The following is a 461,373-nucleotide window of genomic DNA, read 5'->3' on the forward strand; positions in this document are numbered from 1 at the left end:
ACCGTGATGGTCATCGTCGTAAGCGTCGCGCTGGTACATTGTCCGGCCGTTGGCGTAAACGTATATTGAGTCGTAGTGGCATTGTTCAATGCTGGCGACCAGGTTCCTGTTACACCATTTGTTGATGTTGTTGGCAAAGCCGATAAGGCAGCCCCTGAACAAATTGGTGGTACTTGGGCAAATGCCGGTGTTATGATTGTCAAACCAGTTCCCGTAAGTAAACTTGTTACCGGCGTATTGCTGCCGGAAGTTGAAGTCGAAATTGTAATGGTTGCATTTTTGCTTCCTGAAGCAGTTGGCGTAAAAGTCACTTGGTAAGTTGCTGTTCCGCCTGCGCTGATTGCTGTTGGTGCATTGCTCACCACAAATTCTGAATTATCAGAAAGTACGGTTACACCTGCTGCAGCTGCACCAGTGTTTGAAATGGTATAAGTGATTGTTGCTGCTGCTGTATTGATGCATGTAGAACCATGGCTTAATGACCCCGCAGTAACCGCAAAAGTTGGACCCGCAGGAACCAATTCGCCAGAAGGCAAAATCACTGGAGTTCCTGAATAACCTGAAAATGCAATCGCTGCCAGTTGCGCCGTACTCAAGCCACCTGTGCCAACAAAAATCCTTCCTCCAGTCGTGTTTGATAAACCAGCTGTTCCAGCCCAACCTGTGATTGTGAGTGTTGCGCCCGCGCCCCATGATAATGCACTGCTATTGGCAAAAGTCAATGCATGGCTGCCTGTACCCAGTGCAATAGTTGAAGCTGTTGAAGCTGTCAGATTTAAGGTTCCAAGGGTATCTGTAAAACCTATTGAGGCGCCAGAACTGAACGTTCCGCCAGCCAAAACTATCGGAGAAGCGCCATCAATCCTGTTTGCAGCACCCAAACGTAAAGTTCCAGACGTTACAGTTGTTGCTCCTGTGTAGGTATTATCGCCTGATAAAACCACAGTACCGCCATTTACATTGATACCGCCAGTGTTTTCCAAAACACCACTTATTGTCAGCGTACCGCTACCGCCGTTAAGCGAAACGGTACCATCCATATAGATGAAGTTGTTAAATGTTGCTGCACCCGACCCATTCAAACCAATTGTTCTGGTGGCGCTGCTGGTATTTGCAGAGACGTAAACTGATTGGCCCACAGTAACACCGTTATTCGCCAAAAGGGAAACGTTGTTGGCCTGAGATACATCACCTACATTCAATCCAAGATCGATGCCTCTATTAGAGGTAGAAGTATTGGATCCAAGAGCCGCGTTGCTATTTGCGATTACGCTGCCATTTCCAATTTGAATTTGCCCTGCGTAAGTATTGTTTCCACTCAAAGTCAAAACTCCTGCTCCTGCTTTTCCAATCTTAGTAGCCTGATTTGTTCCTGTTTGCTGCAACAAGCCCGACAATGTAAAGGTATTTCCAGTCGCTACGTTAACCACACCTGCAGTTGAACCGTCGCTTACGGTAAGATTTTGAGTTCTTGCAGTTGTACCTGTAATCGCAAGGGTGTTTGTAACTGTTCCGTTTCCGATTGTTAATGATCCCGTTCCTAAAGCATTGTTTGAAGACACAGAAAGTGTTCCTGCATATAATGTTGTCGGCCCGGTAAAAGTGCTGCTGTTATCGGCATTTAGAAAGACACGCGTATTCGTTTGATTCGCATTTGTATTGTCTTTTCCGATATCTAACGGACGCGAACTCGTAAAAGCTCCGTTTATGTTAATCGCACCGTTTGTGTTAGTTCCGGCAATTTTTAGAGCTGTAATGCTACTTCCGGTAACGGCAACAGCACTTCCGAATGATAATGAACCTGCACCACGTGTCGTAATCCAGGCAGGACGTGCTCCTGAATCGGCGAAATTGACAGGAAAATTAAGGTCTTGATTTGCTGTCGCATCAGAAAGCAGCCAACTTGATTGCCCACTAAAATCAAATAGACTCAGCGCTCCCGAACCGCTGATGTTGTACGACACGCCATTGTTAAAATAGAGTCGCCATTGGCTCAAGCCGATGTTGGCAGTAACAGAAGTACTTCCGTTGCCTGTAAATTGCAATTGGCCGTAGTCGAGTGCTCCTGACCAATTCGACGCTGTACCCCAGTTACCGCTGCCCGTCCAGCTTGTGAAATTCTGAGAGATCGCAAACATTGGCATCAATAAAAGAAAGCAAATGATTAGTAAATGTTTTTTCATGTAATCTGTTTTAGAAATTAAATTTATGAATTGCCGACTAAAGTAAGTGTTTTATACACAAACCGTTCATCACTATTTTTAAGAAACCTTACTATAACGTTTTCGTGTTAATAAATTCCAAAAAAATCGTTAATATAATTCCTTAATTGCTATTTATCAGGCATTAAATTATGAGATTCAGAATAGCACAATTCTCATTTTGCGATTATAAGGCATAAAAAAACCTCCTGATCGCTCAGGAGGTTTTTTGTTTTAGGCTTGTCCCGCAGGACCGAAGTTCAGCGGTATGGGAGGTTGCTCGGTGTCTTTAATTTCGCCGTGGGCAATTTCGAAACGGTGAACATTCTCTGCCAATGCTTTTACCAGCCTTTTGGCATGCTGCGGCGTCAGTACGATCCTTGATTTTACTTTCGCTTTTGGCGTACCAGGCATGATGCATACAAAATCCAATACAAATTCTGAAGCGGAATGGTTGATAATTGCGAGGTTGGAATAAATTCCTTCTGCAATCGCCTCATCCAGTTCAATATTGATCTGTCCCGGTTGTTGTTTTTGATCGCTCATCTTAGTAAATATATTCTTCTTTATTCGCCATCATTTCATTGTAATCCTCTTTAGAACCTACAATCGTGTTGTCGTATTCTCTCATACCGGTTCCGGCTGGGATTCTGTGACCAACGATTACATTTTCTTTCAGGCCTTCCAAATGATCTACTTTACCAGCCACAGCTGCTTCGTTCAGTACTTTTGTAGTTTCCTGGAACGATGCCGCAGAGATAAATGATTTCGTTTGAAGCGATGCTCTTGTAATTCCCTGCAATACCGGGGTTGCTGTTGCTGTAATCACGTCGCGGGCAACCACTAAGTTTTTATCAGTACGTTTCAACAAAGAGTTTTCATCACGCAATTCACGTGGAGAAATGATCTGCCCAGGTTTGATGTTTTCAGAATCACCTGCGTCTTCAACCACTTTCATTCCGTACAATTTATCATTTTCAACGATAAAGTCTTTAGTGTGGATCAGTTGCTCTTCAAGGAATAAAGTATCTCCCGGATCTTCAACGCGCACTTTACGCATCATCTGACGGATCACTACCTCGAAGTGTTTGTCATTAATTTTTACACCCTGCAAACGGTATACTTCCTGAATTTCATTTACCAAGTACTGTTGAACAGCAGCCGGCCCTTGAATTCTCAAAATGTCATCCGGAGTGATTGCACCATCAGACAACGGCACACCAGCTCTTACGAAGTCATTTTCCTGAACCAGGATCTGGCTTGACAATTTCACCAAATATTTCTTGATTTCACCAAATTTAGATTCGATGATGATCTCACGGTTCCCACGTTTGATTTTTCCAAAAGTAACGACTCCGTCGATTTCAGAAACAACCGCCGGGTTCGAAGGATTACGAGCTTCTAACAACTCGGTAATTCTTGGAAGACCTCCGGTGATATCGCCTGCTTTAGAAGAACGCCTTGGGATCTTAACCAGTACTTTACCAGCTTTAATCTTCTCACCGTTTTCTACCATAAGGTGGGCACCAACCGGTAAGTTATAAGAACGGATTAATTCGCCGTCTTTACCGTAAACCAATAAGGTTGGGATCAGTTTTTTGTTTCTTGCCTCAGAGATTACTTTTTCCTGGAATCCGGTTTGCTCATCGATTTCAACCTGGAACGATTGTCCTTGCTCCAAATCTTCGTATTCGATCTTTCCGGTAAATTCAGAAACAATTACTCCATTATATGGATCCCATTTACAGATTGTAGTCCCTTTTTCTACGACGTCACCGTCTTTTACAAAGATGCTTGATCCGTAAGGAATATTGTGTGTATTTAATACGATTCCGGTTTTTACATCAACCAATTTCAGTTCTGTTGAACGTGAAACAACAATATCAGTATTATTTCCTTCAAGGTCTTCGCCTTTAACAGTTTTCAGATCTTCAATTTCCAAACGTCCGCTGAATCTTGTTACGATACTTGATTCTTCAGATAAACCTCCTGCAACCCCACCAACGTGGAAGGTACGCAATGTCAACTGTGTACCAGGCTCACCGATCGACTGTGCAGCAATTACACCGACAGCTTCTCCTCTTTGCGTCATTTTCCCGGTAGCTAAGTTTCTACCGTAACATTTCGCACAGATTCCTTTTAAAGCCTCACAAGTCAATGGCGAACGCACTTCTACTTTTTCAAGTGGAGATGCTTCGATATTTCTCATGATCGCTTCCGTGATCTGCTGTCCTGACTGGATCAACACTTCGTTTGTCAATGGATTGATGACATCCTGCAACGCAACACGCCCCAAGATTCTTTCACCCAAAGTTTCCACGATTTCCTCGTTTTTCTTCAATGCAGATACTTCGATTCCTCTTAGCGTACCACAATCTTCAATGTTTACGATCACGTCCTGAGAAACGTCATGCAGCCTTCTTGTTAAGTAACCCGCATCGGCTGTTTTCAAAGCCGTATCCGCAAGTCCTTTACGCGCACCGTGAGTAGAAATGAAATATTCTAAGATCGACAATCCTTCCTTAAAGTTGGAAAGAATCGGGTTTTCAATAATTTCACCACCACCAGCGGTAGATTTTTTAGGTTTCGCCATCAATCCACGCATCCCAGTTAACTGACGGATTTGCTCTTTCGATCCACGCGCTCCGGAATCAAGCATCATATACACCGAGTTGAAACCTTGCTGGTCTTCTCTAATGTTTTTCATTGCCAATTCGGTAAGCTGTGCATTCGCAGAAGTCCAAATGTCAATCACCTGGTTGTAACGTTCGTTGTTGGTGATCAGACCCATATTGTAGTTCGCAGAAATGCCTTCAACCTGTTCTCTGGCGTCTGCGATCAATTGTCCTTTTTGCTCCGGAATACGGATATCACCTAAAGAGAAAGACAAACCTCCTCTAAATGCAAATTTGTATCCCATGTCTTTCATATTGTCCAAGAAAGCTGCCGTCGTAGGTACATTGGTTACACTTAAAATGTGACCGATAATATCCCTAAGGTTTTTCTTCGTCAATACGTCATTGATATATCCTGCTGCTTCCGGTACTACTTCGTTAAACAATACACGGCCTGCGGTTGTCTGGATGATTTTGAATACCAATTCCCCGTCTTCGTTGAAATCTCTTGCACGGATTTTCACACGCGCATTCAATTCCACTCTTCCTTCATTTAGAGCGATGTTACACTCTTCAGCAGAATAGAAAGTCAGGCCTTCACCAAGAATTTTATGTTCCGGAGTGGACAAACGTTCTTTGGTCATGTAATACAGACCCAAGACCATATCCTGTGATGGAACCGTAATTGGCGCACCATTCGCAGGGTTTAAAATATTGTGAGAAGCCAACATTAACAATTGTGCTTCAAGGATTGCTTCTGGGCCTAATGGCAAGTGAACTGCCATTTGATCCCCATCAAAATCCGCGTTGAAAGCCGTACAAACCAATGGGTGCAATTGAATCGCTTTTCCTTCGATCAGTTTTGGCTGGAACGCCTGGATTCCAAGTCTGTGCAACGTAGGCGCACGGTTCAGCAATACCGGGTGTCCTTTGATCACGTTTTCAAGAATGTCCCAAACTACAGGTTCTTTCTTGTCGATGATCTTTTTGGCAGATTTTACTGTTTTTACAATGCCGCGTTCAATCAGTTTACGGATCACAAACGGTTTGTAAAGCTCAGCAGCCATATCTTTTGGCAATCCGCATTCGAACAGTTTCAATTCAGGCCCAACGACAATTACCGAACGCGCGGAATAATCGACACGTTTTCCAAGTAAGTTTTGACGGAAACGACCTTGTTTACCTTTCAATGAATCAGAAAGTGATTTCAATGGACGGTTTGATTCTGTTTTAACAGCAGATGCTTTTCTCGTATTATCGAACAATGAATCTACCGATTCCTGCAACATCCGTTTTTCGTTTCTCAAGATCACTTCCGGAGCTTTGATCTCCATCAATCTTTTGAGACGGTTGTTGCGGATGATGACACGACGGTACAAATCATTCAAATCCGAAGTCGCGAAACGACCTCCATCAAGCGGCACGAGCGGACGCAATTCTGGTGGGATTACAGGAACCACTTTCATGATCATCCATTCCGGACGGTTCTCGCGGTTTTTGTTTGAATCACGGAATGATTCTACAACCTGCAGTCTTTTTAATGCTTCGGTCTTTCTTTGTTTAGATGTTTCGTTATTTGCCGAGTGACGCAACTGATAAGACAATTCGTTTAAGTCGATGCGCGCCAGCAAATCCATGATACATTCAGCTCCCATTTTGGCAACGAATTTATTCGGATCGAAATCATCAAGATACTGGTTGTCTTGCGGCAAGGTATCTAGGATATTTAAGTATTCTTCTTCCGTTAGGAAATCAAGTCTTTGAACTGATTCTCCTTCTGCATTTTTAGCAATACCGGCCTGGATCACTACGTATCTTTCGTAGTAAATGATCATGTCTAATTTTTTAGACGGAAGCCCCAGGATGTATCCGATTTTGTTTGGAAGCGAACGGAAATACCAGATGTGTGCGATTGGCACCACCAAATTGATGTGACCCACACGGTCGCGACGTACTTTTTTCTCAGTTACTTCTACACCACAACGATCACAAATGATCCCTTTGTAGCGAATTCTTTTATATTTCCCACAAGCACATTCGAAATCCTTTACAGGTCCGAAGATGCGCTCACAAAACAATCCGTCGCGCTCTGGTTTGTGGGTTCTGTAATTGATGGTTTCCGGTTTTAAAACCTCACCTCTTGACTCCGCCAAAATCGATTCTGGTGAAGCCAGGCCGATAGAGATTTTGTCAAATCTTTTTACAGGATTTTTGTCCTTATTATTATTGTTATTATTTCTATTATTCATCATAGTCATACAACTTATTTTTTGATAATTGAAAACTGTTTTCGTTTACTCAGCTGCCCTAGCCCCGATAGTAGCGTAAATCCTTTTCTGAATTATCCCGTAGCGTTAGCGGAGGGAAATTTATAAAAGATTGCAGCGGATAGCGGGAATAGCTCCTGAAAAAACTTTTAAAACCGGGAAAACCGAAACCTTCCCGGATATTTATTACTCCTCTAAACGAATGTCGAGTCCGAGACCTTTCAATTCATGCATCAATACGTTGAAAGATTCCGGCAAACCTGGTTCAGGCATGCTTTCTCCTTTTACGATCGCTTCATAAGTTTTGGCTCTTCCAATGACGTCATCCGATTTTACAGTCAGGATCTCACGAAGTGTGCTTGATGCACCGTAAGCTTCAAGTGCCCAAACCTCCATTTCACCGAAACGCTGTCCACCGAATTGCGCTTTACCACCAAGTGGTTGCTGCGTAATGAGTGAGTACGGTCCGATAGAACGGGCGTGCATCTTGTCGTCAACCATGTGTCCAAGTTTCAACATGTAGATTACTCCAACTGTTGCTGCCTGGTGGAAACGCTCTCCTGTACCACCATCATAAAGGTGTGTATGTCCGAAACGCGGTACTCCGGCTTCGTCGGTCAGTTCGTTGATCTGGTCTAATGTTGCGCCGTCGAAAATAGGGGTCGCGAATTTGCGTCCTAAATTCTGTCCGGCCCAGCCCAAAACGGTTTCATAGATTTGCCCGATGTTCATACGTGAAGGTACACCCAGTGGGTTTAACACGATATCAACCGGTGTTCCATCTTCAAGGAAAGGCATGTCTTCATGACGAACGATTCTGGCAACAATACCTTTGTTACCGTGGCGTCCTGCCATTTTATCCCCAACTTTCAGTTTACGTTTTTTCGCGATGTATACTTTGGCAAGTTTTAAGATTCCGGCTGGCAATTCGTCACCAACGGTAATCGTAAATTTCTCACGGCGTAACGCACCTTGTAAATCGTTCAGCTTGATTTTGTAGTTGTGGATCAGATCGTTTACCATTTTATTGGTAGCGTCGTCTGCAACCCATTGTCCTTTGCTTAAATGCGCGAAATCTTCGACCGCGTAAAGCATTTTCTGCGTGTATTTCTTGCCTTTTGGCAAAACTTCCTCGCCCAGATCGTTCATCACACCCTGAGATGTTTTTCCGTTTACGATCAGGAACAATTTCTCTACTAATTTATCTTTCAGTTCGATAAATTTCGTTTCGAATTCCATTTCAAGCGCACCCAAATCATCTTTGTCTTTGGTACGTTTACGCTTATCTTTTACTGCTCTCGCAAATAATTTTTTATCTAAAACCACACCGTGTAAAGAGGGTGATGCTTTTAACGAAGCATCTTTTACATCACCAGCTTTATCCCCGAAGATTGCGCGAAGCAATTTCTCTTCCGGAGTCGGATCTGATTCTCCTTTTGGTGTAATTTTTCCGATCAGGATGTCGCCAGGTTTTACTTCGGCTCCAATTCTGATCATCCCATTTTCGTCAAGGTCTTTGGTCGCTTCTTCAGAAACGTTCGGGATGTCATTGGTCAACTCTTCGTTACCCAATTTCGTATCACGCACTTCCAATGAATAATCATCCACGTGGATAGACGTAAAGATATCATCACGCACTACTTTTTCAGAGATTACGATCGCATCCTCGAAGTTGTATCCTTTCCATGGCATAAATGCTACTTTAAGGTTTCTTCCAAGTGCCAACTCTCCGTTTTGGGTAGCATATCCTTCTGAAAGGACTTGTCCAGGAATCACCCTGTCGCCTCTTCTTACGATCGGTTTCAGGTTGATTGACGTACTCTGGTTGGTTTTTCTGAATTTAATCAGGTTGTATGTTTTCTCATCCGATTCAAATGAAACCATTCTTTCTTCTTCAGAACGGTCGTATTTGATGGTAATGATGTTTGCATCAACATATTCCACCGTTCCGTAGCCTTCTGCATTGATCAAAACACGCGAATCAGAAGCAACCTGTCTTTCAAGACCAGTTCCTACGATCGGCGCTTCAGGACGCAATAACGGTACGGCCTGACGCATCATGTTTGATCCCATCAATGCCCTGTTCGCATCATCATGTTCCAAAAACGGAATCAACGATGCAGAAATAGAAGCGATCTGGTTTGGCGCAACGTCGGTGTAGTGGATTTCTGTTGGTTTCACAACCGGGAAATCGCCTTCTTCACGGGCAATTACCGTATCGGCAAGGATTTGTCCGTCAGCATCCATTTCAATGTTTGCCTGAGCGATCATTTTACCTTCTTCTTCCTCTGCAGATAAATAAACTGCGGTAGAAACCAAATCGACTTTACCGTTGGTAACTTTGCGGTAAGGCGTTTCGATGAATCCCATTCCGTTTACTTTAGCGTAAACACCAAGCGAAGAAATCAAACCAATGTTTGGTCCTTCAGGCGTTTCAATCGGACACAAACGTCCGTAGTGCGTATAGTGAACGTCACGTACCTCAAATCCGGCTCTCTCTCTCGAAAGTCCACCAGGTCCAAGGGCAGAAAGTCTTCTTTTGTGTGTAATCTCGGCTAGTGGATTCGTTTGATCCATAAACTGAGACAACTGGTTCGTTCCGAAGAAAGAGTTGATCACCGATGACAATGTTTTGGCATTGATCAAATCGATTGGTGTAAACACCTCGTTATCCCTAACGTTCATTCTCTCGCGGATCGTTCTGGCCATACGGGCAAGACCTACACCGAATTGTTGTGACAATTGCTCGCCCACGGTTCTTACACGACGGTTTGACAAGTGATCGATATCATCAATCTCTGCTTTAGAGTTGATCAATTCGATTAAGTATTTCACGATCGTGATGATATCTTCTTTGGTCAAGACTTGCTTTTCCATTGGGATATCGAGACCCAATTTTTTGTTCATTCTGTAACGGCCTACTTCACCTAAGTTGTAACGTTGGTCAGAGAAGAACAATTTATCGATAATGCCACGCGCCGTTTCTTCATCAGGCGGTTCAGCATTTCTTAGCTGTCTGTAAATGTGCTCCACCGCTTCTTTTTCAGAGTTGGTTGGATCTTTTTGAAGCGTATTGTGGATGATCGAATAATCGGCCTGGTTGCTACTTTCTTTGTGCAACAGGATTGATTTTACGTTAGAATCGATGATCTCTTCTACGTTGTCTTTGTCGATAATCGTATCACGGTCGAGGATGATCTCGTTACGCTCGATAGAAACTACCTCGCCAGTATCTTCATCCACGAAATCCTCGTGCCAGGTGTTCAAAACACGCGCAGCAAGTTTGCGTCCGATGTATTTTTTAAGTCCGGTTTTAGACACTTTGATTTCCTCAGCAAGGTCGAAGATCTCAAGGATATCCTTGTCTCTTTCGAATCCGATGGCTCGGAATAAAGTGGTAACCGGTAATTTTTTCTTACGATCAATGTAAGCGTACATTACGCTGTTGATATCGGTCGCAAATTCGATCCATGATCCTTTGAACGGGATGACACGGGCAGAATATAATTTAGTTCCATTCGCATGGAATGATTGTCCGAAGAAAACACCCGGCGATCTGTGCAATTGAGACACAACCACACGTTCCGCACCGTTGATTACAAAGGTACCGCTTGGCGTCATATATGGAATTGTTCCAAGATATACATCCTGTACAATCGTTTCAAAATCCTCATGCTCCGGATCTGTACAATACAGTTTTAGTCGCGCTTTTAACGGCACACTGTAAGTCAGTCCTCTCTCTATACATTCTTGAATGGTATAACGTGGCGGATCTACAAAGTAATCCAGGAATTCCAATACAAAGTTATTTCTTGTATCTGTGATTGGAAAATTTTCCATGAAGGTATTGTATAAACCTTCGTTGCCTCTTTCGTCAGATTTGGTTTCCAGTTGGAAAAAATCCTTAAATGATTTAACCTGAACGTCCAGAAAATCCGGATAGTCAGGAATATTTTTCGTAGAGGCAAAATTCAATCTTTCGGTCTGATTTGTAATCATCAATGGACAAAATTTTGATTAAAAAAAAAGTAGTTTTTGTGTAAAACACAGCTTTTCTTTTTTTGATCAACACCTCTTAAAAACGAACCAAGCTCGCCCGTTTTCTTCTTCGTATTGATTAAAAACTATTTGGTTTGCGAAGCGTATTGTGATAAAATTTAGAATAAAATTTTATTATACGAAAAATGGTTTAGGTCTTTGGATGTGCATCCAAGACCTAAACCTAGTCTTCAAAACCGAGTTGGATTATTTAACTTCAACCACAGCTCCAGCTTCTTCTAAAGCTTTTTTCAAGCCTTCAGCTTCATCTTTAGAGATGCCTTCTTTAACGTTTGCAGGAGCACCGTCAACTAAATCTTTAGCTTCTTTAAGACCTAAACCTGTAAGTTCTTTTACAGCTTTAACTACCGCTAATTTAGAAGCACCAGCTTCTTTAAGTACAACTGTGAATTCAGTTTGAGCTTCTTCAGCAGCAGCTTCGCCACCACCACCAGAAACTACAACTGCCGCAGCAGCTGGTTCGATACCGTACTCATCTTTCAATATTGTTGCTAAATCATTAACCTCTTTTACAGTAAGGTTAACCAATTGTTCTGCGAATTGTTTCAAATCTGCCATTTTTTCTATCGTTTTAAAATGATTTGTAAAAAATATAATTTATTTATTGTGCGCGTTTTTCAAAAACTCAATCCGTAAGGATTAAGCCACCTCTTCGTCTTTGAATTGGTTTAAAAGAGCTGAAACAACTCTTTGAGCTGGTGATTGAAGCAATCCGATGATTTCTCCGATAACCTCTTCTTTAGATTTAAGCGATGCCAATGAATCTAATAAGTTGTCTCCGATGTAGATTTCAGAATTGATAAAAGCACCTTTCAAAAGTGGTTTATCCGATTTTTTTCTGAATTCTTTGATAATCTTCGCAGGCGCGTTTGCCGTGTCTGAAAGAAGGATCGAAGAGTTTCCTTTTAAGATTGTAGCCAAATCACCGTAATCAGCAGGAGCAGCTTCCATTGCTTTTGAAAGCATGGTATTTTTAACCACTTCCAATTTGATCCCGGCTTTAAAGCAAGCCCTTCTTAAGTTTGAAGTTGTTTCTGCGTTCAATCCCGAAATATCAGCTACATAAACGATGTTGCTTCCGGCCAACTGTGCAGTTAAATCTTCAATTGCGATTGATTTTTCTTCTCTAGTCATACTATAAAGTTTTTACTGCCAATTATACTCCTTTAGGATCAAGTGCAATCGCAGGACTCATTGTGCTAGACAAGTGAATGCTTTTGATGTACTGGCCTTTAGCAGCAGTTGGTTTCATTTTGATTAATGTTTGAATAATTTCGTGTGCGTTGTCAACGATTTGATCCGCTCCGAAAGAAACCCTTCCGATACCTGCGTGAACAATTCCTGTTTTGTCAACTTTGAAATCAATTTTACCTGCTTTTACTTCGGTTACAGCTTTCGCTACATCCATAGTAACAGTACCGGTTTTAGGGTTAGGCATTAAACCTCTTGGTCCAAGGATACGTCCTAGTGGTCCCAATTTACCCATTACAGCTGGCATCGTGATGATCACATCAACATCTGTCCAACCGTCTTTGATCTTTTGAAGATAGTCGTCTAAACCTACGTAGTCTGCACCAGCAGCTTTAGCTTCCGCTTCTTTATCCGGAGTTACAAGAGCAAGAACGCGAACGTCTTTCCCTGTTCCGTGCGGTAAAGTTACTACACCACGTACCATTTGATTCGCTTTTCTTGGATCTACACCCAATTTTACAGCGATATCTACAGACTCATCAAATTTTGCAGAAGCAATAACTTTAAGCAATGCAGAAGCATCTTTTAAGTTATAAAATTTGTTCTTTTCAATTTTTGAAGCAGCCTCTTTTTGCTTTTTTGTCAATTTTGCCATGTCTTAAGCTTTTTTTAGAGGAGATTCTCCCGATACAGTTATACCCATAGATCTTGCTGTACCAGCGATCATACTCATTGCAGACTCTTGCGTGAATGCATTTAAATCAGCCATCTTGTCTTCTGCGATCGCTTTGATTTGTTCCCAGGTTACGCTGGCAACTTTTTTACGGTTTGGTTCCCCAGAACCGCCTTTTAGCTTTGCAGCTTCCATCAACTGGACTGCAGCAGGTGGTGTTTTTACGACAAAATCAAAAGATTTGTCTTTGTACACCGTAATCTGCACTGGACATACTTTGCCGGCTTTATCTTGGGTTCTGGCGTTAAATTGCTTACAGAATTCCATGATGTTTACACCAGCAGCTCCAAGAGCAGGTCCTACCGGTGGCGATGGATTCGCGGCACCTCCCTTAACTTGTAGTTTTACTACTTTACTAATCTCTTTAGCCATTGTGTTTTAAAATGTGCAATTGTCTGTGGAAGCAGACGCTTGCGGTTATATATAATAGTGTAACAAATTATACTTTTTCAACTTGCATAAAGCTCAGTTCCAAAGGTGTTTTTCTTCCGAAAATTTTCACCATGACTTCGAGTTTACGCTTTTCATCATTTATTTTCTCAACTGTTCCGTTGAACCCGTTGAAAGGACCATCAATAACCTTAATGGTTTCTCCGATGTTGAATGGAATAGCATGTGTATCGGTTTTTACAGCCAACTCATCTACTTTTCCTAACATGCGGTTTACTTCAGACATTCTCAAAGGCACCGGATCTCCGTTTTTCACTTCACCCAAAAACCCGATCACACCTGTAATCGATTTGATAATATGTGGAATTTCTCCGACAAGGGTCGCTTCGATCATGACATAACCAGGAAAATAGACTTTGTCTTTGGTGATCTTTTTTCCTTCACGAACCGATACCACTTTTTCTGTGGGTACCAAAACCTGAGAAATATAATCTGCCATTCCCAATCTGTTGATCTCAGTTTCGATGTAAGCTTTGACTTTATTTTCCTGTCCGCTTACTGCCCTGACAACATACCATTTTTTCACATTATTATCTGCCATGATCATTATACTGTTTTAATCCAGTTAAAAAATCCAGCTAGTGTTTTCGCACAAAGTTCGTCTACTCCCCAAGTTGCCAAGGCGAATAAAACAGAAAAAACAGCAACTACAATTGTAAGACGTTGCACCTCTGCCCATTCTGGCCAGGTTGTGTTTGACCTTAATTCCTCAAACGCTTCCGATATATAATTTACAACTTTCATTATAATTTGTTTTTTTATTGCACGGGCGGAGGGATTCGAACCCCCATCAACGGTTTTGGAGACCGCTATTCTACCCTTGAACTACGCCCGTTTATTAAAAACCAGCAACACATTAAAGTGCTGCTGGTTTTATAAATATCTGAATAATAATTATTCTACGATTTCAGTTACCTGTCCAGCACCTACTGTTCTACCACCTTCACGGATAGCGAAACGCAAACCTACTGTCATTGCGATTGGGCTTAACAAAGAAACATTGATTGTTAAGTTATCTCCAGGCATTACCATCTCTACACCTTCTGGTAAAGTAATAACTCCTGTTACGTCAGTTGTACGAACGTAAAACTGTGGACGGTAGTTATTGTGGAATGGTGTGTGACGGCCACCTTCTTCTTTTTTCAATACGTAAACTTCCGCTTTGAAATTAGCGTGTGGTTTCACAGATCCTGGCTTGATGATAACCATACCACGTTTGATATCAGCTTTATCAATACCTCTCAACAACAAACCTACGTTATCTCCAGCTTCTCCTCTGTCAAGGATTTTACGGAACATCTCAACTCCTGTAATAGTAGAAGTCAATTTTTCAGCACCCATACCGATGATTTCAACTGCATCTCCAGTGTTTGCAATACCCGTTTCGATACGACCTGTAGCAACAGTTCCACGACCAGTAATTGTAAATACGTCTTCAACAGGCATCAGGAATGGTTTTGCTGTATCACGGACTGGCTCTTCGATCCAAGAATCAACAGCTTCCATCAATTCAAGAATTTTAGGAACCCATGTTGGATCAGCGTTCAATCCACCCAAAGCAGAACCTTGGATAACCGGACCGTTATCTCCATCATATTCGTAGAAAGACAATAAGTCTCTGATTTCCATTTCAACCAGCTCTAAAAGCTCAGCATCATCAACCATATCCACTTTGTTCATAAAAACAACCATTCTAGGGATACCAACCTGGCGACCTAAAAGGATGTGCTCACGTGTTTGTGGCATTGGTCCGTCTGTAGCAGCTACTACCAAGATAGCACCGTCCATTTGAGCAGCACCCGTAACCATGTTTTTTACGTAATCCGCGTGACCTGGACAGTCAACGTGTGCGTAGTGACGGTTAGCAGTTTCATATTCAACGTGTGATGTATTAATGGTAATACCTCTTTCTTTTTCTTCAGGTGCATTATCGATCTGGTCGAAAGATTTAGCAGCAGTTTTAGAGAAACCAGCTTCAGCCATTACTTTAGTAATAGCAGCAGTCAAAGTAGTTTTTCCGTGATCCACGTGTCCAATTGTACCGATGTTTAAGTGCGGTTTGGAACGATTAAAATTCTCTTTTGCCATTTTACTTAATTTTTAATCTTAGTTATATATTAGTGTTCAAAATTCTAATTTATTGAGCCAACGACGGGAATTGAACCCGTGACCTCTTCCTTACCAAGGAAGCACTCTACCCCTGAGCTACGCCGGCCTTTTAATTAATAATTGATATTAACCCTCGAGGCTAAGAGCCGAACTGAGCGTAAAATAATTAATAATTACTTCTAGTCGTTAAGGATAGAACCTTACTCAATTTTGATTTCGCAGAAAACATCGATTTGATTAAGCTCCCACAGGATTACCTCGCTATCGCTCGGTGATCCGTGAAGGTGAACCTTCACCAAATTTTTGCTTTCATCAGCTTACGAAAGAAAAGCTTTCGACGCTGTCTCAATCAAAAATTTCGTGGGGAGAGCAGGATTCGAACCTGCGAAGTTCACACAGCAGATTTACAGTCTGCCCTCGTTGGCCGCTTGAGTATCTCCCCGACTTTTTTATTTGTACCAAATGCCTTTTAGAGCCGGCGGAGGGACTCGAACCCACGACCTGCTGATTACAAATCAGCTGCTCTAGCCAACTGAGCTACGCTGGCATTGACAATAAAAAAAGCCCGCTATTTCTAACGGACTGCAAATGTATATCTTTTTGTTACTTAATCCAAAACATTTTTAAAAAAAATTGTGATTAAATATGGGTGCGTATTTTTTCTTTCCTTTTTACCAGCAATCTTTCGGCAGATTCTGCGCATGACTCTATGGCTTCTTCAAAACTTTTACATTGTTTCTTGACTAAAAAATCATCTCCGGGAACATGAATTTTAATCTCTGCAATCTTATTTTCCTTCTCGCTGATATTCTCAACTTTCAAAAAAACGTCAGCCGAAACAATTTTATCGTAATATTTCTCCAATTTATCCATTCTTTGCTGGATGAAATCGACCAGTTTTCCGTCAACATTAAAGTTAACCGCATGAACTTCTACCTTCATAATCTATTATTTTATGGTTATACATTTAAAAGAACTACTCACGGTTTCTCGGATGCGCATTCCCATATACTTTTTTGAGTTCAGATAAACTGCTGTGCGTATAAATCTGGGTAGATGCCAAACTCGAATGCCCCAATAATTCCTTTACTGAATTGATATCCGCCCCGTTGTTTAAAAGATGCGTCGCAAACGTATGTCTCAATATGTGCGGACTCTTTTTTACCTTTTCGGAGACATTACTAAAGTAGTTATTTATTAATCGATACACAAACGAATCGTTCAATTTAACGCCTTTTAAGGTTAGCAGTAAAAACGCCGGATCCTTAATTTGTTGCAAACGAGCGCGTTCCTGCAAATACAAATCGAGTTGTTGGGAAACAATTGGCAAAACCGGCAAAATCCGCTCTTTATTGCGCTTGCCAAGTACTTTCAAAGTATGATTCGAATAATTGATGTTGGCCATTTGCAGATGAATCAGTTCGGTACGCCGGATGCCTGTTGTATAAAACAAATCAATAATCAGTTTGTCGCGAATGCCTTCAAAACCTTCGGGATATTGAATATAATTCAACACATTGTCAACTTCCTTTTCCGAAAACGGGATCTGTATCTTCTTCGGTGTCTTTAAAGATTTGTGTTTTAATAGCGGACTCGCAGCGATCTGCTTCGTTTTCAATAAGAACTTGTAAAACGATTTTAGCGACGACATTTTCCGGTTGATCGAATTGTTCGACACATCAGCATCAGCCAAATAAACGATCCAATTCCGAATCTGGCTGTAATTGACGTCAAACAAACTTTCCTGATCAAATTCCGCTTTCAGGAAATCCTCAAAAAAACCAATGTCTTTTAAATAAGCCAAAACCGTATGCGGAGAATATTTTTTCTCGAGCTCTAAATAGTCGCGATATGCCTTTTTGCTATTATCCATAAAAAAAAACCGTCAGCATCAAAGGTATTAAACTTTGACCGCTAACGGTTTTATAATAACTAGAAAATTAAGTATTAATTCTCTAAATTGTCTCTCATGTTCTGGATGTAAGCCGCTTTCTGGATTTTCATCCTGTTTGTAACAGAAGGTTTAATGAACGCCTGACGTGCACGCAACTGACGAACAGTTCCGGTTTTATCAAACTTTCTTTTATAGCGCTTTAATGCTCTATCGATATTTTCTCCGTCTTTAATTGGTATAATTAACATAATATAGACACCTCCTCTCGTTAAGGCTGCAAATGTAATACATTAATTGACAATTGACAATGGATAATGGATAATTATTTTTTGGGCGTGCAGGCGGCGGAAAATTTTTCAAATCACAAACAATTCAGTGCCGCCGTCAGGCTGTACGCTGCAATCTTTTGCTCCGTAAACTCCGCAAAAGGATTTCCACTGCCATCCTTCACGCAATTCAGAGGCATTATTTAAAAAAGAACTCAGTAGTCACAATCCATTGTTGTGCAGCATCACGTACATGGGTTTTCTTTTTATAGAAACCACCAGGCAGCACTTCATAAGAATCTTTGGTTAAATCATAAGCGAAAAGGTTGGGGCAGTTGGAAAACAAACCGCCTGCAAAATTAAAGGCATCCTTAAGCCTCCAACCCCTTTTACCATAAGTGTTCGCATTTAAAATATTGACATTATTCCAAACATCTGAATATTCATACGGCATCGTTTCGCCATTGTTAAACTGAACCGACACCACATTCCCCCGATTGTCATACGAATAATAGGCCGGGTAATCCATCTGGCCATCCAGATCATTGTCGAACCCGGCCTTGGAAACGTTGTCATCAGCATCAAATTCTAAAATGGCACGGTTGTAAATATGTACATCGGCATCACTGTAAGGCCCATCCAAAATCTCAGCAAAAACCAGGCGGTCCGAAACATGAACGAATCTGTAATAATCATTTTCTCCATAATTGTTTATAGACGAAATGCCTATGAGCCTGCCTGCTGAATCGTAATAAAAATTCTCGTCTGAAATATATGTCGTCTTAACCAATGAAAGTTTGCCACCATTGTAAATGTATTGAACCGTTATGCTTTCCTCGCCATTATTGTTTGTCATGGTTTGCAAAACAAGCTTGTTGTCTTTGACAGTATTTTTAACAATGTCGATATATCCGGGTATCGTTCCAATCGTGTTTGTTACGGTGTAGTAATCCATCTCTGATTTTTGGCTTGACGCATCGTCGTCTTTTGAACAACCGGCAAGACAAACAACAATCAGGACCATTTTAAACAACTCTTTAATCTTCATAAAACCTCATTTGTACGTAAAAATAGTATTTTAAAACCGAAATACTCAAAAACAAGAAATAACAAAAAAAGCCCCAAAATAGGAGCTTTCAAATAACAATGAAATCATGGTATGTTTGAAGCAGAATTCCCGAACGCCCAATTCTTAATTTCGACGTTCACTGATCCACAAATTCAGCTTCGGAAATTTTATTATTTTACTGCCGGTTGGTAATTTTGCTTATCGATGATCATTTTCGACAGGATCTCTTTCATGATTTCAGAAGTTCCGCCGCCAATTGGCCCCAAACGACTGTCTCTTGACAACCGCGCCAAAGGATATTCTTCCATATAGCCATAACCGCCTAACATTTGCAAGCAACTGTAAATCGTATCATCGGCAACTTTGGTTGATTTCAATTTTGCCATCGTAGCTTCTTTAACCACATATTCTTTTTGGTTCAACCTTGCTATAGCGGCATAATTAAAAACCTTGCAATGCTCCACTTCTGTTGCATGTTCAACAATTGTATGTCGCAAAGCCTGGAACTTATCAATTTTTTTACCAAACGCCTCACGCTCTGACATATAACCGATCGTATATTCTATTGCATATTCGCCCCTGGCGTGTGCGTTGATTGCCATAATGAGTCGTTCCAAAGCAAAATGCTGCATAATATATGGAAAACCTTTTCCTTCTTCTCCCATTAAATTTTCTGCGGGAATTTCGACATTGTCAAATGCAATTTCAGCAGTATCTGAAGCCCGCCATCCTAATTTATCTAATTTGGTAGCTGAAATTCCTTTTAAATCTGCATCAACTAAAAAAATACTGATCCCTTTATTGCCGGACTCCGTGTTTGTCTTGGCTGCAATTACATAATAATCGGCATAAACACCATTTGTAATAAATGTTTTTGAGCCATTAATGATATACGTATCACCTTGTTTTATCGCCGTTGTGCGCATCCCTGCAACATCACTTCCACCAAATGGTTCTGTAATACACAGGGCGCCGATTTTATCTCCTGCAATACTTGGCGCCAGATAATCCTGTTTGATTCTTTCGTCGCCCTCGGCATTCAAATGGGTCATTGCCAGATAAGCATGGGCCCACATCGCCGCCGCAAAACCAGAAGACTTAATTTTCTGGAGCTCTTCTAAAAAAATTACGGTATAAAATAAATCCAGGTTCATGCCGCCGTAAGCTTCGGGATAATTCAATCCAAAAAAACCCATATCGCCAAATTTTTTCCATATAAAGCGGTCGATTGTACCCGTTTTTTCCCATTTCTCAATGTGCGGCACCACTTCCTTTTGCAAAAAATCTTTAAAACTACTTCTGAAGGAATTATGCTCTTCCGTAAAATGTATTGAACTCATATATGTTGGTAATTTTGACCCGTATTTTTTTAGAATTCCAAATATAAGGCAATTATTTTTACCTTATCAACAGGAAAGCCGGAAATTTTTGTTAAATCCTCAACATTCAAGATTTTACCGTTCATACTTCTATAGGTAACTATAGCCTTCGCTACTGAGTACCTGAAGTATGGAAATTGCATCAATTCCTTTAATGGCGCATCATTGATGTGGATTTTTTTGACATCCGGGACAGATTTTACCGAAAACGATGTAGTTAATTTTTCGATTACTTCAGGCGACAATCCCCAGATATCATTCATCTGTTCCATGCTTACAAAGCCGCCAAACTTGTCTTTTTCTTTTAAAATCCGTTCCGATAAACCATCGCCAATTCCGTAAATTCGCTTCAAATCTTCTGGAGTGGCGAGATTGATGTCGATTACCTGCAATTTTTCCTTTTTGAAATCGCTTCGAAACTTGTTATTTTCATGACCGGATTTTTTATTTTTTACCCAATCCGGAAATTTAAAATAAGGTGCCATTTCAGCAAGCAACGAATCTGAAACTTTGGTGACATCCTGGAATTCTTTGGTCGAATTGACAAACCGGTTGCTTTTCCTGAATTGCAACAAACGGTCAATTTCATCTACAGACATTCCAAGCTTGTAGCCTTTAAAATCGGTAATGAAATTTGGATTGAAAGGATAAATTTTCGGAACGAATCCCGTCTTGTGATGATTTAGGGAATCGACTTTCGATTGAAGTGAAATCCATTGTTTTTCATCAGTTTCTATTTTTTCCGGCTGATTGGCATTCATCAAAAAATAAATGGCCTCTAGGACGATAAACAATGTAAACAATATAAGCAGTCCGATGCGCTGCGTTTTCGAAAATGAAAAGTACGGTTTTAAGGATGAGAATTTCATGATTTTTGGCGTGTAAATATTAAAATGACGTGTATAAAAATGGTAGCTTTTAAAGATCGAAAACCGAACTTCGCTTGGCACGGATCAGATCCTTGAGCTTGATCCAGAAAGCCAGCGTCAGGTAAACGCCAAACCAAAGCCCGGCGGTGACAAATGAAATGTAGATAAAAAACAAGCGCACATTATTTGCCCGCATGCCAAGTTTGTCTGCAAGCCGCGACGAAACGTGGAATCCGTATTTTTCAAAGAAATATTTTAGCCGGATGACAAATGACATATTGTTGTTTTTAGTGGCAAATTTAAGCAATTAACTTTTCAAAAGCAGGTTTCCGATCGCACAATCGAGGCATTTGCCATGGTTGCAATAAGCTGATTTAAGTTGCAGCAATGCCTGAGATTCAAAAGCATTGTTAGCTTTGATCCCGAACTTGCTGAATTTCTCAATGACTGCATTTTTCTCGGCAGGAATTTGTTTGAGCAAATCCATGCTGTCTTCAGAAATTTCTTTGCCGAGTGATTTTGCAAAAGCAAACCGGATGGGAAGAATCGTATTGATAATGATCAAATCGGCGAAAGCCACAGAAACCGATTTTGCTTTTTTAGGGCTTTCACGGTCAAACTGGTAATGCGTTTGCCAATAAGATGAAGCAGGAACTTTCAGGATTTCATACAACTTGCCTGCTGCATCGCCATTGATTATCTCTGAGAAAAGATTTTGCTTTCCGGAATACAAGCTGGCGAGTTGCGACAATCTGATCGTTGGGAAATTATCTGGTCGGTGTTTAAAAAACTGCAACGGTTCAACAGCAGCTTTCTCAAGTTGGTATTTATACGATAAATAATCAAATTGCTTTCGTAGCTGCTTAAAATACTGGTCTTCTTTCTCAACGTCCAGCAATCCGGATTGCCCGAAAAGAAGCGCTTCCATGTTTAGCGATTCAAAATTTTCCTTTCGGATAATCGAAAACGGAATTCTGAGTGCTATTTTCAGGAATGCTTCTCCATTGGTATTCAATCCGAAATTCTTTGCCATCAGGCAAAACAACACCGCTTCCCAATCATTTTCTTTTTGCTGAAGCAGCGAAATAATGGTATGCGACTTGTTCTCGAGCCTTTCAAAAAACAAACGTTCCAGCCAGTTCCCCAAAGTAAAAAAATCAATGGATGTTAGTTGCCTTTCACAGTAAATCCAGGATTTTGGAGACATCAGGGATTTATAATTTGACAGCGTTTCTTTACTGATGTATCTTTTGATTTCCAGAACCGGAATAGTAGTATTGTCACTTCTGAAAATTTCAGCATCATGCTCCCAAACGACATGCAGGATGACGTTTTCATACGCAGGATCTTTTTCATGCTGGTGCAAATACCAATCTGAAGACTTGATGTGGATTTCGATGTTGCCTGCCCATTTTTGTGTACCAATGACAAGTTGGGCATTAAAGAAATCCGGGCCGGCGAGCTGAAGGTATTCTCCGGGATGAATCACCGAAACCGATTCGTTGCTGGAAGTCTGCAAATCTAAATGGTCAAACTTGCGGAATCTCCACACATAATGCAGGAAATCTTCTTTCATGATATTGATTTTGAATGGCGTATAATTGGAATACTAAAATAGGAAAATTTTCAGTACTTCACTCAAAATCAACAAATAAATTAAATGCGAAGGAAAGTTTCCAGCAGGAAAGTTTGAATTACATCACGATCAATATATTTTAATTTAAATGCTGTTGCAAAGGGTCAGGTTTGAAATTTTTGATAAAAGTGTAGCATTTTTTTCATTTTAAAATTTTCGCTACACTTTTTTTAGCAAAAATTATTTTTTAAAATTTTTGCTACAACATGACGCTATGATTTTGACAAACTTCCCGGCAAGCGATTAAATTATTGCAACAGATAAAGCTTGGCGCAGGCGCGCGCATCAGACAGCGCTTCGTGATGGTTGAGCTGGATGTTGTTGCGGTCGCTGCAATATTTAAGGTTTGCAGGCTTATATCCTTTGGCGCGGTAAATCCGGCAGGTGCATTCCCAGCGGTCGGCGATTTCGAGTTCGTCATAGTACAAACCGTAGTATTTCATCGTCTTCATGAGCACATTGCGGTCGAACGATTCGTTGTGTGCGACGATTTTCCGTCCAAATAAACGCTTCTGGATCTCCGGGAAATGGCTGTCAAATGTCTTTTCTCCTAAGGTTTCAATTGGCTTGATGCCGTGGCACATGACATTTCGGTACCAATATTCATTATTTGGCGGCTGGATTAAGGTGTAATATTCTTCTGTGATAATTCCGTTTTCAACAGTAACGATTCCCACTGCACAAGCACTTTCCGGATGTCCGGTTGCGGTTTCGAAATCTATGGCGGTGAAGGTCATTTTTTAATGGATAATTGACAATGGATAATTACTTTATCGATCCGATGATGTCGTATTTCGTAATGATATGGTGTTTTCCATTTCCTAAATCGATCAAAACAGCCTGGTTGTCCTTAGTGAAGAGCTTAGAAACCTCTTCGATCTTGGTGCCGTATTTTACGATTGGATAAGGTTTGCCCATGACTTCCCTGATGGGTTTATCGGCAACGTCTTTATCGTTGACGTAGCTTTGGAACAAATCGGATTCGTCTACCGAACCTACGAAACCTGTGATGTCGATCACCGGGATTTGCGAGATTTTGTATTTGCGCATTCTTTCGATGGCGTGGGAAACGAGTTCTTCAGTCCTTACAATGACCAACGGCTTGTCGATATGGTCTTTGATCACGTCTTCGGCTTTGGTGATTTCTTCGTCGAGGAAACCGCGTTCGCGCATCCAGTCGTCGTTGAACATTTTACCAACGTAACGGCTTCCCGAATCGTGGAATAAAACAACCACCACATCTTCGGGCTTGAAATGCTCTTTGAGTTGCAGCAAACCTTTGATTGCAGAACCTGCAGAGTTGCCGACGAAAATCCCTTCTTCGAGTGCGATCTTGCGTGTATAAACAGCAGCATCTTTATCGGTTACTTTTGTAAAACCGTCAATAAGCGAAAAATCGACATTTTTTGGAAGAATGTCTTCGCCGATTCCTTCAGTGATGTAAGAATAAATTTCGTTTTCGTCAAATATCCCGGTTTCATGGTATTTTTTGAACACCGATCCGTAGGTATCGATACCCCAGATCTTGATGTTTGGATTTTTTTCTTTCAGGTATTTTGCAACACCGGAAATCGTTCCGCCTGTTCCAACACCAGCAACGAAATGCGTAATTTTTCCTTCGGTTTGCTCCCAGATTTCCGGTCCGGTTTGTTCGTAGTGCGCGATGGCATTTGACGGATTGTCGTATTGGTTTACATACCAGGAATTTGGCGTGTCTTCGCCTAGCCTTTTGGAAACAGAATAATACGATCTAGGATCGGTTGGTTCTACATCGGTTGGGCAAACGACTACTTTTGCGCCAACGGCACGAAGGATATCCATTTTTTCCTTTGATTGCTTGTCGGTGATCACGCAGATGAGCTTGTAGCCTTTTACGATGGCTGCGAGTGCCAATCCCATTCCGGTATTTCCCGAAGTGCCTTCGATGATCGTTCCGCCTGGTTTGAGACGGCCATCGGCTTCGGCATCTTCGACCATTTTTACAGCCATACGGTCTTTGACCGAATTTCCGGGATTGAAGGTTTCGACTTTTGCCAGTACGAGCGCATCGACTTCGGCGGTGACTTTATTGAGGCGGACAAGTGGCGTGTTGCCGATTGTTCCTAAGATATTTTCTGAATATTTCATGAGGAGTGAATTATAACTTTTGGATTGCTGAATTTCAGCCTGCAAATATAAGAATTTGTTATGAATGAGAATGTTGATATTTTGAACAGATTGCGGGCGTGATGGCAGCGGCATCCTTTTTTGAGGCACGAAAAAAAGATACAGCGGACAGCGCGGATTTCCCGCCCAAAAAAACTACTGGAAGAAATTCCACACCAGGCCGAAACGAATTAAGAAATCGCGGTATGGATAGTTTGGCGCGGAGTAGAAATTGTTTGTTGGCGCCCAGGCTGCGTTGAAATGTTCGGCTTTTACAAAAATGCGCGTTTGGCGGATCCGTGCATTGACGAAGAAATCGAAGTTGGCAAAATCGCCGATTTGTTTCTTTTGCTGTATAAAAAACTCGGCCGTTACCGGATTGTAATCGTTCGCATAATACTTTGTAAAGTAATTGAATGTGACGCCGGTTTGCAGGTAAAGCGCTTTTTTGAAAAAGTAATCTGAAAAATACAGCGTGTTTCGTGTTACAAAATCCGGGACATTGAGGATATTTTCGCTTTGATCGGTTTTTTGATATAAGAGCGTATTGTCGAGTCCGAGTTTCCAGAATTTGATTTCCTTATTGACTTTTAGCGACAGGTATTTTATGGATTTTCCGTATTGTTTTGGGGAAACGAGCTGGATGGAATCGTTGGTGCTGTCGTCGCTGAAATACAAAAAGTCGTTGTAGGACGAAACCTGTAATTCGGCATTTGCCCATTGGGTTTCGGCATTTACAGTAATGTTGTTGATCTTTTCGTTCTTGAAATTGTTGGCCCAGACATAATTGATGTAGCTGCTTTGGTGCAGGTTGTAGATCTGGTTTGGCAGCTTGTTCATTTTCTGGTAGCCAAAAGTGATCTTGTTTTTATCGTTGTAATTGTAAGTTACTTTCCCATCGATATTGGTTAAATCCTGATCTGTGATGGAATTGCTGTAGAGCAGTTTGGCTTTCCAGTTGTTTTTCTGGTATTCGTATTGTCCGCCAACGGTATGGATGACATCGTTTAGCTGGCTTGGAATGATGCGGTCTGCGTAAATGTATACTTTGTTGTAGTAATAATTGTACCTGAAGTCTTCGGTGAAAAACTGGAATTTACCGAGTGTTGTATTCTCATAGATGGCTCCGATCTTGTTGTACATGCGGTTGTATTTCACCTGGTCGTTGATCAGGCTGGATACGTAAGACGGCCCAAAACGGTTGAACTGTTTTGTCCCAACGGTTGAAAGTACTGTTGGCTGATAGTATTCGAAATATTTGTTTTCGTAAGTAAACTGGTGCGCGATGTAAAGATTGTTTTCTTTTTTATCGGGATTGACCCTGAATTGGTGGTCGATAAAGTATCGGTTCCCTTTGAGAAAGGTTTCGGCATCTTTGAGATAAATTTCGAGGCGTTGCCTTTCTGTGAAATTTTCATCTTTGCTTTCGAAATCGGCAATTGTGGTGATTCCGCCATTTTCTCCGTTAAGGATATCCTGGCCGGCAAAATGGGCATTGGCAATATACCTTTGTGTTTTGGAATTGTAGCTGGCGGTGAACCTGAAATTACCGGAACTTGAAAGCTGGTTGATGTATTTTCCAAGTGACCTAAGCCCTTTGTAAGCGATTGAAAAATTGAATCTTTCAGAGGTATTCATCGTGATGAAAGCATCGAGGCTTTGGCCTTGCTGCATGACGGTTTTAAAATACAGCTCGGTGAGCGGCGTGGCGGCCGAGTAATATTTGATTTCGTTGGCTTCGAGATAATCGAAATGTTTGGCTTTGTATCCGAATTCCGGGAATGGGGAAAACTGGTTCAGGGAATATTGAAGTGTATTGTAGGTTTGGCCTTCGTTAAAAAAAGGCAGCAATCCAAAATTATCTTTCCTGAGGTAGTTGTAATCGTATTCTTTTTTGATGGTCAGTGAAGTATCAACGAAGGTGGTATCGCGTTCAAGCGTATATATTTTGTACGATGTTATCGGAGCTTTCTGCGCTTTTTCTTTTGCTTTTTGCTCTGCAGATTTGATCAGGCTTTTTCTTTCTTTAGGCTTTTCGGCGACAGGTTTTTGGGCAAATGTCAGAAAAGTGAATACTAAAAATACCGCTGAAAATACAATTCTCATATATACGTTGTAAAGCGCAAAAATAGCCAATTGTTTGCAAAATAGCATTCAATCGGGCTAAAAGTTATGATATATTAAATGCCGTAAAATAAAAAAAGCCATCCGTTGCCGGATGGCTTTGATATGAACAGTATATCGAAATTATTTTTTTACAATTTTTAAAGTCGATACAGCTCCAGCCGTATTTGTTACTTTAACCATGTAGATTCCGCTGTTGAAACCAGTAAGGTTCAAAGAAACTTTACTCAATGAAGTATAGTTTGAATTCATAACTTGTTTTCCTAATACATCAAAAACAACAACATTGCTGATGTTTTTTCCTGTAAGGTCTAAGTTTCCAGTTGTAGGGTTTGGAGAAGCAACGATTGTTTTGTCACCAGAAAAAGTCTTAGCAGACAACAATTCAACACCATTCCATTTGTAAATACCTCCAACAGCAGCAGAAGTACTAAAACCACCTGCAAAACCAACAGTTGAACTTAGGAATTTGATCTTAGACCCTTGTACATAATTTTCATCCGGATTATCGTTGATGTCTACCCAAGTTTGTCCTCCGTCAGTAGAATAAGAACTTCCTCTTGTAACACCAGAATCAAGATCCTGACCAGTCGCAACATATGTATTAGGCACACCTGGAATTGCAGCAACGTCAAAGTTTCTTAATTGCCCTGTCCATACAAGTGAAGGACCCCAAGTCGCCCCACCATCTGTAGTTTGAAACACTTGCCAATCGCTCGTAGTCAAAATTCCATTATTTTGATCTGTGTAAGCCATACATCCAGACTCAGAACCAGCCAAACCTCCACCAAAATCAGGGATAGGCGCTTGTGAAACCGACCAAGTAACCCCTTTGTTTGTAGATTTTAAAACACGACCCGCAGTTGTTCCTGCCCAGATTGTATTACCTGTTACAGTAAATTGATCTGTAAGTCCATAATCCAAATCACTTACCGGTACAAGTGAAGCAGAAGAAGGAACGCGTGTCCAGTTTGTACCTCCGTTTGTAGTAGTGTATATTTCAAAATAGCCACCAACTGGGTCACCCATTGCTACACCTTCATTTTCATTCCAGAAGTATACAACGTTTGCAAATGAAGCTCCATCATTGAAGCTTGCAGTTGCTTGTCTTTCCCATGTAGAACCTCCGTTAATAGTTTTCCAAACACCACCAATAGCTGATTCTCCAGCTCTAGGAGAGGCAGATATATAAGCAACATCAGCAGAAACACCATGAATATTAGAAACCTGAAGGCTTGTAGAAGATGCTCCAAGATCAATAACTCCGGTTGACCATGTAAGACCTCCGTTAGAAGTTTTCGAGTAACGTCTGATCGTTGTACAACCTGTTGTACCACAAGCCATACTCAACCATGTGACATTGGCATCAACTATAGACATACTATTGATACCTGTACTGGCAGCAGACTGCCCTGTTGGATACTCTGTCCATTTGTTGTCTTGAGCTTGCACGACAAGAGCAAAGAACATACAAGAAAAAAGTAAAATTTTTTTCATAACTTAAAAGTTTAATTAATTATATATAAAAACAAATATAAAAAAATTAATCAGATTAAAAATATAAATATTTTAATCTGATTAATTTTAACTATAGAGAAGCAAATTGATACGTCGAAGCAGTTGATCCTGCAGGTGTAGATTTAGTAATCTGCAATAACGGAAATGCTGTAGCGACAGTACCAAGCGATAAATTCGGAATAACTCCTGATATCACTTTAGAGGTTTGATCAGGAAAACGAATGGCAAACCTGTATGGCAAATTGACTGGATCCGAAATCAGACGCGCAGCCCAAACTTCAACGATATAAACACCATCTTCAGCTCCATTTAAAAAATTAAGTGTTTCGTATCTTGCTGTCTGCGTAGTTGTACCATATATAAAATTAGCAGCATTTGAATTGGCAGACACAGTGACAACAGTTCCATCCGCACGCTTTAAGCGTATATTCAAATTATTGTAAGATGAGCTACCAACATTTGGATTCTCCCAATCAAAGCGTATTACAGATCTGATTGGATTAATTCCCCCCAACGGCGTTTCACCAAAATCAAGATTCAAAACATTAGAAGTCAATGCATATTGTTTTCCGGCAAAACCAGGAATTTCAGCATCTCCAGACGATGTAATTGCCGACAAATAAACCTGAATATTTGAATTGAAAGGTAAAAATGTCTGAGCGCCTTCAGCACCCGGAGTGACCATAAAATCATTTAAAACGGTTTGACCTGCCTTAATCAAGAAAGTCTTTCTTGCTCTTCTGTTGATATTTGGAAGAAAGGATGTGGCTTCTACGCTTACATCTACAGGAAATGATTGCGGGATCGTAATTGTTACAGGAAATCTTTGGGACGCAACGACAGCTGTTTCAGTAGTTGCAATCTGACCTTGAAGTGTTACAAACTCTACCTTTGATGCATCTGGCTCACCAGTAAAAACTTCTCCTTCCTCACAAGAAATGAAGCTAGCCCAAACGGCGATAAATAGTATGGATTTAAAAAGTGTTTTCATAAATGTATTTTTTATTGCGCAGTATAGTTGTCATACTCTATTAGGTCTAACGGCCTCATGCCATCGTTATTTGTTAAATCTGTCACGAACCGGTAAGCTTGTCTTAGATAGATCGCTGTTTGAACGGTAGGTGATAATGAATAATAATCAACCCTAACGTTGTTGGCATCGAAAGTTTCTCCATAAAATCTAAATTTATCCCCGAATACCAATGATGTCAATGGCACATCTAATGCAGTTGCAAGCCCAGCCGGGGTTACTTTCAAGTCTGCAGGAAACGAGGTAAATGTTTTAAACAAAACAAATTCCCCTGCCTGCCCATAGATGTTTGTTTTTCTGACGTATAAATTGTATTTGGCGACATTACCAGAAGGATCACTTAATACCCCCTCGAAAGAAGTATTGTTTATATCGTCAAAATTCATTCTTTTTTTAGTTATATCCAGTCGTAAGAACTGTCCAGCGACAACAACCGGCCTTGGATCTAGGCTTTCATCCTGATCGCACGATGAAAAAGCTACGAAAAGAATTATTAGCGGTAATAGAAATATTTTTTTCATAAATTATATTTTAAAATTAGTGTAGTGTAATTCCTGATACATCCCAAAAAACCTTCTTAGTCCTAATATTCGAAGGAGCATTTGGGTTATTATTCACACTCACATACGGATAGAGTGCAGTACTAAAGAATGGCCCAGGGTTCTCTTCAAGCGTTGGCTGCAAATTGCTAGGATATCCGGTTCTTCTGTAATTATTATACGGTTCAATACCATTACCCCAAGTCGCAATATAATATTCCTTTATAATAAGTTCCAATTTTTTCGCAGCCGAAGCCAATGGATCATTGTAAACACTAAGAACAAAAGCTACATAAGCAGTTGTTTTAGCCGTTGTAACAGCTTGCGACGGAGCACCTGCCTGAGCTGGCAAAAATGTCGTTGTTTTAGAAATAGACTTTCTAATACCGTCTTCTAGTAAAGCCGCAGGATCACCACCAAGACCTAAAGTCAATGCAAGCTCTGCTTTCATAAAACTGACATAAGAAGAAAGCACCATTGGCATAATTCCTTGACCTAAAGCTCCTTTAAGTCCTGCATTTGCCAAATTACTCACTACTGCTTCGGGGCCGATTGCTCCACCTGCAGGATAAACACCAACCAATGATCTAATTTCATCATCTTGAGGCAATCCTGATCGGTCACCATGGTCGCGTCCCAAGTAAGAAGCATCTCCAGTAGCTCCGTCGGACGTACAATATGCTGGCGGTATAAGAGTATTATAAAATGACGCATAAGCAGGATCACTATAATGTGCCGGTCTAGCAATCGTTTTACAAGGCAAACTTTGAGAAGTTGTATTTCCAGCGTTAAGTCTCGCCTGTTTAAAGAAATAAAATTCCTCTCTAGGATCATATTCAGGACCTTTATTTTTCTCTACCGAAACGGCCCAAAAGAAATAATTTGCAATGTAAGCACCAGTACCAAATTCATATTGGTCATTATACAATGGGTGTCTTGAGTTTGGAGCGTCTCTTTCTGTACCGTACTTGAAAGCAAAATCCTGCTCAGCCGTTTTAATAAGATCATCTTCCTGTAACAAAAGAGTCAATTGAGAATTTACGTCAACTCCGCCAAAATGCCCAATTTTACTAGCATTGTAAAGCATCTTAAATTTCAAAGTTTTAGCAAGTGTAATCCATTTTGATTTATCCCCTTTGCCTTCACTATTACCATAATACAAATCTCTAGGCTGTAAGTTCAATGCCTCGTCGGAAGCTGTCAGATATTCGATCGCTTGATTGAGTTCGTCATAAATCCCGGCATAAACAGCCTCACTATTGTCATATCTTGGACGCAGGTTTGCATTTCCCTGCAATGCCTCTGAATAAGGAATATCGCCATAGGTATCTACCATGGTCATCAAAATATAGCTACGAATAATTTTAGAGGCACCGAGAATAAATTTCTGGTCATTTTCGATCGCTTTCGGCTCCATCGACTTGATAGTATTCAGGATCAGGTAAGCTGTAGTCCAGTTGTTATCGAAATCAATAGGTGTAAAAGCATTTTCGTAAGTATTTCCACCAGTCATTGCCATTTGTCTGATCGCACGCTGTGTAAATCCATTATTTGAATCCACAAAATCAGGCAAAGTCAACTGAACATAGTTAAAAGCACTGACGGGTTCTAATTGCTCTTTAGGCAATTTACTTGGATTGTCTAACTGATCCAAGTCAAAAGTTTCGCATCCGCCTATGGTAAAGACCAAGGCCAGAAGAAACAAGCTGAATATTTTATTTTTCATTTTTAATTAGAAAGTTAAATTAATATTGAATCCGTAACGTTTTGCTGATGGTCCGGTTAAGTAATCAAATCCTTGTCCGTTACCCACACCTAAGCTCATGACTTCAGGATCAAAATTCAAGTGCTTAGGGAAATTGAACGCTTTGTACCACATATTTTGTCCGGTTACCGCAATAGATATTTTTCCAAATGGTGTTTTTTCAAGCATTCTTTTTGGAAGCGAATAGGATAATGATATTTCTCTCAGTCTTAAATTCGTAGCATCGTAAACAGACTGCTCGTCAATGAAGAAGCCTGAGTTGTTAAAACCATACTGTGTTGAACTGATCTGAACTGTATTGACGTTTCCGTTAGCACTTACACCAGGTAAAACAAAAGTCGCATTTCTGTCGAAATTAGTATCTTCAGTTACTCCTCTTGACAATAATGCATTTGCAGTGTTTGAGTAAATATCACCTCCTTTTTGGTATTCAAACTGGAAACCAAAAGTAATGTTCTTATATGAAATCTCATTGATGACCGTACTCTTCCAATCGGCATTTGGATCACCAATTTCTGTAAGCTCACTATTCACTACATAATTTCCGTCAGATCCAACGATGAAATTCCCGTTCGCATCACGAAGGATAGAACTCCCCATGATCACGCCATAAGGCCTGCCAGGAATTGCAAAGTTGCCTCTGTTGGTAAAGCCTGCTATCGCAATTTTATCTACACCCAAACCTAACGTTCCAACAATGTTTTTGTTTTTAGTGAAAGTTCCGGAAAGATTCCATCCAAAACCATCTTCTTTAGGAACGATGATTCCTAGGCTTACCCCTAACTCAATCCCTTTATTGCTGATTTCAGAAACATTCTGTGCCTGAACGACATATCCATTTTCAGGAGCCAGATCTGCATCAATGATAAGGTCTTTGGATTTTTTGTTGTATGCAGAGAAATCAATACCCAAGCGGTTATCAAAAAACTTCGCTTCTAAACCGAATTCAATCTCTTTATAAAGTTCAGGCTTCAAATTTGGATTACCCAATTGACTGTCTGGTCTTAATACATTTACAGTTCCTCCAACTGTTGGCGTAAATGCACTTGTTTGCTCATACAATCCAATGTTTGTTTGATAAGGTGAAGGAAATCCTGCCGAAGAACCATAACCAATTCTTAATTTTGCATAATTCACGTACTTGTTATTCTTAAGAATAGTAAAAGCATCGGTAGGAATAAACGAAACCGATGCAGAAGGATAAAACAAAGAACGGTTTTCTTTAAGTAAGGAAGAGAAATAATCTTTTCTTGCCTGTAAGTTTAAATAAACGTATTTTTTATATCCTAAAGTGGCACTACCATAAACACCAACTTTGTTAAAACTCTGTTTTTCCGAATAGCCTAAATGGTTTTGGAAATTCTGGTGCTCCTGGAAACCATATACAAATTGGTTGAAACTTTCCAAAGCCGTATAATCATATGCCTCGAGACGCGAATTGACTCCGATTGTTCCATCTAAATTCCATGAAGCCGCTTTATCCAATTCCTTGTTAAAGTTATAACTGAACGTGTGGTCAAATACTGTATTCTCATTATTAGTCGTACGCATATAACCACGTGGTGTTTGATAACCACCTTTGTTGATATAATACCTCTTAGCCTGGGTATAATTGTCCATTGCCAATCTGTAAGATACATTAGACCATGAATTGACATCATAAAGCGCTGAAAAGTTACCGAAGAAGCGTCTTACATGCTCATCATCACTTGCATTTTTCAACAACCATCTTGGATTGGTAATGTCCGGCCTGTAATTAACCGACTCATGTGTTTTTGGATTTTCGTATGGCAAACCAAACAAGTCAAAACTTCTTGGCGTGTATAAAATTGTAGCAAAAATGGATGGCGTGATTGCACCTGAACCATATCCATAGCCTGTTGGCGGTGCTGTTTTGTCTGTCTTAATATAGTTTAAAGAGGTGCTAAGTGTAATCCCGTTACCCAATTTAGTAGATCCACCACTACTTAAGTTCAATCTTTTATAGTTGTTGTTTTCAATAAATCCGGAATCAGAAGTATTACCAACATTCACATTATAACTCGTACTTTCACCTCTACCACTTAATGAAACAGAAGTAGTATTTACATAACCTGTTCTAAAGAATGGCTTCACGTTATTCTGAGGTTTCCATTCGACACGTTGACCAACATATTCTGGAAAAACTGAATTTCCTAAATAAGAGTAAGGGTGAATCACGGTACCATCCATTCCAATCCCGCCTTCTCCTCTGGTATTGAAACTTGGCCCCCAGTTTCCGAATGTCGTTCTGTATTCCAATTCATTACCTATACCGTAACTATTTTGATAATCAGGCAATCCAGAAATTTCTGTCATATATAACGACTGTGAAACAGAAACCTCCATTTTCTTGTTCACATCTTTTGTGTTTCCAGATTTTGTAGTTACCAATACAACCCCTTTACTACCGGCAGAACCGTATAGAGTTGTAGCACTCAATCCTTTTAGGATACTGATCGATTCGATGTTATTCGGATCAAGGTCAAGAAAACGGCTTGATGCGTTTGTAGCACCTTCCACAAAGTTTCCGTCGCTATTGGTATCCGAATTAAACGGAACACCATCGACAACAAACAATGGCTGGTTGCTTCCTGTAATAGAAGAATATCCACGGATAATAATATTGGTACCAGATCCAGACAAACCACTCGTTTGCTGAATGTTAACACCTGGCGCTTTACCGGTTAATGCTCTTACAACATCTGTAGAAGGTTTTGAAGCAAATTCTTCGGCCTTAATTGTTGTTACCGCATATCCCAATGCTTTCTTTTCTTTTTTGATACCCTGGCTGGTTACTACAACCTCGCCCAATTGCTGCGCATCTGTTTTTAACACTGGGTTAACAACATTTGACGCACCAACGGTTACATTGGTATCTGTGTAACCCACAAAAGAGAACACCAATACGTCACCAGCTTTTGCTTTGATCGAATATTTTCCATCAAAATCTGTTTGCGTGCTTGCTTTTGTGCTTTTGTTAATTACGTTTACAGTAGGCATTGGCAAGCCATCCTCTGTAACCGTACCTGTAACAGTTTTCTCCTGTGCAAAAGAAACCTGCATTGAGAACGCCAATAATAGCGTTAAAATCCACTTGAACTTAGATCTCATATTAAATTTATTTGAGTTAGTTATTTCGCAAACTTCTTAATTATTTCTTAAATAAACAAATATAACTTCTTAATATAATTTTTTAGGGCTGTTAAAATATTTTACAATACGTTGCAGTTAGTTTAACAATCAATACAAATGATAAAATAAAATTCAAAATGACGCGTTGAATTCCATACTTTTGCGAAAATAATCCAATGTTAAGCCTACGATTTTCAGAACACGCTTTCGAAGCGGGAACAGATGAAGCCGGGCGCGGTTGCCTCGCCGGCCCGGTCACTGCTGCGGCTGTGATTCTTCCCGATGGTTTTGAAAATGAATTGCTGAACGACTCTAAAATCCTTTCTGAGAAAAGCCGCGATTTCCTTAGGCCGCTAATCGAACAATCGGCATTGTGTTACTCGGTTACGCATCTTGACCCTTTGGTCATTGACGAAATCAACATCCTGAATGCTTCTATAAAAGCCATGCAGCAATGCATTCACAAACTTTCGCCTACACCTTTATATATTATAGTAGACGGAAACCGTTTTAAACCAATAGAAAACATTCCTCATTCGTGCATCATTAAAGGCGACAGCAAATACATGAGCATCGCAGCGGCATCGGTTTTGGCAAAAACATACCGGGATGAATACATGAACCGCATTCATGAAGAATTTCCGATGTACAACTGGAAACAAAACAAAGGCTATCCAACAAAAGAACACCGCGACGCAATCAGAAAATTTGGCACGACAAAATACCACCGGATGACTTTCAGGCTGTTGCCTGAAGAACAACTGGAGCTCGATCTCGAACCGGAAATTTTTTAGATAAACTCCGCCTCAAACAATTGCAGGAAGTGCTTTTGGATTTTTTGCTTCACTTCATCCGCATCAACCGTTTCCACGCCAAGTTCCACATTTAAAGAAGTAACGGCTTTGCCGCGAATCCCACACGGAATAATGTTGTCAAAATAACCCAAATCTACATTTACGTTCAATGCAAATCCGTGCATCGTTACCCAACGCGAAGCGCGAACGCCCATCGCACAGATTTTTCTTGCGAATGGTGTACCAACATCCAGCCAAACACCAGTTTCTCCGGAACTGCGAGAGGTCTGCAATCCATATTCGGCTAAAGTTAAAATGATCGCTTCTTCCAGAAAACGCAAATATTTATGAATGTCTGTAAAGAAATTTTCAAGATCCAATATCGGATAACCAACGATTTGTCCCGGACCATGATACGTAATATCGCCGCCGCGGTTGATTTTATAAAAGGTTGCGCCTTTCGCCTCGAGCTGTTTTTCACTTAAAAGCAAATTGCTTAAATCGCCGCTTTTTCCTAAAGTATAAACGTGCGGATGCTCAACAAAAAGCAGGTAATTGGGCGTTTCATGATCGACTTCTTCCCTTCTGTTGCGGATTTTTAAATCGACAACATCTTTGAATAAGGTTTCCTGATAATCCCAAGTTTCCTGATAGCCTTTCGACCCCAAATCCTGAAGTGTGATTTTTTTGTTCATTTTGTGCAACGCAAACTTAAATCAGATACGAATTATCTTTTTGGATTGTTCAGGATAATCAATGCTGCAATTACACCTGGAACCCAGCCCAGCAGCGTCAATATTGAAACGATGATTATCGATCCGCAGCCTTTATCAATCACGGCGAGCGGCGGAAACAAAACCGATAAAACAACCCTCCAGATGCTCATATTCTTTTTTTGCCCTGCAAAGATACGAATGTTTATTTCCGTAAAATCTTAATTATTTCTTATCTAAAACGACTTCCAAACTCATTTTCTCAGGTTGTTCGAGATAATCGATCAGGGAATACGGGACAGTCACCGTTTTGCGGTCGTCGCTAAACAACGCATTCGGGTTGGATACCGATTTGACTTTTCTCGGAAAATGATATTTCATCGTATAATGTGACGACCCAAACATCATCTTCATCATTCCGGTCGTATCTTTCGTTTGTTCAAACAACTGCCTGTCTTTGATTTTAATTGTGCGTTTAAAAGTCGTTCCGTCGAATGAATATTTCAATTCGGTATTGTCTGCGCCTTTCATCATACCGCCAAACGGATTTGAAGCGTCCTGAGCCGGCGATTTTTCCAGATCTTTTACCGATTTCATGGCCTGCATCATGTCCTGTAGCTCGCTGGCTTTCTTAAAATCAGTAAAAACCGACATTTTAAATTCCTTGTTTTTCGCGCTCATTTTCATATTGACCGACATGTTTTCCATTTTCTTCAAGCGTTCCTGTTCCGCAACCGGCAATTTTGCAATGCTGTCTTTTTTCTCAGCTAACAATTGCTTGAATGTAAAGGTCGAATCGATCTCTTTTGCTTTTCCGCCTTCCATCATTTTATCTCCGGCCATCGCCATAAGTTCCGAAGCGTTCACGTCGAACGAGATTTTCCCGCTCCCGTCTTCTTTCACATCAATATTTTCGGTCATCTGGCAGCTTGCCATAAATAAGGAAATCAGTACGGCGACAACATATGATCTTGCTTTCATTTTAGGTAATTTGATTATTTTTCCCAAATATAATGATTAAACGATAATTTTCCCCTCAAACGATTTTTAATACATTATATATGGATTCACAAAACAGAATCAAAATTTAGAATCGTTCTAACTACTTTTTTGGCAATTTACTCGTTTATAAATGTAATTTTATTTAAAAATGCTGCTACTGTTTATGAATGCCATTGCCAATGAAAATGCCCTGAACACGCAACTCGAAACGATCAATTTAAAGATCGGCGAACTCAATGACCAGAAGATCCTATTGCTTTTGCAGGCAATCGGATTTGATTTGGATAAACTTCCGAAAGATTTACTTCAATGGAAAACAATTTTAATCGTCGTTCCAAACCGAAAAACCTCACACGAACTCAAGCCTTACCGCTATTCGATCGACAGGATCGCGCTTGCCACAAATGTCAACGCCAAAGAAATCAACATTTACGATCTTGACCAGTGGAAAGCCGCTTTTAAAAACAAAACGCAGCTGCAAATCCGGAATTTACTCAAAACGACTTTCGGCGGCAGCAAAAAACTCCCAGAAGATTACCAGAAGCAACAATCAACATAACTTTTTATTGGCATTTCAGCTAAACTGTTTTTCATACTTTTGCAACTTGCTTAAATGGTATGACAAAAATCCTGTTGCTCGAAGACGATCCGGTCCTTTCCAAAGAAGTCAGCGAATTCCTGAAATCGCAGGGTTTCGACTGCAATTGTGTTTTTGACGGCGAAATATTTTTCCGGCAATTGAAAAACAATTCCTATCAGATTTTTCTGCTCGACATCAATGTTCCGAAATTAAATGGCCTCGATGTGTGCAAAAAAATCCGCGAAGACGATAAAACCACGCCCATTTTAATGCTTACCGCTTATGGCGACCTGACCGACAAAATGGACGCTTTTAAGCTTGGCGCCGATGATTATCTCGTGAAGCCGTTTCACCTTGAAGAATTGCACATCCGGATTTTATCGCTGTTGCGGAGAAGTTCCGTTCCGCAAAATTCCGATGAAATCATCACCATCGATGACCTTGAGATCAACACGTCTGCGCTTTCGGTAAAACGTAGCGAAACTGCCATCGAACTGACCCAGAAAGAATACCAACTCTTGTTGTTATTGGCGAAAGCCAAAGGCCGCGTGCTTTCCAAACAGTCCATTTCTGAACAGCTTTGGGACGTGCATTTCGACACCAACCTAAATACGATCGAAGTCTACATCAATTTCCTGCGCAAGAAAATCGACCGCAATTTTGAGCATAAACTCATTCGCACACGCCCTGGATTCGGCTATTATTTAAAATCAGAATGACTTTAAAAAGAAAAATAGCGATCAACATTAGCATTGCATTTTCGTTGCTTTACGGTATTTCGGCTTTGCTGATTTACATTTCATTTTCGACGTTCCGAAAGGAAGAATTTCAACACAGGCTTGAAGAAAAAGCGCGAACGACAACCAAATTGCTGTTCGAAGTCAAGGAAATCGACCGAAACATTTTAAAACTTATCGATCAGAATACGATCAACAAATTGTACAACGAAAAAACATTGGTTTTCGACCACAATTACAAACTCATTTACAGCAGCATCGACGACGCTTCGATCAAGTGGAATTTATCCGATCTCAAAAAATTAAAATCTGAAAAAACAATTTTCCGTACCGATAAAGAAAAAGACGTTTTCGGGATTTTCTATGATTTTGAAGGCACAGCCGATTATTACGTTTTGATCGCCGCCGAAGATAAATACGGAAAAACACAATTGCATTTTTTATTGGAAATCCTGATTATCAGCTTTTTTTTAGGAACGGCGCTGGTTTGGTTTTCGACCTATTTTTTTATCCGAAAACAGTTGGAACCGCTCGATGATTTTGAAAAACGGATCACCAAAATCTCGGCAAACCGTCTCAATACACAACTTTCCGAAACTGCAAAAGACGACGAGATTAATCTATTGACCAAAGCGTTCAACCAAATGCTGATCCGGATCGAAAATTCGTTTAACGCGCAAAAGGAATTTACGTCAAATGCCTCGCACGAACTGCGAACGCCCATCACGCGCCTGACGTTGCAACTCGACAACCTGATCAAACAGGAAAACCACGCACCATCGACCATTGCTTATTTAAAAAGTATGGAAAACGACCTAAATCAAGTCACCGATTTGATCAATTCGTTGTTGTTACTCGCCAAAATAAATAGGTCTGAGGCCGAAAGTCAACTCAAAAAAGAGCGCATCGACGAAATTGTTTTTGAGGCTTTTGACAAAGTAAAAATGACACAGCCCGATTTTCAGATGAATTTCGAAATCCTTGGAAATCCCGATTCTGACCTTGAAATCAACGGCATCAAATCATTGCTCGAAATCGTGTTTGCCAACCTTTTCCGCAATGCTTATCTGTATTCTGACAACAAAAAAGCCAACGTCACCATTGAAGAAAATGAAAACCGTCAAATGGTTGTTACGATCACAAACGACGGTGAAAAAATTATCAAAGACGAACAAAGCAAACTCTTCCAGCCTTTTGTTCGCGGCACAAATGCAACGCAAATTCACGGTTCCGGGCTTGGTTTGCGAATCGCGAAACGAATCCTCGATTACCATCAGGCCAAAATCGATTATTCAGATGCAAACGGACTTCATCAATTCTGCATCACATTTTCCATTTAACGAATTAAGTTTTTTTTAAGGTCGGCTTAAAGCCAAATTTAAGTTGGCCGCCCGAATCTTTGCAGACTAAAAAGTCCAAAGATGAAAATCAAATGTCTAATCGTTGCGTTCTTCTGTTTCGGAATTGCCGTCGCACAGCAAAACTTCACACTCAAAGACTGCGACGACGCACTGCAGAAAAACAACTTGCAACTGCTTGCCCAACAATACAATATTTCTGCCGCGCAAGCCGGAATTATCCAGGCAAAAATCTGGGAACAACCTGTCGTTACTGCTGACGTCAATGCTTATAATCCTGAAGCCCGTCGCTATTTTGACATTGGCACGAATGGCCAAAAATTCTTTGCAGTTGAACAGCTGATTTACCTTGGCGGAAAGAAGAAAAACGAGATCCGGTTTGCAAAAACCAATGCCGAAATCGCCGGATTGCAGTTTGAGGAATTGCTTTTCAACCTGAAAGGCCAACTGCACCGAAGTTTTTATTCCGTTTACTTCGATAACAAGAAAATCGCCGCAATCGAATTGCAGATCAGCCAGATTGAAGCACTTTTAAAATCTTATGAAGTCCAGGCCGATAAAGGAAATATTCCGTTGGGCGACGTGGTACGGCTGCAATCTTTGGTGCTGAACCTCAAAAACGACCGCATTGAGATCATCCGGAACAACACTTCGGAAAGGCAAAACCTGAATTTCCTTACCGGAATCGACGGCATCATTACGCCATCAATCAACGAAAAAGAAATCGTTCAAAACTTCAAAACCGAAAAGTTTAAAAAGGACGAATTATTGGCTTTGGCCAAAGAAAAAAACCCCGAATTCCTGATTGCCCAGAAAAATATCGAAGCGCAGCAAATTGCCGTAAAATGGCAGAAAGCGCTGTCGGTTCCAGACATTACCGCGGGAATGGCTTACGATCAAAACAGCGGTGCTTTTCACGATCAGGTCAATGTTACACTCGGAATTCCGCTGCCGTTATGGAATAAAAACAAAGGGAACATCAAAATCGCCGAAGCGCAATTGGGCGAAACCAAAGCCAAAGCCGAATTTCAATCCAACTTGCTGAAAAGCAATATCGAAAGCGCTTACAACATTTGGAAAATCCAGCAGTCGGAATCTGAAAACCTCAAAGAATCAGCCTGCCAGAATCTCGAAACGGTTTACAAAGGCGTGTTGTTCAACTTCCAGAAACGCAACATTTCACTATTCGAATTTACCGATTTTATGGAAAGCTATAATCAAAGCAACCTCCAGATCAATGAAATCTACAAGCAGTTGATTTTGTCCGGAGAAACTTTAAACCACATTACAAACACCAATCTTTTCTAAGATGAAATACATCGCAATCCTTGCCACAACCGCGCTTTTATGCTCGTGCAAACCCGACATTAAACCTGAAATCAAGGCAACTTTCGTACTGAGCGACAAAATGCTTGAAACGACAAAAACCGAAACCGCAACATTCCAGCCGCTCAAAACCGAAGACACTTTCTACGGAAAAATTACAGCCGACAACAATAAAACGATCGAAGTCTATCCGGTTGTTGGCGGAAACGTTTCAAAGGTTTTTGTCGAACTCGGCGATTACGTCAAAAAAGGGCAATTGCTCGCAACGATCAGAAGCACTGAAGTAGCCGATTTCGAAAAACAGCTTGAAGACGCGCAAAACGACGCCATCGTTTCGAAGAACAACCTGAAAGTTGCACAGGAATTGTTTGAAGGCAAATTGAATTCTGAGCGCGACGTACTCGAAGCGAAAAGCCAATGCGACAAAGCCAAATCGCAATTGCAGCGCATTCAGGAAACATACAAAATTTACAACATCAAAACCGGTGCGATTTACGAAGTGCGTTCGCCCCTAAACGGTTTTATTGTCGAAAAAAAGATCAACCAGGACATGCTTTTGCGAAACGACCGCAGCGATAATATTTTTGACATCGCCGAAATCGATGAAGTTACAGTAGTCGCAAACGTCAATGAAAGCGACATCAACCGTGTAAAGCAAGGCGAAAGCGCATCGGTGACCACATTGAGTTATCCTGACAAAGTTTTTAATGGAAAAGTCGATAAGATCTTCAACATTATCGATCCTGAAACTAAGGCGATGAAAGTGCTGATCAAGCTCGGCAATCCGGGATTTATCCTCAAACCTGAAATGCGCGCGAACATCAGATTGTCTTATACTGAAAATGATAAAAAGATGCTGGCAATCCCGGCATCGGCGATCATTTTCGACAAATCAAAAAATTATGTCATGATCTACAAAGACCGAAACAACATTGAAACGCGGCAGGTTGAAGTGTTCCGCCAGGTTGGAAATATGGCCTACATTTCGTTCGGCCTGACCGAAAATGAAAAAGTAATGACACAAAACCAGTTGTTGGTTTATGATGCGCTAAACGATTAAATTATGAACAAGTTTATTAGGAATATTATTTCTTTTTCGCTGAAAAACAAAGCATTCACCTTTTTTTGGGTGTTTGTCATTGCGGTTTGCGGATTCATTTCGTTTAAAAATATGCCGATTGAAGCGTTTCCCGATGTGACCAACACGCAAATCGTGATCGTCACGCAATGGAACGGCCGAAGTGCCGAAGAAATCGAGCGTTTTGTAACGACGCCAATTGAGGTTGCGATGAATTCGGTACAGAAAAAAACGAGCGTGCGCAGCGTAACGATGTTTGGATTGTCGGTCATCAAGATTATTTTCGATGACGATGTTGATGATTTTTTCGCGCGCCAGCAAGTCAACAACCAACTCCAAACGGTTTCGCTTCCCGACGATATCGACCCTGAAGTGCAGCCGCCTTACGGCCCGACAGGGGAAATTTTCCGGTATACGCTGCAAAGCAAAGACCGCGACACCCGGGATTTATTGACACTTCAAAACTGGGTCATCGACCGGCAATTGCGTGCCGTTCCCGGAGTTGCAGATATTGCTGCGTTTGGCGGACAGGAAAAAACATATGAGATCAGCGCCGATCCAAACCGGCTCTCCAAATATGACATCACGCCGCTCGAAGTTTTCGATGCGGTGAATAAAAGCAACCTGAATGTTGGCGGCGACGTCATCGAAAAAAACGGCCAGGCTTATGTCGTTCGCGGTGTCGGATTGCTCGGATCGCAGCAGGATATTGAAAATATTATCGTTAAAGATGCAGGCGGAAATCCGGTTTTGGTCAAAAATCTCGCCGATGTTTCAGAAAGTGCTTATCCGCGTGTCGGTCAAACCGGACTCAACAATAACGACGATGTAGTCGAAGGCATTGTCATCATGCGAAAAGGCGAAAATCCGCAGGAAGTGTTGGCAAAAGTCAAAGAAAAAATCAAAGAACTCAACAGTACGGTTTTGCCTTCGGATGTCAAAATGGTGACTTTTTACGATCGTGACAACCTGATGAATTTTACGACCGAAACCGTCATGCACAACCTGCTCGAAGGAATTATTCTGGTAACCGTGATCGTATTTTTATTCATGGCCGATTGGCGTACGACTTTGACCGTTGCGATCATCATTCCGCTGTCGTTGCTATTTGCTTTTTTCTGTCTGAAAATGAAAGGCATGACTGCCAATTTATTGTCGCTTGGCGCAGTAGATTTCGGAATTATCATTGACGGTGCGGTTGTTATGGTCGAAGGGATTTTCGTAACATTAGACCATCTGGCGAAGAAAAAAGGCATGGAAGCCTACAACAAACTCGCCATTGGAAGCGTCATTAAAAAAACCGGTGCCGAAATGGGAAAAGCGATATTTTTTTCCAAATTAATTATCATTACCGCTTTACTACCGATTTTTGCGTTCCAGAAAGTCGAAGGCAAAATGTTCTCGCCACTCGCCTACACACTTGGCTTTGCGCTGCTTGGCGCATTGATTTTCACGCTGACCCTTGTTCCCGTTATGGCGCATTTGCTGCTGAATAAAAACGTCCGCGAAAAGCACAATCCGTTTGTGAATTTCTGGGATAAGACCGTTGAAAAAGGATTTGCTTTCACGTTTAGGAACAAGCAAAAAACGCTGATCATCTCAATGGTTTTTGTCGTATTGACTTTTGCTTCAGGGAAATTTCTCGGAACCGAATTCCTGCCACAGCTCAATGAAGGCGCGCTCTGGATCACAGCCGAATTGCCGATGAGTTATTCCCAGCCCGAAAGTGTCACCGTGGCGAACAAACTGCGCAAAGACCTGATGACTTTCCCCGAAGTCGTCAAAGTCTTGTCGCAGGAAGGACGGTCAAATGACGGAACTGATCCTAACGGATTCAATTTCGTACAGTTTCAGGTCGATTTGAAACCGCAAAGTGAATTGCATGGAAAAACCGTCGATGCCATCATTGCTGAAATGGATGCAAAACTCAAAAACTACCAGGGCATTACCTACAATTATTCACAACCGATTATTGATAATGTTGCCGAAGCTACCGCCGGAATCAAAGCAGCGAATGCGGTAAAAATTTATGGGGACGATTTGGGCAAACTCGACGAACTCGCCTCAAAAATGATCGCCCAAATTAAAGACATTAAAGGAATGGAAGATGTTGGCATCATCCGGAATATCGGCCAGCCGGAAGTCAGTGTGATTTTAGGCCGCGAAAAAATGGCTGCTTATGGCGTTACTTTAGCCGACGCTCAAGCCGTACTCGAAATGGCTTTCGGAGGAAAAACAGCCACACAAAAATACGAAGGCGAGAAAAAATTCGATGTCCGTGTGCGTTATGCTAAAGATTACCGGAAAGATGAAAACGACATGTCGAACCTTAAAGTGCCCACGCTTTCTGGAACAAAAATCCCGATTAAAGAAATTGCCGCAATCAAGAAAATTACCGGCCCGGCATTTATTTATCGTGACGATACGAAGCGATTTATTGGCGTAAAATTCTCGGTGCGCGGACGCGATTTGGGGAGTACGATTGACGAAGCACAGCAAAAAGTCACTAAAAACATGCAATTGCCAAACGGTTACAAAGTGGGCTGGACAGGCGAATTTGAAAATCAGGTTCGGGCAACAGGAAGGCTCGGGCAAGTTGTTCCAATTAGTTTAATTGGGATATTTGTGCTGCTTTTTGTGTTGTTTGGAAACATCAAAGATTCGTTGCTGGTGTTGGCGAATGTTCCGTTTGCCATCATCGGCGGCATCATAGCGCTGCATATAACCGGAATGAACTTCGGGATTTCTGCCGGTGTCGGATTCATTGCCTTGCTCGGAATCTGCATCCAGAACGGCGTGATCTTGATTACCGAATTCCATAAAAACCTAAAAGAAAAATTGTCGCTGAACGAGTCGATTACCGAAGCTGTAAAAATCAGGACGCGGCCGGTTGTCATGACGGCACTAATGGCATCGATCGGATTGTTGCCTGCCGCGCTTTCAAACGGTATCGGATCGGAATCCCAAAAACCGCTTGCCATTGTCATTATCGGCGGACTGATTACGGCAACCGTTTTGACCCTGCTCGTATTCCCGATTATTTTCTGGGTTTTCAATCGCAAAAAAAACCAGGATCTCAAATAAAAATTTTTCATTGATTGTTGCGTTTGGAAAGGCTCCGTATGAAAATGCGGGGCTTTTTTGCGTATTGCCGCCGCCTTGCACTTTCAAACATAAATACTATCTTTGCGCTCTTAAAATCATACATTACAATGGCATTATCAGAACAGGAAATCCTCCGCAGGGAAGCGCTCACCAAATTGCGCGACCTTGGCATCGAACCTTATCCGGCGAACGAATTTGTGACTACGGCGCATTCAAAAGACATTTTGGAAAATTTCGAGAAGTTTGACGGTAAGGAAGTGGTTCTGGCCGGAAGAATGATGTCGAACCGCGACATGGGAAATGCGTCTTTTGCCGAACTGAAAGATTCGGAAGGCCGCATCCAGCTTTACATCACGCGCGATGATATTTCTACGGATGAAGCCAAAACGATGTATAAAGTGGTATTCAAAAAACTGCTTGACATTGGCGATTTTATCGGAATCCGAGGCAAAGTTTTCAAAACAAAAGTAGGTGAAATTTCGATTCACGTCTATGAATTGAATGTATTGGCGAAAGCTTTAAAGCCACTTCCTGTTGTAAAAACAGATGCTGACGGAAAGATTCATGATGCGTTTTCAGATCCTGAGCAAAGATACCGCAGGCGTTATGTCGACCTCACGGTAAACGACCACGTAAAAGAAACGTTTATTAAAAGGACGAAACTGTTCAATGCGATGCGCGGATTTTTCAACGACAAAGGTTATCTTGAAGTCGAAACTCCGGTTTTACAGCCAATTCCCGGCGGAGCGGCAGCGCGTCCGTTTGTGACGCACCACAATTCGCTTGACATTCCGCTATACATGAGAATTGCAAATGAATTGTATTTGAAAAGACTGATTGTTGGTGGTTTTGACGGTGTGTATGAGTTTTCCAAAAACTTCAGAAACGAAGGAATGGATCGCACGCACAACCCAGAATTTACCGCGATGGAAATATATGTAGCCTACAAAGACTACAACTGGATGATGAAATTCACCGAAAACCTGCTCGAACATTGCGCGCTTGCAGTAAACGGTACGACCGAAGTGACTTTTGGCGAACACCACGTCGATTTTAAAGCGCCGTATGCACGCGTGACGATGACCGATGCAATCAAACAATACACGGGTTTTGACATTTCAGGGAAAACTGAAGAAGAATTGTTTGAAGCCGCACGCGGAATGGGTATCGATGTAAACGGAACGATGGGGAAAGGAAAACTGATCGATGAAATTTTCGGGGCGAAATGCGAAGGGAATTTTATCCAGCCGACTTTCATTACGGATTATCCGAAAGAAATGAGTCCGCTTTGCAAACAACACCGCAACAATCCCGAACTGACAGAACGTTTTGAATTAATGATCTGCGGAAAAGAAGTCGCCAATGCATATTCAGAATTGAACGACCCGATTGACCAGCGGGAACGTTTCGAACACCAACTGACCTTATCTGAAAAAGGCGATGACGAAGCGACGCAATTTATAGACGAAGATTTCCTTCGTTCACTAGAATACGGAATGCCACCTACATCAGGGCTTGGCATCGGAATGGATCGTTTGATCATGTTTTTAACGAACAATGCATCGATTCAGGAAGTGTTGTTTTTCCCGCAAATGCGCCCCGAGAAAAAACAAACGGCAATCGAACTGACCGAAGATGAAAAATTGATCGTGGCCTTATTGCAATCTGACAATAACAATGCTATGGATCTGGGCATGCTCAAAGTCTCATCTGCTTTAAGCGGAAAAAAATGGGACGCTGCGATGAAAGGCCTTTCGAAACACGGACTTGTAAAAGTAACGGTTGACGGTGACAGGAAAACTGTTGAATATGCCGGATAAAATTTGCTGTACTTAAAAAAATGAAGGTTGTCTGAAAAAGGCAGCCTTTTTTATTATACGGATCTGAATTAAAACACAAAAAAATTATTCCTGATGTTAATTTGAACACAAAATTTGCTTAGCTTTAAACTTTTTAAAATTTATCTTGTCTTAACGGCATTAACTTAAAAATAGAAGTATGAAAAATTTATTTATGGCTGCATTACTGATGGTTGGAATGGCCTCTTTTGCGCAGGAAAAAACAGCTCCTTTACAAAAGCGCGAGCAAACAGAAAAAATGACACCAGAGCAGCGCAATGAGCTAAAACTTAAAAGAATGACCGTTGAGTTGGGCTTGAATGAAAAACAACAAAAAGAAATGTCTGTTTTGATTTCTGAGCAGACTGAGAAAAGGGATGCCACACATAAAGAGCGTGTTGCAAATAAAGTAAATGGTGTAAAACCAACCGCTGATGAGCAGTTTAAAAAAGAAAGCCAAATGCTTGACGAGAAAAAGGACATGCTCGACAAAATGAAAAAAATCCTGACTCCTGAACAATATGCCAAATGGGATAAAATGAATTCAGAGCGAAAAGGCAAAATGAAAAATGCAATGGAAAAAAGCGAAAAATAAATCGCTGATTTGTTAAAATAAAAAATGCTTACCACAATGGTAAGCATTTTTTTTATAATATTTTTGCTACTTCATCGATAGCGCGAATTGTAAAATCAAGATCTTCATAGGTCAGCGCATCGGTGATAAACCAGGTTTCATAAGCAGATGGCGCAATGTAAACGCCTTGCTGCAACAAACCGTGAAAGAATTTCTTAAAACTTTCATTGTCTCCGTTAGCTGCTGTTTTCAGATCGGTTACGGGATTTTTATCGAAATGCACCGATATCATCGAGCCTACCCTGTTGACCGTAAAACCGACTTGATTTTTTGACAATGCTTCACGGATGCCTTTTTCCAGATAAGCTGTTTTCTGATCCAGTCTTTCAAAAATTGCAGCATCAGCATCAAGTGCCTGCAGCATTGCTAAGCCTGCGGCCATCGCCAAAGGATTTCCAGACAATGTCCCAGCCTGGTACACCGGCCCGATCGGAGCCAGATAATCCATGATTTCAGCGCGTGCGGCGAAAGCGCCGACAGGCAATCCGCCACCGATTACTTTTCCGAAAGTCACAATATCGGCTTTAATGTTGTACAATTCCTGCGCACCGCCTTTTGCAAGACGAAAACCGGTCATGACTTCATCAAAGATTAATAGAATTCCGTTCTTGGTACACAATTGGCGCAAGCCTTGTAAAAAACCTGCTGCGGGCGGAATGCAGCCCATATTTCCTGCGACAGGCTCAATGATGATCGCAGCAATTGTTTCTTTATTGAAATGCACGATATCCGCTACATTTTGAAGGTCGTTGAATGTTGCGAGCAAAGTGTCTTTTGCAGTACCTTCAGTAACGCCGGGACTGTTTGGCGTTCCAAATGTAAGTGCGCCGCTTCCGGCCTGGATCAAAAACGAATCCGAATGGCCGTGGTAACAACCTGCAAATTTGATGATTTTGTCCCTTTTTGTATATCCGCGCGCGAGACGAACCGCGCTCATACAAGCTTCTGTACCTGAATTTACAAACCTGATTTTATCGATATTCGGAACCATCGAAACCGCTAGTTCTGCGATTTGTGTTTCGAGCTGCGTTGGCATTCCGAAAGAAGTTCCCAACTTCGCTTTTTCAGTAATTGCGTTAACGACCGGCTCATAAGCATGTCCTAAAATCATTGGCCCCCAGGAATTTATGTAATCGATCAATCGGTTTCCATCTTCATCGATCAGGTAGGCACCTTTGGCACTTTTTACAAAAATGGGTGTTCCACCCACACCTTTAAAAGCCCGTACGGGTGAATTGACGCCGCCGGGAATGACTTTTTCAGCATCAGCAAAAAGCTGGCTGCTTCTTTGGTATAGCATAAGATTATTTTACTTTTAGATTTTGTCCGATTGAAATCGCGTTGTCCTGAATGTTGTTTTTGCTGCGAAGGTCATCAACCGAAATGTTGAATTTTTTAGAGATTGAATACAAGGTATCGCCTTTAATAACCTGATAATCATCGGAGCTGTAACTTGTAGTAGATGCCGTGTAAACCGGATCCTGTTTTTTTGGAGTCAGCGCCCTTTCAATTCCGAGCATCTGGTCGTCGTATTGGTACAATTGATAACGATCAATAATCCCGATGAGTTTTTCCGGATATTTTGGATCAGTCGCGTAACCCGCTGCTTTGAGTCCTTTTGCCCATGCTTTGTAATCGCCACCATCGAGATCAAACAAAGAAGCATAACGCGATCTCGACGTTAAAAATAACGCATGGTCTTTATAAGATTCGCTTGGCTGATCGTATTGCCTGAAACATTCCTGCGCTTCATCATCATCGTATCTGACACTTGGCCCTGTCCATTCTTTATGGCATTTGATCCCGAAATGATTGTTTGCCAAAATGCTCAACGGTCCCGTTCCTGCACCCGATTCTAAAATTCCCTGCCCGATAATGATGCTCGCCGGAATTTTATACTGCGCCATATTGCTCTGTGCGATTCCTTTGTAAAGGTCGATGTAATCCAAAACCATTGCAGTCGTTACTTTTACACGTGTGGTTGCTTCTAGGATTTCTTCTTTAGAATATACCGTTTCTTTGCCGTTGGATTTCCCTGATTCTTTTGCGGCTTCGTAGTTTTTTTCAATCGTTTTAATATCGGTGCTGCCCTGGCCTGACGGTTTTCGGGTGACAACCTGTCTCGACGGTTGTTTTCGTTGATTGCTGGCAGTAGACGTATTTTTCTTATAGGGCTTTGAAGTTCTCGCAACCGGTTTTGAGGAGCTGCAGCCAATCATTACAATTGTGAATACGAAAAGCAAGAGTTTCTTAATCATAAATGTCAATTAATGGTAAGTTTTTATTTTTTAAAACGCTGTTCATTCCAGGAATTCCCTGAAGTCCGCCCGTATGGATCATCAAAATCTGCGAACCTTTGGAAAAATAGCCTTTTTGAATCAGGTCTATAACGCCAAAAGCCATCTTTCCAGTATAAACCGGGTCAAGCGGAACATTTGTCCGGGCTTTAAAATCGTTGATAAAAAGAATTAATTCTTCGGATATTTTTCCATAACCTCCAAATTCATAGCCTTTTACGAGTTCCCAGTTTCCGTCCGGGGCAAATTTACAAATTTCTTCTTGTAAAAAGTCGGCTTTTAAGGCTGGAAATCCTAAAACTTTCTGATGGGGTTTGGCGCTGCTTATCAATCCGGAAATTGTTCCTCCGGTTCCAACGGCGCAGCAAATGAAATCAAATTCGGCATCTTTTTGAGTCAGGATTTCTTCGCAGCCGCGGATGGCAAAAGCATTGGTGCCGCCTTCGGGAATCAGGTAAAAATCGCCGAACTGGGCGCTGAGTTTATCTAAAAAACCGGTTTCGCTTTTAAGCCTGTAGTCGGCACGAGAAACAAATTCGAGCTGCATACCGCAATCTTTTGCAAATTGCAAAGTCGGGTTTTGAGATGCTTTTTCAGCAAGTTCTTCCCCACGGATGATGCCAATGGTTTCAAGACCTTGTTCTTTTCCGGCGAAAGCAACCGCAGCAATATGATTTGAAAACGCACCGCCAAAAGTCAGCAGTTTTTTCTTTTTTTCAGATTTTGCCCGGAGCAGGTTGTATTTGAGTTTTCGGTATTTATTTCCGGAAATGAACGGATGGATCAGGTCTTCGCGTTTGATAAACAAAGCTACATCCTGAAATCCGTAAGAAATAATTTGATTGGCCGTTTCCACCGATATTTTTCTTGCAAACTTAAATCAATTTGCCGAAAATGCGTGAATTTTAATACGTAAACCTATTTACTCTGGGCAACGGTCACTTTCTTACTGAATACCGAATTGTCTGAAGCGGTAATTTTTGCAATGTAAATGCCTTCAGCAATTTCCGAAGTAGAAAACTGAAGCTTTTTCTGGGTCGCAGGATTCATTTTAGCAAAAATCAATTTTCCGGAAATATCATAAAACCGGACAGACTCTATGGTTTTTTCATTAGGATTTAAAACCAAAAGCTGTTGGTTCACATGATCTGCCACAGCATCAAAACCAAAAATATTTTCATTTTTAATGCCTAATACATTTTCATTTTTAAAAGTGATTTCAAAACGCTCCGTATTTTTTCCGGCGGGCAAATTAAATTCGTAAGGCACGTTTTTGATGTCGTGATAAGAATTGTCATTTTTGTCATGCAGATAAACAGGCAGTTCCGGATCCAGATTCACCACTTCAGAAGCAATTACCTGAAAAACCGCTTGATACGCATTGTTGAATCCCAAAGAAATCTTCTTATTGATGTCAAACTGAACTGCTTCAATCATATAATCCTTGTCGCCAATTGGGAACAACATATCGATCGGGCTCGCATCTGTTGAAGCATCCATCCCGTGGTCTATGCCATCCGTTGCATCAGGATGAAAAGCAAGGGCAATTTGCCGCACGCCTTCGCCGTTGAGTTTTGCATTGAGCCTGATGTAAGGCAGCGCACTTCCAGCCGACGGATTGCTTTCAACCGTATTTTTTTCAAAATGTGATGTTGCGCCTTCTTTCTGAAATACCCTGAAATTGTTTTGCATGACCACGGCTGTTCCGCTAGACGTGCCTTCGATCATGAATCCCTGTCCTATCGGAGCATATTTCCTCGGGTAATCGTTTCCGTTTCCGTAACTTCCGACGATGGGGTTTCCAAGCGCATCAGAAGCAAAAAATGCCGGTTTCTGGTAAAAATCCAATGCTGCAGAATAGGCACCATAACCGCCGCGATACGCGAGTAAATTGTGTGAATTGACAGTTTTGTCCTGCTCCCAGAAATATGCGATTCCGGTGCAATTTGCCGCCGAAGGATTTTGTGCTACTGTCAGGAAATTTTGCAAATTAATCGCCGAAGGATACGGATTTCCGGTCAGCGTCAACTTTCCATTGGCGACAGCGATCGAAATATCGCCATCATTCGGCTTTCCACGAAAATCATAACGCTGTCCGCTTCCGGGATTGTTTGCCGCCGAATTGTCATAAAAAGATGTATCTGTCCCGCCTGTGCCTTTCATCGTAAAACCTTCACCCGCCTTTATGGTAGATGCATTTCCGGTGTATAGCCATTGGGAATAATTGGTAGAAGAAATAAATTTATAAATCCACGTTGAAGAAATCGTCAATGGGGATGCGATGCCGTCATCTGTGTTCACATTCAGCGCCGGAGTCGTCGCTGTAATCGAAGTTGGGCGTCCAAGCAGCGTAATGCCAAAATCCTCGTTTCCGGTGACTGCAGCTGTCGCCTTTCCAACCGGTGAACACCAGTAATTGTAAGCGTAATTATTCACCGTTCCTTCCTGAAAAACAGATAAATTTCCGGTTCCGGTATTTAAAGAGCTTCCGGTTGAACCTTGCAAAAACTGCCCGCCGTTTCGAAGGTAAATATTTGCATTGCTGGCTATGTTGACGGCTTTTGTCACAAACATATATCTGTCATTCACGCAAACGTAGCTGTTCGGGCTCACATACAACTGCGCAAACCCTTTTGTCGCCAGCAAAAAGAAAAACAAACAGTATATTTTAGATGAAACAGGCATTACTAACAAATTTAGCTGCTAAAACTAAAAAAAATTAGCACAGCAACTGCATAAATGCCACACAAGTTATTAAAAAGTCATACAAATTTTAAAAAAGCAAAGGTTTTCCGATGTTTAAAATATTCAAAATCGCTTTCATTCGCATAAGCCTCCCGCTCAAAGCAAATATTCCGGTAGGCTAAAAACCGGTCTTTATATTGTACCAGCCGGACCAGGTATTCTAAAAAATACCAGATAAAAAACGGCACTATCAAAAGTTCCAGCTGCTGCCTGATGTGGATTCGCTCATGGTTCATCAATGTTGGCAAACCCGCATCTTTGCGTTCGCGCAAAATCACAAACGGAAAAACGGTCATGCCGCGGTAACCTTTCGGAATCAAATATTTGGAAACAATCAGGAACATTCGCGCTAAAGTTTATATTTTTGTAGCTTATGAACGAGCAAAATAACGAAAATAAACCCATTGAAGGCGAAGATTTTTATTATACGCCCGAAGGCTACAAATGCTTCACCGAAAAATTCCACCTCAAACGCGGCTATTGCTGTAAAAGTGGTTGCAGGCATTGCCCTTACGGCTTCGATAAAAAAACCGGAACAATCAAAAATGAATGATTTGGGCGTTCCGCGAAAAGCGGCCGCGCTCTCGCACTCGCTTTTTTTGCTCCGCTGCGCTGCTCAAAAAAGAGCTCAAACAATTGCTCGATCACTAACGCAAACAAACCGTATCATACTATCAAAATATGACATTTAAAGAACAAATCCAGCAAGGAATTCCGGAAATTTTACCGCAACCGAAACCTTACGAAATTGAAATCAACCATGCACCAAAGCGCAAAGAAATCCTTTCGCCCGACGAGAAAAAATTAGCGCTTCGCAATGCGCTTCGGTATTTCGACCCAAAAGACCATGTCGAACTCGCAAAAGAATTCTATGCCGAATTAAACACTTACGGCCGCATTTACATGTATCGGCTTCGCCCCGAATATGAAATGAAAGCCCGCCCGATTTCTGAATATCCAGGAAAATCAGAACAGGCAAAAGCGATCATGCTGATGATCCAAAACAACCTCGATTATGCCGTTGCGCAACATCCGCACGAACTGATTACTTATGGCGGCAACGGCGCCGTGTTCCAAAACTGGGCACAATATTTACTGACGATGAAATATCTGTCAGAAATGACCGAAGAGCAAACTTTAACCATTTATTCCGGCCATCCAATGGGTTTGTATCCATCGCATAAAGATGCGCCGCGTGTTGTCGTGACAAACGGCATGATGATTCCAAACTATTCCAAAACAGACGATTGGGAAAAATTTAATGCACTGGGCGTCACCCAGTACGGCCAAATGACCGCCGGAAGTTACATGTATATCGGGCCGCAAGGCATCGTACACGGCACTACGATTACGGTTTTAAACGCCGGACGAAAAATCGCAAAAAACAAAGAAAACCTCAACGGCAAATTATTCGTAACTTCAGGACTCGGCGGCATGAGCGGCGCACAACCCAAAGCCGGAAACATTGCAGGCTGCATTACCGTTTGCGCCGAAGTGAATCCGAAAGCTGTGCAAACGCGCCATTCGCAGGGCTGGGTTGACGAAGTCGTCACCGATCTGAATGTATTGGTCAAAAGAGTGACATTGGCAAAAGCCAACAAAGAAACGGTATCCATCGCTTACCAGGGAAATATCGTTGACGTTTGGGAAAAATTCGACGCCCAAAATATTTATGTCGACTTGGGTTCCGACCAGACTTCATTGCACAATCCTTGGGCTGGCGGTTATTATCCGGCTGACGTTGACTTTGAAGAAGCGAAAAATATGATGGCTGAAAACCCGGAATTATTTAAAGAAAAAGTGCAGGAAACCTTGAGAAAACATGCAGCAGCAGTCAACAAACATACGGCAAAAGGAACGTATTTCTTTGATTATGGAAATGCCTTTTTATTGGAAGCTTCGCGTGCCGGCGCAGATGTATTCGCGCCAAACGGCATCGATTTTAAATATCCGAGTTATGTTCAGGACATTTTAGGGCCGATGTGTTTTGATTATGGATTTGGGCCTTTCCGATGGGTTTGTACTTCGGGAAAACCTGAAGATCTGGCTAAAACCGATGCGATCGCCTGCGAAGTTTTGGAAGAAATGGCAAAATCGGCTCCGGCAGAAATCCAGCAGCAAATGCAGGACAACATTCAATGGATCAAAGGCGCGCAGCAAAACAAATTAGTAGTTGGCTCGCAAGCCAGGATTTTATATGCCGATGCCGAAGGAAGAATCAAAATCGCAGAAGCATTCAACCAGGCGATTGCAAAAAACGACATCGGATTTGTGGTTTTAGGCCGCGACCACCACGACGTTTCCGGAACCGATTCACCGTACCGCGAAACCTCAAATATCTATGACGGCTCGCGTTTTACTGCCGATATGGCGATCCAAAATGTCATTGGCGACAGCTTTCGCGGAGCAACCTGGGTCAGCATTCACAACGGCGGCGGCGTGGGTTGGGGCGAGGTCATAAACGGCGGATTTGGTATGGTTCTTGATGGCTCTGCCGACGCTTCAAGACGCCTGCAATCGATGCTTTTCTGGGATGTGAACAACGGAATTTCGAGGAGAAGTTGGGCCAGGAACGATGAAGCGATTTTCGCCATCAAACGCGCTATGGAAACACAGCCATTATTGAAAGTGACCATCCCAAATTTAGTCGACGACACCATTTTAGACAATCTGTAAAATGAAAAAAGCAAACAGCATCACTTTAATGATCATGGGCACCGGATTAATTCCTGTTGCCCTGTTCCTTGATAATGTGCTGTTGAAATCCATTCTTTTAGGTGCTTCCATTGTTTTGAATGTTATCGCAGTTGTCAAAAATTTCAAAGAGAAAAAGAATAACGAATTATAATGTTCAAATTAAATTAGCTATGAAAACCATCAGAATTTTACCTGTATTGCTGCTCTTCGTACTCGGCGCGTGTTCGTCGGTCAGGGTGGCTTCCGATTTCGATAAAAATGTCGATTTCACTCCGTTCAAAACGTATGCTTTTTACAAAAACGGCATAGACAAAGTCGAAATCTCCGACTTAGACAAAAAGAGAATCTTGCGTTCGATCGACGAAGCCATGACTGCAAAAGGATTTACAAAAAGCGAAACGCCGGATTTACTCATTAACATTTTCACTAAAGCACGTGAACAAGTCAATGTAAACCAGTTCAATGCCGGTTGGGGTTATGGCTGGGGTTACGGCTGGAATCCGTACATCTGGGGTGGAAATACAAACGTTTATACCACAACTGAAGGCACTTTGTACATCGATCTGATCGATGCCAAGAAAAAGGAAATGATCTGGCAAGGTGAAGGCCAGGGCGTATTGACCCAGAATTCAGGTGATAAAGATGCCAGAATTAAGGAATTTGTCACCAAGATTTTAGAACAGTATCCGCCACAAAAGAAATAATTATTGAAAAAGCCGCAACCCATTTGCGGCTTTTTTTGTATTTAAACGTTTTTATAAAACAGTATACAGACAAAAAGTACCTACAAACAGCAGGCTCAATATCTTTGTCATAAGTTTAAATCCTACTGAGCTTATGAAAAATCTATACTTATTTATTGCCGCAACGAATCTCTTCTTCCTAAATGCTTTTGCCCAGAAAGAATACCAGGGAATTGCTGTGAATGAAACTGTAAATGCCAATCGATCTGATGTTGCTTACTATTATGTTGAAGAGCGGATCAATATGTCATTCGGTGCACAAGTCACGACGTATACCGTTTCAGATTTGAGCCTGATAAGCACTATTGACTTAGGCCCGAACAACAGCAGGATTATCACCCCGAAATACGCAAAACAAAAATCCAGCCGAACAAGCGCTAAAGTGGCCATTGCAAGCCCTGCAGCTATTGATGAAATTGTTGAGAAAAGGCCAACATCTGTAAATATCGACCTGATCGCTACTTATGAAAGGGTTTTAGAAAAAGGATACAAATCTGAAAAGTTGCTCAAAAGCGTGGCAAACGAATATTTTTTTAACGGAAACCTGGCCGCAGCTGCCAAATGGTATAATGAATTGTTTGCAATGAATACCGATCTGGAAGCGATGTATTATTTTCGATATGCAAAGTCATTGGCATCAGTCAACCAACTCGAAAAATCAGCTGAGATGATGAAGCTATTTGAAAAGAAAAATTTGTAGTCAACAATTCCTCTTTTTTAGTTCTTTATGCATCTTATAGACGCTCCGGTTGTTTTCCCAAGTACAACATTTCCCAAACCATCCGAAAAACTTGTAAGAACAAATGCTTCATCATTTACATGGTTTTTCCACCAGCCACCTTCGGTTCCAAAATAAAAAAGAAGGTTACTAGATCCCCTGAAACCTCCCGGAAGTCCAGTAAATCCGGTTTCATTGGTAGCGCCAGTATTCGGACCGTTCCATCCGGTTACGCTTTTAAGCTTGCCGCCATTATATCCAACATGATTTATCAATGCCAGCCATTCTTCCCTGGTAGGCAAATGCCAGTCGCACGGACATACATTTCGGGCATCGGTTGCTGCATACCAATTGTATAATTTTCCGTAAACTGCATTGTTTTCAGACCGGTTGTCATAATATCTCCATGCGCCGCTTGTCAATGAAAACCAATTATTTCCGGTAACATTCGGAATTTCATCTCCATTACAATATCGAGTTGTTTTCAAATTTTCCTTCATCCAAAGTTGAGAACCGATCTGAATGGTTTCATACACGTTCCCATCAATGTCAGTAACTGGCGGTGTCACCAAATGGGTTTTGAATGCAATCTGATTTCCATAACTGACCCCTGCTTTATTTTCTGCGAATGCCCGAACATAATAATTCGTGTTTGGAACCAACCCGGTGATGGTCTCAGAAAAACTGCCGCCACCATTTTCGCCGTCTGATTTTGCATTTGATCCAACCGTCGGTTCTGTTGCTGTACTCCAGCAAACGCCACGATTTGTAACAGGAGCAGTGCTTTCTTCAGAAACATTTGCATTTACTACAGCGCCGTCACTTTTAACATCAAACACATTAGACGTAACCACCACAGCAAGTTTAACCGTTGCCGTTGGCAGGTTTTCTTCGGAAGCGCAACTTACCATCAACATAAAACTCAACAACAAATATATTTTTTTCAAAATCGAAATTTAATAATTCAACAATTCTTCCATTTTCATTTTTACTTTTCCCATCGACGGAATCATCGTTTGTTCCAGTGTCGCATTCAACGGAATCGCCGGCATATTTTCAGATCCGATGACCATCACCGGCGCATCAAGATATTTAAAGCATTTTTCCTGGATCATTCCTGCTAAACTTCTTGCGAAAGAATTGTTCGTTGGCTCTTCGGTCACGACCAGGCATTTTTTATTTTTTCTTACCGATCTTAAAATCGTTTCTTCATCCAATGGAAATAAAGTCCTTAAATCAATGATCTCAACTTTTGATTGCATATCTGCCGACGCATTCAAAGCCCAGTGCACACCCATTCCGTAAGTAATCACCGAAATGGTTTCTTCATTTTCCTGTTCCCAGATTTCCTGCACCACATTGGCTTTGCCAAACGGCAACACATAATCTTCACTAGGTTCATTCACTCTTGCAGCTTCTGTTCCTTTGACTTTCGACCAATACAAACCTTTATGTTCTAAAAATACCACTGGATTCGGATCGTAATAAGCCGCTTTCAACAAACCTTTTAAATCGGCGCCATTGCTTGGATATGCAATTTTGATCCCGCGAATGTTCGTCAGTATACTTTCCACAGACGAAGAATGATACGGCCCGCCGCTGCCATAAGCGCCAATCGGAACGCGCAAAATCATGCTCACCGGCCATTTTCCATTCGACAAATAACACGAACGGCTCACTTCTGTAAACAGCTGGTTCAGGCCCGGCCAAATGTAATCGGCAAACTGCACCTCAACAATCGGCTTTAAGCCAACAGCCGACATGCCAACTGTCGATCCTACGATAAATGCTTCCTGAATGGGCGTATTAAAAACACGGTCGTCGCCGAATTTCTGTGCCAATGTTGCTGCTTCACGAAATACACCTCCCAAACGTCCGCCAACATCTTGTCCGTATAACAATGCTTCCGGATGTTTTTTCATCAGTTCTTCAACGGCAAACAACGCGCAATCTACCATCACAACTTTATCTTCGCGCTCAGGATTTCGTTCGCCTTTTTCTTCCGTAATCGGCGTTGGAGCAAAATCATGCGTAAATAAATCTTCGGGCTTTGGATCTTCCGCCTGAATCGCTTTATCATAATCTTCCTGCACTTTCGAAACCGCAGCACCATTTATTTTTTCTATTTCAGCAGATGTAAATCCGGCATCTAAAAGCTGTTGTTTCAAAACCGGATACGGGTCACGCGAACGTGCTTCATCCAAGTCATCGCGGTACCATTCCATTCGAACTCCTGAAGTATGATGGTTCAGCAACGGCACTTTCGCATGCACTAAAAACGGCCGTCTTTCAGTCCGGATTGTTTTTAAAACTTTTTGGATCGTCAAATAACTTTCCGTAAAATCAGCACCATCAATCGAAATCGCTTCAATGCCGTGAAAACCTTTGGCATACTCAAACGCATTTTGCGCGCGCGTTTCTTTGGCATTCGCCGAAATATCCCAGCCATTGTCCTGAACCAAATACAAGATCGGCAATTGCTTTAAAGCCGCCATCTGAAAAGCTTCAGCTACTTCGCCTTCAGTTACCGATGCGTCGCCAAGCGAACAAACCACAACCGGCAAATCGCTCAAATCATCCTGGATCCCAACATTTTCCTTATACCAAAATCCCATCGCCGCGCCCGTTGCCGGAATCGCCTGCATGCCAGTCGCTGAACTTTGATGCGGAATTTTAGGCTTATCCGCATCGCGCAAACTCGGATGGCAATAATACGTTCGTCCGCCAGAAAACGGATCGTCTTTTTTCGCCATCAATTGCAGCATCAAATCATACGGCTGCATCCCAATTCCCAGCAGCATCGCATCGTCACGATAATACGGAAATGCATAATCCTGCGGCAACAACTGCATCGCCACGGCAATTTGTATCGCTTCATGCCCGCGTGAAGTCGCATGCACATATTTCGACACAACTTTAAAGTTTTCCTCATACAATTCGGCCATCGCTTTTGCGGTCGCCATCGTTGAGAATGCTTTTTCTAAAATGATTTTACTCAATGTGTTTTGTAACAATTCCATGTTTTGTTTTTTGAACCATTAAGGAATTAAGAAAAATTAAGTTTAGCTTCATGTAACTTAATGTCTTAATGGTTTATTTTTTTGGCAGACATTTCCGGCTTTCGCCTTTATCTTTGCTCATACTTCGCAAAGGATACCGGCTCAATCCGGGCTGCGGCTTACTCTAATAATTAGCATTTCAGCTAAAACAGCTGAATTAAGCTTCTACGTCTGAATTCAATTCTACCGGAACGATCCAGCTAAATTTATCTTCGAGTTGCTGTGTTTTGATCTTATTCAAAGTGTCCTGAACATCTTTCGAAACCGGATTTTCCTTTGGCAATTTAATTGTAAAATCCATATTCCCGATTTCTTCGACCATCGCAATTCCGACCGCAGTTCCCACGCCAAAAGATTCTTCAAGCATTCCATTCGTAGAAGCTTCTTTGACTTCGGTAATCGTAATCGGACGTTCTTCGACTTCAAAACCTTTATCGCGCAACAAATCGATTACGCTCATTCTTGTAATTCCGGCTAAAACCGATCCGTTCAGGTTTGGCGTCACAAACTTTCCTGCGATCTTAAAAAAAATATTCATCGTGCCCACTTCCTGAATGTATTCAAAATTCTGCGCGTCTAACCACAGCACCTGATCGTAGCCTTTTGCTTTTGCAAATTCCGTCGGGCGGATCGCAGCCGCATAATTTCCGGCAGCTTTCGCTTCTCCTGTTCCGCCATTTACAGCACGAACATATTTGGTTTCTGCATACAATTTAATCGGACGGCTAAAAAACGGGCCGGCCGGCGATGCCATAATAATAAACTTGTATTTTGTTGCGGCACGCATTCCGATAAACGCTTCATCGGCATACATAAACGGACGCAAATACAACGCGCTGCCTTCGTTTTTCGGAATCCAGTTGTGCTCGATTGCAACGAGTTTTTTCAAACCTTCCACAAACAAATCTTCAGGAAATTCAGGCATTCCCATTCGATCTGCGCTAAAATTCAGGCGTTTGGCATTTTCTTCGGGACGGAACAACAACGGCGTATCGTCTTTCCCTAAAGTCGCTTTCAGGCCTTCAAAAATCGCCTGTCCATAATGCAACGCCATCGCTGCCGGATGCGTCGGTATCAAACCCATTGGTTCAATTCTCGGATTGTTCCATTGGCCGTTATCGTAATCGCAAATGAACATGTGATCGGTAAATGCAATGCCCATAGGGATCGAATTGATATCGTATTCCCTTGCTCTTGAAGTCGCTGCTTTGGTTTCTTTAATGGTGTAAGACATAACTTTTATATTTGGTGCAATTAAATTGCGGTATTAATATCAAATTGTTCTAAATAATCGCCCACTTTTCGAAGGAACGATCCGCCGAGAAAGCCGTCAACAACGCGATGGTCAAATGACAATGACAAATACATCATGCTGCGAATCGCGATTTCGTCACCTGTTGAAGTGGTGATGACTTCAGCGCGTTTTTTAATGATCCCGAGTGCTAAAATCGCTACTTCAGGCTGGTTGATAATTGGCGTTCCCATTAAACTTCCAAACGTCCCGACATTTGAAATCGTAAACGTACTGCCCTGGACTTCGTCTGGTTTTAATTTGTTATTGCGTGAACTTTCTGCCAGATGGTTTACGGCTGCGGCCAATTCGACCAAACTTTTTTGATCGGCATTTTTCACGACAGGAACGATTAAATTCCCGCTTGGAAGCGCCGTCGCCATTCCGATATTGATGTCCTTGTGAACGATGATGTTTTTTTCATCCACAGACACATTGATCATCGGAAAATCGACAATTGCCTTTGCAACGGCATCGACGAAAATCGGGGTGAATGTGAGTTTTTCATTGTGCTTTTCGGCAAAAGCGTCTTTATTTTTATTCCGCCAATCGACCAGATTCGTTACATCGACTTCAATAAACGAAGTCACGTGCGGCGAAGTCTGTTTCGAATACACCATATGATCGGCGATCATTTTGCGCATGCGGTCCATTTCAACGATGCGGTCTTTGCCTTCGGAAAATTGAATTACCGGCTTTGGATAAGTCGATTTTGGCAGTTCCGGATTGTTTTGGGAAACACTTTTGATTGGATATTTTCGATTTTTTAAATAATCAAAAACATCGCTTTTCTGGATTCGGCCTTCAGCGCCTGAACCGGGAATGGATTGCACTTCTTCGAGTGATAAATTTTCCTTTTGTGCAATGCTAATGATTAGCGGAGAAAGGAATGCATCGGGATTTGATTTTAATTGTTGTTTGTTTTCAGGTTGATGCGACTTTACTTCAACATTCAAAATCAGATCGTTATTCAGACTTTCCCCTTTTTGAGTCTTCTGATTTACATGTTGCGTTTTCCCGATTGTGATTTTCTTTCCGGATGAACTCTCATCAGTTTCAATCATCGCCAGAACTTCGCCAACTTTCACCACATCATTTTTTCCAAAACGAATTTCAGTAATGACGCCAGAAACCGGTGATGGCACTTCACTATCAACTTTATCGGTCGCCACTTCTAAAATCGTTTCTTCGGCATCGACCACATCACCGACATTTTTAAGCCAGTTGATGATCGTTGCTTCGGAAATGCTTTCGCCCATTTTGGGCATTTTAAATTCTACTTTCATGTCGAATGTCGAACGTCTAATGTCAAACGATTTATCGTTAGTTAAGACTTTTGTTGTATTAATATTTTATTGGTTGAAGTCAGTTTGTCGGCATCGTCATTCGACGTTCGACGTTTGATATTCGACCTATTTTTTCCTAAATTCCTCCAATGTTTTATAAAACGCTTCCTGCGTAGGCCGGTTTTCCGGGATTTCACGCAATGGTTCGACTGCTTTTAAAGTTTCATACAATTCTCTTGGCAGTTTTTGATACAATGCGGTTCCTTTGGTTTTCCATTCGATCATGTCATCGCTAATGTCTTTGATGACTACGGCTGGATTTCCAACGACCATTTTGCGGTTTGGGATTTGCATTCCTGCTTTAACGAAAGACAAAGCGCCCACGATACATTCGTCGCCAACCACAGCGTCGTCCATAATCACGGCATTCATCCCGATTAAAGAATTTGCACCGATGTTTGCGCCGTGGATAATCGCTCCGTGACCGATGTGCGCTCCGGCTTTCAACGTAATGTCTTTGCCGGGAAACATATGGATCGTACAATTTTCCTGAACGTTACAACCGTCTTCTATTACAATGCCACCCCAATCGCCCCGAATTGCTGCGCCTGGGCCAACATAAACATCCTTTCCGATGATCACATTTCCGGTCACGGCAGCCTGCGGATGAATGAAGCTGCTTTCGTGAATGACTGGAATAAATCCTTTGAATTCGTATACCATAATTGTTGAATGTCAAATGTCAAACGATTTTGCCGAATCCGAACATTACCTATGGGTTTTCGTTCGTAATTCGTCGTTGATCATTCGTCATTTTATTTAAATTTCTCTAACGTCTTTTTCGTAAAATCCGATAATACCAAACGGCCGCTGATGGCTGCGCGTTCGGCTAATAAACTGTCCCAGTCGTTTGTGCCTTTCCAGAAAATTTTTTTCATTTCGAGCATGGCTTCCGGATTATAAGTACACAAATGCAAAGCAAATGCTTCGACAGCAGCATCCATTTCTTCAATGCTTTCATAGACATTGGCAAACAAGCCTTTGCTTCTCGCCCATTCCGCGTCATAGAAATTATTGGCATCGATCGCGATTTGCGACATGGCTGAAACGCCGATTTTTCTTTCGATTGCCGGTGAAACTACGAATGGTCCGATACCAACATTCAGTTCGCTTAATTTGATTGCTGCAAATTTTGTTGCCATGCAATAATCGGTGGCTGCTGCAATCCCAACGCCGCCGCCAACTGTTTTTCCCTGGATTCTTCCGATGATGAATTTTGGGCATTTTCGCATCGCGTTGATCACATTGGCAAAGCCTGAGAAAAATACCTTTCCGGTTTCTGCATCGTTGATGTTGATGAGTTCCTTGAAACTGGCGCCTGCGCAGAATGTTCGGTCGCAACCACTTTTTAGTATGATGACTTTGACTTCCGGCGAATTTCCGGCTTCGGTGATCGTTTGTGCCAATAATGAGAGAATATTTCCGGGCAGAGAATTTTGCTCTGGGTGAAAAAACTCGATTGTGGCGATGTTGTTTTGTGTATTCTGTTTTACGTATGCGTCGTTCATATCTTTAATTTTATTTTAAAAAGCACCTGACAGCCATTGGAAAAAACCAAAAGTCTGCCAAACTTTCTCCTCTTAATATCAAATTCGTTCAAATGTATGCGTCTGTAACCATTTTTATATTTTTTTTACCATTAAGAAATGAAGGTTCATTAAGGCATCATTGATTCTTTCCTATTGATTCTATCGCCTAGCCCTGATTGCGGCGGTATCCTCGTAGCGCAGCGGAGAGATAAAGCCAAAAGCAGGAAAAAGCTCCTGAAAATCGTTATTTATAAAATTCCAAACTGGTTGAAATGATGATTTAAATGTTTCGTATGCAGCAAATCCCATTCGAATTTGTCCATCATGCCGAAAACGACATTTTTAGTACGCACTTCTGGATTTTCCTTAAAAAATTGCTCGTATTGATGGAATGCTTCTTTTAATTTTTGCTTCGCAGATTCCAAATCCGGATGAGCCAAATCTTCCAGTCCGTCTTGTTTCATCAGCGGATGTTTGTGATTGATTGGCATCGCGCGGTGGTTGAAAATCGTTTCGCGCCATTTTTCGAAGTTTTCTTCGGGCGTGGCAATTTCAAAATCCTGGAATTCTCCTGAAGAATAACGCAATGTTTTTTCGAAGTGCTCAAGCATGTGCTGCGGCGTCATGGTTCCCCAATTGGCTTTGTGATTAACTGTTAATTTTGTCAGATAATCATCAATATTGCTGTTGCTGATTTGGACAAATGGTGATTTTTTCTGAACCATCGTTAAAATTGTGGCAACGGCTGCAAGTTCGTCATTGTTGTCAAAAACCTCAACAAACCATTTTACGATTCCACTTGGCAATTCTTCACCCCGACTGTCGCGTTCTACTTTTTGTTTGCAGGTCAAACGCACATAGATCGTATCGTTGTGGTAAATCGGCTTTAAAAAACGGCATTCTTCGAGTCCGTAATTTGCGGCAACCGGGCCTTTATTCGGATACACGAACAATCCCGCGGCAGCGGCTAAGATGAAATAACCGTGTGCCGTTCTTTTTTCGAAAATGCTGCCTTTAAGCGATGTAATATCCGTATGCGCGTAAAAATGATCCCACGTTAAATTCGCAAAATTGATGATATCAGTATCGGTAACGGTGCGTTTGTGCGTTTTTAATGACATGCCCGGTTCGATATCGCCCCAATGGTATTTAAACGGATGTTCAGGCGCTTCTTTGTATTTTGAATTGGCTTGGTAAATTCCGGTGATTTCAGTCAAAGTTGTTGGCGAACCCTGGATCGCGCAACGCTGCATGTAATGACGAATGCCGCGGATGCCGCCCATTTCCTCTCCACCGCCTGCTCTACCTGGGCCGCCGTGAACGAGTTGTGGCAATGGCGAGCCGTGGCCGGTGCTTTGTTTGGCATTTTCACGGTTTAAAACCAATATTCTGCCGTGGTGCGAGGCTGCGTTTACAACATAATCTTTGGCGATTTTATCAGAATTTGTCACGATGGAAGAAACGAGTGAGCCTTTTCCCAATTTGGCCAATTCAACTGCTTCATCTAAATTTTTATAAGGCATAATCGTAGCAACCGGCCCGAAAGCTTCGGTTTCGTGGACAATCGTATTTTTGAATGGCTGGTCTTCGCGCAGCAACATCGGGCTTATGAAAGCGCCTTTAGTGGCATCGGCACCGACCGTTGTAATTTTATCGTAATCGCCGTAAACGATGGCTGCGGTTTTTGCGATTTCGCGCGTGCGCATTTTGACTTCTTCGACTTGATCACTCGAAACAAGCGAACCCATACGCACTTCTTTTAATCTCGGATCGCCTATCGTGACTTTGCCTAAGGCTTTTCCGAGTGCGATTTGAACATCTTCAATTAAATTTTCGGGAACGATGATGCGGCGGATCGCGGTACATTTTTGTCCACATTTCACGGTCATTTCAGAACGTACGGCATTGACGAATAAATCAAATTCGGGTGTTCCGGGAACGGCGTCTTCGCCCAGAACAGAACAATTTAAAGAATCGGCTTCCATATTGAACGGTACCGACTCAGAGATGATTCTCGAATGTGATTTGAGCATTCTTCCTGTTGATGCCGAACCTGTAAAAGTCACAACATCCTGGGATTCTACAAAATCCAGAATTTTATTGGCAGAACCACAAATCAATTGCAGTGCGCCTTCGGGCAAAATTCCGGAAGTAATAATTTCCTTTACAACAGCTTCAGTTAAGTACGAAGTTGATGTTGCTGGTTTAACGATTGCGGGCATTCCGGCCATCCAGTTGACTGCACATTTTTCAAGCATTCCCCAAATCGGGAAATTAAACGCGTTGATATGAACGGCAACTCCGGGTTTTGGAACTAAAATATGGTGCGCCATAAATCGGCCGCCGCGTGACAAATCGATCGGATCGCCTTCGACGTCGTAAGGTTGGTTTGGAAACAATTTCCGCAGCGATGCATTGGCAAACAAATTCCCGAATCCGCCTTCGATATCGATCCATGAATCGACTCTTGTCGCGCCACTTCTGTAACTTAGTTCGTAAAACTGTTCTTTGCGTTTTGTTAAATACAAAGCCAGTTTTTTGATCATATTGCCACGTTCCTGAAAGGTCATTTTGCGAAGTTTTTCGCCGCCTTTGGTTCTTCCGTAATGCAGGATTTCTTCGAAGTTTAAGCCTTCGGTAGAAACATTTGCAATGATGTCGCCGGTGACAGAATCGAATAAGGGCGTGCCTTCTCCGGTTCCTTCTGTCCAGTGTCCGTTGATGTAATTTCCTAGTTTGCTCATAATTTGAACATTTATATTTTTGTTTAAACCATTGAGAACATTAAGTTCATTAAGCCTTATTGGTTATCATTCTGTTTTTGCTTTATGCACGTTCAATAATCATCGCGTAGCCTTGACCGACACCGATACACATTGTTACTAATGCATAGCGTTTTCCTGTCAGTTGCAATTCCAATGCTGCGGAATAGGCGATTCTTGCTCCGGTTACGCCAAGCGGATGTCCTATGGCAATCGCGCCGCCATTCGGATTGATTCGCGGATCGTCGTCTTTTAAACCGAGTGTACGAATCACTGCAATGCTTTGTGCGGCAAACGCTTCGTTGAGTTCGATGATGTCGATTTGGTCTAATGTCAATCCGGCTTTCGCCAATGCTTTTCTGGTCGCTTCAACCGGGCCAATTCCCATGACTCGAGGCTCGACGCCAACCACTGCCGAACTTACGATTCTTGCCAGCGGTTTTAAATTGTATTTTTTGATTGCTATTTCCGATGCGATAATGGTTGCAGCTGCGCCATCATTCAATCCCGAAGAATTTCCTGCAGTTACGCTTCCGCCGTTTTTAAAAGCGCCTCGCAATTTGCTCAAACCTTCCATTGACGTATTTGGTTTTACGAATTCGTCTTTTGAAAAAACGATCGGATCGCCTTTTCTTTGTGGAATTTCAACTGCAACAATTTCCTTTTCCAGACGCCCGGATTGTTGTGCTTTTGCAGCTTTCAACTGGCTGTTCATTGCAAACTGATCTTGATCTTCGCGGGAAATATCATATTGTTCAACCAGGTTTTCTGCGGTTTCGCCCATCGCATCCACACCGTACATTTCCTTCATTTTCGGATTAACAAAACGCCATCCGAAACTTGAATCATACATTTTAGAATCGGTTCCGTAAGCAGCAGAAGGTTTTGAAACGACTAATGGCCCGCGTGTCATATTTTCAATTCCGCCTGCGATAAACACATCGCCATCACCGGCTTTGATCGCTCTGTTGGCATGAATAATTGCCGACAATCCCGAGCTGCACAAACGATTGACTGTTTCTCCTGGCACCGTTTGTGGCAAACCTGCCAATAACAGCGACATTCTCGCCACATTGCGGTTGTCTTCCCCAGCCTGATTCGCGCAGCCCATAATGACATCGTCATAAGCGTCGGCTGGAATTTCAGGATGTTTATCCGAGATGGTTTTAATGACCAATGCACCCAGATCGTCCGGACGAACACTTGCCAAACTTCCCTGGTAATTTCCTATTGGCGTTCGAACGCCATCTATAATGTATGCTTCCATCTTTTTTGTTAATGGATAATGGACAATTGATAATGGACAATGCTGCCCTCATTATCAATTGTCAATTATCAATTGTTAATTGTCTTCCCATTCTTTACCTGTTCGATAAGCAACACCCTTAAATAAAGCAACGAGGGTATTTTCTTTTTTGATTTCGACTATGTAAAATCCGATTTTGTTTTTGAGGCTTTCCAATGTGGCTTCGGCGGTAATGTAATCTCCTGCTTCCAAAGCTTCAATATGGTTGATCGAGGTTTCGATTGAAACTGCAAATCTTCCGTTGGTATTCACCGCAAATCCAAATGCGGTATCGGCTAATGAATACGTAATGCCACCATGCGCTTTTTGCATGCTGTTTAACATTTCCGGGCGAACGGTCATTCCGAGTTTGCATTTACCGATTTCGCATTCCAGGATTTCGATACCGAGCCATTGGCTAAACGGATCAAGCGACAACATTTTATATGGGATTGCTGTGCCTTCCATTAGAAAAAAGTTTTGTTTTCGGCGTTTATTTTTCTAAGTAGCGGACTGCATCTGTATCGGTCTTCATGGTATTCGTTGTACAAGCCATCGAGTACCGAAACACACCAATCAATTCCAATTTCGTCTGCCCACGCCAGCAATCCTTTTGGGTAATTAACGCCTTTGGTCATCGCGTTGTCTATGTCTTTTGCCGAAGCGATATTTAAAAACAAAGCATCGGCGGCTTCGTTGATCAGCATGACTAAAATGCGTCCGGAAATGTATTTACCCAAATTGTCGTTCTCAGTCGGCAAGGGCATTGCTTCCGAATAATTGTAAAATCCGCGACCCGATTTTTTGCCTAAAAAGCCTGCTTCTAGCAAACGTTTCTGAGTGAAAGACGGTTTGTATCTGGGATCGAAATAGAAGGCGGTGAATACGGTTTCCGTTACGATATAATTGACGTCATGTCCGATAAAATCCATCAGTTCAAATGGTCCCATCCGAAATCCACCAAAAGTTTTCATTGCCCAATCGATCGTTGCAAAATCGGCTTTTCCTTCTTCATACAAACGGAGTGCTTCGCCATAAAACGGACGTGCGAGACGATTGACGATAAATCCCGGCGTGTCTTTGGCTACAGCCACGACTTTCTTCCAATCGGAAATGATCTGGATGGTTTTATTTAAAACTTCCTCACTCGTTTGGATCGCCGGAATGACTTCGACCAATTGCATCAACGGTGCAGGATTGAAAAAATGGATCCCGATAACGCGGTCTGATTTTTCGCATGAGGCGGCAATTGACGCGATGGATAATGAGGAAGTATTTGACGCTAAAATCGTATGTTCTGAAACGATATTTTCGAGCTCTGAGAATAATTTGCGTTTGATTTCGAGGTTTTCTACGATCGCTTCAATAACCAGATCAGCATCGGATAACTCATTTAAGTCATTAACATAAGCAATTGAATTTGACATTCTGTTTTTTTCCGAATCATCGATTTTGCCTCTTTCAAGCAACATTGCGAGCGTCTTTTCCAATGCCGATTTACTTTTAGATAACGCTTCCGAACTTGTGTCGTAAATTTTCACATAACAACCCGCAGTCGCCGTCACTTGTGCAATGCCACTTCCCATTGTTCCTGATCCGATTACTGCTACTTTCATATTTCTTATTTGAACACGGATTCACACGAATAAACGCAGATTCACGCGGATTTTTCTGTTTGCTTCTACTAATTAATTCCCTTTAAATTCCGGCATTCTTTTTTCCATAAATGCATTTACGCCTTCTTGGTAATCGTTTGACGAACTCGCTTCAATTTGCAAATCAGATTCTAAAGCGAGTTGCTGTTGCAGATTATTTGACAGCGATTCATTGAGTAATTTTTTGGTTAATCCAATGGCTTTTGTTGGCATGTTTGCTAATGTCGCAGCGATTTTCTGGATTTCTTCTTCGAAAATTGCAATCGGATAAAATTTATAAATCATTCCGAGGTTTAATGCTTCAGTTGCTGAAACTTTATCGCCGAGCATCATCAACGCCGATGCTTTTTGGAAACCGATCAATCGTGGCAAAAAGAAAGTTCCGGCACTGTCGGGCACCAATCCTATTTTGCTGAATGCCTGAATAAACGCAGCATTTTCGGCAGCGATAACAATATCACAAGCGAGTGCGATATTAGCTCCGGCTCCTGCAGCAACGCCATTTACGGCAGCTAAAATCGGTTTTTCAATGGTTCGGATTCTGGAAATGATCGGATTGTAATGTTCTTCTAATATTTTCCTGAAACCCGGATTTAATTCCGGTGTCGTGACTTCTTTTAAATCCTGTCCGGCGCAAAATGCTTTTCCGGCTCCTGTGATGACAATCGCGCGAACGTTTGTATCGTTTGCACAATCGTCTAAAGTTTGCTGCATTAAAAGCGCCATTTCACGGTTAAAACTGTTGAATACTTCCGGGCGGTTCAGCGTGATATAGGCAATGTTATTTTCTGTTTTTAAGACAATGGAACTCATTATTAATTATTAACTGTTAATTATTAATTACTTAAGGCATTTGAAATAATCAAAAGGTTCCTGGCAATCCTGGCATTGAAAAAATGCTTTACAGGCTGTTGATCCGAACTGGCTGATCATTTTGGTATTTTGTGAGCCGCATTGCGGGCATTTTACTAATTTTTTATTTCCGAGTAAAGCCTCAATATCAGCTTCGGGCTCTAATGGCGCGGCGATTCCGTAATCTTCGAGTGCTTTGCGGCCTTTGGGTGTGATCCAATCTGTGGTCCAGGCTGGCGCTAAAACGAGGTCAATTTTGGCTTCGATACCTTTTGCTGCGAACGCTTTTTTGATGTCGTCACCGATAACGTCCATTGCGGGACAGCCGCTGTACGTGGGCGTAATTGTGATTTCAGCGATGTTGTTTTTGATTTCGGCTGTGCGCACGACACCCATTTCCATGATCGACAGCACCGGAATTTCGGGATCGGAGACCGATTCGAGGATCGCGGCGAGTTTTGGGTCAATATGTATTTGTTGTACTGTCATTTTTTGGATGCCGATTTGCGCGGATCTACGCAGATTCATTATTATTTATTCCTGGCACTAGCCCCGATTGAAGCAGGTATCCTTTTATGCAATGGAATGGAATAAAAGATACTGTGAAAAGCGGGAAATAGCTCCTAATGCTACCAGTTCATATTTGGAAACGTACGTTGCATATACTGCAAATCGGCTAATATATAACCCATGTGCTCGCTGTGAATGCCTTGTTTTCCTCCTTTTTGAAAATATTTGAGATCCGGAACTTGCAATGTTGATTCGGTTAAAATATCTGAAATTATTGAATAGTATGTGTCTTTTAATTGGGTGACATCGACACCGATTTGTTCTGAAACCATCGCTTTATCGGCATCGGTTTGGTAGAACAATTCGTCGGTAAACGTCCATAGATCGTTAATCGCGTTTTGCATTTTTGTGTGGCTTTCTTCGGTTCCGTCGCCGAGACGTTTGATCCAATCTAATGAAAAACGCTTGTGGTATGACACTTCCTTGATGCTTTTTTTTGCAATTGCCTGAAGCGTTTCGTCGCTGCTGTTTTGCAATTGCTCGAGCATCAATAAATGATAGACATCGAATAAAAATTGGCGTCCGATGGAATACGCAAAATCGGTATTCGGTTGTTCGACGATCAACACATTTTTGTATTCGCGTTCGCTTCGCAGAAATGCAATTGTGTCTTCGGTCGCTTCATTTCCTGTAAGTTTTGCGGCATATTGGTAATAACTGCGCGTTTGCCCGAGCAAATCCAAAGCGATATTTGTCATCGCGATATCGGTTTCGAGATTTGGGCCGTGGCCGCACAATTCGCCGAGGCGCTGTCCTAAAATCAGGGCGTTGTCGGCAATTCCGTAAATATATTGAACTAAATTATTTTGCATTTGAATATTTTTGAACCATTAAGACATTAAGAAAATTAAGTTTTGGTTGCACTTAATGCCACTTCATTTCTTGATGGTAAAATTTAAATTACATGTGTTTTAATTCTTCCGGCAATTCGTAAAAAGTCGGATGGCGGTAGGCTTTGTCTTTTGCGGGATCGAATAATTCGGCGCTGTCATCAGGATTTGAAGCTGTGATTTCCTTTGACGGAACGACCCAAATGCTGACGCCTTCCATTCTTCTGGTGTAAACATCGCGGGCATTTTCGAGCGCCATTGTTGCATCGCTGGCGTGCAAACTTCCGCAATGGCGGTGTTCGAGTCCGTTTTTACTTCTTACAAATACTTCCCAAAGTGGCCAATTCTTCATAGTCTTAAAGTTGGAGAGTCTAAAGTCTAAAGTCCGCAAATCTTTCGCCTTTGGACTTTCTGACTTTCGACTGTTATGCTGTTTCTAATTTTAATTCTTGTTTTTCTGCGTAGGCCATTGCGGCATCTCGAACCCATTCGCCTTTGCTCCAGGCATTTTTTCGCGCATCCATTCGGGCTTTGTTACATGGGCCGTGGCCTTTTACGACTTGCCAGAATTCGTCCCAATCTAATGCGCCGAAATCGTAGCGTTTGGTTTCTTCGTTCCATTTTAAATTCGGATCAGGAATGGTCAAGCCGATTAATTCTGCTTGCGGAACCGTTTGGTCGATAAACTGCTGGCGCAATTCGTCATTAGTTTTGCGTTTGAGTTTCCATTTCATCGATTGTTCGGTGTGCACCGATTCGGCGTCTGTTGGCCCAAGCATCATTAAAGATGGCCACCACCAGCGGTTTAAGGCATCCTGGGCCATGTCTTTTTGTTCTTGTGTTCCGCTTGCCAATGTCATCATGATTTCAAACCCTTGTCTTTGGTGGAAACTTTCTTCTTTGCACACGCGCACCATCGCACGCGCATACGGACCGAACGAAGTCGCCGTGAGCGGAACCTGATTAATTATCGCTGCTCCGTCAACAAGCCAGCCAATCGCGCCCATATCGGCCCAGGTTACGGTTGGATAATTGAAAATGCTCGAGTATTTGGCTTCGCCCGAATGCAGTTGTTCGTATAATTCTTCGCGGGTTACGCCCAAAGTTTCGCAGGCGCTGTATAAATACAAACCATGTCCGGCTTCGTCCTGGACTTTTGCCAGAAGCGCCACTTTTCTTCTGAGTGAAGGTGCGCGCGTGATCCAGTTTCCTTCTGGCAGCATGCCGACAATTTCAGAATGTGCGTGTTGGGAAATCTGGCGGATGTGCGTTTTGCGGTATTTCTCCGGCATCCAGTCTTTGGGTTCGATCTTTTCGTCATTGGCGATCTTTTGGTCGAAAATCGCTTCCAGTTCTTTCATTTCGATTTCACTCATAACTTTAAAATTTAGTTATTGTTTTTTGAACCATCAAGGAATTAAGAAAAATTAAGTTGCGTTACGCTTAATGAAACTTAATTTCTTAATGGTTTATTTTTTGACACCAATTTTTCGCAAACAGCGATATTATTAATCGTTAATTATCAATTAAAATTTACGCTCCAAAATCGACCACCACTTTTTCAGAAGTCGGTACTGCCTGACAGCTTAATATGTAATTTTTCGCCACTTCGTTTTCGTCGAGCGCATAATTGACTTTCATTTCGACTGTTCCTTCGATGACTTTGCAACGGCATGTGCTGCAAACGCCGCCTTTGCAGGCAAACGGCAAATCGGCTCCGGCTGCAAGTGCGCCATCGAGAATGTTGTCGTAATCGTCGTCCATGATGAAATGAAATTCTTTTCCGCCATCGATAATCGTGACATCGGTGCCTTCAACTTTCTTTTCGAGGATTTTACTGACGCGCTGTTTGTCGGCTTCAGAATTTCCGGTGTTGAACAATTCAAAATGGATCTTGTCTTTTGACAATCCGGCTGCGGCCAATTCGTCGCGGATCAGGAAAATCATTTCCTCCGGCCCGCAAATGAAACAGTCGTCAACCGACGGAATGTCTATGATTTTTTCGGTTAAAACCTGTAATTTTTCTTTCGTAAAACGGCCGTTCAGCAGTTCAATGTTGCGGTGCTCTTTCGTCAGGAAATGAAAAATCTCGAGACGACCGAAATATTTATTTTTGAGCTGTTCGATTTCTTCTTTAAAGATAATTGATTTGACGCTGCGGTTCAGGTAAAAAAGCTGGAATTTGCTTTTTGGCTCGAGTGCCAGATGTGTTTTGATGATCGATAAAATTGGCGTAATGCCGCTTCCGGCTGCAAAAACAATATAATTTTTAGCATTTTCGGGTTCGATTTTAGAAGTAAAAACTCCAATTGGCGGCATCAGTTCAACCACATCCCCTTTTTTCAGCGTTTCATTGGCAAAAGCCGAATATTGCCCGCCATTAATTTTTTTAATTGCCACCTGCCATTTGTCTTCAACCGGACTTGAGCATAAGGAATAAGAACGGCGCACTTCTTTTCCGTCAATTAACGCGCGCAACGTAAGGTGCTGGCCGTGCAAATATTTGAATTCGGCTTTCATTGCTGCCGGAATATCAAACGAAACCACCGAACAGTCTTTGGTTTCTTTGTACACGTCAAGCACTTTTATGGGATGAAATTTTGCCATTTCTAATTTTGAAATCGATTAAAAATTCAACTAACAATCGTTAGTTTACTATGCAAATTTAAGTAATATTTCTTTACGCTTTACGATAACGTTTGAAAAGTTACAATCAGCCTGTAAATTAACCGATTGCATCAAAATTTCACAAGACAATTCGGATTAAAAACTAGACAATTCCTTCGAGTAAAACCTTACTGAGATTTGATTTTAAGGTAGCGGCAGAAAATTCTTTCTTTTTTCCGTACCATAAATATAAGGTTCGGATTGTCGAAAGAATTGAAAAAATAATGACTTCCGAATTTAAGTTTTTGATTTCACCATCGACAATTCCTTTTTTAACGATACGCCGGAAAATGTCTTCATATTCTTCACGCATCTGTAAAAAATAAGATAATTCTGCTTTCGGCAAATGCATCCAGTCGTTGTTCAGCGAAGCCAAAGCATCGGGATTTTTAACCGTAATATCGATGTGCAACTGAATGACATTTTCAATTTTTTGAATCGAAGTTGCTTCTGAAATTTCGATCGTACGAATCGTAAAAGTATATTCTTCAGCGATTCCGACCACGATCAAACCCAAAATTTCCTGTTTCGATTTGATGTGATTATACAAACTCGCCGCTTTGATTTCAAGTGCCTGCGCAATGTCGCGCATCGTTACGGCGCTGTAGCCTTTTTCCTTGAAAAGCTTGGCTGAAATGGATACAATATCGGTTTTCCTGTCAGTAATCTTCATGCTCAAATATAGGCATATTATTTTTCGGAAATAAAAAAACCGCCCGAAGGCGGTTAAAAAAACTACTAAAAACAATCAAATTATTTTTTGATGACTTTGTATGTTTTTATGGCATTGTCAATTGAAATCCTGACCAGATATGTTCCAGCGGAATAACGCGACATATCAATCTTAGAATCTGTGGCATGCACTGTTTTTGAATACACCATTTGCCCAAGCATATTCACAACCTCAATATTTTCAATCGGCTGTGTATAAGAAATATTCAGGATGTCGCTTACCGGATTCGGATAGACTTTCAATGCGTCTTTATCAAATCCTTTTACATCAAGACAATTTCCTGAAGTCATGGTGACAGCGAGTCGTGACTGGCTCTCACAATCAACAGTCTGCGAAGCGTAATAAGTTGTTCCGCTAACAATTGGCGTATTATTTGGCACCACATTTCCGTTTACCGGCGCATCATACCAAACGACATTTTCGCCATTTACAACAATCAACCCAACCGTTTCCTGGCCGCAGAAAGTCTGGTTTTGTGTTCCCGTTGGCGCAGCAACTGCATTGATAGTGGCTGCTACTGCAATTCTTGGCGAAACACAGCTTCCGTTTGCCGCTTCTACATAATAAATGGTAGTTGCCGTTATGTTTGGAGAAAACGAATTTCCGGTGGCCAATGCCGTTCCTCCTGTAGCCGAATTGTACCAGCTGATGGTTCCCGAATTTGACGAAGCGCTCAGGTTAATCGCGCCCGGATTGCATCGTGCTCCCGCTGTTGTCGCAACAATTATCGGAGAAACATTTACTGTTGCCAAAACTGCAATCCTTCCGGATGAACAGCTTGCATTTACCGCTTCCACATAAAATATAGTTGTTGCCGTAATGCTTGGCGCGAATGAACTTCCGGTGGTCAGAATTGCGCCTCCAGTTGCCACATTATACCAATTTACCGTTCCGGAACTCGCGACTGCAGAAAGGTTTACAATTCCCGAATCGCATCTCGAGCCTGGCGTTGTCGCCGTGATTTCCGGTTGTGCATTTACCGTTGCAATGACTGCCGTTCTTGCTGAATTGCAGCTTGCATTTGAAGCTCCTACATAATACGTTGTCGTTGCAGAAACATTTGGCGAAAAGCTGGTTCCGGTTGCCAATAAAGTGCCGCCGGTTGCAGATGAATACCAGTTTAAAGTTCCGGCGCTTGCTGTTGCCTGTAAGGTCACGATTCCATTTCCGCAGCGGTTGCCCGGCATCGTTGATGTGACTGTTGGCGTGGCATTTACGGTCGCAATGACTGCTGTCCTTGCAGATAGACAGCTTCCGTTCACTGCCTCAACATAGTAAGTCGTAGTTGCTGAAACCGATGGCGTCGCAAAACTGTTTCCGCTGGCTAAAACCAATCCGCCAGATGCCACATTATACCATCTTAAAGTTCCTGCTGTTGCGGTCGCGGCCAATGTGACGCTGCCCGAATCGCATCGTGCTGCCGGAGTCGTCGAATTGACTGCCGGAGTCACATTTGCCGTAGCGATCACAGCCGTTCTTGCCGATGCACAACTTCCAGTCGTTGCTTCCACATAATAAGTAGTCGTTGCTGAAATTGACGGTGTTGTAAATGAATTTCCGGTTGCTAAAACCGATCCGCCTGCGGGCACATTGTACCAATTTAGCGTTCCTGTGTTTGCCGTTGCTGAGAGCACAACTGTTCCCGAATCACATCTTGATCCTGGCGTTGTTGCGGTTACTGTTGGCGTTGCATTTACTGTTGCAATGACTGCCGTTCTTGGAGAAATACACGTTCCGTTTGCCGCTTGGACATAGAATGTTGTCGTGGCATTGATTATCGGTGTTGCGAATGTCGTTCCGGTTCCCAAAGCCGTTCCTCCTGTTGATGCTGCAAACCAGCTCAATGTTCCGGCGCTGGCAGTTGCTGAAAGATTGACCGATCCCGAATCACAACGTGAATTTGGCGTTGTCGCCGCAACCGATGGCGTGGCATTTACAGTTGCAATGACTGCAGTTCTCACCGATGCACACGTTCCAACCGCTGCTTCTACATAATAAGTTGTCGTTGCTGCAATTGATGGTGTATTGAAATTAACGCCTGTTCCCAAAGCGCTTCCGCCTGTTGCAACGTTGTACCATTTTAAAGTTCCGGCGCTGGCTGTCGCCGATAACGCTACGATTCCGGTATCGCATCTGCTGCCCGGCGTCGTGGTTAAAACGGTCGGAACTGCGGTGACGGCGATAAGATCGCTGATTGTTTTGGTATTGCTTCCGTTGAAATTGGTTGCAACCAACGTGACGCTGTACACTCCGGCGGAATTGTATTGTACCGTTGGATTTTGCTCCGTTGATGTTGCCGGTGTTCCACCTGGGAAACTCCAGTTCCATACTGATGGCGCACTAGCCGAAGTATCTGTAAAAGTTACGGTATTTCCAACGCAGATTGTTGTTGTCGAAGCCGTAAAATTCGCAACAGGTGGCGTAATCGGGCAACTCGCAATGACATCCATTGCTGCTCCGCTTCCGGCGCCTCCGAAATAGGCTATAAATGATGGCGGAAATCCGCAGATTGACGGAATCAGATCTGAAACTGCCGCACCATCCGATTCACCGCCCATATAAGCGAAAAATGATGGCGGAATGCCACAAACCGTACTGCCGAGTTCTGCTACTGCCGCGCCATCGGCCTGACCGCCCATGTAAGCGATTTGTGAAGGCGGCGTGCTGCAGCTCGTGCTGATCAATTCAGCTACAGTGGCCGTATCGCCTTCGCCGCCAAAATAGGCAAAAAAGGATGGCGGCTGCTGGCTGCAGGTTGCATTGGAAATCGTACTGAGCGCTGCACCGTCAGACAATCCGCCGTGGTATTGGGCGAAAGCCGACAGTTGTGCGAATAGCAAAACCATCCATACAACCGTATATTTTTTAGTTGTTTTCATCTCATTTGATTTTAAATTATTTATGATTTTCATGACAAAACTTCTTGTCACAACCCATGAATCAAATGATTATCTCACACCACGTCCGCCATAAGCAGGATATCTGTCGGCATCTACCGCTGTGTTTCTGTGTGAAGTACGTACCGTTGTTGCGCCTTCAATGTAATTTCCACCTCTGAAAGCGACTCCAATTGCCGTTGTTGGCGAAGGCCAGGTTGCCTGATTTGCCAATCCGACAGGAGAAATCGTTCCATCTCCTAAAGTTCCGTTGAATCCTGTCCCGATGTTGTTTGAAGTCGTAATGACACGTTCGTTAAGATTTCCGCCCATTTCCATGGCACCGTAATATGATGCACCTGCCGATGCGCGCCCTGAAGTTCCTGATGCGAAAACGCCCACTTTTAACGGGCCGTAAATTCCGCTTAAGCTTCCTACGCCTGTCGCACAAGCACCGTTTGCCGCCGGGCTGAAATTTTCATTTGGCTCGTAATCGTTAAGGATTTGCGGCAGCGTATTGTAAACAACAGTAATATCGGTTGTTCCCCAAGGATATTCCCCGGCAACGCGCGGTAAAGTCCCACGGCACACTTTTTCAAATTCGAGTTCGGTCATCGGACGCAACGCAGCCCAATCCAAGTATGCCGATAAATCATTCCAGCTCAAGCCTGAACAGGCCACGCTTTGTCCGTCATCGCTGTTGTTTTCTACTCCCGGAGTGGCATCGCAAACGTAGATTGCAGGAATGGCTCCGTTGTTTCCCGGTGTTCCGATGCGGATTCCGTTCCTGTAATTAAATCCCGTAAACATCGCATAAGTTCCAACTGCACCAATTGGATCGTTTGCCGTGTGCGCCCTTTGCTGGTCATACGTTAAGCTGTTCAAAAACTCTACGTACTGCAATTGGGAAATCTCATATTTCATCGCATAAAAAGAGTTGTAGCCCATTGGAAAAGTCGAAGGAACCGCTGCCGATCCGCCGCCGATTGCCGCAGAAGTCAGTCCGCCGGATTGTGAAGATGCATTGATTGAAATGCTGTTGAACGTGTTTCCGCTGGCGCCGTCACCAATGTCAAATGTGGCTTGCGGTACGTTTACCATTTCAATCCCGAAGACTTTATAATTGTAGCTTCCGGCAGGGATCGTCATTTTTAAAGTGATGGTAGCGTTTGTGATCGATCCGCCGCCGATGCTGCTTCTGCGTACGAAAACGCCTCTTCCGTCAGAAACCGGATCGGCCTGCAATGGCGAAACTGCCGAATGGTCTGCCGCTAAAGTGCTGAGTCCGGCGTGAGCCCACAAACGCGTGTTGCAATCCTGGTATTTGATGAAAATCCAGACCGCATCCCAATTGGCCGGAGCCACATTTGCGTTCCAGCTGTTGTCCCAGCTGATCTTAAAGGTGATGTTTGATCCCGAAACCGAAGTATCGGTGATCTGAACGTTGTTTGCATTCATATTCGCCACAGCGGCAAACACAAACAAAACACATAATTTGAAGGTTGAAAATAGTTTTTTAGCTTCCATCTTAAAAAGTTTTTAAAGTTATAAGGCAAAGCTATCGGAGTGGAAGTCATAAAAAAATACGACTAATGTCGTATTTTGATGGGATGAAAATCCAGAATTAAATCATTGAAAATAAATATTTTACAAAGCCAGATTCGTTTTTAGGTCATTTTCACGCTCAATGGTTTTTCCGTTGTATTGCAATTTCCATCCCATCGTATTGGTAAGGATCAGGATTTTTGACAATTCGCTGATCAGGCGGTTTTGCGCATTGGCTTTAAGCGCCGATTTCTCCATTTTCTTTGCCAGATTGGCGCGAACCGATTTGTTGATCTTGTTGTAATCGTCGCCTGTAAACGGATTGAGTTTGCTTTGCGTGACATCGTAAAACTGAATGTCCGGACTAATATTAATCTCTTCTTTCGGGATGTTTAAAATCGTGATTGTTTTGTTTTTTTCGTCGATATCGTATTTAACCTGGCGCAAATCATACGCAACAGTAACATTGGCATTGACGACGATCAGCGCTTTTTTGTCGAACGAGATCATGTTCATCAGGTATTTATCCTGGTCTTTGTAGGTCAATACCTGAGAAAAATGGCCTTCGGTAACGACCAATTTCGCAACGTTTACGATTTGCTGCTGAATTAAATTGGTATTGTAATCGATCGATGAAGCATCTTCTTTTTTGAATTCGCAATAGCGAAATAAAAGCACCGCGACCAGAACCGCCGCGACCAGATATATGATTTTCCTGAGCATTTCTTTTTTTTATAAAGTTAGGAAAAAGAAATTCGCTTTGAAAGCCGAAAGGTCAAATAAGGTTGTTATTTCTGGCTTTTTCGATCGCTTCGAGCTTGTTGTGCACCTGGAGTTTTGCGTAAATATTCTCGATGTGTTTGCGAACAGTTCCAACTGAAAGGAACAAATTATCTGCAATGAAATTGTATTTCAGGCCTTTGCTTAGCTGTTCCAAAACTTCGATTTCTCGTGTGGTCAATTTAATATCATCGTTTTTCACCGAGTCAAATTCGACCGGATTCCTGAATAATTTCAATGTTTTTAACGCAATTGAGGGCGTCATGGTTGCGCCGCCGTTTAAAGTATCGAGTATGCCTTGCTGCAGATCTTTCGGGTTGACTTCCTTTAACAGATAACCATCTGCGCCAGCTTTGATCGATTTGAAGATGTTTTCGTCATTATCGAAAACCGTCAGCATGATGATCTTGATCTGCGGATATTTTTGCTTGACGATCGCCGTGGCTTCGATACCGTTCATTTTCGGCATTTCGATATCCATTAAAATCAGGTCGACATTGTGGTTGATTTCCAATTTTTCAATTAGTTCTAATCCGTGAATCGCGGTAAATTTTATCGTAAAATCATCAAAAAAGGACAGCTTTTCCTGAGCAGATTTGATCAGGAATGAATTGTCGTCGACTATGGCGAGCTTTATCATTGGATTGTATTTTCATTGATTTTTAATAAGGCCGTAATGGTTGTGCCTTTTGTACTTTCGGAAGCAATATTGAAAATCCCTCCAATGTCTTCGATGCGCTTTTCCATATTTAAAAGACCGTTTCCTTTTTCGATAGTTGATTTATCAAAGCCGATTCCGTTATCGTGAATCGTGATTTTGATCTCGTCATCAATGAGTTTTCCATCTATTGCAACTTCGGAAGCTTCGGAATATTTGATCGCATTGTTCACGGCTTCCTGAATCGTACGGTAAATGTTCATTCCGGCGATCGACGACAATTTTACCGCATCCAAACGGACATCAATTGTAAAATGAAATGCGACATTTTCCTTGGCTTCTTTCGCTTTTTCGATGAAATTTAAAATCCGGGCACGCAAATCGTCAAACGAGATTTCGTTGTTGTTCATCGCCCAGATCGTATCGCGCAGTTCGAGAATTGTCGATTTCGTAAAATTGCTGATGCTTTGAAGTTTGTTGTCAAGCTTTGAATTCTGAAAGTCAAACGCATATTTGATGTTGTCTACGGATGAAATAATAAAAGTCAGCTGCGCGCCAATGTTGTCATGCAAATCACGTGAAATGCTAAGCCGCTGTTCCTGCAATTTATTCTGCGTTTCGATTTGTGCAATCGCCGTTTTAAGTTCGTGTTCCTGCGCCTGCTGCTTGTTTTTTAGTTTTTGCTGGCGGAAAATCAGGAATGCGATGATGATGATGAAAGCCGTCAGGATTGAAACCGTCAGCAGTAAAATATTTTTCTGCCTGGCTTCGGCTTCTTTTTGAAGCAGTAATTTTTCTTTTTTTTCGGTTTCGTATTTGGTTTCCATTTCGAAGACCGCTTTCGTTTTTTCATTGATGAAAATGCTGTCTTTTCCGGCACTGTATAAATTCGAATACCGATAAGCTTCGCTAAAATTCCCGAGATTTCCATTGGCTTTAGCCAGATTTTTATATGCCTGGACGATCAGCAAATGTGCATCAGATTTTTTGGCAAATGCAATCGCCTTTTCAGAAAATAAAATACTTTCGGCAAACTTTTTTTGCTTGATTAATGACGCTGCAAAGGCATTTGAAGTTTCTGCGACTTCGAAGCCGTTTTCGTAAAATTCGTGTAAACGAATCGCTTCGGTGTAGTTTTTATTCGCCAGGTCAAATTGGTGCAAACTGTCATACACCGATGCAATCGTTGAAACCGGATAACCAACATATCTGTCGAAATGGTTATTTTTATAACCGGCTTTTGCGATTTCTGAATATTTGATCGCTTCGTCATATTTTCCAAAATTCAGAAAGATCGAACCCAAATTTCCAGCTGAAACAGTTTTACCAAATTCATCGGTCGTCTTAAGGTAATTCTCATACGCTTTGCGGTAATATTTCAGCGCTTTCCCATATTCTTTCTGGGCTTTGTATACGATTCCGATGTTTGTATACGTCATTGCCTGTCGGTCTGGGGCAGATTTTTTATCGTAAAATGCCAGCGCTTTGAAGTAATTGCTAAGCGCTTCGGGGAATTGCGCTTTCTGGTCGTATGTGATGCCGATGTTGTTGTAACTGTCGGCGATGTGGGCAGAATCTTTAATTTTCTGGTTCGCAGCCAACGCTTTTCTGTAATAAAACAACGACGAATCGAGTTCGCTTTTGTACTGATGCACATTCGCGATCGAGTTGTAAGCCAAGCCTGCGAAAGTGTCGTTTTTTACTTTTTTAGCAAATGACAGTGCCTGCTTTGAATAGCGCATCGATTCGTTCAGGTTGTTGTCGCTATAGAGATCCGACAGGAAAATCAGTGCCTTAAACCGCTCGCGCTGCTTTCCGTTTTTCGCAACAGTTTTAAGGCTATCGGTATGTTTTTGATCCTGAGCCGATATAACAATCGGAACCATCAGTAATAAAAAGAAAAGTAATTTTTTTTTCATAAAATGAAAGGCATCAGAAATAATATGGCGTAATTTCAGATAAATGTAATAAATTTTAACAAAGTCTATTTTTTACGGCGGTTATTTTTTGATAGGATTTCGAACAATTCATAGTTTAGTCCGAAAATATCATCGCTTAATGTGGCTTTCGCCGATTTGAGCTTGTGGTCGATCTCGTCTGACAGTCTGAGTTGTATGCGTTGCCCGTTTTGCTTTTCCGAAATCTCGAAAATGATCTGCTGCAACACTTCAATCCGCGTTTTAAAAACCTTTTTCTCCCTATAAAACCTGACGTTCAAAAATACGATCACGCTCACAAGCGACACTATCATTGCGATAAGCAGTACAATCATAACTGTTGATGTTAGAAATCCCATGTTGCAAATTTGATGGTTTTACAAACAAAAAAAAATACGGCAAATGCCGTATTTTCCTCAAAAAGTGATCTGTTACCGCACTTCGATATCGGTAAAAGTCGCATCAAAACTTGTAACTCCACTACCACTACCCGTAGATGTTACTGTTCCCGACATTTTACCCGAAGCATTCGATGAGACCACCACACTGCCGGCGCTGGCTACATATCCCGCTAAAGTGCTCACCGCATTGCCTGAGCCGACAGTATAAGTTGCAGGAGCAGTTCCTGAAAGGTTGATTTCAACAAATTGATAACCTGTTGTTCCGGGCGTTCCTTTTGATGCTTTGATCGTTTTGTAAGCCGTTTCGAAATAGGCTTCATCGGCTGTGATCTCTGCACCGCCGTTTTCTTTCCATTTGAACCCTGCGGCTGCTATTGGCGTAACTTGTTCAACCGTTTGGCTATCATCATCGCTGCTGCAGGAAACAAATCCGAGCGCCATCATTAAAATAGCGAGTGAAAATATTTTTGATTTCATCTTGTTTAAAATTTTGGGTGATACAAATTAATTACTGCATGAAAACACCTCTGAACGAACCTTCAGTAACGGTTTTCATCGCACTGGTTTCGCAGGTATTCGTATCTTTCCCTTTGAATGAAAATGTGCCTTCAACCTTGGTGTTGTCAATATAAGTAATGGTCACGCTTCCGACGGTTCCTGCACATTCGCCGGTGCTGTAAGAAAGTCCGCCGCTTACTGGCGTGAAGGCCATTACCGATTCGGTGTTCGGGCTGATTTCATAGGTTCCCGCTGCTGTGATTCCGAGCAAGCTGATCGTGACAGAATCGGCACTTTGATTCGCGCCTAAAACGGTAATTAAAGTTCCAACGCCGGTTCCGATTCTTGAAGCGGTTGCCGATGTGACGCCGAAAATAATCGAACTGAAGCTGTTGCCGTCGACTTTAGCCGTAATGTAAGAGCCTGTTGCCGGTACGTTTGAAGTTTCTGCCACAGGAGTAGAATCGTCATTGCCGCTGCATGAGGCCAGAAAAAGCGCGATTGATAAAATCCCGAATTTTGCAAAGTTTGTAATTGTTTTCATGATTTGATTGTTTTAATTATTACAATGCAAATCTGCGGCAATTGGCAAACGGTTACAATACGATGAATTACGTATTTTTTAAAATCGGATGTGTGGGAATTGGGCTTGAAGTTCGGAAATCTGCTGGTTTAATTTGGATAAAAATGACTGATGGCTTTCAGAATTTGGGTTGAATGGCCTATGTTGTAGGGATTTCTGGATGCTATCGATCTGGATCATCATCGAAGTAGAGGCTTCAGAAATCCAGGTTTCAGAAAAACGCTTCCAGATGTAACCGATCGCCGTTTGGTTTGGATGGATCATGTCTTCGGCATAAAAACGATAATCGCGAAGCTCATCCATCATGATTTCATACGACGGAAAATAATGTAGGTTTTTTGTCCCGAAGCTTTGGGATTGATGTGCAATTTCCTGTAAAGCCGAAATCAAATTCGACTTGCTCCATTGATTTTCAATAAAACCATCCTTGATGTGGCGAACGGGCGAAATGGTGAAAATAATTTGAAGTGCCGGATTCATTTGTTTTAAAAATGCAACTGTATTCTGAATGCTTTTTTGAATCGCTTGAACCGAAAGCAATTCCTTTTTAAATTGTCTTTGCGGGATTTTATGGCAATTCGCAACGATTGCATCAGAATCGATATTGCGGTAAACCCATGCTGTTCCTAAAGTAATGATTGCGTGTGAAGCACTTGAAAGCTGTTGATGCGTTTCAGAAACTTTATTATTAAGATTTTGCAGCAATAGATTCGGATCAGGATCGCTCAAATCGGAATGTGCCTCAAAGCAATGCCAGCGTTCGTTGTGAAAGAAAATATCGCTTGCTATAAACTTTTTCCCATTGGCTACAAAGCCTATGACTTTTTCGATGGCCATCGGATGAAATAAAATCCCAAACGGATTGACGGCATTCTGAAACTTAAAATAATCGAATTTTTCAGCCATGTTGACTGCAAAGCAAGAACCCAGCGACACGGTTTTTGAGTTGTAATTTATTGAAAAATCACTTTTAAAAATGGGTATCTGGGTTCTAAACTGCATCGGTAAGTTGTTTTCACAAACTTACACTTTATTCGTCAAATTTATTAGCGCTTATTCTTAGAAATACTGGTATTTGGTGGCGGCGCCATTATCATTTTTTCCGTTGCTTTGTTGGGCAATTCAATGCATTGCATTCGAAAGAAACTACAAATAGGGTTCCTAGTTTTGGTCTTTCACAATGAAATACGGCTTTAATTTATTTATTTATAAAACCTGCTGCAGCTTCCAGTGCTTGCGGAATTCCCAAAATATCTTTTCCTCCGGCAGTTGCAAAAAACGGTTGCCCGCCGCCGCCGCCCTGGATGTGCTTTCCGAGCTCGCGAACGATTTGGCTGGCATTGAGGTTTTTGGCTGCAGCCAGTTCTTTTGAAATGTATACCGTGAGCATCGGCTTATCATTTTCGGCTGTAGCCAATACCAAAAACAGGTTTTTACCCAAGTTTCCAAGTTCGTAAGCCAGGTCTTTTGCACCTTCCGCATTCAAGTCGACTTGCGTTGCCAAAAATTGCACGCCGTTGATTTCTTCGAGCTGTGAAGCGAGTTCGCCTTTTAAATTCCTTGCTTTGTCTTTCAGTAAAACCTCAAGCTGTTTTTTGAGTTTCGCATTTTCATCCTGCAACGAAACCACGGCTTTGATCGAATCCTGCGGGTTTTTCAACACCAATTTAATTTCGGCCAACGCTTTTTCCTGGTTGTTGTAATATTGTTTGACCGCATCCGATGTGATGGCTTCGATCCTTCTGATTCCTGCGGCAACCGCACCTTCGCTGATGATCTTGAAATGCCAGATGTCCGCTGTGTTCTTCACATGAATTCCGCCACAAAGTTCTACACTGTTTCCAAATTTAATTGCCCTGACTGAATCGCCGTATTTTTCGCCAAACAATGCCATCGCACCTTCATCAACAGCTTGCTGAAACGGAATATTTCTGCGTTCTTCTAATGGCAATTGCTCCTGGATTCTGGCGTTTACGAAATCTTCCACCTGCTTCAATTGCTCGTCAGTCACTTTTGCAAAATGCGAAAAGTCAAAACGCAAATAATTCGGATTTACGAGCGATCCTTTTTGTTCGACATGTGTTCCCAGAATGCTTCGCAAAGCCAAATGCATCAAGTGCGTCGCCGAGTGGTTGCTCGCCGAATCTTGTCTTAATCTTTTATCAACCTTAGCGATAAATGCAGCGTTTACAACTGTAGGAAGCTGTTTTGTCAAATGCATAATCAGGTTGTTTTCTTTTTTCGTATCGATGATTTCGATCGTTTCATTTTCGTTTAATAGCGTTCCTTTATCGCCCACTTGCCCACCACCTTCCGGATAAAATGGCGTATGATCGAATACGATTTGATACAATCTTCCGTCTTTTTTCGAATCGATGCTTCTGTAACGTGTGATTTTGACTTCGTTGACCAACAAATCGTAGCCGACAAATGTCTCAGTATTTCCCGGAACCAGGATCGTCCAGTCATCAGTAGAAACTTCTGATGCGGCACGTGAACGTGTTTTTTGTTCGAACATCGCTTTGTCAAAACCGTCTTCATCAAGTTCGTAGTTTCTTTCGCGTAAAATCAAAGCCGTCAAGTCGATTGGAAACCCGAAAGTATCATACAATTCGAATGCTTTTTGACCTGAAACGGTTTTTTCTTTCGTATCGGAAATCACATTTTCAAGCAATTGCAAACCTTGATCTAAAGTGCGTAAAAATGAAGCTTCTTCTTCACGGATTACGTTTTGCACCAAATGTTGCTGCAAACGGATTTCCGGAAATGAGCCGCCCATTTGATCGGCCAACACTTCGGCCAATTGGTAAATAAAGGGTTCTTTTGTATTCAAAAACGTGAATCCGTAACGGATCGCGCGGCGTAAAATCCTACGAATCACATAACCCGCGCCGGTATTTGATGGCAATTGTCCGTCGGCGATTGCAAATGCAACGGCACGAACGTGATCGGCAATCACGCGGATTGCGATGTTTATTTTTTCTTCTTCGTCGTCTTTTGCTTTGATCGTATATTTAGCTCTAGTGATCTTTTCTATTTTTTCGATCAGCGGAGAGAAAACGTCTGTATCGTAATTGGATTGAACGCCTTGCAGAACCATGCATAAACGCTCAAAGCCCATTCCGGTATCGACGTGACGCGCAGGCAATTTTTCGAGTGAACCGTCGGCTTTGCGGTTGAATTCCATGAAGACATTGTTCCAGATTTCAACCACATGCGGATGGTCGTTATTCACCAAATCGCGCCCTGAAACTTTTGCTTTTTCTTCACCCGAACGAATGTCAACGTGGATTTCCGAACACGGACCACACGGACCCTGATCTCCCATTTCCCAAAAGTTGTCTTTTTTATTTCCGAGCAAAATGCGGTCTTCGGAGATTAAAGTTTTCCAAATATCGAATGCTTCCTGATCAAAAGGCACGTTTTCTTCTTCGCTGCCTTCGAAAACGGTCACATATAAAATGTCTTTATCAATTTTGTAGACTTCGGTCAATAATTCCCATGCCCAGTGAATTGCTTCTTTTTTGAAGTAATCGCCAAAACTCCAGTTTCCGAGCATTTCGAACATCGTGTGATGATAGGTATCGATTCCAACTTCTTCAAGATCGTTGTGTTTTCCTGAAACGCGCAGGCATTTTTGGGTATCGGCGATGCGTTTGCTTTTTGGCGTGCCGTTGCCTAGAAAATATTCTTTGAATTGCGCCATTCCGGAGTTGTTGAACATCAGCGTGGGATCATCTTTTAAAACGATGGGCGCTGATGGCACGATTAAATGGCCTTTGCTTTGGAAAAATTCGAGAAACTGCTTGCGGATTTCCTGTGATTTCATGGTTTTCTTGGATGTTTGACGATTTGAAAATCGTAAATCTTATACTGTGTAGGTTTGGCCGCGGATAGCAGTGGAAAGCTTCGAAGCTTGAAAAGCTGTTTTTTGCTGCGCTGGCAGAGCGACCAACGGAAGCTCCTGGCGGCGGATGTAAAAAAAGCTTTTCAGGCTAGAACTTGCAACGGATAGCCGGCAACTGGCCCCAAATTATTTTAATGGGTTTATTCTGAAAAATCGGGTAAACAAGTGAAACTATTTAGTAAATTTGTTCGACTAACGTTTTAAATGCCCAAAAACCTGTTTTTTCACGTGCAAAAATAGGATTTTTTAAAATATGAAGAAGGTAAAATATTACTACGATGCCGAAAATCTGGCGTATCGTAAAATCAAAACGAAGAAAGCGACCAAATTTGGCTATGCTGCGCTGTTTTTACTGGCGGCGGCGCTTTTTGGCGTACTGAGTTTTGTGGTCTTGCTGAACACACCTTTTTTTGAAACGCCGAAAGACCGTTTGCAGGCGCGTGAGATTGAGAATTTTAAGATCCGGTATGCGATCCTGAATAAGAAAATGGACCAGATTGACGAAGTTTTGGAAAATGTGGAAGACCGGGACAACAATTTGTACCGCGTGTATTTTAATACGTCTGCGATTCCCGACGAACAAAGAAAAGCCGGATTTGGCGGGGTAAACCGGTATAAAGAGCTTGAAGGTTTTGACAATTCGGAACTTGTGATCAATACTTCAAAGCGCGTGGACATCATTTCAAAAGAATTGGTGATTCAGAGCAAATCTCTCGATGAAATCCTTAAATTAGCCAAAGAGAAAAATAATTTGCTGGCGGCAATTCCGGCCATTCAGCCGGTGCGGAATGAAAATCTGAAAGCAATGGCTTCGGGTTTTGGATACCGAACTGATCCGTTTACGAAAGTGCGGAAGTTTCATGCCGGAATGGATTTTTCGGCCAAATCGGGAACACCGATTTACGCTACAGGCGACGGCGTTGTAGATCGCGCCGACAATACGGCTTCGGGTTATGGAAACCATATTGTCATTCGCCACGGCTTTGGATATGAAACGCTTTACGGGCATTTGAGCAAATACAATGTGCGCGCCGGGCAACGGGTAAAACGCGGCGATGTCATTGGATATGTAGGCAGCACCGGACGTTCGGAAGCGCCGCACTGCCATTATGAAGTACACAAAAACGGCGAGGTCGTAAACCCGCTAAATTTTTATTACGGCAATATTTCGGCTGCAGAATATGTAGCGATTGCCAGATTAGCCAACCAGGAAAACCAATCACTTGACTGATGCATATAGAATTATCACCTGACAAAAGATATTACAGCATTGGCGAAGTAGCCAAAGCTTTTGACGTAAATGCTTCGCTGATCCGTTTTTGGGACAAGGAATTTGACATTTTAAAACCTAAGAAAAATGCGAAAGGCAACCGGATGTTTACGCCCGAAGATGTCAAAAACCTCAAACTGATCTACCATCTGGTCAAAGAGCGCGGCTTTACACTCGAAGGTGCGAAAACACATCTGAAAGAAGGTCAGAAAAAAACACTCGATAAATTTGAAATTATCAGCAAACTCGAAACCATTAAAGCGCAGTTGATGAGCATCAAAAACGAATTGTAAAATTTGGCAGGATTTGTGCTACAAGCGCGCCGTTAAAAATAAATCTAACAAATCAATTAAAACTAAACATCATGAGAAAATTTTTGCCTTGGATTATTATTGGAGCTATCGTCGTAATCGTTATTTTTTGGGCGATGGGCATCCAGAACAAAGCTTTGGGTTTCAGCCAGGCAGTAGGAAAAGAATGGGGAAATGTTGATGCTTCTTACCAAAGAAGAAATGACCTGATCGGAAATTTGGTCAACACCGTAAAAGGTGCAGCCGATTTCGAAAAATCAACTTTAACTGCTGTGATCGAAGCGCGTGCAAAAGCGACTTCTGTAACGGTTGATCCATCAAACATCACTCCGGAACAACTCGCTCAATTCCAACAAGCACAATCTGGAGTTTCTTCCAGCTTATCAAGATTATTGGTTTCCGTGGAAAGATATCCTGAACTGAAAGCAAACCAGAATTTCCTGAAATTGCAGGATGAATTGGCAAGCACCGAAAACCAGATTTTAACAGCAAGAACGAGATTCAACGAATCGGTTCAGGCTTACAACGGTTATGTTTTGGCGGTTCCGCAAAAATGGTTCTTAGGCAGCTATCCTGAAAAACCATTCTTCAAATCGGTTGAAGGTGCTGACAAACCTGTAGAAGTAAAATTCTAAATATGTCTCAAGTCGAAGATTTCTTAACGACTGCCGAAGAGCAGGAAATCGTGGAAGCGATCCGCGTAGCTGAAATGGAAACTTCAGGCGAAATCCGTGTACACATTGAAAAAACAACTTCCGGCGATGCGTTTGACCGCGCGCTGGAAGTTTTTCATTTGCTCAAAATGGACAATACCAAATTGCAGAACGGCGTATTGATTTACCTTGCTGTGAAAGACAAAAATTTTGTCATTTGTGGCGACAAAGGCATCAACGATGTCGTTTCTGATGATTTTTGGAATTGTACCAAAGAAGCGATGGCAGCACAATTCAAACAGGGGAATTTCAAGCAGGGTTTAATTGACGGAATCAAAAGTGCCGGCGACCAATTGCAGAAATATTTCCCTTGGGAGGAAGGCGATTCAGACGAATTATCTAATGAAATATCACGAAGCTGATGCTTTTACAAACCAATAAATTATTTTTCGCAAAGCTAATCTTGCTGTTATTCATAACACAAATAAGCTTTGCACAATTTACGATCCCGAAAAAACCGGATTTCCAGACGAGCGTTTACGATTATGCAAACATGCTTTCGGCATCTGAAAAATCGGCGCTGGAGGAAAAACTGATCCGTTATTCCGATTCGACCTCAACCCAAATTGTCGTTGTTACGATTGAATCGCTGAAAGGCGAAGACATCGGACTTTTAACACCAAAATGGGGACAAGAATGGGGCGTTGGCGGAAGCGCACAAAATGACAATGGCGTGTTTATCGTATTGGCTAAAGCCGAAAGAAAAATCTGGATTTCCCCTGGTTATGGTGTCGAGGACCGAATGACCGCTGGAATTACTGGCGAACTCACACGAAACATCATCATTCCCGAATTCAAGGCCGGAAGTTATTACAACGGGCTTGACAAAGGTGCCGATGCGATTTTCGACGTCCTCAAAGGCAAATACAAAGGCGAACGCAAGAAAGAAAAAAGCGGCAGCCCGATCCCATTTTTCATCATTATTTTCATCATCATCCTGATCATCATTTCCAAACGTAGAGGCGGCGGAAACTCCGGCAATAATGGCGGTGGAGGAATCGGGCTTGGCGAAATGATTATCCTGAGCAGTTTAGGACGCGGCGGATTTGGCGGCGGAGGAAGTTCCGGTGGTGGAGGTTTCGGCGGCGGCGGCGGATTCGGCGGTGGTTTTGGTGGCGGCGGATTTAGCGGCGGCGGGGCTGGCGGAAGCTGGTAAGATCAATTAATTTTTATACCCGAGGCTGCAAGCCAAACGGAGCGTAGCTAATTAATAATTAGAAGCCTGCTTGATTGCGGGCTTTCTTCATAAATACAGCTTATGAAACAATATATTGTGGGTTTGATTTTATTATTTTCTTTGGTTTCTATCGCACAATCAAAACCTGAGGACATTGCTGAAACTAAAGAGAAAATCAAGGAAATGACAGTTATAATTGCGGGAGAACCTACTGCAGAAAATTATTATTCGCGTGGGTTCATGTCTTACAACGTCGGGGATTATAAAAATGCACTTGTAGATTATGACCTGGCCATTAAAATACAGCCCGAAGAATTTGATTATTATTACAGTCGTGGCATGCTTAAGGACAAAATCAATGATTTTAAAGGTGCTGCGGATGATTATACGGTTTGCATTATGCTAAACGCCCATTCGGCAAAAGCCTATTTTAACCGCGCTTTCATGAAATCAAAACTTGATGATTTTATTGGCGCTATTGCAGATTATTCGGAATGTATCAAAATCAATCCGAAACATTTTAATGCTTATGAAAACCGGGGAATTGCAAGGCAAAGACAACGTTTGCATGAAGAAGCAATCTCTGATTTTAGTGGAGCGCTCAACATCAATCCTGAATTTTATGAAGCCGCTTTGAACCGCGCATTGTCAAAAGCCGTCCTGGGCAAAAAAGATGCCCTGGACGACTTTAATCTTGCCATTTCTATTGCACCCGGCGATCCGGAGTTGTATTACAACAGGGCGATTTATTTCATCAATTACAAAATCAAAGGCGACTTTTGCGCCGATCTTAAAAAGTCCTTGCAAATGGGCCTAAATCCTTCGCAGGAACTGATCCGGAAATATTGTAAGTAATCAAATTAGGTTAATAAACCAAAGTTTGCATCGCGTGAGCAGGAATCGTAAGAACCGTTTCAGCATCATCAACGATCAGATTGTATTTGAGTTCGCCGTCGCTTTGGTTCATCACAACCGTAACCATTTTCCCGTCTTTATTTAAAAAAGAAGTGCTTTGCAACTGGCTTCTGCTGGCAGATGTTGCGATTCTTTTTGCTTCCGGGCGGATGTATTTTGAAAAGTGTCCGATGTAATAATACGAAGGCGTAAAAATCAGTTTTCCGGTGGTTAAATCGCCGTGGATCGGAGCAAAACAAAAATTCTTGACATGGTTTGGGCCGCCTTTTTCATCGAGAAGGATATTCCAGTCGGTCCAGGCAACGGTGCCGTTATTGAAATCATTGATCATGTTGTTTCCGTAACGCTCGGCATTGGCCCACAGCTGATATTTTGCCGCATCAAACGCTTCAATACAACCTTCGGTAAACATTAATTTTTTATCGGGAAAAGATTCGTTTACCAATTTTACGTTGTCAAACATCGGCTTTCCGCCATTCCACGTTTCATACCAGTGAAAACCCATTCCCCAGGCATATTTTGAAGCTTCGGGATCGGCATAGATCACGTTTGCGCGATACACCATCAAATCGCGGTTGTGGTCCCAGATGACGATTTTTTTTGCTCCGAGTCCGTTTTTTTCTAAAGTTGGCCCCAGATATTTCTTCAGAAAATCCCTTTCTTCTTCAGCAGTAAAAATACAGGATTCCCAGGATTGTGTTGCCATTGGCTCGTTCTGAACCGTAACGCCCCAAATTGGAAGACCTTCTTTTTCATACGCCTGAATAAATTTCACATAATAATTGGCCCAGCTCTGGTAAGAATCTGGGGCAAGTTTTCCGCCTTTAAGCATGCTTTTGGAATCTTTCATAAAAGCCGGCGGGCTCCACGGACTTGCATACAATTGCGTTTGCTTGTCGGCCGTTTTTAAGGCTTCTTTGATCAGTGGAATGCGGAATTTCCGGTCGTGGTCGATATTGAAAGTCTTCAGTTCTTTGTCGTTTTCAGCCACGTAAGTGTAACTCGAACTGCTGAAATCGGAGCTGTGGATGGTTGTGCGGATCAATGAATAACCAATTCCTTTTTGCTGGCTGTAATAGGCATCTATCAATTCTTTCTGCTGGTCTTTCGGAAGTTTCGCATAGACCTCGGCACTCGCATCGGTAATCGCGCCGCCAATTCCCATAAATGTCTGGAATTGCTTTTTCGGATTTACAAAAATCGAAGGTTCTGTTTCCAGTGGTTGCTTGGAAGCCGTGAAAACTGCAGTCCCGGTTTCAGACAACCTGAGTTTTGTATTTTCGGCAGTCGTATAGATCTTTACTTCTTTGCCTTTTGCAGAAAATGCTTTGGAACTTTGCTGAGAAAATCCAGCGATTGAAAATGTGAGCAAAATGGCGCTTAAAAGTTGCTTATTCATTCTTGTGAATTTGAAATTGGTTTGCTAAGATAAGCCTTTGAAACGGTTTTGGATAACAAGAATTATGGTTTAACATTCAGACGTTGCTGATTTTTCAAAAGCCTGAAAATTACCTGACTTTGCTTTTCAATACAAACCGATGCAAAAACTTTGGAAAAAAACGCTTCAGGTAAACGCCCAAAATTTCCTTTCCACCGATGTAAGCTTCGAACTTTTCGGTTTCAACTGCTCTGATAAATTTTTGTGCAAAAATAGAAACCGCCATGCCGTTTTTGGTCGCTTCATCATCGGATAATTGCTTTAAACCCGTTGCAGTCAGGGCATTTTTCGCAATATTTGTCTGGATAAATCCCGGACAGATTAAAGTGACTTTGATATGGTCTTTTTCGTGTTCCATCCGAAGCACATCGAAAAATCCGTGCAGCGCATGTTTGGCACCGCAATAACCCGAACGATACGGCGAACCGAATTTTCCCATTAAACTCGTGATCGTTACAAACTGCCCGTTTTGGTTTTTGATGAAATGCGGAAGCAATGCTTTTGTGAGCGCGACTGTTCCCAGATAATCGACTTCCATCAGCTTTTTGTCAACCTCAAAACTGGTTTCCGCGAGCAAAGATCTTTGGCTGATACCGCCGTTATTGACTAAAATATCAACCCTTCCAAAAAAAGAGATCGCTTTTTGAACATTTGCATGCGCTTCATAAAAATCGGACAAATCAAATGGCAATATAAAAACGTCTGAAGTTTTACAATTTGCTTTCACGTGTTCGAGAGCCGCAACATTTCGCCCAGACAAAATCAGTTTGCAGTTTTTCGCCGCCAGTGCATAAGCAAGCCCTTCGCCTATTCCGCTTGAAGCGCCGGTAATCCAGGCTACTTTTTTATTTATTGACGGCATTTTATTTGGATTTAAGTTAATTCATCCACCAGAAATTGCTTTCACCTTTCTTTTTTCCGGCAAATTTTTCGAGCTTGTAAGTTAGTGAAAACATCACATATCTTTGCAAAACGTCATTTTGCTCGTCGCGGATTGAAGTAGCCGAAATCGTTCTAATTGCACTTTGATTCTGGTTCAGCACATCATACACTTTAACTTTTGCGAGCAATTTATCTCCGAAAAAATTATAACCGAGGCTTGAATTCCACAGGTAAAAATCTTTTTTGAATCCGTCAGCGATATTGGAATTGTACGTATATCCGAAATCATTTCCAAACACGACATGCTTCGGCCAGTAACTTGTTAACTGCAGGTTCAGTTTATGCAGGACATTTGTCGCGCCACTGATCGTGTAATTTGAATATTTCGTATCGGTATAAGCAAAATTATACGTCGGGTTTACAGTCAGCAATTCGCCATATTCATAGGTGAAATTTGCCCTTGGCGAAACCCGGAGTGTTTTTGCATCATACAATTGGCCATCGGTAAAACCTTTAGAGCGGTTGTAATTGCCATTTATTCCAAATCCGAACCTGAAAGTATGCGCTTCTTTTTTGATGCTTTTGCTCCAGTTTCCTCCAAACCAACTGTAATATGTTCCAGAGACATTTGCGTAGGTTGTGTTTCCTTTGCGGCTTGCGTCATAAACGGTTGATTCAACTACCTGGTTTGCGTACAAATTCCCACCTGCCCAAAAATTATAACCCGATTTGGTCGCATAGTCATAATTGTTGAAATTCACGTTCATGCCGTGTGTCGTATTCAGGTCGATATCGGGATTTCCGGTAATTGTATTTAGCGGATTCGAATAATCGACTACAGGCAAATTTTGCTGTGCTGTCGGAAAACCAATCTCATACCAATAGCCCACCCAAATATTCTGGGTTTTGGAAAATCTGTAATTGAAATTCGCATTCGCAAATGGCAGCAGGTAATGCTTTTTCTGGCTTACGGTTTGGCCGAGATACAACGATTCATTCTCAAAACTAATGACCGATGTTCCCAAATCGACATACAGGTTGAACTTGCTTTTTTCAAGATTAAATCCTGCTTTTGGGTTCATCCTTTTGACATGCGATGTCAGGTAATTGGTAAGCGAATCATTCACAACCGAATAATTCTCTGTTCCCGAAACCGCATCGAATGTTCGTTTGTCGTTCGACGTTTTATCGTTGATGTATTCGGCGCCAATGTGAAAATTCAGCGAATCCATGATTGGTTCCTGGTATTCGACACTCAGGAAATATCGGTCGTTCAGGTTGCGCTCAAGCCTTTTCTGGTTTCTGTTGTCTTCTTTTATCGAATCGGGAAAGCCGTCTTCATCGGTATCATTGTAAAAAACAGTATTCGATTTATTGGTATTGTTTACCTCGCTCCTGCTGTTGGAATTGTCAAAATCTGCTGCGATGCGGCGGCCTTTCTTCTTCAGGTTTTTATTGAAATAAACCGAATTCGAAAACGTATTGGTGTCTTGTTCGTTAAATGTATTTGACGTGCTTTCGTTGAGTTTCTGATTGTTGGCATCATACGAAAACTGGCTTTGGTTATTTGCAAACTTCGAATTGGCTTTAACCATTTTCGGAGAAAAATAAAGTGTTGCTGTCGAATCGATTTTGTATTCGATATTGCTGTTGAAATTGTGTGCGAAGTTATCTTCTTTAGTTCGTGCAAACGATTCTGTAGTGAAATTTCCGTCGGGAAGCAAATTCACTTCTTTCGTGCGGTTGTTGTTTTTGCTGTCGGCGCCGGTGTAAAAATAACTTCCGCTGAAGTCAAAACCTTTGAAGAATTCGTCAGAGTAATTCAGTCCGAGTAAATTGGAATGCGTAATGCCTTTTCCGCCACCAAAGCGCATGCCGTTGATCCCGAAACTGCCGTCATCTGACGTATAGATATTTGAATTTCGACCACCGCCCATGCTGTCAAAAATCTCATTCATCGAAAAGCCGACCGCATTGATATTGTTCGACGATCCAAGAATGCTGATTTTTCGTTTGTCTTTAAAATAATTGAACATCAGGTTGCTTTCGTAGCGTTTGTCCGAGCCGATCCCGCCTGTAAATTTCCCAAAAACGCCTTTATTCTTATCGTCGTCTATTGTTAAGTTAATGCTTGCATCGTTTGAAGCTGCTTTCTTTCCGGCAATTTCCTCCTGTTTCGTTTTTAAATCGGTGATCTGGACTTTGTTGATAATGTCTGAAGGCAGGTTTTGCAGCGCAATTTTACCGTCAGCATCAAAAAAGGGTTTTCCGTTGACGAGCACTTGCTTGACTTCTTTTCCGTTAACGGTGATTTTCCCGTCCGGATCGATGTCGACACCTGGAAGTTGTTTCAGTAACGTTTCTACATTCGAATCGGGGCGCACTTTAAACGACGACGCATTAAATTCTAAAGTGTCATTTTTAATCCGGATGGGCGGCGCTTCGCTTTTTACAACCACTTCATGGAGCGTATTTCCGTTTTCAGCCATGCGCAAAATCCCAAAATCCTTGTCTTCAGTGATGTTTTTTTGCTCTTCGATAAAATTTTTGTATCCGATGTAGGAGATCTTGAGGAAAACGGGTCTGACTATTTTTTTGGTGTTGATCAGAAAACCGCCGTTTTTATCGGTGATCGTATAGTCGATAACCGTTGAATCGATGACAGACGACAAATATACCGTTGCCGATTCGAGCGGAAGCTGCGTCGTTTTATCGAGTACTTTTCCTTTGATTTTCACGGTGTTCTGTGCATTGGCACCAAAACATACACACAACAAAATGAGCAACTGATAAAATTTAGGCATAAAAAATCGCTGTTATATTGGATTAGAATAATAACAGCGAATTAACTGATTTCGCGTTAAAACAAAAAGTTTTCTTACATTTTTTTTAACAAACCGAAGTGCTTTTTATTTTTTGAAGATTTTTATGGGCTTCACCGAATTTTCAGTTTGCTTTAAAACATACATTCCGGCAGCTAATTTTCCGTCAAGCTGAAAAGCGCCATTGGATAAAATCAGCCGATCTACTTTGGCCCCAGCCATATTGAACAATTCGAATGTCATTGGATTTTGCAAACCTTCGACTACAATTTTTCCAGAAATGGTTTGAAATATTTTTAGGTTTGCAACTGAATTTTGATCAACAGAAAGCGCTTCATTGGCAAAAAGCCATTGATATAAAGCACCGAACTGCGTTTTCCACGAACTTTCACTGTGTGTCCCAACAGGATCAATTCTCGTAAGAATATTTAACGCTGACAAGCCTTTCGCCTGAAGATTATTTCTGACGGTATTCAAATCTGGAACCATATCTGAAGATTCATTTTGCCCGGCGATGAAATACATGCGGTGGTTTTGCAAACCAGAAACTTCGGTATTTATGTAATTGTTTAAATCGGATAATGAAAACCAGTACGCCGGGCTCATCGAACCCGCTTTATTGAACGATTCGGGGTATTCGCAAACACCATAAGTCGAAATCAGCGCGCCCATTGAACTCCCGATCAGCGCATTCATATTGGCTTCAGGCCTTGTCCTGTAATTTACGTCGATGTACGGTTTTAAAGTTTCGGCCATGAAAGTCATGTATTCGTCTCCTTGTCCGCCGCCATATTGCGGATCGTTCCAGGGCGAATATTCGTTGAGCCTTTCTCCGCCACCGTTGTCAATTCCGACGACGATCGCACCATAATCGCCGTCTGCAAAAAGCGTGTTTAATGTTTCATCAACCTGCCATTCCCCTGAAAATGAAGTTGCAGCATCGAATAAATTCTGGCCGTCCTGCATGTACAGCACCGGATAACGTTTCTGCGAAGTGGCATAATCTGGCGGCAAATACAGCCAAACCCTGCGGTTTCTGTTTAATTGCGGAATGAAAAAAGAGCCGTTCATGATCTGGACATTGGCTGCAGCCGTGCTGGTTGTTCCGCCGGTATCTTCCCAGGATTGGATCGTTAAGTTGATCGTTTGGGGAACGCCTGTAAAGGTAAAACTCCTGTCGGGCAGAAAACCGCCGTTGGCATTGCCTTCGACTGTGGCCCAGCTTCCGCGGGTGAATTTGTAGTTGACCGTTCCGGTTCCTTCGGGAATGACGATCGTTCGGTTTCCGAAACCATCGGGCTGTAAAATATAATTGGCATCGGCAGGATTCCAGGTATTGATAGATCCGGCAAGAAAAATTGTTGGATTGTCTGGCGTATTAGATGGAATTGAAGTGACTTTAATCGTGATCTGCGCGAAAGCAAACATCGGAAACAGTAAAATAAAGTATAATTTCTTCATGGCATTTTTATTTAATCAACGTCGCAAACATAAGTAAAAAAGCAATATATCGATTTCGTAAAATAGAAATAAAATAGCGCATTTATTTATTGTAACATTTATTTGAACCATGACAATTGAGTTCATTAAGCTAAATGTTCTTAATGACTTAATGGTTAACATTTTTCAACTAAATTGTATAATAAAAAACCCGGAACGTTAATTCCGGGTTTAAAATTATTTTACTTCGCTTTGCTCCGTACCGTTCGCCTTGCAGCCTCGGTCTCTCAGTATTTTTAATTATTTTTCACGGATGTAAATATCAATCGGAACGCCCGAAAAATCCCAGTTTTCACGGATCTTATTCTCAAGGAAACGCTTGTAAGGCTCTTTTACATATTGCGGCAGATTTGCAAAAAACACGAACTGCGGCGTTAATGTAGGCAACTGCATGCAATATTTGATCTTTACATATTTTCCTTTTAACGCTGGCGGCGGATAACCCTCAATCACTTTCAACATATAATCATTGAATTTTGACGTCGGGATGCGTTGCTTGCGGCTTTCAAAAACCTGAACGGTCGCTTCCAAAGCTTTCAGCAAACGCTGTTTTGTCAATGCCGATACGAATAAAATCGGCACATCGGTAAACGGCATTAATTCTTCACGGATTTTTGCTTCATAATCGCGGGTCGACATCGTATCTTTTTCAACCAAATCCCATTTGTTGACCAAAATCACAACCCCTTTTCTATTTTTCTCAGCCAGCCAAAAAATACTTTGGTCCTGTCCTTCAAATCCGCGGGTCGCGTCGATGATCAATATACAAACATCGGCATGTTCGATCGCTCTTACAGAACGCATCACCGAATAAAATTCCAGGTCTTCTTTTACTTTAGCCTTGCGTCGGATTCCGGCTGTATCCACCAAATTGAATTCGAACCCGAAACGGTCAAATTTCGTATCGATCGCATCACGTGTCGTTCCCGCAATATCGGTCACAATATACCGGTCTTTACCAATCAAAGCATTGATAAAGCTTGATTTTCCAGCATTCGGGCGACCGACAACTGCAAAACGCGGCAACTCAATTTCTTCCTGTGTCGGTTCTGGCTTTACCGGAAAGGCATCAATCAGCGCATCGAGTAAATCCCCGGTTCCGCTTCCTGAAATGCTCGCGAACGTATAATATTCGCCCAAGCCTAAATTATAAAATTCAACCGCGTCTTTCTCGCGCATCGCATTGTCTACTTTATTGACTGCCAAAAGCACGGGTTTGGTCACTTTTCTAAGCAGTTTTGCCACCGCGTCGTCCATCGGCGTAATGCCTTCTTCCACGTCAACGACAAAAATAATCACATCGGCTTCATCGATTGCCAATTCGACCTGTTTGCGGATTTCGCCTTCAAAAACGTCGTCGCTTCCGCGCACATAACCGCCGGTATCAATCACAGAAAACTCTTTTCCGTTCCATTCGCTTTTGCCGTAATTCCGGTCGCGGGTTACCCCAGAAACCGAATCCACAATCGCTTCTCTTCTTTGTATCAGCCTGTTAAATAGGGTTGATTTCCCTACATTCGGTCTTCCTACTATCGCAACAATGTTATTCATAATGCTTTTTAAATAAGCGGCAAAGGTAGTTTAAAGTTAAAGAGAAACAAAGGAACTGAGTACAAAGTCGCTGAGTACCTGAGTTTATTGGTTGGTTAGAATTTTAGAAGCATTTTCCTGCTGTACGCTGCAATCTTTTTTCCGCTGCGCTACAAAAAGGATTTCCTCTGCCATCAGGGCTAAGCAGCAATCTCAACCCGAAGATTGTCATCCATAAAAATAAAAAAACCGGACATCACATCCGGCTTTCTTCTTCAAACTCTAAACTAAATTACAACCCAATAGTTCTTAACTTTTGACGCGCCTTTTCTAAATATGTTACAATCAGCAAACAACAATTGGCATTTCGTTAAAATTAGTTTAACCTTTTTTAAGAAATATAAAAACAGCGATGCGCGTTCAATAAGAAATACCAACGCTAAAAAATCAGTCCATGGAAACCCGCAAAAAATTCGAATCGCGCTTTGAAAAAGCTTCCCCAAAATCATCCGAAGAAATCAAAGCGGCCTGCGAGCGCATCATGTCCTACGACCAGCAGGATTACGACATCCGCAGCAATGGAAACCATATTTGGGTGGAAGTTGGCGAAAACAAACAGCAATACTGGTCGCCGGTCTTGCACTTAAAAATCGAAAAATCTGAAGCAGAAAATCATACTTTCATCAAAGGACAATTTGCAGAAAGCCCGGTTTTGTGGCTCGTTTTCCTCGCTGCAAAATTTATCAGTGTTGGGATTTTCATCGTTTCTTTGGTGATTGCTTATTACAAATATGCATCAGGATGGAATTTCAACACCGAATTGTTCCTAATGTTCGGAATGGTTTCCGTTTGGTTTGCCCTGTTCCTGATCTCAGAAAACTACAAAAGAAAAGGCGCCGGGCAAATCAAAAAATTGTATGATTTTGTCGACGCGATTGCCGCTTAAAAAATTTATGTCAGCCTTAAAACAAAAAACCATCAGATTTCGCTGATGGTTTTTTTATTAATTGTTGTAACCAAAACGGCGCAACTGATTCGCATTGCTTCGCCAGTTCTTATTGACTTTTACATACGTTTCCAAGTGAATTTGCTTTCCGAAGAATTTCTCGAGATCGGCTCTTGACTCTACACCTACTCTTTTCAGCGCTTCGCCTTTGTGGCCGATGATAATTCCTTTTTGCGTGTCGCGCTCCACCATAATCAATGCGCGAATTCTTATGATATTCTCGTCTTCGAAAAACTCTTCCGTTTCGATTTCTACCGCATACGGAATTTCTTTGCTGTAATGCAATAAGATTTTCTCGCGGATGGTTTCATTTACAAAGAATCTTTCGGGTTTATCGGTTAATTGGTCTTTCGGATAAAAAGCTGGCGAAACAGGAAGCAATGTCAAAATCCGCGCAAAAACTTCGGGAACATTGAAATTCTTCAAAGCAGAAATCGGGAAAATCTCAGCATTCGGGACTTTCTCCGTCCAAAATGCCACTTGTTCTTCCAATTGCTCCTGATTCGAGTTGTCAATCTTATTCAGCAACAGCAAAACCGGGATTTTAGCATGGATGATCTTATTGAAAAACGCTTCGTCCTTTAAAGCCTGCTCGCCAATTTCAACCATATAAATCAGGATATCGGCATCTTCAAATGCCGATTTCACAAAGTTCATCATCGATTCCTGCATTTCATAAGCGGGTTTGATAATTCCCGGCGTGTCTGATAAAATCAACTGAAAATCATCGCCGTTTACAATCCCAAGAATCCTGTGGCGCGTGGTTTGTGCTTTAGAAGTAATGATCGACAAGCGTTCGCCAACGAAAGCATTCATTAAAGTGGATTTTCCTACGTTTGGGTTTCCGATGATGTTTACAAATCCTGCTTTGTGTTCCATAATAATCAATTTTGTATATAACAAAAAAGCCACTCATCTCTGAATGGCTTTCAACTTAGTAGCGGGAACAGGACTCGAACCTGTGACCTTCGGGTTATGAGCCCGACGAGCTGCCTACTGCTCTATCCCGCGCTGTTCGGGTGCAAATATACGACAGATTTCTGCAAATGCAAGTGTTTTTTAGAAAAAAATTTAATTATTCGTTATTGGGCTGACTGTTCAGGGATTGTAAATGCATTATTCCCATTTCAATCTGTCAATTGTATATCGGATTTTGCAAATTGGATAAATCTTCATCCGAAACAATCACTATTTTTATCGTTGACTATAACTGAAGCAATGGATTCTATTACAATTATTGGACTGGGAGCAGCGTTGATGACAACAATTTCCAACATTCCGCAAGCTTATAAAATCATTAAAACGAAAGAAACAAACGCCGTTTCTGCATGGAGCAATATTGTGCTGTTTATTGGGCTGGTGGTTTGGGTAGTTTATGGATTCCTGCGTAACGACTGGCCAATCATCATTTCAAATTTAATTTCCGCAATTATTACTGCTATTGTAATCTTTTTGAAACTGACTTCTAAAAAAGTGATTGAAGACATTCATGACAAAGTAAATTAACTTTTAGAAGCAGATTTAAATGGAGCTTTTCTTCCAAATTATATTGGTCAACTCAGGAAATTTCGGTGTGCATTGCGATATTCCGATGCGCTTTTTCCGGTAAATTCCTTAAATGATTTATTAAAATGACTGAAGTTATTGAAACCGCTTTCATAACAAATATCGGTAATGCTCATAGGTTTTTCAGCCAGTAATTTTGATGCGTGCACCAATCTGTATTCATTGACGAATTTCGTAAAGGTTTTATTCGTGATCTTTTTGAAATATCTGCAAAACGACGGAACGGTCATACTCACAAGATTTGCAGCGGTTTCAAGCGCAATCGGTTCCTGAAAATGGTCTTTCACAAAATTAAAAACGCCATTGATGCGGCTGTTGTCTTCGACACGCGTTTCCATTGAAAAACCTCCGGCATTTAAAACCGAGAATTCTTCGGATTGTTCGAGTTCATTTAAAATTTCAAGCATTTTCAGCAAACGTTCGAACTTGGGAAGGCTTTCCATCAGTTGAATTTTGTCGCCGACCTCCTTTTTTGTCCTTCCGGAAAATGCAATTCCGCCCTGAGCGCGCTCAAAAAGATTCCGGATGTTCTTCGTTTCGGGCATCTGAAAAAAAGTCTCGCCCAAGAAATCAGCTTTCATCTGGATCACAGTCTCATTCGTGTTTCCGGTGTATTCATTTGTAAACCCGCAATGAGGCAAATCGCTACCTATTAATATAAGGTCGCCGTCGGTATAATAAGAAATGTGGCTTCCAATTTGTCGCTTGCCCGAACCTCCGTTCACATACACCAATTCGATTTCTGGATGGTAATGCCAAAGGTGCGCTTTGTTGTTCGTATTTTCCTCATATCGGGAAAAGTAAAACGAACTCCCAAAAGAAGGCGCGATCATTTCAAGCGAAGGCGTGGCAGTTTTCATGATTTCTACGGTTTTCCGAGGTTAAAATTACCACTTCGGATTTGAAAACAGCGTTATTTTAACCTACAGCGTTTTCGGATGTTAAAATAGCATACATATCGGAAAACCCCAGCGTAATACGATCGATACGAGTGGCTTAATTTAGCAGTATTAAATTATTCATCTTTAAAAACTACAATTATGAAAAAGCTTGTAAAAAAATTCAGTTTGGTGTTGGCGGTAGTTTTGACTACTGCAGGAATGTATGCAAATACAGCAGATTTTTCGCTTATGGTGAAAAAAGAAACAGGTAAAACCGTGCGATTCGCCCTAAATACGACAGAAAAAACCGATCTATTCATTTATGATTCGGAGCATGCTGTGGTGTATTCAGAAAAAATCGAAGGGAAAAGCAACAGCGATAAAATGTACAATCTAGACGCTTTGCCAAACGGAACGTATTTCCTTGAGGCCGATTCTGCGGTGAGAACCGTGCGTTACGAAATTACAATTGACAAAAGCAACGCGGTGGTTTCTGAAAAACCGGTTGTTGAAGTGTATAAACCCACATTGGTACACCAAAACGGAATGGTGACTTTGAGCATTTTAAATTTTGCTGAAACTCCGGTTCATGTAACAATTTATGATGCAAATGGAACAGAATGGTACGAAGGCACATTTGAAGGAAAAGTAAATTTCTTCAAAAAATTTGACTTAAGCCAAATCCCATCAGACAATTACACGTTTGACATTACCTACAACGGCCGCAACTTTGCCAACACGGTTGTTGTAAAATAAATTAAGTTAGTTTTATTGATTGCCAGAAACAGCTTCATTTGAGGCTGTTTTTTTATGGAAAGAATTCTGGCTTCAACTACCTATTTTCATATCTTTAGTCAGAAAAAATTATGGAAAAGCAAAATTATAACAATTATATCCGGTTTTACACACCGCACCATTTCGTGTTTTATCCTGTTGCGGCTTTGCTTTTAGGAGCAAGTATTTACTTCAGTTTTACACAAGCCGAAACATTGATCTGGATTTTCATCAGCATCATTTTTATTTTCTTCATAGCGCTTTCGCTGATGTTGCGCCAGCATTACGCATTAACCTTGCAGGACAGGATTGTGAGGCTTGAGGTGCACTACCGCTTTTTTACCCTGACCGGAAAACGCCTGGAAGAAACCTATCCGGCCTTTCGCGACAGCCAGATCTTTGCCTTGCGTTTCGCACCCGATGAAGAATTTGTTGCTTTAGCGGAACGCGTTTTTACCGAAAATCTCTCAGGAGAAAAAACAAAAAAAGCCATTGTGAACTGGAAAGGCGATTATGAGCGCGTTTAAGCAATAAAAATCTACATTTGTAAAGGACCTGACCTCATTATTATGCATAGCTTTCGTTTCATACTGTTTTTTCTTTGCATCGGTATTTTTGCCCATGCACAGCAAAACGCGGAAACCGTTGGGCTTTTGCAGAAAGCGGGCGAACTTGCCTCAAACAATCCGCAGCAGGCAATAAAAATTGGGGAACATTTGCTGATTAATGCCCAGAAAAGCAATGAAAAAGCGGCTGCCAATTTCCTGATCGCCGAAAGTTACTTGTCGATGGGAAATTACAAAGACGCACTGTCATTTGGCTTTCAGGCAAAATCTTCAGGCAACAGTGAACTTCAGCTAAAATCGGATCTTTTGATTTCGGGAATTTTGCGACAATTGAAACTTGGCCGTCAGGCTGATATCTATCTGGCTGAAGCCGAAGAACTGGCATCAAAAACTTCGGGTGATTTGCAGCATTTCGCAAATGGAAAGATCTTTTACGAGAAAGCGCTTGCGCAGATTGCCGCACAAAATCCGAAGCAAGCATTGGAAATATTCCAAAAATCCCAATCGGAATTTAACCAGATTAAAAATACTGACGGAAAATCATTCGGATACAAAGCCATTGCAGGAATCGGAAAAGCATATTCGGCTATGGCGAATTATCCGAAAGCAGCTGAATATTTAAATCATGCGCTTGGCTTTTCAAGAAAAAACCCGAAAAATCTCATTCTGGAAACCCAGGTTTTGTGTGAAATTTCAAAAATGGATTTTCAGCAAAAACAGCATCATAAAGCAATCGATTGTCTTTTTACTGCGCTAAAGCCTGCAGAAAATTTACAGCATACATTTTTTCTGATGGAAATAAACAAACAACTGGCCCTGAATTATCTGGCCCTGAACGACCGACAGAATTACAGCCTTTACAACCAGAAATTCATTGACTTTAGCGATACCGGGGAAATGCTTGAAAATGAAGCCACAAACACCGCTTTCAATTTAATTTCTAAAGAGCAGGAAAATAATACAGTTGCAGAAGAGCAAAAATACGTACAGTTTTTATACGTTGCGGCCGGGATTTTCCTGGCGATTCTGACTATCGGAACTTTATTATTCTTTAAAAACAAATCTAAGAAAACACGTTATGAAGAAATTGCTGCCTATCTAGAAAACAGCAAAAAAGTGGAAGAACCTGTAAAAATCACAACTCCAAAAAACCTTATCATTCCTGTCGAAACCGAACAGCAATTGCTTTTAAAGCTTAAAAAATTCGAAGCTTCCACAAAATTCACCAATAAGGAAATGTCGCTGGCGATGCTTTCGGCACAAATGGATACGAATACAAAATACCTGTCGGAAATCATCAACCGGCACAGAAATGACAATTTCAACACCTATATCAATAAGCTGCGGATTGCTTATATCATCGACAAAATGAAATCGGATGCGGCTTATCTGAATTATAAAATCAGTTACCTCGCGACGGAAAGCGGATTTTCGTCGCACAGCAGTTTTGCGACTATTTTCAAATCGATCACCGGAATCGCGCCAACGACTTTCATCGACTTCCTGAAAGAAGAATCCAAATCTAAAAAAGACATGCAAAATGCGGGTTAGATTTTTCCATATTATTGTTTTATGGATCGTTGCATTTTGCAGCTGTAGTTCAATTGCACAGCATCAGTCGTTTGACAGCATTTTAAAAAACGGTACGCTTCAAATTTATGAGCATCCGGACGAAGCGATAAAAACCGGTCAGTCTGTAGCCCGATCTGCTCCGGATCTTCGCACAAAAATCAACGGATTGATGTTGGTTACCGATGCTTATTCGTCGAAGCGCGATTATCAAAAATCATTAGAATATGTTATCAAAGCGAAAAACCTTGCAGCAAAAAGCGACAATGCCATCATCCAGATCAAAATCCTGACAAAAATCGGTATTTTATACCAGCAGCTTAAAATTTACGATAAAGCGATTCAATATTTGGATGAATCGAATGCTGTAGCGCAATCGTATCCTGACAAAGATTCCATTCGCACTTTACTGGGCAACAACTACATTATCCGTGGATTTGTTTACAAAGAACAGCTCAATTGCGACATTGCGATTGGTTATTTCAAGCAGGGAATTGCAGAATACCGCGAATCAAAATCGCCAATGGTGAATGCCAATTTGAGTATTGTATCATACAATTTGGGCAACTGCTACATACGGCTTCATGACAACGAAGCAGCTAAAAAAAGCTTTGCAGAATCGATTGTATACGCGAAAAAAGTGAATGCCAATAGCTTGCTTGCGTTTGCGCAAAAAGGCCTTGCGGAAGTATATACGCTTGAAGGCCGATACAGCGATGCGATCGAGGTGCTTTCAAAAGCGGCCGAGACCTCGAAAAATGTAGGCGATCTGGTTTTAAACCGTGGGATTTTCAAGGGGCTTTCAGAGAATTATCTTGCGGTAAACGAATGGGGAAAATACCGGGAATTTCAACAGAAACATCTCGAAACAATTTTAAAGATTAATGAATCGGAACGGAAATCGGTCAGTGATTCTCTGAATGAATCGGCACAAAACCAATATTTGAAACTCAAAAGTGCAAAAGAAAAATATATTTCAGGGATAGTTTTATTAGCTGTGCTTTCAATTATTTTGCTGATCGCAATCTTTTTGATGCAGAAAAAAGCGGCTAAAAAACTGTTTTTAGCACAACAAAAAGTGCAAAAATTACAACATATAGGCCTTTAAGAATTATTTTCAATAAAAATCTCAACTAACTGTATTCAAGACGTTTGGAGCCTTCATAAGCTTTCGAAATTCACGAAATAGCAAAGGCAAATCCTTTTATTATCGTTAACTTACAGTTACATTGCATCAGATTAATTAAACAACAACACATTATGAAAAAAAATTATTTTAAATGGTTGCCTCAGGGAATATTTGCTGTAGCATTTTTGTGTTTCAATATTTCGAATGCCCAGGTCCAATTTCGTTTGCTCGACGGCTTTGGAAAAGCAGTACTCGATATCAATGATTCGGGAAAAGCGGCACAATCCGGAGGCATCTACGATTTTACAACCGATACGACTGAACCGATCGAAGAAGGTGTTTCGGGAATTTCAGGAATCAACAATGCCGGGGATTTGATTGGCACCATTCCGTTAGATCGTGATGGTGAAATGTACTCACAGCCAGCCTATCGAAAAGGCGGAATCTGGACTCCAATAGGTTTTCCGGAAGGATCAACCGTTGATGCGGGATTTTCATTGGGACAGATTTCTGAAAACAGCAATTATGTCACCGGACAGATTTCAGCGGATTGTTGTGATTTCCAGGCGTTTCTATTCAACATTTCGACAGGAAATCTTGAAGTGCTTCGGGCGCCAAACAGTGAATATGGCGCAGGATATACGGTAAATAACAATGGTGTTGCCGGTGGTTGGTATGATCCGTTGCCTGAAGGCACAATCAGAGTAGCGTCATTGATAACCACCGGTTCAGTATTTACGAACATTCCTTCTGGTTTGCCGGGTGATAACGATTTTAACCAGGTGAGTTCGGTTAATAATGCAGGACTGGCAGTTGGCGACCGTAACAACAAACCTTTTATTTATGACAGCACCACCGGAACTTTTACCGAATTTGAAATTCCTGCCGGCTATGAAAATGCTACTTTTACAAGCGTTTCTGACAACGGAATTGCAGTAGGTTATGCACAAAGCTGGGCGACCGGAAGTCCGGTGCGCGAAGGAATTATTTACAATCCTTCATTAGGGTCGCAGCCGATTTTCATCAGTACAATTTTAGCGGCACATGGTGTTGAAGTCACTACTTACGATGGAATGCTGGGAACGCCAATCGCGATTTCTCCTGATGGAAATTTCATCGGTGGCTGGGAAAACGGTTTTTTCTTTTTTGCCTCCGGCTGGATTATCAATCTTGATGATTTGCTGTTCAGCAGTTGCTTTATCCAATGCCCTTCTGACATTACCACTGTAAGCTTAAACGGACCAAAAGTTGTAAATTATACAATGAATGTGATTTGTAGCTCAAATCCATCTACCAGTCTTGTATTGGTTTCAGGCCCGGAATCCGGATCAGCATTCCCGGTTGGAACCACAGAAGTTGTGCATAATCTTGTAGATGAAAACAATGTTGTCGTAAGCACTTGTACATTTAACGTTATTGTAAGTGACCAATATTGTACGCCTGAGGAAATGAATGTGGAAGCCATTACTTTGGTCAAAATTGCCGACCTCAACAATGTAACAGCTGTAGAATCGACGGATACTTATGAGAATTTCACAGCGATGACAGCAAATGTTACTGCCGGACAAACGTATGACATCACTTGCGAAGGGTTTACCGGAGGCGAATATACCGACGTTTTTACCGCTTACGCAGATTGGAACCACGATGGCGAATTCAGCAATTTAGAGGCTACTGAAATCGGAACGATCACTTTTTCTGACGGCGTTGACGGGCAACAGGCGACTTCAACGATTTCGGTTCCAACTGATGCTTATATCGGGACAACGGCCTTGCGGGTTGTAAAAACATATGGCGATCCTTCAATTTCGGCTTGTGCACCAGGTTCAGGCTTTGGGCAGGTGGAAGATTATACGCTGAATATCAGCCCGGCATTGGCTACACAAAATTTTAGCCGTAGTGCTTTGAAATTGTTTCCGAATCCTGTGAAAGACATTTTGAATGTTTCGAATACTGAAGCCATCGAAAGCATCACGGTTTTCAACATCCTCGGACAGGAAGTTTTGTCTAAAACGGTTAAAAATACTTCAGGGCAACTCAATGTCTCGATGCTTCCGGCAGGAAATTATCTCGCAAAAGTAACCACTACAAGTGCGGTACAAACAATTAAAATCGTTAAACAATAAGATTCAACAAAAGACTAATTCAAAAAAAAAACCGCCAGTTATTGCTGGCGGTTTTTTTTTGTAAAACACTCATACTATGGGAATAATGCAATCATTTTTAAATATCCTGTAAAATGAAATTCATTTGAAAATGCAAAATTTGTAACATTCCAAACACACATGCAATGAAAAAACCTGAAACTTCCGTAGTTGTAAAAAAGGCAAAACCAGTAAAGCAAAAAGTGCAGGTTTCGCGCGAAACGTTTGAAGAAAACCTGCATGAATTGTATTGGTGCGAAAAACAACTGGCCGGATTGCTTCCGGATTTTTCCAAGCGCGCCACTTCTTACGAATTGACAAGCGCAATCGAGGCGCATCTGGCCGTGACCGAAAACCAGATCGTCCGGTTGATACATGTATTTGATGCGATTGGTGAAAGGGCCGTTGGAAAAAACTGCCAGGACATTACTGATATCATCGAGCAATTTCCGGTTGCTGCAACAGAACCTGGTTATGAACGAGATACGGCGATCATCAACTGCTGTCAGAAAATCATGGAATATGAAATTAAAACCTATACGATGCTTCAAATTGCAGCACAAAAACTGAAAGAAGAACTTGCTTCAGAATTTTTGGCGACTGCCGTAAAAGAAGAAAAAAACACATACAGCCGACTGACTGAGATCAGCCTTTCCTCCATTTATTTTGATGCTGCGAGCTAACAGAAACAACACCTCTCTATATGAAAAAGCCGTAACCTTTTAAAGATTACGGCTTTCCCTTTTGCATCTGGATTATTGGCAAAAAAATTAAAAAAGTAGTAAGTTGTTCACGTTGTTGCTGTTTAATAATCTTTGGTTTGTCGCCAGAAGATTGGTTAAATACGGGTTTGGTTTCAGCTTCATTTCATTGATGGAAGCCATCGTTTGTGCAAAAGTTTCAAGGCTGCGCTTTTGCTGGCGGAGCGATTTTCTTAATATTCTTTTCATAGCATTTGGTATTAATAATTCTGGTTCTTTAAATTTACCACAATTAATTAGGAATTACAAGCTTTGAAGCGGAATTTAAATCATAAAATTTCGGTATAAAAAAAGCCCCGGAAACCCGAAGCTTTTCTATTCGTATGAAAATCAATTACACGTTAATATTACCCTGAACGCCGCCATCACCTTTGCTTCCTGTAAGAGCTGCAGCAGCAATTTTAAGCAACGTAATGATTTTCCCGTCTTTGGTATCCCAATAATAAACATCTGAAGGCACGACTTTGATCACACTTACATCCGGATCGTCTTTTCCTTCTTCAAACCACGCTTTGGCAATGGGCGTCCAAAGGGCATCAATTTTAGACTGGTCGGTATAAATCGTCGCGTTTCCATAAACCGATAAATATTCGGCTGAGGAGATTTTAGAAAAAATCAGCTGCACACGATCGTCTTCTTTGATCTCAAAATTTTTGTTGCTGTTTTTAGAGCTGATGAACCAAATGTTTCCTTTATCGTCTACTTCCTGGACGCCCATTGGCCGCGTTGCGATTGGGAGTTCTGTCAGTTCGGTGCAAAACATGCAAATTTTAATGTCTTCGGCAAGTGTCTTTAATTTTTCAATTGCTTTTTCGTCGGTAAGGTTTTTATAATCTCCCATGATTGTGTTTTTTAAGTTCTTAAATTGTTTTTTCAGAAACCCAGTCTACTGCCTGCTGGTATTCATCTTTGTGAAATCCGCGGAATTCCCCGGGAATGATTTTACTGAACGCATTTGTGAATGTGATGACCGTTTCAGAATCGGAAATTATTCCAGCCCTGTTCCATTCAGTTATATTTTTGATTCCTAGAAGTGCGTCCTGAAGCCACGCACCGGCTGTAAAATCCGCCGGGGAATTGTCCAGGAATAACAAATAATTCAGTTTTCCTGTTTCATCAACGAGTTTTTCTACTTCTGTGTGAACAATGTCAAAATCGTCTTTCGTTACTTCGCCCGACGATCGGAAACCGACCATATTTGAAGGTAAGTTGCTAATTTGATGCATCATAATTTTAGATTTTTAAGTTGTGTTTACTCAAATTTACCTTTTAAAAATCCGACGATATGTTAGTAAACTGCCAATAGTTTGTGAAAATTCCACAGGCTGTTTTAAGACTTGTTGAATGTTGCTTATATTTATATCTGATTCAAAAATTGCATCTTATGATCCGGATTTCCCATTTGCCGTTTGGCTTGCTCATCTTAGCTTTGGCCTGCGCCAATAAATCTCAGGTAATTGAAGAAGTATTTAAGTTGCCAAAACACCTCGACGAATCTTCAGCGGTAGAAGTGACATCCAAATCAGATTGGATCTGGACGCTTGAAGACAGCGGAAATGTTCCCGAATTATACGCACTCGATAAAACCGGCGCTGTAAAAAATACGCTGTCAATTACGAATGCAAAAAATAACGATTGGGAAGACCTAACTTCAGATGACGAAGGAAATCTGTACATTGGCGATTTTGGAAACAACGACAACGACCGCCAGGATTTAGCGATTTATAAAGTCGATGCATTGGATTTAAAGAACAAAACCGCAGCCGTTTCCAAAAAAATCACTTTTTATTATCCGGAACAAACCGAATTTCCTCCCAAAAAATCGAAGCATATTTTTGATGCCGAATCCTTCTTTTATTACCAAAACAATTTTTACATCTTTACCAAAAACCGAAGCTCAAAATTCAACGGAAGAACCACACTCTACCAGGTTCCCAATCAGGAAGGAAACCATGCTGCAAAGCTAATTTCGACTTTCGACACCTGTGACACATTCAGCCATTGTGCAGTAACCAGTGCCGACATCAGCCCTGATGGAAAAAAAGTAGTAATCCAGACTTCGACTTACGTCTGGATTTTCACCGATTTTACCGGAAACGATTTCTTCAGTGGAAAATCACAGCAAATCGACCTTGAAAGCTTTACCCAAAAAGAAGGCATTTGCTTCATCGGAAACAATAAATTGTACATTACCGACGAGCGCAAAAAGAAAACCGGCGGCTATTTATACCAATTGGATTTAACCAAATTAAAAGGCAAATCCTAAACCGGCAGTAATTCTTCCGCCATCGGTGGAATAGAAATACGACGCCTGCGCAGTTAATAAATTCACGCCGTTGATCCAGAAACCGCCGCCAACAGACTGGTGCCATTTGTTTGAAGTGTCGTTTTGAAGCCACACACGCCCGTAATCAAATCCGCCGAAAACCCCGTAGCTCAAAGGCGCAAATCCGTTTTGTAGTTTTCCGAGATTCAATCGAAGATCTGAACTTTGATAAAACGATTGCTTGCCCAAAAACCTCTGGTTCCTGAAACCGCGCAGATCCAGATCACCGCCCAAAGTCGCTGCCTGGTAAAATTCGTATTCATCATCAAAAAGCATTTTCCCTTTTAGTAACGTGGCGAAAACGACATTTCCGTTAGGCGATAATTTGTAATTGAACCCAAGCGAACTTTCGGCATACGGAAACCTTCTTTTCGTATCGTCGATATTCACTTTGTAGCCACCCAAAAGCGTAAAACTCAAGCCAAGCGTGGGATTTGAAACATTATCGTAATTCTCAAAACTGTAACCAGCATTCAGATCTGCAAAATTCTTGTAGTCAAAAACATCTGGATTGATGTTTCCGGGCAATGCCAGGAATCGGTTTGGCGTTTTATCAACCATAATTCTTTCGAACGACGGTTTTACAGTGAACGATCCGCCTTGTTCGCCAATCCATTGCAGCGCTGGCGTCACGCGGATGGTACGCATTTTTACGCGGTTGTAATCGCGGCCTAAATCTTTCTGGTTGTTCTCGGTTTCATTTCCATATCCGAAATAATTGATGCTGAAATTCGGACTCGTATAAAGTGCGTCCAACACCAGATTCCACTTTCCTAAAACGTGCGGAAAAATCCCTTTGTAAGACAATTCAAATCCGTTCGTTGCAAAATAATACATGCCTTTGATGCTGTGGCGTTGCGAATACGGAAAACGGTTGAAGCCATTGACAGTGTAATTCACGACGGCGCCCATTTTCACTCCGTCATCGGGATTGTAACCAATCAGTGGATAACCGGCAAACACATTGTATTTCGGTTTTTCATAATCATAAGTGTTGATTTCATAAATATCGGACAGCCTTTTGCGGGCGAGCCAACTGGTATCGAAAATATTTTCTTTGGATTTGAAATCGTAAATTTTAACTTTTCCACCATTTGCAACCTGATACGTATCTTTGTCCTGACCACCAAGGAGCCGCACCTTTATCTTGCGCGTTCCTTTGCCAGAAACTTCAAAAGTATCTTCGCCGCCAAGTCCGTAAATCCACAATTCTGTAGTTTCAGGGCATTCGTAATCGTGTTCGCTAATTTTTTCGGCGCCTTCTTTTTTGACACGAAAGACTTCTACTTTGGTATTTCTACCAGATCTTGTGATGATGAAACGGTCGTTTTTTTCGGTTCCGACGACAAGCACGGTTTTTTGCAGCACTTTGTAATATTGATGCGCATATTTTTCAAGATGTGTTTTCCTGATTTTGAGTTGCGCTTTGATCTTATCAATTGTGCCGTCTTTAACTTCTTTCGGAAGGTTTTCAAATGCTTTGTCGATTTCAGCATCCGACAAGTTTTTCATGATAAAATCGGCCTGGTCAATCCAGTCTTTTTCATTGGCACGCGTCACGAAAGCCAGATCCAAATTGTAGGCTTCGCGGTTGAACCATTTGACGTTTTTTAGATCTTCGTTAAATTTTCGCATGTGGCGAAGTGCCGGAATGTTCATTAAAATGGATAACAGTTTCCCGTCGTATTTTGTAAAAGCCTGGTCGCGGTCGCGCGGAATTGGTCGGTATATCACCTTGCCATTTTCTTTGTATTCGCCCCAGCGCCATTGGTCGTCGTGCCTGTCCCAATCGCCAATCAATACATCAAACATTCTCGCGCGGATGTATGATTTTTCATCTATCTGGTATTTTTCATCGGCGTTGATATTTTTAAGGACATCATCGGTACCAACGATTTTCGGAGCGTTACCAAAACTAGGATAATCCTTAAACGCATCGGTCGGACGTTCTTCAACCATGTACAATTCGTTGCCATATTCTTCGTTAAACAATCCGAGCGTTTTTTGTTTCGGAATGTAAAACAACACCGGATTCGTATGGCTGATGCCGAGATTATCAGCCAATCGGCCTACAACAAACGGCGTGTAGGGATGCGAGGTCGTGTAAAAATCGAGGATGAAACTTTCAGTATATGTATCACGGAAATCTTTTTCAACCGACTGATTTTTAAAAGCCACCGACTGTAAAAATCTTGTTGCGCTTTTGTGCAAAGAACGCATCACAAACTCACGTCCGTTTTTATCTTCAAGGCGCAAAGATCTGGATTGATGTCCGCCGCCCGAAATGGTTGGCTTCAAGCCGCCATAGAGCGTATCGAGGCTTACAGCTTTGGCTTTAATTGGCATGCTGTAATATTTCCTGAAATGATTTCCCCAGAGAAAACGGTATGCACCGCCTTTGGTTGTCATTTTTGTTGTGTAAATAGACGTGTCTTTTGTCGCTGCAAAATTGCCCGGAAATTCCCGCGGGTTCGGTTTTGGGCGTGCGTTTAAAGGCTGTGCTTTGAATAATAATTTTTCTTTTCCGTCTTCGCCTAGTCCAAAAAAGGAAACTTTGGATGCACCGCTTTTTAAAACATCAAGCACCACGTAACCATTTTTTCCAGCCGAGAAATCATTGTCGTGAATGGCTCTAGCAGCTTCGGTTTTAGAACCTGATCCGCTTATGATTTGTTTGACATCTTCATGATCGATGTATTGCAAATTGTGGTCGTGGCCAGAAACGACGACTACATTATTTTTGTCCTGGATCAATGTTTTGACGCGTTTCAAAAAAGCATTGTATTTTTTATTCTGCAAATCCTGCGGACTGATCCCAGACGTTTTTCGAAGTACGTTGATCAGCGTTCCGATGACAGGAAGCGGAATTTTCGATTCTAACGGAAACAATTGCTTTTCCCAAGAAAATTGCCCGCCATGCGTGCCGTTTGACATCAGTGGATGGTGCATCGCAATGATAGTGGTTTTCTTTTGGTTTTTGTTAATTTCGGATTCGAGTTCGTCAAAAAACTGCTCGCGGGTTTTGATGTCGCAATCTTCATTAATTTTAGGATGGTTGTCCCAACGCTCGAGATACCATTCGCTATCGATGATAATTAGCGCTACATCTTTATTAATGTCAATATGATCGATGCCACAGCCTTTTTTCGGAAGGAAAGATTTCTTTTTTCCAAGGTAATCGTTGACAAATTTTTCCTGTTCCCTTAAACCTTCAACACCGCTATACCAATCGTGGTTTCCGGGAATGAAAAGTGTTTTTCCTTTGAAATTTTTGGCTAATTTGAGTTGGTTGGTTAATTTTTCCTCAGCCAATTTTCTTTCCGGACCGTCTTTTTTTGGAAGTCCGTGCGGATAAATGTTGTCTCCGAGAAAAATCAGCGTGCTGGCAGAATCTGCTTTTTCCAAACGGTCTTCAAACACGTTTAAAAGCTTTTGCGAAGGTTCTTTATCAGAGTTTCCGGCATCGCCAATCAGGAAAAATGAATGTGACATTTTGTCGCGATCGTAAAAGTTGTCTTTGATCACCTGAGGCTTTTTATTGCCAAACTGCGCATGCTTGGTTGCACACGAATAAAATATAAAAATGAGGAAAAGAAATTTTACAGGAGTAATGTTTCTTTTGGAAGTCATATCAGAAAATAAATTCATAAATTGCCTATGTAATATAAATTCGACCATGAATATCATTCAAAAAGCCGAGGATTTCGTTTTTGCTCTATTCAAAGATAGACTTTCTCCTTCATATACTTATCATAATTTCAACCATACTTCACGTGTGGTTAATGCAACCGAAAAGCTCATCGAATCCGAAAAACTGACCAAAACTGAAGAAACTGCGCTGCTTCTTGCCGCCTGGTTTCATGACACGGGTTATGTGGATGGCGCGCAAAGGCATGAAGTAAAAAGCATCGTTTACCTGAACGAATTCCTGAAAGATAGCGATGTTGATCCGGCGATTTTGCCATTGGCAGAAAACCTGATCAGGGCAACCGAATTTAACCGCGAACCGCAAAATGTCCTCGAGTCGATCATTCGTGATGCCGATTGCAGCCATTTTTCGGATAAAAATTACATGGCGATCAGCGAATTGCTGCGCGATGAATGGGAAGTGACACTAAACCGCAAACTCACCGACCTTGAATGGAACATTGAAAACCGCGACATGCTCACGCGCTGCCACCGGTATTTCACCGATCACGCAAAGAAAAAATGGCAAAAGCAAAAAGATGTAAATATCGCTTTAGTACAGGAACAGATTCATTTTTTTACTGCGGCTGAAGAAAAAGCGGCATCCAAAAAGAAAAAAAACGACAAGTCCGAAAAAGATGAAAAACCCGAACGCGGCATTGAAACCATGTTTCGCGTGACGCTGAACAACCACACCAAATTAAGCCAGATCGCCGACAGTAAAGCGAATATTTTACTTTCGGTGAATGCAATCATCATTTCGATTTCATTGTCCACTTTAATCCCGAAACTCGACAGTCCGCGGAATGCGCATCTGATCATTCCAACATTTATCCTGATCTTATTCAGTGTGGTTTCGATCATTTTTGCGATCCTTTCGACCAAGCCAAAAGTAACCGGAGGTTCATTTACCAGAAAACAAATTGTCGACCAGAAAGTTAACTTATTATTTTTCGGAAATTTCTATAAAATGCCCGTCGAAGAATACCAGTGGGCGATGAATGAAATGATGAAAGACAAAGACTATCTGTACGGTTCGATGGTGAAGGATCTGTATTATCTCGGATTGGTTTTGCACCGGAAATACACGCTGCTGCGCATTACATACAACATTTTCATGTGTGAAATCATTATTTCGGTTGGCGCTTTTGCGTATGCTTTTTACTCGATCAGGGCTTAATTCCTGATTTCGTCCAGCAATTCCTGATACGTGTAGACTTTTGCATCTTCGGGTTTACTGAAAAGCACCGAAACACGCAATCCTTTTAAGCCCGAAACACCTTGCAGGTCTTCGATCTCAAAACTTTCAATGTTTGGACCAAGCAAACCTTTGTGCTGCAAAAACCTGATGTAACGGCGGTATTCGAGTTCTTCCGCATGTTGCGAATACACAATTGTGATGGTGTCTTTTTGCGTAATTCTTTCGTCTGTGCCTTTGATGTGTGCTTTGTCGATCCGCTTTTTGACAACTTCATATCTGGCATTGTACGAACCATCCACGTCGAAACGTTTTTCATCCATACGGAAACGGATCGTGATTGGGTTGTTGAATACCAAAAGCAACGAAGTGACTTCCATTTGGTAAGGCAAGGTATCTTTAAGCGCATGGTATTGGTTTTCCATGTCGCACATCACCTGAAGCTGCCACAATCTTAAATTGAACAAATACAGTTTGTCGAATTCCGGTTGGTTTGTGATCGAATTACCGATGTATAAATTGTGTTCGACACCATCGGTTTTAAAACGCTCATAATAATGCGGATAAAACGACTGTGCTTCTGCCTGTTTTTTATCAAGGATCGCGGCCATTTTTTTATTGATGATCGAAAGCGTCGTATCAAATCTTCTTCGCGAATCGTAAATCATGCCCGAAGTAGGATCGAGTTTAGAAAAATATGAAGCTATCAATTCATTAGTCTTTTCATTTTCAGATTTGTACTGTTTGAGTATCGGATTGACCTCGGCTTTAATATAATCCAAAACCAATTGTTCCGTATCGGCATTGAGTTGTGTATCAATATTGGCAGCAAAATCGTTCAACTCGAAAACCTTCTGTTCAAATAATGGTAATTTTTTTTCATTCAGAATCGCCTCGAAAATGGCTGAAAGCAAATTCACCTGAATGATGATGTCTTGTTTTGTCGTCGTATTTCGCATATCAGACGAACCTTTAATATCGATTTGACCGTACAACGGAAACACTTCAGAAAATACAATTTCATGCAGCACCGTATCTTTTGTGTCGCCAATGTGCGCCAACGCTTCTTCGCGGAATTTCCAGTATACACTTGAATGGATTGTCGTGTATTCATTCTGGATCAAAGCGTCGACTTTGTTTTGCACTTCCGAATAATAACGGTCGATCGTATCGGTTAAATAGGGCATCACAATGTCCATTTTATTGGCATTGATGCTGTTTAATTCTTTATTCCTGGACGAAACCACTTCTACGATTCCGAGTAGTTTTTCGTTTTTGATGACCGGTGCAAAAATGGCGCTTCGGATGTTTTGTTCGAGCAAATGTGCTGCAAACTCCGCTTCGCCGCTTTCCAATGCGAATTTTTTTACATCGGAAACCGTGAAATATTTTTTCTGATCAATTAGTTCCTTAAAATATTCATTGCACGTCAAATCCGAGCAATCGCATTCGGATGCATTTCCTAGAATAAAACTGTGTATTTTTTTATCGAATGACGAAATGACAAATTTATTTTCGGTCATATTGAGTGCCGTAAATCCTATCCTCAAATCGGAAATATGAAAAATCGACCTGAAAATGCTTTCAAAACTTTCGATCATCGAAAAATCCCCGTCGGGTTTGGTCAGCAATTTGGTTTTGAGGTTTGACACCGCGCTTTCGGTCGTTGCGTCATACAAAGTCATGATCCCGAAACCGCGCATGATCCAGCTGTGTTCGGGAAATTTGGATTTCCAGAGAGCCACATCGTGGAAATTATCGATCAATAATTCGACATCTTCAGAAGTCAATTGCAATGATTTTTCGGTTGGGAAAATTTCAATAAAATCGGCGTTGTATAAAATCCGGTAATACCGCATAACGTGAGCTTCATCGGGAATATCGTAGAAAAACGGTTTGCTGAAATCGAGTTTGTATCCATAATATCCATTTAAGATCATACAGCAACTCATGATGTAGAATTGATCGTGGTCAAAATCGCGGATCGTCATGTCGAACTTCGTTCCGGCATTGTCTAAAATGTGCTGCAAACGCTCGGAATAATTGAACGTAATGTTGTGAAACGGAATCGTAACGGCTTTGATTTCATTCTTCGTTAAAGCGGTCGGAAACAAATCGGACATCAGGTAACGGATGAGTTCTTTATGGGTTTCGATCATCGTCAGATCGGTAATTCCGGTTCTGAATTCAGGAACGGCTTCAACTTCTTTGAGCAGCGCTTTCGCGTAATTTGCCCTGTAATCTACATTTGAAAGTGCGATTTCTTCCAGATTTTCTATCAGTTTGTGAAAAGAAATCTGAACCTGGAACGGATTATCTGGATATTTTTCGAACAACATGGTGGAGTAATTTATGTCATTGCAAAGATACGCATTAGTTCGCATCCGATTTATTAACCTGGATTAAGATTTTTCTATACCTTTATTCAATAAAATTTTCATTTTGTACGAACAGATCAACTCCGGCATTTCGCGCTATGTTACTTTTACCGACGAAGAATTCGAGATCTTTGATTCTTTGCTTGAATTCAAAAGCGTTCCAAAAAAAACAATCCTGCTGCACGAAGGCGAAATGTGCAATTTTGAAGCTTTTGTCATTAAAGGCTGTTTGCGAAAATATTATATTGATGCGAATGGTTTTGAAGTCATTCTGCAATTTGCGATTGAAAACGCATGGATCAGCGACATCTCGTTCAGCATTTATGAAGACAAACCGAGCCAGGTTTTTATCGAAACGCTCGAAGAATGTGAATTGCTGATTTTTTCTCCCGAAACCAAAGAAACTTTATTTTTAAAAGCACCGCGATTTGAACGCGCCTTCCGGATTTTGATGCAGCGCAATTTATCGGTCACACAAAACCGGCTTTTTAATACCATTGCAAAAACCGCAACCGAAAAATACCAGGAATTTTTAGAGCATTATCCAACGATTCCGCAACGCGTCGCACAGCATTACATTGCTTCTTACCTCGGAATTTCTGCTGAGTTCTTATCCAAAATCCGAAAAAAACTGGCGCATCAATAGTTTCTTGATTTTATCTTACGCTTAAATTTTCTTGTTCCAGTTCAATGCCCAACGGTTTTTTCTGCCGCAATTTTGCATGGTAAATAATTGCTGCGCTCACCATTGAAGATTTAATTTTCTTGTTCCAGTTCAATGCACGGCGATTTTATACTACCGAAATTTGCACTATCAATTTACAACACAAGAAAACCATGGACAGAAAAGAATTTATAAAAAAAGGACTAATGGGAACCGGAATGTTTGTCACTTCTGCCGCTTTAGGCGATGTGATGAAAAATGACATTGATGAAATTGTCGCTCCTGAAGCAATTGGCTACAATCACTTACCGAATTTAGATTCCAAAATCATGGAAAATACGGTTTTACACAAATCAAATACCCGCGGCCATGCCAATCACGGATGGCTCGATTCGCATCATACTTTCAGCTTTGCGAATTACCACAATCCTGACAGAATGCATTTTGGCGTGTTGCGTGTTTTAAATGACGACCGTGTGGATGCCGGAATGGGCTTTGGAACGCATCCGCACGATAATATGGAAATCATTTCGATTCCGCTTGAAGGCGATCTCGAGCACAAAGACAGCATGGGAAATACGACCGTCATTAAAAAAGGTGACATTCAGGCAATGAGCGCGGGAACCGGGATTTTCCACAGCGAATACAACAAAAATTCTGATAGGCTGACGAAGTTTTTACAGATTTGGGTGTATCCGAATAAAAAAAATGTGATGCCGCGTTATGATCAAATAACGTTAAATACGGAAGACCGTCACAACAAATTGCAGCAGATTTTATCGCCTAATGCAGATGATGACGGAGTTTGGATCCATCAGGATGCATGGTTTCATCTCGGAACGTTTGACAACGGATTTAAATCGGAATACCAATTGAAAAAAGCAGGAAACGGGATTTATGCTTTCGTAATTAAAGGTGATTTTACGATCGGAAACATTGCCCTGAATGAGCGCGACGGCCTCGGGATTTGGGACACAAATTTAATCGAAATTACAGCAAATTCAGTAGATGCAGAAATTTTGCTGATGGAAGTCCCGATGGCAATGTAATTCAGATAAAAAGAAAATAATACGCTTAAAATAAATAATTAATAATAAAATAATTAGACCATGTCAACAACAAAATGGGTTATCGACCCAACACATTCAGAAATCGGATTTAAAGTAAAACACATGATGTTTACTAATGTTTCAGGGAAATTTCAAAAATTTGACGCTTCAATTGAAACCGAAGGCGATGATTTTGCAGGCGCAAAAATTCACTTCAGCGGTGATATCGATTCGGTTTCAACCGGAAATGCAGATCGTGACGCGCATTTATTAAGCGCCGATTTTTTCGATGCTGCGCAGTTTCCAAAAATCAGTTTTGAAGCCACTTCATTTACAAAAGAAGATGAAGGCGATTTCGAACTAACCGGTGATTTAACTTTGCACGGACAAACCAAATCGGTTAAACTTGCAGCAGAATACAGCGGACAAATGAAAGATCCGTGGGGAAATACCAAAGCAGGATTCGCTTTAAGCGGAAAAATCAACAGAAAAGACTGGGGATTAAACTGGAACTCTGCGCTTGAAACCGGCGGCGTTTTAGTTAGTGACGAAGTGCGTTTGGCGATCGAACTGCAATTTATCAAACAATAATCAGGATCAAATTCAAAACTAAAACCTCAGGGAAATTTTTCTTTGGGGTTTTATTATTTTAAATATTTATGACAAAGATTTTATACATCGGGAAACATCCCGAAATCCTTCAGACGGTTGTTCGCCTGATCAATTCAGATGAAAACTGGTTTGGCATTGGTGCTCAGGACGAACAAGAAGCGATCGAATTGTTTTCAAAATACGATTTCTCAATTGTCCTTTTTGGTTGCGGTCTCGACAAAGAAACTGAAGATTCGCTTACGGCATTTTTCAAAAAAGCCAATCCAAAAATTCTTGTGATCGAACATTTTGGCGGTGGTAGCGGATTATTGAAGAACGAAATCCTATCGGCTTTAAGCCAATAAAAAACCTTGCTCTCGGGGAAAAGCAAGGTTTCAAACGTATTTAATTTATTATGAAAAAATTATTCTTCGTTGGCTAAAGCAGAGTTTTTGTCTTTAACCGGCAGCACTACAGCCACTCCTTTATCATTGATCATTGTCATGTTTAAAGTGTCCAATTGTGCAAGGTTTCTTGAAACCAAACCGCTGAATTGGTTGTAAGAAATATTCATTTCTTTCAGGTGGTTCAATTTTTCAAGATCAAACGGCACTTGCCCGTTCATGTTGTTTTCAAACAGGCTTAAGTTTTCAAGTGAAGTCAGGTTTGCCACTTCGCGGCTTAAATTTCCTGACAATTTGTTGCTACTCAACAACAACACTTTTAATGAAGTCAAAGTGTAAACTGTTGACGGAATGCTTCCCGTCAGTTCGTTATTGAACAATGACAAAGTTCTTAGGTTTTTCAAGGTTCCCAACTCAGATGGAATGTCTCCGCTCAAGGCGTTCATGTACATTTCGACAGATTCTAAAGCGGTTGCTTTTCCGATTGTTGCAGGGATTTTTCCTGAGAATTTATTAAACGCAAGGTTCAAAGATTTTAATGAAGACATATTTCCGATGGTGGCCGGAATATTTCCTGAGATTGAATTTTTGAACAAACTCAATTGCTGCAGATTCGTCAGGTTACCGATTTCTTTCGGCAATTCACCAGTCAAATTATTGTTTGACAGATCAATAGCAACAACTTTATCGTTTTGTATTCTGATGCCATACCAGGTTGATACTGGTTTTTTCAAATCCCATTTGTTGGTCCATTGCGAACCGTTAGTCGATTTGTAAAGCTTTACAAGCGCTTGCTTTTCAGAAGCACTCACTCCAGCCATTAGCGAAGATGTGGCAATCATAAACATAAAAAGGGTAGCTATATTTTTCATAATTACTTTGGTTTTAATTCTACGGTGTAAACATACATACTTTTATCGATAATGTGCAAATAAAATCGATTAAATGCATCTTTTTCGAGTTTTAAGTAAATTAAATCCTACAATTAAAATATTTTGAGGTTCTTTTATTTGTCCCAACAAATTGAATATCTCATCATTCTTTTATGTTAATTTTCTAAAAACGTTACATTTGACCTTCAAACCAACAAAAACTTAAAATTATGCAACCAAATTTTTTAGCGCTATTCGTAGCGGCAATTTCGTCATTAGTTATCGGAGCAATTTGGTACAATCCCAAAGTATTCGGTTCCATCTGGATGCGCGAATCAGGAATGACCGAAGAAAAAATGAAAGGCACTAACATGTTTGTCATTTTCGGAATGACATTCGTTTACGGATTTTTAATTGCAATGGTCTTGCAATTCTTAACGATCCACCAATTTGGGGCACTCGGAATGATCGGCGGTGATCCTGCATTGGCAAAGCCATCTTATTTCGCATTTATGCAAGAATACGGAAATGCGTACCGCACATTCAAGCACGGCATGCTGCACGGATTCATTTCTGGATTGTTTTTCGCGCTTCCAGTTGTAGGCGTTTCTTCGCTTTATGAAAGAAGAAGCTGGAAATATGTCCTGACCGTTGGCGGATATTGGGTCGTTACCTGCATGATCATGGGCGGAATTATCTGTGCCTGGAAATAATCTGACATAAATTACAAGGAACCGCTTTTTCACCGAAGCGGTTTTTTTGTTTGGCAAATGAAACTAAAATGCGAAGTTGCCGTATATTTGAATGCTATTTTCAACTTTCGAAATCGTTTGAACACTTCACTTTCTTATCAGATCTATGATTCTGCCTCACAGCTTCCGTCCGAATGGGATTCGATTTCCGATACCGTTTTTCTGCAACGCGCTTATCTCGAATTGCTTGAAAAATCAGCTCCAGAAAATATGAAGTCCTTTTTTATCGGTTTATTTGCCGATGAAAAACTTTCTGGAGTTGCGCTTTCACAATTCATAAATTTGAAAACAGTCGAATCTTTTGGCGATCGCGACCAATGTTTCAAAACTAAAATCCGGAATTTGGTTTTTAAGAATTTCAGTTCGAATGTGCTGTTCATTGGAAACAATATGCTTACCGGGCAAAATGCTTTTGCTTTTTCTGATGCTATTTCGGAATCCGAAGGTTTGCATTTGCTGCACAACGCTGCCGCAGAAATTAAAAAAACCGTCCATACAAAATGCTCAAAAGTGCATTTGATGGTTTGGAAAGATTTTACATCGGAACAGATTTCAAAATGCAATACTGCCGAATTTGATGCTTTTTATAAATTTTCGACCCAGCCGAATATGGTTTTTGATATCCGGAAAAGCTGGTTTTCATTCGATAATTACATCGAAGACCTACAGAAAAAATACCGCGACCAATACAAACGTGCCCGAAAAAAAGCCGATGGAATTGCGAAACGAAAATTGTCGTTGGAAGAAATCAAACATTATAATCTTGTGATCAATCAGTTGTATTTGACGGTTTCGCAAAATGCAGCTTTCAACACATTCTATCTACCGGAAAATCATTTCGTCGAATTCAAAAAACTGCTCGGCGACAAATTTTTATTTTACGGTTATTTTGATGAAGGCAAATTAATCGGATTTAACACGCTGATTAAAAACGGCTGCGACATCGATACGTATTTTTTGGGTTATGATGAAACTTGCCAACGCGAGAAAATGCTGTACCTGAACATGCTTTATGACATGATCGCTTATTCTGTCAATAAAGGCTATTCGCGGATTATTTTTGCACGAACGGCTTTGGAAATCAAGAGTTCTGTTGGCGCCAAACCTGTAGAAATGTTTGGATTTATCAAACACAGCAATCCGGTTTTGAACTTTTTTATGGCGCGCTTTTTCAAATATTTCGAACCTCAAACGATCTGGAACGAGCGCAGTCCATTTAAAAATTAAGGAATCGCAACTTTCATTTGTCCGGGTAAAATATAAATATCAAGTTCCTTTTCCTGTCCGATGTATTCGCCGTCAATCTGGAAACTTACGGCGTTTTCTAGCGAAATTTTGGCTTTGTCAGTCGAGATAATTTCTACATCATCCGTATCGGCCGGCATATTCCCTGTGATTATTTTTCCAAAAACCAATAAGTCAAGGTTTTTAAGGATTACGATTTCGAATTTTCCGTCATTCATTACGCCTGTTGGATTGATCGTTACTCCGGTTCCGTATTTCTGTGAATTCGCGATGACGATCATGCGCGCGACGCATTCGGTCGTTTTATTGTTCGCAACAATTGTTGCTGTAAATGGTTCTTCCTGTTCGGACAACGTTGTAATCGCCTGTAAAGCATAGCCGATCATGCCGCGCGTCGAGCTGTTTTCATAGTTTTTGACCAATTGTGCGTTGAGTCCGAGATCGCTTAAATGCAGGCTTTTTTTGCCGTTGATGCAAATCATGTCCATTTCCATGTAATTGTTGTGAAAAGCGATTTTGAGATTTTCCTCGAGAGCATCGGGCAAGTTTAAATCGACTGACAAACCGTTTGCAGATCCGGCCGGTAAAATCCCGATAATAACATCGTAGTGTTCTAGCGCTTCGGCAACTTCTTTAATGGTTCCGTCACCGCCGGCAACCAGGATCCTTTCGGGTTTGTGTTGTTCGTATAATGCTTTTATTTTTGGAATATCGCCGTTTCCAATGGTTTCATACAGAATAAATTCGAGGTTTTCTTTTTCGGCGAAAGCCTGCGCGGCTTCGGTATAAGCCACTTTATCGACATCTCCCGAAATGGGATTCACAACCATAATTACCGTCTTTTTCACTTTTTAGCTTCTTTTATTGGTTAAATTTAGGTAAATTACATCTGACAAAATCCTATTAAAAGCATAAAAATTTCATGAAGCCAATTTTAAAATTATACCGCGGTTATGCCAATGAAGGAGAATTGATCGTGATGGGCCATGTTTTTCGCCCGACGACAAAAGAAGAATATGATTTTCAGAAAACCCGGTTTAAAAATGCGCGTTCGGTGATTCGGATGTTTCGGATCAAAACCCAGAAAAATGCCGATGTATATCTGGATTTAAATGGCGGGAAAATCCACACTAAAACTTTAGATGACGGTTATTTTAAATTTTGCCTTCCATTGGACAAAGAAACCGGTTATGGCTGGATGGATTATTATGTGAGTATTTTTCACGATGGCGAGGAAATTACAGAAAAAGGCAGTTTCATTCGGCCGCACGAAGGAAATTTGGGGTTTATTTCGGATATTGATGATACGTTTTTAGTATCGCATACGCGGAACCCGTTTAAGAAAATATTCATTTTGTTGTTTCGAAATGTGAATTCCAGGAAAGTTTTTGAGGGCGTGGTTCCACATTACCAAGCTTTAAGTACGGCAGGACGAAACAATAAAGAAGAGCAAAATGCTTTTTTCTATGTATCGAGCAGCGAATGGAATTTGTATCGGTTTATTGTTGATTTTACTAAACTCCATGATTTGCCCAGAGCGGTTTTGTTGTTGAAAGACATCAAAACCAGCCTGCTCGATTTGTTCATTACCGGCCGCGGCGATCACAACCACAAGTTTGAAAAGATAAAGCACATTCTGGAATTTTACCCGAACTTAAAATATACTTTGCTTGGGGACGATTCGCAGCACGATCCGTTTTTGTATGAAAACATTTGCAAGATTTTCCCGGTGAATGTGAAATCGGTTTACATCAGGCAGACCGGGCATCATAAAAAAGAAAAAGCGGTCGCTGCTTTAAAAAACATGGAAGACATGAATGTTGCGACTTGTTATTTTACTGATAGTAATGAAGCGATTGCCCATTCGAAACGAATTGGGCTGATTTCTTGACCAAATGTAAATTGACACATGTAAACCCTAGCCCTGATAGCAGCGTAAATCCTTTTTGAGATTTTCCGCCGAAAAAAGATTGCAGCGAATAGCAGGTTCCCGGCTCCTAATCGTTAGACTTTTGACATTGACCGTTCAACTAACAGCATTGTCAATTTCCTCCTGAACGAGTTCCCATTCGAGCAGGAATTGGTCTAATTCGGCTTTTTTCTTGTTGTAGGCTTTAAAGAAATTCGCGTCTTCGATGTGTTTGTTGTAGTTTGAAGCGAGCATTTTATCGTCGTTCTGGATGTCGCGTTCCAATTGTTTGATCTGGCTTTCGACTTTGCTGAGTTTATTCTGGAGCGCCTTGCCTTTCTTTTGGTCTTCGTAGGACAATTTGCTTGCATTCTCCTTTGGCGTTTCTTTTTTGATCGCGTCTTTCTTTTCGACTTCACGCATGTTTTCAAGGTTGCGCTGCTCTAAGAAATAGTTAATATCGCCGAGGTATTCCTTGATTTTCTGGTCTTTGAATTCGTAAACGAGATTCGACATGCCTTGAAGGAAATCCCTGTCATGGGAAACAAGCAATAACGTTCCTTCGTATTTCTGGAGCGCGGCTTTGAGTACGTTTTTGGATTTAATGTCTAAGTGATTCGTCGGCTCATCCATAACAAGTACGTTGATCGGCTGTAAAAGCAATTTACAAAGTGCCAGACGGTTTCTTTCGCCACCAGAAAGGACCTTTACCTTTTTTTCGACATCATCGCCTCTGAAAAGGAATGAACCCAACATATCGCGTACTTTTGATCGATTGGTATCTGTTGCGGCATCTTCCATCGTACGAAGCAGCGTGATTTCCCCGTCGAGATATTCGGCCTGGTTTTGGGCAAAATATCCGATTTGGACGTTGTGTCCGAGTTTGATAGTTCCCTGATATTCGAATTCGTTGACAATGGCTTTGATGAATGTTGATTTTCCCTGGCCATTTTGTCCGACGAAAGCAATCTTGCTTCCGCGTTCGACCAATAGTGAAATGTCTTTTAAGATCGTTTTATCGCCGTAGCTTTTGGTGACGTGATCGGCTTCGACCACAACGCGGCCCGGAACTTTTGAAACCGGAAACGAAATATTCATGACCGAATTGTCGTCTTCATCCACTTCAATGCGTTCTACTTTGTCCAGTTTTTTGATTAGCGATTGTGCCATCGAAGCTTTTGAAGCTTTGGCGCGAAATTTTTCAATGAGCTTTTCAGTTTCCTCAATTTTCTTTTGCTGGTTTTTTTGTGTAGCCAATTGCTTTTCGCGGATTTCGTGGCGCAACTCTAAATATTGGGAATATGGTTTATTAAAGTCGTAAGCTTTTCCGAGTGAAATTTCGATTGTTCGGTTTGTGACATTGTCCAGAAACATCTTATCGTGTGAAACGATTACGACTACGCCTGGATAATTTCTCAAAAAGTTCTCGAGCCAGATGATCGATTCAATATCGAGGTGATTCGTTGGCTCATCAAGCAACAGTACGTCATTGGCTTGTAAAAGCAATTTGGCGAGTTCGATACGCATACGCCAACCTCCGGAGAAAGTTTCGGTTTGGTTGTTAAATACGTCGCGTTTGAAACCAAGTCCGAGAAGGATTTTTTCGGTATCTCCAACGTAATTGTAGCCGCCGAGCAATTCAAAACGGTGTGTATAATCTGAAAGGTCTTCTATAATTTTGCTGTATTCTTCGCTTTCATAATCGGTTCTCGTGACCAATTGGTGGTTGATTTCTTCGAGTTTCTTTTCGACTTCTTTGATGTCGGTAAAAGCCTGATACGCTTCTTCAAGAACGGTTCGGCCTTGTTCAAAATCGATATCCTGACGTAAAAATCCAATGCGAATTTCTTTTTCAGCAGCAATGCTTCCCGAATCCGGAGCGAAATCTTTTGCAAGAATCTTGAGCATTGTTGATTTTCCGGCACCGTTTTTTCCGACAAGGCCAACACGGTCGCCAGCTCCAAGACGGAAAGTTACTTCTTCGAACAAAAAAGTTCCGCCAAACGAAACCGATAAATTATGGATATTAAGCATTTATTATAAGAGTATCTGTGATTGTATTTGTAAATTTGAACCGGACTGAAATTCGTCAGTTTTAATTTTTTTGCAAATGTTAAAAAAAGGATCCAAACTATATAGCATTTTAACAGGAACTTGTCCTAAATGCCAGAATGAGAGTATGTATATTGACCAAAATCCGCTGCATTTGTCGAAAGTCTTAAAAATGCACGACCATTGCAGCCATTGCGGATTGAAATACATGATCGAGCCATCGTTTTTTTACGGTGCGATGTATGTCAGTTACGGATTGAATGTCGCGATCGGAATTGCTGCATTTATTGTTTCCTTTGCGATTTTTGATTTGGGAATGAAAGGTTCATTTCTGGTTATTTTCGCCAGTCTGATTGTTCTGATGCCATTTGTGTTGCGGCTTTCGAGAAACATTTACATCAATATGTTTGTTTCATACGAAGGAAACGTGCCAAAATAATTACTTCTTTTTATCAAATCTTTTGATGTCGTTTTCGCGGTCGATTGGTGTTCCAAATTCAATATGGTCGAATAATACTTTTGCCATAAATGGGCCGAGCATGACGCCACGTGTTCCGAGTCCGTTGAAAATATGGATGTTTGAATAAACGGCATGTGTACCTAATAATGGACGTCGGTCTTTAACCGTTGGCCGAACGCCTGCAAGATGCTCGATGATTTCAAAATTACAGTTGAGGATTTCGGAGATTTTTTCGATGAGTTCGGCTTTTCCAGCTTCGGTGGTTTGGTTGGTTTTATCTTCCCAATTGTAAGTTGCGCCAACTTTGAAGAGGTCATTTCCGAGCGGAAGTATAAACACATTGGTATTCAAGATCACATCCAAATTCAAATTTGGCGCTTTGATAATAAACAATTCGCCTTTTGTTCCGTCAAGCGGAAGATGTTTGAAAAATGGGTTTGCGTGCAATCCAAAACCTTCGGCAAATACAATGTGTTTTGCATGAATATTTTTATATCGGACAAAATCAGGGTTGGATTCTAACAAATCGTAGTCGAATACTTCTTCGACAAGCTGATTTTTGTCTTTTAAATACTTTTGATAGGATTGAAGCAACTGGGCTGTTTCAACATAACCGGTTTGCAAAACTTCCCCATATCCGAAAGGAGAATCAATCCCGGAATATTTTGTATGGATCAACTTTGTAGAAAGAAAAGGAGACAATCCAGGTTTGTCTGAAGCGGTGAACCAATTATTTTGTTCTTCAACAGAGAAAAATTTTCTTAGAACCGGCAATCTGAAATTCAGTTTTAAATCCAATTTCGATTCGACTTCATCATAGAATTCCTGCAATACGAGCAATTGCTCTTGCGCTTGCTGGAGTTTGCTAAACCGTTTTAAAATCACAGGATTGTATAAACCGCCAGCAATGGTTGAAGAGTTTTGAGAATGGTTATCGAAAACCAAAATCGTCTTGCCGCTATTTAGTGCAGTTTCTGCGAAAGCGATACCTGCAAGTCCAGACCCAACAATAATATAGTCAATCATGGTGTAAAAATAAAAAACTCCCGCCAAAGACGGGAGTTTATAATATGTTTAAAAAAGAAATTTAGTAATTCCACATATCTTGTTCGAAATCACGGATTTTATCTTTAACCCTTTCTGATTCCAAAAGCTGCATTTGAGAATTTTCTTTCATGTAATCGGCGATTTCTCTATCTCCGTAAACATTCTCTTCTTTATAAATTGTACCATTAAATCTTCGTGCATTCAACAAGTGGTCGAATGACGTTGGCATGGCTGAATTTCTGTCGTTAAACGCATTGTTCTCATGCAGGATTTCCCTAATTGATGGGAAATAGACCCAGAACAATTCAATGTAATCCGGATTTTCAGCACCGATTTCCCTTGCTTCAGGCGCAATAGGGCAAATTCCCAAAAGCCTGTACTTCAATTCACTCTGACGTTTGTCAAAATACCAGTATCCTTTGATTTTATAATCTGAGATATCCTGGGCAGTCAACTCTTTTTTATTGATGTATTGTGGATCTAAAGTTTTTCCAACTGGTGTAGAAGCGGGAGTCGATGATATTACTACTCCTTTTTTATTCTTCTTTACTGAAGCTGGTCTTGCTTTAGGAAAATAAGCATCATAGTTGGCATTGATTTCTTCTTTACCTGCATCCGTAGTATCTACGTAAGTAAAAGATGAAGTCATGTCTTTAAAAGTTTTTTTCGTGTTGAAATAACTATCCGAATATACTTCTGTGATCCTACCTGTTTTGATTCCTTTAAGCAACACATCAAACAAAGACCTTCTATCCCTTCCGATATTTGCCGTATCAATAGGATAATACAAAGGAAAGTTGATTCTTTCATCCAAATCGACAATCTCCCAAGTGGTTTTCCCCATCAGTACATCCCTGTCATGAACGTAACCATAAGGTAATGGTTTGTCATTGTCAGAAATAAGCTGGGCTGCCGTTTTCTTTCCGATTTCTTCCGGCGTTTTTGCGTTGAGCAAATTGGATTGCGCGAAAGAAGCAGAACTTCCGATGGCAAATGCGATAACGATTAAAAAATTTCTATACTTCATCTTTGTATAATTCTAAGTTGTTTAAGTAGGTTAACGGTCTAACTTAAATTATTATTGTATTTCGTAAATAACAGAAGCTGTTCTTGACAATAAAATTGAAGAACCTTCCAATTTAGTCTTGATATCAGAGATAATGATCTGATCACCTCTACCTGCTCTTGCAAGTGCTGCTTTACATTGTGCATTCACTCTGTCTCCGCTCACGATTACCGTAGCTTGTCCAGGAACTTTAAAGCTGAATCCTGTTACGTTCAATTTTACTTCGAAATCAAAATCAAGCATTTTTGCAGAAACCTGAGATACTTCAAGACGTGATTTAGCACCTTTTACGCTGCCCACTTCACCTCCGATAGCACCAGCCGGAGCCGGGATACTTTTGATCCTGAATACTTTTTTATCAGCAACTGATTTTCCATCAGGAAGTTTGGCATTTACGTTAATTACCAATTCACTACCTTGACCTGGGCTCACATTGTATTTTCCTGGCTTACCAGCTTTGCTCATTCCAGGAGCAGAAGCATTTACGTTGTTGTCAGAAACTCCTGCAAATGAGATCGTGATTGGATTCACAACACCACGGTAAACCACATTCATTTTATCTGCAGAAATCGTAGCTGAATTTGGTCTTGGAACAACTACATACTTTCCTTCAAATTTCAAAGGAACCGGTTTGTTGTCTTCCATAAAGGTAAAGTTACCATTGATTGATTGTTCACCAACAGCACCTGCAGTCATAGAGATTACAGCCTGTCCGTTTACAATTTTACCTGGACCCTGGAAAGATGTTGGTTTGGTGTTTTCGTCATAACGACCTAAAACTACTTTACCTGTAACCGTTTCTCCTTGGAAGTACGCATTTTTATCCAATACTACCAAAGCAGTATAATTTTTCATCGAAGATGCATCTACAGCCGCTTTTCCTAACAAATTATTGTAAGCATCACCTTCTGCTTTTTGGATGTCATTTTGCCAAGCTGTTAATTTTGCAAGTGATGCAATTGCTGGAAAATGCTCGAAGTGATAGTTCAAATACCTTTTGGTCACACCTTCACGGTCTTTGATGTCAGCAGTATTGAATTTAGCTTCAATTTCTTTAATTACAGGAACCAGTTTTGGATTGTTCCCTGCTGCAGCTTTCATATCAGCTACATATTTGTTCATTGCATTAACGATTGATGTCCCTTTAGCAGAATAATTGTCTCCTGCAAACCAAGTTTCGTCAATGTGCGGTCCTTTATCCATTGCTTCGTAAGGAAGCTTTCCTGTTTTAGGATCAAGTTCTACACCATTAGTTGCATCCTTTTTCAAATTGTCTACGAAATCGTAAAAAGTTTTTGAGATCGCAGCAATTTTGTCTGAAGCTGCTTTTGCTTCTCCAAACAAACCTGCATTCTCAGCCCCTTTTTGATCAATCGAAGCCAACAATTGTTTGTTGTTATCGATAGACGCTTTATTCGCTGATTCAAATTTTTCATTCATCAAGCCAAAAGCAGACAATACTTCTTTTGACATATTAAGAGCCAACATCGCGATGAAAACCAGGTACATCAGGTTGATCATCTTCTGTCTAGGGGTTAATTTTCCTCCTGCCATTTTTTCTAATTAGTTAGTTAAGTTATATTATTAAAAATAGTCAGAAAATTATCCTCTGTTGTTACCCATTGCAGAAAGCATACCTCCGTAAACATTGTTCAATGAAGACAAGTTCGAAGTTAAAGATTGCATTTGATCTTTTAATTTTAAATTGTTTTCAGCAACTTCATTGTTGATTTGTGCGTTTCTTGAAGCGCTTTCCAATTGGATTTTGTAAAGTCCGTTCAATGATTCCATTTGAGCCGCTGCTGTAGTCATTTCTTCAGCATATTTTCTTGTTGAAGCAATAGAATCTACTGTAGGAGCTATGTTTTTTGCTGCACCTTCGAAGTTCTTGATGCTGTTTCCTAAACTCGCCATCAATTCTCCGTCAATTTTAGCTTCTTTCAAAAGGTTGTCTAGTTTTTGTGACAATAAACCTTGTGCATCTTTTGGATCTTCTTTTTTAGCTTCTTTCTTTTTAGCATCTCCTCCTGCTAATTCCGGGTAAACCAATGACCAGTCCAATTCATTATCAACTGGGTCGAATGCAGACAAACCAAAGATTAACGCCTCAGTTACAAGACCGATAATCAATAATGGACCTGCTCCAGGATAGTGCTGAATTTTGAAAAGCGCACCGATGATTACTACTGCCGCTCCCATACCGTAAGCGAAATTCATTACTTTTTTGCTTAAAAATGCCATAATAAAATAATTTTTTTAGTTAGTTAAGTTAAATTCAAATATAAAATTGGTTAATTTTTATCTTTTTGGTGCATTACCTGTGGTGATAGTACCCATATAATCCTGTACAGTTCTAAAACCGATGTAACTTCTTGCAGTGTCTGCGTATTCGAAATCACGTGTACTTACTTGCAAGAAATAAGCAACATCTTTCCATGAACCGCCACGAACTACTTTACGCATATTCTTTTGATCCGGGACGTTTGGATTCATTGTAGAAACGAATTCGTAAGAAGCAGGATCATAAGACGAATCCGTCCATTCTGCAACGTTACCTGCCATATTATACAAGTTGTATCCATTTGGCTCAAATGATTTTGCTTCTACAGTATATAAAGACTGGTCGGCAGCATAATCACCTCTGTTAGGCTTGAAGTTCGCAAGGAAACATCCCCTGTCATTCTTCGTATAAGGACCACCCCAAGGATAAGCTCCTGATTCCAATCCGCCACGCGCAGAATATTCCCACTCAGCCTCTGTAGGCAACCTGAAAGAGTTGATCAAATCCCTTCCTTTTTTCTTTTTAATGTAAGAGTTTTTATACAAGGTTCTCCATGCACAAAATGCTTTCGCCTGTTTCCAGTTCACACCAACTACAGGGTAATTTCCGTAAGCCTGGTGCCACAAATAATCATTATGCATCGGCTCGTTGTATGAGTAAGCAAAATCCTTGATCCAAACCGTAGTATCCGGATAAACCTGAACCTGCTCTGTTTTGATAAAGTCTTTTCTCTTTCCTTTTTTAGCTTTGGCCGCAGCCTGAATGTCCATCCAGGAATAACGGAATTTCAATTTCGTTACATCAACAGTTCTCAAACCATTATATGATTCTGCTACAGGAATGTACATACTATCCATAACCTCTGTATAATATTCATCAGGATATTTGGCTGTATCCGTAATCAATTTTACTTTTTTGTTGATTTTTCTACCTGCATAAGCATCGTCGTCTGTACCCACACTATAGTAGTTCTCATACATGTATTTGTCGTATGGAGTCATTTTTGCAGGATCGGCATCATTAAATGCAAAATCAGCAATACTGCCTGCATTTTTCTTGCCTTTTCCGTCACCGCCAGCCGTTCCGCCGCCGCCAACTTCGTCCGCAAGTATTGCCAAACGAACCCTCATGGTAGAATCTTTAACCCATCCTACAAACTGAAGGTATTCACTGTTTGTAATTTCAGTTTCGTCCATATAAAAAGAACGTACTGTAACTGTTTTAGTAGGCGCGTCCTGCACATTGGCCAAATCATCATCAGATTTACCCATAATAAACGAACCACCTGGCACCAATGTCATCCCGTAAGGCTTCTCCGGATGCCACTTCTTTCCTTTTACTCCAACGAGTTCACCTTTGTCGCTAGACCCGCCACAGCCAACCAACAGCGCCGAAATTACTGTAAATGCAATGAATTTCTTCATATAAATTTGGGTTATGTATGTATTCATATTTAAAGGGCGTAAACCTATTTATTATTTTTCAAAAAAGCAATTATATTATTGTAAAATTTATTTCACAGATCAAAAATAAACTTAAAATATCGTAAAAAAAAATATTTTATCGATAAAGTGCATAATTTGTCGATAAAATACTTAAATCATTGGTATTTGAAAGAAAAATACTATTAATCATTCTAAATTTTTTAATTTTAAGCTTCATTTCTAAAACTGATTCAAAATTGGATTTTTTCGATTTTTAGATAACATTCTTTCGTTGCGCTTTCCACCATCTTTCTGGCATTTCATGATTGCAGGCAGCCAAATACTCGTCATAAGAACATGGTAATAACGTACTTTTTTTGAGTTTATTACTCGATGCTGAAATAAACGGAATCTCAATCCACCAACGATCCGTTTTGTTGCTTTTATAGAAAATCAACTCCTCGTCTTCCATGGGGATAATGTACTTCAGATAGTTTTCTTTGCTCCCGTATGGATACTCATTTGAACGGTAATGAAACCCTTCTATAAAATACCACATAATCTGCGCAATTAACTGACTCTCCTGTTTTGTGGAATTGTGATTGAAAATACCAAAAAGCGATACTTTATCACTAATTCCGGCATATCGCGATAAAGAACAAATCTCTTTTCCGTTAAAACCGTTAGGTGTAAAAGTAACAAAATTTCCTGAGTCGGATGACTTTACCGACGTTAAATCAACGCAAACGATATCAGCGTCGCGCAAAACAGGCTCAGAAATCGATATATTGTTGGATACATCCCCCAAACGATAGGCGTCAAAGAACAATTTTTCGATTAAATCGATCTCTTCCTGCGAATTATAGTAGGTCTGATAACCAATGTTTGAATAATTAAACAAATTGTTTGGCTCGTCAACAATGATTTTTGTCAGATAAGACGTCGCCGAAATCCCTGAATCATCTTTACCGAAATCAAAACGGCTGTCAATAGCGACAAGGTTTACCATTTGCTCCAACGTATCAAAAGCGCGGTATAAAGCATAAGTCAGATCCTGTGATCCGCCAATAACAATCGGGATAATGCCTGATTTCAACAATTTTGCAATGACTTTGTGTGTTGCAAAATAAGTGTCTTCAAGTGAACTTCCAGACAATATATCACCAAGGTCAGCAATCGAAACATGCCAGTTTCCCGGATATAATGAATAAAATGCTTTTCTGATTTCCGTCAGATTAACCTCAGCATCGTTTCCGGAACCGCGGTTTTCCAGAACGCCGATTATCGCGATCTTGACCTGATTCATATCAGGAAAATTCTTATCAGAATGAAAAACGACTTTGCTTCCCAAATGCTGTGAAGACAAATCTTTTACAAAATCAATAATCTCTGATTCTACCGGTGCCAGAAAATCAAATTCCATTTCTTATTTCTTTTTTACGGTTGCTGGTTTCTTTTTCGCTGTAGTTTTAGCGGCTGGCTTTTTAGCAGCTACTTTCTTTGCCGGCGTTTTCTTCGCGATCATTTCTTTAACTTCTTCCAACGTTAATTTGGCCGCGTCAACATCTTTGCTGAGTTCGATCTTGATCTTTCCTTTAGTAATCACCGATCTTCCCCAACGCGCTTTCTCCACCAAAATGCCTTCATCTTCCCAATTGTGCAGCACTTTGTCTATGTTTTTTTGGAGTTTGTCTTCGATCAATTCTTCAATATCGGATTGCGATAAGCTATCAAAATTGTATTTTTTGCTGACGTTGATAAATACAGCGTTCCATTTGATAAACGGCCCAAAACGGCCTACGCCTTTCTGAACGGGTTCATTTTTATAATGGGCGATCGGCGCGTCGGCTTTTGCTTTTTCGTCGATCAGCTCCTGTGCTCTTACTAAAGTTACGTCCAAAGGTTCTTCACCTTTCGGAAGCGAAATAAACGCCGTTCCAAAACGAATGTACGGGCCAAATCTTCCAATGCTAACCTCAACTTCTTCGCCTTGATACGTTCCCAAATTTTTCGGAAGCAAAAATAAATTCAATGCTTCTTCCAAAGTAATATTTCCAATATTTTGTTCCGGACGCAAACTTGCAAAGATCTTATCTTCATCGTCCGGCTCACCAATTTGTGCCATCGGGCCGAATTTACCTAAACGAACGCTGACTTGCCTTCCGGTTTTAGGGTCTTTTCCTAAAATCCGTTCCCCGCTTTCGCGCTCGGCGTTGGCTTCAACTTCTTTTACGTTCGGATGAAAATGGCTGTAAAATTCCTGCATCATGTGCGCCCAGTTCACATTTCCTTCGGCAATTTCGTCAAAATCCTGCTCCACTTTTGCGGTAAAATTGTAGTCTAATATATTTTCAAAATTCTTTACAAGGAAATCGGTTACGATGGTTCCGATATCTGTTGGCACCAATTTTCCTTTATCCGATCCTGTATTTTCTTTCAATATTTTTTCGTCAAGTTTCCCCGATTTTAAAGTCAGCTGCGTATAATTGCGCTCCTGCCCTTCCAAGTTTCCTTTCTCAACATAATTCCTGTTGATGATCGTAGAAATCGTCGGTGCATAAGTTGACGGACGCCCAATTCCAAGTTCTTCGAGCTTCTTAACCAATGCCGCTTCGGTATATCTTGCCGACGGACGCGAATATCTTTCCGTCGCCGTAATGTAATGGTTTTGCAATTTCTCGCTGACTTTCATCGCCGGAAGCATGCCTTCCTGTTCTTCTTCCTCGTCGTCGTGGCCTTCAAGATATACTTTTAAGAAACCTTCAAAAAGCAATACTTCTCCAGTTGCAGTAAACAATTCATTGTGGTTATTGGCCTGGATTTTCACGTTCGTACGTTCCAATTCAGCGTCGCTCATTTGCGAAGCCAAAGTTCTTTTCCAGATCAGGTCGTACAAACGCGCCTGATCGCGGTCGATATTCACTGTATGCCTTGACATATCCGTCGGACGGATCGCTTCGTGCGCTTCCTGTGCGCCTTTGCTTTTGGTTGTAAATGTTCTGGGTTTCGAAAATTCCTTTCCGTAAGAATGGATGATTTCTGCCTGGGCCGCATTCATTGCTTCGCCAGACAAATTCACGCTGTCGGTTCTCATGTAAGTAATGAGTCCGGCTTCGTATAAACGCTGGGCCAATTGCATCGTAATTCCAACGGGAAGATACAATTTACGCGCGGCTTCCTGTTGCAAAGTCGAAGTAGTAAACGGTGCCGCAGGTGATTTTTTGGTCGGTTTTGTTTCAAGGTCCGATACCTTATATATAGAACCGATATTTTTCTGAAGAAAATCTTCGGCTTCTTTTTTCGTACTGAAATTCTTTGGAAGTTTGGCTTTGAAGGTTTTACCGGCTTCGTTCGCAAATTCGGCAACAACCGAATAAGAAGCAACGGCATTAAAATTCTGGATTTCGCGTTCTCTTTCGACAATCAAACGCACCGAAACAGATTGCACGCGTCCGGCTGACAATCCGCCTTTGATTTTTCTCCACAACACCGGCGACAATTCGTAACCCACCAAACGGTCTAAAACACGCCTCGCCTGTTGCGCATTGACTAAATTGTAATTGATTTCCCTTGGATTGTCGATCGCTTTTAAAATTGCGCTTTTGGTAATTTCATGAAAAACGATCCTTTTGGTTTTGGCTTTATCCAATTTTAATTCTTCCGCCAAGTGCCACGAAATGGCTTCTCCTTCGCGGTCCTCATCACTTGCGAGCCAAACCATATCGGCATTTTTTGCAAGGGTTTTGAGTTTGCTGACCAATGCTTTTTTGTCGGGTGAAACTTCATATTTGGGCTTGAAGCCGTTTTCGACATCGACCCCAATTTCCTTCGACGGAAGATCGGCGATATGCCCATAACTGGACTCGACCTGATAATCACTTCCGAGGAATTTCTCTATAGTTTTTGCCTTTGCAGGCGACTCGACGATCACTAAATTCTTTGCCATAACCCTTTTTGTTTGGCGCAAAAGTATGTGATTTTTTTAAATATTGTTTTTTTTTATTTTTATCGGATGGAATTTTGGGTTTGAAAACATTGATTTTATACCTATTTATATATGCCAATATTTTAATGAACCATTAGGAATTAAGTTCATGAAGCTTTCGTAAATCTTAATGAACTTAATTTCTTAATGGTTTAAAAAAAATCTCATTATCATCAAATATTACTTTTGGATGAAAATGCCCTAGCCCCGATTGTAGCAGAAATCCTTTTTGCGCAGTGCAACGGAGTGAAAAGATTGGAGCGAAAAGCGGGAATTAGCTCCTGATAAAAACTTTGTTAAACATCGACTGCCATCTTGTCAGATTTATCTAAATAAACTTATCTTTGCGTTCTGAATTTTATCTGCGAAAGCACCCTATGGAAAAGATTATTGAAGAAAGTAAACAGGGAGAAAGCCTGGTTCTCGATCAAAAACCCGAAAACAAAAAGAAACTTTTTATAGAAAGCTACGGCTGTGCGATGAATTTTTCGGACAGTGAAGTCGTGGCTTCGATCCTTGCCGAAGGCGGTTATAATACCACAAATATTTTAGAAGAGGCCGATCTGGTTTTGGTCAATACGTGTTCCATTCGCGACAAAGCCGAACAAACCGTTCGCAAAAGACTCGAAAAATACAACGCGGTAAAACGCACGGTAAACCCGAAAATGAAAGTTGGCGTGCTAGGCTGCATGGCCGAACGTTTGAAAAGCCAGTTCCTTGAACAGGAAAAAATCGTCGATCTTGTGGTTGGCCCAGATGCTTATAAAGATCTTCCGAATTTATTGCGCGAAGTCGAAGCCGGAAACGACGCGATCAATGTGATTTTATCGAAAGAAGAAACCTACGGAGACATTGCGCCGGTGCGATTGATGAGCAATGGCATTACCGCTTTTGTGTCGATTACGCGCGGTTGCGACAACATGTGCACCTTTTGCGTGGTTCCTTTTACACGCGGGCGCGAACGCAGCCGTGAACCGCAAAGCATCATGGACGAAATTAAAAACCTGTGGGAAAACGGATTTAAGGAAATTACGCTTTTGGGACAAAATGTCGACAGTTATTTGTGGTACGGCGGCGGATTGAAGAAAGATTTCATCAATGCTTCGGAAATGGCGAAAGTGACTGCGGTTGGTTTTGATCATTTATTGGAAATGGTGGCCGTGGCGTATCCAAAAATGCGCATTCGTTTTTCTACTTCTAATCCGCAGGACATGCATGAAAGCGTATTGCACGTCATTGCGAAATATCCGAACATCTGCAAACACATCCATTTACCTGTGCAATCCGGAAGTGACCGCATTTTGAAAGCGATGAACCGCTTGCACACGCGTGCAGAATACAAAACATTGATCGACAATATCCGGAGTATTATTCCCGAAGTCGAAATTACACAGGATATGATTGCAGGTTTTCCAACGGAAACGGAAGTAGACCACAACGATACGTTGAGTTTGATGGAACACGTAAAATACAACTTTGGTTATATGTATGCGTATTCTGAACGTCCGGGAACATTGGCCGGACGCAAAATGGAAGATGACGTTCCGGAAACTACAAAACTGCGCCGCTTGCAAGAAATTGTTGATCTGCAAAGAAAACACAGCGGCGAAAGAACGAATGCTTACATTGGGAAAACCGTTGAAGTATTGATTGAAAAAGCTTCTAAAAAGTCTGAAAATGATTTGTCAGGAAGGAATTCGCAAAGCATGGTGGTGGTTTTTCCGAGGGAAAATTATAAAGTAGGCGAATTTGTGAATGTGAAAATTACGAGTTGCACCAGTGGCACTTTGATTGGGGAAGCCGTTGGATACAGCGATATGAATTAATAATTAACAATGAATAATTAATAATTAGGATTGCCGACAACGCAATTATTAATTATTAATTATTAACTATACATTGACCAAATGGAAAGCGTACAAGCCATAAAACAGCGATTTGAAATCATTGGGAACGACCCGAAACTGAACCGTGCGATAGAAAAAGCGATTCAGGTTGCGCCAACGGATATTTCGGTGCTCGTCATCGGCGAAAGCGGTGTTGGAAAAGAAAGTATTCCTAAAATCATTCACTCGTTATCGCATCGAAAACACGGAAAATACATTGCTGTAAACTGCGGTGCGATTCCCGAGGGAACGATTGACAGCGAATTGTTCGGGCATGAAAAAGGCGCTTTTACCGGCGCAACTAACACGCGCGAAGGTTATTTTGAAGTTGCCAGCGGCGGAACAATTTTCCTGGACGAAGTGGGCGAATTGCCTTTAACAACGCAGGTTCGTTTGCTGCGCGTTTTGGAAAATGGCGAATTTATTAAAGTGGGTTCGAGTCAGGTTCAAAAAACCGATGTCCGGATTGTGGCTGCGACCAATGTGAATTTGTTCGATGCGATTGAAAAAGGAAAATTCCGTGAAGATCTGTATTATAGATTGAGTACCGTTGACATTATGCTGCCGCCGTTGCGCGAACGAAAAGACGACATTCATTTATTGTTCAGAAAGTTTGCTGCCGATTTCGCGCACAAATATAAAATGCCGCCATTGAAACTCGATGACCATGCAATTTCATTATTACAGAAATTTCGCTGGAGCGGAAATATACGCCAGTTGCGAAATGTAGCCGAGCAATTATCGGTTTTGGAAACCAGCCGCGACATTTCAGCTGCGACATTGCAAACGTATCTTCCTGTGGAAGGCAGCAATCTGCCATCGGTCATCGGAAAAAAGAACGACAGCGATTTTTCGACCGAAAGGGAAATTTTATACAAAGTGCTTTTTGACATGAAAAGCGATTTGAATGATCTCAAGAAATTAACGCTGGAGCTGATGAAAAACGGTGCCTCGAAAGTGCAGGAAACCAATCCGAACCTGATCCAGAAAATTTACGGCTCGCATCCCGAAGACAGCGAGATCGACTTTGAGGAACAAGATGAAATGTCGGTAATTCCGGTACACAATGCTGCAATCACAACGCTTCCAGCTAAAAAGGAAGAAGACAATTATGCATTTGCCGAAACGATCGAGGAAGAAGAAACTTTGCGGCTCGAACAGAAAGAAATTGAAATGATCAAAAAATCATTGGAAAAAAATAAAGGAAAAAGGAAGGCTGCCGCAGACGAACTCGGGATTTCTGAACGGACTTTGTATAGAAAGATCAAGCAGTTTGACTTGTAAATTTACCTTCTTTCCAATAAAAACGATACTTTTGTCTCTGATGAAAAAAATAGCTTACACAATTTCGATACTGGTTTTGCTGACATTCAACAGCTGTTCGGTGTATAATTTTACCGGAACCGGAAAAATCGACGCCAAAACATTCCAAGTCAATTATTTCCTGAACAATGCTGCTTTGGTTGAACCTGGGATCGACCGGACCTTTACTTTGGAATTGCAGGATCTGATCCAGAACCAAACGAATCTAAACCTTGTAAGCACCGGCGGGGATTTGGTTTACGAAGGAGAAATTGTAGATTACCGGACGTCGCCAATGACTGCAACTGCAGATCAGCGCGCTTTGCAGAACAGGTTAACGATCAGGATCAACGTCAGGTTTACCAATAAAAATAAAGAAGCCGATAACTTCGAGAAGCCATTTACTTTTTTCTATGATTATGACGGCGACCAATTGCCTGTTGGCGCACAATTGTCAACTGCACTTGATGTGATTTTTGAACGCATCACACAGGACATTTTCAATGAATCGCTTGCAAAATGGTAATTTTTTGAGTTGATTTGCCAGTACAATACTTTATAAATATATTTTGAACGTAACTGAATTTACCTATTTGATGAACAAACCCGATGCTGTCAACGACAAGCATACTGCGGTATTGGAGAAAATCGTACAGGAATTTCCTTATTTTCAAAGTGCCCGGGCCTTGTATTTAAAAGGACTTTACAACCAGAATAGTTTTAAATACAACCACGTTTTAAAAGTTACTGCAGCGCATACGGTTGACAGGAGCGTGTTGTTTGATTTTATTTCTTCGGATAATTTCATTGCCGTCCAAAAAGAATTGTATGACCAGAAATTGGCCGAGATCCTGAATATTATCGTTAAAGACAGCGAAATCGTAATTCCGCAACAAAAGCCTGAGCCAAAACCAAATACGCTCGAGCAATCGATTCTGACATCCATAAAAGAAGCAACTCCAGATACTGAAATAGTCGTTGTTGCCGAGATTCCCGAGCCTGCAATCGAAGAAGTTTTTTCAGAAGATACAATTGCATACGAACCGCAGGCAACTGAAGAAGCGCAAAACCTCGAAATTGGAAAACCGCTGCCTTTTACACGTAGCGAAAAACACTCTTTCCAGGAATGGCTGCAATTGTCGAAAGTGAAGCCGATTGACCGAGAAACCGAAACTGCAGCACAAACCACCAATTCCTCTGAAGAAGATTCAGAGAAACAAAAAAAAAACCAGCTAATTGATCGTTTCATTGAAGCCAGCCCGAAAATCCCGCCGGTAAAACACGACGCACCGCTGCCGCAAAGCATCATCTTTGAACCCAGCAAAGCCGACAATTCTTACCTGATGACCGAGACTTTAGCGCGGGTTTACCTCGAACAAAAGAAATATCAGAAAGCAATTCAGGCATATCAAATATTAATTTTGAAATATCCGGAAAAAAGTAGTTTCTTTGCAGACCGAATTTTAGATATCAAGAATTTACAACAAAATAATAAGTAACAATGACCACATTTTCAATTTTTTTAGTTTTAATAACTATTGTTTGTTTTCTTTTAATCGTAGTAATTATGGTTCAGAATCCTAAAGGAGGCGGCTTGTCTTCTTCTATCGGCGGATCACAAATGCTTGGAGGCGTTCAGAAAACAACAGATTTCCTAGACAAAAGCACCTGGGCTTTGGGAACGATCCTGATTGTCCTGATCCTTTTGTCAAGCTTGAGCTTCACAGGAACGTTAAGCGACAACGATTCGAAAATCATTGACAATGTAAATAAAGAAGCAGCACCAGCACCAAAAACGGCTACTCCTGCTGCACCCACAACAGAAAAACCTGCGGCTGCAACAACAGAACCGGCTGCAACTCCTGCTCCGCAACCAGCGAAATAATTTTATTAAAATACATTAAAAATGCCGGCTTCTGCTGGCATTTTTTTATCCTGCAAATTTGTCAGCATTGGCTGAACTGGCATAATTTCTGAAAAACCCGGAGCACGTTAAAATTAATCACAATATAAAAACAATATCATTATGGCTTTAAACATTAAACCGCTTTCAGACCGCGTTCTCATTGAGCCTGTTGCTGCTGAAACCCAGACTGCCTCAGGCATTTTTATTCCTGACACTGCGAAAGAGAAACCACAAAAAGGAACTGTCGTAGCCGTAGGAAACGGAAACAAAGACCACGACATGACCGTAAAAGTGGGTGACAGCGTTTTATACGGAAAGTATGCTGGAACCGAACTGAAGCTGGAAGGAAAAGATTACCTGATCATGCGAGAAGACGATATTCTTGCAGTCATCTAATCAAATAAAAATTAAAAAATTCAACAAAAAATGGCAAAAGATATAAAATTCGACATTGAAGCACGCGACGGTTTGAAACGCGGCGTAGATGCATTGGCAAATGCAGTAAAAGTAACCCTTGGCCCAAAAGGCCGCAACGTAATTATCGGGAAAGCTTTCGGAGGACCGAACGTGACCAAAGATGGTGTTACCGTTGCAAAAGAAATTGAACTCAAAGACCCGTTGGAAAATATGGGTGCCCAAATGGTGAAAGAAGTCGCTTCTAAAACCAATGATCTGGCCGGAGACGGAACTACAACTGCAACCGTTTTAGCACAAGCCATCGTAAAAGAAGGCTTGAAAAATGTAGCTGCTGGAGCGAATCCGATGGATTTGAAACGCGGAATTGACAAAGCGGTTGAAGCGATTGTAGCCGATTTGGCAAAACAGGCGAAAGTAGTCGGAAGCGATTCTGAAAAAATCAAACAAATTGCTTCTATCTCAGCGAACAACGATGAAGTGATTGGCGATTTGATTGCTAAAGCTTTCGGAAAAGTGGGTAAAGAAGGCGTAATTACCGTTGAAGAAGCCAAAGGAACTGACACTTACGTGGATGTTGTAGAAGGCATGCAATTCGACCGTGGTTATTTGTCTCCGTATTTTGTGACAAACCCTGAAAAAATGGAAGCGGAACTTGAAAACCCTTACATTTTATTATACGACAAAAAAGTATCTTCCCTAAAAGAATTGCTTCCGGTTTTAGAGCCAGTCGCACAATCCGGGAAACCATTATTGATCATCGCTGAAGATGTGGATGGTGAAGCATTATCGACATTGGTCGTAAACAAATTGCGCGGTGCACTAAAAATCGCTGCTGTAAAAGCGCCAGGTTTTGGTGACAGAAGAAAAGCGATGCTTGAAGATATCGCAATCTTAACTGGCGGAACCGTAATCTCTGAAGAAAGAGGTTACACACTTGAAGCGGCAACTTTAGAGATGCTTGGAACTGCAAAACGCGTTTCTATCGACAAAGACAACACCACGATTGTTAGCGGTGCTGGTGATGCGGATTTGATTAAAAACCGCGTTGGCCAGATCAAAGGACAAATGGAAACGACGACATCTGACTACGATAAAGAAAAATTACAGGAACGCTTGGCCAAACTGGCTGGCGGTGTAGCCGTACTTTATGTAGGCGCAGCTTCTGAAGTAGAAATGAAAGAGAAAAAAGACCGTGTGGATGATGCTTTGCATGCCACCCGTGCTGCTGTTGAAGAAGGAATCGTTGCCGGTGGTGGCGTGGCCTTACTCAGAGCAAAAGCAGCTTTAAAAGATGTAAAAGCAGACAACGCTGACGAAGCGACCGGAATCCAGATTGTTTCCCGTGCTGTGGAAGCGCCTTTGAGAACAATTGTTGAAAATGCGGGACTGGAAGGTTCTGTCGTAGTGGCAAAAGTATCTGAGGGTTCTGGAGATTTTGGTTACAATGCCAAAACCGATGAATATGTTGACATGCTTGCAGCCGGAATCATCGACCCGAAAAAAGTAACGCGTGTGGCACTTGAAAATGCCGCTTCTGTTTCGGGAATGATCCTGACAACCGAATGCGCCTTGATCGACATTAAAGAAGAAAGCGCCGGAAACCCAATGGGTGGCGGCATGCCAGGAATGATGTAATAATCATTTATATAAATTTTTAAATGCCCGAATATTATTATTCGGGCATTTTTTTTAACAAAAATTTATATATTAGCAGCTTAATATAAGCCTATATGAAAACCGCTCGATCGCTATTTTTTTTAATTTTTGCTTTCCATTGCACGCTTTGCTTCCCTCAAAATCCACCACCTGAAAATCAGTTAAAATTAGCCGGCGCTATTGCTGATTATTTCAAGCTTGACCGTGAAAACATTCATCTTCATTTAAACAAAACAGCTTATCTGACCAATGAGCAGATTTGGTTTAAAGGTTATATCATAGAAAAAAAGTTCAAGCCTACTTTAAATACTTCGAACGTCTTTATTTCTTTGATCGATTCCAATGGGGAAAAAGTAGCGACCCAGCTTTACTACGCAGAAGGCAATCTTTTTGAAGGCCGCATTAAGCTGAACAAATCGATTCCTTCAGGCAAATACTATCTGCAGGTTTATACCAACTTCATGAATAATTTTTCTGAAGACGAATCGTCGGCATACGAAATTTCAATCTTGAATATTGACGACAAAAATTACAGCACAAATAAAGTTTCGTCTCAATCGATAGCTGTCGGTTTCTTTCCCGAAGGCGGAATTTTACTTGACGGCGCATCGAATACTGTCGGCGTGAAAATTACGGATTGCCTGGGTAATGGGATAGCTGTCAAAAATGCTGAAATCACAGATGCCAAGGGAAATCTGATCACTACGTTTTCAACAGATCAGTTTGGTTATGGAAAGTTCGAAATTTATTCTGCAAATTCCGAAAGCTACACCGCCATGATATTTGCAAACGGAATTAAAATCCTAAAAACGCTTCCTTTACCATCAGCATCAGGCATTACCTTTTCTATCGACAATTATATTTTTCCAGACAAAACGGTTGTAAAAATCCGGACGAATGCAAAAACAATCCCACAAATCAAAAACAAGAATTATACTTTGGTTTTACAGCAAAATGAAGCGACAACATTTGCAGGATTTTCGTTTAAAGAAAATGAAACCGAACACAAACTTATAATTCCGAGTTCTGAACTTAACAGCGGCATCAATACCGTTTATCTGTTGGATGAAAAATACCATAAAATTGCAGAACGGCTCATTTTCAAACCGCTTTCTCCGGCAAACGATGCCCCTTTGGCAATTGCATCAGTCAGAAGTGATTCGATTAAAATTTCAGGGGTTTCAAAAATTCCATTTGGAAACTTTAGCATTTCTGTCGTGCCTGCTGAAACAGATTCAGAAAACAATCTTAAAACCATTCAGGCAGGATTGGTATTTGACAATTATCTGGACAAGCCAATTTCAAATTCCTTTTATTACCTGATAGATTTTACCCGAAAAAAACATTACGAGCTTGATAATTTCCTGCTGAGCCAAAAATCCAAATACCAATGGGATGCCATAATCGGAAATGCGCCACAGGCCAAATTTGAATCTGATGCCGGGCTTGGTGTAAAAGGAATTGTAAACACTGACGATTCAAAAGGAAAAATCTTCAAGATCAATATGAATTCGCTGGGATTGGGCTTAAATGAATTTACATCGTTGAATGACAAGCGGGAATTTCAGTTTGAACATTTGCTCGCCATCGATTCTACCAAAATCTACTTTGTTGCAAAGGACAAAAACGGGAAAGAGCTCGACCATAAAATTGTTTACCAATTGCAAAACAACAATAGAAAATTCATAAAATCATTTATTCCTGAAAAACAATGCAGCGAAAATTTAGTGATTGAAAAGAAAACTATGCCTTTGCCGAAATTCGACAATGCGATTATGCTTGACAGCATCAACGTTATTGCAAAAAAGAACAAATTGGTAAATCAAAACCGGCTTGGAAACATTATGGCAAGGGGTTTTAAAATTTCTGAAAAAGACGCCAATTCCTATTCGGGTGTATTACAATTCATCGCACGTAACGGATTTATTGTCAGTCAGGTTGACGGGTCAGTGTCCATTACCACCAATAGAATGAATGCCGCAACCGGTTTTGCGACCACTACGACCCTATCGCAAAACAAAAGAAGAATTACGACAACAGAAATTTACAATACCCGACCAAAAACAAATCAGGCAGCGGTTTTTCTGGATGACATGTACATCCAAAATCTTGACTTTTTGCAGGATTACAGCTTAAGCTTGGTTGATGAAATTTATTTGAACCGAAATGGAAACGACATTTCTATGTATGGAACCAGCGGAATCATAAAAATTTACACAAAGAAAAGCTATGGAATCTACAACAACAACATTTCAAATAAATCACCGGTATTAATTGTAAAGAATGGTTTCCAACGTTTTCTTCCGTACGAAAACCCAAAATACGACAACATGCGTGATGAAGGATTTCAGAAATTTGGAACAATCGACTGGAAGCCTTTTGTAACTACAGATGAAAATGGAAATTTCAACTTTTCGATTCCTAATTTCTATCAGAAGTCGGTCAAAATCATTATTGAAGGCATGTCTGCCGATGGTGAAATGATCTCTGAAATCAGGACTTTAAATATTCCGTAAATAAAAAATCCGAAGCGCAAACTTCGGATTTTTATTTATTTCTGGTCTTCTTTTTTTTCTGATTCGTGGTGATCGGGCAATATTTCAGCCGGAAGCTTTTTGGCAAATTTTAAGATTACCGGAGAAAGTGTCAAAACGACCAATCCGATGATGATCAATTCGATGTGTTCTTTTAAATCGATTTGATAGTTGTTCAGCAAAAATCCGTAAAGGTAATGCCCCGCAAAAATCAAGCTGAACGACCATAGGAACGAACTTATAATATTGTAAAACATGAATTTCTTTTTGTCCATCGCAACAATTCCCGCAACGATTGGCGCAAATGTCCGAATAATCGGAAGAAAACGGGCAAAGATAATCGCGCGCCCACCGTGTTTTTCAAAGAAATCTTTAGACTGGATCAGGTATTTTTTCTTAAACCAGAAACTGTCCTGTTTGTTGTATAAATAGTAACCGCTTTTTGATCCGAACCAGTAACCCACCATATTCCCCACAATTCCTGCAAGCGCTATAAAACTCGATAATAGCAATACATTTAAAAAATCAGAACCTATAAAAAATATATTTTCGATGAGTTCCCGGTTGTAAATTCCGGCAAGGAACAACAAACTGTCGCCTGGCAAAAAGAATCCGGCAAACAATCCGGTTTCGGCAAATACAATAAATAAAACGATATAAATCCCCACTTTCACGCCATCAATATCAAAATGGATGTAGAAAAGCGGATCGATCAGGTTCTTCCAGTCAAAGTCACTCATGCGGTGTTTTTTAGGCTAATAATTAGTGCGTGAAAGTAAGAATAAATTACTTTAACCGCAATTTATTGCCTTATTTTTAAGGTTATTTTACAGATATCAAAATCCCGTCAGCATTAATATTGCCATGATGATCATGATGCCATTTTCGATTAAAGTCGCTTGGGTCATTGGAAGTTTCAAAGCCGTTCCAAGGCATGCGCATTGAATGGCTTTATGGCTCGACAATACTTTTATAACGCCAATTGTCGTAATTCCGAGAACTATTAATGTCGCGTATAAAGCAACATCCACTTCATAACGCAGCAAAAACATCAGCCCCAGCACTGTTTCTATAAACGGATAAACGACCGCATAAACCGGGACTTTTTTCGCCAGTGGATCGTACATCCGAAATGAATCTGGGAAACCTTTAAGATCAAGCATTTTGAAAAAGCTGAAAACGATGTAAAACAGTCCCATAAAATCGAGCATAAACCCAACCGAATTGAATGCCGCCCTGTTTAATAAAACCGCACCGACAGTAATGTATCCGATGATCAAAAACAACGGAAACAATTGTTGCATTTCTGATTTTTCTTCAGTTTCCATCGGCATCAGCAGCAAATCGTTTTTTTCGTAAATTTTATACTTTTCTCCCAAAGCATTCTGAAAAGCGCCTGTCGAAATATGCGTTTTCATCTCAATTTCAGCTTCTGCTTTTTCGAGATCTACCGTTGCCTTGACGACTCCGGGAATCCGGCCAAGCTTGTCCTCTACCCCAACCCGGCAACCATTGCAGGTCATTCCGGTTACATTATAAGTATGTTTCATTTTCTATCGTATTGGCAGCAGCTGTGCAGTTTGGCATACGTTTCATCCGATGCTTTGGCTTCTTCGGTATCATGTCCTACATTCGCAACTGCTTTTTTTACAGCGGCCAATGATGTTTTTTCTTCGTTCACGATCAGGTTCAGTTTGTGGGTTTCAACATCCCAATTTGCCGATTTAACGCCGTCAACGCTATAAGCCGCTTTCTCGATCCGCTTTTTGCATTGCTCGCAATTGCCGTTTACTTCAACCGTATATTTGGCATTCTTATTTTTCTTTTCCTGTGCTTGCGCCGACATTCCAATGATGGCAACAAGAATGATGATAATATTTTTCATTATTAACTATTAATTATTATTTGAACTATTTGATTTTAAACCGCAATCCTGCATAATACATCTGTCCGAAAACCGGCGCATAGACAATCGAGGAATCGAAATTGGGTCCAAACGGATTGGAACTTCCCAAAATCGCTTTTTCCTGTGTATAATTCCCGATGTTTTCCCCGCCGATGTACATTTCAAAAATAGATGAAAAGGTTCGGGTAATTTGCGCATTAAACAAAGAAAATGACGGCGAATATTCCGGGAATCGTTCTGAAACCGGATTTGATGCCATATTCGGAAGTTTTTGTTGTCCCATCCAATTGTAAGTCACATCAAATTTCCATTGCTGGCCAAGATCCAAAATATGTGTTTTGAATTCGAGATTTGCAAAAAAACGGTGCTTTGCCTGCAACGGCCTTTCGGAAGTTCCGCTTAAATAATCAGTTTGGATGTCGTAATATTTATAAGCAGTCCGCAGGTTTAAATGCGTCATTGGCTCATAATTGAATTCGGCCTGCAAACTGTTGGCAAACGATTTTCCGTTCAGATTGTAAAACAAAGCCTGTTGCGGCGGCGCATACAAATCGACAACCACCTGATTATTGAAATCGGTTCTATAAAAATCAAAACCGGCATCGGCACTTTTCCCGAAAATTTTAAAACCCTGTGAAAAACTGAGGCCGTAATTCCATGCGATTTCAGGATCGAGCCCGTAAATTTTCCCGCCGGAACTTAAAATATCAAATGCCCTTGAACTCGCAAAAAGTTGCTGGTTTTCGGCAAAAATATTCGCCAAACGTTTTCCGCGTCCTGCAGAAGCGCGAATCACGCCTTTTTCCCACGGATTGTATCGGATGTGCAATCTTGGTGTAACAAAAGTGCCGAGGCGGTTGTGGTTGTCAATTCTTCCGCCTGCGATCAGACTAAAGTTGTCCGAATTGTCATACGTATATTCGAAAAAAGCGCCAACCGAATTGTCAATGCGGTCAAAATTGCCATTAATATTCGGAACGCCAACCAATTCGTTGTAACGGTCATATGTAAAATTCAATCCGGTCGCGAATTTGTGCATGGTGTTGTTGATGATCGAATTGAAGATCAGGTTCGAATAATAGCTTTGCTGATGAATGTCATATTCGTTCAAGCCAAAATACGAATCCTGTTTGTGGCTGTTGAACGCATTTTGGAAACCGATGCTTTGAAACGGCATATCGGGAAAAACATAACCGAGTTTTGCCGATACATCCAAACGCTGCGTATTGATTTCAGAACCCCAGGAATTCGTGGTGCCGTGGTCGCGGTTTTTATCAAAATCGACCTGCCCGGTTTGCTTTTCATCATCCATATACCTGAAATTGATAAAACTGACCCAGCCTTTTTTGGCATCGGTATATTGCCAGCGGTTCATGACATTGGTTTGGCGCGCCAGCGGATTGTCGAGGAAACCATCATTGTTCATGTCGTTTTTTGACAGCCGTAAATTGTTGTGCAGAAAAAAACTCGTCGCCCATTTATCCGAAACTTTGACATTTGTATGGACATTCGCTTCAAAGCGCGACCCGCTATCTCCATAAACATTTAAGAAAAACGGAATGTCATTCGCTGGTTTGATCAGTTCGGTATTGATCTGACCCGAAATGCTTTCGTAACCGTTTACAACCGATCCTGCGCCTTTCGTGATTTGGATGCTTTCGACCCAGGTTCCGGGTGTAAACGTGAGTCCGTAAGCCTGTGAAGCACCACGTACCGACGGGATATTCTCTTCGGTGATCATTAAATACGGACTCGTCAATCCAAGCATTTTGATTTGTTTCGTTCCTGTTAATGCATCCGAAAAATTGACATCGATTGACGGATTGGTTTCGAAGCTTTCGGCAAGGTTGCAACACGCGGCTTTGAGCAATTCGTGGCTCGTCATCGTCGTTGTATTTGCCGTAACGGTGTAGGATTTTTTGAGGCTTTTGCGTGTAGATTCGACTTTGACAGCTTTCAGCGTATCTTGCGCTACAGCATCAAAACCCAGAAACAACAGCAAAAGCACTGTGAGGTATTTGTACATAAATTTGATTTTAATATTTTGAAAGTCGGTGCACTTTGTCAAATATTAAAATCAGGCGTAAAAGGTATATTGGCTGTACAGCTTGTATAAGGGCGGCGCATTCGCATCGCAATAATAAGTCGGGATTGGGCTGTTTTGAACCGTTGGCACGGATGTAAAAACGATTGGTTTCCAGTTTTCAAATACAAAAGGCGCATCAATCTGGAAGGAAAAAACTTTAACGGTAACTTCCGATTTTTTATCGATTTTGACGATTTTGTCCTTGCAACAGCTTTTGGAAGTTGTGGCTTTTGGCGCGCAACAGGATTTTTCCGAAGGCATTTCCTTTACAACATCCGAAGCATCCACAGGGTAAACCGATGAAATCCCTGCGATGTTTCCGCCACAATAATGCACATTGAACGCAAGACCGACATTGGAAACCAATATCAGAAAAGCCAGAAACAAACTTGTGCCTTTTGTAAACTTCATGCGGCAAATTTATTCAAAAAAGCAAAGCGGGAATCCTTATGAAATGTTATTTTTTGGAAACGGTTTTCTGATAGTAAAATGCAGGCAGAAACAAGAGCAGGAAAATCGGCTGGATCAAAAAACGTCGGATATAAAACAGCATCATTTTATTTTCTTCCCCTGAAAAAATCAGCACTGCAAAAAATAATGCGATCAGGATTCCGAAGAACAACGCATACAATATGGCCGAGAATTTCGTCAGCTCCAAATCCTTAAATGCAATGTAGATAATGCCGAGTGAAAAAAAAGTGTTCAGCGTATACCGGTAAAACAGCCCAGCAAGAAGCTTGAGATGATCGATCTCCGGCAACGGCCATTTCACAAAATCCATTTTAAAATAATGCAGGAACGGATCGTAGAAAAGCACATTTTCAAACGCGCGCACGAATACCAGCGCACAAATGAACATTGACGCAAACAGGATTTTAACTTTATGTTTAAACAGTCTTTCTGGCATATAAAGAGAATTTATTAACCCAAATGATCCATAAAATAAATACGACGCCGTAAATGCACAGCGGAAAAAACACATCGTGAAGCAAACGCTGCTGCGCCGGATAATAATAAAGCAAATAGGACAACAGCGCGATCCGCCAGACATTAAGCATGTAAATCAGCATGCTTCCAAAGAGCGCAAACAGGATTGTATGCCGCAATTTTCCCGTAAAAGCCACAACAAATGCAACAAATAGAATAATAACGCTTACCGCATTACAGCCTTCGATAATGCGCGCAAGATACTTACCATTATAAATAATTTTAAAACTGGCTTCTTCTGGATGCGGAATGATAGAAGCATTGGCATTAAAAAAATGAAGCAATTCCTGGGTTTGATACGATACCATTTTTGTGATCGTATCGACTTCATAGGCCGCGCTGTCAAACCGGCTCAGGTAAAACTGGTACACAAAAGTCAGCAGCAAATATGCCAGCAGGAACTTTCCAAGGAATAAAAGAAACGGTTTGTATTTTGTGAAGTAATTTTTCAAAAGGGCATTTTTAACAAATTTATGTAATTTTAGGTTCGGTTATTAAATACTTTTGTATAAAAAATAAGCCATGACATTCCAGGAATTAGAGATCAAAGTGCAGGACATTTTGCACCACAAAAATATTTTGCGCGATGAAAAACTGTTGCAGATCTGCCATTTGCTGCGCGACAACATCGACTATTACGACTGGGTCGGGTTCTATTTCAGAAACGGCGACAAAGAAGAATTATTGCTCGGGCCTTATGCAGGCGAACCTACAGATCACACTGTGATTCCATTCGGGAAAGGCATTTGTGGCCAGGTTGCGGTGTCGAATAAAAATTTTGTCGTGCCCGATGTTTCGGCCCAGGACAATTACATCGCGTGTTCGATCACGGTAAAATCGGAAATTGTGGTTCCCATGTTTGTGAATGGTGAAAATATTGGTCAAATTGACATTGACTCAAATGTAAAAGATCCATTTACTGAAAATGACGAGCGTTTTTTGGAGTTTGTGAATGCAGAAATTGCAAAATTGTTTTAGGAGCTGATTCCCGCTTTCCGCCTTTATCTTTTTCGCCTTCGTTCCTCAGTCAAAAAAGGATACCGGCTGCAATCGCGGCTAGGGCATTTTCATCCACAATGAAATTTTTCAAAAACATCGGTTAACGGTTTCCAAAAAACTTGCATTTCCAAAAAATAAATTTACCTTTGCACACGAATTGGAAAAACTCCCATTCATACATAATAATCATTTAAATAATATTAGCATGTACTTAACTAAAGAAGTAAAGGAACAAATTTTTGCAAAACACGGAGGTGCTGCAGCCAACACAGGTTCTGCTGAAGGGCAAATCGCATTATTCACACACAGAATTTCGCACCTTACAGAGCACTTGAAAAAAAATCGCCACGATTACAACACAGAGCGTTCACTCGTTTTGTTAGTAGGTAAAAGAAGATCGCTACTTGACTACCTCAAGAAAAAAGAGATCAACAGATACCGTGAGATTATCAAAGAATTGAATATCAGAAAATAATTCAATATTTAAAGAGGTGCGAACGCGCCTCTTTTTTTTTATAGCATTTAAGATTATTTAGGATTCTGAGAATCAGGATCGGCTTACAGGAAAAAAGTTTGGTTTTTCATTGGGTTTTAGGCAATAACTACGCAACAACAACACAACTAAGACCCATTGTTTAACTAAGAGAATTAAATTTTATGATTCCACAATTATTTGTAGAAAGCATCGATTTAGGTGATGGCAGAAACATCACAATCGAGACAGGACGTTTGGCGAAACAAGCCGACGGTTCTGTGGTAGTAAGAATTGGAAAAACGGTGATTTTAGGCACCGTTGTTTCCGCAAGAAAAGCAAGTCCGGGGATCGATTTTTTACCGTTAACGGTAGATTACCGCGAGAAATTTGCAGCAGCAGGCCGTTTCCCAGGAGGTTTCTTCAAAAGAGAAGCACGCCCGAGCGACAACGAAGTATTAACGATGAGATTGGTAGACCGCGTTTTGCGTCCGCTTTTCCCAAGCGATTACCACGCTGAAGTGCAAGTAATGATCCAACTAATGTCGCACGATGAAGATGTGATGCCGGATGCATTGGCAGGCTTGGCAGCTTCGGCAGCTTTGGCTTTGTCTGACATTCCGTTTGAAACGTTGATTTCAGAAGCTCGCGTTGGAAGAATTGACGGAAAATTCATCATCAATCCATCACGCGCCCAATTGGAATTGTCGGATATCGACATGATGATTGGTGCTTCAACCGATTCTATCGCGATGGTGGAAGGCGAAATGAAAGAAATTTCAGAAGCTGAAATGGTTGAAGCGATCAAATTCGCACACGGACACATCAAAAACCAAATTGCGGCACAAGAACGTTTGCAAGCTGCTTTTGGCAAAAAAGAAGTGCGTACTTACGATCAGGAAAGAACAGACGAAACTATTCATGCGAAAGTGAGAGCTGCGGCATACGATAAAATTTACGCGATTGCGAGCAAAGGTTCTGCGAAACACGAACGTTCTGCTTCATTTGACGCTGTAAAAGAAGAAGTGAAAGCTTTGTTTACCGATGAAGAATTGCTCGAAAACGGCGATCTTGTTTCGAAATATTTTAAAGATGTCAATAAAGAAGCCGTTCGCAACGTAACCTTAGACCTAGGAACACGTTTGGACGGAAGAAAAACAACTGAGATCAGACCAATCTGGTGTGAAGTTGATTATTTGCCATCAGTTCACGGTTCTGCATTGTTTACGCGTGGAGAAACACAGGCACTGGCTACAGCGACTTTAGGAACTTCAAGAGAAGCAAACCAAATCGACTCACCATCTGAACAAGGAGAAGAAAAATTCTACTTACACTATAATTTCCCACCGTTTTCTACAGGGGAAGCACGTCCGTTAAGAGGAACTTCACGTAGAGAAGTTGGTCACGGAAACTTGGCACAACGTGCATTGAAAAACATGATTCCTGCTGAAAATCCGTACACAATTCGTGTGGTTTCTGAAGTATTGGAATCAAATGGTTCATCTTCGATGGCGACAGTTTGCGCCGGAACTTTGGCTTTGATGGACGCTGGTGTTCAAATGATCCGCCCGGTTTCAGGAATTGCAATGGGATTGATTACCGATGGTGATCGTTTCGCAGTATTGTCTGATATCTTGGGTGATGAAGATCACTTGGGTGACATGGACTTTAAAGTAACCGGAACTTCTGAAGGAATTACGGCTTGTCAAATGGACATCAAGATCGACGGATTGAAATACGAAATCATGGAGCAGGCTTTAGCCCAGGCTCGTGATGGCCGTTTGCACATCCTTGGAAAACTCGTTGAAACATTGGCTACACCAAGAACGGATGTAAAAGCGCACGCTCCGAAAATCATCATGAGAACCATTCCTGGTGCTTTCATTGGTGCACTTATCGGGCCTGGAGGAAAAGTGATCCAGGAATTGCAAAAAGCGACCGGAACTACGATCGTGATCAACGAAGTGAACGAAGAAGGTGTTGTAGAAATCCTTGGAACAGATCCGGACGGAATCGCAGCAGTATTGGCGAAAATCGACTCATTGATTTTTAAACCTGTAGTGGGCGAAACGTACGATGTGAAAGTGATCAAAATGCTTGACTTTGGTGCCGTTGTAGAATATTTACAAGCGCCGGGTGCAGAAGTATTGCTTCATGTATCTGAACTGGATTGGGCACGTACGGAAAATGTTTCTGACGTAGTTAATATGGGTGACGAATTCCAGGTGAAATACCTCGGGATCGATCCAAAAACCAGAAAAGAAAAAGTATCGAGAAAAGCGTTGATGCCAAGGCCTCCGAGAGACGAAAATGCTCCAAGGGAAGATCGTGGCCCGCGTCCTGAAAGACGTGATGACCGTGGTCCTAGAAGAGACGACCGTCGCGATGATAGAGGCCCGCGTCCTGAAAGACGTGACGACAGAGCGCCTCGTGCTGAAAATGACGAAAATAAAGACAAGCCGCAAGACTAATTTTTTTTCAAAAATAACCAAACCCCGACAGCAATGCCGGGGTTTTTTTATTGCTTTTTGATGTGTTAAAGTGGTGCCCACAAAAAAAGATTGCCTTTTTATATGTAAGAATTTCTCTATCTTTAGAAAATTTAACGAACCTGCATTTTGAAGACTAACCTGCAAAGCGACCTCCAATGAAATCAAAAAACTTAAATTTTTTTAGTTGTATGCTGCTGCTGACAGCCTGCAATTTTTACCATTGTTACAGCCAGGAACAAGCTTTGCAAAATCTTTACAATGCATTTGACAGTACAATAGGTTATCAGAATCTTGGGATCAATAACGGCACGATCCACATCAATAATGACCGTTCAGACAATAAAACAAACCGCTACTATTTAAAAGATTCCTATTTACCAGGCATTGCGGTTTACGATGGGCAGGTTTACCGCGAAAGCAAATTAAAATACGATCTTTCGAAAGATATATTGATCGTTAAAGTATATGGAGAATCAAACAATACCGGCATAGAACTGATCCCCGAAAAAACAGCCGGATTTGAAATCGACGCAAAAAAGTTTGTGAATTTAAGTTATGGAACACCAAAGTTGCCTGCGTTTATCTCCGGCTTCTATGAGGTTGTAACCGGTACTCCAGAGCTGCAATTTTACATAAAACACCATAAAGAACATTTAGAATCCATTAACGATCGTGGCAAATTCACCAATTATCAAACGCAAAATTCATTTGTTGTGTGCTACAAAAATGAATACCGCCTGATCAACTCACAAAGCGATTTCACCAGGGTCTTTCCCGATTACCTGAAAGAAATAGACAATTTTTATCAGATTAACCGTGAAGACAAAAGAAAAGATCCAACACAATTTATGCGGAATTTGCTGATTTACACAGGAAGCCTGCTTGCAAAAGACTACAAACAATGAAGAAATTATTATTCTTGTTTTTGCTGGTTTTCGGATCGGCATTTGCCCAGCAAAACGACAAAACCATAACGGTTGCTTTTTCAGATAGCGACCGCGTTACCGCAATACAAACCATCGAAAAAGCCTGTGGCTGCCGGTTTTATTTTGATCCCGAATGGCTGCAGAAAGATGCATCTAAAATCTCAGGCGATTTTAAAAATGCGGTATTGAAAGACGTGCTTGAAAGCGTTTTCAACAACACTACGATCAATTATTTAATCGATGGCGACAAAGTGATCCTGACCAACAACAGCATTATTTATGACCGTTTGCCCGAGGGATTTTTTGGTTCGGATGTACAAAAAGATTCGGGTGAACCGGTCGAAAAACCAGTCTTCCAACAGCAATTCGATTCCATCGGAAAATCTGTAAAGAACAGCAATCCGGTAGCATTCATCGGAAAAGAAAGCAAAAAAACACCTCAAAAAACCTATACTTTATCTGGTTACATCAAAGACAGCAAAACAGGCGAAAGCGTTCCAAACCTGAACGTCAGGGCGCGCGGAAGCAACAGCAGCACAACAACCGACAAAGAAGGTTTTTATAGCCTGCAGCTGCCCACGGGAATGAATACGATCGAAACCGAATCGGTGAACCATAAAAAAATCACCCGTAAAATTGTCGTTTACAGCAACGGCAATCTCGATTTTGATGTCGAGGAAAGAATCCACCAACTTGAACAAGTCAACATCAAAAGCCGGAAAAATCAGGCAATCAGGACAGCAGTCACCGGCGTAACGACCATAGATGCGGAAGGCATAAAAAACATCCCGTTGATTTTTGGCGAACGTGACATCCTTAGGGTTGCGACCTCATTACCTGGGATAAAAACTGCCGGCGAAGGTTCTGCAGGTTTCAACGTCCGCGGCGGCAAGGAAGACCAGAACCTGTTTCTGCTTGACAATGCCTTGTTGTACAATCCTGCGCATTTTTTCGGATTTTTCTCAGCACTGAATCCATACACCACAAAAAAAGTTGACATTTACAAAGGAAGCATTCCGGCGGAATTTGGCGGCAGGTTGTCGTCTGTTTTCGACATTACGACAAAAAATGGCGACTTTGATAAATTTATGGGCGAAGGCGGAATCGGGCCGGTAACTTCAAACATCAGCCTGAGCACACCAATCGTAAAGGGAAAATCGAGTTTGCTTTTTGGCGGGCGCGCCACTTATTCGGGCTGGATCTTGAAACAGCTTGACGACGAATCGCTCAAAAACAGCAATGCAGAATTTTATGACGGCATTATCAAATATGCCCATAAAATCAACGATAACAATTCGATTGAAGCAACAGCTTATTACAGCCATGACGCGTTCAGCATCAGTTCTGATTCGATATATAAATACAGCAACAGGCTGCTTTCAGTGAAATGGGAACACGTTTTTAACGAAAAAAACAAAGGCGCGCTAATCCTTACCAACACCGAATATAAATTCGGCATCGATTACCAGACTACCGGACTGAATTCATTTGATTTTGGTTATAAAATCAACGAAACCCAGGCGGCCATCAAGATGAATTACCAATTCGATAAAAAGCATAAAATCACCTACGGGCTTTCGGCAAAAGGATATGGCATCCATCCGGGTGACCTGAGGCCGCAAAATCCTGAATCGCTGTTGGTTCCGGTGACCATAGAGAAAGAAAAAGCGCTGGAATCGGCGGTTTATATTGCTGACAGTTTTAAAGTGAATGAAAAGTTGCTTGTTGATATTGGCCTGCGTTATTCCTATTATGCAGCATTGGGCGCTGCCCAACAACGCATTTATGCAAACGCACAGCCCATCAACGACGGATCGGTTACCGGAATCAAAGTATTCAAAAACAATGAAGTCATCAAATCATATGGCGGTTTTGAACCAAGGGTAGCCGCGCGCTATTTCCTTGCCGAAGATTTTTCGGTCAAAGCCGGATATGACAAAACATACCAATACATTCATTTGCTTTCGAGCAACACCACACAGGCACCAACAGACAATTGGAAATTATCCGACCTTAATGTAAAACCGCAAAGCGCACAGCAGTTTTCAGTTGGATTGTACAAAAACCTAAGCGACGATAAGTATGAACTGAGCATTGAAGGATATTACAAAAAGTCTAAAAACATCTTGGATTATAAAGTTGGTGCCGAGTTGCAGCTGAATCAAAACGTAGAAACGGAATTGCTTCAGGGCGAAGGAAAAGCTTATGGCGTGGAGTTTCTGCTCAAAAAACAAATCGGAAGGCTCAACGGCTGGCTGGGTTATACTTATTCTCGTACTTTTATCAAACTGGACAGTAAGTTTAGTGAAGAACTCGTTAATAACGGAAAGTATTTTGCAGCCAATTTTGACAAGCCTCATGATGTAAGTGCCGTATTGAATTACAAAATCACCAAACGGTACAGCGTTTCAACAAATTTTGTGTATCAAACCGGACGACCGATCACCTACCCGATTGGGAAATATGTGTATGGCAATGCCGAATATACGTTGTACAGCGACCGGAATAAATTTCGCATTCCCGATTACTACCGCATGGACATTGGGCTGAACATCGAAGGCAGCCATAAGATTAAAAAGCTGGCGCACAGTTTCTGGAACATTTCCGTTTATAACGTTTTGGGCAGGAATAATCCGTATTCTGTTTATTTTGTAACCAATGACGGAAAGATCAAAGCTTACAAAACGTCTATTTTCTCAGTTCCGGTGCCCACAATCACTTACAATTTTAAATTTTAGAAAAAATGAAAAGCGCAATTTTAAAAAACACCGTCTTTTTGATTTTCCTGAGCCAGGTTTTTTCGGGCTGCACCGAACCTTATGCTTTACAAACCAATACTTTTGACGACATGCTCGTTGTCGAGGCAACAATCACAAATGAAATGAAACAGCAACAGGTAAAACTCACGCGTACCTTTCGTTTTGAAGACAGTGCGCCACAAATCGAAACCGGCGCAAATGTGTATGTTACCGATGAGGAAAATCACAGCTATGAATTCGATGAAAATAACGGTGTGTATCTTTCGAGAGAAGCTTTTCAGGCGATTCCGGGAAAAGTATACCGACTGAACATCACGACCAGCGACGGAAAATCTTATAATTCTTCTTCAGAAACATTAACCACGGCAAACCAAATTCAGGATGTTTCTGTAAAAGTCGCTACAAAAGATGGGCAAAGAGGCGTTCAGATCAATGTAAAAACTTTTGACCCTACAAATTCTTCCAAATATTACCGTTACGAATACGATGAAACGTATAAAATCATTGCTCCGAAATGGGCGAACTTGAATGCTGTTTTACTTCCACCTACTGCTCCCGGCGAACATGAAGGCATTGCGTTGGTGCCCAGAAATCCGGATACTCAGATATGCTACAGCACAAAATCTTCTAATGACATTCTGCAGACCACAACTACAGATTTATCTGAAGACAGAACCGATTTCATGATCAGGTTCATCAGTTCTGAGGATTATATCATTTCGCACCGCTACAGTATTTTAGTTCGCCAATATGTTCAAAACCTTGCGTCATATGAATTTTACAAAACGCTTAAGGAACTTTCTGGTGCGGGCAGCGTATTATCGCAAAACCAACCTGGCTTTTTTTATGGAAATATAAAATCCACAAACAATCCTGATGAAAAGGTCATTGGCTTTTTTGAAGTGGCCTCAGTGGCTTCAAAACGGATTTTCTTTAATTATGCCGATTTATTTCCAGGCGAGGAATTGCCGCCTTATTATGTGCAATGCGACAATGTCAAGTTTTTATATTGTTTCGAACCTATCGATCCTGAATGCAGAGGTGCCACGCTTATCACCAATATTCGCTACAACTGGCTGGTTTATTACTCAGGATCGATGCCGAGTTATACTTTCGTCCCGCCACCTTGCGGCGATTGCACGCTTTTTTCGTCTAACGTAATACCGCCATTTTGGGAATGAAAAAATACATTTTCCTGCTTTTCTCAATCGTTTTAAATCTTGGTGTACAGGCACAACAAACACAGATTTTAAACAGTAGCGATACCGCTGAACGGATTTTTATTGCGGCAAATGCCACTTCGTTCATTTCCGGAGAAACTTTGTACTGCAAATTATTTTGCATCAATCCTGTAGAATATATAAACAGCAAGATCAGCAATATTGCTTATGTAGAACTGATCGGCAGCAATAAAAAAACCGTCGTCAGGCAAAAATTCTACCTGCAGGACGGCACTGCGGATGGATCGATATTTATCCCGGCAACATTTGAAAGCGGCAATTACAAGTTAATCGCTTATACCCAATGGATGCTTAACGAATCTGCAACAAATTTTTATCAGATGGACATTACGGTAATCAATCCATTTGCAGTGATAAAAAACCCGCTGAATCCCGCATCGGAAAAACCCGCTAGTACCGCACAGGTTGCTGTGGAAAAAAATGCGATTCAAATCAAAACCGATAAAAAAACGTATGCCGCTCGGGAAAAGGCAATTATAAACATTACAGCTCCTGAAGGACATTTCATGGCCAGCATTAGAAAAATCGACGGCATTTTACAAAAAAAACAAACCATCGCATCAGAATTTCACAATGCCATTTCAGCCAATAACACGGCAACCATAAAGTCTGGCAGGCCGCTTCCCGAACTTCGTGGGGAATTGGTCACCGGCCATATCACTTCCAAAAATTTAGATGTCAAAAATAAAACGGTCGCGCTGACCATACGCGAAAAATCATTTGAATTCAAATTGGTTAAAACCGATGCTGCCGGAAAATTTACTTTCATGCTCGATCATCAGCCGTTAAATCCGGAAGCAGTCATACAGGTTTTTGAAGACAACAGAAGTGATTTTACTGTCGTTTTGGACGAACTTCAGCATCCTGATTTGTCGCAATTGAATTTTCCTGCCGGATTGAATATTTCAGCATCCGACAAAGAATCTATCGAACAAAGATCCATCGCAGCACAAATTGAAAATGCTTATTACAATCGTAAAAAAGACAGCCTTCAGGCACAGATAGTAACGCCTACATTTTACAATTCGTTCGAAAAAGAATATATTTTGGATGACTACACGCGATTTCCAACGGTGCGTGAAACCATTACCGAAATCCTTAAAGAAGTGGATTATTCAAAAAATAGGAAAGGCTATACGGTATTTTTAAGGAACTATACCTCTGAAATTGATGTTTACGGCCCACCATTAATCTTGATCGACGGTTTGCCGGTACAAGACCTAAATGAGTTGTTTGATTTTCCGGCCAATGACATCAAAAAAGTGGGCATCATCAATAACGGTTACATTTATGGACCAAAAACATTTAGCGGCGTCATTAGTTTCGTTACAAAAAACAACGATTATGAACCCAAAATAAATGCCGGATACATTTCCAAAACAACTCTTTTACGGCCGCTGCGTCAAAAAATTTACTACAATCCCGATTACTCAGGCGATAATAAATCAATCCGCATTCCTGATTACCGGCAGCAGCTGCTCTGGATTCCGGATTTAAAAACAGAACATCAGGAAGAAACTCTAAGCTGTTATACTTCCGATGTAACAGGAACTTTTGAGATTACAATAGAAGGAATTACAAATGGCGGGGAAGCATATTTTGCAACAAAAACTTTTGAAGTAAAATAATTGTAAAAAATTCAGCTGCCTGAGGCAACCTTTTATTTTTTTTATGACTATTGAATATAACACATAAAAAAAAATTAAAATGGCAACCTTAAATTCCTTCCGTTTTTTGATGTTTGCAATGCTTATTTTCACGGCCACCGGATGCAATTCTGATTTTGATGATAAATTATCACCGAATAACCAGGAAGTACAAACCGGGGAAATCATCGACAAGCAGGATGCACTATTCCATCTGATCAACCAGGTGACAACCGAAAGCGACAATGCTTTAGAAGAAATTGTCTGCATTGATTTTGTATATCCTGTTTCACTGCAGATTTATGATTCGCAGTTGCGTGTCGTAGGATTGAAAATCGTAAACAGCGATCTTGATTTCAGCACTTTTCTTGGCCAGCTTCCAGAAGAAAATTCGCTTAGCATCAGTTATCCGATCGTAACGCAATTGGCTGACAACACCACTTTTTCTGTCAACAACAACGCCGAATTAAAACTGGCTATTGAAAGTTGTTCACGCGAAGATATCGTCACTTATTATACAGGACTATTTGGCGGTCATGGCGATAGCCTGCAAAAATGTGTCTGGAAAATTCCATACGATACAAACGCCGACAACAAATATACTGGTGGTGTTTTTGAAACCAATGGTGACGGCACGTTGAAGTTTACTTTTAAAAACGAAACATATAACGGCACCTGGAATTTTCTTTTTGTAAATGATGAATTCCACATCAATATCAATCTCGAAGGCATTTCCGAAGTCGCAACAGATTGGAATATCGATCGCGCAGTGATTTACACCGGCAGCGAAATCATAATTCAGCATGGTACAAAAAATTATATCATGCGGCAATTTTGTGAAACAGCACTGACTTATCATATTGGAGATGTTGGCCCGGCAGACGGAATCGTTTTTTATGACAAAGGTTTTTACAGCCTCGGATGGCGTTACATGGAAGTTTCTGCAACAGATACCGGATTTTTTGAATGGGGTTGCCAAAATTCCGATATCTTAGGATCCGAAAGTACCGATATTGGAAACGGGCTTTACAACAGTGCGGCAATCGTAAATTTTCATGACAACCTTACCAATTATTATTTTAATCCTTCGGTTTGCAATGTTTTAAACAACGGAACCGTTGCAGCACAAAAAGCAGTTCTCGAAGATGCAGCACATTATGACGATTGGTTCTTGCCGACTTTAGGCGAACTTCAATTGGTATACACGAATGTTCATTTGGCCGGACTTGGGAATTTTGCCGATACGTTATATTGGACGGCTACCCAAACCGATGCAACACAGGCAAAAACGATTAATTTTACAACTGGAGAAACGGTTTCTACATCAAAAATTCCGGTATCTAATATTGTAAATACACGGGCTGTCCGCTATTTCTAATCTGTTAAACAATCTCTTTTGGATCTAAATCAGCTTATAAAAGGATGCATCAGGCAAAACCGAAAGGCGCAGGAAGAATTATACCAGTTGTATAAAAAACCGCTCTTTTCGCTTTGCCTGAAGTATTGCGCGAATGAGGCTGAAGCCGAAGATAATTTGCATAATGCTTTTATTGAAATCTTTACAAATATCCACAAATTCAGCAATATTGGATCATTTGAAGGCTGGATGAAGCGCATTACGATCAACAAAGCGGTCAGCAGTTACAAAAAGTCGTTTCAGTTGCTTCCGATTAAAGACGATCATTTTGACGATACGACAGTTTCAGAAACCGAAATGCACCTGCCACTTGAAATCATCTTAAACATGATCCAGCAATTGCCAAATCAATACCGATTGGTTTTCTGCCTGTACGAGCTTGATGATTATTCGCATCAGGAAATTGCCGCGATGCTGTCGATTTCCGAAAACACCTCAAAATCCAATCTTCACAGGGCAAAAGCATTGCTGAAAGAAAAAATAAGATCTAAAAATTCATTCCCAAATTACAATTCAGGACATGGAAAATAAAAAAGACATCGGGCAGGCTTTTAAAGACCGGCTAAACGAACTTGAAACGGCACCAAAAGATGCGATCTGGCAGTCAATTGATCGCGATTTGGATAAAAAAAGAAAACGAAGAATTGCATTTTTTTTGATGTCAGGCGCTACAGCGTTTTTCATTTTAGTGTGCTCCATTTGGCTCTTGAAAGGGAATCAAAAGCCAGAAGTATCACCTGCATTTCAAAATGAAAGCCACCTCATTTCGACTGAAAATACCGTTCAGAATCCTGAAACTGATACCGTTTTTAAAAACAAAATCCTTCGAAAGTCTCAAAGTACTACATCTAAAAAACTTGTAAACTCGACTGAAGAAGTCGATGAATATGAAATTGTAACGCGTTATAAAATCTACGTAAAAAAGACTAAAAACATAATACTTTCTAAAAAAATTGTTTGGCCAAATTCTAAAAAAACCGAAAAAGAAAACAATAAAAAAGCTTTACCGGCATTTTCGAAAGCATCCAAAAGCAAAATTCAGAAAAACAAAAAAACCGGTTCTTCAAAGCTTTTTTTAAAATCAGGAAAATTCAAATCCCATTCAGGGAAAAACATTAAAAATGGCAAACATCAAAAATTGGCAAACAGTAAAAAAAATCGTGTGCAATCGGCAAAATCGAAAGAAAAAATCGCGCCAAATAACACTCAGAATGACAAAGAATTAACCTCAGAAATTCCAAAGCAAATTGAAGAAACAGTTTCAGAAATACTTCAGCAAACTGCCCTTGATTCTGCGTGTGTCGAAACTACAGATACCGTTTCAAAAAAGAAAAAGCGAATTTTAAAAGAACGCCCGGAGGCAAAACCACAACAAGAAGAAAACAACGACCAAGTTTTCATATCGGTTTATGTCGGGCCTGAATATTACAACACCTTGTCTAAATCGTCACCACTTCTTAAAAACGGAATTAATTTCGACAAAAAAGGCAGCATCAATTTAAATTATGGCATGTATGTGAGAGGCATGTATAATGAAAAATTAGGCCTTCGGTTCGGGATTGTAAAAACAGACACCAAGTTTACGACTACCATTCAAAACGACACTGGTTCAGCATGGGCTTTATCAAACACTTCAATCCAGGATTTTAACATTAACGAAGACACTTTCAAAAATTACTTTTCAGAATCTGAAAAAATTGACCTCATACAAAAAGTAAATTATCTCGAGTTTCCGCTTGAAGCCTACTATGTCATTCAGGATGAAAATAAAATCGGAATGGACGGTTTTGCTGGCTTCAGCACCTATTTCCTAACACAGAACAAAGTATTTGCTGCATCGTCAAGCCAAAGTTCGATTGAAATCGGGGAAGCTAAGAACATGAAAAAAGTGGGCTTCAGCCTAAATGTAGGCCTTATACTCCATTACAAACTCAACGACAGCCTCAGGCTCGAAGCCATGCCTTTCTTAAAATATCAGGTTAAATCTGCCGATGGTTTTAGTCCGCTGATGGTTTCACTACAAGCAGGATTGAGTTATAAATTGTAATATCAAATTGGGTTAGTTGAGCAAATCCGGTTCGTTTTTTGAGCCGGATTTGCTGTTTAAAAAAATTTTTTACTATTTTGTAACTTTTCGCCAACACTTTACGTAAAAGCCTTGTACACTTTAAAAAAAAGGAGACAAAAACAATATGAGACAACTTAAAATTACCAAGCAGGTAACCAACAGGGAAACTGCTTCATTAGACAAATATCTGCAAGAAATTGGAAAAGTTGACCTTATTACCGCTGACGAAGAGGTAGAATTAGCACAAAAAATCAAAGCCGGAGACCAGAAAGCACTCGAAAAATTGACAAAAGCCAATTTACGTTTCGTGGTTTCAGTAGCAAAACAATACCAAAACCAAGGATTAACACTTCCCGATTTAATTAATGAAGGAAATTTAGGTTTGATCAAAGCTGCACAACGTTTTGATGAAACACGTGGTTTCAAATTCATTTCATATGCTGTTTGGTGGATCCGACAGTCGATTTTACAGGCTTTGGCAGAACAATCGCGTATCGTTCGTCTTCCTTTGAATAAAATTGGTTCGATCAACAAGATCAACAAAATGTATGCTTTATTAGAGCAATCCAACGAGCGTCCGCCTTCTGCAGAAGAAATTGCAAAGGAATTGGACATGACTGTGAACGATGTAAAAGAGTCCATGAAAAACTCTGGACGTCACCTGTCAATGGACGCGCCTTTAGTTGAAGGAGAAGATTCCAACCTTTACGATGTATTGCGTTCGGGAGAATCTCCAAATCCTGACCGTGAACTGATCCACGAATCTTTGCGTACAGAGATCGAACGTTCTTTAGAAACCTTAACGCCAAGAGAAGCAGATGTTGTTCGTTTGTATTTCGGACTCGGCGATCAGCATCCGATGACACTTGAAGAAATCGGCGAAACATTCGACCTGACAAGAGAACGCGTACGCCAGATCAAGGAAAAAGCAATCCGAAGATTGAAACACACTTCAAGAAGTAAAATCCTTAAAACTTACTTAGGATAAGAATATAAATCGGTTAAAATTTTTAAAATTCATTTTAAATCTCTTAATTTACCGCAACAACAGTCTGATTAACTGTTCGTTTTTTGATTGATGATTGAAACTCCGGCTGATTACCGGAGTTTTGTTTTTTTATACCTGAAGCCCGATGGGCTTCCTCCTTTTAATTTCAAATCCTTCGGGTCAGGCTATCCGCTGCAATCTTTTTCGTTCCTCAAAAGGATTTCCGCTGCTATCCTTAACGCGAAAAATACCTTACAGCCATTGGTAAAACCGAATATTAAAAAGACATTCTCCTCTTAATATCAAATTTCTTTTAATTTTACTTCGTTAGTTCGACTCGTTCGTGTCAAATCTAACGCGAACAACCTCAAATCAAAAAACAATTTAAAAAATTACCATTAAGAAATTAAGGTTCATTAAGCCTTAACTTTTCTTAATTCCTTAATGGTGAAAAAATCTCAATATAGCCCATGTTGAACATTCAAAAAATAATGGAATGCTTATATTTGTACATCAACCCGATTTAATGTTGAATATTGATTAACGAACACTGAACTTCGAAGAATAAAACAATGAAAAACACCCTAATCGCCCCATCCATACTCGCCGCCGATTTCGCCAACCTGCAGCGCGACATCGAAATGATCAACAACAGCGAAGCCGACTGGTTTCACATCGACATCATGGACGGCGTATTCGTTCCCAACATTTCGTTCGGGATGCCGGTGCTTGAAGCGATCACCAAACACACCAAAAAACCCATCGATGTCCATTTAATGATCATCGACCCTGACCGTTACATCAAAACTTTCGCAGATTTGGGTGCCAATCATTTAACCGTGCATTACGAAGCCTGTACGCACCTGCATAGAACGCTTCAGGCAATTAAAGCCGAAGGCATGCTTGCCGGAGTGGCAATTAATCCCCATACAAACGTGATGTTGTTGGAAGATGTTATCAAAAACATTGACATTGTCTGCATGATGAGCGTCAATCCCGGATTCGGCGGACAATCGTTCATCGAACACACGTATGCCAAAATCAAACAGCTCAAGGAAATCATCACCAGAAACGGCGCGTCAACACTAATCGAAATCGACGGCGGCGTCACCTCTAAAAATGCCGCACAACTTGTAGAAGCCGGAGCTGATGTGCTTGTAGCCGGGAATTTCGTCTTCAAATCTGAAAATCCAACCCAAACGATCATCGATTTAAAGAAAACCGCAAGTCTACAAGCCTAAGTTCAAATCGTCAAACATTGATTTTTGCGCAGGCTGCTTTGTGGGAATCGGAAGTGATAAATTTAAATATGCATTCAGGTTTTTAATGAAATGCTCGGCAAGCAAAGGCGATTCGAGTTCGGTGTTCTGATGTACAAAGAAATACAACTTTTGCAAACCTTCACTACGCCATTTTTCAATCCGTGCAACCCAATCGTCCAGCCTTTGAATATCTGAAGGATGATTGGCGCCAACATACCTCACAAATGCCACCGGGCTGGTCAACCGCATGTGCAGCATATCGCGGCGTCCGGCAGTGTCCACAATGATATTTGCCATTTGGTGTTTTTCTAGCAAATCGCAATAGTCCTGCGATACTTTTTCATTGCTGAACCATTCGGCATTGCGCACTTCTACGCCAAGCGGAATGCCTTTCGGGAATTCCTCCAGGACAATTTTTAAGCGTTCATAATCTTTCGGCGCAAAATTATCGTGCAACTGCAAAAAAGCCATTCCGAGTTTATCTTCAAAATTGCTGATCGCGTTGCAGAAATTCTCAACCGGTTCTGTAACATTGATGAGCCTTTTAAAATGGCTGATCGTATTGGTAAGTTTCGGAAAAAACTTAAAATCTTGCGGCGTTTTATCGCGCCAGGTTAAAATTTGCTGCCAGCCAGGCATGCCGTAAAAAGTGGCGTTGAGTTCGATCGAATTGAATTGCGTCGAATAATAGGCCAATTCGTCTTTCGTTCCTCTCGGATAAAAACCTTTGAGTTCCGTCCGGTTCCATTTGGCACAACCTACCGAAGCTTCAAGCGGTGCAGCGTTTTTATATATTTGAAGAATTTTTTTGGTTTGCGGAGCGTCGGGCGGAAGCGTAAAATCTATAGCGCCCGGATCTGTTACTTTTCCGAATTGCATGTTGCTTTTTTATACAAGGTAGGAAAGTTTGATTGATTTTAATCTGCAATTCCAGATTTTATGAGGTCAGACAGTAGTAGTATTTTTACCCAAATCGGTCGGATTAAATCCGAACTTTTTCCGAAAGGCAAATGAGAAATGCGAAAGGTCTTCAAAACCCAGATCAAGGTAAATGTCGGTTGCTTTCTGATGTTTTTTACTAATTCTAAAATGTGCTTCTTCAAGGCGTTTTTTTACAAGCCAGCGGTTTGGCGTATCGTTGAATATCCCGACAAAATCGCGTTTGAACGCAGACAGGCTTCTTCCGGTTAAAAAAGCAAAACGTTTCAGGCTGACATTAAATTTAAAATTCCGATTCATGAATGACTGCAAATCTATTTTTTCGGGTTTCCCAAAATCAAATAAAACAGCAGCCAGCGGCGGATTGGCGTCTAATAAAATTTTAAGCAATTCAACTCTTTTCACATCAGAAACTGCTTCATCAATTTTGCCTTCGCCTAAGTAAAACGGCACCAATGACTGGATAAATTCCCGTATTTTTTTATCTTTCGGAAGCAAGACAAAAGCTTCCTGCGGTTTTGGCATCTGCAACAATCCAATATATTTTTCTTGAAAAGCTTCAGAAATTTCTCATCAAATATTAGTACCACTTTTACAAAAGAGCCGTGGTTTGACAATTGCTTGTGGTATCGCGCTAGGTGGTTTTTCCGAATCAGGCAACATTCGCCAGAATTCAAGATGTAATGTTGATGTCCGTCATAGCCTTCAATTGTTCCCTTTTCTAAATACAGGAAAAAATGCTCCGGAATAAATTGTTCAGGCGATATTTGCGGCCCAATGTAGCAGGATTTGATTGCTGTTATTCGCATCTTGAAAGTTTTTGCAACTCAAATTTAAGTATTTAACGGATAGAATTTTAAAATGCTTTCGGCGGCAGAAAGAATGGCTTGTTCATTGCTTCGCGGTTTCCATCCAAGTAATGTCCGTGCTTTTTTATTGCTCGCATTTTTATTCTTTCCCAGTTGTGAAACCGCCTGTTTTGCCTGTGGATTAAAAAGCGCCGCAATGCGTACAATCCAATCGGGAAGTACTTTTGTGGATACTTTTTTTGCTTTACTTCCCATTTTTTCTTTGAGTAAAAGTGCGATTTCTGGCAACGTATAAGTTCCGCCAGCCAAAGCAAGAAAACGTTGTCCGGCAGCTTTTGGATTGGTCATGGCAAGAATATGCAAATCGGCGACATCGCGTACATCTACAATTCCCATTGGGATTTTCGGCACCGATTTCATCGAGCCATCGAGTAATTTATGCAGCAATTCATGTCCGCTGGACAAATCCGTGCCAAGCAAAGGCCCGAAAATTCCGGCAGGATTGATAACTGAAAGCTCCAGATTTCCGCCATTGGTTTTAATAAATTCCCAGGCTGCCATTTCGGCCAATACTTTGGATTTTAAGTAAGCATTCAGGTTCTTTTCATTCGGATCTGTCCAGCTTTCTTCTGTGATCAATTCGTTTGGATTTTTATGACTGTAGCCAACAGCGCCAAAATTAGAAGTCATGACGACGCGCGAAACACCTGCTGCTTTTGCTGCTTTTGCCATCGTTGCAATATTCGCAATGCCCGCAACTGTCAACAATACAGCCTACGCCAACAAGATCGCCAACTTTGAACTTGCTTGCATGGTTTCCGATAGCTATTACTTTTCCTAAAATTTCGTATCCTGGAACAATTGGGAACATCGTTCCTCCAAAATCATTTTTAATCTGGTGCAAATCAGAATGGCAGATGCCGCAATACAGGATTTCCATTTCTACATCGTGCGGCTGAACTGCCCTTCGGTTGATGTTCATTTCCTGTAATGGCTGCATTGCCGATGTTGTTCCGTAAGCTTTTACTTGTTTGGTTTCCATGGTGCGTTATTTGTTTAAATTGTTGTAATCTTCATCGGTTACAGGTTGCAGCCATTCGGTTTTGTCTTTATCCAACTCGGGTACAATTGCAATATGCCGCATCAAATTGGTATGTGACGCGCCGTGCCAGTGCAATACATTCTTTGGGATTTTTATCACATCACCTCTCTGGATCAACTGGATTTGTTTGTCTTTTTCCTGATAATAACCTGTTCCTTCTACAATAAACAAAATTTGTCCAGTTGTATGGCTGTGCCAATTGGTTCGCGCTTTGGGTTCAAAAGTTACCGTTGCGATGATCGTATTGTAATTGTCTTCTTTTCCAATGTTGAGATTCACGCTGACATTTCCTGTAAAATTTTCTTTGGGTGCAGGCGATCCTTTTTCTAAATAATTGTCCATTTTTATTGTCTTTTGGTTTGGTTTGCTGATGCCGAGATTTTCATTTTTATGCAATTCCGGATTGTTTATTATTGTTCCGATGAAAGCCGCGATGCTTTTTCGTGAAATTGCCGATCCTGTTTCAGGTTTGCCTTTTGGTGTGAGCGCATAATCGATTTCATTGACATTTGTAAACCAATCCGGCCGTAAAATGGTATAATTGAGACCCGATTTTTCAATGATATCTGCTAGTTTTCTGTACGGAATTAATACAGATTTTAACTGCGTTTCATAAATTCCGATTGAAGCAATTGCAATGATTCTGCTAACCGCCGATTCTTTCATAGCTTTTACGATATTTTCCGACATCGCTTCTAAATTTCCGGCGAGGTTTACATAAACAATGTCCTGCCCTTCGATTGCGGCTTTAAGTTTCGTGTAGTCTAAAACATCTGCTTCAACAATATTACAGCCGTTTGTATGGGCTGAAATCCTGTTTTTGTTTCTTGCCAATAAAGTGAGCTGTACGCCAGATTGTGCTTTTAAATCTTCAATGACATATTTTGCAAGGCTTCCGCTTGCGCCGATAATCAATACTTTTTTCATCTTATTTTCCTACCCGTTTTTGAAGATGTTCCGGATATCTCGCCCCTTGGACTGTAATTTTCGATGCTGCATCTTCAATTTGCTGTAAATCGTTCGGTGTCAATTCAATTGATGCTGCGCCGATATTTTCCTGCAAGCGGTGTAATTTTGTAGTTCCCGGAATCGGGACGATCCACGGTTTTTGTGCCAGCAGCCAGCCCAAAGCAATTTGTGCCGGAGTGGCTTCCTTTTCTGCCGCGATATTTTTCAGCAAATCGACCAATGCTTGATTGGCTTTCCTGTTTTCTTCTGAAAAACGCGGAACGATATTCCGGAAATCGGTGCTGTCAAATTGTGTGTTTTCGTTGATTGCGCCGGTTAAAAAACCTTTTCCAAGCGGACTGAAAGGTACAAATCCGATTCCGAGTTCTTCCAATGTTGGCAGGATTTCATTTTCAGGTTCGCGCCACCACAAGGAATATTCGCTCTGCAATGCTGCAACCGGCTGGATGGCGTGTGCTTTTCGGATGGTTTGCACACTGGCTTCCGACAATCCGAAATGTTTTACTTTGCCTTCCTGAATCAGGTCTTTTACCGTTCCGGCAACATCTTCGATCGGCACGTTTGGATCAACGCGGTGTTGGTAAAACAAATCGATATGATCTGTTTTCAATCTTTTTAATGACGCTTCGGCAACTGCCCTGATATTTTCGGGGCGGCTGTCCATTCCCAGATCAGGTTTGCCTTCTTTAAATCCGAATTTGGTCGCAATGACAACTTCATTACGAAATGGCGCCAATGCTTCGCCCAGCAATTCTTCATTGGCGAACGGCCCGTAAGCTTCGGCTGAATCAAAAAAAGTAACGCCTGCATCGAAAGCTGCGTGTAATAATTTGATCGCCTCTGCTTTATCCGTTGCCGGTCCATATCCGAAACTCAATCCCATACAACCCAAACCCAAGGTTGATACTTCCAATCCGCTGTTGCCTAATAGTTTCTTTTTCATGATCTGAATGTTTAAATTTTTGTATCTGGTTTTCTCCAAATATATTTCTAATGCAAATTTCCGTTCAAAAACCGAGGCCCATGTTATACGGATTACTGCTTCTCTTACCAATATTACTGATTGGCATTTTCAGATGGTTGTTAGTGTGTTGGAATGCCTAAATTTGCATTATAAAACAACAGGTTATGGAAGATATCGTGAGAATTGACAGCGTGGCGCAATACAATAAAATGCGCGGTGTGGAAACTTTGCATCCGTTGATCACGGTTTTGGATTTGTCAAAATCCAAGCCGATGCCCGCGCAAACCTTCAATTTCGGATTGTATGCCGTATATCTGAAAGAGTTGAATTGCGGCGAATTGAAGTATGGCCGAAACCTTTATGATTACCAGGACGGCACATTAGTATTTGTTGCGCCGGGACAAATCATGGGCGTATTGCCGAACGTCAAAACATTCGAACCCAAAGGCTGGGCGATCTTATTTCATCCCGAACTGATCAAAGGAACGCCGCTTGGAAAGCACATTCAGGATTATTCTTTCTTTTCGTATGATGTGAACGAGGCTTTGCACCTTTCGGATAAAGAGCAGCAGATTGTTTTGGATTGCTTCGCGAAGATCCAGTATGAACTGCAGCAGTCGATTGACAAGCACAGCAAGACGCTAATCGCTTCGAATATCGAGTTGTTTTTAAATTACTGCATTCGTTTTTATGACCGGCAGTTTATTACGCGGGACAACAGCAATAAAGGGATTTTAGAGAAATTCGAGCAATTGCTGCATGATTATTTTGCTTCGGACAAACTTCAAAGCATTGGGTTGCCGTCTGTGGCTTATTGTGCGGATGAATTGCATTTGTCGCCGAATTATTTTGGGGATCTGATCAAAAAAGAAACCGGGAAATCGGCTCAGGAATGTATTCAGTCTAAAGTTATTGATGTTGCGAAAGAGCGGATTTTTGATGCTGACAAATCGATCAGCCAGGTCGCGTATGATTTGGGATTTAAATATCCGCAGCATTTTACACGGTTGTTTAAGTTGAAAGTGGGCATGTCGCCGAATGAATATCGGTCTTTGAATTGAAAATAAAAAAGCCTTCAGTAATTTGAAGGCTTTTTGTTAGTGACCGCGAGAGGACTCGAACCTCCATCACCAGAACCGGAATCTGGCATTCTATCCATTGAACTACGCAGCCAATTTATTTAAGATTTATAATTTACGATTTTTGAGCGTAAATCCTGAATCGCATACCGTAAATTTTATGCTAATAATTTCTTTACAATTGTGGAAATGGTTTTTCCTTCTGCCGTACCGCCGAGTTGTGCGCTGGCCAATCCCATCACTTTCCCCATCGAAGCGATTCCGGATGCGCCGGTTTCTGTGATGATTTTGGCAATAATGGCCTCTACTTCGGCATCACTGAGTTGCGCGGGAAGGAATTTTTCGATTACGGCAATCTGCGCCAATTCGGGTTCGGCAAGATCAGGTCGGTTTTGCTCGGTAAAGATGCGCGCGCTTTCTTTACGTGTTTTTACAAGTCGTTGCAGCAATTTGACCTCTTCATCTTCGGAAATTTCTTCTTTTGAACCCGAAGCAGTTTGTGCAAGCAGCAATTCTGATTTAATAGAACGCAGGGATTCGAGTGCTACGGTATCTTTGGCTCTCATGGCGGTTTTGAGTTCGTCCATGATTTGTGTTTGTAAACTCATCTTTTTCTAATTAATAATGAATAATGAATAATTAACAATTGCTCATTAATTACCGATAATGCCCCGCCCCGGATGGTATCGGAAAGCCTTTTTTGGCGAAAACGCCATTTTTTCTAAAGCTGCGAACGCGACCGGAGGAAGCGCTTTGCGGCTTTTTAGAAAAAAGCGTTTTTGCTGAAAAGCTTGAAGCGGACAGCCGGATTAAGGCGTCCAAATTGCTGCTGCGAATTTAATACAAAATTACTGCAATTCCAATAGCCCTGGAGATTACTGTATGCGAGCAGATTGCCGCGCTGCACTCGCAATGACATAAAAAAACCCGAAAATTCAAGAAGATTTCCGGGTTATTGGGATTTGATTTTTTGGATATTATTTGCGCTCCAGCCAGAAATAGTTGTTCCAGCCTTCGATGAGCGTCAATGGATCTGCATTTTTAGTCCGGTCTTGTTTGTCGCTGTAAACGATTTGGCCGCCTTTCATGGCAAACGGGTATATTCTTGGAGTGGCTTCACCGTCAACTTTGACTTTCATGGAATAGTTTCCATCGGCTAAATCGGCAATTTTTAGATAATCCTTGGCTCCGATTAATTTTATTGAAGTCGAAAAATCTTTCCATTCTCCTCTTTCAACTGTTGACGATTGCTTGTTGGCTACCGAAATAAGTTTGGCATCTTTGTACAATTCAGGATACCACATCACTTTTTTAGAAGTGTCACGAGCGTCATTTGGATTTGGCTTGATTTCGGTGTGCATCATGTAAAATCCGAAGATGAAATTGCCTGTCGTTTGCGGCGTTACATAAGCGAATTTTTCCCACGGGCCTTTTGAATACCATAAAACATTGCTGGTTGCGTATGGATCGTCGTTGGTTTTTTTGGCCACTTCGAATTCAAATTTGTGGATCATTTTTCCGCCAGCATAAAAATCGATACGGTATTTTCCTTCTTTGTCGAGTTGGATATCAGAGCTGTTACGCTTGTCTTCATAGCTTAGTTGCTTTCCTTCCATGAAGAAATTGGCATCGTCGTATTTGCCGTCTTTCACGAACTGATCGTTGAAGTAAATTTTGGTGTAGGCGACATTGTCGTTTCTGATCATATCGACCGTTTCGCCTGAAGGGGTTTTGTTTGGAACGAAAGTAGCCCTGTAGAAGTTCATTCTTAAATTTCCGTTGTCAGATACTTCTGTTCCGCTTAAAAGTGATAATAAGGTTACGGATGGCGTTTGTGGATACATGTTCCAGTTTAATGCTACCGGTTTTTCAGCTGAAATTGATGCGCCCGAACCTGAACCTGATCCGGACGAATTGCCTGATGCTGCATTGCTAGTTGTGTTTACTGCTGCGTTTTTAGCCGCTCTCTTGAGCATGCCGCCCAATTGTGCTTGTGATGCAGTGGTGATGGCCAAAGCTGCAGCCAATAAAATAATTTTGTTTGTTTGTTTCATTTTTTATTATGGATTTACTTGTTAAAAAATTCGGAACAATATAAGATTTTTATTAAAACCAGAGGTTTTTAAATTAAAAATTATTTGAAAAGTAATTGATTTTTCAACAAGATAATACCAAAAAAATAACCCGGAATTCAAGAAGATTTCCGGGTTATTGCAACAAATTTTGAGTTAGCTAATCTACGTTGTCATGCAGAAAGGAGTTGTTCGAACGCAACTGAATGTCGTCGTTACTGTCCATTCCCAATGAGGTACGCGATTTATTGTTATCGGCTGGTTTACCTGAAATGTCTATTCCGAGTCTTTTGTAAGCAGGCTCTTTTTCAAATTCGTCCATTCTTGATGGATTGTTGTGGAATTTGTAATTGAACTCTTTTAATTTTCTTCTTCTTTCGTCAGCGCGGAATTTCAATGTTTCCTCGATTGACATTTCCATTGGGGAAACTTCTTCAAAAGCTGGTGAGAAATTTGATTGCGGCTGTACTTTCATTGTGATTTTCAACTCTTCCGGAACGGTTTCAACTGGTGTTGCAGTCGCCGCCGGTTTAGAACTTAGCAAGTCGTTTTCAACTTCCATGTATTCTTCGAGTGAATATTTGATGATGCCGTTTTCGTTTAATTCGGTCATTGGAACAACTTGTACCGGCTGGTTTACCGTGATGTTTTTCGTTTCGTTTGACAATTCGAAAAGAATTTTGTTTTCATCAACAACTTGCGTTTCAGGTTTCGCAAGTGGCAAATCGAATGAAAAAGCGACTTGCTCTTCTTCTTTTGCTACGAATGTTGGAACTGCTGGCTTGATTTCTTTGACGTCGAAGAAAGTTGGCTCGTTCACCTCAAAATGTATTTCCCTTTCCGGAGATACAATTTCGAAAGTCACGTCTAAACTTTTAATGAACTCAGAGATCACGATCAATTCGTTTTCGTTGATTTGCGGCTGTGCAAAAAATGGCTCTGCAACGGCGACCGGTTCTTCAACGATGGCTTTTGGCGCCTCGTCTTCAATCAGTTCAAAAACAATTTTCTCTTCTTTATTTATAGAAGATTCAAGGTTTAAATTGAATACTTCAAGATTTTTTTTTGTCAGGTCGTGAACGAATTTCTGATCACCATCCAAAGAATGGATGATTTTTTTCGGTTCGTGTTTTACGATTTCGTTTTGTTGTTCTACATCAAATCCTGTAGCAATAATGGTAACAGCGATCGCATCTCCAAGGGTTTCATCTTCACCAACACCCATAATGATGTTTGCGTTGTGTCCAGCTTCCGATTGGATGTGGTCGTTGATTTCCCCGATTTCGTCAATCGTGATTTCATTTGTACCTGAAACGATAAGCAACAATACGTTTTTGGCACCTGTAATTTTGTTGTCATTCAATAATGGCGAATCGAGTGCAGATACGATCGCTTCTTTTGCACGGTTCTCACCGATGGCCGTTGAAGATCCCATGATCGCTGTTCCGCTGTTTGACAAAACGGTTTTCGCATCTTTTAAATCGATATTCTGCGTGTAGTGGTGTGTGATCACTTCGGCAATTCCGCGTGAAGCCGTAGCCAACACTTCGTCAGCTTTAGAGAAACCGGCTTTAAAACCCAGATTTCCGTAAACTTCACGCAATTTGTTGTTGTTAATCACGATCAATGAATCGACTTGTTTTCTCAAACGGTCAACCCCTTGCAACGCTTGTTCCTGACGCACTTTTCCTTCAAACTGGAACGGAATTGTTACGATTCCGACAGTTAAAATGTCGCGTTCTTTAGCAAGTTGTGCGATTACTGGAGCCGCACCAGTTCCGGTTCCGCCGCCCATTCCGGCAGTGATGAAAACCATTTTAGTATTGGTATCGAGCATTTTTTCAATCTCTGCAATGCTTTCGATCGCAGATTGTTGCCCAACTTCTGGGTTTGCGCCTGCGCCGAGTCCTTCAGTCAAATGCATTCCCAATTGAATTTTATTTGGCACGGAACTATTTTGCAGGGCTTGGGAATCGGTATTACAAACGATGAAATCCACTCCTTTTATTCCCTGCTTAAACATGTGGTTGATTGCGTTGCTTCCGCCGCCGCCGACACCGATTACTTTGATTACATTTGATTGGTTTTTTGGTAAATCAAATGAAATACTTCCAAAATCTGAGTTGCTTGTCATAATATTTGGTTTTTGTTGCTTATTTTGTTGTGGCGTTGGCCTACTCTGCGTTATCTAAAAAATCTTTAATCTTATCTACATACTTGTCGAAGAACGACCTTCTGATCTTGGCTTCGGTCGATTCTGGTTTCGGAATCGTATCCACAGAACGCACGTGAGATTGCGTTTGCGTTGCCGCGTGTGATGCCGTTTCCAATTCTACTACCGGAGCTGGTGTTTCTTCAACAATTTCTACTCTTTCAACAATTCTTTCGCGTTGGAAAGTCACTTTTTCAGGAACGACCGTTGTTTCGAATTTTACGGCGCTCTGTGTTTTATTTTGGATGCTGTTCATTACCAAACCGACCGCTGTTGCGTACAATGGGCTGGAGATTTCCTCATCAGAATTTCCGGCCAAATGCTCGTTCGGATATCCAATCCTCGTGTCCATTCCGGTAATGTATTCCACCAATTGCTTGATGTGTTTCAGGTTGGCGCCGCCGCCGGTCAAAACAATTCCTGCGATCAATTTCTTGCGCGGGTCTTCGTGTCCGTATGCTTTAATCTCTGAAAAAACCTGCTCGATGATTTCCACAACACGTGCGTGGATAATTTTTGAAAGGTTTTTGAGCGAGATTTCTTTTGGCTCTCTTCCGCGTAAGCCCGGAATTGAAACGATTTCGTTGTCTTTATTTTCTCCCGGCCATGCCGATCCGAATTTTACTTTTAATAATTCAGCCTGTTTTTCAATGATCGAACAGCCTTCTTTAATATCGTCTGTAATGACATTTCCACCGAAAGGAATTACAGCCGTATGGCGAATGATGCCATCTTTGAAAATCGCCAAATCGGTCGTTCCGCCACCAATATCGATCAGTGCAACTCCGGCTTCTTTTTCTTCCTGGCTCAACACCGCGTCAGCTGAAGCCAATGGCTCTAAGGTCAAGCCCGACAATTCGATGCCTGAACTTTGGATGCATCTTCCAACATTTCTGATCGATGATGCTTGTCCGACAACCACGTGGAAACTGCTTTCCAAACGTCCGCCGTACATTCCGATCGGTTCTTTAATATCCGATTGCCCGTCTATCTTGAATTCCTGCGGCAATACGTGGATGATTTCTTCGCCCGGAAGCATCGCCAGTTTGTGCACTTGGTTGATCAGCATGTCGATGTCTTTTCCGCCGATTACTTCTTCTGCGTTCCCACGGCTGATGTAATCGCTGTGCTGGATGCTGCGGATGTGCTGTCCGGCAATCCCGACAACCACATCTTTAATTTTGTAACCCGAATTGTTTTCGGCTTCAAGAATCGCTTGCTGGATCGAATGGATCGTTTGCGTAATGTTGTTCACGACGCCACGAGCCACACCAAGGCTTTTGGATTTTCCAACCCCTAAAATTTCCAGTTTTCCGTACTCATTTTTCTTGCCTATCATCGCGACAATTTTGGTTGTCCCAATGTCTAATCCTACTGCAATATTTTCTTTTTCCATAACCTTTTATTTAGTGCACACGACCTGTTGCGTAAACTTCAGATTGATATTTTTATACTTGTACAATGAACTGTCTGTAACGGCCTTTTGAAAAAACGCTTTGTAATTGCTGAATTTCCGTTCGATATTGATCGTTTTGCCGAATTCGATATCGTAATTAAAATCCCTGCTCAGCATTTTTAAGCTGCCACCCGGCAAAATCTGGATGCCAATGATGTCTTTTCTCAAAAACTCATCGTCGTAAACAAACCGCAAAAGCTTGTCCAGATCTGCTTTGTTTTTATTGTTAATTTCTCCCGAAACAAGCGGAACCCTTGCTGTAAATTCGTCCGAAAGCGGCATTTCATCTCCTTGATAGTCAATATAAAAAGAACCGTTTCCGTCGAAAATACGCGCGATGGGCGTTTTTTGTTTTATTACAGCTTTTAAGACACCATCAATACTCACAGAAACCTCAGATTTCTCAATCATCGGGTTATTGTTGATGGTTTTTTCCAACTTGTTCAAATCTACCCCAACTTTTTCAATGGTTTTTGCATCGGTTTTATTTTCTATTAACAATTTATTAACCGATTCTTGTCGGATAAAAGGGCTTGTGTCATCAGTAAAAACGACGACCGATTTTGTCAGTTTTCTGTGTTCATTTCTTTGCGAAGTGAACGAATACAGGAATACTACTAACGCGAACATTAGGATTAATCTGATATTTGTCCAGTTAAAAATTTTCATCTTCTTGTTAATATTTCGTTTTTAATTTTCACTTCGCAATTTGCAATTCTTGATAACTTTTTTTCGCCGATTTTAACCCGCTGAAAATGTGTCTTTTTACAAAAGCGATTCCTTAATCGACTTCACCATTTCGCCGATATCTCCGGCTCCGATCGTAACAATTATTTTTGCATCGCTGGCCTTTATTTTAGTTATTAAATCTTGTTTTGAAACCAGTTTTTTGTTTGGGTTTGTCATTTTATCCATCAGCCATTGCGACGTAATGCCTTCCATTGGAAGTTCGCGGGCCGGATAAATATCCATTAAGATCACTTCACTAAACTGCGACAAACTCTTCGCAAAATCATCGGCAAAATCCTTTGTTCTGCTGAACAAATGCGGCTGGAAAATCGCCAATACTTTTTGATTCGGATACAATTCTGAAACCGCCTGAAAAACCGCATTTATTTCCGTCGGATGATGCGCATAATCATCGATATAAACCAATTCATCGGTCTTTATCTGATACGAAAAACGGCGTTTGATTCCTTTAAATGACATTAAAGCTTTAGCGATGTCTTCAGTTGGGGAACCAAAAGTTTTGGCCATCGCTAAAGCCATTAATGCATTTGTTAAATTGTGGGTTCCGGGCAATCCGAAACGCAAATCTTTAATCGTTTCTGTTGGCGTTTGCACATCAAAAACGTATTGTGAATTTTCGATTCTGATGTTGAATGCTTTAAATTGTGCGTCTTCATTAACCGCGACTGTAATTCCGTTTAACGGCAATCCTTTTGCAATGAATAGTTTATTCGGATCTTCGACTTTTAAAGCAAATTCCTCGAATGATTTTTCGATGGCTGCTGAATCTCCGTAAATATCCAAATGATCGGCGTCCATTGACGTCACGCAGGCGATATCGGGGTGTAAATGCAGAAATGAACGGTCAAATTCGTCTGCTTCAACAACGGTTACGGTTTTGCCGCTTCCGATTAAATTTGAATTGTAATTTTCGACGATTCCGCCAATGAAAGCCGTAACATCAACACCACATTCGTACAAAATATGACCGAGAATGCTTGACGTTGTTGTTTTTCCGTGCGTTCCGGCAACAGCGAAACAAAATGTATCGCGCGTGATAATTCCAAGTACTTCCGCCCTTTTCTTGATGTGGTAATTGCGCTCGAGGAAATAATGCCACTCGCAATGCGTCGCAGGAACCGCAGGCGTGTAAATCACCAATGTATTTTCTACATAATAATCTTTCGGAATCAACGCGATGCTGTCTTCAAAATGAATGTTGATGCCGTCAGCGATGAGTTCATCCGTTAACATCGTTGGCGTTTTATCGTAGCCCGAAACGTTCTTGCCGATATTCTTGAAATACCTGGCGAGTGCGCTCATTCCGATGCCTCCGATGCCGATGAAATAGACGTTATGTATTTGGTTTAAATTCATATTGCTGAGAACCTGCGTTCCTTATTTTATCAATTTTATGATTTCTTCTACGATGTCTTTTGTCGCATTGACTTTTGCTAATTTTTTTATATTTTCCGATAAGCTTTTTTGCAGATTTTCATCTGATAAAAGGTTGTTGAAAATTTTGGTAAATTGGGTGTCCAATTCTACTTCGCGAATCAAAATTGCGCCGTTTTTTTCGGTGATCGATTGCGCGTTTTTCGTTTGATGGTCTTCGGCTACATTGGGCGACGGAATGAAAATGACCGGTTTCCCGACAATGCACAATTCCGAAACCGACGATGCTCCGGCGCGTGAAATCACAATATCTGCGGCAGCGTAAACCAGATCCATGCGATCAATAAACGATTTGACTTGTACATTTTCTTTGTTATCAAAATGTTCATATTCATCAAAATACAATTTGCCGCATTGCCAGATAACCTGAACGTTTTGCGCACTGAAATCAACGAGTTCTTTTGCGATTAATTGGTTAATTCTTCTTGCGCCTAGGCTTCCGCCGAGTACCAAAAGTGTTTTTTTGTCTGGATCGAGATTGAAATATTCGAGCGCTTCTTTGCGCTTGCTTTCAATATCGATTAGATCCTGGCGCACCGGATTTCCGGTCAGCACCATTTTATATTTTGGAAAAAAACGTTCTAAATTTTCGTAGGCGACGCAAATTTTGTCGGCTTTTCTGCTCAATACTTTGTTTGTAATTCCGGGATACGAATTTTGTTCCTGGATAACTGTCGGAATTCCGGCAATCGATGCGACCTGCAACAACGGACCGCTTGCAAATCCGCCAGTTCCGATGACAACGTCGGGTTTAAAATCACTGATGATCGTCCGGGCTTTCAATAAACTCGTAAGCAGTTTTACCGGGAAAAGTGTATTGTCGAACGTCAATCTTCGTTGCAAACCTGCGATCCACAACCCTATGATTTTGTATCCGGCTTGTGGCACTTTTTGCATTTCCATTTTGTCTTTTGCGCCTACAAATAGGAATTCGGCATCGGGGAAACGCAACTTCAATTCATTTGCAATAGCGATCGCCGGGTAGATGTGTCCACCGGTTCCGCCGCCGCTTAGTATGAATTTAAGTTTTTTCATTTTTTTTAATAAGTTGCAAGTAACTAATTAACTGAGTTTTTATGTTTTTCCGAGAACGGCGTTCATCGGGTTTGTCTTATCTTCTATTGAATAACTTTCGGGCGTTTCTCCGGCGAGTAGCGCGGCTTCGGCTTCTTCTTCGCGTTTGATTTGGGCATCGATCATTCGGCGTAATGTTTCTTCCCGTTGTTCTTTTTCTTCTTTTTCGGCAGCGACTTCTTCTTCTTTTTTGGTGACGCCAATGATGATTCCGAGTGCGATACAAGTCATCCAGATCGAACTTCCTCCGCTTGAAATCAGTGGCAGCGTTTGTCCGGTTACCGGAAGCAATTCGACAGCAACGGCCATGTTGATCAATGCCTGGAACACAATTGGAAACCCAACGCCCACGACGACAAGTTTCCCAAATAATGAATTTGCTTTGTGTGCAGCAACGATGAATCGGAAGAACAGCAGCATGTATAAAGCAAGTACCGTAATTCCGCCAATTAAGCCATATTCCTCCACAATGATCGCGTAGATAAAATCGGATGACGACTGTGGAAGGAAATTTTTCTGGACGCTTTTTCCTGGCCCGAGCCCCTGAATTCCGCCTGAAGCGATTGCGATTTTTGCTTTTTCGATCTGGTAATCGTCTTCGTCCGGCTTGTCAGTTGTAAAGTTTTCGAGTCGGCTTTCCCAAGTGTGAACGCGGTTGAAAAATTTCGCATCGGGAAACGCTTTGCTCATTAAGATGAAAAGCATCAATGCGGCCACGCCCATTCCGATGATGAAACCAATGTATTTCAATGGATATTTCCCGATGAATGTCAACATCACGACCATAGCAAACATGAGCGCTGCAGTCGAAAAGTTGGCTGGAAGAATAAACATCAACGTAATAAAAACCGGCGCCCACAATTCCCACAATGAATTTTGGAAAGTGACCGGCGTTTCTCTCTTTTTCGATAAATAACGTGCGACAAAGATCATCAAAACGATAAATGCCAAGGTGGAAGTCTGGAATGTAATTCCGATGAACGGCACCTGAATCCAGCGGCTGGCGTTGGCTCCGGCGATGACGGTTCCTTTTATTAGTGTGTATGCCAATAAAATCCAGACGACCGGAAGCGCTACTTTTGAGATCGCACGGAAATAATGATACGGCACTTTATGCACCCAGTAAATAATTGCAAAACCGATGCAGATGTGCGCTAAGTGCTTTAACAAATAACCGAGCGTGTTTCCTGTTCCGTGGCCCATATAGGCCAGGTTGCTGCTCGCGCTGAAAACAGGCATAAACGAAAACAGTGCTAATAAGGCCACGAATGTCCAGATTACCTTGTCTCCTTTTAGATTGTTTAACAGCTGTTTCATTTTACTTTATTGCTTGTTGTATGATAAATCCCTAGCCCTGATAGAAGCGCAAATCCTTTTTTTTTAATTTAAGATTCCTCTCGCTTCCTCGAGGTATCTTAAAAAAGATTGCAGCGGATAGCAGGTTCCCGGCTCCTGAAAAAATTATAAATTCTGTACTGCCTGCTTAAATTGTCTTCCCCTGTCTTCATAATTTTCGAACAAATCAAAACTCGCGCAGGCCGGTGACAGCAAAACTGTATCGCCTTTTTCTGCCAAACGCTGTGACATTTTTACCGCATCATTCATATTGTCGACTTCGATCATCACATCTACGACGTTCCCGAAAGCATCGATGATTTTTTTGTTGTCGACTCCAAGGCACACAATCGCCTTGACTTTTTCGCGTACCAAAGCCATGAGTTCGCTGTAATCATTTCCTTTATCGACACCGCCAACGATCCAGACCGTTGGCGTATTCATACTGTCGAGGGCAAAAAATGTCGCATTAACATTCGTTGCTTTCGAGTCATTGATGTACTGCACGTTCTGGATTTTGAGGACTTTCTCCAAACGGTGCTCGACACCCTGGAAATTCGACAGGCTTTCGCGGATCGTGGCTTTCCTGATCTGCATCAATTTGGCTACCGATGTGGCGGCCATGGCATTTTTCAGGTTGTGTTTGCCTTCGAGCGCGATGCTTTCGGTTTCCATGATGAATTCTTCTTCGTTGATGTTAATTTCCATTTTGTTTTGTTTTATGAATGCTCCGTTTTCAAATGTTTTTGTCAATGAAAATGGAATGGTTCGGGCTTTTATTTTGTTGTTTTTCATCCAGGCTGCAATCGCTTCGTCGTCTGCATCATAAATGAAATAATCTTCCTTGGTCTGGTTCATCGTGATCCTGAACTTGGAGTTGATGTATTTTTCGTATTTGTATTCGTATCGGTCTAAATGATCAGGGCTGATGTTCAATAAAATCGCAATGTGCGGCTTGTAATTGATGATGCCATCGAGTTGAAAACTGCTTAATTCCAAAACATACACATCATATTTGTCTTCGGCAACCTGCCAGGCGAAGCTTTTTCCGATGTTTCCGCCGAGACCGACGTTCAATCCTGCCGATTTTAGCAAATGATACGTGAGCATCGTTGTCGTCGTTTTGCCGTTGCTTCCGGTGATTCCGATGGTAGTCGCATCTGTAAATGGCGCGGCAAATTCAATTTCGGAAATGACCGGGATTTTGGCTTCGACCAATTTTTTGACGATGGGTGATTTCTCTGGAATTCCCGGGCTTTTCATCACGACATCGGCGTTGAGAATTTTCTTTTCCGTATGGGTTTCCTCTTCCCATTTGATTCCGTTAATGGTAAGAACTTCTTTATAATTGTCTTTGATCTTCCCGAAATCGGATACAAAAACATCATATCCTTTTTTCTTTCCGAGAATCGCTGTGCCGACGCCGCTTTCGCCTCCGCCAAGAATGACAAGCCGCTGCATTATCTTAACTTTAGGGTTACGATCGATAAAATGGCGAGCAAAATCCCAACGATCCAGAAACGGGTGACGATCTTACTTTCGTGATAGCCTTTTTTCTGAAAATGGTGGTGCAACGGCGACATCAGAAAAATTCGTCGGCCTTCGCCGTAGCGCTTTTTGGTGAATTTGAAATAACTCACTTGCAATACAACAGACATGTTTTCGACCAAAAAGATGCCGCATAACAATGGGATCAGCATTTCTTTGCGGACAGCAATTGCTAAAACCGCGATGATTCCGCCAATCGTTAAACTTCCGGTATCGCCCATGAAAACAGCAGCCGGATAGGAATTATACCATAAAAATCCGATCAGTGCGCCGACAAAAGCCGCGATAAAAACCGTCATTTCACCCGAATTCGGGATGTACATGATATTGAGGTAACTCGAGAAAATGATATTTCCGGAAACGAATGTAAAAATCCCAAGCGCGATGACTGAAATGGCAGATGTTCCCGCAGCGAGTCCGTCGATTCCGTCGGTGAGATTCGCTCCGTTTGAAACTGCCGTAATGATGAAAATCACGATCGGAATGAAAATTACCCAAGCCCAGTTTTCATAATCGTCTCCGATCCATTTGAGTACAGAAGCATAATCAAATTCATTATTTTTCAGGAATGGAATCGTTGTTGCTGTCGATTTTTCGTCCAATGGGGTTTGTGAAAAAACATTTTCCGTTTGTCTTAACGAAATCAATTTTGGCATGTCTTTTCTGATCGTGACACCCGGATGCAAATACAAAACCGATCCTACGATCAGTCCCAATCCGACTTGCCCGATTACTTTAAAAATCCCTTTTAATCCTTGTTTGTCTTTTTTGAAAATCTTAATGTAATCGTCGATAAACCCGATCGTCCCCATCCATAAAGTCGTTACGATCAGCAAAATGATGTAAATGTTGTTGAGTTTTGTCAATAAAAAAACCGGGATCAATGTGGCGAAAATAATGATCAGTCCGCCCATGGTTGGCGTTCCCGCTTTTTCATTCTGCCCGGCCAATCCGAGTTCGCGAACTGTTTCGCCAACCTGCTGCCTTCTTAAAAAATTGATGATCTTTTTTCCGAAAACCGTAGACAAAATCAGCGACAGCATAATCGCCAAACCTGAGCGGAACGTAATGTACTGAAACACGCCTGTACCCGGAATGTTGAGTGTTTTGTCTAAATATTCGAATAAATAATACAGCATAATTTTCTATTTATTGAGTTCTTTCAATAGTTGCGTTACGGTTTCCATGTCATCGAAATGCTGGCGGATGCCTTTAATTTCCTGGTACGTTTCGTGCCCTTTTCCTGCAATCAGGATGATATCGTTTTGATTGGCGAGCTGGCAGGCAGTTTTAATCGCTTGCTTCCTGTCGACAATCGAAATTGTTTTTTTATAATTCTGCGGTTCTACGCCTTTTTCCATTTCAGCGATAATGTCGTTTGGATCTTCGCTGCGCGGATTGTCTGATGTTAGGATTACTTTATCGCTTAATGTTGTCGCGATGTGCGCCATAATCGGGCGTTTTGTTGTGTCACGATCGCCGCCGCAGCCTACAACCGTAATCAATTGTTCGTTTTTGGTGCGGATGTCGTTGATCGTTTTAAGGACGTTATCCAAAGCATCGGGCGTGTGTGCATAATCGACAATGGCGGTAATCTGGTTGTCTGAAATAATGAATTGAAATCTTCCTGAAACGCTTTCGAGTTCGGATAACAATCTTAAAACTTCGAAATGATCCAAGCCCAATTCAACTGCAGTTCCGTAAATCGCCAGCAAATTATACGCATTGAAAGTTCCGATCAATCGCACCCAGACTTCATTGTCATTGATTTTCAATAGCAAACCTGACAATTGGTTTTCAAGGATTTGCGCTTTATAATCGGCATATGTTTTTAAAGCGTAAGTCAGTTTTCGTGCCGATGAATTCTGCACCATGACCGAACCATTTTTGTCATCGACATTGACCAGGGCAAAAGCCGATTTCGGCAAATTGTCAAAAAATGATTTTTTCACATCGCGGTATTCGGCAAAAGTCGGATGGTAATCCAAATGGTCATGCGATAAATTCGTAAACACGCCGCCGGCAAAATGCAGGGCTTCGGTTCTTTTTTGGTGGATGCCGTGCGAAGAAACTTCCATAAAGCAATATTCCACGCCCACTTCGTTCATTTCCCTCAAAAAATGATTGATCGTGATCGAATCCGGAGTCGTGTGTGTCGCCGGATATTCTGTATCGTCAACTAAAATTTTCACGGTCGAAAGCAATCCGACTTTAAAACCCGCTTTTTTGAACAATTGGTATAATAAAGACGCGATCGTTGTTTTGCCGTTTGTTCCGGTAATGCCAACGAGCTTTAGATTTTGTGACGGATTTCCGAAGTAATTCGCCGCCATAAAAGCCATCGCTTTGTTTGTGTCTTTTACCTGAACGTATGTAATTCCGTCGATCATTTTCTCAGGAAAAGTATCGCATACAACCGCAGTCGCACCAAGGTTGATCGCTTTTTCGATAAATTCATGGCCGTTTGAAACGCTTCCGCGGATGGCAATGAAAACATCGTTCGCGGTGATTTTTCTCGAATCGAATTCCATTTTTTCAATGGAAATTTCGGTCGAGCCATGAACGGCTTCGATGCCCACTTTGTACAATATTTCTTTTAGGCTGATCACGATAATTCTAATATAATGGTTGCGTTTTTATCGACATTTTGTCCCGGCTGGATCGATTGTTTTTTGACTTTTCCAATGCCGATGACTTTCACTTTCATTCCGAGATTTCCGAGTAAAGCCACAGCATCCATTCCGGCCATCCCTTTTAAATTCGGGATCACAGAATCTTTTTCCTGGGCTGCAGCGTAATAATCGGAATAGTCTTTTTCGACTTTCGGATCTTTCTTGTTCAGGTTTTTGATTTCGTTCATCGAAGGCGCATCGGTAAAAATTTTCTGCGCGATGCGTTTGAAAACCGGCCCGGCCACATCGGCGCCGTAGTAATTATTTTTTGACGTATTTGGTTCGTGAACGACCACGATGCATGAATATTTCGGGTCGTTTGCAGGAAAATAACCTACGAATGACGAAATGTAATGCTTCGCCGTTCCGTCTTTCTTGTTGTAATTCGCTTGGGCAGTTCCGGTTTTTCCGGCCATTGGGAAATCTTTCGAATACAACTTCGCCCCGGTTCCTTTTTTGACCACATTCGCCAGAACAGCACGCACTTTTTTGAGCGCTTCATCCGAGCAGATTTTCGTATTTGTTACAATCGGATCAAACTTTTTAATCGTTTTGTTCCATTCTTTGATCTCCGAAACAAATTGCGGTTTGACCATTACGCCATTGTTCGCGACAGCGTTGTAAAACGTCAAAGTCTGCAAAGGCGTGATTGAAACGCCATATCCAAATGCCATCCACGGAAGTGAAATCGCACTCCAGTATTTGTCGCCAGGCTGCGGCACATAAGGTTTTCCTTCGCCTTCGAACGGCAATCCGAGCGGTTTGTTCAATCCCCAATCATTCAAATGAGCAACGAATTGCTTCGGGTCATTTTTATAATTGTTGTACACTGCCTGAACCATGACAGTATTTGACGACACTTCGAAACCTCTGGCAAGCGAAATTTTTCCGTAGCCGCCATCGTGGGAATCGTTTACCTTTTTGCCAGAATAAATGACCGTTCCGCCGTGGCTGTCGTAGACTTCACTGGTGTCGATTTTTTTGTCGTCGAGCAACGCCATCAAATCGGCGAGTTTATAAGTCGAACCAGGTTCGTGTGATTCGCGGATTGCGTAATTTTCGGTTTCATAATACGTACTGTCGGTTTTCTTGTCACGCCCGAGGTTTGCGATCGCTTTGATGTAGCCGGTTTTGGTTTCCATGACGACAACGCAACCGTGATCGGCATCGTATAATTTTAATTGTTTCAGCAACGCGTGGTGCGCAATATCCTGAATGTAGACATCGATCGTTGAATTCACATCATAACCATCCTGCGGATCAATTTCATTGACGTCGCGAATGGGTTTCCATTGGCCTTTTGCGATTTTTTGCTTTAGTATTTTTCCGTCTTTTCCGTTCAGATATTTGCGATACGCCCATTCGATTCCTTTACCGTAATGTCCGGCATTTTCACTTTCGCGTTCGTAACCGATCGTTCTCCAGGCAATTTTCCCGATTGGATATTCTCGGATGGTCTTTTGTTCAGTGATGATTCCGCCTTTGTATGCGCCGAGGTTGAATAGTGGAAAACTCTTGATTTTCATATATTCGGTGTAGCTCAAATCACGAGCAACGAGGAAATAACGGCTCTTATTTGCTCTGGCTTTTCTAAGATCAGACTGGAAGTTGCTTGCGGGCTTTCCTAATAATAACGACAAAGAATCGGCCAAAGCCTTTACATTTTTCTCGAAAGCTTCACCTTTTGGCGCAACCGCATCAAATCGGATCGTGTAATTTGGAATTGAAGTCGCGAGCAAACTTCCGTCAGAAGAATAAATATTTCCTTTATTGGCCGGAATTACGAAATTTTTAACCGTTCTTTCCTTGGCGAGCTTGCGGTAATAATCGCCTTCAACCCACTGAATGTTTGTGAGTTTGACGGTTATAGCCACAGCCATGACAAACATTGCAAATGCAACGAGATACATTCTGTAAGAAATATGTTTGTCTTCTACTGCCATAATTTTTTGAAAAATCCTTGTTCAGGTTCTTTTTTGACTTTGATTTTTGTAGGTGGAACCGATGATGGGAAAATTTGTTTTGGTTCCATTTCTTCTGAAACGGTCGATTCCATTTTGAGTTTCATGAGTTCCGATCTTCTGTCTACGAATTCAGACCGCAATTCTTTGACCTCACTTGTAAGTGCAATGATTCTGAAAACTTTTTGTTCGTAGCGTTGCGTATTGGCAATCATCAGGATCGCGAGCAGGATCAAAAAGACAATGAAGCGCCAGTTTTTGGCTGCATTCGCATCTTCGTTGATGAGATATCTTGCTTTTAATATGCTGTAGACTCCGTTTTTCATTTTCCTTTTTTCTGCTACTTATTTAAGCTTCTATATTTTTTCTGCGATTCTGAGTTTGGCGCTGCGGGCGCGGTTGTTGATTTTGATTTCGGCGGCATCCGGAACAATGAGTTTTCCGATGGTTTTGAATGGAACAGAGAAATTTCCGAAGAAATCGCGTTCGGGTTCGCCTTCAAACATGCCGTTTTTAATATATCTTTTCACCAATCGATCTTCTAAAGAATGGTATGAAATGACGCTTAATCTTCCGCCTGGCTTTAGAATTTCAAGGGATTGTTCGAGAAATTCTTTTAAAACATGCATTTCCTGGTTCACTTCGATCCGGATCGCCTGATACATTTGGGCTAAGATCTTGTTGCTTTTATGTGCAGGAAGAAACCTGCTCAAAACTGTTTTTAACTGTTCGGTATTTTTTATCGGATGGCCTTCACGCGCTTCAATAATGACTCTTGCGATCGCCGGAGCATTTTTGAGTTCGCCATAATCGTAAAACACACGTTTCAAATTTGCTTCGTCATAATTATTGACCACACTATAGGCGCTGACTTCACTTTTCTGGTTCATTCTCATATCGAGTTGTGCATCAAAACGCGTTGAAAAACCGCGTTCAGCGACATCGAACTGATGTGACGAAACGCCTAAATCAGCGAGAATTCCGTCTACTTGCCGGATTCCGTGAAAACGCAAAAATCGTTTAATGAACCTGAAATTTTCAGGGATCAATGTAAAACGTTCATCGTCTAAAACATTTGCCTGAGCATCTTCGTCCTGGTCGAAACCAAACAATTTTCCGTTTGGCCCGAGCCGGTTCATGATTTCTTTGGAATGCCCGCCGCCGCCGAAAGTCACATCCACATAAACGCCATCAGGTTTGATATCCAAACCATCGACCGTTTCTTTGAGCAAAACCGGATTATGATATTCCATTGTCGTCGTCATTTACATTTCCCATTACGTCTTCTGCCAGATCAGCAAAATCTATTTCCGAATTGTCGAGCGATTTTTCATACAAATCTTTGTCCCAGATTTCCACAATATTGACTGCCGATGACAAGACCACGTCTTTAGAAATTGATCCGAACACGGTTAAATCTTTCGGAATTAACAACCTTCCGAGGTTGTCGATCTCAACTACTTTCACCCCGGCTGTAAACCTGCGGATGAAATCGTTGTTTTTTTTCACGAAACGGTTCAATTTGTTGATTTTATGCATCATGACATTCCATTCGTCCATTGGATACAATTCCAGGCAAGGTTGAAAAACAGAGCGTTTCAGAACAAATCCGTCCTGAAGCGAAGCCGACAATTGCTTTTTTAAAGGCGCTGGCAAAAACAGCCTTCCTTTGGCGTCCACTTTACACTCATATGTTCCTACGATGGAATTCACTGTTTGATTTTAATAGAATATCAGCAAAAATATAAAATATTTTACCACATAATACCACTTTCTACCACTTTGTTGATAAGTTTTACCACTTCAGATTCAAATCCGCAACAGCATTCATTTGGCACGCAAAGACTTATTTAACAAATTGTTAAGAAATAAGGATTATTTAAAAAAAACAGATTGTGATTGCTTAAAAATTTATCATTTGTATGCATTTTTATCATATTCTGTAGTATTTGGAAAATCGCTGAAAAATTGGTTTATTTGAAATCTCCAATGTTTTATTTACAGTTCAAATAACATTAAACCGTGTAGCATTTGCTCATAAAATTATATCTTTGTCAACTCCTGCTAACTCGGGAAATCAATAAAACCAATGGAACACGAATTAAAAAAAGAAGGAAAATATAAATATTTCGAAGCCGGAGAAGGCACGCCAATCATCATTCTACACGGATTGATGGGCGGACTTAGCAATTTTGACGGTGTTGCGGATTACTTTCCGCAGAACGGCTACAAAGTTGTCATTCCGGAATTGCCGATCTACACACAGAATATCTTAAAAACAAACGTGAAGGCTTTCTCTAAATACGTCAAGGATTTCATCACTTATAAAGGATTTGAGCGCGTGATTTTGCTTGGGAATTCGCTTGGCGGACACATCGCTTTGTACCATACGAAAATGTATCCTGAAAAAATGCTCGGCCTGGTCATTACCGGAAGTTCTGGCCTTTATGAAAGCGCCATGGGCGACAGCTATCCACGACGCGGAGACCGCGATTACATCCAGAAAAAAGCAGAAGATGTTTTTTATGATCCGAAAGTCGCAACCCCTGAAATTGTTGAGGAAGTTTATGCGATGGCGAACGACCGAATCAAACTGATCAAAACCCTGACGATTGCCAAAAGCGCGATCCGTCACAATATGGCCAAAGATTTGCCTAAAATGCATGTGCCAACGTGTATTATCTGGGGAAAAAACGACAAAGTAACGCCGCCAGAAGTTGCAGAGGAATTCCACCAGCTTTTGCCAAATTCATCATTGTACTGGATTGACAAATGCGGGCACGCTGCGATGATGGAGCATCCGGATGAATTCAACATGCTGATGCATGGCTGGCTGAAAGAAAAGCATTTATAGTAGAAGTCGAACATCACTCGAGGCTTTTGTCGAACTGAGCGAAGCTAAAAGTCAAATAACAAACGATCTTAGATAATCGATCCTCAAAAAATAAGTTTAAAGTTGAATTTCGTTAGTCATTTGACCTTCGGCATTCAACTTTATTTTTGATTACCTTTGCACAAAATTATTGATCATGAAAATTACCACCGCCGAATTTATCATCAGCAACTCTGAAGTCGACAAATGCCCGAAAGAAATGCTTCTGGAATATGCATTCATTGGCCGTTCGAATGTTGGAAAATCGTCATTGATCAATATGCTGACAAATCATAAAAATCTCGCTAAAACTTCGGGAAGGCCAGGAAAAACACAGTTGATCAACCATTTCAAGATCAATAATAATTGGTTTTTGGTCGATTTGCCGGGTTATGGTTATGCAAAAGTTTCTAAGAAGACAAAATCGGTTTTCCAGCAATTCATCACCGATTATTTTGAAAAAAGAGAACAACTCGTTTGTGCTTTCGTGCTGATCGACATTCGCCACGAGGCGCAAAATATCGATTTGGAATTTATGGAATACATGGGCGAAAGCGAAATCCCGTTTTGCATTATTTTCACCAAGGCCGATAAGATCAGCAGGGTAAAAATCGACATGCACATTGCCGCTTACCGCAAGCAAATGCTGGCTAACAACTGGGCTGAAATGCCAAATTTTTTCGTCACCTCAGCGACCGAAATGACTGGAAAAGAAGATGTTCTGAGTTACATTGAAGAAGTCAACGAGGAAATCTTCAGGAATAACGGTTAAAAGTTATTTTCAAAATAATCTCTGACAAATATTTTTATTAAATATTCGCCTAAGGTTCTGATTTAAGGCATCAGTTTAATAACACTTAAGCAATTTACACAAAATAGCCTGCAAGCCAAAAATGGCCTTAATGATATGGCATTTTTTTTAAATTAAAAAAAAAACTTTCTTAGCTTCTTAATTTATTTAACTATTCATTTGCTTTCTCAAAAGAGCATATAGCAGGCCTGCGTTACGCTTTTAATTTTTCTCTATTTTAATAAATTAAAACGAAACATGAAAAAAGCATTAATTTTCACATTATTTGCAGGTGCAATAGTTTTTTATGCCTGTGACAGTACTGACGTTATTGAAGAAAACAAATCTGCAGCTGTAACAACTGCAGGAAAACCGCTTCCTCCGGTAAGCCAATATCCCGTAACCGCTATTTACATTAACGACGGCATTCCAACTACCTGTGCAAAAAACATCTTAGTATTCGCTAACTGGAATGATTACAACAACACTATTGCACAACTGGACACACATGTTGAATCAGAAGCAGATGCTTTTGATGCATCAGTACCGACAGGTTCAACAGATGACCAATACGATGCATTGGCCGCGGCAGCAGGTTTTGATGAAGACAATCCGTTATTGCGTTTTGAGACACAGTACAATTTTTGTTCACTCCGACTAAAACTTATTACCCTTGAAGATGCTTGGCTTTATGCACAGGGAGACGGAACATGGAATGCTAGCACAGATCCTGACAATCATTTCATAGATGACGAAACCGAAAGAACACTTTTAAACGAAGGGGCTGAAGTAATCATTGGAACCGAACCTAAAAATTATGTAATTTATAAATTTACAGACGACGCAGGCGGATATATTGCAATTTCCAACATGGATGTAGTTGCATTACAACAAATTAACAGTGGAACCATTCCAACATTTAACCCAAACGTAGTGGTAACAACACCAAAATCAGCAGTCATCAGTGGTGGCTGTAAAGATAAGCTAACAGAGGTTGCATATGAGGTTGTGAACGGAGAACGTTTGAAAAGAATTAGTAAGGTTAGACGTGAGTATGGAACAGATGCTGAGGCAGGAACTTCAATATGGAAAGGGCGAATTAAAGCAAAAACAAAAGGGTATAAGAAAAAGAATGGACATTGGAAAGGAACCAGAACTTATATTACAGCAGGTATAGATGGGGCTGTGATTGGTGATTATGGGATTGCATACGACAATTGTGACGCCGAAATTTCAAGAGTTTCTGTCAGGGAGAAGAGAAGACGCCATATTAAAGTAAGGATGACAATAGATACTTATGTCACAAATCTTCCAACATTACATAAATTTACAGTTAAAGACAATAAGCTCTACAGTCTTCATAAATTAAGACAATCCTTAATCGTAAATAAAGACTTTTTTGACATGTCTACTGATTAGATTTTTTCAAAAGCATTCAAATTACAAATGCAGCAAGTAAACATACTTGCTGCATTTTTTTTATCAATAAAATGTAACGATGTGAAAAACAAGACCTTATTAACACGATTTGGTGTGTATTGAATCTTTCCTTCAAAATCCATTAAAAAAGGATCAATAAAATTACTGTTTGGTCAATTCCAGTTTATCTGCAAAATAATCACAGAAATCCTTCATGGTATCGGCCATTTTTTCGTCATCGGTAGCACGCCTGAAAGTGTCAGACATGGCCACTAAGGTCTGGTGAAAGAACAATTTCATTTCATCGACCGGCATGTCTTTCGTCCACAAATCAATACGCAGTGTTTCCTGCACTTTGCTGTCCCAGATGGAAAGCATCATCGCTTTTGCTTCTTCGGCTTCGATGCCGCCATCCTGAGCCGACCACATTAGTTTTTCGGGAACGCGGTTTTCATCGAGTTCGACCGTGAATTTTATTTCTGAAGTAATATTATTCGCCATTTTTCTTGGGTTTGTATTTAGATTTTTCAAATATTTCTCTGGCATCCATTTTTAGCATTTGCTGTACGGAAATGTCATTATTTTGCATGAAAGCCCTTACGATTTGCCAGCCAAGCCAGACTCCGGTGCGCCCAGGCGTTTCATTGTCAATTTCAAGATAGAATTTAGAGAACGGCGCTGGATTGATGAAACGCGGAATCAGTTTCTGATCGCCGTCATACAACAATTTGTTTTCGATAAAAAAACGCCACATGTAACTTTCATTTTCCTCGCTCCATTTAATCTGCTCGGGCATATAACCCATTTTATCGGCATCCGAATATTCAGGCAGCAAAATGTCTTTGAGGTACAATTCCTTGCCGTGGTAGATCATCTGCGAAAGCAAAGTATTGTCTGCCGGAGGCGGGATTTTTTTTATTGCAAAAGCAGAAACAATGTCGGGCATAATCTGGGCAGGTTCAAAATTTTGCTTGATGTATTCAGGGAATTGGTAGAACTTGTGCGTCTTTCCGAGGTACAATTCGAGTGAAATAACCAGTAAACTATCGGCATCAATGACTTTATTCTGATAATCCATTTCAGAAATTACCGTAATAATTTTCGGAATTTTAGTTGTCGGAAAATAATATTTGATGTGTTTGTACAGTTCTTCGATCTTTTCTTTTTCGGGAGCAAAATCGGCAAACTTCTTCTCTACTTCGGTATACAATTCGCGCCATTGGGGATTTTGCATCTTTTCGATCCAAACACTATCATCGTTCCCTTTCGGAAAAAAAAGCGGATATTCTTCCTTTAATTTCTGTAAATCCTGCGGTTTGGTTTCAAAGAACGCTTTATCGAATCGCCCGACTTTCATTTCGACCGGAATTTCTTCGACCGCCTTCTCGACCTTGCTTTTTTTATCACAGGCGAATAACACAACAATTAGCGTTAAAATTACAAATGTTTTTTTCATTGGTTTGGCTAAATTAGCATTGGCAAAGTTGTAAATTATTTCTGACAGCTACAACTTTCTTAAATTACCCATAAATTAGGGGAAATATACCCGTGAAATCCTTTGGAATATCTTTAATTTTGCAAATATACATTGCAGCCTTTTAAAATTTCAAAATACTATGCAAAAAAACAATCCAATCGACGCTTCAAATGTTAATGATCAAATTGTAAACTGGCTGAAGGAATATGCGCTAAATGCGAAAGCAAACGGTTTTGTTGTCGGGATTTCCGGCGGCATTGATTCGGCCGTCACTTCGACACTTTGCGCACAAACCGGATTGAAGGTTTTATGTGTTGAAATGCCGATCCATCAGGCACCAAGCCATGTAAGCCGTGCGAATGAGCATATTGGCCAATTGAAAAAGCGCTTTCCAAACGTTTCGGCTGCGCGCACCGACCTGACTCCGGTTTTCGAAAAATTTCAGGAACAAGTCCCGGCTGATGCCGAAGAATCCAAAGTAAATTTATCGCTGGCCAATACCAGGGCGCGTTTGCGGATGAGTACTTTGTATTATTTTGCAGGAATTTATGGATTATTGGTTGCCGGAACCGGAAATAAAGTGGAGGATTTTGGTGTAGGATTTTTCACCAAATATGGCGATGGCGGCGTTGATTTGAGTCCGATTGCCGACTTAATGAAATCGGAAGTTTATGCTCTTGGAAGATTTTTAAAAGTTCCTGAATCGATTTTGGTTGCAAAACCTACCGATGGATTGTTCGGTGACGACCGCAGCGACGAAGACCAGATTGGCGCGAGTTACGACGAATTGGAATGGGCAATGACCGAAAGTGAGGCGGGAAAAACGGTGGAATCCTTTTCAGGACGCGAAAAAACAGCTTTTGAAATTTACCAGCGCCTCAATAAAATCAACCAACATAAAATGAATCCGATCCCGGTTTGCATCGTTAATCGTCAGAAAGTGTAGTTTGTCTAAATTTTGGTTGATATTATATTTTTTTTAACTAAATTTAGATTTGATTTGTAATTTATAATTTAAAAAATAACGGAAATGATTAAAGTTTGTTTGGCAGATAATTATCCTGTTGTGCACTTTGGGGTGAAATCTTATTTTAAGGATCATTCCGATATCAGCATAGTAGCCAACGTTGGAAACTTTTCAATGGTAAAAGATGTTCTCTACAACAAGGAAATTGACGTATTGGTTTTAGACCTGGATCTTGACGGGCTTTCGAGTATCTACGAACTCAAAGCGATCATCAAAAATTACACAAAAACCAAGATTATAGTTTTTAGTAGTTTTGCGGAACAAATTTATGCGCCAAACGCTATTAAAGCCGGTGTTGCCGGATATGTGCATAAAACTTCAAAACTCGAAGGACTTGGAATCGCGATACAAAAAGTACACTCCGGAAACATCATCCTGAATGATACGATCAAGAAAAACCTCGCGCTGATTGCCAAGCAAAACAAAAGCGAAAGGCTTTACAGAAAACTTTCAAACCGCGAAATTGAAGTGTTGCGTTACCTTAGCAACGGCAAGAAAAACAATGAAATTTCTGCTATTTTAGGATTGAATGAAAAAACGATCAGTACGTATAAATTAAGATTACTCACGAAACTGAATGTAACCAATTTGGTTGATTTGGTGAATAAAGCAAAAACGCTGGAGATCGTTTAATTGCTGTATCGAGACATAACACGACCCAGTTTCTTAGAAAAAGCATTGATCAGTTTGTAGTAATCCATGGCCATTGATAATGGCTCTGTGTTGTCTGCTTCTGGTTCTGATGAGATTTCCGATTTTAATTCTTCTATAATACGGTCGACCAAAAACCAACGCATGGTTAAAATCGTTTCAGAAACATATTGTCCAATAGTTTGGTCTTTCAGTTTCACTATAATTTGCTGGCCTTCCCAATTGTGCAGTGATTGCTGCTCTTCGAGCATTAAAATATCGGTGACTTCGTGCGAAAATTCGGGTTTCAATTCTTTGAGGTAATTTTCAAGGCTGAAGTTTTCGTTCTGATGAAAAAAGGCAATCAGATCGTTGTAAATATCCCTGAATAAAGGATTTGCCAATTCCACTTCGTCTTCCTGCAGGCTTAAATAAATCCGTTGGTAGACTTTGTATTCTTTCATTTCGGCAACCTGCTCAATTTCGCCTTGCTCGTTGGTTTTCAAAAGCACATCTTCAAATTCTTCGGTTTTGTTGCCGTAAAGCAATAAAATTTCGATGATTTTTCGTTCAAGTTCGTATAAAACATCGATTTTTTCGGTAGCAACCGGATTTTCATTTTTAACAACTTCGAATGCTTTTTGCTCTTCTTTGATTTTCTTGCCCGTTTCGGTAATGTCTTTCTGGACAAGCTGCGCCAAAGTATTCAGCAAAACCTGCTCGGAAATATCCATGATCCTCGAAGTTTCCTGAATGTAAATTTCCCGTTGGATCCTGTCTTTGATTTTTGAAATGCTCGTAACCATATCGCGAATCAGATCGGCTTTTTTCACCGGATCATTCTTCGATTCGTCCATTAATAACGAAGCTTTGAACTGGATGAAATCTTTGGCGTTCGTTTCAAGATATTGCAACAAAGCTTCATAGGAATTTTTTTTTGCAAAACTATCCGGATCTTCGCCATCTGGAAACGTGCAGACTTTGACGTTCATTCCTTCTTCAAGGATCAAATCGATTCCCCGGATAGAAGCACGCAAACCTGCAGCATCTCCATCAAAAAGCACGGTAATGTTTTTTGTCAATCGGTTTATGAGGCGAATTTGGTCTGGCGTTAAAGCCGTTCCCGAAGATGCCACTACATTCTCAATTCCCGATTGGTTGAATTGGATCACATCGGTATAACCTTCAACTAAATAACAATTATTTTGTTTTGCAATCGCTTGTTTCGCCATGAAAATCCCATAAAGCACTTTACTTTTATGGTAAATGTCGCTTTCAGGCGAATTGAGATATTTGGCTGCTTTTTTATCATTTCCGAGAATTCTACCACCAAAACCCAATACGCGGCCCGACATGCTGTGGATTGGGAACATGACGCGTCCGCGAAAACGGTCGATCAGTCTTTCTTTATTGATCGTGAGTCCGGTGCTTTCAAGAAATTCAAGTTTATAACCCTTCCCGAGCGCTTCTTTTGAAAATGCATCCCAGATTTCAGGCGAATAACCAAGCCCGAATTTCTTGATGGTTTCATTCGTAAATCCGCGTTCCTTGAAATACGAAAGCCCGATGGCTTTGCCTTCTTCAGAATTTAAAAGCGTGTCGTGGAAATATTTCTGTGCAAATTCAGAAACGAGATACATGCTTTCGCGAACATCTGTATTGGCTTTTTCCTCAGCCGTTTGTTCGGTTTCCTCAATTTCGATATTGTACTTTTTCGCGAGGTAGCGAATGGCTTCAGGATAGGTGAAATGTTCGTGTTCCATCAGGAAAGCGACTGCGTTTCCGCCTTTTCCGGAGCTAAAATCTTTCCAGATCTGCTTGACCGGAGAAACCATAAATGACGGCGAACGCTCATCAGAAAACGGACTCAGTCCTTTGAAATTGCTTCCGGCACGTTTCAATTGCACGAAATCGCCAATGACTTCCTCAACGCGGGCAGTTTCAAAAACGGTGTCTATCGTGGATTTTGAGATCAATTGTTGTGGAGAATTGGAAAGTTACAAAGAGTCAAAGATACAAAGTTTTTAAGTTTATTTCTTGATGAAAATCAACAGCCCTAGCCCGGATAGCAGCGGCATCCTTTTGTGGCGCGCAGCAGAACAAAAGATACAGCGGATAGCCGGAAACAGCTCCTGATAATCAAAAAAAGCGCCTCTTTCGAAGCGCTTCAAGTATAAAACTAACTCTAACAAAATCTAATTGAAATCGAAACGAACGCCGTATGAAATGTTGTTTTGGTCTGTGGCATTGTCTTTAAAAAGCGGGTTGATGTCGTATTTTACATACAAGCTGATTTCTTTGTAACCCACATAAGCACTGGCTCCGTAGATGAAATCGTTGACGTTGTAGCTGCCCTTCGTTTTTTGGGTGACATCGTTTCCGTCGGCATCTTCGAACTCGAGGATTTGCTTGGATTTGACGTTGAAACCCGCGTAACCGCCAAGTCCGACGCGGAAACTTTCGTGCGTTTTGAAAATGCGCTTCTCGTCTTTCATTTCGCTGCCTGAAAAATCAAATTCGAGGTGAATTGGAACTACAAGGTTTACATTTCTGAAACGCGAATCTTTAAGATGGATTACGGCTTCAACCAAATCGGTTTGCTTGCCGTTTTCTTCGAACAAACGGTTGTCTGTCGGGCGCAAATTGTTGTATTGCAACGACAATCCGTATTTGATGTGCAGCAGGTTGTTTTCTTTGAGGATTCTCGTGTTGTTGGTAACGCCCCATTCGTAAAAATGTGACCCAAAATACCTGAAATCGGAATGGGCAAGCGCTTTATTGGTCACTAAATTGTTTCCTCCGAGCGCAAAAACAAATTGCGATGTCGTCCTGGATTCGCCAAACTCTTTTTCGTTTTTCTTTTTATTATACTTCCAGCTGATCAGAAACTTTTTAGTCGAATCGTTTTCGGTGATTTTGCCGTCTACCTTTTGCTGCACCAAATCTTTAAGTTCCTGTTCAGCTTGTGCGGTGCGGTTTTCAATGTTTTTTGCGCGTGTTTCGGCGAGTTGCAATTTTTTATCATCGGCATCTTTAGCAGAGATCTCAGCATTTTCGAGTTGCTGGTTTACGACTTCGACTTCGGCTTTGAGTGCTGCTTTTTCTTCTTTGGTAATGGTTTCTATTTTTTCCGCAATCGCTTTGGCACGCGCTTCAAATGTTTGCGTAATTACCTCGCCTTTAATATCCTGAGCAAATATTTTCGTTAAAAAAAGGCATAGGAAAGTTGTTAAGTAAATGGTGAAATTTCTCATGATTTAGTGATTTTAAGATGGTGATTAATGATTTTCTTCTTCGAGGTTGTTTCTGTTGGCAAGCGCCACTTTTGCATTTCTGTAATTTTTTCCGACCGAATTGATGACTTTTTCACGGAAGGTTTGGTCGAGTTCGCCGTCTACTTGTGACAATAAGTTTTTGGCATTTACCTTTACGGATGTTTTGGAATTTTCCGGATTTGATTTTTGCGCCACCGCCAGAAGCTCGTCAGCTGTCCGGTTGTTGGCTAAAACAACGTTTGATGCGCTGTTCGTTCTTTGATTGATGATTGGTTGATTTTGATTGTTTTGTCCCGAAGCTTCGGGATGATTGATGGTATTTTCGGCCAGTTGGCTTTCACTTGTTTTTCTGATGTTTTGGATTTGTTTGATTGGTTTTGGATGATCGCTATTTGCATCTTTTACAATTGGATTTGACGCATCCGCAATTGCTGATGAATCTGTTGGATTTAAAATTTGCTGATTTTGATTTGTCAGATTTGATTGATTTTCAGATGGCTTTTTTCCATTTTCAAAAACTACATCATCTCTTCTGGAGTCGATCAATTCCTGGGTCGAACTCAAATAAATGGTTCCAATCAATAAAAAACCTGCAATAGCGGCGGCGATATACAACCATCCGAAATTTCGCTTTGGTTTGTTTTCTTTTTCTTCTGCAACAGTTAGCATCGCATTCAATCTGTCCCAAGCATTCTCACTAGGGCTGATTTCCCTCCGATTCAGCTTTTCGCTAAAATCCTTCTCCATTTTATTCCGTCCCATTACTGTAATTTTTTAATTTATTGATCTGCTCCTGCAACATTTTCCTGGCGTGGTGCAGTTGCGATTTCGATGTGCTTTCACTGATTCCGAGCATATTTGCGATTTCCTGATGTTTATAACCTTCGATCGCATATAGGTTGAAAATCATTTTATAACCTTCTGGCAGCGCGTCGATCAGGAACTGAATGTCATCGACACTAAAATTGCTTTCAATATTGTTAAAAGAATCTTCCTGGTAATATTCATCTTCGAGGAAACTGACCTTCTTTTTCGCCCTGATATATGACAAACATTCGTTAATCATAATCCGGCGGATCCAGCCTTCAAAACTGCCTTTGTACTCAAAATGCTTCAGATTGGTAAACACTTTCATGAAAGCGGTAATCATCAAATCTTCGGCATCGTGCAAATCTTTAATATATTGGCGGCACACGCTTAACATCTTTGGGGAAAATCTCGTGTAAATCATTTGCTGTGCCTGTCGGTTGTTTTCGACTGCAAGGCGAATGGTTTCGTGTTCTTCCTGATGTAAATTGATGACTTTCAAAATCGTTATTAAAGAGTTTCTATTAGCATAGACGGGAAACGTTGTGAAATAGTTGTACGAAGAATTAAAAAAAATAAAAATTTTGTGATTAAACGATTAAAACCTTAGTAAATGCAGGCTTTCGCGGACGAAAAAAATTTATCTTTTTTTATTTTTTTCGTTCGATGACGTAATTCACCATCAAAATCAACGCTGATTTGAATTCAGATTCAGGATAATTTTGCAACAATTGAAGCGCTTCCTGTTGGAATTCGATCATTTTTTCTTCGGCGTAAGCCAAACCATTGTTGTTTTTGACAAAAGAAATGACTTCTTTGACCCGCTTTTTATCCTTATTGTGGTTTTTGATCGAATTGATCAGCCAAGATTTTTCCTTGGACGAACAATTATTCAGCACATAAATCAGCGGAAGCGTCATTTTTTGTTCTTTGATGTCGATTCCGGTTGGTTTTCCGATCGCTTCTTCGGTATAATCGAACAAATCGTCTTTAATTTGAAATGCCATTCCGATGAGTTCACCAAATTTCCGCATGTTCTCAACCTGGATTTCATCTTCAATAACTGATTTCGCGCCAAGCGCACAACAAGCTGCGATTAAAGTCGCCGTTTTCTTTCGGATGATTTCATAATAAATGTCTTCGGTGATATCCAATCTTCGGGCTTTTTCAATCTGGAGCAATTCACCTTCACTCATTTCGCGCACGGCAACTGAAATGATTTTCAATAAATCGAAATCACCATTGTCAATCGAAAGCAGCAAACCTTTAGACAACAAATAATCACCGACTAAAACGGCAATTTTGTTTTTCCAAAGTGCATTAATTGAGAAAAATCCGCGTCGCTGGTTGCTGTCATCGACTACGTCATCGTGGACTAAAGTGGCCGTATGAATCAATTCGATAACCGAAGCGCCGCGATAGGTGCGTTCATTTACTTCTCCTTTCGACACCATTTTGGCGGTCAGAAAAACAAACATCGGACGCATTTGTTTTCCCTTCCGGTTCACAATATAATACGTAATCCGGTTTAACAGCGCCACTTGCGAAGTCATCGACTGGTAGAACTTTTTCTCAAAAAGCTCCATTTCCTGAAGAATCGGCTGTTTTATTTGTGAAGTAACATTCATTGGTTTTCAAAGATACTCTTTACGTTTAAAACGGCAAAGTGAAAATTGTTATGCTTCAATTAAACTATTTAAAATGTCAACGGTCTTAACACCAATTTAAAACCAACCTTATGAAAACCAAGATTTTATATTTAAGCTTGCTGCTGACGTTGGCCGTTGGCTGCAACAAAGATGACGACAACAATAACGATTCGTCAACGACTTCGGAAGAAATCGCTTCAGCGGCAAAAATTGACAATATTTCTGATGATGTGCTTCAAATCGTTCAATCGGAATCTGATGAAAGCCAATCGGGAAAAACTACAGAAACGACCGAAAGCTTTTTATCCGACTGCGTAACAACTACAACACAACAAACCGGAAATGCTATAGTCAGGACATTGGATTTCGGAACCGCAAACTGCGCTTTATTCAATGGAAATCTAATCCGCGGAAAAATTATTCTGACCTTCAACAATGATTTTAATGCAGCCACAAGAACCATTTCGTATGCTTTCGACAATTTTTACCACAACGACCGCCATGTAGAAGGAAACAGAACAGTTGTGAAAACGATTTTAGCAAATGGGCATCCGCAGGCTACAATCGATTTGAATATGACTGTAACGACTCCTAACGGCGGTGTTTACTTGAGAACCGGACAACGCGTTCGGGAATTTACCGAAGGTTACAACACGCCAAATATTTTAATCGATAATGTTTTTTCTGTTACCGGAAGCTGGACAACGACCTTGCCATCCGGAAATGTGCAAACGGCAACGATTACTTCTGCCGTAATTGCAAAATGGAATTGCATTCATATCGTTAGCGGAGCGATCGATTTTACAAGAAATGGCAACGTTGCAATTTTAGATTATGGAAGCGGAACCTGCGATGACAACGCGACCATCACGATCAACGGAACCATTCATCAAGTTCATTTATAAAAGGTTATTGAACAAAAAACCGCCTTCATCGGGCGGTTTTTTTACGCTTCTTTGTTTGCAAGTTGCCCGCAGGCAGCATCAATGTCTTTTCCGCGGCTGCGGCGCACTTTTACAATGATGTCGTTTCTTTCGAGTGCTTTTACATATTCGTTGATCGATTCATCGGAAGCTTGCTGGAATTCGCCGTCATCAATCGGGTTGTATTCGATTAAATTGACTTTACACGGCACATATTTGCAGAATTTGACCAAGGCATCAATAGACGCTTTATTGTCATTAATATCTTTCCAGACCACATATTCGTAAGTGATTTTGCTTTTGGTTTTTCTGTACCAATATTCGAGCGATTCGCGCAAATCGGCTAGTGGAAAATTCGCGGAAAACGGCATAATGCGTGAACGGATTTCATCAATTGCCGAATGCAATGACACGGCGAGTTTGAATTTTACTTCGTCATCAGCCAATTTTTTGATCATTTTCGGAACACCTGAAGTCGAAACCGTAATCCTTTTCGGCGACATGCCCAAACCTTCATCTGAAGTGATTTTTTCTATTGCCTTGATCACATTGTTGTAATTCATCAGCGGCTCGCCCATTCCCATAAAAACAATATTCGAAAGCGGTCGGTTGTGGTACAGTTTGCTTTCGTTATGGATGGCAACCACCTGATCGTAAATTTCATCCGGATTTAAATTTCGCATTCTTTTGAGTCGTGCGGTGGCGCAAAAATTACAATCCAAACTGCAGCCTACCTGGCTTGAAACGCACGCCGTTGTTCGGGTTAATGTTGGAATCAATACCGATTCGACCACTAGACCGTCATGCAAACGCACGGCATTTTTCACCGTTCCGTCTTCGCTGCGCTGCATTTGGTCGACCTTAATGTGGTTGATCACAAAATTATCTTCCAGCATCTGGCGTGTCGGTTTTGCGACGTTTGTCATGTCTTCAAAACTATGAGCATTTTTGCTCCAGAGCCATTCGTACACCTGATTTCCGCGAAAAGCCTTATCGCCATTCGACACAAAAAAATCACGCAACTGGTCTTTGGTTAAGGCACGTATGTCTTTCTTCTCGATTTGCATTTTGCAAAAGTAGTCTTATTTATCAATTTGTTGAATCGATAATTTATAACTTTGGCAAAAATTTAAACGATGCACTTTATTTCAGACGAATTGGACGATTATGTGACGCAACATTCTGAGAACGAACCCGAATTGCTATCGGCGCTGAACAAAGAAACGTACCAGAAGATTTTGCTTCCGCGAATGCTGAGCGGGCATTTCCAGGGGCGCGTTTTGAGCATGCTTTCAAAATTGATCCGCCCAAAATCGATACTTGAAATCGGGACTTATACCGGTTATGCGACCTTGTGTTTATGCGAAGGCTTGCAGGAAAACGGCACCGTTCATACGATTGACATCAATGAAGAACTTTTTGATTTCCAACGAAAATATTTCGACAAATCGCCATGGGGAAACCAGATTATGCAGTATTTGGGCGACGCATTGGAAATTATTCCGAACCTGAATACCAAATTCGACCTTGTATTTGTCGATGCGGATAAAGAAAATTACATTGCCTATTTTAACATGATCGTTCCGATGATGGAAAAAGGCGGGATTATTTTATCTGACAACGTTTTGTGGAGTGGAAAAGTCCTTGAGCCTTTAAATCCCAAAGACAAAAGCACGAAAGAATTACTGGAATACAATCAATTGTTGAAAGAAGACCCGCGTGTAGAAACTGTTTTACTACCAATACGCGATGGCTTAACCGTTAGTCGGATTGTCTAATTGTTCACCTTGCGAAAAATATTTATTGCGGGCGAATTTATAAATCTGCCAGAATAAAAGCGAAGTCAGAATTCCCCAGATGTAACCACATAAAATGTCTCCGGGATAATGCAAGCCCAGGTAAATCCTGCTGTAAGCAAATACAAGCGGCCAGATAAAAATGAAGCCCATATATTTTACATACGGTTTCAAAACCAGGTATAAAAACATAGCCGAAGCCATCGAATTGGAAGCATGACCTGAAATAAAACTAAAGGATTTCCGGGTTTGAACGGCTCTGATCAGTTTGGCCAGTTCGGGTTCATTTCCCGGACGCAAACGCTGAAATCCATTCTTGAAAAGATTCGTAGTCTGATCTGTAAAGGCAATTAAAAAAGCCATACAAATCAATATCAAAACTGCATGACGCCAGCCCAAATGCTTGAAAACCAAATAAGCAAACAATAAAAACATTGGAAGCCAGTTGATTTGTTTGGTGATGAAAGCCCAGAAATTATCCCAGCCTTCGTTTCCAAATCCGTTCAGATACACAAATAATTCGCGGTCTAAATGCAGTAAATAATCAACCATTACATCTGGCGTTTGATTGGTCCGGTAATGTCGTCGATTTCTTCTTTTGTCTGGGCGATTCCGGCAGTCGTATCATTTACAATCGATTCCTTAAAAGTATGAAGCTGCGCTGGTGTGTCGCCTAAAAGATTTTCTTTTGCCTGATTGATCTGGGCGTTGATGCTTCCGGTAATATCGGTAAGTGTCTTTGAATCGAAACCATTGGCTTCGGCACCTTTCTGGATTTCAGATTTGATGTCGTTCGTTGCATTTTTCAACTGCGCCATGCCTTTGCCTAAAGTGCGGGCAATGTCAGGGATTTTATCCGATCCAAAAAGCATTAAAGCGATAAACATGATGAACATTAATTCTCCGCCGCCAATTCCAAACATAATTCAGTAGTTTAATTACAAGTTTGTAAAGTTACAAAGTTGTACAGTTTTTAAAAGCGTTAATTCGTAAATAATTAACATGGTCATTTACGTAATATTTTACGCTTCAGTTTATTTTCCCAGCGCGACCATTTTCTTAAATTCTTCATTTTTGGAAATCATGAAATCCATCAATCCAAATTTGGTTTCCTTTACCGTAAAATCCTTTACTTTCGGATCGGTTTCGCAATACATCACGAAAAGCTTAATTTCTTCATCTTTCAGATTGAGTGTTTTGTGGAAGAAATTATAATCGAATTTTTTAAGAACTGATTCAGAGAACTGGAGTTTTTCAACTTCTTCTGGGCGGTTTCTCCTGACTAATTTCGCAATGTCTTTATACAATCTGACGAAATTTACGCCATTTGGGATTGCATCATAATTAGGCATTGCTATATTATTCGGGGATGATTTTTCATCATCGGCGTATTGCTGATCTACAATGGCCTGTGAATTTTTGACTTTTTTCTTTTTCTCTCCTTTTTTCACAACGACTTCGGTAAGTTCGTAAGCGATCGGTTCCATTTTTACCTTGAAATTATCTGGGTTGTCGGTTTCTTTCAGAACGATTTTCCTGGATTTTAACGTCCAGCCAGAAAGCACGAGCGTATCATTGGCACGAGCCAGAATTTTAAAATAACCATCATTATCTGTAATTGCCGAAGTTCTCGAACTCGTATTAAAAACCATGATATTTTCGACATTCAGGGAATCTTTCATGACTCTTGCGTTCCAAGTTTTGCGTGCTTCCTGCGCGAATGACATTTGACAAATGAAGCAAATCAGGGCGAGTAATTTTATTTTAGTTTTCATTGGATATAATTTCACTGTAATTTAGGGCTAATTTCTTAATATAAAAAAGCATCAGCGTTTTATTTTTTGCTTCCAATGCCCGAACAAAATCGGGATCTTCAATGATGTAATACTGGAATCCTTTAATATAGATTTGTGGGATTTTGAGCGTTTCGATGTAGAATTGATCTTCGTAAAGTCCGTCGAGCTTTAGCAGGAGTTTTTCATTTCTTTCTACCTGGACTTCTTTTTTCAGCATCGTTGTTCGTCCCGAAATTTTATTCAGCAGCGGATCGAGAATTCCCGATTGTGCCGTATAAAGTTTACTTTCTGCAGGCGTGTATTTTTTTTGGCCGGCTGGCATGATCCCGAGATTTACGGCGTTTATCTGCGAATTTTCATTGACATTGATTTCATTCAGTTCCGTGACTTTCGAAGCCATTTTGAGAATGATCAGGTTTGAATTCAAATCTTCGTCCTTAATGATCTTACGGCGCGTTTCGAGGTTTACCGCAGACAGTACCAAGGCATCGCCAGTTTTTGCCGGAATGTGAAACAATCCTTTGGAATCTGAAGCTGTCGTGAGCCCGGTTCTTGAATTGAGAACATTGACATTTTCCGCAGCAATCGTATCTGTAAAAATCCGGCCATAAAAAACGCGGTCGACGGCCTTTTGTCCAATCGACAATTGCACACAGAAAAGAAACGCAATAAGGAATGTAATTTTTAATTTCACCGGCTGAAGATTATTTAATTGGCAAAGAAAGCTTTATTCTTTACAAACGCCAAGATTATTCATCTCAATATAAGCCACTGCGAGTTCGCCCATCACAAAAGTAGCCATGGCTTTATTTTTCGAATTCATCGCATTGGCAAACCTCTTATTTTCGACGATGTAGTAATAAAATCCACGTACATATTCTTCAGGGATTTTGAGTTTTTGTACAAAATAATCGTGATCGAATGTATTGTCGATCTTGTCCATCATAAATTCTTTGCGTTCTACTTCGATCGCTTTTCTAAGCATTGCGGTCCTGCCGGAAAGTAGGTTAAACAAAGGATCGATCGTTAAAGAAGTATTCAAGCCAATTTGAGTATCGAGTCCGGTTGCAGCTTTAAATCTTCTTTCTGCCGGAGTATACGTTTTTTGCCCTTTCGGAATGATGCCGAGTGCGACTGCATTGATATTTTTATATTGAAAAACCTGTACTTCGTCTAGTTGATGCATCAAAGGCAGCATTTTTACAAAGAACAAATCCTGGACTAAGGTTTCTTTTGTAATGGCATATTTCAGCCCTTTGAAATTGATTGACGACAGCATTAATGTATCGCCTTCTTTTGCCGGAATCGCAAAATAGCCATTCTCTTCAGTGATCGCTGCTTTTTCTGTAGAGGTATTGATGACGTAAATTCCGGAAAGGCTGTTGGCATACGCATTAACTTTTCCCCTTAGTGTTTTTCGCGCCACTTCCTGCGCCTGGATTTGGTTGGGCAGGATTGAAAACACCATAAAAGTAAACAGGAATTTATTCATAACGGCATGAGAAATAGTATTTTGTAAAAGTATTGGGCTGTCGTCCAAATAAATTGCTAACGGCTTCGTAAAATTGTGTTAATTAAAACGTAAGAAAATTAGTGTCGATTGTTCTGATTTTTTACCTTTAAACTCAAATTATTTACAATGAAAAACCTGATCATTGCCAGCACATCTACGCTTCACGGCGGAGGATATTTAGACTATTTATTGCCGGAACTCGAAGCTTTTTTTAAAGATTGCAACACCATTTTGTTCATTCCGTATGCACGTCCGGGCGGCATTTCGCATGATGATTATACCGGTCGCGTGAAGTCGGCTTTCGCCAATATTAATAAGAAAGTTCGCGGTTTGCATGAATTTGATTCCCCAAAAGAAGCCATCGAAAACGCCGAAGCCATTTTTACGGGCGGCGGAAATACCTTTTTACTCGTATCCCAATTGTATAAAAATAAAGTCATGGATATTTTAGCAAATGCCGTAAAAAGCGGAATTCCATATTTGGGAACCAGCGCCGGAAGCAACATTACAGGTTTATCAATGCAGACTACGAATGACATGCCAATTGTTTATCCGCCGAGTTTCCAGACTTTGGGATTGATGCCGTTTAATTTGAATCCGCATTATCTGGATGCCGACCTGCAATCAAAACACATGGGCGAAACGCGTGAAACACGGATTAAGGAATTCCACCAGTTTAACAATATCCCGGTTTTGGGCTTGCGCGAAGGCAGCTGGCTTGAGGTTAATGGTGAGAAAATTACTTTAAAAGGAGATTTACAAGCGCGGTTGTTTTTGCACAATCAGGAGCCGAAAGAATTGGAAACCGGAAGTGACTTGTCGGGACTGAAGTAATATTTTTGGATGAAGGTGTCCGCGTTAGCGATAGAGGCAAGCACCGCGTGCAGCCGATAGCGCGGCCGAAGGAAACGCCAATAAAATTTGAACCATTGAGTGACATTAAGACTTGTATCCTTAATGGTTTAAAAACAAAAAACCCCAAACTTTCATTTGAGGTTTTTATGAAGAGCGGAAGACGAGGCTCGAACTCGCGACAACCAGCTTGGAAGGCTGGAGCTCTACCAACTGAGCTACTTCCGCATTACAACGGTGCAAATATAAATAATAAGTTTCGTTTGTTGCAAGTTTTTTTTGCAAAAAAATCGGAATCTTTTGGGTTTGGGCGGGTAATGAATTTATTATTAAAAAGTTATCGGATAAATTAATTTAAAAAACATGATACAAATTAGTGAAATCAGTGCTTTGGAGACGTTTAAAGTGCGGCATCCGGTGCTTCGTCCTGGAAAACCTGTTGAAAGTTGCCATTTTGACGGCGACGAATTTCTTTCGACCAGACATTTCGGGTTGTTTGTCAATGAAATTTTGGCTGGCGTAATTTCGCTATTTAAACAACATAATGCCGCTTTCGCGAATGACAACCAGTTTCAGATCCGCGGGATGGCTGTTTTGGAAAATTTCAGGAAGCGAGGTTTTGGCGAACAGCTTGTGCTGCATGTTGAACATGTTGTGAATGAGCAATACGGCAATTTGATCTGGTTTAATGCGCGTGAAGTGGCGGTGAAATTTTATTCCAATTTGGGATATATGATCGTTGGCGATGCTTTTGAAATTCCGGATGTGGGGACACATTATAAAATGTATAAAATTTTAGATCAAAATTTTGGAATCGTATAAATCGTTGGATAAGTAAAATGCTACCTTGCGTCAAAATTTAAAGCATGCCTAAATATTACCTTTTGTTCTTGTTATTTATTTTTTTAGGTTGTAAAAAAGAACAGCCGAAAAAATCTGTACCCGAAAAAAGCAAAACCGAATTCAAGCGCGAACCCAAAAGCATTGCCATCGATTCGATGATTTTAGTCGATAAAAAGAAAGAACGATTGCTGGCTTTTTACCGTTCGCACGGATTTGGAACGGTTTGGAATTCGCCAAAAATCAGGAAAACGATCATTGAAGCTTTGGAAGATTCTGAAAATGAAGGCCTGATTCCAAAAGACTATAAAGTACCGACACTTGAAAAACTCGAAACCAAAACCAATGTTTTATCGGATAGGCAAATGGTTGATTATGATATTTTACTGACGCTTTCGCTGCAGAAATATTTGTGGCATTTGACTAAAGGAAAATTAAACCCATCAGAATTGTACCGGGACTGGGATTTGAAGATCAATCAAATGGACATCAATCAGTTGTTATCTAATGCAATAAAAGGCGATTCTCTCACAAAAGCAATTGAAAGTGCCAAGCCGCATTACATCGTGTATGTGCGTTTGAAAAAAGCACTGAAAATCATCAATCAATTTCCGAAAGACACTTTGAAACCGATTGAATTTACGGAGAAAATGATCCGGAATGACACGAACAATTCCATCATTCAAATCAAGCGCAGATTATTGTATTGGAAAGATTTGGATCCTGTAGACAGTTTGACCAATATATACGATCGTGCGAGCTGGAAAGCAGTCAAAAAATTCCAGTTCCGGCATGGTTTGGTTCCCGACGGCGTCATTGGTTTGAGTACGGTTACGGCTTTGAACATTTCGAAAGACATTAGAAAAGAACAAATTATAGCAAATCTCGAGCGCTGGAAATGGTTTCCAAAAAATATGGGCGCCCACTACATCATCGTGAATATTCCGGCGTTTGAGTTAAGGATCATCAAAGATGGCGACACGATTAAAAGAAAACGCGTGGTTGTTGGGAAAGACAAACGCAGGACTCCGGTGCTTTCCTCGACTTTCAGCAATATCGTTTTTAACCCAACCTGGACCGTTCCGCCAACGATTTTAAAAGAAGACCTGACACCATCTGCGACAAGCAACCGCAGCTATTTTGCTTCGCACAACATCACGATCTACGATTACAAAGGCAATATCGTGAGCCCGGAGAAATGGAATCCTGAAAAAGCAAAAGGCTATCGTTATGTCCAGGCGCCGGGAAATTTAAACTCGCTGGGAAATGTCAAATTCAATTTCCCGAATCATTATACGGTTTATCTGCATGATACGAACCACCGCGATTATTTCGGAAAAAATTACCGTTCACTGAGTTCGGGTTGTGTGCGCGTGGAAGATCCGTTGCCTATGGCTGTTTACATGCTTGATGATGGAAAAAACTGGTCTTTGGAAAAAATCCACGAACTTTTAGAATCCAAAAAAACCACCAGCATCAATTTAAAGCAAAAAATAAAGCTGCACCAATTGTATTGGACAGCTTCTATGACTGATAAAGGCGAACTGGATTTCAGGGCTGACATCTACAATCTCGATCGGGATCTGTATAAAAAACTAGGAAATTAATTTCGTAGCCAACTTATAGCTTCCTGACGGATGGTAGATAAAGATGCAGGATTTGCCTTGGATCGTATTGATAATTTCGTTTGTCAATTCTACTGGAAGTGCAGGACAACCTTGGCTTCTTCCCAACCTTTTGTGATCACGAACGAACGATTCCGACACATAATCGGCGCCGTGCATCACGACACCGCGGTTGCGTGCATTGTCGTTGATGCCTTTTTCGAGTCCGTCAAGTTTTAGGGATTGCCCGTGTTTGCCGTTGTAGATTTCGCCTGTAGCGTAAAATCCGAGGCTGCTTTCAAAAGATTCTGCCTTGTTTGAAAAATGGCTTGCAAATTCTTCGCCGGTATTTCTTCCGTGCGCGACAAGGGAATTAAATAAAACTGTATTGGTTGTCAAGTCAATCACCCACAGCCTTTTGGTATTTGAAGAAAGGCTGAAATCGATTAACGTAAGCATGTCTTTTTGAATTAAACCTTTTTCTTTCAATGCGAAAAAACCTTCTAAAGCCTTTGTAAAGCTTTCGAGTTTTGGCATTTCTGAAATCGTACTGGAATGCAGGTTGCCGTAAATTGAAGCGGCATTCATTTCAAAAGCACTACCTGCAGTCGTTGCTAAAAGTTTGTGGTTTACTGTTGTGGTATGGTTCGTAGAAAATGACATAAATAATAATGCCACCATGGGGAATAGTCTGTAAATCATTGTTAATGTTTATGTTATACGAATAGATTGGGGTTGCAAATATATTCAATAAAATGTACTGGCCAAATTTTTTAATAAAAAATTATCGTTTAAAAGCATATTTCATCGTCAAAGAGCATCTGGTGTATAAAAATACAATTTGGTAAGAACGTTGGGGAACTAAAACGCAGAAAATAAAGTTTTATTGCAAAAGAATTGTGAATATCAGGAATATAGTTATTTTTGTTTGACGAACCAAAGCCTGTATGACTCCGAAATCCTGCATTCTCATTGCGCTTTTCCTGCTAACCTGCACATTTTCGATAGCACAAAAAAAGTCTTTACAGGCTGTTTCTGTGACTGAAAATATTACAGTTGACGGCAGGCTCGATGAAGAAATTTGGAAAACTGCTCCGATTGCTACCGATTTCGTCATGTTTGATCCCGATAACGGAAAACCCATCAGCCCTGAAAAAAAGACCAATGTTCAGGTGGTTTACGACAATACTGCAGTTTATATTGCTGCGATTTTATATGACAATGAGCCTCAAAAAATCCTGAAAGAAATCACCCAGCGCGATATATTTGGAACTGCTGATAATTTTGGTATTTTCATCAATGGATTCAATGACGGCCAGCAGGATTTTCGCTTTTTTGTGAGTGCATCAGGCGTTCAGATGGATGCTGTTTTCACAGAACAAAATGGCGAAGACCTGACTTGGGATGCAATTTGGGACAGCCATGCCCGCATTACCGATGAAGGCTGGGTCATTGAAATGAAAATTCCGTATGCGGCACTGCGTTTTCCAAAAGCCGACATCCAAACCTGGGGCATTAATTTTTACCGCGAATTGCGCCGTGACAGGCAGCAATATACCTGGAACCACATTGATACGAAGATTGACAATGAAAGCGCACAGTCGGGATTGCTGGAAGGCATACACAACATTTCTCCGCCTACAAGATTGTTTTTCATTCCATATTCTTCTCTATATTATGAAAAAAGTTACGATTATACTGCAAACACTTCCGTTGCAGATAGCAAGTTTAAAGTTGGCATGGACATCAAATACGGAATCAACGATTCTTTCACGCTTGATGCGATCCTGGTTCCTGATTTCGGGCAAACACGCTTTGACAATGTCGAACTCAATTTAGGGCCATTCGAACAGCAATTCAACGAAAACCGCCCGTTTTTCACTGAAGGAACCGATTTATTCAACAAAGGCGATTTGCTTTACACGAGAAGAATTGGCGGAAGCCCGTCAACTTCAGGAAAAATTCGCGACAATGAAGTTTTAGAAAGCATTCCAACAACCACAAACCTGATCAACGCTTTAAAAATTTCAGGCCGAACAAAAAAAGGACTCGGGATTGGGGTTTTAAATGCCATTACTGAAAAAACTTTCGGTTATCTGCGCGACACCGTTACAGGAAATATCCGTAAAACGGAAGTCGAGCCGCTTGCCAATTATAATGTGGTGGTTTTTGATCAGCGTTTTAATAAAAATTCATCGGTTTCATTGATCAATACCAATGTAACGCGCAATGGCGATTACCGCGATGCGAATGTTTCAGCAATGATTTTCGATCTGAATACGAAGCAAAATACCTACAATGCAGCAGGAAATTTTAAATACAGCTACATCAATGAAATGACCGGAATTGCTGATAAAAAAGGATATTATACCGGACTGAGCCTGGCCGAAACCAGCGGAAATTACCGCTTTAGCGGAGGTGCGACTTATGTGTCAAAAGATTTCGACGACAACGACCTGGGCATTAATTTTTTTACGAACTACCACGCGCTCTCGTTTGCTGCCAACTACCGCATCCTGAATCCGAATAAAAACTTCAATTCCTTTAAGCTTTACACCGATGCGTATACCGAATTCCAGAATACGACCGGGCGTATCCAACAGGCCAAATTCAATATTTTCGTAAATTCGACCACCCGGAAAAATGATTATTGGGGTTACGGATTGAATATCATCCCGCTTAAAACTTACGATTTTTATGAAGCGCGTGTGGACGAACGCTTTGTTGAAATGCCCGAAAATTACAGGGCGTGGATTTATTTTTCATCCAATTTCAACCGAAAATTCGCTTTCGATTTTGAGCCTTCAATCACTGCAACAAGCGAAAAAGACCGCTACACTTATGACTTCCTCTTTATTCCAAGGTATCGCGTCAACAACCGCCTGATGCTGATTTACAACTTTAATTACATCCACAACAACCACAACAAAGGTTGGGTTGATTTTGACGGCGACGACATTATTTTCGCAAAACGCAACCGCGACACCTATTTGAACACACTTGAAACAAAATATGCGATCAACAATAAAATGACTGTAAACCTTGCCGCACGTTATTATTGGTCGTATGCCGAAAACCTGGAGTTTCAAACACTTCAAAATGATGGTACATTGGTGCATTCAAACTACAATCAGGACAAAAACTCCAATTTCAATTCCTGGAATGTCGATCTTTCGTATTCGTGGTGGTTTGCGCCCGGAAGCCAGATTTCATTTCTTTATCGAAACAATGCGATTACCGATGAATACAATCTGTATGCTGTCAATAAAAATTTCGGAAAAAACTTCACCAATTTATTTTCAGACAACCTGAACAATATTTTCTCGGTCAGCATCCGCTATTTCATCGACTACAATGCGGCAAAAAACTGGTTTTAAATTGCTGTTATTTTAAACTTAACATTTGCACACGCTTTTTTCAAATGCCTTATATTTGTTAAAAATATTTTTCCGATGAACAAAAAAGTAATTTTAATGATCCTTGACGGATGGGGAAAATCGCCAGACCCGAAAGTTTCAGCCATAGACAATGCCAATGTGCCATTCATTAACGGTTTGTACAGGCAATACCCGAATGCACAATTAAGAACCGACGGACTCAATGTTGGCTTGCCCGAAGGCCAGATGGGAAATTCAGAAGTGGGCCACATGAATCTTGGTGCAGGCCGCATCATTTACCAGGATCTGGTCAAAATTAACCTCGCCGTCCAGGATAAAACGATCAATCAGGAAAAGGAACTCGTCGATGCTTTCCAATATGCCAAAGAGAACAATAAAGACATTCATTTTTTAGGCTTGGTTTCTAATGGTGGCGTGCATTCGCATATTGACCATTTGAAAGGATTGATCGATGCTTCAGAAGATTTCGGGCTTGAAAAAGTATTCATTCACGCATTTACCGACGGTCGCGATGTCGATCCAAAATCAGGGACTTTTTTCATAGGCGATTTATTGAACCATCTGAATGGCAAAAAAGCAAAACTGGCTTCTGTCATTGGAAGATATTATGCGATGGACCGCGACAAACGCTGGGAACGCGTCAAAAAAGCATATGATTTACTGGTGAATGGCGAAGGCGTGCATTCGAAAGATGCCGTGAACAGCATCCACGATGATTACAACAAAAACATTACCGACGAATTTATAGATCCCATCGTGATGGTTGATGACAACGACCAGCCAGTTGCAAAAATCAAAGAAGGCGATGTCGTGATTTTCTTCAATTTCCGCACCGACCGCGGCCGCCAATTGACCGATGCGCTTTCACAAAACGACCACCACGAGCAAAACATGCACAAAATGCAATTGTACTATGTGACGATGACCAATTATGATGACACGTTTAAAGGCATTCACGTCATTTACGACAAAGACAACATCACGGAAACATTGGGTGAAGTACTCGAAAAAAACATGAAAAAGCAAATTCGGATTGCGGAAACCGAGAAATATCCGCATGTGACGTTTTTCTTTTCCGGCGGGCGGGAATTGCCGTTTTCAGGCGAAACCAGGATTTTAAGAAATTCCCCAAAAGTGGCGACTTACGATTTGCAGCCAGAAATGAGTGCATTCGAACTTGCCGATGCTTTGGTTCCGGAACTCGAAAAAGGTGAAGTCGATTTTGTCTGCCTGAATTTTGCCAATGGCGACATGGTTGGGCATACCGGCGTTTTTGAAGCGGCAATAAAAGCCTGCGAAGCCGTTGACAAATGTGTAGAAAAAGTGATTAGTGCGGCTTTAGCCAACAATTATACGACGATTGTAATCGCCGATCACGGAAACTGCGAAACCATGATCAATCCTGACGGAAGCCCGAATACCGCGCACACAACGAATCCGGTGCCGATCATTCTGGTGGATAAAGAACGGAAGCAAATCCACGACGGTGTTTTGGGCGACATCGCTCCTACCATTCTCGCTTTGATGGGAATTGAGCAACCAAAAGCCATGACGAGACATTCGCTGTTGTAATCTTTCATTCACATAAAAATAAAGCAGCCTTAACGGGTTGCTTTTTTATTGGCGATAAATTATTTAAAAATCGTACTTTTGCCGACTATAAATTTGATATATGATTGTCTCAAAAACAAGGGAAGAAATTGAATTGATGCGCGAAAGCGCCCTTTTGGTTTCCAAAACATTAGGAATGATCGCAGGCGAAATCAAGGCTGGAGTCACGACTTTACAATTAGACAAATTAGCGGAACAATTCATCCGCGACCACAATGCCGTTCCTGGTTTTCTTGGTTTGTATGGCTGTCCGTCGACACTTTTAACCAGCGTAAACGAGCAGGTCGTTCACGGTTTACCAACAACACGCCCCATTGAAGAAGGTGATATTGTTTCGGTAGACTGTGGTGTTTTGAAAAACGAATATTACGGCGACCACGCTTATACTTTTGCCATTGGCGACATCGCTCCGGAAACACAAAAACTGCTTAAAATCACCAAAGAATCATTATACGTAGGCATCCGTGAATTCAAAGCTGGAAACCGCGTGGAAGACGTTGGAAATGCGATCCAGAAATTCACCGAAGCCGAAGGTTACGGTGTGGTTCGCGAACTCGTTGGACACGGCCTCGGAAAAAAAATGCATGAAGATCCCGAAATGCCCAACTATGGAAAACGCGGACGCGGGAAATTGTTCATCGAAGGAATGGTCGTTGCGATCGAACCGATGATCAACCTCGGAACCAAAAACATCAAACATTTAAAAGACGGCTGGACAATTGTCACTGCCGATAAAAAACCGAGTGCGCACTTTGAGCACGACGTCGCTTTAGTTGATGGAAAACCGGAATTGCTTTCGACTTACGCCTACATCTATAAAGCTCTAGGCATCGAAAGCGACGAAGAAAACGAATTCAGGAAAGTGCCATTGGTCATCTGATGAAAAAATTATTCAAGTTTATTTTAAATACAATTCCGCGCCCATTGCTTATTCGGTTGAGTTATGTAGCACGCCCGATTCTGGCATTGGCACTCAAAGGAAATACGTTTACCGATCCGATTGACGGAAAAAGTTTTCGAAGTTTTTTGCCTTACGGATATGGAACACAGCGCAACAATGTACTGTCTCCAAGTACGCTTTCACTCGAAAGGCACCGTTTGCTCTGGTTGTATTTAAAAAATGAAACAGATTTTTTTTCCGCACCTAAAAAAGTGCTGCACTTTGCCCCGGAACAGGCGTTTTACAAATTGTTCCGAAACCAGAAAAACCTCGATTATACAACGACCGATTTATTTTCGCCTTTAGCAGATGTCAAAGCAGACATTTGCAATTTGCCATTCGCCGACAACTCATACGACATCATTCTGTGCAACCATGTTTTAGAGCACATTCCCGACGACACGAAAGCGATGGAGGAATTGTATCGCGTACTCAAACCGGGCGGAATGGGCATTTTCCAGATTCCGCAGGATTTAAGCCGGGCAACGACATTCGAAGACAATTCGATTACCGATCCCAAAGAACGTGCTGCCATTTTCGGGCAATACGACCACGTTCGTGTATACGGTCGAGATTATTTTAACAAACTCCGAAGCATCGGATTTAGAGTTATCGAAGAAGATTACACCAAAAAAATTAACCCTGAACTTGTTGAAAAATACTGCCTTGCCAAAGGTGAAATCATCCCGGTTTGCTACAAGCAACTTTAACATTTCTGCAAAGCGTGAAACAATAACCGTGAACATTATTTGTTATATTTACCATTCGAAATTTAACAATTATGCTTAAACATTATTTTACCGCTATTTTATCGTTTTTTGCGATCGCCTTTTCATTTGCCCAGGTAGAAAAAGAAATCGCGCCGCCGTATAACATCAGGACGGTGACTTTGACGCAAAACGGCCAGAATATTGTTCCGCTGATTAAGTTTGGAGATTCGTTCCAACTCGAATTTGATGACTTGTTTGGCAATGAAGCGAATTATTATTATGTGATCCAACACTGTGATTACGATTGGAAACCATCGCAACTCGTTAAAAGTGAATACCTTCAGGGATTTGATGACCAACGCATTCAGACTTATACGAATTCCTTTAATACGCTTCAGATTTATTCGCATTATGCATTGGCCATTCCAAACCGGAACACCTCATTATTGGTCAGTGGAAATTATGTGATTAAAATCCTCAATGAAGACAAAGACGTCGTTTTTACAAAGAAAATGATCATTTATGAAGATGCGGTAAGTGTTCCGATGCAGGTTAAAAGAACCCGGAATGTGAGCGAGATCAACTTCAAGCAAAACCTTGATTTTTCTATCAAGTCGGCTAATATATTATTCCAAAGTCCGCTCAAAAACGTGAAAGTTCTGCTGTTGAAAAACGGACAAATCAGCACCGGAATTACAAATGTTCCAGCGATGTACACCATTGGCAACGACCTGATCTATAAATACGATGCAGAAACGCAGTTCTGGGGCGGAAACGAATATATGTATTTTGAAAATAAAGACATCCGCGCAGCGAATAACAACATTGGAAAAGTACAATCTACAGGCGGATTGTACAGTTCGCTTTTATACACCAACAACGCGCGCGCCGGACAGCAATATACCTTCTATCCTGACATCGATGGAAATTTCATCGTAAAGAACATCAATGCTGAAAACAACAACGTCGAAGCCGATTATGCCTGGGTCTATTTTACACTTTCCGCTCCGGCATATTATGGGAAAGGCGATATTTATGTGACCGGAATGTTCAACAATTACGCATTGACGCCGGAGTTCAAAATGGATTACAACAAAGACAGGGCAGTCTACGAAAAAGCCATTATGATCAAGCAGGGATTTACGAATTACCAATATACGATTGCTGATAAAAACGGCAAGATTGACGAGGCAAATGCGGTCGACGGAAATTTCTACCAGACTGAGAACAACTACTTTGCAATTGTCTATTACCGCGAGAACAACCAGCGTTACGATCGCGTGATCGGGAAAGGCGTAGCCAGTTCGGTCGACATCATTAATTAAGGATTTACAATTTTTGATTTACAAATGCTTACGCGTAAATCGCACATCTGAAATTGTACTTAAAATTTTCTTATCAAAAAAACCATTGTCGCAAACTTCTTGATAATCATAAAATTTAATATTAAAAACACGTTCCAAAGTCTAATTTTTGTAAATTTGACTTCAGATTTTAAAAAATCACCATGGTTTCACAGATCACAAGAGGCATAAAAATTTCGGTCCTGACGGCTTTTGAAGGCACTTACTTCAAGAACCACAAGATCCATTTTGCCTTTAGTTACGAGATCACGATTGAAAACCACAGTAAGGATTCGGTACAATTAACGACGCGCCACTGGGAAATTTTCGACTCGTTAAACGACAAAGAAACCGTTGATGGCGAAGGTGTAATTGGAAAAAAACCGGTATTGAAACCAGGTGAAGCACACACTTACAGCTCAGGTTGTTTGCTTGCTTCCCCATTCGGATCGATGCGCGGATTTTTTAATATGGTGAATTTTACCTCAACGAAAAGCTTTAAGGTCATTGTGCCAACATTCAGGCTCAGCGCACCTTTCGCACTCAATTAACAAACCACAATCACTTCATCATTTGCAATTGCATAGACACAATCGTGTTCGGTAGGGATTAAAAAATATGTTCCGGTAAATTCCCCAAATGCAGGCAGGATCATTTGTTTTGGCTTTTTAAAGAAACAGGGTAGTTTTAAAGATTGCCGTCCTATGCCGCGCATTTTTACAGCTGGGTGAATGTGTCCAGAAAAATTAAAAAAATGGTCGCGTTCTTCGGGATGATGCGTGAGTAAAAACCCATTTGTTGCAATTTCACTGTAAATTTCGATTTCCAATTTCTGGTAATGCTTCTTATCGATAACATCGTGATTTCCAGCAACGAGAATAATTTTAGATGTTGTTTCAGAAACCCATTTTTCAAACAATTGCCATTCGGTATTTTTTTTACTGTGGAATAAATCACCGAGAAAAATAACCGTTTCGGGATCAAAATAATCCAAAGCAGCATTCATCTGATCGAAATTTTTAGACACTGCACTTTCCGGAACTGCGACACCGTGCTTTCTGAAATGCATGACTTTACCGAGATGGACATCCGAGATCAGTAAAATGCTTTTGTTTGTCCAGAACACAGCACCTGTCGGATGCAAAATAAAAGTGTGGTTTTGTATGGAGATCGTGACGGTCATTTTTCGTTTTTCATATAAGAGGCGGTCATTTTTTTGATCCTTTCGGCCAAAGTTTCGCTGCTGAGTTTTTCGCGCAGTCGATCAGTGATAATCGGAAAACTGAATGGCGTTGGTTTTTGAGCCTGCTTCCAGACGATTTCCTGGTTTTTGATCCGTTCCAACGATTGGATCAAACGGCCTTCTTCCAATTGATGTTCAAAAGTTTCGCGATAGGCTTGCTGGAATAATAAATTATCGGGTTCGTAATCCCGAAAGACTTCAAAAATCAATTGTGAGCCGCTTTGCAGGTGTTTGGTTTTGATCATTTTTCCGGGAAATCCGGTGAAAACCAATCCGGCAATCACGGCAATGTCGCGGAATTTTCGTCGTGCCATTTCTGTTGCGTTCAAGCTTCTTTGCAAATCCGAATGGACATATTCAGTTGAAAATAAATTGTTGTCAATGACGCTTTGCATGTCAATTTCCTGATCAGACAGCAATTCAAATCCGTAATCATTATAAGCCAGTGAAAACGAAATCGGTGTCAGCAAACTAATCCTAAAAGCCAATAAACTCGCCAAAGCTTCATGTACAAATCTTCCTTCAAACGGATAAAAAATCGCATGAAAACCTTCTCGTGTTTTAAATGTTTCTATTAAAAACTGGTGCGAACCTGGCACAATCGATTCTTTTCGTTGTCTTTTAAACATCGGCGCAAGCGCTTTGAGTTCGGGCGTTAAATTTTCGGTATTTGCCGTATACATTTCCTGTCGCAGCATTTCGCTCATTTGTGCCGAAAACGACATACGCCCGCCCATCCAGCTGACCAATCTTGATTTTTTTGACGGATCGGCTTTTTTAACCAGAACCTGCATGTTTTTTACCTGGTACAATTCGAGTTTTTTTCCGCCAAAAGTAAACGCATCACCGGGTTTCATTTTCGAAATAAACCATTCTTCGATGCTTCCGAGATAACCGCCGCTAAGGAATTTGACCTGTAAAGTCGCATCGCCCACAATCGTCCCAATTTGCATTCTGTGGTGCATTGCGATCAATCGACTGTTGATCTTAAACAAACCGTTGGGTTCAATATCAACTTTTTTATATTCATCATAAGCCTGCAAACTCTGGCTGCCTTTGGTGATAAAATTCAGTATCCAGTTCCAGTTGTCTTCGGTCATCGCCTGATAGCAAAAAGTTCCTTTGACTTCATTGAAAATCTCATCCGGAAAAAACCCATCGGAAACCGCCAGCGTATTGAGATATTGCACCAAAACATCCCACGAATTTAAATACGGAATCCGGTCTTCAACTACTGTTTCCGCCACTGCTTTTTTCAATGCCGATGCTTCGATGAGTTCCATAGCATGCGTTGCTAAAAAATGAATGACGCTTTCTTTTCCGGGTTGATGCCCACTCCTGCCCGCTCTTTGCATAAATCTCGCAACGCCTTTTGGGCCGCCAACTTGTATGATGCTTTCGACTGGTGCAAAATCAACACCTAAGTCCAAACTTGACGTACAAACCACAACTTTTAATTCTTCATTCCGGATCGCTTCTTCCACCCAAAGCCGCGTTTCCCGATTGATGCTTCCATGGTGCATTGCCATTTCTCCTGCAAATTCCGGATATTTTTCAAGCAACCGCTGAAACCAGATTTCACAAGCAGATCTGACATTCGTAAAGATCAAAGTCGTTTTGCTTTTTCTGACGATTGCCGCTGCTTCGTCAATCAGGTGCAAACCCATGTGCCCGCGCCAGGGATACGCTTCCATTTTTTCAGGAATGATCGAAAGCACTTTTATTTTTTTGTCGATATTCGCATGGATCAAAATTGAATTTTCATAGGCTTCCGAACCCATTCCGAGTAATACTTCTTTGGCTTGTTGCAAATTTCCGATCGTTGCAGAAATGCCCCAAATCCGCATGTTCGGAGCAATCGTCTTTAACCGCGACAATGCCAGTTCCATTTGCACACCGCGTTTCGTACCCAGCAATTCATGCCATTCGTCAATGACAATCGCACGGCAATCTTCAAAGGTTTTATCGTAGCCTTTTGAGGCCAATAACAGTTGCAAACTTTCTGGCGTTGTGATCAGCAAATCGGGCATTTTACGGCTTTGCTTCGCACGTTCCGCATTTGATGTATCGCCGCTGCGGATGCCAACAGTCATTTGGGCACCCAGATCATTGACGACGCGTTCGGCAGCTTGTTTAATTTCTACCGACAGTGCGCGCAACGGCGTAATCCAGATCGCTTTGAGTCCGGGCTTATGTTTGGTTTCATAATCCGGATTGTTTTTGATGTAATCGAGTACGATCGGAATCCAGAGTGCATAGGTTTTTCCGCTGCCCGTTGGCGCATTCAACAGCCCGTTTTTTCCCTGCAGAAACGCCGTCCAGGTCTCTTTTTGAAACGGAAAGGATTTCCAGCCCTGGTTTTTAAACCAGTTATCTGCGATGTTGAAAAGTTGGGTTCTGTTCATTAAAAAGTTTATTTTTTTGAACCATTAAGTACATTAAGGTTGCGCGACTTAATGGCCTTAATGCACTTAATGGTTTAATTTTCTTTACCTTATAAGACTATTTTTTAACCATTAAGAGATTAAGAAAAGTTAAGCTTAATAACTCTATATTCTTAATGGTTAATTTTCTGTATTTGAAGAAATCATATTTTTGATGTCTTCGATAGAATTGGCTTCTTCGATTTTCTTATCATGCCGCCATCTTAAAATCCGCGGAAATCGTGTTGCGACGCCACTCTTGTGACGCTTGGAAAACGCAATTCCTTCAAATCCAATTTCGAAAACCAGCTGTGGTGTGACACTTCGAACCGGCCCGAAACGTTCGAGAGTGTGTTTCTTGATCCAATCGTCAACTTTGCGAAACTCGGCATCGGTTAAACCAGAATACGCTTTTGCGAAAGTGACCAATTCGCGTTCCCCATTTTCATTGTCCTGCCAGAGTGCAAAAGTGTAATCAGTAAATAAATTCGCACGCCGGCCCGAACCTCGCATCGCATATGTCAAAACAGCATCAATGACCAGTGGTTCAATTTTCCATTTCCACCAATCGCCTTTTTTGCGTCCAACCTGATAGGCAGAATCGCGGCGTTTCAGCATCAAACCTTCTGATTTCATTTCGCGCGCACGCATTCTTTCAGTCGTCACATCTTCCCAGGATTTTAAATTTACACGCTCTGAAATCTGTAACGAGAGATTCGAATTTTTAACGGTTTCGTATAATTTTTCGAGCAAATCGCGGCGCTGGTCATACGGCAAATTTCGGATGTCATTTCCTTCCCATTCCAATAAATCATACGCTTTAATGATGACCGGGGTTTTAGCGAGCAATGCAGCCGAAACGGTTTTGCGCCCGATCCTGGTTTGCAGATCGTTAAAAGTTCCGATTTGACCTTCCGGAAATGGAAGAATTTCTCCGTCGATTACTGTTCCGTTTGGAATAATCCCGACGAACGCATGAAATTCCGGATACTTATCCGTTACCAATTCCTCGCCGCGGCTCCAAACGTATATTTTGTCGTCACGGATGATCGTTTGCGAACGGATTCCGTCCCATTTGTGTTCGATGCTCCAGTCTTCGGGATTTCCAAGGGCTGAAACTTCGCCCTCTATCGGGTAAGCCAAATAAAACGGAAATGGTTTTGACAAATAATCGCTGCTTTTTTCGTCCAGGATCAATTCCTGAAAGGAGATTTTATCGGGATTCCAGTCGCCCATTAACTTGTAAGCCAGCAAATCTTCATCGACACCTTCGGCTTTTGAAAGTGCGCGCGTCATCAGTTTCTGACTTACGCCGATGCGGAAACTTCCGGTAATTAATTTGGTAAAAACGAAGCGTTCGTAATAATTCAGCGCGAGCCAGTTGGTTCTCAGATATTCGCGTTTTTCATCATCAGATTTCTTTTTGAGTGCGATCATTTCCTGCAGGAATTCGGTCAGGCTTTTGTCAGAATGTTCTTTTGTGGTTGGAATAATGAGCGCGATGGTTTCTGCGAGATCGCCCACGATATGATAGCTTTCCTCGAACAGCCAAAGCGGAATATTTGCCAGTTCATTGGCCCAAAGCCGCAACAAAGTCGTATTGACCGGGCGTGGTGGCCGGCGGTGTGACAAGATCGCGATTGTCCAGACTTTATCTTCAGGCGAAGCGCGACGGAAATAGTCGGTCAGTGCGTTTACTTTTACTGACGTTTTGTTGGAGCTGTCGAGGGCTTTGATGAGTTCGGCGAAATTTTTCATGCGGCGTCTTCATTTCCTTGTTCGAGTTCGGCTTTGTCGGTTTCTGCGGTTTCGCCTTCATCGCCTTCGTACTGAGTATGTTCTGTACGCGCATCATAACCGATTTCGCGCAGATATTTTGAAAAAACATCGGAATAACCGTGTGTGCAGATGATCTTTTCTGCACCCGTAGCTTTGATACTGTCAAGTAATCCGTACCAGTCGCAATGATCGCTCAAAACAAAACCTTTGTCAATAGCGCGTCGTCTTCTGGCACCGCGAAAAGCCATCCAGCCACTCGCCGATCCGGTTACAAATGGCGTCATCTTTCTAATCCAGATGCTGCCGTGTGCGCTTGGAGGCGCGAGTACAATATTTCCGGGAAATTCTTCTTTTTTCGTATCGCGTGTGATTAAAGTTGTTGGTGGAAAATCGACCATCGGACGCAAAACATTTGTCATATTTTCTACGGCGCCATGGGTGAATATTTTGCCATTGCTCGTGTCCAAATATTTCAAAAGCCGTTGCGCTTTACCTAAAGTGTAGCCAAATAAAATCGACGTTTTTCCTTCTGCCTTGTTTTCTGCCCACCAATTGTTGATGTCGGTCATGACTTCGGTTTGCGGAATCCAGTTGAAAGCCGGCAATCCGAAAGTATTTTCCGTGATGAAAGTGTGGCATTTTACAGGTTCGTATGGAACGGAAATCCCATCGTCTTCGGTTTTATAATCGCCGGTAAACACCCAGACTTCACCTTTGTATTCGACACGGATTTGTGCGCTTCCAATGATATGCCCAGCCGGATGCAGTGAAAATTTGACACCATTGATTGTAAAAGTTTCGTTCCAGTCTTTTCCGGTGACGTTGATGTCGCCCAACCGGTGTTTAATGATTGGTACGTTTGTATGGTGCGTGATGTAATTTTTATGGCCCCAACGCGAATGGTCGGCGTGGCCGTGCGTGATGATCGCGTTTGTGACCGGCCGCCACGGATCTAGATAAACATCTGCCTGATGGCAGTAAATTCCTTTGTCGTTAAAAGCCAAGAGTGGGATTTTCATTAAAAATATATTTTCATAAAGTTACAAGGAGATCTTTATATAATTAAGCGATAGATTTACAAGTTTATCCTGAATCAAATGACTTGTTTTCGAAATTTTATTGCAAAAAACCTAAATTTATTGCATCTAAACCGTTATTTAACAGCGCGTTAATTGCATCACAATTGTGACCTAGAATCGGATTGCCTGTTTAATTAAAAGCACCTTTACTTAGTGAAAATTCTTTCACGACCTAAACCTACACCTTATGAAATTTAGAAAAAGTATTGCAACCGCCCCGTTGTTACTGATGGCTTTCCTTTCAAGTTGCAGCAACGATCAAAGTACTGTTGTTCCATCTGCCAATGAAAATCAGGCACAAACAAAAAAATTCAATTCAAAAAATTCGTCCGAAGTTAATTTAGGCCTTGCAGGTGATTTTGTAATCCTATCCAAAACCGGAATAACAAACGTGTTCCAGTCGGATGTCACCGGAGATATTGGATCTAGTCCAATAACAGGTGCAGCAGTGTTGCTGGAATGTGTTGAAGTTACCGGAAATATCTATACAGTCGATGCGGCAGGACCAGCCTGTAAAATAACCAATGCCACGAGATTGACCGCTGCAATAGGCGACATGCAAACAGCATACACGAATGTCGCGGGAAGGATCAATCCAGATTTCCTGAACCTTGGCGCTGGTGATATTGGCGGACGAACACTCACTCCGGGATTGTATAAATGGACGAGCGCATTGCTTATTCCAACCGACATTAGCATTTCAGGAAGCCCAAATGATATTTTCATCTTTCAGGTCGATGGCACATTAGATGTAAGTTCTGCTGTAAATGTCACTTTGATTGGTGGCGTACAGGCAAAAAACATTTACTGGCAAGTTGCCGATGCAGTAACACTGGGAACCACCAGTCATTTTGAAGGCATTATCCTTGGCGGATCTGGAATCAATCTCAAAACAGCCGCTTCCATAAACGGCCAAATGCTCGCCCAGACTGCCGTGACGCTTCAAATGAATACAGTCGTAAAACCACAATAAGAAATAGATAGAATTTTATTTAAAAGAGGCTTGAGTCATTCAAGCCTTTTTTTTATTGACACAAAAATACAAACGGCACCTGAATCTTTTTTATCGTTTCATTATCATATATTCAAAACAACATTTGTATTTTTGCATACCGTTAAATCAATGCCGATTTTCGGAACGCTTAATTATATAATTGTCAAACATTTAAAATCAACATACGATGCTTAAAGGATTTTTTCACGTGCCAAAAGCGGTCAATGAACCCGTAAAATCTTATAAACCCGGAAGCCCCGAAAAAGACAGCGTTTTGGCTGCTTACAAAGCGATGTGGGATTCGAAAATCGAAGTTCCGTTGTACATTGGCAGCGACGAAATTAAAACCGGAAACACGAAAAACATTACGGCACCTCACGACCACAAACATGTCGTTGGAACCTATCATTTGGCCGAGAAAAAACACATAGATCAAGCGATTGAAAATGCGTTAGCTTCGAAAGATGCATGGGCGAATTTACCTTGGGAACAGCGCGCTGCGATTTTCCTGAAAGCTGCGGAGTTGATTGCCGGACCTTACCGGGCAAGAATCAATGCGGCAACCATGATTGGGCAATCGAAAAATATTTTTCAGGCAGAAATTGATGCGGCTTGTGAGCTGATTGACTTTTTGCGTTTCAATGTTGAATTCATGACGCAGATTTACGGCGACCAGCCTAAATCGACTTCGGATATGTGGAACCGAGTAGAATACCGTCCGCTCGAAGGTTTTGTATATGCGATTACGCCATTTAACTTTACAGCAATTGCGGCCAATTTGCCTGCGAGCGCGGCAATGATGGGAAATGTTGTGGTTTGGAAACCGAGCGACAGCCAGGTATTTTCGGCGAAAGTGATTATTGATGTTTTTAAGGAAGCTGGTGTTCCCGATGGCGTGATCAACGTGGTTTTTGGCGATGCGGCGATGATCAGCAACACGATTTTTGAGCATGCTGATTTTGCGGGCATCCATTTTACGGGATCGACACATGTGTTTCAGGACATCTGGAAAACCATTGGAAACAACATTTTAAAATATAAAACGTATCCGAGGATCGTTGGAGAAACCGGCGGGAAGGATTTTATCGTGGCGCATCCGAGTGCGAACGTAAAACAAGTTGCCACCGGAATTGCGCGTGGCGCTTTTGAATTCCAGGGACAGAAATGTTCGGCGGCTTCGAGGGCTTACATTCCGCAGAGTTTGTGGCCGGCGGTCAAAGAGCAATTGATCACTGACGTGAAATCGATGAAAATGGGTTCTCCAGAAGATTTTGGGAATTTCATTACAGCAGTCATTCATGAAGGTTCGTTTGACAAATTGGCCAGTTATATCGACCAGGCTAAAAATGATGCAGATGCAGAAATTATCGTAGGTGGAAATTACGACAAATCAGTGGGTTATTTTATTGAGCCGACGGTGATCGTAACGACCAATCCGAAATACAAAACTATGGAAACCGAATTGTTCGGACCGGTGATGACAATTTTCGTTTATGAAGATGCAAAATGGGCAGAAACGTTAAAACTGGTTGATGAAACTTCGCCTTACGCATTGACTGGCGCGGTGTTTAGCCAGGATCGTTATGCGATTGCAGAAGCGACAGAAGCGTTGAAAAATGCGGCCGGAAACTTTTACATCAATGACAAACCAACTGGAGCCGTTGTTGGCATGCAGCCTTTTGGCGGCGCAAGGGCATCGGGAACGAATGACAAGGCAGGATCGGCGATGAACTTGCTGCGTTGGGCTTCGGCAAGAACTATTAAAGAAACTTTTGTGACTCCGGAAGATTATCGTTATCCTTTTTTGGGAGAATAAAAAAATATTTACATCAAAAGCCCGTATAAAATTTGCGGGCTTTTTTATTACATTTGACTGAATTTAAAATACTTGACATGAAAAAAACTTTACTTTTTAACTTATTTATATTTTGTACGATAGGCGCAATTGCACAAGCGCCAATCAACAATTTCTACCAGCCACAGGACCGGGTCACCTATAATGTCGTACAATCGGCAGTACCGCTTGTGCAGGAAACTTCGGGCGCAAATATGAATTGGAATTTCAGCCAATTGACGGCTGTTGGCACTTCTGAAGTGCATACCGTCGCACCTACGGCCGAAGAACTTGTCACATATTTAAATACGACAGCCGTAACTGTGACAACGGCAACACTGGGCAGCGACGATTTTTCTAATAAGATTTTTTCCAGGACTTCGGGAACAACCGTTTCGATTACCGGCGCCAATACTTCCCAGATCGAATTAATTTACGACACAGACAACGCGACTTTAGGCAATTTTCCTTTAAATTACGGCTTTACAAATAGCGACGGAATATCGGGAACTTACAATGCCACAGGCGGATATTCTGGTTCGTTTACAGGAAATTCCACTACAGCAGTCGACGCTTACGGAATATTAACTGTAAATGTAGGTTCAACACCTGCGGCTACGCACATTACGCGTTTAAAAACAACGCAGACCATTTCACTAGATTATCTTTTCTTTTCAAATGTTGGCACCGTGACGCAAACGACTTACAGTTATTACAAAAATGGTTCGCCAATGAGCGTTCCTGTTTTTAGAAGCACACATACTAACATTAATGTGCCTTTGATGCAGATTGATTATACGACGGACTCATTGGAATCTTTTGAAGCGCAATTGAACACTTCAGATTTCGAAGTTTCCGGCTTTAGTATTGCGCCAAATCCGGCAACCGATTTTGTTACGATTCAAATGAAAAATAATGAAATTATCCGCAATTTGAAAATTGTAGACGTAAACGGAAGGATCATTATCGAATCAAATCCGATTGAAAACACTTTAGATTTAAGCCAGTTGCAGAAAGGAACTTATTTCGCCCAGATCAAGACCGACAGCGGGACATTTGCCAAGAAGATTATTAAAAATTAGTGCAGGGTTGCAAAGTTACAGAGTCGCAGAGTTTCCTAAAAACGTGAAACTTTGCGACTTTTTTTATGGATAAAGAGGTAAACTCTGAAACTTTGTAACTGTGAGATTTTGCGACTCTAAAACTACTTGGCCACAAACTTCAACGGCAAATGCACGACTTTTTTAGTTTCGAAAAATTCATCTGGGAAAAATTCAGAAATGTGGTATTCGGTTGCTTTTGGAAAATCTTTTAATTCTTCTGATAAATCGCCGCCTTTTAGATATAAAATTCCGTTTTTGAGTTCGTGTTTGTTTTGTTTTTTGATCTTTCCTTTGATCCAACTCACAAAATCGGGCATGTTTGTTACGGCACGGCTGACGATAAAATCGAAATCGCCTTTAACGTTTTCGGCGCGCAATTGTTCTGCTTTGACGTTTTTGAGTTCCAATGCTTCAGCAATAGCTTTAACAACATTGATTTTTTTCAGAATGACATCAATTAAGTAAAACCGCGTTTCCGGAAATAAGATCGCCAACGGAATTCCGGGAAAACCGCCCCCGGTTCCAACGTCTAAAATATAAGTTCCGGGCTCGAACTTTTGCACTTTGGCAATGGCCAGCGAATGCAGCACGTGTTTGGTATACAATTCATCGATATCTTTTCGCGAGATCACATTAATTTTCGCATTCCAGTCTTGGTATAAACTTTCTAATTTTGCAAACTGTTGTTTCTGAACATCAGACAGATTAGGGAATTGCTTAAGGATTTCTTCCATTCTCAAATTTTTGACAAAAGTAATCATTTTCTGGATGAAATTTTTCGCGTTTTTTTGCGTTTGAACTCTCAATAATGCTATCTTTGAGCACTTAATTTAGAATGTATATGAATACCACAATTCCCACTTTTTCGAAGCAGGACAGCCTAAAATTTTTCAGGACGCTGAATTCGCGCGTGAACAATTATTTTAAAGACAACAACATCCAACGCACCGGAAACTGGAAATTGCACCTTAAAGCCGTGATTTTATTCACCGTTTTCCTGACGCCATATTTTTTGATATTGACCTTGCAAATGCCATTTTGGGTCATGTTGCTTTTATCAGTTGTGATCGGAATCGGAATGGCCGGAATTGGAATGAACGTCATGCACGACGGAAACCACGGTTCGTATTCGAACAAATCATGGATCAATAAAATCATGGGCGGAACGATTTATGTCCTTGCCGGAAACGTGTACAACTGGCAGGTGCAGCACAATGTTTTGCACCACACTTACACAAATATTCATGGCCACGACGAAGACCTTGATGCGGGAAGAATCATCCGTTTTACACAGGAAGCCGAATGGCACCGTTTTCACAAATTCCAGCATTATTACTCGGTTTTCCTTTACGGATTGCTGACGTTTAACTGGGCCTTGACGACCGATTTCAAACAAATGAGAAGTTACCTCAAAAGAAAATTATCTTACGGTGAAGCCAAAAGCCCGAAAATTTTATGGACGACTTTGATCATTACTAAAGTGATTTACGTTTCAATCTGGATCGTTTTGCCGATCGTTATCGGAATTACCTGGTGGAAAGTATTGCTCGGATTTTTCGTCATGCATTACACCGCCGGTTTGATTTTAAGTATCGTATTCCAATTGGCACACGTGGTTGATGAAACGACAAATCCAATCCCGAATGCGGAAGGCGAAATCGAAAATACCTGGGCGATCCACCAATTGTACACCACAGCCAATTTTGCGCCTAAAAACGCGATCGTCAACTGGTTCACCGGCGGATTAAACCACCAGATCGAACACCATATTTTTCCAAATATCAGCCACGTGCATTATTCAAAAATTGCCGAAATCGTCAAAGAAACCGCAAAAGAATGCAACCTGCCGTACCATGAATTCAAAACCATGCGCGGCGCAGTCATTGCCCATTTCAAACATTTGCGCGACCTTGGCATGAATCCGGCGCTGACCGCTTAAAAGAATCTAACACAACTACTTTTATACATGAACCACCTTCTTTCGGACAGAATCAACAACCTGTCTACGTCACAAACATTGGCTATGGCCGCCCTCGCACGCGAACTCAAAGCACAGGGAAAAGACATCATCAGTTTAAGCCTTGGCGAACCCGATTTCAACACGCCTGATTTCATCAAAGAAGCCGCAAAAAAAGCGATCGATGAAAATTATAGCACGTATACGCCGGTCGACGGTTACATGGAACTGAAAGAAGCCATTGTAAGAAAATTCAAAAGAGACAATAATTTAGACTACAAACCTGCAAACATCGTCGTGTCTACAGGTGCCAAACAATCGTTATACAACATCGCACAAGTGATGCTGAACGACGGCGATGAAGTCATATTGCCAGCGCCATATTGGGTGAGTTATTTCGAAATCATCAAACTTTCAGGCGGTGTTCCGGTTGAAGTGCCAACATCGGTAGAAAGCGATTTCAAAATTACGCCTGAGCAACTCGAAAAAGCGATCACACCAAAAACAAAAATGATCTGGTACAGCTCGCCCTGTAATCCAAGCGGTTCTGTTTACAGCCGCGAAGAGTTGACTGCATTGGCGAAAGTCCTTGAAAACCATCCAAATATTATTGTCGTTGCCGACGAGATTTACGAACACATCAATTTCTCCGGAACATTCTGCAGCATTGCATCGATTCCTGGCATGTTCGAAAAAACCGTTACAGTAAATGGCGTAGCCAAAGCATTTGCCATGACCGGCTGGAGAATCGGATACATCGGCGCACCGGAATTTATCGCAAAAGCCTGTACGAAAATGCAGGGCCAAGTGACGAGCGGCGCCAATTCAATTGCACAACGCGCCACGATTACTGCTGTTGATGCCGATCCGAAAGTCTTAAACCACATGGTCGAAGCGTTTCACAAAAGACGTGATCTCGTTGTCGGATTAATGAAAGAAATTCCCGGAATCAAGCTTAATGTTCCCGAAGGGGCATTTTACGTTTTCCCGGACGTTTCCTCTTATTTCGGAAAAACCTTAAGAGGAACCGAAATCAAAAATGCAGATGATTTCTCGATGTATTTACTTGCGGAAGCCAACGTTGCCACAGTTACCGGCGACGCATTCGGAAACCCGGACTGCATCAGAATGTCCTACGCGACCAGCGAAGACCTGCTGACCGAAGCCATCAAAAGAATAAAAGAAGCACTAGCTTAAAACATACGCCCCGGAAATATTTGGGGCTTTTTTTATTTTTATTTGGGCGTCTCCCTGCGGGCCAGGCTATCCGTTTCAATCTTTTTGCCATCAGCTTTTTCTAAAAAAGAAACATCCGAAAAGCAAAAAAGATTTCCACTGCTATCCTTAACGCAAAACGTAAAAAACTAAAAAATACCTGACAGCCACTGACTGTCCTCCTTTAATTTCAAATTTAACGCTCACGCCAATACAATTTCAACCATTAAGGAGTTAAGGTTCATTAAGTCCAATCTTAATTTTTCTTAATTCCTTAATGGTTCAAAAAAAATAACAATGTCAAAAATATTACTCCTCGGATCCGGCGAACTCGGAAAAGAATTCGCCATCGCGGCCCAGCGCATTGGCCAAACCGTTATCGCAGTCGACAGTTATGAAAACGCCCCGGCGATGCAGGTTGCACACGGTTTTGAAGTCATCAACATGCTCGACGGCGACGCGCTCGACAAAATCGTGGCCAAACACAAACCCGATTTTATCGTTCCTGAAATCGAAGCGATCCGCACCGAGCGTTTTTACGATTACGAAAAAAGCGGCATCACGGTCGTTCCATCTGCGAAAGCGGCTAATTTTACCATGAACCGCAAAGCGGTTAGAGATCTGGCCGCTAAAGAACTCGGACTAAAAACGGCGAATTACCGTTATGCTACAACTTCATCAGCATTGCAAAAAGCAGTTTCAGAAGTCGGCATTCCGTGTGTCGTAAAACCATTAATGTCGTCATCGGGAAAAGGACAATCCACAATTAAATCTGAATCAGACATTGAAAAAGCATGGAATTACGCCGTGGAAGGTTCGCGTGGTGATGTCGTGGAAGTCATCGTAGAAGCATTCGTCAAATTCAACTCGGAAATCACATTATTGACCGTCACACAAAACAACAATCCAACATTATTCTGTGCGCCAATCGGACACCGGCAGGAACGCGGCGATTACCAGGAAAGCTGGCAGCCCGCAATCATTTCTGATAAAGATTTGTTTGAAGCGCAGGACATGGCCGAAAAAGTCACCGAAGCTTTGGGCGGCGCAGGACTGTTTGGCGTGGAATTTTTCCTTGCGGACGACGGCGTGTATTTTTCAGAATTGTCTCCGCGTCCGCATGATACCGGAATGGTGACATTGGCGGGAACACAAAACTTCAACGAATTTGAATTGCATTTGCGTGCGATTTTAAGCTTTCCGATTTTTGAGATCAGACTCGAAAAAACCGGGGCTAGCGCAGTCATTTTAGCAACTGAAAATTCACAAAATCCAACTTATTCTGGCATTGAAAATATTGCGGCTTTGCCAAAAACCGATTTCCGGATTTTCGGAAAACCAACGTCGCGATCTAATCGAAGAATGGGCGTTGCTTTGACAAACGACACTTTGGAAACGCCAATTGAAGAAGTTGTTAATCGTGCTAAAGCTGCGGCTGCATTAGTAACTTTAAAATATTAAGTTTTTATTTTTTAAACCATTAAGAGATTAAGGAAATCAAACTTAATGAACGTTAATTCCTTAATGGTTTTTGGTCTTGGCTCTGGATTCTACTCTTGCAAATTCCGGATGACTTTCGCCGGATTTCCAACCGCTAATGAATCATCCGGAATGTCTTTGGTAACGACTGCACCTGCTCCAATTGTACAACGGTTTCCAATAGTGACGCCCGGACAAATAACAGCATTTCCTCCAATCCAGCAATCATCGCCGATGGTTACGGGTTTTGAAAATTCTGTCGATCGCCTTTCAATGGCATTTAGCGGATGTGTCGCGGCATAAATCTGCGCGCCTGGCCCAAAAAAAACATTCGACCCAATTTTGATTTTCATCGTATCGAGCACGACGCAATTCACATTAAAATAAACATTTTCGCCCGCTTCGATATTGTAGCCGTAATCGCAATGAAACGGCGGTTCGATGTACATGTGTTTGTGAGAATTGGGTAACAATTGGTGCAAAATATTGCGTGAATTTCCGTTCATCACATATTCGGTTACGTTTAATTTATGCAGCAGTTTTTTGGCTTTAAGCCGATCAGCGGTAAGTTCTTTATCGTTGGCAAAATAAGATTCGCCGGCAAGCATTTTTTCTTTTTCGGTCATTTTGAATTGAAATGTTATTTTTTGGACATTCGGAAAGCCGTTGGCGACAAGCCGGTTTGCTTTTTAAATACCCTTGCAAAATAAGAATAATCGTCGTAACCAAGCGCATCGGCCACTTCATTAACAGATAAATTTTTATCGGTCAGCATGCGTTTGGCTTCGAGAATCACGCGGTTTATAACGACTTTGGTTGCCGTTTTTCCGAGAATTTCATTGCTAATGCGGTTCAGGTGCTTTAAGGTAATACTGAGTTTTGACGCGTAAAACGACGGTAGTTTTTCATGTTTGAAATATCTTTCGATTTCCGTTTCAAATTGCTTAATCTTTGTATTATACGAATGCGCCGCATGCATTTCAGAAACGGCATATTTCCTTGCCATTTCAATGTGGATGCAATCCAATAGATTCAGCATTTTGTCTATGCTGAATTTATTTTTGATTGAATTTTCAATGATCATCGCTTCGAAATACGGTAAGATTTGCCTTTGTTCGTCGGTATTCAGTTGCCATTCGGGCTTGCTCGAATTGGACATATAAAACGGATAATCTTTAACATTTTTCTGTCCGAAATACAAATCGTAGACTTCCTGTGCATAAATCACTACAAATCCGTCAATATCATCAGACAGATTCCAGTTGTGGATTTGCCCAGGCTGCAGCACGAATAAGCTTCCTGGCTGGATTTCATACATATCAAAATCAATTTCATGCGTGCCCGAGCCTTTCGTAAAAAACACTAGCAAATAAGAACTGTGCCGGTGCGGTTCTTCCACAAAACTATGTGTTTGCAAATGACTTTGAAAAGTGTTGACATAAAATTCGCCGCTTTCCGCATTGCATTTAAAACTGCCGACTTCATAAATGGGATATTTTTTCATCATGTCCTGATTGTGCTACTATTGGCGAAGATATAAAAATAAGCGATCACCTTCAGTTATGTAACTTTGATTAACATTTAAACAATTTAAAATGGCCCTTTCAATTGTACACCTATTAAAAAACGAATGTCCGAATTGTCATAAAGGAAAAGTCTTTAAAGACAAATCGCTATTTTCTTTCGGATTTCCAAAAATGAACGACTATTGCAGCCATTGTAATACCAAATTCTCAAAAGAACCGGGTTATTTCTTTGGTGCCATGTATGTTAATTATGGCTTAAATGTCATTCAGGGAATCGGTACTTACTTTATTGTACGCCCGTTTTTTTCTGAAACTTTCGACCTGCGGATTTTTCCGGTCATTGCCGGCGTGTTGATCGCACTGACTTTTTTCAACATCAGATTTTCGCGTTTGTTGTGGATTTACATGCTTAAAAACTACGCCACTTAGAAACTTCGCATTAAATATTCCCGGGTTTTCTGATATCAATAGAAATGGGCAATAAAAAATCCACATCCTTTAAATCGGCTGGTAAAAGTTCATTTTTGGCAAAAAATTTAGAATTCAATCTTTATTTTTGTATAAAACGACTAAAAAAGCCGGATGAAATTACTTATTGTCGAAGACGAACCGAACCTGCTTTCCGTGATCAAACGCGGATTTTCAGAGAACAACCACGATGTAAGTGCCGCAATGGACGGCACGACGGCATTGATGATGCTCGAAAACCACCATTTCGATGCAGTGATTCTCGATTTAATGCTGCCAGACATCAACGGACTGGAAATTTGCAGAAGGCTTCGATTGAATGGGAATTTCACACCTATTTTAATGCTCACCGCGCTCGCAAGTACCGAAAATGTTGTGACCGGATTGCAGGCTGGTGCCGATGATTATCTTGCCAAACCGTTTAAATTTTCAGAGCTTGAAGCGCGCATGATGGCGTTGTTGCGCCGTTCCGGGCAAGAGCACAAACAACCTGACATCATTTCTATTGACGATCTTGAAATTGATATCAAAGCTAAATCGGTCAGGCGCGGCGATGATTTGATCCAGCTTACTGCAAAGGAATTTAGATTGTTGCATTTTCTGGCCCGAAACAACGAAATGATTGTTTCGCGTGAGCAAATCCTGGACAACGTTTGGGATATCAATTTCGACATGAGCACCAATGTTGTCGATGTGTACATCAATTACCTTCGCAAAAAAATCGACAAGCCGTACGACACCAAACTCATCCACACCATCAAAGGTTTGGGCTATATCCTAAAACCTTAACATGCAGATCCGGAAGAGAATTACAATTACTTATGTGACTTTGTCTGTGCTCAGCACATTGCTGCTGTGTTTGGCTGTTCTGGTGCTTTTCCGTCAGAACAACCGCTATTATTTTATTAAAAGATTGCAGGACCGCGCAAAAATCGTTGCTTCGATCCATTACCAGAACGATCCCCAGAAAGCCGAATATTACCGAAAACTGAAGACCGAAGGCTTAGAAGAATTGATAGACGAAAATGATTTTGTCCTGAAAGTTAATGGCGGAAATACGTTTGAATACAATACCGATTTGCAGTTGCCAACGGAATTCTACACCGAAGTCATGCAAAAAAAATCGGGCTGGATCGAAGAAAGCCACCGTTATTATTACGGACAGGTTTTTGACGAATCGGGACAAAAATACATGGTCATCATTACAGCGAAAGACCGGCGCGGAAACCTTAGCACCTTATATATTGTCCGGATTTTATTTATTGGCGGACTCGCTTTTATCATTCTGGCCTATTTTCTCGGACGATTTCTGGCGCGTCGGGTCGTGCTTCCTATGTCTCGGATTACGAAAGAAGTCAAGCGCATCAGTGCTTCCAATTTGCACAACAGATTGCCTCAGCCTGAAAATGATGATGAAATGTCTGATCTGACTTCAACATTCAACGACATGCTTGACCGTTTGGAAACATCTTTCGAAATTCAGGCCAACTTCATCAACAACGCTTCCCACGAATTGAAAACACCAATTACGACGATTATTGCCGAATCGGAAATCATGCTTTTAAAAACACGCCAACCTGAAGAATATCAGGAAGCGCTGACCAACATTTACAACCAGGCGACACGTTTGGGCAATCTGACGGAAAGCCTTTTAAAACTCACACAAACGGGTTACGACGGACAAAAACAGGTCAAAGATATCGCGCGATTGGACGAATTGCTGATGGATGTCAAAGCCGAACTCGACAAATTGCAGCCCGGCAACCGCGTGAGCCTGCGCCTTGATGATTTGCCCGAAGACGATTCGCTATTGTTGATTCCGTGCAACAAACCGCTGATCGAACTGGCGTTGTCGAATATCATTTCAAACGGCGTCAAATACAGCAACAATGAGCCGGTTTTTGTAACCATCGGTGCGAATCAGAAATACCTGACCGTTACGATTACCGATATTGGCATTGGCATTCCTGCCGAAGACATTCCACACCTTTACGAGCCGTTTTTCCGCGGAAAAGAAGCCTCGCGTTACAACGGTTACGGACTCGGATTGCCATTAGCGATGAAGATTATCCGGATGCACAACGGCGAACTCAAAATCCAGTCGCAACCCGATGAAGGAACGATTGTAACAATTGTATTCCGCAAAGATTAAAATTTCTAATGTGGGTTCTTAGGAAATTCTAATGTGGCTTTAAGTTGGTTTTAATTTAGCCGCCGTTGTTTTGTAAGTGTAATCAAAAACACTTATTATGAACAACATACTTATCCCAACCACACTGCAAAAAGACACGGTTTACGCGCTCAAAACTGCGCTGTCACAATCTGAAGAAAATTCCAAAACCATTGTTTTGATGTTGCTGAAAGACACGCCTGACACGGCTTCGGCAGCGTTCTGGCTTCGCGACATGCAAAACGGCCTGACCGGACTTCAGGAAGAAATTCTGGAACAATGCCACGATATGGTTTCATTTCATCCAAATTTCAAACTTCAGGTGCACCAGCAATTTTCTGTTTCAGGCCCGCTGCTGCGGAATTTTATCGAAGCGCACAACATCGGACTGATCATTCTTCCGGATACTTTCAGGAAATCGCAACTTGAAATCAACCGCTATTGCCTGAAACTGCTTAAAAATTCTAATGTTCCGATTCTTCAGCTTGCTGCAGAATTTGACGAGCACCAGTTTTCGAAAGCGTTGTACATCGAAAACAGCGACTCGAATGTGCAGGCGAAAGACTTGCCGAAAATGATCGGCGGGCATTTTTCTTTTCGGATCATCAGCCAGGCCAAATTTTTTGACGACCAGAACCATGAAGAAATGACGCCGGTACTTTACGATACGATCTACAAAAACGGCATCGATTTGCTGATTGAAACCCGAAAACCACAGAAAATCAGCCTTTCCAAAAAGCACAAATCCTCACTAAATGAAAATTTCGGATTGCCTGTACTTTCAGTTTGCGAGCCGGTTTATTAATTATCATCCTAAAAAATAAAATATATGCTGTTGAAGAAAAAAATCCCCATGAAATATGTCCTGGGAAAAATCAGGGTTGAATTGTTGCTTGTCTTTTTATATGCGACCGCATTTTCGGTTGTCCATTATTTTTACGGATCGATCGCACTTGAAATCCCAATTGCCGTGCCCACAATTGTAGGAACCGTAATTTCGTTATTGCTCGCCTTTAAATCAAACCAGGCATACGACCGTTGGTGGGAAGCGCGAATCATTTGGGGCGGTGTCGTCAATGATTCCCGAACGCTGCTCCGTCAGGTCATCGCATTTTACAAAGATCCGGATTTCTCCGATGAGGCGAATCATTTTAAAGAAAGTTATGCCAAAAGGCAAGCGGCCTGGTGTTACAGCCTGGCGCAATCGCTGCGCGGAAAAGATCCGGTTAAAGCAACGAAGCATTTATTGAATGACGAAGAACTGCAATTCATACAACGCCACAAACATGTGCCAAATGCCATCCTTATGCTGCATGCAAAAGAATTGACAAAAGCGACACAAAACGAAAAATTCAATACCTTCCAGCAGGTTGAAATCGACAATACGTTGACGCGCCTTTGCGATTCGATGGGAAAATGCGAGCGCATTAAAAACACGATTTTCCCGACGACTTACAGTATGTACATCCGATTTACCTTGTGTTTGTTTATTATTTTATTGCCGTTTGGCGTTGCACAGCATTTGGGCTGGCTGCAGATTCCGGTGGTTGTGACTTTAGGAGCCGCGTTCTTCCTGATTGAAAAAATGGCGATCCATTTACAGGATCCGTTTGAAAGCCGACCGACTGATACGCCGATGACTGCGATTTGCAACAATATCGAAAAAAATTTATTGCAGATGGTGAATGAATTCCGTGACGAATATGAACATGAAATGCCGGATGCAAAATCCAAAACACATCATATCGAACCATTGCAAAATGCCTATTTCGTATTGTAAGTTTTCGCTGCGGATGTCTTAAAAAGTTTTACTTTTGCTTCCACAAACAAAAGAACAGACTATGAAAGCATATATTTTTCCGGGACAGGGCGCCCAATTTACCGGAATGGGTAAAGAATTGTACGAGCAATCGGACCTTGCAAAAGAACTTTTTGAAAGAGCCAACGAAATATTGGGTTTCCGTATTACCGACATTATGTTTGAAGGTACGGCCGAACAGTTAAAAGAAACCAAAGTCACGCAACCGGCAGTATTTTTACATTCGGTAATCCTCGCAAAAACGATGAATGAAACGTTCAGGCCTGAAATGGTGGCCGGACATTCCTTAGGCGAATTTTCTGCTCTGGTTGCCAACGGCGCTTTATCATTCGAAGATGGGTTAAAACTGGTTTCACAACGTGCGATTGCGATGCAGAAAGCCTGCGAAATTACACCTTCAACAATGGCAGCAGTTTTAGGGCTTGACGATAAAATCGTTGAAGATGTTTGCGCTACGATCGACGGCGTTGTAGTTCCTGCGAATTATAACTGCCCGGGACAACTGGTAATTTCAGGAGAAACATCAGCAGTGGAAAAAGCTTGTGTAGCGATGAAAGAAGCGGGCGCAAAAAGAGCGTTGATCTTACCTGTAGGCGGTGCATTCCATTCGCCAATGATGGAACCGGCGCGTGAAGAATTGGCCGCAGCCATTGAAAGTACAACATTTTCACAACCGATTTGCCCGGTATATCAAAATGTGACGGCAAGCGCAGTTTCAGATCCCGAAGAAATCAAAAAGAATTTAATCATTCAATTGACCGCTCCGGTAAGATGGACGCAATCGGTACAGCAAATGATTAAGGACGGCGCGACTTTGTTTACTGAAGTTGGCCCCGGAAATGTACTTCAAGGATTGGTTAAGAAAATTGATGGCTCCGCTGAAACGGCGTCGGCAACACCAATTAATGGATAATTGATAATTGCCTTGATTGTGTATAAAAAAAGTCCCGAACTATGTCTGGGACTTTTTTATGTTATATTGAACGCAATACATTTATGCGCAAACCACGCATTATCAATCGTCCATTATCAATTATCAATTGACCTGATCTTTTTCTCCCATTTCCAAGCGCTTTCCAAAGCATCTTCCAAAGTCGATTGCGCTTTCCAGCCAAGAACATTGTTCGCTTTGTCAGTATTTGCATAAGCAGACGTAATATCGCCTTCGCGCCTTCCGACGATTTTATAAGGTAATTTTTTGCCGCTGACTTTTTCGAATGTTTGAATGACTTCGAGAACCGTACTTCCTGTTCCAGTTCCAACGTTAAAGGTTTCCACTTTTTCGGAATTTTGCTTGTTTAATAATCTTTGCATCGCTACGACATGTGCTTTTGCAAGATCGACTACGTGAATGTAATCGCGTACGCAGGTTCCGTCCAGTGTTGGATAATCGTCGCCGTAAACTGACAATTCCTGGCGCAATCCAGCTCCCGTTTGCGTAATAAAAGGCACGAGATTTTGCGGAACGCCGATTGGCAATTCCCCGATTTCAGCTGTTGGATGCGCGCCGATCGGATTGAAATAACGCAATAAGATTGCATTGATTCCGCTTACTTTACAAGTTTCCGTAATGATCTCTTCCCCGATTTGCTTGGTATTTCCATAAGGCGAAGCTGCCGGTTGAACCGAAGCATTTTCTGTGATCGGCATTTTTTCAGCCTGGCCATAAACGGTGCAAGAAGAGCTGAAAATAAAGTTGGCTTCGTCTTTAGCCTGCAATTGCTGAAGCATGTAAACCAAAGTATTGATATTGTTTTCGTAATACAGCAACGGATTTTCGACGCTTTCGCCAACGGCTTTTGAAGCGGCAAAATGAATCACACCGGAAATATCAGCATGCCTTTTAAAAAAATCAATGACTGCAGATTTTTCACGCAGGTCGAAGTTTTCGAAGATTGGCATTTTTCCGGTGATGGCAACAATTCCTTTCAAGACTTCGTCTGAAGAATTTGATAAATTATCTACAATTACAACGTCGAAGCCTTCATTTTGAAGCTCGACAACGGTATGGGAACCGATAAAACCTAAACCTCCTGTGACTAAAATTTTCATTAAACTTTATTTGTATTTGATGATTTTCTTTTGGAAACAACTGCCCTAGCCCTGATGGAAGCGGCATCCTTTTGCGGCATTTGAAATTAAAAGGAGAAAGTCCTGTGGGCTTTAGGTAAATACTCCAATGCCGTAAAAGATATAGCGGACAGCAGGAAAAAGCTCCTAATTTAAAAATTCTAAAATCGAATCGGTGATGAATTTAATTTGCTCGTCATCGAGTTCCGTATGCATGGGCAAAGAAAGCACTTCTTTGACCAATTGGTTCGTGATTGGGAAATCTTCTTCCCTGTATCTTGAATCGATGTATGCCTTTTGCGCATGCAGCGGAATTGGGTAATAAATCGCGCACGGAATGCCTTTGTCAAGCAAATGCTGCATCAATCCGTCGCGGTTTGCATCGACAATCCTTAATGTATATTGGTGAAAAACATGGCTGTCTTTGTCGCCTGAAATAAACGGCGTGACGATATTTTTATGGTTTGCCAACGCTGCAGAATATTTCTGGGCTGCATTTTGGCGTGCGTCATTATAGTGGTCGAGTTTTGGCAGTTTTGCATTTAAAACCGCTGCCTGAATGCTGTCTAATCTCGAGTTTACGCCAACCACATCATGGTGGTAACGCACATACATGCCATGGTTTACAATGCCGCGAAGTTTGTGTGCGAGTTCGTCGTCGTTTGTGAAAATCGCGCCGCCATCGCCATAGCAACCTAAATTTTTAGATGGAAAAAAAGACGTTGAAGCAACATGCCCGATGACGCCCACTTTCGTTTTTGAACCGTCGGCTGATTTGTAATCTGCGCCAATTGCCTGCGCGTTGTCTTCGATTACGTATAAATTATTTTCTTTGGCCAAAGCCATGATCGCGTCCATATTCGCAGCTTGTCCGAACAAATGCACCGGAACGATTGCTTTTGTCTTTGGCGTAATTACTTTTTTGATGGCATCTATAGAGATGTTGAACGTGTCAATTTCGACATCAACCAAAACCGGCGTGAGTTGCAATAAAGCAATCACTTCAACGGTTGCAGCAAATGTAAAATCGGCTGTGATGACTTCGTCGCCGGGTTTTAAATCGAGTCCCATCATGGCAATTTGAAGCGCGTCGGTTCCGTTTGCACACGGAATCACGTGTTTGGCACCCAGATATGTTTCGAGGTTTTTCTGAAATTTATGAACTTCGGGTCCATTGATATACGTATTCGTATCCAAAACCTCCTGAATCGAGGCGTTTACGGTTTCTTTGATGTCTTCGTATTGCCCTTTCAGGTCAACCATCTGGATTTTTTTCATTGTAAAAACGTTTTAAAAACAAGCAAAACTACTAATTAAATGACTTACGGCAATGAAAATTCTGCAAAGAGGCGTATTTTAGCGCAACAATTCAAAGTCTATGTTTTTTCTTTACAACCTGCTGGTTGCATTTGCCGGTTTTGCCTTAAAAATCATTGCTGTTTTCAGTCCGAAAATGAAACTTTTTGTGGATGGAAGGCGTAATGTTTTTAGTGAGATTTCGGCTAAAATCAAGCCTTCAGACAAAACGATCTGGTTTCATGCCGCTTCTTTGGGCGAATATGAACAGGGCTTGCCGGTGATCGAAAAGATTAAAGAACGTTTTCCAAACCATAAAATTGTTTTGACTTTTTTTTCGCCTTCGGGATTTGAAGTCAGGAAAAATAATGCTGTCGCAGATGTGACGGTTTATTTGCCTTTGGATTCTAAAAGCAATGCAGCAAAATTCATCGAACTGGTTCATCCCGATTTGGTGTTTTTTATCAAATATGAATATTGGCCGAATTACCTGAATGCACTTAAAAAAGCAAACATTAAAACGTATTTAATTTCCGGAATTTTCCGTGAAAACCAAATGTTCTTTAAGTGGTACGGCGGATTTTACAGAAAAGCCTTGGATGCATTCAACCATTTTTTTGTACAGAATTCCAAGTCGAAAGAATTGCTTTTAAAGCTCGGTAAAGCCAATGTGACGATTTCAGGCGATACGCGATTTGACCGTGTGGCAGCGATTCTGGAGAAAGACAATGCGCTAGGTTTCATTTCGGAATTTAAAAAGGAGAAGCTGGCGGTAGTTGTTGGAAGTTCATGGCCGAAAGATGAAAACCTCCTTGTGAATTATATCAATTCTACCAATCACGATCTAAAATTTATCATTGCGCCGCACAATATAAAAGGAGAACAAATTCAGCAATTGAAAAACTCCATTTATAAAAAAACGGTTTTGTTTTCTGAAAAAGAAGGCAAAGACCTTTCGGAGTTTGATGTTTTCATTATCGACACGATCGGGATTCTGGCGAAAATTTACAGCTATGCCGATATTGCGTATGTTGGCGGCGGCTTTGGAAACCCTGGTGTTCACAACATTTTAGAACCTGCAACTTTTGGCGTTCCAATTGTCATTGGCCCAAATTATTCGCATTTTGCAGAAGCGACAGCATTGGTCAACATAGAAGGCTGTATTTCAATTTCGAACCAATCCCAACTCGACGAAGCTTTCGATAATTTGATCCAAAATGAAGACGAACGCGAAGAAAAAGGACACATTTGCAGCACTTTTGTGCAGATGAATAAAAATGCGACTGAAATCATTTTGAAACAAATTCCACAATATGGCGACGTATAAAAAAATTACACATCAAGATGTTGACGTTCTTGTGTTGATGATGCAGGAATTTTACGCGATTGACGGTTATCCGATTGACATAGAAAAATCGAAAGCGTTGTTTTCTGAATTTATCGACAACGAGCATTTGGGCGCGGCCTGGCTAATTGCATCTGAAAACAAAACTGTCGGCTATGTAATCCTGACTTTCGTTTTCAATTTTGAATACGGCGGCAAAATCGCTTTTGTAGACGAATTGTATTTAAATGAAGATTCGCGGGGCAAAGGCATAGGCAAACAAACCATCGAATTTGCAAAAGAGCAGGCGCAGAAATTATCTCTAAAACTGCTGTATCTCGAAGTTGAAGACCACAATGCGGCGGCACAAAAAGTATATTTGTCGGGTGGATTTATTTTCCATAACCGGCTTACAATGAAAATAAAACTCTAAAATAAATTAATAAACCTAACTGAAACCATATGAAATTTTTAAGACTGTTTCTTTTATTATTTGTACTCCAAACACAGGCGCAGCAAGGCGGCATGTGGATTCCGTCGCTTCTAAATGGAATGAACGAAAAGGAAATGAAAAGCCTCGGAATGAAAATGTCTGTAGCCGATATTTATGATGTCAACAAATCGAGTTTGAAAGATGCAGTTCCGCAATTTAACGGCGGCTGCACCTCGGAAGTGATTTCGCCAAAAGGGCTTTTGCTCACGAACCACCATTGTGGTTTTGGTCAAATCCAGGAACATTCATCGGTAGAACACGATTATTTGACCGACGGATTTTGGGCGATGAAAACGGAAGACGAATTGCCTAATGAAGATCTGGTTGTGACGTTTATCGTAAAAATCGAAGACGTGACTTCTAAAGTTTTGGAAGACACGGAAACCTTGACTGAAGCCGACAAGCAAAAGAAAATCCAGGAAAATATTTCGGCTTTGAGCAATTCGTTGCCGAAGGAAAGTTGGCAGGAAAATAAAATCCGAACTTTTTACGAAGGCAACCAATACATGTTGTTTGTAACGGAAACTTTTAAAGACGTGCGTTTGGTTGGCGCTCCGCCGTCATCAATTGGGAAATTCGGATCGGATACCGACAACTGGGTTTGGCCGAGACATACGGGCGATTTCTCATTGTTCAGAATTTACGCCGATAAAAACAACCGTCCGGCGGCGTATTCGAAAGACAACGTTCCTTATACGCCAAAGCACTTTTTACCGGTTTCATTAGACGGAATCAAGGAAGACGATTTTACTTTGGTTTTTGGTTATCCGGGAAGAACGACCGAATATTTGCCAGCAGTTGCCGTTCAGCAGATCGTAAATGAACTGAATCCGGCGAAAATAGAAATCCGCGATGCCGCTTTGAAAGTCGAAGACGGTTTTATGCGGAAAGACAAAGCGATCAAAATCCAATATGCATCGAAATACGCCGGAGTTGCGAATTATTGGAAAAAATGGATCGGAGAAACGCAGGGTTTGAAAAAATCAAATGCAGTCGCTGTGAAAAAAAAACAGGAAGCGGCATTTCAGGAAAAAGTTATCAAAGCTGGGAAACAGGCAGAATACGGAAGCTTATTATCCGATTTTGAAAAAAATTACACCGAAATTGCACCTTATGCTTTGGCCCGCGATTATTTTTCAGAAGTGATTTTAAGAAATACGGAATTATTGAGTCTGACTTATAAAATGTACCAGCTCGAGCAGATTTTGAACACCAAAGGCGAACAGGCTTTCAACGACCGAAGAAACAATCTTGTCAAAGGACTTGGGGATTTCTACAAAGATTTCAACAAAACTGTGGACGAAAAGATCTTTGAGCAGCTGATTGATTTGTATGCGAATAAATCTCCGAAGCAGTTTTTACCGGCGAGTCTGAACAACATCAATCCGAAAACTTTAAGCGCTGAAATTTACCAGTCGAAACTAACGAGTTATGATGGCGTGAAAGAATTGCTGGCCGGAGATTCTAAAACCGTTTTGGCAAACCTGAACAATGACAAGGCTTTTCAAATGGTAAAACAAATCGCCGACAGTTATTTTAAAAATGTTTCTCCCAAATATGACGAGATCAATTTAAAAATTACTGCTTTGCAACGCACGTATATGAAAGCACAACTGAAACTCAATAAAGATTCGAGATTGTTTCCGGATGCCAACAGCACCTTGCGCGTGACTTACGGAAAAGTAAAAGGCTACGAACCGAAAGACGCTACAATTTACACTCCGATTACGTATTTAGACGGCGTAATGGAAAAATACATTCCGGGGGATTATGAATTTGACGTACCTGCAAAACTGATTGACCTATATAATAAGAAGGATTATGGACAATATGGTGAAAAAGGGAAAATGCCGGTTTGTTTTATCGGGACAAATCATACAACTGGTGGAAATTCCGGAAGTCCGGCAATTGATGCAAGAGGAAACCTGATCGGGCTCAATTTTGACCGCGTTTGGGAAGGAACGATGAGCGATATTTATTACGATCCGGCGATTTGCAGAAACATCATGGTCGACATTCGCTACGTTTTATTTATCATGGACAAGTATGCAGGAGCAAAAAATCTTATAGATGAACTCAAATTGGTACATCCAAAAAAGAAATAAAGCCTTATTTCATAGGGTTTTAGATTAAAAATTAAGAAATATTAACTTATTTTTATAGTTTTCGGTTTTTGGCACAGTACTTGTTAAGTGGCGCACAGTTGCAACAGATATGGTTTTTTGAAAAAAAAATTAAATTTTAATTTTGCGTATTAAAAAATTTATATCTTTGCCTCGAATTAATAATTAACCTTTTATAATTAAGTAAGATGAAAAAAGTATTTTTAAGTTTAGCATTTATCGCTGCATTAACTGTAGTATCTTGTAAACAAGCTGAAGCTCCTGCTGAAGAAGCTCCTGTAACTGAAGAAGTTGCTGCTCCTGCTGCTGAAGAAGCTGCTGTTGTAGCTGACACTGCTGCTGCAACTGCTACTGACGCTGCTGCAACTGCTACTGACGCTGCAAAAACTGCAACTGATGCTGCTGCAACTGCTAAAGAAGAAGTAAAAAAATAATTAGAATTTATTCTAAAATTTTTAAAGCCACGTAAAACGTGGCTTTTTTATTTTAAAAGCTTTCCGTCTGGAAGGCTTTTTTTATTTTTGAAGAGATTGTGCAATGATCCCATCAAATCCTGTAAACCGTTTCGTTGGCCTAAACCTTAAATTTGAGGATTATTAATTTTAAGAACTTTATTATGAAAAATATTTTCAAACCATTATTTTTTGCTGCGCTTTTGACGTTAAGCATTACTTCATGCAAAAACAAAGACGCTGCAACTGAAACCGAAACTACTGAAGTAAGCAGTGAAACTTCAATGGATACTGTTCCACCAGTTCCTACAGAAGAAATGCCTGCAACTACAGACACAACGACAACAACTACAGGAACGCCAACCGGAACTGCAACACCGCCGGCAACGGGAACCACTCCTGCAAAATAACATTTCACAGATTTTGATCATCTGACTACACCACAACCAACTAACTAAAATCCCCGCAACTTTTAAGATGCGGGGATTTTTCATTTAAACTAATTTTTTTTATATCACACGTTCATAATCGCCATGTACACTTCCGATGGTGCTGTTTATTTTTTGCCTTTCACGCTGCGACGGCTCGTGTTTGCTTTCCGATTTTCCTTCGGTTTTTTTACTCGGTTGCATTTGTTTTTCCATACTATCAGCTACAGCATCATCAGACATCAAGCTGTTTAAGATGCCTTGGGTTTTATTCATAAATCCCGGAACTACAGTCGCTTCGCCTTTCATCAAACCTTCAAAACCGGCCTTTGCCACTTCTTCGGGCGTATACATTGAGGCTTCTTTATAAGTAACCGTATTTTCGGCTTTTGCTTTGTGGAAGAAATCAGTATCCGTTGCTCCGGGCTGTAATGCCGTAATCGTAACATCTGAATTTTCAATTTCTTTTTGCAAAGCTTCGACCAATGAAAGTACGAATGCTTTGGTTGCCGCATAAACAGACAAATAAGGTGCAGGAGTTTTAGAGACCGACGATGCCAGTTGCAGGATTTTGCCACTGTTCCTTTCGAGCATTTCTTTCAGATACAATTTGGTAAGCGTCATCGATGCTACAACATTGAGCTGCACAATCGCAATTTCGCGCTCTAAATCTGTATTTGAAAACAAACCCCATTCGCCCTGTCCGGCATTGTTGACCAATACATCGATACGCACTCCGAGTTCCTGCGTTTTGTTGTACACCCTTTGTGCCGCTCCAGGCTCGAATAAATCGATGTCGATAATATGCGTATGGATGTTTTGGGACAATTCCTGCAATTCGCGGGCTGTTTCTTCAAGATTTTCCCTGTTTCTTGCTACAAGTACAAGGCTGTAATTGTCTTTAGCGAGCAGTTTTGCCAGTTCATAACCGATTCCGCTGGTTGCGCCTGTGACCAAAGCGTGTTTTTGATATTCATTTTTCATGACTGTGTTGTTTTAAATTGAAAAAGGTCCGGTATAAATACTGAACCTTTTTAAAAACCATTTAGCATCAGCATTGGTTTTATGCTTTGATTATTTTGTAGTTGATGCAGGCGTTGCGCTGCTGCTTGATTTGCTTGCACTTTTTGTTGTAGTGCTTGTGCTGTTCATTGAATTTGTTCCGTCAGTAGAGGAACTATTCGTTGTGGTTTTATCGGTTTTCATATCCGATTTTTTCTTAGCGGTGTGCTTTTTCTCCGTGTGCGCTTTTTTGTTCGTTGTTGAAGTCGAAGTCGTGTCGGTTTGTGCCGAAGCGATTCCAAAAACAAGCATTGTGCCTAATAGTAAGAATGATTTTTTCATAATAACTGGTTGTTTAAATTTTAATTAAAATTAGAAAATGGACAGCTTGAATCTTTTCATCATTTGCATATTCTGATGCACAATTATCAGTAAACCGTTAAAAATCAGGCTTATTATAATAGTGCAAGAGTTTGAAATAATCATATAATTAATTGGATTGATTGTTCTTGAAATTTGTATGACAAGTTTTAATTCAAATAATAAAAAACATACAATTATGAAAACCGCGACCGCATCCACTACAAAAAAATCAGCTCCAGCTACAAAGGCGACTGCAAAAACTACAGCCACAAAAAGCACTACTGCCACAAAAACGGCAGCTAGTCCAAAATCGGCTACAGCCAAAACAACTTCCTCAAAAGGGGTTGTAAAAGCTAAATCCTCAGCAGCAGAAGGTTTAAGGGAATTATTTGTAGACAGCCTTAAAGACATTTACTGGGCAGAAAAAGCTTTAACGAAAGCATTGCCTAAAATGGCGAAAAATGCAACATCAGAAAATCTGATTACCGCAATAAACGATCATTTATCGGTAACAAAAGAACAAGTATTAAGACTGGAACAAGTATTTCAAATCGTTGGTGAAAAAGCACAGGCAAAAAAATGCGATGCCATGGACGGACTCATCAAAGAAGGCGAAGGCATTATGGAAGAAACAGAATCAGGGCCGGTTAGAGATGCCGGAATCATCGCAGCTTCCCAAAAAATCGAGCACTACGAAATCGCGACTTACGGAACTTTATGTGCTTTCGCAAAAACTTTAGGCGAAAACGAAGCAATGGAATTGCTCGCTACAACATTAGCCGAAGAAAAAGAAGCCGATGTCACTTTAACCGAAGCGGCTTACAACACCATCAATTTTGATGCTGCAGAAGAAGACGAAAAATAATAAACAATTCAATAATTACTAATTAAATACACAACTAAAATGGCAACAGACAATAACGGAAATTACGGTCAGGAAAATCGTGATAACCAACAATTTAATGACAATCAGGACGATTCAAACAGTACTTTGAACCAAAATTTGAACCCTCGGGAAACCGACCGTACCAATTATGACAATGCAGACAGCAGCGCAGAACAAGGAATGAGCGATAGAAATACCGACGAATCCAGAGACAACAACAACCGCGACTGGAACAGCGACGATCTTTCGGCAAGCGACAGAAACGACGACGACGATACTGATTATGATTCAGATCAGGAAGAAGACTCAGATGATCTTGATACCGGCAGCAACGATAGAAGCAGTGACAGCGACAATTACAACAGCGACAGAAGCAATTTGTAATTTCAAAATTTCATTAAAATAAAAAAGCAGCGATAAATTATCGTTGCTTTTTCTTTTTGAGTCTCGTTAGGTTTTTAAATACTTAAGAAAAAAGATTCTCTGTTTAGTCCTGAGGTATGGTATTGCCAATTGATCTTCAAAACATGCTTGATAATTTGTTTAAGTTTTTGAAAATCATTGGGCTTGTGAATGTAAATGTTTGCCCCGCCGCTGAGCGTATCTTCAATATCTTTTTCAGAATTTGAAGTCGAATAAATCGCAATCGACATGTTGCGGAATTTAGGGTTGGCTTTAATTTCAGCAAGACACTGCGCCCCGGTTTTTCCCGGCATATTCAAATCGAGGAATAAAATATGAGGCAATTTTAAATTGTCCTGGTTCAGGAAATCCATCAGTTCATTACCACTTTTAAACAAAGACAGGTTGGAATTCAGTTTGGTCTCATCAAATGCCAATTTAAACAAGCTGCGATCGTCTTCGTCATCGTCTGCAAGGAAAATATTCATTTGGTCACTATTCGTATTCATATCTTTGAATTAATTATTAGTTGCTACCCTGTTGCGCCTGTTGTCGACAATTTTTTTAAACATCGAAATTGTCAGGCCTGTTGTTTTTTTAAATTGCCTCGAAAAATGCCCGACGCTGCTGTAATTCAGCATATAGCTGATTTCCTTTATGGATTGTGCACCTTCCAGAAGCAGGTTTTTCGCCCTTTCCACCTTCAGCATGATCATGTAATTCTCAATCGAAGTATAAGTCTGCGCCGTAAATATATATGAAATGTACCCATAACTCAATCCCAATTGCTTTGCCAGATAACCCGACAGCGTAAAAATTTGCTGGCTTTCACCATAAGCGACTTCCTGCAAAATATTCTTGATCCGTTGTACCAGTTGGCTTTTCTGATCGTGCAAAATTTCAATGCTGTATTTCTCAAGGCAGCTTTCGAGTTCTTTATAACGCTGTTCCGGAACTTCTCCGAGCAAATCTACTTCGCCATTTTCCGAAAACCGGTACTGGATCTCAAATCGCTCAAGCTGTTCTTTCAGAATGGCCATCGTAATTTGATTTGCCTGATATATAATATTGAATTTCATCTAAAAATAAAAATGCGGCTTATTAATAAACTGTTACAAATAAAAAAGTGGAAAGCCTTTAAAGATTCCACTTATACATGACACAGAAGATAAAATTTTTCCGAGTATTTTACTTCCATTGATTAGACGAGTCTAAATTCTAAACAAATTTGGTGATTTATCGAATGATGCGTTTATATTAAAAACATTTATTGTTATATAATTTACACACCTTTAATAAAAAAATCAAGCAATTAACTTATTATCAAGCAATTAATATTAAATGTCATCCTCAACTTCAGGAGAGAAAATGCTTTCCTCATCTTGGAAAATAAAATCATTTTCTGAAAAATCGAGCGTTTCCGCAGATGAGACGTACTTTACAATCTCGTCAATTCCTTTTTGAAGCCGCAATTCTGTAGTATATTTTCGGCTGTTGGCCAATACCAATCCGCCCTTGGAAAGCCTGAAAAAGTATTTCCCGCCGGCGTTCCTTATTTTGGTAAACGCAAATAAATCGATGCTGTTTTTAATCCCTGCAATCATTTGTTCGCAGTCGTCTTTTTGCTTGCAGCCGATGCTCGTAAAAATCGTCTTGCCTTTTCGCGAAGCAAAAATAAATTTATAATCGCCGTTAAATCGTTTGCTGATGACAAATGAACCCATAGAATCTGAAATCCGGAACTGATTTTTTAGTTTCCGAACTGTGCAAAGCTAACAAAATTGATGTGCTAAAGTGTACCGATTTTAATCCAAATCCAAAAACTTATCTACAATTTACCAATGCAGTGATTAATAACAATCTGCCAAAATTTGTTTTCTCGATTGATAATAGGAAACCGTTTTTTGATGGCTTTTACAAATATTTTCCAGCAACTCAATCACGTTTTGCTGCATCGCTAATGAGCCGCAAATCATGATCACGCCACCATTTTTCAAGGTTTCTGATATAAATCCCGAATCCTGATGAAGCAGATCTTTCACATATTGCTTTTTGCCTTCACGCGAATAAGCCAGATTGAGTGTATTGAGTTTTCCTTCATCAATATTTTTCTGAAGACTTTCGGAATAAAGTTCAAATGAAGATGGATCGCGGAAACCACAATACAAATGACATGAAATCTTCTTAACATTTTCGCCGATCATCCCGAGAAAAGGCGCAATTCCGGTTCCGTTTGAAATCATAATGACTTTCGGTGCTTTTTTAGGAAAATAAAAATCCGGATTTCTGGAAATTGCAGCATTAAAAACCGCGCCTTTTTCAAGTCCGTATAAAAATCCCGAACCCAATCCATTCGGATGCAAACGAACACTCAACTGGACGCCATCATCAATTTTTCCAATCGAATACAAACGTTCCCGATAATCGTTCGCAGGATAAATTGCAAGCAAATCACCCGAAGCAAATTTTACTTTTTTATCGAATTGCAAACGCATCAAAAAAGCGCCGTCTTCATGCGCGATCGTTGTTTTTTTAATGACAGCAATTTTTTGCGTTGGTTTCGGCTTTACATGTAGAAAATCAGCCGAAGCATCAAATGGAATATTTGCCTGCTGCGACCAGATTGAAAACCATTTCATAAAATCATCCGGCGATTTGTCGTTTATCGTGTGGATTTCTACAAACGGAACGGCCCAGGATTGCAGCGACAGCGCATTATTCACTTCAAATGCGAACTTGCAGAAATCAGGATACGCATGCGATCCAAAACCAACAACCGAAAAATTCACAGGTTGCAATTGCGGTTTCTTCTCCAATAAAGACAGGAATTTTGTTGCGTTGCTCGGCGGATTTCCCAAACCGTAAGTTGATGTGATCACAATCAAATGCGCCGCTTTCGGATAAATATCGTATTGGTTCAATTGTGATAAAAACGATTTTTTACCGTTTGCGATCAGTTGTTTGTGGACTGCATTTGCGAAGCCAAAAGTGCTGCCGTTTTCAGAACCAACCAAAATGACATAGTCACTTTCCGCAACTTTGAATTTATTTTTGATCCGGTTCGAACGGCGTTTCAGCATAATCGCAAAGCCTGAAAAAACAAAAAACAAGATATTTCCGGCAGCAGTCGCAAGAACCAAAGCCCAAATGATATTCGCGCGTCCGGTGTGCAGGTCAAGGCTCAAACTGATGAAATCTGTAGTTGCGCTGTAGCGGATTTCGCTCAGGATGTCGCCCGTAAATTGATTCACGACGAGTTCGCGGTCTTTAAGTTTTAACGTAAAATAATCTTCGGGATCATCCGAAAAGGGAAATTCGATATACGTCACTTCTGAAAGCAGAATGTTTTTAAAAACCTTAAAATCGGCGAGATTGATTTTGGGTTCCGATTTAATATGGTCAAAATCGATGTTATGGCTGATGTTCTGTTTCGGAAGCATTTTAAATTGGTCCAAAGACAAGTATGTTCCCGTGATTGCAATGATTAAAATCGGAACCAGCATCAGCCTGCCCAAAACAACATGGTAATACTGCGCGAAATTCTCCTTGACGATTTTCTGAAAAAAATGCCGGATGCCGTTTTGCCGCTGAATCACTAAAATCGTTCCTGAAGCGGCAATCAGCAACAGCAAAAAAGCAGTTAGCCCGATAATAAACCGTCCTGTTTCATGCAGGAAAAGCGATCGGTGAAGCGTGGTAACCCATTGAAAAAAGCGGTTCTTTTTTGGCACTTCTCCTAAAGTTTTTCCACTTTTCGGATCGGCGTAAGCGGTGAAATTTTTTCCATTATTGTCAATGGATTTTACGATTACAAACGAATTCGCATCGACAGTGACGTCAATAATTTCAGCATTGGTTTTTTTGATTGCAACCAACATTTGAGCGACAGTAACGGCATCAAAACAGTCGGTTTTGTAGGGCTGGATTTTTTCTGAAATGGGCTCAAACGCCAACACAATTCCGGTAACGGAAACCAATATTATAAAAAGAAAAGAAGATACGGCCAGGGCTAAATGGCTGTATCTCCAGATTGAAATCGTCATATTTTTGCTATTAATTCGGAGTCAGGCGCACATACCTGATAAATCCGGTTCCGTCATTTTTTCCTGCAACATTTTCTGTTGTCAGTTGAAATTCTAGGTCTTTAACATGGTAAGCCTGGTCTTCAACTGCGCTTTCAAAACGCAGGCTGTAACCCGAATTTATTTTTGAATTTTCAATATCCAGAAACACAACACTTCGGTCACCACCAGAAACAGACGCCCCGGAAATCGCACTTAAATTCGTCGCTTTCTTCGCATAGAATTTATGCCATTCCTTTAAATCGCGGTACCATTTTTTATCCGAACCCATAACGTAAAGCGTTTTTTCATAAGCGCCTTTGGGATCGATCAGCGACACGACAATATAAGCACCTTCGCCCATATAATTGGTCATCTGAACCATGCATTTGTATTTCGTGCTTCCACCGGATTGCGCATTGACATTTGACGATGAAAAAAGTGCCAGCACAAGAATCAGGAATAAATGATAAATCTTTTTCATGTTTATTTTAAGAAATCAATAGATATTTTGTTTTTTTCAAGGTATTCGTTTTCTGACGCGAGGTCGTAGGCTGTTTCTTTCATATCGGTAACGGCTTCTTTTTTTGCCCCAGATTCGATCAGGAATTTCAAGATTGAATCGTCTTTTGCGGTCAGCGCCGCTTTGTGCAGCGCCGTCAAACCATCTTTATTTTTTGCATTGATGTCGCCTTTAAAACGCGAAATGTCCTTTAGCAAAGATAAATCGTTTTGGGCGACTGCCAAATGGTATAATGTGTTTCCGTTTTTTTGCGGCACGACCACATTCAGTCCTTTTTCCTGCAGCATTTTTAATTTGGCTTCAAACGCTTCTTTCTTTTGGGAATTGTATGATTGTATCAGGTAATACGCGAGATTGTCTCCGTTTGCATCAGTAATTTTGACATCAGCTCCTTTTTTGAGCAGCAGATCTACAATTTGCGGTGTATTGTTTTTAACGGCAAATGCCAATGCTGAAACGCCTTTTTTATTTTTCTGATTGAGGTCTTTGGTTTTTGACGCCAACAGTTCGATGACCTGCGGATCATTATTAGCTGAAGCCGCATTCATGAAAATCGTATTTCCGTCGTTGTCTGCACGATTCAAATCAACACCTTTACCTAAAAAATAGTTGATGATCTCGAGTTGCTTTTCTTTTCTGACAATCGCATGAAGCGTGGTTTCACCATTTTTTCCAATGGCCGTCGGTTTAATTCTGAGGCTTTCAAGATATTGATATGTTTCGAGCGTATTTGAAGTACTTCTTGTTCCCTGGCTTGCAAAAATCATCGCGTTGTCATTGAATTTTACGCCTTTTTCAACCAATGTTTTCAAGGTGATGAGATTTCCTGTTTTTGCAGCGTAGTTAAACGCCGTGTTTCCATTGGAGTCGACACTTTTAAGGTCAAGCCCTTTCGAAACAAAATAATTGATCAATGAGAAATCAGTATCATAAAGAGCAGCCAACAGCAAGGCATTTGCACCATCATGATCAACGTCCTTTTTAAGATTCGCACCGTGAGCCAGGCAAAAATCATAAACTTTGGTATTCGTTTGTCCCGATGAGGCAGCGAAATTCAGAACCGTGTAGCCTTTGTCGTCTAGCAAATCTGTCTTTGCACCTTTATCCAACAAATACTGCATGAGCCCGACATTGCCTTTATAGGCAGCCCAAAAAATATAAGTGCGTCCGTCATGTGTGACTTTATTAACTTCATTGCCCTTTTGTGCCAATAAAAATTTGATGCTTTCATCAGGCGCCTGCTCTAAAATCGCATAAACAGTAGCATCGAAAGCGTTGCTATTCAATTGTGCCGGATCGTTTCCTTTTTTGATTTCGCTTTCTATCGTTGGGCGATCTGGTTTGGACTTCCAGTAATTTCGATCGAGAAAAACATTTTTCTGTGCCGAGGCTGCGAACGACAGCAATAGTAGTAAAGCTATAAAAAAAGATTTGATGTTTTTAAGCATGATCATTTTATTGGTTATTATTCCTGCACGAAAATCGGGCATCGCAAAATTAACAAGAATGATTCTAAATAAAAAGATAAATGATACTTAAATTCAAGATTTGTTTAAAGGATTTGAATTGACTCCAAAAAAAAACCGCAAACTCTGTTTAAGAGATTGCGGTTTAAACTTGTACTCAGAGCGGGACTTGAACCCGCACGAACATTGCTGTTCACTGGATTTTAAGTCCAGCGTGTCTACCAATTTCACCATCCGAGCATACTGGACTTCATGGAGCGAAAAACGGGGCTCGAACCCGCGACCTCGACCTTGGCAAGGTCGCGCTCTACCAACTGAGCTATTTTCGCATAATTTTAAAGAACTGCGCTACAGTTATCCTGTAATGCGGAGGCAAATTTAATACATTAATTCAAAAATGCAAGCATTTTCAACAAAAAAATATTTCACAAAAGATAATCTTCTGATTCCGTAACTGTTAAAAATAAATTACTTTTTTGTAAGCATTCTTTTGATCTCATTCAACTTCATCAAAGCCTCAACCGGCGTCAAAGTATTGATGTCTAAGTTCAGGATTTCTTCTTTGATTTCTTCCAGAAGTGGATCGTCGAGGTTGAAAAAACTCATCTGCATGTCTTCTTTAGCTGATTTGATTCCGTTTAATGCTTCTCCTGAATGGTCTTTTTCTAGTTTTTTCAGCAATTTTTGCGCTTTTAAAATCACCGTTTGTGGCATTCCGGCCATTTTTGCAACATGAATTCCGAAACTGTGTGCGCTTCCACCTTCAACGAGTTTTCGGATGAAAAGCACATTGTCTTTCAATTCCTTTACAGAAACATTGAAGTTTTTGATGCGCGGCAAAATATCGGTCATTTCATTGAGTTCATGGTAATGCGTTGCGAACAACGTTTTCGGCCCTGATGGATGCTGGTGCAAATACTCCGCAATCGCCCACGCAATCGAAATGCCGTCATACGTGCTCGTTCCGCGTCCGATTTCATCTAATAAAACCAAACTTCTTTCCGAAATATTGTTCAGGATCGATGCCGTTTCATTCATCTCAACCATAAAAGTTGATTCGCCCATCGAAATATTATCCGACGCGCCTACTCTGGTAAAAATCTTATCGACTACGCCCATCCGCACGCTGTCCGCCGGAACAAAACTTCCCATCTGCGCCAGCAGTACAATTAACGCCGTTTGCCTCAAAATCGCCGATTTACCCGACATATTCGGGCCGGTAATCATAATGATTTGTTGGGTTTCGCGGTCTAAATACACATCATTTGCAATATACGGAGTTCCAACAGGCAGTTGTTTTTCAATCACCGGATGGCGGCCATTTTTAATTTCGAGTTCGAAAGTATCGTCAAGTTCCGGGCAAACATACTTGTTTTCGATCGCCAATTGCGTGAACGACGTCAAACAATCGAGTTGTGCAATTAAGTTCGCGTTGAGCTGCACCGGCTTGATATAAGTCGAAATCCACGATACCAATTGTTCGAACAATTCGACTTCCAATTTGTATATTTTTTCTTCTGCACCGAGGATTTTGGTTTCGTATTCTTTGAGTTCTTCGGTAATGTAACGTTCGGCATTGACCAAAGTCTGCTTCCTGATCCACTGGGTCGGCACTTTGTCTTTATGGGAATTTCTTACCTCTATATAATATCCAAAAACATTGTTGAACGAAATTTTTAGAGAGGAAATTCCGGTCGCAGCCGATTCACGCGCTTCAATGCCTTCGAGATATTCTTTCCCCGAAGTCGAAATCGCACGCAAATCATCCAATTCGGCATTCACACCTTTCGCAATCGCATGGCCTTTTGAAATCGCAACCGGCGCTTCTGGATTCAAAGTCGTTTTGATCTTTTCGCGCAGCAATTCGCAACTGTGCAGGCTGTCGCCGATGGTTTTCACCGCTTCATTTGCACTTTCGAGCGCCAATGTTTTTACCGGAATGATCGCGTCCAACGAATCCTTTAAATAAACCACTTCGCGCGGACTCACTTTTCCTGCGGCGATTTTCGAGATCAATCGTTCCAAATCTGAAATTTGTTTGATCTGGTTTTGGATGCTTTTTAAAACCTCGGGATTAGTTTTCAGATAATCCACAACTTCGTGCCGGCTCCTGATTTTCGCTGCATCTTTAAGTGGCAAAGCCAACCAGCGCTTGAGCAAACGGCCGCCCATTGGCGAAAGCGTTCGATCGATCACATCCAATAAAGTCACTGCATTCGGATTGTAACTGTGGTATAATTCCAGGTTTCGTATCGTAAATCGATCCATCCAGACATAAGCATCTTCAGCAATACGCTGGATCGCGGTAATATGTTGCAGTTTGTTGTGTTGTGTTTCCGACAAATAGTACAAAATCGCACCCGAAGCAATAATGCCTTCCGACATGTCTTCGATCCCGAAACCTTTTAACGAAATTGTCTGGAAATGATTCGTCAGTTTTTCAAGCGCAAAATCTTCTTTGTAAACCCAGTCTTCGAGATAAAAGTTGTGGTAATCTTCTCCGAAAGTGTCTTTAAAATCGCTTTTGTTGGTTTTCGGAATCAAAACTTCGCTCGGATTAAAATTCTGCAACAGCTTGTCAATATATTCCTCGTTCCCCTGAGTCGTTAAAAATTCGCCAGTCGAAACATCAAGAAAGGAAATTCCTATAATTTTCTTACCAAAGTAAATGGAAGCCAGGAAGTTATTCGATTTCGATTGTAAAACCTCATCGTTCATCGAAACGCCTGGAGTCACGAGCTCGGTCACACCGCGCTTCACAATCGTCTTGGTCATTTTTGGATCTTCGAGCTGGTCGCAAATCGCCACGCGCAATCCGGCTTTGACGAGTTTTGGCAAATAGGTATTTAAGGAATGATGCGGAAATCCGGCCAAAGTCGTTTCTGTTTCGGAACCCGCGCCACGCTTAGTTAAAACGATTCCGAGAATTTTCGAAGCACGAACCGCATCTTCTCCGAAAGTCTCATAAAAATCGCCCACGCGAAACAACAAACAGGCATCGGGATACTTTCGCTTGATCTCGTTGTATTGCTTCATTAACGGAGTTTCTTTCACTTCTTTTTCCTTGGCTGCCAAAATTTCTGCGTTTTAAAAATGTGTGAGCGAATTTAAAAATTTTAAAGGGAATAAATCAGTCTACAAAAATTAATTTAATTTTAAGAAACATTTGCAAATCCATATAAATTTTTTATATAGATTTGTCCAATAATTTTAATAGAAATTACAATGAAAAAAATATTTTTGATCGCTGTGTTAACTGTTTTTGGTGTAACTGCTTCAAACGCGCAGGCTAAAAAAACAACTAAAAAAGAAACAACTAAGAAAGAAGTAACTGTAAAATCAGATGCTCCTAAAGTAGAAGGTGCCGGAATGGTTTTCGAAAACGAAACGATCGATTACGGAACAATTCCCCACAATGCAGACGGAAAACGTGAATTCGTTTTCACTAACAACGGTACAAAACCGTTGATCATCACTAACGCTACAGGATCATGCGGTTGTACGGTTCCTACGTATCCAAAAGAGCCTATCGCTCCGGGTGCAAAAGCGGTTATCGGTGTAAAATATGCTACTGACAGGGTTGGTGCTTTCACAAAAACGGTAACTTTGACTTCTAATGCAGAAGGACAAGCTTCAAAAGTGCTTACAATTAAAGGAACTGTTTTGGGTGACGAAGCGACTCCAAAAGGATAATCTCCTTGTTATAAATCTTTAAAAGCTTCCTGTTTCAGGGAGCTTTTTTTATGTAGAAAATATGCGAAAATTAGAAAATAGTGAACTCGACCGCAAATCGGTTGAAGATTTTAAGACTTCAGAAAAGACGCCAGTGATTTTGGTTTTGGATGACATCCGGAGCTTGCACAACATTGGATCAGTTTTCAGAACTGCCGATGCTTTCCTGATTGAGAAAATATATTTGTGCGGCATTACAGCAACACCGCCAAATAAGGAAATTCACAAAACAGCGCTCGGCGCTACTGAAACGGTCGACTGGGAACATCATGCTGATGTCGTTTCGGTCATCGAAAAATTAAAACAGGAAAATGTAACCGTTTTCGCGATCGAACAAGTAGAAAATGCGATCATGCTCGACCGGTTTAAAGTTGAAACAGATAAAAAATACGCACTAGTTTTCGGTAATGAAGTGTTTGGAGTAGCTCAAAAAGCGATTGCCGTTTGTGATGGATGTATCGAAATTCCGCAGCTTGGAACCAAACATTCCTTAAACATTTCTGTCAGCGCCGGAATTGTAGTCTGGGATTTATTCAAGCAAATGAGCGAAACGGCGTCAGTTTAATTTTTTCCGGATTTCTTCAAGGATAAACGCATAATCCGATTGGTTTTTGACAAAATCTTTCTCCGAAACATCGATGATCAATACGTTTAAATCGGTTTGGGATTTGATGTAATCGAGATACCCTTTGTTGATCTTATCGAGATATTCTGCCGGAATTTCCTGCTCGTAGCTTCTTCCGCGGCGGCGGATATTTTCCAAAAGCCTGTCGGTATTCTGGTACAAATAAATGTACAAATCGGGCTTCGGCATTTCCTTGTAAATAATTTCGAACAGCTTTCTGTACAAACGGTATTCGTCATCGGTCAGCGTCACTTTTGCAAAAATCAGCGATTTGAAAATATGGTAATCGGCAATGATAAAATCCTTAAAAAGATCAAATTGCGCCAAATCATCGGAGATTTGCTGGTAGCGATCGGCCAGGAATGACATCTCCAGCGGAAATGCATAACGGTTCTGGTCTTCATAAAACATTGGCAAAAACGGATTGTCGGCAAAGCGTTCCAAAACGGTTTTCGCATTAAAATCTTCGGCAATCTTATTGGCCAATGTCGTCTTCCCTGCTCCGATATTTCCTTCGATGGCAATGTGATTTACTTTTTCGATGCCGACTTTCTGCAACGGAAAATCGAGTTCCTGAACGACTTTGCAGTTGCTTTTATCTTCAGATGCTTTAAGCAATTCGGGCAAATATTTCTGTAAGATCGGATGGCGCCAGTCGAGGTTTAAATCGCGCATTGGTAACAGCACAAACATGCGTTCCTGCATCAGCGGATGCGGCACTGTTAAATTTTCGGTTTCGATAATGTCTTCATCAAATGCAATGACATCAATGTCGATAATGCGTTGTTGATAACCATCGGCTTCATAACGGATCCTGCCGAGTTTTTTCTCCGCTTCAAGCGATTTCTCCAGAATTTCATGCGCCGATTGGTCGGTATGGATCATCAAAGCACAATTGTAAAACGAATCGCTTTCAAAACCCCACGAGGGCGTTTCATACAATTTGGAGATTTTCACAACCGTACCTACTTCATTATGAATACATTCGACCGCCGCCTGGATATTCTCCAGACGGTCGCCCTGGTTGCTACCAATCGCTAAAATGACCTGATGTTGCCGACTCATATTAACCACAAATTAACTAAAAGAATTTTAGAATAGGAGTATATTTGCGCCGACTGTTAATAAATTTATTTTGGCGTGCCAAATGTAACAATCACAGTCTTTTCGAAACTTATTACAAAAAAATACCATGAGATTTTTAGGAAACATTTTATCTACAATTATAGGCTTGTTTATTTTTTGCATGCTGTTCTTTTTCGGGATTGTTTTGATCGCTGCGATTGCGGGCAGCGGTTCCGATACGGTTTCGGTGAAAAGCAATTCGGTTATCGAACTCGATTTGTCGCAAGTCACGAATGATTATGCCGGAAAATTCAACTACAAGGATTTTGACTATTTTGAAACGCGCCACGATGGTTTATCAGATGTAATCAAAGCAATTAAAGCTGCAAAAACCGACAACAACATCAAAGGAATTTCAATCCTGAATGACAATTCTTCCCTCGGAATGGCACAAAGCAAAGCGCTTCGCGATGCGCTTGAAGATTTTAAAACATCGCACAAATTCGTTTATGCTTACGCTAATTCGTATACGCAAAAAGAATATTACCTGAATTCGGTTGCCAGTCTCGTGTACCTGAACCCAATTGGCGACATGGAATTTAAAGGTTTATCTTCTGAATTAATGTTCTTTAAAGATTTACAGGACAAAACAGGAATTAAAATGGAAGTCATCCGACATGGAAAATACAAAAGTGCCGTTGAGCCGTTTTTAGAAAATAAAATGAGCGACGCCAATCGTGAACAAGTCACGTCTTTACTCAATTCGGTTTGGGCTTCGGTCGCGGCCGATATTTCAAAAAGCCGCAACATTCCGGTTGAAAAACTCAATGAAATTGCAAACGGCCTGACTGCGCGCACGCCGGAATTGGCAAAAGCCGAAAATTTAGTCGACAAGATCGCTTATGAAGATGTATATCACGAAGACATTAGAAAAATGCTAAAAGTCGGAAAAGATGAAGCATACAACACGATCAAAATCCTCGATTATGCCGAAAATGCAGCAACGACTTCTTCAGATTTCAGTTCTAAAGACAGGATCGCGATCATATACGCACAAGGAGAAATCGGGCGTGGCGAAGGCGACATCAGCACGATTGGTGAAGGTTCGATGCGACGCTCTTTACAGGAAGCGCGACGCGATGAAAATGTAAAAGCAATTGTGTTGAGAATCGATTCTCCGGGCGGCGATGCACTAACATCAGACCTGATCTGGCGCGAGATCGAAATCACTAAAAAAATAAAACCGGTTGTCGTTTCTATGGGAAATCTTGCCGCTTCTGGCGGATATTATATTGCTTGTAATGCGAACAGGATTTTTGCAGAGAACAATACAATCACAGGCTCAATCGGCGTTTTCGGGATTTTGCCGAATTTTTCTGAATTGTCTACTAAAATCGGAATCCATACCGAGAAAGTCAGCACGCATGAAAATGCAGCCGATTACAGTCCGTTTTCGCCATTGGATGAAAAGTTCAGAAACGTAACCCAGGAAGGTGTTGAAAGAATCTACACGACATTCGTAAGCCGCGTGGCACAAGGCCGAAAAATGGATTTTGCAAGGGTAGATTCAATCGGGCAAGGCCGTGTTTGGGCGGGTTCGCAAGCGATCAAAATCGGACTTGTAGATGAGATCGGCGGAATGGACAAAGCCGTGAAATATGCCGCAGGATTGGTAAAATCCAAAAATTACCGCACCCAGAATTATCCGGAATATGAAAAAGACCTGCGTGATTTGCTTGGAAACCTTGGCGTTCCGTTTTTAAAATCCAAAGAAAATATGATCCGTGAAGAAATCGGCGAAACCAATTACAAACTTTGGGAACAATTGAAAAAAGCAAGCAACAAATCCGGAATTCAGGCTTGTATGCCATTCGAAATCAGCATCAATTAATTATTTCTGATTCAAAAATAAACATCCTAAAATTATGATAAAAGTGCGGTAAATTTCAATATTTATCGCACTTTGTCGTTAAATTTGGCGCAGCTAAACTCCATGCAATCATGATCAAGAAAATTTTAAAAATTACCGGAATCGTTATCCTTTTATTAATCGCCGCATTGTTTGCGATCCCGTTTTTCTTCCAGGATGCGATCAAGGCTAAAATTGCTGAGGCCATCAACAAAGAAGTCGATGCGAATGTTTCATTTGCCAATGCCGACCTGAGTTTGTTCAAAAGCTTCCCGCAGGCAAATGTTTCCGTCGATAAATTACTGATCATCAACAAAGCGCCGTTTGCAGGCGATACCTTGGTTTCGTTGGGCGAAGTCAACCTTCAAATGTCGATCAAAGAATTGTTTAAAGGCAAGGATGAACCGATGAAAATCGAATCGTTTTCTTCTAAAAACGGTGTCATCAATATTTTATTCAACAAAGACGGAATTGGGAATTTTGACATTGCGTTAAAGAACAAAGATGCAAAAGACGATGGCAAAAGCGATCCGTTATCCTTAAAAATAAATGAATATAAAGTCGAGAATTTCCGTTTTAAATATTTCGACGAACGCTCGAAAATCAAAATGGTCATTGACAGTTTGAACCACACCGGAAAAGGCGATTTTGCCGCTTCCAAATTGGATCTGACGACCAATTCTACCGCAAAAGTATCGCTCGATATGGATAAGATCAATTACATGAACCATGTTGCGCTGACTTTAGACGCCGTTCTCGGGATCGATCTTAACAAAAGCAAATACGAATTCAAGCAAAATAAAGCGCTCATTAACAAATTGCCGTTGGAATTCGACGGTTTTATCCAACTTGTTGAAAAAGGCCAGGAATATGACTTGAAATTTAAAACGCCAACGTCGAGTTTCCAGAATTTCCTCGGATTGGTTCCGTCGGCTTATGCCGGAAGCCTGGAAAAAGTAAAAACGACCGGCGATTTTACAATCAGCGGTTTTGCAAAAGGCTTGTATTCTGATACGACAGTTCCAAAATTCAACCTTGCGATCGCTTCAAACAATGCGTCTTTTCAATATCCGGACTTGCCGAAATCAGTTCAGAATATTGTGATCGACACCAAAATTATCAATGAAACCGGAATTTTAAATGACACTTACATAAATCTGGACAAATTATCTTTCCGCATCGATCAGGACATTTTTAATGCTAAGGCGAATATCAGGAACGTAGCTGTAAACCCTTTGGTTGATGCCGCTTTAAAAGGCACGATCAATCTTGGAAACCTTTCAAAAGCCTATCCGATAAAACTCGACAAGCCACTTTCGGGAATTTTGAATGCCGATATTCAGACGAAATTCGACATGAAATCGGTAGAAACCAATCAATACCAAAACATGCAGAATTCGGGAAATATGACATTAACCGGATTTAAATATGTCGATGCCGACAACAAAGCGATCAATGTCAATAAAGCTGCGGTACAGTTTACAAATACCAAAATAAATCTCCAGGAACTGAGTGCCAAAACCGGAAAAACCGATTTAAAAGCCAGTGGTGTTTTGGAAAATTTCTACGGATTTATGTTTAAAGACCAGGTTTTGAAAGGGAATTTCAATTTAGAATCGAACCAATTTGCCGTTTCCGATTTCATGTCGGCCGATACACCGAAAGACAGTAAAACCAAATCGAAAGATGCAGTCAAAATCCCGGCGTTTTTAGATTGTACGCTGAATGCAAAAGCGAATACCGTTTTGTATGACAATCTGGTTTTGAAAAATGTATCCGGAAAAGTGATGATCAAAGATCAAAAAGCAAGTTTGGAAAACATCAAAACTTCAATCTTTGGCGGAACAATCGGCGTAAACGGTTCGGTTTCAACCAAAGAAAAAGTTCCTGTTTTTGACATGAAACTTGGAATGAATGCGGTTGATATCGCTCAAACGTTTACGCAATTGGAAATGATGAAAAAAATTGCACCAATCGCTGGTGTGATCAATGGAAAATTAAATTCGACAATCAATCTTTCGGGAAAACTCGACGCGGTTGAAATGACACCGGATCTGAATTCGATTTCCGGAGATTTGATTGGCCAATTGTTATCGACTACAGTCAATGAAAAAACATCGCCGTTGCTGAACAAACTGGACGAAAGCGTGAAATTCATTGATCTGTCGAAATTAAACCTGAACGATTTAAAAGCGGCTCTGACATTTAAAGACGGAAAAGTCAATGTCAAACCATTCGACATCAAATACCAGGACATTAAAGTCAATATTGGCGGACAGCACGGTTTTGACCAAACGATGAATTACAACATCAAATTCGATGTTCCGGCGAAATATCTGGGAACCGATGCGAACAAACTGATTGCAAAACTGAGTCCGGCAGAAAGCGCAAAACTCGAAAACATTCCGGTAAATGCTGTATTGACAGGGAATTTTAAAAACCCGAAGGTATCCACCGATATGAAACAAGCCATTACAAACCTGACGGCACAATTGGTGAAAACGCAAAAAGATAAACTCGTGAATCAGGGAACGAATGCTTTGGGAAATCTTCTGAACGGAAAGTCGAAAGACACCACAAAAGCCAAGCAAAATGAGGAAGTGAAAACCAAAGCGAAAGATCTGCTGAACGGAATCTTTGGCAAGAAAAAATAAATAGAAATGAGATTTCAAGAAAAATCCGGTAGCGACAAACGTTACCGGATTTTTTTATACGTTGATTGCAACGACATAACCTTCAAAACTCCGGACGTTGAAAACCGTTCCGTCGTGAAAAATTAAATATTGCCCTTTGATCCCGATGAGTTTTCCTTTAAAATTCGGCGTTTTATCAAGATTCAGGCCGGTGACCTTTTTTGGATGTTCGATTACAGGATAATTCAGGATCAGATGTTCATCCAATTCTGCATTGAAATACGGCTGTACTTCTTCGGGCAGGAATTCGAAAATGCGGGTTTTTTCTGTCAATAAATCCAAATCGAGCACTTCATTCTGCAACATTTTGCGCCAATTCGTTTTGTCTACAAAATGGTCTTTTAATGCGACTTCTGTAATTCCGGCCAAATACCGGTTCGGCACTTCAACCACTGAAACCGCCTGGCAAGCGCCTTGATCGATCCAACGCGTTGGAACCTGCGTTTTTCGGGTCACGCCTACTTTGACATCGCTCGACAACGCCAAATAAACGACATGTGGCGTTAACTGCACGCGCGTTTCATAATCGAGGTCCCGATCGGCAATGCCAAGGTGCGCCGTGCTTAATTCGGGACGCATGATCCAGTCGCCAACAGCCGGGCTCGAATAGAAACAATCGTAGCAAAATCCCTGTCGGTAAATTTTTTTCTTTTTCGAACAATTCAAACATTGGTAACCCCTGAAACTGATCTCGACTTCCTTACCCAGTAATTGATTGACGTTGAGAAAACTGCTTTCAAAAACGAGATAATATTGTATCGGATAGCCAAATTCGGTTTCCATTTTTGAGAGCGTGCCTTCGTATAACATGAGATTTCAGGATGAATTTTTAGTCCCGATGTTTCGGGATGTGCTATTTTTTGCTACTTTTGATTAGTTCGTAAAGTTACTATTTGAAACGCAGACTGCCAATCAAAAAACGCAATTCTAAATCATAAACCCACATGCCTTTTCCGATAATCAATTCTATCGCTTCGTGGTTTTTAAAGCAGCGCATCCATCAGATCGAGCTGTTTTTGAAATATCCGCATGAGGTTCAGGAAGAATTGCTGATGAACTTAATTCGTTCGTCGGAACTGACTTTCGTGGGTTACAAATACGAATTCACCTCCATAAAATCCTATGCTGCTTTTGCCGAACGCGTGCCGGTTTCTTCGTATGAAGATTTGGAACCGCTGATTGAACGCACGCGAAAAGGCGAACAAAACATTCTTTGGCACACGCCCGTAAAATGGTTTGCAAAATCGAGCGGAACGACGAACGCGAAAAGTAAATTCATACCTGTAAGTCCGCAGGCGCTTGAAGATTGCCATTACAAAGGTTCGAAAGATTTGTTGTGTTTGTATCTGAATAACAATGAAGATTCTGAATTGTTCCTGGGAAAAAGTTTGCGACTTGGCGGAAGCTCGCAGATTTACGAAGACAACAATACGTATTTCGGGGATTTGTCGGCGATATTGATTGAAAACATGCCGATTTGGGCCGAATTCAGCAGTACGCCAAGCAACAAAATCTCATTGATGAGCGAATGGGAAAAGAAACTCGAAGCGATCATCAATGAAACGATCAATGAAAATGTGACGAGTTTTGCCGGCGTTCCGTCGTGGATGATGGTTTTGCTGAACAAAGTCCTAGAGAAAACAGGAAAGACCAATTTGCTTGAAATCTGGCCGAATTTAGAAGTTTATTTTCACGGCGGCGTCAGTTTCGAGCCGTATCGGGAACAATATCAGAAAATTGTCCCGAAAAGGGATTTTCAATACTACGAAATTTATAATGCTTCGGAAGGATTTTTTGCGATCCAGGATTTAAACGATTCGAATGATTTGCTGCTCATGCTGGATTACGGCATTTTTTACGAATTCATTCCAATGGATACTTTTGGTACAGAAAACCAGAAAGTTATTCGCCTTTCGGATGTTGAATTGCATAAAAATTATGCGATTGTCATTACAACCAACAGCGGTTTGTGGCGTTATTTAATAGGCGACACCGTTCGATTTACGTCTTTAAATCCGTACCGAATTCGCGTGACGGGAAGAACAAAACACCATATTAATGTTTTTGGAGAGGAACTGATGGTTGAAAATACCGATATGGCGATTGCCAAAACCTGCCAGATTACGCACACCGAAGTCGTTGATTATACGGTTGCCCCGATTTTCATGAAAGGCAAGGAAAAAGGCGCACATGAATGGATGATCGAATTCAAGAAAAACCCCGAAGACGTCAAATTATTCCAGAAAGTACTTGATGAAACGCTGCAATCCTTAAATTCCGATTACGAAGCCAAACGATACAACAACATGACATTGAACCAACTCAAGATCAATGTGGCGCGCCAGAATTTGTTTTATGATTGGCTTAAAGAGCGCAATAAATTGGGCGGACAGCATAAAATTCCAAGGCTTTCCAATCAGCGCGATTACTTGGAACAATTGAAAAGTCTGCAGATTTCTGTTTCTTAATTTTTCTAAATTATTTCCTTTTTTTACTGTAACAAATTTTGAAAGATGTTGTCTTATGCACAATCATCAATCAAAATCAATCACATGAAATCATTACTCCTGACACTTGTCCTAATCGTGTCTTTTGGCCTGTTTGCGCAGGAAAATCCTCCGGTTTTAAAATTAAATGCATCGATCGCCAATCTTCCGTGCGATAAAGATTTAACTGAAAGAACGATTCTTTTGGAGAAAATCGAAAACGACCAACTTACAAAAATCAACACTTTTCATTCAAATGGCTGTGCTTTCACAATCTCGAAATTGCCTGAAATCGGGAAATACCAACTGACCGTTTCGGTTTTGGGTTATGAAGAGGTAAAAACAACATTTGAAATTACGGATCCGGCATCGGAAATCACATTGGAACCCATTGTTTTAAAAGAAAAAAACAATGCTTTAAATGAAGTCACTGTTTTTGGGAACAAAAAAGAATTCATGAAAGTCGATTCGGATAAAACAACCATTTCGGTAAAAGAAAACGCAATGCTGAACAGCGGAAGCAGCCTCGATGCGGTAAAAAAACTTCCGGGCGTGATTACTTCGCCAACAGGAACTTTGACCTTAAACGGGAAAGGCGTTGCGATTTACATAGACGGCGCGCCGAGCACATTGAGTGGAAACGACTTACAGAATTATTTGTCAAGCCTTCCGGCGAATGCGATCGAAAAAGTCGAACTCATTTACAATCCGGGTGCTTCATTTGATGCCAATTCGAGCGGTTCTGTGATTAATATTGTTACGAGTTCGAAACGCTTAAAAGGGGTCAATGCAAGTTTTAACATCAATTACAATTTCAACAAATACCAGAAACCGAGTCCGCAGATCTTACTGAACGGAAAAGAAAAAAACCTGAGCTGGCAAACCATGGTGGGCTACAATTATATCGATTGGGATCAAAAAGGCATCAACGACCAGGCGTTTACTTTTTTCAGTCCGGTGCGGCATTTGCGCCAGGAAAACTTCGGCTTTAATACGCAGCGCAACTTTTATTTTCGCGTTGGCACAAATTACAAGCTATCTGAAAAATCGAACTTGTTGTTCAATTACAATCTAAATATTGGCAACGACCGCAGCATTTTTAATTCATCTGCTGTTGCCGATACGATCAATTTCAGGAACAACGGAATTTCGAAAACGAAAAACAGCCAAAACGAAATTAGCTTGCAGTACAAAACCAAGCTCGATACTTTGGGACGGACTTTGGATATTATCGGTTATGTGAATTTGTTTGGACGGAATCCGATTACGGCGTCAACTTCAACCGATTTGAACCTGCCAATTCCAACTCAAAATACTTTTAACAACGGCGATGTCGATTTTAATCTGAAGAATTACTATCTGAAATATGATTTTGGAATTCCGTTTAAGAATGATTTTTCGATCAATACCGGTGGAAAATTCAATACAATAAAAGTCAGCGATCTTGGAAAATATGTGGTCGACAGCGATAATCCGTCACTTATCGACTTTGATTATACCGAAACCAATTTGGCGTTTTATGCCGAAGCGCGCAAGAAATACAAAAAGTTCAATTTTACGGCCGGATTGCGATTTGAGGATTTTAATGTCGACAGGACTTCGAGCACGGCAACTGACAAGATTGAATACAAAAACACAAATTTTTTTCCGAACGCGAGCATATTATATGAAGCGACAAAAGACATCAATTTGAGTACATCCTATTCGAAGAAAATTTCCCAACCCGATTATTACATTCTCGATCCTAACAACAACAGCGCGTTTGATACTTACAACACGTCGCAGGGAAATCCGTTTTTGAAACCGACGTATTTCGACAATTACGAATTCAAAATTTCAGCTTTTCAATATGTAAGTCTCGGCGTGAATTATTCGGTTATGAAAGACCACACGCGCTTTGTTTTTAATGCCGAAGACGGAAAGTTTGTTAGCAATTCGACTTCACAGCAGTTTGACCGAACCAATGTCTTTAGCGCATTTGCGTCGTTTCCGATTCCGTTGGATTATTTCTTTAAGAGCAAGGAAGAATTCCAGAAACGCATGAATTCGATGGACAAGATGAATTATATTTTTGTGAACGTGAATTATGTGAAATCAGATTACAAAGGGCTTGCGGTTGATTTACCGAGTAAAGCGATTACGAATTTCAGCTTTCAGTCGCAGATCATCCTGCCGTGGAATGTGACCAATACGATGTCGTATTTTATTCTGCCAAAAGGAACCTGGGAAATTTACCAGATCCAAAAACCAATCCAGCAGTTTGACATTTCGTTCAACCGCGACTTTATGAATAAGAATTTAAAGATCGGATTGCATTGTTTTGATGTGTTTAATGCAAATGAAGTGAATGCTTTGATTGCAGGAAAAAACCTGACGACAAACTTTTATCAAAAACAAGATACGCGCACCTTTCGTATTTCCTTGACATACAACTTCGGGAACCTGAAGCTTGAAAAAGAAAACACTAACATCAACACTGAAAAAGTAAACCAAGGCGGAGGAATGATGAAATAATGAAGGAGAAATAATGCCACAAAAAAAGTCCCGCAGCTTATTGTTGCGGGACTTTTGAGTTTTAATGATTACCATTTAAATTTTTAAACCCATAAGGGATTAAGAAAAATTAAGGCCGATCACAGTAAAATTTTAAACCATTAAGGACATTGAGAACATTAAGGAATTATCGGCTTAACTTAATGACCTTAATGGTTCAAAAAACTTATTTGTTATGAAGCGATTTCCAGTCGTTTCAATAAATTTTTAGTCAACGTATGGTGTGCATAATCCCTGTCGATCATCAGGATTTTTTCATCAGAACTTGGCAAGTCATACATCGCATCGGTTAAGATTGCTTCGCATAACGAACGCAGTCCGCGTGCGCCGAGTTTGTATTCCAACGCTTTGTCTACAATAAAATCCAAAGCTTCGTCTGTAATGGTAAACACTACGTCATCCATTAAAAACAGCTTCTGGTATTGTTTGATCAGGGCATTTTTTGGCTGCGTTAAAATCGCTCTGAGTGTTTCACGATCTAGCGGATCCATGTGCGTTAAAACCGGTAAACGACCAATAATTTCTGGGATCAGTCCAAAATCTTTGATGTCTTTCGGAATAATATACTGAAGCAAATTGTCTTTATCGATGTTGTCGGCATTTTTAGAAGTGCTGTAACCTACAGCCTGACGGTTCAAACGTTTCGAAATGATCTTTTCGATGCCGTCGAATGCGCCTCCGGCAATAAACAAAATGTTTTGCGTATTGACCTCAACGAATTTCTGATCCGGATGTTTTCTTCCTCCTTTTGGTGGCACATTTACAACGGTTCCTTCAAGCAGTTTTAATAAAGCCTGCTGCACGCCTTCACCCGAAACATCGCGTGTAATCGACGGATTGTCGCTCTTGCGGGCGATTTTGTCAATTTCGTCAATGAAAACAATGCCACGCTCGGCTTTGGCTACGTCATAATCGGCAGCTTGAAGCAAACGCGTTAAGATGCTTTCAACATCTTCTCCCACATAACCTGCTTCTGTCAAAACCGTGGCATCAACAATTGCCAATGGCACGTCGAGCATTTTCGCGATGGTTTTTGCGACTAAAGTTTTTCCGGTTCCCGTTTGCCCCACCATAATGATGTTGCTTTTTTCGATTTCCACCTCATCGTTCAACTGCTGTTGCATCAAACGTTTGTAGTGGTTGTAAACCGCAACCGACATCACTTTTTTGGTTTGATCCTGGCCAATAACGTACTGGTCAAGAAACGCGCGAATTTCCTTCGGTTTTTTCAAAACGAGATCTGTTGCGAGTTTGGAATTGCCGTTTGTTTTCAATTCTTCAAGGACGATTCCGTGTGCCTGCTCGATGCATCGATCACAAATGTGTGCATTGATTCCGGCGATTAACAGATTGGTTTCGGGCTTTTTACGTCCGCAAAACGAACAATCTAAGACTTCTTTAGCCATATTTATTTAATTTCAGAATTGGGATTTAAGATTTAAGATTTACATTAGATTCCCATGTAAATCTTAAACCGCAAATCTCAAATTCCATTTAGCTTCTTCTCAACACTTCATCAATCATTCCGTATTCTTTTGCTTCGTCAGCTTTCATCCAGTAATCGCGCTCGCTGTCTTTATGGACGCGGTCATAAGATTGTCCGGAGTGATCTGAAATGATCTTGTATAATTCTTCTTTTAATTTCAGCATTTCGCGCAAGTTGATTTCCATATCCGTTGCAACACCTTGTGCGCCGCCTGATGGCTGGTGAATCATGACTCTTGAATGTGGCAACGCCGAACGTTTTCCGGCAGCACCTGCACACAATAAAACAGCCCCCATTGAAGCAGCCATTCCGGTACAAATCGTTGCTACGTCTGGTTTGATGTATTGCATGGTGTCATAAATCCCAAGACCAGCATAAACGCTTCCGCCTGGTGAATTGATGTAAATCTGGATGTCTTTTGCAGCGTCGGCACTTTCTAAAAACAGTAGCTGTGCCTGTACGATGTTAGCAATCTGGTCATCGATTCCGGTTCCCAGGAAAATGATGCGATCCATCATCAAACGGGAGAACACGTCAAGTTGTGACACGTTGAGCTGTCGTTCTTCGATGATATATGGAGTCATTCCTGTTGGCGTCATCGCGCCTACGATTTTGTCGTAGTACATTGCATTTACACCCTGATGTTTTGTGGCAAATTTTTTAAATTCTTTTCCGTAGTTCATGGTAATAAAAATAGTGGTTGTTAAATAAGGAGAGCGCCAGAACTGAATTCTGACGCTCAAAGATAATCATTATTTGACGAAATTATTCTCCGTAACTTTCTTTGATAAAGTCCTGATAGGTAACCTCTTTGGTCGTTGCCGACACTTTTTCTTTGAACAGGTTCAGCATTTTTTCGCTCATCACCTGATCAGACAATCTTTTTACTTCTTCCTGGTTTGAAAGTACGCGTGCTACGATTCCGTCAACATCAGCGTCGGTTGGGTTGGTTTGCCCAAATTGTGCCATTTGTTTTCTGATCATATCAGCAGTGAATGCTTTTAAATCTTCAAAAGTGATTTGCAGTTTGTTTTGCTGCATGACTTTTCCTTCGATGAGCTGGTAACGCAAACCGTTTTCAGATTTTGCGAATTCAGCTTCCGCTTGTTCCGGAGTCAATGGCTCTTGTCCTGCAGACTGGATCCATTTTTTAAGGAATTCTGACGGAAGGTCGAATTTTGTATTGGTCAACAAAGATTCCGTAACGTCGTTTAAGAATTTCTGGTCTGCCTGGGTTGCGAATTGTTTTTCAGCGTCTTCTTTTACTTTCGCTTTGATTTCTTCAACTGAAGACACATTTCCTTCTCCGAACAATTTGTCGAAAAATTCCTGGTTCAATTCGGCTGGTTCACTTGTCGTAACTTCTTCGATTTTGAAATCTACATCAACATCCAAACCGTGAACATCATCGTGACCAACTTTTAAATAATCCATCAATTGATGGTCATCTTCGAACAAACCTTTTGTATTTAACGTTACAACATCTCCGGCTTTTTTACCGATGAATTTGTCGGCAGTTGCTTTGTCTTTGAAAATATCCAAAGTAATTTGCGCCGGGCTGTCGATGTTTTTTGCTTCGTTGATAAATGTTCCGCGGATGTCATCACCAGCTTCAACTGTATCTTTAGCGATCATTTTTCCGTATTGCTTCCTGATCCTTGTTACTTGTTCGTCAAGCATATTGTCATCGGCAAAAATCTTGTAATGTGTCAGTCCTTTTATCGTTGATAAATCCACATCGAAAGTCGGCGTTAAGCCCAGTTCAAATTCGAATTTATAATCTTCAGAATCCCAGTTGAAATCTTCAGCGATTTTTGGCAGCGGATTTCCAAGGATGTCCAGTTTTTCCTGCTGTAAATATTTATTCAAATTTTCCTGAAGCACTTTGTTTACTTCTTCCAAAAGCACGGTTTTACCGTATTGTTTCTGAATAAGGCTCATAGGAACAGCACCTTTTCTGAAGCCCGGAATCGTAGCATTTTTAAGATAATGATTTAATGCTTTTGAAACCTGTGGCGCATAATCTGCTTTAGAAACTTCTACAGTAATGACTGCATTCAAAGCGTCTACATTATTTCTTGTAATATTCATATTTTTTACATACTAAAATTGGGTTGCAAAATTATAACTTTTTTACAACCCAACCAAGTTTTTACTGCTTTGTATCACAGCGATTAACAAACTTATAACTTTTGTGATTTGCCTTTCGGCCAATTAATCGCCGCCGCCTGTAAGCGAGAACGTAATCGACTGTAAAACCGACAGGATCAGGCTGAAAATCAGTGCAGTCCAGAAACTTGCAACTTCAAATCCGCCGACGATTTCCGTACACAATAAAATAATCAGTGCGTTGATAACAAGCAGGAACAAACCGAAAGTGACAATCGTTACCGGCAAGGTGAACAAGACCAGAATCGGTTTAATGAAAATATTGAGCAATCCGAGGACAATCGCAACAATAACCGAAGTCGTAAAACTTGCAACGGTAACGCCCGGCATAAAATGCGCAATGGCGAGAACCAGAAGCGCAGTGACTAAAATTCTGATGATAAGATTCATGATGTTGTTGTTTTTGGATTCACTCAAAGTTAATAAAAAACCATTAAATTATTGTTCCTTTAGGAAAGCGATTGTTTCCGTATAAAAAGCTACAGGATTTTCGGCATGCAGCCAATGTCCTGCGTTTGGTATCGTTTTCATTTCTGCAGCGGGAAAATGTTTTTTGATCAGATCCATGTCGCTGTCTTTTAAATAATTTGAATTCCCGCCTCGCAGAAACAACGTTGGTTTTTCAAAAACAGCGGTTTCGGGAAGTGCGTTGCCAATGTTTTCGATTTTCCTGTTGAATACATCAAGGTTGAACCGAAAACCGAGCTGGCCGGGTTCTACCCAGTACAAACTTTTCATTAAAAACTGGCGCGTGCCAAAATCGGGGACAAATTGTTCCATGATGGCATCGACTTCGTTCCTGCTGGGTTTTTGTGAAAAATCAACAGCATTTAGGGCCGCCATGATGTCCTGGTGGTGTGGCGCGTAATATTTCGGACCGATGTCGGCGACGATTAATTTCTCTACTTTTTCAGGATAGGCCGTTGCGAAAAGCATGGCGACTTTTCCGCCCATGGAATGCCCGAGCATGTCGATACTTTCGAGATTGTTTTCTGAACAATATTCTAAAATATCCTGGACCATGGCTTCATAAGTAAATTCTTCCGAGTGGAAACTTTTTCCGTGGTTGCGGAGATCGAGCATGTGCACCTGAAAACCCTGGGCGGCGAATTGTGTTCCGAGGGTTTTCCAGTTGTCTGACATGCCGAGATAACCGTGTAAGATAAGGAATGGTTTGCCTTCTCCTTCTATTTTTGAATGTAACATTTTGATTTACGCTTTTTGATTTACGATGAAAATTTCCGGATTATTGTGGTTTGCGTGAGCGATTGTAGTGAAAATCCTTTTGCGGAGTTTACGAAGCAAAAGATTGCAACGGAAAGCGCGGCCCGCAGGGACACGCCCAAAATCTATTTTAATTTATGAATATACATGTTGACGACATTGTCGAGGCCGAGGTAAATGGCTTCGGCAATGAGCGCGTGACCGATCGAAACTTCGAGCAATCCGGGAATATTTTGTTTGAAAAACTGGATGTTGTCGAGGCTTAAATCGTGCCCGGCATTGATTCCGAGCCCAAGTTCTACAGCGCGTTTTGCAGATTCAGTGTAAGGCAAAATGCCGTTTTCGTTGCCTAAGCTATATTGATGTGCAAAAGATTCGGTGTACAACTCGATGCGATCTGTTCCGGTGTCCTTTGCCCCTTCGATCATTTCGATGACAGGATCTACAAAAATCGATGTTCTTATATTGTTGCGCTGAAATTCGGCAATCACTTCTTTTAAAAACGACTGGTGTTTTTTCGTGTCCCAACCTGCATTTGACGTGATCGCGTCGATGGCGTCGGGAACTAAAGTCACTTGCGTGGGCTTGACTTCGAGAACGAGATCGATGAAGCTTTTTTCGGGATTTCCTTCAATGTTGTATTCGGTATAAACGACTGATTTCAGATCGCGCGCGTCCTGATAACGGATGTGTCGTTCGTCTGGCCTTGGATGAATGGTAATGCCGTGCGCGCCGAATTGCTGGATGTCTTTTGCAGCTTTTAGAATGTCGGGCACGTTTCCGCCGCGTGCGTTGCGAAGCGTCGCTAACTTATTGATATTTACGCTGAGTTTTGTCATAATCGAATTTTTGGTAACAAATCAAACCTTTGACCACAAAAATACGAACTTATAATAGCTGTGATTGCATATTTTTGATTATTTTGCATGCAATTGCAGATTGATTATGACAGAAATTAGAGATTATATTACCAATGATTATAAAGCCCTGAGCAGCAGTGAAAATATTGCGTCGGTCCAGGATTTTTTTCATGAATTGAATTTTACGCACTTTCCGGTTTTGGAAGAAGGCATTTACCTGGGCAGCATTGCCGCAGAAGACATTGAGACTTTTGACGGCGACAAATCGATTTCGGATTACCGTTTCACACTCGAAGGTTTTTATGCGCGGAATTCAATGATCTGGCTTGATGTTTTAGAAGTTTTTGCGAAAAATCATACGAATTTGGTTCCGGTTTTGGATGAAAACAATGGCTATGTTGGTTATTACGAAATTGAAGACATCATTAAATTCTTCCATGAAACCCCATTTTTAAAGGAGCAAGGCGGCATCATCGTCATTAAAAAAGGCGTTCTGGATTATTCGATGAGCCAGATTACGCAAATCGTTGAAAGCAACAACGGCAAGCTTTTGGGCTTGTTTGTTTCGGATGCCGATGCACAAACTGTAGAAATTACGGTAAAAATCAGCCTTGGCGCGATGAATGAGATCATCCAGACTTTTAGAAGATACAATTACGAGATCATTTCTGAACATCAGGAAGACAATTACATCAATGCGTTGAAAGAACGTTCGGATTATTTGGACAAATATTTAAACATCTAGTTAAAGTAGGAAAGTCGAAAGTCAAAAGTTCCATGCGACAATTTCTTTCAACTTTCCGACTTTTGACTTTCTACTAAATTATGAAAGTAGCCATTTACGGACAATATTATCAAAACAGCACGGAACCGATCATCCGTGATATTTTTGTTTTTTTCAACCAGAATCATGTCGAAATGGTGATTGAAGCCGAATTTCTCAAAATACTCTACGAGAAGCAACTGATCAAAAAAGAATACAAAACTTTTACTTCACATACAGAATTAACTTCCGATTTTGATTTGATGCTGAGCATTGGCGGCGACGGAACGATTTTGCGCGCGGCAACTTTAGTGCGCGATTCGGGAATCCCTATTTTGGGAATCAATGCCGGAAGATTGGGATTTCTGGCATCGGTACAAAAAGACAATATTGAAGAATTCCTGCAATTTGTATTGGATAAAAAATATACGATTTCGCCGCGAACACTGCTTAGCTTAAGCTGTACCCCGAAAAACCAGGATTTGCCCGAGATCAATTTTGCGATGAATGAAATTACAGTCAGCCGCAAAGACACGACTTCGATGATTACGATCGATACTTATCTAAATGGCGAATTCCTGAATTCGTATTGGGCAGACGGATTGATTATTGCCACGCCAACAGGCTCGACCGGATATTCGATGAGTTGCGGCGGCCCGATTTTAACACCCGATGTCAAAAGTTTAGTCATTACGCCGATTGCACCGCATAATTTAACGGCGCGTCCGTTGGTGATTCCTGATAAAACTGAGATCCGATTGAAAGTTTCGGGACGTGAAGAGCAATATCTGGTATCGCTGGACTCACGGATCGCATCGATCAGAAATGAATCCGTTTTAACGATCAAAAAAACACCTTTCAAGATCAACATGCTTGAAATTACCGGTGAGACTTTTCTCAAAACACTTCGCAAAAAACTGCTTTGGGGCGAAGACAAGAGAAATTAGCCCTATTTCAGAATCGATTTATACTACAGCCGCAATAATCACCGTTTCCTAACTATCCTTTTTTAAGGGAACAGAAATTATTAATCTCGGATATAATTGTTATAAATACCAATTTGATGACCGATTGGTACGCATAATTATTATATTTGCACGCTATTTTCAAAACAATGAATAGATTTTTTATCATATTTTTTTTAATCTTTGGCACCGCATCCGTGAATGCACAAATCCATGAAATCGGGATTTATTTAGGCGGAAGCAATTACATAGGTGACATTGGACCGACGAATTACATTGCCCCGAACGAATTTGCCTACGGTATTTTGTACAAATGGAATAGAAGTCCGCGCCATTCCTGGAGATTTTCATACACGCAGTCAAAAATCACCTCAAGAGATAAAGATTCAGATATGCCGTCGCGGAAACAACGCCGCTATGATTTTGAGAATAATATTAAAGAAGTTTCTGCTGGTTTGGAATTTGATTTTTTTAATTTCGACCTTCACGACACCAAACCTAAATTCACACCTTATATTTACAGCGGGTTGAGTTACGTACAATATGACGGTTTGTTTTTTGCATCTGGACGCACAAAATCGAATGCAGCACACGGAACGATTGCGATCCCGATGACTTTAGGCGTGAAAGCAAGGATTTTTGATCATATGATCTTAGGGCTTGAATCGAGTGTGAAATACGCATTTGCCGATGATCTTGACGGCAGCGGGCCAAAAAATAAAAATCTCGAAGGTCAAGGTTTCGGGAACACCAACAGCAACGACTGGTATGTTTTTACCGGATTGACATTAACTTATACGTTTGGAAACAAACCGTGCTTTTGTACCGATTAAAAAATGAGTCTGATTACAGCTATAAATAAGGACAACTTACCAAAACACCTGGCCATTATCATGGACGGGAACGGCCGTTGGGCCAAACAACAGGGATTTCTGAGGGCTTTCGGGCATGAAAACGGAACCAAATCGGTCAGGGTAACTGTGGAAACCTGTGCCAAACTGGGCATTGAAAACCTGACGCTTTACGCTTTTTCCACTGAAAACTGGAACCGCCCGAAAATTGAAGTTGACACTTTGATGAAATTGCTCATCAAGTCATTGAAAAATGAACTCAAAACGCTTGAAAATAATAACATCCGATTGAACTCGATCGGGAACATAAACCTGCTCCCAAAATCGGCTCAAAAGGAACTTCTTGACGTGATTGACAAGACAAAAAATAATTCCAGAATGACGCTCACATTGGCGTTAAGCTACGGTTCACGCGAGGAAATCATCAGCGCGGTAAAGAATATTTCTGATAAAGTTAAAAATAATATAATTTCAATTGACGCTATTGACGAATCAATTATTAATCAGCATCTTTACACGCAAAATTTACCTGACGTAGATTTATTAATAAGAACCAGCGGAGAGCATAGGATCAGTAATTTTTTGTTGTGGCAGATTGCCTATGCGGAATTGTATTTTACAGATGTTTTGTGGCCTGACTTTAAAGAAGAACATTTGTATGAGGCTATCGTTAGTTATCAAAAAAGAGAGCGTAGATTTGGAAAAACCAGTGAACAAATTAAATAATATCTTAGTGTTGCATAAAAGTATTAAACTCGTCCTTACCTTATTGATTTTCGGAAGCATTTTTCAAATGAAAGCCCAGGATGAAAGAATCCCATTTGACCAAGGCACCAAATACATTCTCGCTGACGTAGCCGTTACCGGCAAAATCTCCTACAACGAACAAACCGTGATTACCTTTGCCGGTCTTGAAAAAGGCCAGGAAGTGACCGTTCCCGGTGAAGAAGTTTCCAATGCGATCAAAAAACTCGGAAAACTTGGGCTTTTCAGCGACATCGATTTCTATGTAAACAGAATTGAAGGCGACAGCATTTACCTAGAACTGAACATCAATGAGTTGCCTAAATTAAGCGAAGTCAAATTCGTCGGAATTAAAAAAGGAAAAACCGAAGCTTTAATTAAGGACAATGGTTTGACCAAAGGCAAAATCGTTAATGAGAATTTAATTACGACGACAAAAAATTACATTGAGAACAAATACAAAAAAGACGGTTTTTACAATACAAAAGTCAACATCACCACGATTGCCGATACCACAAGCGGAAACGAAGTAAAAATGTTGGTTACCGTTGACAAAGGCAACAAGATCAAGGTTAAGGATATCGTTTTTTCGGGTAATGAAAAGTTTTCAGATTCGAAACTTCGCACTGCGATGAAAAACACCAAACAAAGAAATTTCTTCCGTGTTTTCAAAGCATCCAAATACATTAAGGAAAAGTACAAGGAAGACCTTACTTCGATCGTAAACAAATACAAGGAAAAAGGATACCGCGATGCGCGCATTGTTTCTGACACGGTTGAATTCAGCAAAAATAAAAAAGACCTTGCGATCAAAATCAATATTGAAGAAGGCCATAAATATTATTTCGGGGACATTAAATTCCTTGGAAATACCGTTTATACGGATCAAGGCTTAAGCCGAATGCTAGGCATTAAAAAAGGCGACGTTTACAACGGCGTATTGCTTGAAAAAAGGATCGCCGACAAATCGAAGCCCGACGGCGAAGACATTACAAACCTGTACCAAAACAACGGTTATTTGTTTTCAAACATTAATGCAGTCGAAACCCGCACGGCAAATGACACCATTGATTTTGAAGTGCGCATCGTAGAAGGACCGATTGCTTATTTCAATAAAATTACAGTGGTTGGAAACGACAAAACAAACGATAAGGTAATCTACCGGGAATTAAGGACCAAACCGGGTGACAAATACAGCAAGGAAACTTTAGTAAGAACGATTCGTGAAATCGGGCAACTTGGTTTTTTTGATCCGGAAGCCATCGAGCCAGGATTTAAAAACGTTGATGCAGGTGCAGGAACGGTCGACATCGAATATAAACTGGTTGAAAAAGGATCGAGCCAGATCGAACTTCAGGGCGGTTACGGCGGCGGCGGATTCATCGGAACGCTTGGCTTGTCATTTAATAACTTTTCCCTGTCCAATATCTTCAAAAAAGAAGCTTATCATCCATTACCAATGGGAGACGGCCAAAAAGTGTCGCTTCGTTTGCAGGGAAGTACGTATTTCCAGACTTATAGCGTTTCCTTTTCTGAACCATGGTTTGGCGGAAAAAAACCAATCCAGTTTAATACGTCATTGGCGTATAGCAAACAGTTTGCGAACACTTCAAGCGGTGTAGACAAAAGTAGAAGTTTTGATATTTTCTCGTTGTCTATCGGACTTGCGAAAAGGCTTCAGGAGCCGGATGATTTCTTTGTATTGTCACAAGCGGTAAGCTTCCAGTATTATGACCTTAACAATTACAACGTGGGACTGTTTACTTTTGGCGATGGTTCTTCGAGAAACCTTGCATATACGATCGGAATCAGCAGAAACAATAAAGGAGTAAATCCAATCTTCCCTACTTACGGATCAGAATTCAGCCTTAGCGGAAAATTCTCTCCTCCGTATTCGTTGTTCAACAAAATCGATTATAACGATCTGCAAAATCAGGAAGCCTATAAACTAAAAAATGAAACCAGCGCTGCGACAACAGGCAGAAATGGCGCAAATATTGGGCCGGGCCAATACATCGATGCCAACGGCAATAAAGTGGACACGTATCAGGAAGCAGCTCCGGACCAGTCAAAAATCGACCAGAAGAAGTTTAATTGGCTAGAGTACTATAAAATTAAATTCAAAGCAGATTGGTTTACGAAAATTTATGGTAAATTAGTCTTGCGTTCTTTAGGCGAATTTGGATATTTAGGGGATTATAACAAGTCAAGAGGACTCGTTCCGTTTGAAAGATTTTACGTAGGTGGAGACGGTTTGGCTAACTATGCGCAGGACGGACGCGAGCAAGTTCAGCTTAGGGGTTATCCGAACAATTCGTTATCCTCGGATGAAGGCGGAACCATTTACAACAAATTCTCTTTAGAATTGCGTTACCCGATTACCCTGAAAGCAGCAGCGTCGATCTATGTATTGACATTTCTAGAAGGCGGGGCAGCTTATGACAATTTTAGGCAATACAATCCGTTTGTACTAAAACGTTCAGCTGGAGTTGGGCTAAGAATTTTCATGCCTGCTTTTGGATTGCTCGGTATTGATTTCGGTTATGGATTTGATCCACTAACAGGTGAAAGCAAGGCACATGGCCAAGAAGTACACTTTATAATTGGTCAGCAATTCTAAAATTAACTATATTTGGAACGGTATTTTCTAATGAAATTTTAAGTTATGAGAAAACATTTTTTATTACTGCTTATCGTTACTGCTGTATGTTTTACAGCTAAAGGCCAGTCTGCACGCGGTGTTAAAATAGGCTACATTGACATGGAATACATTCTTCAGAATGTTCCTGATTATACCGAAGCCAAAAACCAGCTCGAGCAAAAAGCCCAAAAATGGAAGCAAGAAGTCGAACTTAAAAAAAATGAAGTCACCAAACTTAAAGACGCATTAAAAACCGAAAGGGTCTTGCTTACCAAAGAATTGATTGCAGAACGCGAAGAAGAAATTGTTTTTCAGGAAACGGCTTTGCTGGATTACCAACAAAAGAGATTCGGACCTACCGGCGATCTTTCCACACAAAAAACAGTGCTCACCCAGCCGATACAAGATCAGGTTTTCAACGCAGTTCAGGATATTGCCGAAGCAAAGAAATATGATTTTATTTTTGATAAAACTTCTGACCTGACAATGCTTTTTTCCGCAAAACGTTATGACATCAGCGACCAGGTCATCCGTGCGATTACACGTTCATCAAAAAGACAGCAACTGTCTAAAAAACAACTGAAGGAAGAAGATGCTAAAGAAGCCAAAGAGGATATGGTTGATGAAAGCCCGGCACTTCAGGAAAGACAAAAAAAGATTGACGACAGAAAAGCAGCCAGGGAAAAACTCGTAGCCGATAGAAAGGCAGCTCAGGAGGCAAAAAGGGCAGAAATGCTTGCTGCACGCGAAGCGAAGAAAAACGGCACAACAGTTCCTGTAAAAGAAGTTGCCTCAAAAGCGACAGACAGTACAAGTACTACAACAAGCAACAAAAAGACCACCGTTCCTGCAACCGAAACAGCAGCTGCAACATCCGACAGCACAGCGACAACTACTACAACTGTAGATAAAAGGACAAAAACCGCTGAAGAAAGGGCAAAAATCATCGCCGATCGTAAAAAAGCAGCCGAAGAGAAAAGACAAAAAATCTTAGCCGACAGAGAAGCAGCAAAAAAAGAAAAAGAAGACAAGAAAAAAGAAACCAAACCACAAGATTAAAAAACAATAATTAATTAATATTTTTAAAACGATGAAACAATTCAAAACTTTAGTAATAGCTGCGATGATGCTCGTAGGAGGAAGTCAGGCTATTAATGCTCAAGCAAAAACCGCACACGTAGATGTAAGTGAAATCATGGCAAAAATGCCGGCTATGCTTGATGCTCAAAAACAACTTGAAAAGTTAAGCGCGACTTACGATACAGAGTACAAAACAATGGTTGACGAATACCAGGGCAAATTAAAAAAATACGAACAAGAAGCTGCAACTGTAGGCGATGCTGCAAACGAAACCAGATCAAAAGAAGTGCAGGACATGCAAAAGAGAATTGTTGATTACAGGGACAACGCTCAAAAAGAATTGCAAACGAAAGAATCTGACATTGTAAAACCAATCATGGACAAAGTAAAAGCTTCTATCCAGAAAGTTGGAAAAGCAAAAGGGTTTCAATATGTTTTCAATTCAGAAGGTTTGCTTCTTGCAGATGGTCCGAACATCACTGCTGATGTGAAAAAAGATTTGGGATTCTAATAAAAACATCCTTATAAAATATTAAAACTGCTCATCAAATATTGATTGAGCAGTTTTTTTTTTAGCTTTGTTTTCATGAATAACAACCATCCTATCGGCCTTTTTGATTCCGGAATTGGCGGCACATCCATCTGGACAGCCATCCACCAATTAATGCCTTCAGAAGATACCATTTACCTTGCCGACAGCAAAAACGCCCCTTACGGCCAAAAATCAAAAGAAGCTATCATTGCGCTAAGCTGCAAGAATACTGAATTCCTTCTCGAAAAAAATGCAAAGATCATTGTCGTCGCCTGCAATACCGCAACCACCAATGCGATTAAAGAATTAAGGGCTAAATATGATGTTCCGTTTATCGGGATCGAGCCAGCAATAAAACCAGCTGCACACAATTCGAATACGCAAAGAATCGGAATATTAGCAACAAAAGGAACACTCAGCAGCGAACTTTTCAACAAAGCGGTAGAAATTTACCAGGAAACTACAATCATCGAACAAATTGGCCATGGACTGGTAGAACTGATCGAAAACGGCGAAATCCATTCTCCCGAGATGACAAAACTTTTACATTCTTATCTCGAACCTATGGTCGCAGCCAACATTGATTACCTGGTTTTAGGCTGCAGCCACTACCCTTATTTGATTCCGCAAATCAAAAAAATCCTTCCGCCTCACATAAAAATTATCGACTCAGGAGAAGCCGTAGCAAGGCAGACACAAAAAGTTTTACAGGAGAAATCAGGTTTTCATTCCCATGGCGTTGGAGAAAACATCTTCTACACGAATGCCAATCCTAAAGTACTTTCAGCCATTTTAGGAAACCAATACCAAACGCTACAAAAAGATTTTTAATTTTCGTCTTTAAACCAGCCGGAGTACATGACGTAATTATTAGAAATGCGTTCTATTTCGCCTGCAAAGTCTGAAGCATTAAGATCTTTGACTTTCCTTGCCGGAACGCCTGCATATATAGTCCCTGATTCTACAATAGTATTTTGTGTCACTACAGCGCCTGCAGCAACGATCGAATGGCTTTCCACCACGCAATTGTCCATGACGATTGCACCCATACCAATAAGCACATTGTCTTTTAAAGTACAGCCGTGAACGATGGCATTGTGCCCAATTGACACATTGTTCCCGATTACGGTGGCATGCTTTTGATACGTACAGTGAATGATCGCGCCATCCTGGATGTTAACTTTATTTCCAATTGTAATACTGTTCACATCACCGCGGATCACTGCATTAAACCAAACACTGCAAGAATCTCCAAAAGTGACATCCCCTACAATCGTCGCATTTTCTGCAACATAACAATCTTCCGGAATTACTGGGCTTTTGCCATTTACTTTCTTAATCAGCATAATATAAAAAAATAGTCCCGAAGAAGATCGGGACAGTTTAACTTTTTAATTGATAGCAGGACATTTACAGTGGTATCTTTCTTTTTTACAAAAGACATTCCAGCCCAGCGTGATCTGGTGGAAACCACCGTTGTCAAATTTAATATCACCAACCAAATGGGTATACGTATAAGAAACCATAAAGTTGTTGTATGTAATTCCAAGAATTGGCGTAATGTATTGCAGTTTCTGCGATTGTACGGTTTGCCCATCAAGATAATCCGCTCCATCAAGGCTTCGTCTGTAAGACAATCCGCCCCATAACGATCCAAATTCAAGTGTTTTGTAAACTTTTAAATTAACATCAACCGCAGCTTCTTTAGTGCTTTCCGCGTACTGAAACATGGCAGATGGTTCCCAAAGCAGGTTTTCTTCATCGCCAAAAACATATCCTGTATTAAAAATGAATTTTCTGATGTTGTCATCTTCATATTCCGTATAGATTTTTCTCCTCGTTTCAACCGCATTTTTCACTGTAAAGTGTGCATAGAAATCGAGGTAATTATACGACATACCAACATCCACATTAAAATAAGAATATTTCTGAACAATACCTCCGATCAATGGATCAAATTCCCTGAACTCCGTTTCATCAAGAGAACTCTGCACAACGCCTACGCTCATACCAAAAGACAATTGGTTCAAATCGATCTCGTCCCTTGAAAACATAATATGGTGTGCATAAGAAAGCTTCACCCCTTTTTGCGAATGATAACCATTCTTATCGTTGTATGCAATAATTCCCCCACCTGACTGCTCTCCAATCCTTCCGTTAAAACTCAGGGTCTGCATACCAGGTGCGTCGTCCTGTCCAAACCACTGCTGGCGCGCAGTCAGCCTGATTTTTGCACAATTTGCCGCTCCTGCCATAGACGGATGGAGCAAATAATAGTTATCGGATAAATAATCGGAGTAAACGGCGATCCCTTCCTGGGCGAAGGTTAGTTGGGTAAAAAATAGAACTAATAATAAGTACCTCTTTTTAAAATTCATTGAACTCTTTTTTTAATCTGCTGCGCGCAGCCGATTGTTAATTGTAGGTTTAAAAACAAAATTGGGCTAAAAGCATTTGCCTTGTTTCGGCAGCTAAAACATTAGCAATTATTCATTAATAACCAATGTTTAAAGCCTTAAAGCCAGAAATTTCGGCAGTTGGATTTTTGTTTCAAAAAAACCTAACGCTGTTAATTTTTGTTTAATTGTCCAAATATAATTAAACGCTCAAAATATCTTTGTTAAATTTGCAAAAATAAACTGACCCATGACAAAAATCACGATAAGGGAAACCCAAAATCCCACCATCTTAAAATTTGAATTCCCTGATTTTATTACGCAGAATGAAAGTTTTGAATTCAAAAACATCGACGAAGCAAAAAGTTCGCCTTTAGCCCAGCAGCTTTTCTACCTGCCATTCGTAAAAACGGTGTATATTTCGGGAAATTTCATCGCAATCGAACGTTACGGCATCGTTGAATGGGATGATGTACAAGACGCTGTTTCTGAACAAATCGAGACCTTCGTCAATAACGGCGGGATCATCGTAACGCTTGACGAAACCCGCGCTAAAAAACAACCCGTAACGGTTTACGGAGAAACCACGCCAAATCCGGCCACGCTAAAATTCGTAGTCAATAAAATGGTCACGAAAACCGCCGTCGAATTCAAAAATATTGACGAAACTAAAGCGTCTCCGCTTGCCAAAGAATTGTTCAATTTCCCGTATGTCAAAGAAATTTACATCGATGAAAATTACATTTCGGTCAGCAAATACGATGCCTACGAGTGGAATGACATCACCATCGAACTGCGCTCTTTCATTAAATCCTACATCGAAAATGGCGGCCCGATCTTAGACGAAACCCTAATCGCCGCCAGCCCAAAAGTCGAAAAACAGCAAATCAAAAATTTCGACAACCTCGATACGACATCGCAGCAAATCATCAACATCCTCGAAGAATATGTAAAACCTGCGGTCGCTGCCGACGGCGGGAACATCCTTTTCGATTCGTATGATCCTAAAGAAAAACGTGTCAAAGTCATTTTGCAAGGCGCTTGTAACGGCTGTCCGTCATCGACTTTCACCTTGAAAAGCGGCATCGAAAATATGCTAAAAGACATGCTCAACGACGAAAATATCAAAGTCGAAGCGTTAAACGCCTAAACTTTCAACAATAAAATCCGTAAATTTAAGCGTTCCATTTCGGAGCGCTTTTTTATTTTTTGAAGCCATTTCCCGCTATCGCCTTTATCTTTTTCTGCCTTCGTTCCTCCGGCAAAAAAAGGATACCGGCTCTATCGGGGCTAAAACCACACCTCATGAACCAACTTTCATCCGAAACGAGTCCGTACCTTTTGCAACACGCCCAGAATCCCGTGTACTGGAAAGCCTGGAATGATAAAACATTGGCGCAAGCCGCAGCCAGCAACAAACTCATGATCGTTTCCATCGGATATTCTGCCTGCCATTGGTGCCACGTCATGGAACACGAGACTTTTGAAAACGACGAAGCTGCACAAACCATGAACGCGCATTTCATCTCCATCAAAATCGACCGCGAAGAACGCCCGGACATTGATGCCACTTATATGAAAGCGATCCAGATCATGACTGGGCGCGGCGGCTGGCCGTTAAATGTTGTAACACTTCCCGACGGCCGCCCGGTTTGGGGCGGTACTTATTTCCGGAAAGAAGAATGGATCGAAACCTTGGAGCAATTGCAGCAATTGTACACGAACAATCCAGAAAAGATGATCGATTATGCAGAAAAACTCCACGCCGGAATCCAGAGCATCTCTGTCATGCAGCCACAAAAATCAGAAAACGAACTCCGCCAGGATTTGTTGAAACCACTTATTGAAAAATGGAAAAAAAGTTTTGATCCCGAATTTGGCGGCATGGCGCGCGCGCCAAAATTCATGATGCCAAACAATTATAAATTCCTGCAGCGTTATGGCTACGAAAACCACGATTCAGAATTATTGGATTTCGTCGATCTGACGTTAACAAAAATGGCGTACGGCGGTTTGTTTGATACGATTGATGGCGGATTTTCCCGTTATTCCGTCGACATGAAATGGCATGTGCCGCACTTCGAGAAAATGTTATATGACAACGGTCAATTGGTTTCGTTGTATTCTGATGCTTTCAAAAGGACGAAAAATCCGTTGTATCAGGAAATTGTAGAAAAGACGCTGACATTTATTTCAAAAGAATTGACTACTGATGAAGGTGCGTTTTATTGTGCGCTCGACGCCGACAGTTTAAATGCCGGAAAACATCTTGAAGAAGGCGCTTTTTATGTCTGGACAAAACGGGAATTGCAGGAATTGATCAAAGATGATTTTGATTTGTTTGTGCAGGTTTTCAACATCAATGATTTCGGTCATTGGGAACATAAGAATTATGTCCTGATCCAAAACCAAAACATCGAAACATTGGCACAAGCCAACAACCTCAGCATCTCTGAACTTCAAAACAAAAAGAAAAACTGGGAACAACTGTTGTATTCAGCACGCGAAAAACGAAGCAAGCCGCGCCTCGACGACAAAGTACTGACTTCGTGGAACGCGATCATGCTGACAGGATGTGTTGACGCTTACAAAGCATTTCAAAACGAGAAATATTTAAAAACCGCACTCAAAAATGCCGATTTTTTGATTAAAAAACAATGGCATACCGACGGGCATTTGTGGCACAATTACAAAAACGGGAAAAGTACGATCAACGGTTATCTCGAAGATTATGCGTTGCTGTGCGAAGCTTTTATCGCATTATATGAAGTGACTTTTGATGAAAAATGGTTGCTGCATGCAAAACAACTTACGGATTATTGCTTCGATCATTTTTATGAGGAACAAAGCGCTTTTTTTTCGTTTACATCGAAGCTTGACCAGCAACTCATTGCGCCACATTATGAAACCGAAGACAATGTAATTCCGGCTTCAAATTCGGTGATGGCGAACAACCTGCACAAACTTTCAATCTTTTTTGAGAATCCGTTTTATGAAGAAACCGTCACGAAAATGCTGCAGCATATTGTTCCGCAAATCGATTATCCGTCGGCATTTTCAAACTGGCTGTACTTGTTTTTGAAGGATTCCGATCAAAGCCGGGAGTTGGCCATCTGCGGAAGCGAAGCCATCCAAAACCTAAAGAACATCAATCAGGAATATTTGCCAAATGTTATTGTTGCAGGTTCGGAACAAGAAACAAATCTGCCTTTTCTGAACAATCGTTTTTCTAAAAATGAAAACCTTTTTTATGTCTGCCGGAACAAAACCTGCGATTTGCCGAAGAAAGCACTTTCAGAAATCACAGATTTAAAACCTTAATAATAAATCCTTTGCATTTTTTTTGTAAGTTTGATAGATAACCAATACTTAGAAATTATGGGACTGGGATCTTTTTTCAGAAATTTATTCGGATCATCTAAACAGAATACCGAAACAACCACAAACGCAGCCGTAAATCAAGCGCAGGACAAAACCGAAACCTGGGGCGACAAGGCTGAAAACGCTTATGAATCGGCAAAAGACAAAGCTTCGGACTATGCTGAAAAAGCAAGCGATTTTGTAGAAGACAAATACGAACAGGCAAAAGATGCCGCAGCGCCATTGGCTGACAAGGCAAAAGATGCTTTTGAAGATGCGAAAGACAAAGCAGCTGAATATGCCGAAAAAGCAAGTGGCTTTGCGGAAGAAAAATACGAACAGGCAAAAGATGCAGCTGCGCCTTACGTTGACAAAGCAGAAGATTTTGTAGATGACGCGAAGAAAAAAATCAGCAGTTTCACTGATAGTACAGAAGACAAAGCTGCAGATGCCGCAGACGCTGTAAAAGAAACAGCAGCAGAAGTTTCAAGTCAGGCCGATAATTTTGTTGATGATGCGAAAGAAAAAGCCGCCGAACTTTCGGATAAAGCGGAAGAGAAATTTGAAGAAGTGAAGGAATCTGCAAAAGAAACCGTAGAAAATGTTTCAGACACAACTGAAAATCTCGCCGAAGAAGCCAAAGAAAAAGTGAGCGCTTTTACAAATGACGGTTCTACAGATGCTGAAGATAAAATCGATCAAATTACCAATAGAATTGAGGAAGATGCCGATTAATTTTTAAAAATACCTTATTTTTGCATATCAAATTCAGCCTTCTCAACTTGGGAAGGTTTTTTATTATTTACAATGAAGCTCCTTACAGAAATCAACTATTTAGACCAATATGCTACTTCAACCATTAAAGTGCTTATTGATTATTCTCCCAAACTCATTTCGGCGATTTTAATTCTTTTTATCGGGATTTGGGTGATTCGGTTTATCAATTCATTTGCACGGAAAATCATGGTACGCAGGAATGTAGAGCCAACGCTGATCGAATTCCTTTCGGATATTATGTTTTGGGGATTGCGCATCATTCTGTTCATCGCTGTGATTTCTAAATTGGGCATTGAATCCTCGTCGTTCGTTGCGATTTTGGGTGCTGCAGGATTGGCTGTCGGATTGTCATTACAAGGTTCGCTGTCAAATTTTGCAGGTGGCATGCTGATCATCATGTTCAAGCCGTTTAAACTTGGTGATACGATACAGGCGCAGAATGTTTCGGGAACGGTCGTTGACATTCAGATTTTTGTGACGCAATTGCTGACTTCAAACAATCAGGCGATTTTTATCCCGAATGGGATTTTATCCAATGGTGTGATCGTCAATTTTTCGCAACAACACAACCGCAGAACTGATTTGGTTTTTTCGGTGTCATACGACACGAATATTAAGGATGCCAAAACGATTCTCACATCGATTCTTGACAACCATCCCAAAGTACTCCAGCATCCAAAACCTGATGTTGTCCTTGCCGAACTAACCGATTCTTCTATTAAATTTGCGATCCGGGCATGGTCGGCAACTTCGGATTTCGGTGAAGTGAGTTCTGACATTCTTGAAAATGCCAAAACTGCTTTTGATGCTGCTGGAATATCAATACAACCTTTTGTAAAAGAATTTTCTAAAACATAAATTGAAATATTGTATTATTGCACCAAACAAGCATATAGTATGAAACAGTCATTTTTTATCAGCCTGAGCTTTTTATTTTTTAGCCTTAACCTCGTTGCGCAAGACGGAAAAATGGTTGGCGCCACATTCTGGAACGGGACCAGACAACAAAAAAAGCCTTTGGGCTCGCCTTATGTCCAAAATATGTTCGCTCCAGCAACTGTTGACAACATTAAGACGCCGGCCAATGTCAGGTATAATGTTTATAAAGATGAATTCGAGTTTATCGCTCCAAAGGGCGACACTTTAATTCTTGACCGAATTGAGGATTTCGGAAGCATTACGTTTAAAGGCAGCAACAAAAAATACAGGCTCGTTGTGTACACTGACAAAAGCAACAGCTTGGTTAATGGCTATTTGATGGAATTATACACCAAGCCAAACTTGGTCTTATACAAAAAAGAAAACATCAATTTGACCGGGGAAAAAATTGCAAAAACAACTTTGGAAAGGGACATGCCTGCAAAATATACCAAAATCGGCGATACTTATTTTCTAAAAACGCCCAACGGAAATACGACCGAATTTCCAGATGGAAGAAAAGCATTGGTTAAATTGTTCCCAGATAAAAAGCAGCCTCTCGAAAGCTATCTGAAAGAAAACAAAATTGATTTTGACAATGAAAGCGATCTGATAAAAATCGTAGATTTCTTAACCACAAATTAATTGCTTTTTGTAGCAATCATAAAATCTTTCAGGTAATAAGGCTCAAAATAAGCGACATCAACCATGTCGTTTTTTTTGTAACTAACATCGCTTAGTTCCGACATTTCATTTGCAGACGGATAAATGATTTCATCCAAAAAAAAGAAATTCTCTTTTAGCAGGACCGTTTTGCATTTTTCAAGGCAATCACCAACAAAGTATATTTTGGAATTGAGTTCTGAAAATGAATTTTCAGTAACGATTTCTGCCTGCACCTCACGGATTTTGTGAAGATTTACATCAAATATAGCGCTGTAAACTTCCATTCGCCGGGCATCGATCATTGGAATAATGATACCATCCGAAACTTTTGCCTGAGCTGCAAGAACGGCTAAAGTATCGACTGCAATCAATGGAATGCCCAATGCAAAAGCCAAACCTTTAGCCGCAGAAACCCCAATGCGCAAGCCGGTATAAGAACCCGGACCCTGACTGACTGCGATTGCAGCCAAATCTCTAAATTTTAAATCGGCTTCGCGAAGCACTTCCTCAATAAAAACGTGCAGCTTTTCGGCATGCGAATACCCTTGCTCAGCCATTTCCCTGCAAACGATCGTTTCTCCGTCTTTTGCAACAGAAACCGAACAGTTTTTCGTCGCCGTTTCTATGTTGAGAATGTAAGCCATCATTTTTTTGCTGGTTTATTTTTATCGGCAACCGTTACCTTATCGCCTGAATTCAGGTCTTTTGTCACCGTTGTATACGGCCCTACTATCACAACATCGCCTTTTTTCAAGCCTTCGGTCACTTCAATATTCGTATCGTCCTGAATGCCTGTTTTGATGATGCGGATTTTTGATTTGTCACCCACTTTCACAAAAACACATTCGAATTTTTTGTCGCTTTTGGGCTTTACCTTATTTTCTTCTGAGTTTGGATCATCGACTTTAATATCTTTCACTGCCGCCGTATCCGATTTTACTACAACGGCACTAATAGGAACACCTACAACATTTTCCTTGCGTTTGGTCATGATGTCAACGGTCGCGGTCATGCCCGGCCTGAACGGAGAATAACTAGCCGGTTTCCCTGCTGTCAGATCCTGGTAAGATTCTTTTAAAATCCGGACTTTTACTTTAAAATTTGTCACCTGATCAGCAGTCAACGCCGTACTTGCAGAGTTTGAAATGCTGGTAACGATTCCTTTAAATTTCTTTTTCAGATACGCATCAACCTCAACATTTGCCGAATCGCCCACATTTATTTTGACAATGTCATTTTCATTTACGTCGACTTCAACTTCCATATTGTTAAGGTTCGCAACCCGAAGGATTTCTGTTCCGGTCATTTGCTGCGTTCCTAAAACACGTTCGCCCAATTCAACATTCAGCATCGAAATCGTTCCGTCTGCAGGCGCATAAATTGTGGTTCTTCCAAGATTGTCTTTGGCTTCATTTACAGTTGCAGAAGCGCTTTGCACATTGTAATATGCCGATTGTTTAGATGCCTGTGCGCTTTCAAAAACTGAAATAGCCTTATCCCATTCCGATCTTGAAATAATGCCTTTTTCAAACAATGTTTTGTTTCGGTCAAAATTGGCTTTGGCTTCTTTAAACGATGCGTCTGCCTGGCTCAATCCGGCTTTGGTTCCAGAAAGCCCGGCCAGCGTTCGGTTGTAACCTGAAGTATACAAATCGGGGTTGATCTTCACGAGCAAGTCGCCTTTCTTTACCACTTGACCTTCTTTTACAGGCAATGAGATGATTTCGCCTGACACTTCCGAAGAAATTTTCACTTCAATTTCCGGCTGGATTTTTCCTGTTGCAGAAACCGTTTCAATGATGGTCATCTGGTCTACCTGTGCCACTTCGACTTCTTTGCCTTTGTCTTTATTGCCGATGACGCCCGTTTTAGAAAGAACAAGCAAGATAACAACTAAGACAACGGCAGCGCCAATAAGCAGATAAGTAGACTTTTTAGACATGGTTTATGGTTTTTTCGTGATCGGAATTCCAAAATAGAATTCGACGATTTTGGTCCTGAAAATATAATCGTATTTGGTTCTTAAAACTTCCGATTGTGCATTGGAAAACAAACTCTGCGCCTGGTTGAAATCGAAGGCATTCATCATTCCCACCGCATATCTTTCCTTCGCATAGTTGAACGCGCTTTCACGTGCTTCCAAAGCTACGACTGCTGATTCGTATGAATTAAATGCCCCGTTTGCATCTGTAAAAGCCTGGTAAACATTTCGTTCCAGATCAAGCTGGCTTTGCGCCAATGCGATTTTTGAACGTTCCAATGCGACTTTCGAGCGCTCAACATTGTTCTTGACAGAAAAGCCATTCAAAATAGGAACATTCAATTGCAATCCAAAATTATGTCCTTTGTTGTCATTAAACTGTGTAAAAAACGGCAGCGGACTTCCAAGAACATTGGTATAATTCGGCACAGAAACAACTTGTCCAGTTCCATCCACAACACCAATTGGCGAATACGGATTGTTCACATCGGCAATGCGTCCGGTAACTCTGTCGGCATAACCGACACGCGAACTGAAACTGTAAAACCCGATCAAATTTGGCAAATAAGCGCCTTTCGCAATTGTCACATCTTTCTCGGCAACCTCAAGATTGGCTTTTGCCAGCTTCACTTCTACCCTTTCTTCGAGTGCTTTTTTATAAATCGCATCCGGAGTCTGGAACATGACTTCGCTTTGTTTGGCTTCATAATCTTCATCGGCAACATCAAAATTCTGAAAATCCTCAAGCTGCAGCAATTGTGCAAGGCTCAATTTAGAGATCAGGAACGCATTTTCGGCCAAGATCACTTTCTGTTTGTTGTCGGCAACAGTCGCTTTAATATCCAACAAATCGCCCCTTGGAACAGAACCTGCATTGACCAATTCCTGCGTGCGCTGAAACTGTCTTTCGTTGTTTGCCAATTGTTCTTTCTGAACCTTAATATTTTCTTTATTGAACAAAATCTGCAAAAAAGCATTCGCGACATTCAGCGAAACATCATCCCGCATTTTCGTTAATTGGTATTGTGCCGAAATAATCGCAAGGTTCGCACGCCTGTAACGGTTTTGGTTTTGAAGCCCTTTGAAAATATCGACGTTGGCATTGAGTTGCGCCGATGTAAACTGGGTCGTTTCATTTTCCAGAAGCCCGGTGGTAATGTTCTGGTTTAAACCAATATTCCACGAATGGCTTCCTGTCACATTCACGGCAGGAAGAAAGCTTCCAAAAGCGGCATTTTTATCAATGTTGGCTACTTTGGTATCGAGGTCGGTTTGCTTGATCGAAATGTTATGTTCAAGCGCATAGTTGACGCATTCTTGAATGGTCCATTTTTTTGCCTGCGCCTGAAAAGTAAGCCCCGACAGCAACAATAAAATAAAACCGATATAATTGATTTTTTTCATATCTACTCTGAATGAAAGCGCAGCAAAGGTACTGCACAAATTTAAAATTTTTCTAAAAACTGGAATTCTTTTGCAGCGATTTATTGTGGCTTTTCATCGTCTTTTTTCGAGCCCTGGTTCCACACTTTGATCTTGTCAGATGCTTTGATGCCGCTTTTGATCTGAACGTAAATACCGTCACTTACACCCAAAACCACGTCGCGCTTTTCAAATTTTTGTGCCGATGTTTCGACTTCTACAAATGGCTTTTGAGTTTTTTCGTCAAATTGCACCAAACCTTCTTTGATGGCGAGCACATTTTCGGCTTTGTCAAGAATAATCGAAGCATTGGCGCTAAGGCCGGCGCGGATAAAAGTCGTATCGCGGTTTGTTAGTGCGCCTTTAATTTCGAACTGGATCGCACCATTCTCCGTTTTTCCTTTTGGGGCAATGTATTGAAGTACGGCTTCGAATTTTTTGTTTTCGATCGCTCCAACCGTAATTTCGATTGGCAGTTTTTCCTTGATCTTTCCAACTTCCGATTCATCGACTTTGCCTACGAAAATCATTTTTCCAACATCTGCTAAAGTGGCAATTGTTGTTCCTTCGTTGAAATTGTTGCTTTCAATCACCTGATTCCCAACTTTTACCGGAACATCGAGCACCATTCCGGTCACGGTCGATTTGATGAGTGTATTTGCATACGTTCCCAATTGTGCAGATGTCCCTGTTTTCACAATATCCAAACCTTGTTTTGAAGCGTTATAAGTTTGTTTCGCCTGGCTGTAAGCGACTTCGGCTGCGTCGTATTCATTCGCAGAAATCACACCTTTATCAAACAGCGTTTTTTGTCTTTTGTATAATTTTTCCTGGTTGTCCAATGCGATCTTGGCCGCTGTCACCTGATTTTGGGAACTGCTGACGCTCGACACATTCGCCACGACGCGGATTTTCGCAATCGGATCGCCGGCTTTAATGCTTTCACCGGCTTTGATGTACACGGCTTCAATAATTCCCGAAATGTTAGGCTTGATCAAAACCTCTTCATCGGGAACGATATTTCCTGTGGCAATGGTCGTTTTTACAATCGTTTTGGTTTCGGGTTTTTCGGTTTCAAAGACAACGGGCGATTGCTGGTTTTTGGCGTACAGATAATACAGCGCGCCAAAAAAGACGGCTGCGATCAAAATTAAAACGGTTATGGTGATTCCTTTTTTCATTGTTGGGTTTTGTTATGATTGATGATTTTTTATTCTGTTCTGAGTGCGTCGACGGGTTTGATGCTGATCGCGATTTGTGCCGGAATGAAGCCTGCGAGCAAGCCTGAACCAACCAGGATCATTAACGCAATGAATACGACGCCAAGATTGACGCTCGGATTCGCAAACATCATGTCTTCCGATGGCATCGAATCGAGCATCGCGTTGACTCCGGCGAGCAAACCTGTGGCTACTGCGATTCCGGCCATTCCGGCAATGATCGTTAAAAATATGGCTTCGGTTAAAATTTGTGTACGGATCGCTGCGGGTGTAGCGCCAATGGCGCGCCGGATTCCGATTTCCTTGGTTCTTTCTTTAACGACAATTAGCATAATGTTCGAAATTCCGATGACGCCCGAAAGCAACACCAAAGTTCCGACGAAATAAGCGATGAATTTCAAGATCAGGAACAAGCCCATGACTTTGCTGAATTCGGCATACAAATCAAAATTCCCGATCGCGCGTTCATCATCGGGACTTATCGAATGCCGTGCTTTTAAGAAATCGAAAATGCCTTGCTTCAAATCGGTGATCGAAGCGCCGTCTTTAGCTGTGATAGCCATCCATCCTACGACATCGTTAAAATTAAAAGCCTGCTGGAAAGTCGAAAACGGAATGAAAATATTTTTCTGTGCCGATTCTGCATTTCCGTTATTATTCCCTTTGGATTTATAGACACCGACGATCATAAAATTAACGCCGTTGACTTTGATGTAACTTCCTATGACTTCTTCACCTTTCAGATACATTTCATCAATCACACCTTGCCCGATTACAGCTACTTTACGCTTTCCATTAATATCGCCGTAATTGATAAAACGACCTTTGGTAATGTCCATCGCTTCCTGTGAAGTCAGCTCGGGATAATCACCATAAATATTGTAAGCGCCTGTTTTTGTGCCGCGGATGACATTGTTCGAACCTTCAAATCCGCCCAGCTGGTTTCTTGGGGAAACATAAAGCAGGTCGGGAAATTTACTTTTTAAGGCATCGACATCGTTGTTCTTAAAGTGAAACTGGCGGTTTTGAGGCAGGCCTTTATATGCTTTTGATGTGGATTGCGTCCACATGAACATCGTGTTTGTGGCAATTCCGGCAAATCCTTTTTTGACGCCGTTTTCAAGTCCGGTTCCGGCTGCAAGCAAGATCACCAGAATAAAAATACCCCAGAAGACACCAAAAGCCGTGAGCACCGTACGGAAAACATTTGCCGTCAACGCTTCGATAATTTCATTCCATTTATCCCTGTCAAACATAATTATTCGTCTCTTAGTGCTACAATCGGTTTTATTTTTGCGGCTCGGTATGCTGGGAAAAATCCTGCCAACGCCCCGGCGAACACGAGCAAGATCAGCGTCGTTATTGCTACACCAAAATCAACCTGCGGATTTAAAAAATACTCGCTTTTGATCATCGGCCCGGCGATTTCGAGCAACAGCAAACTCATCAGCAACCCGACAAACCCGGCAATCGTTGTAATGAAAATCGATTCGTGTAGAATCATTGCGATGATGGAAACCGGCGATGCACCAAGCGCTTTCCGGATCCCGATTTCCTTGGTTCGTTCTTTTACGATGATCAGCATAATGTTGCTTACGCCAACGACTCCGGCGATGATGGTACAAATTCCGACCCACCAGAAAAAGAGCCTGATGTACAAATTTAAATCATAAAATTGCTTCGCTTCGACAACCGAATTGTGTACGCCTAGAGCGCTTTCATCATCGGGCGCGATGGTATTTTTGCCTCTAAGCAATTGTTTTAAATCTTCGGTAAATTTTTCAGATTGTGCCAATGCTTCGTCGTAATTGTCTACTTTTTTTAGTGTATAAAATAAATTGCTGATCTTATCGCCGCCGCCAAAAACTTTCTGGGTCGTGCTGATCGGAAGGTAAATCCGGGTTTCTTCGCGTTCTCCAGCCGGATCACTGAATACGCCAACAACTTTGAACGGAATACCCTGAATCGTAATTTCTTCGCCTAACGGATTTTTATCCTTGAACAAATCCATTCTGATTTTTTCGCCGATGACGCCTACTTTCTCAAAATGCGCCACATCATTGTTATTGATGAAACGCCCTTGTGTAATCGTCGCATTTTCAATGAACTGGTAATCGGGATATGCGCCACGGTATTGGTAATTTCCGGTTTCTTTGCCATAAGCGACAGCGCCGTTCCAGAAGTTATAAGTTGAGGCTTTTTTATCGAGTTTCGGGCCGAATTTCTGAACCGACATATTGTAATCGCTGTTGTGAAACTGGATCTGCCTTCCCGGATTTAGTCCTTTGTATTCTTTACCGGTAACGCCGCTCCAAACTTCAATAATTCCGGCAGCATCGCGTTCAAATTGTTTTTCGATCCCGTTTTGAAGCCCTTTTCCAACGCCGAGTAAGATCACTAAAATGAAAATTCCCGATGCGACAGAAATCCCGGTCAGGAAAGTCCGCAACTTGTTTTTGGCGATCGCCTCGAAAATTTCCTGCCAGCGCTCGATATTAAACATAAGCCGAAATCCTTACTTGTTCTACCATTTTATCATCGATAATGAGTCCGTCTTTCAGGACCACATTTCTTTTGCACATCGCAGCAATATCAGGTTCGTGGGTTACGATCAGGATGGTTTTTCCTTCGTCGTTGATGCCCTGGATAAGTTCCATGACTTCATAAGAGGTTTTGGTGTCCAAAGCGCCGGTTGGCTCATCGGCCAATAATACTTTGGGATGTGAAGCCATTGCGCGGGCGATCGCAACCCTTTGTTTTTGCCCGCCTGAAAGTTCGTTTGGCAAATGGTGCGAATGCGATTCGAGGCCGACTTTCTTCAAATAAGACATCGCGATCTCATTGCGCTCATTGCGCTTTACGCCTTGATAATACAACGGAAGCGCCACATTGTCGAGTGCACTTTTGTAATTGATTAAGTTGAAAGACTGGAAAATGAAACCCAGAAATTGGTTTCGGTATTTGGAAGCCACCGTTTCATTGAGGTTTTTGATCGGAACATTATCCAAAATATAACTTCCAGAATCGGCTTCATCGAGAATCCCGAGAATATTGAGCAAAGTCGATTTTCCAGAACCCGAAGAACCCATGATCGCAACAAGTTCGCCTTCTTTTACACTGAAATTAATTCCTTTTAAAACATGAAGCTCTGAACTTCCGGTTTTGTATGACTTGTGAAGGTCTTTAATTTCGATCATGGTTTGTTGGTTTTGGCACAATATTAAACGATTTTGTAAGTAAAATATTATAACAAAATGTTAATAAAAATTTCTTACAATAACTTCATAAGACTTCATGTTTGGGAAAATGTTACACAAAAAAGAAATTATATAGGTCGTTTGATTAATTTTACCCATCAATAAAAATCGCAATGCAAAAAAAAATCTACCTGTTGTTTGTTTTATTCGGATTAACAATAATATCGGGCTGTGGTTCTACCCAAAAAATCGCTGCTTTGAAGCCTGAGCCCGATGACGCTTCGCCTTTAGTGTATGAAAATACCACTTCATTTATTGATTTGCCGATTTCGATCAAACTCAAAGACATCGAAAACCAGACAAATAAATTGCTGACCGGACTGATTTACGAAGACAACAATATTGCCGATGACGATTATGAAGTCAGGATCTGGAAGCTTGCGCCGATTACTTTACAGAATGAAAAAGGAAAAATAAAGACAGTGCTTCCGTTGAAAGCGTATGTGAAATATAGAATTGGCACGAGTAAACTCGGAATCGCACTGTATGATACGCGTGAATTCAATTTAAACGGCGTGATTACATTGATTAGCGATGTGGGTTTAACCAATTGGAAACTGAATACCAACACCGAACTCAAATCATTCGACTGGAATGAAAGTCCGTCGATCAACATCATGGGGAAAGCCGTTCCAATTACGTATGTGATCAATCCGACAATTCGTTTATTCAAATCGAAAATTGAAAAAAGCATAGACGATGCCATTGCAAAATCGATGGATTTTAAGCCAAATGTGCTTGATGCGCTTGAAAAAATCTGCCAGCCTTTCCAGATGAATGAAGCTTATGAGAGTTGGCTTCGCATTGTTCCTGTTGAATTGTACACGACCGAATCCAAACTCCAGAAAGAAACGATTTCGTTTGAAATGGGTTTAAAATGTACGATTGAAACGCTTATCGGGCAAAAGCCTGCAACCAAATTCGACCGCAATAAAATCGTGTTGAAACCTGTTGCAAAAATGCCTCAGGATATTACTGCGAATATTGTTGCGGTTTCAACATATCAAGACGCTTCAAAGATCATGACGAAGAATTTCGCCGGACAGGAATTTGGATCGGATAGCAAAAAAGTCAAAGTCCAAAATGTAAACATCTGGCATAAAGACGGCAAAATGATCATCGCTTTGGACTTGCTTGGAAGTATTAACGGAACGATTTACCTGGCCGGATTTCCGCAGTACAATGACCAGACGAAGGAAATATTTTTTGACAAACTCGATTATGCGATTGACACCAAAAGCAAACTGATGCGCACGGCAAACTGGCTGGCTTCGGGATATGTGTTGCGGAAAATACAGGAAAGCTGTAGGTATTCGATCAAGCCGAATTTGGATGAAGGCAAGCAAAATGTGATGCAATATCTGAAAAATTATTCTCCGATGCCGGGCGTTTTCGTGAACGGATTGATTGACGACATTCAGTTTCAGAAAATACAATTAACGAATAAAGCGATCATTGCGTTTGTAAAAATGAACGGCGCGGTGAGTATTACTGTTGACGGTTTGAAATAGTTAAATCAATTAAAAATCTGGTTTAAAAACCGGCTTAAATTTAAATTTACCAGGTAATATAATGAAGTTTTTATTTTTTCTTTTTGTTCATCCGATACACCGCATAACCGATGCCGCCGACTAAAACATACGGAATCAGCATCAGATAAACGATGCCGTCATTAACCGCTTCGCCTTTGGATTTATTGCCTTCGGTTTCGAGCGCCGCGCGGCACATCGCACATTGAGCATTTGCTTTTGGAGAAAATAAACAGGGAGCCAAAATCACAAAACTTACCGCAATAAATTTAACAAGCAGCATTCTGACTTTCGACTTTTGACTTTCGACTTTCGACTTAAACATAATAAGGAGCAATCATTAAATAAACCACAACTCCCGTAACAGCGACATACAACCAGATCGGAAACGTAATCCTTGCAATTTTCCTGTGCCTGTCAAACCGCTGTGCCAATGCCCGGACGTAAGTAACCAATACCAAAGGAACAATAATTATCGAAAGCACGATGTGTGTCAGTAAAATGAAAAGGTACAATCCGCGCGTCCAGCCTACGGTTGCTTTTTCGTTCAAATCCAATAATCCGTCATGGTTCGCATCTCCGAAAACAGCCGAAACTGCGGTCATGTGATATGCAATGTACATGACGAGAAAAGAAAGCGACAATGCAATAGCGGTTGTCATCAATTGTTGATGGCGTTTTTGGTTTCCGTTTTTGATTGAGATTACGCCGGCAATTAAAACAACAGCCGTAATTCCGTTGATCGTGGCGTAAATCGGAGGCAAAAAATTTAATGGCGTTACCTCGATTCCGAAATCCTTAAGCTTGACGCTGAATAAAACCGCAACCGCAACCGGAATAATGATCGAAATGGCAACGATCCATTTATTGTATTTATGTTCTGCAGATTGCTGTTCCATTATTCTTCGAGTAAAATTGCGATGTCCTGCTGAATGGCCTTTACGCCTTCTTTTTCGATGCCGTCGTAATATAAAATCGGGTTTCCTGATGTATCTCTTCTGCAACGGATGTTTCCCTTTTTATCCACTAAAGCAAATAAACCTGAATGCTCAAATCCGCCGTTTACTTTAGCATTTTCGCCTGCATATTGGTTGAAGCCTTTGTTGGCAATATCATAAATGTAGGCTTTGTCGCCAGTCAGAAAATGCCAGTTTGAAGATTTTACGCCCAATAAATCGGCGTGGGATTTTAAAACGGCTGGCGTGTCATTTTCCGGATTGATGGTAATCGATACCTGACCAAAATTCGGGTTTCCAAAGAATTTATTCTGGATGTCGATCATGTTCATGTTCATCTTCGGGCAGATGGATGGGCAGGTTGTGAAGAAAAATTCCAATACATAAACCTTTCCGGCATAATCAGCGTTTGTGATCGTTTTGTTGTTCTGGTCGGTCAGCTGGAATTTCGGAGCGGGCTTTATCGTTAGCAATTTTGCGTCGGATTTTCCATTGTTTGAAATGTTGTCCAATCGATCGCCTTTGACGATGTCGTTTCCTTTCACGCGTTCGATGATCTTCGGAACGGCATAAATTCCGAAAATCAAAATGACCAGTGAAATTCCGATGTATGATTTATTTTTAAGCATGTTTTAGTCTTTAAATTCCTGTTTGGTTGCGTTGTGGTTCTTTTTGAGTGCCGCGCGGTATTCGTATAATACGATCTTGAAATCGTCGAGCATTTGGTTGCTCAGATCTGCAGGATGAAACGTACTGTAAGCATCTTTGTAATCCTCTTTGCCATTTCTTCCGCGAAGGTTCCTTTCCTTATCGATAATCACGACGTTTTCGGTTCCGAGGTCTTTATTGAGGTTTTCCCTGAGTTTGAGTTTGGAATAATAATTTGAAATTTCCTCGGGCTTGGCAAAGATGAAATGCCATTGGCTCATATCGGTCGTAGCTCCGAGGGCATCTACAATTTTCTGCGCGTCCTGTTCTTTTCCAACAGGACAAATCATGACAAATTGCAAATCGTTAAACGTATGGTATTGCTGGTAAATTTTCTCGTTAAGGTTGAAAAGGTTGCCGCGGTTTTTCATCAGGTCGAATCCGCCAAAGCCTAAAATTGTAATTTTATCGTCAAGGGAAACTTTCTCGTTTTTAAGTGAATGCCAATCCCCGAAATCAGGTACTTTCTTGGTAACAATAGGCAAATGCGTGAATCCGTTGACTCCGGTTGCAAAAAAAAGATACGCGCCAATTGGAAGAATGAAAAGCACAAAAAGAACGATATTTTTTTTCATTGGAAGGAAAGCATTATTGCGGTACAAAAATAAAAAAAGACGGTGTAATACCGTCTTTTTTTGTGAATTAATATGCTGTTAAAAATTCCATTTTATCGTGGCATTTTTAAAAACCTCATAAATATAATCTGCTTCCACCAAAAGGATGAAGAGTAAATACAAAACCAGGAAAATAATCGGAGCAACAACCGTCCAGCGCAGGCTTGCTTTTTCGCCTTCCATGTGCATGAACGCCCAAACGATGTAATATGCTTTAACCAAAGTAAGAATAATGAAAAGCCAGTTCAGCAAATTCATGCTCAGGAAATTGTTCATGTGAAGAACGTCCGGCTTCACAATACCCATCGCTACTTCAAAGGTCGTAATGACTGAAAGGATTGCGAAAACCTTCCAGATTCTTCCAAGATTTGATACGTGTTCGTGCTTATCGTGTGACATAATAATAATTTTTGAAAATTAAACCAAGTAGAAGAATGTAAATACAAATACCCAAACCAGATCGACAAAGTGCCAGTACAAACCAACTTTCTCTACCATTTCGTAGCTTTTTCTTTTCTCGTACGTTCCTAAGATTACGTTGAAGAAAATGATGATGTTGATGATGACTCCTGAAAATACGTGGAAACCGTGGAAACCGGTAATAAAGAAGAAGAAATCAGCAAACAATTTGCTTCCGTATTCGTTTCTTGTCAGGTTTGCACCTTCTACAACCAAATGTGCATTTTCCAATCTCAACGCAGATTCTTCCCTTGTTAAAACCGTTTTATGTTTGTGGTGGCTTAAAGTGTGGTCTACTTTAGTATCTTTTTTCGCAGCAGCATCATCTTTATAAATAGTCTCTATACGAACACGAACATTTGGATGCGTTTTAAAACCTTCCTGCACTTCAGCAACTGAATAGGTTGGAAGCGAACTTTCTTCCATGAACCATTTTCCTTGGCTGCGTGTCAATTGTGTTCTTTCTTCCGGAAGTTTGGCAGCAAAATCTTCCAATTTTACTCTTTTTCCAGTCGTCGCATCAACGAATTGTAGCAAGCTTCCGCCTTTGGTTTCTACTGCGCCATATTCCCCTTTGATAAAGTTTTTCCATTCCCAGGCTTGTGAGCCTACGAAGATCAAACCTCCAATAATCGTTAAGAACATGTAGAAAGCGACTTTTGCTTTGTTCAAATGGTGTCCGGCATCAACCGCCAAAACCATAGTTACAGAAGAGAAAATCAGGATGAAAGTCATTAATGCCACATAATACATTGGCGCTTCAACACCGTGCATAAATGGAAAGTGGGTAAATACTTCATCCGGCAACGGCCAGGTTTCAATAAATTTGAATCTAGAAAATCCGTAAGCCGCAAGGAATCCTGAAAAGGTCAGTGCATCCGATACGATGAAAAACCACATCATCAGTTTTCCATAACTCGCCCCTAATGGCTCGTTTCCGCCGCCCCAGGTTTTTTCTCCAGTGTTTGCAGTTGTAACTGTCGCTCCCATAAAAGTTATTCGTTAAAAAGTTCCCAAATTTACGTTTTTTTCTTATTTAAAGAAATATAAAAATAAAAACAAATACACCCACAATACATCGAGAAAATGCCAATACATGGCACCTAGCTCTATTCCAAGGGTTTGAGATGAATTGTATTTTTGTTTAAAATGATTATAAATTATAATTAAAAGCGAAATCAATCCTCCGGTAAGGTGCGCCAGGTGCGTAACCGTTACCACGTAAAGGAAAGTGGTCGTAATCGTGCTTTCGCTGCCGGTGAAATAATAGCCACTTTCGACGATCTGGCCAAAACCAACAAATTGTAAAACCACAAATAAAATTCCCAACGCTAAAGTAGCCAAAAGAAATGAAGTAGTCGCGCTTCTGTTGTCTTTTTGTATCGATTTTTTTGCCAGATGAAACGTAATGCTGCAGCAGATAATTACCAAAGTGCTTGCAAAAAATGCGCTCGGCATCTGAAAATCCTTCAACCAGTCGGCTCTTGATTTGCTCACGACAAAGGCGCTCGTGAGTCCGGCAAACATCATCGTCATGCTCACCATCGCAAACAGCAGAATCAGTTTTGCCGATCTCGCGCTTCTGGCTTTATGTTCTTCCAAAGTCATTGTCATACTCATGTTTTTTTATCTTAAAAATTTATCTATAATGTAAACGATCTGTAAGAGGCTGATATATGAAACACTAACCAACATCAACGTACGTGCGGCTTTTGGCGTTCTCAATTTGTATAATTTAACCGCATATACCAACATCCAAAGCCCGAGCAAAAATACGATTCCGGCAGAAACTATCGAAATGTGCAGTTTTCCCGTATAACCCAAAACAGGCAGCAAAGAAGCGATAATCAGCCAAATGGTATATAAAATCACCTGCAACGCGGTCGATTTGTCTTTTTTTCCCGAAGGCAGCATAAAAAACCCGGCCTTTTCATAATCGTCGTATAAAAACCAGCCAATCGCCCAAAAGTGTGGAAACTGCCAAAAAAACTGAATTAAAAACAATGTTCCGGCCTCAATGCCAAAATCGCCTGTCGCAGCAACCCAGCCCAGCATAAACGGAATCGCACCCGGAAAAGCGCCCACAAAAACCGACAAAGGCGTCAGCGTTTTCAGCGGCGTATACACACTCGTGTAAAGAAAAATGGAAATCGCGCCAAACATGGCTGTTTTCGGATTGATCAGATATAAAAGGATTAATCCGATGATCGTGAGCAAACTCGCCACGAACAGCGCCATATTGGGTGACATTCTGCCCGAAGGCACAGGCCTGTTTTTCGTGCGGTCCATCAATTTGTCAAGGTCTTTTTCAATCACCTGATTGTAGGCATTTGATGCGCCAACCATGCAATAGCCGCCAACAGTCAGCATCAATAAAACCGTCCATGAGAAAGGGTGCGCTTCATCAAAACCGAGCAAATAACCCGCAATCGACGAAAACAAAACGCTTACCGCCAATCCGGCCTTGGTGATTTCTTTAAAATCGGTAAAAACGGATTTGATGGAAAATGGGTTTGCCGTTGCGTTCAATGCGGTTTTCATTAGCGGTTCTAAAACTCGCGCAAAGATACTGGTAAAGTCAGTAAATCACAAAAAAGCAGTCACAAAAAAGCAGGCGATTTTAAAAAAGGTTACAGCAAATTTTATCGTGCGTCTTTGACTACAATTGTATTCGAAAATTTATCGTGAAATCCGCTCTTTGCAAACAAATACGAAAAATTATCAAAAGGAATCAACCTGCAAATGGTTCGAATGAAAATATCTTTCTTAGAGGGTTTTGTTCCATCGGTCATCAAAACAGTTGTCCGGGTCATCATTTTTGCAAATGTTTTCTGGAAATGGTATTCCATAAAGCCATAATAAAAAAACGGCCAGCCAAACAAAAGCGTCCAGGAAACAATTCCGTTGCCTAAGCCGCTAAAGCGAAAAAACGTGATCATATTAACGAAAAAGAAAAATACGAAAAAGAATATCACGGAATCAATCACACAATTCGCAAATCTCGTTGCGCTACTGGCCCAAACCGCCTCTAAACTGTCTGACTCTGCTTTAGCTTTGGTGAATTTTTTAGCAACCGCTTCCATTTTTACGGTGTCGATATTCCGGAAAGAAATTTCTGCAATAGCTGCTTCCAGTGCTTCGGCTTGGTACTTATTTTTATCGACGGTGACGATTTCGATCAATTCCTCATTAGTCTTGTCTGCCATTACTTTTGTAAACTGGTTCTTCATCGTTAGTACATATTTAGATTAGTTTAAATTCTAATAATCAAAATACCAGTTAAAAATATCCGATCTTACCCCGAAAGAAAACCACGTCGTACTTTCCTTAAAAGTCGTCAAAGTATTCTGCGTTGGATCAAAATTCCTGTAGATCAGCCCGGCAAAAACTTTTAAGTTTGTCGAAGGATTTACAAGATAGCCCGCCTGAATATCGGCAATGAAAATTGTCGTTTTATTTCCCTGGCCGATTTTCACGCCTTTTTCGCGAGCACGCTGTTCGTCATAATCGCGGTAAATATTCCCGCCGTAATTCAGCGAATCGGTTGCGGTATTGAAATCAAGGCCGCGCGTTCCGAAAGTCACTTTGGCATCGGCAAAATAACGGCCTTGGTGGTAACGTGCAATCGCAATGACTTCACTGAAATTTCCGCCCCATTGGTGCCCGAGGCTTTGGTTCGTATGTCCGTAATTCGTCAACGGATCGCTGTGCGAATACACATAAGGGCGCACGCGGTTGTATTCTGCCTGAAGCAATAAATGATCAATATTGAACGCATTGAAATATTTCAATCCAACCTGATAGCCCAATTTATTTTTCCAGCTTTTTTCGCCTCCAAAAATATCATCTGATGAAAATTCGTCAATTAAAAGTTGCCCATAAGCATTGAACTGGTTGGTGACTTTATATTTTCCAGTCAGCCCCAGAAGCGCGTTTCCTGCTTTTGAAGACGATGCAAACTCGACTGATCTGTAAAAAATAATCGGGTTCACAAAACTGAAATCGAAACCGCGGTTGTTTAAATTTGCCCAAACCACCGATTCAAAAAGCCCGATGTTCAGCCTTTTTGTTGCGTTCCAGCTCAAGTAGTGGTTTGCCATGTATTTTGTCGCATAAACACCTCGTTCATCAGTGACATCGTCGCGCACATCTTTCAGGAACATATATGTGTTGGTATATTTAATCTTCCAAAAATTGGTATTGATCTTAAAATATGGATACGGACTCACGCCATCGGTCGTAAGCAGCGAACGGTAACCGTCGCCAATGAAATTCCTTCCGTAACCCAACTGCAAATCAAAGGTTTTGTTTGGCGTGTATGTAATGTTGGCTTCAGCCATCGGCATGTCAAAAGCATCGGTTTTGAACCTTTTTGCAATTCCAATTCCCGGAATTACCGCAGGATTTCCTCCTGCTGGCGCAATCGATTCTGAATAGCGGTTGTAGTAATCGGCAAAACGGCCCTGGCTTTCGTAGATCGTGGTCGTGAAATTGATCTGTTCGCCCAATCCACCTTGAATTTGCAATCCGCGAGTATTGATGTACGTGTTTTGTGATTTTTCGCCACTGGCTTTTCCAACTTGTAGATCAAGGATTGGGTTCATAGTAAACCAATAGCCTTCGCCCTGGATCTGTACAAGGTTTTCGTTCCATAATTTGCGTCCGAACCAGCTGGTTTTAGCTTTCATCAGATTTTCATTCGCTTTGCGCAAATCGTAATATTTCGAAACTTCAGCGTAAGTATAAGGTTTCGAAGCCGTGTGGTTGTTGGCTCCAACCTGGTTCATCGCATCATCAAACTGCGCGTACAAACTGTGTGAAAACGGAATGTTCAGGTGGCTGTCGAATTTTGGCTCGTTGAATTTGTGATAGACAATGCTATCATATTCCGCGAGTTCTTTGCTCCTGTCTTTAATTAATTTTTTCTTGTCTTCTTTCGCATAATTTTTTGCTTGTGCGGCTTTTAAAGTTTCGGCTTCCTGTGCTTTTTCCGCAACAAGATCGGCGGCACTTTTTAACGGGATTGCAATTTTAATCGTGTATTTCGAATAAGTAGGCGTGCCGTTGTAAGTGGGCGGCGCTATTTTAGGAAACTGAGCAAAAACCCTTTTCGCTTCTGCAATCAATTCCTGCTCGGAAGCATCTGCATACAAAGTTTTAAAATTCCCTTTATCATCGACCTCGAATAAAACAGAGACATTGCCTTTAAAACCATTTTGCTGCAGCTTTTCTGGCACTTTAAAAGTATTGAAAACCAAATCCTGCACATGGTTGTAGAAACAATCTGCAAGCGCATCGCCGTTCTGGCTTTCACAATCCGGGAATACCGGGAATTTCTCCAGCGCATTGTTGAAAACCTGTGCTTTGGCCGCAAATGACACAGCAATCAAGAACAAAAATAAAAAGTGCTTTTTCATATATTTTTAACGAGTGAATTAATATCCGCCAGAAGCAACAGCTCCGCTGGCAATCGCTTTCGCGGATGAAGTGCCGATTCGCCTGACGCCCAACCGGATCATTTCAGCGGCTTCTTCATACGTGCGCACGCCGCCAGCGGCTTTGATCGATAATGGCGATGCGTTTTCGAGCATCAGGACAACCGTTTCAGGTGTGGCACCATTTGGAAGATTGTTTTTTGTTTTATAAAATCCGGTTGAAGATTTTACGAAAACATTGACATACGCTTCTTCTTTAAAATTTGACATCACCATATTTTTGATCAGCGTGGAAAGCTGAACGATCTGCAAAGCATTTAAAGCCGCAACCTCGATGATCCATTTGACGATTTTATGGTGTTCGAGCCCAAGCTTTGTCCCGAGTAATATTTCTTCTTTGACTGTAGAAATATCTCCGTTGATGAACGCTTTATAATTGCATACAAAATCAAGATCGTCGGCACCGTCGGCAATTGCCTTTTGTGCTTCTTCGAGTTTTTTATGAATTGACGAACTGCCTTCAGGAAAATCAATTACGGTACCGATGGTCAGTTTGGATTTTGCCGACCCGATCATTTCTTTGGCTACTGAAACAAATTCGGGCCTGATCATGATCAACTTAAAATGTTCGTCGATGGCTTCTTTGATAAACTTTTCGGCCACAGCTGCATTTTCGCTTTCGCTGATTCCGGCCTGTTCTGCAGTTTTCAGATAAGTCGAATCTAAATATTGTTTGATATCCATGCGATAAAAATAAAAAAATCCCACCGAAGTGGGACATATTTGTACACTTTTAATTGTCAGCTTTCATTTTAACGACATGGGCGCTGTAATACAACAGCAAAACCGCCATTAATGCACCGGCGATATTTGCAAAAACATCGTAAATATCGGCCTGCCTGGTTTTGGTAAAAAGCCCTTGCATGATTTCAATTGCGATTCCGAAAACGACTGAACTTAAAAAAACCCTGGTCAGTATCTTCCTTGAATAGCCGCTTTTATCCAATGTCAAAAACCAAAGAATCGTAAATACAAAATGAAAACTTGCATGAACATATTTATCGGCGCTTGAAACGCCAACACTTGGCAGTTCCGTGAAACTGACCAGGCACATTACTAAAATAAATAATGTCCAGATAATGGCAAGCAGCCCGTAAATTTTCTTACGCGCCAATGAGTTTTTTATAATCTTCACTTGAAAGTAATGTTTCGAAATCGGCGGTGTCGCTTACTTTCACTTTAACCATCCATCCTTTTCCATAAGGGTCAGAATTTACCGTTTCAGGATCGCTTTCGAGCGCATCGTTGAATTCGATAATTTCGCCAGCCAGTGGAAGAAACAAATCTGAAACTGTTTTTACGGCTTCAACTGTTCCGAAAACGGCGTCTTTTTCAAGGGTTTGGTCTAAGGATTCTACTTCTACATATACAATGTCACCCAGTTCTTTCTGAGCAAAATCGGTAATACCAATAGTCGCTACATCGCCTTCGAGCAGTACCCATTCGTGGTCTTTCGTATATTTTAAATTTGCAGGAATGTTCATTTGTTGTTGTTTTTTAGGTTGTTGTTTTTTGAATCAGACCCGGCAAAAGTAAAGTTTCGCAGGATGATTTTAAAATGTTTTTTGTTTTAATTTCCAAAGTTATACCTCAGCGTAAATCCGGCACGAATGTTCGTGATTGGGAATGATGTAGAAATCACCGCTTTCGAGAACGAATGATCGTAATAGAAAATCGCCGTCAGGTTTTTACTGAACGAATAATCTGCCGTTAATTTCGCCGACCATAAATTTTGTCCGCCAGACAGCTGGTTGTTGTTGTAATCAAGGTAACGAACGATAGTTTCGCTGTTTCTGTAAGACACATCGGCTTTGAGGTTGATGTCGCTTTTGATAACACCAGACGGATTGTCTGCCATTTTTGACGAAATGATGACGTCCTTGATACGGTATCCAAGTCCTAGTACATACTCTACACCTTTTACTTCTGTCAGCAAGTTGTTGTCAAAACTCATCGACATGGCGCGGTCTTTTTTCATTTCAGCAAGGAATTTGATCGAGTTTTTCAACTCAAAATCCACACGCATCAACGGATTAAACTGTTCTACCAAGTTAATATTCGAGATGATTGTTTTGTTGTATAAATTACCGCCAGCATCCACATTAAGCTTGCGTTCACCCGAAATTGCATCATTCACATAACCGCCTTGTCCTTTGTCGTATTCAAAATTCGAACGGAAGGCATTGATCGTATACGACGCTTTATAACTGTTTTGCAATGAAAAACGCTTGAATTTGTCTTTAAAGAATTTATAACGCATCAACCCGTTGTATTTTATCGTCCAGTTTGGAATCGGGATGTCGCGGAACGCTTTAAGCGAAATCCCCGAAGCATCGTCTCCTGCTTTTCCACTCACAGCACCGGTATAAGCTGCAAGGAAAGAAGGCAGCAACACCGCCTGGTTGTTTTTTCCAAAACCAATCGGGTAGCCCTGATTTGCAATGTAAATATCACGGTTCGCATATCTTGGATCGAGCGGATCGGTTGGAATCGGGTTTGCGGCATCACCATATCTTGGTACGTTTCCGGCACCATAGAACGAATCAGCAAGGCGGTTTGCGATAATTATCCTGTTGTTTTTTAAATCCTCAAAAGCAGAAGAATTGATTTCATCGCTGGTTTTAAATGCTGTTTTTAGCATCACCGTTGTGATCGAGAAGTTACCAAAACTGTAGGGCGACCTTGAATTGTATTGGCCCGTTTCAGGATCCACATCATACTGCTCTGAATAATTATCGACATACGTACGATCGGCATTTAAATCGATTTTAAAATCAGGAAACAAATCGACGCTTGCCGTCATATTCAGTGTTTTGCTCGTGATTTCAGTATAATTCTGGTTGAAATCCTGATAGGTCGTCAGCCAGCCTCTGCGTGCCGCTTCGTAACGCACATCATCCTGGGATCCAAAAATAAACCCTAATGTTGGTTTAGAACTTCCAAAGAAACCAAGGCCTTGAGTGAAACCTGGAAGTACGGTTCCGTCGTTCTGTGTATAATTTACCTGGATGTTTTTCACACTGGTTAATATGCCAAGCAAACCGTTTACAAATATATTCCCGTTGTTTGTTGGCTCAACAGCCGTATTCGTGATTTTCTCACCAGGCTTAGGTGCCACAACAGGTTTTGCAGGCGCTTTTTTGGTTTTTTTGGTTAACCCGACGTATTTATAAAACGCATCCATGTTTAGGGTCGTATTCAGTTTATGCGAAGCCGCATTCTGGATCGTATTCCCTAAATCATATACTACGCCATCAATCGGGATTTGCGAAAGCGCCATCGAAGCCCTTTGCCAGCTGTAATCCCCGGTGTAAGAATAAGTCGATTTGATGAAACTAAATACCGGAATTTTATTGATCGGCAAATCGTAATTCAATACAAATTGCTGCGTGTGCTGGTTCGGGTCACCGATGTTAAAGTAATCGTCCCAGATTCCGATCGTATTGTCGGGCTCATTATTTTCATTCAGATAATTCCGGATGATGTTGCTCGAAGTCGCCGTGTAATTGATCTTAAGCGCCTTGGTCAGATTGTAATTGAATCCGTATTGGTAGTTGAAAAGGAAATTTCTCCTGTACAAAGCATCTAACGGCACACCTTCAACATCAACCTGACGGAAGGTTTGTTTGTTGTACTGCCTGATAATATTCGTACTGAATGAAATATTCGACGGCAGGTAATTGAAATTGAAATCACTCAGCAGCTTCCAGTAGTCGCTTTTCTTCATGAATTTGTATTTCTTCAACGGTTCCAACGGTTTTGGCTGAAAGGTAAACGCATAATCTACAGTTGTGTTGACCTGTTGGTCGCGAAAACTTTCAATTTCAAAATTATGGCGGTTCACTTCATTGTATGAATGTGAGAACGTAAGATTTTCCGGATCATAAATGTGTTGTTTCTGATCTGGCGCCCTTTCTTTTCTTACTCCGATAAAGTTGATGCTTTGGCGTTTTGTATAATCGATCGCCCGGTCTTTGATGTTTTTTCTTTCAGCGGCATCTTCAGTAACATCAAGCAACTGATCGAGTTTGATATCCTGGTTGAACGGATCATATTCCGGCGTAATCGTCTCTTCCCCGATCGCATAATTAAACGGAAGCGTAACACCCCATTTCTTAGGAGCCAGTTTGCCAAGGTTCAGGTTTGTAACGATGTTGTACTGCTGCAAATCTTCCCTGCTTCTTTCATTCGGGCCTTGCTCAAGTGTTCCAAAACCGACCGTACTCATTTTTCCGGTTGCAGAAATCGTCGCGAAATCGGCAATATTACCGTCGATATTCACCACTGCAGCCATACCGCCTTTGTTGTCCATGTCTGCAATTCGAAGCTCATTGAACCAGACTTCCCCTTTTACGGCACGCGGCGGCGGAACAACTCCGTCAGGATAAATGCCGTTGACCGTATTGTTTTTCATACCGATCATCAGCGTACGCACAAGCCCGAAATTAGGATTACCCCTGATTCCGATCCTGAGTTTATTCGGCCTTGAATTGTCAAGTTCATTTTCGCCCATGAAAAATATTTCCTGTGGTGCGAAATCGTGCTTTTGTGATAAGATTTTAAGTTGTGTCAGCAAGGCCAACGGCACATCGATATTATTGGCTTCAGGCCAAACGATTTCCGGGATGGATGCGCCTTCCGGAGTAACTTCAAGCGGAATTTCGATCTGGTAAAAGTTCTCTGTAAAGTCATTTCCAAAACGGATGAAAGCTGCCATTTCGTTGTTTCTCAAACCGGTACCGCTTACCGTTTCTTCTGGAAGCGCTTCGGCATGGATGAACATTTTTAATTTTTTGAACTGGCGCATGTCGACGCTCACATTCTTGAAAACCGCTCTTGAATCTCCGCCTAACGGCCCTTCTTCGAGTCCGGTTCCCGCAATCCTGAGCGCAAGCGCCTGCTCATTTTGCGGAATCACTGTATTGTTGTTGTACAATTGCTCACGCACCACGCCAGGAGGCGAAACGTATTTTACCGGAACCCTTTCACTGTTCTCTTCAATATTTACGGTCTGTACATCAAAATCTGTCGTATCAAGATTGTTGTCGGCCGTAGTTTCATTCGGATCTAAAGTATTCGTATACCTTCTCCATTCGCCCCTTACAAGATCCAATGCACCGAAGCGCACGGTGATTTCTTTGCTAAAACCGGTCATGAACATCCTCATAAAACGGATCGATGTAAAATCTGAAATCGCACCTACTTTATCTTCAAACTGTGAAATCGGAATTTTAAACTGGATCCATCTTGCCGGAGTCGTTTCCCCGTCAGACGCACCCGGAGTCGAACCGATAGTCGGCAACACACTCGTAACATAAGGCGTTACGCCCACATCCATGCCCGGAGCCACTTCAATATGGTATTCATAATACGCGTTGAGCTCATCCATCGTATTGTCACGGTTGATGTCTTCCACATCAGGCAAAGTTGTGTTTCCCCTGTTGTTATCGGTCACATTTACAGGTGAATTTCCCTGCAATCCGTTGTAATTTTTATAACGTGCCAAAACACCGCCTGTCGTTTCTGCATTAATGAAATACTGGTAATTGTCGCCTGCCGGATCTGGAAGCCCTGCAAAAGCTGGATATTTCGCCGCTTCTTCTGCATCTGACAATCCGTCGAGACCAACATCCTGGATCTGCCTGTTGCCTTCGCTGGTATCAAATGCGTAAACCAAGGATTGCGACCAAGGGATTTTCCCCCAGATGGTTGGTGTAAATTGCGCCTGGTTGTCGCTTGTTTGCGGCAAGCCGTTTTCAAACATTTTCTTTCCGTCTTTCAGGATGTCTTCAGAAATCGAACCCAAGTTGAAATAGATTTTACCCGGATTGTTCATGTCGTCTGTAGTCACACCTCTTCCAATGTATGGATCAAGCATCCAGAACTGAATGTACTCTACATTGGATTGTTCAAAGTTTGTCGAATTCAGCGCCCTCATGATTCCACCGAAATTATCCGCAGGATTAGGCAAAATTCCCGTTGCAGCAGCTGCCGGATTGAAATTGTATGGCCCTCTTTCTGTTGGATAATACGTTAAATCCAAAGTATTCACCACCTGAAGCTGTCCTGCTGCAATGGTTGTGTTCGGATAAAGCTCTTCGCTGTAAATCCTTCTGGTTTTGTTTAACGACAGATCATCGACCGAAATTCCGGATGGCCTTTGGGCATAAAATATCGGATCAATACTGTACCAACTCATTTTTGCCCTTTTGTATCCATAAGATAAATCGCCTGCATTTCCGCCAAAATCAGGATAAGCACTTGGACCAGCCGCGTTTTTTAATGGAGTCGAAGAAATGGTCCAGGCTGTTGGCGTCGTTAAATCGATGGTCGTTTGCGATCCTTCAAAATCATCTACATATAAGGTAGACTCGCCGTCAAACTGGTCTGTTTTTGGGGTATCTGGCTTTAGGAACGCCACTTCTCCCCTGAAAGAGAAATTGGAAGGCACATCGGTATCAATATTTGGAAGTTTGTTGACCATTCGGGTTAAGAAAGGCACTTCTGTAGAAAAATTGGTATTGAAACCATAAATCGAGTTGTTTACCGATTCCTGCCCGTAGCTCGATTTCTGTGTAAACGGCCTTTCGGTCATTTTTAAGAACGTAGCTCCAATAAGGAAATTTTCAGAGAATTTATGTTCGATGTTAATCCCCATAAATCTCCTGGTTTGCTGCCCGAAAGTCGAGTTGTTTTCAACAGAAACTTCAATTGGTGTGTTTGAAGCCTGCAATGCCGGATCCAAAATCTGTACACGGCCAGCCTGATAATTCACGCTGTAATCAACACCTTCCACCAAAACGCGTCCGCCTGCCGTTACCACTACTGAACCTTTTGGAACGTTGAAAGCGCCAATCGGAATTCCGTCGCCGCCTGAAGATTTGAATTTACCCCTTAACTGGTATTTGTTTTTCTCACTATCCTGCAAAGCCTGCGCCTGCGTTTTTCGGTACAAACTCTGGAAAACATATTTCCGCTGGTTTGCATTGTACAAGGCATCCGTACCTGAATAATCTTCCAGCGGGCTCAGCCTTAATTTTTCGAAAATCACTTTTCCGAAAGGCTCTACATTCGTAAAGATCAAGCGTCCGTTTTGCGTATCGACAGTCAGTCCCGGAAGGAAATCAAAGAAACCATCACCGCCGGTTTGCGGGTCATTGTTGTAGTTAAGTTTATCGACATTGAACACTTTTAGCAACGGTGTTTCCGATACCCTGTTTTCCAATCCAACATTATTTCCTGGAACCTGATCGGGAAATTGCGTTCCCGGAACCGGACTGATGTAATTCAGCGGAGACGGATCTGAATACAAAATATTAAACCTGAAATCTTCCTGTTCCAACTGATAAGCACCCGGAATCTGGTAGATATTCTTCATCATAATGTTCCAGATTGGTGCATCAACATTGGTCAGGTTGCTTTTCAGCAATTTTAAAACAAGTGTTTGGGTTGTGATGCTTTCGGGCTGGCCGGTTTCAGGATTTGTTGCCCCTGCCTGGGTCGCATCTACACCGTCATTTCCAAATTCACCTACCTGATACACCTGGTCACCGATCGTATATTGGTACGCGACGGCTAAAATTTCATCATTGGCCAGTTTTTGCTGCAACGAAATGTAACCCAACTGCGGGTTAAACGTATATTCATTCGTATTTAATTTTCTGGCATTTTCCAATTTGGAATAATCCTGTCCTTCCTGGGCTGCTGTAATCGGATCAAATCCGCCCGAAGAAACGTTTGCAGTAGAAATTTCACGGATCTGCGGCTTCAAATAACCGGTTCCTGTTGTGATCCTCGCCGGGTCGTATTTGTTGTTTTTATTGTCAACCGGCGCGTCTGTTGGCGTCGTCAAAAAGAAGTTGTTCGCGATTGCCGCCGGGGTCAGGATAACGGTTTTATTGATTGGCACATCTGATAACTGTGCTTCACCTAAATCCTGCAAGGCAATGATATTACGCAAATTGTTGTTGGTCGTACTAATGCGGTTCTGGCGGTTGGTGATCCAGACTTCCATCCTCGTGATCTGAACCCTGCTGTTGATGAACGGATAACGCGCCAGCGAGGTATCGTATTTGTCACGGAAATATTGCGACAGGAAAAAGTGGCGGTCGGCATCGTAATCAAGTGCAAACATGTCGAAATCCTGAATGGTCGCACCTCCTTCAGCCGTTACGGTTTTGGTTTGTGATTTTTGTTCGGAGAAAATTCCCGTTACCGTTGTTTTTCCAAACTGCAATTGCGCTTTGACCCCGAAAAGGCTTTGCGCCCCGCGGATCAAGGAACTGTTTAAGGGCAGGCTCACGTTTCCGACTTCAATTTTCTGGATGATGTCGTCTTCGGTTGGCGTATATTCTAATTTAATTAAATTCTGAAAAGCAAACGTCGATTCGGTGTCGTAATTTGCATTGACCGACAGTCTTGTTCCTACTTTTCCCTGAAGGCTCATGCTGATTCTTTGGTCAAAATCGAATGTCGTGCTGGTGCGGTTTCGTGGCGAAAATGCCGGATTGTCCTGCTTCGTATAGCGCATTCCGAGGTCAATTTCGACCGAACCCGTTGGTTTTACATCAATGGTATTGCTTCCGAAAATCGATTCAAAAAACCCTGAATTCACATAATAACGCGGCAATAAATCTTTTTTGGCTTCTTCGGCTCCGGTTTTTTTGCCGTCGATCGCATCCGATTTCTTTTTGAAGTAATTGCGCATGGCCTCACGCTGAACGAGTTGGTCGTATTCTTTTGGTGTCAGGATAATCGGGTAATTGATATTGAATCCGTCCACGGAATTCGTATACACATAACGGTCGGTCACCGGATCATATGTATAAGCTTCAAGGATGCTTGGCGGATTGTTCATTTGCAGCGAGCCAACTGCGTATCCTGTTTTTACAGAATCAGGCACTTCCTCATCTGTTTCATTTACTTGTGCCTGAAGGCCGATGCTAAATAGCAAAAACAGTGATTGCACACTGATTTTCAAGATAGAACCGATTTTTTTTGAGTAAAATGTTTCCAACTATTATAAATTTTTTAAAGCCTGTTTGATAATTGATTCTACAGTCGCATCGGGCGTTTCCCTGGCAATTTTTTCAACTGCCTTTTCTGCTAATTTTTTGTTAAAGCCCAGCACTTCCAAAGCAGATAACGCTTCATCTTTATTTGTATTGCTTTGTGACATTGAAACTTCGTCGAGATCGTACACTTTTAACACTTTATCCTTTAAATCGAGGATGGCGCGCTGTGCGGTTTTGGTTCCGATTCCTTTAATGGATTGTATGGTCGCAAGGTCGCCAACTGCGAGCGCCTGTATGATTTGTTTTGGGTCTAATGAAGACAGCATCGTACGCGCTATTCCGGCGCCAATTCCGGAAACAGATAGCAACATCTTGAATATTTCACGTTCCGATTTTTCGACAAAACCAAACAATGTATGCGCATCTTCTTTGATTTGCAAATACGTAAAAAGCCGGATGTTTTCACTTTGTGGAAGCAACGAATAAGTATGCAATGAAATGTTAACATGATACCCTACGCCACCGCAGTCAATGACCACTTCTGTAGGTGTTTTTTCGATTAGTTTGCCCTGTAAATGTGCTATCATTGCTTTGTTAAAGTAATCCCAAATATAGCAAAAAACTTTAATTGGGATGATTCTTACGGATTTGGTTAGAAATTAATGTCTAGATTTTTAAGGCGTTTGTGCTTTTCCTGGGCGTCAACGACTGCTACAGCTGCCATGTTCACCATTTCTTCAACGCTTGCCCCTAGCTGGAATATGTGTACGGGTTTTTCCATTCCAAGCATAATTGGGCCAATAGAATCTGCGCTGTACAGCTCTTTGAGCAATTTATAAGTAATGTTTGCCGATTCGAGGTTTGGAAAAATCAGCGTGTTGACTTTCTTTCCTGCGAGTTTTGAAAACGGGAATTTTGCTTTCAGCATGTCGGCATTTAATGCAAAATCAGCCTGGATTTCACCATCGACTATTAAATCCGGGTAATATTTGTGCAGATAAGCCACAGATTCCCGCACTTTCGTAGCATTCGGATCAGCCGAAGATCCAAAATTCGAAAACGAAACCATCGCAATCACCGGTTCCATCCCAAACATGCGAACCGTTTTCGCCGTCATCAGCGCAATTTTCGCAAGATCATCGGCAGTTGGGCTTGGATTGATCGCGGTATCCGATAAAAACATCGGGCCACGGTTCGTCATCATCATATTCGTAGTCGCGATAATCGAAATGCCTGGCGCTTTTCCGATTAGCTGCATCATCGGCTTGACCACCGACGGATAACTTCTCGAATAGCCTGTCACCAAAGCATCTGCTTCGCCTTCATTGACCATCATCGCGGCAAAATAATTGCGTTCGCGCATCCATTTTTGGGAATCCAATAGTGAAATGCCGCGTCGTTGTCTTGATTTCCAGAAAATCTCTGCATAACGCAGCCTTCTTTCGTCTTCTTCTTTTGTTTTCGGATCGTAAATCGGCACGTCAACATCAAAGCCTAATTCTTCTTTAAGCTCAAGAATGACTTCGCGATTTCCGAGTAAAATGGGCAAACCAATGCCTTCTTCCATGACGATTTGCGCGGCTTTTAGTACATCCAAATGGTCTGCTTCAGCAAAAACTACGCGTTTCGGTTCGGTTTTGGCACGGTTTGTAAGCAAACGCACCATTTTATTGTCTGATCCTAATCTTTCGAGCAGGTCTTCTTCATATTTTTCCCAATCATGGATTGGATGCAACGCGACTCCAGATTCCATTGCTGCTTTTGCGACTGCAGGCGCAACCATGGTGATCAAGCGTGGATCGAATGGTTTCGGAATGATGTATTCACGCCCAAAAATCAGTTTCGTTTCTCCGTAAGCGATATTGACCTGTTCCGGCACCGATTCCTTGGCTAAAGCTGCAAGCGCTTTTACCGCCGCCATCTTCATTTCCTCGTTGATTTTCGTCGCACGCACGTCAAGCGCACCGCGGAAAATGTACGGAAAACCGAGAACGTTGTTCACCTGGTTTGGATGATCGGAACGCCCGGTGGCCATGATAATATCTTTTCTCGTTGCAATTGCAAGGTCGTAATCAATTTCCGGGATTGGATTCGCCATTGCAAAAACAATCGGATCGTGTGCCATGCCTAAAAGCATTTCAGATGTCATGATATTTCCAGCAGAAAGTCCGAGGAAAACATCGGCATTGACCAGCGCTTCTCCTAAATTCAGGTTTCGGCTCACGTCTTTTGAATATCGTTTTTGCAGCTCCGACAAATCAGAACGGTCGTTTGAAAGTACGCCGTCTTTGTCGAACATGATAATATTTGCGGCTTTTACGCCCAATAAAATATACAAATTGGCACAGGCCAAAGCCGCAGATCCGGCACCTGAAACCACAATTTTAACTTCATCAATCTTTTTGTCTGCCAATTCGAGCGCGTTCAGCAACGCTGCTGACGAAATGATCGCCGTTCCGTGCTGGTCGTCGTGCATGACCGGAATATTCAGTTCTTCGACCAAACGCCTTTCGATCTCAAAAGATTCGGGCGCTTTGATGTCTTCAAGGTTGATTCCGCCGAAAGTGGGTGCAATATTTTTTACGGTCTGGATGAATGCTTCGACATCTTTGGTTCCAATTTCAATGTCGAAAACGTCAATATCTGCAAAGATTTTAAACAACAAACCTTTGCCTTCCATGACTGGTTTTGAAGCTTCCGGGCCAATGTCACCAAGTCCTAAAACCGCTGTTCCGTTGGTAATTACAGCTACTAAATTTCCTTTGGCCGTATATTTATAAACGTTGTTGACGTCTTTTGCGATTTCGAGGCAAGGCTCTGCAACTCCCGGAGAATACGCCAGTGACAAATCCCTTTGAGTGGCATATTTTTTTGTTGGCACCACCTGGATTTTTCCCGGTTTTGGTTTGGCATGGTATAATAGCGCTTCTCTTCTTTTACTGTTTCTGTTGTCCATTGGAGCTTTTTTTATTCCGACTTACAAAGGTAAAAGTCTGGGTGTAATTAGGAAATTTTTAACGGTTAATCTTTGAAAGAAATCGCCATCCGATAGCTGTAAAAAAGAAAAACCGCAACTTTCGAAGCGGTTTTTCTTAAATTAATCAAATAATTCATCGGGATCTCTGAGTTCGTTGAGATAAGCAATGAAATTTTTATTGAGAATGCTCAGGCCAAATTGATACGATGCATTCATCCAGCCAAAACCTTCGTCTGTAATGTAATCGAATTCGGTTCCTACGTTTCCGTATTCTGCGAAAATCTTGTGCGAATTGGTTTCGAGGTCAAATTTTTCGGGAATCGTTCCGTTGTATTCGACCGCGCTTTTCGTGATCAGCCACAGCCAGCGGTAGATCATTTCCTGTGCCACATCGTCAAAACCATAATTCAGCAAGCCTTTCCACAGCAAAATCTGGTGTGGCGACCAGCCAAATGGATAATCCCATTGTCGTACCGGCGCATTTTCATCGATATTTTGGATCGCATTTTTAGAACTTCCTGCGATTCCGCCTTTCATTTTAAATTTTGGGAGCGTTTCGGAAACAAGTTTCTCGGCCTGTTCGGTCGTGCACAATTTCGCCCAAAGCGGATAAAAAGTTGTTGCTGCTTCAAAATGATGCGCTTCTTTTTTGACGAAATTGTAATCGAAATAAATCGATTCGGATGCATTCCAGTTCAGTTCGTTGATCTTTTCCTTTCGGAATTGTGATTTCTTTTCCCAATATGCCGCAGAGTGAATGTGATTTTCATCCAATTGAAATGCGTTATCGAAATATTTTCCGATCAAAAAAGCAATGTCTGTTTCATATTTATAAAGCAAACTATTGACGGCAATCGTATTCAAATCGGCACAAATATCCACGAGACGGTTTGTTGTATCATGGCCGCTTTCGCGCATGCTGCGGTCGTGAATAAAATAGGCATCAAGTTCGGGATCGGTGATTTCGCGCTCTAAATATTTGGTTTCAAATTCGCGTAATGGAATATTATATTTCAAAGCATATTGTTCGAGAATGTCATCAAAATGTCCGGGCTCAACCTCAAACGGCAATCCGATTCCTTCGGCTTTGTATCGGTTTAAACCTGAATCTGTGAGGCGTTTCCCGAGTTGCATCCAAACTGTTTCATATTCTTTGATCGCCGTTTTGAGATGGCGTGAAATCCAGTTTTTATCGGCATCTTTCTCGGCAATGTCCATAATCAGCGACGTGTAAAGTGGCGGCTGTGTTCTGGTTAAATAATAACTGCGGTTTGCATTTAAGATTTTTCCGTAATGGTCGATCTGGTATTTGAAGTTTTCGGCAATGTCTTTGGCTTCGGATATTTTTCCGTCGGTAATCAATCCGAGTGCAATGAAATAACTGTCCCAGCCATACATTTCGTTGAATCTTCCGCCAGGAACCACAAAAGGAACGCCTTTGATTGTGCCATTTTCTTCTTTTAAAGCCAATGCCAGAATTCCGGGTTTTTTATTGATCGATAATGCAAATTCAGATGTGATTTCTACCGGAAGCTGAATTACTTTTAATTTTGGCGTGGTTGCTTCGAGTTTTTTGAAATAATCGTAAGCCAGATCGTCGGTTGCGGGCACATATAAATATGCCACCGGATTGTCGATTTTGTCGTCTTCTATGATTTTTTTGATTCCGGCTTCGTCAATCGTACGCGTCAATCCGTCCCAATAATAATCTTTGATTTTTCTTGAAATTCGGGAAACCGGTAATTCGGTTATATTAGAAAGGTCAATTTCAGTAGTTTCCAAGTTGCTTTTTCTGGCCAAAGCCAATTCCTGTAATAAGTTTGAAAGCTGGTACGTTCCTTTGATGACAGCCACATTTCCTTCGGGATCTTCTAGCAAAAACCGTTTTGGACCTTTGTCGTCGATAGTGATTTTACGGTCGCCGTCAGTATCTTCCTGTGCGAGCAGCTTTTGGAGCGTGTTGTGGATATGCAGGTTAAATTTCATTTTTCGCAGTTAATTTTTTCAATATAAAAAAGGCGATCAGCAGCAGCGACATCGGAATTAATGTAAAATAAAACGCATTTTCCGGGCCTTGGTTTTTAAAAAGCCAGCCGATTGTTCTTGAGCCTAAAGTGCCGCCGAGCGCTGAAAAGACAACGATCAATCCGGTCATTGGGCTGTGGAGCTTTTTGGGAAGCGCACTTAATACGACCGAATTCAGCAACGGATAAATCGGCGCAATGAACAAGCCTACGAGCGGAAACGCAAACCCAATAAGCGGAATATCGCGCAAAGAATGAATTTCTTTTACCTCCAAGCCGACTGTTTTTGGCAAAATAAAAATTACGATTAACATCGCACTCACGATGCAAAATGTGAGCACCCAGATCCAGTTGATTTTTTTGGTTACGATTCCGGCCAAAATTCGCCCTGCCGCCAATGAAATCGCGAGTATGCTGGCCATCATGATGCTGATGTTTTCGGGCAGGTGCAATACTTTTGTGTTGAATGTAGGCAGCCAGGACATGATTCCCTGTTCGATCATCACAAATAAAAATGCACTGATGACGAAAATGACAATCAGCAATTTTGCGAGCAATTTAAACATCTGAAGAAAATCATCGACGACGTTTGCTCCGGGAATTTCTTCGGGCTTTTCGAATTTGGTAAACAGTAAAAATGCAAATGACAAAAGCGACAATGCGGCTAAAAGCCAATAAACATTCAGCCACGAATTCGGGTCGTTGTCGTTGTTGAAAGCAGGAAACAGGAAATACGCCAGTGCAATCCCGATCATGAACACGCCTTCGATGCTGCTCATTAAAGCGTTGTGCTCTTTCTGGTTTTCGGTCACGTTTCCGATCATTGAATAGACCGAAACCTTAATCAGTGCAAACGAAACGCCGACGGTTGCAAAGAGGATTTTCGCTGTATCGAACGAATTTCCGAAATACATCGCAATGCACGCGACTGAAACCAGAGCCAATCCGGTAAGCATTGCTTTTTTGTATCCGATCCTGGGCAAAAACGACGCAATGAAAAAAGATACGATCGCAATCGGCATGTCTTTAAACGCTTCGAGTATGCTGGCCTGGACTTCATCGACACCAAAATTTTTCTGGGCTTTCAGGATTACGATCCCGACGCTGTTCAGCAAAATCGCGAAGACGAAATAATTCAGGTAAAGGGAAATCTTGATTCCGAGGTTTTTCATGGATTTTGGGTGTGTTGCTAGCGAACGGCAATCTTAAATGTAATAAATTCAATTGGGTTTTAAAAATAAGGCTGCCAGAGCGAAGATGACAGCCTTTTCAAAATTGCATAAAATATTCAACTAACTCAACAAAAAATAACTTTAGAAACTAATGGCTACTGAAGCACGGATGGCGCGGCCTAAAATTGGCCTTGCCATAAATACATCGCTTGATGATGATCCTGTTGATCTCGGATCGCCTTCTGTTAGACCAATTTCGTTGAAAAGGTTTGATCCGTCAACTGCAAAACGCAGGTTGTTGATTTTGTAGGTCAAACCGGCCCCAACTTCCTTGAAAGCAGGCAAAACCTGTTTGTTGTCCTGATTCGTGAATTTTTTATCGAAGTACGAAAACTGTACGTAAGCTGCCAATCCTTTGTATATATCGACTTCCGGACGCAACTGGCAGAAGAATTTCGGGATGCGGCGTGCCTGGTTTCCGTTGTAATCAAACGATCCGTCAGTTGAAACATAATTATCATATTTTGGATCCTGATAGGTCATGTTGACGTTCATTCTTGCTTTTCCAAGATTTACATTTCCTTCGAGTTCAACTCCGATGTTTTTGATATCCGCGAAAGCGCCTTCAGAAGTTCCGTCAGAAAGAATATCTGAAAAAGGAACATTTTCAAGATCCATGTGAAAGAAATTGGCATTGACTAAAAACATGGAATTTGCATATTTATAACCCAATTCCAATTGTCTGACATATACATTTTTCAATTTGCTCAAATCTTTGGCATTGTCGTAAAATGATTCTTCAATTGGCGACCTGAAACCATTGCTGTATCTGGCGTATGCAGCGGTGTGATCTGTAAATTTATAATTGACTGCAAGTGTTGACGACAATTCTTCGGCATTGTATTTCCAGAAAGTATAAGGCGCCCCAACGATGGTTGTTACCGCGTCATCAGCCGTATTGTTTGGCAATATACCGAGGTTTTGCGAGTTAAAATTGGCGTGGTCGCGGTAGCCGCTGTAACGGTTTACATCGTATCTCAATCCGGCATTTACTGTTAATTTATCGGTTGCTTTGATTTCTGCGTCAAGGTAAAAATCGTTCAGAACACCTTTGGTTTGCGCGTCTCTTTCAAGCCAGGTAATTCTTTCAACACCGTTGTAAGTGTGTTCTTGCCCGGTTACATTGTCGTGAACATTGAGCAATCTTGGGTTGTCGCTTACATTTACAAGGAAAGAATTCCAGTTCCAGTATTGGTTTGATTTCCAGTTTGAATAGTAATAACCGGCGGTTAATTTCACACGGTTTAAATCAAAATTAAAAGACAGGTTGTTGGCGAAATTCTGCATTTTTTTATGGATGTACCAAAGATCGGCACGCATGATCAAAGCGTTTGGATCAACCGTTTGTCCATTGTCAACATAAGAATAACCCAAATCTGACGCTCCGCCCAATCCCTGAACATCTGTAGCGTAAGCATCTTGCGTCCATGGCCCGCCATTTGGAAAAATTGCATTGTAATTGAGGTCAATATTCGTACTTCTGAAAGCATTTTTAACCGTTACTTTTTCAGAAACTTTCTTTTTAAATTCTGCCCCAATCGCATCCACTACCGGATGTACGCCGTCTTCGATATCGGTTTTGAAAAACCCGCCACCAAATTGTGGTACGTTCAGGTTTCTGTAAATTGAAGAAGTCAATGTTCCGTAATTCGGATCGAAACCATCGATGCCTTCGATTTTTCCGTTGTTGCTTTTGAGTGGAATTGGCAGATAAAACGTATTCCTGTCGTCTAATTTTTTGTAGAAAACCCGTAAATAATCGCCGTCGTCAAATTTATACGTTAAGTTCATTTTTATCTGACCGCCTTTATTGGCCGTAAATCCGGTATCTCTTACGCCATCATCTACACGGTAAAATCCACCAACGTTGAAAAATAATTTATCAGGAACCAATGCACCGCTTAAATTGACATCTGTACGAAACAAACCGTAATCACTCGTGGTGAATTTTACACGTCCCTGAAAGTCATTTTGTCCTGTTTTGGAAATAAAATTGATGATTCCGCCAGGAGCATTCGATGCGAAAATCGATGCCGATCCACCGCGAACAGCTTCCATTTTCCCGATTGTTTCGTCAATCCTGTAAAAATTATCGACATTGGCAAACTGCAAAGCGCCATCTTCAAAAACCGGCAAACCGTCTTCCTGAATTTGTACATATTCGTAAGCGCCCGCAGATGGGATTCCACGTGCAAAAAGGTTGTTCCCGATTTCCCCGCCCGAAGCTTCCACCACAAAACCCGGAATCGACTGCAATAAAGCTGCAGAACTTATTGGGGCGCGGTCTTCAATCGATTTGGCGCTCATTGTAGTGATCGCAACACTCGATTCGAGTTTACTTCTTGGCGCAGACGAACCGGTTACGACAATTTCATTTAATGCTTCAGATTCTACTGTGAGCATCAGGTCCTGAGTGAGATTCTGGCCTGAAGCTAATTCAATTTTTTGCTGAATGGTTTTAAAACCTACACTTGAAGATACAATTGTGTAACTTCCGGCATCAAGGTTTGAAAAAGTGTACACACCATTGGCATCCGTACTGGTATTTTTGGCGGATTCTTTAATGGAAACGTTTGCACCCGGAACCGTATTTCCGGCATCGTCAAAAATTTTCCCCGAAATGGATCCTTTGTCCTGCGCGAACATCAATACAGGCATGAAAACCAAAAAAAGCAGCAGCAATAAATTCCTGCCGTAAAAGTGAAGTTGTTTCATAATATTTTTGTTTGTTATTAATAATGAGTGATTATTATTGTAAACTTAACAAGATCTTAACGTCTAGACGAGAATTTCGCACCGAAAACGTTTTCGAAACCACCGAAAACGTTTTCGGAAAAATAAAATTTCTTAAAACCATCTAAATTTTATTACATTTATTTCATGAACGACACCAAACTCATAGACATTGCCGCCGCATTAGGCATTTCGGTTACGACAGTTTCAAAAGCGCTCAAAGGCTATTCAGATATCAGTAAAACCACGCGTTCCAGGGTTTTGGAAATGGCCGATACAATGAATTATCGTCCGAACGCCAACGCGGTAAACCTACGGACGAATGAAACCAAAACCATTGGCGTGATCATTCCTGCAACGGTACACCATTTTTTTTCGAGTGTGTTGAACGGGATTCTCGAAGAAGCCGAAAATCGTGGTTATCTCGTGATCATTTTGCAGTCGAATGAAAAATACGAGTTGGAGAAAAAACAGATTGCACTGCTTTTGCAGAAAAGGGTCGACGGCATTTTGATTTCATTATCGAATGAAACCGATGATTTTTCGCACATCAATGCAGCGATCAAAAACAATACGCCGGTTGTTTTATTTGACAAGATCGCCAAAATGGTCGATTGCTCGAAAGTCGTGATCAACGACCGGAAAGCGGCTTACGATGCGGTGACTTACCTGATCGAAAAAGGCTATAAAAAGATTGCGCACTTTCGTGGATCGTATGTTCCACAGAATTCGATCGACCGTTTTCTCGGATATAAAAAAGCGCTTGAAGACCGCGGAATTGCTTATGATCCGAGCCTGGTGTACATGTGTGACCACAATAGTGATTTTGAAGACGGTTATGTGTGTGCGAAAAAACTCGTTGAAGACCACAAAGATGTGGATGCCGTTTTTGCGATCACCGATCTGGTCGCGATTGGAATCATTAAATATTTGAATGAGATCAATATCAAAATTCCAGACCAAATTGCAGTTTTCGGGTTTAGCAACTGGTTTATGTCGACCGTAATTTCCCCGAAACTGACAACAATCGACCAGCCGGGTTATGAAATCGGGCATCGTGCCGCTTCTATTTTGATTGATGAAATCGCACAGATCAAAGAGCATCTTCCGGTAACGCACCAGATTGTGGAATTGCCAACACACATTATCGAACGCGAATCGACTTTAAAAACTGTTGAAGTTCCGGCTTAAGGTTTCAGGAAATCAATATTTCGTTGCAGTCCGCTGAGCTTCGTGCGCTTGACAGCTGAATTTTTGAACACGGCCTGAAACGTTTCTGCCGTGATTTCTTCCCAGTCTTTTTTAGACATGGACAGCAGTTCGGGATTCGGATTAAACAACGGTTCGCTGTGCGGTTTTGAAAAACGGTTCCATGGGCAAACATCCTGGCAAATATCGCAGCCGAAAGCCCACTCATCAAACTTTCCTTTCATTTCTGTTGGGATATTTTCCTTGAGTTCGATTGTAAAATAGGATATGCATTTGCTTCCGTCAACGACATAAGGCGCAACGATGGCTTCCGTTGGACAGGCATCGATACAGGCTGTACAGCTGCCACAATGATCGGTTACGGCGTAGTCATATTCTAGTTCAAGATCAACGATAAGTTCTGCAATAAAGTAAAAGGAACCGGTGGATTTCGTAAGTAAATTGCTGTTTTTCCCGATCCAGCCGAGCCCGCTTTTTGCAGCCCAGGCTTTGTCTAAAACCGGCGCTGAATCGACAAAAGCACGTCCGGAAACTTCCCCGATTTCATTTTGGATCGAGAATAATAATTCTTTTAGTTTTTCCTTGATTACGAAATGATAATCCTGTCCGTAAGCATATTTTGAGATTTTGTATGAATCGGGATTTTGTGTTTCCGAAGGATAATAATTCAGCAGTAATGAAATGACGCTTTTAGAATCTTCGACTAATAATGTTGGGTCAAGGCGTTTGTCGAAATGGTTTTCCATGTAGGCCATTTGCCCGTGGCTGTTCTTTTTGAGCCAGGCTTCGAGTCGCGGCGCGTCAGCTTCGAGAAATCCGGCTTTGGAAATGCCGCAGGACAGAAAGCCGAGGCGTTGGGCTTCGGATTTGATGAATTGTGTGTATTTCTGCTTGTTCTCGATCATGCTGCCGCAAAGATACAATTTGGTTCTCATTTCGATGCACTTGTCAGCGTTAGGGATGGAAGCGGCATCCTTTTGCGGCGGCGCGCAGCAGAGCCGCAAAAGATACAGCGGACAGCCCGGCCAACGGCAACGCCCAAAATAAAAACAATGCTTTTTGCCTTGGGAATTATCGTTTGGAAAAGACAACTTCAGCGCCAACAGGTTTTAAAGTAATCAGCGGGTTGACCTGAATGTCTGGATTTTGGGTGCTGATCGTGTATTTTTTTACAAGATGCGAAAGCGCCAGACTCATTTCATACATCGCGAAACCGGCTCCGATGCACATTCTTGGCCCTGCTCCAAACGGGTAAAAATATTGAAGCGACTGTTTTTTTTGATCGCCTAAAAAGCGTTCGGGGATAAAGGCATTTGGATTTTCCCAGTATTTCGGGTTTCGGTGCAATTCATAAAAGGACACGCCAATCAAGGTTCCTTTTTTGATGTTGTGGCCCAGCAGTTCATCGTCGGCGATATTTTCCCTATCGGTGATCCAGGCCGGTGGATACAGCCTCATGGATTCATTGATGACGGCATTTGTGTAAGGCATTTTCTGGAGCTGTTCGATTGGATCATTCGTTTCAGATTCGGTTGCGACCAATTCTGTATGGATTTTTTGTTGCACTTCGGGATGGTTTCCTAAAAGGTGCAACGTAAAAGTTAGCGCATTTGCTGTGGTTTCATGCCCTGCAATGAATAGGATTTTGATCTCGTCGATGAGTTGCTGCATGGACATAGATTCACCGGTATCTTCATACCGGGTTTCGAGCAACATGTCGAGCAGGTCATTTTGTTTGGTATTCGATTGGATGCGCTGCTCGACGATTTCCAGGATGATCGCGTCGCTTTCCAATGCCATTTTTTGATGTTTTTTGACTTGTCCGCTCCATTTAAACCACAGTGCTTTATAAGGCACGCGGATTTCCTTGATCAGGAATTCCTGGACTTCGCTGATGACTTGTTTTAGCCGGTTCATTTTTTCTTCGGTAGCCGAAAGGTGAAATAACGATTTTGCGACTACATTGAATGCCAGTCGGTTCATGACCGGAAATAAAGCAATCGTTTGGTCTTCCGGAAGGTTTTTTAATTCGGCAACAATCGTTTGCTGCATATTCTGAACGAGCTGGTTCATTTGCTGTTTGTGGAAAGCAGGCTGGATCAGTCGGCGTTGCCTGAGCCAAAAATCACCATTGACGGTCAGCAAGCCGTGGCCCAAATATTTAGAGATGAACTTGGTTTGCAGTTCCGACTTCTGGTAATTTTTTTGATGTTTTTGAAGCAAGTGTTGTGCAACTTCATTGTCCCTCGAAAGAATGACGTGTTTTGTTTTGCCTATCTTCAGTGAAAACGTATCTCCAAATGCGTCAAAATATTTTCTATGGAATGGGATCGGATTTTTGCGGATGCTTTCTGCGTTTAACAAAAAACGAACTATCGAAAGTTGTTTTGGATAATTGTAGTCCGTTTTTTGTGGCATAATTGCTTGTTTAAAAAAGTCCGCCCTGGATGTTGGTTTTGATTTTGCCTAAATGTTTGTATGCTTTTTCAGTCACTTCACGGCCACGAGGTGTTCTCATGATAAAGCCTTCCTGGATTAAAAATGGTTCATAAACTTCTTCGATGGTTTCGCTGCTTTCGGATACAGCTGTGGCCAATGTAGATAAGCCGACTGGGCCGCCTTTGAATTTGTCGATGATGACGGTGAGGATTTTGTTGTCCATTTCGTCGAGTCCGTGCGCATCAACGTTTAATGCTTTGAGCGAATATTTGGCGATTTCGATGTCGATTTTTCCGTTGCCTTTGATTTGGGCGAAATCGCGAACGCGGCGCAATAAGGCATTTGCGATACGCGGTGTGCCACGGCTTCTTCCGGCAATTTCGATTGCGGCTTCCATCGTAATGGGCATTTTGATGATTGCGGAACTTCGTTGGACGATGGTTGTTAGCAGTTCAGTATTGTAATATTGCAATCTCGATGAAATTCCGAAACGCGCGCGCATAGGGGCGGTTAATAATCCTGAACGTGTTGTGGCACCGACTAATGTAAACGGGTTTAAATTGATCTGGACGGTTCTTGCATTTGGCCCTGATTCGATCATAATGTCGATCTTGAAATCTTCCATCGCCGAGTATAAATATTCTTCCACGATCGGGCTTAAACGGTGAATTTCATCAATGAAAAGCACGTCGCGTTCTTCGAGGTTTGTGAGCAATCCGGCAAGATCTCCGGGTTTGTCCAATACCGGCCCGGAGGTGATTTTGATCCCAACACCGAGCTCGTTCGCCAGAATGTTTGCAAGCGTTGTTTTTCCTAATCCCGGCGGCCCGTGAAAAAGCGCATGATCGAGTGCTTCATTACGCATATTGGCTGCTTCTACGAACACTTTGAGGTTTTCGAGAATTTGGTCCTGGCCGGCGAAATCATCAAAAGACAGCGGCCTGAGTTTTTTCTCGAGGTCGAGTTCTTCTGAATTGTAGTGGTTGTTCGTTGGATCTAAATTTTCATTCATGGGGCAAAGATAGCCAAATTGATGGTTTGGGTGTGAATTACATTTGGTAGCCTTCGGATAAAAGCGAATGCCATTCGGCGTGGTTGTCGATATAATGCGCGACGAAAGAACACAATGGCATGACGGTTAAATTTTGCGTTTTGATGTGTTGTAATGTTTGACGAACGAGTTCTGAAGCGATGCCGTGGCCTTCAAATTCGGAAGGCACTTCTGTATGTGTCAGGTAAATTTTCATTCCTTCAATGGCATATTCGATTAGTGCAGTTTTTCCGTTGATGTCGAATTCGAATTGATTTTCGGCTTCGTTGATTTCGAGTTTACAATCTTTGATGTTGATTTCCATTAGCCGATGTTATAACCTTTTGCAAGGAGTGATTTCCATTCGGGATGGCGTTTGAGATAAGCGGCGACGAACGGGCACAAGGGTGCTAAAGTATAATTGTGGTCTTTGATGTAATGGAGCGTTTTTTCTACAATGTTCTTTCCAACGCCTTTGCCTTCGAGTGATTTAGGCACTTCCGTATGCGTAAGGAACATAATATTTTCATTATTTAAAATATATTCGACAAAAGCAATGTGGCCATCGACGTGCAGTTCAAATCTCTTTTTGTCTTCGTTAAGGATGAGTTCGTTTTCCATTTTATTGTTTTTGAGCATTTATATAAGTTGTAAGTGCGCCTGATGGGCATTTAAAAACCTGATCGATGATGTTTTGTGTGGATGCGGCTTCAGGCTTGATCCACGGTTTATCTTTGGGCTGGAATACTTTGGGCAATCCTCGGGCACAGTTAGCTGCGTGAATGCACAATTGCGGTTTCCATACGATGGTGACTTCGCCATTGGTATATTCTTTTATGGTTTCAATGATTGAATATTTTTAAGGATGACTTTATAAAAGTATGCATTTATCATCCAATAAAAAAGCCCTCCGAAGTGGAAGGCTTTATATATTTGAAATTTAGTGGTGCAATTGTTCTTCACCTTCTTTCATCGGGATGTGCTGAGGAACGAAATCTTCGTCATGTCCCGGTTTGCTGTAATCGTACGGCCATCTGTGTACTTCCGGGATTTCTCCAGGCCAGTTTCCGTGGATGTGTTCGATTGGTGCAGTCCATTCCAAAGTATTGGATTTCCATGGATTTTGAACGGTGCGTTTTCCGTAGAAAATACTGCTGAAGAAGTTATAAAGGAATACCAATTGGAACGCACCACCAATTAAGGCGAAAGTCGTAATCAGTACGTTTACATTCTGCAAATCGTCGAATAATGGGAAGTTGGTGTTTGTGTAGTAACGTCTTGGCAAACCGGCCAATCCGATAAAGTGCATCGGGAAGAAAACACCATAAGCACAAACTGCCGTTACCCAGAAGTGTACGTATCCTAAGTTTTTGTTTAACATTCTTCCGAACATTTTCGGGAACCAGTGGTAGATTCCGGCAAACATTCCGTAAAGGGCAGAAATACCCATTACGAGGTGAAAGTGTGCCACTACAAAATACGTATCGTGAACGTTAATATCAAGTGTACTGTCTCCAAGAATAATCCCTGTTAAACCACCTGTGATGAATGTTGATACCAATCCGATAGAAAATAACATCGCAGGATTTAACTGCAGGTTTCCTTTCCATAAAGTTGTGATGTAGTTGAACGCTTTTACTGCCGATGGGATCGCAATCAATAAAGTCGTGAATGTAAATACCGATCCAAGGAATGGATTCATTCCCGAAAGGAACATGTGGTGGCCCCAAACAATCGTAGATAGGAATGCAATCGCCAGGATCGACATGATCATCGCACGGTATCCGAAGATTGGCTTGCGGGAGTTTGTTGCGATTACTTCAGATGTGATTCCCAAAGCAGGCAACAATACAATGTAAACCTCTGGGTGTCCTAAGAACCAGAACAAGTGTTCGAACAATACCGGTGAACCACCTTGGTAATGCAATACTTCTCCGGCGATGTAAATATCAGAAAGGAAGAATGACGTTCCGAAACTTCTGTCCATGATCAGCAACAAAGCTGCTGATAACAAAACCGGGAACGAAACGATACCGATAATGGCTGTCACGAAAAATGCCCAGATGGTAAGTGGCAATCTCGTCATAGACATTCCTTTTGTTCTCAAGTTGATGACCGTTACAACGTAATTCAAAGATCCCATTAAAGAAGATGCAATGAAAATCGCCATAGAAACCAACCACAAGGTCATACCAGTTCCTGAACCTCCAATGGCTTGCGGCAAGGCGCTCAATGGCGGATAAATCGTCCAGCCTGCAGATGCCGGGCCAGCTTCAACGAATAATGAAGAAACCATGATTACACTTGAAAGAAAAAACAACCAATATGAAATCATATTCATGAATCCTGAAGCCATATCGCGCGCTCCAATCTGAAGCGGAATCAATAAATTACTGAACGTTCCGCTCAAACCTGCTGTCAGTACGAAGAAAACCATGATGGTTCCGTGAATCGTTACCAAAGCGAGGTAAATATCATTGGTCATCACACCGTTTGGTGCAAATTTATCTCCCAATAAGAAATTAAAAATCTTAAAAGATTCTTCAGGCCATGCCAACTGCATTCTGAAAAGCATCGACATTCCGACACCGATAACGCCCATGATAATACCTGTGATCAAGTATTGCTTGGCAATCATCTTGTGATCGATACTGAATATATATTTAGTTATAAAAGTATCTTTATGATGGTGTTCGTGGTCGTGATCGTGTGAATGGTCGTGATCGTGTCCGTGATCGTGAGCTACTGCTGACATATTGTTTACTTTAAATTTTCTTAATTTTTATTTTACCGCTACTGCTTTTGTTGGTGCAGGTTTTGCTGCCGCCGGAGCTGAAACTTTTGCAGTTTTTGCCGTATCCATCGGTTTTGCAGCAGTATCTTTAGAAGCTGGCGCGCCTTCAGCCGGAGCCGGAGCTGCATTTGCCGTTTTGACTTCTTCGATCAATGTTGGTTTTTCAGCCAGCCATTTTTTGAAATCTTCCGGAGTATCAACTACAATTTTCATTTGCATGTTGTAATGCGAAGCACCACAGATCTTGTTACAAAGCAATAAATAATCAAAGGTGTAAGGGTCTAATGCGGTTTCACCTTTTGCAACCAATTCGGCACTTTTTTTAGCACGAAGCTCGTTTATTTTCGCCACTTTTTCCTGCATGAAATCCATTTCGCGCATTTCGGCAGTGGTATAAATCGGTTCGAAAGCAAATTGGGTCACCATTCCCGGGACACAGTTCATCTGGGCGCGAAAGTGCGGCATGTAAGCAGAGTGCAATACATCTTGAGAACGCATTTTGAAAAGGATTTTTCTTCCTTTCGGTAAGTGCAGTTCAGAAACTACTTTATCATCCTGAGCGTTCGGATCGGCTAAATCAACACCTAAAGTGTTAACACCTTCAATGTATCTTACATTGGCTTTTCCTAAAACATCGTCTTCACCAGAATATCTTGCAGTCCATTTGAATTGTTGTGCGTACAATTCGACCACCATCACATCTTCTTCTTTTTCATTGACAAACATGATGTTAGTCCAGGCATACAATCCGTAAAGGATCAAACCGGCCAAAACAACTGCAGGGATTACGCTCCATACAAACTCCAATTTATCATTATCTGCAAAATACAATGCTTTCTGGTCTTTTTTACCTCTGTATTTGAATGCAAAATAGTGCAACAAAACCTGTGTAATGGCCTGAACGGTGAAGATCAGCACCCAGGTAATATTCATCAAATTGTCCACTTGCGCACCGTGAGCCGAAGCCGGTGTTCCAAGAATCAAATGGCTCCATTTAAACAAACCGAAGATGGTGAATACATAAATGAAGGTCAAAAAGCCAAACATCAAATATCCCTGAACATAATTATCATTATCATTAGCCACTTGTGAATTATCCGCATTGGCGCCCACCTGAGTCAGATCAAAAATCTTCGTCAATTGCCACAATGCAACGGATAATAAAACTAAAACTATAATTACCAACAAACTTGTCATCTGTTTTTACTTTAAATATTAATAATGAAAATGTTTACTTTCTTCGATGAAAGGATTTCTTTTTGGCAACAACGGCACTTTGGTCAATGCTGTGAATACGACTAAGATAAACAATCCAAGGAAAAACAATACAGAACTGATTTCAGAAATTCCGATGAACCATTGGTCGCCTACAGATGACGGCATGATCATGTTGAAGAAATCAATATAGTGTCCGAATAAAATTACCGTTCCGGCCATTACCAATACCCAGGTGATTCTTTTGAAATCGGTATTGACAAGGATTAAGATCGGGAACACGAAGTTCATGACAACAGCTCCGAAGAACGGAAGGTTGTAGTGTTCGATTCGAGTAATGAAATAGGTTACTTCTTCAGGAATGTTTGCATACCAGATCAACATGAATTGCGAGAACCATAAGTATGTCCAGAAGACGCTGAAACCGAACATGAATTTCGCTAAATCGTGAATGTGGCTTGTATTGACGTGCTCTAAATATCCTTTTGATTTCAAATATAAAGTTACCAGACAGATTGTAGTCACTGCGCTTACGAAGAAGCTCATGAATACGTACCATCCGAACAACGTACTGAACCAGTGTGGGTCGATTGACATGATCCAGTCCCATGACATAATTGACTCGGTTACGATAAAGAATACTAAAAATACCGCTGATAATTTGAAGTTCTTTTTGTAATACAGATCGTCATTTGCTTCGTCTTGTGCCAAACAGTTTTTTCTTGAATAATAACGGTATAAGTTCCATCCGATAAGGAAAACCGCAGCACGGATGATCCAGAATGGGAAATTCAAATAGCCTGATTTATTTCTGATCAATTCGTCTTCAGCAACGACTTTCGGATCCAACCAAATGAACAAATGGTTAAAGTGAAGTCCGCAAAGAATTAAGAAGATAAAAAAGATTACCGAACCCACAGGCAAATAAGCTGTAATTCCTTGCATCACGCGGAACAATACTGGTGACCAACCTGCCTGAGCCACCTGTTGGATGGCATAAAAAGCCAATACGCCAAGTGAAATAAACATGAAGAAAATACAAGCTACGTATAAAGCAGCCCATGGTTTGTTTTGCAACTGGTGCAATACATGCTCCAAGTGTGCCTGATGTTCTGCGTGCTCATCATGAACTTCCGCTTTGTGCGCTTTGTGAGCAACTGCCGGCGCTTCGTGGCTTTCTGCAGCTGGTGCAACCGCAACTGAAAGCGTATCAACATGCATGGTATCCAGGTCTTTTTCTTTTGCGTTTACAGCAACTGCAGCTGGTGTCGCTTCGTGCGTAGCTTTAGCTGGTGCCGCTTCGGCTTCGTGCGCAGGCGCTGCTTCATGTCCTTCTGCCGCAGCTGCATGGTGTTCCCCGTGTGCGCTGGCTGCAAGGATTTTTTCAACTTCCTGAATATCTTTTGGTGCAGTTAAAAAACCATATCCGATCCCAAGGATACCGACGATCATCAGGATAAAGGAGAATGTTTTTAATTTACTTGAAAATGTGTACATAGCTAATTACGATCAGTTTGTTCTACAATTGTTATTCTCCTTTGAGTTTAATGACATAAGCCGCAACCAACCAACGTTCGTGCGAACTCAATTGATTCGCGTGAGAACCCATGGCGTTTAATCCGTAAGTCTCCACGTGAAAAACACTTCCTTCAGTAATTACCCTGTCTTTATAACTTGGAACGCCAAGGAATTTTTCTTGTTTTACGAGTTTTCCTTTTCCGTCACCGGCAGTTCCGTGGCAAATCGCACAGTAAATTTCGAAAAGCCCTTTTGCTTTTTCCATATCTGCATCGGATAAAGTTCCGATTGGTGATTTGGAATTGGCTTTAGCGGCATCATAACCTGCTGTCGTATTTGGATAATCATAAACTTCGAAACCTCTGTTTATAGATCCAGGTGCAGGAAGTTGTCCTTCTTTACCGTTTTTGAAAGCATTTGATTCAGAATAAGTTTCATAACTCACCGCTTCATACATATTTGGCATGTACTGGTAGTTCGGCTTCTTGTCGTTGTGACACGAAGAACCCAACACCGTAATGGCTGCTAAAAGTGCTATTTTATATACCCTTTTCATATCTGTGTTAATGCTTTTCAATTACTTTAACTTCCACTGCTCCGGTGTTTTGGAAAAACGACACCATGTCTTCTTCATTTCCGCTTACGGCCACTTCCATCAGGAAATGATCGTCAGTGGTTCTCACATCCGGATTTTCTGCTTGTTTGAACGGCCACAATTTACTTCTCATGTAAAAAGTAACGACCATTAAGTGGGCAGCAAAAAATACCGTCATTTCAAACATGACCGGTACGAAAGCCGGCATATTCTGGATGTAGCTGAAACTTGGCTTTCCGCCGATATCCTGCGGCCAGTCTTGAATCATGATATAATCCATCATCGTAGTGGCAACTGTCAATCCGAGACAGCCATAGATGAACGCACAAATCGCTAATCTCGTTGGAGCAATACCCATCGCTTTGTCCAATCCGTGAACCGGGAAAGGCGTGAATACTTCTTCAATATGATGGTGCGCAATACGCGTTTTTCTAACGGCATCCATCAAGACATCATCGTCATTATAAATGGCGTGTATTACTTTATTAGTGCTCATGATGTGAATGTTTATTTTCTTCTCTTAATTTTTTATAGTTGTCTCCGGATGATTTCAGGATTGTTTTTACCTCTGCCTGAGCAATCACAGGGAATGTACGTGCATACAACAGGAATAATACAAAGAAGAAACCGATTGTTCCGATAAAGATTCCGATATCAACGAAAGTTGGCGAAAACATCGTCCATGAAGACGGCAGGTAATCACGGTGCAATGAGGTCACGATGATCACGAAACGCTCAAACCACATCCCGATGTTTACCACAATCGAAATAATGAAAGAGAACATGATGCTCGTTCTTAATTTTTTGAACCACATGAATTGCGGAGAGAATACGTTGCAAGTCATCATCGACCAGTATGCCCACCAGTACGGTCCGGTTGCCCTGTTTAAGAACGCATACTGCTCATACTCTACTCCTGAATACCAGGCCACGAACAACTCTGTAATATAAGCAACCCCAACGATCGAACCTGTAATCATGATTACAATATTCATCAATTCGATATGTTGGATGGTAATGTAAGCTTCCAGATTTGACACTTTTCTCATAATGATCAAAAGTGTGTTTACCATTGCGAATCCTGAGAATACCGCACCTGCAACGAAATAAGGCGGGAAGATGGTCGTATGCCATCCCGGGATTACCGAGGTAGCAAAGTCAAAGGATACAATCGTGTGTACAGAAAGTACAAGTGGCGTTGCCAATCCGGCAAGTACCAGGGAAACTTCTTCGAAACGCTGCCAGTCTTTGGCACGTCCGCTCCATCCGAAGCTTAAAATTGAATACACTCTTTTTGTAAAAGGCGTTACCGCTCTGTCTCTCAACATTGCGAAATCAGGAAGCAAACCAGTCCACCAAAATACCAATGAAACTGAAAGATACGTCGAGATCGCGAATACGTCCCAAAGAAGCGGTGAGTTGAAGTTGACCCAAAGCGAACCGAATTGGTTCGGGATTGGCAAAACCCAATACGCCAACCATGGACGACCCATGTGGATGATCGGGAACAAACCTGCCTGGATCACTGAGAAAATCGTCATCGCTTCCGCAGATCTATTGATCGCCATTCTCCATCGTTGACGGAACAATAACAATACGGCTGAAATCAATGTTCCGGCGTGACCGATACCTACCCACCAAACGAAGTTGGTAATATCCCAGGCCCAGCCTACCGTTTTATTTAATCCCCAAGTTCCGATACCTGTAGATACGGTGTAAATAATGCAACCTAATCCCCAAAGGAATGCGATTAATGCGATTGAAAATACAGTCCACCATTGTTTGTTGGCTCTGCCTTCAACAGGCGCAGCGACATCTACTGTTACATCGTGATAAGTTTTATCACCAATAACTAAAGGTTTTCTAATGGGTGCTTCGTAGTGAGACGACATAATCCTTTATCTTGTTTATTAATTTTATTTTTATACTAGGTATTTCTGACTTTTACGTGATAGATAACGTTTGGTTTTGTTCCGACATGCTCCAACAAGTGGTACATTCTGTCGTCTTCGAGCAATTCAGCGACTTTGCTTTCTTTGTCGTTCACATCTCCAAAAATCATAGCGCCCGATGAACAAGCAGCCGAACAAGCCGTCTGGAATTCACCGTCTTTGATCACCCTGCCTTCGCGTTTCGCAGTCAAAATAGTCAACTGTGTCATTTGGATACACATCGAACATTTTTCCATTACCCCACGGGAACGAACGTTTACGTCTGGATTCAAGACCATACGGCCTAAATCATCATTCATGTGGTAATCGAATTCGCTGTTTTTGTTGTACAAGAACCAGTTGAAACGGCGTACTTTATACGGACAGTTGTTGGCACAGTATCTGGTTCCGACGCAACGGTTGTAAGCCATTTGGTTTTGCCCCTGGCGTCCGTGCGAAGTTGCCGCAACAGGACAAACCGTTTCACAAGGTGCGTGGTTACAGTGCTGGCACATTACCGGCTGAAAGGCAACCTGTGGATTGTCTGAAGCGTGCTCCATTTGTCCAAATCCGCCAAGCGAACCTTTATCTCCAAACAAACCGTTGAAGTTTTCTTTTTTCTCGTTGTCTTTTGCAAAAGTTTCTTCAGAAGAATAGTAACGGTCAATACGCAACCAGTGCATATCACGGCTTCTTCTGACTTCAGATTTACCTACGACAGGAACGTTGTTTTCAGCGTGGCAAGCGATCACACAAGCACCACAACCGGTACAAGCATTCAGGTCGATTGACAAGTTGAAATGGTGTCCTACCGAACGGTCGAAAGATTCCCACAAATCCACTTTAGTCGCTTCTACCTCTGCGTGGTCTAAAGAAACCATTGGCTGAGGGTTCCACACTTTAGCGTCTTTGGTATTGAAAATCTCCAAAGTCGTTTCTTTGATGATATCGCCACGGCCCATTAACGTTTTCTGACCCTGAACACAAGCAAACTCATGTTCTCCGCCAGCTTTCGTAATCGAAACGGTCTGTACATCATTAAAACCTTTATACAATGCGTAAGCGTTCACACCTACTTTCATTTCTTCTTTAAGCGCTGCTTTGCGTCCATATCCGAAAGACAAACCAACGGTTCCTTTCGCTTGTCCAGGCTGAACGATTACCGGAACATTGTCTAGTTTTACGCCATCAACCACAAGGTTTGCGTAGCTTCCGTTCAATCCGCCATTGGCAACGATTTCATTGGTCATGCCTAATTTGTCGGCATCAAATTTTGAAACGGTTACATAATTGTCCCAAGACACACGTGTAATCGGATCCGGGAATTCCTGCAACCATGGGTTGTTTGCCTGCTGGCCATCGCCAAGACCGACTTTGGTATACAATACCAATTCCAAACCTGTTGATTTTGATCCTGCCAAAGCATTTGCAGCGGCTGAATAATCTGCACTTCCGCCCGCAGCTGGAGCCGAAGCACCTGCATATAAACCATCGTGCAATACTTTATTCCAAGACAAGCCGCCAGTGTATGACGCTGAATTGGCTTTTAAATAATCATAATAAGTTCCGGCATCACCATTCCAAGACATCAAACCTTCCTGAAATTGTTTGGTGTTGAATAATGGACGGATCGTAGGTTGCGTCAATGCGTATGCACCTTTGGTCAGACTTAAGTCATTCCAAGACTCTAAGTAATGAGGCACAGCAGCAGCAACCGTTACCACCGAAGCGGTTTCGTCTTCTTTCAAAGAGAACGCTACTGAAGTTTTTACATTTTTCAATGCCGATTTGAATGCTTCGCCATTTGGTAAAGTATACACCGGATTCACACCGCTCATGATCAAAGTGCCTACTTTTCCTGCCTGAACATCAGCGATCAGTTGGGCAACCTGCTGGTTAGACCCTTTTCTGATTTGTCTTGTCCCTGCAGTCGAGAAAGCCTCGCTTTGTAAAGCCTGATTGATGGCCAAAACCAGCAATTGTGCATTTTTATCTTGAATCCCTGAAACCAAAACCCCTTTAGAACCGGCCGCTTTCAATTGCTGCGCCGCTTTTGTAACATCAGCATCAAATGCTTTGTCAAGGTTTGAGGAAACTGCGGCACCTGTAATGATACCGTATATTTTTACCAATGCCTGTTTCTGATTGAAAACGGTCATTGCAACACGTTTATCAGCAGCAGCACCGGATAAAGTCATATTGGATTCGAACTGGAAGTGGCGTGACATTTTTCCGTTTCTTGGAATTCTGCCCTGAGCATAACCTGTATCGTAGCTTCCGCCCTGCCAATCTCCCAAGAAATCTGCACCAACAGAAACAATTAAAGAAGCTTTTCCGAAATCATAATCTACCAATGCGCGTTCTCCGTAAACTGCTTCGAAAGCATCCAAAGCTTCAGAGGATGAAACTGCATCGTAAACGACGTGTTTTGAACCCGGGTTTTTAGCGATGAATTCGGCGATTAGTTTTTCAGTAGATGGACTCGCAAGTGTGTTTGTTAAAAGTACGATTTGCTTTCCTGACGCTTTTGCGTCGGCGATTCCGGCTTTGATTTTAGCATCAACATCTGACCAGCTTGCAGGTTTTCCGGCAATTTTCGGTTCTTTCAAACGCATGCTGTCGTACATTGACAAAACAGACGCATGAACCCTTGCATTGGCAGCAAACTTAGCACCAGCAATCGTGTTGTTTTCTATTTTAATCGGTCGGCCTTCGCGGGTTTTTACTAAAATATTAGCAAAATCGAATCCGTCAAAAACAGAAGTGGCATAGAAATCAGCAACTCCAGGAATGATTTGCTCCGGCTGGACGACATAAGGTATCGACTTGTGCACAGGACCTTCGCAGGCAGCAAGCGTCGCCGCAGCCGTACTAAATCCAACGTACTTTAAAAAATCACGTCTTGTAGTTGAAGAGTTTGAAAGGGAATCTTTATTTCCTAAAAATTCATCTGTCGGGATTTCTTCAACAAATTCGTTATTTCTAAGCGCCTCAACAATAGAACTATTTTCGTTTAGTTCTTCAACACTTTTCCAGTATTTTTTGTTTGATGACATCGTATATAAATATTAAGCTTCTTAATTATTTTTTGTTAATCGCATTCGGTTAATCGTTGATTCGGCTATTCAGCCAAATCGGCAATCAAACAAATTAGTAGTGGCATTTACCGCATTCCAAGCCTCCCATTTGCGCTGCAGTCAATTTGTCTACACCGTATTTTTTAGAGAGTTCTGCGTGGATTTTTGCGTAGTATTCATTGCCTTCCATTTTCACGTCGGTTTTTCTGTGACAGTCAATACACCAGCCCATAGTTAATGGAAAGAATTGTTTCATCACTTCGAATTCCTGAACCGGACCGTGGCAAGTCTGGCATTCTACACCGGCAACAGAAACGTGTTGCGAGTGGTTGAAGTAAACGAAATCTGGCAGGTTGTGGATGCGCACCCATTTTACAGGCTGTGTTTTTCCAGTGTACTTCTGAGTGGCTTTATCCCAGCCAACAGCGGTGTATAATTTTGCGATTTCCCCGTCGTAGAATGCTTTTGAATGGTCTGGCGTTGCAGTCGTATCAGAAACTTCAGAAATATTTTTGTGGCAGTTCATACAAACATTTAAAGAAGGAATCCCTGCATTTTTAGAAACACGCGCCGCAGAGTGGCAATATTTACAGTTGATTCCGTTGCTTCCCGCGTGGATTCTGTGTGAGTAATGAATAGGCTGGATCGGTTCGTAGTTTTGGTCTACACCAATTTGCATCAGGTAACCGTAAACGAAATATCCGCTGGCAAGCAACAAGAAAATTGACGTTACCAACACCAAAAATTGATTTTGGGCAAATGCTTTCCAGATCGGCGTTCTTTTTTCTTTTGGCGCAACTTCGATTCCGTTGGCTTTTGCTACTTTGGTCAACACGCTGTTTACCATGAACAACATCACCACCAATAATAACATGACAACTGCCAACGCACCAAGAACGACATTGTTCGAAATTTCACTTCCCTCAGAAGCAGCAGTAACTGTTCCCGGAGGCGCAGCACCAACAGCAGGTTCCGCTTTAGGCGTAGAAGTGTAAGCGATAATGTTATCAATATCACCTTCCGACAATTGCGGGAACGCAGTCATTACCGACTTGTTGTTTTCTGCGAATAATTTTACCGCAGTCGCATCTCCTGATTTGATCACTTCAGAACTGTTGTGAACCCATTTGTAGATCCATGCCATTTCATGCTTTTCTTTTACACCACGCAAAGCCGGCCCTGTTGATTTGGCATCAAGTTTATGACAGGCAGCACAATTGGTATTGAAAAGCTCTTTTCCTTTTACAGGATCACCCGCCCCTGCAGCTGGAGCTGCGGTTGCTGCCGCCGGAGCAGCTGGTGTTGCTGCAGGAGCAGCGGTTTGCGCATTTGAAGTGAAGGAGAAAGTCAGCATTACAGCCAGACTCAAAAGTAAAATCCTTGAAATCGAATTATGGTTACCCACTTTTTTCATATTATAAATGATTATCGACTAAAATTTGCATGGTTTTCCTGATCAAATTGCAACAGAAAAAGGCACACTGTTTTTAAAACTTGCACAAAAATACGACTTATGAACTATTCTTAAAACCTTAAAATAGTCTTAAATATCAATTTATATTAATTCTAAATAATATTTTTGATTTCGTATATTTTATTAAATACTACATTTGTATAAAAATCACCGCCTTATGAAAATTATCGAATCGAAAAGCCTGTTATTTGGAACAATTCTGTACTGTATTATAACAGCAAACGCTCATGCACAGGGCGGCACTACAACCGTTACGCAAGACCAAAAATTTGAACAGTTGCTTGCCGAAAAAAGAAAAATCAACTCGTCAATTACAATAAACGACCGCTATAAAATACAGATTTTCAATGGGGATAGCGAAACTTCAAAAAAGACGCTAACCGATTTTAGAAGGGACTATAAAAGCCTTGATGGGACGATTGTTTTCAGTACGCCAACATACAAGGTCTGGGTTGGAAATTTCAAGTCGAGAATCGAAGCAGAACGCAACCTTTCGGAATTGAAAAAAAAGTATCCGAATGCGCTGTTGATTAAGCCAAACAAGTAGGAAGTTGCACAATTGCACAATTGCACAATTGCACAGCAAAATTAAAAAATCATACATTCACAAACAAAAAAGCGCCCAGTAAATGGACGCTTTTTTTATATACTATGCTGAAAAAATCAGATACTTAGTTCTTTGCACTCAGCTGCTATTTCAGTTTTTTCTTCACAGCAACTTCCTGGAATGCTTCAATGACATCTCTTTCTTCAATGTCGTTGTAGCCTTTGATCTGGATACCGCAATCATACCCTTTGGAAACTTCTTTCACATCGTCTTTGAAACGTTTCAATGCAGTCAATTCGCCTGTGTGAACGACAACGCCTTCGCGGATGATACGGATTCTTGAATTCCTGAAGATTTTTCCGTCTGTAACCATACAACCTGCGATGGTTCCGATTTTCGATATTTTGAACAATTCCCTGATTTCGGCAGTTCCAGTTACTTCTTCTTTCATTTCTGGCGACAACATGCCTTCCATCGCATCTTTCAAATCATCGATCGCATCATAGATGATCGAGTAGTTTCTGATGTCAATTTCTTCTTTGTCTGCCAATTGCCTGGCGTTTCCAGCAGGACGAACATTAAATCCGATGATGATCGCGTCAGATGCTGATGCCAACATGACATCGGTTTCTGTAATTGCTCCAACTCCTTTGTGGATGATATTGATCTGGATTTCTTCGGTCGATAATTTCGAGAACGAATCAGACAACGCTTCTACAGAACCATCCACGTCACCTTTAAGGATGATGTTGAGTTCTTTAAACTGTCCGAGTGCGATACGACGACCAATTTCGGCAAGTGTAATGTGACGTTGGGTACGAACTGATTGCTCGCGCATCAATTGGGTACGTTTGGCAGCAATGGCTTTAGCTTCTCTTTCGTCTTCAAACACGTTAAATTTGTCACCCGCTGTCGCTGCGCCATCAAGACCCAAAACAGACACCGGCGTTGACGGACCAGCCTCAAGGACTACGTTACCACGCTCATCGTGCATTGCTTTGATCTTGCCATGGTGTTTTCCGGCAAGCATATAATCCCCTATTTTTAATGTTCCGTTTTGGACTAAAATCGTAGAAACGTATCCTTTACCTTTATCTAAAAATGCTTCGACAACCGTTCCTGAAGCCGCTTTGTTTGGATTGGCTTTTAATTCAAGAATTTCTGCTTCAAGCAATACTTTTTCAAGCAATTCCTTAACACCTGTTCCTACTTTGGCAGAAATATCGTGCGACTGGATTTTTCCACCCCAGTCTTCGACCAATAAATTCATTCCGGCCAAACGTTCCTTGATTTTCTCAGGGTTCGCATTCGGCTTATCGACTTTATTGATTGCAAAAATGATCGGCACATTCGCAGCTTGTGCGTGGCTGATCGCCTCTTTTGTTTGTGGCATGATGTCATCATCGGCAGCTACCACGATAATTGCGATATCGGTAACCTGCGCACCACGTGCACGCATCGCGGTAAACGCTTCGTGACCTGGCGTATCGAGGAATGCGATTTTTTGACCGTTATCCAATGTTACCCCGTAAGCACCAATGTGCTGCGTGATTCCACCTGATTCTCCGGCGATTACATTTTCCTTACGGATGTAATCCAAAAGCGATGTTTTACCGTGATCGACGTGGCCCATTACGGTTACGATCGGCGCTCTTGTTACTAAATCTTCTGCTTTATCTTCTTCAACCTGGATGTTGTCTTCAAGATCGGTGGTGATGAATTCTACATCATATCCAAACTCATCGGCAACAATCGTTAAGGTTTCTGCATCCAAACGCTGGTTCATGGTAACCATGATTCCAAGCGACATACAGGTTCCGATGACTTTCGTAATCGGCACATCCATCATGATCGCAATTTCACCAACGGTAACAAACTCGGTTACTTTGATGGTTTTACTGCCTTCTTCCAATGATCTTTGCTCGTCATCAGATTTCTGGCGGTGCGTATCCCTTTTATCTCTTCTGTATTTCGCAGCTTTTGATTTTCCGCCTTTACCCTGAAGTTTTTCAAGGGTTTCACGGATTTGGTTTTTCACTTCTTCTTCCGTTGGCTCTACTTTAGCAACGATCGGCCTGTTTCCTTTTACGAAACCAGGACGCGCGCTTCTGTTTGCAGCATTTCCACCGGCATTTGGCGTGATTTTATTCGGATTGTGCGCTCCCGGAACGCCCGGCGGCCTTGTGGTTTCGCCCGGTTTCGAAGGAATTCTTTTCCGTTTGTTTTTATTCGCATTATTATTTGCACCCGCAGCAGGATTTGTTCCCGGTTTGTTAGGTGTAATTTTCGGCTCTTCTTTTTTCTTTTTCGGTTTGTTGAATTGCGACAAATCAATCGTTTGTCCGGTTAAGGTGGCACCGGATAATTTTTGATATTGTGTCGTGATCGCTTCTTCAACAGGAGCCGATGCATCTGGCGCTTTTACTTCAGGCGCTTTTACCTGAGGTGCTGCTTCAACCGCTTTAGCTGCGCTCGATTCGGCTACGCCTCGGGTTGGCGCTTCTGTTTTTTCTGCAACCGGAGCTTCGGTTTTTGGCGCTTCAGCAGCTACTGGTGCAGTCGCTGGTTCCGCTTTTGCAACTGGTGCAGCCGGAGCTTCCGCTGGTTTTGGTGTTGGCGCAGCAGCCGGTTTTTGTGGATTCAAATCAATCGTACCCACCTGTTTCGGGCCTGTAACCACCGCTTTCGCTTTGATTACTTCCTGTTGCTGGCGTTGGCGTTCTTCGTCCTGTTTGCGTTTGTCCTCGATCTCTTTTTCCCTTTCGATACGCAAAGCTTCTTTTTCTTTTCTCTTCTCTTCGCTGACTTCTTTCGAAGCCTCTTTATTGCCCTTATCGCCCGCAAATTGATTTTGCAGGATATTAAATTCCGCATCGGAAATCTTGGCGTTCGGATTTGCATCAATAGCAATTCCCTTATCTTTAAGATAATCGACAGCCCTTTCCAAAGAAATATTTAATTCCCTTAAAACCTTGTTTATTCTTATTACTCTCTCTTCAGACATAAAATCTTTTTATTATTACCTTTTTTTGTTGTGTTGTGTATGTAGTTGTAGTTAAGACTTTTAGCTATTAAATTCTTCTTTTAATATTTTCATGACATCGAGGATCGTTTCTTCTTCAAGATCAGTTCTTCTTACGAGGTCATCGACATCTTGTTTCAGGATGCTTCTTGCGGTATCGAGTCCGATTTTAGCGAATTCTTCAATTACCCAGGCTTCGATCTCATCTGAAAACTCTGTCAATTCAACGTCATCTTCTTCTTCAGCAATGTTTCCTTCACGAATGACATCCAATTCGTAACCCGTTAATAAACCAGCGAGTTTGATGTTGTGCCCGCCGCGTCCGATCGCTTTCGAAACTTCTTCCAGTTTCAGGAAAACTTCTGCTCTTTTAGTTTCTTCATTAATTTTGATGGAAGATACTTTTGCAGGGCTCAATGCTCTCGTAATATACAACTGGATGTTGCTGGTGTAATTGATCACGTCGATGTTTTCGTTTCCGAGTTCACGAACGATTCCATGGATACGCGATCCTTTCATTCCGACGCAGGCACCAACAGGATCGATTCTGTCATCGTAAGAATCTACGGCCACTTTCGCTTTTTCACCTGGAATCCTTACTACGTTTTTGACCATGATCAAACCGTCAAAAACTTCCGGAATTTCCTGTTCGAATAATTTTTCGAGGAATTTCTCAGAGGTACGAGACATGATGATTTGCGGTTTGTTTCCTTTCAATTCCACGCTTTCGATGATGCCGCGAACGTTGTCACCTTTGCGGAAAAAATCCGATGGAATTTGTTTTTCTTTCGGAAGCACAATCTCGTTTCCTTCATCATCGACTAAAATAACCACTCTTGGACGCACGTGGTGTACTTCTGCCGTATAAATATCGCCGATCAGATCCTTAAATTGCTTGTAAAGATTCGTATTGTCATGTTCGTGGATTTTCGAGATCAAATTCTGGCGCAAAGCCAAAATCGCTCTTCTTCCAAGATCGATTAATTTTACTTCTTCAGAAACTTCTTCGCCAATTTCAAAATCGGGTTCGATTTTTCTGGCTTCGGTCAACGTAATTTCCTCATTTTCCAGATCCAGATCGTCATCGGCAACGATCACGCGTCTTCTCCAGATTTCCATATCGCCTTTATCGGGGTTGATGATGATGTCAAAATTGTCATCCGACCCAAATTTTTTCTTCAGTGCATTTCTGAACACATCTTCCAATATCGCCATAAGCGTTACACGATCAATTAACTTGTCGTCTTTGAATTCTGAAAATGAATCGATTAATGCTAAATTTTCCATGCCAACTCTTTAAATTAAAATGTTATTGTAACAATTGCTTCTTTGATTTCTGAAAAAGGGATTTCCTGTGTCTTCTGAACGGTTTCTTTTCCTTTACCAACTTTTTTTGGTTCTCTTGCTTCCCACGACAGCGTGATGAATTCATCGGTTACGGCTGTCAGCTCGGCTTCAATGGTGTCGTTTGCGGTTTTTACTTTTAAATTCCGACCGATGTTTTTACGGTACTGGCGGATGTTTTGCAACGGCGCCAATCCGCCTGATGCGACTTCAAGTGAAAAATCCTGTTCTTCACGGTCTAAATTGTGCTCGATCGCCCTGCTGATGTCAATGCAGTCTTGCAAAGTCACGCCCAGATCGCCATCTAAAGTTACAATAATTTTGAAACCGTCGGTAATCGTGAGATCGATCAAAAAAACATTTGGTTTTTCTGCCAATCCCGCATCAAGTAAGTCCTGAACTTTTTCTCTAAATGTCATATGCTTATAAAAAGAGGGGACGCCTGTCCCCTCATTATTCAGTTTTTAATAAATAACGGTGCAAATATAATGATTTTTTTATAAATCAAAAAATCAGGCAAATGTAAAATTATTTCTTATCTTTATTGTATCAACAATATTGAAGTTTTTTACACAATTTCTTACAAACATTTACACCATGAAAAGAATTTTAGTCCCAACCGATTTTTCCCCACACGCAGAATACGCCCTTAAAGTCGCTGCACAGATCGCAAAGGAAAACAACAGCGAAATTATTTTACTGCACATGCTGGAATTGCCCCATCAGGGAAGTGACGCACTTGGAGCCGGAAGCGACATTCCTGAAATCATGTTCTTTAAAAACAAAGCCATCAGCAATCTTGAAGATTTGATGGACGTTGATTACCTCGAAGGCATTCCCGTTTCAGAAATCGTTCAGTTTGAAAAAGCTTTTGAAGGCATTCTGGCGGTGAGTAAGAAAAACGACATCGACTTTATCGTTATGGGTTCGCATGGCGCAAGTGGTTTCCAGGAAATGTTCATTGGTTCGAATACTGAAAAAGTCGTTCGCTTTTCAGATGTTCCCGTACTTGTGATTAAAAACGAAACTGAAGTGTTTAAAGCGTCGAATTTCGTATTTGCTTCTGATTTTTCAAACGAGATCAAAAAACCTTTTAAACAACTGACCGAATTTGCCCGCGCTTTCAACGCGCAATTGCATCTGGTCATGATCAATACACCGAATACTTTTAAACCAACACACCTTGCCGAGAAAATCATGAGCGATTTTATCCGCGAATTCGATTATCCAAACCACTCGCTTCATATTTATAATGATGTGAACGTTGAAAAAGGCGTACTCAATTTTTCAAACAGCGTCAATGCCGATCTGATCGGATTGTGCACGCACGGAAGAACTGGTTTTGCCCATTTTTTCAACGGAAGCATCAGCGAAGATCTTGTAAATCACGCAGTAAGGCCTGTAATCACTTTCAAAATATAATTCTAGAATCCATCCAAATAAAAAAACTCCTCAGTTTCCTGAGGAGTTTTTTGTTGGCCCACAAGGACTCGAACCTTGAACGACTGCACCAAAAACAGTAGTGTTACCATTACACCATGGGCCAATTCCATTGCTGTTAAGCGAGGGCAAATTTAATACAAATTTTATTTTTCACAAACATTTCCTGCTTTTTTATAAAAAAATTTTTGGTGTAACATTTTTAAAATTTTTAAAGTCTTTAAAATCTGCTATTAGGAAAGGAATACTGGGATCTTAAGTTTTAGAAATTTTTGTTAATATCCGTTTCTTTGGGCAAAAAATAGTTTCTTTGTATCGCAAAATATTATGACACTCGTATGACGACATTTAATTTCAGTAAATGGAATACAATTACAGGCTGGTTTGCCTTCGCGATCGCCTTACTAACTTATACTTTAACCGTAGAACCAACAATGAGTTTCTGGGATTGCGGCGAATACATCGCAACTGCAGCCAAGCTTGAAGTAGGCCATCCGCCTGGAGCGCCATTATTCCAGATGATCGGGGCGTTCTTCGCTATGTTTGCGACGGATAAAACACATGTAGCTTTGATGGTCAACATGATGTCGGTGTTTTCAAGCGCCTTTACTATTTTGTTCCTATTCTGGTCTTCTACGATAATCCTGAAAAAAATAATTGCACGGGTTTCAGAACTCAACACCAGCAATTCAATCGTCATTTTAGGAGGTTCATTTGTAGGCGCTTTGGCTTACACTTTTTCTGATAGTTTCTGGTTCAATGCCGTCGAGGCCGAAGTATATGCGATGGCGACTTTACTCATTGCGCTGTTATTCTGGCTCGGATTGCGTTGGGAACAAGACATGAATACACCACGCGGCAACAAATGGCTTTTAATTATTTCACTGGTCGTCGGGCTTTCTTTCGGAGTTCACTTTATGGCGTTGCTTACGATCCCGGCAATCGGATTGTTGTATTATTTTAAAAATTACCAAACCGTTACGATTAAGAATTTCATTATTGCGAATGTAGCATCTGTATCGGTTTTCCTTGTTATTTACAAATGGCTGCTTCCATGGACTATGGGATTCTTCGGAAAAACTGAGATCTTCATGGTCAACAACCTCGGAATGCCATTCAATTCCGGAACGATTTTCGTTGCTTTGGTGTTAATCGCATTGTTTTATTTTGGGATCAAATACACCCATCAAAAAGGAAAAGTTTTCTATAACACGATCATTTTATGCACCTTATTTATATTAATTGGATTTTCTACCTGGATGATGCTGCCCATTCGCGCCAATGCCAATACGGTCATCAATGAAAACAAACCATCAGATGCCGCAGAGGTTTTAGCCTATTACAACCGAGAACAATACGGTGTGAATCCCTTGTTTTACGGCCCGCAATTTTCGGATATGTTCGTTGGCGTGGATGAAGAAAATCCTTATTCTGATAAAGCGCCGAATTACGAGCGTGATTACAAAACCAACAAATATGTAATTACCAACAATTATAAAAACGCCGAACAAAACAGCAGCGATTCCCAAAAAGCATTTCTGCCAAGAATGTGGAGCACCGATCATGCTGAAAATTACATGAATTTTACGCATCCGCTGAAATTTAAGATTAAACCCGAATATTCTGAAGAAAAAGAACTCGTTGATATTATTGCTGAATTCAGGAAAGCATACGCTTCACACGACATTGACAACGCCGGTTATGTGACGTTCCTGAAAAGTTATGGCGATTATCTAAATATTGAAAAGCCTACCACTTTTGACAATTTAGGCTTTATGGTCGAATACCAATTTGGCTATATGTACTGGAGGTATTTAATGTGGAATTTCACCGGAAGGCAAAACGACATTCAGGGAAAATATGACAACCTCGACGGAAACTGGCTTAGCGGCATCAATTTTATCGATGAAATGCATTTGGGTTCGCAGGAAAATCTTCCTTACGATGTCTTGCACAACAAAGGACGAAATATGTATTTTTTCCTGCCATTCATTCTCGGGATCATCGGATTGCTTTACCACGCAAACAAAGACCTTAAAAGTTTTTATGTGCTTTTGGCGTTGTTTTTATTTACAGGACTGGCATTAAAAATTTACCTGAATGAGCGTCCGTTTGAGCCAAGAGAACGCGATTATGCCTTGGTAGGATCATTCTACGTTTTCGCGATCTGGATCGGATTTGGAGTGTACGCGATCTACGATAAATTTAAAAATTACCTGCAACCAAAATTGGCCGGCCCGATTGTCATTGCAGCCGCTTTGCTCGCAGCACCGGTTTTAATGGCTTCTCAAAATTGGGACGACCATGACCGTTCGAACAGATATACATCAATCGCAATGGCAAAGGCTTACCTGAATTCATGTGAGCCCAATGCGATATTATTTACGATCGGAGACAACGATACGTTCCCGCTTTGGTATGCGCAGGAAATCGAACATTACAGAACCGATGTGAAAATCGTTTGTACAAGTTTGTTGATGACCGATTGGTATATTGATCAGATGAAAGCCAAATCGTATGAAGCCGACGGCGTTCCGATTACTTTTACACACGACCAATATGTAGGTGACAAACTCGATTATGCGGTTCACAGCCCGAAAACCGAAAACCGTTGGGACATCAAAAACCTATTGGAATTCATCGGAAGCGACAATCCGCAAACGCTGATCGAAATGGGCAACGGCCAGAAAATCCATTTTTATCCGACGAATAAAATCCGAATTACTATCGACAAAGAAACCATTATCAAAAATAAAGTGGTCAGCCCGCAATATTATGATTCGATCGTTCCGTACATCGACGTCGACATCAAAGGACAGGCAATCTATAAAAACCGCCTCATGATGCTGGACATCGTGAAAAACAACAACTGGAAACGCCCGATGTATTTTACCGGCGGAAGTTTTGGCGATGACGATTACATCTGGATGAAAGATTACCTTCAGCTTGAAGGCATGGTTTACAAACTTATCCCGGTTAAGACTGCAATTCCAAAAGACGGCAGCCCGCTCGACATGGGACAGATCGATTCTGAAAAAATGTACAACATCGTCATGAAATGGGATTGGGGCAATAGCAACAGCCCGAAAATCTACCACGATCCTGAAACGCGCAAAAACAGCATTTCTTACCGTACAAACCTTGCACGATTGATGGAGCAACTGATCAATGAAGGCAAAAAAGACAAAGCTAAAAAGATCATCGATCTGGCGATGGACAAAATGCCGCTGAAATATTTCGGCTATTATTCACTGCTCGATCCGTTTGCCGGAGGTTATTATGAAATCGGCGAAAAAGAAAAGGCGCGCCATTTGCTTGATGAGTTAATGACGAAATACAAGCAAAATCTTGATTATTACAAAGAATTGCGCCCTTCTGAGCAAAGCGATATCATCATTGACATCATAACCGACATCGAGCGTTACAGAGGCTTGCTGCATGTCATGAAAGACCGCGGCGATATTGAATATTACAACAAAAACAAATCAACATTCAATTCCTACAACAAAATGTTCGAGCGTTTTGGAAGAGACAATGAATAAGATTTGAATTTTAAATATCAAATGTGCCAATTTGGAAACTGATTGGCACATTTTTTTAATTCATTTTCTTGCACCCATTAAGGCATTAAGTTTCATTTTCTTAATGCCTTAATGGTTTAAAATAAAATTTAGTTTTTAGAATCCTTATTTGTCTGCCAATGAAACTCTGGATCAAAACCCACAAAATCATCAAATGGCTGTTTCCAAAATACGTTTGGGAAATTCCAAATGCCGAGAACAAAGTCTACCTGACTTTTGATGACGGCCCGATTCCCGAAGTCACCGAATTCGTTTTATCCGAACTTAAAAAATATAATGCAAAAGCCACTTTTTTCTGCATCGGCGATAACATCAGGAAAAATCCGGGCGTTTTTAAAAAAGTCATTGCGTCGGGAAACGCCATCGGAAACCACACTTTCAACCATTTAAAAGGCTGGGAAACCGAAACGGAAAAGTATATTGAAAATGTAAAATTATGCGAAGTGCAAATGGAGCAGCATCAAATCAAAACAAATTTAGTACGTCCGCCTTATGGAAAGATCAAAAGATCGCAGGCGAAAATCCTGACGAAATCTGGTTACAGAATCATCATGTGGGACATTGTCAGCGCCGATTTTGATTCACATGTCACCCAGGAAGAATGTCTGCAAAACATATTGAAAAATGTAGCATCGGGAAGCATCATCGTTTTTCACGACAGCATCAAAGCATTTCCAAACATGCGGTATGCATTGCCTGAAACGTTGAAATTTCTTTCCGAAAAAGGATTTAAGTGTGAAGTCTTGGCCTAGATTTGTTCCTGCACGAGCCCAATGATCGTATTGGCATCGAGTTCCCCGGATTGCCTCCAGATCATTTGTCCGCCTTTATAGATCATCAGCGTTGGCAAACCTTTGATGCGAAGTGCATCGGCCAGTTCCTGATTCTTATCAACATCGATTTTGATCACTTTTGCCTTGTCGCCCAAAGCGGCAGCGACGTCGCGAATGACCGGATGCATCGATACTGAAGATTCGTTCCACTCTGTGTAAAAGTCAATTAACACCGGAACCTGCGCATTTATAAGTTCTCCAAATTTTGACATAAAACCAAAATATTTATTTTCTAAACCTCGCGATTAGAGATATTACGATACAAAAGTAACATTTTTAACGAATTATGCTAATTTTTGCCCTTTTTTTAGTTCGAGAACCGTGATTTCAGGCATGATCCCAACGCGTCCCGGATAAGCATGATAACCAAAACCGCGGTTCACATAGACATATCTTCCAAATTCTTCATATAAGCCAGCCCACTGTTTATAGACGTATTGCGCCAAGCTCCATTTGAAATAGCCCGGAATTTCAATCCCGAACTGCATGCCGTGTGTATGTCCGGCCAGCGTTAAATGGTAATTCGTCGGGTGGTTTTTGACTTCATATTCCCAATGGCTTGGATCATGGCTCATTAAAATCTTGAAATCTTCTTTTTTGAGGTTTTGCGAAGCTTTGTGCAAATCGCCCGCCTGCTTAAAATTTTTGCCCCAGTTTTCTACGCCAACAAGTGCAATCCTGCCGTTTCCTTTTTCGATAAATGCATGTTCGTTCAGCATCAGTTTAAAATCAATTTGCCTGTGCAGATCTTTAATTGCCGCAAAATTATCGTCTTTCGCTTTCGCAGATTTCCAGTCGATGTATTCACCGTAATCGTGGTTTCCTAGAACGGAATATTTGCCGAAATCGTGTTTCCTGATGCGGTTGAACGTTTCGAGCCACGGATGCATTTCAGTCGCATGCGTATTCACGATATCGCCGGTAAACAAAATCATATCCGAATCCTGTTCATTGATCAAATCGATCGCATAGTTGATCTTTTCGGGATTGTCGAAACTTCCGCTGTGCACATCTGAAATCTGGGTGATCTTAAATCCGTCGAAAGCATCAGGAAGATCGGGAAAGTAAACGGTTTGTTTTAAAACCTTGAAATTATAACGTCCGATGGCAATTCCGTAAATCAAAGACAAAAACGGAATAGCTGCCAATCCAAATCCGACCTGGCTAACGAATTTTCTCCGCGTCGGAAAAACGCTCGTATCAATATCTGCATTAATAAAATAATTGATCCCGCCACGAAATAACCTGTAAATATCTTCGCCAAACATGATCAGCATCAATACAATTTTCGGAACATATACCAATAACAGCAAACCCATCGTAAATAAAGTCTGTTTTGTTTGCCCAACCGACCGATCGAATTGCGTGAAAGAATAAACAATGAAAACAAGCAGCAACAAGCTGATAACCTGATAAGAAAGCAGCGCCCAACGAAGTTTGGTTAGGGTGCGAAACGCCTGAAAAGCATAGAACTCGATGAACAACAACACTGCGATAAGCAAAAGCCAACGAACCATTTTTGAGATATTTTTGACAAATTAACAAAGAATCCAATTGCGGGGCGCATTCATTCTGTAAATTTTAACGATTGCCCTAAAAACTAAAAGCCGGCAAATGACATTGCCGGCTTTTTCGTTAACCAAAACTATTAAACTATGATTACAAAAAACCTCTTACCATTCTTTGCAACCGGGAAATACTAATTATTTTTTAGTTTTTGCAGCTTCCGCTTTTACTTCAGCTTTAGCCATTTTTGCGTCTGCCTTAGCTTCAGTTTTTGCAGCTTTAGCGTCGGCTTTCATTTCAGTTTTATGCTTTTTAGCATGTTTTTCAACTTTAGCTGCTGGCGCATCCTGAGCAAACGCCATAGTTGTTGTTAATCCTAAAACCGCTGCGATCATCATTAAATTTTTCATGATATTGATTTTTTATTTGTTATAAATTATTTTGTTTTTGTTTTTGTTTCCACTTTAGTGGTTGTTTTTTTAGCGGTTTCTGTTTTTGCAGGCGCTGCTTTGGTTTCGGTTTTCGTTTCCGTTTTTACCACTTCCGTTTTGTGTTTTTTGTTGCTTTTTACAGTTTTTGCAGGCGCTTCCTGAGCGTAAGTCATAGTTGTAGCCAATCCTAAAACCGCAACTAACATCATTAATTTTTTCATGGTTATAATTCTTTATTGATTAATTATAGACCAAAGGTATTCCTGTAAAATGAAGATTAAATGAAGATTTTGTGAAGCACTGAATTTTAACTTTTATTTAAGTTCAGATGGAAACAGCAATTTAAAAGTGGTTCCGGTTTCTGCTTTTGATGTTACCAAGATAATAATGTTGTGAAAGTTTGCTATCGTATGTACGATCGCCAATCCCAATCCTTGTCCGTCCTGATCCGTACTGATCCTGCTAAACCTTTCGAAGATGTGCAGCAGTTGATTTTCATTCATCCCGATTCCCGAATCTGAAATTTCAATGAAATAATTCCGATCTTCAATCCCGTCTAAAATCGCAATGCTTCCGCCGATGTGGTTGTATTTTATCGCATTCACAATTAGATTGTACAATAAGATGTGAATGAGTGTTTGATTGGCCGTAAACTCAAAATCGGTACTTGCCTTATTAAATAAAGTAATATTTTTTTCTTCAAACCGGTCTTCTAAATCGATTATCAAATCCCGGATCACATCGGCAACAGCCACTTTTTCATTTGCTGCATACTGATTGTTCTCGATTTTTGAGATCAGCAGCAAATTGTTGATGATTTTCTTCAGCATGTCAAGCGTGCGAAGGGAAGCTGCAATTTTATCAACGGCGTTGTCATCCAAAGATTCGTTCTGAAGCAGGTTTTCCAACCGGTTTTTAAGCAGCGAAATCGGCGTCATTAATTCATGCGACACGTTTGCGATAAATTGCTTTTCGTTTTTGAATACTTCGCCAATGCGTTTCATCATCTGATTTAAAACGGTATCGAGCTCTTCAAAATCTGCGGTATGCGAAGCCACCGGCGTATAATCGAAGGAATCCGGATCGTTTGCATTGCGGATTTTCGTATTGATGATCTTATAAAACGGCTTCAGCAAATATTCAATGTAAAACGTATCGACAATGAAGGTCAGGATAATCACAACGCCAAAAAGAATGATGATGAAAGCTTTGATAATAAACGTCAGGTCCTTGATTTCATTGAGGCTGCTGCCAATTTCAAGCAGGTATTTCGAATCTTCATACACAAATGCATATTGCAAAATCCGGTATTCATTGGTTTCATCCTCTATGATCCGCGGCTCATTCACAAAAGCCGTTTTCTTCATCACCTGATTTTCGGGAAGCCGCGACAACTGCAAAAAAGAATTGTGCAGCATCGAATAACTCGCATACGTATCGCTCGAATCGTTCCCTACAATATAATCGTTGATTTCTTCCTTATCAAGATGCTGGATGAACTTTTGCTTCTTTTCGAGCAGGCTTTTATTGATGTGTTTGTAGACGACATTCTGGATCAGCATCGGAAGCACAAACCACAAGACGACGATGATCAGCAATCTGGTCAGTGCGTTGAATATGGAAAGCTGGTGCTTGATTTTCATCTTACAGGTTGATTCTGTAGCCAACGTTTCTAACGGTTTCAAACCATTCTAAAGTCGCAAATTTATCTAGTTTTTTGCGAAGGTTTCTCACGTGTACATCGATAAAATTCGAATCGGAATTGATTTCGAGTATGTCACCCCAAATGTGTTCGGTCAATTGCAAACGTGTAATCACACGGTTTTTGTTCAGAGCCAGATACCTAAAAATATCAAATTCTTTCTTCGTCAGCGCAATCGGATTTTCATTAAAGCTCACTTTATAATCCTGCAATTGCAGCTTAAATCCGTGAATATCGAGTACATTCGCAGCAAATCCGTGCATCCTGCGGATGATCGCCTGCAAACGTGCGCCAAGTTCCGTCAGCGCAAAAGGTTTGGTCAGATAATCATCGGCGCCAAGCTGCAAACCGTTAATGCGGTCGTCGAGTTCGCCACGCGCCGTAATAATTACCACCGCAATATCCGATTGTTTTTTCCGGATGCCTTTCAAAACGTCAAATCCGCTGCCATCAGGCAAACCCAGGTCGAGCAGCATCGCATCAAAACTGTTTACCGAAAGCTCCTCAAGCGCAGTTTCGCAATCCTTTGCCCATTTGCACAAATAGCCGTTCTTAGAAAGGTAATCGACGATTTCTTGGGCCAATTCCGGATGGTCTTCAACAATCAGAATATTCATAAAGGTTCGATAAGTGTGACAAAGAAAATAAATTTTTCTGAACGCGCTTCGTAAATGTTAGTTAAACAAAAAAACCGGCGGTTAGGCCGGCTTTCCAGTAATTAACGCTTTTGTTTTGGCTGCTTCCAAGATAATTGGTCATTCATTCAATGCAGTCAAAGCAACAGCATTTATTATTTTGTCAGGTTATTTCTAAGCCAAATGTAGGATTGTAAAATGAAGTTCAAATGAAGAAATGAAATTTTCAGAAATAAAATTTGGGCGTTGCCTTCGGCCAGGCTGTCCGCTGTATCTTGGCTCCATTGCATTTCGCCAAGGATGCCGCTTCCATCCTTAACGCGGATGAAACTTCAAATCAAAATCAATCCAAAATGCAATTTTCGACTACAATTTTTGTTTGGCTTTGCCCCTCAAACTTTGTACATTTGGAGCTTATAATTTTTCAACTCCAACCGTTTATGTCAGCTCAAAAACGCCTTTTCCTGCTCGATGCCTACGCCTTGATTTTTCGTGGATATTATGCTTTTATCAAAAACCCAAGAATCAATTCCAAAGGCATGGACACGTCGGCCATCATGGGTTTCATGAACTCGTTGCTCGATGTCATCAAACGCGAAAAACCCGATCATTTAGCTGTTGCTTTTGACAAGGGCGGAAGTCATGTTCGTACCGAATTGTTTACCGATTACAAAGGAAACCGAAGCGCCACGCCCGAAGCAATCATGATCGCACTGCCTTACATCCACGATATTTTACGCGCGATGCACATCCCAATCATCGAATTTGAAGGCTGTGAAGCCGACGATTTGATCGGAACCATCGCAAAGCAGGCCGAAAAACAGAATTACCAGGTTTTTATGGTCACACCCGATAAGGATTTTGCACAACTGGTTTCAGAGAATATTTTCATGTACAAACCCGCAAGAATGGGCAACGGCATCGAAATCTGGGGCGTTCCCGAAGTTTTGGAGCGGTTCGAAATTGAGCGCCCGGAGCAGGTCATCGATTTCCTAGGCATGATGGGCGACGCGGTAGATAACATTCCGGGATTGCCCGGCGTGGGCGAAGTGACCGCAAAAAAGCTGTTGAAGGAATTCGGATCGATGGAAAATTTATTGGACAACACCCATTTGCTCAAAGGCAAAATGAAGGAAAATATCGAAGCCAATAAAGAACTCGGATTGCTGTCTAAAAAACTTGCTACGATCATTTGCGACTGCGACGTGACGTTCAATGAAGACGATTATGAACTCACCAAACCCGACGCTGAAAAAGTCGAATTGCTGTTTCAGGAACTCGAATTCAGGCGAATGGCCGAACAGTTCAACAGTTTGTTTTATACCGAAAATAAAAGTTATGCCAATGTCGAAAGCCAGGGCCTTGCTCCTACTAAAACGATTGTCAAAAACCAGGACCAGTTTGATCTTTTTGGCGACCATTCAGGCGATACGGCAGAACACATTTCATCCGGACATTATAAAACTTTAGCCAATACCGACCATTTTTACCAAACCATTGAAGGGGATTTTGCAATCAAAATGCTGCTGCGCAATTTACTCAATCAAACATCCGTAAGTTTTGATACTGAAACCACTTCGATCGACCCGCTTTACGCCGAACTTGTTGGTTTGTCATTTTCATGGGAAAGCGGTAAAGGATTTTACATTCCGGTTCCTGAAAACCGTGATGAAGCGCAAGCCATCGTAGACAAATTCCGACCTTTTTTCGACGCGGAACACATTGAAAAAATCGGGCAGAATTTAAAATACGACCTGAAAGTGTTGTTCAATTACGGCATTTCGGTCAAAGGAAAAATGTTCGACACGATGCTTGCACATTACCTCATCAATCCGGACATGCGCCACAACATGGATGTTTTGTCTGAAACTTATTTAAAATATTCTCCAAAACCGATCGAAGACCTCATCGGAAAAAAAGGTAAAGGGCAAAAAACGATGCGCGATATTGCGATTGAAGAAGTCAAGGAATATGCTGCTGAAGATGCCGATGTAACGTTCCAGCTCAAAGAGCATTTCGCCCCGATCTTAGACAAAACCGACACCCGGAAATTATTCGACGAGATCGAAATTCCGCTGATGCCCGTTTTAGCAGATATGGAAACCGAAGGCGTTCGGCTTGATGTTGATTTCCTGAAATCGCTTTCGGGCGAACTCGAAAACGACATCAAATCGCTTGAACATAAAATCTACGAAGCGGCTGGCGAAACGTTCAACATTGCTTCGCCAAAGCAACTCGGCGAGATCTTATTCGACAAATTAAAGATCGGCGGTGCCAAGCAAAAGAAAACCAAAACAGGGCAATATGCGACCGGTGAGGAAATTTTGTCGTATCTGGCGCTTTCGAGTCCGTTTGTGCAGGAAATCCTCGACTGGAGGCAATTGGTGAAATTAAAAAACACTTACGTGGATGCATTGCCGTTGCAGGTTTGCGGAAAAACCGGCCGCGTCCACACCGATTATATGCAGGCCGTTGCAGCAACCGGAAGATTGAGTTCGAACAACCCGAATTTGCAGAATATCCCGATTCGCACCGAACGCGGACGCCAGATCAGGAAAGCATTCATCCCAAGAGATGAAAACCACACTTTATTATCTGCCGATTATTCGCAAATTGAATTAAGAATTATTGCAGCTTTGAGTGGTGAGGAAAACATGATCAATTCGTTTAAAAACGGAGAAGACATTCACAAATCTACCGCGGCAAAAGTGTTTAATGTGGCTTTGGAAGAAGTGACGCGCGAACAAAGAAGCCATGCAAAAACGGTTAATTTCGGAATTATTTACGGGGTTTCGGCTTTCGGACTCAGCAACCAAACATCTTTGACGAGAAGTGAAAGTGCCGATCTGATCAACGCATATTACCAATCGTATCCAAGGCTCAAAGCCTATATCCAGGAACAAATTGAAATTGCGCGCGAAAACGGATTCGTACAAACGATTTCTGGAAGAAGGCGGTATCTAAAAGACATCAATTCGCAAAACGTCATGGTTCGCGGCGGTGCCGAACGAAATGCAGTAAACGCGCCCATTCAGGGAAGTGCAGCCGACATTATTAAAATCGCGATGATCAACATCCATAAAAAACTGACTTCACAAAACTGGAAAAGCAAGATGTTGCTGCAGGTTCATGATGAGCTTGTATTTGATGTGCACAATGACGAACTCGAGAAAATCCAGCCGATGATCAAATTCGAAATGGAAAATGCATTCAAACTTGAAGTACCGCTTGAAGTCGATATGGGCATTGGAAAAGACTGGCTCGAAGCGCATTAATTATTATTATTTCTGCCTAGTAATTTAGTCATTTCGCTTTTTTGTCATTTCGACCTTTGTCATTTCGACGAAGGAGAAGTCACGGTAAATTTAGCTGCCACGAAACCCCGAATTGATCTTCTGTCCAGCCAAATTTTTGGCTAAAACCGTAATTGCCCAAAGCCATCATAATTTTTCCTTTTTCTGAAAGTGCCTCGAATAATTTGTCAAGTTCTGCTTCAGAATCACAATCTACAAACAGTGACATCGACGGTGTAAATGTAAAATTGTGCTTCGCAATGCTGTCGATACACATGAAAGGTTTTCCGTTAAGCGTAAATTTTGCCTGCATAATCGTTCCGGCTTTTCCAGGCCCATTTTCATCATAATAAACCACATTGTCAATTTGGGAAGATTTGAAAATACCAGTATAAAACTGCATTGCTTTTTCAGCAGTTCCTTCAAACATTAAAAAAGTTGTAATTGTCATTTTTGAAAAGTATAATCCAAATTTAATGATTTTCATCTTATAATAAATGGTATCGCATATTTTCATAAATTTGGCTAACAAACTAAAAATCAACAATTAAATTATGAAAAAAATAATGATTTCAATGGCTGCGCTGTTGCTGATGACAGTCGCCTGCAAAAAAAATGAAGAAAAAGCCGCTTATGCCAATGCCGGTTCAACCGACACCACAACAGTAAAATCTGAAGCTGCAGAAGCTGTTGTTCCGATGGATTCTGCTGCGATGGAAAAAGCCTGGATCGCTTATGCAACTCCCGGAGAAGCACACAAAATGCTTGCTATGGATAACGGAAACTGGGATGAAGATCTTACCATGTGGATGAAACCCAACGACCCAAAACCGATGAAAACCAAAATGACCGCATCCAGCAAAATGGTGCTTGGCGGACGTTATCAGGAAATGGTTCACAAAGGAACCATGATGGGCCAGTCTTTCGAAGGGCACGGAACAGTGGCTTACAACAACGCTTCAAAGAAAATAGAATCGACCTGGATCGACAACATGGGAACCGGAATGATGTATATGTCTGGCGCTTACGACGGAACGGCAAAAACGATGGAATTAAAAGGTGAAATGGTCGATCCGATGACCGGAAAAAACAAGCCTTGCCGTGAAACTTTTACCGTCATTGACGACAACACCAGAAAAATAGAAATGTTTGACGTAACCCCTGACGGAAAAGAATACAAATCGATGGAAATCGTGATGACGCGAAAAAAATAATTTTTTTCAAGAAAATCCGCAGCTTCAACTGCGGATTTTTTTTATAATACAAACCTGTAAGTGGCTTTGATCAGGAAAATATTTTCAGGTTTCTGATCTAAAATCTGCGAATCGAGTCCTCGGAATAAATTGGCCTGCGGATTTGCCGAGCCATCGATGCCCTGCGACCAGACTAAAAATATTTCCGAACCCGGAATATATTCCCATCTTAAAACCAGGTTTGATCGGTATTGCACGAAAGAAAAATCAGGGTTTTGGATGTTGTAATCTGCCGATCCATACGCATTTTCATCAACATTATAAACATCAGCCGCCGCATTGAAAGCAATCTGGTTGGGATTGAAAACATTGATTCTGTCTTTATAGGACTTAGCTGTAGGGTTTACAATTTTATTGAATGCATTGTAGCGTCCACGTGAAATAAACGGTTGTCCGTAATATTGAATCGTAAGGTTCGGATTGATGTTATAATCCAGCCGAACCGACATGCTCAACGTGCGCTGGTCGAGATTTGCCGTAATGTACCTCGGATCATTTCCGAATCTGGTTTGCGTAACATATTGCGTTTTGCTTCCGTTTCTGACGTAGTTAGGGCTTAATGAAAATGTAAATGCATTGATGGGCTGATACGTAATTCCGGCATCAACCTCAGTGTAAAATCCTGATTTTTCCCTTTCCTGCGACACATACATTCCGGCATAATACCTGAATTTCTTGCGCGAATCGGAATTGAAATTCGCATACCCGAAAACATCTTCAGAAAACCGGTATCTTGGCCCGCCCTGCAGCATCGAATTGGTGAAACGCCTGGATTTATACTGCAATTGAAAGTTCGTGTTCCAGTTATTCTTGTAATTCCAATTGCTCGTCATCGTGTACTGCATCCGATTGAAATTGCCATCAAAATCATGAAAAGACAACTGCTCCAATCTTGTAAAAATTTTCCGGAATACTTTGAAAGGTTTTAGTGTTTGATAAGTCACCACGCCGTATTGCCGGATTTCATCCGCCTGTCTCAAAAACCCTACATCGTTAAGTTCCAGTTCCGGAGAGCGCCAAAGCAGCAAACCGTAATAACGCCAGTTTCCGACGCTGCCTTTTCCTGCTTCGATTTTCCCGCCGGTTCCAGTAAGAGAAGTCTCGTTTTCATCGACAAAAACATGTTTGGCATCGACGCGTTGGAACAAATGCGTGAGTTTGCGCTGTGTATTTGTAATGGCTTCCTTGCTTCCACCAACGTGGCTTGCGACGACGCTTCCTGTCATGTAATATTTCCTGTCATTCCAGTTGTGCTTGAAATCGATGCCAGCAGAATAGGCTTCTTTGTGCAGGAAATCGAGTTCGTTGCCATGCAGATTCCGGTTTGTTGCCGTAAAAATCCCACCAATATAACTGTTGCGGTTGTTGAAATCCTTCTGCACACGCGACACGAGATAATTCGTTGTTGGCTCGACCATTTCCTTGCGGCGGCTTCCGTTGTTGTCGATTTCGGCGAAAGCCTCGTTGGTCACACTTTCGAGAATCCCAAGCGACCAGCCGTTTTTGGTTTTTCCGCTGAATTTTGCCGCGCCGAGAATCGTTGTATTGTCCGGGACATCAGCAAATTCGACATTTTCCGTTGCCGGATATGCCTGTGGGCTGCGTCCGATGCGTCGCGAATAGAATAAATTATCCTGTCCATCGGCAAATCGGTAATCAAAAATATTTTTATTTTCGACAAAAAACGGGCGTTTTTCTTCGAAGAAAATCTGAAAACCATCGAGTGCAATGGCTGCCGGATCGGCTTCTACCTGCCCGAAATCAGGATTAATGGTTAAGTCTAAAGTCAAGTCGTTTGTAATGCCGACTTTAGCGTCGAGTCCGCCGTTGATTTTAAAATCCTGTCCGTCGCGGAATGGATTTCCAGGTTCTTTTGGATACGTTTTCAGCTGCGTCACTACGAAAGGCTGGATTTCGAGTTGCTTTTGGGGTTCGAGATCGATGAGTCCGCGGAGTTCACCAAATTCACTAACCCAGCCCGGCGCATCTTGTGGCACGCGCTGCCAAACCGAACGTTCTTCGGCACGAAAATACCTGCGCGTAGATTGCAGTCCCCAAATCTGCTCTTTACTGTTGCCGAATTTGAGTTGGCTGAACGGAATTTTGACTTCGGCAGTCCAGCCTTGCTCGTCAATATTGGTTTTCATGTACCAGATCGGATTCCAGCTGCTGTCCCAATTGTTTCCATTATCGGAAATAAATTCGTCGCCTTTGACACCTGAAGCCGAAACCGTAAATGAAAATCCGGTGCGCTTGTCGTTGTAGCTGTCAATATTGAATTCTACCCAATCGCCTTCAAAACCATCGCGGCGCGACAATCTTTTTACGATGCCTTTCGGGTCTTTATCGTAGCATCTGAAAGCAAAATAGAGAAATTTTTTATCGTAAATGATCTTGAATTTGGTTTGCTCTGAAGGCGGCGTATTTTCATCGGGCTGGTTTTCGATGTAATCGCCGGTCCAATCTACAATGTCCCAGCTTTTTTCGTTGATCAATCCGTCAATAACCGGAGATTCTATATCGCCGAGTGCTTTGGTTGTATATACTTTTTTTTCTATAACGGCTTTATCCTGAGCAATGCCGCATTGGCTTCCAAGCAATAACAAAAAAATACAGCCGGCCGTGAAGAATTTCATAAATAAGAGTTTGGATCAATAGACATCATTTATGGGTTTGTGTTACAGTTTTAATCCCTTTTATGTGGATTTAATTCTCTTTTTTTAACAGCTTTAAATCAGCAAATCACATTGTATTTGCCACAAAATCAATATTTTATATTAAAAAAATAAATTAGAGCTAAATTTCTTTTAACATTGCCGCAACCATTCCTTTTAAAAGCCATCCAAAAGACACAACCTTCTAAAACGGCCATTAAAAAACAAATGCAAATTGGAAACTTTAAAAACAATACTTTACTTTTCTGTCTTCAATTATCCGTTGAAAATAGAGGAGATCTGCCATTTTTCAGCGGAGAATGACCGGGAAAAAGTAATGAAAGAACTCGAGTTGCTTTTGGAACAGAAAGTCATCATCCAATCGGATGAATTTTACCTGATCAAAGCCAATCTCGATCAGATCGAAAAAAGAAAAAAAGGAAATAAAATGGCTGTCAGCGCTTTGGTCAAAGCACAGGAAAGGGCACGGTTTATTTCCAAATTCCCATTTGTAGAAGCCGTTGGTGTCTCAGGTTCGTTATCCAAAGGCTATTATGACGACAACAGCGATATTGATTTTTTTGTCATTACGAAGCCAGAAAAAGTCTGGATCTGCAGGACTTTTTTAATGCTTTACAAGAAAATTTTCCTGATGAATTCGCGAAAATATTTCTGCATCAATTATTTTATGTCATCGTGCCAACTCGAACTGGAAGAGAAAAACCGGTTTACGGCGACTGAAATTAAAACGCTGATCCCATTTCAGGGCAAGCAGGTTTTTGAAGAATTTTACCACAAAAACGAATGGGTTCACAATATTTTAGGCGAATTCAAACCCGATTTTAATCAGATACAAAACATCAGCAAACCAAAGCCTGTCAAAGCGCTCGAATATTTATTGGGTTCGCCGCCGGGAAACCTGATTGACGCTTCTTTCAGAAAAATCACCGTATCTTTCTGGAAAATGAAATTCAGCCAAATGCGGACAGAAGATTTTAAAGTGGCGCTAAAATCGACCAAAAACATTTCAAAGCATCATCCGTTGAATTTCCAGAAAAAAGTCATCGGATCGCTGAATGAAAAATACGACGAGATCAGGCGAAACCACAACATCGAATTAACTCCGGAATATGTCTAAAATCCTTTTTTCACATTCTTATTATTACAAACTCGACCCGAAGCAATGGAAAAACAAAACGCCATTTCCGCCTTTGGGTACTTTATATGCGGCTTCATTACTACGCAAAAACGGACATGAAGCACGCCTTTTCGATACGAATTTAACCGACAGTCCGGCTGCTATTTCAGACATGATCGAACTGCACCAGCCCGAATTTCTCGTCATTTACGACGACGGATTTAATTACCTAACCAAAATGTGCCTGACGAACATGCGCGAAGCGTGTTTTGAAATGATTGCGATCGGAAAAAAAGCCGGTTGCAAGATCATCATCTGCAGTTCAGATTCTACAGATCATGCAGCAGAATATCTGGAAAAAGGTGCCGATTTCATCATTCTAGGCGAAGGTGAAATGACGTTGCTGGAATTGGTTGAAACCCTTCAGGAAGATGAAAATACGGCAGCAATTTCGGGAATTGCATACCTGAAAAATGATCGGCTTCAATCAAACCCGAAACGTCCCGTACTCCAAAATCTTGACGAATTGCCGATGCCTGCCTGGGATTTGGTCAACATCAATAAATATAAAAACATCTGGCTTGAAAGCGGCCAGCCATTCACTTTAAATATCGCTACAACGCGCGGCTGCCCTTACAAATGCAACTGGTGCGCGAAACCTATTTACGGCAACCGCTACAATTCGCATTCGCCGGAATATATCGCAAAACACATTGCTTTTTTAAAATCTTCGTATGGCGCAGAACGCTTTTGGATGTGCGATGATATTTTTGGGCTGAAGCCAAATTGGGTTGGGGAATTCAACGACCAACTCAAAAAACGCGACCTCAACATTAAATATTACATACAAAGCCGCGCAGATTTGCTTCTTAAAGAAGACATGATCAATTTGCTCGCAGATTCCGGACTGGAAGAAGTGTGGATTGGTGCCGAAAGCGCTTCGCAGAAAATCCTCGATGCAATGGACAAAGGCACCAAAGTAGAGCAAATTTATGAAGCGACGCGGTTGCTGAAAAGCCAAAACATTCGCGTGGCATTCTTTCTTCAATTCGGGTATTTGAATGAAAATCAGGACGATATTTTAAAAACGATCGGAATGGTGAAGGAACTGATGCCCGACAATATCGGGATTTCTATTTCGTATCCTTTGCCGGGAACGAAATTTTATGAAACCGTAAAATCTGAGCTGAAATTAAAAGCAAACTGGAAAGATTCCGACGATCTCGACATGATGTTCAACGGCACTTTTAAAACCAAATATTACAGGAAACTGCAGCGTTTCGTGCATAAAGAATACCGCAAAAGCCAGGGTTTTTTGTACTTGAAGCAAATACTCAAAAATCCGTTTGAATTGTCATTTGGAAAAATCATATCTGTAGTAAAACTCGGTTATTACATTCCGAGCGCTTTCGTTGATACCTTTCATTTAAAAAGATTGCAAAATGGCTAATTCCTTCGATTCGGCAGCGGCAGTTTACGACGAAACCTTTACCCATTCGGTTATTGGAAAACTGCAACGCGGAATTGTACAGCGTCATTTTCAGAAGATACTCGACATCCAAAAACCGAAAACCATTCTTGAAATCAATTGTGGAACTGGCGAAGATGCGATTTGGCTGGCGAAGCAAAATTTTAAAGTCACGGCGACCGATCTTTCTGAAAAAATGATCGCGGTTGCGAAAACTAAGGAAAATCAGCACAAAATTATTTTCAAAAAAGCCGACATCAACGAATTGCCGACTGATTTTACAGATGAAAAATTCGATTTGATCTTTTCAAATTTCGGCGGGTTGAACTGCCTTTCAGAAATCAGGCTGGAATTGTTTTTTAAAAATGCAGCTGAATTGCTTTCAGAAAACGGCCATTTGATTTTGGTCATTATGCCGAAAAACACGCTTTGGGAACAATTTTATTTTCTGGCGAAAGCCAATTTTAAAAGTGCTTTCAGAAGAAAAAAACACCCTGCAATTGCAAATATCAACGGCGAAAAAGTGCTCACCTATTATTACAATCCGATGAAAGTTAAAAACCTGGCAGATGGTTTTTTTAAACTCATAAAACTTCATCCGGTTGGTTTTTTTGTGCCACCGTCTTATCTAGAGCCTTTTTTCAGGAACAAGCACAGATTGATTTCGGCTTTAAGCCAACTGGAAAACGGCATCCAAAACCGCAAATCGCTTTCGAGATTTTCCGATCATTATTTTATAGCGCTTCAGAAATTATGAGCATTTTACTCACACACGGCTATTATTTATCTGATGATCCGAAAGAGCAAAAGATCATGAAACCTTACCCGCCATTGGGTTTGCTGTACATTTCGGGTTATTTGTGGAGCAAAAACATTGCGAATGACGTTTTTGACAGCACTTTTTATTCGAAAGAAGCACAATTGGCATTCATCCTTGAAAAAAAGCCTGAAGTCGTTGCCATTTATACGAACCTGATGACGAAAATTGAAGTCGTCAAACTGATTAAAATTTTAAAAACCACTGCATTCGGTTTTCCGAAAATCATTCTCGGCGGTCCGGATGTTAGTTACAATTTAGACAATTACCTCAGCACTGGCGTCGATTTTCTGATCATTGGCGAAGGCGAAGAAACGACATTTGAACTGTATCAGGCGATCCAAAACCAAACCGCTTTTTCAGTCGTCAACGGAATTGCTTACCTCGAAAACGGAAATCTCGTAAAAACGCTTCCGCGAACGAAATTCCGGGAACTCGACGACTTGCCATTGCCGAACCGCGACGCCATTCCAAACGAAAAATACCTGCAAACATGGAAAGACAACCACGGCGAAAGCTCGATGACGATTTCGACGCAACGCGGCTGTCCTTATACCTGCAAATGGTGCAGCACTGCGGTTTATGGACAAAGTTACCGCAGGCGTCCGCCACATCTGGTTGCGCAGGAAATGAAAATGCTGAAGGACAAATACAATCCCGACGCGATCTGGTTTGTCGATGATGTGTTTACGATCAGCCACAAATGGCTTACTGCTTTTCATGAAGAAGTTGTAATGCAAAACGCACAGATCAGGTTTGAATGCATCACGCGCGCAGAGAGATTGAATGAGGAAATTTTAAAACTGCTCAAAGAAGCCGGTTGTTTCCGGATCTGGATTGGTGCAGAAAGCGGTTCGCAGAAAGTCATCGATTTAATGGACCGCCGTGTGGATGTGAACCATGTGAAGAAAATGATCCAGGACACGAATGCGCTCGGCATTGAAACCGGAACGTTTGTAATGGTGGGTTATCCGGGCGAAGATGAAAATGACATTTCGGAAACGATTCAATATCTGAAAGAAGCCAATCCGACACATTATACGATTACGATCGCATATCCGATCAAGGGCACTTCTTTATATGATGAGATCGAAAAAGACATTTTGGTCAAGCCGGATTGGGAACAATCAACGGATCGCGAAATTGATTTCAAGCGCAATTATCCACGGAAATATTACGATTACGCTGTTTCGAAAGTCGTGAATGAAGTCGAATTTCATCGGGAATTTTACAAATCCGACCGAAATAATTTAAAGGCTTTGAAGCTTAAAACCAAATCGATCCTTGCAGGCACGATGATGACTTTGAATAAATCTTGAAAGCCAAAAACAGATATATTCTTTTACTTACAGCACTTTATTTTGCGATAAGTTATGTTGGCATTTTACATCATGAATTGTGGCTGGATGAAGCGCACCATTGGCTTTTGGCGCGTGACAGCGGCAGTTTTTCTGAACTGGTTCAGGCCACGCGGATCGAAGGCCATCCCATTTTATGGAATGTTTTGCTGTTTGGAATTACACGGTTTACATGGAACCCATTTTGGATGCAACTCCTAAATGTACTGATTGCGACTGCTTCGGTTTCTGTATTTTTATGGAAAGCACCGGTTTCGCTACCGTTCAAAATTCTTTTTATTTTCGGGTATTTCATGATTTTCGAATACAATCTGATTAGCCGAAATTATATGTTGGGCGTTTTATTTTTGTTTTTGGCGTGTGCTGCTTTTCGGGATCGCAAACAAAATTTTGCTTTATTGTGTTTTTGGCTTGCCTTGGCGGCAAATGTACATTTGATGTTTAGTGTGATTGCCTTCGCTTTGTTGCTGGCTTTGATAGTGGAAAATTATCAGCAACAAAAGTTGTTTGACAAATCATATCTGGTTGGCTACATCATTTTTTCAATTGGAATTTTACTGCTTTTTGTTCAGATTTTAAGCTCGAATTCAGGCTGGTTTTTTGGTTCTATAAATCAAAATCCGTTTTCAGAAAAAATCTCAAAAGGACTCATTTCATTCTTTAAAGGAATTGTGTTGCTGCCCGATTTTAGGACATTGCATTTTTGGAATACAAATTTAATTGTTGTTTTAAGCCGGAAATTATCCGTTGTTTTAGGTTTGATGATTTATTTTCTTCCGTTGTTTGTTTTTCGGAAAAAGCACGCGCTTTTCTTCGTTTACATCGCTTTAATCGGAATGCAGGTTTTCTTTTTTATCACCCAAAGAGCAGCGGCGCGTTTCCATGGGATGGCGTTTCTGATTGTCATTATTGGTTTTTGGATCGAACATTATTATGTTTCTGATCATTCGAAATTCAAGAATATTTCAATCCGTTTTGATCTTACAAAATTTAAAAAAGCCATACTTTATAGTATTCTCATTTTACATTGCTTTTCAGGAATAATAGCTTATTACATTGATTTCACGCAGCCGTTTGCTTCTGCAAAAGAAATAGTGGATTTTGTCAGATCAAAAAAACTGGACCAACTTCCAATTATGGCACTAACTTGTGATGGCACTGTTCCCAGCGCTTATTTTGAAAAGAAAATTTGGTTTTTATACGATCATAGTTATCAAAGCTATTGCCATTGGGATGGAAATTTTCCTTCCAATGTTTCAGCTTCAGAAATTGCAGTATTGATCGGTGATTTCATGAAAAACCACAACCGCGCAGTGTATATTTCTTATGACCCGATCGTTAAAAATTCGGAAACCGGCATCTGGATCCCGATTTCCAATGAGGTGAAAGTGCGATTCTTAAAAGCATTTGTAAACAACGCTGTGGTGTCCGACAAATATTATATTTTTGAAGTGTCACGAATCACTGAAACAAACCAGCGATGAAAAAATTCTCCATTCTTTTCGTGTTTTTTTTGCTATCGTGTGCGAACAATTCGGCTTCCGATTTGATGGCTGATGCCGATACTTTTGAAACGCTAAACTTAAAATGGAACAAAGCATATCCTGATGACAACATCCAGAAATCGTCAATCGGGCTTGAATGGGCGCTTTCCTATTGTGGCGCAATTTTACCGAATGCACCAGGCGGAATAAATGTTGGCACTGAAATTATCACACTTAATTTAAGTGAATTGGGTTTTACAGATGCCGCACTTGAGAAACTGTACAAACTCCACCAAAAAATAAAATCTTCACCCGAATATCAGGCAAACGGAACGATCGATCTTGGGCGTTACGTGACTTTATTGCTCGGCGCGCCGGAACATTATTACCGGATTGTGGGCATTCCCGAAAAACTTGACGATGTGCTTTCAAATTATAATTTGCTGCCAGAAAAAGGCTACGTCAACCATTCCGGCGTGTCGCTGGAACATCGGATCCTCCGGTTTTCGGAACAAAAAAAGCTTAACCAGGTGTTTGTTTCTTCAGAAGTCGATTCGGTTTCGGGTGCTGTTTATGAATATGAAACGATAGAAATCATCCCGAACGGACAAATCCGGTTTGGTATTTTTGATGCTGATGGCAATCGGAAAAACAATGCCGATGCATTGCATTCAAACGCCGGAAAACCTGCAAAATGCATGTGGTGCCACGAATCGATCATTCAACCTTTGTACAATGTTCAGGGAAATTTTCCGGAATTCCTGACGTATTTGCAGTTGAAAGAAAAACTAATCAATTTCAATCAATTGCTTCAAAACCAAAAATATGCGCTCACAACCGGAGTCGATTTTTCCCAGAACCAGCAAAATACCCTGACCGAATTGCTGTATATTTCTTTTATGGAACCATCGGCAGAACGGCTGGCTTTAGAGTGGAATTTGCCGCTTGCGAATGTTCAATCCTTGCTTTTGGGATTGCCCACGCATACATACCACGAATTTCCTTTCTTGGGGAATTTATACGACCGAAATATGATAGAAAACCTTGCGCCGCATAAAGGTTTGTCTGTTTCTTCAAGTGTTCGCGAAGCTTCTGAAACCGAAGTCAACCACATCAATTAGTATGAAACAAGCTGTGCAAAAATATTCTTATTGGATCCCGATTGTGCTGCATTGCGTGTTTTATATTTTCAAAGCGGCTGCCTTTCCTGCGGGTGATTTTGCGAATTATTATTTTGGAGGGAAATTTTTGGCGGATGGGCATTTTAATGCCGCTGTTTATTTTCCGTACGAATTCAACAAAGCGATCGCCGATTTGGGTTACAGCAACATTTTTGTGAGTTATGCGCCAAACACGCCGTTCCTGGCTGTTTTATTTGTGCCATTTTCGTTATTGCCATTGGCTGCAGCCAAAATTCTATTCAACTGCATTAGTGTTTTGCTTTTCCTTTTCAGCCTGAAAAAGATCGTTTTGCATTATAAAATCCCGGATTTTTATGTGCTTCTGATTCCGGTGTTGTTTTTTGTGCCTATAAAAAATGAATTGCTGTTTGGGCAGGTTTACTTTTTATTGTTCTTTTTGCTGTCCGAAAGCTGGCTGGCTTATGAGAAAAAAATGTTTTTTAAAATGTCGATTTTGCTGGCCGTTGCCATTTTACTGAAAGTTTTTCCGGCGTTGTTGGTTTTGGTTTTTGTGTTTAAGAAGCAGTTTATACCGTTGCTTTATCTGGTTTTTTGCGGTTTGTTTTTGATGGCCTTTTCGATGCTTTTTACCGGAATTAACATTTGGGAATTTTATTTTTTTTCGGTTTTACCAAAAGCTTCCAATGGCGAAATTGCAGGCGAATATGTGGCCAATTACCAATCGGTTTTTATGTTCCTGAAGCAATTGCTGGTTTATGATAAAACCTGGAATCCGACTGGCTTTGATTTGCCGGTTTTGTTTGTCGCTTTGTTGTTGGCATTTAAAATCAAACTGGTTGCGATTGGGTTTTACATCAGCAGGAAAGCCAACAATTCGCTTTTTGTGTTGGCGTATTGGATTGTAGCGATGGTTTTGATATCGCCTTACGGCAGCACTTACACCTTTATTTTATTGATTTTTCCCGTTTTTGCGTTGGTAAAAAGCCCGTATTCTACTGTTGTAAAAACCGCTGCTTTTTTGCTGCTGATGCTTGTAAACTTTATTCCGGTCGCGCAATTGGTCGTCCTGCCGTTTCCGGTTTCTTATTTGCGGTTGTTTGCTTTGTTGGGGTTTTTTGGGATTTTGGTTTGGATGATGATTCGATATGTGAACCTGAAAATCATTTCGGTTGTTGTCGTTGTGCCTTTTCTATTGGTTTTGATCCTAAAGAAAAAAGAAATGGTAGTTTCAGATTGCGTGTTGAAAAATCCACCGATTTTGATTTATGATTTTAAAGTTTCGGGCAATGAGCTGACCTATTATTATTGGAATGAAAATGGGGAAAACCGAAAAACGATTGCATTTGAAGCGAAACACAACATTTCATCCAAAATAAAACACAATCAGGTTTTTTACAACGGAAAAAAAATGGCTACCGATTCAGGCCATAAATCCAAGGCTTTGGTTATCGATAAAAAAATCCTGTATTTATCAGATTTTGGCCGGGGCATTGGATTTTATAACTTGAGGATGGTTTCGGTGAAATAAAACCACCTTATACGCGATTATCAACATCTAACTTCCTGCACTATCCACATCCAATCGGAGTTGCTCCAATTTAGATTCAAGTAATAATTTTTCGAGTCCGAGTATTTCCTGCTTGTGCACTTGTTCGGCGATGAAATCCAAAATTGGTGTTTTGAGCGACTTAGCCATTTTGATATTTAATATTTCAACTTCCGGTTTCGATCTTATTCCGGTTTCGCGACTGGTGAGAAAATCAGTAAATCGTAACAGCCCGGCCTAAACACCTTGTTTTTCATAGCGGCAGCAATTTTTTGCGCCGTAAGCATTTGCTGGAATTCGTTTTCGCGCAACTGGCGTTCGAAATGTTGCGTGGCTGCTATTTGCTTTACCGGGTAAGTTTGTTGCCTGCTGGTTCCGTTTTTTGAATACAAACAAGCATTTCGGCGAAAAGTTGTTTTGTCGATAGCGGTAAATCGCGCTTGCCAATTTCAAATATAGACCATTGGCTGCGGGTTATACCGAGTAACGTTGCCATCTCTTCCTGGGTAATGCCAATTAAGGTTTTGATTGGGTGTTATTAAATAATTATTATAGAAAATGTGTCGCTCTTAGGAAAGCGTTTTATTCGAAAAAGGGCTACAATGCTACTTTAAGCAAAGCAACAATCACCGTCTCCAAAATTCATCCTTGTATTATCAAAATCTGATTTATTGAATACTTTTGAGATAATAGACTGTTTTGTTTTCTTTGTTTTGTACAAAAATATACTTGACTTCTTAAAATTTGCACAAATAGCTTCTTCATAGCAAATAATTTCACGTGTATTTTGTGTAATGCTCTGGAGTTTTATAACATCTGAAATAACCTTTGTATGTCTATTTTCAAAATAAGAAAATAGGACTTTAACAACGTAATTTCTTTTTTGAAGTACTATAAAACCAATTAACGTTCCTTTTTCTTTAATTTTAATATAGCTTATATTAAATTCTTTGTCATACATTGAAAATTCATATTTATTTTTGTCAGTGAGTTCAATAAGTGGTGCTTCCTGAACCCAGTTGTATGCTTTAAGCCATTCAAAAAAAGCAGTTGTTTTATGAGAGATATCTTTTTTATTAAATGTATTTATAAACGTTTCTGTTTCGCTATCAATACTATTTAAATATTCGATTTTAATATTTTTTAGACCCTTTTTTATGAATCGCCTTTGAACCGCCAATTTGAAATTAATAAAAAAATTGAAAAATGAATCCGTTATTTGAAATAGTAAATTCAGTGCTTTTGACTTAGGAATCAGGACAGGAATCACAAATGTAAGGTTACTTCTTAGTACCGCTTTTACGCCAGTGTTATTTTTAAGTGTTGTAAAATATCCTGATTTGTCATAAACCCTTTTAGCACTTGGAGTAAATTGAGAAATTCCAATTTGGCCTTCGTTTTCAGCATACATGGTATCAAGAATTTTTCTTCCGATCCCCGTTCCCTTTGTTTTTGGATGAACCCACCAAGTAGAAAGCCAGCCTATTTTTTTTTCTATACCATCGATGATGATTTTATCAATGAAAACACCCATATAACCTAACAATTCATTATCGATATAAGCTAATAATAACACAATATCATCATCACTTGAATTTGGGTTTTTAGAGTGTGCCAATAAGCGATGTTTGCTAATTGCCAAAAATGGATGATTCCAAAAACCAGCATCATCAAGCAAACTTTTAATATTTCTTTTGTAAATTTTCTTTACTTCAATCATTTTCTTTTAATTTGATATTTTCCTGTAATCTGATTGAAGCATTTATAGAGATTTTCAGTAACAATGTGCTTTTGAATTTGTTTGGTTGGATTCTCAAATGAAACACGTTGGATAATTCGATTATCAATATCCTTTTTTAAACCTGAATTCCCGAACAGTAAGATATTTTGATCATATTGGAAGAGTTCATTTAATAATTTTCTCGAAATATTTTTATCCGAAAACGGAAAGGCAAACAACGAATAAGATATTCCAAAATTAAGTTTTAGCCATTCGATAGATCCTATTATTTCTGTTTTTTGTTCTTCAACACTTAATTTGTTTAGAGGCGGATGTGTCATAGTATGCCCGCCAAAAAAGAAGCCATCATTCATCATTTCCTGAATTTGCACCTTTGACACATAGGGCTTTTGTTCTTTTAAATAGGCTTCAATGTCAAAATTCAATATATGAAAAATGTCATTTATTTTATTGCGTTCTGAGTATGGAATATTTTTGAATTTTGATATAAAGTCTCCGGTAGTCTCATAATTAATGTAAAATATTTTGCTTATTTTATCAAGCAAATTTTTATCAAAATTACGCTGTTTCAAGTGACTTATTATAATGCTAATGTAATGTTTGTATAAACCAATGTTGTTATCTACATAAACCGGATTTATAAAAAAGATCGCACTTAAACCTTTTTCTTTTAAAATAGGATAAACAACACTATATATTTCTTCTAAACCGTCATCAAAACTAATCAAAAAAGTATTTTTCTGGGATTTGTGCTGAATCAAATCATCAGGATTTATCGGAGTATAATTCTTTAATAAGACTTCTAAATCATTTTTGAACTGAATTGTATTTTTATAGGGATATAAATTTTCAATATGCGCAACCTTATTATCTCTTACAATATGATAGTATGGAAAAAGAAATTGGTTTTTAAATAAAGGAAGTAGCCTTTTGTTAGATATATGATACAAAGTGTTTTTGATGATTCCCATAACTGTACATTAAACTCAATTTGGTTGAGAGTTTTGTTTGATTGTAAAAATAACCTTTTTGGTAAATTTAAAACCAAAAAATCCTTACATTAATAATGGCCTATTTATAAAATTTATATACCTCGTGAACGTAAAACTCTTTTTTGACAGAAGAAATACCTTTATCCAGTTGTAAGTGTTTTATATTTCCTGAAAATTCCCCACCATTTGATAACAAGTAAATTTGATTGTTCTGCCTTAATTCTGAATTGATATAATTTTGGATTTGTTTGTTATCGGGCCGCAATACTACGAGTTCGAGTTGGTGCTTTTTATCAAACCGGTCAAAATAATATTGGTAAAATGTTTTTTTTCGAATGGCCAAGTTCAAATATCCCGGATCAATCTGAAGGTATTCCAGATGCGTTTTCTCCCACGGTTCGCCAATGACAATTACTTTTGAATGCTGTGAACCATTTGATCTTACTACATATTCTACGGCTTGTCGCCATTCTTCTCTTTTCGATTTGTAATGTGTAGTGCCTTCGGAAACTACAATAATTATTGCCGCAACGATTAAAATATTTTTTGCGCGTTTTGACAAATCGACAAAAGAAAGCAAAACTGCAATCGCCAGTAAAATAAATGGAACCAATATGATGTAATGCCTGTAATAATAAAAATAGGGAATGATTGGCGACCACGCGATAATCAATATGAAAAACAAAGCCAGCAGAAGAATGATGCTGTAAGCTGATCTGGTTTTTAAAATCTGAGACCATGAAAAATACACCAGCAAGGGCAAAGCGGCCAAAACTGCAATTGATGCATACTTGCCAATGGTAGAATAGCCAAAAAACAGCATCGAAATAATTTCTTTTACAATCGTAAAATCCTGGTCGATTAGAAATGACTTGTCGATTTTTAAAATGATCCAAAAATATGGCAGCCACAACAATCCGGCGGCAAAAGAAATAAAAACAGCCACAATGAGTTTTTTCAGAATCGAAATCTGCTTGTAATGGCAAACCATCAAAATACCAAACAACAACGCACTGACCAGTATTCCGGTATAATGCGTATAAGACGATAAAATGGAAAACACGGTAAAGTACCACAATTTTCTTCGAAAGTTTTTTTCTTCAGGCTGCAATAAATCAATAAAACACAGCAATTGCAAAACGGCAAACAGCAACAGCAACCCATAAGCCCTGGCTTCCTGTGCGAAAAACAAAAAACTGTAACTGCAGCCTACGAGCAATAAAAGTGACTTCCATTCGCCATGATGAAATCTTTTCCTGATGCCGTTAATGAAAAAAAACGAGGCGAGAAGCACAAATATTACAGATGGAAAACGTGCCCAGAATTCAGTTGCCGGGAAAATTTTCAGCCAAAACCGCAGGAAAAAGTAATACAGTGGCGGATTCGAGTCATACAAAACCCAGTTTTGAAGAAATTTATGATAATTAGGTTCTAAAGCGGCACACACAGAGTACAGTTCATCCAAGGAAAAACTGCGCGATTCCAAATTAAAAAATTTAGCAAAAACTACAATTATAATAAAAACAACTGTCGCTATTTTATTTAATTTATAAAAGTTATTGAAGTTTTTCCTCATTGGATTTATTTTTTCAAAAATATGCAAATATTAATTACTGAAACATTTAGATTTCAAGCAACCTTTCGCCTAAAAATTAATCTACCCATAAAAACAAAAGCAATTGCGTCAAATTCAACTTAAAACTAAAACCATAAACAGGATTGGTTTTATTACCGGAAATGCTTTTCGGCAGGTTTTAATAGCTGTTTTTGGAATGACAGTTCCTTTTGTAGTTATTCACAACAGCTCAAAAATAATTTGGGGTTCATTTGTTCCATTGTTGTTATTTTCTCTTCTTGCTGCTCAAATCATCAATTGGGGAAATAAAGAATATCTTTTGCGGATTTTTAGCAAAACACCTGGGAAAATTAACGTCGCCTATTCACAAAACCTTGTTGCTCGATTGCCCATATTGATTTTTTTTTCTATTTTAACTTGCTTCTATTTTCCCGTTTCATTTGGAATATGGATCTCTTTATGGCTTTCAGGCCGGTATTTGCAGCAATCAACAGAAGCACTAATTGTTTATGAAAAGAAATTTTCTGCTTCAATCGTTATTGAACTATTTGCCTTCGCAATATTTTGTATAGCTTTCCTACTGTTTAATCAACATGATCTTTATTTCTTATTGATTTTCTACAGTAGCTACCAGATATTGAAAGGTTGCAGTTATTTCCTTTTATTTTACGGCTTTTTTAATAAGGCGAATTTGAAACCTGATTTTTCATTTTTTACAGTTTCATTTCCATTTTTCGTGCTCTCCATTTTAGGTTTTTTGGCTTCAAAGGTTGATGTCTATTTGTTAGCGCATTTGGGAAACAAAATCGCAACTTCTGACTATCAAATCATCAACAGTTTGCTTGTATTTGTTATGTCACTTTCCGCATTGATCTATGCCCCTTTTACAAAAAATATTTATCGAAACAAAAAATCAGTTATTCAAAAAACTAGAAATCTATTAGCAATATCTGGATTAGTTCTCGTTCCAATTTCTTTATGTTGCATAACGTTGATCGCTTGTTTTTATTTAGGATTGCATCTTTCGTTTTTATTTTATACAATAGCATTTTTTTACATATTCCCCTCATTCCTATATGGGATAGAAGTCATAAATTTATTTCGTTCACACAAAGAAAAAACTGTAGTTGTCATTTTATTTTTTGGCGCGACAGCAAATACTATTCTTTCCGGTTTGTTCTTATATTTTGATTTTGGAATGACAGGCGCACTTCTTGGAAGCGCAATTGCACAGCTAATGGTATTGTTTCTATTTAAGCTAAATTTGTATTTTGAAAAATAAAACCATCCTATTCAACCCACGCAGCGCCAACGGCAAGCACCGGATCCCAAATTCGATCCTACAGGTCGGCGCGGCGATCCATGGCAAATACGAATATGTTTTTGTGGATGGAAATCTTGAAAAAAATCCGTGGCAAACGATTGAAAATTACCTCAAAACAGGCGAATTCAAATATTTCGGGTCTACGGTAATGCCCGGCCCGCAATTGCGACAGGCGATTCCGTTTACGAAAAAGATCAGGGAAATGTTTCCGGATGTAATTACGATCTGGGGCGGTTATTTTGCTTCGAACCAATACAAAGTTGCATTAAATTCAAATGTGGTCGATTATGTAATCAATGGCCCCGGCGACAATACTTTTCCCGAACTCATCAAAGCGATCGAATCGAACGATCAGGAATCTATTTTCCTAATCAAAAACCTGATCTATAAAAACGACAAAGGCGAAATCACCAAAACTGCGGTTGAAGCCCTGCTCGATCAGGACAAATTGCCGAAATTCCCATACGAATACCTGGATTCGTTTTATCCGGTGAAAAATTACTTGGCGAAAACGTTTATGGGCAACAAAACATTGTCGTACCATTCGAGTATGGGCTGCCCGTTTTCGTGTTCATTTTGCGCGGTAGTCCCAATTTACAATGCCAAATGGAAAGGCATGTCGGCCGCAAGAATTTATGAAGATGTCAAATATTTCAAGGAAAAACACGGCATCGATGCAGTCGAATTTCACGACAACAATTTCTTCACTTCCAAAAAACGCGTGCTCGAATTTTCGGAACTCATCATGAACGATAACCTCAGTTATTGGGGCGAAGGCCGCATCGATACCATTAATATGTATTCGGATGATGATTTGAAGTTAATGAGAAAAGCGGGCTGCAAAATGATTTTTCTCGGTGCCGAAACCGGAAATGATGCGGTGCTAAAGCAGATTAACAAAGGTGGCACGCAAACCGGGCAAATGATCAAGGATTTTGTGCTTCGGATGAAAAACGCCGACATTATCCCGGAATTGTCGTTCGTACTCGGAATGCCTGCAAAAACCGAAAAAGAAGTCTATGACCAGATTTTGTGGGACATCAATTTTATCAAGGAAATCAAAACGATCAATCCAAATGCGGAAATCATCATTTACCTTTTTAGCCCGGTTCCAACGGAAGGTTCTGAATTGTACAAGCAGATTTTAGATGCCGGATTTTCATTTCCGCAAACGCTTGACGAATGGATTTCGCCGAGCTGGGAAAATTTCGATTTGCGGAAAAATCCGCTCACGCCGTGGCTGAAGCCATACATGATCGATACGATCCGGAATTTTGAAACGGTTCTAAACGGTTATTATCCTACGGTTTCCGATTTCAGGATCCGCGGATTGAAGAAACAATTGCTGCAGGGCATTTCCGGACTTCGATACAAATCTGGATTTTATCATTATCCGTATGAGATCAAGGCTTTGCATAAATTCTGGAAGTACAGACAGCCGGAAATTGAGGGATTTTATTCGGAGTAATGATATGAAAGCAATTATTAAACGCATTATTTCACCACTGCTGCAAAGAGCCAGCCGCGTCTATTTGGCGAAAGCCAGACGCTATTCGTATAAAAATATTTCAGTTTTGGTCGAGCCAACGGTTTTTCCGCCATTTATTACAATCAGTACGAAATTGCTTTTGGAATTTGTGGAAACACTTCCGCTGAAAGGCAAAACATTTCTCGAACTGGGTTGCGGCTGCGGCATCATTTCGATATTGGCAGCGCAAAAAGGCGCAACGGCAACGGCAACAGATATCAATCAAATAGCTTTAGACGCTTTGCAGAAAAATGCAGCCGAAAATGGGGTTTCACTCGAAATTTTGCATTCCGATTTGTTTGACAATTTGGTCAACCGCACGTTTGATTTTATTGTGATCAATCCGCCTTATTATACGAAAGCGCCAAAAAACATTGGTGAAAACGCTTGGTTTTGCGGGGAAAATTTTGAATATTTCGAGAATCTTTTCAGGCAACTTCCTGATTTTCTACATCCGGAAAATGCAACTTACATGATCTTATCGGAAGATTGCGAGATCGAAAAAATAAAAGCCATCGCATTAAAAAATGAAATGGCTTTTGAATGGATTTCAGAGCAAAAAGTACTTGCTGAGAAAAATTTTATCTTCAGGATCGTGAAATTATAACTTCTTTGTGGATTCGCGCTGGCGCAATTCGGTTTTGATGACTGTTGTTTTAAATGTGTAATTTTCGTCTTTGCTCTCAAGTTTTTTGATCAGTAAATCGGCTGCAGCCTCGCCAATTTCCGGGCCGTGTTGGCTGATCGTTGTTAAACTCGGCGTCAATCTTTTAGACCAAACTCCGTCTGCAATCCCAATAATTGAAAGCTCTTCGGGAATTTTGTAACCTTTTTTAAGTGCGGCTTTAATTCCCATGGTTGATGCATGTTCGTCGATCGCTAAAATGCCGTCGATCTTTTGGTTGTCGATGAGTTTTTGCAATTGGAAGTCAAATTCTTCAGAATTGTTGGCACGAACGATCAAATCCTTATCCAGCGAAATTCCGTTGTCCTTTAATGCTTTTTCATACCCTTGGGCACGCAATTTTCCAACGCTGAGATCATCAATCGCTGAAAGAAATGCGATGTTCTTGCAATTGGTTTTGATCAAATGGTTTGTTGCATTGACAACCGAATCAAAGTCGTCAACAACTACTTTATCGCAAGCCACTTCATCGGTGATGCGGTCAAACATGACAATGGGCGTTCCGTCGTTAATGATTTCTTTGAAATGGCTGAATTCGCCGAGTTTCTGTGCTTCTTCGGAAATTGACAATATAAAACCGTCAATGGTTCCATTGCTGAGCATCTCGAGCGTATGGATTTCTTTTTCGAGTGATTCGTTTGAAATACAGGTCAATACGTTGTAGCCTTTTTCTTCTGCTAATTTTTCAATTCCGCTGAACACTTTGGCAAAAAACGGATTTAGGATATTTGGAATGATAACTCCAATGGTTTTGGTCTTCCTATTTTTAAGGTTAAGCCCGATAATGTTTGGCTTATAATTTTTAAGCTTGGCATATTCCTGGACTTTTATTTTTGTTGGTTCACTGATCTCCGGACTGTCGTTCAGCGCTTTGGAAACAGTAGAAACCGATACATTCAGTTCTTTTGCAATTTGCTTTAAGGTCGCTTTTTCTTTCATTTAGGTCTGATTTTGTGAATGTAAATTGTACAAAAAAACTGTGAAATTATAGAATAAAAATAAATGATTAACAACCAACCTTTACAAAACCAATAAAAATAAAACCAAAAGGCCAAATAATTCGAATATGATTTTTGGTAACCGGTTATTAATGAACACAAATATAATCATTATCAGTAACAACCAAAAAATTGTATGATTATTAACCTTAAATGTTTTAATTATGAAAAACACAGTAAACGTTCACGAAGTGAATCCGGCATTTACGGATAGACGAAGCTTCTTGAAAATCAGCGGTCTTGGCGTAGTAGGCGCAGGATTATTAATGGCGGTTGGATGTAGCGACGACGACGACGCAACTGGTCCAATCACAGACGATCAATTGCCCGGAGTCAGAAATGGCATTTTCGATTTGGGAGCAGGAGATTTGGGAATTCTTTCTTATGCCTATGCCTTAGAGCAACTTGAAGCAGACTTTTATACCAAAGTCGTAAATGCAACAGGCTTTGCGTCTACTTTCAATTCTACAGAACAAACTGTTCTTACAGATTTGTACAAACATGAATTAATCCACAGGGATTTCTTTAAAGCTGCCATTACCGGGGCTTTAACCGCTGCAGGCCTTGACCCGAGCGCACGTTTGCTTCCTACTTTAGAATTTAAATACGGAACGCTGAATTTCAGCAACCGCGACCAGGTTTTAGCAACTTCCAAAGCGCTCGAAGATACTGGTGTCGCCGCCTATAATGGCGCAGGACGTTATATCACAAATCCTGATTATTTATTATTGGCAGGAAAAATTGTATCTGTTGAAGCAAGACATGCTTCTGCAATCAGAAGCCTGATCCGCCCTGACTCTGCAGATTTCGCAGGAGATGATATTGTTGCACCTTCAAATGGACTTGACGCTGCAAAAAAACCTTCAGCGATTATTCCGGTAGCTGCTGGATTCATTAGCACCCCATTTACAGCACAATTTTTACCATAATTATAACCATAAAAAAGCATCATCATGAATATAATAAAATTTTTAGAAGCTTTTACCAGCGAAACTTTGACTACTGGTACCAGCTCAAGAAGAGAAAGTTTTAGCCAGTTTGGAAAATTTGGTAAAAATATGGCATTGGCTGCAATTCCGTTTGGACTTGCCGCTGTAAGTTCTAAAGCATTTGCTAACGATATCGGGCCAACACCTGCAACACCAGTTGGGGCATTGCAATTTGCGCTGACTTTGGAATACCTTGAAAACGAATTCTATGCAAAAGGTTTGGCTTCGGGAGTAATCCCAGGAGGCGGTAGAGAAGAAAAAGTTTTCAAGCAGATTGCAAAACACGAAGCATCGCACGTTACTTTTTTAATTAACGGATTAGGCGGCCCAGGAGCAGCAAACGTTCCTGCAAAACCAACATTTGACTTTACTGTTGGCGGTGCTTTTGATCCATTTAATGAAAATGGTATTGGCGCAGCAACAGCCTATCAGCAATTTCTTGCTTTGGCGCAGGCTTTCGAAGACACCGGCGTTAGAGCATATAAAGGACAAGCAGGAAATTTAATTTCTGAACCACAACTTTTAGAGTATGCGCTACAAATTCACTCTGTTGAAGCAAGACACGCTTCTGAAGTGAGAAGAATTCGTGGATTAAAGGGATGGATCACTGGTATTGAAAGAGGAGCAGGAATGCCCGAAGCCACACAGGCCGTTTACAACGGAGAAAATGTAACGCTTCAGGCAGGTTTTAACACTGCGACACAATTTGGCCCAGGCGCCGGAACAGAAGCTTATGACGAACCGCTAAATACACAACAAGTTGTAGATATTGCCAATTTATTCATCGTATAATATATACGTCTCATAAATTCCAAAGCCATCTTTATAAGGTGGCTTTTTTTGTGTTTATTTATGATGATTTTCAGCACTTAAAATAATCTTTTATAGGTGTTTGCATTTAAAATAATTATTTGTACTTTTGCAACCCCTTTATTGGGGATGGAATGTTTAATTAAAATAATATTATGGACGCATTAAGCTACAAGACACAATCAGCAAGCAAAGCCACCGTTACAAAAGAGTGGATCGTTGTTGATGCCGAAGGTCATAACTTAGGTCGTCTTGCTTCAAAGGTCGCAATGATCTTGAGAGGCAAGTACAAGCCGAGTTATACACCACACGTCGACTGTGGAGATAACGTAATTGTTATCAACTCAGAAAAAATCAACCTTACAGGAACCAAAATGGACGACAAGATCTACATGCGTCACACCGGTTACCCAGGAGGACAAAGAACTTTAACCGCTAAAGTATTGCAGTCGAAAAACCCTGCAACCCTAGTGGAAAAAGCTGTAAAAGGGATGTTGCCTAAAAACAAATTGGGAGCAGAACTTTTCAGAAATTTAAATGTTGTTGTAGGTTCAGAGCACAAACAAGGCGCTCAAAAACCTAAAACTGTTAACCTAAACGATCTTAAGTAATGGCAGTAATTCACAAAATCGGCAGAAGAAAAACTGCTGTAGCCCGTGTCTATGTTTCTGAAGGAACTGGAAAAATCACGGTAAACAAAAAAGAATTCGCAACTTATTTCCCAACAGCTACTTTACAGTACAAAGTAATGCAACCGCTTCAGATGACTGACAACGCTGCAAACTTTGATGTAAAAGTAAATGTTTACGGAGGTGGTTCTACAGGACAGGCAGAAGCGGTACGTATGGCTTTGGCACGTGTAATGTGTGAAGTTGGCGAAGGAAACAGAGCGATCTTAAAACCTGAGGGTTTATTAACTAGGGATCCAAGAATGGTTGAGCGTAAAAAATTCGGTCAGAAAAAAGCACGTAAAAGATTCCAGTTCTCTAAACGTTAATCGTTTAATACTCGAATTATTACACAAATTATTAAAAAGTTATTGTTGCTTCCTCCGGGAAATTAGTTTAGCATCTAAATGGGTTGAAGATTTGAAAGAGTTACATCTGACATCGAAAAAACACATTGCTAATTCAACAGAACGTAAACTAAAAAATTTAAAATGGCAAACAAAGTAGACGTAAAAGAATTACTGGAAGCTGGTGTTCACTTCGGACACATGACCAGAAAATGGGATCCAAACATGGCTCCTTACATATACATGGAGCGTAATGGAATTCACATTATCAACCTGTATAAAACTGCAGCTAAAATTGAAGAGGCTAACGAAGCCATGAAAAAGATCGCTGCATCAGGTCGCAAAATATTATTCGTTGCTACCAAAAAACAAGCAAAAGACATCGTTGCTGAAAAAGCTAAAGCTGCAAACATGCCTTACATCACTGAAAGATGGCCTGGTGGGATGCTGACTAACTTCGTAACCATCCGTAAAGCTGTTAAAAAAATGGCTTCTATTGATAAAATGAAGAAAGATGGTACATTCATGACCCTTTCTAAAAAAGAGCGTTTGCAAGTAGACCGTCTTCGTGCAAAATTAGAGAAGAACTTAGGTTCTATCGCTGATATGTCAAGATTACCTGCTGCACTTTTCGTAGTAGATATCAAAGCTGAACACATCGCCATAAAAGAAGCTCAAAAATTAAACATTCCAGTTTTCGCAATGGTGGATACGAACTCTGATCCGCGTGAAGTGGATTACGTGATCCCATCAAACGATGACGCTTCTAAATCAATCGATAAAATTTTATCTTTAGTAACTGCTGCCGTTATTGACGGCTTGGCAAACAGAAATTCTGACGCTCCGGCTGAAGATGCTGAAGGCATGGAAACTGCTGCTGCAGAAAAAACTGAAGTGGCTGCGCCAGTTGCAGAAGCTGCGCCAGTTGCAGAAGCTGCTCCGGCTGCAGAAGTTGAAGCTCCTGCTGCAGAAGCTGAAACTAAAACTGAAGAATAAAACCAAACATTAATTCCAGTTTTTGAATTCCAAAATCCAACTAAATCCCAAATGAAAATTTGACGATTTGATAAAATTGGAGTTTGGAATTTCGAAACTGGAATTTTTACTTTTAAACAAATTATAATCTTAAAAATATCAAACAATGGCAACTATAACTGCTGCAGACGTAAATAAATTAAGAACACAAACAGGTGCAGGAATGATGGACTGTAAAAAAGCACTTGTTGAAGCTGATGGTGATTTCGACAAAGCCATTGAAAACCTCAGAAAAAAAGGACAAAAAGTTGCTGATAACCGTTCTGACCGTGAATCTTCAGAAGGTGCAGCTGCTGCTTTTGTTAACGCCGATAAAACTAAAGGCGCTATCATAACCTTAAACTGCGAAACAGATTTCGTAGGTAAAAATGAATCTTTCGTCTCTTTAGCTAAAGAATTGGTTGCAAAAGCGATCAACTTCGCTACTAAAGAAGAATTCCTTGCGTCCGACTTTAATGGAATCACAGTTGCTGAAAAATTAATTGAGCAAACTGGTGTTATCGGTGAAAAAATTGAAATCGGTGGTTTTGAAATTTTAGAAGGTGCTTTCGTTGGATCTTATGTTCACATCAACAAAATTGCTGCTCTAACAGCGGTTTCTGCTGTTGTAGACAACGCTGAAGCATTGACTAAAGACATCTCTATGCAAGTCGCTTCAATGGGAGCCGACACTTTATCTTACAAAGATTTTGATCCTGCATTCGTTGCATCTGAAACGGAAGCGCGTATCGCTATCATCGAAAAAGAAAATGAAGAAGCAACACGTTTAGGGAAAACATTGAAAAATGTTCCTACATACATTTCTTACGCGCAATTATCTGAAGAAGTTTTAAAACAAGCTGAGGAAGACGCTAAAGCTGAATTAAAAGCTGAAGGCAAACCAGAACAAATCTGGGATAAAATCCTTCCGGGTAAAATGCAACGTTTCATCTCTGACAACACTACTTTAGACCAGGAAAAAGCTTTGTTGGATCAGAACTTTATCAAAGATGACAGCAAAAAAGTGAGTGATTATGTTAAAGAATCAAAAGTTGAAATTACAGGTTTCAAAAGAGTAGCTTTAGGATAATCAATCCTTGCATTTATATTTAAAAGCGTCTGAATTTCAGGCGCTTTTTTTTATTTGGGCGTTTCCCTCCGGGCCACGCTCTCGGCTATATGTTTTCCTTCGTTCCTCAGCAAAACGATACCGCCTCCATCGTTAACGCGGGCATCCAGCGATATAGAAACCCCTGATTAACAATTTGTTCATTTTAACGATCAAAATTCAAAAAATTATAATCTTATAAAAGCAGGCAAAAGCTTTTATGTTAAATTAATTTTTATATTTTTGTTTTTAACTTTTCTTTTAGAATTATTGCCTCCTACGCAATTCAGGTTCACCCCTATCCTATTTAGATCCAAAAAAGAATTTTTAGAACCAAAACAAACAAAACAATAAAATGAACAAATTTACCTTGTTAGGCCTGACACTTCTGGCCGCAGTGCAAATCCATGCGCAGTCCAAAAATCCCGAAATTGATTCAAAGTACCGCCGCAGCTCGCTCTACAAAATGATGATCGACGACAATTCGCGCTCTTATGCAGATGTCATTAGAAATTCTTTCCTCAACGGCCCGGATCAGGAAAAATTCAACAACCACAATTTAGGATTGCGTACGATCCCGGCCACCGATGCTAAGGATGAATCGGCAAACATCATCACTTTTATGGAAGCCAACAACATCGCAAGAGATGTTGTGGCCAAATGGTTTGACCGATCTGCAAAAGGTGGTTTCGACATGGAACTGATCAAAAAACGCGGAAGCTACGATGCGTCTGTACTTGACATTGCAAAAGCAAAATCCAGCAAACGCGGACTTGACATGCTTTCAGATGCCGGTGAAGACCTGATCAAAAACACTTTCATTCTTGTAAATGATTTCAAATATGTTTCCAAAGAAGAAGTGGCCAAAAAAGCCGGCGGATTCATGTCCCTTGCAGGAAATATCGGAGCGGCAGCGGGCGTTTCAGGCGCAAACGAAATGGCAAGCAACGCTACAGAAGCCGTAAACGTCGCCGGAAAAGGCTATGTCGTGAAAACCACAGCACACTTGTTCCGCCTGGTTTGGAATGAAGAAACCGCAGCCATTTTCTACAACGATTACTGGGCAGATGACAAAACCATCACACCTGAAAGAAAAAAAGCATTCGACGATTCTAAAATCTTCAAACTCGAATACATTGGATCTGATGTTTCATGGGCCGACGTACAATCATCAAGCTTCTCACAAAAAACAAACGAACAGCTTATCGAAAGAGCAACAAATAAAGCCATTGATGCCGTAATCGTAAAGCTTCAGAAAGAGCACGACGAATTCAAAACCAAAACGCCATTGTTTACCGGCGAACCAATAACTGCTAAAATCGGACTCAAAGAAGGCATTTCCGACAAATCAAAATTCGACGTCATGGAACAACAACAGGATGCCGATGGGAAAACCAAATATGTGGTCGTAGGAAGCATCAAAATAGATGACAGTTTCCCGATCTGGGACAACCGTTACGGCGCAGCAGATGAAAATCCGGACAACAAAACCGACAAAACTTACTTCAAAAAAGTCAGCGGAAAAGAATTTTTCCCAGGCATGCTGATCGTTCAGAAAAAAGGAAAATAAACAATAGAATTCAACATAAAAACAAGCAAAATGAACAAAAAACTGTTACTATTATTTGTGTTCCTGATCGCCGCTACCGGAATCAATGCACAACAAAAAAAAGCCGATAAAGCCACCGAAGCATTCCGCTATGAAATCGAATGCGCCGGCATCGGCACCGACGGAACCTATCTGATCAAAGTATGGTCGTATTCAAAAAACGCAAAATTCGCAGTGACGCAAGCAAAGAAAAATGCAGTCCACGGAATCATCTTCAAGGGATTTTCCGGTGGCGCACAAGGTTGTGTTTCCCAGAAACCATTGGCTTCTAGCCCAAACATCGAAGATGAAAAAGCCGATTTTTTCAAGAGCTTTTTTGCGGATGGCGGCGATTACATGAAATATGTATCTGAATCTTCCGATGGAAACATCGACGCGGCCGACCGCGTAAAAGTAGGCAAAGAGTACAAAATCGGCGTGATCGTATCGGTTTCAAAAGATGCTTTGAGAAGATACCTCGAAGAATCCGGCGTAGTAAGAGGATTAAGCTCAGGCTTCTAATTTTTAAATTTATCCAAATGAAAAAAAATATTATAAAAAATGCTTTAGTCCTGATCGCATTTTTCAGCATGTCTTTCACTTTTGCACAAGCTAAAAAACCAACGATCATGGTGGTTCCAAGTGATGTTTGGTGCAATACAAACGGTTACATGATGGTTTTTGACAACCAGGGAACGAAAACCAAAATCCCGGATTACAAAAAAGCATTCCAGGAAAATGCCGACCTTCTTTTGGTCATCGGAAAAATCAACACGATGATGGCGGAACGCGGCTTTCCCCTAAAAGACATGGGCGCAGCAATGAAATCCCTTGAAAGTGAAAGTGCCGAAAATTCGATGCTGACTTCAAAAACCGGCTCCGGAGTTGTTGAAAATCCAATCGACAAATTGAAAAAAGTCGCTAAAGCCGACATCATCATGCAATTGACCTGGACACTAAATACCACCGGCCCAAAAAAATCGGTAACGTTCAACTTGCAAGGATTGGATGCTTACACAGACAAACAGGTTGCCGGCGCACAAGGTACAGGCGCGCCATCTTTCTCAGCAGAATTGCCGGTTTTACTGGAAGAAGCGGTATTGGCACATCTTGACAATTTCAACGCCCAACTCCAGAAACATTTCGACGATTTGTTTGCCAATGGACGCGAAATCACCGTACGCATCAAAAAATTCGACTCGTGGGCTGATGATCTCGAAACCGAATTCGGCGGAAAAGAACTCAGCGCAGTCATTGAAGACTGGATGGCGGCAAATACCGTAAAAGGCCGTTTCAGCACCACCGATTCTACTGAAAACATGATGCTTTTCGAACAAGTCCGCATTCCATTGGCAGACGCTAACGGAAAATCAATCGATGCCCGCGGCTTCATAAAAGGCCTTCAGGATTTCCTTAAAAAACCACCTTATGCGATCACAAACAAATTGATGACCAAAGGTTTGGGCCAGGCTACTATCGTTTTAGGTGAAAAATAATCAATAAAGACACATGAAAAAATTCAACAAAATCTTTTTAAGCCTGTTATTCATAGCAGGTTTAAACTTTTCGCAGGCACAAACTGCCGCTAAAAAATCAGCAGATGATTCCGGGAAAATCTCACTTACGGCTTTCGTTCCGGAACAGACTGAAAAAATCCCGGACGGTGCTGCCGGAATGCTAACCAACAAAATTAACCAGATCCTGAGCCAAAACGGCATGGGTTCTTCGGCCTACAATTCGAGGTTCATCATTACGGCAAACATTGTCGTATTGACGAAAGACCTTACTGCCACCGCACCGCCAATGACCGCAATGACTTTAGAGGTGACACTTGTGATCGGTGACGGTTTCGAAGGCCGCAAATTCGCAAGCCACACCGTTACTGTAAAAGGTGTTGGAACGAATGAAAACAAAGGCTATATGGAAGCGATCAAACTAATCAATCCTAAAAATCCTGAAATCCAGTCGTTCGTTGCCAGCGGAAAATCGAAAATCATCGAATATTACAACAGCAATTGCGCGAACATTATCAAACAGGCCAAAGCATTGGAACAACAAAACAAACTCGACGAAGCGATTTACATGCTGACTTCCGTTCCTGACGCTTCTGCCGATTGTTTCAACAAAGCGATGGCCGCAGCCGAGCCTTTGTACAAAAAACAAATCGACAAAGAATGCAAAACGCGTTTGATGGAAGCGACCACTTTATGGAATGCCAACCAAACGGTTGATGCCGCGAACCAGGCAGGCGAATTGCTTTCAGCCATCGATCCGCAATCGTCTTGTTTTGGTGAAGTAAAGGTGCTTTCGGCTAAAATCGGGAAACGCGTTCAGGAAATCGACAAAAGAGAATGGAAATACAAAGTCGATTCTGAGATCGGACTCGAAAAAGACCGCATCAAAGCCATTCGCGATATCGGTGTCGCTTACGGAAACGGCCAGCCAAAAACCGTCAATTACAACGTTCGCGGTTGGTGGTAAAATTTAAAAAAAATCACAAAATGTCTGAAGCAATTCAGGCATTTTTTTTTGGCGTTTCCCTGCGGGCCACGCTCTCAGCTTTATGTTTTGTTCCGTTCCTCCACAAAACAATACCGCCTCGATCGTTAACGCGGGCAGCAATTTCCAAAACTTGAACAGTTGTTAATCATCAGCAGCAATCACAAAACATCCGACAAAAATTGTATTTTTGAATCACAACGAAACACTATGTTCAAAACCAGAAAAGACACCTTATTTGTCATTCTCGCCGGAATTTTCATCACTAACGCCGTAACCGCCGAACTCATTGGCGGCAAGCTCATCCAGGTTGGCCCGTATGTCATGAGCATTGGGATTTTGCCTTGGCCTATCGTCTTTGTAACCACCGATTTGATCAATGAATATTTTGGGCAAAAAGGTGTCAGAAAGCTTTCTATCATTACGGCCTGCCTGATCGCTTATTGTTTTTTCATCTTGTATTTCGCCATAAAAATTCCGTCTGCAAAAGGCATTTCAAGCGTCACTGACGAACAGTTTTTCGCAGTTTTCGGGCAAAGCATGTGGATCATTATCGGAAGCATTACGGCTTTTATGGTTTCGCAAATCATCGATGTTTCGATTTTTCATTTCTTCAAAAATAAGACAGGCGAAAAAATGATTTGGCTTAGAAGCACCGGATCAACAGTCATTTCGCAATTTTTCGATAGTTTTATCGTGCTCGGAATCGCTTTCTGGCTGACGGGAAAAATGTCAACCGAAGTTTTTATCACATCTGCATTTACAGGTTATTTCGTTAAACTGATCATTGCAATCGGACTCACGCCTTTGATTTACCTCGGACATGCACTCATCGAAAAATACATCCACGCAAAAGATGATGCAGAAAATAAAAATCTAAACAGTGAATAGTTACAATTTCAACCGTGCGATTTATGTGATCAACGTTCTGAAATCGCACTTCTGAAATCGTAAATCCAAATTACTTCATAATATCCGCATATACAATTTCGCCTTTAACGATATTCAATCCTTTTTTTAGGTCTTTGTTTCGGTTGCAGGCTTCTTCCCAACCGAGGTTTGCAATTTTTAAAACATACGGCAAAGTCACATTCGTAAGCGCCAAAGTTGAAGTATAAGGCACTGCTCCAGGCATATTTGCCACGCAATAATGCACGACATCGTCAATAATATAGGTGGGATCTTCGTGGGTTGTGGCTCTCGTGGTCTCAAAGCACCCGCCCTGATCTACAGCAACATCGACCATAACCGTTCCCGGATGCATGTCTTTGAGCATGTCTCGCGTGATTAATTTTGGTGCTTTCGCACCCGGAATCAATACACCGCCAACAATCAGATCGTGGTTTTTAATATGCCTGCGGATGTTGTATTCGGTTGACAATTCGGTAATCACGTGTGGCGGCATCACATCGTTAACATAGCGCAACCTTTTCATATTGATATCGAGAATGGTAACATGTGCGCCCAAGCCTGCAGCCATTTTCGCTGCCTGGATTCCGACAACGCCAGCACCAAGAATCAGGACTTTCCCCGGCGGAACACCCGGAACGCCGCCCAATAAAATTCCACGGCCTTTAATGGGCTTTTCAAGGTATTTGGCGCCTTGCTGGATTGCCATTCTTCCTGCCACTTCAGACATTGGCGTGAGCAGCGGCAAAGTGCCGTCTTCATCTTCAACGGTTTCGTAAGCAATACAAACCGATTTGCTTTCGATCATTGCCTGAGTCAGTTCATCGCTTGAGGCAAAATGAAAATAGGTAAAAACAATTTGGTTTTCCCTAATGTATGGATATTCCTCAGCAATGGGTTCTTTGACTTTCACGATCATGTCGCTGAGCGCAAAAACCTCAGCAGCTTTCTCGATCAAAGTCGCGCCCGCTTCTTCATAATCGGAATCAAAAAAACCGCTTCCTTCACCAGCGGTTTTTTGTATATATACAGTATGATTATTTTTTATAAGTTCAAAAACTCCGGCCGGCGTTAAACCGACACGGCTCTCATTATTCTTTATTTCTTTAGTTACCCCTATTTTCATTATGGTGTGATTTATTTTTATCGCAAATATACACAATCAACCATATAAATATTAGGGTTAAATTTATTTTAAATCACTTTTCAATATATTTATAAAATCACAACGTTCAATTTCGATACAACCAAGCGTAGCTAAGTGGTCATTATAAACCTGACAATCCAATAATTTATAATTTTTGCTTTTCAGATCATTTGCCAATGCAGTAAAGGCAACTTTTGAAGCATTTGAAACTTTCGAGAACATACTTTCCCCACAAAAAACATGTCCAAGGTCAATGCCATACAAACCGCCTACGAGTTCGCCATACTGCCAAACCTCAACGGATTTTGCAACGCCGTGTTCGTGTAGTTTTACATAGGCCTCGACCATTTCATTCGTAATCCAGGTTCCGTTTTGGCCGTCACGCTTGATTTTTTTGCAATTTGAGATCACTTCCCGAAAATTCCGGTTGAAAGTCACATTAAATATATTCCGGTTTAAAATATTCCGCATGCTTTTAGAAACAACAAGATCATCAAAATACAAAACCATTCGTCGGTTTGGCGACCACCAAATAATTGGGTCATCGTCTTCAAACCACGGAAAAATGCCGCTTCGATAGGCCAGGAGCAACCGCTCCGGGAACAGATCTCCACCAACGGCCAATATGCCGTCTTCATCTGTTTCAGAAACCGGTGGAAAGTATAATTCTTTGGTTAAAAAATACACGAAAAAGCGTTTTAATTGATAAAGCCCCGACTCGAACGCCAGTGACAGGCGAAGCAAATTCGGGGCTTTATATTTAATTTTGGTTTCTTAGAAAGGCAAATCGTCGTGCTCTTCCTCAGTAAAGCTTGGCGCTGGCTGGAAAGCCGGAGCTGCCGGCATTGCAGCAGATTGTGCTGGCGCTTCTGCCTGTTGTTTTTCAATTCTCCAGCCCTGAATGCTATTGAAATATTTGGTTTCGCCCTGTGGATTTACCCATTCGCGGCCTCTTAAGTTGATCGACACTTTTACAGGTTCTCCCGGATTATAATTGTTCAATAATTCGCATTTATCCTGAGTGAATTCAATCATGATGTGCTGCGGATATTGCTCATCTGTGGTCACGACCAACTCTCTTTTTTTAAAGCTGGCGCTTACTTGCTGCTCAGCATTAATGACTTTAATTTTTCCTGTAACTTCCATCTTCTTGTATTTATAATTAACTTAAATCTCTTTTGCGAGCAGCATTTTCCAGGCTGCACTGATATCATTTTTGTCGAGGTATTCTTTGGCTTTCTGGTGTTTTTTCAGAATATCATCGGCACTGAGAACGCCTTTGACTGCAAAGTTCTGCTTTACAAATATATCAATTTCTTCTTCGGTAGGCAAGGATTCTACGTTGCCTAAAATGCCCAAATCGTTTCCATTGAAAACCGGGCTTTTCTTAACGAAATCTGGAATGGCATCTACTCCGATCCCGAGTGTTGTCAATGGTTTTGGCACTTCGAACAAACCCACATTCGAACGCGAATACCAGTTTCCGCCGAGTCTCGACACCAGATCGATTTTATGCTGGTCGATGAAACCGTTTTTATCGAGTACACTTTCGTGGATGTGGATCTTGAGCACTTCGCAAATTACCAAGTTTCCTGCGCCGCCATTTTCCCCGAGGCTGACAATTTCGTTGACCTTGCATTCAAATTGTACCGGCGATTCGGCGACACGGAACGGTTTTACGAGATCGGATGCAATTGCCGTCAAGCCTGATTTCAGGAATTCATTGACTCCTTCGGCATATTCAGTGCTTGACAATGATGCTTGCTGTACAATGTCATAATTGACAACATTGATCACGACTTCTTTGGTCGCTTCAACGTTTATCAAGGTATGTTTTACCGAATTGTCACGAACGCGTCTTGCAGGTGAAAAGATCAAAATTGGCGGATTCGCACTGAACACGTTGAAAAAACTGAACGGAGACAAATTCGGTTTTCCATCTGCGCTAATCGTGCTTGCGAAAGCAATCGGGCGCGGTGCGACGGCACTTTGCAGATAACCATGCAGTTGGGCCGTTGAAATGTCTTTGGGTTCGATGCTGATCATACCATTTGTCATGCGACAAAAATAGTAAATCGGCTTTTGAAAGTGCGATTTTGTTATGAACACTTATCAACCAATTTAGAAAACTGCCTTAGCCCCAATTATTTGTATTTTTAGGAAAAACTAAGTTTAAGAATAGATCATTTAAAACCCCTAGCCCCGATTGCAGCGTAAATCCTTTTGTTTTTAGGATTGCCCGCAGCGCAGGGCAGGGAAATCCTAAAACAAAAGATTGCAGCGGAAATCGGGAAATGGCTCCTAAAAAATTCCCACGAATTACACAAATTTCCACAAATTGGTTCGTGAAAATTCGTGTAATTCGTTGCCAATAACAATCTTACTGCCGATATTTCGTTATATTTAACCCACAAAAAATATTTTATGCAGTTTTCGGAAAGACGGAATACGACGCGCTGGATTTTGATCGCCGCTTCGTTTGTGATAATCATTTTAATTCTTTGGAATACCTATACTTTTTTCCAGATCTTCAAGAACGAAGAGCGCGTGAAAATGGAATATTGGGCCGAGGCGCAGAAAACCGTGATCAATGCCGGAGAGTTTACCGATATTGAATTGCCATTAAAAATCATCAGCCACAACACGACGATCCCGATCATCATGACCGGCGAGAAAGATTCGATCAAAGGCATGACGAATGTTGATGAGCGGATCAGGAAAGATCCGAAACTTTCCAAAGCTTTTCTGGCGAAGTTAAAAAAGGAAAATGACCCGATCGTGATTCAGTATGTTCCGGGAAAATTCCAGTATCTGTATTATGGTGATTCATCGCTTTTGAACAAACTAAAATATTATCCGATTGCGCTGGTGCTGATCATTGTGCTGTTTGGCGCTTTGGTGTATAATTTTTACAAGAGTACAAAAATGGCGACGCAGAACAAGCTTTGGGCCGGAATGGCAAAGGAAACGGCACATCAAATTGGAACGCCATTGTCATCATTGATTGGCTGGGTTGAAATCATGAAAGCCGATGATGTCGATGAAACGACAGTAACTGAAATCGAAAAAGATATTGCGCGCCTGCAGACGATTACGGATCGTTTTTCGAAGATTGGCTCTGAGCCGGTTTTGGAACAGAAAGATCTCATTAAAGAAACCCAGGAATCGTATGATTATTTGCAGTCGCGGTTTTCAAAACAGGTTGTTTTTAGCTTTAAAGCGCCGAAAAATCCGATTGTGATTCCGATGAATCCGGCATTGCACAGCTGGACAATTGAAAATTTGGTGAAGAATGCAATTGATGCGATGAAAGGCAAAGGAAAATTGTCGGTGAAAATTGAGGAAGACGCGAAATTTGTAAAGATCTTGGTTTCAGACACCGGAAAAGGGATTCCGAAAGCGCAGTTTAAAAGCGTGTTTGAACCTGGATTTACGACTAAAAAACGCGGCTGGGGCTTGGGATTGTCATTAACGCGCAGGATTGTGGAAGAATACCACAAAGGAAAAATTAAAGTGTTGCATTCGGAAGTTGGGAAAGGAACGACGATTCAGGTGAGCTTTAAGAAGTAAAGTTTGGCTAAAAAATAAAAATTGCTGGATCTTTTTTTACCATTAAGGGCATTAAGTTCATTAAGTGCAATACCTTAATGAACTTAATGCCCTTAATGGTTCAAATAAAATAAAACGATGCAATCTTAATATTATAAATTGGCGGCAATCGCTGCTGCCAAAGCTTCAAATTCTTCTTTTTCTAGTTTGACTTTATTCTGGAAACGCATTTCGTCCATTTCGTTTAACGGAATCAGGTGCACATGTGCATGCGGAACTTCCAATCCGATGACCGCCATTCCGATTCGTTTGCACGGAACGGTTTTTTCGAGTGCAATGGCAACTTTTCGGGAGAATTTCATCAGACCTGCATATAACTCTTCATCCATGTCAAAAATCTTGTTGATTTCCTGTTTCGGAATGCAAAGCGTATGTCCTTTTGCGTTTGGATTGACATCTAAAAAGGCGAGAAAATTTTCATCCTCGGTGATTTTATAAGCCGGAATTTCGCCGTTGATGATTTTCGTGAATATGGAACTCATGAATTTAAAATTTTGTGGTTTATTAAAAGTTGCCAGTAAATCGAGCAGAAAACTTTGTCTTATGCCTTTATACTTTTGCCTTTCACAATTAATCTCTCGAAATTTCCAAAACTTCAAACTTCAAAACGCCGTTCGGCACTGTAATTTCAGCAATTTCACCAACAGATTTCCCTAATAATCCTCTTCCAATGGGAGAAGTGACAGAGATTTTTCCTGATTTTAAATCGGCTTCACTTTCAGCGACCAAAGTATATTTCATTTCCATGCCGTTCGACTGGTTTTTGATCTTTACATTTGACAGCACCAGCGCTTTTGAAACGTCAAGCTGGGATTCATCGATCAGTCTTGCATTCGAATGCACTTCTTCGAGCTTGGCAATTTTCATCTCCAACAACCCTTGCGCTTCTTTTGCGGCATCGTATTCTGCATTTTCAGACAAATCGCCTTTATCTCTTGCTTCTGCTATATCCTGCGATGCTTTTGGGCGCATCACGCTTTTCAAATAATCCAGTTCGTCACGTAATTTTTTTAATCCTTCTGCTGTGTAATAAGATACTGCGCTCATAATTTCCTCGTTTATATAAATAGAAAAAATCCCATCACGACGGGATTTCTTTTTCCAAAGATAGTGGTTATATCGATTAAGTCGATAATTAAATGTTAATCATCTCGAATCCAAAGTTAAATAAATTAAATTTGTTTGCACTATAGTTTTATTAAATTTTAAAATGAAAAAACACCTCTTATATTTATTGATTTTTCCTTTGTTTCTGTGCTGTTCAAAAGACGAAAACAAGAGAAATACCAATCCTTTTTTACCCGATTATTCATTCTCTATCATTATCGATCCTGATTTGCCGCTTTACGCAGAACTTAAAACAGCGATCAATCCGGTTTTGATCACCTCTGCAAATGTGGGCGTCAACGGAATTTTTGTGATAAAAATTTCAGATACGAATTTCCTGGCCTGGGAAGCCAATTGCCCGAACCAATATCCATCTGAGTGTTCCCGAATGGTCAAATTAAACAATACGACGGCAAAATGCAATTGCGACGGCCTTGAATACAGCCTGCTTACCGGCGTTGGCGGCGGAAATTACACTTTAAAACCTTATCGCGTCGAAATATTGGGAACTACGATCCGCGTTTACAATTAAGATAAAAATGTTACCAAATAAAAAATCCTGACAATTGCTGCCAGGATTTTTCGGTTAAAAATGGTTGATTGATTAAAATTTGAGCGTCAGGCCTGCAAGAACATTGATTCCGGCCTGCGGATAATAGCCTGCCCCGCCGATCGTTTTGACACTTCCCGGATTGGAAAAATCGTCGTCATACGTATAAAAATACCCGTTGCTTTCGTATTTGTAGTTGAAAATATTATTGACCAATGCGCTGATGACAATTGATTTGAATATGGATTTGGTCTGGATCTCATACGACGCATTGAAATCGCTGACAGCATAAGATTTCAGTTTTGACGATTCAAAATCGACATTGCCCATATATTGATCACCGACAAATTTCGACAATAGCGCCAATTGCAATCCTTTCACCGGAAGAAATACAAACTGGCTTGCAGCTACAACTGCCGGGGAAAATGCAATTTTTGTATCGCCCAGATTTTGAAGGCTGCCATCTTTTTCAAAATAGAACTCTTTATTCCTATTTTGGCTGATGGTTAAATTTGGCTTGAAATACAGTTTTCGGTGCAATTTTATCGTCGCATCGATTTCGACCCCAACCCTGTAACTGTCGCCCACATTTTCGCGAACCGGCGCGCCCACATCATTCAACGCGCCTGTAAGCACGAGTTGGTTTTTGTATTTCATGTAATAACCGTTGACATTCAATCGGGCAGTTTCTGAATTGTAGCGCCATCCCAACTCAAAATCGTCGAGCTGTTCCGGTTTCGGGCTGCCGCTTTCATAATCGTCGCGGTTGGGTTCACGGTTTGCTTTCGCGTATGAAAAGTACAACGCATTTTTGTCATTGATGTCGAAATTTAAACCTGCTTTCGGATTAAAAAAATTAAAAACGTCGTCTACCGTTCCGGTTTCCAGGCTGTTTGCTTTATAGCTCACGCGGCGGTATTGCAGGTCGCCGTATAAATTCAGTTTTGATGTTATTTGGTAGTTTGCTTTTGCGAAAATATTGCCGTCTACTTTAATGGCAGCGTCGTCATAATAACGGTCGCCTGGTTCGTTAGTCGCGCCAAAACGCGTCCAGATGACTTTCCCGAAATGCTCGCCTTCATATTTGTTCCAGCCGCCGCCAAGAATGAAATCGAGTTTCTGGCTTTTATAATTTACAGAAAAAGTCGTTCCGTAAAAATCATTATCAAGCCATTTCTGGCGTATGAGATCTGTTGTGGCTTCGCCATTTATAGCTTCAAGTCGGTATTCTGAGTACTCGGCATCTTCCTTGAAATTTTCATAGTAGCCTTTTCCTTTGGTATAATGTAGTGCTAAATTGGTGTTCCAATGTTCTGAAATCCGCTGGTTCCAATGCAATTGATAGTGATCCTGCTGGTAATTGTCGGTTTCATTGTCGTAGAAATGAACATTTTTATCATCATCTGTATATTGTCCGGAAACATTGTAAGTGCGGTCGTATTCGAGTTTTTCGAGGTCTTCAAGTCCGTTCCAAGATTGATACGTTTTTTCGGTTCCGCCGAAAGCCAGTGCTTTGATCAAAGTATTTTTCCCTACATAAGTGCCTTGCAGAAAATACGATTTCAGGTTGGATTTGGCACGATCGATAAATCCGTAGGAAGCGATGTTTGACAAACGTCCGGCGATCTCAAAATGGTCGTTCATGAGTCCGGTGCTGAATTTTACCGTATGCTTTCTCGTATTGAAGCTTCCGAAAGAATTCGAAATTTCGCCGTTTCCTTTTTCAGAAAATGTGTCGGTGAGCATGTTTAAACTCGCACCGAAAGCACCGGCACCATTTGTAGATGTTCCAACACCGCGCTGCAATTGCAGGCTTTCTACCGATGACGCAAAATCTGGCATGTTGACCCAGAATGTGCCGTGGCTTTCAGAATCGTTGTACGGAATTCCGTTAATCGTGACGTTGACACGCGTGGCATCGCTTCCGCGGACGCGGATTCCGGTATAGCCAACGCCATTTCCGGCATCTGATGTTGTCACTACAGACGGCATGAAATTCATTAAAATTGGAATGTCCTGGCCAAGATTTCTAAAAGCGATCTCTTTTTTACCTAGGTTGCTGAAGCTGACCGGCGTTTTCGAATGGGCGCGGATTGCAGAAACCAAAACAGCATCGAGTGCATTGACTTTGGTTGTGTCGGAAGGTTTTTCCTGTGCTTGGGCGCAAACAGCCGAAAGCATCAATAAATAGAAAACACCGATTTGAAACAGTTTGGTTCCGGCTGGGTTCGCGTTAGCGATTGCAGTGGAAATCCTTTTTGGGATTGCCGCGGAGCTTGCGGAGCGGAAATCTCCAAAAAGATTGTAACGGAAAGCGCGGCCCGCAGGGACACGAGGCTTAAAAAGCCGACTGCCCGCAGGGAAACGCCCAAAAAATAAATTTTGTGGCTTTGCCGTTTGGGTGAAATTGTGGAAAAAAGTATTCATTCGTAAAAAATGTTACGAATAAAAGGGGCAATTATCCTTGTTAAATTAAAATTGGTTATCGTTGACGCCAGCGTGCACACTGTTGTCATTTTTCCTTGGCAGCATTACCTGCCCAGGTTCGTTGGGTATAATCTCAGCCCTTGGTAGAGCACCCCTTTGAGACGCTGCAAATGTAGGTTTTCAATTTATAATGGACAATGGATAATGGATAATTTTTGCGGGAATTTATTCGAAATCGGGTTTTCGGCGGGATTGCTTGATGTCGGATAAGCTTTTTTTGTCTTTCAATCTTTTTTTGATAACCGATTTTGGGACTTTTGTCGCTTTTCTGGGTTTTGGGATGATTAGCGATTTGGTGATAATATCGAGAAACCGTTTGATGACGATGTCTTTGTTTTTGAGCTGGCTTCGGTCTTCGTCACAGTTTAAGATCAGGATATTTTCAGACGTTAGCCTTGCAGAAAGTTTGTTGTAGACGATTTCCTTATCTTCTTCAGATAGTGATTTGGAATTTGGGACATCGAAAGACAGCACGACTTTTGACGACACTTTATTGACGTTTTGTCCGCCGGCACCGCTGCTGCGAATGGCTTTAAAACTGAGTTCTGTTAGGATTTTATCCGTTTCCATTATTGTGGCTGGTGCGCAGGTTTTAATAAATCGTTGACGGTTTTCACCGGATTGAAAGTAATCAGCGGTACTTCTACGAAAACGGTGATCCATTTGGCCATCGCGCCGTTCCATAATCCCGGAAGCTCGTATGCTTTTAGCGCTTCGCCGTTTTTATTTTTGTTGACGATGAATCCGCTGTTGTGGTCTACGAATTCGTGCAGGTTGAATTTTTCGCCTTTGAAATTCCGAATCCCACAAACCAAATCTACAGGATTGAAATGCGTAGATGCCGATAAAATCTGTGCTTGCAGAGTGTTTTCAAGATCGATTTGCGACGTTTCTACGATTTGAAGCGAGGTATTTCCTTTTTGGTCGCGCACCCAAAACGGGCCGCCGCCGGGTTCGCCTTCATTTTTGACCATGCCGCAAACGCGGATCGGGCGGTTTAAAATTTCAACAATATAGCTGATTTTATTTTCAAGCGTGTATTTTGAAAAGTCATCAATGACTGAAATATTGAGTTGCTTTCTGGCAAAATCAATAATGGAATTAATATTTTCGTCTTTGATTAATCCGTTTTCGATTTGCTGCAAATACTCAAAAACCTGGTGCTGCAATTTGACAAGAATTCCGGCAAGGCCTTTTTTGTAAAGTGCAATTTCATAGATATGGTTCTGGATGACATTGTCGATGTTTTTGATAAAAACGATGTCGGCATTCAGGTTGTTCAGATTTGAAATTAACGCGCCGTGTCCTGCGGGACGAAAAACCAGCTGGTTGTTTCCGTCTCGGAAAGGAGTGTTCTTCACGTCAACGGCAATGGTGTCTGTCGCCCTGTCCTGATAGGTAAAATTGATATTGATTTTTATTTTAGCCTGCTTTTCTACTTTATCTTTCACTGAATTGATGATTTTCACAAATTCAGACTGATGGATGTCGGAAATCGTAAAATGTAGGTTTGAGGCCGCATTGGAGCTTGCATAAAAAGCGGTTTCGTTCAGATGTTCTTCAATTGGCGTCGCGATGTGCGTCGTATATTGATGAAACGGCAGCATGCCTTTTGCTTTATTGCAAAAATCGAAATGGCTGTCGGTCAGCATCGTTTTGATGAACTGGTAATTTTTGCGGTCGCTTTCCCAGGAATTAAAATCAGGAAATGCCTTTTTCAGGTGATTGTCGATGTTCTCGAAAAACGGGAATTTCTCCAGTCCGGCGAGAAATACCGTTAATGCAGCCGCGTGCTTTCGGTTTACGTAAGCATTAATAGTTTCGTTTTCCACATCGAATTCATTCAAAAATTCACTCAGGAATTTAAACATTCTGCTTGCTGCACCTGAAGCGGGAACAAATTTTTTGAGTTTCAGACTGCTTTTTTTCGTATCGAAATAGGATGCAAAAGCTTTAAAATCTTCTGTTGCCAATTTTAAAATGCCATCTTCTTTTTTTGCCGGGCGGTCGAGAATCGCTTTCTGGATGCCCGATTTAAAAATATTGATGTGCTTTTTTATCGTTTCCGGACTGATTCCGTGTTCATAAGTCTGGACAAAATCATACGAAGAAAAACCCATTTCCTTGCAACTAACCAAATCTTCGAGGATTTTTTTTGCTTTGGCTAAGCGAGTTTCCATGTCACCCGAAAGCATAATAAACGGCTTTTTACTGTCAATCAAAGCTTGTTTGAAAATGGCGAAAATCGCTTCGCGGTCGTCCGGGCGGTCGCGCAAATCGTCATTTTCCCACGGCACATCGATATCCGTTAAGAAAAACAAATCGTATTTGTGCTTGCGTGCGGCTTTTTCTAAAATCGGATCGCAAAAATTATAGTAAATTTCAGAATAGACTTTGGTGACCATCAAACAAGTGTCGGCAAACAGGAATTTATTAGCGACACTCAGTACTTCATTTTCAAGTTTGGTTTGCCCGACGGCAATTGGCATCAAATCTTCGGGTTCACAAATAATTCCGGCATCGTTGAATTTTTCCTGTAAGTAATCACGCGCAAATTCGGGCGCCCAAACTGTCTCAAAGTGAGCAGCGAGCTGTTGGGACAAAGTGGTTTTTCCGGTGCTTTCAGGGCCGTAAAGCGCAATTTTTATGATGTCTGCGGACTGTTGCTTAAGATTTTCCTCCATTCTATATATGCCAAAATGGCTAAAATTGTAAAAACTATATATTCAAGCGACAAAATCCCCAAACCTCTGTAAGCGTATATCGGAACCGCAATTAAATCGCCGATGATCCACAACGTCCAGTTCTCGATTTTTTTAAAAGCCATGTACCACATTGCCGTAAAAAATAATCCTGAGGTAAAAATGTCTAAATAGTTTTCTGTTTTGATTTCGTAACCGAATGCTTTATAAACCGCGAAAATTACGATAATTGTGAGAAGAAACATCCCGAAACCTGTTAATTTTTCATGTGTGCTGGTTCGTGAGATCGCAACGGCATTTGTATTTTCTTTTTTGATTGACCATTTATACCAGCCGTAAATGCTCATGACCGAATAATAAATGTTAATGACCATGTCGCCAAAATAACCTGCGCGGTATAATAAATAAACCGTAATTGTTGTTGCGATCAGTCCTGTTGGATAAACCAAAATATTTTCCTGCTTTGCATAATAGACACTTGCAATACCAAAAACGAAAGTGATTGCTTCAAGGATAATGACGATCCATGGTGTGTTTTTGTAGGCTTCTGTGAAGAATTCGATCATAATGTGCGGTCGCCTTTGACTAATTTTAGTGTAAAAACGCACATTTCCTCAGTTAAAAATGTTTCCTTCATCGCGCTTTTAAGAAAATCCATTATAGCATCGTAGTCACCATAAACCTGCGTCGTTAGTGGGTTTTCCAAAACGGCAAAACCTGAATTTCTAGCCTTTTTGATGAATGCAATAATTGGTTCCTCAAAATTTTGATTCATTGGATAGAGGCTGATGTCGACGGATACTTTCATTAATCTTCTGTTTTAAATTCGATTCCCTGGAAAATCTTGTCGAAGAAATCGGGGTCTTTTTCGAATGCCGTTCCGATGACAACCAGATCGGCCCCAGCATTGTAAGCGTTGTCGATGCTGCGGCTGCTTGTGATTCCGCCGCCAACGACAAGCGGAATGTCAAGGTTTTCAGCCACGCTTTTAATAATTGCTACAGAAACCGGATTTTTAGCGCCACTGCCCGCTTCCAGATAAATTAATTGTTGCCCGAGCAATTCTCCGGCGATTGCCGTGGCTGTGATTTCATCAATATCATTGCGGCTTAAAGGCTTGGTATTGCTGACTGTTTCGACAGCCGTTTCGTGGCCGCTTTCGATTAGGATATAACCGGTCGGAATGACTTCAAGATTGGACTTTTTCAAGATCGGTGCGGCTTTGACCTGATGCTCGATCAAGTAATCCGGGTTTCTGCCGGAGATTAAAGACAGGAATAAAATGCCGTTAGCCAAAGTGGAGATCTGTGACGGGTTTCCGGGAAACAAAATGACGGGCAAGTTGCAGTTTTGCCTGAACTGCATGATCAAATCGTCGATATCGGTGCTGATGACGTGGCTTCCGCCGACGAAAATGTGCGTGGCTGGTGACATGTTGATCTTCGCTACCAGGTTTTCGAGATTGGAACGGTCGATTTTATCGGGATCGAGCAGGATCGCCAGCAGTTTTTTATTGGATTTCTTGGCCTGAAGAATGTCAGCGTAAATTTGTTTCATCTGCGGCAAATATACGAAGATTGTATTTGTGGCTTTGCGCCAAAAGTTAAGATTTTATTTTTCGAGGACGTAAACGAGCGTGAAGTTTTCCATTTCCTCAAAATAGACAGAAAAAGTCATTCTGGTTTCATTAAAGTTGAGAATGACATCGGTTTGAAGGTGTTGCATTTCGAAAGGCTGCACGAAAATATGGTCGTTGAAACTGATGCCAACTTCATTCCGGATTTTGAAAATTGCTTCTTTAACGCCCCAGACCACGGTGAGTTTCCGCATATAATCAGCCGCGTTTTTGTCGAGCCACGTCATTTCGAATTCGGCAAATTTGTAATCGAGAATTTTGATTTTATCGCGCTGCTTTTCCATATCGATGCCAATGTTCTGGTCGCTGAAAATAACCGCTGAAAATTCGTGTGAATGCGTGATCGAAAGGTGTTTCCCGTCTTTAAGATGCGGTTTCCCGAATGCATCGTAAGTCAGGTCAAAATCGGAATAGCCGTTTTCGTGAAGAATTTTGCGCACACTTAGAAAACCGCGCCGGTGCAATTCGGATTTCATTCCGTTTAAACGGATTTCATTGCGGTCGTTAAGTTGCACTTCCTCTCGAAGCTGGGCATACGGCTCGTCGATTTTCCAGATGTAGATCTGCGTTTTCGGACTGAAATTAATGATTTTATATAATGGCATCTGGTTTTGCAGGTTTTCCTAGCCCCGATAGTAGTGGAAATCCTTTTATAAAGTTGTAGCGCAGCGGAAATTTTATAAAAGATTGCAACGGATAGCGGGAATAGCTTCTAAAAATTAAAAAATATTTATTGATTTGTGTTTCAAAAAGTTAACGCTTTAAACAACTTATAAATTTCGGCAAATCTATTTTAAATAAAAAGGAATTGCGTAAATTTGCACGAAAATTTAAGTTAAAACAAAAATATCATAATGAGTACAACGACAATGCCTTTTGTGGCGTACAAAGTAAAAGACATTTCCTTAGCGGCTTGGGGAAGAAAAGAAATTGAACTTGCTGAAGCTGAAATGCCAGGATTGATGGCACTTCGCGCAGAATATAACGACGAGCAACCGTTGAAAGGTGCACGCATCGCTGGTTGTTTGCACATGACGATTCAGACTGCCGTTTTAATCGAAACTTTGATCGCTTTGGGCGCTGAAGTGACTTGGTCGTCTTGCAATATTTTCTCTACGCAAGATCAGGCTGCGGCTGCGATTGCTGCTGCAGGAATCCAGGTTTATGCGTGGAAAGGCTTGAATGAGCCTGATTTTGACTGGTGTATTGAGCAGACTTTGTTCTTTGGCGAAGACAGAAAACCGTTGAACATGATCCTTGATGATGGTGGCGATTTGACGAATATGGTTTTTGACCGTTATCCGGAATTGGTGGACGGAATCCGTGGATTGTCTGAAGAAACGACTACCGGAGTTCACCGTTTGTACGAAAGAATGAAAAATGGCACTTTGGTGATGCCTGCGATCAACGTAAATGATTCGGTGACCAAATCTAAATTTGACAACAAATACGGTTGTAAAGAAAGTGCTGTGGACGCGGTTCGTCGTGCAACAGATTTGATGTTGGCGGGGAAAAGAGTGATCGTTTGCGGATATGGCGATGTGGGTAAAGGAACTGCGGCTTCGTTCCGTGGCGCCGGTTCTATCGTAACGGTTACTGAAATTGACCCGATTTGTGCGCTTCAGGCTGCGATGGATGGTTTTGAAGTGAAAAAACTCGATACGGTGATCGCTACTGCGGATATTATCATTACGACTACTGGAAACAAAGACATTGTTTTGGGTTCGCATTTTGAAAAAATGAAAGACAAAACGGTTGTTTGCAACATTGGACACTTTGACAATGAAATCGATATGGCGTGGCTGAACAAAAACCACGGTGCTTCTAAAATTGAGATCAAACCGCAGGTTGACAAATATACAATCGCTGGAAAAGACATTATCATTTTGGCTGAAGGGCGATTGGTAAACCTCGGCTGCGCGACCGGACATCCGAGTTTTGTAATGAGCAACTCGTTTACAAACCAGACTTTGGCGCAAATTGAATTGTGGAAAAACAGCGCGAATTATGACAATGAAGTATATATGTTGCCAAAACATTTGGATGAAAAAGTAGCTTCTTTGCACTTGGCAAAACTGGGTGTTGAATTGGAAACTTTGAGAGACGACCAGGCTGCTTACATTGGCGTGGACGTTCAGGGGCCCTTTAAACCGGAATATTACAGATACTAATCTGATAGAAATTAGATTGACAAATGAAACCCTTGCAGCAATGTGAGGGTTTTTTATTTGATTTTTTCTATATTTATCATTCCAAAAAATTAAACATTATGAAATCAAAAACACAAAACTTAGGAACTGCACTTTTGCTGGCCGGAATTTTATCGTTGACTTCTTGTAAAAAAGAAACCGTAGAAACTGTGAGTACCGATGTTGATGGCGACACCACGACAGTCGTAACAACTACGACAACTGAAAACGGAGTCGATGTAAATACCGATAAAGCGGAAGCCAATCTAAAAGAAGCGCGTGAAAATTTGAAAGAAGCAATTGCCAAAGGCGACAAAAAAGCGCAGGAAGCCGCTCAAAAAACTGCCGATGAAGCCGAATCAGCCTGGGCAAAACTCAAAGCAAATGTTAAGGAAGGCGCTGATAAAACCAAAGCGTCACTTGAAGAAGCTAAGGACAATACTTCTGCAAAAATGCAGGAAGCCAAAGAAAACACGAAGGAAAAATACAACGAAGCTTTAGAAAAAGCCAAAGCAAAATAAATTAAAAAGACCGTTTCAATTGAAGCGGTTTTTTATTTTTATATTTACGATTCCAACTACTAAACTACATCATTTTGAGAAAAATTACCTTCTTCGCGTTATTACTTGCTTCCATTCCATCATTTGCACAAATTGTCAACACCGCGCCTTACATTTTAACTGTGGATGAATTGAAATCGTGGACAGAAACCGGTTCAACCGCTTCTACAGATTTAATTGCAACGATTCCGTTGGCCGAAAGGTTTACAAATGTTCAAACGCAATTCAACCCCAATTTAAACAACAACCTGCAAATCGCTTATTTGCCTGACGGAATGAACAATTTTGGGAATTATTTCGGCGAGCAAAACCAATTTAATTTGTACAATTTTACGCACTGGGCTTATATTGATAAATTCGTGTGGTTTGGCGGCACGTCTTCACAAACGATTCAGATTCCGTCATCGCCCTGGGCGAATGCCGCGCATAAAAACGGCGTTAAAATATATGGCGATGTGTTCTTTTCACCAACCGCGTTCGGCGGATCGACAACAACGTTGCAAAATTTCCTCGAAAAAGATTCTGAAGGCCATTTTATCGCGCTTCCAAAGATGATCGCAATCATGCAATACTATAAATTTGACGGCTGGTTTATCAATCAGGAAACAGCTACGACTCCGGTAGTTGCGGTTTTGATGCAGGAATTTGTAAAAGAATTAACGACTCAGGCCGAAGCGGTCGGAAAGGAAATTATGTGGTATGATGCCATGATCTTAAACGGAAATGTAGGATGGCAAAACCGATTGAACGCCAATAACAGTCCGTTTTTACAAGCCGATCTTGATGGAAATTCAGAAAACGGATTCGAACAACGCGTGAGCAGCAGCATATTTGTCAATTTCTTCTGGAACAATGTGGCACAGGTTATCGCCTCAAGAACACAGGCGGCAACCATTGGCAGACCTTCTTTTGATGTTTTTACCGGCGCCGATATTTGGCCCGGAAGAAATCAGGGAAATTTTATGACCAACGGCAATACGTTTATGACAAAACTTCATGAAACAAACACTTCGATTCCGATTACTTCTTTGGGATTGTTTGCTACTAATTGCGTTTACAACAGTTCGGTTTTTACCAATTTTAATAACGACCCGACCGATGTCAATTCGTTTTACGATGCAGAAAATCATTTGTTTGCCGGCTCCGATTCAAATCCGGGAATAGTGGATGCAACCGGTTTTAAAGGGCTTTCAGCTTGGGTTCCGGAAACTTCAGTGATTTCTGAGCAACTTGCTACAAATTTTAATACCGGACATGGCAAGCAAAAATTTGGACCAGGCGTCGTAACAAGTACGGAAAGTTGGCATGATATGAATGAGCAAGACATTTTACCAACTTGGCAATGGGCCTTTTCACAAAATGGAATGCTTAACGCAAAATGGGATTTTGACGATGCTTTTTACAGTGGAAATTCGCTCAAAATCTCAGGAAACCTTCCTGCCAATACACCAATAGACCTTATGCTGTTTAAAACAAAATTCTCGGTACCTCAAAATCTTGGAACGCAGACGACGAATGTATTTTTTAAATGTGCAAATCCAGAAAATTCAAAAATGAAACTTCTCGTTGTATTTGCAGATGATCCGACACAAAAATATGAATTCCCTTTAAATGCGACACCTTGGCCTTTTTTCAATAACTGGGCTTCACAAACCATTGCATTGAGTGATCATGGCGGACGAGAAGTTGCCATGTTGGGACTTCGTTTTTATTCTGAAACTTCAATCCCGGATTATTCAATAAACATTGGGGAATTTACGAGCCAACAAGCACTTCTCTCCAATACTGAACAATCTGGCAATCCACAATTTGTAATTGTCAGTTATCCAAATAACAATAGCATTTCTTTTACTTTAAATTGGAAAGGAACCGATCATGTAAACTATTCTATTTACGACTTGTTGGGAAAGATAGTAAAAACAGATACTATCAAACTCAATAAAACCACACATTACAGTTTGGATACCTCAAGATTAGGTTCAGGTTCGTACATCGTGAAATTTACAGACAAGAACAATGTTTCTGAAACCAAAAAAATCGTCATCAAGTAAATTCCCCTTATTTAGACTGAATTGGTATTTGCCCGAAATCAGCCGATTGTAAATATAAAACGCCTACTTTTTAGTACTTTTATATTACAATTAGAAAAAAATAAAGCCATGATATCAAAAACAGTCGAAATAGCACTCAATAAACAGGTGACCATTGAAGCCGAGTCTTCGCAAATATACCTCGCCATGGCTTGCTGGGCGGAAGCCAAAGGCCTTGAAGGCGTAGCGCAATTCATGTACAAACAATCGGACGAAGAGCGCGTACACATGCTTAAAATCGTAAAATTCATCAATGAACGTGGCGGAAACGCTTACATTTCTGAACTCAAAGCACCAAATGTGTCGTTTAACAACTTCAAGGAAATGTTTCAGGAACTGCATGACCACGAAGTTTTTGTGTCGGAATCGATCAACGATCTCGTTCACATCACACTACAGGAACGCGATTATGCGACGCACAACTTCCTGCAATGGTATGTCACCGAGCAAATTGAAGAAGAAGCGCAGGCAAGGGCAATCCTCGATAAAATCAACCTCATCGGCGACGACAAAGGCGGATTGTATTTGTTCGACCGCGACATTCAGCAATTAACCGTTTATAATGTGGTTGCTCCGGGAAATACAGGAAATAAAAATTAATAAAGATTTAAACCATTAAGAACATTTAGTTCATTCAGGTAAACGGATCAAAAAAAATAAATTATTTCAAACAACCCATTCTTCATAGAATGGCTTGTTTAATAAACATTGGATTGGCATAATGAACTTAATGCCCTCAATGGTTCAAAAAAATCCAAACTGTTCAAACCAAAAAAAAGCCATTCTTCACAGAATGGCTTTTTTAATATCAACTAAGTTTCAATTATGCTTCAAAAGCAACAATAGAAACGTATGATTTGTTGTCTTTTTTCTTTTGGAACTGAACAACTCCATCTACTCTTGCGTGTAGGGTGTGATCTTTACTGATGTAAACATTTTCACCTGGGTTGTGTTTAGAACCTCTTTGTCTTACGATGATGTTCCCCGCAATAGCAGCTTGTCCACCAAAAATCTTAACACCTAAACGTTTCGATTCTGATTCTCTACCATTCTTGGAACTACCGACACCTTTCTTGTGAGCCATGACGTTATCTTTTAAATGTTAATTATTCTGCTGTTGGTTCTTCTGTGGTCTCAGTTTTCTTAGCTGCCGCTTTTTTCTTAGGCGCAGCGGCTCCAGGTAAAGTAAATCCTGAAATCTGAATCTGAGTAAGAGACTGTCTGTGACCGTTTCTCTTTTTGTAACCTTTTCTTCTTTTCTTTTTGAAAACGATTACTTTGTCTCCTTTTAAGTGTTGTAACACTTTGGCTTCTACTGAAGCACCTTCTACAGCCGGGGCGCCTAAAGTGATTGTTCCATTATCGTCTAACAAAAGAACTTTTGCAAATGAAATTGCATCGCCTTCTTTGTCAGCCAAACGGTGAACATAAACCTTTAAGTCTTTGCTTACTTTAAATTGTTGCCCTGCTATCTCTACGATTGCGTACATAACAATGATGTTTAGTTAATTTTTAAGGTTGCAAATATACAACTAAATCCCATTCATGCAACTTGTTGGAGAAAAAAAAGTCGAAAGTCTGAACGTCGAAAGGCGAGCGGTCAAAAATCGCGGATAATTATTGTGTTTTTTTGGGCGTGCCGGCGCTTCAGCATTGCACATTTAATTTAGCATTTTACTGCGCCGTCGCGCTGTCCGCTTTATCTTTTACGGCCTTCGCTGCGCTGCGGCCGCAAAAGGATGCCGCTTCCATCGCTCACGCGTGTCTTCACTTCGATAATGCCTAATTTCCTTTTTACCGTTCGTTTTTCACTTATGTCTTTGCCTCAGTCTTTTCTCTTCAACTAAAAATCCCTACATTTGAATCAACCCAATATCCGGAAACCACACTTACCGGAATTGCCGCACCTTTTACTAACCAATGAAACAAATATTAATGGCTGTAAGTACTTCACTTTTGCTTGGAGGAACGGTTTCTGCCCAAAAAGTCGCCTTTGAAGAATTTGACCTCGACAATGGCTTGCACGTCATTTTGCACAACGATCCATCTGCGCCGGTAGTCATCACTTCTGTAATGTATCACGTCGGATCCAAAGATGAAAGTCCGGATCGCACCGGATTTGCCCACTTTTTTGAACACCTTTTGTTCGAAGGCACCGAAAACATCAAACGTGGCGAATGGTTCAAAATCGTCAGCGGAAACGGCGGCACCAACAACGCCAATACTTCCGACGACCGAACTTATTATTACGAAGTTTTCCCATCAAATAATTTAGAACTCGCTTTATGGATGGAATCCGAGCGCATGCTGCATCCCATCATCAACCAGATCGGCGTTGACACCCAAAACGACGTCATCAAAGAAGAAAAAAGATACGTCTACGACAACAAACCGTATGGAAATTTCCTGTCGGAAGTCAAAAAACGATTGTTCACCAAACATCCATACCGCTGGAGTGTCATCGGCTCGATGGAACATTTGGACGCTGCGAAACTCGAAGAATTCCGGGCTTTCAATAAAAAATTCTACATTCCGAACAACGCGGTTTTAGTAGTTGCAGGTGATTTCGATAAAACCAATGCGAAGAAATGGATCTCGCAATATTTCGGCTCGATCCCGAAAGGCGCGCCCATCCAAAAGCAAACGTTTGCCGAAGAACCGATCACAAAAACGATCTCAGCCACTTACGAAGACCCAAACATCCAGATTCCTGCAATTGTGGCAGCCTACAGAACACCATCGATGAAAACCCGTGATGCGCGCGCACTCGACATGATCTCGAGTTTACTCAGCGACGGCAGAAGTTCGCGTTTGTACAAAAAGCTCGTCGACGATAAGAAAATGGCGCTGCAAATCGGTGCGTTCAACGTCAATCAGGAAGATTACGGTTCGTATGTGATTTTCGGATTGCCATTGGAACAAACGCCGACGACCGACATTTTAAAAGAAATTGACGAAGAAATCACCAAACTGCAAACCGACCTGATTTCTGAAAAGGATTTTGAAAAACTTAGGAACAAATTCGAAAACCAACATGTGAACAGCAACGCAACGATAGAAGGCATTGCTGAAAATCTCGCTTCGTCCTATTTATTATTCGGCGATGTAAACCTGATCAATACCGATATCGACATTTACCGTTCGATCACACGCGACGAAATCCGCCAAGCCGCAAAAAAATATTTAAACCCGAACCAGCGATTGGTTTTGGATTACATTCCGGCCAAAAGCAAGTCTGCCAACTAAAAATGAAAAAGCCTATCTTAATCGTATTGGGCTTATTCCTGACCTTATCTATGCAAGCAAAAACAAGACCTCAGCCCAAACCCGGACCGGCTCCGACAATAAAAATCAACAAGCCGCAAACCTTTGAATTGTCAAACGGACTCAAAGTTTTGGTTGTCGAAAACCACAAATTGCCGCGCGTTTCTTTCAGCCTGAATATTGACGTTGCGCCATATTCCGAAGGCAATAAAAAAGGCGTCGCTTCTTTGCGTGGACGATTGATGGGAAAAGGCAGCGCCACAATTTCAAAAGATGCATTTAATGAAGAAATTGATTTTCTCGGTGCCAGCCTGAATTTTTATTCCGATGGCGCAAGCGGAAATTCACTTTCCAAATATGCTGCGCGAATTTTAGAATTGCTTGCCGATGCCGCTTTGCATCCAAATTTTACACCCGAAGAATTCGACAAGGAAAAAACAAAGTTCATAGAAAGTTTAAAATCTGAAGAGAAAAGCATTCCTGCAACGGCTGAAAGGGTTGAAAATATACTCGCATTCGGAAAAAGCCATCCGTTTGGCGAATATGTTTCAGAAACGACTTTAAACAATATGACGCTCGACGACGTCAAAGCGAATTACAACACGTATTTTGTTCCTGAAAATGCCTATTTGGTGATTGTTGGCGATGTTGATTTTGAACAGGTCAAAGCCAAAGTTTTGGATGTTTTTTCAGATTGGATAAAAGCAGCCGCTCCGGATTTATCGTATTCCGACCCGAAAAACGTGCAATATTTACAGATCAATTTTGTCGATATGCCGAACGCTGTACAATCGGAAATTGCACTGGTGAATTCAGTCAATCTTAAAATGACAGATGCCGATTTTTTTCCGTCAATTGTTACGAACCAGATTCTTGGCGGCGATTTCAACAGTTATTTAAACATGAACCTGCGCGAGGCAAACGGTTGGACTTACGGTGCGCGTTCGAACATCGGTTATGGAAAATATGTCGATAAATTCATCGCATCGGCTTCGGTTCGAAATGCGGTAACCGACAGCGCTGTGGTCGAATTTGTCAAGGAAATCAAACGCATCCGGACTGAAACGGTCGCTGAAGACAAACTCAACGACATCAAAGCCGGCTATATCGGAAGGTTTGTGATGAACATTGAAAAACCACAGACGATTGCGCGTTATGCGCTCAACATCCGCACAGAAAATTTGCCTGAAGATTTTTATGAAAATTTCATCAAAAACATCAATGCTGTAACTCCGGAAGATATTTTGCGTGTGGCGAACAAATATTTCATGATCGATAACATGCGGATTATCATCACCGGAAAAGCATCGGAAACTGTTCCTAATTTGGAGAAACTCAAAATCCCGATTTTCTATTTTGACCGTTTTGGAAATTCGGTTCAATAATTAATAATTGTTTCGGGCCGCTGTTTGCGTGAGCGATTGAAGTGAAAAGCCCGGAACGCAGTGAGGACTTGTAACGGAAAGCGCGACAGCGGCATAGCACAGCGGAGCCGGTGGCACGCCCAAAAACCATGACAATTCGAAATTATAGAAAGTTTTTACAATTACTTTGATAGAAATTCCACCTTAATGGTTTTAAAAACTCTTATCGGTAAACCCCAAATAATGGTTTTCTTATTTTTTTCCAGACAAATAAACGCCGCACAAAATAATGCAAGCCCCTAGAAACTGCAACGGCGTAAGCATTTCATTATCGAGCAATCCCCAGAAAAAGGCCACGATCGGAATTAAATAAGTGACTGAAGTTGCGAAAACCGGCGTTGACATTTGGATCAATCTATAGAAAAGCAAATTCGCAATTCCGGTTCCGAAAACGCCTAAGATCATAATGAATAAAGTCGATGTTTGCACTTCTGGAACATGCATGAATTTGAAATATCCGGTGACATATAAAATCGTTAACGACGGAATCAGCATTGCGGAGAAACTTCCGGTTGAAATTGCAAGCGGACTCAAATCGGACAAATATTTCTTGACCAGATTTACATTCGTCCCATAACAAACCGTGGCAATGAAAACGAGGAAAATATAAGTATATTCTGAACTTGCGCCCGAATCTGAGCCTGTAAAAACAAGCAGTAAACTTCCAACCAAGCCAACGCTTACGCCGATGATTTGCGTGCGCTTGAATTGCAATCCGAAAAACAATCCGCCAAGAACGAGCGCGTTTAAAGGTGTAAAAGAATTGAGCATGCCGCTGATCGAGCTTCCGATCTTGGTTTCAGCAATCGCAAACAAATAAGCCGGGAAAAAATTGCCGAGCAACGCTGATAATATAATCAATTTCCATTTGCCGATTGGAATCGTCGGTAGCGTTTTAAATCCGATAACCAGCAAAAAACACGCGGCAAAAATCATCCGCAAAGAGCCCAACTGAAACGGATCGAGCCCAACCAAACCTTTCTTGATCAATATGAATGAACTTCCCCAGATTAGGGAAAGTATCGTCAGGAAAATCCACTTCAATTGTTTGGCGCTCATCATCAAAATTTTAACACCCAAAATTGTAATAATTTTATGAATAAACGGGATTTATTTTTGCATTTTTGTAGCCGCTTTCAACACTGTTGATCGTTCTCACGCAAACATTAAACTCACATATTATGAAATTCACCCAATCATTATTCGCACTTGCTTTATCGGCCGCTTTTCTTACAAGCTGCAAGCAAACGGCAAGCGCACCAAAAACCGAAGCCGGTGCAGTCGCTTCAACTGAAAAAACAAACACACCTGCAGTAAAACCAGAAACGGCAAGCTTTAAGATCGAAGGCATGAGCTGCGCAATTGGCTGTGCAAAAACGATTGAGAAAGAATTGTCGGAAATGGACGGCGTTCAAAAAGCATCTGTAGATTTTGATTCCAAAAAAGCGGTGATCGACTTCGACGCAACCAAACAAACTCCGGAAAATTTCGTAAAAGTTGTTGAAGCGACCGCTGATGGAAAAACGTATAAAGTTTCCGATGTGACTTCTTCAGGAAACCACGCGATGCTTTTCGACCAGGAAAAAGAAAAAGTAGCTGACGCCAAAAAGTCTAAATCTGATAAAAAAGAAGCTGCAGGAAAAGAGAAAAAATCTTGTTGTTCAGGAAAGAAACATTGTTCCGCTGACGAGAAGAAAGCTTAATTTCAGTCGAAAGTCTGAAAGTCAAAAGTCTGAAAGGACTAACGGATTGCATAAAAAAAACCAGAAAACGGATTAATTTCGTTCCTGGTTTTTTTTATTTAATAGAATCGTTTTCTTTCGACTTTCAGACTTTTGACTTTCAGACTTTCTTATTTCTTCCACTTCAAAGTTTCCATCAACGTCCGCATGTCATCTTTAATGTAACTCGCGGCCGGCATCACCGAATCAAAGTTGGGTTTTGCGTAAAAATAAACCGAGCAATCGATAAAATGGCTGATGCTGTCGGTGACGTAAAATTGTGCGTTTGTAGCGGCATTTCCGTTGACCTGGTAAAACATTCCGTATACTTTGTGGTCTTTGTTTAGAAATGGCTGTTCTAGAATGTCGTCGGCTTTGATCACGTGTTCGTAAGTCAGTTTTTGCGCGTCGCGAAGCAATGTGTTGATATTGTTCTGAACCGGTTTGTAACTGATGTAAATCGTCGCTTTCATTTTCGGATAATTGATTTCGAAACTGCAATCGGAATTTCCTTTGATCACTGCATCAGCATTCATATCGAATGAAAACGGGCAATTGTTTTCGAAATGCACATATTCGGCCACAGGATAATCGAGGCGAAGCTGGCTCGCCGGTTTTGGAAGTACTTCTTTTTTGCAGCCGAAAACCGTTACAAACACCAATGAGAGAACGGAAAACGAAATGATTTTTTTTAACATGGATGTTTATTCAATAATTACTTTTATCTGGCGGACGCGTTTTTTATCAACGGTTTCAATCGTAAAACGGTATTTGTCAAAATTTATTTTCTGCCCTTTTTTGGGAAAATTGCCTAAGATTTCAAGAATGAATCCGGCAAGTGTTTCGGCTTCGCCTTTGCTTTCGTCGAATAACAATTCGTCAGCATCTACAATCCGATAAAAATCTTTCATGCTGATTTTTCCTTCAAATAAGAATGTCTTATCGTCGATTTGGGAGAAATTGATATTTTCATCGTCGAATTCGTCGCTGATGTCGCCAACGATTTCCTCAATGACATCTTCCAAAGAAACCAAACCTGAAGTGCCGCCATATTCATCGACAACAATGGCCAAATGGCTTTTCATCGACTGGAAATCTTTTAATAAATCGTCGAGTTTTTTATTTTCGGGAACGAAAAACGGCTCGCGCAGCAAAGTCGTCCATTCAAAATCATTTTTGCTGATGTGCGGAATTAAATCTTTGACAAACAACACACCTTCAATCTGGTCGATATTATCACGGTAAACCGGAATTCTTGAAAATCCTTTATCGGTGATTTTCTCCATGATTTCGGAAAAACTTTCTTCGATCTCGAGTGCGAATACATCGATGCGCGGACTCATGACTTGTTTCGTATCCGTATTTCCGAAAGAAACAATGCCTTCGAGGATTTTTTGTTCATGCTGTGAAGTGCCTTCGGAAGAAGTCAGTTCTAAAGCCTGCGACAATTGGTCGACTGAAAAACTCGATTTCTGCTTTCCGAGTTTTTTATGCAGGAAAACCGTCACCGACCGCATCGGAATGCTGATGGGCGAAAGCAATTTGTCTAATATTGATAACGGATATGCAAAGAAACACGCAAATCGGACATTATTCCGGCTGGCGTAAATTTTCGGCAACACTTCTCCGAAAAGCAAGATAAAAAATGTGACAACTACGACTTCTACAACGAATTTTAAAACTGGAGATGCAATCGCTGCGAATAAATTCTGTCCAATGACCGAGAATAAAATCACGACGCCAATGTTGATGAAATTGTTGGCTACGACCAAAGTCGCGAGTAATTTTTTAGGCTTTTCGAGTAAGGAAACAATGGTATTTGCAACCGTTGGTTTCGCATTATGGCATTCATCAATATCTTTCGGCGTCAGCGAAAAAAACGCAACTTCGGCAGCAGAAACCAGCGCAGAACCAGAAAGCAACACGAAAATGGCTATAAATCCGAAAAGCAAATTCGTGTCTAAAGTGGTGGATAATTGATAACCGGGCTCAGGGTCCAAATTCAGTAGGATTAATTAAACAAATCAGAATGGCAGGTCGTTGACCGGCGGATTCTGGGCATCAAAATTAGGGTTTGGCGAACCGGCAGCCGGACGGTTTCCATCAGTGTCTTTTTTCACGTTCAGGAAAGTGAATTCGGTAACCTGGATCTCGGTCGTATATTTTGTCGAACCGTCTTCAGCCTGCCATTGGCGCGACTTGATTCGGCCTTCTACATAAATTTTATCGCCTTTCGAAAGGTATTTTTCGCAAATCTCGGCCGCTTTATTTCGCACGACGAGATTGTGCCATTCTGTAGAAGTAATTTTTTCGTTCGTAGTCTTATTAATATACGTTTCGTTCGTTGCAAGAGGAAATCTTCCGATACAATTCCCACCATCAAAATAATGCATTTTCACTTCATCGCCCAAATGGCCTATCAACAGTACTTTATTAATGGTTCCGCTCATTTTATTTATAAATTATTGAAATCAAATATAGTAATTTTTGAAAAACTACGGCCAATGCTTTTCTATAAAATTAAAAATGACAATCGGGAATGGAAATGTTTTTAGCGTTTCGATTTCGAGCGCGTTTTCGAGCGTTTCGGTAACGTTTACTTTCCAGAATTTAATGTGCAAATGCTGGTGTGTGAGTTTGTGAATTTGGCTAATTTCGTTAAGTTCGGAGATGGAAGTGATTGGATTTTGGATAAAATTCCGACGCAATAATTCATCCGAAAAGACATCAAAATCAATTTCGTTTTCCGATTCAATTAATGGAAATTCGTACAAATTATGCCAGATTCCTTTGTCTGACCTTTTTTGGATGATCGAATTCTCATTAGCATCCGAAAAAATCACATAATTAAAGAATCGGTTTTTGGCTTTTGCTTTTTTGGATTTTACCGGAAGCTGGTTCACTTTGTTTAATTTCAGCGCCAGGCAGCCGGAATTCAAGACACAAATCGAACAATCCGGATTTTTCGGCACACATTGGATCGCGCCAAATTCCATCATCGCCTGGTTGAAAATCGCCGGGTTGTCTTTTGGCATCAGTTCATACGCCAAAGCGGCAAATTCCTTTTTGGCGGAAGCATTGGCAATATCGGTTTCAATGTCGAAATATCTGGACAGAACCCGAAATACATTTCCATCAACTACCGGAACATTTTCATTGAACGAAAACGACGCAATTGCAGCCGCTGTATAATCGCCGATTCCTTTGAGTTTGATGAGATCGTTGTAGTTATTTGGGAAAATTCCGTCAAGTTCAAAAGCGACATATTGTGCCGTTTGATGCAGGTTTCTCGCACGCGAATAATATCCGAGGCCTTGCCACAACTTCAGCACCTGTTCTTCAGACGCATTTGCGAGGTCAAAAACCGTTGGAAAAGCACTTGTAAATGCAAAATAATACGGCATTCCCTGCGCAACTCTCGTTTGCTGGAGCATAATTTCAGACAGCCAGATGTGATACGGATTTATTGTATGCCGCCAAGGCAAATCGCGTTTGTTTTGCAAATACCACGCAATTAGCGACTTAGTTAAATTCATGATAAAATTTTGGTTAACAAAAGTAAAAGTTTATGTGATTAAATTTTAATGATTTAGGTTGAATATTTGTTTTTTTAATTCATATATTTGCAACCTCAAAAATTTACACATAAATATTAAATACGAAAGAAAATGACGAAAGCAGATATCGTAGCAAAAATTTCAGAAAAATTAGGTCTTGAAAAAGGAGATGTTCAGGCAACTGTTGAATCTTTCATGGATGAAGTAAAAACTTCATTAGAGACTGGCGACAACGTTTATTTAAGAGGTTTTGGAAGTTTTATCATCAAAACCAGAGCTGAAAAAACAGGTCGTAACATTTCGAAAAACACTACAATTAAAATTCCTGCCCACAACATTCCGGCTTTCAAACCTGCAAAAGTGTTTGTTGAAGGAGTAAAAACGAATAACGAAGCAAAATAAACTTATTAATTAATCACAAAAACTACACCTATGCCAAGTGGTAAAAAAAGAAAGAGACATAAGGTAGCGACCCACAAACGTAAAAAACGTGCGAGAGCTAACCGTCACAAAAAGAAAAAGTAGTCTTCACTACTTTTTTCTTTTTTAAAGTTCATTGAAATGGAAATACTGATTTTGGGATAGAGATTAAGATACAATCTGCAGCGCTTCATCCGCAATCAGGAATTTCACCGGGTACAATACCTGTTAAATTATTGTTTAATCCATCCGAACATTTGGTTGTTTTGTTGAATTTGGATCGTTTGAAGCTTTGGCTTTTGACTTTCTGACTTTTGACTTTCGACTTAAAGTCTGGATAAAAATTTACAGTGTGAATAAAGAATTAATCATTAGATCAAGTTCTGAAGCCGTAGATTTTGCCTTATTAAAAGATGGAAAACTAATTGAATTACATAAAGAAGAAGAAAAAAGCAACTTCCAGGTGGGCGATATTTTTATTGCCAAGATCAGGAAACCAGTTGCCGGACTCAATGCTGCTTTTGTAAATGTAGGCTTCGAAAAAGATGCCTTTTTGCATTATCACGATCTGGGGCCAAATTTAGCTTCCCAACTGAAATTCATAAAACTTGTAAGCGCAGGTAAAATAAAAGATTTCTCCCTGAAAAACTTTCAGTTTGAAAAAGAGATCAACAAAGACGGAGTCATCAGCGACGTGCTGAATTCCAACCAGTCGATCTTAGTACAAGTGGTTAAAGAACCAATTTCAACCAAAGGCCCAAGAATTAGTTCTGAACTATCATTGGCCGGACGTTTTATCGTTCTCGTGCCTTTCTCCGACAGGGTTTCTGTTTCACAAAAAGTAGAATCCAAAGAGGAAAAAGACCGTTTAAAAAAGCTTGTACAATCAATCAAACCGAAAGGATTTGGTGTTATTGTCCGTACAGTAGCAGAAGGCAAAAATACAGCCGAATTAGAAAAAGACATGGCAAACCTGCTCAGCAGATGGAACGCCATGTGTAAAAAATTACCAACTGCCCATCATCCGTCCAAAGTATTAGGCGAGCTCAACCGGGCATCATCGATACTTCGCGACGTTTTTAACGATACCTTTAGCGGTATCCAAATTGATGATCTGGAGTTGTACAACGAAACAAAGGACTATTTACAGGAAATAGCGCCTACAAAACAATCAATATTAAAGTTTTATCAATCTAAAGACACACCTATCTTCGAGAAATATAACATAGAGAGACAGATCAAGACTTCGTTCGGAAAAACCGTTTCGATGGCCAAAGGCGCGTATTTGATTATCGAACATACTGAAGCGTTGCACGTTATCGACGTGAACAGCGGTAACCGTTCAAACAAAGCCACAAACCAGGAAGACACCGCAATGGAAGTCAACATGATCGCCGCCGCAGAAATCGCCAGGCAATTGCGCCTTCGTGATATGGGCGGAATCATCGTAGTCGATTTTATCGATATGTCGAATCCCGAAAACAGGAAAGTGCTCTTCGACTTCCTCCGCGAGGAAATGAGCGACGATAAAGCCAAACACAAAATCCTGCCGCCAAGTAAATTCGGACTGGTGCAAATCACCAGACAACGCGTGCGGCCGGAAGTAAATATCAAAACCAGGGAAGAAAATCCAGATAGCGGCGGCGGCGAAATTGAAGCCCCAATTCTAATCATCGACAGGATTACTTCCGATCTGGAAAGAATACTCAAAATCCACAAAGGCGCGGTGCTTAACGTACATCCGTTTGTGGCTGCATACCTCAGTAAAGGTTTTCCATCATTACGCTCCAAGTGGTTCTTAGAGCATAAAAAATGGGTGAAAATCATACCACGTGACGCTTACACGTTTCTGGAATATCATTTCTACGACAAACAAGGAAATGCTATAAAAGACTAATTAGAAAACCGCCTTTCGTGAGATCGGCGGTTTTTTTATGTATTAAACTTACGCTTTTGCTAAAGCAAAAATACCTGACAGCCACTGGCGAAAAACCAAATGTCTACAAGACATTCTCCTCTTAATCTCAAATTCCTTTTATTTTCAAATGACAAACAAGGAAATGTATAAAAGACTAAATAAAAAAAACGCCTTTCGTGAAATTGCTTTCAGCCAGTTCAGCTAGAGCCTCGGGTGGCGGTTTTTTTTCTTATTAGGAGCTGTTTCCGGCTATGCGTTTCAATCTTTTGTTTCACTGCGTTACACAAAAGGATTTCCACTGCTATCCGGGCTAGGGCTTTTCGTTCCAAAATAAGCCGCTGATTAAAATCCCAAATGAATCGCAATATTTATTCATCCGCTAATTGACTAACTATCTAATTCCTTCTCTTCGCAAGATAGTTATCAATACTATAAGCAGGCGAAATCGTACTTAGAAGAAACGAAGCTACCGCAGCCGTAAAAACCGAATAATCCAACGGCGTTTTAATCCCAAAACTAAAAGTCATCGCCAGGGCAAAACCCAAAAGCAACAATCCCGAAGCCATCGAAATATACTTTAACCGATAACCCACAATCAGCAACACCGGTAAAATAATTTCGAGAACCGTTGCCGCAATAGCTAAAAATCCGCCCCATTGCTGCGGCAGAAAACCAACAACACTATTCGTGTAATTCACAAAATTCTCCCAGTTTCCCCAAGCTATTCCAGTTGTTCCCGGCGCGCCCCAATACCCAAAACGATCGCTCACCGCCGACAAATAAGACGCCGAAAGCGCCAGCCTCAAGAACAATTGAAATTGCTTTTCCATAAAATATTTTTTTAAAAAGTTCAGCATTATTTAGTTCAAAAACTTAATCTGCTTCAAGAAATTCGCTCATCCGCTAATGAACTCATTCGCCAATTATCTAATCATCTTCCCTAAAAACCTCAATTTTCCTCCGGATCTCATTCCCAAATTCATCCACAACCGTGACATCATGCACCCCAGCCGCAACATCAATCGGCATTTCATGAAAAGTCTTGGTTGTTCCTTTATAAACTTTATCTACATACCAAAACAATTGTGTTTCGCGTTGCGAATGTGCCACTTTCAAAATCACAGGCTGCACTTCGCTGTTAAAATCCTTAGTCAGATAAATTTTAGCATTCGCTTTCGGATAAATAAAATCCATAGTTGCCGTCTGTGTTCCGGCACAATCATCCCGAAACGGTGGCAAAACCTGGTATTCGATATGCTGGCTTTTATAATACCATTCCATCACCGGCGGTAAAACAAACCAGGTTTTTGTCACCATATTTTCTACGTTTTCACAACTGCTGTTGACCCGGAATTTTCCGGACTGATCCAAATGAACGATTTTATGATACGGACAAATCGATGTTGTTTTTCCCTTCAAAGAAATAAACTGTTTGATTTTCGGGCAATTTTCCTGCGCCAGATGGCCGCTTAAAGCGCAGACTTCGACTTCTTCAAGATCGTTTAACGGTGCCGCAAACCAACCGCTTCTCGGCAGTAAATTAAAAACATCAAACAAGATTGGCGCAGCACTCGAAACACCGGTTAATGTTGGCCTGCCCTCGCCCGATGCATTTCCTACCCAAATGCCAACGACATATCGCGAATTCGTTCCGATTGCCCACGCATCGCGATTCCCGAAACTCGTTCCGGTTTTCCATGCAATTTTAAGCGAACTGTCATAAAACTTCCAAGCTTCGTCGCCTTCGGGACGGTTGACTTGTTCCATCGCGTTGTAGGTCAGCCAAATTGAACCCGCGCCCAGAATCGTTTTCTGGTAACTTTCTTTTCCAAAATCGGATTTGAAATCCTCCAGATAATTGAGTTCGGCAAATTCTTTCGTCCGGTATTTTCCTTCATGCGCATTGAAATAATCCACGGTTGATGACAATCCGGCATAAGTCCGGCACAAATCCCACAAATTGCTTTCAGCGCCGCCTAAAATCAGCGACAGGCCATAATGATCCGGGGATTTTGAAATGTCTCTGAGTTTAAATTTCTGCAATTCTTCATAAAATTTATTCACGCCAAAATCTTGCAGCATCAACACTGCGGGAATGTTCAGCGACCGCGACAATGCGCGGTGCGCCGGAACCGCGCCATCAAAAGTCAGATTGAAATTTTGTGGCGTATAACCTGAGATCTGCGTCGGTACATCGGCGACTAAAGTGTTCGGTAATAATTCACCTTCATCGAGCATTGCCGCATACAACAGCGGTTTTAAAATACTTCCCGTACTACGCGGCGCACCAACAATATCAACATCTTTCTGGTGGTTTTCATCGGTTGGCGCATTGCCTACATAACCCATGATGTTGCGGTTTTGAACATCAATTACAACAATTGAAAGGTTGTGTACTTCGTTTTGTTTGTACTGATTGTAGTAATATTTTGCGATTTGGTTCACACGATTTTGCAGAGCGATCTGAACAGTTGTTTTGATGCGTTTGCCTTCGTGGCTTTTCGCAATCCGCTGGAGCAAATGTGGCGCAATCTGAGGAAGATCATAAGGTTTTTGCGGTAGAGGCTCGGCAATTGAAAGTTCATAAGTTTGTTTGTCAATGACATGTTCCTGATGCAGTTTCAACAGCAATCTGTCGCGTTTCAACCGCAATTTCAATTGGTTTTTTCCTGGATAAATCAGGCTCGGCGCATTCGGTAAAACTGCTAAAGTGGCACTTTCCGCCCACGACAATTGATGCGATTGCACGCCAAAATACCGCCACGAAGCCATTTCCAAACCAACGACATTTCCGCCGAAAGGCGCATGTGCAGCATAAAAATCGAGAATTTTATCTTTGGAACATCGCAATTCCAATCGGGTTGCCAGAATCATTTCTACCGCTTTTTCAAAATACGTGCGTTTTTTTCCTTTCCGCGACAAGCGAATGACTTGCTGTGTCAGTGTACTGCCGCCGCGAACGACTTTTCCTGCCGCACTGTTTTGCTTGGCCGCATTGAACATTGCGACTGGATTAAAACCCGGATGTTTGTAAAAATGCTGGTCTTCAAAATACACAATGCATTTGCGGAATTTCTCGGGAATGCTGTCCTGCGCCGGAAACCGCCATTGGCCGTCGCGAGCAATTTTAGCGCCAAGCAGTTCACCTTCGGAACTTTCAATTACAGTAGCATAAGGCTCATCAAACAACGTCCGCGGAAGCGAAAAATAATAAACCAAAAGCAGTAATAAGGCGATGCTGCTCTTGATTTTATTGCTTTTTATCCATTCGAAAATGCGTTTATAACACGTGATTATTTTGGTTTTCACGACTTCGGCTTATTTAACAACGGCGGTCCATTGTCCTTTTGTGCGCGCTAAAAACGTGTGGTCATACATCGCTTCACATTGCAATCCCGGCAAATAATAGTTTCCAAGATAGGATGCATTCAGCAGTACGCGAAACGTTTTCGTTTCATTCGCCTTGAGCGTAAAATAGAAATTGGTACGGTCGTCACGAATGTCGATATAATCGGCTGAATTGTTTGTCGCGTCGCCATAATCGGTAAAACGTGTGTTGACGATTTCATATCCGGACGGTAGAATTTGGGTCAATGCTACGTTTTCCACATTTTCGTTTTTCTGGTTTCGGATCGTGACTTCAGCGACAAATTCGGTTCCCTGTTTCATGTTTGTCACATTTAGAATATTGCCTTTCCGGTCTTTGAAAACGACATTTGCAGACAAATTGCTTTGCATCGGCTGTTCTTTCCCGACAGGTAAAATTCCAGTATTCAATATTCGGACATAAAGCGTATTGTTTTTGTTGTTTTTGATCGAAATCCCGTTTGCTCCGGATTTAATCACCAAATTTCTATCGGCGAAAGCCTTTGAAGTTGTTACATTTTCAGATTTTCCATCTTTAGCATATTGGATATCAATGCCTTTACTTCCATTGAATAAGGCAAATTTAGACATTGCATACAGGCAATACGCTGTCGTTTGCGTGCTCATCCAGTCGTTGCCCGACATTTGTTTCGCCAATTTGATCGCCATTTGAAAAGCCTGCTGCTTTTGCCCCGAAAGAATCAACGTTTCCAATGCCATCGCGCGGTTTCGATCAGATGAACCGTAATAGTAATACGAATACGGACTATTAATTTCATCGATCTGGCTTTTTGCAAGCAATGCCTGCCCGGCCGCTTTTTGCCCTGCCAAAACATAAGCGGCAGACAAACGCAGTTTGCTTTCATTTGAAATGCCGCTGGTTTCACGCAACCGGTTCATTGACGATAAATCCGGGAAACCAGCTAAAGCCAATGTATACAAGCGATACGCCTGTGCCAGATCGTTGCCATATTGTTGGTAAAAACGCCAGGATTTGGCTTCTTTTTGTTGGTATGAAATCCATTTTGATTTGAAATTGATGGGCAAAACATAGCCTTTTTTCTCGGCTTCGATCAAAAAATGCCCGGCATAAGAAGTGCCCCAGTCGTCGGCATTACCGTTACCAGGCCAGTATGAAAATCCGCCATTTGCAAGTTGGAAACCGCCCAGTCTGTTAATTCCGGCAGTCACATTTTTTTGGATATTTTCTTTTCTGAAAGCATCAATATCTGCAATGTCATTTAAAAACAACTGCGGGAAAACCGAAGAAGTCGTTTGCTCGACACAGCCGTGCGGATAAGAAATCAGGTAATCCAATCTTCTGTTCAAATCGATCGTTGGCATAGACGACACTTCGAGTTTGGCTTTGTTGCTTCCTGCGACTCCGAACGTTTGCCATGAAATGGTTTTGCTGCTGTTAGGTTCCAAAATCACATCTTTATAAGCATATGTCACCGGATTTGGATTGGTCATATCGATCTCGACATCATAAGTCGATTTCTGGCTTCCGGAAGTGGCGATAATTTGCACTTTCCCGATTCCTGTCTGGCTGCCGACTTCAAGATTGAAATACGCCATTTTTTCGTCAGGCTGTGTGAATGTGAGGTTTTGCGTCGCAGCGCCAATGACTTTCAGTCCGTTATTGGTCTTGATCTGAACCGACACCTTTTTGATGTTATTTTCCATTGCAAAAACCGTTACCGGAATGGTTACGCGTTCCGACGGAGAGATTTTTCTCGGCAATGAAGCCAGAACCATCAGCGGGCTTTTCACAGGAGTGGCTTTTTCTACACTTCCGTAAGCACTCGAATTCGCATCGGCTGCAACGACCATTGTACGCACCGAACCAACATATTTTGGCAGTTTTAAAGTATGTGTTTTGGATGCGCCTTTTTCGAGTTTGAATGGGCCATAATACAAAACTACAGGCTTGAAGCGGTTGGCTTTTTTGGCTTTTCCGCCACCCAGATCCTGATCGCCTCCAATAGAAAAAATCTGGCTGACTTTTCCGCCATAAGCGCCAATGACATCGTCATAAATATCCCAGGTTTTAACGCCCAAAGCTTCACGTGAATAAAAACTATCCCAGGCATTTGGCGTTTTGAATCGGGTTAAATCGAGCAAACCTTCATCGACAACTGCAATCGTGTAGGTCATGGCTTTTCCGTTTTGTTCATTAACTTTCACGGCAAATGGCTGTTCTGGTTTGAGCACATCGGGCATTGAAATTTTAGGTTGCAGGATCGAATTTTTATCGATGACTTCGATGGGCACAATTCCGTACAAACGAATTGGCGAATCGTTTTTAGAACTCGCGTGCGGCTGCAATAAGGTAATATTGAAATAGATGTTTGGTGCCATGGCGGAAGTAATCGGGATTTCGACTTTGGTTTCTCCTTTTTGAGTTTTTGCCCAAAATGTCTGCACGACTTTCGATCCGTTTTCAACAGAAATCAATGCGCGCCCGCCTTCGCTTGACGGAAAAGAAATTTTGGCTTTTTCGCCGACTGCATAATTCTTTTTATCTGTGGAAAACACCAGCATTGTGGCAGTCGATGCATCTGTATTTCGTGTTTTTCCAGACCAATATGGATAATCGATCAGGACGGTTTGCGCTGTTGCGTGCCCGCCTTCGGTATCAGATACCCGAATTAAATACCTACCCCATTGTTCGTCAGTAACGGCAAATTGAACCGCTGCTTTTCCTGACGCATCGGTGTTTACAACAAATGTTTTAAATGCAACCGTGGCATTTGAAGAATTGTAATTTGTAAAATCATCGGCTTGGCCGTCCCACCACCAGCGCCATTCGGTTTTGTAGACTTTGACTTCGAGGTTTTTGACCGATTTTGGCTTTCCCTTTTCATCGACGGAAACAATGTCGAAACGATTCATTTTTCGAGTTTCGAGCATGCCGTATTTATTGACTTCGGGTGTTTTGATTCCGACATAAGTCGTATAAGGCGAATAAGTCGTCGCCATCACATCGGTACTGAAATCGCCGCCTTCTTCATAGACTTTTGTGATGAAAGCCGCTTTGAGCATTCCGGGCGCTTCTTCATCGAGTTTTGGGTCGATCGGAACGGATGCTTTTCCATTGGCATCGAGTTTTCCAGAGAAAATATTAATTTCTTCTGTGCTGAATTTCCGAACCAAATCGTCAAAAACATAATTCGGATAATTTTTAAATGTGGTGGATTGCTGAGAGAATTTGGCCTGCATGTCGACTTTTAAATCTTTCGCAATCGCACCGTGAAGCCACGTCACTTCAAGGTTTGCCGTGTTCGGGTATTGCGATGACAATACCGCGTTTTTAAAACTATTCTTGATTTTTAAACGGTTCGGCTTGATGGTTTCGATCTTGATGTTTTTGTAGAAACGTGCGCCGCCAACGTTAACCATCGCCTCCCAGTTTCCTGTTGGTGCATCGGAATTTGTTGGAACTACAAATGCATAATGATTTAAATCGGTTGATTTTTTAACGGTTTGATACACGACTTTTCCGTTTGGATCAGACAGGCGAAATTTGATTGGATGTGCTGCCGGCAATTTGTTCGCCGCATCATTCAAAATAAACGATAAATACAGATTATCGCCCGGACGCCACACGCCGCGTTCTCCGTAAATGTAGCCTTTAAGCCCTTTTTGCAGGGTTTCTCCAGACACATCAAAATTGCTGACCGACAGTGAAGTCCCGTCGTCAAGTTTCACATAAGTTGAATTTTTGCCATCGGTTACAATTGCAAAGTAAGCAAATTTATGGAGTTTGAACGCGACGGTTCCGGTGTTGCTGGTTTTGGCTTCGGCGAGTTTTTGCTGTTGGAAACAGTATAACGTCACGGTCGCCGCCGAAACCGGCTCGGTCGTTACGATATTGTTTACTGCAAAGAAATACGATTTATTTTCACCGCGTTTTGCGATCACGCCAAGATCAGATGCCAGAACATTTGTCCCGATCTTCGTGTTGTAATAATACGAATTCGTACACGGATCCTGGCTTTCACGCCACTGGTAATCATCATAATAATAATCTTCATAATAATTGCTGTAATTGACGTCGTTTTCGGCTTCTTCGTCCTGATCGGACGTGTTTTCTTCAGGTTCAGAAACGGCGCATTCGTAAAGCGAATAGGCTTTTTTGAATGAAAATTCGACTCGGTAAATCGCCCCTGGATCGGGAGAAATGATTTTCGAAAGATCGAGTGCAAACGTGTTGTATTTGCTGTAATTCAGCAGTGAATTTTTGTGCAAATTCAGTTTGATCTTTGCAACCGGCTGCGACACGCGCTTGAGGTTCTGTGCACCGTTGAGTTCGTTGTCCTGTAAAAACTGTAGGATATTATTTTTGTAGATTTTATAGACTTTAACGTCAACGGCTTTTAGATTGACCGCTTCAAAATTGAGTTTTAGATTGTTCGAACTTGGCATGATCGTTCCATTTTTGACGAACCGGATGTTGGGTTTGGTTTGTTCGAATGACACTTTCGTAGCGAAATTTTTCTTCATTTTAAAACCTTCATCGCTTTGAATGCCTTCAAAAACTTCCAGCAATAAACTTCCTGATAATGGTTCTGCAAAAAACACTTTGAGTACATTTCCCTGCGTGGCATATTTGAGATTATCGGTTTTCTCAACGGCAACCAAACCTTTGAAATCCTGGTTTTTCTGCAACGGATCGGAGAAATTGATCAGTAAAGTCTGGTTGTTTGCATCGGGAACTTCGACGTTTACGATCTTGAAATTATCTTTTCCAGCAATTGGAAAACTGATTTTTCCTTTTTGCTCCATATTGGCATCATCGCCGTCGTAAGCAATTTCGATTGTTGTGTCTTCGCTGAATCTTTGGATGCTGTCGACAATGAACTTGAATTCGGTTGGCGAACTCAGCGATTTGTCGAATTTGATCTTAAGGTTTTTGTCTTTTTGGGTCGCAGAAACGAGTTTTTGGGCTGTAGCCAAATCCATGTTGTCGGCGGTTTTAAGGATACAATTCAGATATTGGAAATTCTTGTCATACGACTGGATATCGGCAGTGGAAATTTGGAAATCCTGTTTGATGGTTTTAACCGTGAAACGAAAATCGGATAATTTTTCAGGTGTTTTGATCAGTTTGGACAAATGAAACGTGACCTGATATTCGGTATTCTGGTCGAGTTTTTTCTCTGGAATAAACGCTACAGTATTGCTTGAAAGCGCAATGATTTTCCCATCTGCAGAAGGCGAAATATCAAACAGGCCGTTGTCTAAAACCTCATTGGCTTTCCATTCTTTTTTATCGAAAGCAAGCACAACGCGAATGTCTGATTTTGTAGAAACCATTCCGCCCGTAAAACCCGAAATGTATTCTTTGAACAATGAAAAATCTGAATTAAATTCAGCCGCTGTTTTTTTATTGCAGGACTGGAACAGCACGATTGCAAAACATGCGCAAACAAACAATTTTGTTTTCATTGGTATCAAGAATTAATTGGTTACAGAACGGAATTGCGTGTTAATTTAACAGTGCAATAATCCCATAACTATCGATTTGTAATTTATATTGTACTAAATATACAGTATTTTTTTAAATAATTTTTGGAGGAAAAATCGGTTTAAAAGAAGTAGTAGAAAGATTTGAAAACCGGGAAAATTATAACCCGGAATATTGGTTTTATTTCCTTCTTCGAGCGAAGAATCGCAGCATTAATTCGGCTGATTCCTGTGCCATAATTCCGGAAACTACGGTTGTTTTAGGGTGAAGCTTTGTTCCCATTGCCGTAAAGCCGCGCTGTTCATCATGGGCACCAAAAACAATTTTTGAGATCTGGCTCCAGTACAAAGCACCGGCGCACATCTGGCAAGGCTCGAGCGTGACGTAAAGCGTGCAGTCTTTTAAGTATTTCCCTCCCAGGAAATTGGCTGCGGCCGTGATCGATTGCATTTCGGCATGCGCTGTAACATCGTTTAGCAATTCGGTTAAATTGTGGCTTCGGGCAATGACTTTATTTTGGATGACAATGATGGCACCAACGGGAATTTCGCCTTTATCGAAAGCTATCTCTGCTTCCTGAAAGGCTTTTTTCATAAAATATTCGTCGGTGAAAATATTTTCCAAAACTTAGTTTTTAATTATTTTTTTAGTCACGGTGCCTGTTTTAGATTCAATTTGGAGAAAGTAAATGCCTTTTTGGTAATCTGAAAAATCGACTGTTATTCTTTTTCCCGCTTTATGCGAAATATTTTGAATTTGTTTTCCGCTAAGGTCAGTTACAATGATGTTTCGATCTTCAAAATTATCAAAATCGACATGAATGTTATTTACGACAGGATTTGGATAAATTGCAGCGCCACTTGAAAATGCTTTTGTATCGAGAAATCCATTGTTGTTTAAACGTGCCACCCGATTTTTTTCTTCACCGCCCGCGTGCTCAAACCAACCGCCTGCCAAGATCTTACCGTCATTTTGAAAAGAAGCGGTGTTGATCATGTTGTCAATATCAGAATCAAAACTTGTGTCGATAGATCCGTCCTGATTTAAGCGCATGATGTATTTATTTGCTACAGACAGACCCGTTGAGGAGCCGGCAGCAATGATTTTCCCGTCAGGCTGTAACAATAAAGACGACGCCACAAGTCCATAATCTGGGCTTCGTGAAAATGTGTTGTCGAGCGTCCCATCGGGATTAATTCTCGCCAATAGTAATTTATCAACATTATTGAATGTAGAAAACCTTCCGGAAATGATGTATTTTCCATCGGGCTGTACCGCTATTGAATTGATCGATCCATTGGAACCGGTTGTAGGATTAAATGTCGTGTCTAGCGTCCCGTCTGGATTTAAACGTGCGATTCCACCAACTGGAACACCATTGTATGTTGTGAAATTTCCTACAATCAGGATTTTCCCATTATCTAAAACCCGATGCGCTATGATGGCAATATTATATCCTGCATTTGAATATAAGGAACTAAAAGTCGTATCTACTGAACCATCGGCATTAAGCCTGATAATGTTGCCGCATGGAATACCATTAAACCCTGGAAATGATCCTGTAATGATGTATTTGTCGTTTTGTTTTGATATCTGTTCCACATCGATCACACCGTTTCCGCTTGGCCCCGTTCCGGTGTTAAATGAAGTGTCTGGCATTCCGTCCTGATTGAGCCTGATGATTCCCGGACTTGAAAAACCATTAAACACGCCGAATTGCCCTACTATTAAAAGTTTTCCTTCATCTTCCAAAGCATCAAGCAATAGTGAATAATCAAACAACTCCGGTGGCGATGTAAATGTTTGATCGATGCTTCCATCTGCATTTAGACGCACCAGGCTTCTTTTTCCTGTTCCGTTAAAATCCATAAATTGCCCGCCAACAATGATTTTGCCATCGCTGAGTTGTTTCGTAATGTAGACATTTTCGTCGGCGCCTGAGCCTACATTAAAAGTGGGATCAATTGTGCCGTCTTGAGAAAAGGCCAAAACAGAATAAAAAAAAGTGATAAAGAGTAAAATTTTTTTCATGACACGATTGTTTTGATCGTACAAAAATAGCCATTCAATTTGTACATTTGTTACATGCCTGAAAATTTGCTTTCACATATTCAAAATCCCGATGATTTACGCCAGCTTGACGAATCCCAATTGCCGCAGTTGGCGAAGGAATTACGCGATTTCATTATCGATGTAGTTTCGGTGAAAGAAGGCCATCTTGGCGCAAGTTTGGGTGTTGTTGAATTGACCATTGCGCTTCATTATGTATTTGACACGCCAAACGATTTGTTGGTTTGGGATGTTGGCCATCAGGCATACGGACATAAAATCCTGACCGGAAGAAAAGATATTTTCCATACCAATCGCCAACTCGGCGGAATTTCCGGTTTTCCGAAAAGAAGCGAAAGCGACTATGATACTTTTGGTGTCGGGCATTCTTCAACTGCGATTTCTGCTGCTTTGGGAATGGCGATTGCGTCGCGTTTAAACGGCGATTTTGATAAAAACCACATTGCGGTTGTGGGCGATGCTTCGATTGCTTCCGGAATGGCATTTGAAGGCTTGAACCATGCCGGGGTTACCGATGCGAATCTGCTGGTAATTTTAAACGACAATGCGATTGGGATCGATCCGAGTGTGGGCGCATTGAAAAATTACCTGACCGCTGTTAAAGAAGGCAAAAATCCGCGACAGAACAACATAATCAAATCCTTGAATTTTGATTATTCGGGGCCGATTGACGGACATGATATTTTTGCGGTGATCAAAGAACTAAAGCGGCTCAAAAATAAAAAAGGCCCGAAATTCCTGCATCTCATCACGACAAAAGGAAAAGGTTTAAAACAAGCCGAACACGATCAGGTAAAGTACCATGCGCCTGGAAAATTCGACAAGTTAACCGGTGACATTATATTCAAATCGGAAGAAAATTTGCCTCCGAAATTTCAGGATGTTTTTGGTTTGACATTGCTCGACCTGGCCCGAAAAAATGAAAAGATCATCGGGATTACACCCGCGATGCCTACGGGAAGTTCGTTAAAATTTATGATGGACGAATTTCCGCAGCGTGCCTTTGACGTTGGCATTGCTGAACAGCACGCGGTGACTTTAGCAGCAGGAATGGCAACCCAGGGCATGATCGTGTATTGCAATATTTATTCGACATTTCTGCAACGCGCTTACGATCAGTTGATCCACGATGTGGCTTTGCAGGATCTTCCGGTGATTTTTTGCCTGGATCGTGCGGGATTGGTTGGTGAAGATGGCGCGACGCACCACGGCGTTTTCGATCTGGCGTATTTGCGCTGCATCCCGAATATGATCGTGTATTCGCCTATGGATGAAATCGCGCTCCGCAACATTTTATATTCGGCTCAATTGGGACTCGAACATCCGATTGCCATCCGTTATCCCCGCGGCCGCGGAACGGTAGAACATTGGCAGCAGCCTTATGAAAAATTAGAAATCGGGAAAGCTTTTTTGTTGAAATCAGGAACAAAAGCAGCCGTTTTATCGAATGGCCCGATTGGCAATCATGTGGCTCTGGCGCTTCAGAACATTGGAAATCCGGAAACCATTGCGCATTATGATTTTGCTTTCGTAAAACCGCTTGACGAACAATTGCTGCACCTCATTTTTACTTCTTTTGAAACAGTCATTACCGTTGAAGACGGCGTTCTTAAAGGCGGATTTGGAAGTGCGATCGCCGAATTTTCTGCACTGCACCAGTATGCAACCCACATTAAATCACTCGGGATTCCCGATGAATTTATAGAACATGGAACGGTGGATGAATTACAACGATATAGTAATTTAGACGTTAAAAGTTTGGAAATCCTTTTCCAGGCTTATTGAAATTGCCCATTTTTGCACTTTTAAAACAAGTCGGAAATGAAAACATCTTTTTTATATTCAATTTTCTTTTTTTGTATGTCGGCGGGTATGTCTGCACAAACGGTTGACACTTTGATTGTTGCACGGGACACTTTGAAAGTCATTGTTCAGGACACGCTCAAAACTGCTCCGGTTGCCGTATCGCATTGGGAAAAGAAAAACATTGTGGGTTTTGATTTGAATGAAATTGCTTTTGTGAATTGGAGCGCGGGTGGAATCAGCTCGGTTTCAGGGTTACTCAAAGGGAGTTTTATCCGAAGATATGTAAGCGATAATGTAAAATGGGGCAATGAACTCATCGTTCGCTATGGCGTAAACAAGCAGGACGGCATTGAATTCAGGAAAACCGACGATGCATTTCAATTTGTATCCACTTTTGGCTATCGGAAGGACACGCTTTCGAATTGGTACCATTCCGCAAAATTTAATTTCAATACCCAATTTACCAGTGGTTATTCGTATCCGAACATTGACGAATCGGTTTCGGGACCGTTTGCGCCAGCTTATACTTTTCTTGGTGTTGGGGCCGAATATGCCAATAAAGAAAAAAAGATCAATGTTTACATTTCGCCATTGACTTTAAAAAACACATTGGTACTCAATCAGCGGTTGGCCGATCAGGGTGCGTTTGGTGTAAAAAAAGCCATTTATGACGGCGACGGCAATTTGGTCAAAGAAGGCGAACGGTCGAAAACGGAACTTGGTATTTTGGTGACTACGGCTTATAAAACCGAGATCCTGAAGAACATCAATCTTGAAAACCGTTTGAGCCTGTATTCTGATTACATCAATAAATTTGGGAATATCGATGTGGATTGGCAGCTGCAACTGGATTTGGTCGTAAACAAATATGTCAGGGCGAATATCGGCAGCCATTTGATTTATGACGACGATATTAAGGCTACAGAAGATGTCGACGGCGTTCAGGTTTTGGTTGGCCCAAAAATACAGCTGAAACAAATGCTTGGAATTGGAATCGAATACAGTTTTTAAAACCAAAGTATTTTCCTAAAATGTGTATCTTAAATTTCAAGCGACTCGAATAATAAACGGCAAAATTAGCCATGAATTACACGAATTCCCACAAATTGTTTCGTGTTGATTTGTATAATTCGTACCAAAAAAACCTTTATACAATTATTTAGGATAACATTAAAAACAAAAAACCCGGAGCGCAAACTCCGGGTTTTTTTATGATTTGAAAAATATTATTTAAGAATAATTTTCTCTGTGTAATTGAAATCTGCAGTATTTACTTTCAATACGTAAATTCCTTTTTGAAGGCTGCTTAAGTTGATTGATTTTTCAACGCTGAAGTGGTCTTCATTTTGGCTGAAAACGATTCTTCCGTTGATGTCTACAACCTGTAGGTTCACTTTTCCAACGTACTGGCTTACGCGAACATTAACAATTCCTGTTGCAGGGTTTGGATACACTCTGAGTGTATTTTCTTTTGTGAAATTTGAAGTTGCAAGTAAAGGGAATGGTGTAAAATCTTCGGTTTGATCGTTACAATCATTTGCGCTTCCTGAGCTGGCGTTAAGCCCCATTCCTCTTCTTCTGAATACTTCTGCGATCAAGTTGTGGTCTACACCGCCTGTAGCCATGTCTGCAGCAAACAAGTTGTCTCTCGCGCTGATGATCGAAGCAGTATTACATGCCTGAAGTTTCAAAGCATCCAATACAAGTTGCATTACTTTGTTGTTTCCACCGGTTCCAGTGTAAATGTTGGCATCAAAACCATATCTGTTGATGTAAGCCCACGATAGATCCCATAATACACTTGTCCATGTTTCACCAACCACGTATCTGTAACCTGTATCTGCAGGATCAGTTGGAATTGGAGAGTTTGAATTCACCAATGTTCTTGGGTTAATCGTCATGTCTGTAGAATATGGATATTCCCTGATACCTGCACCATCGTTAGGCTCGTTATAAACATAAGTACCAACGGTTACCGGATTTGTACCTACGTCTGTAGATTTAATCTGCATCATCAATCCAAACCAGTCAGACCAGCCCTCACCCATTTGCTCGTAATTGGTCATACAAGAACTATTTGTGATAGGCCCGATTAATTTGGTAGAAATACCATGTCCATATTCGTGAGAAATGATTGTATTGTCAAAGTCACCATCAGCATACAAATATAAATCTGCAGGAGCTTCTAATTTTAAGTTTACAGTACCTAAAGCCAATTGGTCAACAAATTGCTGTCCTATTTCAGCAGTAACAAAAACTGCAGGAATTGTAATTCCCAAAAGCCCTTCAGAACTCATTGAAAGCCTTTGTGGGTTAGCTACAACCGTATCATAAACAATTACTGCCAATGCGCCTGCATCCTGAGCATTTTTAACTTTATTAGAAAAGTTACAGTTTCCTCTCCTGATCAAAGCAATTTTACCTGCTATGTCAAGGCTGTTTGTAGGCACTACACATGCATTGTGTGCGCTGACAGGATTTGAATTTGGGTTTGGTGCATTTGTGTATAGAACCAAATCAGACGTAATTCCGTTTGGTGCTGTTGGCACAGGAATACGATCTGTAGTATCAAAAACATTAGTAGTTGCTGCATAAGCACCTGCAATTGCCGCAGGAGAATTTACAGTAATGAAATTTGTCGGAGGTGCTCCTGCATTCCATAAAAACATCTGTACTCTTGGTCTTCCACCGTCGTTTGGCGTAGAAAAGTTAGCGTTGTTTAATGTTGGTGTCGTTTGTGAATAACCATCTTGTGCATCTCCAAAAACAGCATCACCGGTTGCAGATACCGTTCCGCCTTTACCGTAATTGTTTTGTTGGAAATTTCCACTCGCTTCGTTAAATCCATATTGATACCAAACATCGTGCATGATATTGACCATGTAAAATAAGTTTGTTACCGATGCTGATGTATAAGCGGTTGGTTGTTGCCATGGCCCCAGAAAAGGGAAATCAAAGTTTAAATCTGCACCACCGTCAGCCCTGATCCCATTTCCATTGTTCCCGTCTGCATCTTCTTGCGCAAGGACATTGTTACCTCTTGTGTAAGTAAATCTAAGTGCAGCACTTGTTCCGCCTATTGTAGAGTTTGTATCGTGCCATCCGTTTGGAGAAGCCACTGTATTGGCAGGGCTTGAAATCAACTGAAACGGACTGTGGCTTGGGCTTGTATAGTTATAAGGAATAACTTTATATGAACCTGCCTGAGCTTCAACTACTGATGAAGTCGTATTGTTGAAAGCATTTTTCGTAAAACTAAAATCACCTGAATGATCGTGGTTATGGGCACCACCATGTCTTAGCTCACCGAAACTACAACGAACAGTCAAGTCGTTTTTTTCAAGAATGTTCCCATTAAGTGCATCAATTCTCAAATCCCACAATTCACTTGAACCAGGAGCATAGAATTGCAATGCCCAAGCCAACATTAAATTATTGTCTTTTGTAATTTGGTATACTAATTTCGCGGTGATCAGATCTTCCTGAAGCCCGTCATTCAACATCATTGATTTTGCATTTGTCGTTTCAGAAACAGAGAAAACCGGCAAGCCAACGATTCCTACTTTTGCATAAGCGCTTTTAGCTGCATCAATTGCAGTGAGTCTTGGAGTGACAGAATTTGCTTTGCCTGCAATGTTGCTTTTAAAGTTGTTAACAACATTCGTGACGTTTCCATCTTTAACCCATACGTTAGATATAGCGTTAAAAATTTCGATCCCCTGATACCTTTGCGCTACGTGAACACTGGTAATTTTTGTTGTTTCAGAATAGTTCTCACCGGCAATTGCCCAGTCAGAAACATCTTGCTTTAACAATCCCATTTTAGCATAATTGCTATTGAAATAGGCTTGGATTTTCTGGGCCTTATCCTGGGAAAAACCCGTCAAAGACACCAGAAAAACGATCAATAGTGTAATTTTTTTCATAATTTTAGATTTTTGATGCACAAACATAATGATTTTTTAAATTAAATTGTATGCCGCATTCAATATTAACGCACTAATCTTTATAACCCAAGATGTTCCGATAGTAAATGAGTGCGTTCCCATCGGTTAAAAGCGAGATAAAATGCGAGATGTGCAGCAGCCTTTCATACAGGTTTTCTTTTTCAAGATGGTGCCTTTCGGGTAGGATTTTCATCAGCAGATTGTCATAATTGGTGGCGTTTCCGTCAAATTTATTGTTGTAAGCCGTAATGAATTTATCGAGCAAAGTGTTGATAATCTGATATCCGGTCAATTCCTTTTCAATCACTTCGCGGCTCTGGTAAATGTTTTTGACACTTAATTTAATGATGTCATCCATTTGCGCTTTGTATTTGCTTTTGTCCATTAAAGCGTATGGAAATTTACCCCGCAAAATCAATTCCTCATTTTCTGCAAACACTTTTACGGCGTCCTGAATCAGGCTCCCGATCGCAAGCGCACGCAAATAACTGATGCGGTCTTCTTTGGTTTGCAACGATTTGTATTTGTTCGTATCGATGCTGTCTTTAACGAGTTTGATCAGGTATTCCAAAGCATAATCTTCTGAAACCAAACCTAAATTAATGCCGTCTTCAAAGTCAATGATCGTATAACAAATATCATCCGCAGCTTCAACCAAATAAGCCAATGGATGCCGTTCAAAACCGATGTCATTTCCGGATTTATTTGGGATCAACCCCAACTCTGCAGCGACTTCCTCAAAGAATTTTTTATCGTTTTGGAAGAAACCGTATTTTTTATCTGCAATATTCGATGTTGGTTTTTTAGGCAGACTTTCTTTCGGGTATTTCATAAAAGCGCCTAATGTGGCATACGAAATCCGGAGTCCGCCTTCATTTCCAGGACGCGAACTCGTCAACACCGAAAATCCATTCGCATTGCCTTCAAAATCAACCAGATCCTGCCATTGTTTTTCCGTTAACTGTGATTTGTATTTTTGGCCGTTGCCAATTTTAAAATATTCACCGATGGCTTTTTCACCCGAATGCCCGAACGGCGGATTTCCAATGTCGTGCGCCAAGGAAGCGGCAGCGACAATCGCCCCGAAATCATTCATGTGAAAACCGTGGATTTCTTTTAAATGCGGGTATTTTTCGAGTATTTGTTTTCCGGCAAGTCTTCCTAATGACCGTCCAACGACTGAAACTTCAAGGCTGTGCGTCAAGCGCGTATGCACAAAATCGGTCTTCGAAAGCGGAATGACCTGCGTTTTGTCCTGCAAACTGCGAAACGCCGATGAAAATATGATCCGGTCATAATCGACTTCAAAACCCAAACGCGTATCAAGTTCTTCTTTTCGAAGCCTTTTGCCTTTATCGCCTTGTTTCCTAAGCGATAACAGTTGTTCCCATTGCATCATGTGATTTACGATTTGTATTTGTCGTCCGGATTTTCCTTCGCGTTCGCCAGAAAGAAATTACGTGATTTTTGCGGATACCAGCCAGCGCTCGCATCGCTTGGATTGGCAATGATGGTTTTGATGTTGATCTCGTCGCCGACCTTAAATTTGTTCTGCTCTGTGTATTTATAATCCAATAAATATTCGCCGCAGAAGTAATTGCCGTGTTCGTCTTTTTCTATGATTCCGGTGTAAACGCCTTTTTGTTTGGTCATGGTTTTGGATATTTGATTTACGGTGTGTAAATGTACGGTTGATTGAATTAAAATAATTTGATGAAACGCGGATTTTGAATGATGAACGCAGATTCACGCAGATTTTATTTCGTTGGAAAGACGAAACATTCAGTGATGCAATTCATGACCCGAAGCGGTAACCCTAGCCCTGATTGCAACGGAAATCCTGCTGGCGTAACGCAGTGCAGACAGCAGATTGCAGTGAAAAGCAGGAAATAGCTCCTAAAAAATAAACAGCCATCAATAAAGACGGCTGTTCAAATATATATAAATATTGTAAAATCTGATTATTAAGATCCGCACATTTCGCAATCGTCTGGTTCTGCACTTCTCGATCTTTCGATCATGGCGCGAAATTCGTCTGCTGCGATGGGCTGGATTTCTGAAGCTGACGAAGTTACTTGTGGTGCCGGAGCCGGAGCTGCCATTGCCATTTCTGCTTCTACTGCTACAGGCTCTTCTTTTTTATCGTTGTTTAATGTGAATTTGATTGCATCAACCGCTGATTTCGTTCTTAAATAATACATTCCGGTTTTTAAACCTGATTGCCAGGCGTAGAAATGCATCGAAGTTAATTTCGCGAAATTCGCGTTTTCCATGAACAAGTTTAACGATTGCGATTGGTCAATGAAATACCCGCGCTGGCGTGACATATCGAGAATATCTTTCATTGACATTTCCCAAACCGTTTTGTACAATTCTTTGATATCGGCCGGAATCGCGTCGATGTTTTGCACCGATCCGTTGTGGCGCATGATTTCCTGTTTCAGATTGTCGTTCCAGATGCCGAGATTTACCAAGTCTTCCAATAAATGTTTGTTTACAACGATAAATTCTCCTGAAAGTGTTCTTCTCGTGTAAATATTAGATGTGTAAGGCTCAAAAGCTTCGTTGTTTCCAAGGATTTGTGATGTTGAAGCGGTTGGCATTGGCGCTACTAAAAGTGAATTTCTCACACCGTGTTTCAATACTTCTTTTCTCAAACTTTCCCAATCCCAACGTCCTGACAAATCAGCGTCTTTTAATCCCCAAAGGTTGAATTGGAATTCCCCTTGTGAAATTGGCGAACCTTCATAAGACGAATACGGCCCTTCGATTTTGGCCGATTCCATAGAAGAAGTTACCGCTGCGAAATACAAGGTTTCGAAAATTTCCTGGTTCAATTGTTTGGCTTCGTCACTCGTAAATGGCATTCTGAGCATGATAAATGCATCGGCCAAACCTTGTACGCCCAATCCAACCGGACGGTGGCGTTTGTTTGAGTTTTCAGCTTCGATGACCGGATAGTAATTCCTGTCGATGACTTTATTTAAGTTCAAAGTCACGCGTTTGGTGACATCGTATAATTTCTGATGGTCGAATTTGCCGTTTTCGATGAACATTGGCAACGAGATCGAAGCCAAATTACAAACCGCAACTTCATCAGGCGAAGTAAATTCGATGATTTCGGTACACAAATTTGAAGAACGAATCGTTCCTAAATTTTTCTGGTTTGATTTTCTGTTCGCTGCATCTTTGTACAACATATATGGCAAACCGGTTTCCACTTGTGATTCTAAGATTTTCTCCCAGATTTCACGCGCTTTGATCGTTTTTCTGCCTTTTCCTTCGGCTTCGTATCTTAAATATAAAGCATCAAACTCTTCGCTGTGGCAATCGCTGAGTCCCGGACATTCGTTCGGACACATCAATGTCCAGGTTGAATCTTCCTGCACACGTTTCATGAATAAATCCGGAATCCACATGCCTAAGAACAAGTCACGCGTACGCATTTCTTCTTTTCCGTGGTTTTTTCTAAGATCTAAAAAGTCGAAAATATCGGCATGCCAGGGTTCGATGTAAATCGCAAAACTTCCTTTTCTTTTTCCGCCGCCTTGGTCTACGTAACGTGCCGTCATATCGTATACACGAAGCATCGGTACGATTCCGTTTGAGGTTCCGTTGGTTCCTGAAATGTAAGAACCAGTCGCGCGAACGTTGTGGATTGCAAGTCCGATTCCGCCTGCAGATTGCGAGATTTTAGCGGTTTGTTTCAACGTATCGTAAATTCCGTCGATGCTGTCGTCTTTCATCGTCAATAAGAAACAAGAAGACATTTGGGGTTTCGGCGTTCCAGAGTTGAACAAGGTTGGCGTTGCATGCGTAAAGAATTTCTTCGACATCAAGTCGTAGGTTTCAATTACCGACTCCAGGTCATTTAAGTGAATTCCGACCGCGACACGCATCAGCATGTGCTGCGGACGTTCGACAATTTTCCCATTAATTTTGAGCAAATAGGAACGCTCTAAAGTTTTAAATCCGAAATAATCGTAGTTGAAATCCCTTGTATAAATGACGTGAGAATCCAGGAATTCCGAATGCTCCATGATCGTTGCGTGCACTTCATCAGACAACAAAGGCGCAGCGGTATTCGTTCTTGGATTGATATAATGGTACATGTCGTTCATCGTTTCCGAGAAAGACTTTTTGGTATTTGAATGCAAATTGGAAATTGCGATCCTTGCCGCCAATTGGGCATAATCAGGATGCGTAATGGTCATTGCCGCTGCGGTTTCGGCCGCCAGGTTGTCGAGTTCCGATGTCGAAACGCCGTCATACAATCCTTCGATCACGCGCATCGCGACTTTTACCGGATCTACATGGTAATTTAGCCCGTAACATAGTTTTTTAATCCTTTCGGTAATTTTGTCAAACATCACCGGTTCTTTTTTGCCGTCTCTTTTTACTACATACATAAGCTGTGGTTTTTTAATGAACCCAGGAAATCCCTTCCCTGAACTCGGGTTATTTGTATAATTGTTGTTTTTGTTTCTTAGAAGCTATTCCGGCTATCCGTTGCAATCTTTTTTTCGGTGAAAAACCTCAAAAAAGGATTTCCACTGCTATCCGGGCTATTTTCGAACCATTAAGAAATTAAGAAACATTAACCTTAATGAGCCTTAATCCCTTAATGGTAAATTTTTAAATTTCACTTATCAAGAACAAACTTTGCTACTCTGATACTTTGAAACTTTGCGACTTCCTTAAAAATCCGCGTCAAAAGTAATTTTCTGCGAATCGGCGTCACCGGTCGACCCGCTGTTCATCACACCGGCTTTCTGGTATTCCGATACGCGTTTTTCAAAGAAATTGGTTTTCCCCTGAAGCGAGATCATATCCATAAAATCAAACGGATTCGCTGAATTGTACACGCGTTCGCAGCCCAATTCTACCAATAAACGATCGGTTACGAATTCTAAATACTGCGCCATTAAAGTCGCATTCATCCCAATTAAACTTGCAGGAAGCGACTCGGTAATAAATTCGCGTTCGATCTCTAAAGCCTGCATCAAAATCTCTTTAATTCTCGCTTTAGGCACTTTATTGATCAAATGGTGGTTGTGCAAATGCACTGCGAAATCGCAATGTACGCCTTCGTCACGCGAAATCAGTTCGTTTGAAAACGTCAATCCTGGCATCAATCCGCGTTTTTTGAGCCAGAAAATCGAACAGAATGCGCCCGAAAAGAAAATGCCTTCCACGGCAGCAAACGCAATCAGCCTTTCGGCAAAAGAATCAGAATCGATCCATTTCAATGCCCAGTCCGCTTTCTTTTTAATCGCCGGAAACACTTCAAGCGCGCGGAACAACTGGTCTTTTTCCACTTCGTCTTTCACATACGTATCAATCAAAAGCGAATAGGTTTCGCTGTGGATGTTTTCCATCATGATCTGGAAACCATAGAAAAATTTCGCTTCGGCATATTGCACTTCGTTTACGAAATTCTCAGCGAGGTTTTCGTTCACAATTCCGTCCGAAGCAGCAAAAAAGGCAAGAATGTGTTTGATGAAGTATTTTTCATCCGAATTCAGTTTGTTATTCCAGTCGTTTAAATCCTGATGCAAATCAATTTCTTCGGCAGTCCAGAAACTCGCCTCCATTTTTTTATACCAATCCCAAATGTCGTGGTGCTTGATAGGAAAAATAACGAAACGGTTTTTGTTTTCTTGTAATATAGGTTCAATTTGCGACATAATAAGAGGAAGTTTTTCGGAAATTTTAACAAAATATTTTGTTTTGATTCCGATTACAAAGTTAGAATTTGAAACGGCAAATGAAAGCCAAAGTTATTGACAATTGCACATAGTTTTTAACAAGTCAAAAATCGGATTGGCAAATTTTAATCAAACGTAAAATATTGGAAATAAGTATTTTAAAAAACAGGTTTTTGCTAAAGTGCTGCAAATAAAGGAAAGTTCACCATGAGAAAAATATCTGAAATAACGCAGAAAATTTTGTTATTTTTTAAGGTCTTCTGCCACTTTTTCAAGCTCGGCATACCATTCAGAACCAAATTTTCGAACCAACGCTTCTTTAACAAATTTATATACCGGAACTTCGAGTTCAGCACCTAACGAACAAGCCGGATCGCAAATATCCCAACGGTCGTAATTCACTGCCGAAAATTCTGAAAATTCTTTTATACGGATAGGATACAAATGACACGAAACCGGTTTTTTCCACGACACTTCGCCCTGATTGTAGGCTTGTTCAATGCCGCAAAGGGCGGTTTTTCCGTCAAAAATGACGTAAGCGCAATCTTTTTCGTCGATGAGCGGTGTTTCGAGTGTTCCGTCAGTTCCAACAACCCAGGTTCCTTGCGCTTCGATCGCGGCAATTCCTTCGGGGCGCAAAAACGGTTTTACCTTATCGTAAATGTCTTCCAAAATCTTGGTTTCGGCTTCGCTCAAAGGCGCACCGGCATCTCCATCAACACAGCAGGCACCGTGACAGGCAGATAAATTGCAGACAAAATCTTTTTCGAGGATGTCTTCAGAGACAATGGTTTTTCCGAGTTGAAACATGCAGCAAAGATACTTTAAACTTTGAAGCGTTCAAAGAAGCGCATCCACAAATTGGTTGACTGGTTTCAAGGTTAATGAGAAATTAGCATTTTATGTGTAGAATAACGCCCGGCTGAATCAGTTAATTTTAGGAAATAATTGCCTGTCGTGAGATTTTCAACATTGATTTTTTTTATGCTTTTATGCTTTTCAGACTGAACTAAAATTCCGTTTACATTATAGAGTTTTGCTTCTATTATTGGTACGGCATTGTTGTGTATCTGAACTTCTGACGTTGCAGGATTTGGAAAAACCGCTACAATATTATTTGTAAAAGCGTCACTGTTCAAATCGCTGTGACCATAAACTGCCCCTTGAGGGACGAAGAAGTCAACAAACTTTTCTCCGATGATCTTGGTTTCTAGCCCATCAATTTTACTGATTTCTGCTATCCTGCAGCCATCAGCATTTAACAATTGCTGCCCATTTTCATTGATAAAACGAGTTGTATAATAAAAGTCGGGTGTTTCGCTGCCCTGGTAAGTACAATTATAAGACAATTCTATAAAGTTGTCATTATTTATCATTTTTTCAGAAATATGCGAAATATAACTAACGTTATAATTCAATGGTGGTGAAAGTGGAATTGTTTTCCATATTGTATGATCTGCATTAAAAATTTCAGCATTGCCGTTACTTTCATTGGTGTTGTAATATTTCTCGCCTGTGGTTTCAAATTTAACGCGGGAAATATTTTTATTCGTATAAGTATGTTCTAATGCAAATGAAGGCAATGCGTAAACTTTTGTAACAAATTCATTAAGAATTTGATTTTCAACAACCAAAAGTTTATCTGAAAGTTCATTTATACTATTTAGAAACACACCGCCATTGTCAATTGAAAACAACTCTAAACCGTTTTCATTAACAATTTTAGAAGTAGAATCACTATTGAACCTATATTGCCTTGTGTAACCTATTTCCAGAAGCGGATCAGGATTTATCTTATTTTCTGATATAAAAAGGATTCTACCGGATATTACTGAATCGGGAAATGAAAGATCAAACGACTTCCATAAAGCATGATTACTGTTGTATACCTCTGCAAAACCACTGTGCATATTTATCAATGCATATTTCTCACCTGAATTCTCAAGCATTACGCGTTGCACCTGACCATGCAAATAGGTGTTTTCTAAAGCAAGTCCTGGCAGTGTAAAAACTTGGCTTGAAAAATCGAGATTTCCGTTTTCTAAAGAAAGCACAGTTGTTGCGATAAATTTATCGGAAAGTCCTTCGATTTCGCTGAATTCTAAAAAATAAGCATTTGGCAGCGTAAGGAGTATATTTCCATTTTCGGAAATTACTCTTGATTCCGCTTGTATTCCAGTTAACGACTCGTCAAGATCATAATGATAGGCAATTTCAAGATTTGCATCGGGATCAAATTTTGTTTCTGAAATTAATGATATTCCATTTGCAGAAGAACCGGTCGGGAGTTGTAGTGGAATTGCTTTCCAAAAAGTATGATCGGCATTGTACAGCTTAACGGAACGACTTTCGGTATCGTACAAATAATACTTTTCTCCAGAAATCTCCAACTTGATTCGTTTTACAAAATTTTCCTGATATGTATGTTCCAAACTAAATTGTGCAAACGAAGAAATGCTCAAAAGTAAAAACGCAGCTTGTACTATTCTTTTCATAACGGCTTTTGATTTAAACCCAATGATACAAAATAAATTAACGCAATATTAGCTTTAAAGGCAGATAAATAGAATAATTTTGCAGCCTCTAAAAAAGGAAATTATGTTTTTTGATTTTAAAGAAATAATCACCGTTTCCATGGTGCTTTTTGCAGTAATCGATATCGTCGGCACCATTCCGATCGTAGTAGATCTACGCACAAAAGTAGGCCACATCGAATCTGAAAAAGCGTCCATTGCAGCCGGAATTATCATGATTGTTTTTCTTTTTATCGGCGAAGAGTTTTTAAACTTAATCGGGATTGACGTGCATTCATTTGCTGTTGCAGGTTCTTTCGTACTTTTTTTCCTAGCACTCGAAATGATCCTTGGAATCCGGATTTATAAAGACGAAGAAGCGAGTTCGGCATCAATTGTTCCGCTTGCATTTCCTTTAATTGCCGGCGCAGGAACGATGACGACTTTATTATCGCTGCGTTCTCAGTTTCAAACCGTTAACATTGTCATTGCCATTATCCTCAATATTATCCTGGTTTATGTCGTATTGAAATCGTCCCCGAAAATCGAAAAAATGCTAGGCAAAAACGGGCTCGGTGTCATCCGGAAAACCTTTGGTGTCGTGCTTTTAGCAATTGCTGTTAAATTATTCGCGGCTAATGTTAAAGGTTTGTTCGTCTAACCGATTTTTACTAATTTCACTCCAAACAAAATTCTTCTGATGAAAATTTTCACCACAATATTAGTTGTTATCGCACTGGCATTAATCATCTTCAACATTACTTTACTGGATTTTGATCATTTATTCGAAGGCAACAGCATGGTGGCATTAATTGGGATCGCAGCTTCATTCTGTGCCGTTTTCATCCTGCTTATTTTCAGGATGTCTAAGATGATCGAAGAAAAAACCAGAAACAATTAAAATTTCCCTTTTATGTTTGATGTATTGATCGTTGGCGGCGGCGTAGCCGGAATGTCGTGTGCATTGGTACTGGGTTCTGCCTACAAAAAACCATTTGCAGCGGCTAAAAAAATCGGGGTTTTTACCCACCAGAAAAACACCAACCTTCAGGAAGCTTTATTCAACAACGCTTACGGAATTTCACCGGGAAAACTCGGTTCAGAATTGATGTTTGAAAGCATCGAACAATTGTCAAAATTATATCCGCACGTTGCCCAAATGGCAAATGAAAAAGTGATGAAAATCGAAGGGGAATATCCAAATTTCACGGTCGTTACTAATAAAGATTCATATCAGACAAAAATCGTCGTTGTTGCTGTGGGCTGGGCCAATACTTTAATGATTGAAGGCCTTGAACATTACATCGAGCCACACAAAAAATCAATTCCGGAAAAAAACCGCATCCAGCTTAAAAATACCGATCATAAAGTTACCGAAGGCATTTATGTAGCCGGAACTTTAGCCGGAAAACGCAGCCAGCTTGCCATTGCTGCCGGAAGCGGTGCTGAAGTAGCCACAGACATTCTTACGTTATGGAACAATGGCAATCAAAGTCAAAGCCACGACAGTATTAAATAAATTTCAGTCCAATTATATAAAAACAGCCCTGAATTCATTGAACTCAGGGCTGTTTTTTGTAACATTGTTTGATTCTGTTCAATCTTTCAAAACAGCTCTCACCATCGGATCTTCTTTTAGAATGATCTCGTAATATTTCTCATCGTCAAACAGTTGCTTTGCAAATTCAGCCGTTAAATAACGTTTTACCAAAGCCTTGTTTTTGTACAATTTTAAATCCAATCCGAGGTTTCCGATGTATTTCTGGAAATTGTTGAAATACAAATCACTTTTATCCATTTTTGTCAGAAATTGGGCAAATGCCAAACCTTTAAAATCATTGCGGTATTTGTCCAATTGCTCAAACACAAAATGCCCAACTGCGCCCGATTGCATTAAATAAGCGGTTGTTTCCTGGCCGTGTTCGACTTCAAGCGGGACGAAAATATCGGGAACGATTCCGCCGCCGCCATAGACGATTTTCCCGCCTTTGGTCTTGAATTTCAACGTATCGGCAATTTTAATGCTGTCTTTATCATACAATTCACCGTCCTCAAAACGCTTCGAAAATTCGTTGAAATATTCTTCGCTTCCGTGAGAATAGCTTTTCTGGATCGAACGGCCTGAGGGCGTATAATATCTCGCAACAGTCAACCGCACAGCCGATCCATCTTCAAAATCCATTTCGCGCTGCACCAGGCCTTTCCCGAAAGAACGGCGTCCAACAATGGTACCGCGGTCGTTGTCCTGAATCGCGCCTGCTAAGATTTCGCTTGCCGAAGCGCTGTTTTCATTAATCAAAACCGACACTTTTCCTTCTTCAAAATCACCTCTTTCTGTTGCAAAAGTTTTATCGATACGGCCTTTTTTGTTTTTTGTAAAAACGATCAGGTCTTTATTTTTCAGCAATTCGTCGGCAATTTTCGAAGCCATTTCCATATAACCGCCGCCGTTGTCGCGCAAATCGATAACGAGCGAAGTGATGTGATCGTTTCTTAATTTCGTAAGCGCCTGCTGAAATTCGTCGTAAGTTGTTTCTGCAAAACGGTTGATTTTAATGTAGCCCGTTTCCGGATTCAGCAAAATCCCAACATCGACGCTTTTGATCGGAATGATGTCGCGCTTGAGTTTGACTTTGAACTTTTTATTTTCGCTTTTGCGGAAAATGGTTAGCTCAATATCTGA

At 41.1% G+C, this 461,373-nt stretch carries 403 protein-coding genes and 10 tRNA genes (1 of these 413 only partly in view); 158 read left to right on the plus strand and 255 right to left on the minus strand.

Annotation, left to right across the window (positions count from 1 at the left end; translation table 11 throughout):
* The 31 genes from BLS32_RS00005 to BLS32_RS00155 all read right to left on the minus strand — a co-directional run.
* Window positions 1-2,183: beta strand repeat-containing protein (locus BLS32_RS00005; protein WP_175453157.1), on the minus strand; the 2,183-nt coding region annotated here is incomplete at its 3' end.
* A 252-nt stretch (window positions 2,184-2,435) separates the two neighbouring features.
* Window positions 2,436-2,747 carry a DUF3467 domain-containing protein gene (locus BLS32_RS00010; protein WP_091391274.1) on the minus strand — a complete coding sequence of 104 codons (312 nt, stop codon included), beginning with the start codon at window positions 2,745-2,747 and terminating at the stop codon, window positions 2,436-2,438.
* 1 nt (window position 2,748) lies between these two features.
* On the minus strand, window positions 2,749-7,068 hold the full coding sequence (gene rpoC, locus BLS32_RS00015) for a DNA-directed RNA polymerase subunit beta' (protein ID WP_091391275.1): 4,320 nt from the start codon (window positions 7,066-7,068) through the stop codon (window positions 2,749-2,751).
* A 201-nt stretch (window positions 7,069-7,269) separates the two neighbouring features.
* Window positions 7,270-11,082 carry a DNA-directed RNA polymerase subunit beta gene (gene rpoB, locus BLS32_RS00020; protein WP_091391276.1) on the minus strand — a complete coding sequence of 1,271 codons (3,813 nt, stop codon included), beginning with the start codon at window positions 11,080-11,082 and terminating at the stop codon, window positions 7,270-7,272.
* A 246-nt stretch (window positions 11,083-11,328) separates the two neighbouring features.
* Complete coding sequence (gene rplL, locus BLS32_RS00025) at window positions 11,329-11,700, minus strand: 50S ribosomal protein L7/L12 (protein WP_091391277.1); 372 nt, start codon at window positions 11,698-11,700, stop codon at window positions 11,329-11,331.
* A gap of 81 nt (window positions 11,701-11,781) precedes the next feature.
* Window positions 11,782-12,276 carry a 50S ribosomal protein L10 gene (gene rplJ, locus BLS32_RS00030; protein ID WP_091391278.1) on the minus strand — a complete coding sequence of 165 codons (495 nt, stop codon included), beginning with the start codon at window positions 12,274-12,276 and terminating at the stop codon, window positions 11,782-11,784.
* 22 nt (window positions 12,277-12,298) lie between these two features.
* Window positions 12,299-12,988, minus strand: a complete 690-nt coding sequence (rplA, locus tag BLS32_RS00035; protein WP_091391279.1) for a 50S ribosomal protein L1 — start codon at window positions 12,986-12,988, stop codon at window positions 12,299-12,301.
* Between the two features lie 3 nt (window positions 12,989-12,991).
* The gene (gene rplK / locus BLS32_RS00040; protein ID WP_091391280.1) at window positions 12,992-13,438 is read right to left on the minus strand and encodes a 50S ribosomal protein L11; all 447 of its coding nucleotides are present in this window, start codon (window positions 13,436-13,438) and stop codon (window positions 12,992-12,994) included.
* Between the two features lie 67 nt (window positions 13,439-13,505).
* A complete protein-coding gene (nusG, locus tag BLS32_RS00045; protein ID WP_091392300.1) occupies window positions 13,506-14,057 on the minus strand; it encodes a transcription termination/antitermination protein NusG in 552 nt (183 codons plus the stop codon).
* Between the two features lie 5 nt (window positions 14,058-14,062).
* Window positions 14,063-14,263, minus strand: a complete 201-nt coding sequence (gene secE / locus BLS32_RS00050) for a preprotein translocase subunit SecE (RefSeq protein WP_091391281.1) — start codon at window positions 14,261-14,263, stop codon at window positions 14,063-14,065.
* Window positions 14,264-14,280: 17 nt separating this feature from the next.
* Window positions 14,281-14,351: transfer RNA gene (locus tag BLS32_RS00055), tRNA-Trp, on the minus strand.
* A 59-nt stretch (window positions 14,352-14,410) separates the two neighbouring features.
* Window positions 14,411-15,604 carry an elongation factor Tu gene (gene tuf / locus BLS32_RS00060; protein WP_091391282.1) on the minus strand — a complete coding sequence of 398 codons (1,194 nt, stop codon included), beginning with the start codon at window positions 15,602-15,604 and terminating at the stop codon, window positions 14,411-14,413.
* Window positions 15,605-15,659: 55 nt separating this feature from the next.
* Window positions 15,660-15,731: transfer RNA gene (locus tag BLS32_RS00065), tRNA-Thr, on the minus strand.
* Window positions 15,732-15,986: 255 nt separating this feature from the next.
* Window positions 15,987-16,067, minus strand: a tRNA-Tyr gene (locus tag BLS32_RS00070).
* A gap of 31 nt (window positions 16,068-16,098) precedes the next feature.
* Window positions 16,099-16,172, minus strand: a tRNA-Thr gene (locus BLS32_RS00075).
* A gap of 92 nt (window positions 16,173-16,264) precedes the next feature.
* Complete coding sequence (gene hpf / locus BLS32_RS00080) at window positions 16,265-16,567, minus strand: ribosome hibernation-promoting factor, HPF/YfiA family (protein ID WP_091391283.1); 303 nt, start codon at window positions 16,565-16,567, stop codon at window positions 16,265-16,267.
* 34 nt (window positions 16,568-16,601) lie between these two features.
* Window positions 16,602-17,498 (minus strand): tyrosine-type recombinase/integrase, encoded by an 897-nt coding sequence (locus tag BLS32_RS00085; protein WP_091391284.1) that lies wholly within the window; start codon window positions 17,496-17,498, stop codon window positions 16,602-16,604.
* Between the two features lie 74 nt (window positions 17,499-17,572).
* The gene (gene rpsU, locus BLS32_RS00090) at window positions 17,573-17,767 is read right to left on the minus strand and encodes a 30S ribosomal protein S21 (protein ID WP_091391285.1); all 195 of its coding nucleotides are present in this window, start codon (window positions 17,765-17,767) and stop codon (window positions 17,573-17,575) included.
* Window positions 17,768-17,984: 217 nt separating this feature from the next.
* Entirely contained in the window at window positions 17,985-18,833 is an 849-nt protein-coding gene (locus BLS32_RS00095) for a hypothetical protein (RefSeq protein ID WP_091391286.1), read from the minus strand.
* 191 nt (window positions 18,834-19,024) lie between these two features.
* Window positions 19,025-20,194: an acyl-CoA dehydrogenase family protein gene (locus BLS32_RS00100; RefSeq protein WP_091391287.1), complete on the minus strand. Its 1,170-nt coding sequence runs from the start codon at window positions 20,192-20,194 to the stop codon at window positions 19,025-19,027.
* 29 nt (window positions 20,195-20,223) lie between these two features.
* Window positions 20,224-21,102, minus strand: coding sequence for a ComEA family DNA-binding protein (locus tag BLS32_RS00105; protein ID WP_091391288.1), 879 nt, complete (start codon window positions 21,100-21,102; stop codon window positions 20,224-20,226).
* A 49-nt stretch (window positions 21,103-21,151) separates the two neighbouring features.
* Window positions 21,152-21,379: a PspC family transcriptional regulator gene (locus BLS32_RS00110; RefSeq protein ID WP_091391289.1), complete on the minus strand. Its 228-nt coding sequence runs from the start codon at window positions 21,377-21,379 to the stop codon at window positions 21,152-21,154.
* Window positions 21,380-21,409: 30 nt separating this feature from the next.
* Entirely contained in the window at window positions 21,410-22,678 is a 1,269-nt protein-coding gene (locus BLS32_RS00115; RefSeq protein ID WP_091391290.1) for a DUF2851 family protein, read from the minus strand.
* 308 nt (window positions 22,679-22,986) lie between these two features.
* The gene (locus BLS32_RS00120; RefSeq protein ID WP_091391291.1) at window positions 22,987-23,475 is read right to left on the minus strand and encodes a 3'-5' exonuclease; all 489 of its coding nucleotides are present in this window, start codon (window positions 23,473-23,475) and stop codon (window positions 22,987-22,989) included.
* 28 nt (window positions 23,476-23,503) lie between these two features.
* Entirely contained in the window at window positions 23,504-24,865 is a 1,362-nt protein-coding gene (locus tag BLS32_RS00125; RefSeq protein ID WP_091392302.1) for a pyridoxal-phosphate dependent enzyme, read from the minus strand.
* 174 nt (window positions 24,866-25,039) lie between these two features.
* Complete coding sequence (locus BLS32_RS00130) at window positions 25,040-26,989, minus strand: putative porin (protein WP_091391292.1); 1,950 nt, start codon at window positions 26,987-26,989, stop codon at window positions 25,040-25,042.
* Window positions 26,990-27,130: 141 nt separating this feature from the next.
* Window positions 27,131-28,504, minus strand: a complete 1,374-nt coding sequence (locus BLS32_RS00135; RefSeq protein ID WP_091391293.1) for a T9SS type A sorting domain-containing protein — start codon at window positions 28,502-28,504, stop codon at window positions 27,131-27,133.
* A 91-nt stretch (window positions 28,505-28,595) separates the two neighbouring features.
* Entirely contained in the window at window positions 28,596-29,516 is a 921-nt protein-coding gene (locus BLS32_RS00140) for a hypothetical protein (RefSeq protein WP_091391294.1), read from the minus strand.
* Between the two features lie 11 nt (window positions 29,517-29,527).
* A complete protein-coding gene (locus BLS32_RS00145) occupies window positions 29,528-30,076 on the minus strand; it encodes a hypothetical protein (RefSeq protein WP_091391295.1) in 549 nt (182 codons plus the stop codon).
* Window positions 30,077-30,092: 16 nt separating this feature from the next.
* Window positions 30,093-31,820, minus strand: a complete 1,728-nt coding sequence (locus tag BLS32_RS00150; RefSeq protein ID WP_091391296.1) for a SusD/RagB family nutrient-binding outer membrane lipoprotein — start codon at window positions 31,818-31,820, stop codon at window positions 30,093-30,095.
* A 6-nt stretch (window positions 31,821-31,826) separates the two neighbouring features.
* Complete coding sequence (locus BLS32_RS00155) at window positions 31,827-34,991, minus strand: SusC/RagA family TonB-linked outer membrane protein (RefSeq protein ID WP_091391297.1); 3,165 nt, start codon at window positions 34,989-34,991, stop codon at window positions 31,827-31,829.
* 197 nt (window positions 34,992-35,188) lie between these two features.
* Here BLS32_RS00155 and BLS32_RS00160 point away from each other — a divergent pair, with 197 nt between their 5' ends.
* Window positions 35,189-35,806, plus strand: coding sequence for a ribonuclease HII (locus BLS32_RS00160; RefSeq protein WP_091391298.1), 618 nt, complete (start codon window positions 35,189-35,191; stop codon window positions 35,804-35,806).
* Here BLS32_RS00160 and lipB read toward each other — a convergent pair.
* From lipB to BLS32_RS00175, 3 genes are read right to left on the minus strand one after another with little or no spacing between them, the layout of a single operon-like run.
* Window positions 35,803-36,501, minus strand: a complete 699-nt coding sequence (lipB, locus tag BLS32_RS00165; protein ID WP_091391299.1) for a lipoyl(octanoyl) transferase LipB — start codon at window positions 36,499-36,501, stop codon at window positions 35,803-35,805. The two genes, BLS32_RS00160 and lipB, sit on opposite strands and share 4 nt — an antisense overlap.
* A gap of 32 nt (window positions 36,502-36,533) precedes the next feature.
* Window positions 36,534-36,692 carry a YqaE/Pmp3 family membrane protein gene (locus BLS32_RS00170; protein WP_091391300.1) on the minus strand — a complete coding sequence of 53 codons (159 nt, stop codon included), beginning with the start codon at window positions 36,690-36,692 and terminating at the stop codon, window positions 36,534-36,536.
* 52 nt (window positions 36,693-36,744) lie between these two features.
* Window positions 36,745-37,500, minus strand: coding sequence for a hypothetical protein (locus BLS32_RS00175; RefSeq protein WP_091391301.1), 756 nt, complete (start codon window positions 37,498-37,500; stop codon window positions 36,745-36,747).
* Between the two features lie 169 nt (window positions 37,501-37,669).
* Between BLS32_RS00175 and BLS32_RS00180 the strand changes: the two genes are divergently transcribed.
* The 8 genes from BLS32_RS00180 to BLS32_RS00215 all read left to right on the plus strand — a co-directional run bounded on the left by BLS32_RS00180 (window position 37,670) and on the right by BLS32_RS00215 (window position 48,138).
* The gene (locus tag BLS32_RS00180) at window positions 37,670-38,080 is read left to right on the plus strand and encodes a hypothetical protein (RefSeq protein ID WP_245699291.1); all 411 of its coding nucleotides are present in this window, start codon (window positions 37,670-37,672) and stop codon (window positions 38,078-38,080) included.
* Between the two features lie 59 nt (window positions 38,081-38,139).
* Window positions 38,140-38,820 (plus strand): response regulator transcription factor, encoded by a 681-nt coding sequence (locus BLS32_RS00185; protein WP_091391303.1) that lies wholly within the window; start codon window positions 38,140-38,142, stop codon window positions 38,818-38,820.
* Window positions 38,817-40,178 (plus strand): HAMP domain-containing sensor histidine kinase, encoded by a 1,362-nt coding sequence (locus BLS32_RS00190; RefSeq protein WP_091391304.1) that lies wholly within the window; start codon window positions 38,817-38,819, stop codon window positions 40,176-40,178. Before BLS32_RS00185 ends, BLS32_RS00190 begins: the two co-directional genes overlap by 4 nt.
* 81 nt (window positions 40,179-40,259) lie before the next feature.
* On the plus strand, window positions 40,260-41,504 hold the full coding sequence (locus BLS32_RS00195; protein WP_091391305.1) for a TolC family protein: 1,245 nt from the start codon (window positions 40,260-40,262) through the stop codon (window positions 41,502-41,504).
* A gap of 1 nt (window position 41,505) precedes the next feature.
* Window positions 41,506-42,582: an efflux RND transporter periplasmic adaptor subunit gene (locus BLS32_RS00200; RefSeq protein WP_091391306.1), complete on the plus strand. Its 1,077-nt coding sequence runs from the start codon at window positions 41,506-41,508 to the stop codon at window positions 42,580-42,582.
* Window positions 42,583-42,585: 3 nt separating this feature from the next.
* Window positions 42,586-45,684, plus strand: a complete 3,099-nt coding sequence (locus BLS32_RS00205; protein ID WP_091391307.1) for an efflux RND transporter permease subunit — start codon at window positions 42,586-42,588, stop codon at window positions 45,682-45,684.
* A gap of 128 nt (window positions 45,685-45,812) precedes the next feature.
* Window positions 45,813-47,525, plus strand: coding sequence for a lysine--tRNA ligase (lysS, locus tag BLS32_RS00210; RefSeq protein ID WP_091392303.1), 1,713 nt, complete (start codon window positions 45,813-45,815; stop codon window positions 47,523-47,525).
* A 178-nt stretch (window positions 47,526-47,703) separates the two neighbouring features.
* On the plus strand, window positions 47,704-48,138 hold the full coding sequence (locus tag BLS32_RS00215) for a Spy/CpxP family protein refolding chaperone (RefSeq protein WP_091391308.1): 435 nt from the start codon (window positions 47,704-47,706) through the stop codon (window positions 48,136-48,138).
* A gap of 52 nt (window positions 48,139-48,190) precedes the next feature.
* Here BLS32_RS00215 and hemL read toward each other — a convergent pair whose 3' ends face one another.
* From hemL to BLS32_RS00240, 5 genes are all read right to left on the minus strand, one after another.
* A complete protein-coding gene (gene hemL, locus BLS32_RS00220) occupies window positions 48,191-49,477 on the minus strand; it encodes a glutamate-1-semialdehyde 2,1-aminomutase (RefSeq protein ID WP_091391309.1) in 1,287 nt (428 codons plus the stop codon).
* Between the two features lie 4 nt (window positions 49,478-49,481).
* Complete coding sequence (locus tag BLS32_RS00225; protein WP_091391310.1) at window positions 49,482-50,435, minus strand: glucosaminidase domain-containing protein; 954 nt, start codon at window positions 50,433-50,435, stop codon at window positions 49,482-49,484.
* Window positions 50,428-51,330 (minus strand): 1-aminocyclopropane-1-carboxylate deaminase/D-cysteine desulfhydrase, encoded by a 903-nt coding sequence (locus tag BLS32_RS00230; protein WP_245699292.1) that lies wholly within the window; start codon window positions 51,328-51,330, stop codon window positions 50,428-50,430. The genes BLS32_RS00225 and BLS32_RS00230 overlap by 8 nt, the downstream gene beginning before the upstream one ends.
* Window positions 51,331-51,392: 62 nt before the next feature.
* The gene (locus tag BLS32_RS00235; RefSeq protein ID WP_091391312.1) at window positions 51,393-53,159 is read right to left on the minus strand and encodes a T9SS type A sorting domain-containing protein; all 1,767 of its coding nucleotides are present in this window, start codon (window positions 53,157-53,159) and stop codon (window positions 51,393-51,395) included.
* A 77-nt stretch (window positions 53,160-53,236) separates the two neighbouring features.
* Window positions 53,237-53,563 carry a hypothetical protein gene (locus tag BLS32_RS00240; RefSeq protein WP_091391313.1) on the minus strand — a complete coding sequence of 109 codons (327 nt, stop codon included), beginning with the start codon at window positions 53,561-53,563 and terminating at the stop codon, window positions 53,237-53,239.
* Window positions 53,564-53,592: 29 nt separating this feature from the next.
* Here BLS32_RS00240 and BLS32_RS00245 point away from each other — a divergent pair, with 29 nt between their 5' ends.
* The 5 genes from BLS32_RS00245 to BLS32_RS00260 all read left to right on the plus strand — a co-directional run bounded on the left by BLS32_RS00245 (window position 53,593) and on the right by BLS32_RS00260 (window position 57,359).
* Window positions 53,593-53,772: a C1orf53 family protein gene (locus tag BLS32_RS00245; RefSeq protein ID WP_091391314.1), complete on the plus strand. Its 180-nt coding sequence runs from the start codon at window positions 53,593-53,595 to the stop codon at window positions 53,770-53,772.
* Window positions 53,773-53,900: 128 nt separating this feature from the next.
* Window positions 53,901-55,895 carry a urocanate hydratase gene (locus BLS32_RS00250; protein ID WP_091391315.1) on the plus strand — a complete coding sequence of 665 codons (1,995 nt, stop codon included), beginning with the start codon at window positions 53,901-53,903 and terminating at the stop codon, window positions 55,893-55,895.
* A 1-nt stretch (window position 55,896) separates the two neighbouring features.
* Window positions 55,897-56,067, plus strand: a complete 171-nt coding sequence (locus BLS32_RS18375; protein ID WP_170227495.1) for a hypothetical protein — start codon at window positions 55,897-55,899, stop codon at window positions 56,065-56,067.
* Window positions 56,068-56,086: 19 nt separating this feature from the next.
* Window positions 56,087-56,620, plus strand: coding sequence for a DUF4136 domain-containing protein (locus tag BLS32_RS00255; RefSeq protein WP_091391316.1), 534 nt, complete (start codon window positions 56,087-56,089; stop codon window positions 56,618-56,620).
* A gap of 133 nt (window positions 56,621-56,753) precedes the next feature.
* Entirely contained in the window at window positions 56,754-57,359 is a 606-nt protein-coding gene (locus BLS32_RS00260) for a hypothetical protein (protein WP_091391317.1), read from the plus strand.
* Window positions 57,360-57,376: 17 nt separating this feature from the next.
* On the opposite strand, the gene BLS32_RS00265 is transcribed toward BLS32_RS00260, so the two are convergent.
* The 27 genes from BLS32_RS00265 to alaS form a co-directional block, all read right to left on the minus strand.
* Window positions 57,377-58,324, minus strand: coding sequence for an FISUMP domain-containing protein (locus BLS32_RS00265; protein ID WP_139171664.1), 948 nt, complete (start codon window positions 58,322-58,324; stop codon window positions 57,377-57,379).
* A 9-nt stretch (window positions 58,325-58,333) separates the two neighbouring features.
* Window positions 58,334-60,397 carry an alpha-ketoacid dehydrogenase subunit alpha/beta gene (locus tag BLS32_RS00270; RefSeq protein WP_091391319.1) on the minus strand — a complete coding sequence of 688 codons (2,064 nt, stop codon included), beginning with the start codon at window positions 60,395-60,397 and terminating at the stop codon, window positions 58,334-58,336.
* Window positions 60,398-60,593: 196 nt separating this feature from the next.
* Window positions 60,594-61,670 (minus strand): branched-chain amino acid aminotransferase, encoded by a 1,077-nt coding sequence (locus BLS32_RS00275; RefSeq protein WP_091391320.1) that lies wholly within the window; start codon window positions 61,668-61,670, stop codon window positions 60,594-60,596.
* A 20-nt stretch (window positions 61,671-61,690) separates the two neighbouring features.
* On the minus strand, window positions 61,691-63,013 hold the full coding sequence (locus BLS32_RS00280; RefSeq protein ID WP_091391321.1) for a dihydrolipoamide acetyltransferase family protein: 1,323 nt from the start codon (window positions 63,011-63,013) through the stop codon (window positions 61,691-61,693).
* Between the two features lie 126 nt (window positions 63,014-63,139).
* On the minus strand, window positions 63,140-63,736 hold the full coding sequence (locus BLS32_RS00285) for an acyltransferase (protein WP_091391322.1): 597 nt from the start codon (window positions 63,734-63,736) through the stop codon (window positions 63,140-63,142).
* Between the two features lie 92 nt (window positions 63,737-63,828).
* Entirely contained in the window at window positions 63,829-64,581 is a 753-nt protein-coding gene (locus BLS32_RS00290; RefSeq protein WP_091391323.1) for an enoyl-CoA hydratase/isomerase family protein, read from the minus strand.
* A 269-nt stretch (window positions 64,582-64,850) separates the two neighbouring features.
* The gene (gene paaZ / locus BLS32_RS00295) at window positions 64,851-67,346 is read right to left on the minus strand and encodes a phenylacetic acid degradation bifunctional protein PaaZ (protein WP_091391324.1); all 2,496 of its coding nucleotides are present in this window, start codon (window positions 67,344-67,346) and stop codon (window positions 64,851-64,853) included.
* A gap of 82 nt (window positions 67,347-67,428) precedes the next feature.
* The gene (gene pcaF, locus BLS32_RS00300; RefSeq protein WP_091391325.1) at window positions 67,429-68,631 is read right to left on the minus strand and encodes a 3-oxoadipyl-CoA thiolase; all 1,203 of its coding nucleotides are present in this window, start codon (window positions 68,629-68,631) and stop codon (window positions 67,429-67,431) included.
* 75 nt (window positions 68,632-68,706) lie between these two features.
* Window positions 68,707-69,117, minus strand: coding sequence for a PaaI family thioesterase (locus BLS32_RS00305; protein WP_091391326.1), 411 nt, complete (start codon window positions 69,115-69,117; stop codon window positions 68,707-68,709).
* A complete protein-coding gene (locus BLS32_RS00310; protein ID WP_091391327.1) occupies window positions 69,117-70,265 on the minus strand; it encodes a 3-hydroxyacyl-CoA dehydrogenase NAD-binding domain-containing protein in 1,149 nt (382 codons plus the stop codon). Before BLS32_RS00310 ends, BLS32_RS00305 begins: the two co-directional genes overlap by 1 nt.
* A 72-nt stretch (window positions 70,266-70,337) precedes the next feature.
* Window positions 70,338-71,117: an enoyl-CoA hydratase-related protein gene (locus BLS32_RS00315; RefSeq protein WP_174799807.1), complete on the minus strand. Its 780-nt coding sequence runs from the start codon at window positions 71,115-71,117 to the stop codon at window positions 70,338-70,340.
* A gap of 27 nt (window positions 71,118-71,144) precedes the next feature.
* Entirely contained in the window at window positions 71,145-71,645 is a 501-nt protein-coding gene (gene paaD / locus BLS32_RS00320) for a 1,2-phenylacetyl-CoA epoxidase subunit PaaD (protein WP_091392305.1), read from the minus strand.
* Between the two features lie 140 nt (window positions 71,646-71,785).
* Window positions 71,786-72,538 carry a 1,2-phenylacetyl-CoA epoxidase subunit PaaC gene (paaC, locus tag BLS32_RS00325; RefSeq protein ID WP_091391329.1) on the minus strand — a complete coding sequence of 251 codons (753 nt, stop codon included), beginning with the start codon at window positions 72,536-72,538 and terminating at the stop codon, window positions 71,786-71,788.
* Between the two features lie 88 nt (window positions 72,539-72,626).
* Window positions 72,627-72,908, minus strand: a complete 282-nt coding sequence (gene paaB / locus BLS32_RS00330; RefSeq protein WP_091391330.1) for a 1,2-phenylacetyl-CoA epoxidase subunit PaaB — start codon at window positions 72,906-72,908, stop codon at window positions 72,627-72,629.
* 73 nt (window positions 72,909-72,981) lie between these two features.
* The gene (gene paaA, locus BLS32_RS00335; protein ID WP_091391331.1) at window positions 72,982-73,932 is read right to left on the minus strand and encodes a 1,2-phenylacetyl-CoA epoxidase subunit PaaA; all 951 of its coding nucleotides are present in this window, start codon (window positions 73,930-73,932) and stop codon (window positions 72,982-72,984) included.
* 157 nt (window positions 73,933-74,089) lie between these two features.
* Window positions 74,090-75,163, minus strand: coding sequence for a 1,2-phenylacetyl-CoA epoxidase subunit PaaE (gene paaE, locus BLS32_RS00340; RefSeq protein ID WP_091391332.1), 1,074 nt, complete (start codon window positions 75,161-75,163; stop codon window positions 74,090-74,092).
* 163 nt (window positions 75,164-75,326) lie between these two features.
* The gene (locus BLS32_RS00345; RefSeq protein ID WP_091391333.1) at window positions 75,327-75,896 is read right to left on the minus strand and encodes a TetR/AcrR family transcriptional regulator; all 570 of its coding nucleotides are present in this window, start codon (window positions 75,894-75,896) and stop codon (window positions 75,327-75,329) included.
* 80 nt (window positions 75,897-75,976) lie between these two features.
* A complete protein-coding gene (locus tag BLS32_RS00350) occupies window positions 75,977-78,835 on the minus strand; it encodes an Ig-like domain-containing protein (RefSeq protein ID WP_170227496.1) in 2,859 nt (952 codons plus the stop codon).
* Window positions 78,836-78,904: 69 nt separating this feature from the next.
* On the minus strand, window positions 78,905-80,359 hold the full coding sequence (locus BLS32_RS00355; RefSeq protein WP_091391335.1) for an SUMF1/EgtB/PvdO family nonheme iron enzyme: 1,455 nt from the start codon (window positions 80,357-80,359) through the stop codon (window positions 78,905-78,907).
* 120 nt (window positions 80,360-80,479) lie between these two features.
* Window positions 80,480-81,100: a DUF4230 domain-containing protein gene (locus BLS32_RS00360; protein WP_091391336.1), complete on the minus strand. Its 621-nt coding sequence runs from the start codon at window positions 81,098-81,100 to the stop codon at window positions 80,480-80,482.
* A gap of 52 nt (window positions 81,101-81,152) precedes the next feature.
* Entirely contained in the window at window positions 81,153-81,797 is a 645-nt protein-coding gene (locus tag BLS32_RS00365) for a response regulator (protein WP_091391337.1), read from the minus strand.
* The gene (locus BLS32_RS00370) at window positions 81,794-83,734 is read right to left on the minus strand and encodes a tetratricopeptide repeat-containing sensor histidine kinase (protein WP_091391338.1); all 1,941 of its coding nucleotides are present in this window, start codon (window positions 83,732-83,734) and stop codon (window positions 81,794-81,796) included. Before BLS32_RS00370 ends, BLS32_RS00365 begins: the two co-directional genes overlap by 4 nt.
* Before the next feature lie 65 nt (window positions 83,735-83,799).
* Entirely contained in the window at window positions 83,800-84,087 is a 288-nt protein-coding gene (locus BLS32_RS00375; RefSeq protein WP_091391339.1) for a hypothetical protein, read from the minus strand.
* 96 nt (window positions 84,088-84,183) lie between these two features.
* On the minus strand, window positions 84,184-84,630 hold the full coding sequence (locus BLS32_RS00380; RefSeq protein ID WP_091391340.1) for a hypothetical protein: 447 nt from the start codon (window positions 84,628-84,630) through the stop codon (window positions 84,184-84,186).
* A gap of 31 nt (window positions 84,631-84,661) precedes the next feature.
* Complete coding sequence (locus BLS32_RS00385) at window positions 84,662-85,195, minus strand: DUF6252 domain-containing protein (protein WP_091391341.1); 534 nt, start codon at window positions 85,193-85,195, stop codon at window positions 84,662-84,664.
* Window positions 85,196-85,273: 78 nt separating this feature from the next.
* Window positions 85,274-86,236, minus strand: a complete 963-nt coding sequence (locus tag BLS32_RS00390; protein ID WP_091391342.1) for a GSCFA domain-containing protein — start codon at window positions 86,234-86,236, stop codon at window positions 85,274-85,276.
* A 196-nt stretch (window positions 86,237-86,432) separates the two neighbouring features.
* Window positions 86,433-89,063, minus strand: coding sequence for an alanine--tRNA ligase (alaS, locus tag BLS32_RS00395; protein WP_091391343.1), 2,631 nt, complete (start codon window positions 89,061-89,063; stop codon window positions 86,433-86,435).
* A 331-nt stretch (window positions 89,064-89,394) separates the two neighbouring features.
* Between alaS and BLS32_RS00400 the strand changes: the two genes are divergently transcribed.
* From BLS32_RS00400 to BLS32_RS00425, 6 genes are all read left to right on the plus strand, one after another.
* Window positions 89,395-90,372, plus strand: coding sequence for a M23 family metallopeptidase (locus tag BLS32_RS00400; protein ID WP_091391344.1), 978 nt, complete (start codon window positions 89,395-89,397; stop codon window positions 90,370-90,372).
* On the plus strand, window positions 90,372-90,704 hold the full coding sequence (locus BLS32_RS00405) for a MerR family transcriptional regulator (protein WP_091391345.1): 333 nt from the start codon (window positions 90,372-90,374) through the stop codon (window positions 90,702-90,704). The genes BLS32_RS00400 and BLS32_RS00405 overlap by 1 nt, the downstream gene beginning before the upstream one ends.
* 71 nt (window positions 90,705-90,775) lie before the next feature.
* On the plus strand, window positions 90,776-91,357 hold the full coding sequence (locus BLS32_RS00410; RefSeq protein ID WP_091391346.1) for a LemA family protein: 582 nt from the start codon (window positions 90,776-90,778) through the stop codon (window positions 91,355-91,357).
* A gap of 2 nt (window positions 91,358-91,359) precedes the next feature.
* Window positions 91,360-91,797 carry a TPM domain-containing protein gene (locus BLS32_RS00415; protein ID WP_091391347.1) on the plus strand — a complete coding sequence of 146 codons (438 nt, stop codon included), beginning with the start codon at window positions 91,360-91,362 and terminating at the stop codon, window positions 91,795-91,797.
* Window positions 91,797-92,591: a TPM domain-containing protein gene (locus tag BLS32_RS00420; protein WP_091391348.1), complete on the plus strand. Its 795-nt coding sequence runs from the start codon at window positions 91,797-91,799 to the stop codon at window positions 92,589-92,591. Before BLS32_RS00415 ends, BLS32_RS00420 begins: the two co-directional genes overlap by 1 nt.
* Before the next feature lie 102 nt (window positions 92,592-92,693).
* Window positions 92,694-93,467 carry a tetratricopeptide repeat protein gene (locus BLS32_RS00425; RefSeq protein ID WP_091391349.1) on the plus strand — a complete coding sequence of 258 codons (774 nt, stop codon included), beginning with the start codon at window positions 92,694-92,696 and terminating at the stop codon, window positions 93,465-93,467.
* Window positions 93,468-93,477: 10 nt separating this feature from the next.
* On the opposite strand, the gene BLS32_RS00430 is transcribed toward BLS32_RS00425, so the two are convergent.
* The 5 genes from BLS32_RS00430 to der form a co-directional block, all read right to left on the minus strand.
* Entirely contained in the window at window positions 93,478-94,926 is a 1,449-nt protein-coding gene (locus tag BLS32_RS00430; protein ID WP_091391350.1) for a glycoside hydrolase family 30 protein, read from the minus strand.
* 109 nt (window positions 94,927-95,035) lie between these two features.
* Entirely contained in the window at window positions 95,036-95,827 is a 792-nt protein-coding gene (locus tag BLS32_RS00435; RefSeq protein WP_091391351.1) for an SDR family oxidoreductase, read from the minus strand.
* Between the two features lie 16 nt (window positions 95,828-95,843).
* Window positions 95,844-98,651 (minus strand): outer membrane beta-barrel protein, encoded by a 2,808-nt coding sequence (locus tag BLS32_RS00440; RefSeq protein WP_091391352.1) that lies wholly within the window; start codon window positions 98,649-98,651, stop codon window positions 95,844-95,846.
* Window positions 98,652-98,756: 105 nt separating this feature from the next.
* The gene (locus BLS32_RS00445; protein ID WP_091391353.1) at window positions 98,757-100,130 is read right to left on the minus strand and encodes an alpha/beta hydrolase-fold protein; all 1,374 of its coding nucleotides are present in this window, start codon (window positions 100,128-100,130) and stop codon (window positions 98,757-98,759) included.
* 279 nt (window positions 100,131-100,409) lie between these two features.
* Window positions 100,410-101,720, minus strand: a complete 1,311-nt coding sequence (der, locus tag BLS32_RS00450) for a ribosome biogenesis GTPase Der (protein WP_091391354.1) — start codon at window positions 101,718-101,720, stop codon at window positions 100,410-100,412.
* Window positions 101,721-102,153: 433 nt separating this feature from the next.
* Here der and BLS32_RS00455 point away from each other — a divergent pair, with 433 nt between their 5' ends.
* Window positions 102,154-102,645 (plus strand): hypothetical protein, encoded by a 492-nt coding sequence (locus BLS32_RS00455; protein WP_091391355.1) that lies wholly within the window; start codon window positions 102,154-102,156, stop codon window positions 102,643-102,645.
* Between the two features lie 57 nt (window positions 102,646-102,702).
* On the opposite strand, the gene era is transcribed toward BLS32_RS00455, so the two are convergent.
* Both era and BLS32_RS00465 read right to left on the minus strand, forming a co-directional pair.
* The gene (era, locus tag BLS32_RS00460; protein ID WP_091391356.1) at window positions 102,703-103,584 is read right to left on the minus strand and encodes a GTPase Era; all 882 of its coding nucleotides are present in this window, start codon (window positions 103,582-103,584) and stop codon (window positions 102,703-102,705) included.
* 59 nt (window positions 103,585-103,643) lie between these two features.
* Window positions 103,644-103,716: transfer RNA gene (locus BLS32_RS00465), tRNA-Met, on the minus strand.
* A gap of 207 nt (window positions 103,717-103,923) precedes the next feature.
* Between BLS32_RS00465 and BLS32_RS18605 the strand changes: the two genes are divergently transcribed.
* Window positions 103,924-104,211: a SemiSWEET family sugar transporter gene (locus BLS32_RS18605; protein WP_217639543.1), complete on the plus strand. Its 288-nt coding sequence runs from the start codon at window positions 103,924-103,926 to the stop codon at window positions 104,209-104,211.
* Window positions 104,212-104,258: 47 nt separating this feature from the next.
* On the opposite strand, the gene BLS32_RS00475 is transcribed toward BLS32_RS18605, so the two are convergent.
* Window positions 104,259-105,131 carry an AraC family transcriptional regulator gene (locus BLS32_RS00475; protein WP_091391358.1) on the minus strand — a complete coding sequence of 291 codons (873 nt, stop codon included), beginning with the start codon at window positions 105,129-105,131 and terminating at the stop codon, window positions 104,259-104,261.
* 180 nt (window positions 105,132-105,311) lie between these two features.
* On the opposite strand from BLS32_RS00475, the gene BLS32_RS00480 reads away from it, so the two are divergent.
* The 6 genes from BLS32_RS00480 (at window position 105,312) to BLS32_RS00505 (ending at window position 112,017) form a co-directional block, all read left to right on the plus strand.
* A complete protein-coding gene (locus BLS32_RS00480; protein ID WP_091391359.1) occupies window positions 105,312-105,908 on the plus strand; it encodes a hypothetical protein in 597 nt (198 codons plus the stop codon).
* Window positions 105,909-106,018: 110 nt separating this feature from the next.
* A complete protein-coding gene (locus BLS32_RS00485) occupies window positions 106,019-106,453 on the plus strand; it encodes a DUF6526 family protein (protein ID WP_091391360.1) in 435 nt (144 codons plus the stop codon).
* A 42-nt stretch (window positions 106,454-106,495) separates the two neighbouring features.
* Entirely contained in the window at window positions 106,496-108,043 is a 1,548-nt protein-coding gene (locus BLS32_RS00490; RefSeq protein WP_091391361.1) for a helix-turn-helix domain-containing protein, read from the plus strand.
* A complete protein-coding gene (locus BLS32_RS00495; RefSeq protein WP_091391362.1) occupies window positions 108,033-109,169 on the plus strand; it encodes a tetratricopeptide repeat protein in 1,137 nt (378 codons plus the stop codon). The genes BLS32_RS00490 and BLS32_RS00495 overlap by 11 nt, the downstream gene beginning before the upstream one ends.
* 152 nt (window positions 109,170-109,321) lie before the next feature.
* Entirely contained in the window at window positions 109,322-111,316 is a 1,995-nt protein-coding gene (locus BLS32_RS00500; RefSeq protein WP_091391363.1) for a GEVED domain-containing protein, read from the plus strand.
* 164 nt (window positions 111,317-111,480) lie between these two features.
* A complete protein-coding gene (locus tag BLS32_RS00505; protein ID WP_091391364.1) occupies window positions 111,481-112,017 on the plus strand; it encodes a DUF892 family protein in 537 nt (178 codons plus the stop codon).
* 87 nt (window positions 112,018-112,104) lie between these two features.
* Here the strand turns inward: BLS32_RS00505 and BLS32_RS00510 are convergent, their stop codons facing one another.
* The 3 genes from BLS32_RS00510 to BLS32_RS00520 all read right to left on the minus strand — a co-directional run bounded on the left by BLS32_RS00510 (window position 112,105) and on the right by BLS32_RS00520 (window position 113,324).
* Window positions 112,105-112,284, minus strand: a complete 180-nt coding sequence (locus tag BLS32_RS00510; RefSeq protein ID WP_091391365.1) for a hypothetical protein — start codon at window positions 112,282-112,284, stop codon at window positions 112,105-112,107.
* 145 nt (window positions 112,285-112,429) lie between these two features.
* Entirely contained in the window at window positions 112,430-112,936 is a 507-nt protein-coding gene (locus BLS32_RS00515; RefSeq protein WP_091391366.1) for a pyridoxamine 5'-phosphate oxidase family protein, read from the minus strand.
* Between the two features lie 19 nt (window positions 112,937-112,955).
* The gene (locus BLS32_RS00520) at window positions 112,956-113,324 is read right to left on the minus strand and encodes a SpoIIAA family protein (protein ID WP_091391367.1); all 369 of its coding nucleotides are present in this window, start codon (window positions 113,322-113,324) and stop codon (window positions 112,956-112,958) included.
* Between the two features lie 155 nt (window positions 113,325-113,479).
* Between BLS32_RS00520 and BLS32_RS00525 the strand changes: the two genes are divergently transcribed.
* Window positions 113,480-114,361, plus strand: a complete 882-nt coding sequence (locus tag BLS32_RS00525; RefSeq protein WP_245699293.1) for a hypothetical protein — start codon at window positions 113,480-113,482, stop codon at window positions 114,359-114,361.
* Here BLS32_RS00525 and BLS32_RS00530 read toward each other — a convergent pair.
* Complete coding sequence (locus BLS32_RS00530) at window positions 114,344-118,069, minus strand: metallophosphoesterase (protein WP_091391368.1); 3,726 nt, start codon at window positions 118,067-118,069, stop codon at window positions 114,344-114,346. The genes BLS32_RS00525 and BLS32_RS00530 overlap by 18 nt on opposite strands.
* Window positions 118,070-118,097: 28 nt before the next feature.
* Here BLS32_RS00530 and BLS32_RS00535 point away from each other — a divergent pair, with 28 nt between their 5' ends.
* Window positions 118,098-119,288 carry a Pycsar system effector family protein gene (locus BLS32_RS00535; protein ID WP_091391369.1) on the plus strand — a complete coding sequence of 397 codons (1,191 nt, stop codon included), beginning with the start codon at window positions 118,098-118,100 and terminating at the stop codon, window positions 119,286-119,288.
* Here the strand turns inward: BLS32_RS00535 and BLS32_RS00540 are convergent.
* On the minus strand, window positions 119,285-121,645 hold the full coding sequence (locus tag BLS32_RS00540) for a GAF domain-containing protein (RefSeq protein ID WP_091391370.1): 2,361 nt from the start codon (window positions 121,643-121,645) through the stop codon (window positions 119,285-119,287). The genes BLS32_RS00535 and BLS32_RS00540 overlap by 4 nt on opposite strands.
* A 103-nt stretch (window positions 121,646-121,748) precedes the next feature.
* Between BLS32_RS00540 and BLS32_RS00545 the strand changes: the two genes are divergently transcribed.
* The 4 genes from BLS32_RS00545 (at window position 121,749) to BLS32_RS00560 (ending at window position 124,353) form a co-directional block, all read left to right on the plus strand.
* Complete coding sequence (locus BLS32_RS00545; protein WP_091391371.1) at window positions 121,749-122,330, plus strand: Crp/Fnr family transcriptional regulator; 582 nt, start codon at window positions 121,749-121,751, stop codon at window positions 122,328-122,330.
* A gap of 347 nt (window positions 122,331-122,677) precedes the next feature.
* On the plus strand, window positions 122,678-123,397 hold the full coding sequence (locus BLS32_RS00550) for a pirin family protein (protein ID WP_217639548.1): 720 nt from the start codon (window positions 122,678-122,680) through the stop codon (window positions 123,395-123,397).
* A 60-nt stretch (window positions 123,398-123,457) separates the two neighbouring features.
* A complete protein-coding gene (locus BLS32_RS00555) occupies window positions 123,458-123,988 on the plus strand; it encodes a YceI family protein (protein WP_091391373.1) in 531 nt (176 codons plus the stop codon).
* A 68-nt stretch (window positions 123,989-124,056) separates the two neighbouring features.
* Window positions 124,057-124,353 carry a response regulator gene (locus BLS32_RS00560; protein WP_091391374.1) on the plus strand — a complete coding sequence of 99 codons (297 nt, stop codon included), beginning with the start codon at window positions 124,057-124,059 and terminating at the stop codon, window positions 124,351-124,353.
* Between the two features lie 59 nt (window positions 124,354-124,412).
* Here BLS32_RS00560 and BLS32_RS00565 read toward each other — a convergent pair whose 3' ends face one another.
* A complete protein-coding gene (locus BLS32_RS00565) occupies window positions 124,413-125,264 on the minus strand; it encodes a leucine-rich repeat domain-containing protein (protein WP_091391375.1) in 852 nt (283 codons plus the stop codon).
* Between the two features lie 230 nt (window positions 125,265-125,494).
* On the opposite strand from BLS32_RS00565, the gene BLS32_RS00570 reads away from it, so the two are divergent.
* Window positions 125,495-125,977: a DUF1761 domain-containing protein gene (locus tag BLS32_RS00570; protein ID WP_091391376.1), complete on the plus strand. Its 483-nt coding sequence runs from the start codon at window positions 125,495-125,497 to the stop codon at window positions 125,975-125,977.
* Window positions 125,978-126,094: 117 nt separating this feature from the next.
* Entirely contained in the window at window positions 126,095-127,243 is a 1,149-nt protein-coding gene (locus BLS32_RS00575) for an 8-amino-7-oxononanoate synthase (protein ID WP_091392308.1), read from the plus strand.
* Here BLS32_RS00575 and BLS32_RS00580 read toward each other — a convergent pair.
* Window positions 127,240-128,109, minus strand: a complete 870-nt coding sequence (locus BLS32_RS00580; protein ID WP_091391377.1) for a diacylglycerol/lipid kinase family protein — start codon at window positions 128,107-128,109, stop codon at window positions 127,240-127,242. The two genes, BLS32_RS00575 and BLS32_RS00580, sit on opposite strands and share 4 nt — an antisense overlap.
* Window positions 128,110-128,183: 74 nt before the next feature.
* Between BLS32_RS00580 and BLS32_RS00585 the strand changes: the two genes are divergently transcribed.
* Window positions 128,184-129,152, plus strand: a complete 969-nt coding sequence (locus BLS32_RS00585) for an App1 family protein (RefSeq protein ID WP_091391378.1) — start codon at window positions 128,184-128,186, stop codon at window positions 129,150-129,152.
* A gap of 135 nt (window positions 129,153-129,287) precedes the next feature.
* Here the strand turns inward: BLS32_RS00585 and BLS32_RS00590 are convergent, their stop codons facing one another.
* Window positions 129,288-131,204, minus strand: coding sequence for an ABC transporter ATP-binding protein (locus tag BLS32_RS00590; RefSeq protein ID WP_091391379.1), 1,917 nt, complete (start codon window positions 131,202-131,204; stop codon window positions 129,288-129,290).
* A gap of 76 nt (window positions 131,205-131,280) precedes the next feature.
* On the opposite strand from BLS32_RS00590, the gene BLS32_RS00595 reads away from it, so the two are divergent.
* On the plus strand, window positions 131,281-131,661 hold the full coding sequence (locus BLS32_RS00595) for a DUF983 domain-containing protein (RefSeq protein WP_091391380.1): 381 nt from the start codon (window positions 131,281-131,283) through the stop codon (window positions 131,659-131,661).
* On the opposite strand, the gene BLS32_RS00600 is transcribed toward BLS32_RS00595, so the two are convergent.
* The 7 genes from BLS32_RS00600 to topA all read right to left on the minus strand — a co-directional run bounded on the left by BLS32_RS00600 (window position 131,662) and on the right by topA (window position 141,446).
* Entirely contained in the window at window positions 131,662-132,708 is a 1,047-nt protein-coding gene (locus BLS32_RS00600) for an NAD(P)/FAD-dependent oxidoreductase (protein ID WP_091392311.1), read from the minus strand.
* A 61-nt stretch (window positions 132,709-132,769) separates the two neighbouring features.
* On the minus strand, window positions 132,770-133,756 hold the full coding sequence (gene porN, locus BLS32_RS00605; RefSeq protein ID WP_091391381.1) for a type IX secretion system ring subunit PorN/GldN: 987 nt from the start codon (window positions 133,754-133,756) through the stop codon (window positions 132,770-132,772).
* 51 nt (window positions 133,757-133,807) lie between these two features.
* Window positions 133,808-135,349, minus strand: coding sequence for a type IX secretion system motor protein PorM/GldM (gene porM, locus BLS32_RS00610; RefSeq protein WP_091391382.1), 1,542 nt, complete (start codon window positions 135,347-135,349; stop codon window positions 133,808-133,810).
* A 48-nt stretch (window positions 135,350-135,397) separates the two neighbouring features.
* Complete coding sequence (porL, locus tag BLS32_RS00615; protein ID WP_091391383.1) at window positions 135,398-136,036, minus strand: type IX secretion system motor protein PorL/GldL; 639 nt, start codon at window positions 136,034-136,036, stop codon at window positions 135,398-135,400.
* Between the two features lie 57 nt (window positions 136,037-136,093).
* Complete coding sequence (gene porK / locus BLS32_RS00620) at window positions 136,094-137,500, minus strand: T9SS ring complex lipoprotein PorK/GldK (protein WP_091392313.1); 1,407 nt, start codon at window positions 137,498-137,500, stop codon at window positions 136,094-136,096.
* 274 nt (window positions 137,501-137,774) lie between these two features.
* A complete protein-coding gene (locus BLS32_RS00625) occupies window positions 137,775-138,923 on the minus strand; it encodes a formimidoylglutamase (RefSeq protein ID WP_091391384.1) in 1,149 nt (382 codons plus the stop codon).
* A 3-nt stretch (window positions 138,924-138,926) separates the two neighbouring features.
* Window positions 138,927-141,446 carry a type I DNA topoisomerase gene (gene topA / locus BLS32_RS00630; protein WP_091391385.1) on the minus strand — a complete coding sequence of 840 codons (2,520 nt, stop codon included), beginning with the start codon at window positions 141,444-141,446 and terminating at the stop codon, window positions 138,927-138,929.
* 416 nt (window positions 141,447-141,862) lie between these two features.
* On the opposite strand from topA, the gene miaB reads away from it, so the two are divergent.
* The 8 genes from miaB (at window position 141,863) to BLS32_RS00670 (ending at window position 151,168) form a co-directional block, all read left to right on the plus strand.
* Window positions 141,863-143,311, plus strand: a complete 1,449-nt coding sequence (miaB, locus tag BLS32_RS00635) for a tRNA (N6-isopentenyl adenosine(37)-C2)-methylthiotransferase MiaB (RefSeq protein WP_091391386.1) — start codon at window positions 141,863-141,865, stop codon at window positions 143,309-143,311.
* An 81-nt stretch (window positions 143,312-143,392) separates the two neighbouring features.
* Window positions 143,393-144,655 (plus strand): sigma-54 interaction domain-containing protein, encoded by a 1,263-nt coding sequence (locus BLS32_RS00640; RefSeq protein WP_091391387.1) that lies wholly within the window; start codon window positions 143,393-143,395, stop codon window positions 144,653-144,655.
* 40 nt (window positions 144,656-144,695) lie between these two features.
* Entirely contained in the window at window positions 144,696-145,199 is a 504-nt protein-coding gene (locus BLS32_RS00645) for an LptE family protein (RefSeq protein WP_091391388.1), read from the plus strand.
* A gap of 43 nt (window positions 145,200-145,242) precedes the next feature.
* Window positions 145,243-146,172 carry a tetratricopeptide repeat protein gene (locus BLS32_RS00650; RefSeq protein WP_091391389.1) on the plus strand — a complete coding sequence of 310 codons (930 nt, stop codon included), beginning with the start codon at window positions 145,243-145,245 and terminating at the stop codon, window positions 146,170-146,172.
* Between the two features lie 2 nt (window positions 146,173-146,174).
* Complete coding sequence (gene secG, locus BLS32_RS00655; RefSeq protein ID WP_091391390.1) at window positions 146,175-146,558, plus strand: preprotein translocase subunit SecG; 384 nt, start codon at window positions 146,175-146,177, stop codon at window positions 146,556-146,558.
* Window positions 146,559-146,699: 141 nt separating this feature from the next.
* Window positions 146,700-146,975, plus strand: a complete 276-nt coding sequence (locus BLS32_RS00660; RefSeq protein ID WP_091391391.1) for a co-chaperone GroES — start codon at window positions 146,700-146,702, stop codon at window positions 146,973-146,975.
* A gap of 30 nt (window positions 146,976-147,005) precedes the next feature.
* Window positions 147,006-148,631, plus strand: a complete 1,626-nt coding sequence (gene groL / locus BLS32_RS00665; RefSeq protein WP_091391392.1) for a chaperonin GroEL — start codon at window positions 147,006-147,008, stop codon at window positions 148,629-148,631.
* A 95-nt stretch (window positions 148,632-148,726) separates the two neighbouring features.
* A complete protein-coding gene (locus BLS32_RS00670) occupies window positions 148,727-151,168 on the plus strand; it encodes a hypothetical protein (RefSeq protein ID WP_091391393.1) in 2,442 nt (813 codons plus the stop codon).
* A gap of 35 nt (window positions 151,169-151,203) precedes the next feature.
* Here BLS32_RS00670 and BLS32_RS00675 read toward each other — a convergent pair whose 3' ends face one another.
* The 7 genes from BLS32_RS00675 to xrtF all read right to left on the minus strand — a co-directional run bounded on the left by BLS32_RS00675 (window position 151,204) and on the right by xrtF (window position 156,617).
* On the minus strand, window positions 151,204-151,926 hold the full coding sequence (locus tag BLS32_RS00675; RefSeq protein ID WP_091391394.1) for a DedA family protein: 723 nt from the start codon (window positions 151,924-151,926) through the stop codon (window positions 151,204-151,206).
* Between the two features lie 96 nt (window positions 151,927-152,022).
* Complete coding sequence (locus BLS32_RS00680; protein WP_091391395.1) at window positions 152,023-152,736, minus strand: heavy-metal-associated domain-containing protein; 714 nt, start codon at window positions 152,734-152,736, stop codon at window positions 152,023-152,025.
* Window positions 152,733-153,071, minus strand: coding sequence for a heavy-metal-associated domain-containing protein (locus tag BLS32_RS00685; RefSeq protein ID WP_091391396.1), 339 nt, complete (start codon window positions 153,069-153,071; stop codon window positions 152,733-152,735). Before BLS32_RS00685 ends, BLS32_RS00680 begins: the two co-directional genes overlap by 4 nt.
* 25 nt (window positions 153,072-153,096) lie before the next feature.
* The gene (locus BLS32_RS00690; protein ID WP_091391397.1) at window positions 153,097-155,118 is read right to left on the minus strand and encodes a TonB-dependent receptor plug domain-containing protein; all 2,022 of its coding nucleotides are present in this window, start codon (window positions 155,116-155,118) and stop codon (window positions 153,097-153,099) included.
* Window positions 155,119-155,169: 51 nt separating this feature from the next.
* Window positions 155,170-155,589: an HYC_CC_PP family protein gene (locus BLS32_RS00695; protein WP_091391398.1), complete on the minus strand. Its 420-nt coding sequence runs from the start codon at window positions 155,587-155,589 to the stop codon at window positions 155,170-155,172.
* A gap of 46 nt (window positions 155,590-155,635) precedes the next feature.
* Window positions 155,636-156,085, minus strand: a complete 450-nt coding sequence (locus BLS32_RS00700) for an exosortase F system-associated membrane protein (RefSeq protein WP_091391399.1) — start codon at window positions 156,083-156,085, stop codon at window positions 155,636-155,638.
* The gene (gene xrtF / locus BLS32_RS00705) at window positions 156,066-156,617 is read right to left on the minus strand and encodes an exosortase family protein XrtF (RefSeq protein ID WP_091391400.1); all 552 of its coding nucleotides are present in this window, start codon (window positions 156,615-156,617) and stop codon (window positions 156,066-156,068) included. The genes BLS32_RS00700 and xrtF overlap by 20 nt, the downstream gene beginning before the upstream one ends.
* A gap of 70 nt (window positions 156,618-156,687) precedes the next feature.
* On the opposite strand from xrtF, the gene BLS32_RS00710 reads away from it, so the two are divergent.
* The 12 genes from BLS32_RS00710 (at window position 156,688) to rpe (ending at window position 172,414) form a co-directional block, all read left to right on the plus strand.
* Window positions 156,688-157,143 (plus strand): GAF domain-containing protein, encoded by a 456-nt coding sequence (locus BLS32_RS00710; protein WP_091391401.1) that lies wholly within the window; start codon window positions 156,688-156,690, stop codon window positions 157,141-157,143.
* 226 nt (window positions 157,144-157,369) lie between these two features.
* Window positions 157,370-157,639, plus strand: a complete 270-nt coding sequence (gene rpsO, locus BLS32_RS00715) for a 30S ribosomal protein S15 (RefSeq protein ID WP_091391402.1) — start codon at window positions 157,370-157,372, stop codon at window positions 157,637-157,639.
* A 182-nt stretch (window positions 157,640-157,821) separates the two neighbouring features.
* Complete coding sequence (locus BLS32_RS00720; RefSeq protein WP_091391403.1) at window positions 157,822-160,107, plus strand: polyribonucleotide nucleotidyltransferase; 2,286 nt, start codon at window positions 157,822-157,824, stop codon at window positions 160,105-160,107.
* Window positions 160,108-160,316: 209 nt separating this feature from the next.
* Window positions 160,317-161,033: a hypothetical protein gene (locus BLS32_RS00725; RefSeq protein ID WP_139171665.1), complete on the plus strand. Its 717-nt coding sequence runs from the start codon at window positions 160,317-160,319 to the stop codon at window positions 161,031-161,033.
* A complete protein-coding gene (locus BLS32_RS00730) occupies window positions 161,030-163,792 on the plus strand; it encodes a TonB-dependent receptor (RefSeq protein ID WP_091391405.1) in 2,763 nt (920 codons plus the stop codon). The genes BLS32_RS00725 and BLS32_RS00730 overlap by 4 nt, the downstream gene beginning before the upstream one ends.
* A gap of 5 nt (window positions 163,793-163,797) precedes the next feature.
* On the plus strand, window positions 163,798-164,994 hold the full coding sequence (locus tag BLS32_RS00735; RefSeq protein ID WP_091391406.1) for a DUF4249 domain-containing protein: 1,197 nt from the start codon (window positions 163,798-163,800) through the stop codon (window positions 164,992-164,994).
* Window positions 164,991-166,682, plus strand: a complete 1,692-nt coding sequence (locus BLS32_RS00740; RefSeq protein ID WP_091391407.1) for a hypothetical protein — start codon at window positions 164,991-164,993, stop codon at window positions 166,680-166,682. Before BLS32_RS00735 ends, BLS32_RS00740 begins: the two co-directional genes overlap by 4 nt.
* Window positions 166,683-166,761: 79 nt before the next feature.
* Complete coding sequence (locus tag BLS32_RS00745) at window positions 166,762-168,078, plus strand: Lcl C-terminal domain-containing protein (protein WP_091391408.1); 1,317 nt, start codon at window positions 166,762-166,764, stop codon at window positions 168,076-168,078.
* 18 nt (window positions 168,079-168,096) lie between these two features.
* Complete coding sequence (locus BLS32_RS00750; protein WP_091391409.1) at window positions 168,097-168,648, plus strand: RNA polymerase sigma factor; 552 nt, start codon at window positions 168,097-168,099, stop codon at window positions 168,646-168,648.
* On the plus strand, window positions 168,638-170,164 hold the full coding sequence (locus tag BLS32_RS00755) for a hypothetical protein (RefSeq protein ID WP_091391410.1): 1,527 nt from the start codon (window positions 168,638-168,640) through the stop codon (window positions 170,162-170,164). The genes BLS32_RS00750 and BLS32_RS00755 overlap by 11 nt, the downstream gene beginning before the upstream one ends.
* Window positions 170,165-170,309: 145 nt before the next feature.
* Window positions 170,310-171,173 (plus strand): sigma-70 family RNA polymerase sigma factor, encoded by an 864-nt coding sequence (locus BLS32_RS00760; RefSeq protein WP_007137700.1) that lies wholly within the window; start codon window positions 170,310-170,312, stop codon window positions 171,171-171,173.
* Window positions 171,174-171,745: 572 nt separating this feature from the next.
* On the plus strand, window positions 171,746-172,414 hold the full coding sequence (rpe, locus tag BLS32_RS00770; protein ID WP_091391412.1) for a ribulose-phosphate 3-epimerase: 669 nt from the start codon (window positions 171,746-171,748) through the stop codon (window positions 172,412-172,414).
* Here rpe and BLS32_RS00775 read toward each other — a convergent pair.
* The 7 genes from BLS32_RS00775 to BLS32_RS00800 form a co-directional block, all read right to left on the minus strand.
* Window positions 172,403-173,314, minus strand: a complete 912-nt coding sequence (locus tag BLS32_RS00775) for a DUF72 domain-containing protein (protein WP_091391413.1) — start codon at window positions 173,312-173,314, stop codon at window positions 172,403-172,405. The genes rpe and BLS32_RS00775 overlap by 12 nt on opposite strands.
* 66 nt (window positions 173,315-173,380) lie before the next feature.
* Window positions 173,381-173,899 carry a helix-turn-helix domain-containing protein gene (locus tag BLS32_RS18665; RefSeq protein WP_245699317.1) on the minus strand — a complete coding sequence of 173 codons (519 nt, stop codon included), beginning with the start codon at window positions 173,897-173,899 and terminating at the stop codon, window positions 173,381-173,383.
* A complete protein-coding gene (locus BLS32_RS18820) occupies window positions 173,812-174,183 on the minus strand; it encodes a hypothetical protein (RefSeq protein WP_371859988.1) in 372 nt (123 codons plus the stop codon). The genes BLS32_RS18665 and BLS32_RS18820 overlap by 88 nt, the downstream gene beginning before the upstream one ends.
* 24 nt (window positions 174,184-174,207) lie before the next feature.
* Complete coding sequence (locus BLS32_RS00785) at window positions 174,208-174,915, minus strand: NAD-dependent epimerase/dehydratase family protein (protein ID WP_139171666.1); 708 nt, start codon at window positions 174,913-174,915, stop codon at window positions 174,208-174,210.
* The gene (locus BLS32_RS00790) at window positions 174,863-175,225 is read right to left on the minus strand and encodes an alcohol dehydrogenase catalytic domain-containing protein (protein ID WP_091391415.1); all 363 of its coding nucleotides are present in this window, start codon (window positions 175,223-175,225) and stop codon (window positions 174,863-174,865) included. The genes BLS32_RS00785 and BLS32_RS00790 overlap by 53 nt, the downstream gene beginning before the upstream one ends.
* 6 nt (window positions 175,226-175,231) lie before the next feature.
* Window positions 175,232-176,212: an NAD(P)H-binding protein gene (locus BLS32_RS18610; protein WP_091391416.1), complete on the minus strand. Its 981-nt coding sequence runs from the start codon at window positions 176,210-176,212 to the stop codon at window positions 175,232-175,234.
* A 1-nt stretch (window position 176,213) separates the two neighbouring features.
* Entirely contained in the window at window positions 176,214-177,197 is a 984-nt protein-coding gene (locus BLS32_RS00800; protein WP_091392315.1) for an aldo/keto reductase, read from the minus strand.
* Window positions 177,198-177,382: 185 nt separating this feature from the next.
* On the opposite strand from BLS32_RS00800, the gene BLS32_RS00805 reads away from it, so the two are divergent.
* A complete protein-coding gene (locus tag BLS32_RS00805; protein WP_091391417.1) occupies window positions 177,383-178,279 on the plus strand; it encodes a helix-turn-helix domain-containing protein in 897 nt (298 codons plus the stop codon).
* A 40-nt stretch (window positions 178,280-178,319) separates the two neighbouring features.
* Here BLS32_RS00805 and BLS32_RS00810 read toward each other — a convergent pair.
* The 16 genes from BLS32_RS00810 to mraZ all read right to left on the minus strand — a co-directional run bounded on the left by BLS32_RS00810 (window position 178,320) and on the right by mraZ (window position 196,524).
* Window positions 178,320-178,391, minus strand: a tRNA-Arg gene (locus tag BLS32_RS00810).
* A 64-nt stretch (window positions 178,392-178,455) separates the two neighbouring features.
* Entirely contained in the window at window positions 178,456-178,905 is a 450-nt protein-coding gene (locus BLS32_RS00815; protein ID WP_091391418.1) for a GatB/YqeY domain-containing protein, read from the minus strand.
* Between the two features lie 369 nt (window positions 178,906-179,274).
* Window positions 179,275-180,351, minus strand: a complete 1,077-nt coding sequence (locus tag BLS32_RS00820; RefSeq protein ID WP_091391419.1) for a hypothetical protein — start codon at window positions 180,349-180,351, stop codon at window positions 179,275-179,277.
* 178 nt (window positions 180,352-180,529) lie between these two features.
* The gene (ftsZ, locus tag BLS32_RS00825) at window positions 180,530-182,503 is read right to left on the minus strand and encodes a cell division protein FtsZ (protein WP_091391420.1); all 1,974 of its coding nucleotides are present in this window, start codon (window positions 182,501-182,503) and stop codon (window positions 180,530-180,532) included.
* Window positions 182,504-182,543: 40 nt separating this feature from the next.
* Window positions 182,544-183,977, minus strand: coding sequence for a cell division protein FtsA (gene ftsA, locus BLS32_RS00830; RefSeq protein ID WP_091391421.1), 1,434 nt, complete (start codon window positions 183,975-183,977; stop codon window positions 182,544-182,546).
* A gap of 6 nt (window positions 183,978-183,983) precedes the next feature.
* Entirely contained in the window at window positions 183,984-184,706 is a 723-nt protein-coding gene (locus BLS32_RS00835) for a cell division protein FtsQ/DivIB (RefSeq protein ID WP_091391422.1), read from the minus strand.
* 96 nt (window positions 184,707-184,802) lie between these two features.
* Window positions 184,803-186,143 (minus strand): UDP-N-acetylmuramate--L-alanine ligase, encoded by a 1,341-nt coding sequence (gene murC / locus BLS32_RS00840; RefSeq protein ID WP_091391423.1) that lies wholly within the window; start codon window positions 186,141-186,143, stop codon window positions 184,803-184,805.
* Between the two features lie 21 nt (window positions 186,144-186,164).
* Entirely contained in the window at window positions 186,165-187,256 is a 1,092-nt protein-coding gene (gene murG, locus BLS32_RS00845; RefSeq protein WP_091391424.1) for an undecaprenyldiphospho-muramoylpentapeptide beta-N-acetylglucosaminyltransferase, read from the minus strand.
* Window positions 187,257-187,295: 39 nt separating this feature from the next.
* Window positions 187,296-188,612: an FtsW/RodA/SpoVE family cell cycle protein gene (locus tag BLS32_RS00850; protein ID WP_091391425.1), complete on the minus strand. Its 1,317-nt coding sequence runs from the start codon at window positions 188,610-188,612 to the stop codon at window positions 187,296-187,298.
* A gap of 144 nt (window positions 188,613-188,756) precedes the next feature.
* A complete protein-coding gene (murD, locus tag BLS32_RS00855; protein WP_091391426.1) occupies window positions 188,757-190,091 on the minus strand; it encodes a UDP-N-acetylmuramoyl-L-alanine--D-glutamate ligase in 1,335 nt (444 codons plus the stop codon).
* Window positions 190,091-191,317 carry a phospho-N-acetylmuramoyl-pentapeptide-transferase gene (gene mraY, locus BLS32_RS00860; protein WP_091391427.1) on the minus strand — a complete coding sequence of 409 codons (1,227 nt, stop codon included), beginning with the start codon at window positions 191,315-191,317 and terminating at the stop codon, window positions 190,091-190,093. The genes murD and mraY overlap by 1 nt, the downstream gene beginning before the upstream one ends.
* A gap of 6 nt (window positions 191,318-191,323) precedes the next feature.
* Window positions 191,324-192,784, minus strand: coding sequence for a UDP-N-acetylmuramoyl-L-alanyl-D-glutamate--2,6-diaminopimelate ligase (locus BLS32_RS00865; protein ID WP_091392317.1), 1,461 nt, complete (start codon window positions 192,782-192,784; stop codon window positions 191,324-191,326).
* Complete coding sequence (locus tag BLS32_RS00870; protein WP_091391428.1) at window positions 192,784-194,793, minus strand: penicillin-binding protein; 2,010 nt, start codon at window positions 194,791-194,793, stop codon at window positions 192,784-192,786. The genes BLS32_RS00865 and BLS32_RS00870 overlap by 1 nt, the downstream gene beginning before the upstream one ends.
* On the minus strand, window positions 194,784-195,137 hold the full coding sequence (locus BLS32_RS00875; protein WP_091391429.1) for an FtsL-like putative cell division protein: 354 nt from the start codon (window positions 195,135-195,137) through the stop codon (window positions 194,784-194,786). Before BLS32_RS00875 ends, BLS32_RS00870 begins: the two co-directional genes overlap by 10 nt.
* Window positions 195,138-195,167: 30 nt before the next feature.
* Window positions 195,168-196,076, minus strand: coding sequence for a 16S rRNA (cytosine(1402)-N(4))-methyltransferase RsmH (gene rsmH / locus BLS32_RS00880; RefSeq protein ID WP_174799808.1), 909 nt, complete (start codon window positions 196,074-196,076; stop codon window positions 195,168-195,170).
* A complete protein-coding gene (mraZ, locus tag BLS32_RS00885; RefSeq protein ID WP_091391430.1) occupies window positions 196,051-196,524 on the minus strand; it encodes a division/cell wall cluster transcriptional repressor MraZ in 474 nt (157 codons plus the stop codon). Before mraZ ends, rsmH begins: the two co-directional genes overlap by 26 nt.
* A gap of 376 nt (window positions 196,525-196,900) precedes the next feature.
* On the opposite strand from mraZ, the gene BLS32_RS00890 reads away from it, so the two are divergent.
* From BLS32_RS00890 to BLS32_RS00900, 3 genes are all read left to right on the plus strand, one after another.
* Window positions 196,901-197,665, plus strand: coding sequence for an alpha/beta fold hydrolase (locus tag BLS32_RS00890; protein WP_091391431.1), 765 nt, complete (start codon window positions 196,901-196,903; stop codon window positions 197,663-197,665).
* Between the two features lie 175 nt (window positions 197,666-197,840).
* Window positions 197,841-198,455, plus strand: coding sequence for a ribosome biogenesis GTP-binding protein YihA/YsxC (gene yihA, locus BLS32_RS00895; RefSeq protein ID WP_091391432.1), 615 nt, complete (start codon window positions 197,841-197,843; stop codon window positions 198,453-198,455).
* Window positions 198,456-198,731: 276 nt separating this feature from the next.
* Entirely contained in the window at window positions 198,732-199,892 is a 1,161-nt protein-coding gene (locus tag BLS32_RS00900; RefSeq protein WP_091391433.1) for a hypothetical protein, read from the plus strand.
* Between the two features lie 162 nt (window positions 199,893-200,054).
* On the opposite strand, the gene gldC is transcribed toward BLS32_RS00900, so the two are convergent.
* Both gldC and gldB read right to left on the minus strand, forming a co-directional pair.
* Window positions 200,055-200,393, minus strand: coding sequence for a gliding motility protein GldC (gene gldC, locus BLS32_RS00905; RefSeq protein ID WP_170227498.1), 339 nt, complete (start codon window positions 200,391-200,393; stop codon window positions 200,055-200,057).
* Window positions 200,383-201,348 carry a gliding motility lipoprotein GldB gene (gldB, locus tag BLS32_RS00910; protein WP_091391434.1) on the minus strand — a complete coding sequence of 322 codons (966 nt, stop codon included), beginning with the start codon at window positions 201,346-201,348 and terminating at the stop codon, window positions 200,383-200,385. Before gldB ends, gldC begins: the two co-directional genes overlap by 11 nt.
* Before the next feature lie 160 nt (window positions 201,349-201,508).
* Here gldB and nadE point away from each other — a divergent pair, with 160 nt between their 5' ends.
* Window positions 201,509-202,315 (plus strand): NAD(+) synthase, encoded by an 807-nt coding sequence (gene nadE, locus BLS32_RS00915; protein ID WP_091391435.1) that lies wholly within the window; start codon window positions 201,509-201,511, stop codon window positions 202,313-202,315.
* A gap of 84 nt (window positions 202,316-202,399) precedes the next feature.
* Entirely contained in the window at window positions 202,400-203,029 is a 630-nt protein-coding gene (locus BLS32_RS00920) for a response regulator transcription factor (protein ID WP_091391436.1), read from the plus strand.
* Here BLS32_RS00920 and dnaG read toward each other — a convergent pair.
* From dnaG to BLS32_RS00945, 5 genes are all read right to left on the minus strand, one after another.
* Complete coding sequence (dnaG, locus tag BLS32_RS00925; RefSeq protein WP_091391437.1) at window positions 203,026-205,002, minus strand: DNA primase; 1,977 nt, start codon at window positions 205,000-205,002, stop codon at window positions 203,026-203,028. The two genes, BLS32_RS00920 and dnaG, sit on opposite strands and share 4 nt — an antisense overlap.
* Window positions 205,003-205,221: 219 nt before the next feature.
* Window positions 205,222-206,280 (minus strand): TolC family protein, encoded by a 1,059-nt coding sequence (locus BLS32_RS00930; protein WP_091391438.1) that lies wholly within the window; start codon window positions 206,278-206,280, stop codon window positions 205,222-205,224.
* A gap of 24 nt (window positions 206,281-206,304) precedes the next feature.
* The gene (locus tag BLS32_RS00935; RefSeq protein ID WP_139171667.1) at window positions 206,305-207,063 is read right to left on the minus strand and encodes a hypothetical protein; all 759 of its coding nucleotides are present in this window, start codon (window positions 207,061-207,063) and stop codon (window positions 206,305-206,307) included.
* Window positions 207,050-207,610, minus strand: coding sequence for an RNA polymerase sigma factor (locus BLS32_RS00940; protein ID WP_091391440.1), 561 nt, complete (start codon window positions 207,608-207,610; stop codon window positions 207,050-207,052). Before BLS32_RS00940 ends, BLS32_RS00935 begins: the two co-directional genes overlap by 14 nt.
* Window positions 207,611-207,758: 148 nt before the next feature.
* Window positions 207,759-208,736: a polyprenyl synthetase family protein gene (locus tag BLS32_RS00945; protein WP_091391441.1), complete on the minus strand. Its 978-nt coding sequence runs from the start codon at window positions 208,734-208,736 to the stop codon at window positions 207,759-207,761.
* A gap of 110 nt (window positions 208,737-208,846) precedes the next feature.
* Between BLS32_RS00945 and BLS32_RS00950 the strand changes: the two genes are divergently transcribed.
* Window positions 208,847-209,662, plus strand: a complete 816-nt coding sequence (locus BLS32_RS00950) for a hypothetical protein (RefSeq protein ID WP_091391442.1) — start codon at window positions 208,847-208,849, stop codon at window positions 209,660-209,662.
* Window positions 209,663-209,703: 41 nt separating this feature from the next.
* Here the strand turns inward: BLS32_RS00950 and rlmN are convergent, their stop codons facing one another.
* Window positions 209,704-210,747, minus strand: a complete 1,044-nt coding sequence (rlmN, locus tag BLS32_RS00955; protein WP_091391443.1) for a dual-specificity RNA methyltransferase RlmN — start codon at window positions 210,745-210,747, stop codon at window positions 209,704-209,706.
* Between the two features lie 69 nt (window positions 210,748-210,816).
* On the opposite strand from rlmN, the gene BLS32_RS00960 reads away from it, so the two are divergent.
* A complete protein-coding gene (locus BLS32_RS00960) occupies window positions 210,817-211,458 on the plus strand; it encodes an O-methyltransferase (protein ID WP_091391444.1) in 642 nt (213 codons plus the stop codon).
* On the opposite strand, the gene BLS32_RS00965 is transcribed toward BLS32_RS00960, so the two are convergent.
* The 5 genes from BLS32_RS00965 to BLS32_RS00985 all read right to left on the minus strand — a co-directional run bounded on the left by BLS32_RS00965 (window position 211,435) and on the right by BLS32_RS00985 (window position 214,764).
* Window positions 211,435-212,028 carry a phosphatase PAP2 family protein gene (locus tag BLS32_RS00965; RefSeq protein ID WP_091391445.1) on the minus strand — a complete coding sequence of 198 codons (594 nt, stop codon included), beginning with the start codon at window positions 212,026-212,028 and terminating at the stop codon, window positions 211,435-211,437. The genes BLS32_RS00960 and BLS32_RS00965 overlap by 24 nt on opposite strands.
* Complete coding sequence (locus BLS32_RS00970; RefSeq protein ID WP_091391446.1) at window positions 212,028-212,399, minus strand: Sec-independent protein translocase subunit TatA/TatB; 372 nt, start codon at window positions 212,397-212,399, stop codon at window positions 212,028-212,030. Before BLS32_RS00970 ends, BLS32_RS00965 begins: the two co-directional genes overlap by 1 nt.
* Before the next feature lie 111 nt (window positions 212,400-212,510).
* Complete coding sequence (locus BLS32_RS00975; RefSeq protein WP_139171668.1) at window positions 212,511-213,251, minus strand: BamP family beta-barrel-assembly machinery protein; 741 nt, start codon at window positions 213,249-213,251, stop codon at window positions 212,511-212,513.
* Complete coding sequence (locus BLS32_RS00980) at window positions 213,241-213,966, minus strand: hypothetical protein (RefSeq protein WP_245699294.1); 726 nt, start codon at window positions 213,964-213,966, stop codon at window positions 213,241-213,243. The genes BLS32_RS00975 and BLS32_RS00980 overlap by 11 nt, the downstream gene beginning before the upstream one ends.
* 33 nt (window positions 213,967-213,999) lie before the next feature.
* Window positions 214,000-214,764 carry a hypothetical protein gene (locus BLS32_RS00985; protein WP_091391448.1) on the minus strand — a complete coding sequence of 255 codons (765 nt, stop codon included), beginning with the start codon at window positions 214,762-214,764 and terminating at the stop codon, window positions 214,000-214,002.
* Window positions 214,765-214,911: 147 nt separating this feature from the next.
* On the opposite strand from BLS32_RS00985, the gene pepE reads away from it, so the two are divergent.
* The gene (gene pepE, locus BLS32_RS00990) at window positions 214,912-215,619 is read left to right on the plus strand and encodes a dipeptidase PepE (protein WP_091391449.1); all 708 of its coding nucleotides are present in this window, start codon (window positions 214,912-214,914) and stop codon (window positions 215,617-215,619) included.
* 173 nt (window positions 215,620-215,792) lie between these two features.
* Here the strand turns inward: pepE and BLS32_RS00995 are convergent.
* A tRNA-Gly gene (locus BLS32_RS00995) sits at window positions 215,793-215,865 on the minus strand.
* Between the two features lie 135 nt (window positions 215,866-216,000).
* Here BLS32_RS00995 and BLS32_RS01000 point away from each other — a divergent pair.
* Window positions 216,001-216,459 carry a GNAT family N-acetyltransferase gene (locus tag BLS32_RS01000; protein WP_091391450.1) on the plus strand — a complete coding sequence of 153 codons (459 nt, stop codon included), beginning with the start codon at window positions 216,001-216,003 and terminating at the stop codon, window positions 216,457-216,459.
* 44 nt (window positions 216,460-216,503) lie between these two features.
* Window positions 216,504-218,084 (plus strand): L,D-transpeptidase family protein, encoded by a 1,581-nt coding sequence (locus BLS32_RS01005; protein WP_091391451.1) that lies wholly within the window; start codon window positions 216,504-216,506, stop codon window positions 218,082-218,084.
* Here the strand turns inward: BLS32_RS01005 and BLS32_RS01010 are convergent.
* Window positions 218,073-218,783, minus strand: coding sequence for a murein L,D-transpeptidase catalytic domain family protein (locus BLS32_RS01010; RefSeq protein WP_091391452.1), 711 nt, complete (start codon window positions 218,781-218,783; stop codon window positions 218,073-218,075). The two genes, BLS32_RS01005 and BLS32_RS01010, sit on opposite strands and share 12 nt — an antisense overlap.
* Before the next feature lie 245 nt (window positions 218,784-219,028).
* On the opposite strand from BLS32_RS01010, the gene BLS32_RS01015 reads away from it, so the two are divergent.
* From BLS32_RS01015 to apaG, 6 genes are all read left to right on the plus strand, one after another.
* Window positions 219,029-221,458: a DUF5916 domain-containing protein gene (locus BLS32_RS01015; protein ID WP_091391453.1), complete on the plus strand. Its 2,430-nt coding sequence runs from the start codon at window positions 219,029-219,031 to the stop codon at window positions 221,456-221,458.
* A 75-nt stretch (window positions 221,459-221,533) separates the two neighbouring features.
* Window positions 221,534-223,051 carry a 2,3-bisphosphoglycerate-independent phosphoglycerate mutase gene (gpmI, locus tag BLS32_RS01020; protein WP_091391454.1) on the plus strand — a complete coding sequence of 506 codons (1,518 nt, stop codon included), beginning with the start codon at window positions 221,534-221,536 and terminating at the stop codon, window positions 223,049-223,051.
* Between the two features lie 100 nt (window positions 223,052-223,151).
* Window positions 223,152-223,970 carry a type I methionyl aminopeptidase gene (gene map / locus BLS32_RS01025; RefSeq protein ID WP_091391455.1) on the plus strand — a complete coding sequence of 273 codons (819 nt, stop codon included), beginning with the start codon at window positions 223,152-223,154 and terminating at the stop codon, window positions 223,968-223,970.
* Window positions 223,970-224,740, plus strand: coding sequence for a class I SAM-dependent methyltransferase (locus tag BLS32_RS01030; RefSeq protein ID WP_091391456.1), 771 nt, complete (start codon window positions 223,970-223,972; stop codon window positions 224,738-224,740). The genes map and BLS32_RS01030 overlap by 1 nt, the downstream gene beginning before the upstream one ends.
* Before the next feature lie 71 nt (window positions 224,741-224,811).
* Entirely contained in the window at window positions 224,812-226,065 is a 1,254-nt protein-coding gene (locus BLS32_RS01035) for a type IX secretion system plug protein (RefSeq protein ID WP_091391457.1), read from the plus strand.
* 182 nt (window positions 226,066-226,247) lie between these two features.
* Complete coding sequence (gene apaG / locus BLS32_RS01040; RefSeq protein ID WP_091391458.1) at window positions 226,248-226,634, plus strand: Co2+/Mg2+ efflux protein ApaG; 387 nt, start codon at window positions 226,248-226,250, stop codon at window positions 226,632-226,634.
* On the opposite strand, the gene pdeM is transcribed toward apaG, so the two are convergent.
* The 4 genes from pdeM to BLS32_RS01060 form a co-directional block, all read right to left on the minus strand.
* Window positions 226,631-227,266: a ligase-associated DNA damage response endonuclease PdeM gene (gene pdeM / locus BLS32_RS01045; protein WP_091391459.1), complete on the minus strand. Its 636-nt coding sequence runs from the start codon at window positions 227,264-227,266 to the stop codon at window positions 226,631-226,633. The genes apaG and pdeM overlap by 4 nt on opposite strands.
* Entirely contained in the window at window positions 227,263-229,731 is a 2,469-nt protein-coding gene (locus tag BLS32_RS01050) for a ligase-associated DNA damage response DEXH box helicase (protein ID WP_091391460.1), read from the minus strand. Before BLS32_RS01050 ends, pdeM begins: the two co-directional genes overlap by 4 nt.
* Window positions 229,732-229,890: 159 nt before the next feature.
* Window positions 229,891-231,507 carry an ATP-dependent DNA ligase gene (locus BLS32_RS01055; protein ID WP_091391461.1) on the minus strand — a complete coding sequence of 539 codons (1,617 nt, stop codon included), beginning with the start codon at window positions 231,505-231,507 and terminating at the stop codon, window positions 229,891-229,893.
* Window positions 231,504-232,547, minus strand: a complete 1,044-nt coding sequence (locus BLS32_RS01060) for a ligase-associated DNA damage response exonuclease (RefSeq protein ID WP_091391462.1) — start codon at window positions 232,545-232,547, stop codon at window positions 231,504-231,506. Before BLS32_RS01060 ends, BLS32_RS01055 begins: the two co-directional genes overlap by 4 nt.
* 247 nt (window positions 232,548-232,794) lie before the next feature.
* Here BLS32_RS01060 and BLS32_RS01065 point away from each other — a divergent pair, with 247 nt between their 5' ends.
* The 3 genes from BLS32_RS01065 (at window position 232,795) to BLS32_RS01080 (ending at window position 236,517) form a co-directional block, all read left to right on the plus strand.
* On the plus strand, window positions 232,795-233,580 hold the full coding sequence (locus BLS32_RS01065; protein WP_091391463.1) for an ice-binding protein: 786 nt from the start codon (window positions 232,795-232,797) through the stop codon (window positions 233,578-233,580).
* Window positions 233,581-233,788: 208 nt separating this feature from the next.
* On the plus strand, window positions 233,789-235,417 hold the full coding sequence (gene pruA, locus BLS32_RS01075) for an L-glutamate gamma-semialdehyde dehydrogenase (RefSeq protein WP_091391465.1): 1,629 nt from the start codon (window positions 233,789-233,791) through the stop codon (window positions 235,415-235,417).
* A gap of 77 nt (window positions 235,418-235,494) precedes the next feature.
* Window positions 235,495-236,517 carry a T9SS type A sorting domain-containing protein gene (locus BLS32_RS01080; protein WP_091391466.1) on the plus strand — a complete coding sequence of 341 codons (1,023 nt, stop codon included), beginning with the start codon at window positions 235,495-235,497 and terminating at the stop codon, window positions 236,515-236,517.
* A gap of 122 nt (window positions 236,518-236,639) precedes the next feature.
* Here BLS32_RS01080 and rsmG read toward each other — a convergent pair whose 3' ends face one another.
* A complete protein-coding gene (rsmG, locus tag BLS32_RS01085; RefSeq protein WP_091392326.1) occupies window positions 236,640-237,272 on the minus strand; it encodes a 16S rRNA (guanine(527)-N(7))-methyltransferase RsmG in 633 nt (210 codons plus the stop codon).
* A gap of 107 nt (window positions 237,273-237,379) precedes the next feature.
* Between rsmG and BLS32_RS01090 the strand changes: the two genes are divergently transcribed.
* From BLS32_RS01090 to purT, 3 genes are all read left to right on the plus strand, one after another.
* Entirely contained in the window at window positions 237,380-238,477 is a 1,098-nt protein-coding gene (locus BLS32_RS01090) for a fatty acid desaturase family protein (protein WP_091391467.1), read from the plus strand.
* A gap of 27 nt (window positions 238,478-238,504) precedes the next feature.
* Window positions 238,505-239,692, plus strand: coding sequence for a pyridoxal phosphate-dependent aminotransferase (locus BLS32_RS01095; RefSeq protein ID WP_091391468.1), 1,188 nt, complete (start codon window positions 238,505-238,507; stop codon window positions 239,690-239,692).
* Window positions 239,693-240,007: 315 nt separating this feature from the next.
* On the plus strand, window positions 240,008-241,171 hold the full coding sequence (gene purT / locus BLS32_RS01100; protein WP_091391469.1) for a formate-dependent phosphoribosylglycinamide formyltransferase: 1,164 nt from the start codon (window positions 240,008-240,010) through the stop codon (window positions 241,169-241,171).
* A gap of 89 nt (window positions 241,172-241,260) precedes the next feature.
* Here purT and BLS32_RS01105 read toward each other — a convergent pair whose 3' ends face one another.
* Both BLS32_RS01105 and BLS32_RS01110 read right to left on the minus strand, forming a co-directional pair.
* Window positions 241,261-241,815 (minus strand): sugar O-acetyltransferase, encoded by a 555-nt coding sequence (locus BLS32_RS01105; RefSeq protein WP_091391470.1) that lies wholly within the window; start codon window positions 241,813-241,815, stop codon window positions 241,261-241,263.
* Window positions 241,816-241,829: 14 nt separating this feature from the next.
* On the minus strand, window positions 241,830-242,696 hold the full coding sequence (locus BLS32_RS01110; RefSeq protein ID WP_245699295.1) for an AraC family transcriptional regulator: 867 nt from the start codon (window positions 242,694-242,696) through the stop codon (window positions 241,830-241,832).
* Window positions 242,697-242,784: 88 nt separating this feature from the next.
* Between BLS32_RS01110 and BLS32_RS01115 the strand changes: the two genes are divergently transcribed.
* The 6 genes from BLS32_RS01115 (at window position 242,785) to fabD (ending at window position 248,085) form a co-directional block, all read left to right on the plus strand.
* Window positions 242,785-243,144 (plus strand): PolC-type DNA polymerase III domain-containing protein, encoded by a 360-nt coding sequence (locus tag BLS32_RS01115; RefSeq protein ID WP_091391472.1) that lies wholly within the window; start codon window positions 242,785-242,787, stop codon window positions 243,142-243,144.
* A 153-nt stretch (window positions 243,145-243,297) separates the two neighbouring features.
* Window positions 243,298-243,972 (plus strand): response regulator transcription factor, encoded by a 675-nt coding sequence (locus BLS32_RS01120; protein ID WP_091391473.1) that lies wholly within the window; start codon window positions 243,298-243,300, stop codon window positions 243,970-243,972.
* A gap of 1 nt (window position 243,973) precedes the next feature.
* Window positions 243,974-245,335, plus strand: a complete 1,362-nt coding sequence (locus BLS32_RS01125) for a HAMP domain-containing sensor histidine kinase (protein WP_091391474.1) — start codon at window positions 243,974-243,976, stop codon at window positions 245,333-245,335.
* 97 nt (window positions 245,336-245,432) lie between these two features.
* Entirely contained in the window at window positions 245,433-246,158 is a 726-nt protein-coding gene (locus BLS32_RS01130) for an adenine nucleotide alpha hydrolase family protein (protein ID WP_091391475.1), read from the plus strand.
* 48 nt (window positions 246,159-246,206) lie between these two features.
* On the plus strand, window positions 246,207-247,133 hold the full coding sequence (locus tag BLS32_RS01135; RefSeq protein WP_245699296.1) for a bestrophin family protein: 927 nt from the start codon (window positions 246,207-246,209) through the stop codon (window positions 247,131-247,133).
* A gap of 61 nt (window positions 247,134-247,194) precedes the next feature.
* On the plus strand, window positions 247,195-248,085 hold the full coding sequence (gene fabD / locus BLS32_RS01140; protein ID WP_091391477.1) for an ACP S-malonyltransferase: 891 nt from the start codon (window positions 247,195-247,197) through the stop codon (window positions 248,083-248,085).
* A gap of 116 nt (window positions 248,086-248,201) precedes the next feature.
* Here fabD and galE read toward each other — a convergent pair whose 3' ends face one another.
* Window positions 248,202-249,224 carry a UDP-glucose 4-epimerase GalE gene (galE, locus tag BLS32_RS01145; RefSeq protein ID WP_091391478.1) on the minus strand — a complete coding sequence of 341 codons (1,023 nt, stop codon included), beginning with the start codon at window positions 249,222-249,224 and terminating at the stop codon, window positions 248,202-248,204.
* Between the two features lie 165 nt (window positions 249,225-249,389).
* Window positions 249,390-250,520 carry a DegT/DnrJ/EryC1/StrS family aminotransferase gene (locus BLS32_RS01150; RefSeq protein WP_091391479.1) on the minus strand — a complete coding sequence of 377 codons (1,131 nt, stop codon included), beginning with the start codon at window positions 250,518-250,520 and terminating at the stop codon, window positions 249,390-249,392.
* Window positions 250,521-250,620: 100 nt separating this feature from the next.
* Between BLS32_RS01150 and BLS32_RS01155 the strand changes: the two genes are divergently transcribed.
* The 5 genes from BLS32_RS01155 (at window position 250,621) to BLS32_RS01175 (ending at window position 255,340) form a co-directional block, all read left to right on the plus strand.
* Window positions 250,621-251,865 carry a 3-deoxy-D-manno-octulosonic acid transferase gene (locus BLS32_RS01155; RefSeq protein WP_091391480.1) on the plus strand — a complete coding sequence of 415 codons (1,245 nt, stop codon included), beginning with the start codon at window positions 250,621-250,623 and terminating at the stop codon, window positions 251,863-251,865.
* Window positions 251,852-252,295, plus strand: a complete 444-nt coding sequence (locus tag BLS32_RS01160) for a GNAT family N-acetyltransferase (RefSeq protein WP_139171669.1) — start codon at window positions 251,852-251,854, stop codon at window positions 252,293-252,295. The genes BLS32_RS01155 and BLS32_RS01160 overlap by 14 nt, the downstream gene beginning before the upstream one ends.
* 29 nt (window positions 252,296-252,324) lie before the next feature.
* A complete protein-coding gene (locus tag BLS32_RS01165; RefSeq protein ID WP_091391481.1) occupies window positions 252,325-254,460 on the plus strand; it encodes a S46 family peptidase in 2,136 nt (711 codons plus the stop codon).
* 206 nt (window positions 254,461-254,666) lie between these two features.
* Entirely contained in the window at window positions 254,667-254,912 is a 246-nt protein-coding gene (locus BLS32_RS01170) for a hypothetical protein (protein ID WP_091391482.1), read from the plus strand.
* 182 nt (window positions 254,913-255,094) lie between these two features.
* Complete coding sequence (locus BLS32_RS01175) at window positions 255,095-255,340, plus strand: hypothetical protein (RefSeq protein WP_091391483.1); 246 nt, start codon at window positions 255,095-255,097, stop codon at window positions 255,338-255,340.
* A 99-nt stretch (window positions 255,341-255,439) separates the two neighbouring features.
* Here BLS32_RS01175 and BLS32_RS01180 read toward each other — a convergent pair whose 3' ends face one another.
* A complete protein-coding gene (locus BLS32_RS01180) occupies window positions 255,440-256,342 on the minus strand; it encodes an SDR family NAD(P)-dependent oxidoreductase (protein WP_091391484.1) in 903 nt (300 codons plus the stop codon).
* A 90-nt stretch (window positions 256,343-256,432) separates the two neighbouring features.
* The gene (locus BLS32_RS01185; protein WP_091391485.1) at window positions 256,433-256,702 is read right to left on the minus strand and encodes a hypothetical protein; all 270 of its coding nucleotides are present in this window, start codon (window positions 256,700-256,702) and stop codon (window positions 256,433-256,435) included.
* 217 nt (window positions 256,703-256,919) lie between these two features.
* Between BLS32_RS01185 and BLS32_RS01190 the strand changes: the two genes are divergently transcribed.
* The gene (locus BLS32_RS01190) at window positions 256,920-257,588 is read left to right on the plus strand and encodes a YciE/YciF ferroxidase family protein (protein ID WP_091392331.1); all 669 of its coding nucleotides are present in this window, start codon (window positions 256,920-256,922) and stop codon (window positions 257,586-257,588) included.
* A 39-nt stretch (window positions 257,589-257,627) separates the two neighbouring features.
* The gene (locus BLS32_RS01195) at window positions 257,628-257,993 is read left to right on the plus strand and encodes a hypothetical protein (RefSeq protein WP_091391486.1); all 366 of its coding nucleotides are present in this window, start codon (window positions 257,628-257,630) and stop codon (window positions 257,991-257,993) included.
* Window positions 257,994-258,067: 74 nt separating this feature from the next.
* On the opposite strand, the gene BLS32_RS01200 is transcribed toward BLS32_RS01195, so the two are convergent.
* The 9 genes from BLS32_RS01200 to mutS all read right to left on the minus strand — a co-directional run bounded on the left by BLS32_RS01200 (window position 258,068) and on the right by mutS (window position 267,136).
* Window positions 258,068-258,520, minus strand: coding sequence for a response regulator (locus BLS32_RS01200; RefSeq protein ID WP_245699297.1), 453 nt, complete (start codon window positions 258,518-258,520; stop codon window positions 258,068-258,070).
* Window positions 258,521-258,529: 9 nt separating this feature from the next.
* Window positions 258,530-259,051: a helix-turn-helix domain-containing protein gene (locus BLS32_RS01205; protein WP_170227499.1), complete on the minus strand. Its 522-nt coding sequence runs from the start codon at window positions 259,049-259,051 to the stop codon at window positions 258,530-258,532.
* Between the two features lie 297 nt (window positions 259,052-259,348).
* Window positions 259,349-259,735 carry a YegP family protein gene (locus tag BLS32_RS01210; RefSeq protein WP_091391489.1) on the minus strand — a complete coding sequence of 129 codons (387 nt, stop codon included), beginning with the start codon at window positions 259,733-259,735 and terminating at the stop codon, window positions 259,349-259,351.
* A gap of 126 nt (window positions 259,736-259,861) precedes the next feature.
* The gene (locus BLS32_RS01215) at window positions 259,862-262,054 is read right to left on the minus strand and encodes a PepSY domain-containing protein (RefSeq protein ID WP_091391490.1); all 2,193 of its coding nucleotides are present in this window, start codon (window positions 262,052-262,054) and stop codon (window positions 259,862-259,864) included.
* Between the two features lie 10 nt (window positions 262,055-262,064).
* Window positions 262,065-262,556 (minus strand): DUF2271 domain-containing protein, encoded by a 492-nt coding sequence (locus tag BLS32_RS01220; protein WP_091391491.1) that lies wholly within the window; start codon window positions 262,554-262,556, stop codon window positions 262,065-262,067.
* Between the two features lie 2 nt (window positions 262,557-262,558).
* On the minus strand, window positions 262,559-264,049 hold the full coding sequence (locus BLS32_RS01225) for an ankyrin repeat domain-containing protein (protein WP_091392333.1): 1,491 nt from the start codon (window positions 264,047-264,049) through the stop codon (window positions 262,559-262,561).
* A 166-nt stretch (window positions 264,050-264,215) separates the two neighbouring features.
* A tRNA-Leu gene (locus BLS32_RS01230) sits at window positions 264,216-264,301 on the minus strand.
* 13 nt (window positions 264,302-264,314) lie between these two features.
* Window positions 264,315-264,390, minus strand: a tRNA-Gly gene (locus BLS32_RS01235).
* Between the two features lie 139 nt (window positions 264,391-264,529).
* Complete coding sequence (gene mutS, locus BLS32_RS01240; protein WP_170227500.1) at window positions 264,530-267,136, minus strand: DNA mismatch repair protein MutS; 2,607 nt, start codon at window positions 267,134-267,136, stop codon at window positions 264,530-264,532.
* A 150-nt stretch (window positions 267,137-267,286) separates the two neighbouring features.
* Here mutS and BLS32_RS01245 point away from each other — a divergent pair, with 150 nt between their 5' ends.
* Together BLS32_RS01245 and BLS32_RS01250 are read left to right on the plus strand one after the other, a co-directional pair.
* Window positions 267,287-267,754, plus strand: coding sequence for a DUF1573 domain-containing protein (locus BLS32_RS01245; RefSeq protein WP_091391492.1), 468 nt, complete (start codon window positions 267,287-267,289; stop codon window positions 267,752-267,754).
* A 61-nt stretch (window positions 267,755-267,815) separates the two neighbouring features.
* Window positions 267,816-268,358: an RNA methyltransferase gene (locus BLS32_RS01250; RefSeq protein ID WP_091391493.1), complete on the plus strand. Its 543-nt coding sequence runs from the start codon at window positions 267,816-267,818 to the stop codon at window positions 268,356-268,358.
* Here BLS32_RS01250 and folK read toward each other — a convergent pair.
* Window positions 268,350-269,483, minus strand: coding sequence for a 2-amino-4-hydroxy-6-hydroxymethyldihydropteridine diphosphokinase (gene folK / locus BLS32_RS01255; RefSeq protein ID WP_091391494.1), 1,134 nt, complete (start codon window positions 269,481-269,483; stop codon window positions 268,350-268,352). The two genes, BLS32_RS01250 and folK, sit on opposite strands and share 9 nt — an antisense overlap.
* A gap of 127 nt (window positions 269,484-269,610) precedes the next feature.
* On the opposite strand from folK, the gene sppA reads away from it, so the two are divergent.
* Both sppA and BLS32_RS01265 read left to right on the plus strand, forming a co-directional pair.
* Window positions 269,611-271,374, plus strand: coding sequence for a signal peptide peptidase SppA (gene sppA, locus BLS32_RS01260; protein WP_091391495.1), 1,764 nt, complete (start codon window positions 269,611-269,613; stop codon window positions 271,372-271,374).
* 110 nt (window positions 271,375-271,484) lie between these two features.
* Window positions 271,485-274,046 carry an AsmA-like C-terminal region-containing protein gene (locus BLS32_RS01265; protein ID WP_091391496.1) on the plus strand — a complete coding sequence of 854 codons (2,562 nt, stop codon included), beginning with the start codon at window positions 271,485-271,487 and terminating at the stop codon, window positions 274,044-274,046.
* A gap of 54 nt (window positions 274,047-274,100) precedes the next feature.
* On the opposite strand, the gene BLS32_RS01270 is transcribed toward BLS32_RS01265, so the two are convergent.
* On the minus strand, window positions 274,101-274,895 hold the full coding sequence (locus tag BLS32_RS01270) for a DUF2797 domain-containing protein (RefSeq protein WP_091391497.1): 795 nt from the start codon (window positions 274,893-274,895) through the stop codon (window positions 274,101-274,103).
* A 134-nt stretch (window positions 274,896-275,029) separates the two neighbouring features.
* On the opposite strand from BLS32_RS01270, the gene BLS32_RS01275 reads away from it, so the two are divergent.
* Together BLS32_RS01275 and BLS32_RS01280 are read left to right on the plus strand one after the other, a co-directional pair.
* Complete coding sequence (locus BLS32_RS01275; RefSeq protein ID WP_091391498.1) at window positions 275,030-276,553, plus strand: GH3 auxin-responsive promoter family protein; 1,524 nt, start codon at window positions 275,030-275,032, stop codon at window positions 276,551-276,553.
* An 84-nt stretch (window positions 276,554-276,637) separates the two neighbouring features.
* Complete coding sequence (locus tag BLS32_RS01280; protein WP_170227501.1) at window positions 276,638-279,085, plus strand: TonB-dependent receptor domain-containing protein; 2,448 nt, start codon at window positions 276,638-276,640, stop codon at window positions 279,083-279,085.
* Window positions 279,086-279,297: 212 nt separating this feature from the next.
* Here BLS32_RS01280 and clpX read toward each other — a convergent pair whose 3' ends face one another.
* The 6 genes from clpX to BLS32_RS01310 all read right to left on the minus strand — a co-directional run bounded on the left by clpX (window position 279,298) and on the right by BLS32_RS01310 (window position 284,842).
* Entirely contained in the window at window positions 279,298-280,530 is a 1,233-nt protein-coding gene (gene clpX / locus BLS32_RS01285; protein WP_091391500.1) for an ATP-dependent Clp protease ATP-binding subunit ClpX, read from the minus strand.
* An 88-nt stretch (window positions 280,531-280,618) separates the two neighbouring features.
* Entirely contained in the window at window positions 280,619-281,293 is a 675-nt protein-coding gene (gene clpP / locus BLS32_RS01290) for an ATP-dependent Clp endopeptidase proteolytic subunit ClpP (RefSeq protein ID WP_091391501.1), read from the minus strand.
* Between the two features lie 82 nt (window positions 281,294-281,375).
* Window positions 281,376-282,701, minus strand: a complete 1,326-nt coding sequence (gene tig / locus BLS32_RS01295) for a trigger factor (RefSeq protein WP_091391502.1) — start codon at window positions 282,699-282,701, stop codon at window positions 281,376-281,378.
* Window positions 282,702-282,824: 123 nt separating this feature from the next.
* Window positions 282,825-283,169, minus strand: a complete 345-nt coding sequence (locus BLS32_RS01300) for a phage holin family protein (protein WP_091392338.1) — start codon at window positions 283,167-283,169, stop codon at window positions 282,825-282,827.
* A 48-nt stretch (window positions 283,170-283,217) separates the two neighbouring features.
* Complete coding sequence (locus tag BLS32_RS01305; protein WP_091391503.1) at window positions 283,218-283,985, minus strand: alpha/beta fold hydrolase; 768 nt, start codon at window positions 283,983-283,985, stop codon at window positions 283,218-283,220.
* Between the two features lie 143 nt (window positions 283,986-284,128).
* A complete protein-coding gene (locus BLS32_RS01310; RefSeq protein WP_091391504.1) occupies window positions 284,129-284,842 on the minus strand; it encodes a pyridoxine 5'-phosphate synthase in 714 nt (237 codons plus the stop codon).
* A 106-nt stretch (window positions 284,843-284,948) separates the two neighbouring features.
* Between BLS32_RS01310 and BLS32_RS01315 the strand changes: the two genes are divergently transcribed.
* The 8 genes from BLS32_RS01315 (at window position 284,949) to murI (ending at window position 293,270) form a co-directional block, all read left to right on the plus strand.
* The gene (locus BLS32_RS01315) at window positions 284,949-285,608 is read left to right on the plus strand and encodes a CBS domain-containing protein (RefSeq protein WP_091391505.1); all 660 of its coding nucleotides are present in this window, start codon (window positions 284,949-284,951) and stop codon (window positions 285,606-285,608) included.
* Window positions 285,609-285,688: 80 nt separating this feature from the next.
* Entirely contained in the window at window positions 285,689-286,573 is an 885-nt protein-coding gene (locus BLS32_RS01320; RefSeq protein WP_091391506.1) for an NAD kinase, read from the plus strand.
* A gap of 167 nt (window positions 286,574-286,740) precedes the next feature.
* Window positions 286,741-287,424: a type IX secretion system protein PorG gene (porG, locus tag BLS32_RS01325; RefSeq protein WP_091391507.1), complete on the plus strand. Its 684-nt coding sequence runs from the start codon at window positions 286,741-286,743 to the stop codon at window positions 287,422-287,424.
* A gap of 3 nt (window positions 287,425-287,427) precedes the next feature.
* The gene (locus BLS32_RS01330; protein ID WP_091391508.1) at window positions 287,428-288,168 is read left to right on the plus strand and encodes an isoprenyl transferase; all 741 of its coding nucleotides are present in this window, start codon (window positions 287,428-287,430) and stop codon (window positions 288,166-288,168) included.
* The gene (gene bamA, locus BLS32_RS01335; protein WP_091391509.1) at window positions 288,101-290,806 is read left to right on the plus strand and encodes an outer membrane protein assembly factor BamA; all 2,706 of its coding nucleotides are present in this window, start codon (window positions 288,101-288,103) and stop codon (window positions 290,804-290,806) included. The genes BLS32_RS01330 and bamA overlap by 68 nt, the downstream gene beginning before the upstream one ends.
* A 45-nt stretch (window positions 290,807-290,851) precedes the next feature.
* Window positions 290,852-291,886 (plus strand): OmpH/Skp family outer membrane protein, encoded by a 1,035-nt coding sequence (locus tag BLS32_RS01340; RefSeq protein ID WP_091391510.1) that lies wholly within the window; start codon window positions 290,852-290,854, stop codon window positions 291,884-291,886.
* Between the two features lie 31 nt (window positions 291,887-291,917).
* Window positions 291,918-292,418, plus strand: a complete 501-nt coding sequence (locus BLS32_RS01345; protein WP_091391511.1) for an OmpH/Skp family outer membrane protein — start codon at window positions 291,918-291,920, stop codon at window positions 292,416-292,418.
* Between the two features lie 75 nt (window positions 292,419-292,493).
* Window positions 292,494-293,270: a glutamate racemase gene (gene murI, locus BLS32_RS01350; protein ID WP_091391512.1), complete on the plus strand. Its 777-nt coding sequence runs from the start codon at window positions 292,494-292,496 to the stop codon at window positions 293,268-293,270.
* Here the strand turns inward: murI and BLS32_RS01355 are convergent.
* Together BLS32_RS01355 and BLS32_RS01360 are read right to left on the minus strand one after the other, a co-directional pair.
* Entirely contained in the window at window positions 293,267-293,785 is a 519-nt protein-coding gene (locus BLS32_RS01355; RefSeq protein WP_091391513.1) for a gamma carbonic anhydrase family protein, read from the minus strand. The two genes, murI and BLS32_RS01355, sit on opposite strands and share 4 nt — an antisense overlap.
* Before the next feature lie 45 nt (window positions 293,786-293,830).
* Window positions 293,831-294,817, minus strand: coding sequence for a PorP/SprF family type IX secretion system membrane protein (locus tag BLS32_RS01360; RefSeq protein WP_091391514.1), 987 nt, complete (start codon window positions 294,815-294,817; stop codon window positions 293,831-293,833).
* A gap of 268 nt (window positions 294,818-295,085) precedes the next feature.
* Here BLS32_RS01360 and BLS32_RS01365 point away from each other — a divergent pair, with 268 nt between their 5' ends.
* From BLS32_RS01365 to BLS32_RS01385, 5 genes are all read left to right on the plus strand, one after another.
* Window positions 295,086-295,985 (plus strand): NifU family protein, encoded by a 900-nt coding sequence (locus BLS32_RS01365; protein WP_091391515.1) that lies wholly within the window; start codon window positions 295,086-295,088, stop codon window positions 295,983-295,985.
* 155 nt (window positions 295,986-296,140) lie between these two features.
* Window positions 296,141-298,156, plus strand: coding sequence for a thioredoxin domain-containing protein (locus BLS32_RS01370; RefSeq protein ID WP_091391516.1), 2,016 nt, complete (start codon window positions 296,141-296,143; stop codon window positions 298,154-298,156).
* Window positions 298,157-298,213: 57 nt separating this feature from the next.
* Window positions 298,214-298,930 (plus strand): hypothetical protein, encoded by a 717-nt coding sequence (locus BLS32_RS01375; protein ID WP_091391517.1) that lies wholly within the window; start codon window positions 298,214-298,216, stop codon window positions 298,928-298,930.
* 72 nt (window positions 298,931-299,002) lie between these two features.
* Window positions 299,003-299,830 carry a mechanosensitive ion channel family protein gene (locus tag BLS32_RS01380; protein WP_091391518.1) on the plus strand — a complete coding sequence of 276 codons (828 nt, stop codon included), beginning with the start codon at window positions 299,003-299,005 and terminating at the stop codon, window positions 299,828-299,830.
* Between the two features lie 39 nt (window positions 299,831-299,869).
* Window positions 299,870-300,535, plus strand: a complete 666-nt coding sequence (locus BLS32_RS01385) for a hypothetical protein (RefSeq protein WP_091391519.1) — start codon at window positions 299,870-299,872, stop codon at window positions 300,533-300,535.
* Here BLS32_RS01385 and tsaB read toward each other — a convergent pair.
* The 7 genes from tsaB to BLS32_RS01420 form a co-directional block, all read right to left on the minus strand.
* Complete coding sequence (tsaB, locus tag BLS32_RS01390) at window positions 300,532-301,200, minus strand: tRNA (adenosine(37)-N6)-threonylcarbamoyltransferase complex dimerization subunit type 1 TsaB (RefSeq protein ID WP_091392340.1); 669 nt, start codon at window positions 301,198-301,200, stop codon at window positions 300,532-300,534. The genes BLS32_RS01385 and tsaB overlap by 4 nt on opposite strands.
* Window positions 301,200-302,498, minus strand: coding sequence for an efflux RND transporter periplasmic adaptor subunit (locus BLS32_RS01395; protein WP_091391520.1), 1,299 nt, complete (start codon window positions 302,496-302,498; stop codon window positions 301,200-301,202). Before BLS32_RS01395 ends, tsaB begins: the two co-directional genes overlap by 1 nt.
* A gap of 3 nt (window positions 302,499-302,501) precedes the next feature.
* Window positions 302,502-303,941, minus strand: a complete 1,440-nt coding sequence (locus BLS32_RS01400; protein WP_091391521.1) for a TolC family protein — start codon at window positions 303,939-303,941, stop codon at window positions 302,502-302,504.
* Window positions 303,942-304,021: 80 nt separating this feature from the next.
* Entirely contained in the window at window positions 304,022-305,140 is a 1,119-nt protein-coding gene (locus BLS32_RS01405; RefSeq protein ID WP_091391522.1) for an efflux RND transporter periplasmic adaptor subunit, read from the minus strand.
* 29 nt (window positions 305,141-305,169) lie between these two features.
* Window positions 305,170-306,435 carry an ABC transporter permease gene (locus tag BLS32_RS01410; RefSeq protein ID WP_091391523.1) on the minus strand — a complete coding sequence of 422 codons (1,266 nt, stop codon included), beginning with the start codon at window positions 306,433-306,435 and terminating at the stop codon, window positions 305,170-305,172.
* Window positions 306,436-306,437: 2 nt separating this feature from the next.
* Window positions 306,438-307,682, minus strand: a complete 1,245-nt coding sequence (locus BLS32_RS01415) for an ABC transporter permease (RefSeq protein WP_091391524.1) — start codon at window positions 307,680-307,682, stop codon at window positions 306,438-306,440.
* Window positions 307,675-308,376 (minus strand): ABC transporter ATP-binding protein, encoded by a 702-nt coding sequence (locus BLS32_RS01420; RefSeq protein ID WP_091391525.1) that lies wholly within the window; start codon window positions 308,374-308,376, stop codon window positions 307,675-307,677. Before BLS32_RS01420 ends, BLS32_RS01415 begins: the two co-directional genes overlap by 8 nt.
* 173 nt (window positions 308,377-308,549) lie before the next feature.
* On the opposite strand from BLS32_RS01420, the gene BLS32_RS01425 reads away from it, so the two are divergent.
* The gene (locus BLS32_RS01425) at window positions 308,550-309,947 is read left to right on the plus strand and encodes a DUF4403 family protein (RefSeq protein WP_091391526.1); all 1,398 of its coding nucleotides are present in this window, start codon (window positions 308,550-308,552) and stop codon (window positions 309,945-309,947) included.
* A gap of 70 nt (window positions 309,948-310,017) precedes the next feature.
* On the opposite strand, the gene BLS32_RS01430 is transcribed toward BLS32_RS01425, so the two are convergent.
* The 19 genes from BLS32_RS01430 to BLS32_RS01520 form a co-directional block, all read right to left on the minus strand.
* Window positions 310,018-310,290 carry a hypothetical protein gene (locus tag BLS32_RS01430; RefSeq protein ID WP_245699298.1) on the minus strand — a complete coding sequence of 91 codons (273 nt, stop codon included), beginning with the start codon at window positions 310,288-310,290 and terminating at the stop codon, window positions 310,018-310,020.
* Window positions 310,283-310,864, minus strand: a complete 582-nt coding sequence (locus BLS32_RS01435) for a DUF420 domain-containing protein (RefSeq protein ID WP_091391527.1) — start codon at window positions 310,862-310,864, stop codon at window positions 310,283-310,285. Before BLS32_RS01435 ends, BLS32_RS01430 begins: the two co-directional genes overlap by 8 nt.
* Entirely contained in the window at window positions 310,864-311,550 is a 687-nt protein-coding gene (locus BLS32_RS01440) for an SCO family protein (RefSeq protein ID WP_091391528.1), read from the minus strand. The genes BLS32_RS01435 and BLS32_RS01440 overlap by 1 nt, the downstream gene beginning before the upstream one ends.
* A gap of 3 nt (window positions 311,551-311,553) precedes the next feature.
* Window positions 311,554-312,204 (minus strand): hypothetical protein, encoded by a 651-nt coding sequence (locus BLS32_RS01445; protein ID WP_091391529.1) that lies wholly within the window; start codon window positions 312,202-312,204, stop codon window positions 311,554-311,556.
* Window positions 312,205-312,282: 78 nt separating this feature from the next.
* On the minus strand, window positions 312,283-312,642 hold the full coding sequence (locus BLS32_RS01450; protein ID WP_091391530.1) for a cytochrome C oxidase subunit IV family protein: 360 nt from the start codon (window positions 312,640-312,642) through the stop codon (window positions 312,283-312,285).
* A gap of 18 nt (window positions 312,643-312,660) precedes the next feature.
* Entirely contained in the window at window positions 312,661-313,692 is a 1,032-nt protein-coding gene (locus BLS32_RS01455) for a cytochrome c oxidase subunit 3 (protein WP_091391531.1), read from the minus strand.
* 42 nt (window positions 313,693-313,734) lie between these two features.
* The gene (locus BLS32_RS01460; RefSeq protein WP_091391532.1) at window positions 313,735-314,322 is read right to left on the minus strand and encodes a cytochrome c oxidase subunit 3; all 588 of its coding nucleotides are present in this window, start codon (window positions 314,320-314,322) and stop codon (window positions 313,735-313,737) included.
* A 6-nt stretch (window positions 314,323-314,328) separates the two neighbouring features.
* Window positions 314,329-315,231, minus strand: coding sequence for a heme o synthase (gene cyoE / locus BLS32_RS01465; protein ID WP_174799809.1), 903 nt, complete (start codon window positions 315,229-315,231; stop codon window positions 314,329-314,331).
* Window positions 315,232-315,344: 113 nt separating this feature from the next.
* On the minus strand, window positions 315,345-315,932 hold the full coding sequence (locus tag BLS32_RS01470) for an RDD family protein (protein ID WP_091391534.1): 588 nt from the start codon (window positions 315,930-315,932) through the stop codon (window positions 315,345-315,347).
* 30 nt (window positions 315,933-315,962) lie between these two features.
* Window positions 315,963-318,119, minus strand: a complete 2,157-nt coding sequence (locus tag BLS32_RS01475) for an energy transducer TonB (protein ID WP_091391535.1) — start codon at window positions 318,117-318,119, stop codon at window positions 315,963-315,965.
* 18 nt (window positions 318,120-318,137) lie between these two features.
* The gene (gene deoC, locus BLS32_RS01480; protein WP_091391536.1) at window positions 318,138-318,881 is read right to left on the minus strand and encodes a deoxyribose-phosphate aldolase; all 744 of its coding nucleotides are present in this window, start codon (window positions 318,879-318,881) and stop codon (window positions 318,138-318,140) included.
* A 49-nt stretch (window positions 318,882-318,930) separates the two neighbouring features.
* On the minus strand, window positions 318,931-319,332 hold the full coding sequence (locus BLS32_RS01485) for a VanZ family protein (RefSeq protein WP_245699299.1): 402 nt from the start codon (window positions 319,330-319,332) through the stop codon (window positions 318,931-318,933).
* Entirely contained in the window at window positions 319,301-319,681 is a 381-nt protein-coding gene (gene gcvH, locus BLS32_RS01490; RefSeq protein ID WP_091391537.1) for a glycine cleavage system protein GcvH, read from the minus strand. Before gcvH ends, BLS32_RS01485 begins: the two co-directional genes overlap by 32 nt.
* A gap of 86 nt (window positions 319,682-319,767) precedes the next feature.
* Window positions 319,768-327,180, minus strand: coding sequence for a T9SS outer membrane translocon Sov/SprA (sov, locus tag BLS32_RS01495; protein WP_371860009.1), 7,413 nt, complete (start codon window positions 327,178-327,180; stop codon window positions 319,768-319,770).
* A 36-nt stretch (window positions 327,181-327,216) separates the two neighbouring features.
* Window positions 327,217-327,798, minus strand: coding sequence for a Holliday junction branch migration protein RuvA (gene ruvA / locus BLS32_RS01500; RefSeq protein WP_091391538.1), 582 nt, complete (start codon window positions 327,796-327,798; stop codon window positions 327,217-327,219).
* Window positions 327,799-327,863: 65 nt separating this feature from the next.
* Window positions 327,864-330,167: an NADP-dependent malic enzyme gene (locus BLS32_RS01505; RefSeq protein WP_091391539.1), complete on the minus strand. Its 2,304-nt coding sequence runs from the start codon at window positions 330,165-330,167 to the stop codon at window positions 327,864-327,866.
* A gap of 141 nt (window positions 330,168-330,308) precedes the next feature.
* Window positions 330,309-332,174: a trehalase family glycosidase gene (locus BLS32_RS01510; RefSeq protein WP_091391540.1), complete on the minus strand. Its 1,866-nt coding sequence runs from the start codon at window positions 332,172-332,174 to the stop codon at window positions 330,309-330,311.
* Window positions 332,164-333,384 carry an MFS transporter gene (locus BLS32_RS01515; RefSeq protein ID WP_091391541.1) on the minus strand — a complete coding sequence of 407 codons (1,221 nt, stop codon included), beginning with the start codon at window positions 333,382-333,384 and terminating at the stop codon, window positions 332,164-332,166. Before BLS32_RS01515 ends, BLS32_RS01510 begins: the two co-directional genes overlap by 11 nt.
* A 141-nt stretch (window positions 333,385-333,525) precedes the next feature.
* Window positions 333,526-336,159, minus strand: a complete 2,634-nt coding sequence (locus BLS32_RS01520) for a TonB-dependent receptor (protein WP_091391542.1) — start codon at window positions 336,157-336,159, stop codon at window positions 333,526-333,528.
* Between the two features lie 165 nt (window positions 336,160-336,324).
* On the opposite strand from BLS32_RS01520, the gene BLS32_RS01525 reads away from it, so the two are divergent.
* On the plus strand, window positions 336,325-337,368 hold the full coding sequence (locus BLS32_RS01525) for a LacI family DNA-binding transcriptional regulator (RefSeq protein ID WP_091391543.1): 1,044 nt from the start codon (window positions 336,325-336,327) through the stop codon (window positions 337,366-337,368).
* Here BLS32_RS01525 and queG read toward each other — a convergent pair.
* From queG to BLS32_RS01595, 14 genes are all read right to left on the minus strand, one after another.
* The gene (gene queG, locus BLS32_RS01530; protein WP_091391544.1) at window positions 337,365-338,291 is read right to left on the minus strand and encodes a tRNA epoxyqueuosine(34) reductase QueG; all 927 of its coding nucleotides are present in this window, start codon (window positions 338,289-338,291) and stop codon (window positions 337,365-337,367) included. The genes BLS32_RS01525 and queG overlap by 4 nt on opposite strands.
* Before the next feature lie 166 nt (window positions 338,292-338,457).
* Window positions 338,458-339,804: a cytochrome P450 gene (locus BLS32_RS01535; protein ID WP_091391545.1), complete on the minus strand. Its 1,347-nt coding sequence runs from the start codon at window positions 339,802-339,804 to the stop codon at window positions 338,458-338,460.
* 10 nt (window positions 339,805-339,814) lie between these two features.
* The gene (gene ruvB / locus BLS32_RS01540; RefSeq protein WP_091391546.1) at window positions 339,815-340,837 is read right to left on the minus strand and encodes a Holliday junction branch migration DNA helicase RuvB; all 1,023 of its coding nucleotides are present in this window, start codon (window positions 340,835-340,837) and stop codon (window positions 339,815-339,817) included.
* 37 nt (window positions 340,838-340,874) lie between these two features.
* A complete protein-coding gene (locus tag BLS32_RS01545; RefSeq protein WP_091391547.1) occupies window positions 340,875-341,180 on the minus strand; it encodes a GNAT family N-acetyltransferase in 306 nt (101 codons plus the stop codon).
* Entirely contained in the window at window positions 341,180-341,476 is a 297-nt protein-coding gene (locus tag BLS32_RS01550; RefSeq protein WP_091392348.1) for a GNAT family N-acetyltransferase, read from the minus strand. Before BLS32_RS01550 ends, BLS32_RS01545 begins: the two co-directional genes overlap by 1 nt.
* Window position 341,477: 1 nt before the next feature.
* Window positions 341,478-341,705 carry a (4Fe-4S)-binding protein gene (locus BLS32_RS01555; protein WP_091391548.1) on the minus strand — a complete coding sequence of 76 codons (228 nt, stop codon included), beginning with the start codon at window positions 341,703-341,705 and terminating at the stop codon, window positions 341,478-341,480.
* A gap of 90 nt (window positions 341,706-341,795) precedes the next feature.
* Window positions 341,796-343,610, minus strand: coding sequence for a cytochrome c oxidase subunit I (locus BLS32_RS01560; RefSeq protein ID WP_091391549.1), 1,815 nt, complete (start codon window positions 343,608-343,610; stop codon window positions 341,796-341,798).
* A 27-nt stretch (window positions 343,611-343,637) separates the two neighbouring features.
* Window positions 343,638-344,846, minus strand: a complete 1,209-nt coding sequence (locus BLS32_RS01565; protein WP_091391550.1) for a cytochrome c oxidase subunit II — start codon at window positions 344,844-344,846, stop codon at window positions 343,638-343,640.
* 18 nt (window positions 344,847-344,864) lie between these two features.
* The gene (locus BLS32_RS01570; protein WP_091391551.1) at window positions 344,865-346,361 is read right to left on the minus strand and encodes a quinol:cytochrome C oxidoreductase; all 1,497 of its coding nucleotides are present in this window, start codon (window positions 346,359-346,361) and stop codon (window positions 344,865-344,867) included.
* Window positions 346,362-346,392: 31 nt separating this feature from the next.
* Window positions 346,393-346,938, minus strand: a complete 546-nt coding sequence (locus tag BLS32_RS01575; protein ID WP_091392351.1) for a c-type cytochrome — start codon at window positions 346,936-346,938, stop codon at window positions 346,393-346,395.
* 7 nt (window positions 346,939-346,945) lie between these two features.
* Window positions 346,946-347,473, minus strand: coding sequence for a DUF3341 domain-containing protein (locus BLS32_RS01580; RefSeq protein ID WP_091391552.1), 528 nt, complete (start codon window positions 347,471-347,473; stop codon window positions 346,946-346,948).
* Complete coding sequence (nrfD, locus tag BLS32_RS01585) at window positions 347,463-348,869, minus strand: NrfD/PsrC family molybdoenzyme membrane anchor subunit (RefSeq protein ID WP_091391553.1); 1,407 nt, start codon at window positions 348,867-348,869, stop codon at window positions 347,463-347,465. The genes BLS32_RS01580 and nrfD overlap by 11 nt, the downstream gene beginning before the upstream one ends.
* Window positions 348,870-348,904: 35 nt before the next feature.
* Entirely contained in the window at window positions 348,905-351,964 is a 3,060-nt protein-coding gene (locus tag BLS32_RS01590; RefSeq protein WP_091391554.1) for a TAT-variant-translocated molybdopterin oxidoreductase, read from the minus strand.
* Between the two features lie 94 nt (window positions 351,965-352,058).
* A complete protein-coding gene (locus BLS32_RS01595; protein ID WP_091391555.1) occupies window positions 352,059-353,399 on the minus strand; it encodes a c-type cytochrome in 1,341 nt (446 codons plus the stop codon).
* A gap of 217 nt (window positions 353,400-353,616) precedes the next feature.
* Between BLS32_RS01595 and BLS32_RS01600 the strand changes: the two genes are divergently transcribed.
* The gene (locus tag BLS32_RS01600) at window positions 353,617-354,006 is read left to right on the plus strand and encodes an SPOR domain-containing protein (protein WP_091391556.1); all 390 of its coding nucleotides are present in this window, start codon (window positions 353,617-353,619) and stop codon (window positions 354,004-354,006) included.
* Between the two features lie 145 nt (window positions 354,007-354,151).
* Here BLS32_RS01600 and infB read toward each other — a convergent pair whose 3' ends face one another.
* Genes infB through rimP form a run of 3 tightly spaced genes read right to left on the minus strand, consistent with a single transcriptional unit; the run spans window position 354,152 to window position 358,791 of the window.
* Entirely contained in the window at window positions 354,152-357,010 is a 2,859-nt protein-coding gene (gene infB / locus BLS32_RS01605; protein WP_091391557.1) for a translation initiation factor IF-2, read from the minus strand.
* Between the two features lie 60 nt (window positions 357,011-357,070).
* Window positions 357,071-358,315 carry a transcription termination factor NusA gene (gene nusA, locus BLS32_RS01610; RefSeq protein WP_091391558.1) on the minus strand — a complete coding sequence of 415 codons (1,245 nt, stop codon included), beginning with the start codon at window positions 358,313-358,315 and terminating at the stop codon, window positions 357,071-357,073.
* A 14-nt stretch (window positions 358,316-358,329) separates the two neighbouring features.
* Window positions 358,330-358,791: a ribosome assembly cofactor RimP gene (gene rimP / locus BLS32_RS01615; RefSeq protein WP_091391559.1), complete on the minus strand. Its 462-nt coding sequence runs from the start codon at window positions 358,789-358,791 to the stop codon at window positions 358,330-358,332.
* 178 nt (window positions 358,792-358,969) lie between these two features.
* Here rimP and BLS32_RS01620 point away from each other — a divergent pair, with 178 nt between their 5' ends.
* Window positions 358,970-359,794, plus strand: coding sequence for a universal stress protein (locus BLS32_RS01620; RefSeq protein ID WP_091391560.1), 825 nt, complete (start codon window positions 358,970-358,972; stop codon window positions 359,792-359,794).
* 53 nt (window positions 359,795-359,847) lie between these two features.
* Here the strand turns inward: BLS32_RS01620 and BLS32_RS01625 are convergent.
* A tRNA-Gln gene (locus tag BLS32_RS01625) sits at window positions 359,848-359,918 on the minus strand.
* 232 nt (window positions 359,919-360,150) lie between these two features.
* Between BLS32_RS01625 and BLS32_RS01630 the strand changes: the two genes are divergently transcribed.
* Window positions 360,151-363,354 (plus strand): glycosyltransferase family 117 protein, encoded by a 3,204-nt coding sequence (locus tag BLS32_RS01630; RefSeq protein WP_091391561.1) that lies wholly within the window; start codon window positions 360,151-360,153, stop codon window positions 363,352-363,354.
* Between the two features lie 158 nt (window positions 363,355-363,512).
* A complete protein-coding gene (locus BLS32_RS01635; protein ID WP_091391562.1) occupies window positions 363,513-364,145 on the plus strand; it encodes a polysaccharide deacetylase family protein in 633 nt (210 codons plus the stop codon).
* On the opposite strand, the gene BLS32_RS01640 is transcribed toward BLS32_RS01635, so the two are convergent.
* The 6 genes from BLS32_RS01640 to BLS32_RS01665 form a co-directional block, all read right to left on the minus strand.
* Entirely contained in the window at window positions 364,142-364,438 is a 297-nt protein-coding gene (locus BLS32_RS01640; RefSeq protein WP_091391563.1) for a thioredoxin family protein, read from the minus strand. The two genes, BLS32_RS01635 and BLS32_RS01640, sit on opposite strands and share 4 nt — an antisense overlap.
* Window positions 364,439-364,510: 72 nt before the next feature.
* Window positions 364,511-365,743: a metallophosphoesterase gene (locus BLS32_RS01645; protein ID WP_091391564.1), complete on the minus strand. Its 1,233-nt coding sequence runs from the start codon at window positions 365,741-365,743 to the stop codon at window positions 364,511-364,513.
* 186 nt (window positions 365,744-365,929) lie between these two features.
* Complete coding sequence (locus BLS32_RS01650; protein WP_091391565.1) at window positions 365,930-366,142, minus strand: hypothetical protein; 213 nt, start codon at window positions 366,140-366,142, stop codon at window positions 365,930-365,932.
* Window positions 366,143-366,168: 26 nt separating this feature from the next.
* Entirely contained in the window at window positions 366,169-366,384 is a 216-nt protein-coding gene (locus BLS32_RS01655; RefSeq protein WP_091391566.1) for a hypothetical protein, read from the minus strand.
* Window positions 366,385-366,477: 93 nt separating this feature from the next.
* Window positions 366,478-367,806, minus strand: a complete 1,329-nt coding sequence (locus tag BLS32_RS01660; protein ID WP_245699301.1) for a sensor histidine kinase — start codon at window positions 367,804-367,806, stop codon at window positions 366,478-366,480.
* A gap of 1 nt (window position 367,807) precedes the next feature.
* The gene (locus tag BLS32_RS01665) at window positions 367,808-368,482 is read right to left on the minus strand and encodes a response regulator transcription factor (protein ID WP_091391567.1); all 675 of its coding nucleotides are present in this window, start codon (window positions 368,480-368,482) and stop codon (window positions 367,808-367,810) included.
* Window positions 368,483-368,940: 458 nt separating this feature from the next.
* On the opposite strand from BLS32_RS01665, the gene polA reads away from it, so the two are divergent.
* Complete coding sequence (gene polA, locus BLS32_RS01670) at window positions 368,941-371,775, plus strand: DNA polymerase I (protein WP_091392355.1); 2,835 nt, start codon at window positions 368,941-368,943, stop codon at window positions 371,773-371,775.
* A 79-nt stretch (window positions 371,776-371,854) separates the two neighbouring features.
* Here polA and BLS32_RS01675 read toward each other — a convergent pair whose 3' ends face one another.
* On the minus strand, window positions 371,855-372,244 hold the full coding sequence (locus BLS32_RS01675; protein WP_091392357.1) for a VOC family protein: 390 nt from the start codon (window positions 372,242-372,244) through the stop codon (window positions 371,855-371,857).
* Window positions 372,245-372,347: 103 nt separating this feature from the next.
* On the opposite strand from BLS32_RS01675, the gene BLS32_RS01680 reads away from it, so the two are divergent.
* A complete protein-coding gene (locus BLS32_RS01680; RefSeq protein ID WP_091391568.1) occupies window positions 372,348-373,007 on the plus strand; it encodes a DUF1579 domain-containing protein in 660 nt (219 codons plus the stop codon).
* 41 nt (window positions 373,008-373,048) lie between these two features.
* On the opposite strand, the gene BLS32_RS01685 is transcribed toward BLS32_RS01680, so the two are convergent.
* Complete coding sequence (locus tag BLS32_RS01685; RefSeq protein ID WP_091391569.1) at window positions 373,049-375,682, minus strand: DUF5916 domain-containing protein; 2,634 nt, start codon at window positions 375,680-375,682, stop codon at window positions 373,049-373,051.
* Between the two features lie 253 nt (window positions 375,683-375,935).
* Here BLS32_RS01685 and BLS32_RS01690 point away from each other — a divergent pair, with 253 nt between their 5' ends.
* Genes BLS32_RS01690 through BLS32_RS01720 form a run of 7 tightly spaced genes read left to right on the plus strand, consistent with a single transcriptional unit; the run spans window position 375,936 to window position 384,635 of the window.
* The gene (locus tag BLS32_RS01690; protein WP_091391570.1) at window positions 375,936-376,838 is read left to right on the plus strand and encodes a nucleotidyltransferase domain-containing protein; all 903 of its coding nucleotides are present in this window, start codon (window positions 375,936-375,938) and stop codon (window positions 376,836-376,838) included.
* On the plus strand, window positions 376,831-378,288 hold the full coding sequence (locus BLS32_RS01695; RefSeq protein WP_091391571.1) for a B12-binding domain-containing radical SAM protein: 1,458 nt from the start codon (window positions 376,831-376,833) through the stop codon (window positions 378,286-378,288). The genes BLS32_RS01690 and BLS32_RS01695 overlap by 8 nt, the downstream gene beginning before the upstream one ends.
* Window positions 378,281-379,063 (plus strand): class I SAM-dependent methyltransferase, encoded by a 783-nt coding sequence (locus BLS32_RS01700; RefSeq protein ID WP_091391572.1) that lies wholly within the window; start codon window positions 378,281-378,283, stop codon window positions 379,061-379,063. The genes BLS32_RS01695 and BLS32_RS01700 overlap by 8 nt, the downstream gene beginning before the upstream one ends.
* On the plus strand, window positions 379,060-380,442 hold the full coding sequence (locus BLS32_RS01705; RefSeq protein WP_091391573.1) for a B12-binding domain-containing radical SAM protein: 1,383 nt from the start codon (window positions 379,060-379,062) through the stop codon (window positions 380,440-380,442). Before BLS32_RS01700 ends, BLS32_RS01705 begins: the two co-directional genes overlap by 4 nt.
* The gene (locus tag BLS32_RS01710; RefSeq protein ID WP_091391574.1) at window positions 380,439-381,965 is read left to right on the plus strand and encodes a hypothetical protein; all 1,527 of its coding nucleotides are present in this window, start codon (window positions 380,439-380,441) and stop codon (window positions 381,963-381,965) included. The genes BLS32_RS01705 and BLS32_RS01710 overlap by 4 nt, the downstream gene beginning before the upstream one ends.
* On the plus strand, window positions 381,962-383,086 hold the full coding sequence (locus BLS32_RS01715) for a hypothetical protein (protein WP_091391575.1): 1,125 nt from the start codon (window positions 381,962-381,964) through the stop codon (window positions 383,084-383,086). Before BLS32_RS01710 ends, BLS32_RS01715 begins: the two co-directional genes overlap by 4 nt.
* 1 nt (window position 383,087) lies before the next feature.
* Complete coding sequence (locus BLS32_RS01720; RefSeq protein ID WP_091391576.1) at window positions 383,088-384,635, plus strand: glycosyltransferase family 87 protein; 1,548 nt, start codon at window positions 383,088-383,090, stop codon at window positions 384,633-384,635.
* 27 nt (window positions 384,636-384,662) lie between these two features.
* Here BLS32_RS01720 and BLS32_RS18390 read toward each other — a convergent pair whose 3' ends face one another.
* From BLS32_RS18390 to BLS32_RS01740, 5 genes are all read right to left on the minus strand, one after another.
* Entirely contained in the window at window positions 384,663-384,803 is a 141-nt protein-coding gene (locus BLS32_RS18390; protein ID WP_170227502.1) for a hypothetical protein, read from the minus strand.
* Window positions 384,804-384,838: 35 nt separating this feature from the next.
* Window positions 384,839-385,045 carry a hypothetical protein gene (locus BLS32_RS18615; RefSeq protein ID WP_091391577.1) on the minus strand — a complete coding sequence of 69 codons (207 nt, stop codon included), beginning with the start codon at window positions 385,043-385,045 and terminating at the stop codon, window positions 384,839-384,841.
* Window positions 385,046-385,263: 218 nt separating this feature from the next.
* Entirely contained in the window at window positions 385,264-386,373 is a 1,110-nt protein-coding gene (locus tag BLS32_RS01730; RefSeq protein ID WP_091391578.1) for a GNAT family N-acetyltransferase, read from the minus strand.
* Window positions 386,370-387,365 (minus strand): polysaccharide deacetylase family protein, encoded by a 996-nt coding sequence (locus BLS32_RS01735; protein ID WP_091391579.1) that lies wholly within the window; start codon window positions 387,363-387,365, stop codon window positions 386,370-386,372. Before BLS32_RS01735 ends, BLS32_RS01730 begins: the two co-directional genes overlap by 4 nt.
* 100 nt (window positions 387,366-387,465) lie before the next feature.
* Complete coding sequence (locus BLS32_RS01740) at window positions 387,466-388,782, minus strand: glycosyltransferase family 39 protein (protein ID WP_170227503.1); 1,317 nt, start codon at window positions 388,780-388,782, stop codon at window positions 387,466-387,468.
* 283 nt (window positions 388,783-389,065) lie between these two features.
* Here BLS32_RS01740 and BLS32_RS01745 point away from each other — a divergent pair, with 283 nt between their 5' ends.
* The 3 genes from BLS32_RS01745 to BLS32_RS01755 are packed head-to-tail and all read left to right on the plus strand — an operon-like array spanning window position 389,066 to window position 392,421.
* On the plus strand, window positions 389,066-390,244 hold the full coding sequence (locus tag BLS32_RS01745; protein ID WP_091391581.1) for an MATE family efflux transporter: 1,179 nt from the start codon (window positions 389,066-389,068) through the stop codon (window positions 390,242-390,244).
* Window positions 390,234-391,754 carry a B12-binding domain-containing radical SAM protein gene (locus BLS32_RS01750; RefSeq protein WP_245699302.1) on the plus strand — a complete coding sequence of 507 codons (1,521 nt, stop codon included), beginning with the start codon at window positions 390,234-390,236 and terminating at the stop codon, window positions 391,752-391,754. The genes BLS32_RS01745 and BLS32_RS01750 overlap by 11 nt, the downstream gene beginning before the upstream one ends.
* Window positions 391,755-391,758: 4 nt before the next feature.
* On the plus strand, window positions 391,759-392,421 hold the full coding sequence (locus BLS32_RS01755) for a methyltransferase (RefSeq protein ID WP_091391583.1): 663 nt from the start codon (window positions 391,759-391,761) through the stop codon (window positions 392,419-392,421).
* Here BLS32_RS01755 and BLS32_RS01760 read toward each other — a convergent pair.
* A complete protein-coding gene (locus BLS32_RS01760) occupies window positions 392,416-393,438 on the minus strand; it encodes a LacI family DNA-binding transcriptional regulator (protein WP_091391584.1) in 1,023 nt (340 codons plus the stop codon). The two genes, BLS32_RS01755 and BLS32_RS01760, sit on opposite strands and share 6 nt — an antisense overlap.
* A gap of 223 nt (window positions 393,439-393,661) precedes the next feature.
* On the opposite strand from BLS32_RS01760, the gene BLS32_RS01765 reads away from it, so the two are divergent.
* The 11 genes from BLS32_RS01765 (at window position 393,662) to BLS32_RS01815 (ending at window position 403,411) form a co-directional block, all read left to right on the plus strand.
* The gene (locus BLS32_RS01765) at window positions 393,662-394,426 is read left to right on the plus strand and encodes a ferritin-like domain-containing protein (RefSeq protein WP_091391585.1); all 765 of its coding nucleotides are present in this window, start codon (window positions 393,662-393,664) and stop codon (window positions 394,424-394,426) included.
* Window positions 394,427-394,450: 24 nt separating this feature from the next.
* Window positions 394,451-395,278, plus strand: a complete 828-nt coding sequence (locus tag BLS32_RS01770; protein ID WP_091391586.1) for a ferritin-like domain-containing protein — start codon at window positions 394,451-394,453, stop codon at window positions 395,276-395,278.
* A gap of 173 nt (window positions 395,279-395,451) precedes the next feature.
* Window positions 395,452-395,907, plus strand: a complete 456-nt coding sequence (gene rplM / locus BLS32_RS01775) for a 50S ribosomal protein L13 (RefSeq protein ID WP_091391587.1) — start codon at window positions 395,452-395,454, stop codon at window positions 395,905-395,907.
* Window positions 395,907-396,293: a 30S ribosomal protein S9 gene (rpsI, locus tag BLS32_RS01780; RefSeq protein WP_091391588.1), complete on the plus strand. Its 387-nt coding sequence runs from the start codon at window positions 395,907-395,909 to the stop codon at window positions 396,291-396,293. The genes rplM and rpsI overlap by 1 nt, the downstream gene beginning before the upstream one ends.
* 162 nt (window positions 396,294-396,455) lie before the next feature.
* Window positions 396,456-397,307: a 30S ribosomal protein S2 gene (rpsB, locus tag BLS32_RS01785; RefSeq protein ID WP_091391589.1), complete on the plus strand. Its 852-nt coding sequence runs from the start codon at window positions 396,456-396,458 to the stop codon at window positions 397,305-397,307.
* A gap of 145 nt (window positions 397,308-397,452) precedes the next feature.
* Complete coding sequence (gene tsf / locus BLS32_RS01790) at window positions 397,453-398,415, plus strand: translation elongation factor Ts (RefSeq protein ID WP_091391590.1); 963 nt, start codon at window positions 397,453-397,455, stop codon at window positions 398,413-398,415.
* A gap of 373 nt (window positions 398,416-398,788) precedes the next feature.
* Window positions 398,789-400,003, plus strand: coding sequence for a hypothetical protein (locus BLS32_RS01795; RefSeq protein ID WP_091391591.1), 1,215 nt, complete (start codon window positions 398,789-398,791; stop codon window positions 400,001-400,003).
* Window positions 400,004-400,033: 30 nt separating this feature from the next.
* The gene (locus BLS32_RS01800; protein WP_091391592.1) at window positions 400,034-400,543 is read left to right on the plus strand and encodes a hypothetical protein; all 510 of its coding nucleotides are present in this window, start codon (window positions 400,034-400,036) and stop codon (window positions 400,541-400,543) included.
* A gap of 17 nt (window positions 400,544-400,560) precedes the next feature.
* Entirely contained in the window at window positions 400,561-401,517 is a 957-nt protein-coding gene (locus BLS32_RS01805) for a DUF6175 family protein (RefSeq protein ID WP_245699303.1), read from the plus strand.
* 13 nt (window positions 401,518-401,530) lie between these two features.
* On the plus strand, window positions 401,531-402,502 hold the full coding sequence (locus BLS32_RS01810) for a hypothetical protein (protein WP_091391593.1): 972 nt from the start codon (window positions 401,531-401,533) through the stop codon (window positions 402,500-402,502).
* Window positions 402,503-402,730: 228 nt separating this feature from the next.
* The gene (locus tag BLS32_RS01815) at window positions 402,731-403,411 is read left to right on the plus strand and encodes a queuosine precursor transporter (RefSeq protein ID WP_091391594.1); all 681 of its coding nucleotides are present in this window, start codon (window positions 402,731-402,733) and stop codon (window positions 403,409-403,411) included.
* A 70-nt stretch (window positions 403,412-403,481) separates the two neighbouring features.
* Here the strand turns inward: BLS32_RS01815 and ald are convergent, their stop codons facing one another.
* The 4 genes from ald to BLS32_RS01835 form a co-directional block, all read right to left on the minus strand.
* Window positions 403,482-404,555: an alanine dehydrogenase gene (gene ald, locus BLS32_RS01820; protein WP_091391595.1), complete on the minus strand. Its 1,074-nt coding sequence runs from the start codon at window positions 404,553-404,555 to the stop codon at window positions 403,482-403,484.
* 63 nt (window positions 404,556-404,618) lie between these two features.
* Entirely contained in the window at window positions 404,619-405,263 is a 645-nt protein-coding gene (gene aat, locus BLS32_RS01825) for a leucyl/phenylalanyl-tRNA--protein transferase (RefSeq protein WP_091391596.1), read from the minus strand.
* 87 nt (window positions 405,264-405,350) lie between these two features.
* Entirely contained in the window at window positions 405,351-405,722 is a 372-nt protein-coding gene (locus BLS32_RS01830; RefSeq protein ID WP_091391597.1) for a DUF3127 domain-containing protein, read from the minus strand.
* A 21-nt stretch (window positions 405,723-405,743) separates the two neighbouring features.
* Window positions 405,744-406,622 carry a flavin reductase family protein gene (locus tag BLS32_RS01835; RefSeq protein ID WP_091392361.1) on the minus strand — a complete coding sequence of 293 codons (879 nt, stop codon included), beginning with the start codon at window positions 406,620-406,622 and terminating at the stop codon, window positions 405,744-405,746.
* A gap of 378 nt (window positions 406,623-407,000) precedes the next feature.
* Here BLS32_RS01835 and BLS32_RS01840 point away from each other — a divergent pair, with 378 nt between their 5' ends.
* Window positions 407,001-408,146 (plus strand): sensor histidine kinase, encoded by a 1,146-nt coding sequence (locus BLS32_RS01840; protein WP_091391598.1) that lies wholly within the window; start codon window positions 407,001-407,003, stop codon window positions 408,144-408,146.
* Window positions 408,147-408,277: 131 nt separating this feature from the next.
* Here BLS32_RS01840 and BLS32_RS01845 read toward each other — a convergent pair whose 3' ends face one another.
* Window positions 408,278-408,667, minus strand: coding sequence for an HIT family protein (locus BLS32_RS01845; RefSeq protein WP_091391599.1), 390 nt, complete (start codon window positions 408,665-408,667; stop codon window positions 408,278-408,280).
* Between the two features lie 88 nt (window positions 408,668-408,755).
* Complete coding sequence (gene greA, locus BLS32_RS01850) at window positions 408,756-409,232, minus strand: transcription elongation factor GreA (protein WP_091391600.1); 477 nt, start codon at window positions 409,230-409,232, stop codon at window positions 408,756-408,758.
* Between the two features lie 163 nt (window positions 409,233-409,395).
* On the opposite strand from greA, the gene BLS32_RS01855 reads away from it, so the two are divergent.
* On the plus strand, window positions 409,396-409,824 hold the full coding sequence (locus tag BLS32_RS01855; RefSeq protein WP_091391601.1) for a Rieske (2Fe-2S) protein: 429 nt from the start codon (window positions 409,396-409,398) through the stop codon (window positions 409,822-409,824).
* Between the two features lie 72 nt (window positions 409,825-409,896).
* Here the strand turns inward: BLS32_RS01855 and BLS32_RS01860 are convergent, their stop codons facing one another.
* The 7 genes from BLS32_RS01860 to BLS32_RS01890 form a co-directional block, all read right to left on the minus strand.
* The gene (locus BLS32_RS01860; RefSeq protein WP_091392363.1) at window positions 409,897-412,023 is read right to left on the minus strand and encodes a TonB-dependent receptor; all 2,127 of its coding nucleotides are present in this window, start codon (window positions 412,021-412,023) and stop codon (window positions 409,897-409,899) included.
* 471 nt (window positions 412,024-412,494) lie between these two features.
* On the minus strand, window positions 412,495-412,899 hold the full coding sequence (arfB, locus tag BLS32_RS01865; protein ID WP_091391602.1) for an alternative ribosome rescue aminoacyl-tRNA hydrolase ArfB: 405 nt from the start codon (window positions 412,897-412,899) through the stop codon (window positions 412,495-412,497).
* On the minus strand, window positions 412,899-415,013 hold the full coding sequence (locus tag BLS32_RS01870; protein WP_091391603.1) for a DUF4301 family protein: 2,115 nt from the start codon (window positions 415,011-415,013) through the stop codon (window positions 412,899-412,901). Before BLS32_RS01870 ends, arfB begins: the two co-directional genes overlap by 1 nt.
* On the minus strand, window positions 414,974-415,597 hold the full coding sequence (gene pnuC, locus BLS32_RS01875) for a nicotinamide riboside transporter PnuC (protein ID WP_091391604.1): 624 nt from the start codon (window positions 415,595-415,597) through the stop codon (window positions 414,974-414,976). The genes BLS32_RS01870 and pnuC overlap by 40 nt, the downstream gene beginning before the upstream one ends.
* Window positions 415,594-415,839, minus strand: a complete 246-nt coding sequence (locus tag BLS32_RS01880; protein ID WP_091391605.1) for a YkoF family thiamine/hydroxymethylpyrimidine-binding protein — start codon at window positions 415,837-415,839, stop codon at window positions 415,594-415,596. The genes pnuC and BLS32_RS01880 overlap by 4 nt, the downstream gene beginning before the upstream one ends.
* Window positions 415,839-416,588, minus strand: a complete 750-nt coding sequence (locus tag BLS32_RS01885; protein ID WP_091391606.1) for a phosphoglycerol geranylgeranyltransferase — start codon at window positions 416,586-416,588, stop codon at window positions 415,839-415,841. The genes BLS32_RS01880 and BLS32_RS01885 overlap by 1 nt, the downstream gene beginning before the upstream one ends.
* 54 nt (window positions 416,589-416,642) lie before the next feature.
* On the minus strand, window positions 416,643-417,272 hold the full coding sequence (locus BLS32_RS01890) for a 4'-phosphopantetheinyl transferase family protein (protein WP_091391607.1): 630 nt from the start codon (window positions 417,270-417,272) through the stop codon (window positions 416,643-416,645).
* A 249-nt stretch (window positions 417,273-417,521) separates the two neighbouring features.
* Here BLS32_RS01890 and ahcY point away from each other — a divergent pair, with 249 nt between their 5' ends.
* The 4 genes from ahcY to BLS32_RS01910 all read left to right on the plus strand — a co-directional run bounded on the left by ahcY (window position 417,522) and on the right by BLS32_RS01910 (window position 422,106).
* Window positions 417,522-418,838: an adenosylhomocysteinase gene (gene ahcY, locus BLS32_RS01895; RefSeq protein WP_091391608.1), complete on the plus strand. Its 1,317-nt coding sequence runs from the start codon at window positions 417,522-417,524 to the stop codon at window positions 418,836-418,838.
* A 98-nt stretch (window positions 418,839-418,936) separates the two neighbouring features.
* Window positions 418,937-419,377, plus strand: coding sequence for a hypothetical protein (locus tag BLS32_RS01900; RefSeq protein WP_139171670.1), 441 nt, complete (start codon window positions 418,937-418,939; stop codon window positions 419,375-419,377).
* Between the two features lie 74 nt (window positions 419,378-419,451).
* The gene (locus BLS32_RS01905; protein ID WP_091391610.1) at window positions 419,452-421,467 is read left to right on the plus strand and encodes an endo-beta-N-acetylglucosaminidase; all 2,016 of its coding nucleotides are present in this window, start codon (window positions 419,452-419,454) and stop codon (window positions 421,465-421,467) included.
* Window positions 421,468-421,575: 108 nt separating this feature from the next.
* Entirely contained in the window at window positions 421,576-422,106 is a 531-nt protein-coding gene (locus BLS32_RS01910; RefSeq protein ID WP_091391611.1) for a ferritin, read from the plus strand.
* A 223-nt stretch (window positions 422,107-422,329) separates the two neighbouring features.
* On the opposite strand, the gene rpmA is transcribed toward BLS32_RS01910, so the two are convergent.
* Both rpmA and rplU read right to left on the minus strand, forming a co-directional pair.
* Window positions 422,330-422,590, minus strand: a complete 261-nt coding sequence (gene rpmA, locus BLS32_RS01915; protein WP_091391612.1) for a 50S ribosomal protein L27 — start codon at window positions 422,588-422,590, stop codon at window positions 422,330-422,332.
* Between the two features lie 22 nt (window positions 422,591-422,612).
* Window positions 422,613-422,996, minus strand: a complete 384-nt coding sequence (rplU, locus tag BLS32_RS01920; protein ID WP_091391613.1) for a 50S ribosomal protein L21 — start codon at window positions 422,994-422,996, stop codon at window positions 422,613-422,615.
* A gap of 430 nt (window positions 422,997-423,426) precedes the next feature.
* Here rplU and BLS32_RS01925 point away from each other — a divergent pair, with 430 nt between their 5' ends.
* Both BLS32_RS01925 and BLS32_RS01930 read left to right on the plus strand, forming a co-directional pair.
* A complete protein-coding gene (locus tag BLS32_RS01925) occupies window positions 423,427-424,752 on the plus strand; it encodes a M16 family metallopeptidase (protein WP_091391614.1) in 1,326 nt (441 codons plus the stop codon).
* 2 nt (window positions 424,753-424,754) lie between these two features.
* On the plus strand, window positions 424,755-426,155 hold the full coding sequence (locus tag BLS32_RS01930) for a M16 family metallopeptidase (RefSeq protein ID WP_307725596.1): 1,401 nt from the start codon (window positions 424,755-424,757) through the stop codon (window positions 426,153-426,155).
* A 231-nt stretch (window positions 426,156-426,386) separates the two neighbouring features.
* Here the strand turns inward: BLS32_RS01930 and BLS32_RS01935 are convergent, their stop codons facing one another.
* On the minus strand, window positions 426,387-427,253 hold the full coding sequence (locus BLS32_RS01935; RefSeq protein WP_091391616.1) for a DMT family transporter: 867 nt from the start codon (window positions 427,251-427,253) through the stop codon (window positions 426,387-426,389).
* A 122-nt stretch (window positions 427,254-427,375) separates the two neighbouring features.
* On the opposite strand from BLS32_RS01935, the gene BLS32_RS01940 reads away from it, so the two are divergent.
* Window positions 427,376-427,897 (plus strand): heavy-metal-associated domain-containing protein, encoded by a 522-nt coding sequence (locus BLS32_RS01940; RefSeq protein WP_091391617.1) that lies wholly within the window; start codon window positions 427,376-427,378, stop codon window positions 427,895-427,897.
* Between the two features lie 149 nt (window positions 427,898-428,046).
* Here the strand turns inward: BLS32_RS01940 and gldD are convergent, their stop codons facing one another.
* Genes gldD through mutY form a run of 4 tightly spaced genes read right to left on the minus strand, consistent with a single transcriptional unit; the run spans window position 428,047 to window position 431,451 of the window.
* Window positions 428,047-428,613, minus strand: coding sequence for a gliding motility lipoprotein GldD (gldD, locus tag BLS32_RS01945; protein ID WP_091391618.1), 567 nt, complete (start codon window positions 428,611-428,613; stop codon window positions 428,047-428,049).
* Window positions 428,614-428,619: 6 nt separating this feature from the next.
* Entirely contained in the window at window positions 428,620-429,915 is a 1,296-nt protein-coding gene (locus BLS32_RS01950) for a gliding motility-associated protein GldE (RefSeq protein WP_091391619.1), read from the minus strand.
* 24 nt (window positions 429,916-429,939) lie between these two features.
* Entirely contained in the window at window positions 429,940-430,365 is a 426-nt protein-coding gene (locus BLS32_RS01955; RefSeq protein ID WP_091391620.1) for a single-stranded DNA-binding protein, read from the minus strand.
* 45 nt (window positions 430,366-430,410) lie between these two features.
* Window positions 430,411-431,451: an A/G-specific adenine glycosylase gene (mutY, locus tag BLS32_RS01960; RefSeq protein WP_091391621.1), complete on the minus strand. Its 1,041-nt coding sequence runs from the start codon at window positions 431,449-431,451 to the stop codon at window positions 430,411-430,413.
* Between the two features lie 132 nt (window positions 431,452-431,583).
* Between mutY and BLS32_RS01965 the strand changes: the two genes are divergently transcribed.
* Together BLS32_RS01965 and BLS32_RS01970 are read left to right on the plus strand one after the other, a co-directional pair.
* Window positions 431,584-431,874 carry an HU family DNA-binding protein gene (locus tag BLS32_RS01965; RefSeq protein ID WP_091143810.1) on the plus strand — a complete coding sequence of 97 codons (291 nt, stop codon included), beginning with the start codon at window positions 431,584-431,586 and terminating at the stop codon, window positions 431,872-431,874.
* 370 nt (window positions 431,875-432,244) lie between these two features.
* Window positions 432,245-433,789 (plus strand): Rne/Rng family ribonuclease, encoded by a 1,545-nt coding sequence (locus BLS32_RS01970; protein WP_091392364.1) that lies wholly within the window; start codon window positions 432,245-432,247, stop codon window positions 433,787-433,789.
* A gap of 416 nt (window positions 433,790-434,205) precedes the next feature.
* On the opposite strand, the gene BLS32_RS01975 is transcribed toward BLS32_RS01970, so the two are convergent.
* The 5 genes from BLS32_RS01975 to BLS32_RS01995 form a co-directional block, all read right to left on the minus strand.
* Window positions 434,206-434,640 (minus strand): hypothetical protein, encoded by a 435-nt coding sequence (locus BLS32_RS01975; RefSeq protein ID WP_091392366.1) that lies wholly within the window; start codon window positions 434,638-434,640, stop codon window positions 434,206-434,208.
* A 97-nt stretch (window positions 434,641-434,737) separates the two neighbouring features.
* Window positions 434,738-437,119, minus strand: coding sequence for a penicillin-binding protein 1C (pbpC, locus tag BLS32_RS01980; protein WP_091391622.1), 2,382 nt, complete (start codon window positions 437,117-437,119; stop codon window positions 434,738-434,740).
* 9 nt (window positions 437,120-437,128) lie between these two features.
* Window positions 437,129-442,627 carry an alpha-2-macroglobulin family protein gene (locus BLS32_RS01985; RefSeq protein WP_091391623.1) on the minus strand — a complete coding sequence of 1,833 codons (5,499 nt, stop codon included), beginning with the start codon at window positions 442,625-442,627 and terminating at the stop codon, window positions 437,129-437,131.
* Between the two features lie 199 nt (window positions 442,628-442,826).
* Window positions 442,827-443,270 (minus strand): nucleoside deaminase, encoded by a 444-nt coding sequence (locus BLS32_RS01990; RefSeq protein ID WP_091391624.1) that lies wholly within the window; start codon window positions 443,268-443,270, stop codon window positions 442,827-442,829.
* 3 nt (window positions 443,271-443,273) lie between these two features.
* A complete protein-coding gene (locus BLS32_RS01995; RefSeq protein WP_091391625.1) occupies window positions 443,274-444,677 on the minus strand; it encodes a T9SS type A sorting domain-containing protein in 1,404 nt (467 codons plus the stop codon).
* Between the two features lie 54 nt (window positions 444,678-444,731).
* Here BLS32_RS01995 and BLS32_RS02000 point away from each other — a divergent pair, with 54 nt between their 5' ends.
* Entirely contained in the window at window positions 444,732-446,501 is a 1,770-nt protein-coding gene (locus tag BLS32_RS02000; RefSeq protein WP_091391626.1) for a 1-deoxy-D-xylulose-5-phosphate synthase, read from the plus strand.
* A gap of 36 nt (window positions 446,502-446,537) precedes the next feature.
* Entirely contained in the window at window positions 446,538-447,533 is a 996-nt protein-coding gene (locus BLS32_RS02005; protein ID WP_091391627.1) for a DUF3078 domain-containing protein, read from the plus strand.
* 215 nt (window positions 447,534-447,748) lie between these two features.
* Here BLS32_RS02005 and BLS32_RS02010 read toward each other — a convergent pair whose 3' ends face one another.
* The 7 genes from BLS32_RS02010 to BLS32_RS02040 form a co-directional block, all read right to left on the minus strand.
* Complete coding sequence (locus BLS32_RS02010; RefSeq protein WP_170227504.1) at window positions 447,749-450,448, minus strand: T9SS-dependent M36 family metallopeptidase; 2,700 nt, start codon at window positions 450,446-450,448, stop codon at window positions 447,749-447,751.
* Window positions 450,449-450,521: 73 nt separating this feature from the next.
* Entirely contained in the window at window positions 450,522-451,865 is a 1,344-nt protein-coding gene (locus BLS32_RS02015; RefSeq protein WP_091392367.1) for a deoxyguanosinetriphosphate triphosphohydrolase, read from the minus strand.
* 8 nt (window positions 451,866-451,873) lie between these two features.
* Window positions 451,874-452,122, minus strand: a complete 249-nt coding sequence (locus BLS32_RS02020; RefSeq protein ID WP_091391629.1) for a hypothetical protein — start codon at window positions 452,120-452,122, stop codon at window positions 451,874-451,876.
* A 311-nt stretch (window positions 452,123-452,433) separates the two neighbouring features.
* Window positions 452,434-454,878 carry a ribonucleoside-diphosphate reductase subunit alpha gene (locus BLS32_RS02025; RefSeq protein ID WP_091391630.1) on the minus strand — a complete coding sequence of 815 codons (2,445 nt, stop codon included), beginning with the start codon at window positions 454,876-454,878 and terminating at the stop codon, window positions 452,434-452,436.
* Window positions 454,879-455,166: 288 nt separating this feature from the next.
* Entirely contained in the window at window positions 455,167-456,156 is a 990-nt protein-coding gene (locus BLS32_RS02030) for a ribonucleotide-diphosphate reductase subunit beta (RefSeq protein ID WP_091391631.1), read from the minus strand.
* 264 nt (window positions 456,157-456,420) lie between these two features.
* Window positions 456,421-456,987: a DUF3109 family protein gene (locus BLS32_RS02035; RefSeq protein WP_091391632.1), complete on the minus strand. Its 567-nt coding sequence runs from the start codon at window positions 456,985-456,987 to the stop codon at window positions 456,421-456,423.
* Window positions 456,988-457,058: 71 nt separating this feature from the next.
* On the minus strand, window positions 457,059-458,672 hold the full coding sequence (locus BLS32_RS02040) for a T9SS type A sorting domain-containing protein (protein WP_091391633.1): 1,614 nt from the start codon (window positions 458,670-458,672) through the stop codon (window positions 457,059-457,061).
* A gap of 100 nt (window positions 458,673-458,772) precedes the next feature.
* Between BLS32_RS02040 and BLS32_RS02045 the strand changes: the two genes are divergently transcribed.
* The 3 genes from BLS32_RS02045 to BLS32_RS02055 are packed head-to-tail and all read left to right on the plus strand — an operon-like array spanning window position 458,773 to window position 460,209.
* Window positions 458,773-459,351, plus strand: a complete 579-nt coding sequence (locus BLS32_RS02045; protein WP_170227508.1) for a MarC family protein — start codon at window positions 458,773-458,775, stop codon at window positions 459,349-459,351.
* Between the two features lie 39 nt (window positions 459,352-459,390).
* Window positions 459,391-459,591, plus strand: a complete 201-nt coding sequence (locus BLS32_RS02050; protein WP_091391635.1) for a hypothetical protein — start codon at window positions 459,391-459,393, stop codon at window positions 459,589-459,591.
* 12 nt (window positions 459,592-459,603) lie between these two features.
* Window positions 459,604-460,209: an FAD-dependent oxidoreductase gene (locus BLS32_RS02055; RefSeq protein ID WP_091391636.1), complete on the plus strand. Its 606-nt coding sequence runs from the start codon at window positions 459,604-459,606 to the stop codon at window positions 460,207-460,209.
* Between the two features lie 78 nt (window positions 460,210-460,287).
* Here the strand turns inward: BLS32_RS02055 and BLS32_RS02060 are convergent, their stop codons facing one another.
* Window positions 460,288-461,373, minus strand: the 3' portion of a protein-coding gene (locus tag BLS32_RS02060; protein WP_091391637.1) for a S41 family peptidase. 486 nt of this gene lie beyond the right edge of the window; only the last 1,086 of its 1,572 coding nucleotides appear in the window; its start codon lies beyond the right edge, outside the window; its stop codon occupies window positions 460,288-460,290.

Source organism: Flavobacterium noncentrifugens (genome assembly GCF_900100375.1).
GTDB lineage: Bacteria > Bacteroidota > Bacteroidia > Flavobacteriales > Flavobacteriaceae > Flavobacterium > Flavobacterium noncentrifugens.

Bases quoted from the DNA above. Each gene is read 5' to 3' on its own strand.
- BLS32_RS00010 (WP_091391274.1), bottom strand. From the start codon at position 2,747: ATGAGCGATCAAAAACAACAACCGGGACAGATCAATATTGAACTGGAT.
- rpoC (WP_091391275.1), bottom strand. From the start codon at position 7,068: ATGATGAATAATAGAAATAATAACAATAATAATAAGGACAAAAATCCT.
- rpoB (WP_091391276.1), bottom strand. From the start codon at position 11,082: ATGATTACAAATCAGACCGAAAGATTGAATTTTGCCTCTACGAAAAAT.
- rplL (WP_091391277.1), bottom strand. From the start codon at position 11,700: ATGGCAGATTTGAAACAATTCGCAGAACAATTGGTTAACCTTACTGTA.
- rplJ (WP_091391278.1), bottom strand. From the start codon at position 12,276: ATGACTAGAGAAGAAAAATCAATCGCAATTGAAGATTTAACTGCACAG.
- rplA (WP_091391279.1), bottom strand. From the start codon at position 12,988: ATGGCAAAATTGACAAAAAAGCAAAAAGAGGCTGCTTCAAAAATTGAA.
- rplK (WP_091391280.1), bottom strand. From the start codon at position 13,438: ATGGCTAAAGAGATTAGTAAAGTAGTAAAACTACAAGTTAAGGGAGGT.
- nusG (WP_091392300.1), bottom strand. From the start codon at position 14,057: ATGGCAGATAATAATGTGAAAAAATGGTATGTTGTCAGGGCAGTAAGC.
- tuf (WP_091391282.1), bottom strand. From the start codon at position 15,604: ATGGCAAAAGAGAATTTTAATCGTTCCAAACCGCACTTAAACATCGGT.
- hpf (WP_091391283.1), bottom strand. From the start codon at position 16,567: ATGAAGGTAGAAGTTCATGCGGTTAACTTTAATGTTGACGGAAAACTG.
- BLS32_RS00085 (WP_091391284.1), bottom strand. From the start codon at position 17,498: ATGGATAATAGCAAAAAGGCATATCGCGACTATTTAGAGCTCGAGAAA.
- rpsU (WP_091391285.1), bottom strand. From the start codon at position 17,767: ATGTTAATTATACCAATTAAAGACGGAGAAAATATCGATAGAGCATTA.
- BLS32_RS00095 (WP_091391286.1), bottom strand. From the start codon at position 18,833: ATGAAGATTAAAGAGTTGTTTAAAATGGTCCTGATTGTTGTTTGTCTT.
- BLS32_RS00100 (WP_091391287.1), bottom strand. From the start codon at position 20,194: ATGAGTTCAATACATTTTACGGAAGAGCATAATTCCTTCAGAAGTAGT.
- BLS32_RS00105 (WP_091391288.1), bottom strand. From the start codon at position 21,102: ATGAAATTCTCATCCTTAAAACCGTACTTTTCATTTTCGAAAACGCAG.
- BLS32_RS00110 (WP_091391289.1), bottom strand. From the start codon at position 21,379: ATGTCATTTGTCATCCGGCTAAAATATTTCTTTGAAAAATACGGATTC.
- BLS32_RS00115 (WP_091391290.1), bottom strand. From the start codon at position 22,678: ATGAAAGAAGATTTCCTGCATTATGTGTGGAGATTCCGCAAGTTTGAC.
- BLS32_RS00120 (WP_091391291.1), bottom strand. From the start codon at position 23,475: ATGACCTTCACCGCCATAGATTTCGAAACCGCAACCGGACATCCGGAA.
- BLS32_RS00125 (WP_091392302.1), bottom strand. From the start codon at position 24,865: ATGAAATATTCAGAAAATATCTTAGGAACAATCGGCAACACGCCACTT.
- BLS32_RS00130 (WP_091391292.1), bottom strand. From the start codon at position 26,989: ATGAGAATTGTATTTTCAGCGGTATTTTTAGTATTCACTTTTCTGACA.
- BLS32_RS00135 (WP_091391293.1), bottom strand. From the start codon at position 28,504: ATGAAAAAAATTTTACTTTTTTCTTGTATGTTCTTTGCTCTTGTCGTG.
- BLS32_RS00140 (WP_091391294.1), bottom strand. From the start codon at position 29,516: ATGAAAACACTTTTTAAATCCATACTATTTATCGCCGTTTGGGCTAGC.
- BLS32_RS00145 (WP_091391295.1), bottom strand. From the start codon at position 30,076: ATGAAAAAAATATTTCTATTACCGCTAATAATTCTTTTCGTAGCTTTT.
- BLS32_RS00150 (WP_091391296.1), bottom strand. From the start codon at position 31,820: ATGAAAAATAAAATATTCAGCTTGTTTCTTCTGGCCTTGGTCTTTACC.
- BLS32_RS00155 (WP_091391297.1), bottom strand. From the start codon at position 34,991: ATGAGATCTAAGTTCAAGTGGATTTTAACGCTATTATTGGCGTTCTCA.
- BLS32_RS00160 (WP_091391298.1), top strand. From the start codon at position 35,189: ATGTTAAGCCTACGATTTTCAGAACACGCTTTCGAAGCGGGAACAGAT.
- lipB (WP_091391299.1), bottom strand. From the start codon at position 36,501: ATGAACAAAAAAATCACACTTCAGGATTTGGGGTCGAAAGGCTATCAG.
- BLS32_RS00170 (WP_091391300.1), bottom strand. From the start codon at position 36,692: ATGAGCATCTGGAGGGTTGTTTTATCGGTTTTGTTTCCGCCGCTCGCC.
- BLS32_RS00175 (WP_091391301.1), bottom strand. From the start codon at position 37,500: ATGAAAGCAAGATCATATGTTGTCGCCGTACTGATTTCCTTATTTATG.
- BLS32_RS00180 (WP_245699291.1), top strand. From the start codon at position 37,670: ATGCTGCTACTGTTTATGAATGCCATTGCCAATGAAAATGCCCTGAAC.
- BLS32_RS00185 (WP_091391303.1), top strand. From the start codon at position 38,140: ATGACAAAAATCCTGTTGCTCGAAGACGATCCGGTCCTTTCCAAAGAA.
- BLS32_RS00190 (WP_091391304.1), top strand. From the start codon at position 38,817: ATGACTTTAAAAAGAAAAATAGCGATCAACATTAGCATTGCATTTTCG.
- BLS32_RS00195 (WP_091391305.1), top strand. From the start codon at position 40,260: ATGAAAATCAAATGTCTAATCGTTGCGTTCTTCTGTTTCGGAATTGCC.
- BLS32_RS00200 (WP_091391306.1), top strand. From the start codon at position 41,506: ATGAAATACATCGCAATCCTTGCCACAACCGCGCTTTTATGCTCGTGC.
- BLS32_RS00205 (WP_091391307.1), top strand. From the start codon at position 42,586: ATGAACAAGTTTATTAGGAATATTATTTCTTTTTCGCTGAAAAACAAA.
- lysS (WP_091392303.1), top strand. From the start codon at position 45,813: ATGGCATTATCAGAACAGGAAATCCTCCGCAGGGAAGCGCTCACCAAA.
- BLS32_RS00215 (WP_091391308.1), top strand. From the start codon at position 47,704: ATGAAAAATTTATTTATGGCTGCATTACTGATGGTTGGAATGGCCTCT.
- hemL (WP_091391309.1), bottom strand. From the start codon at position 49,477: ATGCTATACCAAAGAAGCAGCCAGCTTTTTGCTGATGCTGAAAAAGTC.
- BLS32_RS00225 (WP_091391310.1), bottom strand. From the start codon at position 50,435: ATGATTAAGAAACTCTTGCTTTTCGTATTCACAATTGTAATGATTGGC.
- BLS32_RS00235 (WP_091391312.1), bottom strand. From the start codon at position 53,159: ATGCCTGTTTCATCTAAAATATACTGTTTGTTTTTCTTTTTGCTGGCG.
- BLS32_RS00240 (WP_091391313.1), bottom strand. From the start codon at position 53,563: ATGTTCCTGATTGTTTCCAAATATTTGATTCCGAAAGGTTACCGCGGC.
- BLS32_RS00245 (WP_091391314.1), top strand. From the start codon at position 53,593: ATGAACGAGCAAAATAACGAAAATAAACCCATTGAAGGCGAAGATTTT.
- BLS32_RS00250 (WP_091391315.1), top strand. From the start codon at position 53,901: ATGACATTTAAAGAACAAATCCAGCAAGGAATTCCGGAAATTTTACCG.
- BLS32_RS18375 (WP_170227495.1), top strand. From the start codon at position 55,897: ATGAAAAAAGCAAACAGCATCACTTTAATGATCATGGGCACCGGATTA.
- BLS32_RS00255 (WP_091391316.1), top strand. From the start codon at position 56,087: ATGAAAACCATCAGAATTTTACCTGTATTGCTGCTCTTCGTACTCGGC.
- BLS32_RS00260 (WP_091391317.1), top strand. From the start codon at position 56,754: ATGAAAAATCTATACTTATTTATTGCCGCAACGAATCTCTTCTTCCTA.
- BLS32_RS00270 (WP_091391319.1), bottom strand. From the start codon at position 60,397: ATGGAATTGTTACAAAACACATTGAGTAAAATCATTTTAGAAAAAGCA.
- BLS32_RS00275 (WP_091391320.1), bottom strand. From the start codon at position 61,670: ATGTCTTACACCATTAAAGAAACCAAAGCAGCGACTTCAAGAGCAAGG.
- BLS32_RS00280 (WP_091391321.1), bottom strand. From the start codon at position 63,013: ATGAAAGTAGAATTTAAAATGCCCAAAATGGGCGAAAGCATTTCCGAA.
- BLS32_RS00285 (WP_091391322.1), bottom strand. From the start codon at position 63,736: ATGGTATACGAATTCAAAGGATTTATTCCAGTCATTCACGAAAGCAGC.
- BLS32_RS00290 (WP_091391323.1), bottom strand. From the start codon at position 64,581: ATGAACGACGCATACGTAAAACAGAATACACAAAACAACATCGCCACA.
- paaZ (WP_091391324.1), bottom strand. From the start codon at position 67,346: ATGAGCAAACTAGGAAATTACATCAACGGACACTGGACAGAAGGAACC.
- pcaF (WP_091391325.1), bottom strand. From the start codon at position 68,631: ATGGAAGCATACATTATAGATGGCGTTCGAACGCCAATAGGAAATTAC.
- BLS32_RS00305 (WP_091391326.1), bottom strand. From the start codon at position 69,117: ATGGAAGGCACAGCAATCCCATATAAAATGTTGTCGCTTGATCCGTTT.
- BLS32_RS00310 (WP_091391327.1), bottom strand. From the start codon at position 70,265: ATGAAAGTAGCAGTAATCGGATCAGGAACAATGGGAAGTGGCATTGCA.
- BLS32_RS00315 (WP_174799807.1), bottom strand. From the start codon at position 71,117: ATGAGTTCCATTGTCTTAAAAACAGAAAATAACATTGCCTATATCACG.
- paaD (WP_091392305.1), bottom strand. From the start codon at position 71,645: ATGACAGTACAACAAATACATATTGACCCAAAACTCGCCGCGATCCTC.
- paaC (WP_091391329.1), bottom strand. From the start codon at position 72,538: ATGCAAAATAATTTAGTTCAATATATTTACGGAATTGCCGACAACGCC.
- paaB (WP_091391330.1), bottom strand. From the start codon at position 72,908: ATGAAGAATTGGCCACTTTGGGAAGTATTTGTAAGAAGTAAAAACGGA.
- paaA (WP_091391331.1), bottom strand. From the start codon at position 73,932: ATGAGTGAAATCGAAATGAAAGAACTGGAAGCGATTTTCGACCAAAAG.
- paaE (WP_091391332.1), bottom strand. From the start codon at position 75,163: ATGGCAAAATTTCATCCCATAAAAGTGCTTGACGTGTACAAAGAAACC.
- BLS32_RS00345 (WP_091391333.1), bottom strand. From the start codon at position 75,896: ATGAAGATTACTGACAGGAAAACCGATATTGTATCCATTTCAGCCAAG.
- BLS32_RS00350 (WP_170227496.1), bottom strand. From the start codon at position 78,835: ATGAAAACAACTAAAAAATATACGGTTGTATGGATGGTTTTGCTATTC.
- BLS32_RS00355 (WP_091391335.1), bottom strand. From the start codon at position 80,359: ATGGAAGCTAAAAAACTATTTTCAACCTTCAAATTATGTGTTTTGTTT.
- BLS32_RS00360 (WP_091391336.1), bottom strand. From the start codon at position 81,100: ATGCTCAGGAAAATCATATATCTGGTCGCGGCGGTTCTGGTCGCGGTG.
- BLS32_RS00365 (WP_091391337.1), bottom strand. From the start codon at position 81,797: ATGATAAAGCTCGCCATAGTCGACGACAATTCATTCCTGATCAAATCT.
- BLS32_RS00370 (WP_091391338.1), bottom strand. From the start codon at position 83,734: ATGAAAAAAAAATTACTTTTCTTTTTATTACTGATGGTTCCGATTGTT.
- BLS32_RS00375 (WP_091391339.1), bottom strand. From the start codon at position 84,087: ATGATTGTACTGCTTATCGCAATGATAGTGTCGCTTGTGAGCGTGATC.
- BLS32_RS00380 (WP_091391340.1), bottom strand. From the start codon at position 84,630: ATGAAATCAAAAATATTTTCACTCGCTATTTTAATGATGGCGCTCGGA.
- BLS32_RS00385 (WP_091391341.1), bottom strand. From the start codon at position 85,195: ATGAAAACAATTACAAACTTTGCAAAATTCGGGATTTTATCAATCGCG.
- BLS32_RS00390 (WP_091391342.1), bottom strand. From the start codon at position 86,236: ATGCAGTTTAGAACCCAGATACCCATTTTTAAAAGTGATTTTTCAATA.
- alaS (WP_091391343.1), bottom strand. From the start codon at position 89,063: ATGAAATCACAGGAAATCCGCAAGCAGTTTCTCGAATTTTTCCAAAGC.
- BLS32_RS00400 (WP_091391344.1), top strand. From the start codon at position 89,395: ATGAAGAAGGTAAAATATTACTACGATGCCGAAAATCTGGCGTATCGT.
- BLS32_RS00405 (WP_091391345.1), top strand. From the start codon at position 90,372: ATGCATATAGAATTATCACCTGACAAAAGATATTACAGCATTGGCGAA.
- BLS32_RS00410 (WP_091391346.1), top strand. From the start codon at position 90,776: ATGAGAAAATTTTTGCCTTGGATTATTATTGGAGCTATCGTCGTAATC.
- BLS32_RS00415 (WP_091391347.1), top strand. From the start codon at position 91,360: ATGTCTCAAGTCGAAGATTTCTTAACGACTGCCGAAGAGCAGGAAATC.
- BLS32_RS00420 (WP_091391348.1), top strand. From the start codon at position 91,797: ATGCTTTTACAAACCAATAAATTATTTTTCGCAAAGCTAATCTTGCTG.
- BLS32_RS00425 (WP_091391349.1), top strand. From the start codon at position 92,694: ATGAAACAATATATTGTGGGTTTGATTTTATTATTTTCTTTGGTTTCT.
- BLS32_RS00430 (WP_091391350.1), bottom strand. From the start codon at position 94,926: ATGAATAAGCAACTTTTAAGCGCCATTTTGCTCACATTTTCAATCGCT.
- BLS32_RS00435 (WP_091391351.1), bottom strand. From the start codon at position 95,827: ATGCCGTCAATAAATAAAAAAGTAGCCTGGATTACCGGCGCTTCAAGC.
- BLS32_RS00440 (WP_091391352.1), bottom strand. From the start codon at position 98,651: ATGCCTAAATTTTATCAGTTGCTCATTTTGTTGTGTGTATGTTTTGGT.
- BLS32_RS00445 (WP_091391353.1), bottom strand. From the start codon at position 100,130: ATGAAGAAATTATACTTTATTTTACTGTTTCCGATGTTTGCTTTCGCG.
- der (WP_091391354.1), bottom strand. From the start codon at position 101,720: ATGAATAACATTGTTGCGATAGTAGGAAGACCGAATGTAGGGAAATCA.
- BLS32_RS00455 (WP_091391355.1), top strand. From the start codon at position 102,154: ATGGAAACCCGCAAAAAATTCGAATCGCGCTTTGAAAAAGCTTCCCCA.
- era (WP_091391356.1), bottom strand. From the start codon at position 103,584: ATGGAACACAAAGCAGGATTTGTAAACATCATCGGAAACCCAAACGTA.
- BLS32_RS18605 (WP_217639543.1), top strand. From the start codon at position 103,924: ATGGATTCTATTACAATTATTGGACTGGGAGCAGCGTTGATGACAACA.
- BLS32_RS00475 (WP_091391358.1), bottom strand. From the start codon at position 105,131: ATGAAAACTGCCACGCCTTCGCTTGAAATGATCGCGCCTTCTTTTGGG.
- BLS32_RS00480 (WP_091391359.1), top strand. From the start codon at position 105,312: ATGAAAAAGCTTGTAAAAAAATTCAGTTTGGTGTTGGCGGTAGTTTTG.
- BLS32_RS00485 (WP_091391360.1), top strand. From the start codon at position 106,019: ATGGAAAAGCAAAATTATAACAATTATATCCGGTTTTACACACCGCAC.
- BLS32_RS00490 (WP_091391361.1), top strand. From the start codon at position 106,496: ATGCATAGCTTTCGTTTCATACTGTTTTTTCTTTGCATCGGTATTTTT.
- BLS32_RS00495 (WP_091391362.1), top strand. From the start codon at position 108,033: ATGCGGGTTAGATTTTTCCATATTATTGTTTTATGGATCGTTGCATTT.
- BLS32_RS00500 (WP_091391363.1), top strand. From the start codon at position 109,322: ATGAAAAAAAATTATTTTAAATGGTTGCCTCAGGGAATATTTGCTGTA.
- BLS32_RS00505 (WP_091391364.1), top strand. From the start codon at position 111,481: ATGAAAAAACCTGAAACTTCCGTAGTTGTAAAAAAGGCAAAACCAGTA.
- BLS32_RS00510 (WP_091391365.1), bottom strand. From the start codon at position 112,284: ATGAAAAGAATATTAAGAAAATCGCTCCGCCAGCAAAAGCGCAGCCTT.
- BLS32_RS00515 (WP_091391366.1), bottom strand. From the start codon at position 112,936: ATGGGAGATTATAAAAACCTTACCGACGAAAAAGCAATTGAAAAATTA.
- BLS32_RS00520 (WP_091391367.1), bottom strand. From the start codon at position 113,324: ATGATGCATCAAATTAGCAACTTACCTTCAAATATGGTCGGTTTCCGA.
- BLS32_RS00525 (WP_245699293.1), top strand. From the start codon at position 113,480: ATGATCCGGATTTCCCATTTGCCGTTTGGCTTGCTCATCTTAGCTTTG.
- BLS32_RS00530 (WP_091391368.1), bottom strand. From the start codon at position 118,069: ATGAATTTATTTTCTGATATGACTTCCAAAAGAAACATTACTCCTGTA.
- BLS32_RS00535 (WP_091391369.1), top strand. From the start codon at position 118,098: ATGAATATCATTCAAAAAGCCGAGGATTTCGTTTTTGCTCTATTCAAA.
- BLS32_RS00540 (WP_091391370.1), bottom strand. From the start codon at position 121,645: ATGTTGTTCGAAAAATATCCAGATAATCCGTTCCAGGTTCAGATTTCT.
- BLS32_RS00550 (WP_217639548.1), top strand. From the start codon at position 122,678: ATGGAAAATACGGTTTTACACAAATCAAATACCCGCGGCCATGCCAAT.
- BLS32_RS00555 (WP_091391373.1), top strand. From the start codon at position 123,458: ATGTCAACAACAAAATGGGTTATCGACCCAACACATTCAGAAATCGGA.
- BLS32_RS00560 (WP_091391374.1), top strand. From the start codon at position 124,057: ATGACAAAGATTTTATACATCGGGAAACATCCCGAAATCCTTCAGACG.
- BLS32_RS00565 (WP_091391375.1), bottom strand. From the start codon at position 125,264: ATGAAAAATATAGCTACCCTTTTTATGTTTATGATTGCCACATCTTCG.
- BLS32_RS00570 (WP_091391376.1), top strand. From the start codon at position 125,495: ATGCAACCAAATTTTTTAGCGCTATTCGTAGCGGCAATTTCGTCATTA.
- BLS32_RS00585 (WP_091391378.1), top strand. From the start codon at position 128,184: ATGAAGCCAATTTTAAAATTATACCGCGGTTATGCCAATGAAGGAGAA.
- BLS32_RS00590 (WP_091391379.1), bottom strand. From the start codon at position 131,204: ATGCTTAATATCCATAATTTATCGGTTTCGTTTGGCGGAACTTTTTTG.
- BLS32_RS00595 (WP_091391380.1), top strand. From the start codon at position 131,281: ATGTTAAAAAAAGGATCCAAACTATATAGCATTTTAACAGGAACTTGT.
- BLS32_RS00600 (WP_091392311.1), bottom strand. From the start codon at position 132,708: ATGATTGACTATATTATTGTTGGGTCTGGACTTGCAGGTATCGCTTTC.
- porN (WP_091391381.1), bottom strand. From the start codon at position 133,756: ATGAAGTATAGAAATTTTTTAATCGTTATCGCATTTGCCATCGGAAGT.
- porM (WP_091391382.1), bottom strand. From the start codon at position 135,349: ATGGCAGGAGGAAAATTAACCCCTAGACAGAAGATGATCAACCTGATG.
- porL (WP_091391383.1), bottom strand. From the start codon at position 136,036: ATGGCATTTTTAAGCAAAAAAGTAATGAATTTCGCTTACGGTATGGGA.
- porK (WP_091392313.1), bottom strand. From the start codon at position 137,500: ATGAAGAAATTCATTGCATTTACAGTAATTTCGGCGCTGTTGGTTGGC.
- BLS32_RS00625 (WP_091391384.1), bottom strand. From the start codon at position 138,923: ATGGAATTTGATTTTCTGGCACCGGTAGAATCAGAGATTATTGATTTT.
- topA (WP_091391385.1), bottom strand. From the start codon at position 141,446: ATGGCAAAGAATTTAGTGATCGTCGAGTCGCCTGCAAAGGCAAAAACT.
- miaB (WP_091391386.1), top strand. From the start codon at position 141,863: ATGGAAAAGATTATTGAAGAAAGTAAACAGGGAGAAAGCCTGGTTCTC.
- BLS32_RS00640 (WP_091391387.1), top strand. From the start codon at position 143,393: ATGGAAAGCGTACAAGCCATAAAACAGCGATTTGAAATCATTGGGAAC.
- BLS32_RS00645 (WP_091391388.1), top strand. From the start codon at position 144,696: ATGAAAAAAATAGCTTACACAATTTCGATACTGGTTTTGCTGACATTC.
- secG (WP_091391390.1), top strand. From the start codon at position 146,175: ATGACCACATTTTCAATTTTTTTAGTTTTAATAACTATTGTTTGTTTT.
- BLS32_RS00660 (WP_091391391.1), top strand. From the start codon at position 146,700: ATGGCTTTAAACATTAAACCGCTTTCAGACCGCGTTCTCATTGAGCCT.
- groL (WP_091391392.1), top strand. From the start codon at position 147,006: ATGGCAAAAGATATAAAATTCGACATTGAAGCACGCGACGGTTTGAAA.
- BLS32_RS00670 (WP_091391393.1), top strand. From the start codon at position 148,727: ATGAAAACCGCTCGATCGCTATTTTTTTTAATTTTTGCTTTCCATTGC.
- BLS32_RS00675 (WP_091391394.1), bottom strand. From the start codon at position 151,926: ATGAGTGACTTTGACTGGAAGAACCTGATCGATCCGCTTTTCTACATC.
- BLS32_RS00680 (WP_091391395.1), bottom strand. From the start codon at position 152,736: ATGAAACATACTTATAATGTAACCGGAATGACCTGCAATGGTTGCCGG.
- BLS32_RS00685 (WP_091391396.1), bottom strand. From the start codon at position 153,071: ATGAAAAATATTATCATCATTCTTGTTGCCATCATTGGAATGTCGGCG.
- BLS32_RS00690 (WP_091391397.1), bottom strand. From the start codon at position 155,118: ATGTACAAATACCTCACAGTGCTTTTGCTGTTGTTTCTGGGTTTTGAT.
- BLS32_RS00695 (WP_091391398.1), bottom strand. From the start codon at position 155,589: ATGAAGTTTACAAAAGGCACAAGTTTGTTTCTGGCTTTTCTGATATTG.
- BLS32_RS00700 (WP_091391399.1), bottom strand. From the start codon at position 156,085: ATGCCAGAAAGACTGTTTAAACATAAAGTTAAAATCCTGTTTGCGTCA.
- BLS32_RS00710 (WP_091391401.1), top strand. From the start codon at position 156,688: ATGACATTCCAGGAATTAGAGATCAAAGTGCAGGACATTTTGCACCAC.
- rpsO (WP_091391402.1), top strand. From the start codon at position 157,370: ATGTACTTAACTAAAGAAGTAAAGGAACAAATTTTTGCAAAACACGGA.
- BLS32_RS00720 (WP_091391403.1), top strand. From the start codon at position 157,822: ATGATTCCACAATTATTTGTAGAAAGCATCGATTTAGGTGATGGCAGA.
- BLS32_RS00725 (WP_139171665.1), top strand. From the start codon at position 160,317: ATGCTGCTGCTGACAGCCTGCAATTTTTACCATTGTTACAGCCAGGAA.
- BLS32_RS00730 (WP_091391405.1), top strand. From the start codon at position 161,030: ATGAAGAAATTATTATTCTTGTTTTTGCTGGTTTTCGGATCGGCATTT.
- BLS32_RS00735 (WP_091391406.1), top strand. From the start codon at position 163,798: ATGAAAAGCGCAATTTTAAAAAACACCGTCTTTTTGATTTTCCTGAGC.
- BLS32_RS00740 (WP_091391407.1), top strand. From the start codon at position 164,991: ATGAAAAAATACATTTTCCTGCTTTTCTCAATCGTTTTAAATCTTGGT.
- BLS32_RS00745 (WP_091391408.1), top strand. From the start codon at position 166,762: ATGGCAACCTTAAATTCCTTCCGTTTTTTGATGTTTGCAATGCTTATT.
- BLS32_RS00755 (WP_091391410.1), top strand. From the start codon at position 168,638: ATGGAAAATAAAAAAGACATCGGGCAGGCTTTTAAAGACCGGCTAAAC.
- BLS32_RS00760 (WP_007137700.1), top strand. From the start codon at position 170,310: ATGAGACAACTTAAAATTACCAAGCAGGTAACCAACAGGGAAACTGCT.
- rpe (WP_091391412.1), top strand. From the start codon at position 171,746: ATGAAAAACACCCTAATCGCCCCATCCATACTCGCCGCCGATTTCGCC.
- BLS32_RS00775 (WP_091391413.1), bottom strand. From the start codon at position 173,314: ATGCAATTCGGAAAAGTAACAGATCCGGGCGCTATAGATTTTACGCTT.
- BLS32_RS18665 (WP_245699317.1), bottom strand. From the start codon at position 173,899: ATGCCAAAACCGCAGGAAGCTTTTGTCTTGCTTCCGAAAGATAAAAAA.
- BLS32_RS18820 (WP_371859988.1), bottom strand. From the start codon at position 174,183: ATGCGAATAACAGCAATCAAATCCTGCTACATTGGGCCGCAAATATCG.
- BLS32_RS00785 (WP_139171666.1), bottom strand. From the start codon at position 174,915: ATGGCAAAAGCAGCAAAAGCAGCAGGTGTTTCGCGCGTCGTCATGACT.
- BLS32_RS00790 (WP_091391415.1), bottom strand. From the start codon at position 175,225: ATGGAAACCAAACAAGTAAAAGCTTACGGAACAACATCGGCAATGCAG.
- BLS32_RS18610 (WP_091391416.1), bottom strand. From the start codon at position 176,212: ATGAAAAAAGTATTGATTATCGGCGCAAGCGGAAGCCTTGCAAAATAT.
- BLS32_RS00800 (WP_091392315.1), bottom strand. From the start codon at position 177,197: ATGAAAAAGAAACTATTAGGCAACAGCGGATTGGAAGTATCAACCTTG.
- BLS32_RS00805 (WP_091391417.1), top strand. From the start codon at position 177,383: ATGGAAGATATCGTGAGAATTGACAGCGTGGCGCAATACAATAAAATG.
- BLS32_RS00815 (WP_091391418.1), bottom strand. From the start codon at position 178,905: ATGAGTTTACAAACACAAATCATGGACGAACTCAAAACCGCCATGAGA.
- BLS32_RS00820 (WP_091391419.1), bottom strand. From the start codon at position 180,351: ATGAAACAAACAAACAAAATTATTTTATTGGCTGCAGCTTTGGCCATC.
- ftsZ (WP_091391420.1), bottom strand. From the start codon at position 182,503: ATGACAAGCAACTCAGATTTTGGAAGTATTTCATTTGATTTACCAAAA.
- ftsA (WP_091391421.1), bottom strand. From the start codon at position 183,977: ATGGAAAAAGAAAATATTGCAGTAGGATTAGACATTGGGACAACCAAA.
- BLS32_RS00835 (WP_091391422.1), bottom strand. From the start codon at position 184,706: ATGAAAATTTTTAACTGGACAAATATCAGATTAATCCTAATGTTCGCG.
- murC (WP_091391423.1), bottom strand. From the start codon at position 186,143: ATGAATTTAAACCAAATACATAACGTCTATTTCATCGGCATCGGAGGC.
- murG (WP_091391424.1), bottom strand. From the start codon at position 187,256: ATGAAAAAACTTAAATTCATACTAAGCGGCGGCGGAACCGGTGGACAC.
- BLS32_RS00850 (WP_091391425.1), bottom strand. From the start codon at position 188,612: ATGAAACAGCTGTTAAACAATCTAAAAGGAGACAAGGTAATCTGGACA.
- murD (WP_091391426.1), bottom strand. From the start codon at position 190,091: ATGCAGCGGCTTGTCATTCTTGGCGGAGGCGAAAGCGGCGTCGGCACA.
- mraY (WP_091391427.1), bottom strand. From the start codon at position 191,317: ATGCTGTATTATTTATTCGAATATTTAGACAAAACACTCAACATTCCG.
- BLS32_RS00870 (WP_091391428.1), bottom strand. From the start codon at position 194,793: ATGGCAGTAGAAGACAAACATATTTCTTACAGAATGTATCTCGTTGCA.
- BLS32_RS00875 (WP_091391429.1), bottom strand. From the start codon at position 195,137: ATGAAAAACGGAGTCTACAGCATATTAAAAGCAAGATATCTCATCAAC.
- rsmH (WP_174799808.1), bottom strand. From the start codon at position 196,076: ATGACGACGACAATGGAATATCATAATCCGGTTTTGCTCAAAGAAACG.
- BLS32_RS00890 (WP_091391431.1), top strand. From the start codon at position 196,901: ATGGAACACGAATTAAAAAAAGAAGGAAAATATAAATATTTCGAAGCC.
- yihA (WP_091391432.1), top strand. From the start codon at position 197,841: ATGAAAATTACCACCGCCGAATTTATCATCAGCAACTCTGAAGTCGAC.
- BLS32_RS00900 (WP_091391433.1), top strand. From the start codon at position 198,732: ATGAAAAAAGCATTAATTTTCACATTATTTGCAGGTGCAATAGTTTTT.
- gldC (WP_170227498.1), bottom strand. From the start codon at position 200,393: ATGGCGAATAATATTACTTCAGAAATAAAATTCACGGTCGAACTCGAT.
- gldB (WP_091391434.1), bottom strand. From the start codon at position 201,348: ATGAAAAAAACATTTGTAATTTTAACGCTAATTGTTGTGTTATTCGCC.
- nadE (WP_091391435.1), top strand. From the start codon at position 201,509: ATGCAAAAAAACAATCCAATCGACGCTTCAAATGTTAATGATCAAATT.
- BLS32_RS00920 (WP_091391436.1), top strand. From the start codon at position 202,400: ATGATTAAAGTTTGTTTGGCAGATAATTATCCTGTTGTGCACTTTGGG.
- BLS32_RS00930 (WP_091391438.1), bottom strand. From the start codon at position 206,280: ATGAGAAATTTCACCATTTACTTAACAACTTTCCTATGCCTTTTTTTA.
- BLS32_RS00935 (WP_139171667.1), bottom strand. From the start codon at position 207,063: ATGGGACGGAATAAAATGGAGAAGGATTTTAGCGAAAAGCTGAATCGG.
- BLS32_RS00945 (WP_091391441.1), bottom strand. From the start codon at position 208,736: ATGAATGTTACTTCACAAATAAAACAGCCGATTCTTCAGGAAATGGAG.
- BLS32_RS00950 (WP_091391442.1), top strand. From the start codon at position 208,847: ATGAAAACCAAGATTTTATATTTAAGCTTGCTGCTGACGTTGGCCGTT.
- rlmN (WP_091391443.1), bottom strand. From the start codon at position 210,747: ATGCAAATCGAGAAGAAAGACATACGTGCCTTAACCAAAGACCAGTTG.
- BLS32_RS00960 (WP_091391444.1), top strand. From the start codon at position 210,817: ATGCACTTTATTTCAGACGAATTGGACGATTATGTGACGCAACATTCT.
- BLS32_RS00965 (WP_091391445.1), bottom strand. From the start codon at position 212,028: ATGGTTGATTATTTACTGCATTTAGACCGCGAATTATTTGTGTATCTG.
- BLS32_RS00970 (WP_091391446.1), bottom strand. From the start codon at position 212,399: ATGTTTGGAATTGGCGGCGGAGAATTAATGTTCATCATGTTTATCGCT.
- BLS32_RS00975 (WP_139171668.1), bottom strand. From the start codon at position 213,251: ATGAAAACTAAAATAAAATTACTCGCCCTGATTTGCTTCATTTGTCAA.
- BLS32_RS00985 (WP_091391448.1), bottom strand. From the start codon at position 214,764: ATGAATAAATTCCTGTTTACTTTTATGGTGTTTTCAATCCTGCCCAAC.
- pepE (WP_091391449.1), top strand. From the start codon at position 214,912: ATGAAAAACCTGATCATTGCCAGCACATCTACGCTTCACGGCGGAGGA.
- BLS32_RS01000 (WP_091391450.1), top strand. From the start codon at position 216,001: ATGATACAAATTAGTGAAATCAGTGCTTTGGAGACGTTTAAAGTGCGG.
- BLS32_RS01005 (WP_091391451.1), top strand. From the start codon at position 216,504: ATGCCTAAATATTACCTTTTGTTCTTGTTATTTATTTTTTTAGGTTGT.
- BLS32_RS01010 (WP_091391452.1), bottom strand. From the start codon at position 218,783: ATGATTTACAGACTATTCCCCATGGTGGCATTATTATTTATGTCATTT.
- BLS32_RS01015 (WP_091391453.1), top strand. From the start codon at position 219,029: ATGACTCCGAAATCCTGCATTCTCATTGCGCTTTTCCTGCTAACCTGC.
- gpmI (WP_091391454.1), top strand. From the start codon at position 221,534: ATGAACAAAAAAGTAATTTTAATGATCCTTGACGGATGGGGAAAATCG.
- map (WP_091391455.1), top strand. From the start codon at position 223,152: ATGATTGTCTCAAAAACAAGGGAAGAAATTGAATTGATGCGCGAAAGC.
- BLS32_RS01030 (WP_091391456.1), top strand. From the start codon at position 223,970: ATGAAAAAATTATTCAAGTTTATTTTAAATACAATTCCGCGCCCATTG.
- BLS32_RS01035 (WP_091391457.1), top strand. From the start codon at position 224,812: ATGCTTAAACATTATTTTACCGCTATTTTATCGTTTTTTGCGATCGCC.
- apaG (WP_091391458.1), top strand. From the start codon at position 226,248: ATGGTTTCACAGATCACAAGAGGCATAAAAATTTCGGTCCTGACGGCT.
- pdeM (WP_091391459.1), bottom strand. From the start codon at position 227,266: ATGACCGTCACGATCTCCATACAAAACCACACTTTTATTTTGCATCCG.
- BLS32_RS01050 (WP_091391460.1), bottom strand. From the start codon at position 229,731: ATGAACAGAACCCAACTTTTCAACATCGCAGATAACTGGTTTAAAAAC.
- BLS32_RS01055 (WP_091391461.1), bottom strand. From the start codon at position 231,507: ATGAAAAATTTCGCCGAACTCATCAAAGCCCTCGACAGCTCCAACAAA.
- BLS32_RS01060 (WP_091391462.1), bottom strand. From the start codon at position 232,547: ATGAAAATCCCACTCTTGGCTTTTAACGACAAAGGAATTTACTGCCAT.
- BLS32_RS01065 (WP_091391463.1), top strand. From the start codon at position 232,795: ATGAAATTTAGAAAAAGTATTGCAACCGCCCCGTTGTTACTGATGGCT.
- pruA (WP_091391465.1), top strand. From the start codon at position 233,789: ATGCTTAAAGGATTTTTTCACGTGCCAAAAGCGGTCAATGAACCCGTA.
- BLS32_RS01080 (WP_091391466.1), top strand. From the start codon at position 235,495: ATGAAAAAAACTTTACTTTTTAACTTATTTATATTTTGTACGATAGGC.
- rsmG (WP_091392326.1), bottom strand. From the start codon at position 237,272: ATGGAAGAAATCCTTAAGCAATTCCCTAATCTGTCTGATGTTCAGAAA.
- BLS32_RS01090 (WP_091391467.1), top strand. From the start codon at position 237,380: ATGAATACCACAATTCCCACTTTTTCGAAGCAGGACAGCCTAAAATTT.
- BLS32_RS01095 (WP_091391468.1), top strand. From the start codon at position 238,505: ATGAACCACCTTCTTTCGGACAGAATCAACAACCTGTCTACGTCACAA.
- purT (WP_091391469.1), top strand. From the start codon at position 240,008: ATGTCAAAAATATTACTCCTCGGATCCGGCGAACTCGGAAAAGAATTC.
- BLS32_RS01105 (WP_091391470.1), bottom strand. From the start codon at position 241,815: ATGACCGAAAAAGAAAAAATGCTTGCCGGCGAATCTTATTTTGCCAAC.
- BLS32_RS01110 (WP_245699295.1), bottom strand. From the start codon at position 242,696: ATGATGAAAAAATATCCCATTTATGAAGTCGGCAGTTTTAAATGCAAT.
- BLS32_RS01115 (WP_091391472.1), top strand. From the start codon at position 242,785: ATGGCCCTTTCAATTGTACACCTATTAAAAAACGAATGTCCGAATTGT.
- BLS32_RS01120 (WP_091391473.1), top strand. From the start codon at position 243,298: ATGAAATTACTTATTGTCGAAGACGAACCGAACCTGCTTTCCGTGATC.
- BLS32_RS01125 (WP_091391474.1), top strand. From the start codon at position 243,974: ATGCAGATCCGGAAGAGAATTACAATTACTTATGTGACTTTGTCTGTG.
- BLS32_RS01130 (WP_091391475.1), top strand. From the start codon at position 245,433: ATGAACAACATACTTATCCCAACCACACTGCAAAAAGACACGGTTTAC.
- BLS32_RS01135 (WP_245699296.1), top strand. From the start codon at position 246,207: ATGAAATATGTCCTGGGAAAAATCAGGGTTGAATTGTTGCTTGTCTTT.
- fabD (WP_091391477.1), top strand. From the start codon at position 247,195: ATGAAAGCATATATTTTTCCGGGACAGGGCGCCCAATTTACCGGAATG.
- galE (WP_091391478.1), bottom strand. From the start codon at position 249,224: ATGAAAATTTTAGTCACAGGAGGTTTAGGTTTTATCGGTTCCCATACC.
- BLS32_RS01150 (WP_091391479.1), bottom strand. From the start codon at position 250,520: ATGAAAAAAATCCAGATGGTTGACCTGAAAGGGCAATACGAAGACATC.
- BLS32_RS01155 (WP_091391480.1), top strand. From the start codon at position 250,621: ATGTTTTTTCTTTACAACCTGCTGGTTGCATTTGCCGGTTTTGCCTTA.
- BLS32_RS01160 (WP_139171669.1), top strand. From the start codon at position 251,852: ATGGCGACGTATAAAAAAATTACACATCAAGATGTTGACGTTCTTGTG.
- BLS32_RS01165 (WP_091391481.1), top strand. From the start codon at position 252,325: ATGAAATTTTTAAGACTGTTTCTTTTATTATTTGTACTCCAAACACAG.
- BLS32_RS01170 (WP_091391482.1), top strand. From the start codon at position 254,667: ATGAAAAAAGTATTTTTAAGTTTAGCATTTATCGCTGCATTAACTGTA.
- BLS32_RS01175 (WP_091391483.1), top strand. From the start codon at position 255,095: ATGAAAAATATTTTCAAACCATTATTTTTTGCTGCGCTTTTGACGTTA.
- BLS32_RS01180 (WP_091391484.1), bottom strand. From the start codon at position 256,342: ATGAAAAATGAATATCAAAAACACGCTTTGGTCACAGGCGCAACCAGC.
- BLS32_RS01185 (WP_091391485.1), bottom strand. From the start codon at position 256,702: ATGAAAAAATCATTCTTACTATTAGGCACAATGCTTGTTTTTGGAATC.
- BLS32_RS01190 (WP_091392331.1), top strand. From the start codon at position 256,920: ATGAAAACCGCGACCGCATCCACTACAAAAAAATCAGCTCCAGCTACA.
- BLS32_RS01195 (WP_091391486.1), top strand. From the start codon at position 257,628: ATGGCAACAGACAATAACGGAAATTACGGTCAGGAAAATCGTGATAAC.
- BLS32_RS01200 (WP_245699297.1), bottom strand. From the start codon at position 258,520: ATGAATACGAATAGTGACCAAATGAATATTTTCCTTGCAGACGATGAC.
- BLS32_RS01205 (WP_170227499.1), bottom strand. From the start codon at position 259,051: ATGGCCATTCTGAAAGAACAGCTTGAGCGATTTGAGATCCAGTACCGG.
- BLS32_RS01210 (WP_091391489.1), bottom strand. From the start codon at position 259,735: ATGGGTTCATTTGTCATCAGCAAACGATTTAACGGCGATTATAAATTT.
- BLS32_RS01215 (WP_091391490.1), bottom strand. From the start codon at position 262,054: ATGACGATTTCAATCTGGAGATACAGCCATTTAGCCCTGGCCGTATCT.
- BLS32_RS01220 (WP_091391491.1), bottom strand. From the start codon at position 262,556: ATGAAAAAGATTTATCATTTATTCCTGATTCTTGTGCTGGCACTTTTT.
- BLS32_RS01225 (WP_091392333.1), bottom strand. From the start codon at position 264,049: ATGATCATGCTTAAAAACATCAAATCTTTTTTTATAGCTTTACTACTA.
- BLS32_RS01245 (WP_091391492.1), top strand. From the start codon at position 267,287: ATGAAAAAAATATTTTTGATCGCTGTGTTAACTGTTTTTGGTGTAACT.
- BLS32_RS01250 (WP_091391493.1), top strand. From the start codon at position 267,816: ATGCGAAAATTAGAAAATAGTGAACTCGACCGCAAATCGGTTGAAGAT.
- folK (WP_091391494.1), bottom strand. From the start codon at position 269,483: ATGAGTCGGCAACATCAGGTCATTTTAGCGATTGGTAGCAACCAGGGC.
- sppA (WP_091391495.1), top strand. From the start codon at position 269,611: ATGAGATTTTTAGGAAACATTTTATCTACAATTATAGGCTTGTTTATT.
- BLS32_RS01265 (WP_091391496.1), top strand. From the start codon at position 271,485: ATGATCAAGAAAATTTTAAAAATTACCGGAATCGTTATCCTTTTATTA.
- BLS32_RS01270 (WP_091391497.1), bottom strand. From the start codon at position 274,895: ATGTTATACGAAGGCACGCTCTCAAAAATGGAAACCGAATTTGGCTAT.
- BLS32_RS01275 (WP_091391498.1), top strand. From the start codon at position 275,030: ATGCCTTTTCCGATAATCAATTCTATCGCTTCGTGGTTTTTAAAGCAG.
- BLS32_RS01280 (WP_170227501.1), top strand. From the start codon at position 276,638: ATGAAATCATTACTCCTGACACTTGTCCTAATCGTGTCTTTTGGCCTG.
- clpX (WP_091391500.1), bottom strand. From the start codon at position 280,530: ATGGCTAAAGAAGTCTTAGATTGTTCGTTTTGCGGACGTAAAAAGCCC.
- clpP (WP_091391501.1), bottom strand. From the start codon at position 281,293: ATGAACTACGGAAAAGAATTTAAAAAATTTGCCACAAAACATCAGGGT.
- tig (WP_091391502.1), bottom strand. From the start codon at position 282,701: ATGAATATTACAAGAAATAATGTAGACGCTTTGAATGCAGTCATTACT.
- BLS32_RS01300 (WP_091392338.1), bottom strand. From the start codon at position 283,169: ATGAATCTTATCATCAGAATTTTAGTCACTGCGCTTCTGGTTCTCGCC.
- BLS32_RS01305 (WP_091391503.1), bottom strand. From the start codon at position 283,985: ATGTTACATTCAAAAATAGAAGGAGAAGGCAAACCATTCCTTATCTTA.
- BLS32_RS01310 (WP_091391504.1), bottom strand. From the start codon at position 284,842: ATGACAAAACTCAGCGTAAATATCAATAAGTTAGCGACGCTTCGCAAC.
- BLS32_RS01315 (WP_091391505.1), top strand. From the start codon at position 284,949: ATGACAGAAATTAGAGATTATATTACCAATGATTATAAAGCCCTGAGC.
- BLS32_RS01320 (WP_091391506.1), top strand. From the start codon at position 285,689: ATGAAAGTAGCCATTTACGGACAATATTATCAAAACAGCACGGAACCG.
- porG (WP_091391507.1), top strand. From the start codon at position 286,741: ATGAATAGATTTTTTATCATATTTTTTTTAATCTTTGGCACCGCATCC.
- BLS32_RS01330 (WP_091391508.1), top strand. From the start codon at position 287,428: ATGAGTCTGATTACAGCTATAAATAAGGACAACTTACCAAAACACCTG.
- bamA (WP_091391509.1), top strand. From the start codon at position 288,101: ATGAGGCTATCGTTAGTTATCAAAAAAGAGAGCGTAGATTTGGAAAAA.
- BLS32_RS01340 (WP_091391510.1), top strand. From the start codon at position 290,852: ATGAGAAAACATTTTTTATTACTGCTTATCGTTACTGCTGTATGTTTT.
- BLS32_RS01345 (WP_091391511.1), top strand. From the start codon at position 291,918: ATGAAACAATTCAAAACTTTAGTAATAGCTGCGATGATGCTCGTAGGA.
- murI (WP_091391512.1), top strand. From the start codon at position 292,494: ATGAATAACAACCATCCTATCGGCCTTTTTGATTCCGGAATTGGCGGC.
- BLS32_RS01355 (WP_091391513.1), bottom strand. From the start codon at position 293,785: ATGCTGATTAAGAAAGTAAATGGCAAAAGCCCAGTAATTCCGGAAGAT.
- BLS32_RS01360 (WP_091391514.1), bottom strand. From the start codon at position 294,817: ATGAATTTTAAAAAGAGGTACTTATTATTAGTTCTATTTTTTACCCAA.
- BLS32_RS01365 (WP_091391515.1), top strand. From the start codon at position 295,086: ATGACAAAAATCACGATAAGGGAAACCCAAAATCCCACCATCTTAAAA.
- BLS32_RS01370 (WP_091391516.1), top strand. From the start codon at position 296,141: ATGAACCAACTTTCATCCGAAACGAGTCCGTACCTTTTGCAACACGCC.
- BLS32_RS01375 (WP_091391517.1), top strand. From the start codon at position 298,214: ATGGGACTGGGATCTTTTTTCAGAAATTTATTCGGATCATCTAAACAG.
- BLS32_RS01380 (WP_091391518.1), top strand. From the start codon at position 299,003: ATGAAGCTCCTTACAGAAATCAACTATTTAGACCAATATGCTACTTCA.
- BLS32_RS01385 (WP_091391519.1), top strand. From the start codon at position 299,870: ATGAAACAGTCATTTTTTATCAGCCTGAGCTTTTTATTTTTTAGCCTT.
- tsaB (WP_091392340.1), bottom strand. From the start codon at position 301,200: ATGGCTTACATTCTCAACATAGAAACGGCGACGAAAAACTGTTCGGTT.
- BLS32_RS01395 (WP_091391520.1), bottom strand. From the start codon at position 302,498: ATGTCTAAAAAGTCTACTTATCTGCTTATTGGCGCTGCCGTTGTCTTA.
- BLS32_RS01400 (WP_091391521.1), bottom strand. From the start codon at position 303,941: ATGAAAAAAATCAATTATATCGGTTTTATTTTATTGTTGCTGTCGGGG.
- BLS32_RS01405 (WP_091391522.1), bottom strand. From the start codon at position 305,140: ATGAAAAAAGGAATCACCATAACCGTTTTAATTTTGATCGCAGCCGTC.
- BLS32_RS01410 (WP_091391523.1), bottom strand. From the start codon at position 306,435: ATGTTTGACAGGGATAAATGGAATGAAATTATCGAAGCGTTGACGGCA.
- BLS32_RS01415 (WP_091391524.1), bottom strand. From the start codon at position 307,682: ATGTTTAATATCGAGCGCTGGCAGGAAATTTTCGAGGCGATCGCCAAA.
- BLS32_RS01420 (WP_091391525.1), bottom strand. From the start codon at position 308,376: ATGATCGAAATTAAAGACCTTCACAAGTCATACAAAACCGGAAGTTCA.
- BLS32_RS01425 (WP_091391526.1), top strand. From the start codon at position 308,550: ATGCAAAAAAAAATCTACCTGTTGTTTGTTTTATTCGGATTAACAATA.
- BLS32_RS01430 (WP_245699298.1), bottom strand. From the start codon at position 310,290: ATGTTTAAGTCGAAAGTCGAAAGTCAAAAGTCGAAAGTCAGAATGCTG.
- BLS32_RS01435 (WP_091391527.1), bottom strand. From the start codon at position 310,864: ATGGAACAGCAATCTGCAGAACATAAATACAATAAATGGATCGTTGCC.
- BLS32_RS01440 (WP_091391528.1), bottom strand. From the start codon at position 311,550: ATGCTTAAAAATAAATCATACATCGGAATTTCACTGGTCATTTTGATT.
- BLS32_RS01445 (WP_091391529.1), bottom strand. From the start codon at position 312,204: ATGAAAAAAAATATCGTTCTTTTTGTGCTTTTCATTCTTCCAATTGGC.
- BLS32_RS01450 (WP_091391530.1), bottom strand. From the start codon at position 312,642: ATGTCACACGATAAGCACGAACACGTATCAAATCTTGGAAGAATCTGG.
- BLS32_RS01455 (WP_091391531.1), bottom strand. From the start codon at position 313,692: ATGGGAGCGACAGTTACAACTGCAAACACTGGAGAAAAAACCTGGGGC.
- BLS32_RS01460 (WP_091391532.1), bottom strand. From the start codon at position 314,322: ATGAGTATGACAATGACTTTGGAAGAACATAAAGCCAGAAGCGCGAGA.
- BLS32_RS01470 (WP_091391534.1), bottom strand. From the start codon at position 315,932: ATGAAGAACCAGTTTACAAAAGTAATGGCAGACAAGACTAATGAGGAA.
- BLS32_RS01475 (WP_091391535.1), bottom strand. From the start codon at position 318,119: ATGAAAAAGCACTTTTTATTTTTGTTCTTGATTGCTGTGTCATTTGCG.
- deoC (WP_091391536.1), bottom strand. From the start codon at position 318,881: ATGGATATCAAACAATATTTAGATTCGACTTATCTGAAAACTGCAGAA.
- gcvH (WP_091391537.1), bottom strand. From the start codon at position 319,681: ATGAACATTCCTGCAAATTTAAAATATACGAAAGACCACGAATGGGTA.
- ruvA (WP_091391538.1), bottom strand. From the start codon at position 327,798: ATGATAGCACATTTACAGGGCAAACTAATCGAAAAAACACCTACAGAA.
- BLS32_RS01505 (WP_091391539.1), bottom strand. From the start codon at position 330,167: ATGGACAACAGAAACAGTAAAAGAAGAGAAGCGCTATTATACCATGCC.
- BLS32_RS01510 (WP_091391540.1), bottom strand. From the start codon at position 332,174: ATGAAATTTAACCTGCATATCCACAACACGCTCCAAAAGCTGCTCGCA.
- BLS32_RS01515 (WP_091391541.1), bottom strand. From the start codon at position 333,384: ATGAAAAACCTCGGAATCAAGATTTCCCTTTACCTGAATTATTTCGTC.
- BLS32_RS01520 (WP_091391542.1), bottom strand. From the start codon at position 336,159: ATGAAACAACTTCACTTTTACGGCAGGAATTTATTGCTGCTGCTTTTT.
- BLS32_RS01525 (WP_091391543.1), top strand. From the start codon at position 336,325: ATGAACGACACCAAACTCATAGACATTGCCGCCGCATTAGGCATTTCG.
- queG (WP_091391544.1), bottom strand. From the start codon at position 338,291: ATGATCGAGAACAAGCAGAAATACACACAATTCATCAAATCCGAAGCC.
- BLS32_RS01535 (WP_091391545.1), bottom strand. From the start codon at position 339,804: ATGCCACAAAAAACGGACTACAATTATCCAAAACAACTTTCGATAGTT.
- ruvB (WP_091391546.1), bottom strand. From the start codon at position 340,837: ATGAATGAAAATTTAGATCCAACGAACAACCACTACAATTCAGAAGAA.
- BLS32_RS01545 (WP_091391547.1), bottom strand. From the start codon at position 341,180: ATGGAAATCAACATCAAAGATTGTAAACTCGAAATCAACGAAGCCGAA.
- BLS32_RS01550 (WP_091392348.1), bottom strand. From the start codon at position 341,476: ATGGAAAACGAACTCATCCTTAACGAAGACAAAAAGAGATTTGAACTG.
- BLS32_RS01560 (WP_091391549.1), bottom strand. From the start codon at position 343,610: ATGTCAGCAGTAGCTCACGATCACGGACACGATCACGACCATTCACAC.
- BLS32_RS01565 (WP_091391550.1), bottom strand. From the start codon at position 344,846: ATGACAAGTTTGTTGGTAATTATAGTTTTAGTTTTATTATCCGTTGCA.
- BLS32_RS01570 (WP_091391551.1), bottom strand. From the start codon at position 346,361: ATGTACACATTTTCAAGTAAATTAAAAACATTCTCCTTTATCCTGATG.
- BLS32_RS01575 (WP_091392351.1), bottom strand. From the start codon at position 346,938: ATGAAAAGGGTATATAAAATAGCACTTTTAGCAGCCATTACGGTGTTG.
- BLS32_RS01580 (WP_091391552.1), bottom strand. From the start codon at position 347,473: ATGAGCACTAATAAAGTAATACACGCCATTTATAATGACGATGATGTC.
- nrfD (WP_091391553.1), bottom strand. From the start codon at position 348,869: ATGTCGTCTCACTACGAAGCACCCATTAGAAAACCTTTAGTTATTGGT.
- BLS32_RS01590 (WP_091391554.1), bottom strand. From the start codon at position 351,964: ATGTCATCAAACAAAAAATACTGGAAAAGTGTTGAAGAACTAAACGAA.
- BLS32_RS01595 (WP_091391555.1), bottom strand. From the start codon at position 353,399: ATGAAAAAAGTGGGTAACCATAATTCGATTTCAAGGATTTTACTTTTG.
- BLS32_RS01600 (WP_091391556.1), top strand. From the start codon at position 353,617: ATGAAAATTATCGAATCGAAAAGCCTGTTATTTGGAACAATTCTGTAC.
- infB (WP_091391557.1), bottom strand. From the start codon at position 357,010: ATGTCTGAAGAGAGAGTAATAAGAATAAACAAGGTTTTAAGGGAATTA.
- nusA (WP_091391558.1), bottom strand. From the start codon at position 358,315: ATGGAAAATTTAGCATTAATCGATTCATTTTCAGAATTCAAAGACGAC.
- rimP (WP_091391559.1), bottom strand. From the start codon at position 358,791: ATGACATTTAGAGAAAAAGTTCAGGACTTACTTGATGCGGGATTGGCA.
- BLS32_RS01620 (WP_091391560.1), top strand. From the start codon at position 358,970: ATGAAAAGAATTTTAGTCCCAACCGATTTTTCCCCACACGCAGAATAC.
- BLS32_RS01630 (WP_091391561.1), top strand. From the start codon at position 360,151: ATGACGACATTTAATTTCAGTAAATGGAATACAATTACAGGCTGGTTT.
- BLS32_RS01635 (WP_091391562.1), top strand. From the start codon at position 363,513: ATGAAACTCTGGATCAAAACCCACAAAATCATCAAATGGCTGTTTCCA.
- BLS32_RS01640 (WP_091391563.1), bottom strand. From the start codon at position 364,438: ATGTCAAAATTTGGAGAACTTATAAATGCGCAGGTTCCGGTGTTAATT.
- BLS32_RS01645 (WP_091391564.1), bottom strand. From the start codon at position 365,743: ATGGTTCGTTGGCTTTTGCTTATCGCAGTGTTGTTGTTCATCGAGTTC.
- BLS32_RS01650 (WP_091391565.1), bottom strand. From the start codon at position 366,142: ATGAAAAATTTAATGATGATCGCAGCGGTTTTAGGATTAACAACAACT.
- BLS32_RS01655 (WP_091391566.1), bottom strand. From the start codon at position 366,384: ATGAAAAAATTAATGATGTTAGTTGCGGTTTTAGGATTGGCTACAACT.
- BLS32_RS01660 (WP_245699301.1), bottom strand. From the start codon at position 367,806: ATGAAAATCAAGCACCAGCTTTCCATATTCAACGCACTGACCAGATTG.
- BLS32_RS01665 (WP_091391567.1), bottom strand. From the start codon at position 368,482: ATGAATATTCTGATTGTTGAAGACCATCCGGAATTGGCCCAAGAAATC.
- polA (WP_091392355.1), top strand. From the start codon at position 368,941: ATGTCAGCTCAAAAACGCCTTTTCCTGCTCGATGCCTACGCCTTGATT.
- BLS32_RS01675 (WP_091392357.1), bottom strand. From the start codon at position 372,244: ATGACAATTACAACTTTTTTAATGTTTGAAGGAACTGCTGAAAAAGCA.
- BLS32_RS01680 (WP_091391568.1), top strand. From the start codon at position 372,348: ATGAAAAAAATAATGATTTCAATGGCTGCGCTGTTGCTGATGACAGTC.
- BLS32_RS01685 (WP_091391569.1), bottom strand. From the start codon at position 375,682: ATGAAATTCTTCACGGCCGGCTGTATTTTTTTGTTATTGCTTGGAAGC.
- BLS32_RS01695 (WP_091391571.1), top strand. From the start codon at position 376,831: ATGTCTAAAATCCTTTTTTCACATTCTTATTATTACAAACTCGACCCG.
- BLS32_RS01700 (WP_091391572.1), top strand. From the start codon at position 378,281: ATGGCTAATTCCTTCGATTCGGCAGCGGCAGTTTACGACGAAACCTTT.
- BLS32_RS01705 (WP_091391573.1), top strand. From the start codon at position 379,060: ATGAGCATTTTACTCACACACGGCTATTATTTATCTGATGATCCGAAA.
- BLS32_RS01715 (WP_091391575.1), top strand. From the start codon at position 381,962: ATGAAAAAATTCTCCATTCTTTTCGTGTTTTTTTTGCTATCGTGTGCG.
- BLS32_RS01720 (WP_091391576.1), top strand. From the start codon at position 383,088: ATGAAACAAGCTGTGCAAAAATATTCTTATTGGATCCCGATTGTGCTG.
- BLS32_RS18390 (WP_170227502.1), bottom strand. From the start codon at position 384,803: ATGGCTAAGTCGCTCAAAACACCAATTTTGGATTTCATCGCCGAACAA.
- BLS32_RS01730 (WP_091391578.1), bottom strand. From the start codon at position 386,373: ATGATTGAAGTAAAGAAAATTTACAAAAGAAATATTAAAAGTTTGCTT.
- BLS32_RS01735 (WP_091391579.1), bottom strand. From the start codon at position 387,365: ATGGGAATCATCAAAAACACTTTGTATCATATATCTAACAAAAGGCTA.
- BLS32_RS01755 (WP_091391583.1), top strand. From the start codon at position 391,759: ATGAAAGCAATTATTAAACGCATTATTTCACCACTGCTGCAAAGAGCC.
- BLS32_RS01760 (WP_091391584.1), bottom strand. From the start codon at position 393,438: ATGAAAGAAAAAGCGACCTTAAAGCAAATTGCAAAAGAACTGAATGTA.
- BLS32_RS01765 (WP_091391585.1), top strand. From the start codon at position 393,662: ATGAAAAACACAGTAAACGTTCACGAAGTGAATCCGGCATTTACGGAT.
- BLS32_RS01770 (WP_091391586.1), top strand. From the start codon at position 394,451: ATGAATATAATAAAATTTTTAGAAGCTTTTACCAGCGAAACTTTGACT.
- rplM (WP_091391587.1), top strand. From the start codon at position 395,452: ATGGACGCATTAAGCTACAAGACACAATCAGCAAGCAAAGCCACCGTT.
- rpsI (WP_091391588.1), top strand. From the start codon at position 395,907: ATGGCAGTAATTCACAAAATCGGCAGAAGAAAAACTGCTGTAGCCCGT.
- rpsB (WP_091391589.1), top strand. From the start codon at position 396,456: ATGGCAAACAAAGTAGACGTAAAAGAATTACTGGAAGCTGGTGTTCAC.
- tsf (WP_091391590.1), top strand. From the start codon at position 397,453: ATGGCAACTATAACTGCTGCAGACGTAAATAAATTAAGAACACAAACA.
- BLS32_RS01795 (WP_091391591.1), top strand. From the start codon at position 398,789: ATGAACAAATTTACCTTGTTAGGCCTGACACTTCTGGCCGCAGTGCAA.
- BLS32_RS01800 (WP_091391592.1), top strand. From the start codon at position 400,034: ATGAACAAAAAACTGTTACTATTATTTGTGTTCCTGATCGCCGCTACC.
- BLS32_RS01805 (WP_245699303.1), top strand. From the start codon at position 400,561: ATGAAAAAAAATATTATAAAAAATGCTTTAGTCCTGATCGCATTTTTC.
- BLS32_RS01810 (WP_091391593.1), top strand. From the start codon at position 401,531: ATGAAAAAATTCAACAAAATCTTTTTAAGCCTGTTATTCATAGCAGGT.
- BLS32_RS01815 (WP_091391594.1), top strand. From the start codon at position 402,731: ATGTTCAAAACCAGAAAAGACACCTTATTTGTCATTCTCGCCGGAATT.
- ald (WP_091391595.1), bottom strand. From the start codon at position 404,555: ATGAAAATAGGGGTAACTAAAGAAATAAAGAATAATGAGAGCCGTGTC.
- BLS32_RS01830 (WP_091391597.1), bottom strand. From the start codon at position 405,722: ATGGAAGTTACAGGAAAAATTAAAGTCATTAATGCTGAGCAGCAAGTA.
- BLS32_RS01835 (WP_091392361.1), bottom strand. From the start codon at position 406,622: ATGATCAGCATCGAACCCAAAGACATTTCAACGGCCCAACTGCATGGT.
- BLS32_RS01840 (WP_091391598.1), top strand. From the start codon at position 407,001: ATGCAGTTTTCGGAAAGACGGAATACGACGCGCTGGATTTTGATCGCC.
- BLS32_RS01845 (WP_091391599.1), bottom strand. From the start codon at position 408,667: ATGAGTTCCATATTCACGAAAATCATCAACGGCGAAATTCCGGCTTAT.
- greA (WP_091391600.1), bottom strand. From the start codon at position 409,232: ATGAGCGCAGTATCTTATTACACAGCAGAAGGATTAAAAAAATTACGT.
- BLS32_RS01855 (WP_091391601.1), top strand. From the start codon at position 409,396: ATGAAAAAACACCTCTTATATTTATTGATTTTTCCTTTGTTTCTGTGC.
- BLS32_RS01860 (WP_091392363.1), bottom strand. From the start codon at position 412,023: ATGCTTTCGGCTGTTTGCGCCCAAGCACAGGAAAAACCTTCCGACACA.
- arfB (WP_091391602.1), bottom strand. From the start codon at position 412,899: ATGGAAACGGATAAAATCCTAACAGAACTCAGTTTTAAAGCCATTCGC.
- BLS32_RS01870 (WP_091391603.1), bottom strand. From the start codon at position 415,013: ATGGAGGAAAATCTTAAGCAACAGTCCGCAGACATCATAAAAATTGCG.
- pnuC (WP_091391604.1), bottom strand. From the start codon at position 415,597: ATGATCGAATTCTTCACAGAAGCCTACAAAAACACACCATGGATCGTC.
- BLS32_RS01880 (WP_091391605.1), bottom strand. From the start codon at position 415,839: ATGAAAGTATCCGTCGACATCAGCCTCTATCCAATGAATCAAAATTTT.
- BLS32_RS01885 (WP_091391606.1), bottom strand. From the start codon at position 416,588: ATGAAACAAATTTACGCTGACATTCTTCAGGCCAAGAAATCCAATAAA.
- BLS32_RS01890 (WP_091391607.1), bottom strand. From the start codon at position 417,272: ATGCCATTATATAAAATCATTAATTTCAGTCCGAAAACGCAGATCTAC.
- ahcY (WP_091391608.1), top strand. From the start codon at position 417,522: ATGAGTACAACGACAATGCCTTTTGTGGCGTACAAAGTAAAAGACATT.
- BLS32_RS01900 (WP_139171670.1), top strand. From the start codon at position 418,937: ATGAAATCAAAAACACAAAACTTAGGAACTGCACTTTTGCTGGCCGGA.
- BLS32_RS01910 (WP_091391611.1), top strand. From the start codon at position 421,576: ATGATATCAAAAACAGTCGAAATAGCACTCAATAAACAGGTGACCATT.
- rpmA (WP_091391612.1), bottom strand. From the start codon at position 422,590: ATGGCTCACAAGAAAGGTGTCGGTAGTTCCAAGAATGGTAGAGAATCA.
- rplU (WP_091391613.1), bottom strand. From the start codon at position 422,996: ATGTACGCAATCGTAGAGATAGCAGGGCAACAATTTAAAGTAAGCAAA.
- BLS32_RS01925 (WP_091391614.1), top strand. From the start codon at position 423,427: ATGAAACAAATATTAATGGCTGTAAGTACTTCACTTTTGCTTGGAGGA.
- BLS32_RS01930 (WP_307725596.1), top strand. From the start codon at position 424,755: ATGAAAAAGCCTATCTTAATCGTATTGGGCTTATTCCTGACCTTATCT.
- BLS32_RS01935 (WP_091391616.1), bottom strand. From the start codon at position 427,253: ATGAGCGCCAAACAATTGAAGTGGATTTTCCTGACGATACTTTCCCTA.
- BLS32_RS01940 (WP_091391617.1), top strand. From the start codon at position 427,376: ATGAAATTCACCCAATCATTATTCGCACTTGCTTTATCGGCCGCTTTT.
- gldD (WP_091391618.1), bottom strand. From the start codon at position 428,613: ATGTTAAAAAAAATCATTTCGTTTTCCGTTCTCTCATTGGTGTTTGTA.
- BLS32_RS01955 (WP_091391620.1), bottom strand. From the start codon at position 430,365: ATGAGCGGAACCATTAATAAAGTACTGTTGATAGGCCATTTGGGCGAT.
- mutY (WP_091391621.1), bottom strand. From the start codon at position 431,451: ATGAATTTAACTAAGTCGCTAATTGCGTGGTATTTGCAAAACAAACGC.
- BLS32_RS01965 (WP_091143810.1), top strand. From the start codon at position 431,584: ATGACGAAAGCAGATATCGTAGCAAAAATTTCAGAAAAATTAGGTCTT.
- BLS32_RS01975 (WP_091392366.1), bottom strand. From the start codon at position 434,640: ATGGAAAAGCAATTTCAATTGTTCTTGAGGCTGGCGCTTTCGGCGTCT.
- BLS32_RS01985 (WP_091391623.1), bottom strand. From the start codon at position 442,627: ATGAAAACAAAATTGTTTGTTTGCGCATGTTTTGCAATCGTGCTGTTC.
- BLS32_RS01995 (WP_091391625.1), bottom strand. From the start codon at position 444,677: ATGAAAAAAATTTTACTCTTTATCACTTTTTTTTATTCTGTTTTGGCC.
- BLS32_RS02000 (WP_091391626.1), top strand. From the start codon at position 444,732: ATGCCTGAAAATTTGCTTTCACATATTCAAAATCCCGATGATTTACGC.
- BLS32_RS02005 (WP_091391627.1), top strand. From the start codon at position 446,538: ATGAAAACATCTTTTTTATATTCAATTTTCTTTTTTTGTATGTCGGCG.
- BLS32_RS02010 (WP_170227504.1), bottom strand. From the start codon at position 450,448: ATGAAAAAAATTACACTATTGATCGTTTTTCTGGTGTCTTTGACGGGT.
- BLS32_RS02015 (WP_091392367.1), bottom strand. From the start codon at position 451,865: ATGCAATGGGAACAACTGTTATCGCTTAGGAAACAAGGCGATAAAGGC.
- BLS32_RS02020 (WP_091391629.1), bottom strand. From the start codon at position 452,122: ATGACCAAACAAAAAGGCGTTTACACCGGAATCATAGAAAAAGACGAA.
- BLS32_RS02025 (WP_091391630.1), bottom strand. From the start codon at position 454,878: ATGTATGTAGTAAAAAGAGACGGCAAAAAAGAACCGGTGATGTTTGAC.
- BLS32_RS02030 (WP_091391631.1), bottom strand. From the start codon at position 456,156: ATGTCGCAAATTGAACCTATATTACAAGAAAACAAAAACCGTTTCGTT.
- BLS32_RS02035 (WP_091391632.1), bottom strand. From the start codon at position 456,987: ATGTTTCAACTCGGAAAAACCATTGTCTCTGAAGACATCCTCGAAAAA.
- BLS32_RS02040 (WP_091391633.1), bottom strand. From the start codon at position 458,672: ATGAAAAGAATAGTACAAGCTGCGTTTTTACTTTTGAGCATTTCTTCG.
- BLS32_RS02050 (WP_091391635.1), top strand. From the start codon at position 459,391: ATGAAAATTTTCACCACAATATTAGTTGTTATCGCACTGGCATTAATC.
- BLS32_RS02055 (WP_091391636.1), top strand. From the start codon at position 459,604: ATGTTTGATGTATTGATCGTTGGCGGCGGCGTAGCCGGAATGTCGTGT.